Source organism: Klebsiella electrica (assembly GCF_006711645.1).
GTDB lineage: Bacteria > Pseudomonadota > Gammaproteobacteria > Enterobacterales > Enterobacteriaceae > Klebsiella > Klebsiella electrica.
In genome coordinates this window covers 4,006,701-4,468,073 of record NZ_CP041247.1, presented here as the reverse complement: position 1 = coordinate 4,468,073, position 461,373 = coordinate 4,006,701, and the positions used below count along the sequence as shown (strand labels likewise).

407 protein-coding genes, 5 tRNA genes, 3 rRNA genes, 1 other RNA gene, 8 pseudogenes and 1 riboswitch (2 of these 425 running past the window's edge) are annotated in these 461,373 nt (G+C 55.7%); of the genes and pseudogenes, 235 read left to right on the top strand and 189 right to left on the bottom strand.

Going from position 1 to position 461,373, the window contains the following annotated elements; genetic code table 11:
* A protein-coding gene (gene kefC / locus Electrica_RS21315) for a glutathione-regulated potassium-efflux system protein KefC (RefSeq protein WP_141965340.1) crosses the window boundary here: on the top strand, positions 1-669 show its end. 1,197 nt of this gene lie to the left of the window's left edge; only the last 669 of its 1,866 coding nucleotides appear in the window; its start codon lies off the left edge, out of view; the stop codon is at positions 667-669.
* A 197-nt stretch (positions 670-866) separates the two neighbouring features.
* Complete coding sequence (gene folA, locus Electrica_RS21310; RefSeq protein WP_100682600.1) at positions 867-1,346, top strand: type 3 dihydrofolate reductase; 480 nt, start codon at positions 867-869, stop codon at positions 1,344-1,346.
* Between the two features lie 81 nt (positions 1,347-1,427).
* Here the strand turns inward: folA and apaH are convergent, their stop codons facing one another.
* The 6 genes from apaH to lptD form a co-directional block, all read right to left on the bottom strand.
* Positions 1,428-2,276 (bottom strand): bis(5'-nucleosyl)-tetraphosphatase (symmetrical) ApaH, encoded by an 849-nt coding sequence (gene apaH, locus Electrica_RS21305; RefSeq protein ID WP_141965339.1) that lies wholly within the window; start codon positions 2,274-2,276, stop codon positions 1,428-1,430.
* Between the two features lie 4 nt (positions 2,277-2,280).
* A complete protein-coding gene (gene apaG, locus Electrica_RS21300; protein ID WP_141965338.1) occupies positions 2,281-2,658 on the bottom strand; it encodes a Co2+/Mg2+ efflux protein ApaG in 378 nt (125 codons plus the stop codon).
* Positions 2,659-2,660: 2 nt separating this feature from the next.
* Positions 2,661-3,482, bottom strand: coding sequence for a 16S rRNA (adenine(1518)-N(6)/adenine(1519)-N(6))-dimethyltransferase RsmA (gene rsmA / locus Electrica_RS21295; RefSeq protein ID WP_100682597.1), 822 nt, complete (start codon positions 3,480-3,482; stop codon positions 2,661-2,663).
* Complete coding sequence (pdxA, locus tag Electrica_RS21290; protein ID WP_165457173.1) at positions 3,479-4,468, bottom strand: 4-hydroxythreonine-4-phosphate dehydrogenase PdxA; 990 nt, start codon at positions 4,466-4,468, stop codon at positions 3,479-3,481. Before pdxA ends, rsmA begins: the two co-directional genes overlap by 4 nt.
* 117 nt (positions 4,469-4,585) lie before the next feature.
* Complete coding sequence (gene surA / locus Electrica_RS21285) at positions 4,586-5,872, bottom strand: peptidylprolyl isomerase SurA (RefSeq protein ID WP_131049212.1); 1,287 nt, start codon at positions 5,870-5,872, stop codon at positions 4,586-4,588.
* A gap of 54 nt (positions 5,873-5,926) precedes the next feature.
* Positions 5,927-8,278, bottom strand: coding sequence for an LPS assembly protein LptD (gene lptD / locus Electrica_RS21280; protein WP_100682594.1), 2,352 nt, complete (start codon positions 8,276-8,278; stop codon positions 5,927-5,929).
* A 244-nt stretch (positions 8,279-8,522) separates the two neighbouring features.
* Between lptD and djlA the strand changes: the two genes are divergently transcribed.
* The gene (gene djlA / locus Electrica_RS21275) at positions 8,523-9,350 is read left to right on the top strand and encodes a co-chaperone DjlA (protein WP_131049213.1); all 828 of its coding nucleotides are present in this window, start codon (positions 8,523-8,525) and stop codon (positions 9,348-9,350) included.
* A 30-nt stretch (positions 9,351-9,380) separates the two neighbouring features.
* Here djlA and Electrica_RS21270 read toward each other — a convergent pair whose 3' ends face one another.
* Together Electrica_RS21270 and Electrica_RS21265 are read right to left on the bottom strand one after the other, a co-directional pair.
* On the bottom strand, positions 9,381-10,082 hold the full coding sequence (locus Electrica_RS21270; protein ID WP_141965337.1) for a response regulator: 702 nt from the start codon (positions 10,080-10,082) through the stop codon (positions 9,381-9,383).
* Positions 10,072-11,697, bottom strand: a complete 1,626-nt coding sequence (locus Electrica_RS21265) for an ATP-binding protein (protein WP_131049215.1) — start codon at positions 11,695-11,697, stop codon at positions 10,072-10,074. Before Electrica_RS21265 ends, Electrica_RS21270 begins: the two co-directional genes overlap by 11 nt.
* 438 nt (positions 11,698-12,135) lie before the next feature.
* Here Electrica_RS21265 and Electrica_RS21260 point away from each other — a divergent pair, with 438 nt between their 5' ends.
* Positions 12,136-13,500: a 2-hydroxycarboxylate transporter family protein gene (locus Electrica_RS21260; RefSeq protein ID WP_141965336.1), complete on the top strand. Its 1,365-nt coding sequence runs from the start codon at positions 12,136-12,138 to the stop codon at positions 13,498-13,500.
* A 170-nt stretch (positions 13,501-13,670) separates the two neighbouring features.
* The gene (citX, locus tag Electrica_RS21255) at positions 13,671-14,201 is read left to right on the top strand and encodes a citrate lyase holo-[acyl-carrier protein] synthase (RefSeq protein WP_141965335.1); all 531 of its coding nucleotides are present in this window, start codon (positions 13,671-13,673) and stop codon (positions 14,199-14,201) included.
* A gap of 66 nt (positions 14,202-14,267) precedes the next feature.
* Here the strand turns inward: citX and rluA are convergent, their stop codons facing one another.
* The 6 genes from rluA to araB all read right to left on the bottom strand — a co-directional run bounded on the left by rluA (position 14,268) and on the right by araB (position 24,603).
* Entirely contained in the window at positions 14,268-14,927 is a 660-nt protein-coding gene (gene rluA / locus Electrica_RS21250) for a bifunctional tRNA pseudouridine(32) synthase/23S rRNA pseudouridine(746) synthase RluA (protein WP_100682588.1), read from the bottom strand.
* A 12-nt stretch (positions 14,928-14,939) separates the two neighbouring features.
* Complete coding sequence (gene rapA / locus Electrica_RS21245) at positions 14,940-17,846, bottom strand: RNA polymerase-associated protein RapA (RefSeq protein ID WP_131049217.1); 2,907 nt, start codon at positions 17,844-17,846, stop codon at positions 14,940-14,942.
* A gap of 188 nt (positions 17,847-18,034) precedes the next feature.
* Positions 18,035-20,392: a DNA polymerase II gene (gene polB / locus Electrica_RS21240; protein WP_100682586.1), complete on the bottom strand. Its 2,358-nt coding sequence runs from the start codon at positions 20,390-20,392 to the stop codon at positions 18,035-18,037.
* A 192-nt stretch (positions 20,393-20,584) separates the two neighbouring features.
* Entirely contained in the window at positions 20,585-21,280 is a 696-nt protein-coding gene (gene araD, locus Electrica_RS21235) for an L-ribulose-5-phosphate 4-epimerase (RefSeq protein WP_141965334.1), read from the bottom strand.
* 100 nt (positions 21,281-21,380) lie between these two features.
* The gene (gene araA / locus Electrica_RS21230) at positions 21,381-22,883 is read right to left on the bottom strand and encodes an L-arabinose isomerase (protein ID WP_100682584.1); all 1,503 of its coding nucleotides are present in this window, start codon (positions 22,881-22,883) and stop codon (positions 21,381-21,383) included.
* Positions 22,884-22,893: 10 nt separating this feature from the next.
* A complete protein-coding gene (gene araB, locus Electrica_RS21225) occupies positions 22,894-24,603 on the bottom strand; it encodes a ribulokinase (protein ID WP_141965333.1) in 1,710 nt (569 codons plus the stop codon).
* Between the two features lie 337 nt (positions 24,604-24,940).
* Between araB and araC the strand changes: the two genes are divergently transcribed.
* Both araC and Electrica_RS21215 read left to right on the top strand, forming a co-directional pair.
* Complete coding sequence (gene araC / locus Electrica_RS21220) at positions 24,941-25,786, top strand: arabinose operon transcriptional regulator AraC (protein ID WP_100682582.1); 846 nt, start codon at positions 24,941-24,943, stop codon at positions 25,784-25,786.
* Between the two features lie 319 nt (positions 25,787-26,105).
* Entirely contained in the window at positions 26,106-26,870 is a 765-nt protein-coding gene (locus Electrica_RS21215; protein ID WP_100682662.1) for a DedA family protein, read from the top strand.
* On the opposite strand, the gene thiQ is transcribed toward Electrica_RS21215, so the two are convergent.
* The 4 genes from thiQ to sgrR form a co-directional block, all read right to left on the bottom strand.
* Positions 26,857-27,558, bottom strand: a complete 702-nt coding sequence (thiQ, locus tag Electrica_RS21210) for a thiamine ABC transporter ATP-binding protein ThiQ (protein ID WP_141965332.1) — start codon at positions 27,556-27,558, stop codon at positions 26,857-26,859. The two genes, Electrica_RS21215 and thiQ, sit on opposite strands and share 14 nt — an antisense overlap.
* Entirely contained in the window at positions 27,542-29,152 is a 1,611-nt protein-coding gene (gene thiP / locus Electrica_RS21205; RefSeq protein WP_141965331.1) for a thiamine/thiamine pyrophosphate ABC transporter permease ThiP, read from the bottom strand. Before thiP ends, thiQ begins: the two co-directional genes overlap by 17 nt.
* Positions 29,128-30,111, bottom strand: coding sequence for a thiamine ABC transporter substrate binding subunit (gene thiB, locus Electrica_RS21200; RefSeq protein ID WP_141965330.1), 984 nt, complete (start codon positions 30,109-30,111; stop codon positions 29,128-29,130). The genes thiP and thiB overlap by 25 nt, the downstream gene beginning before the upstream one ends.
* Before the next feature lie 32 nt (positions 30,112-30,143).
* Positions 30,144-30,326: riboswitch (TPP riboswitch) on the bottom strand.
* Between the two features lie 59 nt (positions 30,327-30,385).
* Positions 30,386-32,041 carry an HTH-type transcriptional regulator SgrR gene (gene sgrR / locus Electrica_RS21195; protein WP_141965329.1) on the bottom strand — a complete coding sequence of 552 codons (1,656 nt, stop codon included), beginning with the start codon at positions 32,039-32,041 and terminating at the stop codon, positions 30,386-30,388.
* 87 nt (positions 32,042-32,128) lie between these two features.
* Between sgrR and Electrica_RS21190 the strand changes: the two are divergent.
* Positions 32,129-32,279: pseudogene (locus Electrica_RS21190) on the top strand (glucose uptake inhibitor SgrT).
* A gap of 190 nt (positions 32,280-32,469) precedes the next feature.
* A complete protein-coding gene (locus Electrica_RS21185; RefSeq protein ID WP_100682577.1) occupies positions 32,470-33,651 on the top strand; it encodes a sugar efflux transporter in 1,182 nt (393 codons plus the stop codon).
* Positions 33,652-33,691: 40 nt separating this feature from the next.
* Here the strand turns inward: Electrica_RS21185 and aroD are convergent, their stop codons facing one another.
* From aroD to leuL, 6 genes are all read right to left on the bottom strand, one after another.
* Positions 33,692-34,447: a type I 3-dehydroquinate dehydratase gene (aroD, locus tag Electrica_RS21180; RefSeq protein WP_141965327.1), complete on the bottom strand. Its 756-nt coding sequence runs from the start codon at positions 34,445-34,447 to the stop codon at positions 33,692-33,694.
* Between the two features lie 110 nt (positions 34,448-34,557).
* Entirely contained in the window at positions 34,558-35,163 is a 606-nt protein-coding gene (leuD, locus tag Electrica_RS21175; RefSeq protein ID WP_131049227.1) for a 3-isopropylmalate dehydratase small subunit, read from the bottom strand.
* A 10-nt stretch (positions 35,164-35,173) separates the two neighbouring features.
* Positions 35,174-36,574 (bottom strand): 3-isopropylmalate dehydratase large subunit, encoded by a 1,401-nt coding sequence (leuC, locus tag Electrica_RS21170; protein ID WP_131049228.1) that lies wholly within the window; start codon positions 36,572-36,574, stop codon positions 35,174-35,176.
* A gap of 2 nt (positions 36,575-36,576) precedes the next feature.
* The gene (gene leuB, locus Electrica_RS21165) at positions 36,577-37,668 is read right to left on the bottom strand and encodes a 3-isopropylmalate dehydrogenase (RefSeq protein ID WP_141965326.1); all 1,092 of its coding nucleotides are present in this window, start codon (positions 37,666-37,668) and stop codon (positions 36,577-36,579) included.
* Complete coding sequence (gene leuA, locus Electrica_RS21160) at positions 37,668-39,239, bottom strand: 2-isopropylmalate synthase (RefSeq protein ID WP_131049230.1); 1,572 nt, start codon at positions 39,237-39,239, stop codon at positions 37,668-37,670. The genes leuB and leuA overlap by 1 nt, the downstream gene beginning before the upstream one ends.
* Positions 39,240-39,335: 96 nt before the next feature.
* Complete coding sequence (gene leuL, locus Electrica_RS21155) at positions 39,336-39,422, bottom strand: leu operon leader peptide (RefSeq protein WP_049267590.1); 87 nt, start codon at positions 39,420-39,422, stop codon at positions 39,336-39,338.
* Between the two features lie 608 nt (positions 39,423-40,030).
* Between leuL and leuO the strand changes: the two genes are divergently transcribed.
* From leuO to mutT, 23 genes are all read left to right on the top strand, one after another.
* Entirely contained in the window at positions 40,031-40,996 is a 966-nt protein-coding gene (gene leuO, locus Electrica_RS21150; RefSeq protein WP_407081266.1) for a transcriptional regulator LeuO, read from the top strand.
* A gap of 393 nt (positions 40,997-41,389) precedes the next feature.
* The gene (gene ilvI, locus Electrica_RS21145) at positions 41,390-43,114 is read left to right on the top strand and encodes an acetolactate synthase 3 large subunit (RefSeq protein WP_100682571.1); all 1,725 of its coding nucleotides are present in this window, start codon (positions 41,390-41,392) and stop codon (positions 43,112-43,114) included.
* 2 nt (positions 43,115-43,116) lie between these two features.
* Positions 43,117-43,608 (top strand): acetolactate synthase small subunit, encoded by a 492-nt coding sequence (ilvN, locus tag Electrica_RS21140; RefSeq protein WP_100682570.1) that lies wholly within the window; start codon positions 43,117-43,119, stop codon positions 43,606-43,608.
* Between the two features lie 180 nt (positions 43,609-43,788).
* Entirely contained in the window at positions 43,789-44,793 is a 1,005-nt protein-coding gene (cra, locus tag Electrica_RS21135) for a catabolite repressor/activator (protein ID WP_004857845.1), read from the top strand.
* A 661-nt stretch (positions 44,794-45,454) separates the two neighbouring features.
* Positions 45,455-45,913: a division/cell wall cluster transcriptional repressor MraZ gene (gene mraZ, locus Electrica_RS21130; RefSeq protein ID WP_004857850.1), complete on the top strand. Its 459-nt coding sequence runs from the start codon at positions 45,455-45,457 to the stop codon at positions 45,911-45,913.
* A gap of 4 nt (positions 45,914-45,917) precedes the next feature.
* Positions 45,918-46,859, top strand: a complete 942-nt coding sequence (rsmH, locus tag Electrica_RS21125) for a 16S rRNA (cytosine(1402)-N(4))-methyltransferase RsmH (protein WP_100682569.1) — start codon at positions 45,918-45,920, stop codon at positions 46,857-46,859.
* Complete coding sequence (gene ftsL / locus Electrica_RS21120) at positions 46,856-47,221, top strand: cell division protein FtsL (protein WP_004857854.1); 366 nt, start codon at positions 46,856-46,858, stop codon at positions 47,219-47,221. Before rsmH ends, ftsL begins: the two co-directional genes overlap by 4 nt.
* 15 nt (positions 47,222-47,236) lie before the next feature.
* Positions 47,237-49,003 (top strand): peptidoglycan glycosyltransferase FtsI, encoded by a 1,767-nt coding sequence (locus Electrica_RS21115; RefSeq protein ID WP_100682568.1) that lies wholly within the window; start codon positions 47,237-47,239, stop codon positions 49,001-49,003.
* Entirely contained in the window at positions 48,990-50,477 is a 1,488-nt protein-coding gene (gene murE / locus Electrica_RS21110) for a UDP-N-acetylmuramoyl-L-alanyl-D-glutamate--2,6-diaminopimelate ligase (RefSeq protein ID WP_131049232.1), read from the top strand. The genes Electrica_RS21115 and murE overlap by 14 nt, the downstream gene beginning before the upstream one ends.
* Positions 50,474-51,832 (top strand): UDP-N-acetylmuramoyl-tripeptide--D-alanyl-D-alanine ligase, encoded by a 1,359-nt coding sequence (murF, locus tag Electrica_RS21105; protein ID WP_100682566.1) that lies wholly within the window; start codon positions 50,474-50,476, stop codon positions 51,830-51,832. Before murE ends, murF begins: the two co-directional genes overlap by 4 nt.
* The gene (gene mraY, locus Electrica_RS21100) at positions 51,826-52,908 is read left to right on the top strand and encodes a phospho-N-acetylmuramoyl-pentapeptide-transferase (protein WP_100682565.1); all 1,083 of its coding nucleotides are present in this window, start codon (positions 51,826-51,828) and stop codon (positions 52,906-52,908) included. Before murF ends, mraY begins: the two co-directional genes overlap by 7 nt.
* 2 nt (positions 52,909-52,910) lie before the next feature.
* Positions 52,911-54,227 carry a UDP-N-acetylmuramoyl-L-alanine--D-glutamate ligase gene (murD, locus tag Electrica_RS21095; RefSeq protein ID WP_141965325.1) on the top strand — a complete coding sequence of 439 codons (1,317 nt, stop codon included), beginning with the start codon at positions 52,911-52,913 and terminating at the stop codon, positions 54,225-54,227.
* Entirely contained in the window at positions 54,227-55,486 is a 1,260-nt protein-coding gene (gene ftsW, locus Electrica_RS21090) for a cell division protein FtsW (protein ID WP_100682563.1), read from the top strand. The genes murD and ftsW overlap by 1 nt, the downstream gene beginning before the upstream one ends.
* Positions 55,483-56,553 carry an undecaprenyldiphospho-muramoylpentapeptide beta-N-acetylglucosaminyltransferase gene (gene murG / locus Electrica_RS21085; protein WP_100682562.1) on the top strand — a complete coding sequence of 357 codons (1,071 nt, stop codon included), beginning with the start codon at positions 55,483-55,485 and terminating at the stop codon, positions 56,551-56,553. Before ftsW ends, murG begins: the two co-directional genes overlap by 4 nt.
* Positions 56,554-56,600: 47 nt before the next feature.
* Positions 56,601-58,076, top strand: a complete 1,476-nt coding sequence (gene murC / locus Electrica_RS21080; protein ID WP_100682561.1) for a UDP-N-acetylmuramate--L-alanine ligase — start codon at positions 56,601-56,603, stop codon at positions 58,074-58,076.
* The gene (locus Electrica_RS21075; RefSeq protein WP_141965324.1) at positions 58,069-58,989 is read left to right on the top strand and encodes a D-alanine--D-alanine ligase; all 921 of its coding nucleotides are present in this window, start codon (positions 58,069-58,071) and stop codon (positions 58,987-58,989) included. The genes murC and Electrica_RS21075 overlap by 8 nt, the downstream gene beginning before the upstream one ends.
* Position 58,990: 1 nt before the next feature.
* Positions 58,991-59,824, top strand: coding sequence for a cell division protein FtsQ (gene ftsQ / locus Electrica_RS21070; protein ID WP_004857878.1), 834 nt, complete (start codon positions 58,991-58,993; stop codon positions 59,822-59,824).
* Positions 59,821-61,083 (top strand): cell division protein FtsA, encoded by a 1,263-nt coding sequence (ftsA, locus tag Electrica_RS21065; RefSeq protein WP_004857881.1) that lies wholly within the window; start codon positions 59,821-59,823, stop codon positions 61,081-61,083. The genes ftsQ and ftsA overlap by 4 nt, the downstream gene beginning before the upstream one ends.
* A 62-nt stretch (positions 61,084-61,145) precedes the next feature.
* Positions 61,146-62,297, top strand: a complete 1,152-nt coding sequence (ftsZ, locus tag Electrica_RS21060) for a cell division protein FtsZ (protein WP_004857884.1) — start codon at positions 61,146-61,148, stop codon at positions 62,295-62,297.
* 100 nt (positions 62,298-62,397) lie between these two features.
* Complete coding sequence (lpxC, locus tag Electrica_RS21055) at positions 62,398-63,315, top strand: UDP-3-O-acyl-N-acetylglucosamine deacetylase (RefSeq protein WP_100682559.1); 918 nt, start codon at positions 62,398-62,400, stop codon at positions 63,313-63,315.
* 252 nt (positions 63,316-63,567) lie between these two features.
* Positions 63,568-64,062: a secA translation cis-regulator SecM gene (gene secM / locus Electrica_RS21050; RefSeq protein ID WP_100682558.1), complete on the top strand. Its 495-nt coding sequence runs from the start codon at positions 63,568-63,570 to the stop codon at positions 64,060-64,062.
* Between the two features lie 59 nt (positions 64,063-64,121).
* On the top strand, positions 64,122-66,827 hold the full coding sequence (gene secA / locus Electrica_RS21045) for a preprotein translocase subunit SecA (RefSeq protein WP_100682557.1): 2,706 nt from the start codon (positions 64,122-64,124) through the stop codon (positions 66,825-66,827).
* Positions 66,828-66,886: 59 nt separating this feature from the next.
* Entirely contained in the window at positions 66,887-67,282 is a 396-nt protein-coding gene (mutT, locus tag Electrica_RS21040) for an 8-oxo-dGTP diphosphatase MutT (RefSeq protein ID WP_131049237.1), read from the top strand.
* Positions 67,283-67,330: 48 nt separating this feature from the next.
* On the opposite strand, the gene yacG is transcribed toward mutT, so the two are convergent.
* Genes yacG through coaE form a run of 3 tightly spaced genes read right to left on the bottom strand, consistent with a single transcriptional unit; the run spans position 67,331 to position 68,901 of the window.
* A complete protein-coding gene (gene yacG, locus Electrica_RS21035; RefSeq protein WP_100682555.1) occupies positions 67,331-67,528 on the bottom strand; it encodes a DNA gyrase inhibitor YacG in 198 nt (65 codons plus the stop codon).
* 9 nt (positions 67,529-67,537) lie between these two features.
* A complete protein-coding gene (zapD, locus tag Electrica_RS21030) occupies positions 67,538-68,281 on the bottom strand; it encodes a cell division protein ZapD (RefSeq protein ID WP_100682554.1) in 744 nt (247 codons plus the stop codon).
* Entirely contained in the window at positions 68,281-68,901 is a 621-nt protein-coding gene (gene coaE, locus Electrica_RS21025; RefSeq protein WP_141965323.1) for a dephospho-CoA kinase, read from the bottom strand. The genes zapD and coaE overlap by 1 nt, the downstream gene beginning before the upstream one ends.
* A gap of 344 nt (positions 68,902-69,245) precedes the next feature.
* Between coaE and Electrica_RS21020 the strand changes: the two genes are divergently transcribed.
* Positions 69,246-70,289, top strand: a complete 1,044-nt coding sequence (locus Electrica_RS21020; RefSeq protein ID WP_100682552.1) for a GMP reductase — start codon at positions 69,246-69,248, stop codon at positions 70,287-70,289.
* Between the two features lie 31 nt (positions 70,290-70,320).
* Here the strand turns inward: Electrica_RS21020 and hofC are convergent, their stop codons facing one another.
* The 4 genes from hofC to nadC form a co-directional block, all read right to left on the bottom strand.
* Positions 70,321-71,526 carry a protein transport protein HofC gene (gene hofC / locus Electrica_RS21015; RefSeq protein WP_141965322.1) on the bottom strand — a complete coding sequence of 402 codons (1,206 nt, stop codon included), beginning with the start codon at positions 71,524-71,526 and terminating at the stop codon, positions 70,321-70,323.
* Positions 71,516-72,901: a type II secretion system protein GspE gene (gspE, locus tag Electrica_RS21010; protein WP_141965321.1), complete on the bottom strand. Its 1,386-nt coding sequence runs from the start codon at positions 72,899-72,901 to the stop codon at positions 71,516-71,518. The genes hofC and gspE overlap by 11 nt, the downstream gene beginning before the upstream one ends.
* 10 nt (positions 72,902-72,911) lie before the next feature.
* Complete coding sequence (gene ppdD, locus Electrica_RS21005; protein ID WP_100682549.1) at positions 72,912-73,343, bottom strand: prepilin peptidase-dependent pilin; 432 nt, start codon at positions 73,341-73,343, stop codon at positions 72,912-72,914.
* 180 nt (positions 73,344-73,523) lie between these two features.
* Positions 73,524-74,417 (bottom strand): carboxylating nicotinate-nucleotide diphosphorylase, encoded by an 894-nt coding sequence (gene nadC, locus Electrica_RS21000; protein ID WP_100682548.1) that lies wholly within the window; start codon positions 74,415-74,417, stop codon positions 73,524-73,526.
* Between the two features lie 233 nt (positions 74,418-74,650).
* Between nadC and ampD the strand changes: the two genes are divergently transcribed.
* Both ampD and ampE read left to right on the top strand, forming a co-directional pair.
* The gene (gene ampD / locus Electrica_RS20995; RefSeq protein ID WP_141965320.1) at positions 74,651-75,214 is read left to right on the top strand and encodes a 1,6-anhydro-N-acetylmuramyl-L-alanine amidase AmpD; all 564 of its coding nucleotides are present in this window, start codon (positions 74,651-74,653) and stop codon (positions 75,212-75,214) included.
* Positions 75,211-76,065 (top strand): beta-lactamase regulator AmpE, encoded by an 855-nt coding sequence (ampE, locus tag Electrica_RS20990; protein ID WP_100682546.1) that lies wholly within the window; start codon positions 75,211-75,213, stop codon positions 76,063-76,065. The genes ampD and ampE overlap by 4 nt, the downstream gene beginning before the upstream one ends.
* Positions 76,066-76,478: 413 nt before the next feature.
* On the opposite strand, the gene aroP is transcribed toward ampE, so the two are convergent.
* On the bottom strand, positions 76,479-77,852 hold the full coding sequence (gene aroP / locus Electrica_RS20980; protein ID WP_160702312.1) for an aromatic amino acid transporter AroP: 1,374 nt from the start codon (positions 77,850-77,852) through the stop codon (positions 76,479-76,481).
* Positions 77,853-78,496: 644 nt separating this feature from the next.
* On the opposite strand from aroP, the gene pdhR reads away from it, so the two are divergent.
* The 11 genes from pdhR (at position 78,497) to Electrica_RS20920 (ending at position 94,082) form a co-directional block, all read left to right on the top strand.
* On the top strand, positions 78,497-79,276 hold the full coding sequence (gene pdhR, locus Electrica_RS20975; RefSeq protein WP_004857919.1) for a pyruvate dehydrogenase complex transcriptional repressor PdhR: 780 nt from the start codon (positions 78,497-78,499) through the stop codon (positions 79,274-79,276).
* A gap of 240 nt (positions 79,277-79,516) precedes the next feature.
* Positions 79,517-82,180 (top strand): pyruvate dehydrogenase (acetyl-transferring), homodimeric type, encoded by a 2,664-nt coding sequence (aceE, locus tag Electrica_RS20970; protein WP_131049244.1) that lies wholly within the window; start codon positions 79,517-79,519, stop codon positions 82,178-82,180.
* A gap of 14 nt (positions 82,181-82,194) precedes the next feature.
* Complete coding sequence (gene aceF / locus Electrica_RS20965) at positions 82,195-84,093, top strand: pyruvate dehydrogenase complex dihydrolipoyllysine-residue acetyltransferase (protein ID WP_141965319.1); 1,899 nt, start codon at positions 82,195-82,197, stop codon at positions 84,091-84,093.
* 332 nt (positions 84,094-84,425) lie between these two features.
* The gene (gene lpdA, locus Electrica_RS20955; RefSeq protein WP_100682540.1) at positions 84,426-85,850 is read left to right on the top strand and encodes a dihydrolipoyl dehydrogenase; all 1,425 of its coding nucleotides are present in this window, start codon (positions 84,426-84,428) and stop codon (positions 85,848-85,850) included.
* Positions 85,851-86,013: 163 nt separating this feature from the next.
* Positions 86,014-86,298 carry a hypothetical protein gene (locus Electrica_RS20950; RefSeq protein ID WP_100682539.1) on the top strand — a complete coding sequence of 95 codons (285 nt, stop codon included), beginning with the start codon at positions 86,014-86,016 and terminating at the stop codon, positions 86,296-86,298.
* A 371-nt stretch (positions 86,299-86,669) separates the two neighbouring features.
* Positions 86,670-89,267 (top strand): bifunctional aconitate hydratase 2/2-methylisocitrate dehydratase, encoded by a 2,598-nt coding sequence (gene acnB, locus Electrica_RS20945; RefSeq protein ID WP_141965318.1) that lies wholly within the window; start codon positions 86,670-86,672, stop codon positions 89,265-89,267.
* A gap of 185 nt (positions 89,268-89,452) precedes the next feature.
* Positions 89,453-89,815 carry a protein YacL gene (gene yacL, locus Electrica_RS20940; protein WP_141965317.1) on the top strand — a complete coding sequence of 121 codons (363 nt, stop codon included), beginning with the start codon at positions 89,453-89,455 and terminating at the stop codon, positions 89,813-89,815.
* 174 nt (positions 89,816-89,989) lie between these two features.
* Positions 89,990-90,949 (top strand): 2-keto-3-deoxygluconate permease, encoded by a 960-nt coding sequence (locus Electrica_RS20935; RefSeq protein ID WP_100682536.1) that lies wholly within the window; start codon positions 89,990-89,992, stop codon positions 90,947-90,949.
* A complete protein-coding gene (gene dtnK, locus Electrica_RS20930) occupies positions 90,949-92,223 on the top strand; it encodes a D-threonate kinase (protein ID WP_141965316.1) in 1,275 nt (424 codons plus the stop codon). The genes Electrica_RS20935 and dtnK overlap by 1 nt, the downstream gene beginning before the upstream one ends.
* A complete protein-coding gene (locus tag Electrica_RS20925; RefSeq protein ID WP_141965315.1) occupies positions 92,183-93,196 on the top strand; it encodes a D-threonate 4-phosphate dehydrogenase in 1,014 nt (337 codons plus the stop codon). Before dtnK ends, Electrica_RS20925 begins: the two co-directional genes overlap by 41 nt.
* A gap of 127 nt (positions 93,197-93,323) precedes the next feature.
* Positions 93,324-94,082, top strand: a complete 759-nt coding sequence (locus Electrica_RS20920) for a DeoR/GlpR family DNA-binding transcription regulator (protein WP_141965314.1) — start codon at positions 93,324-93,326, stop codon at positions 94,080-94,082.
* Positions 94,083-94,119: 37 nt separating this feature from the next.
* Here Electrica_RS20920 and speD read toward each other — a convergent pair whose 3' ends face one another.
* The 3 genes from speD to Electrica_RS20905 all read right to left on the bottom strand — a co-directional run bounded on the left by speD (position 94,120) and on the right by Electrica_RS20905 (position 96,341).
* On the bottom strand, positions 94,120-94,914 hold the full coding sequence (speD, locus tag Electrica_RS20915) for an adenosylmethionine decarboxylase (RefSeq protein WP_141965313.1): 795 nt from the start codon (positions 94,912-94,914) through the stop codon (positions 94,120-94,122).
* Positions 94,915-94,928: 14 nt separating this feature from the next.
* Positions 94,929-95,798: a polyamine aminopropyltransferase gene (speE, locus tag Electrica_RS20910; RefSeq protein WP_141965312.1), complete on the bottom strand. Its 870-nt coding sequence runs from the start codon at positions 95,796-95,798 to the stop codon at positions 94,929-94,931.
* 195 nt (positions 95,799-95,993) lie between these two features.
* On the bottom strand, positions 95,994-96,341 hold the full coding sequence (locus Electrica_RS20905) for a YacC family pilotin-like protein (RefSeq protein ID WP_015585138.1): 348 nt from the start codon (positions 96,339-96,341) through the stop codon (positions 95,994-95,996).
* Positions 96,342-96,487: 146 nt separating this feature from the next.
* On the opposite strand from Electrica_RS20905, the gene cueO reads away from it, so the two are divergent.
* Positions 96,488-98,098, top strand: coding sequence for a multicopper oxidase CueO (gene cueO, locus Electrica_RS20900; RefSeq protein WP_141965311.1), 1,611 nt, complete (start codon positions 96,488-96,490; stop codon positions 98,096-98,098).
* Between the two features lie 91 nt (positions 98,099-98,189).
* Here the strand turns inward: cueO and Electrica_RS20895 are convergent, their stop codons facing one another.
* Positions 98,190-100,580 (bottom strand): glucose/quinate/shikimate family membrane-bound PQQ-dependent dehydrogenase, encoded by a 2,391-nt coding sequence (locus Electrica_RS20895; protein ID WP_141965310.1) that lies wholly within the window; start codon positions 100,578-100,580, stop codon positions 98,190-98,192.
* 202 nt (positions 100,581-100,782) lie between these two features.
* On the opposite strand from Electrica_RS20895, the gene hpt reads away from it, so the two are divergent.
* Entirely contained in the window at positions 100,783-101,319 is a 537-nt protein-coding gene (hpt, locus tag Electrica_RS20890) for a hypoxanthine phosphoribosyltransferase (RefSeq protein ID WP_015585135.1), read from the top strand.
* 61 nt (positions 101,320-101,380) lie between these two features.
* Here the strand turns inward: hpt and can are convergent, their stop codons facing one another.
* Entirely contained in the window at positions 101,381-102,043 is a 663-nt protein-coding gene (gene can / locus Electrica_RS20885; RefSeq protein WP_100682528.1) for a carbonate dehydratase, read from the bottom strand.
* Between the two features lie 106 nt (positions 102,044-102,149).
* On the opposite strand from can, the gene Electrica_RS20880 reads away from it, so the two are divergent.
* From Electrica_RS20880 to Electrica_RS20865, 4 genes are all read left to right on the top strand, one after another.
* Entirely contained in the window at positions 102,150-103,076 is a 927-nt protein-coding gene (locus Electrica_RS20880; RefSeq protein WP_100682527.1) for an ABC transporter ATP-binding protein, read from the top strand.
* Positions 103,073-103,843: an ABC transporter permease gene (locus Electrica_RS20875; RefSeq protein ID WP_100682526.1), complete on the top strand. Its 771-nt coding sequence runs from the start codon at positions 103,073-103,075 to the stop codon at positions 103,841-103,843. Before Electrica_RS20880 ends, Electrica_RS20875 begins: the two co-directional genes overlap by 4 nt.
* Before the next feature lie 119 nt (positions 103,844-103,962).
* The gene (locus Electrica_RS20870; RefSeq protein WP_141965309.1) at positions 103,963-104,403 is read left to right on the top strand and encodes a PTS sugar transporter subunit IIA; all 441 of its coding nucleotides are present in this window, start codon (positions 103,963-103,965) and stop codon (positions 104,401-104,403) included.
* A 62-nt stretch (positions 104,404-104,465) separates the two neighbouring features.
* Positions 104,466-105,713, top strand: coding sequence for a polysaccharide deacetylase family protein (locus Electrica_RS20865; protein ID WP_100682659.1), 1,248 nt, complete (start codon positions 104,466-104,468; stop codon positions 105,711-105,713).
* A 301-nt stretch (positions 105,714-106,014) separates the two neighbouring features.
* Here Electrica_RS20865 and tnpC read toward each other — a convergent pair whose 3' ends face one another.
* Genes tnpC through tnpA form a run of 3 tightly spaced genes read right to left on the bottom strand, consistent with a single transcriptional unit; the run spans position 106,015 to position 108,609 of the window.
* The gene (gene tnpC, locus Electrica_RS20860) at positions 106,015-107,571 is read right to left on the bottom strand and encodes an IS66 family transposase (RefSeq protein WP_141964155.1); all 1,557 of its coding nucleotides are present in this window, start codon (positions 107,569-107,571) and stop codon (positions 106,015-106,017) included.
* Between the two features lie 19 nt (positions 107,572-107,590).
* Positions 107,591-107,938: an IS66 family insertion sequence element accessory protein TnpB gene (gene tnpB, locus Electrica_RS20855; protein ID WP_141964154.1), complete on the bottom strand. Its 348-nt coding sequence runs from the start codon at positions 107,936-107,938 to the stop codon at positions 107,591-107,593.
* Entirely contained in the window at positions 107,935-108,609 is a 675-nt protein-coding gene (gene tnpA / locus Electrica_RS20850; protein ID WP_141964153.1) for an IS66-like element accessory protein TnpA, read from the bottom strand. The genes tnpB and tnpA overlap by 4 nt, the downstream gene beginning before the upstream one ends.
* A 368-nt stretch (positions 108,610-108,977) precedes the next feature.
* Here tnpA and Electrica_RS20845 point away from each other — a divergent pair, with 368 nt between their 5' ends.
* Positions 108,978-109,181: a tlde1 domain-containing protein gene (locus Electrica_RS20845; protein WP_077272455.1), complete on the top strand. Its 204-nt coding sequence runs from the start codon at positions 108,978-108,980 to the stop codon at positions 109,179-109,181.
* A complete protein-coding gene (locus tag Electrica_RS20840; protein ID WP_131049255.1) occupies positions 109,181-109,423 on the top strand; it encodes a hypothetical protein in 243 nt (80 codons plus the stop codon). The genes Electrica_RS20845 and Electrica_RS20840 overlap by 1 nt, the downstream gene beginning before the upstream one ends.
* A 59-nt stretch (positions 109,424-109,482) precedes the next feature.
* Here the strand turns inward: Electrica_RS20840 and panD are convergent, their stop codons facing one another.
* From panD to thpR, 9 genes are all read right to left on the bottom strand, one after another.
* Positions 109,483-109,863 carry an aspartate 1-decarboxylase gene (gene panD / locus Electrica_RS20835; RefSeq protein ID WP_004858002.1) on the bottom strand — a complete coding sequence of 127 codons (381 nt, stop codon included), beginning with the start codon at positions 109,861-109,863 and terminating at the stop codon, positions 109,483-109,485.
* A gap of 202 nt (positions 109,864-110,065) precedes the next feature.
* Complete coding sequence (panC, locus tag Electrica_RS20830; RefSeq protein ID WP_131049256.1) at positions 110,066-110,920, bottom strand: pantoate--beta-alanine ligase; 855 nt, start codon at positions 110,918-110,920, stop codon at positions 110,066-110,068.
* An 11-nt stretch (positions 110,921-110,931) separates the two neighbouring features.
* Complete coding sequence (gene panB / locus Electrica_RS20825) at positions 110,932-111,723, bottom strand: 3-methyl-2-oxobutanoate hydroxymethyltransferase (RefSeq protein WP_131049257.1); 792 nt, start codon at positions 111,721-111,723, stop codon at positions 110,932-110,934.
* Between the two features lie 123 nt (positions 111,724-111,846).
* Complete coding sequence (gene folK / locus Electrica_RS20820) at positions 111,847-112,326, bottom strand: 2-amino-4-hydroxy-6-hydroxymethyldihydropteridine diphosphokinase (protein ID WP_141965308.1); 480 nt, start codon at positions 112,324-112,326, stop codon at positions 111,847-111,849.
* Positions 112,323-113,717, bottom strand: coding sequence for a polynucleotide adenylyltransferase PcnB (pcnB, locus tag Electrica_RS20815; RefSeq protein WP_100682519.1), 1,395 nt, complete (start codon positions 113,715-113,717; stop codon positions 112,323-112,325). The genes folK and pcnB overlap by 4 nt, the downstream gene beginning before the upstream one ends.
* Positions 113,718-113,828: 111 nt before the next feature.
* Positions 113,829-114,710 (bottom strand): tRNA glutamyl-Q(34) synthetase GluQRS, encoded by an 882-nt coding sequence (gluQRS, locus tag Electrica_RS20810; RefSeq protein ID WP_100682518.1) that lies wholly within the window; start codon positions 114,708-114,710, stop codon positions 113,829-113,831.
* A 62-nt stretch (positions 114,711-114,772) separates the two neighbouring features.
* Complete coding sequence (gene dksA / locus Electrica_RS20805; RefSeq protein WP_004858018.1) at positions 114,773-115,228, bottom strand: RNA polymerase-binding protein DksA; 456 nt, start codon at positions 115,226-115,228, stop codon at positions 114,773-114,775.
* 164 nt (positions 115,229-115,392) lie between these two features.
* Positions 115,393-116,109: a DNA/RNA nuclease SfsA gene (gene sfsA / locus Electrica_RS20800; RefSeq protein WP_131049258.1), complete on the bottom strand. Its 717-nt coding sequence runs from the start codon at positions 116,107-116,109 to the stop codon at positions 115,393-115,395.
* Positions 116,109-116,645, bottom strand: a complete 537-nt coding sequence (gene thpR / locus Electrica_RS20795; RefSeq protein ID WP_141965307.1) for an RNA 2',3'-cyclic phosphodiesterase — start codon at positions 116,643-116,645, stop codon at positions 116,109-116,111. The genes sfsA and thpR overlap by 1 nt, the downstream gene beginning before the upstream one ends.
* Before the next feature lie 72 nt (positions 116,646-116,717).
* Here thpR and hrpB point away from each other — a divergent pair, with 72 nt between their 5' ends.
* The 6 genes from hrpB (at position 116,718) to fhuB (ending at position 128,504) form a co-directional block, all read left to right on the top strand.
* The gene (gene hrpB, locus Electrica_RS20790) at positions 116,718-119,147 is read left to right on the top strand and encodes an ATP-dependent helicase HrpB (RefSeq protein WP_141965306.1); all 2,430 of its coding nucleotides are present in this window, start codon (positions 116,718-116,720) and stop codon (positions 119,145-119,147) included.
* Positions 119,148-119,798: 651 nt separating this feature from the next.
* Positions 119,799-122,348 (top strand): bifunctional glycosyl transferase/transpeptidase, encoded by a 2,550-nt coding sequence (gene mrcB / locus Electrica_RS20785; protein WP_141965305.1) that lies wholly within the window; start codon positions 119,799-119,801, stop codon positions 122,346-122,348.
* A 229-nt stretch (positions 122,349-122,577) separates the two neighbouring features.
* Positions 122,578-124,791 (top strand): ferrichrome porin FhuA, encoded by a 2,214-nt coding sequence (gene fhuA / locus Electrica_RS20780; protein WP_141965304.1) that lies wholly within the window; start codon positions 122,578-122,580, stop codon positions 124,789-124,791.
* A gap of 46 nt (positions 124,792-124,837) precedes the next feature.
* On the top strand, positions 124,838-125,635 hold the full coding sequence (fhuC, locus tag Electrica_RS20775; protein WP_141965303.1) for a Fe3+-hydroxamate ABC transporter ATP-binding protein FhuC: 798 nt from the start codon (positions 124,838-124,840) through the stop codon (positions 125,633-125,635).
* On the top strand, positions 125,635-126,525 hold the full coding sequence (gene fhuD, locus Electrica_RS20770) for a Fe(3+)-hydroxamate ABC transporter substrate-binding protein FhuD (protein ID WP_131049265.1): 891 nt from the start codon (positions 125,635-125,637) through the stop codon (positions 126,523-126,525). The genes fhuC and fhuD overlap by 1 nt, the downstream gene beginning before the upstream one ends.
* Positions 126,522-128,504, top strand: coding sequence for a Fe(3+)-hydroxamate ABC transporter permease FhuB (gene fhuB, locus Electrica_RS20765; protein WP_141965302.1), 1,983 nt, complete (start codon positions 126,522-126,524; stop codon positions 128,502-128,504). The genes fhuD and fhuB overlap by 4 nt, the downstream gene beginning before the upstream one ends.
* 195 nt (positions 128,505-128,699) lie before the next feature.
* On the opposite strand, the gene hemL is transcribed toward fhuB, so the two are convergent.
* A complete protein-coding gene (gene hemL / locus Electrica_RS20760; protein ID WP_141965301.1) occupies positions 128,700-129,980 on the bottom strand; it encodes a glutamate-1-semialdehyde 2,1-aminomutase in 1,281 nt (426 codons plus the stop codon).
* Between the two features lie 189 nt (positions 129,981-130,169).
* On the opposite strand from hemL, the gene clcA reads away from it, so the two are divergent.
* Entirely contained in the window at positions 130,170-131,588 is a 1,419-nt protein-coding gene (clcA, locus tag Electrica_RS20755) for a H(+)/Cl(-) exchange transporter ClcA (protein WP_141965300.1), read from the top strand.
* Positions 131,589-131,669: 81 nt separating this feature from the next.
* Positions 131,670-132,014 carry an iron-sulfur cluster insertion protein ErpA gene (gene erpA / locus Electrica_RS20750; protein WP_004858085.1) on the top strand — a complete coding sequence of 115 codons (345 nt, stop codon included), beginning with the start codon at positions 131,670-131,672 and terminating at the stop codon, positions 132,012-132,014.
* A 57-nt stretch (positions 132,015-132,071) separates the two neighbouring features.
* Here the strand turns inward: erpA and Electrica_RS20745 are convergent, their stop codons facing one another.
* The 3 genes from Electrica_RS20745 to mtnN form a co-directional block, all read right to left on the bottom strand.
* A complete protein-coding gene (locus tag Electrica_RS20745) occupies positions 132,072-132,695 on the bottom strand; it encodes a TRIC cation channel family protein (protein ID WP_131049269.1) in 624 nt (207 codons plus the stop codon).
* Positions 132,696-132,838: 143 nt separating this feature from the next.
* Positions 132,839-133,639, bottom strand: a complete 801-nt coding sequence (gene btuF / locus Electrica_RS20740; protein ID WP_141965299.1) for a vitamin B12 ABC transporter substrate-binding protein BtuF — start codon at positions 133,637-133,639, stop codon at positions 132,839-132,841.
* Positions 133,632-134,330, bottom strand: coding sequence for a 5'-methylthioadenosine/S-adenosylhomocysteine nucleosidase (gene mtnN, locus Electrica_RS20735; protein ID WP_100682506.1), 699 nt, complete (start codon positions 134,328-134,330; stop codon positions 133,632-133,634). Before mtnN ends, btuF begins: the two co-directional genes overlap by 8 nt.
* A gap of 84 nt (positions 134,331-134,414) precedes the next feature.
* Here mtnN and dgt point away from each other — a divergent pair, with 84 nt between their 5' ends.
* The 3 genes from dgt (at position 134,415) to Electrica_RS20720 (ending at position 138,850) form a co-directional block, all read left to right on the top strand.
* Positions 134,415-135,929, top strand: coding sequence for a dGTPase (gene dgt, locus Electrica_RS20730; RefSeq protein WP_141965298.1), 1,515 nt, complete (start codon positions 134,415-134,417; stop codon positions 135,927-135,929).
* 133 nt (positions 135,930-136,062) lie between these two features.
* Positions 136,063-137,502, top strand: a complete 1,440-nt coding sequence (gene degP, locus Electrica_RS20725) for a serine endoprotease DegP (protein WP_131049289.1) — start codon at positions 136,063-136,065, stop codon at positions 137,500-137,502.
* A gap of 190 nt (positions 137,503-137,692) precedes the next feature.
* Entirely contained in the window at positions 137,693-138,850 is a 1,158-nt protein-coding gene (locus tag Electrica_RS20720) for a CdaR family transcriptional regulator (protein WP_141965297.1), read from the top strand.
* A 70-nt stretch (positions 138,851-138,920) separates the two neighbouring features.
* Here the strand turns inward: Electrica_RS20720 and Electrica_RS20715 are convergent, their stop codons facing one another.
* The 4 genes from Electrica_RS20715 to map all read right to left on the bottom strand — a co-directional run bounded on the left by Electrica_RS20715 (position 138,921) and on the right by map (position 143,871).
* The gene (locus Electrica_RS20715; RefSeq protein ID WP_100682502.1) at positions 138,921-139,307 is read right to left on the bottom strand and encodes a DUF3461 family protein; all 387 of its coding nucleotides are present in this window, start codon (positions 139,305-139,307) and stop codon (positions 138,921-138,923) included.
* 107 nt (positions 139,308-139,414) lie between these two features.
* The gene (gene dapD / locus Electrica_RS20710) at positions 139,415-140,239 is read right to left on the bottom strand and encodes a 2,3,4,5-tetrahydropyridine-2,6-dicarboxylate N-succinyltransferase (RefSeq protein WP_004858103.1); all 825 of its coding nucleotides are present in this window, start codon (positions 140,237-140,239) and stop codon (positions 139,415-139,417) included.
* Between the two features lie 35 nt (positions 140,240-140,274).
* Positions 140,275-142,938, bottom strand: coding sequence for a bifunctional uridylyltransferase/uridylyl-removing protein GlnD (glnD, locus tag Electrica_RS20705; RefSeq protein WP_141965296.1), 2,664 nt, complete (start codon positions 142,936-142,938; stop codon positions 140,275-140,277).
* A 138-nt stretch (positions 142,939-143,076) separates the two neighbouring features.
* Positions 143,077-143,871 carry a type I methionyl aminopeptidase gene (gene map, locus Electrica_RS20700; RefSeq protein WP_100682500.1) on the bottom strand — a complete coding sequence of 265 codons (795 nt, stop codon included), beginning with the start codon at positions 143,869-143,871 and terminating at the stop codon, positions 143,077-143,079.
* Positions 143,872-144,193: 322 nt separating this feature from the next.
* Here map and rpsB point away from each other — a divergent pair, with 322 nt between their 5' ends.
* From rpsB to tilS, 20 genes are all read left to right on the top strand, one after another.
* On the top strand, positions 144,194-144,919 hold the full coding sequence (gene rpsB, locus Electrica_RS20695; protein WP_100682499.1) for a 30S ribosomal protein S2: 726 nt from the start codon (positions 144,194-144,196) through the stop codon (positions 144,917-144,919).
* A 117-nt stretch (positions 144,920-145,036) separates the two neighbouring features.
* On the top strand, positions 145,037-145,888 hold the full coding sequence (gene tsf, locus Electrica_RS20690) for a translation elongation factor Ts (RefSeq protein WP_095103655.1): 852 nt from the start codon (positions 145,037-145,039) through the stop codon (positions 145,886-145,888).
* Positions 145,889-146,035: 147 nt separating this feature from the next.
* Entirely contained in the window at positions 146,036-146,761 is a 726-nt protein-coding gene (gene pyrH / locus Electrica_RS20685) for a UMP kinase (RefSeq protein WP_004858112.1), read from the top strand.
* Between the two features lie 150 nt (positions 146,762-146,911).
* Complete coding sequence (gene frr, locus Electrica_RS20680; protein WP_100682498.1) at positions 146,912-147,469, top strand: ribosome recycling factor; 558 nt, start codon at positions 146,912-146,914, stop codon at positions 147,467-147,469.
* Between the two features lie 237 nt (positions 147,470-147,706).
* Positions 147,707-148,909 carry a 1-deoxy-D-xylulose-5-phosphate reductoisomerase gene (gene ispC, locus Electrica_RS20675; protein WP_141965295.1) on the top strand — a complete coding sequence of 401 codons (1,203 nt, stop codon included), beginning with the start codon at positions 147,707-147,709 and terminating at the stop codon, positions 148,907-148,909.
* Between the two features lie 249 nt (positions 148,910-149,158).
* On the top strand, positions 149,159-149,917 hold the full coding sequence (gene ispU, locus Electrica_RS20665) for a (2E,6E)-farnesyl-diphosphate-specific ditrans,polycis-undecaprenyl-diphosphate synthase (protein ID WP_100682656.1): 759 nt from the start codon (positions 149,159-149,161) through the stop codon (positions 149,915-149,917).
* A gap of 12 nt (positions 149,918-149,929) precedes the next feature.
* Complete coding sequence (gene cdsA, locus Electrica_RS20660; RefSeq protein ID WP_100682496.1) at positions 149,930-150,787, top strand: phosphatidate cytidylyltransferase; 858 nt, start codon at positions 149,930-149,932, stop codon at positions 150,785-150,787.
* A gap of 11 nt (positions 150,788-150,798) precedes the next feature.
* On the top strand, positions 150,799-152,151 hold the full coding sequence (rseP, locus tag Electrica_RS20655) for a sigma E protease regulator RseP (RefSeq protein ID WP_100682495.1): 1,353 nt from the start codon (positions 150,799-150,801) through the stop codon (positions 152,149-152,151).
* A gap of 31 nt (positions 152,152-152,182) precedes the next feature.
* Complete coding sequence (gene bamA, locus Electrica_RS20650) at positions 152,183-154,612, top strand: outer membrane protein assembly factor BamA (protein WP_131049275.1); 2,430 nt, start codon at positions 152,183-152,185, stop codon at positions 154,610-154,612.
* A 122-nt stretch (positions 154,613-154,734) separates the two neighbouring features.
* On the top strand, positions 154,735-155,220 hold the full coding sequence (skp, locus tag Electrica_RS20645; RefSeq protein ID WP_100682493.1) for a molecular chaperone Skp: 486 nt from the start codon (positions 154,735-154,737) through the stop codon (positions 155,218-155,220).
* 3 nt (positions 155,221-155,223) lie between these two features.
* On the top strand, positions 155,224-156,249 hold the full coding sequence (gene lpxD, locus Electrica_RS20640; RefSeq protein WP_131049276.1) for a UDP-3-O-(3-hydroxymyristoyl)glucosamine N-acyltransferase: 1,026 nt from the start codon (positions 155,224-155,226) through the stop codon (positions 156,247-156,249).
* 172 nt (positions 156,250-156,421) lie between these two features.
* Positions 156,422-156,877 (top strand): 3-hydroxyacyl-ACP dehydratase FabZ, encoded by a 456-nt coding sequence (fabZ, locus tag Electrica_RS20635; protein ID WP_004858132.1) that lies wholly within the window; start codon positions 156,422-156,424, stop codon positions 156,875-156,877.
* A 3-nt stretch (positions 156,878-156,880) separates the two neighbouring features.
* On the top strand, positions 156,881-157,669 hold the full coding sequence (lpxA, locus tag Electrica_RS20630; protein WP_100682491.1) for an acyl-ACP--UDP-N-acetylglucosamine O-acyltransferase: 789 nt from the start codon (positions 156,881-156,883) through the stop codon (positions 157,667-157,669).
* Positions 157,669-158,817 (top strand): lipid-A-disaccharide synthase, encoded by a 1,149-nt coding sequence (gene lpxB / locus Electrica_RS20625; RefSeq protein ID WP_141965294.1) that lies wholly within the window; start codon positions 157,669-157,671, stop codon positions 158,815-158,817. The genes lpxA and lpxB overlap by 1 nt, the downstream gene beginning before the upstream one ends.
* Positions 158,814-159,410, top strand: coding sequence for a ribonuclease HII (rnhB, locus tag Electrica_RS20620; RefSeq protein ID WP_131049279.1), 597 nt, complete (start codon positions 158,814-158,816; stop codon positions 159,408-159,410). The genes lpxB and rnhB overlap by 4 nt, the downstream gene beginning before the upstream one ends.
* A gap of 37 nt (positions 159,411-159,447) precedes the next feature.
* A complete protein-coding gene (dnaE, locus tag Electrica_RS20615; protein WP_131049280.1) occupies positions 159,448-162,930 on the top strand; it encodes a DNA polymerase III subunit alpha in 3,483 nt (1,160 codons plus the stop codon).
* Between the two features lie 12 nt (positions 162,931-162,942).
* Entirely contained in the window at positions 162,943-163,902 is a 960-nt protein-coding gene (gene accA, locus Electrica_RS20610) for an acetyl-CoA carboxylase carboxyl transferase subunit alpha (protein WP_100682487.1), read from the top strand.
* Between the two features lie 113 nt (positions 163,903-164,015).
* Entirely contained in the window at positions 164,016-166,172 is a 2,157-nt protein-coding gene (locus tag Electrica_RS20605) for a lysine decarboxylase LdcC (RefSeq protein ID WP_100682486.1), read from the top strand.
* Positions 166,173-166,214: 42 nt separating this feature from the next.
* A complete protein-coding gene (locus Electrica_RS20600; protein WP_131049281.1) occupies positions 166,215-166,604 on the top strand; it encodes a VOC family protein in 390 nt (129 codons plus the stop codon).
* 66 nt (positions 166,605-166,670) lie between these two features.
* Positions 166,671-167,972: a tRNA lysidine(34) synthetase TilS gene (gene tilS, locus Electrica_RS20595; RefSeq protein ID WP_142255928.1), complete on the top strand. Its 1,302-nt coding sequence runs from the start codon at positions 166,671-166,673 to the stop codon at positions 167,970-167,972.
* Positions 167,973-167,987: 15 nt separating this feature from the next.
* Here tilS and rof read toward each other — a convergent pair whose 3' ends face one another.
* On the bottom strand, positions 167,988-168,248 hold the full coding sequence (gene rof, locus Electrica_RS20590) for a Rho-binding antiterminator (protein WP_100682484.1): 261 nt from the start codon (positions 168,246-168,248) through the stop codon (positions 167,988-167,990).
* On the bottom strand, positions 168,235-168,435 hold the full coding sequence (locus Electrica_RS20585; protein WP_100682483.1) for a YaeP family protein: 201 nt from the start codon (positions 168,433-168,435) through the stop codon (positions 168,235-168,237). Before Electrica_RS20585 ends, rof begins: the two co-directional genes overlap by 14 nt.
* Before the next feature lie 196 nt (positions 168,436-168,631).
* Here Electrica_RS20585 and Electrica_RS20580 point away from each other — a divergent pair, with 196 nt between their 5' ends.
* Genes Electrica_RS20580 through nlpE form a run of 3 tightly spaced genes read left to right on the top strand, consistent with a single transcriptional unit; the run spans position 168,632 to position 170,328 of the window.
* Positions 168,632-169,177 (top strand): YaeQ family protein, encoded by a 546-nt coding sequence (locus Electrica_RS20580; protein ID WP_141965293.1) that lies wholly within the window; start codon positions 168,632-168,634, stop codon positions 169,175-169,177.
* Positions 169,174-169,587: an alternative ribosome rescue aminoacyl-tRNA hydrolase ArfB gene (arfB, locus tag Electrica_RS20575; RefSeq protein WP_100682481.1), complete on the top strand. Its 414-nt coding sequence runs from the start codon at positions 169,174-169,176 to the stop codon at positions 169,585-169,587. Before Electrica_RS20580 ends, arfB begins: the two co-directional genes overlap by 4 nt.
* Before the next feature lie 42 nt (positions 169,588-169,629).
* Complete coding sequence (nlpE, locus tag Electrica_RS20570) at positions 169,630-170,328, top strand: envelope stress response activation lipoprotein NlpE (RefSeq protein WP_141965292.1); 699 nt, start codon at positions 169,630-169,632, stop codon at positions 170,326-170,328.
* 84 nt (positions 170,329-170,412) lie between these two features.
* On the opposite strand, the gene proS is transcribed toward nlpE, so the two are convergent.
* The 6 genes from proS to metN form a co-directional block, all read right to left on the bottom strand.
* Positions 170,413-172,131, bottom strand: a complete 1,719-nt coding sequence (gene proS, locus Electrica_RS20565; protein ID WP_131049283.1) for a proline--tRNA ligase — start codon at positions 172,129-172,131, stop codon at positions 170,413-170,415.
* A gap of 111 nt (positions 172,132-172,242) precedes the next feature.
* The gene (tsaA, locus tag Electrica_RS20560; protein WP_141965291.1) at positions 172,243-172,950 is read right to left on the bottom strand and encodes a tRNA (N6-threonylcarbamoyladenosine(37)-N6)-methyltransferase TrmO; all 708 of its coding nucleotides are present in this window, start codon (positions 172,948-172,950) and stop codon (positions 172,243-172,245) included.
* On the bottom strand, positions 172,947-173,354 hold the full coding sequence (rcsF, locus tag Electrica_RS20555; RefSeq protein WP_131049285.1) for an Rcs stress response system protein RcsF: 408 nt from the start codon (positions 173,352-173,354) through the stop codon (positions 172,947-172,949). The genes tsaA and rcsF overlap by 4 nt, the downstream gene beginning before the upstream one ends.
* A gap of 108 nt (positions 173,355-173,462) precedes the next feature.
* Positions 173,463-174,278, bottom strand: coding sequence for a MetQ/NlpA family lipoprotein (locus Electrica_RS20550; RefSeq protein WP_141965290.1), 816 nt, complete (start codon positions 174,276-174,278; stop codon positions 173,463-173,465).
* An 82-nt stretch (positions 174,279-174,360) separates the two neighbouring features.
* Positions 174,361-175,014 (bottom strand): methionine ABC transporter permease MetI, encoded by a 654-nt coding sequence (locus tag Electrica_RS20545; protein WP_100682475.1) that lies wholly within the window; start codon positions 175,012-175,014, stop codon positions 174,361-174,363.
* Positions 175,007-176,038: a methionine ABC transporter ATP-binding protein MetN gene (gene metN, locus Electrica_RS20540; protein ID WP_131049286.1), complete on the bottom strand. Its 1,032-nt coding sequence runs from the start codon at positions 176,036-176,038 to the stop codon at positions 175,007-175,009. Before metN ends, Electrica_RS20545 begins: the two co-directional genes overlap by 8 nt.
* A 188-nt stretch (positions 176,039-176,226) precedes the next feature.
* Here metN and gmhB point away from each other — a divergent pair, with 188 nt between their 5' ends.
* The 8 genes from gmhB to dkgB all read left to right on the top strand — a co-directional run bounded on the left by gmhB (position 176,227) and on the right by dkgB (position 183,571).
* Positions 176,227-176,793, top strand: a complete 567-nt coding sequence (gene gmhB / locus Electrica_RS20535) for a D-glycero-beta-D-manno-heptose 1,7-bisphosphate 7-phosphatase (protein WP_141965289.1) — start codon at positions 176,227-176,229, stop codon at positions 176,791-176,793.
* Positions 176,794-177,154: 361 nt separating this feature from the next.
* Positions 177,155-178,694 (top strand): 16S ribosomal RNA (locus Electrica_RS20530).
* 70 nt (positions 178,695-178,764) lie between these two features.
* A tRNA-Ile gene (locus Electrica_RS20525) sits at positions 178,765-178,841 on the top strand.
* A 109-nt stretch (positions 178,842-178,950) separates the two neighbouring features.
* Positions 178,951-179,026, top strand: a tRNA-Ala gene (locus Electrica_RS20520).
* A gap of 179 nt (positions 179,027-179,205) precedes the next feature.
* Positions 179,206-182,112 (top strand): 23S ribosomal RNA (locus Electrica_RS20515).
* A gap of 200 nt (positions 182,113-182,312) precedes the next feature.
* Positions 182,313-182,428 (top strand): 5S ribosomal RNA (rrf, locus tag Electrica_RS20510).
* Together the 16S, 23S and 5S rRNA genes with 3 tRNA genes alongside form the textbook arrangement of a ribosomal RNA operon.
* A gap of 98 nt (positions 182,429-182,526) precedes the next feature.
* Positions 182,527-182,603: transfer RNA gene (locus tag Electrica_RS20505), tRNA-Asp, on the top strand.
* Positions 182,604-182,767: 164 nt separating this feature from the next.
* Complete coding sequence (dkgB, locus tag Electrica_RS20500; RefSeq protein WP_131050784.1) at positions 182,768-183,571, top strand: 2,5-didehydrogluconate reductase DkgB; 804 nt, start codon at positions 182,768-182,770, stop codon at positions 183,569-183,571.
* 34 nt (positions 183,572-183,605) lie between these two features.
* Here dkgB and yafC read toward each other — a convergent pair whose 3' ends face one another.
* Positions 183,606-184,508, bottom strand: coding sequence for a DNA-binding transcriptional regulator YafC (yafC, locus tag Electrica_RS20495; protein WP_141965288.1), 903 nt, complete (start codon positions 184,506-184,508; stop codon positions 183,606-183,608).
* A 104-nt stretch (positions 184,509-184,612) separates the two neighbouring features.
* Here yafC and Electrica_RS20490 point away from each other — a divergent pair, with 104 nt between their 5' ends.
* The 3 genes from Electrica_RS20490 to Electrica_RS20480 all read left to right on the top strand — a co-directional run bounded on the left by Electrica_RS20490 (position 184,613) and on the right by Electrica_RS20480 (position 187,556).
* Positions 184,613-185,800 carry an MFS transporter gene (locus tag Electrica_RS20490; protein ID WP_141965287.1) on the top strand — a complete coding sequence of 396 codons (1,188 nt, stop codon included), beginning with the start codon at positions 184,613-184,615 and terminating at the stop codon, positions 185,798-185,800.
* Positions 185,801-185,903: 103 nt separating this feature from the next.
* Positions 185,904-186,701 (top strand): endonuclease/exonuclease/phosphatase family protein, encoded by a 798-nt coding sequence (locus tag Electrica_RS20485; RefSeq protein WP_100686630.1) that lies wholly within the window; start codon positions 185,904-185,906, stop codon positions 186,699-186,701.
* A gap of 84 nt (positions 186,702-186,785) precedes the next feature.
* Entirely contained in the window at positions 186,786-187,556 is a 771-nt protein-coding gene (locus Electrica_RS20480; RefSeq protein WP_141965286.1) for a class I SAM-dependent methyltransferase, read from the top strand.
* A gap of 63 nt (positions 187,557-187,619) precedes the next feature.
* Here Electrica_RS20480 and mltD read toward each other — a convergent pair whose 3' ends face one another.
* Positions 187,620-188,987: a murein transglycosylase D gene (gene mltD / locus Electrica_RS20475; RefSeq protein WP_131050787.1), complete on the bottom strand. Its 1,368-nt coding sequence runs from the start codon at positions 188,985-188,987 to the stop codon at positions 187,620-187,622.
* Between the two features lie 71 nt (positions 188,988-189,058).
* Positions 189,059-189,814, bottom strand: coding sequence for a hydroxyacylglutathione hydrolase (gloB, locus tag Electrica_RS20470; protein ID WP_131050788.1), 756 nt, complete (start codon positions 189,812-189,814; stop codon positions 189,059-189,061).
* 33 nt (positions 189,815-189,847) lie between these two features.
* On the opposite strand from gloB, the gene Electrica_RS20465 reads away from it, so the two are divergent.
* Positions 189,848-190,555 (top strand): class I SAM-dependent methyltransferase, encoded by a 708-nt coding sequence (locus Electrica_RS20465; protein WP_100686629.1) that lies wholly within the window; start codon positions 189,848-189,850, stop codon positions 190,553-190,555.
* Here the strand turns inward: Electrica_RS20465 and rnhA are convergent.
* Positions 190,552-191,019: a ribonuclease HI gene (gene rnhA / locus Electrica_RS20460; RefSeq protein ID WP_131050789.1), complete on the bottom strand. Its 468-nt coding sequence runs from the start codon at positions 191,017-191,019 to the stop codon at positions 190,552-190,554. The genes Electrica_RS20465 and rnhA overlap by 4 nt on opposite strands.
* A gap of 64 nt (positions 191,020-191,083) precedes the next feature.
* On the opposite strand from rnhA, the gene dnaQ reads away from it, so the two are divergent.
* Positions 191,084-191,815, top strand: coding sequence for a DNA polymerase III subunit epsilon (gene dnaQ / locus Electrica_RS20455; protein WP_047665456.1), 732 nt, complete (start codon positions 191,084-191,086; stop codon positions 191,813-191,815).
* A gap of 132 nt (positions 191,816-191,947) precedes the next feature.
* Positions 191,948-192,024, top strand: a tRNA-Asp gene (locus Electrica_RS20450).
* 15 nt (positions 192,025-192,039) lie between these two features.
* On the opposite strand, the gene Electrica_RS29150 is transcribed toward Electrica_RS20450, so the two are convergent.
* From Electrica_RS29150 to fadE, 10 genes are all read right to left on the bottom strand, one after another.
* Positions 192,040-192,174: a hypothetical protein gene (locus tag Electrica_RS29150; protein ID WP_255493266.1), complete on the bottom strand. Its 135-nt coding sequence runs from the start codon at positions 192,172-192,174 to the stop codon at positions 192,040-192,042.
* Positions 192,175-192,243: 69 nt separating this feature from the next.
* The gene (gene fdoI, locus Electrica_RS20445) at positions 192,244-192,882 is read right to left on the bottom strand and encodes a formate dehydrogenase cytochrome b556 subunit (protein WP_141965285.1); all 639 of its coding nucleotides are present in this window, start codon (positions 192,880-192,882) and stop codon (positions 192,244-192,246) included.
* On the bottom strand, positions 192,879-193,781 hold the full coding sequence (gene fdxH, locus Electrica_RS20440) for a formate dehydrogenase subunit beta (protein ID WP_131050830.1): 903 nt from the start codon (positions 193,779-193,781) through the stop codon (positions 192,879-192,881). Before fdxH ends, fdoI begins: the two co-directional genes overlap by 4 nt.
* Positions 193,782-193,793: 12 nt before the next feature.
* Positions 193,794-196,844, bottom strand: a complete 3,051-nt coding sequence (gene fdnG, locus Electrica_RS20435) for a formate dehydrogenase-N subunit alpha (RefSeq protein WP_141965284.1) — start codon at positions 196,842-196,844, stop codon at positions 193,794-193,796.
* Between the two features lie 198 nt (positions 196,845-197,042).
* Complete coding sequence (locus Electrica_RS20430) at positions 197,043-197,813, bottom strand: amidohydrolase (RefSeq protein WP_141965283.1); 771 nt, start codon at positions 197,811-197,813, stop codon at positions 197,043-197,045.
* Between the two features lie 271 nt (positions 197,814-198,084).
* Positions 198,085-199,434, bottom strand: a complete 1,350-nt coding sequence (locus Electrica_RS20425; protein WP_100684762.1) for a GntP family permease — start codon at positions 199,432-199,434, stop codon at positions 198,085-198,087.
* A gap of 43 nt (positions 199,435-199,477) precedes the next feature.
* Positions 199,478-201,445, bottom strand: coding sequence for a YjhG/YagF family D-xylonate dehydratase (locus Electrica_RS20420; RefSeq protein WP_141965282.1), 1,968 nt, complete (start codon positions 201,443-201,445; stop codon positions 199,478-199,480).
* An 11-nt stretch (positions 201,446-201,456) separates the two neighbouring features.
* On the bottom strand, positions 201,457-202,362 hold the full coding sequence (locus Electrica_RS20415) for a dihydrodipicolinate synthase family protein (protein WP_141965281.1): 906 nt from the start codon (positions 202,360-202,362) through the stop codon (positions 201,457-201,459).
* A 4-nt stretch (positions 202,363-202,366) separates the two neighbouring features.
* On the bottom strand, positions 202,367-203,155 hold the full coding sequence (locus tag Electrica_RS20410) for an IclR family transcriptional regulator (protein ID WP_131050418.1): 789 nt from the start codon (positions 203,153-203,155) through the stop codon (positions 202,367-202,369).
* A 276-nt stretch (positions 203,156-203,431) separates the two neighbouring features.
* On the bottom strand, positions 203,432-205,876 hold the full coding sequence (fadE, locus tag Electrica_RS20405; protein ID WP_141965280.1) for an acyl-CoA dehydrogenase FadE: 2,445 nt from the start codon (positions 205,874-205,876) through the stop codon (positions 203,432-203,434).
* Between the two features lie 238 nt (positions 205,877-206,114).
* Between fadE and lpcA the strand changes: the two genes are divergently transcribed.
* On the top strand, positions 206,115-206,696 hold the full coding sequence (gene lpcA / locus Electrica_RS20400; RefSeq protein ID WP_004099149.1) for a D-sedoheptulose 7-phosphate isomerase: 582 nt from the start codon (positions 206,115-206,117) through the stop codon (positions 206,694-206,696).
* Positions 206,697-206,804: 108 nt separating this feature from the next.
* The gene (locus Electrica_RS20395) at positions 206,805-207,572 is read left to right on the top strand and encodes a class II glutamine amidotransferase (protein ID WP_100684757.1); all 768 of its coding nucleotides are present in this window, start codon (positions 206,805-206,807) and stop codon (positions 207,570-207,572) included.
* Here the strand turns inward: Electrica_RS20395 and dpaA are convergent.
* Complete coding sequence (gene dpaA / locus Electrica_RS20390; protein WP_131050416.1) at positions 207,543-208,283, bottom strand: peptidoglycan meso-diaminopimelic acid protein amidase; 741 nt, start codon at positions 208,281-208,283, stop codon at positions 207,543-207,545. The two genes, Electrica_RS20395 and dpaA, sit on opposite strands and share 30 nt — an antisense overlap.
* A 413-nt stretch (positions 208,284-208,696) precedes the next feature.
* Between dpaA and Electrica_RS20385 the strand changes: the two genes are divergently transcribed.
* The 9 genes from Electrica_RS20385 (at position 208,697) to Electrica_RS20345 (ending at position 216,939) form a co-directional block, all read left to right on the top strand.
* Positions 208,697-210,040, top strand: a complete 1,344-nt coding sequence (locus Electrica_RS20385; protein WP_141965279.1) for a Na(+)-translocating NADH-quinone reductase subunit A — start codon at positions 208,697-208,699, stop codon at positions 210,038-210,040.
* Between the two features lie 3 nt (positions 210,041-210,043).
* Entirely contained in the window at positions 210,044-211,282 is a 1,239-nt protein-coding gene (locus tag Electrica_RS20380) for an NADH:ubiquinone reductase (Na(+)-transporting) subunit B (protein ID WP_100684754.1), read from the top strand.
* Positions 211,275-212,069 carry a Na(+)-translocating NADH-quinone reductase subunit C gene (locus tag Electrica_RS20375; RefSeq protein WP_100684753.1) on the top strand — a complete coding sequence of 265 codons (795 nt, stop codon included), beginning with the start codon at positions 211,275-211,277 and terminating at the stop codon, positions 212,067-212,069. The genes Electrica_RS20380 and Electrica_RS20375 overlap by 8 nt, the downstream gene beginning before the upstream one ends.
* Positions 212,062-212,700, top strand: a complete 639-nt coding sequence (locus Electrica_RS20370) for an NADH:ubiquinone reductase (Na(+)-transporting) subunit D (protein ID WP_141965278.1) — start codon at positions 212,062-212,064, stop codon at positions 212,698-212,700. The genes Electrica_RS20375 and Electrica_RS20370 overlap by 8 nt, the downstream gene beginning before the upstream one ends.
* Positions 212,701-212,703: 3 nt before the next feature.
* A complete protein-coding gene (gene nqrE, locus Electrica_RS20365; protein WP_100684751.1) occupies positions 212,704-213,303 on the top strand; it encodes an NADH:ubiquinone reductase (Na(+)-transporting) subunit E in 600 nt (199 codons plus the stop codon).
* Between the two features lie 11 nt (positions 213,304-213,314).
* A complete protein-coding gene (nqrF, locus tag Electrica_RS20360; protein WP_100684750.1) occupies positions 213,315-214,538 on the top strand; it encodes an NADH:ubiquinone reductase (Na(+)-transporting) subunit F in 1,224 nt (407 codons plus the stop codon).
* 2 nt (positions 214,539-214,540) lie between these two features.
* Positions 214,541-214,756: a (Na+)-NQR maturation NqrM gene (gene nqrM, locus Electrica_RS20355; protein ID WP_004858255.1), complete on the top strand. Its 216-nt coding sequence runs from the start codon at positions 214,541-214,543 to the stop codon at positions 214,754-214,756.
* A 669-nt stretch (positions 214,757-215,425) separates the two neighbouring features.
* On the top strand, positions 215,426-216,481 hold the full coding sequence (dinB, locus tag Electrica_RS20350) for a DNA polymerase IV (RefSeq protein ID WP_131050412.1): 1,056 nt from the start codon (positions 215,426-215,428) through the stop codon (positions 216,479-216,481).
* Positions 216,482-216,486: 5 nt separating this feature from the next.
* Positions 216,487-216,939: a GNAT family N-acetyltransferase gene (locus tag Electrica_RS20345; RefSeq protein WP_227699383.1), complete on the top strand. Its 453-nt coding sequence runs from the start codon at positions 216,487-216,489 to the stop codon at positions 216,937-216,939.
* 40 nt (positions 216,940-216,979) lie between these two features.
* Here Electrica_RS20345 and pepD read toward each other — a convergent pair whose 3' ends face one another.
* Positions 216,980-218,437 carry a cytosol nonspecific dipeptidase gene (gene pepD / locus Electrica_RS20340; RefSeq protein WP_141965277.1) on the bottom strand — a complete coding sequence of 486 codons (1,458 nt, stop codon included), beginning with the start codon at positions 218,435-218,437 and terminating at the stop codon, positions 216,980-216,982.
* A gap of 257 nt (positions 218,438-218,694) precedes the next feature.
* Here pepD and gpt point away from each other — a divergent pair, with 257 nt between their 5' ends.
* The 3 genes from gpt to crl all read left to right on the top strand — a co-directional run bounded on the left by gpt (position 218,695) and on the right by crl (position 220,961).
* A complete protein-coding gene (gene gpt / locus Electrica_RS20335) occupies positions 218,695-219,153 on the top strand; it encodes a xanthine phosphoribosyltransferase (RefSeq protein ID WP_004858267.1) in 459 nt (152 codons plus the stop codon).
* 107 nt (positions 219,154-219,260) lie between these two features.
* The gene (gene frsA / locus Electrica_RS20330) at positions 219,261-220,505 is read left to right on the top strand and encodes an esterase FrsA (RefSeq protein WP_141965276.1); all 1,245 of its coding nucleotides are present in this window, start codon (positions 219,261-219,263) and stop codon (positions 220,503-220,505) included.
* A 57-nt stretch (positions 220,506-220,562) separates the two neighbouring features.
* Positions 220,563-220,961, top strand: a complete 399-nt coding sequence (crl, locus tag Electrica_RS20325; RefSeq protein WP_100684745.1) for a sigma factor-binding protein Crl — start codon at positions 220,563-220,565, stop codon at positions 220,959-220,961.
* 140 nt (positions 220,962-221,101) lie between these two features.
* Here the strand turns inward: crl and gabD are convergent, their stop codons facing one another.
* Both gabD and gstA read right to left on the bottom strand, forming a co-directional pair.
* Complete coding sequence (gene gabD / locus Electrica_RS20320) at positions 221,102-222,550, bottom strand: NADP-dependent succinate-semialdehyde dehydrogenase (protein ID WP_100684744.1); 1,449 nt, start codon at positions 222,548-222,550, stop codon at positions 221,102-221,104.
* Between the two features lie 335 nt (positions 222,551-222,885).
* Entirely contained in the window at positions 222,886-223,524 is a 639-nt protein-coding gene (gene gstA, locus Electrica_RS20315) for a glutathione transferase GstA (protein ID WP_141965275.1), read from the bottom strand.
* A 130-nt stretch (positions 223,525-223,654) separates the two neighbouring features.
* On the opposite strand from gstA, the gene Electrica_RS20310 reads away from it, so the two are divergent.
* Positions 223,655-223,990, top strand: coding sequence for a winged helix-turn-helix transcriptional regulator (locus tag Electrica_RS20310; RefSeq protein WP_131050403.1), 336 nt, complete (start codon positions 223,655-223,657; stop codon positions 223,988-223,990).
* 365 nt (positions 223,991-224,355) lie between these two features.
* Here the strand turns inward: Electrica_RS20310 and Electrica_RS20300 are convergent, their stop codons facing one another.
* Genes Electrica_RS20300 through Electrica_RS20290 form a run of 3 tightly spaced genes read right to left on the bottom strand, consistent with a single transcriptional unit; the run spans position 224,356 to position 226,068 of the window.
* Positions 224,356-225,021, bottom strand: a complete 666-nt coding sequence (locus Electrica_RS20300; protein WP_131050402.1) for a DUF799 domain-containing protein — start codon at positions 225,019-225,021, stop codon at positions 224,356-224,358.
* Between the two features lie 12 nt (positions 225,022-225,033).
* Entirely contained in the window at positions 225,034-225,378 is a 345-nt protein-coding gene (locus tag Electrica_RS20295; protein ID WP_131050401.1) for a DUF4810 domain-containing protein, read from the bottom strand.
* Positions 225,379-225,390: 12 nt separating this feature from the next.
* Positions 225,391-226,068, bottom strand: coding sequence for a CsgG/HfaB family protein (locus tag Electrica_RS20290; RefSeq protein WP_141965274.1), 678 nt, complete (start codon positions 226,066-226,068; stop codon positions 225,391-225,393).
* Positions 226,069-226,717: 649 nt separating this feature from the next.
* Between Electrica_RS20290 and Electrica_RS20280 the strand changes: the two are divergent.
* The 3 genes and pseudogenes from Electrica_RS20280 to Electrica_RS20270 form a co-directional block, all read left to right on the top strand.
* Positions 226,718-226,931 (top strand): annotated as a pseudogene (locus Electrica_RS20280) (transposase); the annotation flags it as partial.
* A 10-nt stretch (positions 226,932-226,941) separates the two neighbouring features.
* Positions 226,942-227,250: a SymE family type I addiction module toxin gene (locus Electrica_RS20275; protein WP_160702253.1), complete on the top strand. Its 309-nt coding sequence runs from the start codon at positions 226,942-226,944 to the stop codon at positions 227,248-227,250.
* Between the two features lie 139 nt (positions 227,251-227,389).
* Positions 227,390-227,932, top strand: coding sequence for an RNA 2'-phosphotransferase (locus Electrica_RS20270; protein WP_141965272.1), 543 nt, complete (start codon positions 227,390-227,392; stop codon positions 227,930-227,932).
* 2 nt (positions 227,933-227,934) lie between these two features.
* Here the strand turns inward: Electrica_RS20270 and Electrica_RS20265 are convergent, their stop codons facing one another.
* The 3 genes and pseudogenes from Electrica_RS20265 to Electrica_RS29385 form a co-directional block, all read right to left on the bottom strand.
* The gene (locus Electrica_RS20265; RefSeq protein WP_141965271.1) at positions 227,935-228,363 is read right to left on the bottom strand and encodes a hypothetical protein; all 429 of its coding nucleotides are present in this window, start codon (positions 228,361-228,363) and stop codon (positions 227,935-227,937) included.
* A gap of 248 nt (positions 228,364-228,611) precedes the next feature.
* Positions 228,612-228,842, bottom strand: a pseudogene (locus Electrica_RS20260) (integrase core domain-containing protein); the annotation flags it as partial.
* A gap of 1 nt (position 228,843) precedes the next feature.
* Positions 228,844-229,039: pseudogene (locus Electrica_RS29385) on the bottom strand (hemagglutinin repeat-containing protein); the annotation flags it as partial.
* A 336-nt stretch (positions 229,040-229,375) separates the two neighbouring features.
* Here Electrica_RS29385 and Electrica_RS20250 point away from each other — a divergent pair.
* On the top strand, positions 229,376-229,822 hold the full coding sequence (locus tag Electrica_RS20250) for a SymE family type I addiction module toxin (RefSeq protein WP_141965270.1): 447 nt from the start codon (positions 229,376-229,378) through the stop codon (positions 229,820-229,822).
* A 46-nt stretch (positions 229,823-229,868) separates the two neighbouring features.
* Here Electrica_RS20250 and Electrica_RS20245 read toward each other — a convergent pair whose 3' ends face one another.
* From Electrica_RS20245 to Electrica_RS20190, 11 genes are all read right to left on the bottom strand, one after another.
* Complete coding sequence (locus Electrica_RS20245) at positions 229,869-230,252, bottom strand: hypothetical protein (RefSeq protein WP_141965269.1); 384 nt, start codon at positions 230,250-230,252, stop codon at positions 229,869-229,871.
* Positions 230,253-230,657: 405 nt separating this feature from the next.
* The gene (locus Electrica_RS20235) at positions 230,658-230,975 is read right to left on the bottom strand and encodes a contact-dependent growth inhibition system immunity protein (protein ID WP_160702251.1); all 318 of its coding nucleotides are present in this window, start codon (positions 230,973-230,975) and stop codon (positions 230,658-230,660) included.
* Positions 230,976-231,069: 94 nt separating this feature from the next.
* On the bottom strand, positions 231,070-231,510 hold the full coding sequence (locus Electrica_RS20230) for a contact-dependent growth inhibition system immunity protein (RefSeq protein WP_228267437.1): 441 nt from the start codon (positions 231,508-231,510) through the stop codon (positions 231,070-231,072).
* 62 nt (positions 231,511-231,572) lie between these two features.
* Positions 231,573-231,764 carry an endonuclease toxin domain-containing protein gene (locus Electrica_RS29380; protein ID WP_141965268.1) on the bottom strand — a complete coding sequence of 64 codons (192 nt, stop codon included), beginning with the start codon at positions 231,762-231,764 and terminating at the stop codon, positions 231,573-231,575.
* The gene (locus Electrica_RS20220; RefSeq protein ID WP_141965267.1) at positions 231,721-232,053 is read right to left on the bottom strand and encodes an immunity protein YezG family protein; all 333 of its coding nucleotides are present in this window, start codon (positions 232,051-232,053) and stop codon (positions 231,721-231,723) included. Before Electrica_RS20220 ends, Electrica_RS29380 begins: the two co-directional genes overlap by 44 nt.
* Entirely contained in the window at positions 232,053-242,042 is a 9,990-nt protein-coding gene (locus Electrica_RS20215) for a hemagglutinin repeat-containing protein (protein ID WP_141965266.1), read from the bottom strand. Before Electrica_RS20215 ends, Electrica_RS20220 begins: the two co-directional genes overlap by 1 nt.
* 12 nt (positions 242,043-242,054) lie before the next feature.
* The gene (locus Electrica_RS20210; protein WP_141965265.1) at positions 242,055-243,716 is read right to left on the bottom strand and encodes a ShlB/FhaC/HecB family hemolysin secretion/activation protein; all 1,662 of its coding nucleotides are present in this window, start codon (positions 243,714-243,716) and stop codon (positions 242,055-242,057) included.
* 350 nt (positions 243,717-244,066) lie between these two features.
* Complete coding sequence (lpdA, locus tag Electrica_RS20205) at positions 244,067-245,464, bottom strand: dihydrolipoyl dehydrogenase (protein WP_141965264.1); 1,398 nt, start codon at positions 245,462-245,464, stop codon at positions 244,067-244,069.
* Positions 245,454-246,989, bottom strand: a complete 1,536-nt coding sequence (locus tag Electrica_RS20200) for a 2-oxo acid dehydrogenase subunit E2 (RefSeq protein ID WP_141965263.1) — start codon at positions 246,987-246,989, stop codon at positions 245,454-245,456. The genes lpdA (Electrica_RS20205) and Electrica_RS20200 overlap by 11 nt, the downstream gene beginning before the upstream one ends.
* Before the next feature lie 3 nt (positions 246,990-246,992).
* Positions 246,993-248,012, bottom strand: coding sequence for an alpha-ketoacid dehydrogenase subunit beta (locus Electrica_RS20195; RefSeq protein ID WP_141965262.1), 1,020 nt, complete (start codon positions 248,010-248,012; stop codon positions 246,993-246,995).
* 11 nt (positions 248,013-248,023) lie between these two features.
* Positions 248,024-248,983, bottom strand: a complete 960-nt coding sequence (locus Electrica_RS20190) for a thiamine pyrophosphate-dependent dehydrogenase E1 component subunit alpha (protein WP_160702574.1) — start codon at positions 248,981-248,983, stop codon at positions 248,024-248,026.
* Between the two features lie 254 nt (positions 248,984-249,237).
* Here Electrica_RS20190 and Electrica_RS20185 point away from each other — a divergent pair, with 254 nt between their 5' ends.
* The gene (locus tag Electrica_RS20185) at positions 249,238-252,003 is read left to right on the top strand and encodes a LuxR C-terminal-related transcriptional regulator (RefSeq protein WP_141965261.1); all 2,766 of its coding nucleotides are present in this window, start codon (positions 249,238-249,240) and stop codon (positions 252,001-252,003) included.
* Positions 252,004-252,898: 895 nt separating this feature from the next.
* Here the strand turns inward: Electrica_RS20185 and Electrica_RS20180 are convergent.
* The 6 genes and pseudogenes from Electrica_RS20180 to Electrica_RS20160 all read right to left on the bottom strand — a co-directional run bounded on the left by Electrica_RS20180 (position 252,899) and on the right by Electrica_RS20160 (position 256,601).
* A complete protein-coding gene (locus Electrica_RS20180) occupies positions 252,899-255,232 on the bottom strand; it encodes a primase-helicase zinc-binding domain-containing protein (RefSeq protein WP_141965260.1) in 2,334 nt (777 codons plus the stop codon).
* 13 nt (positions 255,233-255,245) lie between these two features.
* The gene (locus Electrica_RS20175) at positions 255,246-255,566 is read right to left on the bottom strand and encodes a DUF5375 domain-containing protein (RefSeq protein WP_141965259.1); all 321 of its coding nucleotides are present in this window, start codon (positions 255,564-255,566) and stop codon (positions 255,246-255,248) included.
* Positions 255,563-255,790: a hypothetical protein gene (locus Electrica_RS20170; protein WP_064152985.1), complete on the bottom strand. Its 228-nt coding sequence runs from the start codon at positions 255,788-255,790 to the stop codon at positions 255,563-255,565. Before Electrica_RS20170 ends, Electrica_RS20175 begins: the two co-directional genes overlap by 4 nt.
* Positions 255,787-255,981, bottom strand: a complete 195-nt coding sequence (locus Electrica_RS29225) for a host cell division inhibitor Icd-like protein (protein WP_231786936.1) — start codon at positions 255,979-255,981, stop codon at positions 255,787-255,789. The genes Electrica_RS20170 and Electrica_RS29225 overlap by 4 nt, the downstream gene beginning before the upstream one ends.
* Before the next feature lie 24 nt (positions 255,982-256,005).
* Positions 256,006-256,332 (bottom strand): annotated as a pseudogene (locus tag Electrica_RS29220) (ash family protein); the annotation flags it as partial.
* 2 nt (positions 256,333-256,334) lie between these two features.
* Complete coding sequence (locus tag Electrica_RS20160) at positions 256,335-256,601, bottom strand: helix-turn-helix transcriptional regulator (RefSeq protein WP_004132554.1); 267 nt, start codon at positions 256,599-256,601, stop codon at positions 256,335-256,337.
* 570 nt (positions 256,602-257,171) lie between these two features.
* On the opposite strand from Electrica_RS20160, the gene Electrica_RS20150 reads away from it, so the two are divergent.
* From Electrica_RS20150 to Electrica_RS20135, 4 genes are all read left to right on the top strand, one after another.
* Positions 257,172-257,909, top strand: a complete 738-nt coding sequence (locus Electrica_RS20150; protein ID WP_141965257.1) for a glycoprotein 3 — start codon at positions 257,172-257,174, stop codon at positions 257,907-257,909.
* Positions 257,906-258,151 (top strand): ogr/Delta-like zinc finger family protein, encoded by a 246-nt coding sequence (locus Electrica_RS20145; protein WP_002889919.1) that lies wholly within the window; start codon positions 257,906-257,908, stop codon positions 258,149-258,151. The genes Electrica_RS20150 and Electrica_RS20145 overlap by 4 nt, the downstream gene beginning before the upstream one ends.
* An 18-nt stretch (positions 258,152-258,169) precedes the next feature.
* On the top strand, positions 258,170-258,736 hold the full coding sequence (locus tag Electrica_RS20140) for a phage polarity suppression protein (RefSeq protein WP_141965256.1): 567 nt from the start codon (positions 258,170-258,172) through the stop codon (positions 258,734-258,736).
* Positions 258,737-259,354: 618 nt separating this feature from the next.
* Positions 259,355-261,340, top strand: a complete 1,986-nt coding sequence (locus Electrica_RS20135) for an ATP-binding protein (RefSeq protein WP_141965255.1) — start codon at positions 259,355-259,357, stop codon at positions 261,338-261,340.
* A 51-nt stretch (positions 261,341-261,391) separates the two neighbouring features.
* Here Electrica_RS20135 and Electrica_RS20130 read toward each other — a convergent pair whose 3' ends face one another.
* Complete coding sequence (locus tag Electrica_RS20130; RefSeq protein WP_095094204.1) at positions 261,392-262,567, bottom strand: tyrosine-type recombinase/integrase; 1,176 nt, start codon at positions 262,565-262,567, stop codon at positions 261,392-261,394.
* Positions 262,568-262,730: 163 nt separating this feature from the next.
* A tRNA-Thr gene (locus Electrica_RS20125) sits at positions 262,731-262,806 on the bottom strand.
* 340 nt (positions 262,807-263,146) lie between these two features.
* Between Electrica_RS20125 and Electrica_RS20120 the strand changes: the two genes are divergently transcribed.
* Genes Electrica_RS20120 through Electrica_RS20110 form a run of 3 tightly spaced genes read left to right on the top strand, consistent with a single transcriptional unit; the run spans position 263,147 to position 266,500 of the window.
* Positions 263,147-263,521 (top strand): GtrA family protein, encoded by a 375-nt coding sequence (locus Electrica_RS20120; RefSeq protein WP_227521340.1) that lies wholly within the window; start codon positions 263,147-263,149, stop codon positions 263,519-263,521.
* Entirely contained in the window at positions 263,521-264,480 is a 960-nt protein-coding gene (locus Electrica_RS20115) for a glycosyltransferase family 2 protein (RefSeq protein ID WP_100686554.1), read from the top strand. The genes Electrica_RS20120 and Electrica_RS20115 overlap by 1 nt, the downstream gene beginning before the upstream one ends.
* Positions 264,470-266,500: a hypothetical protein gene (locus Electrica_RS20110; RefSeq protein WP_227699339.1), complete on the top strand. Its 2,031-nt coding sequence runs from the start codon at positions 264,470-264,472 to the stop codon at positions 266,498-266,500. Before Electrica_RS20115 ends, Electrica_RS20110 begins: the two co-directional genes overlap by 11 nt.
* A 49-nt stretch (positions 266,501-266,549) precedes the next feature.
* On the opposite strand, the gene proA is transcribed toward Electrica_RS20110, so the two are convergent.
* Positions 266,550-267,803 (bottom strand): glutamate-5-semialdehyde dehydrogenase, encoded by a 1,254-nt coding sequence (gene proA / locus Electrica_RS20105; RefSeq protein ID WP_141965254.1) that lies wholly within the window; start codon positions 267,801-267,803, stop codon positions 266,550-266,552.
* Positions 267,804-267,813: 10 nt separating this feature from the next.
* Positions 267,814-268,917, bottom strand: coding sequence for a glutamate 5-kinase (gene proB, locus Electrica_RS20100; RefSeq protein WP_004858334.1), 1,104 nt, complete (start codon positions 268,915-268,917; stop codon positions 267,814-267,816).
* 291 nt (positions 268,918-269,208) lie between these two features.
* Here proB and phoE point away from each other — a divergent pair, with 291 nt between their 5' ends.
* Positions 269,209-270,264 carry a phosphoporin PhoE gene (gene phoE, locus Electrica_RS20095; protein ID WP_131049950.1) on the top strand — a complete coding sequence of 352 codons (1,056 nt, stop codon included), beginning with the start codon at positions 269,209-269,211 and terminating at the stop codon, positions 270,262-270,264.
* A gap of 86 nt (positions 270,265-270,350) precedes the next feature.
* Here phoE and Electrica_RS20090 read toward each other — a convergent pair whose 3' ends face one another.
* Positions 270,351-270,917 carry a C40 family peptidase gene (locus Electrica_RS20090; protein ID WP_131049949.1) on the bottom strand — a complete coding sequence of 189 codons (567 nt, stop codon included), beginning with the start codon at positions 270,915-270,917 and terminating at the stop codon, positions 270,351-270,353.
* A 342-nt stretch (positions 270,918-271,259) separates the two neighbouring features.
* Between Electrica_RS20090 and Electrica_RS20085 the strand changes: the two genes are divergently transcribed.
* Complete coding sequence (locus tag Electrica_RS20085; RefSeq protein ID WP_131049948.1) at positions 271,260-272,204, top strand: LysR family transcriptional regulator; 945 nt, start codon at positions 271,260-271,262, stop codon at positions 272,202-272,204.
* Here Electrica_RS20085 and Electrica_RS20080 read toward each other — a convergent pair.
* Complete coding sequence (locus Electrica_RS20080; RefSeq protein ID WP_141965253.1) at positions 272,201-273,265, bottom strand: ABC transporter substrate-binding protein; 1,065 nt, start codon at positions 273,263-273,265, stop codon at positions 272,201-272,203. The two genes, Electrica_RS20085 and Electrica_RS20080, sit on opposite strands and share 4 nt — an antisense overlap.
* Before the next feature lie 220 nt (positions 273,266-273,485).
* Between Electrica_RS20080 and Electrica_RS20075 the strand changes: the two genes are divergently transcribed.
* The 5 genes from Electrica_RS20075 to Electrica_RS28490 all read left to right on the top strand — a co-directional run bounded on the left by Electrica_RS20075 (position 273,486) and on the right by Electrica_RS28490 (position 278,875).
* A complete protein-coding gene (locus Electrica_RS20075; protein ID WP_131049946.1) occupies positions 273,486-275,054 on the top strand; it encodes an ABC transporter permease in 1,569 nt (522 codons plus the stop codon).
* The gene (locus Electrica_RS20070) at positions 275,051-275,794 is read left to right on the top strand and encodes an ABC transporter ATP-binding protein (protein ID WP_131049945.1); all 744 of its coding nucleotides are present in this window, start codon (positions 275,051-275,053) and stop codon (positions 275,792-275,794) included. Before Electrica_RS20075 ends, Electrica_RS20070 begins: the two co-directional genes overlap by 4 nt.
* A gap of 24 nt (positions 275,795-275,818) precedes the next feature.
* Positions 275,819-277,606: an aryl-sulfate sulfotransferase gene (locus Electrica_RS20065; protein ID WP_141965252.1), complete on the top strand. Its 1,788-nt coding sequence runs from the start codon at positions 275,819-275,821 to the stop codon at positions 277,604-277,606.
* 307 nt (positions 277,607-277,913) lie between these two features.
* The gene (locus Electrica_RS20055; protein WP_142255926.1) at positions 277,914-278,576 is read left to right on the top strand and encodes an HAD family hydrolase; all 663 of its coding nucleotides are present in this window, start codon (positions 277,914-277,916) and stop codon (positions 278,574-278,576) included.
* Positions 278,577-278,722: 146 nt separating this feature from the next.
* Complete coding sequence (locus Electrica_RS28490; RefSeq protein ID WP_167686252.1) at positions 278,723-278,875, top strand: hypothetical protein; 153 nt, start codon at positions 278,723-278,725, stop codon at positions 278,873-278,875.
* A gap of 91 nt (positions 278,876-278,966) precedes the next feature.
* Here Electrica_RS28490 and phnE (Electrica_RS20050) read toward each other — a convergent pair whose 3' ends face one another.
* From phnE (Electrica_RS20050) to Electrica_RS20015, 8 genes are all read right to left on the bottom strand, one after another.
* Positions 278,967-279,848 carry a phosphonate ABC transporter, permease protein PhnE gene (gene phnE / locus Electrica_RS20050; RefSeq protein ID WP_141965251.1) on the bottom strand — a complete coding sequence of 294 codons (882 nt, stop codon included), beginning with the start codon at positions 279,846-279,848 and terminating at the stop codon, positions 278,967-278,969.
* Positions 279,845-280,717, bottom strand: a complete 873-nt coding sequence (phnE, locus tag Electrica_RS20045; RefSeq protein ID WP_131049943.1) for a phosphonate ABC transporter, permease protein PhnE — start codon at positions 280,715-280,717, stop codon at positions 279,845-279,847. Before phnE (Electrica_RS20045) ends, phnE (Electrica_RS20050) begins: the two co-directional genes overlap by 4 nt.
* Positions 280,718-280,780: 63 nt before the next feature.
* Positions 280,781-281,722, bottom strand: a complete 942-nt coding sequence (gene phnD, locus Electrica_RS20040) for a phosphonate ABC transporter substrate-binding protein (RefSeq protein ID WP_131049942.1) — start codon at positions 281,720-281,722, stop codon at positions 280,781-280,783.
* A gap of 23 nt (positions 281,723-281,745) precedes the next feature.
* Positions 281,746-282,588, bottom strand: a complete 843-nt coding sequence (gene phnC, locus Electrica_RS20035; protein WP_100686545.1) for a phosphonate ABC transporter ATP-binding protein — start codon at positions 282,586-282,588, stop codon at positions 281,746-281,748.
* A 176-nt stretch (positions 282,589-282,764) separates the two neighbouring features.
* Positions 282,765-283,454, bottom strand: coding sequence for an amino acid ABC transporter permease (locus Electrica_RS20030; protein WP_141965250.1), 690 nt, complete (start codon positions 283,452-283,454; stop codon positions 282,765-282,767).
* Positions 283,444-284,196, bottom strand: a complete 753-nt coding sequence (locus tag Electrica_RS20025; RefSeq protein WP_141965249.1) for an amino acid ABC transporter permease — start codon at positions 284,194-284,196, stop codon at positions 283,444-283,446. Before Electrica_RS20025 ends, Electrica_RS20030 begins: the two co-directional genes overlap by 11 nt.
* Entirely contained in the window at positions 284,193-285,011 is an 819-nt protein-coding gene (locus tag Electrica_RS20020; protein ID WP_141965248.1) for an amino acid ABC transporter ATP-binding protein, read from the bottom strand. Before Electrica_RS20020 ends, Electrica_RS20025 begins: the two co-directional genes overlap by 4 nt.
* A gap of 1 nt (position 285,012) precedes the next feature.
* Positions 285,013-285,822, bottom strand: a complete 810-nt coding sequence (locus Electrica_RS20015) for an ABC transporter substrate-binding protein (RefSeq protein WP_131049938.1) — start codon at positions 285,820-285,822, stop codon at positions 285,013-285,015.
* 336 nt (positions 285,823-286,158) lie between these two features.
* Here Electrica_RS20015 and Electrica_RS20010 point away from each other — a divergent pair, with 336 nt between their 5' ends.
* Positions 286,159-286,335, top strand: coding sequence for a hypothetical protein (locus Electrica_RS20010; protein WP_015585065.1), 177 nt, complete (start codon positions 286,159-286,161; stop codon positions 286,333-286,335).
* 106 nt (positions 286,336-286,441) lie between these two features.
* Here Electrica_RS20010 and eutC read toward each other — a convergent pair whose 3' ends face one another.
* From eutC to eat, 3 genes are read right to left on the bottom strand one after another with little or no spacing between them, the layout of a single operon-like run.
* Positions 286,442-287,221 carry an ethanolamine ammonia-lyase subunit EutC gene (eutC, locus tag Electrica_RS20005; protein WP_100686636.1) on the bottom strand — a complete coding sequence of 260 codons (780 nt, stop codon included), beginning with the start codon at positions 287,219-287,221 and terminating at the stop codon, positions 286,442-286,444.
* The gene (locus Electrica_RS20000; protein WP_141965247.1) at positions 287,218-288,606 is read right to left on the bottom strand and encodes an ethanolamine ammonia-lyase subunit EutB; all 1,389 of its coding nucleotides are present in this window, start codon (positions 288,604-288,606) and stop codon (positions 287,218-287,220) included. The genes eutC and Electrica_RS20000 overlap by 4 nt, the downstream gene beginning before the upstream one ends.
* Positions 288,607-288,615: 9 nt before the next feature.
* The gene (gene eat / locus Electrica_RS19995; protein ID WP_100686634.1) at positions 288,616-289,995 is read right to left on the bottom strand and encodes an ethanolamine permease; all 1,380 of its coding nucleotides are present in this window, start codon (positions 289,993-289,995) and stop codon (positions 288,616-288,618) included.
* A gap of 500 nt (positions 289,996-290,495) precedes the next feature.
* Between eat and mmuP the strand changes: the two genes are divergently transcribed.
* Positions 290,496-291,902 carry an S-methylmethionine permease gene (gene mmuP / locus Electrica_RS19990; protein ID WP_141965246.1) on the top strand — a complete coding sequence of 469 codons (1,407 nt, stop codon included), beginning with the start codon at positions 290,496-290,498 and terminating at the stop codon, positions 291,900-291,902.
* Positions 291,889-292,821 carry a homocysteine S-methyltransferase gene (gene mmuM, locus Electrica_RS19985; RefSeq protein ID WP_141965245.1) on the top strand — a complete coding sequence of 311 codons (933 nt, stop codon included), beginning with the start codon at positions 291,889-291,891 and terminating at the stop codon, positions 292,819-292,821. The genes mmuP and mmuM overlap by 14 nt, the downstream gene beginning before the upstream one ends.
* Positions 292,822-293,110: 289 nt before the next feature.
* On the opposite strand, the gene fbpC is transcribed toward mmuM, so the two are convergent.
* The 6 genes from fbpC to Electrica_RS19955 all read right to left on the bottom strand — a co-directional run bounded on the left by fbpC (position 293,111) and on the right by Electrica_RS19955 (position 300,974).
* Positions 293,111-294,157, bottom strand: coding sequence for a ferric ABC transporter ATP-binding protein (fbpC, locus tag Electrica_RS19980; RefSeq protein ID WP_100683043.1), 1,047 nt, complete (start codon positions 294,155-294,157; stop codon positions 293,111-293,113).
* A gap of 11 nt (positions 294,158-294,168) precedes the next feature.
* Complete coding sequence (locus Electrica_RS19975; protein ID WP_141965244.1) at positions 294,169-296,247, bottom strand: ABC transporter permease; 2,079 nt, start codon at positions 296,245-296,247, stop codon at positions 294,169-294,171.
* A gap of 139 nt (positions 296,248-296,386) precedes the next feature.
* Positions 296,387-297,418, bottom strand: coding sequence for an ABC transporter substrate-binding protein (locus Electrica_RS19970; RefSeq protein WP_131049932.1), 1,032 nt, complete (start codon positions 297,416-297,418; stop codon positions 296,387-296,389).
* On the bottom strand, positions 297,418-298,719 hold the full coding sequence (gene uhpC, locus Electrica_RS19965; RefSeq protein ID WP_100683045.1) for an MFS transporter family glucose-6-phosphate receptor UhpC: 1,302 nt from the start codon (positions 298,717-298,719) through the stop codon (positions 297,418-297,420). Before uhpC ends, Electrica_RS19970 begins: the two co-directional genes overlap by 1 nt.
* An 84-nt stretch (positions 298,720-298,803) precedes the next feature.
* Positions 298,804-300,345 (bottom strand): MASE1 domain-containing sensor histidine kinase, encoded by a 1,542-nt coding sequence (locus tag Electrica_RS19960; RefSeq protein ID WP_141965243.1) that lies wholly within the window; start codon positions 300,343-300,345, stop codon positions 298,804-298,806.
* The gene (locus Electrica_RS19955; RefSeq protein WP_100683047.1) at positions 300,345-300,974 is read right to left on the bottom strand and encodes a response regulator transcription factor; all 630 of its coding nucleotides are present in this window, start codon (positions 300,972-300,974) and stop codon (positions 300,345-300,347) included. Before Electrica_RS19955 ends, Electrica_RS19960 begins: the two co-directional genes overlap by 1 nt.
* Positions 300,975-301,290: 316 nt before the next feature.
* Between Electrica_RS19955 and tauA the strand changes: the two genes are divergently transcribed.
* Genes tauA through tauD form a run of 4 tightly spaced genes read left to right on the top strand, consistent with a single transcriptional unit; the run spans position 301,291 to position 304,703 of the window.
* Positions 301,291-302,253 carry a taurine ABC transporter substrate-binding protein gene (tauA, locus tag Electrica_RS19950; RefSeq protein WP_100683048.1) on the top strand — a complete coding sequence of 321 codons (963 nt, stop codon included), beginning with the start codon at positions 301,291-301,293 and terminating at the stop codon, positions 302,251-302,253.
* Between the two features lie 10 nt (positions 302,254-302,263).
* Positions 302,264-303,031, top strand: a complete 768-nt coding sequence (gene tauB / locus Electrica_RS19945) for a taurine ABC transporter ATP-binding subunit (protein WP_141965242.1) — start codon at positions 302,264-302,266, stop codon at positions 303,029-303,031.
* Positions 303,028-303,855, top strand: a complete 828-nt coding sequence (tauC, locus tag Electrica_RS19940; protein WP_100683050.1) for a taurine ABC transporter permease TauC — start codon at positions 303,028-303,030, stop codon at positions 303,853-303,855. Before tauB ends, tauC begins: the two co-directional genes overlap by 4 nt.
* Positions 303,852-304,703, top strand: a complete 852-nt coding sequence (gene tauD / locus Electrica_RS19935; protein WP_100683051.1) for a taurine dioxygenase — start codon at positions 303,852-303,854, stop codon at positions 304,701-304,703. Before tauC ends, tauD begins: the two co-directional genes overlap by 4 nt.
* Positions 304,704-304,802: 99 nt before the next feature.
* On the opposite strand, the gene Electrica_RS19930 is transcribed toward tauD, so the two are convergent.
* Positions 304,803-306,521 (bottom strand): lysophospholipid acyltransferase family protein, encoded by a 1,719-nt coding sequence (locus tag Electrica_RS19930; protein WP_131049928.1) that lies wholly within the window; start codon positions 306,519-306,521, stop codon positions 304,803-304,805.
* A gap of 540 nt (positions 306,522-307,061) precedes the next feature.
* Positions 307,062-308,036: a porphobilinogen synthase gene (gene hemB, locus Electrica_RS19925; RefSeq protein ID WP_141965241.1), complete on the bottom strand. Its 975-nt coding sequence runs from the start codon at positions 308,034-308,036 to the stop codon at positions 307,062-307,064.
* Positions 308,037-308,536: 500 nt separating this feature from the next.
* Here hemB and ehaB point away from each other — a divergent pair, with 500 nt between their 5' ends.
* Positions 308,537-311,464 (top strand): autotransporter adhesin EhaB, encoded by a 2,928-nt coding sequence (gene ehaB / locus Electrica_RS19920; RefSeq protein WP_141965240.1) that lies wholly within the window; start codon positions 308,537-308,539, stop codon positions 311,462-311,464.
* Between the two features lie 91 nt (positions 311,465-311,555).
* Complete coding sequence (gene iprA, locus Electrica_RS19915; RefSeq protein WP_100683055.1) at positions 311,556-312,179, top strand: hydrogen peroxide resistance inhibitor IprA; 624 nt, start codon at positions 311,556-311,558, stop codon at positions 312,177-312,179.
* Positions 312,180-312,197: 18 nt separating this feature from the next.
* On the opposite strand, the gene ampH is transcribed toward iprA, so the two are convergent.
* Complete coding sequence (ampH, locus tag Electrica_RS19910) at positions 312,198-313,355, bottom strand: D-alanyl-D-alanine-carboxypeptidase/endopeptidase AmpH (RefSeq protein ID WP_100683056.1); 1,158 nt, start codon at positions 313,353-313,355, stop codon at positions 312,198-312,200.
* Positions 313,356-313,576: 221 nt separating this feature from the next.
* Here ampH and Electrica_RS19905 point away from each other — a divergent pair, with 221 nt between their 5' ends.
* The 3 genes from Electrica_RS19905 to Electrica_RS19895 all read left to right on the top strand — a co-directional run bounded on the left by Electrica_RS19905 (position 313,577) and on the right by Electrica_RS19895 (position 316,598).
* Positions 313,577-314,089, top strand: a complete 513-nt coding sequence (locus tag Electrica_RS19905; protein WP_320416074.1) for a cysteine hydrolase family protein — start codon at positions 313,577-313,579, stop codon at positions 314,087-314,089.
* A gap of 119 nt (positions 314,090-314,208) precedes the next feature.
* Complete coding sequence (gene sbmA, locus Electrica_RS19900; protein WP_131049925.1) at positions 314,209-315,429, top strand: peptide antibiotic transporter SbmA; 1,221 nt, start codon at positions 314,209-314,211, stop codon at positions 315,427-315,429.
* A gap of 38 nt (positions 315,430-315,467) precedes the next feature.
* Positions 315,468-316,598: a DUF1615 domain-containing protein gene (locus Electrica_RS19895; RefSeq protein WP_141965239.1), complete on the top strand. Its 1,131-nt coding sequence runs from the start codon at positions 315,468-315,470 to the stop codon at positions 316,596-316,598.
* Here the strand turns inward: Electrica_RS19895 and Electrica_RS19890 are convergent.
* Positions 316,595-316,897 (bottom strand): DUF2755 family protein, encoded by a 303-nt coding sequence (locus Electrica_RS19890; RefSeq protein WP_100683060.1) that lies wholly within the window; start codon positions 316,895-316,897, stop codon positions 316,595-316,597. The genes Electrica_RS19895 and Electrica_RS19890 overlap by 4 nt on opposite strands.
* A 254-nt stretch (positions 316,898-317,151) precedes the next feature.
* Here Electrica_RS19890 and Electrica_RS19885 point away from each other — a divergent pair, with 254 nt between their 5' ends.
* The gene (locus tag Electrica_RS19885; protein WP_044347132.1) at positions 317,152-317,358 is read left to right on the top strand and encodes a DUF2754 family protein; all 207 of its coding nucleotides are present in this window, start codon (positions 317,152-317,154) and stop codon (positions 317,356-317,358) included.
* A gap of 99 nt (positions 317,359-317,457) precedes the next feature.
* Here the strand turns inward: Electrica_RS19885 and ddlA are convergent, their stop codons facing one another.
* Positions 317,458-318,555, bottom strand: a complete 1,098-nt coding sequence (gene ddlA, locus Electrica_RS19880; protein ID WP_100683061.1) for a D-alanine--D-alanine ligase — start codon at positions 318,553-318,555, stop codon at positions 317,458-317,460.
* A gap of 303 nt (positions 318,556-318,858) precedes the next feature.
* Here ddlA and Electrica_RS19875 point away from each other — a divergent pair, with 303 nt between their 5' ends.
* From Electrica_RS19875 to psiF, 7 genes are all read left to right on the top strand, one after another.
* The gene (locus tag Electrica_RS19875) at positions 318,859-320,058 is read left to right on the top strand and encodes a multidrug efflux MFS transporter (RefSeq protein WP_141965238.1); all 1,200 of its coding nucleotides are present in this window, start codon (positions 318,859-318,861) and stop codon (positions 320,056-320,058) included.
* A 169-nt stretch (positions 320,059-320,227) separates the two neighbouring features.
* Entirely contained in the window at positions 320,228-320,992 is a 765-nt protein-coding gene (gene idnO / locus Electrica_RS19870) for a gluconate 5-dehydrogenase (protein WP_141965237.1), read from the top strand.
* Between the two features lie 103 nt (positions 320,993-321,095).
* Positions 321,096-322,385 (top strand): MFS transporter, encoded by a 1,290-nt coding sequence (locus Electrica_RS19865; protein ID WP_141965236.1) that lies wholly within the window; start codon positions 321,096-321,098, stop codon positions 322,383-322,385.
* A gap of 65 nt (positions 322,386-322,450) precedes the next feature.
* Positions 322,451-323,443 (top strand): DNA-binding transcriptional regulator IdnR, encoded by a 993-nt coding sequence (idnR, locus tag Electrica_RS19860; protein WP_131049919.1) that lies wholly within the window; start codon positions 322,451-322,453, stop codon positions 323,441-323,443.
* A gap of 229 nt (positions 323,444-323,672) precedes the next feature.
* Positions 323,673-323,933, top strand: coding sequence for an anti-adapter protein IraP (gene iraP, locus Electrica_RS19855; protein ID WP_131049918.1), 261 nt, complete (start codon positions 323,673-323,675; stop codon positions 323,931-323,933).
* An 88-nt stretch (positions 323,934-324,021) separates the two neighbouring features.
* On the top strand, positions 324,022-325,452 hold the full coding sequence (gene phoA, locus Electrica_RS19850) for an alkaline phosphatase (RefSeq protein WP_160702211.1): 1,431 nt from the start codon (positions 324,022-324,024) through the stop codon (positions 325,450-325,452).
* Positions 325,453-325,544: 92 nt separating this feature from the next.
* Positions 325,545-325,865: a phosphate starvation-inducible protein PsiF gene (gene psiF, locus Electrica_RS19845; RefSeq protein WP_100683066.1), complete on the top strand. Its 321-nt coding sequence runs from the start codon at positions 325,545-325,547 to the stop codon at positions 325,863-325,865.
* Positions 325,866-325,937: 72 nt separating this feature from the next.
* On the opposite strand, the gene proC is transcribed toward psiF, so the two are convergent.
* On the bottom strand, positions 325,938-326,747 hold the full coding sequence (proC, locus tag Electrica_RS19840) for a pyrroline-5-carboxylate reductase (RefSeq protein ID WP_141965235.1): 810 nt from the start codon (positions 326,745-326,747) through the stop codon (positions 325,938-325,940).
* Between the two features lie 116 nt (positions 326,748-326,863).
* Here proC and Electrica_RS19835 point away from each other — a divergent pair, with 116 nt between their 5' ends.
* Positions 326,864-327,322, top strand: a complete 459-nt coding sequence (locus tag Electrica_RS19835; protein ID WP_100683068.1) for a YaiI/YqxD family protein — start codon at positions 326,864-326,866, stop codon at positions 327,320-327,322.
* On the opposite strand, the gene Electrica_RS19830 is transcribed toward Electrica_RS19835, so the two are convergent.
* Positions 327,319-328,020: a DUF2076 domain-containing protein gene (locus Electrica_RS19830; protein ID WP_100683069.1), complete on the bottom strand. Its 702-nt coding sequence runs from the start codon at positions 328,018-328,020 to the stop codon at positions 327,319-327,321. The genes Electrica_RS19835 and Electrica_RS19830 overlap by 4 nt on opposite strands.
* Before the next feature lie 334 nt (positions 328,021-328,354).
* On the opposite strand from Electrica_RS19830, the gene aroL reads away from it, so the two are divergent.
* The 4 genes from aroL to ppnP all read left to right on the top strand — a co-directional run bounded on the left by aroL (position 328,355) and on the right by ppnP (position 330,503).
* Positions 328,355-328,912, top strand: a complete 558-nt coding sequence (aroL, locus tag Electrica_RS19825; protein WP_131049917.1) for a shikimate kinase AroL — start codon at positions 328,355-328,357, stop codon at positions 328,910-328,912.
* A 98-nt stretch (positions 328,913-329,010) separates the two neighbouring features.
* A complete protein-coding gene (locus Electrica_RS19820) occupies positions 329,011-329,202 on the top strand; it encodes a YaiA family protein (protein ID WP_100683071.1) in 192 nt (63 codons plus the stop codon).
* Between the two features lie 251 nt (positions 329,203-329,453).
* Positions 329,454-330,131 carry an AroM family protein gene (locus Electrica_RS19815; RefSeq protein ID WP_131049916.1) on the top strand — a complete coding sequence of 226 codons (678 nt, stop codon included), beginning with the start codon at positions 329,454-329,456 and terminating at the stop codon, positions 330,129-330,131.
* A gap of 87 nt (positions 330,132-330,218) precedes the next feature.
* Entirely contained in the window at positions 330,219-330,503 is a 285-nt protein-coding gene (gene ppnP, locus Electrica_RS19810) for a pyrimidine/purine nucleoside phosphorylase (RefSeq protein ID WP_002890284.1), read from the top strand.
* 65 nt (positions 330,504-330,568) lie between these two features.
* Here the strand turns inward: ppnP and rdgC are convergent, their stop codons facing one another.
* Positions 330,569-331,480 carry a recombination-associated protein RdgC gene (gene rdgC / locus Electrica_RS19805; protein ID WP_131049915.1) on the bottom strand — a complete coding sequence of 304 codons (912 nt, stop codon included), beginning with the start codon at positions 331,478-331,480 and terminating at the stop codon, positions 330,569-330,571.
* A 91-nt stretch (positions 331,481-331,571) separates the two neighbouring features.
* On the opposite strand from rdgC, the gene mak reads away from it, so the two are divergent.
* A complete protein-coding gene (gene mak, locus Electrica_RS19800) occupies positions 331,572-332,477 on the top strand; it encodes a fructokinase (protein ID WP_167686251.1) in 906 nt (301 codons plus the stop codon).
* Between the two features lie 48 nt (positions 332,478-332,525).
* Here mak and Electrica_RS19795 read toward each other — a convergent pair whose 3' ends face one another.
* From Electrica_RS19795 to sbcD, 3 genes are all read right to left on the bottom strand, one after another.
* Entirely contained in the window at positions 332,526-332,888 is a 363-nt protein-coding gene (locus Electrica_RS19795) for an NUDIX hydrolase (protein ID WP_131049913.1), read from the bottom strand.
* A 326-nt stretch (positions 332,889-333,214) separates the two neighbouring features.
* Positions 333,215-336,370, bottom strand: a complete 3,156-nt coding sequence (gene sbcC, locus Electrica_RS19790; protein WP_141965233.1) for an exonuclease subunit SbcC — start codon at positions 336,368-336,370, stop codon at positions 333,215-333,217.
* Positions 336,367-337,569, bottom strand: coding sequence for an exonuclease subunit SbcD (gene sbcD / locus Electrica_RS19785; protein WP_141965232.1), 1,203 nt, complete (start codon positions 337,567-337,569; stop codon positions 336,367-336,369). The genes sbcC and sbcD overlap by 4 nt, the downstream gene beginning before the upstream one ends.
* A gap of 209 nt (positions 337,570-337,778) precedes the next feature.
* Here sbcD and phoB point away from each other — a divergent pair, with 209 nt between their 5' ends.
* The 6 genes and pseudogenes from phoB to Electrica_RS19755 form a co-directional block, all read left to right on the top strand.
* The gene (gene phoB / locus Electrica_RS19780; RefSeq protein WP_100683078.1) at positions 337,779-338,468 is read left to right on the top strand and encodes a phosphate response regulator transcription factor PhoB; all 690 of its coding nucleotides are present in this window, start codon (positions 337,779-337,781) and stop codon (positions 338,466-338,468) included.
* A gap of 21 nt (positions 338,469-338,489) precedes the next feature.
* Positions 338,490-339,785, top strand: coding sequence for a phosphate regulon sensor histidine kinase PhoR (gene phoR, locus Electrica_RS19775; RefSeq protein WP_100683079.1), 1,296 nt, complete (start codon positions 338,490-338,492; stop codon positions 339,783-339,785).
* Between the two features lie 415 nt (positions 339,786-340,200).
* Positions 340,201-341,520 (top strand): branched-chain amino acid transporter carrier protein BrnQ, encoded by a 1,320-nt coding sequence (gene brnQ / locus Electrica_RS19770; protein ID WP_100683080.1) that lies wholly within the window; start codon positions 340,201-340,203, stop codon positions 341,518-341,520.
* Positions 341,521-341,643: 123 nt separating this feature from the next.
* On the top strand, positions 341,644-343,017 hold the full coding sequence (proY, locus tag Electrica_RS19765; protein ID WP_131049909.1) for a proline-specific permease ProY: 1,374 nt from the start codon (positions 341,644-341,646) through the stop codon (positions 343,015-343,017).
* Between the two features lie 136 nt (positions 343,018-343,153).
* On the top strand, positions 343,154-344,977 hold the full coding sequence (gene malZ, locus Electrica_RS19760; RefSeq protein ID WP_142255925.1) for a maltodextrin glucosidase: 1,824 nt from the start codon (positions 343,154-343,156) through the stop codon (positions 344,975-344,977).
* Between the two features lie 229 nt (positions 344,978-345,206).
* Positions 345,207-346,351 (top strand): annotated as a pseudogene (locus Electrica_RS19755) (amidohydrolase family protein); the annotation flags it as partial.
* 88 nt (positions 346,352-346,439) lie between these two features.
* Here the strand turns inward: Electrica_RS19755 and Electrica_RS19750 are convergent.
* Positions 346,440-346,624 (bottom strand): annotated as a pseudogene (locus Electrica_RS19750) (fructose-bisphosphate aldolase); the annotation flags it as partial.
* A 477-nt stretch (positions 346,625-347,101) separates the two neighbouring features.
* Here Electrica_RS19750 and Electrica_RS19745 point away from each other — a divergent pair.
* The 14 genes from Electrica_RS19745 to Electrica_RS19685 all read left to right on the top strand — a co-directional run bounded on the left by Electrica_RS19745 (position 347,102) and on the right by Electrica_RS19685 (position 359,231).
* A complete protein-coding gene (locus Electrica_RS19745) occupies positions 347,102-347,707 on the top strand; it encodes a tyrosine-type DNA invertase (RefSeq protein ID WP_100683085.1) in 606 nt (201 codons plus the stop codon).
* A 522-nt stretch (positions 347,708-348,229) separates the two neighbouring features.
* Positions 348,230-348,778 (top strand): type 1 fimbrial major subunit FimA, encoded by a 549-nt coding sequence (fimA, locus tag Electrica_RS19740; protein ID WP_100683086.1) that lies wholly within the window; start codon positions 348,230-348,232, stop codon positions 348,776-348,778.
* Positions 348,779-348,871: 93 nt separating this feature from the next.
* A complete protein-coding gene (locus tag Electrica_RS19735; protein ID WP_227521263.1) occupies positions 348,872-349,396 on the top strand; it encodes a fimbrial protein in 525 nt (174 codons plus the stop codon).
* A gap of 127 nt (positions 349,397-349,523) precedes the next feature.
* Positions 349,524-350,171 carry a fimbria/pilus periplasmic chaperone gene (locus Electrica_RS19730; protein ID WP_407081241.1) on the top strand — a complete coding sequence of 216 codons (648 nt, stop codon included), beginning with the start codon at positions 349,524-349,526 and terminating at the stop codon, positions 350,169-350,171.
* Between the two features lie 61 nt (positions 350,172-350,232).
* The gene (locus Electrica_RS19725) at positions 350,233-352,845 is read left to right on the top strand and encodes a fimbrial biogenesis usher protein (protein WP_100683088.1); all 2,613 of its coding nucleotides are present in this window, start codon (positions 350,233-350,235) and stop codon (positions 352,843-352,845) included.
* Between the two features lie 11 nt (positions 352,846-352,856).
* Positions 352,857-353,393: a type 1 fimbrial adaptor subunit FimF gene (fimF, locus tag Electrica_RS19720; RefSeq protein ID WP_407081240.1), complete on the top strand. Its 537-nt coding sequence runs from the start codon at positions 352,857-352,859 to the stop codon at positions 353,391-353,393.
* 10 nt (positions 353,394-353,403) lie between these two features.
* A complete protein-coding gene (gene fimG, locus Electrica_RS19715) occupies positions 353,404-353,925 on the top strand; it encodes a type 1 fimbrial minor subunit FimG (RefSeq protein WP_100683089.1) in 522 nt (173 codons plus the stop codon).
* Positions 353,926-353,941: 16 nt separating this feature from the next.
* A complete protein-coding gene (locus tag Electrica_RS19710; protein WP_141965231.1) occupies positions 353,942-354,895 on the top strand; it encodes a fimbrial protein in 954 nt (317 codons plus the stop codon).
* Positions 354,896-355,091: 196 nt separating this feature from the next.
* Entirely contained in the window at positions 355,092-355,862 is a 771-nt protein-coding gene (locus Electrica_RS19705; RefSeq protein ID WP_100683091.1) for an outer membrane protein, read from the top strand.
* 210 nt (positions 355,863-356,072) lie between these two features.
* Positions 356,073-356,873 (top strand): EAL domain-containing protein, encoded by an 801-nt coding sequence (locus Electrica_RS19700; RefSeq protein ID WP_141965230.1) that lies wholly within the window; start codon positions 356,073-356,075, stop codon positions 356,871-356,873.
* The gene (locus Electrica_RS28485; protein WP_160702197.1) at positions 356,870-357,130 is read left to right on the top strand and encodes a hypothetical protein; all 261 of its coding nucleotides are present in this window, start codon (positions 356,870-356,872) and stop codon (positions 357,128-357,130) included. Before Electrica_RS19700 ends, Electrica_RS28485 begins: the two co-directional genes overlap by 4 nt.
* Positions 357,123-357,854 carry a LuxR C-terminal-related transcriptional regulator gene (locus Electrica_RS19695; protein ID WP_167686250.1) on the top strand — a complete coding sequence of 244 codons (732 nt, stop codon included), beginning with the start codon at positions 357,123-357,125 and terminating at the stop codon, positions 357,852-357,854. The genes Electrica_RS28485 and Electrica_RS19695 overlap by 8 nt, the downstream gene beginning before the upstream one ends.
* Before the next feature lie 260 nt (positions 357,855-358,114).
* Positions 358,115-358,339: an Hha/YmoA family nucleoid-associated regulatory protein gene (locus tag Electrica_RS19690; RefSeq protein WP_131047472.1), complete on the top strand. Its 225-nt coding sequence runs from the start codon at positions 358,115-358,117 to the stop codon at positions 358,337-358,339.
* A gap of 343 nt (positions 358,340-358,682) precedes the next feature.
* The gene (locus Electrica_RS19685; protein ID WP_141965228.1) at positions 358,683-359,231 is read left to right on the top strand and encodes a tyrosine-type DNA invertase; all 549 of its coding nucleotides are present in this window, start codon (positions 358,683-358,685) and stop codon (positions 359,229-359,231) included.
* Positions 359,232-359,237: 6 nt separating this feature from the next.
* Here the strand turns inward: Electrica_RS19685 and Electrica_RS19680 are convergent, their stop codons facing one another.
* The 4 genes from Electrica_RS19680 to acpH form a co-directional block, all read right to left on the bottom strand.
* The gene (locus Electrica_RS19680) at positions 359,238-360,146 is read right to left on the bottom strand and encodes a LysR family transcriptional regulator (protein ID WP_141965227.1); all 909 of its coding nucleotides are present in this window, start codon (positions 360,144-360,146) and stop codon (positions 359,238-359,240) included.
* A gap of 146 nt (positions 360,147-360,292) precedes the next feature.
* A complete protein-coding gene (locus Electrica_RS29375) occupies positions 360,293-360,412 on the bottom strand; it encodes an integrase core domain-containing protein (RefSeq protein WP_117433772.1) in 120 nt (39 codons plus the stop codon).
* Between the two features lie 293 nt (positions 360,413-360,705).
* Positions 360,706-361,308 (bottom strand): peroxiredoxin, encoded by a 603-nt coding sequence (locus tag Electrica_RS19670; RefSeq protein ID WP_004858569.1) that lies wholly within the window; start codon positions 361,306-361,308, stop codon positions 360,706-360,708.
* A gap of 169 nt (positions 361,309-361,477) precedes the next feature.
* Entirely contained in the window at positions 361,478-362,059 is a 582-nt protein-coding gene (acpH, locus tag Electrica_RS19665; RefSeq protein WP_141965226.1) for an ACP phosphodiesterase, read from the bottom strand.
* 251 nt (positions 362,060-362,310) lie between these two features.
* Between acpH and queA the strand changes: the two genes are divergently transcribed.
* The 8 genes from queA (at position 362,311) to Electrica_RS19625 (ending at position 370,510) form a co-directional block, all read left to right on the top strand.
* On the top strand, positions 362,311-363,381 hold the full coding sequence (gene queA / locus Electrica_RS19660; protein WP_131047477.1) for a tRNA preQ1(34) S-adenosylmethionine ribosyltransferase-isomerase QueA: 1,071 nt from the start codon (positions 362,311-362,313) through the stop codon (positions 363,379-363,381).
* 53 nt (positions 363,382-363,434) lie between these two features.
* The gene (tgt, locus tag Electrica_RS19655; protein ID WP_100683099.1) at positions 363,435-364,562 is read left to right on the top strand and encodes a tRNA guanosine(34) transglycosylase Tgt; all 1,128 of its coding nucleotides are present in this window, start codon (positions 363,435-363,437) and stop codon (positions 364,560-364,562) included.
* Between the two features lie 22 nt (positions 364,563-364,584).
* Complete coding sequence (yajC, locus tag Electrica_RS19650) at positions 364,585-364,917, top strand: preprotein translocase subunit YajC (protein ID WP_004099423.1); 333 nt, start codon at positions 364,585-364,587, stop codon at positions 364,915-364,917.
* A 25-nt stretch (positions 364,918-364,942) separates the two neighbouring features.
* Positions 364,943-366,790: a protein translocase subunit SecD gene (secD, locus tag Electrica_RS19645; protein ID WP_100683100.1), complete on the top strand. Its 1,848-nt coding sequence runs from the start codon at positions 364,943-364,945 to the stop codon at positions 366,788-366,790.
* Between the two features lie 10 nt (positions 366,791-366,800).
* Positions 366,801-367,772, top strand: a complete 972-nt coding sequence (secF, locus tag Electrica_RS19640) for a protein translocase subunit SecF (protein WP_100683101.1) — start codon at positions 366,801-366,803, stop codon at positions 367,770-367,772.
* A 114-nt stretch (positions 367,773-367,886) separates the two neighbouring features.
* The gene (locus Electrica_RS19635) at positions 367,887-369,278 is read left to right on the top strand and encodes a M24 family metallopeptidase (RefSeq protein ID WP_141965225.1); all 1,392 of its coding nucleotides are present in this window, start codon (positions 367,887-367,889) and stop codon (positions 369,276-369,278) included.
* A gap of 111 nt (positions 369,279-369,389) precedes the next feature.
* Entirely contained in the window at positions 369,390-369,767 is a 378-nt protein-coding gene (locus tag Electrica_RS19630; protein WP_141965224.1) for a VOC family protein, read from the top strand.
* Positions 369,768-369,814: 47 nt separating this feature from the next.
* Positions 369,815-370,510 carry a helix-turn-helix transcriptional regulator gene (locus Electrica_RS19625; protein ID WP_100683104.1) on the top strand — a complete coding sequence of 232 codons (696 nt, stop codon included), beginning with the start codon at positions 369,815-369,817 and terminating at the stop codon, positions 370,508-370,510.
* Between the two features lie 51 nt (positions 370,511-370,561).
* On the opposite strand, the gene Electrica_RS19620 is transcribed toward Electrica_RS19625, so the two are convergent.
* Both Electrica_RS19620 and Electrica_RS19615 read right to left on the bottom strand, forming a co-directional pair.
* On the bottom strand, positions 370,562-371,446 hold the full coding sequence (locus tag Electrica_RS19620; RefSeq protein ID WP_100683105.1) for a nucleoside-specific channel-forming protein Tsx: 885 nt from the start codon (positions 371,444-371,446) through the stop codon (positions 370,562-370,564).
* 295 nt (positions 371,447-371,741) lie between these two features.
* A complete protein-coding gene (locus Electrica_RS19615) occupies positions 371,742-372,284 on the bottom strand; it encodes a SadB/YajI family lipoprotein (RefSeq protein WP_131047479.1) in 543 nt (180 codons plus the stop codon).
* Positions 372,285-372,433: 149 nt separating this feature from the next.
* Here Electrica_RS19615 and nrdR point away from each other — a divergent pair, with 149 nt between their 5' ends.
* The 6 genes from nrdR to pgpA all read left to right on the top strand — a co-directional run bounded on the left by nrdR (position 372,434) and on the right by pgpA (position 376,662).
* Entirely contained in the window at positions 372,434-372,883 is a 450-nt protein-coding gene (gene nrdR, locus Electrica_RS19610; protein ID WP_004858609.1) for a transcriptional regulator NrdR, read from the top strand.
* 3 nt (positions 372,884-372,886) lie between these two features.
* Positions 372,887-373,990 (top strand): bifunctional diaminohydroxyphosphoribosylaminopyrimidine deaminase/5-amino-6-(5-phosphoribosylamino)uracil reductase RibD, encoded by a 1,104-nt coding sequence (ribD, locus tag Electrica_RS19605; protein WP_141965223.1) that lies wholly within the window; start codon positions 372,887-372,889, stop codon positions 373,988-373,990.
* A 212-nt stretch (positions 373,991-374,202) separates the two neighbouring features.
* Positions 374,203-374,673, top strand: coding sequence for a 6,7-dimethyl-8-ribityllumazine synthase (gene ribH / locus Electrica_RS19600; protein WP_004858618.1), 471 nt, complete (start codon positions 374,203-374,205; stop codon positions 374,671-374,673).
* 22 nt (positions 374,674-374,695) lie between these two features.
* A complete protein-coding gene (nusB, locus tag Electrica_RS19595; RefSeq protein ID WP_004858621.1) occupies positions 374,696-375,115 on the top strand; it encodes a transcription antitermination factor NusB in 420 nt (139 codons plus the stop codon).
* 76 nt (positions 375,116-375,191) lie between these two features.
* The gene (thiL, locus tag Electrica_RS19590; RefSeq protein ID WP_141965222.1) at positions 375,192-376,166 is read left to right on the top strand and encodes a thiamine-phosphate kinase; all 975 of its coding nucleotides are present in this window, start codon (positions 375,192-375,194) and stop codon (positions 376,164-376,166) included.
* Positions 376,167-376,194: 28 nt separating this feature from the next.
* Positions 376,195-376,662 (top strand): phosphatidylglycerophosphatase A, encoded by a 468-nt coding sequence (gene pgpA / locus Electrica_RS19585; RefSeq protein ID WP_266095188.1) that lies wholly within the window; start codon positions 376,195-376,197, stop codon positions 376,660-376,662.
* 162 nt (positions 376,663-376,824) lie between these two features.
* Here the strand turns inward: pgpA and Electrica_RS19580 are convergent, their stop codons facing one another.
* The 4 genes from Electrica_RS19580 to xseB all read right to left on the bottom strand — a co-directional run bounded on the left by Electrica_RS19580 (position 376,825) and on the right by xseB (position 380,887).
* The gene (locus Electrica_RS19580) at positions 376,825-377,799 is read right to left on the bottom strand and encodes an aldo/keto reductase (protein WP_141965221.1); all 975 of its coding nucleotides are present in this window, start codon (positions 377,797-377,799) and stop codon (positions 376,825-376,827) included.
* A gap of 66 nt (positions 377,800-377,865) precedes the next feature.
* Positions 377,866-379,728: a 1-deoxy-D-xylulose-5-phosphate synthase gene (gene dxs, locus Electrica_RS19575; protein ID WP_100683110.1), complete on the bottom strand. Its 1,863-nt coding sequence runs from the start codon at positions 379,726-379,728 to the stop codon at positions 377,866-377,868.
* A gap of 16 nt (positions 379,729-379,744) precedes the next feature.
* The gene (gene ispA, locus Electrica_RS19570) at positions 379,745-380,644 is read right to left on the bottom strand and encodes a (2E,6E)-farnesyl diphosphate synthase (protein WP_100683111.1); all 900 of its coding nucleotides are present in this window, start codon (positions 380,642-380,644) and stop codon (positions 379,745-379,747) included.
* Positions 380,645-380,887, bottom strand: a complete 243-nt coding sequence (xseB, locus tag Electrica_RS19565; RefSeq protein ID WP_004858644.1) for an exodeoxyribonuclease VII small subunit — start codon at positions 380,885-380,887, stop codon at positions 380,645-380,647.
* 301 nt (positions 380,888-381,188) lie between these two features.
* Between xseB and thiI the strand changes: the two genes are divergently transcribed.
* Positions 381,189-382,637 (top strand): tRNA uracil 4-sulfurtransferase ThiI, encoded by a 1,449-nt coding sequence (gene thiI, locus Electrica_RS19560; protein ID WP_141965220.1) that lies wholly within the window; start codon positions 381,189-381,191, stop codon positions 382,635-382,637.
* Positions 382,638-382,715: 78 nt separating this feature from the next.
* On the opposite strand, the gene yajL is transcribed toward thiI, so the two are convergent.
* Positions 382,716-383,309 (bottom strand): protein deglycase YajL, encoded by a 594-nt coding sequence (yajL, locus tag Electrica_RS19555; RefSeq protein WP_141965219.1) that lies wholly within the window; start codon positions 383,307-383,309, stop codon positions 382,716-382,718.
* Positions 383,272-384,183, bottom strand: a complete 912-nt coding sequence (gene panE / locus Electrica_RS19550; RefSeq protein WP_100683114.1) for a 2-dehydropantoate 2-reductase — start codon at positions 384,181-384,183, stop codon at positions 383,272-383,274. The genes yajL and panE overlap by 38 nt, the downstream gene beginning before the upstream one ends.
* A 179-nt stretch (positions 384,184-384,362) precedes the next feature.
* On the opposite strand from panE, the gene Electrica_RS19545 reads away from it, so the two are divergent.
* Complete coding sequence (locus Electrica_RS19545; RefSeq protein ID WP_004858653.1) at positions 384,363-384,854, top strand: YajQ family cyclic di-GMP-binding protein; 492 nt, start codon at positions 384,363-384,365, stop codon at positions 384,852-384,854.
* 70 nt (positions 384,855-384,924) lie between these two features.
* Here Electrica_RS19545 and Electrica_RS19540 read toward each other — a convergent pair whose 3' ends face one another.
* The 9 genes and pseudogenes from Electrica_RS19540 to Electrica_RS19500 form a co-directional block, all read right to left on the bottom strand.
* On the bottom strand, positions 384,925-386,289 hold the full coding sequence (locus Electrica_RS19540) for an MFS transporter (protein ID WP_100683115.1): 1,365 nt from the start codon (positions 386,287-386,289) through the stop codon (positions 384,925-384,927).
* 156 nt (positions 386,290-386,445) lie between these two features.
* A complete protein-coding gene (locus Electrica_RS19535) occupies positions 386,446-387,624 on the bottom strand; it encodes a Gfo/Idh/MocA family protein (RefSeq protein WP_141965218.1) in 1,179 nt (392 codons plus the stop codon).
* Positions 387,625-388,224: 600 nt separating this feature from the next.
* Positions 388,225-388,311 (bottom strand): hypothetical protein, encoded by an 87-nt coding sequence (locus Electrica_RS28975; RefSeq protein ID WP_242627868.1) that lies wholly within the window; start codon positions 388,309-388,311, stop codon positions 388,225-388,227.
* 56 nt (positions 388,312-388,367) lie between these two features.
* Positions 388,368-389,732: an MFS transporter gene (locus tag Electrica_RS19525; protein WP_141965217.1), complete on the bottom strand. Its 1,365-nt coding sequence runs from the start codon at positions 389,730-389,732 to the stop codon at positions 388,368-388,370.
* Between the two features lie 10 nt (positions 389,733-389,742).
* Entirely contained in the window at positions 389,743-390,561 is an 819-nt protein-coding gene (locus Electrica_RS19520) for a sugar phosphate isomerase/epimerase family protein (protein ID WP_131047489.1), read from the bottom strand.
* A gap of 66 nt (positions 390,562-390,627) precedes the next feature.
* Positions 390,628-392,331 carry an FAD-dependent oxidoreductase gene (locus Electrica_RS19515; protein WP_141965216.1) on the bottom strand — a complete coding sequence of 568 codons (1,704 nt, stop codon included), beginning with the start codon at positions 392,329-392,331 and terminating at the stop codon, positions 390,628-390,630.
* Between the two features lie 10 nt (positions 392,332-392,341).
* On the bottom strand, positions 392,342-392,662 hold the full coding sequence (locus Electrica_RS19510) for an NIPSNAP family protein (protein ID WP_131047491.1): 321 nt from the start codon (positions 392,660-392,662) through the stop codon (positions 392,342-392,344).
* Between the two features lie 13 nt (positions 392,663-392,675).
* Positions 392,676-394,351, bottom strand: a pseudogene (locus tag Electrica_RS19505) (FAD-dependent oxidoreductase).
* Positions 394,348-395,169 carry a shikimate dehydrogenase family protein gene (locus Electrica_RS19500; protein ID WP_141965215.1) on the bottom strand — a complete coding sequence of 274 codons (822 nt, stop codon included), beginning with the start codon at positions 395,167-395,169 and terminating at the stop codon, positions 394,348-394,350. The pseudogene Electrica_RS19505 and the gene Electrica_RS19500 overlap by 4 nt, the downstream one beginning before the upstream one ends.
* A 152-nt stretch (positions 395,170-395,321) precedes the next feature.
* Between Electrica_RS19500 and Electrica_RS19495 the strand changes: the two genes are divergently transcribed.
* Complete coding sequence (locus tag Electrica_RS19495) at positions 395,322-396,080, top strand: IclR family transcriptional regulator domain-containing protein (RefSeq protein ID WP_100683123.1); 759 nt, start codon at positions 395,322-395,324, stop codon at positions 396,078-396,080.
* A 51-nt stretch (positions 396,081-396,131) separates the two neighbouring features.
* Here Electrica_RS19495 and cyoE read toward each other — a convergent pair whose 3' ends face one another.
* The 7 genes from cyoE to Electrica_RS19460 all read right to left on the bottom strand — a co-directional run bounded on the left by cyoE (position 396,132) and on the right by Electrica_RS19460 (position 403,497).
* The gene (gene cyoE, locus Electrica_RS19490) at positions 396,132-397,019 is read right to left on the bottom strand and encodes a heme o synthase (RefSeq protein ID WP_100683124.1); all 888 of its coding nucleotides are present in this window, start codon (positions 397,017-397,019) and stop codon (positions 396,132-396,134) included.
* Positions 397,020-397,030: 11 nt separating this feature from the next.
* Positions 397,031-397,360: a cytochrome o ubiquinol oxidase subunit IV gene (locus Electrica_RS19485; protein WP_100683125.1), complete on the bottom strand. Its 330-nt coding sequence runs from the start codon at positions 397,358-397,360 to the stop codon at positions 397,031-397,033.
* On the bottom strand, positions 397,360-397,971 hold the full coding sequence (locus tag Electrica_RS19480) for a cytochrome o ubiquinol oxidase subunit III (protein WP_100683126.1): 612 nt from the start codon (positions 397,969-397,971) through the stop codon (positions 397,360-397,362). Before Electrica_RS19480 ends, Electrica_RS19485 begins: the two co-directional genes overlap by 1 nt.
* On the bottom strand, positions 397,961-399,952 hold the full coding sequence (cyoB, locus tag Electrica_RS19475; RefSeq protein WP_131047494.1) for a cytochrome o ubiquinol oxidase subunit I: 1,992 nt from the start codon (positions 399,950-399,952) through the stop codon (positions 397,961-397,963). The genes Electrica_RS19480 and cyoB overlap by 11 nt, the downstream gene beginning before the upstream one ends.
* A gap of 19 nt (positions 399,953-399,971) precedes the next feature.
* Complete coding sequence (cyoA, locus tag Electrica_RS19470) at positions 399,972-400,919, bottom strand: cytochrome o ubiquinol oxidase subunit II (RefSeq protein ID WP_100683128.1); 948 nt, start codon at positions 400,917-400,919, stop codon at positions 399,972-399,974.
* A 480-nt stretch (positions 400,920-401,399) separates the two neighbouring features.
* Positions 401,400-402,875 carry a muropeptide MFS transporter AmpG gene (gene ampG, locus Electrica_RS19465; protein ID WP_141965214.1) on the bottom strand — a complete coding sequence of 492 codons (1,476 nt, stop codon included), beginning with the start codon at positions 402,873-402,875 and terminating at the stop codon, positions 401,400-401,402.
* 43 nt (positions 402,876-402,918) lie between these two features.
* Positions 402,919-403,497, bottom strand: a complete 579-nt coding sequence (locus Electrica_RS19460) for a lipoprotein (protein WP_004858708.1) — start codon at positions 403,495-403,497, stop codon at positions 402,919-402,921.
* 425 nt (positions 403,498-403,922) lie between these two features.
* On the opposite strand from Electrica_RS19460, the gene bolA reads away from it, so the two are divergent.
* The 9 genes from bolA (at position 403,923) to Electrica_RS19405 (ending at position 414,407) form a co-directional block, all read left to right on the top strand.
* Positions 403,923-404,240 carry a transcriptional regulator BolA gene (bolA, locus tag Electrica_RS19455; protein ID WP_100683130.1) on the top strand — a complete coding sequence of 106 codons (318 nt, stop codon included), beginning with the start codon at positions 403,923-403,925 and terminating at the stop codon, positions 404,238-404,240.
* Positions 404,241-404,582: 342 nt separating this feature from the next.
* Complete coding sequence (tig, locus tag Electrica_RS19445) at positions 404,583-405,881, top strand: trigger factor (RefSeq protein WP_100683131.1); 1,299 nt, start codon at positions 404,583-404,585, stop codon at positions 405,879-405,881.
* A gap of 359 nt (positions 405,882-406,240) precedes the next feature.
* Positions 406,241-406,864: an ATP-dependent Clp endopeptidase proteolytic subunit ClpP gene (clpP, locus tag Electrica_RS19440; protein WP_100683132.1), complete on the top strand. Its 624-nt coding sequence runs from the start codon at positions 406,241-406,243 to the stop codon at positions 406,862-406,864.
* A 132-nt stretch (positions 406,865-406,996) separates the two neighbouring features.
* On the top strand, positions 406,997-408,271 hold the full coding sequence (gene clpX, locus Electrica_RS19435; RefSeq protein ID WP_004858716.1) for an ATP-dependent protease ATP-binding subunit ClpX: 1,275 nt from the start codon (positions 406,997-406,999) through the stop codon (positions 408,269-408,271).
* Positions 408,272-408,455: 184 nt separating this feature from the next.
* The gene (lon, locus tag Electrica_RS19430) at positions 408,456-410,810 is read left to right on the top strand and encodes an endopeptidase La (protein WP_100683133.1); all 2,355 of its coding nucleotides are present in this window, start codon (positions 408,456-408,458) and stop codon (positions 410,808-410,810) included.
* A 207-nt stretch (positions 410,811-411,017) separates the two neighbouring features.
* Entirely contained in the window at positions 411,018-411,290 is a 273-nt protein-coding gene (hupB, locus tag Electrica_RS19425; protein WP_002444653.1) for a nucleoid-associated protein HU-beta, read from the top strand.
* A 213-nt stretch (positions 411,291-411,503) separates the two neighbouring features.
* Positions 411,504-413,378, top strand: coding sequence for a peptidylprolyl isomerase (ppiD, locus tag Electrica_RS19420; RefSeq protein ID WP_141965212.1), 1,875 nt, complete (start codon positions 411,504-411,506; stop codon positions 413,376-413,378).
* Between the two features lie 148 nt (positions 413,379-413,526).
* Entirely contained in the window at positions 413,527-413,895 is a 369-nt protein-coding gene (locus Electrica_RS19410) for a helix-hairpin-helix domain-containing protein (RefSeq protein WP_131047498.1), read from the top strand.
* Positions 413,896-414,005: 110 nt separating this feature from the next.
* On the top strand, positions 414,006-414,407 hold the full coding sequence (locus tag Electrica_RS19405) for a YbgC/FadM family acyl-CoA thioesterase (protein WP_131066478.1): 402 nt from the start codon (positions 414,006-414,008) through the stop codon (positions 414,405-414,407).
* Between the two features lie 213 nt (positions 414,408-414,620).
* On the opposite strand, the gene queC is transcribed toward Electrica_RS19405, so the two are convergent.
* Positions 414,621-415,316, bottom strand: a complete 696-nt coding sequence (gene queC / locus Electrica_RS19400; RefSeq protein ID WP_100683136.1) for a 7-cyano-7-deazaguanine synthase QueC — start codon at positions 415,314-415,316, stop codon at positions 414,621-414,623.
* Between the two features lie 66 nt (positions 415,317-415,382).
* Positions 415,383-417,083 (bottom strand): SgrR family transcriptional regulator, encoded by a 1,701-nt coding sequence (locus Electrica_RS19395; protein ID WP_141965211.1) that lies wholly within the window; start codon positions 417,081-417,083, stop codon positions 415,383-415,385.
* 323 nt (positions 417,084-417,406) lie between these two features.
* Here Electrica_RS19395 and cof point away from each other — a divergent pair, with 323 nt between their 5' ends.
* Complete coding sequence (cof, locus tag Electrica_RS19390; RefSeq protein ID WP_141965210.1) at positions 417,407-418,225, top strand: HMP-PP phosphatase; 819 nt, start codon at positions 417,407-417,409, stop codon at positions 418,223-418,225.
* Between the two features lie 45 nt (positions 418,226-418,270).
* Here the strand turns inward: cof and Electrica_RS19385 are convergent, their stop codons facing one another.
* Positions 418,271-419,323: a PLP-dependent cysteine synthase family protein gene (locus Electrica_RS19385; RefSeq protein ID WP_131047501.1), complete on the bottom strand. Its 1,053-nt coding sequence runs from the start codon at positions 419,321-419,323 to the stop codon at positions 418,271-418,273.
* Between the two features lie 115 nt (positions 419,324-419,438).
* On the opposite strand from Electrica_RS19385, the gene Electrica_RS19380 reads away from it, so the two are divergent.
* From Electrica_RS19380 to amtB, 5 genes are all read left to right on the top strand, one after another.
* Positions 419,439-419,897 (top strand): Lrp/AsnC family transcriptional regulator, encoded by a 459-nt coding sequence (locus tag Electrica_RS19380; RefSeq protein WP_004858739.1) that lies wholly within the window; start codon positions 419,439-419,441, stop codon positions 419,895-419,897.
* Between the two features lie 42 nt (positions 419,898-419,939).
* On the top strand, positions 419,940-421,712 hold the full coding sequence (locus Electrica_RS19375) for a SmdA family multidrug ABC transporter permease/ATP-binding protein (RefSeq protein WP_141965209.1): 1,773 nt from the start codon (positions 419,940-419,942) through the stop codon (positions 421,710-421,712).
* Positions 421,705-423,483 (top strand): SmdB family multidrug efflux ABC transporter permease/ATP-binding protein, encoded by a 1,779-nt coding sequence (locus tag Electrica_RS19370; protein ID WP_131047503.1) that lies wholly within the window; start codon positions 421,705-421,707, stop codon positions 423,481-423,483. Before Electrica_RS19375 ends, Electrica_RS19370 begins: the two co-directional genes overlap by 8 nt.
* Before the next feature lie 242 nt (positions 423,484-423,725).
* Complete coding sequence (glnK, locus tag Electrica_RS19365) at positions 423,726-424,064, top strand: P-II family nitrogen regulator (protein ID WP_004858743.1); 339 nt, start codon at positions 423,726-423,728, stop codon at positions 424,062-424,064.
* Positions 424,065-424,097: 33 nt separating this feature from the next.
* On the top strand, positions 424,098-425,384 hold the full coding sequence (amtB, locus tag Electrica_RS19360) for an ammonium transporter AmtB (RefSeq protein WP_160702163.1): 1,287 nt from the start codon (positions 424,098-424,100) through the stop codon (positions 425,382-425,384).
* A 97-nt stretch (positions 425,385-425,481) separates the two neighbouring features.
* Here the strand turns inward: amtB and tesB are convergent, their stop codons facing one another.
* Positions 425,482-426,345, bottom strand: a complete 864-nt coding sequence (gene tesB / locus Electrica_RS19355; RefSeq protein WP_131047504.1) for an acyl-CoA thioesterase II — start codon at positions 426,343-426,345, stop codon at positions 425,482-425,484.
* 233 nt (positions 426,346-426,578) lie between these two features.
* Here tesB and Electrica_RS19350 point away from each other — a divergent pair, with 233 nt between their 5' ends.
* Positions 426,579-427,091 (top strand): YbaY family lipoprotein, encoded by a 513-nt coding sequence (locus tag Electrica_RS19350; RefSeq protein WP_100683144.1) that lies wholly within the window; start codon positions 426,579-426,581, stop codon positions 427,089-427,091.
* 37 nt (positions 427,092-427,128) lie between these two features.
* On the opposite strand, the gene Electrica_RS19345 is transcribed toward Electrica_RS19350, so the two are convergent.
* Positions 427,129-427,440, bottom strand: coding sequence for an MGMT family protein (locus tag Electrica_RS19345; protein ID WP_100683145.1), 312 nt, complete (start codon positions 427,438-427,440; stop codon positions 427,129-427,131).
* 65 nt (positions 427,441-427,505) lie between these two features.
* Positions 427,506-427,913 carry a dTDP-glucose pyrophosphorylase gene (locus Electrica_RS19340; protein WP_100683146.1) on the bottom strand — a complete coding sequence of 136 codons (408 nt, stop codon included), beginning with the start codon at positions 427,911-427,913 and terminating at the stop codon, positions 427,506-427,508.
* Positions 427,914-428,264: 351 nt separating this feature from the next.
* Here Electrica_RS19340 and ffs point away from each other — a divergent pair.
* The 3 genes from ffs (at position 428,265) to Electrica_RS19325 (ending at position 429,232) form a co-directional block, all read left to right on the top strand.
* An RNA gene (gene ffs / locus Electrica_RS19335) (signal recognition particle sRNA small type) lies at positions 428,265-428,361 on the top strand.
* A 401-nt stretch (positions 428,362-428,762) separates the two neighbouring features.
* Entirely contained in the window at positions 428,763-429,020 is a 258-nt protein-coding gene (locus tag Electrica_RS19330) for a hypothetical protein (RefSeq protein ID WP_100683151.1), read from the top strand.
* Entirely contained in the window at positions 429,017-429,232 is a 216-nt protein-coding gene (locus tag Electrica_RS19325; protein ID WP_100683152.1) for a hypothetical protein, read from the top strand. The genes Electrica_RS19330 and Electrica_RS19325 overlap by 4 nt, the downstream gene beginning before the upstream one ends.
* 131 nt (positions 429,233-429,363) lie before the next feature.
* On the opposite strand, the gene yczR is transcribed toward Electrica_RS19325, so the two are convergent.
* Positions 429,364-430,791 (bottom strand): MocR-like transcription factor YczR, encoded by a 1,428-nt coding sequence (yczR, locus tag Electrica_RS19320; RefSeq protein ID WP_131047507.1) that lies wholly within the window; start codon positions 430,789-430,791, stop codon positions 429,364-429,366.
* 87 nt (positions 430,792-430,878) lie between these two features.
* Between yczR and yczE the strand changes: the two genes are divergently transcribed.
* Together yczE and Electrica_RS19310 are read left to right on the top strand one after the other, a co-directional pair.
* Positions 430,879-431,493, top strand: coding sequence for a membrane protein YczE (yczE, locus tag Electrica_RS19315; protein ID WP_131047508.1), 615 nt, complete (start codon positions 430,879-430,881; stop codon positions 431,491-431,493).
* A 92-nt stretch (positions 431,494-431,585) separates the two neighbouring features.
* A complete protein-coding gene (locus tag Electrica_RS19310) occupies positions 431,586-431,939 on the top strand; it encodes a DUF1428 domain-containing protein (RefSeq protein ID WP_141965208.1) in 354 nt (117 codons plus the stop codon).
* A 47-nt stretch (positions 431,940-431,986) separates the two neighbouring features.
* On the opposite strand, the gene Electrica_RS19305 is transcribed toward Electrica_RS19310, so the two are convergent.
* The 3 genes from Electrica_RS19305 to Electrica_RS19295 form a co-directional block, all read right to left on the bottom strand.
* Positions 431,987-432,532, bottom strand: a complete 546-nt coding sequence (locus tag Electrica_RS19305) for a flavin reductase family protein (RefSeq protein ID WP_141965207.1) — start codon at positions 432,530-432,532, stop codon at positions 431,987-431,989.
* Positions 432,533-432,572: 40 nt separating this feature from the next.
* Positions 432,573-434,132 (bottom strand): EAL domain-containing protein, encoded by a 1,560-nt coding sequence (locus tag Electrica_RS19300; protein WP_141965206.1) that lies wholly within the window; start codon positions 434,130-434,132, stop codon positions 432,573-432,575.
* 258 nt (positions 434,133-434,390) lie between these two features.
* Complete coding sequence (locus Electrica_RS19295; protein ID WP_141965205.1) at positions 434,391-435,500, bottom strand: ABC transporter ATP-binding protein; 1,110 nt, start codon at positions 435,498-435,500, stop codon at positions 434,391-434,393.
* A gap of 354 nt (positions 435,501-435,854) precedes the next feature.
* On the opposite strand from Electrica_RS19295, the gene Electrica_RS19290 reads away from it, so the two are divergent.
* The 6 genes from Electrica_RS19290 (at position 435,855) to Electrica_RS19265 (ending at position 443,057) form a co-directional block, all read left to right on the top strand.
* Positions 435,855-437,087, top strand: coding sequence for a maltodextrin ABC transporter substrate-binding protein (locus Electrica_RS19290; protein WP_100683158.1), 1,233 nt, complete (start codon positions 435,855-435,857; stop codon positions 437,085-437,087).
* A 120-nt stretch (positions 437,088-437,207) separates the two neighbouring features.
* Complete coding sequence (locus tag Electrica_RS19285; protein WP_131047513.1) at positions 437,208-438,515, top strand: carbohydrate ABC transporter permease; 1,308 nt, start codon at positions 437,208-437,210, stop codon at positions 438,513-438,515.
* 10 nt (positions 438,516-438,525) lie between these two features.
* Complete coding sequence (locus Electrica_RS19280; RefSeq protein WP_131047514.1) at positions 438,526-439,377, top strand: sugar ABC transporter permease; 852 nt, start codon at positions 438,526-438,528, stop codon at positions 439,375-439,377.
* Positions 439,378-439,381: 4 nt separating this feature from the next.
* A complete protein-coding gene (locus Electrica_RS19275; RefSeq protein ID WP_131047515.1) occupies positions 439,382-440,584 on the top strand; it encodes a glycoside hydrolase family 53 protein in 1,203 nt (400 codons plus the stop codon).
* A gap of 31 nt (positions 440,585-440,615) precedes the next feature.
* Positions 440,616-442,673, top strand: coding sequence for a beta-galactosidase (locus Electrica_RS19270; RefSeq protein ID WP_141965204.1), 2,058 nt, complete (start codon positions 440,616-440,618; stop codon positions 442,671-442,673).
* A 69-nt stretch (positions 442,674-442,742) separates the two neighbouring features.
* Positions 442,743-443,057 carry a glucose PTS transporter subunit EIIB gene (locus Electrica_RS19265; RefSeq protein WP_131047517.1) on the top strand — a complete coding sequence of 105 codons (315 nt, stop codon included), beginning with the start codon at positions 442,743-442,745 and terminating at the stop codon, positions 443,055-443,057.
* Between the two features lie 134 nt (positions 443,058-443,191).
* On the opposite strand, the gene Electrica_RS19260 is transcribed toward Electrica_RS19265, so the two are convergent.
* Positions 443,192-444,463, bottom strand: a complete 1,272-nt coding sequence (locus Electrica_RS19260; protein ID WP_131047518.1) for a maltoporin — start codon at positions 444,461-444,463, stop codon at positions 443,192-443,194.
* A 268-nt stretch (positions 444,464-444,731) separates the two neighbouring features.
* Here Electrica_RS19260 and Electrica_RS19255 point away from each other — a divergent pair, with 268 nt between their 5' ends.
* The 3 genes from Electrica_RS19255 (at position 444,732) to ykgO (ending at position 446,326) form a co-directional block, all read left to right on the top strand.
* The gene (locus Electrica_RS19255; protein WP_100683165.1) at positions 444,732-445,805 is read left to right on the top strand and encodes a LacI family DNA-binding transcriptional regulator; all 1,074 of its coding nucleotides are present in this window, start codon (positions 444,732-444,734) and stop codon (positions 445,803-445,805) included.
* A 117-nt stretch (positions 445,806-445,922) separates the two neighbouring features.
* On the top strand, positions 445,923-446,183 hold the full coding sequence (locus Electrica_RS19250; protein ID WP_004858777.1) for a type B 50S ribosomal protein L31: 261 nt from the start codon (positions 445,923-445,925) through the stop codon (positions 446,181-446,183).
* Between the two features lie 2 nt (positions 446,184-446,185).
* Complete coding sequence (gene ykgO, locus Electrica_RS19245) at positions 446,186-446,326, top strand: type B 50S ribosomal protein L36 (protein ID WP_003859006.1); 141 nt, start codon at positions 446,186-446,188, stop codon at positions 446,324-446,326.
* On the opposite strand, the gene Electrica_RS19240 is transcribed toward ykgO, so the two are convergent.
* Positions 446,323-447,033, bottom strand: coding sequence for a GNAT family N-acetyltransferase (locus Electrica_RS19240; protein ID WP_141965203.1), 711 nt, complete (start codon positions 447,031-447,033; stop codon positions 446,323-446,325). The genes ykgO and Electrica_RS19240 overlap by 4 nt on opposite strands.
* Before the next feature lie 110 nt (positions 447,034-447,143).
* Here Electrica_RS19240 and pdxR point away from each other — a divergent pair, with 110 nt between their 5' ends.
* The gene (gene pdxR, locus Electrica_RS19235; RefSeq protein WP_141965202.1) at positions 447,144-448,589 is read left to right on the top strand and encodes a MocR-like pyridoxine biosynthesis transcription factor PdxR; all 1,446 of its coding nucleotides are present in this window, start codon (positions 447,144-447,146) and stop codon (positions 448,587-448,589) included.
* Here pdxR and Electrica_RS19230 read toward each other — a convergent pair.
* Positions 448,564-449,034, bottom strand: a complete 471-nt coding sequence (locus tag Electrica_RS19230; RefSeq protein WP_100683169.1) for a YlaC family protein — start codon at positions 449,032-449,034, stop codon at positions 448,564-448,566. The genes pdxR and Electrica_RS19230 overlap by 26 nt on opposite strands.
* Here Electrica_RS19230 and Electrica_RS28970 point away from each other — a divergent pair.
* On the top strand, positions 449,028-449,162 hold the full coding sequence (locus Electrica_RS28970) for a hypothetical protein (protein ID WP_224742582.1): 135 nt from the start codon (positions 449,028-449,030) through the stop codon (positions 449,160-449,162). The two genes, Electrica_RS19230 and Electrica_RS28970, sit on opposite strands and share 7 nt — an antisense overlap.
* On the opposite strand, the gene maa is transcribed toward Electrica_RS28970, so the two are convergent.
* From maa to acrA, 5 genes are all read right to left on the bottom strand, one after another.
* Positions 449,134-449,700 carry a maltose O-acetyltransferase gene (gene maa, locus Electrica_RS19225; protein WP_100683170.1) on the bottom strand — a complete coding sequence of 189 codons (567 nt, stop codon included), beginning with the start codon at positions 449,698-449,700 and terminating at the stop codon, positions 449,134-449,136. The genes Electrica_RS28970 and maa overlap by 29 nt on opposite strands.
* A 151-nt stretch (positions 449,701-449,851) precedes the next feature.
* A complete protein-coding gene (locus tag Electrica_RS19220; RefSeq protein WP_004858783.1) occupies positions 449,852-450,070 on the bottom strand; it encodes an HHA domain-containing protein in 219 nt (72 codons plus the stop codon).
* 26 nt (positions 450,071-450,096) lie between these two features.
* Positions 450,097-450,471, bottom strand: coding sequence for an Hha toxicity modulator TomB (gene tomB, locus Electrica_RS19215; RefSeq protein ID WP_004858785.1), 375 nt, complete (start codon positions 450,469-450,471; stop codon positions 450,097-450,099).
* Positions 450,472-450,996: 525 nt separating this feature from the next.
* Entirely contained in the window at positions 450,997-454,143 is a 3,147-nt protein-coding gene (gene acrB, locus Electrica_RS19210; protein ID WP_141965201.1) for a multidrug efflux RND transporter permease subunit AcrB, read from the bottom strand.
* Positions 454,144-454,165: 22 nt separating this feature from the next.
* Positions 454,166-455,359, bottom strand: coding sequence for a multidrug efflux RND transporter periplasmic adaptor subunit AcrA (gene acrA / locus Electrica_RS19205; RefSeq protein WP_100683172.1), 1,194 nt, complete (start codon positions 455,357-455,359; stop codon positions 454,166-454,168).
* 142 nt (positions 455,360-455,501) lie between these two features.
* On the opposite strand from acrA, the gene acrR reads away from it, so the two are divergent.
* Positions 455,502-456,152: a multidrug efflux transporter transcriptional repressor AcrR gene (gene acrR, locus Electrica_RS19200; RefSeq protein WP_141965200.1), complete on the top strand. Its 651-nt coding sequence runs from the start codon at positions 455,502-455,504 to the stop codon at positions 456,150-456,152.
* A 133-nt stretch (positions 456,153-456,285) separates the two neighbouring features.
* A complete protein-coding gene (gene mscK, locus Electrica_RS19195) occupies positions 456,286-459,630 on the top strand; it encodes a mechanosensitive channel MscK (protein ID WP_131047524.1) in 3,345 nt (1,114 codons plus the stop codon).
* Positions 459,631-459,680: 50 nt separating this feature from the next.
* Here mscK and rsmS read toward each other — a convergent pair whose 3' ends face one another.
* Complete coding sequence (gene rsmS, locus Electrica_RS19190) at positions 459,681-459,857, bottom strand: pleiotropic regulatory protein RsmS (RefSeq protein ID WP_100683175.1); 177 nt, start codon at positions 459,855-459,857, stop codon at positions 459,681-459,683.
* A 14-nt stretch (positions 459,858-459,871) separates the two neighbouring features.
* On the bottom strand, positions 459,872-460,399 hold the full coding sequence (gene priC, locus Electrica_RS19185) for a primosomal replication protein N'' (RefSeq protein ID WP_141965199.1): 528 nt from the start codon (positions 460,397-460,399) through the stop codon (positions 459,872-459,874).
* 68 nt (positions 460,400-460,467) lie between these two features.
* Between priC and Electrica_RS19180 the strand changes: the two genes are divergently transcribed.
* Positions 460,468-460,845: a DUF454 family protein gene (locus tag Electrica_RS19180; protein ID WP_100683177.1), complete on the top strand. Its 378-nt coding sequence runs from the start codon at positions 460,468-460,470 to the stop codon at positions 460,843-460,845.
* A 150-nt stretch (positions 460,846-460,995) separates the two neighbouring features.
* A protein-coding gene (apt, locus tag Electrica_RS19175) for an adenine phosphoribosyltransferase (protein WP_100683178.1) crosses the window boundary here: on the top strand, positions 460,996-461,373 show its 5' portion. 174 nt of this gene lie beyond the right edge of the window; the window shows 378 of its 552 coding nt (coding positions 1-378); it begins with the start codon at positions 460,996-460,998; the stop codon falls past the right edge of the window.

Sequence of the window (461,373 nt, the reverse complement as noted above, 5' to 3'; positions counted from 1 at the left end):
CCGCGGGTGATTATTGCCGGCTTTGGCCGCTACGGGCAGATCGCCGGTCGTGTGCTGCTCTCCGGCGGGGTGAAGATGGTGATCCTCGATCACGATCCTGACCATGTCGATACGCTGCGTAAATTTGATATGAAAGTGTTTTATGGCGATGCCACGCGCGCGGATCTGCTGGAATCGGCGGGGGCAGCAAAAGCCGAGGTACTGATCAATGCGATTGACGATCCGCAGGTCAGCCTGCAGTTGGTCGAGCTGGCGAAAGAGCATTTCCCGCACCTGCAGATTATCTCCCGCGCCCGCGATGTGGATCACTATATCCAGCTGCGTCAGGCTGGCGTGGAGGCCCCGGAGCGTGAAACCTTCGAGGCGGCGCTGAAATCCGGGCGAATGGCGCTGGAGGCGCTGGGGCTGGGCGCATATGAAGCGCGTGAGCGCGCCGACCTGTTCCGTCGCTTCAACCACAAGATGGTGGAGGAGATGGTGGCGATGGCGGAAAACGACGCGGCTTCCCGCGTGGCGGTGTTCAAACGAACCAGTGACATGTTGACCGGAATTATCAACGAGGATCGTAACCATTTGTCGTTGGTTCAGCGCCACGGCTGGCAGGGAACCGAAGAGGGCAGACATACCGGGAATATCGCCGATGAACCGGAGAATAAGCCTTCTGTCTGAGGCAAAAACTCACTGTTACGTTTTGTTTACAGTTAACATTTTGTTTTCAATTTAGTTCCGCAGCAGGCGGCTCGCGTAGCTTACGTGGGCTCGCCTGCAAATCCGAAAATTTTCTTATTCTTTACTCTCCGCGCAGTCGACGAACTATTACGCTTTACGTATAGTGGCGGCAATTTTTTGCATTCGGGAAATTTTCAATGATCAGTCTGATTGCGGCGTTAGCGGTAGATCGCGTCATTGGTATGGAAAACGCCATGCCATGGGACCTGCCTGCCGATCTCGCCTGGTTTAAACGTAATACCTTAAACAAGCCGGTGGTCATGGGGCGTCTGACCTGGGAGTCTATTGGCCGCCCGTTGCCGGGGCGTAAGAATATCGTTATCAGCAGCCAGCCCGGCACCGACGATCGCGTGCTGTGGGTGAAATCGGTTGATGAAGCGATTGCCGCCTGCGGCGACGTTGAAGAGATGATGGTGATCGGCGGCGGTCGTGTCTATGAGCAGTTCCTGCCGAAGGCCCAGAAGCTTTATCTGACGCATATTGATGCCGAAGTGGAAGGGGATACCCATTTCCCGGACTACGATCCGGACCAGTGGGAGTCGGTATTCAGCGAATTTCACGATGCCGATGCGCAGAACTCGCATAGCTACTGCTTCGAGATTCTCGAACGTCGCTAATGGCATTCCGGGCAGCGCGTAGCGCTGGCCGGGGCAAGATGATGATATCCCGGATACCGCGTACCGCTATCCGGGATTTTTTCAGGAGGCAACCGCCTCGCCTTCGTCCAGTTCTTTCTGGCGGTTCGATGGTTGGGTGAAATACTGCTTATCTTCCCAGCGTAGACAGGTCAGTTCCCCGCCCCAGCAGCATCCTGTATCCAGCGCGTAAATCCCTTCCGGCGTCCCTTTTCCTTCCAGCGAAGCCCAATGACCAAACGCAATGCTGTACTCGTTGCTCACCGGGCCCGGAATGGCGAACCACGGTTTTAACGGCGCAGGGGCATTTTCCGGCGCTTCTTTGGCATACATATCCAGCTGCCCGTTCGGGAAGCAGTAGCGCATACGGGTGAAGGCATTGGAGATAAAGCGCAGGCGGGCGAGACCGCTCAGTTCAGTGCTCCAGTTATTCGGCATATCGCCATACATCGCATCGAGGAAGAACGGATAGGAGTCGCTGGCGAGCACGGCTTCAACATCGTGCGCGCACTGTCTTGCCGTTTCCAGATCCCACTGTGGCGTGATGCCCGCATGGGCCATCACCAGCTTTTTCTCTTCATCAATCTGCATCATCGGCTGACGGCGCAGCCAGTTGAGCAGCTCGTCGGCATCCGGGGCTTCGAGCAGCGATTTCAGGCGATCTTTGGGCTTGTTGCGGCTGATACCGGCGAAGACGGCCAGCAGATGCAGATCGTGATTGCCGAGGACCAGGCGCACACTATCGCCAAGGGATTTAACGTAGCGCAAAACCTCCAGCGAACCCGGGCCGCGCGCGACTAAATCGCCCGTCAGCCACAGCGTATCGATCCCTGGGGTAAACTCCACCTGCTTTAATAGGGCGAGCAGTTCATCGTAGCAACCATGAACGTCGCCAATAAGGTATGTAGACATTGTTTTAATGAATGAGCGTTGGTACTGCGAGACGGAAAACAGGGATATCGATCGAGAACGGCGCGCCGTTCACGTCGATCATGTCATAATGTCCCTGCATGGTGCCCAGCGGCGTTTCAATGACCGCCCCGCTGGTATACTGGAATTCACCGCCAGCGGGAATATGCGGCTGTTCGCCGATAACGCCTTCACCCTGCACTTCAGTCTTACGACCGTGGCCGTTGGTGATAAGCCAGTAGCGGCCAAGAAGCTGAACCTGAGTCCGCCCCAGATTGCGAATCGTGACGGTATAAGCGAAAACGTAGCGCTCTTCTTCCGGAGAAGACTGCGATTCGATATAGACGCTTTGCACCTGCACGCAAACTCGAGGCGAATCAATCATGGTTAGCTCTCCTTGGTGGGCGAGTTGTCAGACAGCCAGTTAGCCAGCTGACAGTATTGTGCCACGGAAATATTCTCTGCACGTTTTGCCGGGTCGATGCCCAGTTCGTTCAGTACCTCAACGCTGAACAGGTTGCCGAGGCTGTTACGAATCGTTTTACGACGCTGGTTAAAGGCCTCGGTAGTGATTCGGCTCAGCACGCGAACCTCTTTCACCGGGTGCGGCAGCGTGCGATAAGGCACCAGGCGCACGACGGCGGAATCCACTTTAGGCGGCGGCGTGAAGGCACCCGGCGGCACTTCGAGTACCGGGATGATCTGGCAGTAATACTGCGCCATGACGCTCAGTCGACCATAAGCCTTACTGTTCGGTCCGGCAACCAGGCGATTGACGACCTCTTTTTGCAGCATAAAGTGCATGTCGGCGATGGCATCAGTATAGCTGAACAGATGGAACATCAGCGGCGTTGAGATGTTGTACGGCAGATTGCCGAACACGCGCAGCGGCTGACCCATGGTCTGCGACAGCTCGCCGAAGTTCATGGTCATGGCATCCTGCTGATAAATGGTCAGCTTCGGCCCGAGGAACGGATGCGTCTGCAGGCGAGCGGCCAGATCGCGATCCAGCTCGATAACGGTAAGTGCGTCCAGGCGTTCACCAACCGGTTCGGTCAGCGCCGCCAGGCCCGGACCGATCTCGACAATTGCCTGCCCTTTCTGGGGGTTAATGGCCGAGACAATGCTGTCGATTACGAACTGATCGTTGAGGAAGTTTTGCCCGAAGCGTTTACGGGCTAAGTGGCCCTGATGGACTCGATTATTCATTGCGTATTAACAATCATTTTGATGGCGAGATTAAGCGCCGTGATAAAACTGCCGACATCCGCTTTTCCCTGGCCCGCCAGTTCAAGCGCGGTACCGTGGTCAACAGAGGTGCGAATAAAGGGTAAACCGAGCGTAATGTTCACGCCACGGCCAAAGCCCTGGTATTTTAGCACGGGAAGGCCCTGATCGTGGTACATCGCGAGTACCGCATCGGCATTGTCGAGATATTTCGGCTGGAAAAGGGTATCTGCCGGCAGCGGACCGCTCAGATTCATCCCCCGGGCGCGCATCTCTTCCAGCACCGGAATAATGGTATCGATCTCTTCCGTCCCCATGTGCCCACCTTCGCCGGCGTGTGGGTTCAGGCCGCAGACCAGCACGTGCGGCTGGGCGATACCGAATTTATGGCGCAGATCGTGGTCCAGAATCGTTATCACTTCACGGAGCAAATCAGGCGTGATCGCGTCGCTGATCGCTTTTAGCGGCAGGTGCGTGGTTGCCAGAGCGACGCGCAGCTCTTCGGTCGCCAGCATCATGACCACTTTACTGGCATGAGCCCGCTCTTCAAAGAATTCGGTATGCCCGGTAAAGGCGATACCCGCGTCGTTGATATTGCCCTTATGTACCGGCCCGGTAATCAATGCCGCAAATTCGCCGCTCAGGCAGCCGTCACAGGCGCGCGCCAGCGTCTCAACCACATAGCTGCCGTTGCGCACATTCAGCACGCCGGGTGTCACAGGGGCGTTCAGCGCGACGGGGAGGAGCGTCAGGGTGCCGGCGCGTTGTGCCGCTGCGGGAAGAGAGGGGTTGTAGGGCAGGAGAGATAAAGGAAGACCGAGCTGTTGAGCCCGGTCAGATAACAGAGCGCCGTCGGCGCAAACCACCAGCTCTACCGGCCAGTCGCGTTGCGCAAGCTGTACAACAAGGTCGGGGCCGATTCCGGCGGGCTCACCGGGAGTGATAACAACTCGATTCATACACTTCATCCTTCAGGACGTCTTTCTGTTGGCAACGCCGTCGGCCCGCTCACATCGTGAGTTGTCCGGGCCGACGGCTTGCCGCCTCAATACACCCCGCGTGCTGTTGTGTATGAGGCCGTGATATTAGTTGCTCAGAATTTTGACGTAAGCGCTGGCGCGTTGTTCCTGCATCCAGGTTGCCGCTTCTTCAGAGAACTTACGGTTCATCAGCATCCGGTACGCGCGGTCTTTCTGCGCGGCGTCGGTTCTGTCGACCTGACGGCTGTCCAGCAGTTCAATCAGGTGCCAGCCGAAGGAGGAGTGAACCGGCGCGCTGGTCTGGCCTTTGTTCAGACGCATCAGCGCATCGCGGAACGCCGGATCGAAGATATCTGGCGTTGCCCAGCCTAAATCGCCGCCCTGGTTCGCGGAGCCCGGATCTTCGGAGAACTCTTTCGCCGCTTTAGCGAAGGTGGTTTTCCCGCTCTTAATATCGGCGGCAATCTGCTCCAGTTTAACCCGCGCCTGTTCGTCATTCATGATAGGCGACGGCTTCAGCAAAATGTGACGGGCGTGAACTTCGGTGACGGAGATGTTCTTGCTGCCGCCGCGCATGTCGTTCACTTTCAGAATATGGAAGCCGACGCCAGAGCGAATCGGGCCGATAATATCGCCTTTCTTCGCGCTGCTCAGCGCCTGGGCGAAGATCCCCGGCAGTTCCTGAATACGGCCCCAGCCCATCTGGCCGCCTTTCAGCGCCTGCTGGTCGGCAGAGTAGGTGATAGCCAGTTTACCGAAGTCAGCGCCGTTGCGCGCCTGCTCAGCGATAGAGTTAGCCTGTTCCTGCGCTTTCGCTACGTCGTCGGAGGTCGGGTTTTCTGACAGCGGAATCAGGATGTGGCTGAGGTTCAGCTCGGTGCTGGCATCGTTCTGATCGCCAATTTGTTTTGCCAGAGATTCGACTTCCTGCGGCAGCACGGTGATGCGACGACGGACTTCGTTGTTACGCACCTCCGCAATCAGCATCTCTTTACGAATCTGATTACGGTAGGTGCTGTAGTTAAGACCGTCATAGGCCAGACGGCTGCGCATCTGATCCAGGGTCATGTTGTTCTGTTTCGCGATGTTGGCAATCGCCTGATCGACCTGATCGTCAGTGATTTTCATGCCCATCTTCTGGCCCATCTGCAGAACTATCTGGTCCATGATCAGTCTTTCGAGGATCTGATGACGTAAGGTCGCGTCATCGGGCAGCTGTTGACCGGCCTGGCCAGCATTAAGCTTAACCGATTGCAATAAGCCATCGACGTCGCTTTCAAGAACAACGCCATTATTGACGACAGCCGCTACTTTATCGACAACCTGTGGGGCAGCGAAACTGGTATTCGCGATCATGGCGATACCGAGAAGCAGCGTTTTCCAGTTCTTCATACTTTTTCCATTTCAATTAACCGCAAATGCGGATTACGTTTTAAACCAGCCACATCACAGGGAGTTCTGGTACGGTAAAATGTTCGAACGCAGCATCTGCTGGGTGCCGAGACCGTAGTTGGAGCTCAGGCCACGCAACTCGATGTTAAAGCCAAAGGTGTTGTCATATTTGCTCTCGCCGCTGCCATTGCCGTTGTTGGTCCAGCCGTTGATCTTACGTTCGTAGCCAAGGCGAATAGCGTAACAGCACGAGTTATATTGCACCCCTAACATCTGGTTAGCGCTCTTTTTGGTATTGGTGTCAAAGTAGTACGCGCCCACCACCGACCAGCGATCGACGATCGGCCAGCTGGCGGCCATGCCCACCTGAGAAATACCATTTTTGTACTGCTCAGCGGTGGAGTACGACGGCAGCGTGGCCTGAATGTATTCCGGGCTGGCATAACGATAGTTAAGCTGTATTAAGCGGTTTTCATCGCGACGGTATTCCACGGTGCCGTTACCGGTAGCGACGTTAGCCAGACGAGTATCGTACTGAATTCCCCCGCGTAAACCCCAGTTATCGGCGATGCGCCAGTAAGTATCGCCGGCCCATACCAGTGAACCCGTTGTGTTGTTGTTCTCCCAGTTGATGTTGTCATCACCGGTCCGGGACTCGGTGAAATAATAGATTTGACCAACGGAAATATTAAAACGTTCAACGGCGGCGGAATCATATACGCGCGAAGTTACGCCGGTAGTGACCTGGTTCGCGGAAGCAATACGGTCCAGGCCGCTGTAGCTGCGGTCGCGGAACAGGCCGCTGTAGTCTGACTGCAGCAGCGTGGAGTCGTAGGAGCCGATTTGGCTCTGATCTCGATACGGGATATACAGATACTGCATACGCGGTTCCAGCGTCTGGGTGAACCCCTCCTGCATATCGCGCTCGAAGACCATTTTCCCGTCGACTTTAAACTGCGGCATCACGCGGTTAACCGACTCTTTATAGTTGGTGTTATTGGCGGCGTTGTAGTCATCGAGGTTGCTCTGCTGATAGTGCGTTGCCAGCAGCCTGGCTTCGGTATTAATACTGCCCCAGCCGTTAGACAGCGGCAGGTTGATCGTCGGTTCGAAGTGAACACGCGTGGCTTCCGGCATGTTGCCGTTGGTGTTGACGAAATGCACCGCCTGACCATAGAGATGAGTATCGAACGGACCGACATCATTCTGGTAATAGTTGACATCCAGCTGCGGCTGAGCGGCGTAGGAATTACTCGACTCACGGTTGAAGACCTGGAACTGTTTGGTCGACACGGTCGCGTCGAAGTTCTGGTTGACGTAGCCCGCGCTGAATTTCTGCGTGGCGTAGCCGTCGGTACTGGAGCCGTATTTCGAGCTGAAATCGTTAAAGTAGTTTGGATCGCTGACCTTGGTGTAGTCGGCGTTAAGGCGCCATACCTGGTCAATCACGCCAGAGTGGTTCCAGTAGAACAACCAGCGGCGGCTGTTGCTGTCGCTGGAGTGGTCGTCCTGGTAGACTTTATCCGACGGCAGGTAGTCAAACTCGAACAGGCCCATACCGGCTTTGGTCAGATAGCGGAATTCGTTTTCCCACATTACGCCGCCGCGCTCGCTCATATAGTGCGGCGTCAGGGTGGCGTCAAAGTTCGGCGCGATATTCCAGTAGTACGGCAGTGAAAACTCGACGCCGTTCTTGGTGCTGTATTTGGCGTTCGGAATGAGGAAGCCAGAACGGCGTTTGTCGCCCACCGGCAGCTGCAGGTAGGGACTATAAAAAACAGGGACCGAACCGAGTTTGAAACGGGCGTTCCAGATTTCCGCCACCTGCTCTTCGCGGTCGTGGATAACTTCGCTACCGACGACGCTCCAGGTGTCAGAACCCGGCAGACAGGAGGTAAAGCTGCCGTTTTCCAGAATGGTGTAGCGGTTTTCGCCGCGCTGTTTCATCAGGTCGGCGGTACCGCGGCCCTGACGACCGACCATCTGGTAATCACCCTGCCAGACGTTGGTGTCTTTAGTGTTGAGGTTTGCCCAGCCTTTCGGACCTTTCAGGATAACCTGATTATCGTCATAGTGAACGTTGCCGAGCGCGTCAACCGTGCGCACGGGCTGAGGCTGGCCAGCAGCCTGCTGCTGATGAAGCTGGACCTCATCCGCCTGGAGACGACTATTACCCTGGTTAATATCAACATTACCGGTAAAGACGGCGTTATCAGGATAATTGCCCTTCGCATGATCGGCATTGATCGTCACCGGCAGCTCGTTAGTCTGGCCTTCAACGAGGGGACGATTATAGCTTGGTACGCCAAGCATACATTGCGTGGCGAGATCGGCGGCGAGGCCTTGTTGGCTATACAAGGCGCTGGCGATCATGGTGGCCAGGAGGCTGGGAATACGTTTTTTCATACGTTGTATTTGTTGTTCCGTCATCTTGTGGCAGCGGCTTGCAAACGGTCAGAGCCTAACGTACTCATCTTCATCGCGCTAGTGTTAATCCTGCCGGTTTGAATCCCGAGCGTTAGGCACCGTGTAGAATGACGAGTATGATAAAGCAAAATATAGGCTATGTCCCACAATTGACCGAAGCGTCAGCGCTTTGTAACGTGCGGTCATATATAGCTTAACTGGCGGCGGAAAGATTGGGGAGTCTATGCAGTATTTGGGAAAAATAATTGGGGTTGCGGTCGCGCTGATGATGGGCGCAGGCTTTTGGGGACTGGTGCTGGGCCTGCTGGTCGGCCATATATTTGACCGGGCGCGAAGCCGCCGTATCAATGTGTTTGCCAACCAGCAGGAGCGGCAGTCGCTGTTTTTCTCCACCACCTTTGAGGTGATGGGTCATTTAACCAAATCCAAAGGTCGCGTCACCGAAGCCGACATTCATGTCGCCAACATCCTGATGGATCGCATGAATTTGCATGGCGAGTCGCGCACGGCGGCACAGCAGGCCTTTCGCGTAGGGAAATCAGATGATTATCCGCTGCGCGAGAAAATGCGCCAGCTGCGCAGCGTCTGTTTCGGACGCTTCGATTTGATTCGGATGTTTCTGGAAATTCAGCTGCAGACGGCCTTCGCCGATGGCGAATTACATCCTAATGAACGTGAAGTTCTGTTTGTGATTGCCGATGAACTGGGGATTTCCCGCGCGCAGTTCGAGCAGTTCCTGCGCATGATGCAGGGCGGCGCTCAGTTCGGCGGCGGTTCTCAGCAGGGTTCGTATGGCCAGAGCGGCGGAAATGCCGGCTGGCAGCAGGCGCAGCGCGGGCCAACGCTGGAGGATGCATGCAACGTGCTGGGCGTGAAGCCTACCGATGATGCCGCGACCGTGAAGCGCGCCTATCGCAAGCTGATGAGCGAACACCATCCGGATAAGCTGGTGGCAAAAGGGTTGCCGCCTGAAATGATGGAGATGGCGAAGCAGAAAGCCCAGGATATTCAGAAAGCCTGGGAGCTTATCAAAGAGCAGCGCGGGTTCTGAGCCGCAGGTCTCTCCCCGGCGGGAGAGACCTCATGATGTGCTTTGAGCGCGTCGGTACATCCGGCGCGGGTGACCAATCTTTCCGTACAACATCTCCACTTCGAGATAACCGATTTCCACACAGTGCTCCAGGTAACGGCGGGCGGTGGTTTTACTTAACCCGGCGTCGTTTACCACCTCATCCACGGAAAAACTGTGCTTTTCCCGCCCGCTGAACAGATTTTGCACCAACGCCAGCGTTTTCTCCTCGATCCCCTTACTGCCGCCGCTATCGGCGCGATAGTTCTTCGCCTGCAACTGGTACAGCGAATCAACGTTTTGCTGATCGACGATTTTCCATTCTCGCTGCTGATCGTAAAACTGCACGAAACGCTCCAGCGACTGGCTCAGACGTTTCCAGGAGACGGGTTTAAGGATGTAGTCGAAGGCGCCGTTGCGGATCGCCTGGCTACAGGTTTCCATATCGCTGGCGGCGGTAATAAAAATCACCGAGCAGTTGGCCTCTGCCAGAATCGGGTCGGTCATCAATGTGACCCCTTTGCCGTCGGGTAAATAGTTATCGAGCAGTATCAGCTGCGGCGGTTGGCTATTGAGCATCTGCCGCGCCTGGGAGAGGGAGGCGGCCATGCCCGTCAGCCGCATACGCGGATGCTTCTGAATCAGCTCGGCATGCAGCCTCGCCAGCTCGCTTTCATCTTCGATGATCAACACATCGACCAGATCATGATGCATAGTTCGCCTCGTGTCGGGGATGAACAGGGCCGTCGGCGGGGATAAACAGCGTAAAGATCGCGCCGCGCGGTGAGTTATCGGCGACTTCAATGGTGCCGCCAGCCTGTGTCACATAATGTTCAATAAGATACAGGCCGATACCGTGATCGCCACGGGTTTTGGTGGTAATGCCGCGTTCAAAGATATGATCGCGGATAGCCGGGTCAATACCGATGCCACGGTCGGCAACTTCAATCATCAGCTCGCGGGCATTCAGTTGAATCAGCACTTCCACCGGCTCGTGCGGCAGTTCGGCACGCTGCGTGGCTTCAATGGCGTTATCCAGCAGGTTGCCGATAATCGAAATCAGCTCCGGTTCAATTAAGGCAGACAGCGGCCGGTCGAGCTGACAGGCGGGGTCAAAGCTGAGCGCCACCCCTTTTTCGCGGGCGCGGGCAGCCTTACCCAGCAGCAGGCCGCAGAGCGTCGGCGAGCTGAACCGGGAAGAGATAAAGTCCAGCAGCTCCTGCGCATGTTCCGACTGCGCCTGAATATAGCGAATCGCTTCGTCATAGTGCCCCATATGCAGCAGACCGGAGAGCGTGGTCATTCGGTTCAGCTGTTCATGGCGCATGATGCGCAGGTTATCAACATAGCGTTTAACCTGGCTTAGCTGGGCGCTGAGGGAGTTGATTTCATCACGATCGCGGAAAGTAATCACCCAGCCCTGCAGCGACTCCTCCAGCATGATGCGCACCCGGCTGGCGAGGACGGTCAGCTGGTTGAAGCGGCACAGCTCATCGTGAGTGTCGTTTTCCAGCATTTCATCGCTGGCGAAAAAAGGTTGCGGGGCGATGACGCTGTCGATCGACTGGCCGCGTAGCAGCCGCGCGGGCTTGCTCAGTCCCAGCAGGCTGCGTGCGGCGTGATTGATCACCTCGATACGCCGCTGGCGATCGATAACGATAACGCCCTCATAGATCGATTCCATCATCGCCTTTTGTTGGCGTACCAGCAGGCCGATTTCTCGCGGTTCCAGCGAAAAAATTTGTTTTTTTATGCTGCGGGTAAAATACCAGGAGAAAATAAACAGCGCGATCAGCAGTAGCACGGCGGCGGCGAAGATATTGATGACCTTTGTCAGCGTGATGCTATCGAGATAACTGGTCAGGTAACCCACGGAGACGATGCCCACAACCCGGCCGGTGGCGTCGACGATGGGCGCCTTGCTGCGCAGCGACACCCCAAGCCCGCCTTTACGGATGGTGGTGACGCTTTTCCCTTCCAGCACCGCCTGATTATCACCGCCCACCAGCCGGGTACCGACCCACTCCGGGTGGACGGAATGAAACAGATGCACCCCCTGCGCGTCGCCAATAACAATAAAGCTCGCGTCGCTGCGGGCGGCGATTTTTTGCATCAATGACGTTAGCGGCTGCCGGTCTTTCGCAATAACCTGCTGGCGTAAATCCGGCATCAGCGCGATCTCTTCAGCCTGTATTTTGGCGCGGGTACTCATTTCCTGATAAAGCTGATGACTGGCATCGATGTAGTAATAGACGCCCAGCAGCGCGAATAATACGGAGAAAAAGGCGACCAGCGAAATAAACAGCTTAAATTGAAAGGAAACCTTCATAAGTCGTGTGCAACGTCTCTGCGCTACCGGCACGGTAACATATTCCCGGCGCCGATATGGGTTAGGCGGCAACGGGGTGAACGTTGCCGCAGGCGATGAGAAACCAGAATCATCTACTGGCGATGATTTATCAAGACACCACGGCAGGCCGCTTATTGCGCCTGAGCGTATCGCGGACGGTCGGTCAATCCGCCGGAGCCCGCGGTGGTCAGCGGTGACGAGACCTCGCGAAGAGGCACGTCGCAGTATTCCCCTCTGGCGTGCAATAAAAACCATAAAAACCACGCTAATAAATCAGAGAGATATCACGTCGTGGAATAGAAACCATAAAAACCATAATGACCATTAAAACTTCATTTCTAATTCGTCACGCTTCACATTAAGTCTGCTTCAGGCTCCCTAATCTCAAAAATGAATAATAACGAAAGGGCCAAACCTATGAGCACCACTGACAATGCATTCTCTGCGACCCTCGATCCCATCAACACCCCGAAAGCCACCCTCAAACAACGCTGGTGGCACGTGATGGATAATATGAAAGTCGGGATTATCCCGCTGCCTTTGTTCCTGCTGGCCGGCGGATTAATCGCCCTCGACTGTCTGGGCGGAAAGTTGCCGAGCGATATCGTGGTCATGGTCGCGACGCTGGCCTTTTTCGGTTTTGCCTGCGGTGAGTTTGGCAAGCGCCTGCCGATCCTCGGTAAGCTGGGCGCGGCGGCTATCTGCGCCACCTTTATCCCTTCCGCGCTGGTGCATTACGGCCTGCTGCCGGAAGTGGTGGTGGAATCCACGACCAAATTCTACAAATCGACCAATATTCTTTATCTCTATATCTGCTGCATTATCGTCGGCAGCATTATGAGCATGAACCGCACGACTCTGATTCAGGGCTTTCTGCGTATCTTCTTCCCGATGCTGTGCGGTGAAATCGTCGGCATGCTGGTGGGCATCGGCGTCGGTACGGCCCTGGGGATGGCGCCGTTTCAGGTGTTCTTCTTTATCGTGCTGCCGATTATGGCCGGTGGCGTAGGGGAGGGGGCGATTCCGCTGTCAATCGGCTATGCCGCCCTGATGCATATGGATCAAGGGGTGGCATTAGGCCGTGTGTTACCGATGGTAATGCTGGGCAGCCTGACGGCGATAGTGATTGCCGGTTGCCTGAATCAGCTGGGCAAGCGCTTTCCGCACCTGACCGGTGAAGGTCAGCTGATGCCGAACCGCCGCAATGAAACGCAGCGGGCGGACGATGCTGAGACCTCCGCTGGCAAGGTCGATGTGGCGACGCTGGCATCCGGCGCTCTGCTGGCCGTGCTGCTGTATATGCTGGGGATGCTGGGGCAGAAAATGACCGGTTTACCGGCGCCGGTGGGCATGCTGTTTCTGGCGGTACTGCTCAAACTGGTTAACGGCGTCTCGCCGCGCCTGCAGGAAGGATCGCAGATGGTCTACAAATTCTTTCGCACCGCGGTGACCTACCCGATTCTGTTTGCCGTGGGTGTGGCCATTACCCCGTGGCAGGAGCTGGTGAACGCCTTTACGATAACGAATCTGCTGGTGATCGTCAGCACCGTCTCGGCGTTGGTGGCGACCGGGTTCCTGGTCGGTAAAAAGACAGGCATGCACCCGATTGATGTGGCGATTGTCTCCTGCTGCCAGAGTGGTCAGGGAGGCACCGGCGATGTGGCGATTCTGACCTCCGGCAACCGTATGAGCCTGATGCCGTTCGCCCAAATCGCCACCCGTATTGGCGGCGCGATTAATGTTTCATTGGGTTTGCTGTTCCTCAGTCATTTCCTGGCATGATTTAGCTCTGCGCTAACAGGAAAACCTGCAATTTTCCTCCACGGGACGAAGAAAATTTCTTTGTCCCGTGCCCTAAATTCTGTTCGTTTAGCGATACAATCAGCAGCGTAATCCGCTATCGCGGCGGCGGCTTTGTCGTCGTCATTTTATCAAGTGAAGGAGAGGAATTAATGTCTGTGGATACTCCCGCCCGTGCGGGCGCCAGCGTAGAAACCGAGCTGGCGACGAAAGCGCAGCGTGCAGCGCGCCAGGCCGAGTGGCTTGGCCATTATCAACAACCGGTCATTGCGCTGACGCTGGTGACGCCGGGCGCGGTAAAAGACAGCATCCGCTATCGCAATATGATGGGCGTGGCGCTGCAGGCCTGCGACCAGCTGTTGTGGAAGCGCCGCTGGAAAACGCTGGACCGTCAGGTGCTGTGGTTGCCAACCGGGCCGGAGGCGCTGTGGTGCGTTGAGCATTCTGCCAGCGAGGTCAAGGCGCTATGCACGGAGCTGCTACAGACTCATCCGCTTGGCCGCTTATGGAATATCGAAGTGATTTGTCCGCAACAAGGCCGGCAGGTGCAGGATGAAAGTACGCGCCGTTGCCTGCTGTGCGATGATGCCGCTCAGACCTGCGAGAGCCTGCATCGCCATGATGACGAAGAGGTTGTCGCCCGCGTTGAGCAGATGATCGATGCGTGGTTTGCCCGCGATTAACCGCCGGTAGTCAGAACGTGTAGCCCGGGTAAGGCGTATGCGCCGCCACCCGGGGTAAACACCCGATCAGAAATCGACGGGCGCGCGAAAGGTCATCGCGTTGCCGTAGGCCGGATGGGTAATGGTCAGCGTTTCGGCGTGCAGCAGCAGCCGTGGGGCCATCGCCAGCGCCTCTGGCGTCGCATAAAAGCGATCGCCAAGAATCGGATGGCCCAGCGCCAGCATATGTACGCGCAGCTGATGTGAACGCCCGGTAATCGGCTTCAGGCGCACGCGGGCGCTGTTATCGTCGGCATACTCCAGCACTTCATACTCAGTTTGCGCTGCTTTACCGGTTTCGTAACACACCTTCTGCTTTGGCCGGTTCGGCCAGTCGCAGATCAGTGGTAAATCCACCAGCCCTTCCGCTTTTTCCGGATGCCCCCACACGCGGGCGACGTACTGCTTCTTCGGCTCACGCTCGCGAAACTGACGCTTCAGCTCGCGCTCCGCCGCTTTGGTCAGCGCCACCACAATCACGCCGCTGGTAGCCATGTCGAGGCGGTGCACCGACTCGGCCTGCGGGAAGTCGCGCTGCACGCGCGTCATCACGCTGTCTTTATGCTCCTCCAGTCTCCCCGGGACGGACAACAAGCCGCTCGGCTTGTTGACCACCATGATGTGCTCATCCTGATAGAGGATAACCAGCCAGGGATCCTGTGGCGGATTGTAGTTTTCCATCGCCATATTCGCGTTCCGTTACTGGTGGGTGACCACGATTAAGCGCAGCGCATCGAGACGCCAGCCAGCCTGCGCCAGCGCGTCCATCACCTGCTGACGGTTGCTCTCGATGGCCGAAAGCTCGTCGTCACGGATGTTCGGGTTAACCGCTTTTAATGCTTCCAGACGAGAGAGTTCCGCCGACAGCTTGTCGTTGGCTTCATCGCGGGCCGCGTCGATCAGCGCCTGAGCGGCTTTGGCAACCTGCGCCTCACCGAGCTGGAGGATCGCATGCACGTCCTGCTGTACCGCGTTGACCAGTTTGCTGCCGGTATGACGGTTGACGGCGCTCAGCTGGCGGTTGAAGCTTTCAAACTCCACCTGACCGGCGAGGTTATTGCCGTTTTTATCGAGCAGCATGCGCACCGGCGTCGCCGGCAGGAAGCGCTTAAGCTGCAGTTGTTTCGGCGCTTGCGCTTCGACAACGTAAATCAGCTCCAGCAGCAATGTACCGACCGGCAGCGCCTTGTTCTTCAGCAGGGAGATAGTGCTGCTGCCGGTATCGCCGGAAAGGATCAGATCCAGGCCGTTGATAATCAGCGGGTGCTCCCAGGTGACGAACTGCGCATCTTCGCGAGACAGGGCAATATCTCGTTCGAAGGTGATAGTGCAGCCGTCTTCCGGCAGACCCGGGAAGTCCGGAACCAGCATATGATCGGAAGGGGTGAGCACGATCAGGTTCTCGCCTCGATCGTCCTGGTTGATGCCGACAATATCGAACAGGTTCATGGCAAAGGCGATCAGGCTGGTATCGTCATCCTGCTCTTCAATGCTTTCAGCTAATGCCTGGGCCTGCTCTCCGCCGTTGGAGTGAATCTCCAGCAGGCGGTCGCGACCCTGTTCCAGCTGCGCTTTCAGCGCATCGTGCTGCTGGCGGCAGGTTTTGATCAGCTCATCGAAGCCTTCGCTGGTTTCCGGCGCGGCAAGATAATTAATCAGCTCGTTATGCACGCTGTCGTACACGGTGCGGCCAGTCGGGCAGGTATGTTCAAATGCATCCAGACCTTCGTGGTACCAGCGAACCAGCACGGACTGCGCGGTTCTTTCCAGATACGGAACGTGAATCTGAATATCGTGCGCCTGACCGATACGGTCGAGACGGCCAATACGCTGCTCCAGCAGGTCCGGGTTGAACGGCAGATCGAACATCACCAGGTTGCTGGCAAACTGGAAGTTACGGCCTTCGGAGCCAATTTCAGAACACAGCAGCACCTGGGCGCCGGTATCTTCTTCGGCGAACCATGCGGCGGCGCGGTCGCGCTCAATGATCGACATGCCTTCGTGGAAGACCGCGGCGCGGATCCCTTCGCGTTCGCGCAGCACCTGCTCCAGCTGGAGCGCGGTAGTCGCTTTCGCGCAGATCACCAGCACTTTCTGCGAGCGGTGGCTGGTCAGGTAGCCCATCAGCCACTCAACACGCGGATCGAAGTTCCACCAGGTACCGGTATCGCCTTCAAATTCCTGATAAATCTGCTCCGGGTAGAGCATATCGCGCGCGCGTTCTTCTGCGGTTTTACGCGCCCCCATAATGCCGGAGACTTTAATCGCCGTCTGATACTGGGTGGGCAGCGGCAGACGAATGGTGTGCAGCTCGCGTTTCGGGAAGCCTTTGACGCCGTTACGGGTGTTACGGAACAGCACGCGGCTGGTGCCGTGGCGATCCATCAGCATCGAGACCAGCTCCTGGCGTGCGGCCTGGGCGTCATCGCGATCGCTGTTAGCGGCCTGCAGCAGCGGTTCGATATCCTGCTCGCCGATCAGATCGCCAAGGGTGTTCAGTTCGCTATCGCTCAGCTTGTTACCCGCCAGCAGCAGCGCGACGGCATCGGCCACCGGGCGATAATTCTGTTGTTCTTCAACAAACTGCTCGAAGTCGTGGAAGCGGTTGGGGTCCAGCAGGCGCAGACGGGCGAAGTGGCTTTCCATACCCAGCTGTTCCGGGGTGGCGGTCAGCAGCAGCACGCCCGGCACGCGTTCGGCCAACTGCTCGATTGCCTGATATTCGCGGCTCGGCGCTTCTTCGCTCCACACCAGGTGGTGCGCTTCATCGACGATCATCAGATCCCATTCGGCGTCGCACAGGTGCTCAAGGCGCTGTTTGCTGCGGCGCACGAAATCCAGCGAGCAGATAACCAGCTGTTCGGTCTCGAACGGGTTGTAGGCATCGTGCTGGGCTTCGGCATAACGCTCATCGTCAAACAGCGAGAAACGCAGGTTGAAGCGGCGCAGCATCTCAACCAGCCACTGATGCTGCAGGGTTTCCGGGACGATGATCAGCACGCGTTCCGCCGCGCCGGCAAGCAGCTGCTGATGCAGAATCATCCCGGCTTCGATGGTTTTACCCAGACCGACTTCATCGGCCAGCAGAACGCGCGGCGCGTGGCGGCGGCCGACGTCATGGGCGATATGCAGCTGGTGGGGAATCAGGCTGGTGCGCTGTCCGCGCAGGCCGCTCCACGGCATCCGGTACTGCTCGCTCTGGTATTTGCGGGCACGGTAGCGCAGCGCAAAACGGTCCATCCTGTCTATCTGGCCGGCGAACAGTCGGTCCTGCGGCTTGCTGAACACCAGTTTGCTGTCGAGCAGCACTTCGCGCAGCGTGACGTTGGCCTCTTCGGTATCGAGACGGGTACCGGTGTAGGCCAGCAGGCCATTCTCTTCATTAACTTCGTCAACCTGGAGCTGCCAGCCTTCATGGCTGGTAATGGTATCTCCGGGATTAAACATCACGCGGGTGATCGGGGAATCATTGCGCGCGTACAGACGGTTTTCGCCGATGGCGGGGAAAAGCAGGGTCACCATACGCGCATCCAGCGCAACTACCGTCCCTAATCCCAGTTCGCTCTCTGTGTCGCTAATCCAGCGTTGACCAAGTGTAAAAGGCATATATGTTCAGCTCTTGTGTTCTTAAATTGCAGGCAATAGTTAATCTTCTCCAGGCAAGCCAGAGGGAGATCAAAATTGGGTCCAGGAATGGAAAGGGCGCTATATTACTGGATGGCAGCTCGTTCGTCACGTCCTCGTCGTCCTTCAATTTGCAGATATGTTGGCTGGAAATTGAAAGAGCGAGGAAATTAAAATAGCCCCAGTTGCCCTGTCACTATTGTAGCAAAATCATCGTCGACAAAGGGAAGTATTCCTTCCGCGACCGGCTGGAGTTGCCTGGACAAATAGTGCTCATAATCAAGCGGCGACAGCTGATAATCCACCGGCTCCGGGCCGCTGGTGGTCCAGACATACTGGATGCTACCGCGCTGCTGGTACTGTTGCGGCCTGCCGAGCCTGACGTTTTGCTCATCGGCCAGCCGGGCGGCGCGGACGTGCGGCGGCACGTTGCGCTGGTATTCGGCCAGCGGGCGGCGCAGGCGCTTACGGTAGATCAGGCGATCGTCGAGCTCGCCGCTCATCAGCTTAGCAATGGTTTGCAGAATATAGTCGCGATAGGGCTGGTGGCGGAAAATGCGCAGATACAGCTCCTGCTGAAACTGCTGGGCCAGCGGCGTCCAGTCGGTACGCACCGTCTCCAGTCCTTTGAAGACCATCCGCTGCGCTTCTCCCTCCTGAATCATCCCGGCGTAGCGTTTTTTGCTGCCGGTATCGGCTCCGCGAATGGTCGGCATTAAAAAGCGGCTGAAGTGGGTCTCAAACTCCAGCTCAAGGGTGCTGGTGAGCTGGTCTTTACTCAGCTCTGCGGCCCACCAGTCGTTGACGAAAGCGACCAGCGAGCGCCCGATTTGCGTCGCCTCTTCTTCGCGATGAGGACGTTTAAGCCAGACGAAGGTGGAGTCGGTATCGCCGTAGATAACGTCATAGCCCTGCGACTCAATCAGCGCTTTGGTCTGGCGCATAATCGCATGCCCGCGCATGGTGATAGAAGAGGCCAGACGGGGATCGAAAAAGCGGCAGGCGCTGGTGCCGAGCACGCCGTAGAAGGCGTTCATAATGATCTTCAGCGCCTGAGAAAGAGGGTTGTTCTTGTGCCGTTTGGCATCATCGCGGCCGTGCCAGATTTGCCCGACAATCCCCGGTAGACAATGGTTCTGACGCGAGAAACGGGCGCCGAGAAACCCCTCGGTGCTGTGCGCATTGTCCGGCTGCGCCATCCCTTCGATAAGCCCGACCGGGTCTATCAAAAAGGTGCGGATAATCGAAGGGTAGAGGCTTTTATAATCCAGTACCAGCACCGAATCGTAGAGACCGGGGCGCGAGTCCATGACGTAACCGCCGGGGCTGGCCTGCGGCGGCACTTCGCCCAGGTTAGGCGCGACGTAACCCAACCGGTGCATGCGTGGAAAATAGAGATGGCTGAAGGCGGCGACGGAACCCCCGTGGCGGTCGGCGGGCAAACCGTTGACCGTGGCTCGTTCGAGCAGAAACGGCATGATCTCCGTTTTATGGAAGATACGCGTGACCAGCTCGCAGTCCTGCAGATTATAGGTCGCCAGCGCCGGTTTATCTTCGTGGAAGCGGCGGTCGATTTCGTCCATCCGATCCCAGGGATTATCAATCGCTTTCCCCTCGCCGAGCAGCTCACGCGCCACCGCTTCAAGGGAAAAAGAGGAGAAGTTCCAGAAGGCGGATTTCAGCGCCTCAATACCGTCGATAATCAGGCGGCCGTTGGCCTGGGCAAAGAAGACGCCCTGCTTAAACCCATGTTCGCGCCACTCCAGTTCCGTATTCCCACGGCCGAGCATCAGCGGAATGCGATAGCGTTCGGCATGCTTTTGCAGGATCCTAAGGTCGAACTGGATAACGTTCCAGCCGATCAGCACATCCGGGTCGTGTTCGGCAAACCAGGCATTGAGTTTTTCCAGCAGCTGCGGGCGGCTGGCGACGTACTCCAGCTGGAAATCGACGGCGGGGGCGTCGGGCGCGGCGGGGCCGAGCATGTAGACCACCCGTTGCCCGCAGCCTTCCAGCCCGATGCAGTACAGCTCGCCGTGGCGGCTGGTTTCAATATCCAGCGACACCCACTTCAGCGGCGGCCGGTAGTGCGGGTTGGGTTTCATGCGGGCGTTGATCAGCCGCGCGCCGCGCGCGTCGCCTTCGACCCAAACCGGCGCGGTGATGAAGCGCTCCATCAGATAGCGCTCCGGTGGGCGGATATCGGCTTCGTAAACGGTGATGCCGTTTTCACGCAGCTTTTTTTCCAGGCGCATCAGCTGGCGATGAGCGCGACAATAGAGGCCGAAAACCGGCTGACGATGAAAGTCTTTTAAGGCGAGCGGGGCGAGACGCAGGCCGTTTTCGCCCTGCAACAGACGTTCGACCTGGGCGCGTTGCGCTTCGGGAATGAAGGCGACCGACTCCTGCGGCGGCAGGGTGACCTCAAGCGGGCCGCCGTCGGTGGCAAGCCAGAAGGACAGCTCGGTGCCTTGCGGGGTATCCCGCCAGTGACGGGTCAGTAAGAAACCTTCTCGTGGCTGGGTCACGCCGTGCTCTCATCAATTAAAACCAGGCCTGATTATAGCCTGGTTCAATCGATGATGCTGGGGTTTTATACAGGTATGGCGCGTGCTATTTCCCGGAGGCGGCGCTTGCGCGCCTGTCCGGGCTACCCGCCCGCAGCTCGCTGTGCGTCAGTAGCCCGGCTAAGCGGAGCGCGAGCCGGGGATACCGCGGGTTTATTGCCCGTAATAGGCTTTCGCGCCGTGCTTGCGCAGATAGTGTTTATCCAGCAGCGTTTGCTGCATCGCGGGGAGCTGCGGCGCCAGCTGGCGGCAAAAGATGCCCATATAGGCGATCTCTTCCAGCACGATAGCGTTGTGTACCGCGTCTTCGGCATTTTTCCCCCAGGCGAACGGGCCGTGCGAATGCACCAGCACGCCGGGCATCTGCGCTGGATCGATACCCTGGTCGCGGAACGTTTCAACGATAACGCGTCCGGTTTCCCACTCATATTCGCCGTTGATCTCCTCATCTGTCATCAGGCGGGTACAAGGGACCGGGCCGTAGAAGTAATCAGCATGAGTGGTGCCGGTCGCCGGAATGGCTTGTCCGGCCTGCGCCCAGATGGTGGCATGGCGCGAATGGGTATGGACAATTCCGCCCAATGACGGGAAAGCCTGGTAGAGCAGGCGGTGGGTCGGCGTATCCGAAGAGGGTTTCTTGTTCCCTTCGACCACTTCGCCGCTTTCAAGACTCACCACCACCATATCGTCGGCACCCATCGCGCTGTAGTCGACGCCCGATGGTTTGATGACCAGTACGCCGCGTTCGCGATCGACGGCGCTGACGTTGCCCCAGGTGAGAGTAACGAGATTGTGTTTCGGCAGGGCCAGGTTGGCTTCAAGCACCTGCTGCTTTAAGGCTTCGAGCATTGCGTTCTCCTTGCCGGGTGGCGTTTCGCTGACCCGGCCTACAAAACCGCAGTTTGTAGGCCCGGCAAACGAGGTGCCGCCGGGCAATTGGCTGCCGTGGTTAACGTTTTGAAGCGTAATAAACTTCGTTCCAGCGCAGCGCGTCTTTAAAGGACGGCAGACGGGTTTCGTTATCGATAACCGCCAGTTCGATATCCTGTAGCTCGGCAAACTGACGCATATCGTCGAGCGTCAGCGCGTGGCTGAAGACGGTGTGGTGCGCGCCGCCGGCGATGATCCAGGCTTCAGACGCGGTGCGCAGATCCGGCTGGGCTTTCCACAGCGCGTTGGCAACCGGCAGCTTCGGCAGATCGTGCGGCGTCGATACCGTTTCAATGGTGTTAACCAGCAGGCGGAAACGATCGCCAAGATCGATCAGGCTGGCGACGAGCGCCGGGCCGGTTTGCGTGTTGAAGATCAGGCGCGCCGGATCGGCTTTACCGCCGATGCCCAGCGGCTGAACGTCGAGGATCGGTTTGTCTGCCGTGGCGATAGTCGGGCAGACTTCCAGCATATGTGAACCCAGAACCAGATCGTTGCCGTTATCGAAGTGGTAGGTGTAGTCCTCCATAAAGGAGGTGCCGCCCTGCAGACCGGTTGACATCACCTTCATGATGCGAAGCAGGGCGGCGGTTTTCCAGTCGCCTTCGCCGGCAAAGCCATAGCCCTGCTGCATCAGACGTTGTACGGCGAGGCCCGGGAGCTGCTTCAGGCCGTGTAAATCTTCAAAGGTGGTGGTGAAGGCATGGAAACCGCCCTGTTCAAGGAAGCGTTTCATCCCCAGCTCAATGCGCGCGGCATCGAGAAGATTCTGGCGCTTATCGCCGTGGATCTGCGCCGCCGGGGTCAGGCGATAGCTGCTTTCATACTCATCCACCAGCGCGTTGATATCCCCCTCGCTGATGCTGTTGACCACCTGAACCAGATCGCCCACCGCCCAGGTATTGACCGAGAAGCCGAATTTGATCTGGGCGGCAACTTTATCGCCATCGGTAACCGCGACTTCCCGCATGTTGTCGCCGAAGCGGCAGACTTTCAGATGACGGGTATCCTGCTTAGAAACCGCCTGACGCATCCAGGCGCCAATACGCTGATGGGCGACCTGATCCTGCCAGTGGCCGGTGACCACGCTGTGCTGTTGGCGCATGCGCGCGCCGATGAAGCCGAACTCGCGGCCGCCGTGCGCGGTCTGGTTCAGGTTCATAAAGTCCATATCGATGCTGTCCCACGGCAGCGCCGCGTTGTATTGCGTGTGGAACTGCAGCAGCGGCTTATTGAGGATAGTCAGGCCGTTAATCCACATTTTGGCCGGAGAAAAGGTGTGCAGCCATACCACCAGACCCGCGCATTTATCATCATAGTTAGCGTCGCGGCAGATATGGGTGATTTCATCCGGCGTGGTGCCCAGCGGCTTTAACACCAGCTTACATGGCAGCTTTGCTTGCGCATTCAGGCTGTTCACCACATGTTCGGCATGCTTCGTGACCTGACGCAGCGCTTCCGGGCCATACAGATGCTGGCTGCCAATCACGAACCATACTTCGTAGTTATCAAAAATCGTCATTTTCGTGTCCTTAATGGGTGAGAGCTGCCTGAGAATGCGGGGCTTTTTCCGCCTTCGCAGCCGAAGGGAGATACTGTTGTTCTGCGCTGACCGACCACTGCTGGTAGCGCTGGTAAAGTTGTTCAAAGCGTTGAGCCTGAGCAGGACGCGGCTGCAGGGTGCTTTCGACCTCACTTGCCATGCTGTGCTGAGCCGTTGGGATATCCTGATGCACGCCTGCGGCGACGGCGGCGAAGATAGCCGCGCCGAGCGCGCAGCACTGATCGGAGGCGACGATTTGCAGCGGACGGTTCAGCACGTCACAGCAGGCCTGCATGATGATCGGGTTTTTGCGGGCAATGCCGCCCAGCGCCATCACGTTGTTGACCGGGATACCCTGTTCGGTGAAGCACTCCATAATGGCGCGCGCGCCGAAGGCGGTGGCCGCGACCAGGCCGCCAAAGAGCGCTGGCGCATCGGTGGCGAGATTGAGATCGGTAATCACCCCCTTCAGGCGCTGGTTGGCATTAGGGGTACGACGACCGTTAAACCAGTCCAGAACCACCGGCAAATGTTCCAGCGACGGGTTTTTGGCCCAGGCCGCGGTAAGCGATGGCAGCAGCTGTTTTTGCTGGGCAGCGATCTGTGTTTTCAGTTCCGGATGCTGTTGCGCCAGCTGTTCCAGCGGCCAGCCGAGAATACGGCCAAACCAGGCGTAAATATCGCCGAAGGCGGATTGTCCGGCTTCCATACCAATAAAGTCAGGAACCACGCTGCCATCGACCTGGCCGCAGATCCCCTTGACCGTGCGATTGCCCACGCTCTGTTTGTCGGCGATCAGAATGTCGCAGGTGGAGGTGCCGATGACTTTGACCAGGGCGTTGGGCTGCGCGCCGGCGCCGACGGCGCCCATATGGCAGTCGAAGGCGCCGCCGGACAGGATGACGGTTTCCGGCAGGCCCAGGCGCTGCGCCCATTCGGCGCAGAGGGTGCCGACCGGGACATCGGCGGTCCAGGTGTCGCTAAACAGCGGCCAGCTCAGGTGCTGGTTGATAAGCGGATCGAGTTCATCGAAGAAGCTGGCCGGCGGCAGCCCGCCCCAGCTTTCATGCCACAGTGATTTATGCCCGGCGCTACAGCGGCCGCGACGAATATCCTGCGGGCGGGTGGTGCCGGAAAGCAGGGCGGGAACCCAGTCACACAGCTCAATCCACGAAACGGCTGCCTCGGCGACGGCGCTGTCCTGACGGGTGACGTGGAGTATTTTGGCCCAGAACCATTCGCTGGAGTAGATACCGCCGATGTAGCGGGAGTAGTCCTCTTTGCCCGGCTGATGGCACAGGCGAGTAATGGCTTCCGCCTCTTCGACCGCGGTGTGGTCTTTCCACAGCACGAACATGGCGTTGGGGTTATCGGCAAACTCTTCGCGCAGCGCCAGTACGTTGCCGTCCGCATCGATAGGCGCCGGCGTTGAGCCGGTACTATCGACGCCGATACCCACCACCTCATCACGCTGTCCGGCGCTTAACAATGCCAACACACTTTTCAGCGCGGCTTCCATCGATTCAATATAGTCGCGCGGATGGTGGCGAAACCGGTTGTTCGGGCCATCGCAAAACAGCCCCTCCTGCCAGCGCGGATACCACTCTACGCTGGTGGCCAGCTCCTCACCGGTGGCGCATTCCACTGCCAGCGCGCGTACGGAATCACTACCAAAATCGAGGCCAATCGCAATTGCCATGCTGTTACTCCATGCAGAAAACCATTCATGGTGAAACAGTAGATATTCACGACAAAAACCGTCAGGCTGTATTCGCTAATCTTATGGATTATTTTGCTATAACATCGCAAAGTGTGACGCTGTGCAAATATTCAATGTGGACTTTCCTGCCGTATTTATAGACACTTCTGTTATGCGACAAAAGTGCTTTAATTGTGCGTCACCATCGATTTTTGCTGTGACGAGGCGGGTTTTAATCGAAATTTTAACCGACGTCCCAGTACGGCGAGCTGCGTTGGCAGTACAATGTTGAATATGGACAATTGGTTTCCATAATATCTCCAGGAGAGCTGAGCCTATGGCTGAAACACAAAACGATCCGCTGCTGCCGGGCTACTCGTTTAATGCCCATCTGGTGACGGGGCTGACGCCGATTGATGCCGATGGCTATCTGGATTTCTTTATTGACCGTCCGCTTGGAATGAAGGGGTATATTCTGAACCTGACGGTGCGTGGTGAAGGGGTGATTAACAATCACGATGAGCAGTTTATTTGCCGACCGGGTGATATTCTGCTCTTTCCGCCGGGAGAAATTCATCACTATGGCCGCCATCCCGACGCCCGCGAATGGTATCACCAGTGGGTCTACTTCCGGCCGCGCGCGTACTGGCATGAATGGCTGAACTGGCCGACTATCTTCGCTCAGACCGGTTTTTTCCGTCCTGATGAGCCGTGGCAGGCGCGTTTTTGTGAGCTGTTTGGGCAGATCGTTGAAGCCGGCCAGGGAGCCGGACGTTATTCGGAGCTGCTGGCGATCAATTTGCTGGAACAACTGCTGCTGCGGCGCATGGAGGCGATCAATGAGTCGCTGCATCCGCCGCTGGATAATCGCGTGCGCGATGCCTGCCAGTACATCAGCGATCACCTGGCGGACAGCCATTTCGATATCGCCAGCGTCGCCCAGCATGTCTGCCTGTCGCCTTCGCGCCTGTCCCATCTGTTCCGTCAGCAGCTGGGCATCAGCGTGCTGGGGTGGCGGGAGGACCAGCGCATCAGCCAGGCGAAGCTGCTGCTCAGCACCACGCGTATGCCTATCGCCACGGTAGGGCGCAACGTCGGGTTCGAAGACCAGCTCTACTTTTCGCGGGTATTTAAGAAATGCACCGGGGCCAGTCCCAGTGAATTTCGTGCAGGGTGTGAATAAAACGTAAAGAAAACGAAATGTTGCGCCGGGAAATTGTCACAACCAGTAAACTAAACCCTAACTAATTCGAGTTGCAGGACAAGAGGCAAAGCCGAATTGAACAGCGCTTGCGCTGGCCCCGAAGGGGTGAGGCCATAGGCCGAATCACGCGGCAACGCAGAGAATCCCAGGCGCTTACTCAAGTCAGTGACTGGGGTGAGCGAGTGCAGCCAATGCTCATGCAACTTGAAGTATGACGGGTCTATTCGGACAATTGATGGCTTGACGAAAGCGCGACGGCTCCGGAGAATCCGTGCTTCGTTTTGAAACCGGGCACATTATGCAAGCATTGCTGGAACATTTTATCACCCAGTCCACGGCCTATTCCCTGATAGCCGTGATGCTGGTCGCCTTCCTTGAATCGCTGGCGCTGGTGGGGCTGATATTGCCGGGAACGGTGATGATGGCCGGGCTGGGGGCGTTGATTGGCAGCGGAGACGTCAATTTCTGGCAGGCGTGGCTGGCGGGGATTATCGGCTGTTTACTCGGCGACTGGATCTCTTTCTGGCTCGGCTGGCGGTTTAAAAAACCGCTGCATCGCTGGTCTTTTTTGAAGAAAAACAAAGCCCTGCTGGATAAAACCGAGCATGCGCTGCATCAGCACAGCATGATCACGATTCTTATTGGCCGCTTTGTCGGTCCGACGCGGCCGCTGGTGCCGATGGTCGCCGGCATGCTCGACCTTCCGCTGGCGAAGTTTATTCTGCCCAATATTATCGGTTGCCTGCTGTGGCCGCCGCTGTACTTCTTACCCGGTATTCTGGCTGGCGCGGCGATTGATATCCCCACGGATGAGAATAGCGCCAGCTTTAAGTGGCTGCTGCTGGCCGCCGCGCTGCTGGTTTGGCTGGCCGGCTGGCTGTGCTGGCGCTTGTGGCGCAGCGCGAAAATGCGCGATCGCCTGACGCGACTCTTACCCCGCTCGCGTCTGCTGTGGCTGACGCCGGTGATGGTAGTGCTGGCTGGTGCAGCGCTAACGCTGGTGATTCGCCATCCGCTGATGCCCGTCTATCTCGATATTTTGCACAAGGTTATCGCGCGCTAATGCCTAACAGGTGAGAGGCGCTGCTGTTGCCGCTGAGCAACGTTTCGGTCGCGCCGTCCCAGGCTATCCGCCCGTCGGCCACCACCAGCGAGCGTGGGGCGATGCGGGCGGCATCTTCCACGCTATGTGACACCATCAGCAGCGTTAGATTTTGACGCTGACAGACATCGCTCACCAGCGTCAGCATCTCCTGGCGCAGCGCGGGGTCGAGTGCGGAAAACGGCTCGTCCAGCAGCAGGACCGGCTGTTCCCGGACCAGGCAGCGCGCCAGCGCCGCGCGTTGACGCTGGCCGCCGGAAAGCTCGCCCGGCAATCTGTCCAGCAGTGAATTGATCCCCATTTGCCCGGCAATCTCCTGCAGGCTGGCGACCTGCGCCGGGTTAAGCTTCAGCCCCGGATGCATCCCGAGACCGATGTTCTGGCGCACGGTAAGATGATGAAAGAGATTGTTTTCCTGAAACAGCATCGACACCGGTCGGCGGGCCGGCGGCGTCGTGGTATGCGGCTGGCCGTTAATCAGAATTGTGCCGCTTACCGGCGGTAGAAAGCCGGCGATCAGATTGAGCAGCGTGCTTTTGCCCGCGCCGCTTGGGCCGAGCACGGCGAGGCGTTCACCCTGCTGGACGGAGAGCGTGAAGCGCATCGGCAGATGCTGGTAAAGCCAGGTCACATCATTCAGTTTTAACATCACGTCCCGGAAGTTTCTCAATCACCGTAAAGAGTAAAAAGCACAGCAGCAGCAGCAGCAGGGCGGTGACGGCACCGTCCTGGCTACGATAAGAGCCAATTTGCTGGTACAGATAGAACGGCAGCGTGCGGAATTGTTCGTTACCGAACAGCGCCACGGCGCCAAAATCGCCGATGGACAGGACGCAGGCAAACGCCAGCGCCTGGGCCAGCGGACGCTTTAATGCGCGCAGCTCCACCACCCGCAGGCGGGTAAAACCGCTCATGCCCAAAGAGTGACAGAGCATAGCGTAGCGTACGGCAATATCGCGCATCGGGTTTTCCAGCACCTTCAGCGCATAGGGAATGGCCATCAGCGCATTGGTGAAGATCACGATACCGTCGGCGGAAGCCGGAAGTCCAATGCTGTTATTGAGCAGTAAAAAGAAGCCGGTCGCCAGCACGATTCCCGGCATCGCCAGGATCAGCATGCCGCTGAGCTCCAGCGTCTGACCCGCCAGCGGGCGGTTGCGAAGACGCAGTTCGCGGCTGCTCCACAGCAGCATCATGGTTAACATGACGCTGAGCAGACCGGCGGAAATCGCGATGCGTAACGAGGTGCCGAATGCCTGCCACAGCGCGGGCTGCGCCAGCACGCTGAGCAGGTTGTGATTCAGACCATCGGCGACGACCGCCAGCAGCGGGGGCAGCAGCAACAGCAGCATGAGAGCAATCAGCACGGTATCGGCCAGACGACTGTGCAGGCGATCGTCCGGATCGCGCCAGCCGTGAACCTGGGTGGTACCGATAGCGACGGCCTTGCTCAGGCGCTGGGCGAGAAGCACCAGCCCGAGACAGCAGACCATCTGGATCAGCGCCAGCATCGCCGCACGCGCCGGGTCATAATCAAAGTTCAGCGCCTGGTAGATAGCCAGCTCAATCGTGGTGGCCCGCGGGCCGCCGCCGAGCGACAGCACGGTCGCGAAGCTGGCGAAGCAGAGCATAAAGATCAGTGCCGCGACGGGGGGAATTTGCCGCCGTAGCCAGGGCCACTCCACCAGACGGAAAAAGGGGTAGCCGCGCATGCCCAACTGGGCGGCTATCTGGCGCTGCTCTCCGGGGATATTCTCCAGCGCCTGCAGCAGCATCCGGGTGGCCATCGGCATATTGAAAAAAACGTGCGCCAGCAGGATGCCTTGCAGGCCATACGGCGAGAAATCCCACTGCCAGCCGACGGCGTTAAACAGTGTCGCCAGCCAGCCCTGACGGCCATAGACGCTGAGAATGCCAAAGACCGCCACCAGTACCGGCAGAATCAGCGTCATGGCGCACAGGCGCAGCAGAAGCGTGCGCCCCGGGAAGCGGCGACGATACAGGGCGCGGGCGAGAAAAATCGCCGGTACGACGGAGAAGAGCGCGGAGAGAAACGCCTGCCAGAAAGAGAAACGGATAACGTGCCACAGATAGCTGTCGCTGAAAATCGAGCGCCACGCCGCCTCCGGCGCACTACCCCAGAGCGCCAGAAACGCGGCCAGTGCGACGGCGACCAGCAGCGCGGCGGCCGTCAGACCCGGCGCCAGCCAGCCGATATTTAGCGGCTGACGGCGCGTTGCCATGCATTAATCCAGTTCTGACGTTCTGCGGCGACCTGCTGCGGAGTATATTCCAGCGTGGTCTGCGGTTTCGGCAATGCGGCAAAACCCGCGGGTAGCGCAACCTGGGTGACCGGATACATCCAGTTGCCGGTCGGGATGGCATTCTGGAAGGCCGGAGACAGCATAAACGTGAGGAATTTCTCCGCCAGCTCCGGTTGTTTGCTGGCGGCGGTACGCGCGGCGACTTCTACCTGCAGATAGTGGCCTTCGGCGAAATTAGCGGCCGCGTACTGGTCTTTTTTCTCTTCAATGATGTGGTAGGCCGGCGAGGTGGTGTAGCTAAGAACCAGATCGCTTTCCCCTTTCAGGAACAGACCGTAGGCCTCGCTCCAGCCTTTGGTGACGGTGACGGTTTTCGCCGCCAGTTTTTGCCACGCTTCCGGCGACTTCTCGCCATACACTTTTTGCATCCACAGCAGCAGCCCCAGGCCCGGGGTACTGGTGCGGGGATCTTCGTAGATCACGCGCCATTTTTGAGTGCTTTCCACTAGTTCTTTCAGGCTTTTCGGCGGGTTTTTCAGCTTGTTTTTGTCGTAGACAAAGGCGAAATAGCCGTAATCAAACGGCACAAACGTGTCGTTATCCCAGCCGCCCGGTACCGTGACAGCGCTGGCCGGTACCTGGCTTTTAGCGAACAGTTTGCTCTGCGTAGCCGCTTCCAGCAGGTTGTTGTCCAGCCCGAGCACCACATCGGCTTTGCTATTCTTGCCTTCCATCCGCAGACGATTAAGCAACGAAACGCCATCTTCCAGCGCCACGAACTTCAGTTCACAGTTGCAGTCGGCTTCAAAGGCTTTTTTCACGACCGGTCCAGGGCCCCAGTCTGCCGCAAAGGAGTCATAGGTGTAGACGGTGAGTACAGGTTTAGCAAACGCGGGAACGGCGACCAGCGCCAACAGCGGGAGTAATTTTTTCAACACTTTGCACCTCATAACCAAGGGGGGGCAAAGGATTTTGAGTGGGCCTCAAATCCCTTCGCCGGCGTTATCCGGATCAGGTTCGACGGGTATTTTCTCAGCTTATACACTTCATCCTTCGCGCTGCCTCTGCGTTAGCATCGCGTGTCCACCCGCTTGCTGCTTTGATGCAACCCGAATGAGATGGTGTACGTATATCAGCACCCCGTTGAGAACGGCGTTAGTGTAATGATTTTGTGAACTGACGGAAAGCGCTTCAGCGCCTGCCGGACTGCTATCAGGGATCCGGCGGCGCAAACCACGCCGATTTGAAATCAAACCAGCCCAACGTATTCATTCTCACGCCACGCATACTGCGCTGCCCCTGGATAATCAGCCAGTGGTGGATCAGCGGCACGATAGTTTGATTGGCCAACAGCTGCTGGCTCCAGGTGGCCGGGTTTAGCTCGCCTGCGTGCCAGCGACGGGCATCCTGTTCCCAGTCGACGGGAATACAATGTCGTATCAGCGGGACTTCATACAACCAGGCAAACAGAGAAAAATCAATCGGTAGGGTAAAGTTAGCGCTGTTCAACCAGATATCGCTGACCACCTCGCCACGGTGCCACTCTTCGTACTCCAGCTCCTGAATCTGCAGTTTGACCTGATGCTCCGCCAGCAGCGTCGCCATGATCCCGCCCATCACGCGGTGTTCGACGTGATCCCGATAATAGGTGAGGGTGACGGACTCCAGCCCCGGGGGTTTTTCACAGGCATGACTGCGGGCGTGGTGCCAGCGGGGCAACAGACCATAGGCCGGGAACCAGTTGCCCTGGTACTGTTCACCGGCGTGATAAAGCAGATTGGCGGGCTGTAACAGATAGCTGAGCCACTGGCGAACCGCGAGGTTGCTGCCCAGAGGACTGCGGGCATCAAACAGCAGATAGTAGCACCCTTCCTCCAGCCGACTCTCAATCGCTTTCTCACTTTGCGTGGTTCCCTGTAGCGTCAGGCCGCCGTTGGGCTCTTCGCTAATCTCAGGCAGGACCCAGACGTTAACTTCATCAATTAACGCCCGGTAGCCGAAATAATCGTCAAAAGCGTGGATCTTCAGCTGATTTTGATTGTTGCGAACCACCGCGTAAGGCCCGGTACCTACCGGCATCGCGGAGAAATTCTCCATCGACTGCCATTCGCGCGGCAAGATGACAGCCGACACCTGACCGAGCAGCCACGGTAGCCAGCGATCGGGCTGCGTCAGATGAATATCCAGCGTCCAGGCGGTGGGGGAGACAATACGTTCAATGTGTGAGTACAGCGGCAGGGCGTTGCTGCGCTGCAACGAGGCAATCACATCCTCCATATCCAGCTCTCTGCCGTGGTGAAAATGAATACCGGGGCGGAGGAAAAAGCGCCAGTGGGTGGGGGAGAGCTGCTGCCAGTGGTGCGCAATATCGGCTTCCAGTTCCCCGTTTTCCTCATTTACCCGCGTTAAGGCGCTGAAAATTTGCCTGGCGATATGATTTTCCGAGCGGCGCAGCGCGCTGCCGGGGAGCAGGTTTTTCATCGGCCGGTAGTAGAGTACGCGCAGAATATGCCGCCCCTGGCGAAAGCTACGGCCCAGATGCGAGACCAGCATCTGACGAACGGCGGCTTTGTCGCCCACCAGCTGGACCAGTTGATCGATTCGATCCTGTTCCAGCAGATCCTCGGCCCGCTGCTGCTGCAGCGCCAGGCCGGTATACAGGAAAGCCAGCGTTGAGCGCTTGCCGCGCCCGGCTTCCGCTTCCCAGGTTAACCAGCCGCGCTCTTCCATCATATTCAGCAGCGTGCGCATGTGGCGGCGGGAACAGCAGAGCATCTCCGCCAGCTCGTTGAGGGTTGTCTCCTGCGATTTACCTTCGCAGCACTGCCATAAACGGATGAACTGTTGTTGCAGACGAGCAGAAGACATAAAAGGGGAACTCCTGATGAAAACTCAGCAATTTATTAATCCCTATATTAGGCCAATAATGCATTCCGATGAAGCAAGGAGGTGAATATGCTGAGGTCTACAGCGAAACAGTTCGACCAACGTGACTTTTCTGCGACGCAGGACGCGTCATGGCTGGCCCGCCTGATGACAGGGAGACAGCAGAAGATTCCTGGCGAACTGATGCACTGGGGAGTGACATCAGACCTCTGATCATTGACTTGCCCACATCATGTGTGACTGAGTATTGGTGTGTACCGATCGTCTTTCAGACCCCAGGCCAGTTGGCTGAGCTATAACGTTGCGGTCGCCAGCCTGTCGCCTGAAATCGATAGAGTATAAAATCACCCGCCAGCAGATGACTTCTGCTGGCTTTTTTCGTTTTCTTAGCGTGCTTTTAAGGACATGACATGCTCTGGTTGATGACGATGGGACGGCGGCTTAACGGGGTTTACGCGGCGTTTATGCTGGTCGCTTTTATGATGGGGATTGCGGGCGCGCTGCAGGCGCCAACCCTCAGCCTGTTCCTCAGCCGCGAGGTGGGCGCACAGCCCTTCTGGGTTGGCCTGTTTTATACCGTTAACGCGATCGCCGGTATTCTGGTTAGCCTGGCGCTGGCGAAACGATCCGATAGCCAGGGGGATCGCCGCCGGCTGATCATGTTCTGCTGCCTGATGGCGGTGGGCAATGCGCTGCTGTTTGCTTTTAACCGTCACTACTTAACGTTGATCACCTGCGGCGTGATGCTGGCGTCGATTGCCAATGCCGCGATGCCGCAGCTGTTCGCCCTCGCGCGGGAATATGCCGATAGCTCGGCGCGAGAAGTGGTGATGTTCAGCTCGGTGATGCGTGCGCAGCTGTCGCTGGCGTGGGTGATCGGCCCGCCGCTGGCCTTTATGCTGGCGCTGAACTATGGCTTCACCACCATGTTCTCGATTGCGGCCGGTATTTTCGTCATTAGCCTGGCGTTAATTGCCGTTAAGCTGCCGTCGGTTGCCCGGGTAGAGCAGCCTGTGGAAGCGGAGGGCGTGGTGCAGACCGGCGGCTGGCAAGATAAAAACGTGCGTATGCTGTTTATCGCGTCGACGCTGATGTGGACCTGTAACACCATGTATATCATCGATATGCCGCTGTGGATCAGTAGCGATCTGGGTTTGCCGGATAGTCTGGCCGGGATCCTGATGGGGACGGCGGCCGGGCTGGAAATCCCGGCGATGATCCTGGCGGGGTATTACGTCAGGCGCTGGGGCAAACGCAAAATGATGGTCGCCGCGGTGGCTGCCGGCGTGCTGTTCTATCTGGGGCTGATCGTATTTCACGATCGCAGCGCGCTGCTGGCGCTGCAGCTGTTTAACGCCATTTTTATCGGTATTGTCGCCGGGATTGGCATGCTGTGGTTCCAGGATTTGATGCCTGGACGAGCCGGGGCGGCCACCACGCTGTTTACCAACAGTATTTCCACCGGGGTGATTCTCGCCGGCGTGCTGCAGGGGGCGCTGTCGCAAAACTACGGCCACGCCAGCGTGTATTGGGTCATTGCTGCCATCTCGCTGCTGACGCTGTTTTTGACCAGCAAAGTCAAAGATATTTAGCCAGGCGCCGCACCGCAGATTACTGCGATGCGGCGGGCTTTCAGGACAGAATATTCATCATTTCCCGCAGCTGACGCACGGCAATTTGTCCGGGTGCCGATGCCTGACCCACGCTGCCAAACGTCATCGCTGAGCCGAACAGGCGTCCGGTGACCCGGCTGATGCCGCCCGGTTTGCCCATCGACATCGTGATTAACGGGCGGGTGGCGTACTGTTCTTTCATCACCAGAGTGGCAGACAGTAACGTCAGCACGTCGTGCGGCGACTGAGGCATGACCGCGATTTTCGGCAGATCGGCACCCAGATCCTGCATCCGACGTAGCCGGGCGATGATCTCTTCCTGCGCCGGCGTTTTGTGGAAATCATGATTGCTCATAATCACCTTCACCCCGGCGGCATGAGCTTCATCGATCAACGCCCGGATCGACGCTTCGTCATTGAAGAGCTCAATATCAATGATGTCCACCAGCCCGCTGGTGACGGCCAGGCGGTTGAGGGCGAAGTACGCGTCATCGGCAAGTTCCGTTTCACCCCCCTCTTTGTAGCTGCGAAAGGTGAACAGCAGCGGCATATCGGCGAGCAGCCGGCGAATCTCCGTCAGCGCCAGCAGGACCTGTTGTTGTTCATGGACGCGGATAAAGTGGTCGACGCGCCATTCGATAAGATCGGCTCCGGCCTCCGCCAGGGTATGGGCATGGGTTTGCAGCTCATCGAGCGTCTGGCCGATCAGCGGCACGCAAATTAACGTGGCGCCTTCCTGAAAGGTGATGTTTTTAATGGTGACAGCTGTCGTCATGTGAGGGTCCATCGGTCAGGGCCGGGTGGGGGTATTTGTGGTCATCACCCGCGCGAAAAAGCTAAAAAAATGCCCGGTCACAGGACCGGGCTCGGGTATCAACGGCGTGCTTAGTTCATAAAGGCCGGCAGTTGGTTTTCGTAGGCTGAAATCGCCTCTTCGTGCTGCAACGTCAGGCCGATGCTATCAAGTCCGTTGAGCATACAGTGGCGGCGGAAGGCATCGATTTTAAAGCTGTAGGTTTTGTCGCCCGCTTTCACCACTTCGGATTCCAGATCCACTTCGAACGTTATGCCCGGATTCGCCTGAACCAGACTGAACATCTCGTCGACCTGTTCATCGCTCAGCGTCACCGGCAGCAGCTGGTTGTTAAAGCTGTTGCCGTAAAAGATATCGGCGAAGCTGGGGGCGATGACCACTTTAAAACCGTAATCGGTCAATGCCCACGGCGCATGCTCACGGGAGGAGCCGCAGCCGAAGTTTTCCCGCGCCAGCAGGATCGATGCGCCTTTATACTCCGGGAAGTTCAGCACGAATTCCGGATTCGGCTGCTGTCCCTGATCATCAAGAAAACGCCAGTCGTTGAACAGATGCGCGCCAAAACCGGTGCGCGTGACTTTCTGCAGGAACTGCTTAGGAATGATCGCATCGGTATCGACGTTTGCGGCATCCAGCGGAACCACCAGGCCCGTATGTTGGGTAAATTTCTCTGCCATGATGGTCTCCTTATTTGATGTCGCGGATATCGGCGAAATGGCCGGTCACGGCTGCCGCAGCGGCCATAGCCGGGCTGACTAAGTGAGTACGTCCGCCGCGGCCCTGACGGCCTTCAAAGTTACGGTTGCTGGTTGATGCGCAGCGTTCGCCAGGATTCAGGCGATCGTTGTTCATGGCCAGGCACATAGAGCAGCCCGGCAGTCGCCATTCAAAACCAGCTTCGATAAAGATCTTATCCAGCCCTTCAGCTTCCGCCTGAGCTTTCACCGGGCCAGAACCCGGGACCACTAATGCCTGCACGCCCGGTGCGACTTTGCGGCCTTTCGCGACTTTGGCCGCGGCGCGCAAATCTTCAATACGCGAGTTGGTACAGGAGCCGATGAACACCTTATCGATAGCTACGTCGGTTAACGGGATACCTGGCTTCAGGCCCATATAGGCCAGCGCTTTTTCTGCGCTCGCTCGCTCTACCGGATCGGCGAAAGAGGCCGGGTCGGGGATCCTCTCGTTAACGGAGATGACCTGGCCCGGGTTCGTGCCCCAGGTCACCTGCGGGGCAATCTCTTCAGCCTGCAGGGTTACGACGGTATCGAAGGCCGCGTCAGCGTCGGTTTTCAGGGTTTTCCAGTAGGCAACGGCAGCGTCGAAGTCCTGGCCTTTTGGCGCATGCAAACGGCCCTGCACATAGTTAAACGTGGTTTCATCCGGCGCAACCAGGCCTGCTTTCGCGCCCATTTCGATGGCCATATTGCACAGCGTCATACGACCTTCCATGCTCAGATCGCGAATGGCTTCACCGCAGAACTCCACTACGTGGCCGGTGCCGCCGGCGCTACCGGTTTTGCCAATGATGGCCAGCACGATATCTTTGGCGGTGATGCCCGGCGCCGCTTTGCCCTTCACTTCAATCTTCATGGTTTTGGCACGGCCCTGCTTCAGGGTCTGAGTCGCCAGGACGTGCTCAACTTCGGAGGTGCCGATGCCAAAAGCCAGTGCGCCAAAGGCGCCGTGAGTCGCGGTGTGAGAATCGCCGCAGACGATGGTCATTCCCGGCAGAGTGACGCCCTGTTCCGGCCCCATCACGTGGACGATCCCTTGATACGGGTGATTCAGATCGTACAGCTCAACGCCGAACTCTTTGCAGTTTTTGATCAGTTCCTGCATCTGAATGCGCGCCATTTCGCCGGACGCGTTGATATCTTTCGTCTGGGTGGAAACGTTATGGTCCATGGTGGCGAAGGTTTTACCCGGCTGACGAACCTGACGGTTGTGCGCGCGCAGGCCGTCAAAGGCCTGCGGGGAGGTCACTTCATGCACCAGATGACGGTCGATGTACAGCAGCGGGGTTTCATTTTGCGCTTCATAAACAACATGCGCATCAAACAACTTCTCGTATAAGGTCTTCGCCATGATTACACCCCTTCAGCGACATAGCGGGCAATGATATCGCCCATTTCATCGGTACTGACCGCCGCCGTACCACGCGCTAAATCGCCGGTACGTACGCCTTCTTCTAATGCACGGTTGATAGCATTCTCAATCGCTGTTGCCGCGTCATCGGCATTCAGGCTGTAGCGCAGCAGCAGCGCCAGAGAGAGGATCTGCGCGATAGGGTTGGCGATATTCTTGCCCGCGATATCCGGGGCTGAGCCGCCTGCCGGTTCATACAGACCAAAACCTTGTTCATTGAGGCTGGCCGACGGCAGCATGCCCATTGAACCGGTGATCATGGCGCATTCGTCAGACAGGATGTCGCCGAACAGGTTGGAGCACAGCAGAACGTCGAACTGGGACGGGTCTTTAATCAACTGCATCGTGGCGTTGTCGATGTACATGTGCGCCAGCTCAACGTCCGGGTATTCTTTGGCAATCTCGTTGACCACTTCGCGCCACAGAATAGATGACTGCAGAACGTTCGCTTTATCAATAGAAGTCACTTTATTACGTCGTTTACGTGCGGACTGGAACGCAATATGCGCGATGCGCTCGATTTCAAAGCGATGATAGACCTCGGTATCAAACGCTTTCTCGTGTTGACCGCTGCCTTCGCGGCCTTTCGGCTGGCCGAAGTAGATGCCGCCGGTTAATTCGCGGACGCACAGAATGTCGAAGCCGTTGGCGGCGATATCCGCGCGCAGCGGGCAAAACTCTTCCAGCCCCTGGTACAGCTTCGCCGGACGCAGGTTGCTGAACAGTTTGAAATGTTTACGCAGCGGCAGCAGCGCGCCGCGCTCCGGCTGACCAGCCGGCGGCAGATGTTCCCATTTCGGGCCGCCTACGGAGCCGAACAGGATCGCATCGGCCTGCTCGCAACCTTCTACGGTCGCCTGCGGCAGCGGGGTACCCTGACGGTCGATAGCGATGCCGCCGACGTCATACTGACTGGTGGTAATGCGCATATCAAAACGGTGACGAACGGCTTCCAGTACTTTCATCGCCTGGTTCATGACTTCCGGGCCAATGCCATCACCTGGCAAAACAGCAATATGGTAATTCTTCGACATTACACGGTTTCCTTCTTGTTCTCGTTATTTTGAGCTTTGCGTTGCAATTCTTTTTCGACTTCTGCTGCGCGCCAGATATTGTTCAGCACGTGAACCATGGCTTTCGCGGAGGATTCAACAATATCCGTCGCCAGACCGACGCCGTGGAAGCGACGACCATTGTAGGTCACGACGATATCTACCTGACCCAGCGCGTCTTTGCCCTGACCTTTGGCGTTCAGGTCATATTTGACCAGCTCAACGTCATAGCCGGTGATGCGGTTGATTGCCTGGTAAATAGCGTCGACCGGGCCGTTGCCGTTTGCGGCTTCCGCTTTGGTCTCTTCACCGCAGACCAGTTTTACGGAGGCGGTGGCGATATCGCTGGAGCCTGACTGGACGCTGAAGTAATCCAGACGGAAATGTTCCGGCTCTTCCTGCTGCTTGTTGATGAACGCCAGCGCTTCCAGATCGTAATCAAAGACCTGGCCTTTTTTGTCTGCCAGCTTCAGGAATGCGTCGTAGAGGTGATCCATGTTGTAGTCGGTATCTTTGTAGCCCATCTCTTCCATGCGGTGTTTCACTGCCGCACGGCCGGAGCGGGAGGTCAGGTTCAACTGCACCTGATTCAGACCGATGGATTCCGGCGTCATAATTTCGTAGTTTTCGCGATTCTTCAGCACGCCGTCCTGATGGATACCGGAAGAGTGGGCGAAGGCGCCGGTGCCGACGATGGCTTTGTTAGCCGGAATAGGCATATTGCAAATCTGGCTGACGGTCTGGCTGGTACGCCAGATTTCATTGTGATTAATGCCGGTACGGACATTCATAATGTCTTTGCGCACCTTGATGGCCATAATCACCTCTTCCAGCGAACAGTTGCCCGCACGCTCGCCAATACCGTTCATGGCGCCTTCAACCTGGCGCGCGCCGGCGTGGACCGCGGCGATCGCATTACCCACGGCCAGACCTAAATCGTCATGGGTGTGCACAGAGATGATAGCTTTGTCGATATTCGGGACACGATCGTACAGGCCGGTAATGATACTGGAGAACTCGAACGGCATGGTGTAGCCGACGGTGTCCGGGATATTAATCGTCGTGGCGCCGGCGCTGATAGCGGCTTCGACGACGCGCGCCAGATCGGCGATCGGCGTACGACCCGCATCTTCACAGGAGAATTCGACGTCGTCGGTATAGTTGCGTGCGCGTTTGATCATATAGATGGCGCGCTCAATGACCTCATCCAGGGTGCTACGCAGCTTGGTGGCGATGTGCATCGGCGAGGTGGCGATAAAGGTGTGAATACGGAATGCTTCGGCGACTTTTAAGGATTCTGCCGCCACATCAATGTCTTTTTCGACGCAACGAGCCAGGGCGCAGACGCGGCTGTTTTTGATGGTACGCGCGATGGTTTGTACGGACTCAAAGTCGCCAGGAGATGAGACCGGGAAACCGACTTCCATCACATCAACGCCCATCCGTTCGAGGGCCATCGCAATCTGCAGCTTCTCTTTCACGCTCAGGCTGGCCTGTAACGCTTGCTCTCCGTCACGTAAGGTCGTATCGAAAATAATGACTTGCTGGCTCATGGTATAGATCCTTAATCGGTGTCCTGGGCGCCTTGCTGACGAGCATAAAAAAACCCGCGCAATGGCGCGGGTTTACTAGTCTTGCTGGAAGATGACTTAACGCTGAACGTCGCCCAACAGCCTACCGCGCATAGTGGATGCGTTTAGTAGTAGTAGGCCGGTGAAACGAGTGGTGCGAATCATTAGGTCATGCTCCAGATGAAATCGATATGCTTTTAGAGTTACTGGATACGCGTTTTGATGTCAACCCCTGGCAAGGAAAAACCCTCTGTTTGCTACCGGAAGGCATTAGCTAATTATGCTGGTTAACGCGCATTTTTGCCGACGATAGTATCAGGGGGCAGGCTGTCAGGAAAAAATTTTAAACGAGTCGCAGCGAGGCTGTTTCAGGCCGGAGTGAAGAAACGTGGATAGAGGGAAGCGCGTATTGTAATGAAACCGGTAAATTTATGGGTTCTGTGAATGTTTTGGTGTGGAAGCCAGGGAGTCATCAATGATAGCCCGATGTCAGTCTAAGGCAGAGAGTAAATTCATATTTTAATCCTGCTTAAATTAACATTCATCATGAGGATGTTGTTTGTTTTTTCTAATTATGAGTACACTTAACATTATCAAGTAATCGATATGATTTAAGTGAATTAGGAATTTTCCCGATAATTTGACCGGGTTGGCGTTACTTATAATTTTGATAAATTCCTAAAATGCGTTCCTGCCCTTTTGTAAATGACATATGTATGGTAAATGATATTTCCTGTATTGATTACCGCATTTTTAAAAGGGAATTAAACGCGATGGTGGAGCCGGGTATGATAATTGAAAATGCTGAGATGACACTCCCCTCCGGCGAGGATGTCAGCAAACCTCAGCTCAGAACGGTCGATCTTAATCTGCTTACCGTTTTTGATGCGGTAATGCAGGAGCAAAATATAACGCGGGCGGCGCATTCTCTGGGGATGTCTCAGCCTGCGGTGAGTAATGCCGTAGCGCGGCTGAAAGTGATGTTTAATGATGAGCTGTTTGTCCGTTATGGCCGGGGTATTCAGCCGACGGCTCGCGCATTTCAGCTATTTGGCTCAGTACGCCAGGCATTGCAACTGGTGCAAAATGAGCTACCGGGAGCCGGTTTTGAACCAATACACAGCGAGCGCATATTTAATCTCTGCATCTGTAGCCCGTTAGATAACTATCTTACTTCGATTATATTTAACAAAGTTAACGAAGTGGCGCCGAATATTCATTTAATTTTTAAAGCATCGCTTAATCAAAACACCGAACATCAATTACGTTATCAAGAAATAGAGTTTGTGGTTGGTTATGAGGAGTTTCGCCGCCCCGAGTTTGCCTGTGTGCCCTTGTTTAAAGATGAAATGATATTAGTGGCCAGCAGTAGACACCCGCGTATTTCCGGGCCAGTGATGGAAGCGGATATTTATCGTGAAGAACATGCGGTTGTGGCTTTGGATCGCTATGCTTCGTTCAGCCTGCCCTGGTATAGCTCTGTCAATAAGCAGACGCAAATTGCGTATCAAGGGAATGCCATGGTCAGCGTACTCAATGTGGTATCGCAAACTCACATGGTCGCCATTGCCCCGCGCTGGCTGGCGAGCGAGTATGCAGAAAGGCTGAACCTGCAATTATTGCCGTTACCGCTAAAAGTAAATAGCCGTACCTGCTATCTTTCCTGGCATGAGGCTGCCGGAAAAGACCGCGGTCATCAGTGGATGGAAGAGCTGCTGGTACGTATTTGCCAGCGCTAAATATAGCGCTATCCGGGCGGGAGCGGTCGCTCTCGCTTTATGTGATCAAAACCACAAAATATAGGATTTTATCCTGTTTGCCGCCCCCGGCCAGCGCGTGCGGCAAGTGAAAAATGGATGAATTCCTGTCATCAGACAGTTTATCCGAGTAATTTCAGCGCTCGCTTCTTATTTATGAAGCTTTCAACTACGTTTCATAGAAAATTCTTATCTTTTATTCTTTTAGCGGCTCGCATACGCCTGAGGTCGCTAATTGCCTGCCCGTTGGCGAGCAGTTATGGTAAGAGCACGCAGTCCATTCACCTCAATGCCAGGCGTCGATTTCTGGCATTGTGCGAACGCGCGGAAATTGAATTCTGCTGCCGTTAGAAACAGTAAGCCTGGAGGCAAACCATGGAGATGTTGTCAGGAGCCGAGATGGTCGTCCAATCGCTTGTCGATCAGGGCGTCAAGCAAGTATTCGGCTATCCCGGAGGCGCGGTCCTCGATATCTATGATGCGTTGCATACCCTGGGGGGTATCGACCATATTCTGGTGCGCCATGAGCAGGCGGCGGTGCATATGGCGGACGGCCTTGCCCGCGCGACCGGCGAAGTGGGGGTTGTGCTGGTGACTTCGGGGCCGGGCGCGACGAATGCCATTACCGGTATCGCAACGGCATACATGGATTCTGTTCCGCTGGTGATTCTCTCCGGGCAGGTCGCGACTTCCCTGATCGGTTATGACGCCTTCCAGGAGTGCGATATGGTCGGTATCTCCCGGCCGGTGGTGAAACACAGTTTCCTGGTCAAGCAGACGGAAGATATTCCCGGCGTGCTGAAAAAAGCGTTCTGGCTGGCCGCCAGCGGGCGTCCAGGTCCGGTGGTCGTTGATTTACCAAAGGATATCCTCAATCCGGCGAACAAACTGCCGTACGCGTGGCCGGATACCGTCAGTATGCGTTCTTACAACCCGACAACCAGTGGTCATAAAGGACAAATTAAACGCGCTCTGCAGACGCTGGTGGCGGCAAAACATCCGGTTGTCTACGTCGGCGGCGGGGCGATTAACGCCGGATGTGAACAACAGCTGCGTACCCTGGTGGAAAAACTGAATCTGCCGGTGGCTTCGTCGCTGATGGGGCTCGGCGCGTTTCCGGCCACCCATTCCCAGGCTTTAGGAATGCTGGGGATGCATGGAACGTATGAAGCCAACATGACGATGCATCACTCCGATGTCATCTTTGCCGTCGGCGTGCGTTTTGACGATCGCACAACCAACAATCTGGCGAAGTACTGCCCGAATGCGACGGTGCTGCATATTGATATCGATCCGACCTCCATTTCGAAGACGGTCCCGGCTGATGTGCCGATCGTCGGCGACGCCCGTCTGGTGCTGGATCAGATGCTCGATCTCCTGGAGCAGGAAGAGGTGCAGCAGCCGCACGATGAGATCCGCGACTGGTGGCAGCAGATCGAGCAATGGCGCGCGCGCCACTGCCTGCAATACGATACGCAAAGCGGCAAGATCAAACCCCAGGCCGTCATCGAGACCATCTGGCGGCTGACCAACGGCGACGCTTACGTGACCTCCGATGTCGGTCAGCACCAGATGTTTGCCGCCCTTTACTATCCTTTCGACAAGCCAAGGCGGTGGATTAACTCAGGCGGCCTCGGCACGATGGGCTTCGGTTTGCCCGCCGCTCTCGGCGTGAAGATGGCGCTGCCGGAAGAGATGGTCGTTTGTGTGACCGGCGATGGCAGTATCCAGATGAATATTCAGGAGCTTTCCACTGCTTTACAGTATGAGCTGCCGGTGCTGGTGTTGAACCTGAACAACCGCTACCTCGGGATGGTGAAGCAGTGGCAGGATATGATCTATTCTGGTCGCCATTCACAATCTTATATGGAGTCCTTACCGGATTTCGTCCGGCTTGCGGAAGCTTACGGGCACGTAGGGATTCGCATCAGCGAACCGCAGGAGCTGGAGTCTAAGCTGGCCGAAGCGCTGGAGCAGGTGCGTAATCATCGTCTGGTCTTCGTTGATGTGACGGTGGACGGCAGCGAGCATGTGTATCCCATGCAGATCCGCGGCGGCGGCATGGATGAGATGTGGTTGAGCAAAACGGAGAGAACCTGATTATGCGCCGGATATTATCTGTCTTACTGGAAAACGAATCAGGCGCCTTATCACGCGTCATCGGTCTTTTCGCGCAGCGCGGCTATAACATTGAAAGCCTGACGGTCGCCCCCACCGACGATCCGACGCTTTCAAGAATGACTATCCAGACCGTGGGCGATGAAAAAGCCATCGAGCAAATTGAAAAACAGCTGCATAAGCTGGTGGATGTTCTGCGCGTCAGCGAACTGGGGCAGAATTCGCACGTTGAGCGTGAAATTATGCTGGTGAAAGTCCAGGCGAGCGGTTTTGGCCGTGAAGAGGTGAAGCGCAACACGGAGATTTTCCGCGGGCAAATCATCGATGTCACGCCGTCGCTGTATACCGTCCAGCTGGTAGGGACCAGCGATAAACTGGACGCTTTTCTGGCTTCCTTGCGCGATGTTGCGCGTATTGTCGAAGTGGCGCGCTCCGGTGTGGTCGGACTGTCGCGCGGCGACAAAATCATGCGCTGAGTTGCTGAAACTGACGTAAAAATAGCCCGACACAATCTGTCGGGTTATTTTTTTGCGAAATCGGTGGGAACTGGAGACAAAACCGGTTGCTGCGCTAACTATTCTGCGTTTAGATGTTATGAAAATGAATCCATAGCTGAAGAAAGGTTATGTTCTGTACTCATTACCCAAGGGGCAATTGTGAAACTGGATGAAATCGCCCGGCTGGCCGGTGTCTCGCGTACCACCGCTAGCTATGTGATTAACGGTAAAGCGAAACAGTACCGCGTCAGCGACAAAACGGTCGAAAAGGTGATGGCCGTCGTTCGTGAGCACAACTACCATCCGAATGCGGTCGCTGCCGGCTTGCGTGCAGGACGCACGCGTTCTATTGGTCTGGTGATTCCCGATCTGGAAAATACCAGCTATACCCGTATTGCTAACTATCTTGAGCGTCAGGCGCGCCAGCGCGGCTATCAGCTGCTGATTGCCTGTTCGGAAGATCAGCCTGATAACGAAATGCGCTGTATTGAGCATCTGTTACAGCGCCAGGTGGATGCGATTATCGTCTCGACGTCACTTCCGCCAGAGCATCCGTTCTATCAGCGCTGGGCCAACGATCCTTTCCCGATTGTCGCCCTTGACCGTGCGCTCGATCGCGAGCACTTCACCAGCGTTGTTGGCGCCGATCAGGATGATGCCGAAATGCTGGCCGCTGAACTGCGCAAATTCCCGGGGGAAAACGTTCTGTATCTTGGCGCGTTACCGGAGCTGTCGGTCAGTTTCCTGCGTGAACAGGGCTTCCGTACCGCGTGGAATGACGATCCGCGGGAAGTGCAGTATCTGTACGCCAACAGCTTTGAACGCGAAGCGGCAGGGCAGCTGTTTGAGAAATGGCTGGAAACACATCCCATGCCGCAGGCGCTGTTCACAACGTCATTTCCGCTGTTGCAGGGGGTGATGGACGTGACGCTGCGCCGGGAAGGGAAGCTGCCGTCCGAGCTGGCTATTGCGACCTTCGGCGACAATGAACTGCTCGATTTCCTGCAGTGCCCGGTACTGGCCGTGGCCCAGCGTCACCGCGATGTGGCTGAACGCGTGCTGGAAATTGTGCTCGCCAGCCTCGACGAACCGCGTAAGCCAAAACCGGGCTTAAGCCGTATCCGTCGTAATTTGTATCGCCGGGGAAGTTTGAATCGTCGCTGAGACGCCAGGCTATCGAGCGCCTGCATCGGTGTGTGCTAAAAACCTGGAAATGGATGGCGTTACTCGCCAGACGAAAGTTGTCTGGCGATAATCCGTACTAATTACCATAAAAAAGTAAATTTGGATCGCTTTCAGACAAATCCCTAAACTTCTTTACGCATTATTTTGTTTTATTCTGGCGTTGCCGCTTTTCGGCACCCGTTAGCGATAAAAAAAGTGAAATCAGTCTTTATTTGTATTATTTTGTTACATTCGTTAAGTTAATCGCTGAATTAACACTCATTTTACAGCCCATCACACGGTCATCTCCCCGCACCCCGCGGTAAGAGTGCTTCTCTGACGATAACAGGCACTGTTAACGGGCACCATAATCGCCTAAAATGCCGCTCGCGTCGCAAACTGACACTTTATATTTTCCCGCCGAAGATATTTTGTTGCTTTTAACTGTTACGAATTTGTTGGTTGTTTTCTTACACGTATTCATAGCGTTAATTTGCCTCGTTTGTTGATGATTATTTCATCAGGCCGGATATCGGCTGCAAATAATGGGTTTTTGAGCTTCGTTGGTATTCGTGCTGGCTTGACAAGCTTTTCCTCCGCTCCGTAAACTCCTTCTGGTGGGAATTTGTGGGTTAAAGTGGCGAAAAGGGGTGAGGCTGGCATGTTCCGTGGGGCAACGTTAGTCAATCTCGACAGCAAAGGCCGTCTGGCCGTACCGACGCGTTACCGCGACGGGCTGATCGAGGACGCTTCCGGTCAACTGGTTTGTACCATTGACATTCATCACCCGTGCCTGCTGCTTTACCCCTTGCCTGAATGGGAAATCATCGAGCAAAAATTGTCGCGTTTATCGAGCATGAATCCCGTTGAGCGGCGCGTGCAGCGTCTGCTTTTGGGTCATGCCAGCGAATGTCAGATGGATAATGCCGGGCGTCTGCTGATCGCGCCGGTGTTACGGCAGCATGCCGGGCTGACAAAAGAAGTGATGCTGGTCGGACAGTTCAATAAGTTTGAACTGTGGGATGAAACGACCTGGTATCAACGGGTCAAGGAAGATATCGACGCTGAACAGTCGTCTACCGACGCGTTGTCGGAGCGTCTGCAGGATTTGTCTCTATAACAACATGATGGAAAATTTTAAACATACTACGGTACTTCTGGATGAAGCGGTTAACGGCCTGAATATTCGTCCGGATGGTATCTACATTGATGGGACCTTTGGTCGCGGCGGTCACTCGCGCCTGATCCTTTCCCAACTGGGAGCGGAAGGACGCCTGCTGGCTATCGATCGCGATCCGCAGGCTATCGCCGTGGCGAAAACCATTGATGACCCTCGCTTTTCCATCGTACATGGACCTTTCTCAGCGCTGGCTGATTATGTCAGTGAGCGCGGACTAACTGGCCAGATCGACGGTATTCTTCTCGATCTTGGCGTCTCTTCACCTCAGCTTGACGACGCAGAGCGTGGCTTCTCATTTATGCGCGATGGCCCGCTGGATATGCGTATGGACCCCACGCGCGGCCAGTCTGCCGCCGAGTGGCTGCAGACGGCGGACGAAGCGGATATCGCCTGGGTGATTAAAACCTTCGGCGAAGAGCGCTTTGGCAAGCGCATCGCGCGCGCCATCGTCGAGCGTAACCGTATCGAGCCGATGACTCGCACGAAAGAGCTGGCGGAGGTGGTGACGGCGGCGACGCCGGTGAAGGACAAATTCAAACATCCCGCGACCCGTACCTTCCAGGCGGTGCGCATCTGGGTGAACAGTGAACTGGAGGAGATAGAGCAGGCGCTAAAAAGCTCGCTCAGCGTGCTGGCCCCGGGCGGGCGGCTTTCTGTTATCAGTTTCCACTCGCTGGAAGACCGTATTGTGAAGCGCTTTATGCGTGAGCAAAGCCGCGGTCCGCAGGTTCCGGCCGGGTTACCGATGACCGAGGCGCAGCTCAAAAAACTGGGCGGCCGCGAGTTGCGGGCACTAGGCAAGTTGATGCCGGGCGAAGAAGAGGTGGCAGAGAATCCACGGGCCCGTAGTTCAGTTCTGCGCATTGCAGAGAGGACGAACGCATGATCGGCAGAGTGACAGAAGCCTTAAGCAAAGTTAAAGGATCGTTAGGAAGCAACGAGCGCCATGCCTTGCCTGGCGTCATCGGGGACGATCTTCTGCGGTTTGGGAAACTGCCACTCTGTCTGTTCATTTGCATCATCATTACGGCGATTACCGTGGTGACGACGGCACACCATACCCGTCTGTTAACCGCGCAGCGTGAGCAACTGGTTCTGGAACGTGACGCGCTGGATATTGAATGGCGAAACCTGATCCTCGAAGAGAACGCGCTCGGCGATCATAGTCGGGTTGAGCGGATCGCGACCGAGAAGTTGCAGATGCAACACGTCGATCCATCACAAGAAAATATCGTTGTACAAAAATAAGGATTATTGCGACGCATGAAAGCAGCGCCGAAAACGCTAAAACCAAAACGTCAGGAAGAACAGGCCAGCTTTATTAGCTGGCGTTTTGCGTTGCTGTGCGGGTGCATTTTAATCGCGCTGGGTTTCCTGCTGGGCCGCGTGGCCTGGCTACAGGTGATCAGCCCGGACATGCTGGTCCGTCAGGGTGATATGCGTTCTTTACGCGTGCAGGAGGTCTCTACCGCCCGCGGAATGATTACTGACCGCTCCGGCCGCCCGCTGGCGGTGAGTGTGCCGGTGAAGGCTATCTGGGCAGACCCGAAAGAGCTGCACGATGCTGGCGGAGTCACCCTTGATAAGCGCTGGAAGGCGTTGGCCGATGCGTTAAACATGCCGCTGGATCAGCTGGCATCGCGCATCAACACCAACCCGAGAATGCGTTTTATCTATCTGGCGCGTCAGGTTAATCCTGATATGGCGGATTACATCAAGAAGCTGAAGCTGCCAGGGATTCACATGCGCGAAGAGTCGCGCCGTTACTACCCGTCAGGTGAAGTTACCGCTCACCTTATTGGTTTCACCAACGTCGATAGCCAGGGTATTGAAGGCGTCGAGAAGAGCTTTGATAAATGGCTGACCGGTCAACCCGGCGAACGTATTGTGCGTAAAGACCGCTACGGCCGCGTTATTGAAGATATCTCCTCCACCGACAGCCAGGCCGCGCACAATCTGGCGTTGAGTATCGATGAACGTCTGCAGGCGTTGGTTTATCGCGAACTGAATAATGCCGTGGCGTTTAACAAAGCGGAGTCGGGAAGTGCGGTTCTGGTCGATGTCAGCACTGGCGAAGTGCTGGCGATGGCGAACAGTCCCTCTTATAACCCGAATAATTTCTCCGGTACGGCGAAAGATATCATGCGTAACCGTGCCATCACCGACGTGTTTGAACCGGGTTCGACGGTCAAGCCGATGGTGGTGATGACGGCGCTGCAGCGCGGCATTGTGAACGAAAATACCGTACTGAATACCATTCCTTACCGAATTAACGGCCACGAGATCAAAGACGTGGCGCGCTATAGCGAATTGACCCTGACCGGGGTGCTACAGAAGTCGAGTAACGTCGGTGTTTCCAAACTGGCGTTAGCGATGCCGTCCTCAGCGTTAGTAGATACTTACTCACGTTTTGGACTCGGAAAAGCGACCAATTTGGGGTTGGTCGGAGAACGCAGTGGCTTATATCCTCAAAAACAACGGTGGTCTGACATAGAGAGGGCCACCTTTTCTTTCGGCTACGGGCTAATGGTAACGCCGTTACAGTTAGCGCGAGTCTATGCAACGATCGGCAGCTATGGCATCTATCGCCCGCTGTCGATTACCAAAGTTGATCCACCGGTTCCCGGCGAGCGTGTATTCCCGGAACCTCTCGTTCGTACCGTGGTGCATATGATGGAAAGCGTGGCGCTGCCCGGCGGCGGCGGCGTGAAGGCGGCGATTAAAGGCTACCGCATTGCGATTAAAACCGGTACGGCGAAGAAAGTGGGGCCAGATGGCCGCTACATCAACAAATATATTGCTTACACCGCAGGCGTTGCGCCCGCCAGCCACCCGCGTTTTGCGCTGGTGGTGGTGATCAACGACCCGCAGGCGGGTAAATACTACGGCGGCGCCGTTTCCGCGCCGGTCTTCGGTGCCATCATGGGCGGCGTACTGCGTACCATGAACATCGAGCCGGATGCGTTGGCAACGGGCGAAAAAAGTGAATTTGTGATTAATCAAGGCGAGGGAACAGGTGGCAGATCGTAATTTGCGCGACCTTCTCGCTCCGTGGGTGCCAAATGCGCCGGAGCGAATTCTGCGAGAGATGACGCTGGACAGCCGGGTGGCTGCTTCCGGCGATCTCTTTGTCGCGGTATTAGGTCATCAGGCGGACGGGCGTCGTTATATCCCGCAGGCGATAGCGCAAGGTGTTGCTGCCATTATAGCTGAGGCCAAAGATGAGGCTGCTGACGGCGAAATCCGTGAAATGCACGGCGTTCCGGTCATCTATCTCAGCCAGCTCAACGAGCGCTTATCCGCGCTGGCCGGGCGTTTTTACCATCAGCCTTCAGAACAACTGCGCCTGATTGGCGTCACCGGCACCAACGGTAAAACCACCACCACCCAGCTACTGGCGCAGTGGGCCAACCTGCTCGGCGAAACCAGTGCGGTGATGGGCACGGTCGGCAACGGTCTGCTGGACAAAGTTATTCCGACGGAAAACACCACCGGTTCTGCGGTCGATGTTCAGCACGTGCTTTCAGGCCTCGCAGGGCAGGGCGCTACCTTCGCGGCCATGGAAGTCTCTTCCCACGGTCTGGTTCAGCACCGCGTGGCGGCGCTGCAGTTTGCCGCCTCGGTCTTTACTAACCTGAGCCGCGATCACCTGGATTATCACGGTGATATGGAACATTACGAAGCGGCAAAATGGCTGCTTTATTCCACTCATCATTGCGGACAGGCTATCGTCAACGCCGATGATGAAGTGGGTCGCCGCTGGCTGGCGAAGCTGCCGGACGCGGTTGCCGTATCGATGGAAGACCGCATCAACCCGAACTGTCACGGCCGCTGGCTGAAGGCTACGGCGGTGAACTACCACGATAGCGGCGCCACCATCCAGTTTGATTCCAGCTGGGGCAAGGGCGAAGTTGAAAGCCGCCTGATGGGCGCCTTTAACGTCAGCAACCTGCTGCTGGCGCTGGCCACGCTGCTGGCGCTGGGCTATCCGCTGGCTGAGCTGCTGAAAACCGCGGCTCGTCTGCAGCCGGTCTGCGGCCGAATGGAAGTGTTCAGCGCGCCGGGCAAACCGACCGTGGTGGTGGATTATGCCCATACTCCGGATGCGCTGGAAAAAGCGCTGCAGGCGGCGCGTCTGCACTGTAACGGCAAGCTGTGGTGCGTCTTCGGCTGCGGCGGCGATCGCGATAAAGGCAAACGTCCGCTGATGGGCGCTATCGCCGAAGAGTTCGCCGATATTGTGGTGGTGACCGATGACAACCCGCGTACCGAAGAGCCGCGCGCCATTATCAACGACATCCTCGCGGGCATGCTTGACGCCGGACACGCGAAGGTGAAAGAAGGCCGGGCTGAAGCGGTGACCAACGCCGTGATGCAGGCCGCGGAAGGCGATGTCGTGCTGGTCGCTGGCAAAGGTCATGAGGATTACCAGATTGTTGGCAATCGTCGTCTTGACTACTCCGATCGCGTGACCGTAGCCCGTCTGCTGGGAGCGGTAGCATGATTCGCTTGATGCTAAGCCAGCTCGCCGACGTGACGCGCGGCGAACTGCACGGTCGCGATCTGGCCATTGATGAGGTCACGTCGGACACCCGTAAGATCACGGCAGGCTGCCTGTTCGTTGCTTTAAAGGGCGAACGTTTTGATGCGCACGATTTCGCGCAGCAGGCGAAACAAGCCGGCGCCGGTGCGCTGCTGGTCAGCCGTCAGCTGGCGTGTGATTTACCGCAGGTGGTGGTGAAAGATACCCGCCTGGCCTTTGGCGAACTGGCGGCGTGGGTTCGCCAGCAGGTGCCAGCCCGCGTGGTGGCGCTGACTGGATCTTCCGGAAAAACGTCGGTGAAAGAGATGACGGCGGCGATCCTGAGCCAGTGCGGAAATACGCTGTATACCGCCGGTAACCTGAATAACGATATTGGCGTACCGATGACGCTGCTGCGTCTGACCAAAGAGCATCGCTATGCCGTCATTGAGTTAGGGGCCAATCATCAGGGCGAAATCGCCTGGACCGTCAGCCTGACGCGCCCGGAAGCCGCCCTGGTCAACAATCTGGCCGCCGCTCACCTTGAAGGTTTTGGTTCGCTGGCGGGCGTGGCGAAAGCGAAGGGCGAAATCTTTACCGGTCTGCCGGAAAACGGCATTGCCATCCTGAATGCTGACAATAACGACTGGCTGAACTGGCAAAGCGTCATCGGCGCGCGCAAGGTATGGCGTTTCTCGCCGAATGCGGCCAACAGCGATTTTACGGCTACCCAGATTCATATCACCAGCCACGGGACAGAATTTACGCTGCAAACCCCGCAGGGGAGCGTGGATGTGCTGCTGCCGCTGCCGGGGCGCCACAATATCGCCAATGCGCTGGCAGCCGCCTCGTTAGCGATGGCGGTGGGCGCCGACTTAAATGCGGTGAAGGCCGGTCTGGCGCAGTTGCAAGCGGTACCGGGACGTCTGTTCCCTATCACGCTCGCGGAAAATCAGCTGCTGCTTGATGATTCATACAATGCCAACGTCGGTTCAATGACCGCCGCGGTGCAGGTGCTGTCCGAGATGCCGGGCTACCGGGTGCTGGTCGTCGGCGATATGGCCGAGCTGGGTACCGAAAGCGAAGCGTGCCATCGCCAGGTGGGCGAGGCGGCAAAAGCGGCAGGGCTTGACCGCGTACTCAGCACCGGCGTGCTGAGCGCAGAGATTAGCCGCGCCAGCGGCGTGGGCGAGCATCTCAGCGATAAAGCGTCGCTGGTGGCTCGGCTGCGTGAGCTGACGGCGGAACATAAGATCATCACCATTTTAGTGAAGGGTTCACGTAGTGCCGCCATGGAAGAGGTAGTACGCGCATTACAGGAGAATGGAACATGTTAGTATGGCTGGCCGAACATCTGGTCAAATATTATTCCGGCTTTAACGTCTTTTCTTATCTGACGTTTCGCGCCATCGTCAGCCTGCTGACCGCGCTGTTCATCTCTTTGTGGATGGGCCCGCGCATGATCGCCCGTCTGCAAAAACTCTCTTTCGGCCAGGTCGTACGTAACGATGGTCCGGAATCACACTTCAGCAAACGCGGTACGCCGACCATGGGCGGGATCATGATCCTGACCGCTATTGTGGTCTCAGTCCTGCTGTGGGCTTACCCGTCCAACCCGTACGTATGGTGTGTTCTGACCGTACTGATCGGCTACGGCATCATCGGTTTCGTCGATGACTACCGCAAGGTGGTGCGTAAAGACACCAAAGGGTTGATCGCCCGCTGGAAGTACTTCTGGATGTCGGTGATTGCGCTGGGCGTGGCGTTCGCGCTGTATATGGCCGGTAAAGATACGCCAGCAACCGAGCTGGTTGTGCCGTTCTTTAAAGACATCATGCCGCAACTGGGGCTGTTGTACATTTTGCTGGCTTACTTCGTGATTGTCGGGACCGGCAATGCGGTCAACCTGACCGATGGCCTTGATGGCCTGGCGATTATGCCGACCGTGTTTGTGGCGGCGGGCTTCGCGCTGGTGGCATGGGCAACGGGCAACATGAACTTTGCCAACTATCTGCATATCCCTTATCTGCGCCACGCCGGGGAACTGGTTATCGTCTGTACGGCGATCGTCGGCGCGGGTCTTGGCTTTTTGTGGTTCAACACCTATCCGGCGCAGGTCTTTATGGGCGATGTCGGCTCCCTGGCCCTCGGCGGCGCGCTGGGCATCATTGCCGTGCTGCTGCGTCAGGAGTTCCTGCTGGTGATTATGGGTGGCGTATTCGTGGTGGAGACTCTGTCGGTTATTTTGCAGGTCGGTTCCTTCAAGCTGCGCGGTCAGCGCATCTTCCGTATGGCGCCGATTCACCACCACTATGAACTGAAGGGCTGGCCGGAGCCGCGCGTTATCGTGCGCTTCTGGATTATTTCGCTGATGCTGGTGCTGATTGGCCTGGCGACGCTGAAGGTACGTTAATCATGGCAGATTATCAGGGTAAAAAAGTCGTCATTATTGGCCTGGGGATGACCGGGCTGTCTTGCGTGGACTTTTTCATGGCGCGCGGCGTGACGCCGCGGGTGATGGATACCCGCGTCGCGCCTTCCGGGCTGGATAAGCTGCCGGAAGAGGTAGAACGCTACGTGGGGGGCCTGAATGAAGACTGGCTGCTGGCAGCGGATCTGATTGTGGCAAGCCCTGGTATCGCGCTGGCGCATCCTGCGCTGAGCGCGGCAGCGGATGCGGGCGTCGAAATCGTCGGTGACATTGAGCTGTTCTGTCGCGAAGTGCAGGCGCCGATTATCGCGATTACCGGCTCAAACGGGAAAAGCACCGTGACGACGCTGGTGGGCGAGATGGCGAAAGCGGCCGGCATGAATGTTGGCGTCGGCGGCAATATCGGCCTGCCGGCCCTGATGCTGCTCGATGCCGACCGCGAACTGTACGTTCTGGAACTCTCCAGCTTCCAGCTGGAAACCACCTCCAGTCTGCGGGCGGTGGCCGCGACTATCCTCAACGTCACCGAGGATCATATGGACCGCTACCCGCTGGGCCTGCAACAGTATCGTGCGGCCAAACTGCGGGTGTATGAAAATGCGAAAACCTGCATCGTGAATGCCGATGATGGGCTGACGATGCCGGTACGCGGCGCCGATGAGCGCTGCATCAGCTTCGGCGTTGATGTCGGCGACTATCATCTTAACCGCCAGCAGGGAGAAACCTGGCTGCGGGTGAAAGGTGAGAAGATCCTGAACGTCAAAGAGATGCACATCACCGGGCAACACAACTACAGCAATGCGCTGGCTGCATTGGCGCTGGCTGATGCTGCCGGCCTGCCGCGGGCCAGCAGTCTCAAGGCGCTGACCACCTTTACCGGTCTGACGCATCGCTTCCAGCTGGTGCTGGATCATAACGGCGTGCGCTGGATCAACGATTCCAAAGCCACCAACGTCGGCAGTACTGAGGCGGCGCTGAACGGACTGCATCTGGACGGCACTCTGTACCTGCTGCTGGGCGGCGATGGCAAATCCGCTGATTTCACGCCGCTGAAACGTTATCTGGCGGGCGACAATATTCGCCTGTACTGCTTCGGTCGCGATGGCGATCAGCTGGCGGCACTGCGCCCGGAAGTGGCGACGCAAACCGGGACGATGGAAGAGGCGATGCGTCAGATTGCCCCGCTGCTGAAGTCGGGCGATATGGTGCTGTTATCGCCAGCTTGCGCCAGTCTCGATCAGTTTAAGAGTTTCGAACAACGGGGCGATGTCTTTGCCCGCCTGGCGAAGGAGTTAGGTTGATGCGTTTATCCCTCCCGCGCCTGAAAATGCCTCAGTGGAGACTGCCGCGCCTGCCGGGGATGTTTATCTTCGCCTGGCTGTTTGCGGCGCTGAAAGGCTGGGTGATGGGCTCGCGGCAGAAAGATAACGATAGCCTGGTCATGTATGACCGGATGCTGCTGTGGCTGACGTTTGGTCTGGCCGCCGTGGGTTTCATTATGGTGACCTCGGCTTCCATGCCGGTAGGGCAGCGGCTGGCCAACGATCCTTTTCTGTTCGCTAAGCGCGACGGGTTATACATTCTTCTGGCGCTGGGTCTGGCTCTGGTGACGCTGCGCCTGCCGATGGAGTTCTGGCAGCGGCACAGTACGGCGATGTTGATTGCTTCGATAGTCATGTTGCTGATCGTTCTGGTCGTCGGTAGCTCGGTAAACGGGGCATCGCGCTGGATTGCATTGGGTCCGCTGCGTATTCAGCCTGCGGAATTTACCAAGCTGTCGCTGTTCTGCTACATCGCCAACTATCTGGTGCGTAAAGGCGATGAGGTGCGCAATAACCTGCGCGGCTTCTTAAAGCCGATGGGCGTGATTTTCGTGCTGGCGATTCTGCTGCTGGCGCAGCCGGACCTCGGTACGGTCGTGGTGCTGTTCGTTACCACTCTGGCGATGCTGTTTCTCGGCGGCGCTAAGCTGTGGCAGTTCATCGCCATTATCGGCATGGGGATCTCGGCGGTGGTGCTGCTGATCCTTGCCGAACCGTATCGTATTCGCCGCGTCACTTCTTTCTGGAACCCGTGGGAAGACCCGTTTGGCAGCGGTTACCAGCTGACTCAGTCGCTGATGGCTTTCGGCCGTGGCGAAATGTGGGGGCAGGGCTTAGGCAACTCGGTACAGAAGCTGGAGTATTTACCGGAAGCGCATACCGATTTCATCTTCGCCATTATCGGCGAAGAACTCGGTTATATCGGTGTGGTACTGGCCCTATTAATGGTATTCTTCGTCGCCTTTCGCGCCATGTCGATTGGGCGTAAGGCGCTGGAGATTGATCATCGCTTTTCCGGCTTCCTGGCCTGCGCCATTGGAATCTGGTTTAGCTTCCAGGCGCTGGTTAACGTCGGGGCCGCGGCAGGCATGCTGCCGACGAAAGGCCTGACGCTGCCGCTTATCAGTTACGGCGGTTCCAGTTTGCTGATTATGTCGACGGCCATCATGTTGCTGTTGCGAATTGATTATGAAACGCGTCTGGAAAAAGCCCAGGCGTTTACACGGGGTGTTCGATGAGCGGTCAGGAAAAGCGGTTAATGGTGATGGCGGGCGGTACCGGTGGGCATGTGTTCCCTGGGCTGGCGGTCGCGCACCATTTAATGGACCAGGGCTGGCAGGTTCGCTGGCTCGGCACCGCCGATCGTATGGAAGCGGATTTAGTGCCGAAACACGGCATTGAGATTGATTTTATCCGTATATCCGGCCTGCGCGGCAAAGGGCTGAAAGCGCTGCTGTTCGCGCCGGTACGTATCTTCAACGCCTGGCGTCAGGCGCGGGAGGTCATGAAGCGTTTCCAGCCGGACGTGGTGCTGGGGATGGGCGGTTACGTTTCCGGCCCTGGCGGCCTGGCGGCCTGGTCGCTGGGTATCCCGGTGGTGCTGCATGAGCAAAACGGCATTGCTGGCCTGACAAACAAATGGCTGGCAAAGATCGCGAAGAGGGTGTTGCAGGCGTTCCCAGGTGCGTTTCCGCATGCTGATGTGGTGGGCAACCCGGTGCGTACCGATGTGCTGGCGCTGCCGTTACCGGAACAGCGCCTGGTCGGGCGCCAGGGGGCGATCCGCGTGCTGGTAGTGGGCGGCTCGCAGGGGGCCCGCGTCCTGAACCAGACGATGCCGCAGGTGGCGGGGAAACTGGGTTCGGCGGTCACTATCTGGCATCAAAGCGGGAAAGGCGGCCAGCAGACGGTGCAGCAGGCCTATGCGGATGCCGGGCAGCCGCAGCATAAAGTGACTGAGTTTATTGATGACATGGCGGCGGCGTATGCCTGGGCCGATGTTGTTGTGTGTCGTTCCGGCGCGCTGACGGTGAGTGAAATTGCCGCAGCAGGTTTACCGGCGTTATTTGTGCCGTTTCAGCACAAGGATCGTCAGCAGTACTGGAATGCCCTGCCGCTGGAGAAAGCGGGCGCGGCGAAAATTCTCGAACAGCCTCAGTTCACCGTCGATGCCGTTGTGCAGACGCTGGCTGGCTGGGATCGGGAAACGCTGCTGGATATGGCGGAACGAGCGCGTAGAGCCTCGATTCCGGATGCTACCGAACGGGTAGCGGAAGAAGTGAGCGCTGTAGCACTGGCGCGCTAATCGCGGTGAATCCCACCGCCCGTATAAAGAAGTTGATGGCGTAAAGAATGAATACACAAGATCTGGCGAAACTGCGTTCCATAGTGCCCGAGATGCGTCGCGTCCGGCATATTCACTTTGTTGGCATCGGTGGTGCCGGTATGGGCGGTATTGCCGAAGTTCTGGCTAATGAAGGCTACCAGATTAGCGGTTCCGACCTGGCGCCGAATCCGGTTACGCAACAACTGTCGCAACTTGGCGCCACGATCTATTTCAATCATCGCCCGGAAAACGTTCGCGATGCGAGCGTGGTTGTCGTTTCCAGCGCAATCTCTGCGGAAAACCCGGAGATTGTTGCCGCGCATGAAGCGCGTATTCCGGTCATTCGCCGCGCGGAAATGCTGGCGGAGCTGATGCGTTTTCGTCATGGCATTGCGATTGCCGGTACCCACGGCAAAACCACGACCACGGCGATGGTCTCCAGTATTTATGCGGAAGCCGGTCTTGATCCCACTTTCGTCAACGGTGGGCTGGTTAAAGCGGCAGGCGTTCACGCCCGCCTCGGCCATAGCCGCTATCTGATTGCGGAAGCCGATGAGAGCGATGCGTCGTTCCTGCATCTGCAGCCGATGGTCGCGATTGTGACCAATATTGAAGCCGATCACATGGATACCTATCATGGCGACTTCGAAAACCTGAAGCAGACGTTTATTAACTTCCTGCACAACCTGCCGTTCTACGGACGCGCGGTGATGTGCGTGGATGACCCGGTGATTCGTGAACTGCTGCCGCGCGTGGGCCGTCAGATAACCACCTACGGTTTTAGCGAAGATGCCGACGTGCGCGTTGAGGATTATCGTCAGGTCGGCGCCCAGGGCCACTTCCGTCTGATTCGTCAGGATAAAGAGGTGCTGCAGGTGACCCTGAATGCGCCCGGTCGTCATAATGCGCTGAACGCGGCGGCGGCGGTTGCGGTGGCGACGGAAGAGGGAATTGAGGACAGCGCGATCCTGCGGGCGCTGGAAAGTTTTCAGGGAACCGGCCGTCGCTTTGATTTTCTCGGTGAATATCCGCTGGCTGAGGTCAATGGCAAAAGCGGCAGCGCGATGCTGATCGATGACTATGGCCATCATCCGACAGAAGTCGATGCCACGATCAAAGCGGCACGCGCCGGCTGGCCGGATAAAAATCTGGTGATGTTGTTCCAGCCGCACCGTTTTACGCGTACGCGTGATCTGTATGACGATTTCGCTAACGTACTGACTCAGGTTGATGCGCTGCTGATGCTGGACGTCTATTCCGCTGGTGAAGCGCCGATTCCTGGCGCCGACAGCCGTTCGCTGTGCCGTACGATTCGTGGTCGTGGCAAGGTGGATCCGATTCTGCTTTCCGATCCGGCGCAGGCCGCTCAGATGCTGGCATCGGTGCTGACCGGCAATGACCTGATTCTGGTGCAGGGCGCGGGAAACATCGGAAAAATCGCCCGTCACCTGGCTGAAATCAAGCTCGTGCCGCAAAAAGCGGAGGGGGAGCGCCATGGCTGATAAAATCGCGGTTCTTTTCGGTGGTACCTCTGCTGAGCGCGAAGTGTCGCTCAATTCAGGGGCTGCGGTACTGGCAGGCCTGCGTGAAGCTGGTGTGGATGCGCACCCTGTCGATCCGCGTGACGTGGATGTTACCCGGCTGAAAGCGCTGGGCTTTAAGAAAGCGTTTATTGCGTTGCATGGTCGCGGTGGGGAAGATGGAACGTTGCAGGGGCTGCTGGAGCTGATTCAGTTGCCCTACACCGGCAGCGGCGTGATGGCGTCGGCGATTTCCATGGACAAAGTTCGCAGCAAATTGTTGTGGCAGGGCGCGGGTTTACCGGTCGCGCCATGGGTGGCGCTGACGCGGGCGCAGTTCAATGCTGGCCTGTCTGTTGAGGTTGAACAGCAGATTGCCGCACTGGGTCTGCCATTAATTGTTAAACCGGCTTGCGAAGGTTCGAGCGTCGGGATGTCGAAAGTCAGCGAAAGTTGTGCATTACATGATGCATTGACGCTGGCTTTTCAGCATGATGAAGATGTTCTGATTGAGAAATGGCTTAGTGGGCCTGAATTCACCGTCGCTATCGTCGGTGAAGAAATTTTACCGTCAATTCGTATCCAGGTGGCTGGAACCTTCTATGATTATGAGGCGAAGTATCTCTCTGATGAGACGCAATATTTCTGCCCTGGTTGTGAAGATCCCGCCCGTGAGTCAGAAATTCAGGCCCTGGTAGTTAAAGCCTGGAATGTTCTCGGCTGTAAAGGCTGGGGACGTATTGACGTGATGCTGGACAGCGATGGCCAGTTTTATTTGCTGGAAGCCAATACTTCCCCTGGCATGACCAGCCACAGCCTGGTGCCGATGGCGGCGCGTCAGGCGGGGATGAGCTTCTCGCAGCTTGTTGTTCGAATTCTGGACCTGGCGGGGTGATATGTCGCAGGCTGCGCTGAATACGCGGAACCACGAAGAAGAGGAAGCCTCTTCTTCGCGTCGCAGTAATGGAACTCGTCTGGCCGGGATTGTCTTCCTGCTGACGGTGCTATGTACCGTGTTGGTCAGCGGGTGGATGGTTCTGGGCTGGATGGAGGATGCACAGCGCTTACCTCTGTCCAGGATGGTGGTAACCGGCGAGCGTCACTACACGCGCAACGATGATATCCGCCAGGCGATTCTGGCGCTGGGTTCGCCGGGGACCTTTATGACTCAGGATGTCAACATCATCCAGAGTCAGATTGAGCGTCTGCCGTGGATTAAGCAGGCGAGCGTCAGAAAGCAGTGGCCGGACGAATTGAAGATTCATCTGGTTGAATATGTGCCGATTGCGCGTTGGAATGATCAACATATGGTCGATGTAGAAGGTAATTCCTTCAGCGTCCCGGCGGATCGCACCAATAAGCAGAATTTACCGATGTTGTATGGCCCGGAAGGCAGTGAGAACGAAGTGTTGCAGGGGTATCGTGACATGGGGCAGGTGCTGGCAAAGGATAAGTTCACGTTGAAAGTGGCGGCGATGACCGCACGTCGCTCCTGGCAGTTGACGCTGAATAACGATATTAAGCTCAACCTTGGCCGAGGCGATACCATGAAACGGCTTCAGCGCTTTATGGAACTCTACCCGGTTCTACAGCAGCAAGCGCAGACCGACGGCAAACGGATAAGCTACGTTGATTTGCGTTATGACTCGGGCGCGGCGGTAGGCTGGGTACCAGCTCCCGCAGAGGAAACTAATCAACAACAGAATCAGGCACAGGCAGAACAACAATGATCAAGGCGACGGACAGAAAACTGGTAGTTGGACTGGAGATTGGCACCGCGAAGGTTGCCGCTTTAGTAGGGGAAGTTCTGCCCGACGGCGTGGTCAATATCATTGGCGTGGGCAGTTGCCCATCGCGTGGTATGGATAAAGGCGGGGTTAACGACCTGGAATCCGTGGTGAAATGCGTTCAGCGCGCCATTGATCAGGCCGAACTGATGGCGGATTGCCAGATTTCGTCAGTGTATCTGGCGCTTTCAGGTAAACATATTAGCTGTCAAAATGAAATTGGTATGGTGCCGATTTCAGAAGAAGAAGTCACGCTGGACGACGTTGAGAACGTGGTGCATACCGCGAAATCGGTCCGCGTGCGCGATGAGCATCGTGTCCTGCACGTTATCCCGCAGGAATATGCGATCGACTACCAGGAAGGGATCAAAAACCCGGTGGGCCTGTCCGGCGTACGTATGCAGGCAAAAGTCCATCTGATTACCTGCCATAACGATATGGCGAAAAATATTGTTAAAGCGGTGGAACGTTGCGGTCTGAAAGTGGACCAACTCATTTTTGCCGGTTTAGCGGCCAGTTATTCCGTGTTGACGGAAGATGAACGTGAGCTGGGTGTCTGCGTTGTGGACATCGGCGGTGGTACAATGGATATCGCCGTCTATACCGGCGGTGCGCTGCGTCATACCAAAGTGATCCCCTATGCGGGCAACGTGGTCACCAGCGACATCGCCTACGCTTTCGGAACGCCGCCGAGCGATGCCGAAGCGATTAAAGTTCGCCATGGTTGCGCGCTGGGTTCCATTGTCGGTAAAGACGAGAATGTCGAAGTACCGAGCGTCGGCGGGCGTCCGCCGCGTAGTCTGCAGCGCCAGACGCTGGCAGAGGTGATTGAGCCGCGTTATACCGAGCTGCTCAACCTGGTGAATGAAGAGATCCTGCAACTGCAAGAGCAGCTGCGCCAGCAAGGGGTGAAGCACCATCTGGCTGCAGGGATTGTTTTAACGGGCGGCGCCGCGCAAATTGAAGGTCTTGCCGCCTGTGCTCAGCGCGTGTTCCATACGCAGGTTCGTATTGGCGCGCCGCTGAATATTACCGGTTTAACGGATTATGCCCAGGAGCCGTATTATTCGACGGCGGTTGGGTTGCTGCACTACGGGAAGGAATCTCATCTCAGTGGTGAAGCAGAAGTGGAAAAACGCGTAACTGCATCAGTTGGCTCGTGGATTAAGCGACTTAATAGCTGGCTGCGAAAAGAGTTTTAATTTTTTAAGTGAACGCAGAAAATTAGCGTTCTCAGGCGACAGGCACAAAACGGAGAGAAACTATGTTTGAACCTATGGAACTGACCAACGACGCGGTGATTAAAGTCATCGGCGTCGGTGGCGGCGGTGGCAATGCCGTCGAACACATGGTACGCGAGCGTATCGAAGGTGTGGAATTCTTTGCGGTGAACACCGACGCGCAGGCGCTGCGTAAAACGGCTGTTGGCCAGACAATTCAGATCGGTAGCGGGATTACCAAAGGTCTGGGTGCCGGTGCAAACCCGGAAGTCGGTCGCAATGCGGCTGATGAAGACCGTGAAGCGCTGCGTGCTGCTCTTGATGGCGCAGACATGGTGTTTATTGCCGCAGGTATGGGTGGCGGTACCGGCACCGGCGCCGCGCCAGTCGTCGCTGAAGTAGCGAAAGATCTGGGCATCCTGACCGTGGCGGTGGTCACTAAGCCGTTTAATTTTGAAGGCAAGAAGCGCATGGCGTTCGCCGAGCAGGGGATCACTGAGCTGTCCAAGCACGTGGACTCGCTGATCACTATTCCGAACGATAAGCTGCTGAAAGTTCTCGGCCGCGGCATCTCTCTGCTGGATGCTTTCGGAGCAGCAAACGATGTGCTGAAAGGCGCAGTACAGGGTATCGCCGAACTGATTACCCGTCCGGGTCTGATGAACGTCGACTTTGCGGATGTGCGTACCGTGATGTCCGAAATGGGCTATGCGATGATGGGCTCCGGCGTAGCGAGCGGTGAAGACCGTGCGGAAGAAGCGGCTGAAATGGCCATCTCTTCTCCGCTGCTGGAAGATATCGATCTGTCCGGCGCGCGCGGCGTTCTGGTCAACATTACGGCTGGCTTCGATCTGCGTCTGGATGAGTTCGAAACCGTCGGTAACACTATCCGTGCTTTCGCTTCGGATAATGCGACCGTGGTTATCGGTACGTCCCTTGACCCGGATATGAACGACGAACTGCGTGTGACCGTTGTGGCCACCGGTATCGGTATGGACAAGCGTCCGGAAATTACCCTGGTGACCAACAAACAGGTTCAGCAGCCGGTTATGGATCGCTACCAGCAGCACGGTATGGCTCCGTTAACGCAAGAGCAGAAACCGGTTGCGAAAGTGGTGAACGACAACACGCCGCAAACTGCGAAAGAGCCGGATTATCTGGATATCCCAGCGTTCCTGCGTAAGCAAGCCGATTAAGAATTGGCTGGAAGTTGGGCATCAGCGCTCTTTGTGCTAAACTGCCCTCCCGAATGTATTGTACACTTCGGTTGGATAGGTAACTTGGCGAGATTATACGATGATCAAACAAAGGACTCTTAAACGTATCGTTCAGGCGACTGGCGTCGGTTTGCATACCGGCAAGAAAGTCACCCTGACGTTACGCCCTGCGCCGGCAAATACCGGGGTCATCTATCGTCGCACCGACTTGAATCCACCGGTTGATTTTCCGGCTGATGCCAAATCTGTGCGTGATACCATGCTCTGTACTTGCCTGGTGAACGAGCATGACGTGCGGATTTCAACGGTCGAGCACCTGAATGCCGCACTGGCGGGCCTTGGCATTGACAACATCGTTGTTGAAGTCGATGCGCCGGAAATTCCAATTATGGATGGTAGCGCTGCGCCGTTCGTTTATCTGCTGCTGGACGCCGGCATCGATGAGCTGAACTGTGCCAAGAAATTTGTCCGTATCAAAGAGACCGTTCGGGTCGAAGATGGCGACAAATGGGCTGAATTCAAGCCGTTCAATGGTTTTTCGTTGGATTTTACCATCGATTTTAACCACCCGGCGATTGATGCAAGCAGCCAGCGCTATGCGATGAACTTCTCTGCCGATGCATTCATGCGCCAGATTAGTCGCGCTCGTACTTTTGGTTTTATGCGTGATATCGAATATCTGCAGTCCCGCGGCCTGTGCCTGGGCGGCAGCTTCGATTGTGCCATCGTTGTTGACGATTATCGCGTATTGAACGAAGACGGTCTGCGCTTTGAAGATGAGTTTGTCCGTCACAAAATGCTGGATGCGATTGGTGACCTGTTTATGTGTGGTCACAATATCATCGGTGCATTCACGGCGTTCAAGTCAGGTCACGCGTTGAATAACAAACTGCTGCAGGCTGTTCTGGCAAAACAGGAAGCCTGGGAGTATGTGACTTTCGAAGACGAAGCAGAAATGCCGCTGGCATTCCGCGCACCGTCAATGGTTATGGCATAAGCCTGACCATTCAGTAAAACAGACTGGTAACCTGGTACTCTCTCCGACCAGGGGGCCAGTCTTTTTTCTTTTTTTGCCTCCCTCTGCCGTTTCTGCCCTGATTCTGCGGCGCTGTTCATTGTTCGTTCGCTGATTTATTGAACGTTTTTGCCTTGCCGCAACCGTCATTCCTGCTGCTGTCGTGCAGTATTAATGGTAGTATTTGGGCGCAAAAAATATTTCCTCGGGTTGCTTCAACTAAAGGTAACGTACGTGAGTGGATTGCTGACGCGCTGGCGACAGTTTGGCAGACGGTATTTCTGGCCGCATCTCCTGTTGGGGATGGTCGCGGCTGGCTTTGGCCTGCCCGCGCTAAGCAACAGCCACGAAACGGCTTCGCCGACCAAAACCACGGCCAGCAACCACAGCCCGAATAAAGTCAATTTCTCCCAGCTGGCGCTGCTGGACGCCAGCCGTCGACCTAACTTTACCGTCGATTACTGGCATCAGCATGCTATCCGCACGGTCATCCGCCATCTCTCATTTGCGATGGCACCGCAAGCGTTGCCGGTTGCCGAAGCGTCTTCGCCATTCCAGGCGCAGCATCTGGCTTTACTTGACACGCTCAGCGCCCTGCTGACGCAGGAGAGCAAACCGCCGGTGATTGTTCGCCAGGCGGCTTACACCCCGTCCCATTCTGCATTTTCTGTCTCGGCCTGGATTAGCCAGGTGGCAGGGATTCGCGCAGGACCTCAACGCCTCAGCTGAACTAAAAACGGATGATTCTTTTTTGTGACTCCGCATCGCGGGGCGTTTGAGATTTTATTATGCTAATCAAATTATTAACTAAAGTTTTCGGTAGTCGTAACGATCGTACTCTGCGCCGCATGCGCAAAACCGTTGGCCTCATCAATGCCATGGAACCGGAGATGGAAAAGCTCTCGGATGACGAGCTGAAAGGCAAGACCGCCGAGTTTCGCGCTCGTCTGGAAAAGGGCGAAAGCCTGGAGAGCCTGATCCCGGAAGCCTTTGCCGTGGTACGTGAAGCCAGTAAACGCGTATTCGGTATGCGTCACTTCGACGTCCAGCTGCTGGGCGGCATGGTGCTTAACCAGCGTTGCATCGCGGAAATGCGTACCGGTGAAGGTAAAACGTTGACCGCAACGCTGCCTGCGTACCTGAATGCGTTGTCCGGTAAAGGCGTTCACGTGGTCACCGTCAACGACTATCTGGCGCAGCGTGATGCTGAAAACAACCGTCCGCTGTTTGAGTTCCTCGGTATGACCGTCGGGATCAACATGTCCGGTTTACCGGCGCCTGCCAAACGTGAAGCGTATGGCGCGGATATTACCTACGGTACCAATAACGAATACGGCTTTGACTACCTGCGCGACAATATGGCGTTCAGCCCGGAAGAGCGCGTTCAGCGTAAACTGCACTATGCGCTGGTCGATGAGGTGGACTCCATCCTGATCGATGAAGCGCGTACTCCGCTGATCATTTCCGGTCCGGCGGAAGACAGCTCGGAAATGTACAAGCGCGTTAACAAGATAATCCCGCACCTGGTTCGTCAGGATAAAGAAGATTCCGACACCTTTACCGGTGAAGGCCACTTCTCCGTTGATGAAAAGGCGCGCCAGGTTAACCTGACCGAACGTGGTCTGGTGCTGATCGAAGAGCTGCTGGTGCAGGAAGGGATCATGGACGAAGGCGAATCGCTGTATTCGCCGTCGAATATTATGCTGATGCACCACGTGACGGCGGCGCTGCGCGCGCACGTGCTGTTCACCCGCGACGTTGACTATATCGTCAAAGATGGCGAAGTGATTATCGTTGATGAGCATACCGGTCGTACGATGCAAGGGCGTCGCTGGTCTGATGGTCTCCACCAGGCGGTTGAAGCGAAAGAGGGCGTGGATATCCAGAATGAAAACCAGACGCTGGCTTCCATCACCTTCCAGAACTATTTCCGTCTGTATGAGAAACTGGCGGGGATGACCGGTACGGCGGATACCGAAGCCTTTGAATTTAGCTCTATCTACAAGCTGGATACCGTCGTGGTACCAACTAACCGCCCGATGATCCGTAAAGATATGGCGGATCTGGTCTATATGACCGAAGCGGAGAAAATTCAGGCGATCATTGAAGATATCAAAGAGCGCACCGCCGCAGGCCAGCCGGTTCTGGTTGGTACCATTTCGATTGAAAAATCAGAAGTGGTTTCCCATGAGCTGGCCAAAGCCGGTATCAAGCACAACGTGCTGAACGCGAAGTTCCACGCCAGCGAAGCGGATATCGTTGCCCAGGCGGGTTACCCGTCAGCGGTAACCATCGCCACCAACATGGCCGGTCGTGGTACGGATATTATGCTCGGCGGGAGCTGGCAGGCCGAAGTCACCGCGCTGGAAGATCCGACGCCAGAGCAAATCGCACAAATTAAAGCCGACTGGCAGGTGCGTCACGATGCCGTTCTGGCGGCAGGCGGCCTGCATATTATCGGTACCGAGCGTCATGAATCCCGTCGTATCGACAACCAGCTGCGCGGCCGTTCCGGTCGTCAGGGGGATGCCGGTTCTTCCCGCTTCTACCTGTCGATGGAAGATGCTCTGATGCGTATCTTTGCCTCCGACCGTGTCTCCGGCATGATGCGCAAGCTGGGGATGAAACCAGGCGAAGCGATTGAGCACCCGTGGGTCACCAAGGCCATCGCTAACGCACAGCGTAAAGTCGAAAGCCGCAACTTTGATATTCGTAAGCAGCTGCTGGAATATGATGATGTTGCTAACGATCAGCGCCGGGCAATCTACAGTCAGCGTAACGAATTGCTGGACGTTTCTGATGTTAGCGAAACCATTAACAGCATCCGCGAAGATGTGTTCAAAGCGACCATCGATGCCCATATCCCGCCGCAGTCTCTGGAAGAGATGTGGGATGTTGAAGGTCTGCAGGAACGTCTGAAAAATGACTTCGACCTTGAGCTGCCGCTGAAAGAGTGGCTGGATAAAGAGCCGGAGCTGCATGAAGAGACGCTGCGTGAGCGTATTCTGCAGAGCGCGATTGAGACCTATCAGCGTAAAGAAGAAGTTGTGGGCGCCGAAATGATGCGTCATTTCGAGAAAGGCGTCATGCTGCAGACTCTGGACTCGCTGTGGAAAGAGCACCTCGCGGCGATGGACTACCTGCGTCAGGGCATTCACCTGCGCGGCTATGCGCAGAAAGATCCGAAGCAGGAGTACAAGCGTGAGTCCTTCTCCATGTTTGCCGCGATGCTGGAATCACTGAAGTATGAAGTGATCAGCACCCTGAGCAAGGTTCAGGTCCGCATGCCGGAAGAGGTCGAGGCAATGGAGCAGCAGCGCCGTGAGGAAGCTGAACGTCTGGCGCAGATGCAACAGCTTAGCCATCAGGATGACGACACTGCCGCCGCGGCTGCGCTGGCTGAGGAGACCGGCGAGCGTAAAGTGGGTCGTAACGATCCTTGCCCGTGTGGTTCCGGTAAAAAATATAAGCAGTGCCACGGCCGTCTGAGCTAAGCTCAGAGCATGAAAAATGAAGGCGCAGATATCTGCGCCTTTTTTATGGAATAATCACGATGAAACAACTGCAAATCTCCGTGGGTATTATCCGCAATCCGCAAGGGGAGATCTTTATCACCCAGCGGGCCGCCGATGCCCATATGGCCAATAAACTTGAGTTTCCCGGCGGTAAAATTGAAGCCGGAGAATCTGCGGAGCAGGCGCTGGTGCGTGAACTGCAGGAAGAGGTGGGGATTACGGTACGCTCATCCCGTCTGTTTGATACGCTGGAGTATCAGTTCCCGGACCGCCACATTACCCTGTGGTTCTGGCTGGTGGAAGAGTGGTCCGGCGAGCCGTGGGGAAAAGAAGGGCAGCCGGGTCAGTGGATTGCGCAACGAGCGTTAGATTCTGAGGCGTTTCCGCCGGCCAATGAACCCATTATTACGAAACTCGTACAGGCGGCTTCCTGAATCAGCGTTCCCCGGACAATGCGCGATGTCGCCTTGTCCGGGAACCGGTCACGGTTGTTGTTCCTCGCTCCAGCCATCGCTATCGGACAGATCGCTTGCGCTGGGAATACGTTTTTCTTCTGCAGCCCATTCACCCAGATCTATCAGCTGACAGCGTTTAGAGCAAAAGGGGCGAAACAGGCTCTGTGCGTTCCAGACCACGGATTTACCGCAGGTGGGGCAATTGACGATCGTCTCTTCTGACATTTTTTCTCCTTAACAACAAGCCAGTTCGAAATCAAAACGCTCAGGTACCACCCCGAACTCGCTGTCCAGCGGCATGAAGCGGATAGCAAAACGACTTTTATGGCCGGAGATCTGTGGGTAGAGCTGGCTGGCAATGTCCAGTCGCAGACGAAGCAGGTCAGCATCTTCGCCATTGTCCTGATAAAAGCCGTTGAGGCTGGTCTGCTTACGGAAAGGGGCGGCATTACGAATCAGATCGAGGATAAGCACCAGAGATTGAGTCAGCGGCTCAAGGCTGGCTATCCAGACTCCGACCTGTTCATCGCGGTATGCCTGCGGCATGTGCAGCCAGATATGCAGCGTCGGCAAATCAAAACTGCAGCAGCCGCCGGGAATGCTCAGACGCTGGCGTACCAGCGCAATCAAACGGTCTTCGCGCAGGAACTGGCCGATGCGCGGCGCGGACATCAGCGTGCTGCCGCACTGCTTGAGCTGCTGGCGTAATACGTCAATACGCTCCCGATCGACGCCGGGAATATCTGCCCATGACTGCAGTTTACGCTGCTGGCGTTCCAGCTCTTTCAGCAGGTCCGTCCTGACCTCTCCACGTTCCAGTACATCTAAAAGATCGCCCGCGTTGCGGAAAAAATGGAGTGCATCGGCGTAGCTGGCGATTGTCGGATGAACGGACAATTGCTGAGTCAAAAATTCAATACGCAGCCAGGTGCGCATTTTCTCGTTGAGTGGATGTTCAAACAGAACGGGGGTGTGCATTACGATTTTTCCTGTGAGGCTGCCTGCGATGCCAGCATTAGATACTTTTCGTGCAGGCGGGCAACATCCGATGCGATAGCATCCGGAGGGCCCATGTTTTCAATGATATCATCCGCAACGGCAAGGCGCTGTTCGCGCGTCGCCTGGGCGGCAAGAATATGTTCTGCATGTTCGCGGCTGACCCGATCGCGAAGCACCGTACGCGCGATCTGCGTCTCTTTTGGAACATCAACGACCAGTACGCGATCGGCATTCGCGGCCAGACGGTTTTCGACCAGTAAGGGAACGACCCAGAGAAGATAAGGGGAGCTCGCGACCAGCATCTGCCGGCGTGTTTCCTGCTGAATGAGCGGATGCAGTAGCGCGTTAAGCCAGGCTTTATCCTCGGGGTGAGCAAAGATTTTTTCACGCAGAGCGCGGCGGTTCAGCGTGCCGTCATCGTTGAGCATCAGCGAGCCAAAGTGAGTGGCGATGGCCTGAAGCGCGGTGGTGCCGGGTTCTACAACCTGGCGGGCAATAATGTCAGCGTCAATAACGTTAATCCCGAGGTGGGAAAATGCATCGGCCACGGTACTTTTGCCACTGCCAATGCCGCCTGTTAACGCTACCGTATACCTCATACGCTCCGATCCTGAACTGACCATATACACATTACTCTTCACAGGCGCCCGTTTTGCTGAGCACCACGACCGGGTGAACGCTATCCCATCAAGGTGACTGCCGGCCAGTAAACGGCCATCACAATATATACTGGATTGTTTTGTATATAAATCAAATGGTTAAAAATGATACGCTGGACGTCGATTATCCTCAGCGCGCCATCTACTGTTCACCAGGTAAATTTATACGATTGTAGCGTAAAAAAAGTGAAAATCGCAGTCTTGCGCGGCCATGATTCGTGCGTATGATAACGTCACTGGAGTTGTGCTCTCACAATAATGCCATTAACCCCAGGAATTCGTTCATGCGTATCGAAGAAGATCTGAAGCTTGGTTTTAAAGACGTTCTTATCCGCCCAAAACGCTCTACTCTCAAAAGCCGTTCTGATGTTCAGCTGGAACGTGAATTCACTTTTAAACATTCTGGCCTGTCCTGGTCTGGCGTGCCGATCATTGCCGCTAACATGGATACTGTCGGGACGTTTGACATGGCGAAAGCGCTGGCCTCTTTCGGTATTCTGACCGCGGTTCACAAGCACTATACCGTTGAACAATGGCAGGGGTTTGTCCAGTCGGTGTCTGCAGATGTGCTGAAATACGTCATGGTGTCCACCGGTACCTCGGATGTTGATTTCGAAAAAACCCAGCAGATCCTTTCTCACAATCCGCAGCTTAGCTTCGTCTGCATCGATGTGGCGAATGGTTATTCTGAACACTTTGTTCAGTTCGTCGCTAAAGCGCGCGCAGCCTGGCCGCAGAAAACCATTATTGCCGGTAACGTCGTGACGGGTGAAATGTGCGAAGAGCTGATTCTGTCCGGCGCTGATATTGTGAAAGTGGGCATCGGTCCGGGCTCCGTATGTACTACTCGCGTGAAGACCGGCGTCGGTTATCCGCAGCTGTCTGCCGTTATCGAGTGTGCCGATGCGGCGCATGGCCTGGGTGGTCAGATCGTCAGCGACGGCGGTTGCACGATGCCTGGTGATGTGGCGAAAGCCTTCGGCGGCGGCGCAGATTTTGTCATGCTGGGGGGAATGCTGGCCGGCCATGAAGAGAGCGGCGGTACCGTCGTTGAAGAAAACGGCGAGAAATTCATGCTGTTCTACGGCATGAGCTCCGAATCCGCCATGACGCGCCACGTTGGCGGCGTTGCGCAGTATCGCGCCGCGGAAGGCAAAACCGTGAAGTTGCCTCTGCGTGGACCGGTGGAGAATACGGCTCGCGATATCCTCGGCGGCCTGCGTTCTGCCTGTACCTATGTGGGCGCTTCTCGCCTGAAAGAGCTGACCAAGCGTACGACCTTTATTCGCGTGCAGGAACAAGAGAATCGCGTGTTCAACAGCCTGTAATGCCAGATGCTGGCGCGTTGCGCGCCAGCGCTTATCCTCCCATTCCGCTAATGGCGTCACCCAGATGAAAGATGGGTAAATACATCGCCACCACCAGCACGCCGACAATCGTCCCGGTGACCAACAGCAGGGCTGGCTCCAGTAACGTTGCCAGGTTTTCTGCCTGATTATGCGTCTGCTCGCTATGATGACGGGCGAGATTTTCCAGCATCGTATCCAGCGATCCGGATGCTTCACCGGTACGGATGAGCTGCAGGCATAGCGTGGTAAAACCACCGCTTCGCTCAAGCGCCTGCCAGATGGGCGCTCCGTGGCTAATGTGCCGATGTACCTGCTGGATCCGCTGGCGCCATAGCGGGCAGTTCAGCGTTTCCTCGACGCTTTCCAGACCTTGCAGAAAGCTAATACCTGCACTTTGGGTGAGTGCGAGTACGGTAAAGATCTGGCTAAGCCGCTGTCCGCGTATCAGTTTTCCCACGACCGGAAGCGCGTGCAGCATTTTTTGCCGCCGTAGCAGCCACGGCGGACGGCGGGCGGCTATCAGGTTAAGGAGCGCGGGCAGCATAATCGGCAGAATCAGCATTGGCCAGACATGGCTAAGGCTTTCGCTGGCGTGAATAATCAGGCGCGTCAGCAGCGGTAGCGGTGTGTTGAAGGTTTGGTAAATCGCCGCAAATTCCGGCAGGACGAAGCACAGCATCGCTACCACCACCGCCAGAGCGAGGCTCAGAATCACGACCGGGTAGCGCACCGCTTTCTTCACTTTATCCGCCAGCTGCTGCTGTTCCTGCTGCTGACGCGCCAGCTGAAGACAACAAAAATCCAGTTTACCGGTGAGTTCGCCGGTACGGATCATCGCCAGACAGAGCGGGGCAAAGGCCTGAGGCCACTTTTCCAGCGCGGCAGAAAGCGAGACGCCTTGCGCCAGATCCTGAGCCAATGCGCGCAATAACGCCTGCCATTGCGCGCTCGGCTGCTGCTGCGCCAGTAGTTCGAGCCCTTCCGCTAAAGAAAGCCCGGCCTGAAGGAGCACGGCCAGCTGGCGAACAACCTGACTGCCATAGCGCGGATGCCAGAGCGTGTTTTTGATCGCACAGCGGCGAATGGTCAGTGGAATAATGCGTTCATGCTGAAGCGCCTGGAATACTTCCAGTCGACCAGGGTTCCACTGTGTCCCCTGACAAATCCGGCCCTGCATATCCACGCCTTGCCAGCGCCAGAGACGGTTAGCGGTCATGAGGGATCCCCAGTACGCGGATGATTTCTTCAAGGTTAGTCAGCCCCTGCTCGACCGCCAGACAGCCGCTTTCAAACAGCGTCATCATGCCCGCTTCGCGTGCCAGAGATTCGATTTCCAGCGCGCTCAGGCCGCGGGCAATCGCTTGACGTAGCGGGGCATTCACCGGCAATAGCTCAAATAATGCCTGGCGACCATAGTAGCCGTGATAGCAGTGCTGGCAACCTACGGCCTGCCAGCGCGGGAGGGTCCGGGGCCACAAACGGCGCGGTATATCCGTCGCTTTTCCGGTTTCACGACGGCAGTGTACGCACAGTTTACGCACCAGGCGTTGAGCGATGACCAGCGACAGCGCAGAAGAGAGCATCCAACCGGCAACCCCCATTTGCTGTAGGCGGGTGAGAGTTTCACTGGTGGAGTTGGTGTGCAGTGTCGAGAGGACCAGATGTCCGGTTTGCGCCGCTTTAATCGCAATCTCTGCGGTTTCCGCATCGCGAATTTCCCCGACCATGACGATGTCAGGATCCTGGCGTAACAGCGCGCGCAGAACGTTTTGAAAAGTCAGCCCGGCACGGGGGTTGATTTGTGTCTGGTTCAGGCCGGCTATCGGCATCTCCAGCGGATCTTCCACGCTACAGATATTGACCGCATCGTGGTTCCTGGTTTGCAGCGCGCTATATAGCGTAACGGTTTTACCGCTACCGGTTGGGCCGGTAACCAGCAGCAGTCCCTGCGGCTGGTCGAGGGCCGAGCGCAGCGCGATAAGCTGGTCTGACGAAAGCCCCAGCGCCCCCAGATCCAGCGCTTGATCGACCTGATGCAGTAAACGCAGCACGATTTTCTCCCCGTGGCGACAGGGAAGGGTGGCAATACGGAAAGAGACCGGGCGACCGGCAAGGGGCAGGGTGAACTGACCATCCTGCGGCAGCCGATGCTCAGCGATGTCCAGGTTGCCGAGTACTTTAAGTCGTGCGGCAATCGGGGCTGCGCGTTCAGCGGGAAGGGGCGACAGCGCATGGAGTACGCCATCGACCCGCAGGCGAATGCGCAGGTGATTTTCTGCGGGTTCAAAATGAATATCGGAGGCCCGCTGGCGTAGCGCTTGCTCAAGGATCTGCTGAACCTGCCCGATAACATCGGCCGCGGTATCGCTGTGAGCAGGGAGCGGGGCGTGGGCCGCTCCCTGCTGCCGCTGATGCATCTGCTCCTGGCTCCAGCATTCGATATCGATCCGTTTCTGAGTGGCGAAACGCAGCGCCTCCATCAGTTCAGGCGCCGGAGCGTCGACAACTGCGATGGCGATGGTTTGCTCATCGCTGTTCAACAGCAGCGCCTGATAGCGCTGGCAAAGGGAGATTAACCGATCGGTTTTCATCGCGGCGGCCTCAGTTTATGCGGAACACATCTTCACAGGCCTGCTGGAGTGCGCTGTTGCTGGCTATGCTGCAGACGCGCTGCCAGCCGGTGATACCGTTGGCGTTATCCCAGGACGGCGTCATGGCGACGCTCAGCCCGTTCAGGCTTTCTTGTCCGTTAAGCGTGACAACACCTTGCGCGACGCTCATTGTGGCGACATAGCGCGTGGTCGCTGAAGAAGGGATCCCGTTGGCGCCGGCGTCGCAGCTTGCCAGCCCTCCGTGTTCGAGCGCGCACAGTTCAATGGCCGTACGGTACGGGACAAAGGTTTGCAGCATGTCGGTCAGGGCCGCTTTGCGCAGGTAGTTCTGATAAGCCGGAATGCCGATAGCGCTCAGAATGGCGATAATGCCAATGACCACCATCAGCTCGATCAGGGTAAATCCGCGTTGTCTGTCCATATATGCTCCTTGTGATTAAGGACGCACTGTGACACGCTTGAGGCGCAGCGGCGAATGGCAAATGATGAGGCGGGAAACGATCTTCCAGATTTTCTGCTGTTCTTGCAGGTGTGAGCGTCAGCGATGCTCGCTGTCTCGCAAAAGAGCGCCCCGGCGCGTTGTCGATCCGGGGCGGGGCGATTAACGAAAACGCATGGAGAGATCCAGGGCGTGTACGTGCTTGGTCAGAGCGCCGACGGAGATGTAGTCAACGCCGGTTTCGGCAAATTCGCGGATGGTTTTAAAGGTGACGTTGCCGGACACTTCCAGCGCGGCCTTGCCGTCGGTCCGCTTCACCGCCTCGCGCATCAGCTCGGTGGTGAAATTATCGAGCATAATGATATCCGCGCCGGCTTTAAGCGCTTCATCCAGTTCATCAAGCGATTCCACTTCCACTTCCACCGGAACGTCCGGGTGCAGCCAGAAAGCTTTTTCTACCGCCTGGCGCACTGAGCCGGAGGCAATAATGTGGTTTTCTTTAATCAGGAAGGCGTCGAATAAACCCAGGCGGTGGTTGGCGCCGCCGCCGCACAGTACGGCATATTTCAGGGCGGTGCGCAGGCCAGGCAGCGTTTTACGCGTATCGAGCAGCTGGGTTTTGGTTCCTGCCAGGAGCGCCACGTAGCGATGTACTTCGCTGGCGACCCCGGACAGGGTCTGCACGAAATTCAGCGCGGTGCGCTCACCGGTCAGCAGCAGCCGGGAAGGCCCCTCCAGCTCAAACAGCGGCTGGTCCGCTTTGATGAGATCGCCATCTTTGACGTGCCAGGTGATGCTGACATCGTCGCCAGCCAGTTGAATGAAGACCTCTTCCACCCAGCGTTTACCGCAAAATACGCCCTCTTCGCGCGTAATAATGACCGCATGCGAGCGCGCGTCTTCCGGCAATAATTGGGCGCTAATATCGTTGTTAGCATTGACCTCGCCACCCAGATCTTCCCGCAGGGATTGGGCGACGGCATCGGTGATATCCAGGTTAATGCGTTCCAGCAGCGCGTCACGGCGGCGGTCAGGATTGTAGCGACGAAGCGACATGATAAAGCTCCAGATAGATAAGATTCAGCAGTGGGAAACATGCTAACCTGAACAGCGTTTCTACACCATACAGACTTCGCCCTTCGGGGCGCCTGTGTATCGGCTATGTCTCTGCTTTTTAGCGATGATTTGTGGGGCACCGGGTCGCAGGTCGAACGATTTTGTGTATGATAATCAGCATCCTTTGGGCCACGGGCGGCCCGGGAGCATGAGTTAGCGAAAGGAGATTCCGCATGCAGTTGAATGGGGGATGGCTGGTGGATGCGCGTCGGGTTCCTTCGCCGCACCATGATTGCCGCCCGGATGATGAAGCCCCTTCCTTACTGGTGGTGCATAATATTAGTCTGCCGCCGGGGGAATTTGGCGGCCCGTGGGTCGATGCTTTATTCACCGGAACGCTTGATCCCAACGCTCATCCTTTCTTTGCGGAAATCGCGCACCTGCGCGTTTCAGCGCATTGTCTGATTCGTCGCGATGGCGAAATTGTGCAGTATGTTCCCTTTGATAAGCGAGCGTGGCACGCGGGCGTCTCCAGCTATCACGGACGTGAACGCTGCAATGACTTCTCTATCGGCATTGAGCTGGAAGGAACCGACACGCTGGCCTATACCGATGCCCAGTACCAGCAGCTGGTGGCCGTAACGCGGCAGCTGATCGCGTTGTACCCGGCCATCGCCAACCATATGACTGGCCACAGCGATATTGCGCCAGTGCGAAAAACGGATCCCGGTCCGGCTTTTGACTGGGCAAAATTCCGCGGCCTGCTGGCCGCTTCGTCAGAAAAGGAGATGCCATGACGTTGTTTACTACGCTGCTGGTTCTCATCGCCGAGCGGCTGTTTAAGTTGGGTGAGCACTGGCAGCTCGATCACCGTCTGGAAGTGCTGTTTCGCCGGGTAAAACACTTTTCACTCCCTGCGACGCTGCTGATGACGGCGCTGGCAATGGCGGTGGTCTATCTTATTCAGCGCGTGCTGCACGGGGTGCTGTTTAACGTCCCGCTGCTGGTGTTCTGGATCTTGCTCGGTCTGCTGTGTATTGGCGCGGGCAGGGTACGGCTGCACTATCATGCGTACCTGAAAGCGGCATCGCGCAACGATCGTCATGCCTGCGATGCGATGGCCAGCGAGCTGACGCTGATTCACGGCGTGCCGCCCGGCTGTGACGATCGCGAGTTTCTGAGCGAATTGCAAAATGCGCTGCTGTGGATTAACTACCGCTACTATCTGGCTCCGCTGTTCTGGTTTGTGGTTGGCGGGTCATGGGGACCCATTACGTTGATCGGTTACTGTGTGCTGCGCGCCTGGCAGACGTGGCTGGCGCGTTATCAAACGCCGCGCCATCGCTTACAGTCGGGGATTGATGCCATTCTGCACGTGGTGGACTGGCTGCCGGTGCGTCTGGTCGGCGTGGTGTATGCGCTGGTCGGGCACGGTGAAAAAGCGCTGCCGGCCTGGTTTGCTTCGTTGGGCGATCGCCACTCGTCGCAGTACCAGGTTCTGACCCGACTGGCGCAGTTTTCGCTGGCGCGTGAACCGCATGTGGATAAGGTCGAGACGCCTAAAGCAGCGGTCTCAATGGCCAAAAAAACATCGCTGGTGGTGGTCGTTATCATGGCGCTACTCACCATTTACGGTACCCTGGTTTAAGCTCCACCCGCTGTCGGGCAGGGGGAATCAAGAGGTATCGGCGGACGGGATGCCGGAGTCAGGCATCCCGTTTTCTTGCCTGCGAACCCGTTTGAACCGCATGTGGCGATGAGATAGTACCGCAGACCCCCCTCAATCCCGGTATCGTTCCGGGCACGATAGACCCATACCTCTTCCCCTACCGGCGTTTGCGTAAACCGCTGTGGCCGGGACCCTACTGACGGTTCTCATCGCCGGTGTGAAATACGGGCTCTGCTGATTTAGACCCGTTCCGGGGTGAACGGAATCGGCAACAAAGGCGTCGCCGTATCAGAATGACGAAATGGCTAAAACTACCGGGAAGGGAAGGCGTGAACCCGATAACAATGCGCTGTGCCCGCCATCACGGGACGGGCACAGCGTGTAGAGAGGGATTATTGCGCTTTTAGTGCGCCAGCGCTTTTCTGTTTAAACAGATAGCCAATGCCGAGAACCGCAATCCAGACCGGGATCAGGTACACGGAAATCGCCATGCCCGGCGTCATCAGCATAATCACCAGTACCGCCACCATGAACAGCAGGCACACCCAGTTGCCGACCGGGTAGAACAGCGCCGGGAAACGCGAAACCACGCCCTGCTGCTGTTTTGCGCGACGGAACTTCATATGCGCGAGGCTAATCATCGCCCAGTTAATCACCAGCGCGGAGACCACCAGAGCCATCAGCAGGCCAAACGCCGACTCCGGTGCAAAGTAGTTAATCAGGACGCACAGCGCGGTGACCACGGCGGAGACCATAATGGTGTTGACCGGCACGCCGCGCTTATCGACGCTCATCAGCGCTTTCGGGGCGTTCCCCTGCTGGGCCAGACCGAACAACATGCGGCTGTTGCAGTAGACGCAGCTGTTATACACGGACAGTGCAGCGGTCAGCACCACCACGTTCAGGGCGTTGGCCACAAAGGTATCACCCAGCTCGTGGAAGATGAGTACGAACGGGCTGGTATCCGCGGTAACGCGCGTCCACGGCAGCAGTGAAAGCAGGACGGCGAGCGAGCCTACATAGAAAATCAGGATACGGTAGATAACCTGGTTGGTGGCTTTCGGGATGCTCTGTTCCGGGTTATCCGCTTCAGCGGCAGTGATCCCGACCAGCTCCAGACCGCCAAACGAGAACATGATAATCGCCATCATCATCACCAGTCCGGTGAAGCCATGCGGCAGGAATCCCCCCTGGTCCCACAGGTTGCGAACGGTTGCCTGTGGGCCGCCGTTGCCGCTGAACAGCAGCCAGCCGCCAAAGAGAATCATCGCCACAACGGCCACCACTTTGATAATGGCGAACCAGAACTCCATTTCACCAAACACTTTCACGTTGCTCAGGTTGATGGCATTGATGGCAATAAAGAACACCGCAGCGGACACCCAGGTTGGGATCTCGGGCCACCAGAACTGAATATATTTCCCGACGGCGGTCAGCTCGGCCATGGCCACCAGAACGTACAGCACCCAGTAGTTCCAACCGGAAGCAAAGCCGGCAAAACCGCCCCAGTATTTATACGCAAAATGACTGAATGAACCAGCCACCGGCTCTTCTACGACCATCTCACCCAGCTGACGCATGATCAGGAAGGCGATAAAACCGGCGATCGCATAGCCCAGAATAATCCCGGGGCCGGCGGACTGGATAACGGATGCACTGCCCAGGAACAGGCCGGTGCCGATAGCGCCGCCCAGAGCAATAAGCTGAATATGGCGGTTTTTCAGGCCGCGCTTGAGCCGATCGCCATGCTGTTGACCTTCCATCATGAAACCTCGTGTGTGGTTATTATGTTTATACGCGTCGTCCTTCAGGCTACTGCTTCGTTGTCTGTCCCTGCCAGATAGCATAGCTATCTAAATTCAGGGGCGTTCTGGTCAGCTCTGCCCTGATTGATTCAGCTTACATATTGTTGTGTGGTGTCATTGCGAAATTCCGTTTTCGTATTGATTTCTTTACGCAAGGCGAAACATAAAAATACCAAAAAGCCTTTCGTCTCATCGAGAATAGTGATAAGCGCGAGTGAATGCACCTGCTTTATGAAGGGGGTGATGACGAAGCGAGCAAAAAGAAACCATTTGTAAATAATGCTCTGAAGAGGGGGAGTAATTCCTTTTGATTAACTAATCATATTTTGTGAATTAAAAATCGAATTTGTCGCAGTTGAATCGGTTCAGATGGTTTAGTTTTTCGTTTCATAAACGTTAACGCTACCTCTTATGGGGTAAACACATCATTTGTGTGAAGTTACAATTCTGAAATGTTATTTCTGTAAGGTTGTTAAAATGTGCGTGGTTTCCTGATTTCAATCAAAACCTGTATGGACAGAAGGTGAATACTTTGTTACTTTAGCGCTACGAACTGCGAATTGGTAAGACCAATTGACTACGGGCTAATGGCAGAGACAGGGAATATGGCCTACAGCAAAATCCGCCAACCAAAACTATCTGATGTGATAGAGCAGCAGCTTGAGTTTTTAATCCTTGAGGGGACCTTACGCCCCGGTGAAAAACTCCCGCCTGAACGCGAACTGGCCAAACAGTTCGACGTTTCCCGTCCCTCGCTGCGTGAGGCGATTCAACGCCTCGAAGCCAAGGGCCTGTTGCTCCGTCGCCAGGGCGGTGGAACTTTTGTGCAAAGCAGCCTATGGCAGAGCTTCAGCGATCCGCTGGTCGAGCTACTGTCCGATCACCCTGAATCCCAATTTGATCTGCTGGAAACCCGTCACGCGCTGGAAGGCATCGCGGCTTATTACGCGGCGCTGCGCAGCAATGATGCTGACCGCGAACGTATTCGCGAGCTGCATCAGGCTATCGAACGGGCCCAGCAGTCCGGCGACCTTGACGCCGAATCTGACGCCGTCGTCCAGTATCAAATTGCCGTCACCGAAGCGGCGCACAATGTCGTGCTGCTCCATCTGCTACGCTGCATGGAGCCGATGCTCGCGCAAAACGTTCGTCAGAACTTCGAATTGTTGTACGCCCGTCGGGAGATGCTCCCGCAGGTCAGCAATCATCGTACTCGTATTTTCGAGGCGATAATCGCCGGAGAGCCGGAGCAGGCGCGCGAAGCGTCGCATCGACACCTGGCGTTCATTGAGGAAATTTTGCTGGATCGTAGCCGTGAGGAGAGTCGTCGAGAACGCTCACTGCGTCGTTTACAGCAACGGAAAGATGAGAACTCCGGTTCTTAAGCGCCATTTTTAGAGCGCGGCAACTAAACGCAGAACCTGTCTTATTGTGCTTTTGGTTGTTCAAATAGTTCGGGTTATATCGCGGCGGCAAGCGCGTGAATCCCCGGGAGCATAGCTAACTATGTGACCGGGGTGAGGAAGCGCAGCCAACAAAGAGATAACCTGAAATATGAAGAACAAAGAGTGCAATGGGACAGGTTCCAGATTAATCAACGATTAGATAGATAAGGAATACCCCCCATGTCAGAACGTTTACCAAATGACGTGGATCCGATCGAAACTCGCGACTGGCTACAGGCGATCGAATCGGTCATCCGTGAAGAAGGTGTTGAGCGTGCTCAGTATCTGATTGACCAACTCCTTTCTGAAGCCCGCAAAGGCGGGGTGAAGGTTGCTGCTGGCACATCTACAGGCAGTTACGTCAACACTATTGCCGTTGAAGACGAACCGGAATATCCGGGGAATCTGGATCTGGAACGTCGAATTCGTTCTGCGATTCGTTGGAACGCCATCATGACCGTTCTGCGCGCATCGAAAAAAGATCTGGAGCTGGGCGGCCACATGGCTTCTTTCCAGTCCTCCGCAACGTTCTATGAAGTGTGCTTTAACCACTTCTTCCGTGCGCGCAACGAGCAGGATGGCGGCGACCTGGTTTACTTCCAGGGCCACATCTCTCCGGGCGTATACGCACGTGCGTTCCTGGAAGGTCGTCTGACTGAAGAGCAGATGAACAACTTCCGTCAGGAAGTTCACGGTAACGGTCTGTCCTCTTACCCGCACCCGAAACTGATGCCGGAATTCTGGCAGTTCCCGACCGTTTCCATGGGTCTGGGCCCAATCGGTGCTATCTACCAGGCTAAGTTCCTCAAGTATCTGGAACACCGTGGTCTGAAAGACACCTCTAAACAAACCGTTTACGCCTTCCTGGGCGACGGCGAGATGGACGAGCCGGAATCTAAAGGCGCTATCACCATCGCGACCCGTGAAAAACTGGATAACCTGGTCTTCGTCATCAACTGCAACCTGCAGCGTCTGGACGGCCCGGTCACCGGTAACGGCAAAATCATTAACGAGCTGGAAGGTATCTTCGCCGGTGCCGGCTGGAACGTTATCAAGGTTATCTGGGGCGGTCGTTGGGATGAGCTGCTGCGTAAAGACACCAGCGGCAAGCTGATTCAGCTGATGAACGAAACCGTTGACGGCGACTACCAGACCTTCAAATCCAAAGATGGCGCGTACGTTCGCGAGCACTTCTTCGGTAAATATCCGGAAACTGCCGCGCTGGTCGCTGACTGGACTGACGAGCAGATCTGGGCGCTGAACCGCGGTGGCCACGATCCGAAGAAAGTCTTTGCGGCACTGAAAAAAGCGCAGGACACCAAAGGTAAAGCGACCGTTATCCTGGCACATACCATTAAAGGGTATGGCATGGGCGATACCGCTGAAGGTAAAAACATCGCTCACCAGGTGAAGAAAATGAACATGGACGGCGTGCGTCATATCCGCGACCGCTTCAATGTTCCGGTAACCGATGAGCAGGTTGAAAACCTGTCTTACCTGACCTTCCCGGAAGGTTCCGAAGAGTACACCTATCTGCACGCCCAGCGTGAAAAACTGCACGGCTATCTGCCGAGCCGTCAGCCGCACTTCGATGAGAAGCTGGAGCTGCCGACCCTCGAAGATTTCGCGCCGCTGCTGGAAGAGCAGAACAAAGAAATTTCTACCACTATCGCGTTCGTTCGTGCCCTGAACGTGATGCTGAAGAACAAGTCCATCAAAGACCGCCTCGTGCCGATCATCGCCGATGAAGCGCGTACCTTTGGTATGGAAGGCCTGTTCCGTCAGATTGGTATTTACAGCCCGAACGGCCAGCAGTACACCCCGCAGGACCGTGAGCAGGTTGCTTACTACAAAGAAGACGAAAAAGGTCAGATCCTGCAGGAAGGGATCAACGAACTGGGTGCCGGCGCATCCTGGCTGGCTGCTGCGACCTCTTACAGCACCAACAACCTGCCGATGATCCCGTTCTACATCTACTACTCCATGTTCGGGTTCCAGCGTATCGGCGACCTGTGCTGGCAGGCTGGCGACCAACAGGCTCGCGGCTTCCTGGTCGGCGGGACTTCCGGTCGTACCACGCTGAACGGCGAAGGTCTGCAGCACGAAGATGGTCACAGCCATATTCAGTCTCTGACTATTCCGAACTGTATCTCTTACGATCCGTCTTACGCGTATGAAGTTGCGGTCATCATGCACGATGGTCTGGAGCGCATGTACGGTGAGAAACAAGAGAACGTTTACTACTACATCACCACGCTGAACGAAAACTACCACATGCCGGCCATGCCAGCAGGTGCCGAGGAAGGTATCCGTAAAGGTATCTATAAACTCGAAACCGTTGCAGGTAGCAAAGGTAAAGTTCAGCTGCTGGGCTCAGGTTCTATCCTGCGTCACGTTCGTGAAGCAGCGCAGATCCTGGCGAACGACTACGGCGTGGGCTCTGACGTGTACTCCGTCACCTCCTTCACCGAACTGGCCCGTGACGGTCAGGACTGTGAGCGCTGGAACATGCTGCACCCGCTGGAAACTCCGCGCGTTCCATACATCGCTCAGGTGATGAACGACGCTCCGGCTGTAGCATCAACCGACTATATGAAACTGTTCGCCGAGCAGGTCCGTACTTATGTACCGGCTGACGACTACCGCGTGCTGGGTACTGATGGCTTCGGTCGTTCCGACAGCCGTGAAAACCTGCGTCACCACTTCGAAGTCGATGCTTCTTATGTGGTGGTAGCAGCACTGGGCGAACTGGCTAAACGTGGCGAAATCGATAAGAAAGTGGTGGCGGATGCCATCATCAAATTCAACATCGATGCAGAAAAAGTTAACCCGCGTCTGGCGTAAGAGGTAAAAGAATAATGGCTATCGAAATCAAAGTACCGGACATCGGGGCTGATGAAGTTGAAATCACCGAGATCCTGGTCAAAGTGGGCGACAAGGTTGAAGCTGAACAGTCGCTGATCACCGTAGAAGGCGACAAAGCCTCTATGGAAGTGCCGTCTCCTCAGGCAGGCATCGTTAAAGAGATCAAAGTCTCTGTTGGCGATAAAACCGAGACCGGCAAACTGATCATGATTTTCGATTCCGCCGACGGTGCAGCAGCTGCTGCACCTGCTAAGGCAGAAGAGAAGAAAGAAGTCGCTCCGGCAGCAGCACCTGCTGCAGCGGCGGCAAAAGACGTTCACGTACCGGACATCGGCGGCGACGAAGTTGAAGTCACCGAGATCATGGTCAAAGTGGGCGACACCGTTGCCGCTGAACAGTCCCTGATCACCGTAGAAGGCGATAAAGCTTCTATGGAAGTTCCGGCGCCGTTCGCGGGCACCGTGAAAGAGATCAAAATCAACACCGGCGACAAAGTTTCTACCGGGTCGCTGATCATGGTCTTCGAAGTGGCGGGCGCAGCACCAGCTGCGGCTCCGGCCCAGGCTGCGGCTCCGGCCGCCGCCGCGGCACCAGCCGCTGCTGCTGGCGCGAAAGACGTTCATGTTCCGGACATCGGTGGTGATGAAGTCGAAGTGACCGAAGTGATGGTGAAAGTGGGCGATAAAGTTGCCGCTGAACAGTCACTGATCACCGTTGAAGGCGACAAGGCTTCCATGGAAGTCCCGGCGCCGTTCGCGGGTACGGTAAAAGAAATCAAAATCAGCACCGGCGATAAAGTCTCTACCGGTTCTCTGATTATGGTCTTCGAAGTGGAAGGCGCTGCGCCTGCCGCCGCTCCGGCTCAGGCCGCTGCACCGGCACCTGCTGCTGCACCGGCGGAGAAGGCTAAACCAGCCGCTGCCCCTGCGGCGAAAGCGGAAGGCAAATCTGAGTTCACAGAAAACGACGCTTACGTCCACGCGACCCCGCTGATTCGTCGCCTGGCGCGCGAATTCGGTGTGAACCTGGCGAAAGTGAAAGGTTCCGGTCGTAAAGGCCGCATCCTGCGCGAAGACGTTCAGGCTTACGTGAAAGAGGCGGTGAAACGCGCCGAAGCAGCGCCTGCCGCTGCCGCCGGTGGTGGTCTGCCGGGTATGCTGCCGTGGCCGAAAGTGGACTTCAGCAAGTTTGGTGAAGTGGAAGAAGTTGAGCTGGGCCGTATCCAGAAAATCTCTGGTGCGAACCTGAGCCGTAACTGGGTGATGATCCCGCACGTTACGCACTTCGATAAAACCGATATCACCGATCTGGAAGCCTTCCGTAAGCAGCAGAATGCTGAAGCTGAGAAGCGCAAACTGGACGTGAAATTCACCCCGGTGGTCTTCATCATGAAAGCCGTTGCCGCTGCGCTTGAGCAGATGCCGCGCTTCAACAGCTCGCTGTCCGAAGATGCACAGCGTCTGACGCTGAAGAAATACATCAACATCGGTGTGGCGGTTGATACGCCGAATGGTCTGGTTGTTCCGGTCTTTAAAGATGTGAACAAGAAGAGCATTACCGAGCTGTCTCGCGAACTGACGGTTATCTCTAAGAAAGCGCGTGATGGTAAGCTGACGGCTGGCGAAATGCAGGGCGGTTGCTTCACCATCTCCAGCATCGGCGGCCTGGGGACAACCCACTTCGCGCCGATTGTCAACGCGCCGGAAGTGGCCATCCTCGGGGTGTCTAAATCCGCGATGGAACCGGTGTGGAATGGTAAAGAGTTTGTACCGCGTCTGATGATGCCTATCTCTCTGTCCTTCGACCACCGCGTGATCGATGGTGCTGATGGTGCGCGCTTTATCACCATCATCAACAACATGCTGAGCGATATTCGCCGCCTGGTGATGTAAGCGAAAAGCCGGCCTGACGGCCGGCTTTTTTCTGGTAATCTTGTTTTCGTTTCGGGGTTATCAGCAACAAAGGACAAAATCGTTTGCCGTTTGTTGTTTCAAAATTGTTAACAATTTTGTAAAATGCAGGCGGATAGAACGTCCCGGTGGACATGGGCGTAATTTACACAAAATAATTCGAGTTGCGTCAAGGCGGCAAGGGAGTGAATCCCTGGAGCGTACAAGCGGTACGTGACCGGGGTGAGCGAGCGCAGCCAACGCAGAGGCGGCTTGAAGGATGAAGTGTATAACAATAGCGTCAGACCCGCCGGATACAAACTACAGAGGTCATGATGAGTACTGAAATTAAAACTCAGGTCGTGGTACTTGGGGCAGGTCCTGCAGGCTATTCTGCTGCCTTCCGTTGCGCTGATTTAGGTCTGGAGACCGTCATCGTAGAACGTTACAGCACCCTCGGCGGTGTTTGCCTGAACGTCGGCTGTATCCCTTCTAAAGCGCTGCTGCACGTTGCTAAAGTTATCGAAGAAGCGAAAGCGCTGGCCGAGCACGGCATCGTTTTCGGCGAACCGAAAACCGACATTGACAAGATCCGCACCTGGAAAGAAAAAGTCATCACTCAGCTGACCGGTGGTCTGGCTGGCATGGCCAAAGGTCGTAAAGTGAAGGTGGTTAACGGCCTGGGTAAATTCACCGGTGCTAACACCCTGGAAGTGGAAGGCGAGAACGGTAAGACCGTGATTAACTTCGACAATGCGATCATCGCGGCGGGTTCCCGTCCGATTCAGCTGCCGTTCATTCCGCACGAAGATCCGCGCGTATGGGATTCCACCGATGCGCTGGAGCTGAAATCCGTACCGAAGCGTATGCTGGTTATGGGTGGCGGTATCATCGGTCTGGAAATGGGTACCGTGTACCATGCGCTGGGTTCAGAGATCGATGTGGTTGAGATGTTCGACCAGGTTATCCCGGCTGCCGACAAAGACGTGGTGAAAGTCTTCACCAAACGCATCAGCAAGAAATTCAACCTGATGCTGGAAACCAAAGTGACTGCCGTTGAAGCAAAAGAAGACGGTATCTATGTTTCCATGGAAGGCAAAAAAGCCCCGGCGGAAGCGCAGCGTTATGACGCGGTGCTGGTGGCTATCGGCCGCGTACCGAACGGTAAAAACCTCGACGCAGGCAAAGCGGGCGTTGAAGTTGACGAGCGCGGCTTTATCCGCGTTGACAAGCAGCTGCGTACCAACGTGCCGCACATCTTCGCTATCGGCGATATCGTCGGTCAGCCGATGCTGGCGCACAAAGGCGTTCACGAAGGTCACGTTGCCGCCGAAGTTATCTCCGGTCTGAAGCACTACTTCGACCCGAAAGTGATCCCGTCCATCGCCTACACCGAGCCAGAAGTTGCCTGGGTTGGTCTGACCGAGAAAGAAGCGAAAGAAAAAGGCATCAGCTACGAAACTGCCACCTTCCCGTGGGCAGCCTCTGGCCGTGCGATCGCTTCTGATTGCGCAGACGGTATGACCAAACTGATCTTCGACAAAGAGAGCCACCGTGTTATCGGCGGCGCGATTGTCGGCACCAACGGCGGCGAGCTGCTGGGTGAAATCGGTCTGGCTATCGAAATGGGTTGTGACGCAGAAGACATCGCGCTGACCATCCACGCCCACCCGACTCTGCACGAGTCCGTTGGCCTGGCGGCAGAAGTCTTCGAAGGTAGCATCACCGATCTGCCGAACCCGAAAGCGAAGAAAAAGTAAGTTTTTCTTTCCGGCAAAATGCAAAAGCGGCTCTGAGAGCCGCTTTTTTTATGCCCGATGTTCAGAACTGTGTCTGCGTTAATAAATCGCTACACCTTATAGATACCCTGGTAATAATTACGTCATAAACTTATAGGTGGTTAACTATATGGTGAGGTGCGTCATGAAACTCGTTTTAACAACAGCCCTGTTAGCCGCCACCCTGGCTTCCGGGGCGGCTTGCGCCGCAGATCCTGCCATTCCGTGGGCCGACAACAGCGGCGGCACGGAAAATACCCATATCGCCGCCATGGGGCAGAACCTGAATGCACAGCATCAGGCGATCAGCAAAACCCCGGAAGGCGTGTGGGCGGCGAACTCTGGCAGTATTCACCAGGATGAGGCGGCATTAAGCAGCAGCAAGCCGGCCTTCAGCGGCTATCCGCAGCTGATGCCGCATCAGGGCTAAACACTGTTTCTCAGCGTCTCAGATGTCCGGCGCAGGACGAGGCGTCGGGCATGTTTTTATGCCTTTTCTCCTGCAAGGGCGTGCCAGCCGTACGAGGGGATGAAGTGGCTGATTTTTGCCGGAATCCTGGTCAGCCGTCGGCAGCGGCCTGAAATTTATATCCCGGGAAATGTACCTAAAGCCTGTAAAATCCTGCCCTTAACGATTCAGCTAAATTTTAATGTTGCTTTTTTGTAAACAGATTAACACCTCGCCGAAATCCTGCTATGCTGCCGACGCGGTATCGGGCATTTACCCTACAAACTGCTGTCTCACAGGAGCGTGAAGAGAATCGCCTACCGCATTTTACAATGAGAGCGAGGAGAACCGTCGTGCTAGAAGAATACCGTAAGCACGTAGCTGAGCGTGCAGCCGTTGGGATTGTTGCCAAACCCTTAGATGCAACCCAAATGGCCGCGCTGGTAGAACTGCTGAAGAACCCGCCTGCGGGTGAAGAAGAATTCCTGTTAGACCTGTTAATCAACCGTGTACCGCCGGGCGTCGACGAAGCCGCCTATGTTAAAGCCGGATTCCTTGCCGCTGTCGCCAAAGGCGAAGCAACCTCCCCACTGGTTACCCCTGAAAAAGCCGTTGAACTGCTGGGCACCATGCAGGGCGGTTACAACATTCACCCGCTGATTGATGCGCTGGACGAGGCTAAACTGGCGCCGATCGCCGCCAAAGCGCTGTCCCATACCCTGCTGATGTTCGATAACTTCTACGACGTCGAAGAGAAAGCCAAAGCGGGTAACGAGTACGCTAAACAGGTGATGAAATCGTGGGCTGACGCCGAGTGGTTCCTGAACCGTCCGCCGCTGGCTGAGAAAATCACCGTCACCGTCTTCAAAGTGACCGGCGAAACCAACACCGATGATCTCTCTCCGGCGCCGGATGCCTGGTCCCGCCCGGATATCCCGCTGCACGCGCTGGCGATGCTGAAAAATGCCCGCGAAGGTATCGAACCGGATCAGCCGGGTTCCGTAGGCCCGATCAAGCAAATTGAAGCGCTTCAGCAAAAAGGTTTCCCGCTGGCCTACGTCGGTGACGTGGTGGGTACCGGTTCTTCGCGTAAATCCGCCACCAACTCGGTGCTGTGGTTTATGGGCGACGATATTCCGAACGTGCCGAACAAGCGCGGCGGCGGCCTGTGCCTGGGCGGCAAAATCGCACCGATTTTCTTCAATACCATGGAAGATGCGGGCGCGCTGCCAATTGAAGTGGACGTGAACAACCTGAATATGGGCGACGTGATTGACGTTTACCCGTTCAAAGGCGAAGTGCGTAACCACGAAACCAACGAACTGCTGGCAAGCTTCGGGCTGAAAACCGATGTGCTGGTAGATGAAGTCCGCGCCGGCGGTCGTATTCCGCTGATCATCGGTCGCGGCCTGACCACCAAAGCGCGTGAAGCGCTGGGTCTGCCGCACAGCGACGTCTTCCGTCAGGCAAAAGACGTGGCAGAAAGCAGCCGTGGTTACTCGCTGGCGCAGAAAATGGTCGGCCGTGCGTGCGGCGTAGCCGGTATCCGTCCGGGCGCTTACTGCGAACCGAAGATGACTTCCGTGGGCTCCCAGGACACCACCGGTCCGATGACCCGTGATGAACTGAAAGACCTGGCGTGCCTTGGTTTCTCCGCCGACCTGGTGATGCAGTCCTTCTGTCACACTGCGGCCTATCCGAAGCCGGTTGACGTCACCACTCACCATACGCTGCCAGACTTCATTATGAACCGTGGCGGTGTTTCCCTGCGTCCGGGCGATGGCGTTATCCACTCGTGGCTGAACCGTATGCTGTTGCCGGATACCGTCGGTACCGGCGGTGACTCCCATACCCGTTTCCCGATTGGTATCTCTTTCCCGGCGGGCTCTGGTCTGGTGGCGTTTGCCGCCGCGACCGGCGTGATGCCGCTGGATATGCCGGAATCCGTGCTGGTTCGCTTCAAAGGCAAGATGCAGCCGGGGATCACCCTGCGCGATCTGGTCCATGCGATCCCGCTGTACGCGATTAAGCAGGGGCTGCTGACCGTTGAGAAGAAAGGGAAGAAAAACATCTTCTCTGGCCGCATCCTGGAAATCGAAGGTCTGCCGGATTTGAAGGTGGAGCAGGCGTTTGAGCTGACCGATGCTTCCGCAGAACGTTCTGCTGCCGGCTGTACCATTAAGCTGAATCAGGAGCCGATCGTTGAGTATCTCAACTCCAACATCGTCCTGCTGAAGTGGATGATTGCAGAAGGCTACGGCGATCGTCGTACCCTGGAACGTCGTATCCAGGGGATGGAAAAATGGCTGGCGGATCCGCAGTTGCTGGAAGCCGACGCTGACGCGGAATACGCGGCGGTGATCGACATCGATCTGGCGGATATCAAAGAGCCTATTCTGTGTGCGCCGAACGATCCGGACGATGCGCGTCTGCTGTCCGACGTGCAGGGTGAGAAGATCGATGAAGTGTTCATCGGTTCCTGCATGACCAACATCGGTCACTTCCGTGCGGCGGGTAAACTGCTGGACAGCCATAAAGGCCAGCTGCCGACTCGTCTGTGGGTGGCTCCGCCAACCCGTATGGATGCGGCGCAGCTGACGGAAGAAGGCTACTACAGCGTGTTTGGTAAGAGCGGTGCGCGTATCGAAATCCCTGGCTGTTCCCTGTGTATGGGTAACCAGGCGCGCGTGGCGGACGGTGCGACGGTGGTGTCCACTTCGACCCGTAACTTCCCGAACCGTTTAGGGACCGGCGCTAACGTTTATCTGGCCTCTGCGGAACTGGCTGCGGTCGCTTCTCTGCTCGGCAAACTGCCGACGCCGGAAGAGTACCAGACCTTCGTCGCGCAGGTGGATGAGACCGCGGCGGACACCTATCGCTACCTGAACTTCAACCAGCTGGAACAGTATACCGATAAAGCTGATGGGGTTATTTTCCAGACGGCGGTCTAAGGTCAGGCGTCAGCTCGCCTGACGAATTGCCTGTAAACTCTCCTGTGCCCGGTGAACATTGCATCACCGGGCATTTTTATTTCCAATCCTTCATCCGCCCGGCTTTTTTTCTTCCCCGGTACTGCGATAATTACCCTATGGGTACAATGTAGCGGTGACGCATTGCCCTTGCAGAGGAAGACACTATGGATTACGAATTTCTGCGCGATATTACCGGAGTGGTAAAGGTGCGAATGTCGATGGGCCACGAGGTGGTAGGGCACTGGTTTAACGAAGAGGTGAAAGATAACCTCGCCCTACTGGACGAAGTGGAACAGGCCGCGCGTACCGTACAAGGCAGCGAGCGTTCCTGGCAGCGTGCCGGACATGAATACACGCTATGGCTGGATGGCGAAGAGGTGATGATTCGCGCTAACCAGCTGGAGATTTCAGGTGATGAAATAGAAGAGGGCATGAGCTACTACGACGAAGAAAGCCTCTCTTTGTGCGGCGTTGAGGATTTTTTACAGGTCGTTGCCGCCTACCGTCGCTTCTTACAAGACTGCTAACTCCCCGGCAGCGCTCTTTCAGGCGCTGCCCGCACTACCCTTCTTGATTACATTTAATCAAATAATCATTAAACGGCTTAATATTGGCCTGGAACTGCGATCTGAGCCTTATTTTTCTTTTATTTGATTTATTGTAATCATTTGTGATTGCATTAAATCAACCAGGAGGGCGATGTGAAAATTAAAGCGACAATAGAAAAAATCCCGGGAGGGATGATGGTCGTCCCGCTTGTGCTGGGGGCTATGCTCAATACTTTCGCCCCCGAGGCGCTGCAGGTAGGGGGCTTTACCACGGCATTATTTAAGAACGGCGCCGCGCCGCTTATCGGGGCGTTTTTACTCTGCATGGGGGCGGGTATCCATATAAAAGCCGCCCCTAAATCTCTGTTGATTGGCGGCGGTATTACCTTCACTAAATTTGTTGTGGCGGTGGCGCTTGGATTTACCGTCGAGACGTTTTTTGGCGTCGACGGTCTGTGGGGGCTCTCCTCCGTCGCCATTATTGCCGCGATGAGCAACACGAATGGCGGCCTGTATGCCGCACTGGCCGGCGAGTTTGGCAGCGAGAATGAGGTGGGGGCTACGCCGCTGATGTCGCTGAGCGATGGCCCGATACTGACGATGATCGCTCTGGGCGCGGCGGGTATGGCTAATATTCCGCTGATGTCGATCGTGGTGGTGCTGATCCCCATGCTTATCGGCATGCTGCTCGGCAATCTGGATGTGCAGATGCGTGAATTCCTCACGAAAGGCGGCCCGCTGCTGATCCCGTTCTTTGCTTTTGCGCTAGGCGCCGGAATCGACCTGTCCATGCTGCTGAAGGGCGGGCTTGCCGGGATCCTGCTGGGCGTGCTGACCACTCTGGTAGGCGGTTTCTTCAATATTAAAGTCGATCGTCTGCTGGGCGGCACTGGTATTGCCGGTGCAGCGGCTTCCAGCACCGCGGGTAACGCCGTTGCCACGCCGATGGCCATTGCCCAGGCGGATCCCGCGCTGGGCGAGATCGTGGCGGTGGCAACGCCGCTGGTGGCCACGTCGGTGATTGTGACCGCCCTCTTAACGCCAGCGCTGACGTCGTGGGTGGCGAAACGTAACCAGCAGCAGGCGAAGGTAGTCCTCGGGGAGAAACCATAATGAAGATGATTGTTATCGCAGATGATTTTACCGGAGCAAATGATACAGGAGTCCAGCTGGCCAAAAAGGGCGCGCGTACTGAGGTCATGTTCAATGAGCGGCAGCAAGCGTCACGTCAGGCTGATGTGCTGGTGATAAATACCGAAAGCAGGGCGTTGGAGCCGGCTCAGGCGGCAGAGAAGGTGGGCGCGGTCGTCGCGCCCTGGTTTTGCGAGCGGGACAATCCACCGCTGGTATACAAAAAGATAGATTCGACGTTCCGCGGTAACGTCGGCGCGGAGGTCGAGGCGGCAATGCAGGCCAGTGGTGCCAGGCTGGCCATCGTGGCGGCAGCGATTCCCGCGGCGGGCCGGGTGACGAGGAACGGGCAGTGTCTGGTGCATGGCGTACCGCTCGTCGAAACAGAATTTGCCAGCGATCCCAAAACACCGATTATCTCTTCCCATATCAAGACATTGCTTGAATTACAGACCACCTGTCCGGTTTATGAGCTGGATCTGGCGACGGTACGTGGCGGTGGCTCAGGCGCCGAACTCCAGCGTATCGGCGAGAGCGACGGCGGGATTGTGGTCGTTGATGCCGAAAACGATGGCGATTTGGCTCTGCTGGCGCAGGCGGTGGCCGGGCTTAACCAGCGTTACTTACTCGTTGGCGCGGCGGGTTTTGCTAACGCGCTGCCGGCAGAGTGTTACCTCAGTTCACGGCTGCAGCTGCCGGTGCTGGTGGTTGCCGGTTCGATGAGTGAGGCAACCCGGCAGCAGATTGTGTTTGCGGCGAAAGAGAGGGCGCTGGGGATTGTCGATATTGATGTTGAGGCGCTGCTACAAACGGACAGCGATAGCATAAAGGAAAAGATAGTCCGCCAGGCCAGCGCTATTTTGCGCGACCGTCAGCATTGTGTGCTGAGAACCTGCCGCGACGCCGATGCGCGCGGGATGATTGAGACGCTGTGCGAACGCTACCAGCTTTCACGCCAGCAGCTAGGAGACTGCATTAGCTCAGCACTAGGCGGTATTACGCTCGCCGTCATCAACCGGGCGCAAATCGGAGGGCTGTTCCTCACGGGCGGAGATATTGCCATCGCCGTGGCGAGAGCGCTCGGGGCTGAAGGTTATCGTATCGCCAGCGAAGTGGCGCCCTGCGTGCCCTGCGGAACGCTGGTGAACAGCGAAATTGACGATCTACCGGTGATCACCAAAGCCGGTGGATTTGGCGGCGAAGCCACGCTTCGGGATGCACTTTATTTTATTGAGGAGCTGTATAGTGACAAATAACGTAATTGCCGTCACGATGGGCGACCCGGCAGGCATCGGGCCCGAAATCATTATCAAATCTCTGGCCGAAGGCGCGCTTTCCGGCACGCCGGCAGTGGTGGTGGGATGTTTACAGACGCTACAGCGTCTGCAGGCGTCCGGCGTCACGCCGCCCGTAGAATTACGTCCGATCAAGCAGGTTTCCCAGGCGCGCTTTGCGCCGGGGATCGTTAACGTCATTGACGAACCGCTGAAAGACCCGGCCAGGCTTATACCGGGAAAGGTGCAGGCTCAGGCTGGCGATCTGGCGTACCGCTGCGTTAAGCGGGCCACCGAAATGGCGCTGGCGGGAGAGGTTTCCGCCATTGCGACCGCGCCGCTGAATAAAGAGGCGCTTCATCTGGCGGGGCACATGTATCCGGGCCATACTGAACTGCTGGCCCGCCTGACGGACAGCCGTGATTATGCGATGGTGCTGTATACCGACAAGCTGAAGGTCATACACGTTTCGACGCATATTGCGCTGCGTAAGTTCCTCGATACGCTGAACGACGAGCGTATTAAAACGGTTATCTCGCTTGCCGACACTTTCTTACGGCGCGTGGGGGTCAGTTCCCCGCGTATCGCGGTCGCCGGCGTTAATCCTCATGCTGGTGAAAACGGTCTTTTTGGCGATGAGGAGATCAACATTGTCGGCCCGGCGATTGCGCAGATGCAGCAGCAGGGCGTGGCCGTTTATGGCCCTTGCCCGCCGGATACCGTCTTTCTGCAGGCCTGGGAAGGGCAGTACGATATGGTGGTGGCGATGTATCACGACCAGGGGCATATTCCGTTGAAGCTGCTTGGCTTCTATGATGGCGTTAATATCACCGCCGGGCTGCCGTTTATCCGCACCTCAGCGGATCATGGCACCGCGTTTGATATTGCCTGGACAGGTAAAGCTAAGTCTGAGAGCATGGCGATTTCTATCCAGCTAGCCGCTCAGCTTGCTTAATTTATAGACTGTTATCCGGATTCATTCAGGTTGCACAAGGCGGCAGTCCGCAGTGCCTGAGGCGGTTACCCGCGCCGGTTAAGCGCTGGCGTGGCTGTCGGCTTACAACGTGAAAGATGAAAGGGATATGAAGTCACAAAATCGCTTAGACCAGATTCTGGACTATCTGAAAGGCCATAATCTGGTCACCGTTGAACAACTGGTTACCGCTATTGACGCTTCGCCCGCGACCATACGTCGCGATCTGATTAAGCTGGATGAGCAGGGCGTGATTAATCGCAGCCACGGCGGCGTGGCGCTTAACCGCTTTATCCCGGCCCAGCCGACGACCAATGAAAAGCAGCTGCTGCATCCCCAGGAAAAGAGCGCGATTGCCCTACTGGCCCTGTCGATGATTAAAGCCGGCGATTCGGTCGTGCTGGATGCCGGGACGACGATGCTGGAGCTGGCGCGTAACCTGACTTCGCTGCCGCTGCGCGTAATTACCTCCGATTTACGCATCGCCCTGTTTCTCTCGGAGTTTAAGCAGATCGAGGTGACCATCATCGGCGGTCGCATCGATGACAGCAGCCAGTCATGCATTGGCGATCACGGTCGTAAACTGCTGCGCGGTATCTACCCGGATATCGCATTTATTAGCTGTAATTCATGGAGTCTGGAGAAGGGGATTACCACGCCGACGGAAGAGAAGGCGGGGCTCAAGCAGGATCTGGCGCTGAATGCGAGCCGCCGGGTGCTGTTAGCGGACAGCAGCAAATATGGCTCCTGGTCGCTGTTTTGCGTCACCCCGCTTGCCAGTCTGACGGATATCGTCACCGATCGCGGCCTGGCGACCCAGGCGCAGGAGGCGCTCGCCAACCTGCCTTGCCGGCTTCACCTGGCATAACCAGACAGGGCCACTGCCGTAGCCCTGTCTGCGTTTCTCAGATATACGGAATGTTGCGGGCGTAGTAAATTTCTCGCATCTCTTTCCACAGTAGACTGGTGATGGACTTGCGCTCTTCTGCGCTGAGGTCTTCGGGCCTGGTGTGGAACATGTAGTGCTTCAGATCGAACTCTTTCAGCAGCATTTTGGTGTGGAAGATATTTTCCTGGTAGACGTTGACGTCTACCATGTCATACAGCGCTTTGATGTCCTCGGACATAAAGTTCTGAATGGAATTGATTTCATGGTCAATAAAGTGCTTCATGCCATTGATATCACGGGTAAAACCGCGGACGCGATAATCAATAGTGACAATGTCAGATTCCAGCTGATGGATGAGATAATTCAACGCATTAAGCGGTGAAATAACCCCACAGGTGGAGACTTCGATATCAGCACGGAAGGTGCACAGCCCGCCCTCGGGATGGCTTTCCGGGTAGGTGTGCACGCAAATATGGCTCTTGTCGAGATGGGCGACGACGGCTTCCGGGAGCGGGCCCGGGCGTTCGGTCTGGTCGATAAGCTGCGGATCAACCGGTTCTTCACTGACCAGAATCGTGACGCTGGCCCCCTGAGGTTCATAATCCTGGCGGGCAATGTTCAGAATGTTGGCACCGATGATCGAGCAGGTCTCTGACAAAATCTCGGTCAGACGGTTGGCGTTATAGAGTTCATCTATATAGGCGATGTAGCCATCGCGCTCCTCTGCCGTTTTGGCGTAGCAGATATCGTAAATACAAAAACTCAGGCTCTTGGTCAGGTTGTTAAAGCCGTGCAGCTTCAGTTTTTTCAATTTAGTTCACCCCCTTACTGAGGATCGCTGGCGGACAGCGCATCCTGTAAATATTGCGGTAGGGCAAAGGCCGCCTTGTGAATGGCCGGATTATAGTAACGGCACTTCAGGTTCGCTTTGTGAAAACGCGCCTGGATAATTTCATTGGACAGGTCGCGCAGGGCAGCATTATCGGTCGCCCACGCGAAGGTCATAATGCCGCCATAGTAGGTCGGAATCGCGGCCTGATAGAAGCTGACATCGCTGAAATAGTGGCCGAGTTTGCGGTGGCTGTCGATCGTTTCATCCTGTTGCAGGAAGCAGACGCCGTTCTGGGCGACAAAAATGCCGCCGGGGTTCAGGCAGCGCTTGCAGCCTTCGTAAAAGGCCGAGGTGAACAGGCTCTCGCCGGGACCGATAGGGTCGGTGCAGTCGGAGATTATCACATCAAACGTTTGCGTGGTCTGGTTAACAAAATTGACGCCATCGTCAATCACCAGCGTAAAGCGCGGATCGTCATAAGCGCCCGCGTTATGATTTGGCAGATACTGGCGGCAGAATGAGACCACGCCAGCGTCGATTTCGACCATGGTGATGGTTTCGATGGTGCTGTGACGAGACACTTCTCGCAGCATCGCGCCGTCACCGCCGCCGATGATCAGCACATGTTTCGCCTTGCCGTGGGCCATCAGCGGGACATGGGTCATCATCTCATGATAGATAAACTCATCGCGTTCGCTGGTTTGTACCACCCCGTCCAGCGCCATCACGCGGCCAAAGGCTGCATTCTCAAAAATGATCAAATCCTGGTGATCGGTCTTTTCGTGATACAGCACCTTATCAACCGCAAAATACTGACCAAAATGGTCGTGCAGCGTTTCATGCCACAGATTGTTATCAGCCACAGGCGGGTTCCTCCATTGTGAACATCCGGTACGCTCGAAAAACGAGCGCAACATCATAGCCAACTCTGGATGATGATGCACGGTGGATATTTCAGCCGTTCGCATGGCGGCAGGCTGCATGGCAGGAATGGCGGGACGGGAAGACCATGCCACCTTATACAGGCGGCGGGATTGTGTTCGGGCCCGGCGGGTGGACTATTTCACGTAAGCGAGCAGGCTCAGCGAATCGCGGGCCAACGCCTTGCATTTTTTCGTCGTGGGGATTTTGATACCGCTGAGGTCGCGGTAGCTGTCTTCACCGAGCGCCTTCATATTGAAACTGTCGTAGTTGCTCAGATCCCATTGGTTCTGTTGAGCAAAAAAGACCAGCGCGCGACGAATTTGGGTATTCGGCAGATTCTGGTAACCGCAGTCGTTTTTCAGAAAGACAAATACCGCCGTTAAATCAGCCATATCTTCCGCTTCGGACTCACTTAACGCATAGCTATTGGCGGATAGAGCAAGCAGGCTGCCGAGCACTATTGTTCTGAAAAGCGTCTTCATTTTCTCTACCATTGAATCACGGACGCTCAACGTTAGCATACTTCTTTACACTACGTAGAGCTTTATTCTTACTCTTCTGCTTGACCTTCCTGCTGGTGGAAGGTTTAAGCTCAAAAGTTCACCAGCAGAATAAAAAGGATGTGAAAATGCAACGTCGTGAATTTATCAAATTAACCGCGGCGGCCAGCGTATTCAGCGCGCTGCCGCTGTGGAGCCGCCCGGTTTTCGCCGCCAGCCGCCCGGCTCTGCCGGTGCCCGATCTTCTGACCGCCGACGCACGTAATCGCATCACATTAACGATCCAGGCCGGAAAAACGCAGTTTGGTCCGCATCAGGCGACCACCTGGGGCTATAACGGCAATCTGTTGGGGCCGGCGCTGAAGCTCAAAAAAGGGGAGGCGGTGACCGTGGATATCCATAATCGCCTGGCCGAAGAGACCACCGTACACTGGCATGGGCTGGAGGTGCCGGGTGAGGTCGACGGCGGTCCGCAGGGGATCATCGCGCCAGGCGCCTCCCGCAGCGTGAACTTTACCCCCAGCCAGCGGGCCGCCACCTGCTGGTTCCACCCGCACCAGCATGGAAAAACCGGTCGTCAGGTGGCGATGGGGCTGGCGGGGCTGGTGCTGATTTCTGATGAGGAAAGCGAGCGGTTGCTGTTGCCCAGGCAGTGGGGGATCGATGATGTACCGGTGATTGTGCAGGATAAGCGTTTTACCGCCGCCGGCGAGATCGATTATCAGCTCGACATCATGAGCGCGGCGGTCGGCTGGTTTGGCGATACCTTGCTGGCAAACGGGGCGCTCTACCCTGAACATGCCGCGCCGCGCGGCTGGCTGCGCTTACGTTTACTGAACGGCTGTAACGCCCGCTCGCTGAATTTCACCACCAGCGATAACCGGTCGATGTACGTTATCGCCAGCGACGGAGGACTGCTTGCCGAACCGGTGAAAGTCAGCGAGCTGCCGGTGTTAATAGGGGAGCGCTTTGAAGTGCTGGTGGATACCCGCGACGGTAAAGCCTTCGATCTGCTCACCTTGCCGGTGAGTCAAATGGGGATGGCGATTGTGCCGTTCGACAAGCCGCAGCCGGTCCTGCGCATCCAGCCGCTGACTATCCAGGCATCCGGCACACTGCCGGATTCTTTGGTCAGCATGCCGGCGCTGCCGTCGCTGGAGGGGCTGACACAGCGCACGCTCCAGCTGTCGATGGATCCGATGCTGGACATGATGGGAATGCAGGCGCTGATGCAAAAATATGGTGATCGGGCGATGTCCGGCATGAACCACGGTAGCATGATGGATCACGGCAATATGGGCAATATGAGCGCCAAGGGGCAGATGAATCATGGCGATATGGGGAACATGAACCACGGCGGCATGGGACAGATGAACCACGGTGCCGACGGTTTCGATTTCCATGATGCTAACCGGATCAATGGCCAGGCCTTTGATATGAATACCCCGCTGTTCGCCGCGGCGAAAGGGCAGTTTGAGCGCTGGGTGATTTCCGGCAAAGGCGACATGATGCTGCACCCGTTCCATATTCACGGCACCCAGTTCCGTATTCTGTCGGAAAATGGCGCTGCGCCTGCCGCGCATCGTTCAGGCTGGAAAGATACCGTCCGGGTTGAGGGGGGCGTTAGTGAAGTGCTGGTGAAGTTCGATCACGGTGCGTCGAAAGCGCATGCCTATATGGCGCACTGCCACCTGCTGGAACATGAAGATACCGGCATGATGCTCGGCTTTACGGTGTAGGTTTTTCCCCGCCGGGGATATTCTGCCCGCATAATAAAGAGGCCCGGTGTTCACCGGGCCTTCTGTTTTGTTACTGCGTTTTTACCTGGGCTTATTGCGCCTCATCAGGCAGTGCATAGGCGACGATATAGTCACCCATCTTCGTGCCAAACGAGCCGTGGCCGCCTGCGGCGATGACCACATACTGTTTGCCATTCACTTCATAGGTCATCGGCGTCGCCTGGCCGCCTGCCGGCAGACGGGCCTGCCACAGTTTTTCCCCGTTGCTCATGTTGTAGGCGCGCAGGTAGTTATCGGCGGTAGCGCCAATAAACAGCACGTTGCCCGCGGTGGAGATCGGGCCACCAAGCATCGGCATACCGAGGTTAAACGGCAGCTGGACCGGCATCGGGAACGGCAGGCTATCCTGCGGCGTACCGATACGTTTTTTCCATACCACTTCGTTGGTTTTCAGATCCAGCGCGGAGATGTAACCCCAGGCCGGCTGTTTGCACGGCAGGCCAAACGGCGACAGGAAGGCGTTGAGGGTCACGCCGAACGGTACGCCATACTGCGGCTGTATGCCGGATTCGGTACCGGAACCTTTCGCGTCTTTTGGCGGCTCCATCGGGTTGCCCGGGCCGCGTGGGATCAGTTTCGATACAAACGGCAGCGCCATTGGGTTGGCGATGGCCACCTGACGGTTCGGATCAACGGAAATCCCGCCCCATTCAAACATTCCCAGGTTACCCGGGAAGACCAGCGTGCCTTGTTCTGACGGCGGGGTGAAGATGCCTTCATAACGCAGCTGGTGGAAGATAACGCGGCACACCAGCTGATCGAACATGGTGGCGCCCCACATATCCGCGCCGGTCAAATCTTTCTTCGGACGGAAGCTCAGGTCGGAGAATGGCTGAGTTTTCGAGACATAATCGCCTTTCGCTGCGCTCTGAGGAACCGGTTTTTCCGGTGCCGGGACAACCAGTTCGCCGTTACGACGGTCGAGAACGAAGATATTACCGGTTTTGGCCGGTGCGTAGATGACCGGAACAGTTTTACCGTTAACGTCGATATCCGCCAGCGTAGGCTGAGACGGCATATCCATGTCCCACAGATCGTGGTGAACGGTCTGATAGCTCCATGCCAGTTTACCGGTGGTCGCGTTCAGCGCCACGATAGAGCTGGCGTAGCGTTCCTGTTCCGGCGTACGGTTACCGCCCCAGATATCCGGCGTGGTCACGCCCATCGGCAGGTACACGAGGTCCAGCTTCGCATCATAGGCCGCAGGTGCCCAGGAGTTCGGGGAGTTCAGCGTGAAATGATGTTGATCATCCGGAATGGCGTTCGGATCTTTCGCGCCCGGATCGAAGACCCACAGCAGTTTACCGGTGTTGACGTCAAAGCCGCGAATAACGCCCGACGGTTCGCGCGTTGAGAAGTTATCGGTCACGGCGCCGGCAATGATAATGGTGGTATCGGTCACGATCGGCGGAGACGTTGGTTCATACATCCCCGGCGTGGTGACCGGCATATTGGTCTGCAGATTGAGAATACCTTTGTTGGCAAAGGATTCGCACAGCTGGCCGTTGTCGGCGTTAATCGCGAACAGGCGACCATCGTTGACCGGCAGGATAATCCGGCGCGGACAGTTGGCGACGACGTCTGCCGGCGCCTTGTCTGCTTTCGCTTCGTGATAGGAGACGCCGCGACAGGTGACGTGCTGGAAGGACGGATCCGCGTTCAGCTGCGGGTCAAAGTGCCATTTTTCTTTCCCGGTAGCCGCATCAAGAGCAAACAGACGCTGGTGGGCGGTACACAGGTACAGCATGTTCCCCACTTTAATTGGCGTCACTTCGTTGGTGATTTCACCCGGATCGTTCGGCTGCTTCAGGTCGCCGGTGCGGAACACCCAGGCTTCCTTCAGGTTTTTCACGTTATCGGCATTGATTTGCTTCAGCGGCGAATAACGCTGACCTTCCTGATTACGGCCATACGCCGGCCAGTCGCTATCGGCAACCGTGGAGATCGGCGCCGCAGGCGTCGCATCGGCATTCAGGGTGCCGTTCACTTCCTGCGGGTCATTAAAACCGGCCCAGGTCAGGATGCCGCCGCTGATCAGCAGGGCAACGATCAGACCGGCGACCGCGCCGCCCGATGGGATCGGCAGACGACGCCAGACAAAAGGCAAAATAAGCCAGATGCCGAAGAAGACCAGGATATCGCTACGCGGCGTAAGCGCCCAGAAGTCAAAGCCGACTTCCCAGACGCCCCAGATCATGGTGGCGAGAAGCAGCGCAGCATACAGCCAGAGCGCTGCGCGTTTGCCCTGTAACAGCATCACGGTGACGGCCAGCATGACCAGGCCAGCAATAGGGTAGTACCAGGAGCCGCCAAGAGCCGCCAGCCATACCCCGCCAATAAGAAGATACAGGCCGCAGAACGCTGCAAAGAGCGCTGTCAGCGTCACGAGAAGCCGTGATTGTTGAGACTTTGTTTCTGCCATAGAAAGACACTCGGTTGTTTGTTAATTTTTAATTGCAATTAATTATAGGATTTAACAAGTGTGATCGGAATCACAAAATGGGCTTTATTATTCCCTGCATCGCATATTTCTTTTTACTGGTATACTGCATAGCTTGCCGGTCAATGTCGGTGCATTCGCAGCGGTGTTGATGATTTACATTAAGAATCAAATGGTTAGTTTAATGAAACATACTGTAGAAGTGATGATCCCGGAAGCCGAGATCAAAGCGCGTATCGCCGAACTGGGTCGTCAAATCAACGAGTGCTACAAAGACAGCGGCAGCGAAATGGTGCTGGTGGGGCTGCTGCGCGGCTCATTTATGTTTATGGCCGACCTGTGCCGTGAAGTGCAGGTGCCGCATGAAGTCGATTTTATGACCGCCTCCAGCTACGGCAGCGGCATGTCGACGACCCGTGACGTGAAAATCCTGAAAGATCTGGATGAAGACATTCGCGGTAAAGACGTATTGATTGTGGAAGACATTATCGATTCCGGCAACACGCTGTCTAAAGTGCGTGAAATTCTCAGCCTGCGTGAGCCGAAATCTCTGGCTATTTGTACGCTGCTGGATAAGCCGAGCCGTCGTGAAGTGAACGTGCCGGTCGAGTTTGTTGGCTTTGCCATCCCGGATGAGTTCGTGGTCGGCTACGGGATTGATTACGCGCAGCGCTACCGTCATCTGCCGTACGTCGGCAAAGTGGTACTGCTGGACGAGTAAGGTTTCATGCGACCCCGGACGATGGCGCGCCGCGCTGCCGGGGTTTTCTCAAGCGGGTGGCTTACTTGTGGTTGGCGTGTTTGCTCTTGAGGTTGGAAATCCCGTGACGGTAGCGCTGTTCAAGGGTTTCACGGCTGACGGCGGTCACATCAAGATCGCGTAACATCCCGTCATGGATACCGTAGGCCCAGCCGTGGATGGTGACCTTCTGACCCCGTTTCCACGCCGACTGCATAATAGTCGAGTGGCCCAGGTTATAAACCTGCTCCATCACGTTCAGTTCACATAATGTATCCAGTCGGCGCTCTTCGGGCATTTCGCCCAGCAGCGAGCTGTGTTTGAACCAGATATCGCGAATATGCAGCAGCCAGTTGTCGATAAGCCCCAGCTCGGTGTTTTCTACCGCCGCCTGCACGCCGCCGCAGCCATAGTGGCCGCAGATGATGATATGCTCGACTTCCAGCACGTCGACGGCATACTGCACCACGGAAAGACAGTTCAGGTCGGTATGAATCACCAGATTGGCGACGTTACGATGGACAAACAGTTCACCGGGCTCAAGGCCGGTTAACCGTTCCGCAGGAACACGGCTATCAGAACATCCAATCCACAGAAAGCGTGGCTTCTGCGCTTGTGACAATTTTGCGAAAAAACCGGGGTCTTCTTCCACCAGCATTTTTGACCATAGTGCATTATTGCTGATGAGTGTATCTATATCATTCATGGACGTTTACGGCCTGTAACCAAGTAAGTGCGTTGGGCTAATATAGGTTAACCTCACTTTATTTAAAACAACCCATCGCGTGTCATGACACGAGAAGAGATATTTAATGACCATTGCTCTGGAATTAAAACAGCTCACCAAGACCTACCCCGGCGGGGTTCAGGCGCTGCGGGGAATCGATCTGCAGGTGGAAGCCGGGGATTTTTATGCGCTGCTCGGCCCTAACGGGGCGGGGAAATCCACCACGATTGGCATTATCAGCTCGCTGGTAAATAAAACCTCCGGCGAGGTCAACGTCTTTGGCTACGACCTGCAAAAGGACGTGGTGAACGCCAAGCGTCAGCTCGGGCTGGTGCCGCAGGAGTTCAACTTCAACCCGTTTGAAACCGTCCAGCAGATCGTCGTGCATCAGGCGGGCTACTACGGCGTGGAGCATAAAGAAGCGCTTCTGCGCAGCGAAAAGTACTTAAAACAGCTCGATCTGTGGGAAAAACGCAACGAACGCGCAAGGATGCTCTCCGGCGGGATGAAGCGACGCCTGATGATCGCCCGCGCGCTGATGCATGAACCTAAACTGCTGATTCTCGATGAACCCACCGCGGGCGTGGATATCGAACTTCGCCGCTCGATGTGGGGTTTTCTCAAGGATTTGAACGATAAAGGCACCACCATCATCCTGACCACCCATTATCTGGAAGAGGCGGAGATGCTGTGTCGCAATATCGGGATTATTCAACGGGGAGAGCTGGTGGAAAACACCTCGATGAAGGCGCTGCTTGCCAAGTTGAAATCAGAAACGTTCATCCTCGATCTGGCGCCGAAAAGCCCGCTGCCGACGCTGGAAGGTTACCAGTATCGCCTGGTGGATACCTCCACGCTGGAAGTCGAAGTGCTGCGCGAGCAGGGGATTAACAGCGTATTTGCCCAGCTGAGTGCCCAGGGCGTTCAGGTGTTAAGTATGCGTAACAAAGCCAACCGGCTGGAAGAGTTGTTTGTCACGCTGGTGCAGGACAGAAAAGGAGAATCAGCATGATGCAGCTTTATTGGATCGCGCTGAAAAGCATCTGGACCAAGGAAATTCACCGCTTTATGCGTATCTGGATCCAGACGCTGGTGCCGCCGGTGATCACCATGACCCTCTATTTTGTCATCTTTGGCAATTTGATCGGCTCGCGGATCGGCGAAATGCATGGCTTTACCTATATGCAGTTTATTGTGCCGGGTCTGATCATGATGGCGGTGATCACCAACGCCTATGCCAACGTGGCCTCCTCGTTCTTCAGCGCGAAATTTCAGCGCAATATCGAAGAGCTGCTGGTGGCGCCGGTGCCGACGCACGTGGTTATCGCCGGTTATGTTGGCGGCGGGGTTGCGCGCGGGCTGTGCGTAGGGATTCTGGTTACCGCGATCTCGTTGTTCTTCGTGCCGTTCCAGGTGCATTCCTGGCTGTTCGTTGGGCTGACGCTGATTCTGACCGCGGTCCTCTTTTCGCTGGCGGGTTTGCTGAACGCGGTTTTTGCCAAAACCTTTGATGATATCAGCCTGATCCCCACCTTTGTGCTGACGCCGCTGACCTACCTCGGTGGGGTATTTTACTCCCTGACCCTACTGCCGCCCTTCTGGCAGGCGCTGTCGCACCTTAATCCGATTGTGTACATGATCAGCGGCTTCCGCTATGGATTCCTCGGTATCAACGATGTTCCGCTGGTTACGACTTTTGGCGTGCTGGTGGTCTTTATTGTTCTGTTCTACGCGCTGTGCTGGTATCTGATCCAGCGTGGACGCGGTCTGCGCAGCTAACCGCGCGTCGGCGAATAGCGCCTGGCCTTCAGGCGAGGCGCTATCTGCTAATCTTGACTGCCATCACTCATCTGCTTCATCCCCTTTGTTACAGTGTTTCTCTGCTAAGGAGGCTGTCTATGTTGGGGTGGGTGATTACCTGTCATGATGAGAAGGCGGAAGTGCTGCTGGATCGTCTGGAAAAAAAGTTTGGCCCGCTGGCGCAATGTCGGGCGGTAAATTACTGGCGTAATCTTAGCAGCAATATGTTGAGCCGGATGATGTGCGATGCGTTGCACGCCACGGACAGCGGCGATGGGGTGATTTTTTTGACCGATAACACCGGAGCGCCTCCCTATCGCGTGGCGGCCCTGATGAGCCATAAACATACCCACTGTGAAGTGATCTCCGGCATCAGCTATCCATTGCTGGAGCGCATGTATCTTCTGCGCTACACCCTGAGCAGCGAAGCGTTTCGCGATGCGATCGTGAGCAGCGGAAGCCCGGTCGTCAGCAGCCTCTGGCACCAGCAGCAAAAAAATCCGCCTTTTCGCCTGCGTCATGATGCGTTCGGGAATTAAGCATTGGTATTGATGCCGCTTTTGTTACAATGGCGGTTGATTTCTCTAGCGGTCCGACCTGCATGTTTGCCCGAATTTTTGCCCTGCTCCTTTTACTGACATCACTCAGCGCTTCAGCCAGTCTGCTTAGCCAGCAGGGCATGCCCGCCCGCTACATGCAGACGACGGAAGATGCGGTTATCTGGGCGCAGATCGGCAATGACGTGGTGAGCGTGGGGAACATTCGGGCCGGGCAAATTATCGCCGTGGTGCCGACATCCGCCGATTATTATGAATTCAGCTTCGGTTTCGGCACCGGCTTTATCGATAAGGGCCACCTCGAACCGGTGCAGGGCAAGCAGCGGGTTGAAGACAGTCTTGGCGATTTGCATAAACCGCTGAGTAACCAGAATCTGCTTACCTGGAAAGATACGCCGGTGTACGATGCGCCTGCCGTCGGCAGCGCACCGTTTGGCACCCTGGCGAATAATCTGCGCTATCCCATTATCAGCAAGCTGAAAGACCGCCTTAACCAGACCTGGTTTCAAATTCGCCTTGGTAACCGGCTGGCGTGGGTCAGCAGCCTCGACGCGCAGGAAGATCGCGGTATTCCGATGCTGACCTATCATCACATTCTGCGCGATGAAGAGAACACCCGTTTTCGCCACACCTCTACCACGACTTCGGTACGTGCCTTCAGCAACCAGATGACCTGGCTCCGCGATCGGGGCTACACCACGCTGACCATGTATCAGCTGGAAGGCTATCTGCGTAATAAAATCAATCTGCCGGCCCGCTCGGTGGTGATTACCTTTGATGATGGTCTGAAGTCGGTTAACCGCTATGCGTACCCGATTCTGAAGCAGTATGGCTTTCACGCGACGGCATTTATTATCTCATCGCGTATCAAGCGCCACCCGCAGAAGTGGGAGCCGAAATCGCTGCAGTTTATGAGCGTTTCCGAGCTCAAGCAGATTCAGGACGTTTTTGATATACAGTCCCATACGCACTTCCTGCACCGGGTGGATGCGCTACGCCATCCGATTTTGTTGAGTCGCAGCTACCATAATATTCTGTTTGATTTTGAGCATTCACGGCGCGCGCTTTCGCAGTTCAATCCGCATGTGCTCTATCTTTCTTATCCCTTCGGCGGCTATAACGCGACGGCGATCAAGGCGGCGAACGACGCCGGTTTTCATATGGCGGTGACCACGGTGAGAGGGAAGGTGACGCCGGGGGATAACCCGTTCTTACTAAAAAGGCTCTATATTCTGCGGACCGATTCGCTGGAGACGATGTCGCGGTTGATCAGCAATCAGCCGCAGGGATAAAGGATGTCGGTGATACGAAACCGGCCACCCCGCTAATAAATTCCTGACAAGGTTTTCCAGAGAACATCTTATTTATTTTCAGAATTTGTTGTCTGGCATAAAGTCCATTTTTTATTTATGGTTATTTGATTTAATTCGCCCACAATACAGGAAGTTGCGTCATTAACTGCTTTCGGTACCGTACAGGTGTTCTCATGAAGCCAATACAATACGTACTATTATGGTTTGGGCAAGCATTGCTGTTTACAGTTGTGTTTGTCCTGTTATACGTAAGCGCCTCGTGAAGGACGTGGGGTAAAAATTAGTTTACAGAGAGGGTGACGTTCCAGGGCAACAGATCTTTCACGCGGTTGGCAGGCCAGGTATTGATGACACTGATCACGTGGTGCAGCCAGGCCTCCGGCTCGATGCCGTTGAGTTTGCAGCTTCCGAGCAGGCTGTACATCACTGCCGCACTGTCACCACCACTATCAGAGCCGAAGAACATGTAGTTACGCCGTCCCAGCGCCACCACTCGAAGTGCGTTTTCGCACAGATTATTGTCGATCTCCACCCAGCCATTGCGGCAGTATTCGTTCAGTGCATCCCATTGTTTCAGCAGGTATGCGAACGCTTTCGCCGTATCTGAGTGACGCGACAGCGTGCCCATCTGCTGTTGTATCCAGTCGTACAGCGACTGCATCAGCGGAACACTTCTGGCTTTCCTGGCTGTCAGTCGCTCTTCTGCCGGACTACCGCGGATCTCCGATTCGATGGCGTACAGCGCCCCGATACGGTTCAGCGCCTCTGCTGTTACCGCCGTTGGATGGCGAACGTGAACATCGTGGAGCTTGCGTCGGGCATGTGCCATACAGGCCGCTTCGGTTACCCGCCCGCTTTCATAAAGAGCGTTGTAACCCGCGTAGGCATCGGCCTGCAGGATACCACTGTAGTCCGCCAGATGTTGCTGTGGATGGATACCTTTGCGGTCGGGAGAGTAGGAGAACCACACGGCAGCCGGCATGGTTGAGCCGGCGTTACGATCGTCACGAACATAGACCCACAGCCGCCCGGTACGGGTTTTACCCTGACCAGGCTCCAGTACACTCACCGGCGTGTCGTCTGCATGCACTTTACCCGGCATCAGCACATAGTGGTTCAGTTCATCATACAGCGGACGAAGTTGTTCTCCCATAATGTCAACCCAGCGCCCCATCGTATTGCGGCTCAGCTCCACGCCCTGCCGGGCGTAGATTTCCGACTGACGATACAGCGGCAGGTGTTCAGCGAACTTCGCCATGATAATGCGTGCCAGCAGAGCCGGACTGGCGTAACTGCGCTCGATGGGTTTTGGTGGCAGTGGTGCCTGCACGATGCAGTCGCACCGACTGCAGGCCAGTTTTGGGCGGACCGTTTCGATTACCCTGAACGCAGTGTTGATGATATCCAGCTGTTCAGAGATGCTTTCCCCCAGCGGTTTTAGTTTGCCGCTGCAGACCGGGCATTCGGTTTCTGCCGGGGAGATAACCCGCCTGTCACGGGGGAGTGTTACCGGAAGCGCTTTGCGGGCGGGAGTGTCTGATGTTTTTGATCCCGTATCTCCGGCCATTGAGGTGAGTTGCGACTGCGCCTCGCCAAGCCTGTTCTGGAGCTCGGTTATGCGCTTTTCTGCCTGCGCGATCTTCTTTTCTATCTTCTCGCGGTTTTTCTCGCTGCTGCGGCCGAACAACATTCTCTGCAGTTTAGCGACCAGCGCCCTGAGTGAGTCGATCTCGCGGGCATAGCCGGTTATTTCACCGGACAGACGGACGATAACCGCCTGCTGTGCGATCAGCAGGGCCTTCAGTTGCTCGATGTCGTCGGGGAGTGTGTTGTTCATTCCCCTGTTTTATCACGGGTTATATCCGTATACCAGGCCGTTCCGTCCGTTTTGGATGTTGCCACGCGATCCCCTCCAGAAGCATGGACAACTGGGCGGGTGTCAGATGCACTTTCCCGTCGCGGGTCACCGGCCACACGAAGCGGCCCTGCTCGAGGCGTTTGGCGAACAGGCACAACCCGTCACGATCGGCCCACAGTATTTTCACCATTTTGCCACTGCGGCCCCGGAAGACGAAGATATGCCCGGAGAACGGGTCATCTTTCAGCGTATTCTGCACCTTCGAAGCCAGCCCGTTGAAGCCACAACGCATATCTGTGACGCCAGCGATGATCCAGATTCTGGTACCGGTTGGCAGAGTTATCATCGGGCACCGCCTTTCATTTCGCGGATTAGCGCCCGTAACAGTTCCGGAGTGAGAGGGTCAAACAGTTTTACCACACCTGATTTAAGATGCAGCTCGCACCGTGGGACGTTTTCGGGATCGCACTCAGGGCACTCATCAGGCTTGTTACGCCAGAAGGGATTTGTAACTGGTCTGATCGGCTCTGGCGTATCAGTCAGTGCCACCGGGACAGGCATGCATTCCTGTATATCATCATCGCTCAGTAAGCCGTCCTCGTACTGGCTTTTCCATTTAAACAGCAGGTTATCATTGATATCGTGCTCTCTGGCGATCCGGGCAACAACAGCACCGGGTTGTAATGCCTGCTTAGCCAGACTGACCTTAAATTCACGGCTGTAGCTGGCTCGCCGTTCTTTTCGCCATTTTTCCTCGCTGATTTCAGGGCGAGTGGATTCATTTTTTCTGTTGGCATAAAGGATGGCGTCAAGCTGAGCGAATGAGACTGAATCGGGCAATGGCCATGCGATACCGGATGCAATAAAGCGCTGAAAAAGCGTATGTATTGTGGAATGACTGAGACCGAGGCGCTGAGCGATGGCCCGGATGGTCAGTTTATCTTCAAATCTTAAACGCAGGGCATCAGGCAAATAAGAACGGAAGCAGGGAATATCTTTTGTTGTCTGGGAATTCATCGTTCGTGTCCATCAAAATAGATGGGCGCGATTGTTGCCAGACAGGACAATTTTCACAAGACGTCGCAGATGGGGCGCTTACTGTTATACGTGCTGATACCAGAAATAAAGATGTACAGACTGATTACAGAATTAACAGGATTCATGTCCGATTTTACATGGGATAAGTATTATTTTTTGGCTCTTTGTATTGCTTCACTATTCATCGTGGCAATAGTGGTTTATGTAACGGCTGCAATTAAAAGACGTTTAGCCTGACTGTTCTATTATAAATAAACGGTGCCCCGCCTGGGCGGCGCACCGTCAGCGATTGGCTATCAGGCAACCTGCACCGAAATGATTCGCGAGCCACGTTCAGCGGCAATGGCATGATAGACGATCTAACATGGGTGGGAGAAGTACAGAGAGGACATTTCAGACTTCATCCAGCAGGTTATAAGGGGGTTAGTGAAGGTTGTATTACCCTACCTCGACTATCTGATTTTATGTTGTTACGTGCTGCGTTGCTTAATACGCCAACAATACAGGTAACAGCGTCATTAACTGCTTTCGGTACCGTACAGGTGTACTAATGAAACCGATACAATACGCGCTATTATGGATTGGCGAAGCATTATTATATACAGTAGTATTCGTGCTGCTGTTTTTATTTATGCCTGAAGTCAAAACCTACTATCTGATCAGGCGCTATACAGAAGTTATACCTGGTGATATATGGGATAAGTATTACTTTCTGTCGCTTTGTATTGCTTCACTATTCATCGTGGCAATAGTGGTTTATGTAACAGCTGCAATTAAAAGATGTTTATCCTGACTATTCTATTATAAATAAACGGTGCTCCGCCTGGGCGGTGCACCGTCAGCGATTGGCTATCAGGCAACCTGCACCGGAATGGCCTTTGCCTGGCGCTTCATTTCGTTGTCGCCTTCGAAATAGGCCACTTTCGGCTGCCAGCGGCGGGCTTCTTCATCAGGCATGGTGACGAAGCTGGCAATAATCAGAATGTCACCCACGCTGGCGCAGTGTGCGGCAGCGCCGTTCACCGAAATGATTCGCGAGCCACGTTCGGCGGCAATGGCATAGGTGGAGAAGCGGTTGCCATTGGTCACGTTCCAGATGTGGATCGCTTCGTTTTCAAGAATACCGGAGGCATCCAGAAAATCCTGGTCAATGGCGCAGGAACCTTCATAGTGCAGGTCGGCCTGCGTGACTTTTACGCGGTGGAGTTTGCCCTGCAGCATATTACGAATCATGATGTCTACCTTTCTTCCCGTTCTGCTCCAGCGTACAGGGGCTGGCGGGCGAGCGACTTTCCCTGCCGGGGGACCGTAATGCTCTTGCCTGCCGCCGCTCTGCAAGCGGATGAGTCAGGGTCTATACATTAATGATACGAAGCGGACATGACATCCGCTTTGAGTAAATGTCCGGCAATATTGCCAGATTTTTAACCCTTGTCTACTGACCCAGCTCGACGATGTGGTTATCGATCAACCGCGCCTGTCCCAACCATGCGGCCATCAGGATCACCGCACGTTGACTGGTTGCCGTCAGCTCCAGCAGCGTATCCGCATCCCGGATCTGGATATCGTCGGCGCGGAAGCCTTTCTCGTTCAGCTCCTGCCCGGCAAGGGTAATGATTTCATCCAGGTTACGTTCACCGGCGGCGAGCTTGTCGGCGACGGCGCTCAGCACTTTATACAGGCCCGGCGCAATTTTACGCTGCTCTGTGGTGAGGTAGCCGTTGCGCGAGCTCAGCGCTAAACCATCTTTAGCACGAATAATCGGTACGCCGATTATCTCAATATCGTAACCCATGTCGGCAACCATTTTACGAATCAGCGCCAGCTGCTGGAAGTCTTTCTCGCCAAAGCAGGCGACGTCTGGCTGCACCAGGTTAAACAGCTTGCTGACGATGGTCGATACGCCGCGAAAGTGGCCCGGACGACTGGCGCCCTCAAGCATGGTCGACAGCCCCGGCACATCCACACTGGTCTGGTTTTCGGTGCCGTGCGGATAGATCTCTGCCGGCGCGGGGGCGAAAACAAAATCCACCTTACGTTTGTTCAGCTTTTCGCAATCATCCTGCAGGGTACGCGGATAGCGCGACAGGTCGTCAGGACGATCGAACTGCATCGGGTTGACGAAAATAGTGACCACCACGACATCGGCGCTGGCTTTTGCGGTATCCACCAGCTGCATATGACCGTCGTGCAGGTTGCCCATAGTGGGAACCAGCGCGATACGCTTACCTTCCTGGCGCAAACGGCGAATATGCTGGCGCAGCAGCGGCAGGGATTCAATAATCAGCACAACAAGACTCCTTAATGGAAACTGTGTTCTTCGCCCGGATAAACGCCGGACTCCACGTCGACAATATACTGCCGCACTGCGGCGCGCATGTCGCCCGCTTCAGCCAGGAAATTTTTAGCAAATTTAGGGATATGGCCGCCGGTGATCCCGAAAGCGTCATGCATCACGAGGATCTGCCCGTCGGTGACGTTGCCTGCACCAATGCCGATAACCGGAATGGTTAACGCCTCGGTGATACGTTGGGCCAGCTCAACCGGGACGCACTCAAGGACCAGCAGCTGTGCGCCTGCCGCTTCCAGTGCCAGCGCGTCGTCGAACAGCGCCTGCGCCGCATCGCCGCGGCCCTGCACTTTATAGCCGCCAAAAATATTGACCGACTGCGGGGTCAGGCCGAGGTGGCCGCAAACCGGCACCGCGCGTTCCGTCAGCATTTTTACCGTTTCCGCAAGCCAGGCGCCGCCTTCAAGCTTGACCATGTTGGCGCCTGCGCGCATTACGATGGCGGCGTTAGCGAAGGTCTGTTCCGGGGTGGCATAGGCCATAAACGGCAGGTCAGCGAGCAGCAGGCAATGGGGGGCGCCGCGGCGTACTGCCTGGGTGTGATAGGCGATATCTTCCACGGTCACCGGCAAGGTCGAGTCGTGCCCTTGCACCGTCATGCCCAGCGAGTCACCTACCAGCATCACGTTGATCCCTTCATCGGCAAACAGCTTCGCAAAGCTGTAGTCATAGGCGGTGATGGTGGCGAAGCGCTGCTTCTCCTGTTTGCATTTCTGCAGCAGGGCGATAGTGGTCGGTTTCATAACGTTTCCTGATGATGAAAGTCATATTAACCGGCATTCTAACAGCAGCGTTCAGAGGGGCAATGGTTTTAGGCAACCGATAACGACGATCGCCGTAATGGCTAAAAATGGGGAAGGGGGAAACTACCAGATCGCCGGCTTTTCGGCGCCAAGGTTTTCCAGCACCTGACGCAGAGTGGCGCCGTCAGGGAAATGGAGCGTCGGGGCAATCTCATACAGCGGCCACAGCATAAAACCACGGTTTTTCATATCGTAGTGCGGTACCGTCAGGCGCTCGCTGTGAATCACCGCATCACCAAACAGCATGATATCGAGATCCAGCGTGCGGGGGCCCCAGCGTTCGGCTTTGCGTTGGCGACCCTGCTGCAGTTCGATGCGCTGGGTATGATCCAGCAAGGCTTCAGCCTGCAGTTCCGTCTCCAGGGCGACGGCGGCGTTGAGGTAGTCAGGCTGATCCTGCGGCCCCAGCGGCGGCGTGCGGTAAAAAGAGGAGACGGCGACCATCCGGCTGTCCGGGATGGCCGCCAGCGCCGTCAAGGCAGCATTGACCTGCTCCAGAGGAGAAGCCAGATTACTGCCGATCGCGATGTAGACGCGGGTCATGCGCCACCCTGGCGCGGAGCGCGTTTACGCGGGCGGCGATGGCGGCGGCGCGGTATGGGTTCGTCATCAAGCTCGTTAAGCATCTCTTTTTGATCTGGCGGCGCGGCAACCTGGAACTCGCCCCACCATTTGGTCAGACGCTGCAGTTCGCCATTCTTCTCGGCGCCGGCACGCAGCTCCAGCAGATCGTAGGCGGCGCGAAACTTCGGATGTTCCATCAGCTTCCAGGCACGTTTGCCCTGGCGGCGGGACATGCGCAGCTGCAGCTGCCAGATATCGCGGACCAGAGTGGTAATACGCTTCGGAATGGCCAGCGTACGGCAGGCTTCATCCAGCACATCGTTCATCGCCAGGGCGAAAGCGTCGTTGTAGGCCAGACCGCTCTCCTGGGTGATTTTCTGCGCCATTTCCAGCAGCGGATACCAGAACATGACCGCGAACAGGAACGCCGGGTTAACGCGCATATCGTTATGGATGCGGTTATCGGTATTCTTCAGCACCTGGGTAATGATGTGTTCCATCGGGCTATCGCCGCGCTCGGTAAAGTAGCGGGTGATGGTCGGGAACAGCGGCTGGAACAGGTTATATTCGCGCAGCAGCATGTAGGTATCATAGCCATAGCCCGCCTGCAGCAGCTTCAGCACTTCTTCGAACAGACGCGCCGGAGGAACGTCGTGGAGCAGTGCGGCAAGACGCGGAATCGGCTCGGCGGTTTCCGCGCTGATGTTCATATTGAGCTTGGCGGCAAAACGCACAGCGCGCAGCATGCGGACCGGATCTTCGCGGTAGCGGGTTTCCGGATCGCCAATCAGGCGAATCATGCCCTCCTGCAGATCTTTCATGCCGCCGACGTAGTCGCGCACGGTAAAATCGGCCACGCTGTAATACAGGCTGTTAATGGTGAAGTCGCGACGCTGGGCATCTTCTTCGATCGAACCGAAGATGTTGTCGCGCAGCAGCATCCCGTTCTGGCCGCGCTGTGAAGTCACACGGTCGGTGGTGTGCCCTTCATGGTGGCCGCGGAAGGTGGCGACTTCGATGATTTCCGGCCCGAACATCACGTGCGCGAGGCGGAAACGACGGCCCACCAGACGACAGTTGCGGAACAGTTTACGTACCTGATCCGGCGTCGCGCTGGTTGTCACGTCAAAATCTTTCGGTTTTTTACCAAGCAGAAGGTCACGTACGCCACCGCCGACGAGATAGGCTTCATAGCCCGCCTTGTTCAGTCGATAGAGCACCTTGAGGGCATTATCACTGATATCTTTGCGGGAAATTGCATGCTGTTCACGCGGGATAACCGTCATATGCGTTTGTTCAACGGCGGCTTCTGCGTCGCGCTCTTCACGGCTTAGCACCTTACGGCAAAAATTAGCGACTCGGGTAAAAATGTTGCACCTCGTAGTGTCAGACGGACTTCAGATCAAAATATTACTCTAGGCATTTCGGGTTGCAGCCAATGCAGGAGCAACTTGAAAGGCGACGAGAAAAATAGCGGCTAATCATAGCTCAGAGAGAGCCATTTGAGAATGCTGGATTTTTTGCAGGTCCCAGTTGGCTACCGCATTCTTCAGCAGATCCTCAATAGTCAACGCTCGCCATTCCTGCTCAATATCCTGATTAAGAAACATTAACGCCCGCATAATTTCGGGGCGCGGATCGCCCTCCGGCAGCGCCGGGGCGTGGTTTTGTTTGGAGAGTTTATTCCCCTGGGCATTCACTGCCAGCGGCAGATGGACATAATCCGGGGCCTGCCAGCCAAAATGCTGATACAGCGAAATCTGACGCACCGTCGGTTCGATAAGGTCCGCCCCGCGGACGATTTCGCTGACCCCCTGGAAATGATCGTCCACGACCACCGCCAGATTATAGGCGAACAGGCCGTCGCGGCGGTGGATAATGAAATCCTCCCGCGCCAGCGCCTCATCGGCGACGAGGGGGCCGCGCAGACGGTCATCAAACGCGAGGACCGGCCGCGTCTGACGTAAACGCAGGGCGGCGTCATGTGCGCCGAGTCGTAAATCGCGGCAGTGGCCGTCATACACGCCGCCGACGGCGTGTATGCGCGCCCGGGTGCAGGTGCAGTAATAGCAGAGTCCCTGTTCGTGCAGCCAGGCCAGCCGTTCGCGGTAGGCTTCGTGACGCTGCGACTGCCACAGCACTTCGCCGTCCCAGTGCAGGCCGTAGTGCTCTAGCTGGCGCAGAATCGTACTGGCAGCGCCGGGGACTTCACGCGGCGGATCGATATCTTCAATGCGTACGCGCCAGATACCGTTGTGCGCACGGGCCTGAAGATAGCTGCCGAGAGCGGCAATCAAAGAGCCGAAATGAAGTTCGCCGGAAGGTGAGGGGGCAAAGCGGCCAATATAGTGTGAGTCATTCATGAGTGACGAATAAAACATGTAGGCGGGAGAGACTCCCGCCGGAGATACGATAGCGAAGCGAATTAGCCAGCCATCTGCTTTTCGCGAATTTCCGCCAGCGTTTTGCAGTCGATGCACAGGTCAGCGGTCGGACGCGCTTCCAGACGGCGAATGCCAATCTCAACGCCGCAGGATTCGCAGAAGCCGAAATCCTCATCTTCGACTTTCTTCAGCGTTTTCTCGATCTTTTTGATCAGTTTACGTTCGCGGTCGCGGTTACGCAGTTCCAGGCTGAACTCTTCTTCCTGAGCGGCACGGTCTACCGGATCCGGGAAGTTAGCCGCTTCATCCTGCATGTGCGATACGGTGCGATCCACTTCATCCCTGAGTTGATTACGCCATGCTTCAAGAATACGCTTGAAGTGCGCCAGCTGGGCTTCGTTCATATACTCTTCGCCCGGCTTCTCTTGATACGGCTCCACCCCAGCGATGGCGAGAATACTCAGGGACGATGTTTTACGGTTTTGCCCTTCTTGCATGTTGCTTCTCCTTAACACGCACTATCGATCCCCATGTTGGGGGAAAAATCAGGCCGCTATAAATAGCAGATGCTTTTCCGGATAGCAATTATCTAAACGTTACACTTGACAACCCTGTGAAGAAAAGCGTATTTGCGCTCGCGACCCGGACATAATTTAGCCGTTTATTTACCGGGGGTTAACACCGCGGCAATCGGCTTATTCAGAGTCATCATCTCGGTAGAAAGTTCCGCTTTATAAACGAGAATTTCTACCCCCTTGGTTTGCGCCTCAATCAACAGCTGTGCGTATCTGGCATCAATATGATGCGCGGGTGAGAAACAGTCGATCGCCGAATGGAGCACGGCGAACAAGATTACGGCCCGGTCGCCTGCCGCCGCCACGCTCATCAGCTCCCGAAGGTGCTTTTGACCGCGTTCGGTCACAGCATCGGGGAAATAACCGCTGTCATTTTCCGCCAACGTAACCGATTTCACTTCAATATAGCAGTTTTGTCGATCTTCTGCCTGTAACATTATGTCAATGCGACTCTTTTCCTCGCCGTATTTTACTTCACTTTTCAGCGTGTTATAACCAGAAAGTTCGACAATATTCCCCGCAAGTATCGCCTCTTTTGCCAGTATATTCGCGCGTAGTGTATTAACACAAATTATCGCGCCGCGCTGGGTTTGCGTTAATTCCCAGGTATGAGCGTATTTGCGTTTCGGATTATCCGATGTGGAGTACCAGACGGTATCGCCGGGAGTCGCGCAGCCGGTCATCGCGCCGGTATTCGGGCAGTGCAGCGTAAGCTCCCGGCCGTCGGGGGTGACCACATCCGCCAAAAACCGTTTGTAACGCTGAATCAGGGTGGCGGATTGTAAAGGTGGATTGAACTGCATCAGCTTTCCTTGTTAAAGGGGTAACGTTCCAGCGCGGTATAGCGGGTGCGTCCGCGGGAAAAACGGGATTCATAAAGCACAAATTCGCTGACGGCAAAGGTCCAGCTGAAGCCCGGCGGCGGAATGGGCACCGCGTGGCGGGCCTCGCGTAGCAGGGTGATGTGCGGATGAAACGGCTGCGGACTTTGATAGCAGCCGCTGCGTGCCGCCTGGGCGCGCAACAGGCTGGCCAGCTGTAACAGGCCGCGCGGAGGCCGGCGGGTGCCAAGCCACACCACGCGGGAACGCAGCCACTGGCCGGCATCGTCGAGGGTGAGCGTAAATCCGGGCTGGTGGATGCGTCCGGCCAGCGCCGCCAGCGCACGCTGCTTGTCCGCGCTGACTTCGCCAAGAAAGGCCAGCGTCAGGTGCAGGTTATCTGCGGCCACCGGCCGTCCGGCATCTTCCGCAAAGTTCGCCGCGCGCCAGTGAACGATTTGCCGCTGGGCTTCAGCCGGTAGCTCAAGGGCGAAAAACAGCCTTTTCGGCTCGGACATGATAGAGACTCGGTAATGAATTATCAGGATGCTACAATGCTTGCCCGCAAATGTTAACCTCCGGAGCCATTCGTGTCCCAATTGCCGGTTGCCGCCGTCCTCCCTGAACTTCTTTCCGCACTGCAGCAGGCGCCGCAGGTATTGCTCAATGCGCCAACCGGCGCCGGGAAATCGACCTGGCTGCCGCTGCAAATACTCGCCGATGGTCATATCGACGGGCGCATTATCCTGCTGGAGCCGCGGCGATTGGCCGCCCGCAACGTGGCTCAACGCCTGGCGGAGCTGCTGGGCGAGAAACCGGGGGAGACCGTCGGCTACCGGATGCGCGCCGAAACCTGCGTCGGACCAAATACGCGGCTGGAGGTGGTGACTGAAGGCATCCTGACGCGGATGATCCAGCACGATCCCGAACTGAGCGGCGTCGGGCTGGTGATCCTTGATGAATTCCACGAGCGTAGTCTGCAGGCGGATCTGGCGCTGGCGCTATTGCTGGATGTCCAGCAGGGGCTACGGGAGGATCTTAAACTGCTGATTATGTCAGCGACGCTGGATAACGATCGCCTGCAGCGGCTGTTGCCTTCGGCTCCGACCATTTGCTCTGAAGGGCGTGCGTTCCCGGTGGAAAAACGATTTCAGGCGCTTGCCGCGCATCAGCGTTTCGATGAAGCGGTCGCCATCGCTGCTGCGGAACTGCTGCGCCAGGAGCGCGGCTCGCTGCTGCTGTTCCTCCCGGGCGTGGGGGAAATTCAGCGGGTACAGGCGCAGCTGGCCGAACGGGTGGCCGACGATGTGGTGCTGTGTCCGCTGTACGGAGCGTTGCCGCTGAGCGAGCAGCGCAAAGCGATTCTCCCCGCAGCGGCAGGCAAACGTAAGGTGGTGCTGGCGACCAATATCGCCGAGACCAGCTTAACCATCGAAGGCATCCGGCTGGTGGTCGATAGCGCCCAGGAGCGCGTCGCTCGCTTTGACGCCCGTACCGGCTTAACCCGCCTGATGACACAACGCATCAGCCAGGCGTCGATGACCCAACGCGCCGGTCGCGCCGGTCGTCTGGAGCCGGGGATTTGTCTGCATTTGCTTGGCAAAGAGCAGGCGGAACGCGCGGCGGCCCAGAGCGATCCGGAGATACTGCACAGCGATCTCTCCGCGCTGCTGCTGGAGCTTTTACAGTGGGGATGCCCCGATCCGGCGCAGCTGAACTGGCTCGATTTGCCGCCTGAGGCAAACCTGGCCGCGGCGCGGCGCTTGCTGACGGCGCTATCGGCGCTGGAGGGGAACAGACTATCGGCGCGCGGGCGCGAAATGGCCGCCCTGGGTAACGATCCGCGTCTCGCGGCGATGTTGACGGCGGCCACTGATGCGGATGATGCGGCGACCGCGGCGAAACTGGCGGCGATCCTCGAAGAGCCTCCGCGCGGCGCAAGCAGCGATCTCGGCGCGGCGTTTGCCCGCCAGCAGCCGAACTGGCAGCAGCGGGCCCGGCAGCTTCTGAAGCGGCTGGGCAACCGCGATGGTCAGCCCGATGCACAACGCCTGGCGCCGCTGCTGGCCCCGGCATTTGTCGACCGGATCGCCCGTCGCCGCGGTCAGGAAGGGCGCTACCAACTCGCCAACGGGATGGGGGCGATGCTGGACGCCGACGATGCGCTCGGGCGCCACGAATGGCTGATTGCGCCTCTGCTCCTGCAGGGAAGCGCCTCGCCGGACGCGCGGATTCTGCTGGCGCTGCCGCTGGACGTCAATGCGCTGCTGGCGCAGTGTCCCGGGCTGGCGCAATGTTCCGATACCGTCGAATGGGATGAGGCGCAGGGGACGCTGAAGGCCTGGCGACGCACCTGCATTGGTCAACTGGTGTTAAAAACCCAGCCGCTGGCGAAGCCCTCGGAAGAGGAGCTGCATCAGGCGATGCTCAACGGCATTCGCGATAAGGGGCTCGGCGTGCTTAACTGGACGGCGGAAGCCGAACAACTGCGCCTGCGCCTGCACTGCGCGGCACAATGGTTGCCAGAAGAGGCGTGGCCGGCCGTCGATGACGCCTCGCTGTTGGAGTCGCTGGAAGCCTGGCTGCTACCGCAGATGAGCGGGGTGCACTCGCTGCGCGCGCTGAAAGCGTTGGATGTGCGCCAGGCGCTACAAAACTGGCTGCCGTGGTCGTTGCGCCAGACGCTGGACAGCGAACTGCCAACCCACTACACGGTGCCGACCGGGAGCCGGATAGCGATCCGCTACCATGCCGACAATCCGCCCGCGCTGGCGGTACGTATGCAGGAGATGTTTGGCGAAGCCGCCACGCCGACGATAGCCCAGGGCCGGGTCGCGCTGGTGTTGGAGCTGCTGTCGCCTGCGCAGCGTCCGCTGCAGATTACCCGCGACCTCAGCGCTTTCTGGCAGGGGACCTATCGCGAGGTGCAAAAAGAGATGAAGGGGCGTTACCCCAAACACGTCTGGCCGGACGATCCGGCCAATACCGCGCCAACGCGGCGCACCAAAAAGTATTCGTAGCGGACGGGCCGGGAGGCATTATTGAAGACAGTCCTCAAGGGGAATAAAACGGTGTGAAATAAAACACAGGTAGGCTATTTGGTCATTGCTGACGGCGTAGGCAATCAATAAATGGCGCCAGCGGGCGATTAAACTGGCTGCACTCTGCGGCTTCCGGCGTACTGTTGCTCTTCACTTCTTTGCCCGAATATTTCTGGTTACCGGCGGAATATCATATTCATCCAGCGCTGAAGCCGTTGTTTTTTATCGCCGAAGAGGCCCTCAGGCAGACCGCTGAGGCGATGAACGGCGAAGGATATTTTTATGTTATTAAAAAACATAATATTTTCGCTTTTGTTACCTCGTGAGGGAGTAAAATGCTGGTTAAGCCTGTCCCGGTTTAGTGCTATCCTGTGTCACCTGGACTATTTGTGCTATGTCCCAAAATTCTCGTCAGGCGATGCGTGTAACGTGATGATTTATATTATGAATTCTCAACGAGTGCATAAGCGTACATCATGACCGCGCCCTGAGACGCGACGCGCGGTGATACCAGGGTCGTTGTCTGCGGATGGCGACCTCCGGGCGTGAATTTGAGAGATATCTTCTTCCTCTTTCAAGAGGAAGTATTGAGAATCAGGCTTTTACGCCTGAAAGTTGCGGAGAAGAAGCATGGCGGGAGATGACCGCGAGCCTATCGGACGTAAGGGAAAGCCCTCGCGTCCGGCAAAACAAAAGGTGACTCGTCGTCGGGTCCGGGATGAGGACTATGACGATAATTACGACGACGATGATTATGAGGATCAAGAGCCGATGCCGAAGAAAGCAAAAGGCAAAGGTAATAAGCCTCGCCGTAAACGGACCTGGCTATGGCTGCTGTTCAAGATAGGGGTCGTGATTGCGGTGCTGGTTGCCGCTTACGGTGTCTATCTCGATCAGAAAATCCGTAGCCGTATCGACGGCAAGGTTTGGGAGCTTCCGGCGGCGGTTTATGGCCGCATGGTTAACCTCGAACCGGATATGCAGATCAGCAAAAGCGAGATGGTTCGTCTGCTGAATGCTACGCAGTACCGCCAGGTCAGCGCGATGACGCGTCCGGGCGAGTATACCGTGCAGGCCAAAAGCATTGAGATGATCCGTCGTCCGTTTGATTTCCCTGATAGTAAAGAAGGGCAGGTGCGCGCGCGCCTGACCTTTGACGGCGATCACCTGGAGACGATCGAGAATATGGAGAACAACCGCCAGTTCGGTTTCTTCCGTCTCGATCCGCGGCTGATTACCATGCTGCAGTCGGCAAATGGCGAACAGCGTCTGTTTGTCAAGCGCAGCGGCTTCCCGGATCTGCTGGTGGATACGCTTCTGGCGACCGAAGACCGTCACTTCTATGAACACGACGGGATTAGCCTGTACTCGATTGGTCGCGCGGTGCTGGCGAACCTGACGGCCGGGCGCACGGTGCAGGGGGCCAGTACGCTGACCCAGCAACTGGTGAAAAACCTGTTCCTTTCCAGCGAGCGCTCTTACTGGCGTAAAGCGAACGAAGCCTATATGGCGCTGATCGTTGATGCGCGTTACAGCAAGGATCGTATCCTTGAGCTGTATATGAACGAGGTGTACCTCGGTCAGAGCGGCGACAACGAAATTCGCGGTTTCCCGCTGGCGAGCCTTTATTACTTTGGCCGCCCGGTCGAAGAGCTCAGCCTCGATCAGCAGGCGCTGCTGGTCGGGATGGTGAAAGGCGCATCGATTTACAACCCGTGGCGTAATCCGAAGCTGGCGCTGGAAAGACGCAATCTGGTGCTGCGTCTGCTGCAGCAGCAGAACGTGATCGATCAGGAGCTGTATGACATGCTGAGCGCGCGTCCGCTGGGCGTGCAGCCGCGCGGCGGCGTGATCTCGCCACAGCCGGCGTTTATGCAGATGGTTCGTCAGGAACTGCAGGCGAAACTGGGTGATAAGGTGAAAGATCTCTCCGGCGTGAAGATCTTTACGACCTTTGACTCCGTCGCGCAGGATGCGGCGGAAAAAGCGGCGACCGACGGCATTCCGCTGTTGAAGAAACAGCGTAAGCTGCCGGATCTGGAAACCGCGATGGTGGTGGTTGACCGCTTTACCGGTGAAGTGCGGGCGATGGTCGGCGGTGCGGAACCGCAGTTTGCCGGTTACAACCGCGCGATGCAGGCCCGCCGTTCAATCGGTTCTCTGGCGAAGCCAGCGACCTATCTGACGGCGCTGAGCTTGCCGAACCAGTATCGCCTGAACACCTCGATTGCCGATGCGCCGATCACCATCCGTCTGCCAAACGGTCAAACCTGGTCCCCGCAGAACGACGATCGCCGTTTTAGCGGTCAGGTGATGCTGGTGGATGCGTTGACGCGCTCGATGAACGTGCCGACCGTTAACCTCGGGATGGCGCTGGGTCTGCCGGCGATAACCGACACCTGGGTCAAACTGGGGGCGCCGAAAGATCAGCTGCACCCGGTGCCGGCGATGATTCTCGGGGCGCTGAACCTGACGCCGATCGAAGTCGCGCAGGCGTTCCAGACTATCGCCAGCGGCGGTAACCGCGCGACGCTTTCGGCGCTGCGTTCGGTCATCGCCGAAGATGGTACCGTGCTGTATCAGAGCTATCCACAGGCAGAGCGGGTGGTGCCGGCGCAGGCTGCGTACATGACGCTGTGGACCATGCAGCAGGTTGTGCTGCGCGGTACCGGCCGTCAGCTTGGAGCGAAGTATCCGGGTCTGCATCTGGCGGGGAAAACCGGGACCACCAACAATAACGTCGATACCTGGTTTGCCGGGATTGACGGCAGCCAGGTGACCATTACCTGGGTGGGTCGCGATAACAACCAGCCGACGAAACTCTACGGTGCCAGCGGCGCAATGTCTATTTACCAGCGCTATCTGGCTAACCAGACGCCGACGCCGCTGGCGTTGACGGCACCGGAAGACGTGGTGGATATGGGCGTGGACAGCAATGGCAACTTCGTGTGTAGCGGGGGAATGCGTTCGCTTCCGGTCTGGACAACCACCCCGGATGAGCTGTGTCGCCAGGGCGAGCAGATGCAACAGCAGCAGCTGGAGCAACAGCAGCAGAACAATCCGTTCAATCAGTCCGGGCAGCAGCAACCGGCGCAACAGCAACAGCAGCAACAGCCAGCGAAGCAGGAAAAGAGCGATGGCGTAGCTGGCTGGATTAAGGATATGTTCGGCGGTAACTGATCGTCGTCACCAGGCCCCCTGATAGCAGAGTATCAGGGGGCTTTTTTATTTCTGCGCATGACTTAACAGTCACTTATCCCCACAGTAACTGCCTGGTTATTATTTCATCCTTCGGTCTGCCGCATGGGGCATAGCTCTTGCCTTGCATTCTGCATTTCGCCTATCATAGAAATAGTCATAATAATAATTCTCGTTTACGTTATCATTCACTTTCATCAGAGATATCCCCATGGCGCGTCCAAAAACTGCTCAGCCAAATCACTCGCTGCGTAAAATCGCAGTCGTAGTAGCCACGGCGGTTAGCGGCATGTCTGTCTATGCGCAGGCAGCAGTTGAACCGAAGCAAGAAGAAACCATCACCGTTATCGCGGCGCCAGCCCCGCAAGAGAGTGCCTGGGGTCCGGCGCCCACGATCGCTGCGAAACATTCGGCGACGGCGACCAAGACCGATACCCCGATTGAAAAAACACCGCAGTCTGTCTCCGTCGTCACCCGTGCCGAGATGGACATTAAGCAGCCGACTACGGTGAAAGAGGCGCTGTCCTATACGCCGAGCGTGTTCTCCACCCGCGGCAGCTCTACCACCTATGACGTAGTGACCATTCGCGGCTTCACGACTTCCACAACGGTCAATACCAACCAGTATCTGGACGGTATGAAGCTGCAGGGGAACAACTATGCCGAAGTGTCGATGGACCCTTACTTCCTTGAACGCGTGGAAGTGATGCGTGGGCCAACATCGGTACTGTACGGCAACAGCAACCCTGGCGGCATCGTCAGTATGGTGAGCAAGCGTCCGACGACCGAACCGCTGAAAGAAATTCAGTTCAAAATGGGTACCGATAATCTGTGGCAGACCGGTTTTGACTTCAGTGATGCCATCGATGATAACGGCGTATGGTCGTATCGACTGACCGGTTTAGGCCGCAGTCAGGATGCGCAGCAGCAGATGGCGAAATCGACTCGCTACGCGGTCGCGCCCTCCTTCAGCTGGCGTCTGGATGATAAAACCGACTTCACTTTCCTGAGCAACTTCCAGAACGATCCGTATGCCGGTTACTACGGCTGGCTGCCTCGCGAAGGGACCGTGGTGCCGTATTATGACGCCAACGGCAACGCCCATAAACTGCCGACTGATTACAATGAAGGCGAGCCGGATAACAAGATGTCCCGCCGTCAGCAGATGGTCGGCTACAGCTTCTCTCATCAGTTCGATGACACCTTCACGGTGCGTCAGAACCTGCGCTATAGCGACGTGAAGACGCTGTACCGCTCCGTTTACGGTAATGGCTATTCGGCTACGGGCCAAATCAAGCGCGCCTATGTGCGATCTGATGAACATCTCAATACGTTCACCGTTGATACGCAGCTGCAGTCTGACTTTGCCACTGGCGCGGTCAACCATACCTTGCTGACCGGAGTTGATTACTCGCGCATGCGTAATGATATCAATGCCGATTACGGTTCTGCCGATGCCATCAGCATGAACAACCCGCAATACGGTGATGCGAACGTCAATGTGAACTTCCCCTACGCGGTGCTGAACCGCATGGAGCAGACCGGCCTGTATGCCCAGGATCAGATGGAGTGGGACAAATGGGTGATGACGTTGGGCGGCCGCTATGATTACGCCATGGCTTCGACCCTGACGCGCTCTTCTGACGATCTCGCGGAAAACCACGATCAGCAGTTTACCTGGCGTGGTGGTATTAACTATCTGTTTGACAACGGCATCTCTCCGTACTTCAGCTATAGCCAGTCCTTCGAACCGGTTTCCGGCTCTTCCCGCGAAGGCAGGCCGTTCGATCCTTCCCGCGGCGAGCAGTATGAAGCGGGCGTGAAATACGTTCCGAAAGATATGCCGGTGGTGGTGACCGCGGCGGTCTATCAGCTGACCAAAGATAAAAACCTGACGGCTGATCCCAATGATCCGTATGGAATTTATAGCGTTCAAACAGGTGAAATTCGCTCGCGCGGTTTTGAGCTGGAAGCAAAAGCGGCGGTCAATGCCAATATCAATCTGACGGCGGCCTATAGCTATACCGATGCAGAATACACCGAAGACACTGTATTCAAAGGCAAACGCCCGGCGGAAGTACCGCGCAATATGGCATCGCTGTGGGCGGATTATACCTTCCACGAGAACGCGCTGAGCGGTCTGACGGTCGGGGCCGGCGCGCGTTATATCGGCTCGACGGTGAGCTACTACAAAAATGATACGGACTCCGGGAAGAAAAACGACGCCTTCAACGTGGCTGGCTATGCATTGATGGATGCCACGGTGAAATACGATCTGGCGCGTTTTGGTCTGCCAGGCTCGTCAGTGGGGATCAACGTGAACAACCTGTTCGATCGTGAGTACGTATCCAGCTGCTACAGCGAATACGCCTGCTACTGGGGCGCAGGACGTCAGGTTATTGCAACTGCAACCTTCCGCTTCTAATCACTTACCGGGCGCGGTTCGCCGCGCCGTTCACCAGGTCGCCGCTATGCAGGAAAACTCTCCGCACGCTGATACCACGTTTTCGTTGAATCACGTTACCTTTCGCGTACCTGGCCGTACGCTGCTGCATCCTCTCTCCTTAACTTTCCCGGCGGGAAAAGTGACGGGGCTGATTGGCCATAACGGCTCCGGCAAATCCACGCTGCTGAAAATGCTCGGCCGCCATCAGCCGCCGTCGCAAGGCGATGTACTGCTGGACGGGCAGCCGCTGGATAGCTGGGGCAGCAAAGCCTTTGCCCGTAAAGTGGCCTATCTGCCGCAGCAGCTGCCGCCAGCGGAAGGGATGACGGTGCGCGAGCTGGTGGCCATTGGCCGCTATCCGTGGCACGGTGCGTTGGGGCGTTTTGGCACCGCCGATCGGCAGAAAGTTGAAGAGGCGATTGCGCTGGTCGGCCTGAAACCGCTGGCGCACCGGCTGGTTGACAGCCTGTCCGGCGGCGAACGCCAGCGGGCGTGGATTGCTATGCTGGTGGCGCAGGACAGCCGCTGTTTACTGCTGGATGAACCCACCTCGGCGCTGGATATTGCCCATCAGGTTGATGTCCTGGCGCTGGTACACCGTCTGAGTCAACAGCGCGGGCTAACGGTGATAGCCGTCCTGCACGATATCAACATGGCCGCCCGTTACTGCGATTATCTGGTCGCGTTACGCGGCGGTGAGATGATTGCGCAGGGAACGCCCGCGCAGCTGATGCGCAGCGAAACGCTGGAGCAAATTTACGGTATTGCGATGGGTATTCTGCCGCATCCGGCGGGTAGCGCGCCGGTAAGCTTTGTCTATTGATGGAAAAGACCCCTTTCATTACCCGTCGCCGTCTGCTGGCGGCGATGGCCCTGTCGCCCCTGCTGTGGCAGATGCGCGGCGCCCAGGCTGCAACCCTCGATCCGCAGCGTATTGTGGCGCTGGAGTGGCTGCCGGCAGAACTCCTGCTGGCGCTTGGCGTGACGCCCTACGGCGTGGCCGATATCCCGAACTATAACCTGTGGGTGAATGAACCGGCGCTGCCCTCCTCGGTGATTGATGTCGGGCTGCGTACGGAGCCAAATCTTGAGCTGCTGACGCAGATGAAACCGTCGTTTATCGTCTGGTCGGCCGGATATGGACCGTCGGCAGAGAAGCTGGCGCGCATTGCCCCAGGGCGGGGATTCACTTTCAGCGACGGTAAACGACCGCTGCTGATGGCGCAGCAATCCCTCAACGAGATGGCCGGGCTGATTGGCCGGCAGCAGGCGGCGAAGCGCCATCTGGCGGAGTTTGATGCGCTGATGGAGAACCTGCGCCCGCGTTTCGCCCATCGCGGCGAGCGTCCGCTGCTGATGATCACTGTGCTCGATCCCCGCCATGTCCTGGTTTTCGGCCAGAATTGTCTGTTCCAGGAAGTGCTCGATCGCTTCGGCATTAAAAATGCCTGGCGCGGTGAAAGCGCCTTCTGGGGCAGCGTCAGCGTGGGAATCGATCGGCTGGCCGCCTACAAAGAGACCGATGTCATCTGCTTTGACCATGGTAATCATGCCGAAATGCGCCAACTGATGAGTACGCCGCTATGGCAGGCGATGCCGTTTGTCCGCGAAGGGCGCTTCCAGCGCGTGCCGGCTGTCTGGTTCTACGGCGCGACGCTGTCGGCGATGCATTTTGCCCGCGTGCTGGCGGATGCCCAGGGAGGTGCGGCATGAGATCGCGACTGTCTCCTCTGGCGGCTCTGCTGCTGACCGTGCTGGCGATTGCCGCGTTTGCGCTCAGCTTCTTGAATCTCCAGGCGGCGCTGCCGCAGCACGAGTGGCGTCAGGCGCTGTGGCAGCCGGATATCGACAATATCGCTCAGATGTTATTCCACTACAGCCTGCTGCCGAGGCTGGCGGTGTCGCTGCTGGTTGGCGCGGGACTCGGACTGGTGGGCCTGCTGTTCCAGCAGGTGCTGCGTAACCCGCTGGCGGAACCGACCACCCTCGGGGTGGCGACCGGCGCCCAACTGGGGATGACGGTGACGACGCTGTGGGCGATTCCCGGGGTACTGGCTTCGCAGTTTGCCGCGCTGGCGGGGGCCTGTTTTGTCGGAGCGCTGGTTTTCGGCGTCTCGTGGGGGAAGCGGCTCTCGCCGGTGACCCTGATTCTTGCCGGTCTGGTGGTCAGTCTGTACTGCGGGGCGCTGAATCAACTGATGGTTATTTTCCATCACGATCAGCTGCAAAGTATGTTTCTGTGGAGCACCGGTACGCTGACGCAAACCGACTGGAGCGTGGTGCAACGGCTGTGGCCGCAGCTGCTCGGTGGCTTCATCTTAACGCTGCTGCTGCTGCGCCCCCTCACGCTGATGGGGCTGGATGATGGCGTGGCGCGTAATCTTGGACTGGCGCTTTCCCTGGCGCGCCTGGCCACGCTGACGCTGGCGATCGTTATCAGCGCGATGCTGGTGAACGCGGTGGGGATTATCGGTTTTATCGGCCTGTTTTCGCCGCTGCTGGCGAAAATGCTCGGCGCGCGTCGTCTGCTGTCGCGTCTGCTGCTGGCGGCGCTGATTGGCGCGCTCATTCTCTGGCTGTCGGACCAAATTATTCTGTGGCTGACCCGGGTGTGGCGGGAGGTTTCCACCGGCTCCGTGACGGCGCTGATCGGCGCGCCGCTGCTGCTGTGGCTGCTGCCGCGCTTGCGCAGCATCAGTGCGCCGGTGATGAATGCCGGCGATAAGGTGCCGGTGGAACGGCAAAACGTATCGGGATTTGCGTTGGGGGGCGTGCTGATCCTGCTGCTGGCGCTCCTCGTTGCGCTGGCCTTTGGGCGGGATGCTCAGAGCTGGCACTGGGCGAGCGGCTCGCAGCTGGATCAACTGATGCCGTGGCGCTGGCCGCGGGTGTTCGCCGCGCTGTTCGCCGGGGTGATGCTGGCGGTCGCGGGCTGTATTATCCAGCGCCTGACCGGTAACCCGATGGCCAGTCCGGAAGTGCTGGGCATCAGCTCCGGCGCAGCTTTTGGTATTGTCCTGATGCTGTTTTTCGTTCCCGGTAATGCTTTCGGCTGGCTGCTGCCTGCCGGTAGTCTGGGGGCAGCGGTGACGCTGCTGGTGATCCTCGTTGCTGCCGGGCGCGGCGGTTTCTCGCCGCACCGGATGCTGCTGGCGGGGATGGCGCTCAGCACCGCCTTCACCATGCTGTTGATGATGCTGCAGGCCAGCGGCGATCCGCGAATGGCGCAGATTCTGACGTGGATCTCCGGGTCGACGTACAGCGCAACGCCGGAAATGGTGATACGTAGCGGGATCGCCATGGTGCTACTCCTGATTCTGCTGCCGCTGTGTCGGCGCTGGCTGACGATTCTGCCGTTGGGCGGTGAAGCCGCGCGCGCGGTAGGCATGGCGCTGACATCGTCGCGGGTTGTTCTGCTGCTGCTGGCCGCCTGTCTGACGGCAGCGGCCACGCTGACTATCGGTCCGTTAAGTTTTGTTGGCCTGATGGCGCCGCATATTGCGCGCATGATGGGCTTTCGCCGCACGATGCCGCAGATGGTGATGGCCGGGCTGATCGGTGGGTTGCTGTTGGTCTTTGCCGACTGGTGCGGGCGAATGATGATGTTTCCGTATCAGATCCCGGCCGGGCTATTGTCGACCTTTATCGGTGCGCCGTACTTTATTTATCTGCTGAGGAAACAGAGCCGGTAATGCCCCCGGTGGCGCTTCGCTTACCGGGGCTACAAAAAAGTATCCCTGGTGGCGCTTTGCTTAACAGGGCGACAAAAATGCATCCCGGTGGTGCTTTGCTTAACAGGGCGACAAAAAAAGTATCCCTGGTGGTGCTTTACTTACCGGGGCGATAAAAATGTAGGCCGGGCAAGCGAAGCGCCGCCCGGCATTGCGTTACAGCTTCGCAAACGCCTTGCGGGCGGCGGCGATGGTGTCGTTGATATCATCGGGGGTGTGGGCAATCGACATAAAGCCGGCCTCAAATGCCGATGGCGCCAGATAGACGCCTTCGTCCAGCATCAGATGGAAGAAACGCTTAAAGCGCTCAACGTCGCACTTCAGCACATCCTGATAGCAGGTGACCGTTTCGGCGTCGATAAAGAAGAGGCCAAACATACCGCCGACATTATTCACCACCAGCGGAATGCCCGCTTCGCGTGCGGCATCCAGCAGCCCTTGCGAGAGCTGGTTGGTTAAATCGGTCAGCGTTTCGTGGACGCCCGGCTGCGCGACTTCGTTCAGGCAGGCAAAACCGGCCGCCATGGCAATCGGGTTACCAGACAAGGTCCCGGCCTGATACACCGGGCCGGTCGGGGCCAGGGCATCCATCACATCGCGACGACCGCCAAATGCGCCGACCGGCATACCGCCCCCGATGATTTTGCCCAGACAGGTCAGATCCGGGACCACGTCGTAGTATGACTGCGCGCCCGCCAGCGCCACGCGGAAGCCGGTCATCACTTCATCGATAATCAGCAGCGCGCCAAATTCGTCACACAGTGCACGCAGGCCCGGCAGGAACGCCGGCAGCGGTGGGATGCAGTTCATGTTGCCAGCGACCGGCTCCACGATGATGCAGGCAATCTCTTGCGGATACTGCTCGAACGCGGCGCGAACGGAGGTCAGATCGTTATAGGTGCAGGTCAGGGTATGTTTAGCAAAATCAGCCGGTACGCCCGGCGAGTTCGGCTGGCCCAGCGTCAGTGCGCCGGAGCCTGCTTTCACCAGCAGACAGTCGGCATGGCCGTGATAGCAGCCTTCAAACTTGATGATTTTGTCGCGGCCGGTAAAGCCACGAGCCAGGCGAATGGCGCTCATCGTCGCCTCGGTACCGGAGTTCACCATCCGCACCATATCCATCGTTGGGACCAGCTCGGTCACCAGCTCCGCCATTTTGACTTCCATTTCCGTCGGCGCGCCAAAGCTCAGGCCGCGCTCTGCGGCTTCAATCACCGCGTTGCGAATGGCCGGATGGTTATGGCCCAGCACCATAGGTCCCCAGGAGCCGACATAATCGATATATGCTTTACCGTCGACATCGTACAGTCTGGCGCCGTCGGCGCGTTCGATAAACAGCGGCGTACCGCCCACGCCGCTAAAGGCGCGAACCGGCGAGTTCACGCCGCCGGGGATGAGTTCACGTGCGGCGCTATAGAGAGTTTCAGATTTGCTCATTGCCATGATCCTGGTTCGTGATAAATGTTTTGCTGGTTATTCTAAGTTATTCCCGGATAGTTATGAAAGTTTTGCCCAATTTTTGCCCAATTGAAACAAGGCGTAGCAGGCGCATTTTCTCCGCGACGCGAGACGTTCAGAAGGCTAAACTGTCCTCTTCGTATTGGTATGACTATTGACGATAAGAGTATGAAAACAGAAGCCTCTACTTTTGAAGCAAAACAAATCGTGCGCTTGCGTCGTGGCGATGTGGTACGTCGTTTAGTTCAACGTGACAAAACGCCGCTGGCGGTGCTGCTGATGGCCGCCGTAGTCGGTACGCTGGCCGGGCTGGTGGGGGTCGCTTTTGAAAAGAGCGTCAACTGGGTGCAGAACATGCGCATCGGTTCGCTGGCGCAGGTGGCGGATCACGGGTTCCTGATTTGGCCGTTGGCCTTTATTTTATCTGCCTTGCTGGCGATGGTGGGCTATTTTCTGGTGCGACGTTTTGCGCCGGAGGCGGGGGGATCCGGCATACCGGAGATCGAAGGGGCGCTGGAAGAGTTGCGTCCGGTTCGCTGGTGGCGAGTGCTGCCGGTAAAATTTATCGGCGGGATGGGGACGCTGGGCGCTGGCATGGTGCTCGGTCGCGAAGGGCCGACGGTGCAGTTGGGCGGCAACGTCGGGCGAATGGTGCTGGATATCTTCCGTATGCGCAGTCCCGAAGCGCGTCATACGTTGCTGGCCACCGGGGCAGCGGCGGGGCTCTCTGCGGCATTTAACGCGCCGCTGGCGGGGATCTTATTCATTATTGAAGAGATGCGCCCGCAGTTTCGCTACAACCTGATTTCGATTAAAGCCGTCTTTACCGGCGTGATTATGTCGAGCATCGTGTTCCGTATCTTTAATGGCGAATCGGCGATTATTGAAGTCGGCAAGCTGAGCGATGCGCCGGTGAATACGCTGTGGCTGTACCTGATCCTGGGGATGATTTTTGGCTGCGTCGGCCCGCTGTTTAATAGCCTGGTGCTGCGCACCCAGGATATGTTCCAACGTATTCATGGCGGCAATACAAAGAAGTGGGTGCTGATCGGCGGGTTAATCGGCGGGATGTGCGGCGTCCTCGGGCTGATTCAACCGGCGGCGACGGGGGGCGGCTTTAACCTGATTCCGATTGCGGCGGCGGGCAATTTTTCCGTCGGGCTGCTGCTGTTTATCTTTGTCGCCCGCGTGATTACCACGTTACTCTGTTTCTCCTCCGGGGCGCCCGGCGGCATTTTTGCGCCGATGCTGGCGCTGGGAACCTTGCTGGGAACCGCCTTCGGGATGGCGGTCACGCCGATGCTGCCGGCCTATCATCTGGATGCCGGGACCTTTGCGATTGCCGGAATGGGGGCTCTGCTGGCGGCATCAATCCGCGCTCCGCTGACCGGGATTGTGCTGGTACTGGAGATGACCGATAACTATCAGCTCATTTTGCCAATGATTATTACCTGTCTTGGCGCAACACTACTGGCGCAATTCCTTGGCGGTAAGCCTTTGTATTCGACGATCCTGGAGCGCACGCTGGCGAAACAGGCCGCAGAACAGGCGGCAAAAGCGCAGCAGGTTGCCGGGGAGAATACTTGAACGATTTGACCCCGTATTAGATAATGGCTCATAAGGTCGGGTTATTCTTTAACCGGTCAGAAGTATCAATGGGAGCATAAAATGAGTGATGACGTAGCGTTGCCGCTGGAGTTTACTGAAGCTGCAGCCAAAAAAGTAAAATTCCTGATTGCAGATGAAGACAATCCAAACCTGAAACTGCGTGTGTATATCACCGGTGGTGGTTGCAGTGGTTTCCAGTACGGCTTCACCTTCGACGATCAGGTTAACGAAGGCGATATGACCATCGAAAAACAGGGCGTCGGCCTGGTGGTCGATCCGATGAGCCTGCAGTATCTGGTCGGCGGTGCCGTCGACTACACCGAAGGCCTGGAAGGCTCGCGTTTTATCGTGACCAACCCGAATGCGAAAAGTACCTGCGGCTGCGGGTCCTCATTCAGCGTCTGATCCCCGCACTGGATTCTCGCCCCGGTAGAGTGTCTCCGCCGGGGCAATTCCCCCGTTTTAGCGCCCGTTATCGTCGAGAGCAAAAGTCGGCAGCTTCAGATGCCAACGGATGGCCGCAAGGCGAATCATCAGCGTGACGACCATGCCCATCATCGCCGAATTTTGTAGCGAAACATGAAACGCGTCATAGGCCGTGGCGTGCACAATACCGCCGGCAATACAGGCCGTGGCATAGATTTCCGTGCGTAAAATCATCGGAATTTCGCGGGCCAGCACGTCGCGAATAATCCCGCCACCCACGCCGGTGACGACCCCCATACAGATAGCGACCAGCGGGCCGCTGTGGGCCAGAAACGCTTTATTCACCCCGATGCCGACAAACACCGCCAGCCCAACGGCATCAAGCACCGGCAATATCCATTTCGGCAGCCGACGCGGCTGACGCACCAGCAGAATGGTCATCATGCTGGTGACCATCGCCACCACCAGGTCGGTGGGGTCTTTGACCCAGAACACCGGGCCGTTGGCGAGCGCCATATCGCGAATGGTTCCACCGCCCACGGCGGTGACCACGCCGAGCACCAGTACGCCAAAGGGGTCCATCCGGAGTTTACCGGCCAGTAATACGCCCGAGATAGCAAATACGGCGGTGCCAATAATATCCAGCCAATAGACTAGCATCGTCAGTTCTCGTTAAGCGCCCGGTTCTCTGGGCTGTTTTACTCATCAAATTAAATCGGCACAGCGTCCGCCAGGCGTTCGTATAGCGGTTACGCGCTGGCGTTCTCTGTGCCGGATGTTGTTTTACCCTGCGCAAACGGTGCTTATTTAACCTGCCCGAGCGCCTCGCAGAGCTGTTTTGCGGCGAGGATAATACGCGGGCTTGCGCGTTCAAACCAGTCGCCATCGACTGCAATCAGGGAAATTTTTAACTGATTATGCCAGTAGCGTTCAACTTCAGGGAGTTGGCGGGCATCACCGGCGATAACAATGGCCTGAGGCTGTCTCGCCAGGACCTGTTCACGGCTCACCTGGGGCCAGGGAACCGGGCTGGAGGCAAATATATTGTCACCGCCGCACAACGTCAGCACCTGGTCCTGAATCGACCCCCGACTGCTGGTGAAAAGAGGATTGGCGCCAAACTGCAGAAAGACGCGTTTTTTCGGCGTATGGGCGTAGCGGGCTTTGAGAACATCATAGTCGTCCTGCATGCGCTGTGCGGATGCGCGGGCCTTTTCCGGCTGCGGACTCCACTGCGCCAGCTGCCGCAGCGTCGCAATGATCTCTTCAATTGTGGCGGTATTGACCCACAGTACCTTGATCCCCAGTGCGCTCAGTTGATTAACCTGCCGCTCGGCATTGCCGCCGCGCCATGCCAGAATCAGATCCGGTTTCAGCGCGACGATGCGCTCAAGGTTCATCCCTTGCCAGCTGGCAACCTGCTCGATACCGACAGCTTCCGCTGGATAATCGGAATGGCTGCTGACGCCAACCGGCGTAATGCCGGCGGCAAAGGCCAGTTCGGTATTGGACGGTGACAGCGTGATTACCCGCGGCGCGGCGAAGAGCCACGCCGGGGTCAGCAGCAGCAGAGCGGCAAGCGCCCGTTTTAGCGACTTAGCCACGCGCCAGCGTCTGTACCAGCTTTTCCACCATCAGCGTGGACTGTCTGGCGGCAACGGCGAGGAACTCATCAAAGCTCAGATGAGACTGCTGATCCGCCACGTCGGAAATCGCGCGTACCACCACGAACGGCACGCCGAAGTTGTGGCAAACATGGGCGATCGCCGTGGCTTCCATTTCAACCGCTACGGCCTGCGGGAAGTTGTGGCGGATTTTCGCCAGTCCGACCGAGCCGTTGATGAAGGCGTCGCCGCTGACGATCAGGCCGCGGACCGCGTGCAGATTCAGCGCTTCGATGCAGCTTTGCGCGGCGGCAATCAGCTTATCGTCGGCTTTGAAGCCTGCCGGGCAGCCGGGCAGCTGGCCATACTCATAACCAAAGGCGGTGACGTCAGCATCGTGGTAGCGCGTCTCGTCGGAGATGACGATATCGCCGACTTTCAGCGTCGACGCCAGTCCGCCTGCGGAACCGGTGTTGATAATCACGTCCGGCTTACAAATCTCCAGCAGCAGGGCTGCGCCCATGGCCGCAGCCACTTTGCCAATGCCTGATTTGAGCAGGACAACATCGGTGCCGTTCAGCTGACCGGTGTAGATTTCGCTCCCGCCATGGGTCAGAGTCTGACGGTTTTCGATTTTGTCGCGCAGAAGGGTAACTTCTTCTTCCATAGCGCCAATAATGCCGATTTTCATAGATTTACTCGCGATGTGTCAGGTTTAGTTGCATAGTCTATCATGCACTCAAAGGGAAACGTTATTGCTCGCGCGGGAGAGGCCATGGCAAAGATTGATTTTCGCAACAAGATTAACTGGCGTCGGCGCTACCGCTCGCCGCAAGGGGTCGAAACGGAACGTGAGATCCTGCGTATTTTTGAAAGCGACCGCGGGCGAATTATCAACTCGCCGGCCATCCGCCGTTTACAGCAAAAAACCCAGGTCTTCCCGCTGGAACGTAATGCCGCGGTGCGTACCCGGTTAACCCACTCCCTTGAAGTTCAGCAGGTGGGACGCTATATCGCCAAAGAGATCCTCAGCCGCCTGAAAGAGCAGCGTCAGCTGGAGGCCTACGGGCTGGATGATCTCACCGGGCCGTTTGAGAGCGTGGTGGAAATGGCCTGTCTGATGCATGACATCGGCAATCCGCCGTTCGGCCATTTTGGCGAGGCGGCGATAAATGACTGGTTCCGTCAGCGGCTCGCGCCTGACGATGCGGCCGGCGCGCCGTTAGCGCAGGATCGTTGTACGGTGGAGGCGCTCCGTTTGCAGGAGGGCGCTGGCGGGCTGAATGGGCTGCGGAGCAAGGTTCGTCAGGATCTGTGCTGGTTTGAAGGCAACGCGCAGGGGATTCGCTTAGTGCATACCCTCATGCGGATGAATCTGACCTGGGCGCAGGTTGGCTGCATTCTAAAATATACCCGCCCGGCGTGGTGGCGGGGAGAACTCCCCGCCAGCCACAGTTATTTAATGAAGAAGCCTGGTTATTATTTAGCCGAAGAGGGGTATATTGAGAGGTTGCGTAAAGAACTTGCTCTGGCTCCTTACAATCGCTTCCCTTTGACATGGATTATGGAGGCGGCGGACGATATCTCATATTGTGTGGCCGATCTTGAGGATGCGGTAGAAAAACGTATTTTCAGCGTAGAGCAACTCTATCAACTCCTTCACGAGGCGTGGGGACAGCATGAGAAAGGCTCTTTATTTTCGCAGGTGGTGGAAAATGCCTGGGATAAATCGCGCTCTAATTCTCTGAGTCGGAGTACGGAAGATCAGTTCTTTATGTATTTACGAGTCAATACGCTGAATAAACTGGTGCCGTATGCGGCCCGCCGGTTTATCGATAATTTACCGAAGATCTTTACCGGTGATTTTAATCACGCGTTGCTTGAGGACGATAGCGACTGCAGTCAACTGCTGGAGCTATATAAAAACGTCGCGATAAAACATGTGTTTAGTCATCCCGATGTTGAGCAACTGGAATTACAAGGCTATCGGGTGATTAGCGGTCTTCTGGATATCTATGAGCCGTTGCTAAAATTATCGCTGGAGGAGTTCAGCTTATTAGTGGAGAAAGAGCGGGTGAGGAGCTTACCTATTGCCTCGCGCTTGTTCCAGAAACTTTCGACGCGTCATCGGTTGGCCTATGTTGAAGCAGTAAATAAGGTTTCACGAGATGCTGAGGAATTTCCGGTGATGGAATATTATTATCGCTGTCGCCTGATACAGGACTATATCAGTGGGATGACGGATTTGTATGCATGGGATGAATATCGGCGCTTGATGGCGGTGGAATAGGTACAGGTTTTGTAAAGACGGACAATAAATTTTTACTTTTTCCAGATACTTAATTCCGGAACTTAGCGCGATAAAATGACTCTGATGGTCACATACATAGCAATTTTCGTTATCTAAAATAGAGTGAGACATGATGAAAAAAACCACGTTAGCAATGAGTGCACTGGCTCTGAGTTTAGGTCTGGCGTTATCACCGCTCTCTGCGAGCGCGGCAGAAACGTCCTCTTCGGCCTCAAGTACACAGCAAATGCCAAGCCTGGCTCCGATGCTGGAAAAAGTGATGCCGTCGGTTGTCAGCATTAATGTTGAGGGCAGCACGACCGTCAACACTCCGCGGATGCCGCGTAACTTCCAGCAGTTCTTTGGTGATAATTCACCGTTCTGCCAGGATGGTTCGCCGTTCCAGAGTTCCCCGTTCTGTCAGGGCGGTGGACAGGGCGGCGGGGCACCGGCTGATGGCAGCCAGCAGCAGAAATTTATGGCGCTGGGCTCCGGGGTCATCATTGATGCTAATAAAGGCTATGTCGTGACCAATAACCACGTTGTCGATAATGCGACCACGATTAAAGTCCAGTTGAGCGACGGACGGAAGTTTGATGCCAAAGTCGTCGGCAAAGATCCGCGTTCCGACATTGCGCTGATCCAGATTCAGGATCCGAAAGATTTGACGGCGATTAAGCTGGCAGATTCCGATGCGCTGCGCGTCGGCGACTACACCGTGGCTATCGGTAACCCGTTTGGTTTGGGTGAAACCGTCACGTCGGGGATTGTCTCCGCGCTTGGCCGTAGCGGCCTGAACGTTGAAAACTACGAAAACTTTATCCAGACCGATGCGGCGATCAACCGCGGTAACTCCGGCGGCGCGCTGGTGAACCTCAACGGCGAACTGATCGGGATTAATACCGCGATCCTGGCGCCGGACGGCGGCAATATCGGTATCGGTTTTGCCATCCCGAGCAACATGGTCAAAAACCTGACCGAGCAGATGGTCAAGTATGGCCAGGTGAAACGCGGCGAGCTGGGTATTATGGGAACCGAGCTGAACTCTGAGCTGGCGAAAGCCATGAAGGTTGATGCGCAGCGCGGCGCCTTCGTCAGTCAGGTTATGCCTGGTTCCGCGGCCGCGAAAGCGGGTATCAAAGCCGGTGACGTGATTACCTCGCTGAACGGTAAGTCTATCAGCAGCTTTGCTGCGCTGCGTGCGCAAGTCGGCACTATGCCTATCGGCAGCAAAGTCGAGCTGGGGCTGGTCCGCGATGGCAAAGCGGTCAATGCGACCGTCGAGCTGCAGCAGAGTAGCCAGAATCAGGTTGACTCCAGCACCATCTTCAATGGTATTGAAGGTGCGGAAATGAGCAACAAAGGTCAGGACAAAGGTGTGGTGGTCAATAATGTGAAAGCGGGGACTCCGGCGGCACAAATTGGCCTCAAGAAAGGTGACATCATCGTCGGCGCTAACCAGCAGCCGGTGAAAAATATCGCCGATCTGCGCAAAATCTTTGATGCCAAACCTTCGGTACTGGCGCTGAACATCCAGCGTGGCGATAGCACTATCTATCTGCTGATGCAGTAATCGCCAACGGCTAAGCCCGCCCCTTCTCCTCGTTGAGGGAAGGGGCTTTTTTTGGCCCCGCTATCCGGTGCGCTTTCCTTTCTGTGACTCCACACGCAACTCCATACTTCTCTGTCATGCTTTATGCGTATGCACAATGCAGCGTCCAGCCGACTCTTTTATGCTGGCCTCCTGTTGACGGGAGGATTACATGGCTGGCTGGCATCTTGATACCAACATGGCGCAGGATATTGTGGCGCGTACGATGCGCATCATTGATACCAATATCAACGTAATGGACGCCCGCGGGCGCATTATCGGCAGCGGCGATCGCGAGCGGATTGGGGAATTGCACGAAGGCGCGCTGCTGGTGCTTTCCCAGGGACGGGTTGTGGATATTGATAATGCGGTCGCTCGCCATCTGCACGGCGTGCGTCAGGGGATTAACCTGCCTTTGCGCCTGGAGGGGGAGATCGTCGGCGTCATCGGCCTGACCGGCGAACCCGAAACGCTGCGTAAATATGGCGAGCTGGTGTGTATGACTGCCGAGATGATGCTGGAGCAGTCCCGGCTGATGCACCTTCTGGCCCAGGATAGCCGCCTGCGTGAAGAGCTGGTTATGAACCTGATCCAGGCCGAAGAGAATACGCCCGCATTAACCGAGTGGGCGCAGCGGCTGGGTATCGATCTGAACCAGCCTCGCGTGGTCGCCATGATTGAAGTGGATAGCGGTCAGCTCGGCGTAGACAGCGCTATGGCCGAACTGCAGCAGTTGCAAACCGCCCTGACCACGCCCGATCGCCACAATCTGGTGGCGATTGTCTCACTGACCGAGATGGTGGTGCTCAAACCGGCATTGAATGCTTTTGGCCGCTGGGACGCGGAGGATCACCGCAAAAGGATCGATCAGCTGATCGCCCGAATGAAAGAAAACGGCCAGCTGCGTTTTCGCGTGGCGCTGGGGAACTTCTTTACCGGTCCCGGCAGCATCGCCCGTTCCTGGCGCACCGCCCGTACCACAATGATGGTCGGCAAACAGCGTATGCCTGAGAGCCGCAGCTATTTTTATCAGGATTTAATGTTGCCGGTGCTGCTCGATAGCCTGCGCGGCGGCTGGCAGGCGAATGAGCTTGCCCGTCCACTGGTGCGGCTGAAGGCGATGGATAATAACGGTCTGCTGCGACGCACGCTACAAGCCTGGTTTCGCCATAACGTGCAGCCGCTGGCGACGTCAAAGGCGCTGTTTATTCATCGCAATACGCTGGAGTATCGCCTGAATCGTATTGCTGAACTGACGGGGCTGAACCTGGGGAATTTTGATGACCGCCTGCTGCTGTATATCGCGCTGCAGTTGGATGAGCAAAGATAGTCTGTTTTAGACAAAAAAATGCCGGGTGGCGGCTTCGCCTGACCCGGCCTACAGCGACATCCGCGTACGGCTATTTGCGCGTCAGTTTTTCCAGATCGGCTTCAATTTCACTGATCTTATGGGTGACGACGCTTTCCAGATGACGCAGATCGTCGAGGATCTTACGTTTGAGGTCGACTTCGGTACGATCGCGCTGGCAGATCTGATCCAGCTCATCGATAACGTAGCGCAGATTCGGGCTAATTTCCTGAACCTCTTTATACCCCTGACCTACGCCATCGGCGACAACGGTCTTACGCTGGCGCGGGTATTTAAACTTGACGCTTTTGGCGAAGAACTCGCCTTTGTCTTTCTGAAAATAGATTTTCAGAATGTCGTTGTTGGCTTCCTGCCGCAGGCTATAGCGATCGATCTCATCGGGATTGGTAATGCCAAGACTTTTCAGATTATCGTACATAACGGTACCTTTGATATCATCATAACCTTTGAATAATTAACGAAAAGATCCATCTTCGCCAGCTTCAAATATAAAAAAAGCGGGATATCTCCCGCTTTTTATTCTGCTTAGTCGATGGTACGCAGCAGTTCGTTAATGCCGACCTTGCCGCGAGTTTTCGCATCCACTTTCTTCACGATAACGGCGCAGTACAGGCTGTACTTGCCATCTTTCGACGGCAGGTTGCCGGAAACCACCACTGAACCCGCCGGAACGCGGCCGTAATGGACTTCGCCGGTTTCTCGATCGTAAATTTTGGTGCTCTGACCCAGGTACACGCCCATGGAGATCACGGAACCTTCTTCAACGATCACGCCTTCAACCACTTCAGAGCGCGCGCCGATGAAGCAGTTGTCTTCGATGATGGTCGGGTTAGCCTGCAGCGGCTCGAGGACGCCGCCGATACCGACGCCGCCGGACAGGTGTACGTTTTTACCAATCTGCGCGCAGGAACCCACGGTGGCCCAGGTATCTACCATGGAGCCTTCGTCCACGTAGGCGCCGATGTTGACGTAGGACGGCATCAGCACGGTGTTGCGGGCAATAAATGCGCCCTGGCGAACCGCCGCCGGCGGAACCACGCGGAAGCCTTCTTTCTGGAAACGCGCTTCATCATAGTCAGCGAATTTCATCGGCACTTTATCGAAGTAGCGGCTTTCAGCACCGTCGATAACCTGGTTATCGTTAATACGGAAAGAGAGCAGAACCGCCTTCTTCAGCCATTGATGGGTGACCCACTGGCCATCGATCTTTTCAGCGACACGCAGCGCGCCGGAATCAAGCAGAGAAATCACCTGGTTAACCGCTTCGCGGGTTACGGTATCCACATTTGCCGGCGTGATGTCGGCGCGACGCTCAAAAGCGGACTCAATAACATTCTGTAATTGCTGCATTGTTTTACTCTTTCTCTTTACACATTAAAAGTTCGTCACCCTTTATCGTTTGGATTGAGGGCCTCTGTCAACCGTTGTTGTACTTCTTGTTGCAGCGCATTATTAAGCGCACGCCGGTCCGCCGTCGCGATTATAAATAAATCTTCTACTCGCTCACCGATTGTCGTAATTCGCGCTCCGTGAAGCGAAATATTGAGGTCGGCGAACACCTGACCCACGCGCGCCAGCAGGCCCGGCTGATCGAGCGCAATCAGCTCAAGAAACGATTTTCTGTCGGTGTGCGTCGGCAGGAAATTGACTTCGGTAACGACGGAAAAATGGCGAAGTTTCGCCGCCTGACGGCGCGGGGCCGGCGGCTGCCAGCTGCGCTGGGTAATGGTCTGTTCCAGACCGTGACGGATAATCTCATGGCGATCGGCGGAAAGCGGACTGCCGTCCGGCTCCAGCACAATAAAGGTATCCATCGCCATGCCGTCGCGGGTGGTAAAAATCTGGGCATCGTGAACGCTGAGGTTGCGGCGATCCAGCTCGCCACAGACGGCGGCAAACAGATACGGGCGGTCCGGGCTCCAGATAAAAATTTCGGTCCCGCCGCGCGTGGCCTGCGAGCTGAGCAGGATCATCGGTTTGCTCAGGTCGTGTTTGAGCAAATTGCGGGCGTGCCAGGCGAGCTGGTTGGGCGTATGGCGCACGAAGTAGTTGGCGCGGCAGCGATTCCAGATTTGATGCAGCGCCTCTTCATTAATATTTTCCATCCGTAGCAGCGCCAGCGCCTGCAACTGATGGTGGCGAACCCGTTCGCGCATATCCGGCGTGCTTTGCATGCCGCGGCGCAGCTGTTTTTCGGTGGCGAAATAGAGCTCGCGCAGCAGGCTCTGCTTCCAGCTGTTCCACAAGGTTTCGTTGGTCGCACAGATATCGGCGACGGTCAGGCATACCAGGTAGCGCAGGCGGTTTTCGGTTTGCACCTCTTCGGCAAACTGCTTGATAACCTCGGGATCCTGAATATCACGGCGCTGGGCGGTGACCGACATCAACAGATGATGGCGCACCAGCCAGGCCACCAGCTGGGTTTCCCGCGAGTTAAGCCCGTGCAGCTCGGCGAATTTCAGCACATCCTGGGCGCCGAGGACCGAATGATCGCCGCCGCGACCTTTGGCAATATCATGGAACAGGGCGGCAATCAGAATCAGCTCCGGGTGCGTCAGGCGAGGCCACAGTTCCACGCACAGCGGATGGCGGCTGCGGGTCTCTTCTTTAGCGAAGCTTTCCAGCTTCAGCAGCACGCGGATCGTATGCTCATCGACCGTATAGGCATGAAACAGGTCAAACTGCATCTGGCCCACGATATGCGACCACTGCGGCATATAGGCCCACAGTACGCTGTGGCGGTGCATCGGCAACAGTCCCCGGCTGACCGCGCCCTGGTGACGCAACATACTGAGGAAAATCGTGCGCGCTTCCGGGATATAGCACAGCGGCTGCGTCAGGTGGCGCCGCGCGTGACGCAGGTGGCGAAGCGTCGTCGAGTAGATGCCGGTGATGCTGCTGTTACGCACCATAATATAGAACATGCGCAGGATAGCCTGCGGTTCGCGGATAAACAGCGTGTCGTCGCGCAGGTCAATCAGCGTGCCGCGCAGCTGAAAATCATCATCGATGGGCCGCGGCTTTTCATCTTCGGTGAGGGCGAGGATGGCTTCATCAAACAGCTGGAGCAGCATGTGATTCAGTTCGCTGACCCGCCGGGTGACGCGGAAGAAATCCTTCATCATGTATTCGATAGGCTGATTGCCTTCGCCTTCGTAGCGCAGTCGGCGGGCGACGCTGAACTGGCGATCGAATAACAGACGGTTGTCGTAGCGGTTTAACTCGAGGTGCAGCGCAAAGCGGATCCGCCACAACTGGTGCAGACATTCGTTAAGCTCGTTGCGTTCGGCTTCGGTAAGAAAGCCGAAACCGACCATTTCATCCAGCGAAGTGGCGCCGAAGTGACGACGGGCGACCCACTGCAGGGTGTGGATATCGCGCAGGCCGCCGGGACTGCTTTTCACGTCCGGTTCGAGGTTATAGCTGGTGCCGTGGTAGCGCTGGTGGCGTATATTCTGCTCTTCGACCTTGGCGGCGAAAAACTTCTCCGAGGGCCAGAAGCCATCGCTGAAAATATGTTTTTGTAGCTCCAGAAATAGCGCGACGTCGCCAATCAGCAGACGCGTTTCGATCAGGTTGGTGGCAACGGTCAGATCGGACAGTCCTTCCAGCAGGCACTCTTCGAGCGTGCGCACGCTGTGGCCGACTTCGAGCTTGATATCCCACAGCAGCGTCAGCAGTTCGCCCACTTTCTGCGCCTGCTCATCGGAGAGTTTTTTGCGGCTGAGAATCAGCAGGTCGATGTCGGAGAGCGGGTGCAGCTCGCCGCGACCGTATCCTCCAACCGCGACCAGCGCCAGATCGCTGACTGAACCAAAACCGTAATCCACCCACAGGCGCTGGAGCAGCTGGTCGATAAATTCGGTTCGCGCTTCGATGAGCTCCCCGGCGGGGATACCGCTATCAAATGCTTCGCCCAGCCAGCGCTGGAAAGTATCGAGATGTGCCTTGATGGCGGCACAGTTCAAATCCCCTTGTGGCCAGCTACCTGGATTCTCAGGTTGAGCGGAGAGGGTAGGGGAGACAGTATCAGGTAAAGAGTTACTCATCGCGTCACCATATGAAAAAACTATCAACTATCGCCCATAAAAAATCGCCGGGAGCGATTTTTAACGTCGCCTGCGGCGGCCCGTAGGGTGACGGGCAGGACGCCCGTCATAAAAAAGCCGGCGGGCGCCGGCTTTTCGTTATGCGTTGTGCGAGATTATCGCCGGGATGGTGTCATCCTTGCGTAGCGTCAGAATCTCGCAGCCGTTCTCTGTCACCACAATAGTATGCTCGTACTGCGCAGACAAGCTCCGGTCTTTGGTTTTCACCGTCCAGCCGTCTTTCATACTGCGGATCTCTTTCTTGCCGGCATTGACCATCGGTTCGATGGTAAAGGTCATGCCTGGCTTGAGCACCACATTGGTCTCAGGCGAGTCGTAGTGCAGCACCTGCGGCTCTTCATGGAAACCACGACCGATACCGTGACCGCAATACTCACGCACCACCGAGAAACCTTCCGCTTCGACGAATTTCTGGATGGCTGCGCCGATGGCGCGCAGGTTAATTCCCGGCTTAACCATCTTCAGGGCCAGATACAGGCTTTCCTGAGTGATGCGGCACAGGCGCTCGCCAAGAATCGTCGGTTTGCCGACGATGAACATTTTAGAGGTGTCGCCGTGGAAATCATCCTTAATGACCGTGACATCAATGTTGACGATGTCGCCGTCTTTCAACAGTTTTTCGTCGTCAGGAATCCCGTGACAGACGACTTCGTTAATAGAGATACAGACGGATTTCGGGTAGCCGTGGTAGCCGAGGCAGGCGGAGATCGCTTTCTGTTCGTTAACAATGTAATCGTTACAGATACGGTCCAGTTCGCCGGTGCTGACCCCAGGTTTAACGTAGGGTTCGATCATTTCCAGCACTTCAGCGGCCAGGCGGCCGGCGACGCGCATTTTTTCGATGTCTTCAGATGTTTTGATAGATATAGCCATGGATTGTGTCCAGCTGTGTCGGTTTTTTCGACAATAATAGAGTTATTCCTGCCAATGTTAACAGTCCGGGTGTCCTGGTGCCAAATTGAGAATCATTAACAGCACTCAGCGTCAACAACAGTTGGTTTCCGATCGGATTTTGTGGTATAAAGCGCGCCGGACTTCCGTTCCATTTGGTACTACACAGGATGGACTGAAGCGACAAATCTCACTTTGTGTAAATAACACACACGTATCGACACATATTCCGGGGTGCCCTTTGGGTCGGTAATATGGGATACGTGGAGGCATAACCCCAACTTTATCTATAGAGGTTTTAAACATGGCAACTGTTTCCATGCGCGACATGCTCAAGGCTGGTGTTCACTTTGGTCACCAGACCCGTTACTGGAACCCGAAAATGAAGCCTTTCATCTTCGGCGCGCGTAACAAAGTTCACATCATCAACCTTGAGAAAACTGTACCGATGTTCAACGAAGCTCTGGCTGAACTGAACAAGATCTCTGCTCGTAAAGGTAAAATCCTTTTCGTTGGTACTAAACGCGCTGCAAGCGAAGCGGTAAAAGAAGCTGCTAACAGCTGCGACCAGTTCTTCGTGAACCATCGCTGGTTGGGCGGCATGCTGACTAACTGGAAAACCGTTCGTCAGTCCATCAAACGTCTGAAAGACCTGGAAACTCAGTCCCAGGACGGTACTTTCGAGAAGCTGACCAAGAAAGAAGCGCTGATGCGCACTCGTGAGCTGGACAAGCTGGAAAACAGCCTGGGCGGTATCAAAGACATGGGCGGCCTGCCGGACGCACTGTTTGTTATCGACGCTGACCACGAGCACATCGCTATCAAAGAAGCAAACAACCTGGGTATCCCGGTATTTGCTATCGTTGATACTAACTCCGATCCGGACGGCGTAGACTTCGTTATCCCGGGTAACGACGACGCAATCCGCGCTGTTAGCCTGTACCTGGGCGCTGTAGCTACAACCGTGCGCGAAGGTCGTTCTCAGGATCTGGCTTCTCAGGCGGAAGAAAGCTTCGTAGAAGCTGAATAATAAGGTTTCACCCCTTATTAGTACCGTGTATGAATAGGGGCCCATTTTTGGCCCCTTTTTTCAATTTATACTGTTTGGCCCCCGGCCGGGCAGTTCACATCTCCCGAGGATTTAAGAATGGCTGAAATTACCGCATCCCTGGTAAAAGAGCTGCGTGAGCGTACTGGCGCAGGCATGATGGATTGCAAGAAAGCGCTGACCGAAGCGAACGGCGACATCGAGCTGGCAATCGAAAACATGCGTAAATCCGGTGCGATCAAAGCAGCTAAGAAAGCAGGCAACGTTGCTGCTGACGGCGTGATCATCACTAAAATCGACGGCACCTACGGCATCATTCTGGAAGTTAACTGCCAGACTGACTTCGTTGCTAAAGATGGCGGTTTCCAGGCATTTGCTAACAAAGTTCTGGACGCAGCTGTGGCTGGTAAAATCACCGACGTTGAAGTTCTGAAAGCACAGTTCGAAGAAGAGCGTGTTGCGCTGGTTGCTAAAATCGGTGAGAACATCAACATCCGTCGCGTTGCGGCCCTGGAAGGCGAAGTTCTGGGTTCATACCAGCACGGCGCGCGTATCGGCGTTCTGGTTGCGGCTAAAGGCGCTGACCAGGAGCTGGTTAAACAGCTGGCAATGCACATCGCTGCAAGCAAGCCGGAATTCGTTAAGCCGGAAGACGTGTCTGCTGAAGTGGTAGAGAAAGAGTACCAGGTTCAGCTGGACATCGCGATGCAGTCTGGTAAGCCGAAAGAAATCGCTGAGAAAATGGTTGAAGGCCGCATGAAGAAATTCACCGGCGAAGTTTCTCTGACCGGCCAGCCTTTCGTTATGGACCCGAGCAAATCTGTTGCTCAGCTGCTGAAAGAGCACAATGCCGACGTTACTGGCTTCATCCGCTTTGAAGTGGGCGAAGGCATCGAGAAAGTTGAGACTGACTTTGCAGCAGAAGTTGCTGCGATGTCCAAGCAGTCTTAATTTTCAAAAGGAGCCGCCTGAGGGCGGCTTCTTTTTGCGCCCGTTTTGTAAATTCAGCTCATCGCTTATAGTGGCTGTGCTGAAAAGCGGCATACAATGTCGCCAGAATTAACTCATCTCACTCGTTGACAGTCTCAGGAAAGAAACATGGCTACCAATGCAAAACCCGTCTACAAACGTATTCTGCTTAAGTTAAGTGGCGAAGCTCTGCAGGGTTCGGAAGGCTTCGGTATTGATGCAAGCATACTTGACCGTATGGCTCAGGAAATCAAAGAACTGGTTGAACTGGGTATTCAGGTTGGTGTAGTGATTGGTGGTGGTAACCTGTTCCGTGGTGCTGGGCTGGCGAAAGCGGGTATGAACCGCGTTGTGGGCGACCACATGGGCATGCTGGCAACGGTGATGAACGGCCTTGCAATGCGTGACTCACTGCATCGCGCCTATGTGAACGCTCGCCTGATGTCAGCGATTCCGCTGAATGGCGTGTGTGATAACTACAGCTGGGCAGAGGCCATCAGCCTGCTGCGTAATAATCGCGTGGTGATTCTTTCCGCCGGTACCGGTAACCCGTTCTTCACCACCGATTCCGCTGCCTGCCTGCGCGGTATTGAAATCGAAGCTGATGTGGTGCTGAAAGCCACCAAAGTCGACGGTGTGTTTACCGCTGATCCGGCCAAAGACCCGTCTGCCACCATGTACGATCAGCTGACCTACAGCGAAGTGCTCGATAAAGAGCTGAAAGTCATGGATTTGGCCGCCTTTACCCTGGCGCGTGACCATAAATTGCCGATTCGCGTTTTCAACATGAATAAACCTGGCGCACTGCGTCGCGTGGTGATGGGCGAAAAAGAAGGCACACTGATTACGGAATAATTCCCGTCAGTGCCAAATCCGGGTAATATTCCGCCTTACTTTCGCGGGCTGATTGCCCGGTGATTTGCATTAAATCTGACTATACTTAGCTCACTTTCGCGGTGAGCGACCGTCTGGTCTGTCTGAGACAAGTTTTCAAGGATTCGTAACGTGATTAGCGATATCAGAAAAGATGCTGAAGTACGCATGGAAAAATGCGTCGAAGCGTTCAAAACCCAAATCAGCAAAATACGCACGGGTCGTGCTTCTCCCAGCCTGCTGGATGGCATCGTCGTAGAATACTACGGCACGCCGACGCCGCTGCGTCAGCTGGCAAGCGTCACGGTGGAAGACTCCCGTACTCTGAAAATCAACGTGTTCGATCGCTCCATGAGCCCGGCCGTTGAGAAAGCGATCATGGCTTCCGATCTCGGTCTGAACCCAAGCTCTGCGGGCAGCGACATCCGTGTTCCGTTGCCGCCGCTGACCGAAGAACGTCGTAAGGATCTGACGAAGATCGTTCGCGGTGAAGCCGAACAAGCGCGTGTTGCCGTGCGTAACGTGCGTCGTGACGCCAATGATAAAGTAAAAGCGCTGTTGAAAGATAAAGAGATCAGCGAAGATGACGATCGCCGTTCTCAGGACGACGTGCAGAAAATGACTGACGCCGCCATCAAGAAAGTGGATGCGGCGCTGACAGATAAAGAAGCGGAACTGATGCAGTTCTGATTCTCTGCCGATACGCTCGCCGCCTGCCATTTTCATGGGCTGCGGGTGTTAAGTCTGAAACGCCGTACAGAAGACCGAACGCTCAATTCCTGGGATTGTGTTAACACGGTCGGCCCTGTAGCCTCTGGCATGCTTGCCGAAGGTGATAGACCGCCGACCTGCTCCCGGATGATTGTGGCGTAAGGGCTACTGGCGGCGTTTTTCTTTTTATCCTGTCTCAATTCTTCTGGACATCTCATGAAGCAATTAACCGTTCTCGGTTCGACCGGTTCAATTGGCTGCAGCACGCTGGATGTGGTGCGCCATAACCCCGATCGCTTTTCCATCGCCGCGCTGGTCGCAGGGAAAAATGTCGACCGCATGGTTGAACAATGTCTGGAATTCTCTCCCCGCTACGCGGTGATGGACGATGTTCAAAGCGCCGACGCGCTGCGCATCCGCCTGCGTGAAAACGGTAGCCGCACTGAGGTATTGAGCGGCCAGCACGCTGCCGCGGAAGTGGCTGCGCTGAACGACGTTGACCAGGTGATGGCGGCGATTGTGGGAGCTGCGGGACTGGTGCCAACGCTGGCGGCCATCCGTGCCGGCAAAACGGTGCTGCTGGCGAATAAAGAGTCGCTGGTCACCTGCGGGCGCCTGTTTATGGATGCTGTGCAGCAGTACGGCGCGCACCTGCTGCCCGTGGACAGCGAACATAACGCGATTTTTCAGAGTATGCCGGTAACCGTACAGCATAATCTTGGATACGCTGACTTAACGCAGAATGGCGTTTCGTCGATTCTGCTGACCGGTTCCGGTGGTCCTTTCCGGGAAACGGCGATAGCGGAACTGGCGGCGATGACGCCGGATCAGGCCTGCCGTCACCCCAACTGGTCAATGGGACGCAAAATCTCTGTCGATTCCGCCACGATGATGAACAAAGGGCTGGAATATATCGAAGCCCGCTGGCTGTTCAACGCTTCAGCCCGGCAGATGGAAGTGTTGATCCACCCGCAGTCTGTCATTCACTCGATGGTGCGTTATCTTGACGGCAGCGTCATCGCGCAACTCGGTGAACCGGATATGCGCACGCCTATCGCCCATACGATGGGCTGGCCAGATCGCCTGAATTCTGGCGTGCCAGCGTTAGACTTCTGTCAGTTGAGCCACCTGAGCTTTTCCGCGCCGGACTACGGGCGCTATCCGTGTCTCAAACTGGCGATGGACGCATTCGATCACGGTCAGGCGGCGACAACGGCGCTGAATGCGGCAAATGAAATCTCAGTGGCAGCCTTCCTGGCTGAAGAGATTCGCTTTACCGACATTGCGGGAGTCAACCTGGCAGTACTGGATCAGCTGACGCTGGATGAACCGCAAAGCATTGATGAGGTGCTGGTTATTGACGCTCAGGCCAGAGTCGTTGCCGGGAAGCAGATTAAACATCTGACAACGCGGGGCTGAACCTCACGCTACGCTGTGATATTTGTGGGCGCTGGGCTTCAGTGATATAGTCTGCGCCACCCAATCGTTGCATTTTGTTGTAAAAGATTGTGGTGGCCGTGGAAAAACACGGCTTTTTTGCGTAAAGCTTTGGGTTGTTCTCTGCGATGAGCTGTAGCTTCGGCACTGGATAAAAATGCGTATACAGCGCTGACCGGTTGCTCGCGTTTAGTGGCTTGGCTAATCCTTATTATGGACTTAAAACGCGTTATGTTGTCTGCTAATCACACTGTCAGCGAAATATCGCCTGCACATGGCTGTCGTCATGTCGCCATTATCATGGACGGCAACGGTCGTTGGGCGAAACAGCAAGGAAAAATTCGCGCATTCGGCCATAAAGCCGGGGCGAAGTCGGTTCGTCGCGCGGTCTCCTTCGCGGCGAATAATGGTATTGAAGCGTTGACGCTGTATGCATTCAGCAGCGAGAACTGGAACCGCCCCGAGCAGGAAGTCAGTGCCCTGATGGAGCTGTTCGTTTGGGCGCTGGATAGCGAAGTGAAAAGCCTGCATCGGCATAACGTCCGCCTGCGGATCATCGGCGAGACGACGCGTTTTAATGCTCGCCTGCAGGAGCGTATCCGCAAAGCGGAAGCGCTGACGGAGAACAACACGGGCTTAACGCTGAATATTGCGGCGAACTACGGTGGGCGCTGGGATATTATTCAGGGTGTCCGCAATCTGGCAAGACAGGTTCAGAACGGGTTACTTCAGCCCGAACAGATCACGGAAGACATGCTGAGTCAGCAGGTCTGTATGCATGAACTGGCACCTGTAGATTTAGTTATTAGGACCGGGGGAGAGCATCGCATCAGTAATTTTTTGATTTGGCAAATTGCGTATGCCGAACTTTACTTTACCGATGTTCTTTGGCCCGATTTTGCTGAACAGGACTTTGAAGGTGCACTCCATGCCTTTGTTAATCGAGAGCGTCGTTTCGGCGGCACTGAGCCGGGTGGCAATCATGCCTGATGGGGGTTACTTTTGCTGAAGTATCGCCTGATATCGGCTTTCGTTTTAATTCCCGTGGTGATTGCGGCGCTTTTTCTGTTGCCACCTGCGGGTTTTGCCATCGTCACGCTCGTGGTGTGTATGCTCGCTGCGTGGGAGTGGGGGCAATTTAGCGGTTTCACTTCAACTTCACAACGCATCTGGCTGGCGCTGCTGTGTGGCCTGCTACTGGCGTTGATGCTTTTCCTGATGCCGGAATATCACTATGACGTTCATCAACCGCTGGTTGAAGGATCGCTCTGGGCGTCGTTTGGCTGGTGGATTGTGGCGCTGCTGCTGGTGCTTTCTTACCCGGCGTCCGCTGCTTTCTGGCGCAACTCGAAAGCGCTGCGTCTGATCTTTGGTATTCTGACTATCGTCCCGTTCTTCTGGGGCATGCTGGTGCTGCGCGCCTGGCATTATGCGGATAACCATTACAGCGGCGCGCTGTGGCTGCTGTACGTGATGATTCTGGTCTGGGGCGCGGACTCTGGCGCCTATGTGTTTGGCAAGATGTTCGGCAAGCATAAGCTGGCACCGAAAGTGTCTCCGGGTAAAACCTGGCAGGGTTTCTTCGGTGGCCTGGTGACGGCGGCGATCATCTCCTGGGCCTACGGTCAGTGGGCGAATCTGGATGTTACGCCAACGGTATTGCTGGTTTGTTCCGTTGTTGCGGCGCTGGCCTCAGTGCTCGGCGATCTGACAGAGAGTATGTTTAAGCGAGAGGCCGGCATTAAGGATAGCGGTCATCTGATTCCCGGACACGGTGGAATACTCGATCGTATCGACAGCCTGACGGCGGCGGTACCGGTGTTTGCTTGTCTGCTATTGTTGGTCTTCAGGACGATTTGACGGAAGGTTTTATGCTAAGCGTTCTCTGGAATTTGGCTGCCTTTATCATTGCGCTGGGCGTATTGATCACCGTGCATGAGTTTGGCCATTTCTGGGTGGCTCGTCGCTGCGGCGTTCGCGTTGAACGCTTTTCCATCGGCTTTGGTAAAGCGTTATGGCGACGTTTTGACAAGCAGGGAACGGAATTCGTCATCGCTCTTATTCCACTCGGCGGCTATGTCAAAATGCTCGACGAACGCGTCGAGCCGGTGGTGCCTGAGATGCGCCACTACGCTTTCAATAACAAAACCGTTGGCCAGCGTGCGGCCATCATTGCCGCTGGTCCTGTCGCGAACTTCATTTTTGCCATCTTTGCCTACTGGCTGGTCTTTATTATCGGCGTCCCTGGCGTACGTCCGGTTGTTGGTGAAATAGTACCCGACTCGATTGCCGCGCATGCACAAATTGCAAAAGGTACGGAACTTAAAGCGATAGATGGCATCGAAACGCCTGATTGGGATGCAGTGCGTATGGCGCTGGTCTCGAAGATAGGCGACGAGCAAACAATAGTTACGCTCGCCCCTTTCGGGAGCAGTCAGCGCCAGGATAAAATCCTCGATCTGCGGCACTGGGCGTTTGAGCCGGATAAACAAGATCCGGTGACATCGCTGGGCATTCAGCCTCGCAGCGCGCAGATTGATACGGTGCTGGCTGAAGTACAATCTGGTTCGGCGGCGCAGAAGGCCGGTTTGCAAGCGGGCGACAGGATCGTTAAAGTCGATGGTCAACCGTTAACGCAGTGGATGACGTTTGTCAATCTGGTGCGTGATAATCCGGGTAAGGCGCTGGTTCTGGAGATCGAGCGACAGGGGAGTCCCTCGTCTGTTACGCTGACGCCAGATAGCCGATCCGCAAAAGGTCAAGCCGAAGGGTTTGCAGGGGTTGTACCTAAGGTCATCCCGCTGCCTGATGAATATAAGACAGTGCGTCAGTACGGGCCGTTTGCCGCCATTGCTGAAGCCACGGATAAAACCTGGCAACTGATGTCATTAACCGTCAGGATGCTGGGTAAATTGATAACCGGTGATGTCAAACTGAACAACCTCAGCGGGCCGATTTCTATCGCCCAGGGGGCTGGAATGTCAGCGGAGTTTGGGTTGATTTACTATCTGATGTTCCTTGCGCTGATTAGCGTGAACCTCGGGATAATCAATCTGTTCCCGCTTCCCGTCCTGGACGGGGGGCACCTGCTATTTTTGGCGATTGAAAAGCTGAAGGGCGGGCCGGTATCCGAGCGAGTTCAAGACTTTAGTTATCGCATTGGCTCAATACTGCTGGTGTTGTTAATGGGGCTTGCACTTTTCAATGATTTCTCTCGGTTGTAAGAGAGTTTGTTAGGAAGAACGCATAATAACGATGGCGATGAAAAAGTTGCTCATAGCGTCGCTGCTGTTTAGCAGCGCAACCGTATACGGTGCTGAAGGGTTCGTGGTGAAGGACATTCATTTCGAAGGCTTGCAGCGTGTCGCTGTTGGTGCGGCCCTCCTCAGTATGCCAGTGCGTCCTGGCGATACGGTGACCGATGATGATATCAGTAACACCATTCGTGCTTTGTTTGCCACTGGCAACTTTGAGGACGTCCGCGTCCTGCGCGATGGTGATACCCTGTTGGTGCAGGTGAAAGAGCGCCCAACGATTGCCAGCATCACTTTCTCCGGTAATAAGTCGGTGAAGGATGACATGCTCAAGCAAAACCTTGAGGCATCCGGCGTTCGCGTTGGGGAGTCCCTTGACCGCACGACCCTCGCTGATATCGAGAAAGGGCTGGAAGATTTCTACTACAGCGTCGGTAAGTACAGCGCCAGTGTAAAAGCTGTCGTCACGCCGCTGCCGCGTAACCGCGTCGACCTGAAACTGGTATTCCAGGAAGGCGTCTCGGCGAAAATCCAGCAGATTAACATTGTCGGTAACCATGCGTTCAGCACCGATGAACTGATCTCAACATTCCAGCTGCGCGATGAAGTGCCGTGGTGGAACGTTGTCGGCGATCGCAAATACCAGAAGCAGAAGCTGGCCGGGGATCTCGAAACCCTGCGCAGCTACTATCTGGATCGCGGCTACGCGCGTTTCAACATCGACTCCACGCAGGTGAGCCTGACGCCGGATAAAAAAGGCATCTACATCACCGTGAATATCACTGAAGGCGAGCAGTACAAGCTTTCCGGTGTTCAGGTGACGGGCGATCTGGCGGGGCATTCGGCAGAAATCGAAGCGTTGACCAAAGTCGAGCCGGGCGAGCTGTATAACGGCGCCAAAGTGACCAAAATGGAGAATGATATTAAGAAACTCCTCGGTCGCTATGGCTACGCCTATCCGCGCGTCCAGTCTCAGCCGGAAATTAACGATAGCGATAAGACTGTGAAGCTGCACGTTAACGTCGATGCCGGCAACCGCTACTACGTGCGTAAAATTCGCTTCGAGGGCAACGACACCTCCAAAGACTCCGTCCTGCGTCGCGAAATGCGTCAGATGGAAGGGGCATGGCTGGGCAGCGACCTGGTCGACCAGGGTAAAGATCGTCTCAACCGCTTAGGCTATTTTGAAACGGTAGATACCGATACGCAGCGCGTACCGGGCAGCCCGGATCAGGTCGACGTGGTCTATAAAGTCAAAGAACGTAACACCGGTAGCTTCAACTTTGGTGTCGGCTACGGTACGGAAAGCGGCGTCAGCTTCCAGGCCGGCGTTCAGCAGGACAACTGGTTGGGTACCGGCTATTCCGTCGGAATTAACGGCACCAAAAACGATTACCAGACCTATACTGAACTGTCGGTCACTAACCCGTATTTCACCGTTGACGGCGTGAGCCTCGGTGGTCGTATTTTCTATAACGACTTCGACGCGAACAACGCGGATCTGTCTGACTATACCAATAAAAGCTATGGTACGGACGTTACGCTGGGCTTCCCGATCAACGAATACAATACGCTGCGCGCGGGCTTAGGTTATGTCCATAACGCCCTGTCCAATATGCAGCCGCAGGTGGCGATGTGGCGTTATCTGAACTCGATGGGGCAATATCCGAGCGACACGAATGACAGAAACTCGTTTAGCGCCAACGACTTCACCTTCAACTACGGTTGGACCTATAACAAGCTCGACCGTGGCTTCTTCCCGACGGAAGGTTCGCGTGTCAACCTGAATGGTAAAGTGACCATTCCAGGTTCTGATAACGAATATTACAAAGCGACGCTGGATACGGCGACCTATGTACCGATCGATAACGATCATCAGTGGGTGGTTCTGGGACGTACCCGCTTTGGCTATGGTGATGGCATTGGTGGCAAAGAGATGCCGTTCTACGAGAACTTCTACGCCGGTGGCTCAAGCACCGTGCGCGGGTTCCAGTCGAACACCATTGGTCCGAAAGCGGTTTATTTCCCGGCCAGCAACCGCCACGATGGCGATAATAGCTATGACAATAACTGTAAGAGCACTGAATCCGCGCCGTGTAAATCGAATGATGCGGTGGGCGGTAACGCCATGGCCGTTGCCAGCCTGGAGCTGATTACGCCGACGCCGTTTATCAGCGATAAATATGCTAACTCGGTCCGTACCTCCTTCTTCTGGGATGTGGGTACCGCGTGGGATACGCACTGGGATTCGAGCGCTTACGCGGGTTATCCGGATTACGGTGATCCGAGCAACATCCGTATGTCCGCCGGTATTGCGGTACAGTGGATGTCTCCGTTGGGGCCGTTGGTATTCTCCTACGCCCAACCGTTTAAAAAGTACGAAGGAGACAAGGCCGAGCAGTTCCAGTTTAACATTGGTAAAACCTGGTAATTGCGGGCGGCAATGGAATGTAAGTGCAGTATAGCGCTGACTTTAGGCGATAATTACGGTTATCGCCTGGCCACGCAAATAACGGTACCCCTGGGTACTCATGGGATGGTAAGGAGTTAATTGTGAAAAAGTGGTTATTAGCTGCAGGTCTGGGTTTAGCAATGGTAACTTCCGCTCAGGCGGCAGATAAAATTGCAATGGTTAACATGAACAGCCTGTTCCAGCAGGTTGCCCAGAAAACAGGCGTTTCTAACACGCTGGAGAACGAGTTCAAAGGCCGCGCGAGCGAGCTGCAGCGTATGGAAGGCGATCTGCAGTCCAAGATGCAGCGTCTGCAGTCCATGAAACCGGGTGCTGACCGTACCAAGCTGGAAAAAGACGTTATGGCTCAGCGCCAGACCTTCTCTCAGAAAGCACAGTCTTTTGAGCAGGATCGCGCACGTCGCTCCAACGAAGAGCGCGGCAAACTGGTTACCCGTATCCAGACTGCTGTGAAAAGCGTAGCGAGCAGCCAGAGCATCGACCTGGTTGTTGATTCTAATGCCGTTGCATACAACAGCAGCGATGTAAAAGACATCACCGCTGATGTGCTGAAACAGGTTAACTAAGTAATGCCTTCTATTCGACTGGCTGATCTGGCACAGCAGTTGGATGCAGAATTACACGGTGATGGCGATATCGTCATCACCGGCGTTGCGTCCATGCAGACTGCAAGAGCAGGTCATATTACGTTCATGGTCAATCCTAAGTACCGTGAACACCTGGCCGCCTGCCAGGCTTCTGCCGTTGTCATGACGCAGGATGATTTACCTTTTGCCCACAGCGCCGCACTGGTCGTGCGTAATCCCTACCTGACCTATGCGCGTATGGCTCAAATTCTGGATACCACGCCGCAGCCAGCGCAGAATATCGCCCCGAGCGCGGTGATTGATGCCACGGCGAAGCTGGGTAAAAATGTCTCGATTGGCCCTAACGCGGTGATCGAATCTGATGTTGTGCTTGCTGACAATGTGGTGATTGGCGCCGGGTGCTTCGTTGGGAAAAAGACGAAAATTGGCGCTGGCTCCCGTTTGTGGGCCAACGTGACCGTTTACCACGAAATTGAGATCGGTGAGAATTGCCTGATTCAGTCCAGCACCGTGATCGGTGCCGATGGTTTCGGTTATGCCAACGATCGCGGTAACTGGGTGAAGATCCCGCAGCTGGGTCGCGTTATTATTGGCGATCGCGTGGAGATCGGCGCCTGTACCACCATTGACCGTGGTGCGCTGGATGATACCGTGATCGGCAATGGCGTTATCATTGATAACCAGTGTCAGATTGCGCATAACGTGGTGATTGGTGACAATACTGCCGTTGCGGGTGGCGTTATCATGGCAGGCAGCCTGAAAATTGGCCGTTACTGCATGATTGGCGGAGCCAGCGTGATTAACGGACATATGGAAATTTGCGACAAAGTCACCGTCACCGGGATGGGGATGGTCATGCGTCCTATCACCGAGCCTGGCGTCTATTCTTCAGGTATTCCGCTGCAACCGAATAAGGTGTGGCGTAAAACCGCGGCGCTGGTGATGAATATTGATGAGATCAACAAACGCCTCAAATCGATTGAGCGTAAGGTTAATCAGCAAGATTAGCGCATTCGTTGACACACAAAATCATGCAAAGCAGCATCTGCGCGGGTAACTGCCGCTGACAAAGACGCTGCCTGAAAGATGAAGTGTAAAAATTTTCGGCCTGTTGCATTCATAAGATTGCCGCAGGCCGTGTTATTATTGCCTTTTAGTATATTTAGACAGGAAGAGTATTTTGACTACTGAAACTCATACTCTGCACATTGAAGAGATTCTGGAACTTCTCCCTCACCGCTACCCGTTCCTGCTGGTAGATCGCGTGCTGGATTTTGAAGAAGGTCGTTTTCTGCGCGCAGTAAAAAATGTTTCTGTTAACGAGCCGTTTTTCCAGGGGCACTTCCCTGGTAAACCGATTTTACCGGGCGTGCTGATTCTGGAAGCGATGGCGCAAGCCACCGGTATTCTGGCATTCAAAAGCGTAGGTAAGCTCGAGCCGGGTGAACTTTATTACTTCGCCGGGATTGATGAAGCGCGTTTCAAACGTCCGGTAGTACCAGGCGATCAGATGATTATGGAAGTCACTTTCGAGAAAACCCGTCGCGGCCTGACTCGTTTTAAAGGCGTCGCGCTGGTCGATGGTAAAGTGGTTTGCGAAGCAACGATGATGTGTGCGCGTAGCCGGGAGGCCTGATACGTGATTGATAAAACCGCCTTTATTCATCCGACTGCCATCGTGGAAGACGGTGCCGTTATCGGTGCAAACGCCCACATTGGCCCGTTTTGTATTGTTGGTGCTAACGTCGAAATTGGCGAAGGTACCGTACTGAAGTCTCATGTTGTTGTTAACGGCCATACCAAAATTGGTCGTGATAATGAGATCTATCAGTTCGCTTCCATCGGTGAAGTTAACCAGGACCTGAAATACGCTGGTGAACCGACACGTGTGGAAATTGGCGATCGCAACCGCATCCGCGAGAGCGTCACCATTCATCGTGGCACAGTACAGGGCGGTGGATTGACGAAGGTGGGCAGCGATAACCTGCTGATGATCAACGCGCACGTTGCACACGATTGTACGGTCGGAGATCGCTGTATTCTGGCCAACAATGCCACGCTCGCCGGACATGTCTCGCTGGATGATTTCGTCATCATCGGCGGCATGACGGCAGTCCATCAGTTCTGCATCATCGGCGCGCACGTCATGGTCGGCGGTTGCTCAGGCGTCGCGCAGGATGTCCCGCCGTTCGTGATTGCTCAGGGCAACCACGCGACGCCGTATGGCGTCAATATTGAAGGGCTGAAGCGTCGTGGCTTTAGCCGCGAAGCTATCACTGCGATTCGCAATGCGTACAAACTGCTGTACCGCAGCGGGAAAACGCTGGATGAAGCGAAACCGGAAATCGCCGAGCTGGCGGCTCAGTATCCTGAAGTTCAGCCATTTGTCGATTTCTTCGCCCGCTCCACACGCGGTCTGATTCGTTAATGTCCGCACAGCGTCCCCTGACAATTGCCCTGGTCGCCGGAGAAACCTCCGGCGATATTCTTGGTGCAGGTCTGATCCGCGCCCTTAAAGCACGTATTCCCGATGCTCGCTTTGTCGGCGTGGCGGGCCCATTGATGCAGGCTGAAGGCTGTGAGGCCTGGTATGAGATGGAAGAGCTGGCGGTGATGGGCATTGTCGAAGTGCTCGGTCGCCTGCGTCGCCTGCTGCATATCCGGGCCGATCTTACCCGCCGCTTCAGCGAATTACGTCCTGATGTTTTCGTCGGTATTGACGCTCCGGACTTTAACATTACGCTTGAAGGCAACCTGAAAAAGCAGGGTATTAAAACCATTCATTACGTCAGCCCCTCCGTATGGGCCTGGCGGCAAAAACGCGTTTTCAAAATCGGCAGATCGACGAATCTGGTACTGGCATTTCTGCCTTTCGAAAAAGCGTTTTACGACAAATTTAACGTTCCCTGCCGCTTTATCGGCCATACCATGGCGGATGCCATGCCGTTGGATCCGGATAAAGGCGCCGCGCGGGATCGCCTGGGCATTGCCCGGGATGCGCACTGTCTGGCGCTGCTGCCGGGCAGCCGCGGCGCTGAAGTCGAAATGCTCAGCGCAGATTTTCTGAAAACCGCGCAAATTCTGCGCCAGGATTACCCTGACCTGCAGGTCCTGGTACCGCTGGTGAATGCCAGAAGGCGGGAGCAGTTCGAACGTATTAAAGCGGAAACGGCGCCAGAGCTGACGGTACATCTGCTTGATGGCCAGGCGCGCGATGCCATGATCGCCAGCGATGCGGCCCTGCTGGCTTCCGGAACCGCGGCGCTGGAGTGCATGCTGGCCAAGTGTTCGATGGTGGTTGGCTATCGTATGAAGCCGTTTACTTTCTGGCTGGCGAAACGACTGGTGAAAACCGACTACGTGTCGTTACCGAACCTGCTGGCCGGCCGCGAACTGGTCAAAGAGCTGTTGCAGGAAGAATGCCAGCCCGGGTTGCTTGCGGATGCGCTGCGGCCGCTGCTGGCCGATGGTAAAACCAGCCATGAAATGCATGACACTTTCCGCGCTCTGCATCAACAAATTCGCTGCAATGCGGATGAGCAGGCGGCGGACGCAGTACTGGAGTTAGCAAAATGATGGAGTTTGTGTATCCGCATACTCACCTGGTCGCCGGCGTCGATGAAGTCGGTCGGGGTCCGCTGGTCGGCGCGGTCGTGACCGCCGCGGTGATCCTTGACCCGGCACGGCCAATTGTGGGTCTGAATGACTCCAAAAAATTAAGCGAAAAGCGTCGTCTGGCGCTGTTCGATGAAATCAAAGAGAAGGCGTTAGCCTGGAGTTTCGGCCGCGCGGAAGCGCATGAAATAGACGAGCTGAATATTCTGCATGCGACCATGCTGGCGATGCAGCGCGCCGTTGCCGCCCTGCCGGTTGTGCCGGAGTTTGTGCTGATTGATGGCAACCGCTGCCCGCCGCTGCCCGTGCCTTCACTGGCGGTGGTCAAAGGCGATAGCCGGGTGGCAGAAATCAGCGCAGCGTCTATTCTGGCTAAAGTCGCGCGCGATGCGGAAATGGCTGAGCTGGATCTTGAATTTCCTCAATACGGCTTTGCGCAGCATAAAGGCTATCCTACCGCTTTCCATCTGGAAAAACTGATCGAACATGGCGCAACCGAGCATCATCGGCGTAGTTTTGGCCCGGTAAAACGCGCGCTGGGCCTTGCGTCCTGATTCTTGTGTCGAGAAATAAGTAAACCGGAATCTGAAGATGTCTGAACCACGTTTCGTCCACCTGCGGGTGCATAGCGACTATTCCATGATCGATGGGCTGGCAAAAACCGGGCCGCTGGTGAAAAAGGCGGCCTCGCTTGGCATGCCTGCGCTGGCGATCACCGATTTTACTAACCTGTGCGGGCTGGTGAAGTTCTACGGAACGGGACATGGCGCCGGGCTGAAACCTATTGTCGGCGCGGATTTTCACGTCCAGAGCGAACTGATGGGCGATGAGTTCACTGAACTCACGGTGCTGGCGGCCAACAATGTGGGTTATCAAAACCTGACGCTGCTGATTTCGCGCGCCTATCAACGCGGCTACGGTGCGCTGGGTCCGTGGATTGACCGGGACTGGCTGGCCGAACACCATGAAGGGCTGATCCTGCTTTCCGGCGCACGTAAGGGCGATGTTGGCGTCAGTCTGACGCGCGGCAATATGGCACTGGTCGATCAATGCCTCGCGTTCTACCAGCAACATTTCCCGGATTGCTACTATCTGGAGCTGATCCGCACCGGCCGTGCCGATGAAGAGACCTATTTACATGCCGCCGTGCAGTTGGCGGAGGAGCGCGGGCTGCCGGTAGTGGCGACCAACGACGTGCGCTTCCTTGAGACCGGCGACTTTGACGCGCATGAAATCCGCGTGGCGATCCATGACGGTTTTACCCTCGACGATCCGAAGCGCCCGCGTAACTATTCGCCGCAGCAGTATATGCGCAGCGAAGAAGAAATGTGCGAGCTGTTCTCTGATATTCCTGAGGCGCTGGAAAATAGCGTCGAAATCGCCAAACGCTGCAACGTCACCGTGCGCCTTGGCGAATACTTCCTGCCGCAGTTCCCGACCGGGGATATGACGACGGAAGATTTCCTGGTGGTTAAATCGAAAGAAGGGCTGGAAGAGCGTCTGGCTTTCCTGTTCCCTGATCCGCAAGAGCGCGCTAAACGCCGTCCTGAGTACGATGAACGTCTGGATATCGAGCTGCAGGTGATTAACCAGATGGGCTTCCCCGGCTACTTCCTGATCGTTATGGAGTTTATCCAGTGGTCCAAGGATAACGGCGTACCGGTCGGCCCAGGCCGCGGCTCCGGCGCCGGATCGCTGGTTGCGTATGCGCTGAAAATTACCGACCTCGATCCGCTGGAATTCGATCTGCTGTTCGAACGTTTCCTGAACCCTGAACGTGTATCGATGCCCGACTTTGACGTCGACTTCTGCATGGAGAAGCGCGATCAGGTTATCGAGCACGTCGCGGATATGTACGGTCGCGATGCGGTATCGCAGATCATCACCTTCGGTACGATGGCGGCGAAAGCGGTTATTCGCGACGTGGGTCGCGTGCTTGGTCATCCGTACGGGTTCGTTGACCGGATCTCAAAACTGGTGCCGCCCGACCCGGGGATGACGCTGGCGAAAGCGTTTGAGGCCGAGCCGCAGCTGCCGGAGATCTACGAAGCTGACGAAGAGGTTAAAGCGCTAATTGATATGGCGCGGAAACTGGAAGGCGTCACGCGTAACGCCGGTAAACATGCGGGGGGAGTGGTTATCGCTCCGACCAAAATTACCGATTTCGCCCCGCTATATTGCGATGAAGCCGGTTTGCATCCGGTCACCCAGTTTGACAAGAACGACGTCGAATACGCCGGGCTGGTGAAGTTTGACTTCCTTGGCCTGCGTACGCTGACCATCATCAACTGGGCGCTGGAGATGATCAACAAGCGGCGGGCGAAGCACGGCGAGCCGCCGCTGGATATCGCGGCGATTCCGCTGGACGATAAGAAAAGTTTCGATATGCTGCAACGCTCGGAAACCACGGCGGTGTTCCAGCTTGAATCGCGCGGCATGAAAGACCTGATTAAACGTCTTCAGCCCGACTGCTTCGAAGATATGATAGCCCTGGTGGCCCTGTTCCGCCCGGGGCCGCTACAGTCGGGGATGGTTGATAACTTTATCGACCGTAAACACGGCCGCGAAGAGATCTCTTACCCGGACGTGCAGTGGCAGCATGAGTGTCTGAAACCGGTGCTTGAGCCGACGTATGGCATTATCCTGTATCAGGAACAGGTCATGCAGATTGCCCAGGAGCTTTCCGGCTATACCCTCGGCGGCGCGGATATGCTGCGTCGCGCGATGGGTAAGAAGAAGCCGGAAGAGATGGCCAAGCAGCGCGGTACCTTCGAAGAAGGGGCGAAAAAGCGCGGCGTGGACGGCGAACTGGCGATGAAAATCTTCGACCTGGTGGAGAAGTTTGCCGGTTATGGATTTAACAAATCGCACTCGGCGGCCTATGCGCTGGTCTCCTACCAGACGCTGTGGCTGAAAGCGCACTATCCGGCCGAATTTATGGCGGCGGTAATGACCGCGGATATGGATAACACCGAGAAAGTGGTCGGGCTGGTCGATGAGTGCTGGCGAATGGGGCTGAAAATCCTGCCGCCGGATATTAACTCCGGTCTGTACCATTTCCACGTCAACGACGACGGTGAAATCGTCTACGGTATCGGCGCGATTAAAGGGGTCGGCGAAGGCCCAATTGAAGCTATTATTGAAGCACGTAACAACGGCGGTTATTTCCGCGAGTTGTTCGATCTTTGCGCCCGCACCGATACCAAAAAACTGAACCGTCGGGTGCTGGAAAAACTGATTATGTCCGGGGCATTTGACCGCCTCGGGCCGCATCGCGCGGCATTAATGAATTCGCTGGGCGATGCGCTGAAGGCCGCCGATCAGCATGCGAAAGCCGAGGCGATTGGCCAGGCGGATATGTTCGGGGTGCTGGCGGAAGAGCCGGAACAAATCGAACAATCCTATGCCAACTGCCAGCCGTGGCCGGAGCAGGTGGTGCTGGATGGTGAACGGGAGACCCTGGGGCTGTACCTGACGGGTCATCCTATCAACCAGTATTTGAAAGAGATTGAGCGCTATGTTGGCGGCGTGAGACTCAAAGACATGCATCCGACCGATCGTGGTAAAGTCACTACGGCGGCGGGGCTCGTTATTGCTGCGCGGGTAATGGTCACCAAGCGCGGCAATCGTATCGGTATCTGTACGTTGGATGACCGTTCCGGGCGTCTGGAGGTAATGTTATTTACCGACGCGCTGGATAAATATCAGCAATTGCTGGAAAAAGACCGCATACTTATCGTCAGCGGACAGGTCAGCTTTGATGACTTCAGCGGGGGGCTTAAAATGACCGCCCGCGAAGTCATGGACATTGACGAAGCCCGGGAAAAATATGCTCGCGGGCTTGCTATCTCGCTGACGGACAGGCAAATTGATGACCAGCTTTTAAACCGACTCCGTCAGTCTCTGGAACCCCACCGTTCGGGAACCATTCCAGTACACCTCTATTATCAGAGGGCGGATGCGCGCGCGCGGTTGCGTTTTGGCGCAACATGGCGCGTCTCTCCGAGCGATCGTTTACTCAACGATCTGCGTGGCCTTATCGGCCCGGAGCAGGTGGAACTGGAGTTTGACTAATACAGGAATACTATGAGTCTGAATTTCCTTGATTTTGAACAGCCGATTGCAGAGCTGGAAGCGAAAATCGATTCCCTGACTGCGGTAAGCCGTCAGGATGAGAAACTCGATATTAACATCGACGAAGAAGTGCATCGTCTGCGCGAGAAAAGCGTTGAACTGACGCGTAAAATCTTCGCCGATCTGGGGGCATGGCAGGTTGCTCAACTGGCACGCCATCCACGTCGCCCGTACACCCTGGATTATGTTCGCCTGGCATTCGACGAATTTGACGAACTGGCCGGCGACCGCGCTTACGCTGACGATAAAGCCATTGTTGGCGGTATTGCGCGTCTGGACGGGCGTCCGGTGATGATTATCGGCCACCAGAAAGGACGCGAAACGAAAGAGAAGATTCGTCGCAACTTCGGTATGCCGGCGCCAGAAGGCTACCGTAAGGCGCTGCGCCTGATGGAGATGGCCGAGCGTTTCAAAATGCCGATCATCACCTTTATCGACACCCCAGGTGCCTACCCGGGCGTGGGCGCGGAAGAGCGCGGCCAGTCCGAGGCGATTGCCCGTAACCTGCGTGAAATGTCGCGTCTGAGCGTTCCGGTCATCTGTACCGTTATCGGGGAAGGCGGGTCCGGCGGCGCGCTGGCAATCGGCGTTGGCGATAAGGTCAACATGCTGCAGTACAGCACCTACTCGGTTATTTCGCCGGAAGGCTGCGCCTCCATTCTGTGGAAAAGCGCAGATAAAGCTCCGCTGGCGGCCGAAGCGATGGGGATCGTTGCCCCGCGTCTGAAAGAGCTGAAGCTTATCGACTCGATTATTGCGGAACCGCTGGGCGGCGCCCACCGTAATCCGGAAGCCATTGCGGCAAGCCTGAAGGCGCAGCTGCTGGCGGATCTGGCCGATCTCGACACGCTGAGTAAAGAAGAGCTGTTAAATCGTCGCTACCAGCGTCTGATGAGTTACGGCTACGCCTGATTATTTCTCGCGTCAATATTGCCAGGGGCCGGATTTTCCGGCCCCTTTTTTATGTGCGATACGTCAGCGCGATTGCTATGATGCCTGACTCAGGTCAATTCCAGGAGGAAAGCGTGAATATCATCGCCATTATGGGGCCCCACGGCGTCTACCACAAAGACGAACCGATCAAAGAGCTGGAGGCGGCCCTGCAACGGCAAGGCTTTCAGACTATCTGGCCGCAAAACAGCGCCGACCTGCTGCAGTTTATCGAACATAATCCGCGGATCTGCGGGGTCATCTTTGACTGGGATGAGTACAACGCCGATCTGTGCAGCGATATCAATCAGCTGAATGAGTATCTCCCGCTATACGCCTTTATCAACGCGCATTCGACGATGGATGTCAGCAGCCAGGATCTGCGTATGACGCTGTGGTTCTTTGAATACGCGCTTGGTCTGGCAGAAGAGATAGCTACCCGAATCGCCCAGTACACGCGCGAATACCTGGATAACATCACGCCGCCGTTTACCAAAGCCCTGTTCAACTATGTGCAGGAGGGAAAATATACCTTCTGTACGCCTGGACATATGGGGGGAAGCGCGTACCAGAAAAGCCCGGTTGGCTGCCTGTTTTATGATTTCTTCGGCGGTAATACGCTGAAAGCCGACGTGTCGATTTCGGTCACCGAGCTGGGGTCGCTCCTCGACCACAGCGGGCCGCACCTGGAGGCTGAAGAGTATATCGCCCGCGCTTTTGGCGCCGAGCAGAGCTATATGGTGACCAACGGGACCTCGACGTCGAACAAAATTGTCGGCATGTATTCGGCGCCGGCGGGCAGCACGCTGCTGATTGACCGTAACTGCCATAAGTCACTGGCGCACCTGCTGATGATGAGCGATGTTGTTCCGCTGTGGCTGAAACCGACGCGTAACGCGCTGGGCATTCTGGGCGGCATACCGAAACGGGAATTCACTCGCGACAGCATTCAGCAGAAGGTCAATACCGCGAGCGGCGCCGGGTGGCCGGTACATGCGGTGATCACCAACTCCACCTATGACGGACTGTTGTATAACACCACCTGGATCAAAGAGACGCTCGATGTGCCCTCGATCCATTTTGATTCCGCCTGGGTGCCTTACACCCATTTCCATCCGATCTATCAGGGGAAAAGCGGGATGAGCGGCGATCGCATTCCGGGAAAGGTGGTCTTCGAAACGCAATCAACGCACAAAATGCTGGCGGCGCTGTCGCAGGCCTCGCTTATCCATATTAAAGGTAGCTACGACGAAGAGACCTTTAATGAAGCTTTTATGATGCACACCTCGACGTCGCCAAGCTATCCGATCGTTGCTTCGATAGAAACCGCGGCGGCGATGCTGCGCGGCAATTCGGGCAAGCGGTTGATCCAGCGCTCCATTGAACGAGCGCTGGATTTCCGCAAAGAGGTCCAGCGTCTGCGCGAAGAGTCTGATGGCTGGTTCTTTGATATCTGGCAGCCGGAGGATATTGAGCAGGTGCAGTGCTGGCCGGTGGCAAGCGGTGAGAACTGGCACGGTTTTAAAGACGCTGACGATAACCATATGTTCCTCGATCCGGTGAAGGTGACTATCCTGACGCCGGGAATGGATGAACAGGGCAATATGGATGACGAGGGGATCCCGGCGGCGCTGGTGGCGAAATTCCTTGATGAGCGCGGCGTGGTGGTGGAGAAAACGGGGCCCTACAACCTGCTGTTTCTGTTCAGTATCGGTATCGATAAAACCCGGGCGATGGGGTTGTTGCGTGGCTTAACCGAGTTTAAGCGCGCCTACGATCTCAACCTGCGGGTGAAGAACATGCTGCCGGATCTCTACGCGGAAGATCCCGATTTTTATCGCAATATGCGTATTCAGGATCTGGCGCAGGGGATCCATCGCCTGATCCGCCAGCACCAGCTGTCACAGCTGATGCTGAGTGCGTTTGATGTGCTGCCGGAAATGAAAATGACGCCACATCAGGCCTGGCAGCGGCAAATCAAAGGTGAAGTCGAAACCATTGAGCTGGAAAATCTGGTCGGGCGCATTTCGGCTAACATGATTCTGCCGTACCCGCCGGGCGTGCCGCTGCTGATGCCCGGTGAGATGATTACCGAAGAGAGCCGGGCGGTGCTCGATTTCCTGCTGATGCTTTGCTCGATTGGCCGCCATTATCCGGGCTTCGAAACGGATATCCACGGGGCGAAGCGCGATGACGACGGCGTCTACCGGGTACGAGTCTTAAAAAATGACCCACTGCTTGCGCCGCGTTAAGCGGCGCGAGTAACCTGGATGGTATTAACTGGAGGAGTAGATATGCTGGGTTTAAAACGGGTTCACCATATTGCTATCATCGCGACCAACTATGCGCAGAGCAAAGCCTTTTACTGCGATATCCTGGGCTTTACGTTGCAGAGCGAGTTCTATCGTGAAGAGCGCGACTCGTGGAAGGGCGATCTGGCGTTGAACGGCGAGTATGTCATTGAACTGTTCTCTTTCCCGTTTCCGCCTGCTCGTCCGAGCCGCCCGGAAGCCTGTGGGCTGCGTCACCTGGCCTTTAGCGTGGATGATATTGACGCGGCGGTGGCCCATCTGCAAGCGCATGGGGTGGCCTGTGAGGGGATTCGTATCGATCCTTTTACCGGCAAACGCTTCACCTTTTTTAACGATCCCGACGGCCTGCCGCTGGAGATTTATCAGCAGTAACCCTTGCCAGAGCGCGCCCGGCCCGGTAACGTGCCGGGCTATCTCCTTAGCGACACTATCAAGATGATGACGCCCGATATTGCGCAAACCCTACACCCCTGTCGTCAGTTTTTGATCGCCTTCAGCGGCGGTCTGGATTCGACGGTGCTTTTACATCAGCTGGTCTGCTGGCGTGAACGAGACCCGACGCTACAGCTGCGGGCCATCCATATCCACCATGGCCTGAGCGCGAATGCCGATAGCTGGGTTGCGCACTGCCAGCAGGTTTGTCAGCACTGGCAGGTGCCGCTGGTGGTCGAGCGCGTTACCCTGGCGGATGACGGACTGGGCGTGGAGGCGCATGCGCGTCAGGCGCGTTATCAGGCTTTCCGGATGGCGCTGCAACCGGGAGAAGCCCTGGTGACGGCTCAGCATCTCGACGATCAGTGTGAAACCTTCCTGCTGGCGCTCAAACGCGGCAGCGGCCCAACCGGGCTGGCGGCGATGGCGACATCCTCCGAATTTGCCGCTACGCGGCTGCTGCGTCCTCTGCTGAATACCCGCCGTGAAACGCTGCTCCAGTGGGCGCTGGCCCATCAGCTCAGCTGGATTGAGGACGAGAGCAATCAGGATGATACCTACGATCGTAACTTCCTCCGTCTGCGCGTCGTTCCGCAGCTAAACGCGCGCTGGCCCCACTTTACCGAGGCGGTCGCCCGTAGCGCCAGCCTGTGCGGCGAGCAGGAGCAGTTGCTGGATGAACTGCTGGCGGAAGATTTGGCAAAACTGGTGGCGAATGACGGTTCGTTAGCTATCGACGCGCTGGCGTCCATGAGCGCGCCGCGCCGTGCCGCGCTGCTGCGGCGCTGGCTGGCCGGGCACTCTGCGCCGATGCCCTCGCGCGAGGTGCCGGAGCGAATCTGGCGTGAAGTCGCGTTGGCGCGGGAGGATGCCTTTCCCTGCTTGCGTCTTGGCGATTTTTCCGTGCGTCGTTATCAGCAGCGGCTGTGGTGGGTCAGATATCAACCCGGTCAGACGGACGCGGTGCTAGCGTGGCCGGATTACCGCCAGCCGCTGCGGTTGCCGGCAGGCCTTGGCGAGCTGACGCTGCGGCCAGGCGGACCGTTACGCGCCCCGCGTGGTGAAGAGTCGGTGACGGTGCGCTTTCGCGCCAGCGGAAATCTGCATATTGTCGGCCGTCACGGCGGCCGCAAGCTGAAGAAAATCTGGCAGGAGCTGGGGGTTGCCCCCTGGCGCCGCGATACGACTCCGCTGCTGTTTTACGGCGAGACGCTGATTGCGGCGGCGGATTCGCTGTTCGTCACCTGCGAAGGGGCCGCGCGGGAAGGCGAGGGGACAGAGATGATATGGAGGAAAACGGGCGGCTGAGCCACCCGTTTTTATTCAGGACTCACTGACCACCACGGTACCGATTTCCGGGTGGCTGAAGCTGGCGATTTTATCCAGGCGTAGCTCGCGAATGTTTCCGCTCAGGTCCACCACCAGATACTCGATATTTTTGCGCGAGATAAGATCGTTTGCCTTCGCTTGCAGCTGCTCACCATCTTTGAGCGTCAGGACAAGCACCAGGTGATGCTGGCAGGCAAGTTCGAGGTTGTCATAATCATCACAATTGATGGGTTGATAAGTATCATTCATTGACATAATCGCTCACCAGTAAGTTTGCTGCCGCACAGGCGGCCTTTTCCCTGACTGACTCCGAAAGGGCCTCATCCGCCGCAATTTCATTCAATACTTTCAACACGCAACCCAGCGCGTCTGAAATATACCCTAGGTCTCCGCTGGCTATTTCCGCATACCGTTTGCGTATTAACTCACAATATTGGTCCACATGCCCTCCTGTCAGTATTCTGACTCAACCGTGGGATGTAAGTTTAAGCCTACGAAGATACACTCTGTTTAGCAAGGTGACTATACCATAGTCATTTAAGCAATATCAGCAGGATGAAAAGAGAGCCGCCGATTGTCGGCAGCCTTTTGTCGTGAGTTTCGTTACAATGTCCGCCATTTATTTCAGGAGTGTATTCATGGCGCTGAAAGCGACAATTTATAAGGCTACGGTGAACGTCGCCGATCTCGATCGCAACCAGTTTCTGGATGCCAGCCTGACGCTGGCTCAACATCCGTCGGAAACCCAGGAGCGTATGATGCTTCGCCTGCTGGCGTGGATCAAATACGCCGACGATCGTCTGCAGTTTACCCGCGGTCTGTCGTCAGATGATGAGGCGGAGCTGTGGCTGCTCAACGATCATCTCGGCGTTGACCTGTGGATCGAGCTTGGTTTGCCGGATGAGCGGCGGATTAAAAAAGCGTGTTCGCGGGCTCAGGAGGTGGCGCTTTTTGCCTACAACAGCCGGGCGGCGGAAATCTGGTGGCAGCAGAACAAGAGCAAAATGGCGCAGTTTAGCAAGCTGACGGTGTGGTATCTGGATGATGAGCAGCTCGCCCGGCTCAGCGCTTTTGCCGATCGTTCAATGGTGCTGCAGGCGACGTTACAGGACGGCGGCATCTGGCTATCTGACGCTAAGAATAATCTGGAAATTCATTTAGCGGCGTGGCAGCCGTCGGCATGATTACGATTAGCCGCAGCGTGGTGATTGCGGATGAAGAGATAACCCTGTCCGGGATACGCGCGCAGGGTGCGGGCGGTCAGCACGTGAATAAAGCGTCTACCGCCATCCATCTGCGCTTTGACATAAAAGCATCCAGCCTGCCTGACTCTTATAAAGAACGCTTACTGGCCGCCAGTCACCACTTAATTTCTGCCGATGGTGTGGTTATCATTAAGGCTCAGGAATATCGCAGCCAGGAAATGAATCGTGAAGCGGCCATTTCTCGTCTGGTTGCGTTAATACAAGAATTAACCGCAGTGCAAAAAAGTCGCCGTGAGACCCGGCCGACCCGGGCGTCAAAAGAGCGTCGTCTTGCCTCGAAGGCGCAAAAGTCCTCAGTCAAAGCACTGCGTGGGAAAGTTCGTCAGTAAGCGGCATGGCGAACGGGTGGAATGGATTATAAGGAATTCACAGTGAAGAAAATCGTACTCTCCGTTGCGCTAGCGTGTTCGTTCTTTGCGCTATTTGGCTGCAATCATCGTTCGGATGTCGAGATGCTGCAGCCAGCGCCGATGGCCGAACTGAAGCCGATGCAGCAAAGCTGGCGCGGTATTTTGCCCTGCGCCGATTGTGAAGGGATTGAAACCTCGTTGTTCCTCGAAAAAGATGGCAGCTGGGTAATGAACGAACGCTATCAGGGGGTCAGTCATGAGCCGTCATCGTTAGCCTCTTACGGGACCTGGGCGCGGACCGCAGATAAGCTGGTACTGACCGACAGCAAAGGTGATAAGTCCTACTATCGCGCGAAGGGGGAAACCCTCGAGATGCTCGATCGGCAAGGCAACCCCATTGAGTCGACGCTCAACTACACCCTGAAATCGGTCCAGGCCAGCCTGCCGACCACGCCGATGACGATGCGCGGGATGTATTTCTATATGGCGGACGCGGCCACCTTCACCGACTGCGCGACCGGTAAGCGGATCGCGGTGGCTAACAATGCCCAGCTTGAGCGCGATTATGCCGCCGCTCGCGGGACGCAAACGCGCCCGGTACTGCTGGTGGTGGAAGGGCACTTTACGCTGGAAGCCAATCCCGATAGCGGGGAGATGGTGAAAACGCTGATGGCGGATAAAGATATTAAATTCGTGCCGGGCAAAGACTGTAACCAGTAAGTCGTTTTCTCGCGAACGCGGCAAACAGCGTTGAAATAAAAAAAGGCCCCGCTTCAGCGGGGCCTTTTACGTTTAGCGGTGGGGTCAGCCTTTGATAGCGTTAACCAGGTAATTCACGATATCGCCGGTTTTGATCAGCTGCTTCTCGCCGTTGCGACGATATTTGTATTCAATATCGTCATTGTCGAGGTTTCGATCGCCGAGCACGATGGTATGCGGAATACCAATCAGCTCCATATCGGCAAACATCACGCCCGGACGCTCTTTACGATCGTCCATCAGCACTTCGATGCCCTGTGCGCGCAGTTCGCTATACAGCTTCTCTGCCAGTTCCTGCACGCGGTAGGATTTGTGCATGTTCATCGGCAGGATGGCGACCTGGAACGGCGCAATCGCGTCTGGCCAGATAATACCGCGATCGTCATGATTCTGCTCAATGGCGGCAGCCACCACGCGGGTTACCCCGATACCGTAGCAGCCCATCGTCAGCACCTGGTTACGACCGTCTTCACCCTGCACCGAGGCGTTCATCGCCTGGGAGTACTTGGTCCCCAACTGGAAGATGTGACCCACTTCGATGCCACGCTTAATCAGCAGCGTGCCCTGACCATCCGGGCTCGGATCGCCGGCGACAACATTACGGATATCAGCGACTTCCGGGGTCGCCACATCGCGATCCCAGTTAATACCGAAGTAGTGTTTGCCATCGATATTGGCGCCGGCAGCGAAATCGCTCATGGCCGCCACGGTACGGTCGATAACCAGCGGAACCGTCATGTTGACCGGACCGAGAGAGCCAGGGCCCGCTTTGACGATAGCGCGGATCTCTTCTTCGGTGGCGAAAGTCAGCGGGCTGGCAACCTGCGCCAGTTTTTCTGCCTTCACTTCGTTCAGCTCATGGTCGCCGCGCACCAGCAGGGCAACCAGCGGATAGCTGCTGCCTTCAACGGCTTTGACCAGCAGCGTTTTGACGGTTTTCTCAACCGGCAGGTTGAACTGCTCAACCAGCTCGGCGATGGTTTTCGCATTCGGCGTATCGACCAGGGTCATCTCCTGAGTGGCCGCTGCGCGCGGCGCTTTCGGCGCGATCGCTTCCGCAAACTCAATATTGGCCGCAAAGTCGGAGCTGTCAGAGAAGATCACGTCATCTTCGCCGCTCTGCGCCAGAACCTGGAACTCATGAGAAGCACTACCGCCGATTGAACCGGTATCAGCCTGTACCGCGCGGAAATCGAGACCCATACGGGTGAAGATTTTGCTGTAGGCGGCATACATCGCATCGTAGGTCTCTTGCAGCGATTCCTGAGAGGTATGGAAAGAGTAGGCATCTTTCATCAGGAATTCACGGGAGCGCATCACGCCAAAGCGCGGGCGAACTTCGTCACGGAACTTGGTCTGAATCTGGAAGAAGTTCAGCGGCAGCTGCTTATAAGAGTTCAGTTCGTTACGGATCAGGTCGGTAATGACCTCTTCATGCGTCGGGCCGAGCACAAACGGACGATCGCCACGGTCAACGAAACGCAGCAGTTCCGGACCATACTGTTCCCAGCGACCGCTCTCCTGCCACAGGTCCGCTGGCTGAACTACCGGCATGGACACCTCGATGGCACCAGCGTTGTTCATCTCTTCACGCACGATGTTTTCGACTTTTTTCAGGACGCGCAGACCGGTCGGCAGCCAGGTATACAACCCGGAGGCCAGCTTGCGGATCATCCCGGCGCGCAGCATCAACTGATGGCTGATGACTTCGGCGTCGGCAGGTGTCTCCTTTTGAGTGGAGAGCAGGTATTGGCTAGTACGCATGTTGTTACGGTTCCATTTGGACGATCGGAACAGGCTGGGGGACCAGCCTGAAACAAAAAAGTGGTTTAGTTTACCAGTGTGGCAAAGATGCCAAAAGAGAGGAAAATAAAATTAGCGCGCTTCAAGAGAAAAGACTTCAAAACCGGACGGAATCACCCGCCAGCGGACGTTAAAATCGAGCAGCCAGACGGCATAGGTTTTTCCCGCTTCTTCCTCTTTACGATAGGCCGGCCGCGGATCCTGGGCCAGCACCTCGCAGATGAACGCTTTAAGGCGCGGATAGCGCTTTTCCAGGGCGAAGAGCTGCGCCTGCGTTTCAGGGGTAAAGCTGACCGCCATCTCCGCCTGCGGCGCCTGCTGGGCGTAGCTGGCGCTGGCATCCGGCAGCGCTTCGGCAAACGGCAGATAGGGTTTGATATCGACGACCGGCGTACCGTCAACCAGATCCAGACTGCCAAGCTCCAGGATGACCCGATCTTTATGGCAGCGGATGCCTTTTAGTTCAACCAGTGACATCCCAATGGGATTCGGGCGAAACGTCGAACGCGTAGCGAACACGCCCATGCGCGCATTGCCGCCGAGGCGGGGCGGGCGCACGGTGGGTCGCCAGCCGCCTTCCATCGTCTGATGGAAAACAAACAGCACCCACAGATGACTGAATGCTTCCAGGCCGCGTACGGCATCAGCCTGGTTATAAGGGGGCAGCAGATGCAATTCGCCGCCGCCATGTTTGACCAGGCCTGGCTGGCGCGGGACGGCAAATTTTTCTTTATATGGCGAGCGAATAACGCCTATCTGCGTAAACTGAAAAGCACTCATTGCGCCGAGACATCAAGCGCTGACCCCAGGCAAACGGCCTGGCGATAGCAACCTGGCGTGCCGCTGGTGACTTCACAGCGGTGCAGAAGGACCGCGTTGGCTTTCATTCTCGCGGCGTTGATTTGCAGACGCTTGCGTGCGGTTGGGATATTGGGCGGCGAGTCCTGATTGCTGGCCTGGCATGATTCGCCGGTCACCTCACCGAGATCGCGAAATGGCTTCCCGACCAGTGCGGAGGCATCGGTATAAATTCTTACTGGCGCCGGGCGTACGGCTTTCGGTTTGGCTGGTTCCGTTTTAGCCGGTGCGGTTGCGGTACTTTGTACAGGCTCGACGGGAGATCTGCTTAGCATGGAACAGCCGCTTAACATGAGTGCTAATAAACAGACCGGTAAAGCACGCATAGTATTTCCTCAATAAAAGATCAAACAGGGCGCTATTGAATCAGGCGCTTGCATAAATGACAAGACGGGCATAAAGCCCGTCCTGAATGATATTACGGTGAACAGAGATTACCAGCCTTTCACTGCACCGCCGTTAAAGATTTTGTTAGCGGCTTCATAAACTTCATCGCTCTGGTAAGCCTGAACAAATTTCTTAACATTTTCCGCATCTTTGTTGTCTTCACGAGCAACAATCAGGTTTACGTACGGGGAGTCTTTATTTTCTACGAAAATACCGTCTTTGGCTGGGGTCAGGCCGATCTGGCTGGCGTAGGTGGTGTTGATGACTGCCAGCGCAATCTGTGCATCGTCGAGGGAACGCGGCAGCTGCGGTGCTTCCAGCTCAACAATCTTCAGGTTTTTCGGGTTTTCAATGATATCCAGGGCGGTCGGCAGCAGACCTACGCCTTCTTTCAGTTTGATAAGGCCCACCTGTTGCAGCAGCAGCAGGGAACGACCGAGGTTGGTCGGATCGTTAGGAATAGCAATCTGGGAGCCTGGCTGCAGCTCATCCAGTGATTTGATTTTTTTGGAATAACCGGCAATCGGATAGACAAAAGAGTTGCCCACGGCAACCAGTTTGTAGCCACGGTCTTTAATTTGCTGATCGAGGTACGGTTTGTGCTGGAACGCGTTCACGTCGATATCGCCTTTGCTCAATGCTTCGTTCGGCAGAACGTAATCGTTAAAGGTCACCAGCTCAACATCGAGACCGTATTTCTCTTTCGCCACTTTTTGTGCCACTTCAGCAACCTGCTGCTCGGCACCCACGATGACGCCGACTTTAATGTGGTTCGGATCTTTTTCATCCTGACCACAACCCACCAGAGCCAGAGAACCGATTAATGCGCCAACTGCCGCAAAGGTTTTGAAATTAAAGGCCATGTTATTTCCTTCTGTAAGAGTCTGTGTATACACGAGTCATTGGGCCGTGCGAAGACGGCCCAATGAGGTGGTGTAGATAATGTTATTTGTGAGTCACAGCCCGGACGATGCGATCGCCAGAGAATTGGATTAAATAAACCAGAATAACCAGTAATACCAGCACGGTATTCATTACCGTAGCATTGTAGCCGATATAGCCGTACTGATAGCCAATCTGCCCCAGACCGCCGGCGCCCACCGCCCCGCCCATCGCGGAATAGCCGACCAGCGTGATGAGGGTGATGGTTGCGGCGTTGACCAGACCCGGCAGCGCTTCAGGCAGCAGCACTTTACGCACGATCTGTATCGGCGTGGCGCCCATCGCGCGGGATGCCTCGATAAGCCCGGTTGGAATTTCCAGCAGCGCATTTTCCACCATACGGGCGATAAACGGCGCCGCGCCAACCGTCAGCGGCACAATGGCGGCCTGCAGCCCAATGGACGTACCGACAATCACGCGGGTGAAAGGAATCATCCACACCAGCAGGATAATGAAAGGAATGGAACGGAAAATGTTAACCAGCGCGGACAGCGTCCGGTACAGTTTTGCGTTGGCGACAATCTGTCCTGGGCGGGTGACGTACAGCAGCACACCTACCGGCAGGCCGATAACGAAACCGAAAAAGCCGGAGACGAACGTCATGGCCAGCGTTTCCCACACGCCGCGCAACAGCAGCCAAATCATTGCCTCAGACATATCCCAGTACCTCTACTTTTACATGGTGTTCCTGCAACCAGGCGATAGCCGCCTGGGTATCTTCCTGCGTGCCGTGCATCTCAGTCAGCATGATGCCGAACTTCACGCCGCCGGCGTAATCCATCTGCGCGCTAATAATGTTGTTATTTACATTAAAGCGACGGGCGGTTTCAGAGAGCAGCGGAGCGTCGACAGAATGGCCGGTGAACTCCATGCGCAGCATAGGAACGCTATCGGGCAGCGCGGTCGGCTTCAGGCGTGCCTGGTAGTCGTCCGGAATATCCAGATGCAGCGTGGATTGAATAAATTGCTGGGCCAGCGGGGTTTTCGGGTGAGAGAAGACCTCACTCACCGTATCCTGCTCGATCAACTGGCCATTGCTGATAACCGCGACGCAATCGCAGATGCGTTTGACGACATCCATCTCGTGCGTAATCAGCAGAATAGTCAGGCCCAAACGACGGTTGATATCTTTCAGCAGCTCCAGAATGGAGCGCGTGGTTGCCGGGTCCAGGGCGCTGGTGGCTTCGTCACACAGCAGCACCTTCGGGTTGCTTGCCAGCGCGCGAGCAATCGCCACACGCTGTTTCTGGCCGCCGGAAAGGTTCGCCGGGTAGCTGTCATGTTTATCGGCAAGACCGACCAGATCCAGCAGTTCAGTGACGCGGCGTTTAATCTCCGCCTGCGGGGTATTGTCCAGTTCCAGCGGAAGCGCCACATTGCCGAAGACGGTGCGCGAGGCCAGCAGGTTAAAGTGCTGGAAAATCATGCCAATCTGGCGACGCGCGCGGGTCAGCTCTTTTTCAGACAGCGCTGTCAGCTCCTGGCCGCCAACCTGGACACTGCCTTCGGTCGGACGTTCAAGCAGGTTAACGCAGCGAATCAACGTACTTTTACCGGCGCCGGATGCGCCGATCACGCCATAAATTTGTCCGGCAGGGACATGCAGGCTGACATTATTCAGCGCCTGTATAGTGCGATTCCCCTGCTGGAACACTTTGGTGATATTCGAAAGTTTAATCATCAGTTATTTATTATCGTTTAGCCGTTTGCCGTGGCATTTTCTTCTGCCGTGTCCAGGCGATGCCTGTCAATGAAATGGATGTTAAGGCATCCAGACGTCTAAATCAATCTGCCTCTGTATAATGAGCACTTTCTTGCCTCCAGAAACATGCGATACTAATCAGACTAGCCTTTATCAGGAGTAAACCGGTGGCAAAGTCAGTACCCGCAATTTTTCTCGACCGTGACGGCACGATTAATGTCGATCATGGCTATGTCCACGAAATCGACAACTTTGAATTTATCGATGGCGTCATTGACGCGATGCGTCAGTTAAAGGAGATGGGATTCGCCCTGGTGGTGGTCACCAATCAGTCCGGCATTGCGCGCGGTAAGTTCACGGAAGCGCAGTTTGAAACGCTGACCGAATGGATGGACTGGTCTCTGGCCGATCGCGGTATCGACCTGGATGGCATCTATTACTGTCCGCACCACCCGCAGGGGACGGTTGAAGAGTTTCGTCAGACCTGTGATTGCCGCAAGCCGCAACCGGGGATGCTGATCTCGGCGCGCGACTATCTGCATATAGATATGGCCGCTTCTTATATGGTTGGCGATAAAGTGGAAGATATGCAGGCCGCTGCCGCCGCATCTATTGGGACTAAAGTCCTGGTTCGTACCGGTAAGCCGGTCACGTCGGAAGCGGAAAACGCCGCCGACTGGGTGCTGAATAGCCTGGCAGACCTGCCGGAAGCCATCAAAAAGCAGCAAAAATAGGCGTTAAGTACAAAAGATGAGCGGTTGAAATAAAAATGCATTTTTCCGCTTGTCATTCCCGTTCGGCTCCCTATAATGCGCCTCCATCGACACGGAACAACGGCAAACAAGCCGCCGGGTTGAAAGAGAAAACTTCTGAAGAATGAGGTTGACTCTGAAAGAGGAAAGCGTAATATACGCCACCTCGCGACAGAGCGCTAAAGCGCGTCGCAACTGCTCTTTAACAATTTATCAGACAATCTGTGTGGGCACTCAAAGTGACATGGATTCTTAACGTCCTCGGACGAAAAATGAATACCAAGTCTCAGTGAGTGAACATACGTAATTCATTACGAAGTTTAATTCTAAGAGCATCAAACTTAAATTGAAGAGTTTGATCATGGCTCAGATTGAACGCTGGCGGCAGGCCTAACACATGCAAGTCGAACGGTAGCACAGAGAGCTTGCTCTCGGGTGACGAGTGGCGGACGGGTGAGTAATGTCTGGGAAACTGCCTGATGGAGGGGGATAACTACTGGAAACGGTAGCTAATACCGCATAACGTCGCAAGACCAAAGTGGGGGACCTTCGGGCCTCATGCCATCAGATGTGCCCAGATGGGATTAGCTAGTAGGTGGGGTAACGGCTCACCTAGGCGACGATCCCTAGCTGGTCTGAGAGGATGACCAGCCACACTGGAACTGAGACACGGTCCAGACTCCTACGGGAGGCAGCAGTGGGGAATATTGCACAATGGGCGCAAGCCTGATGCAGCCATGCCGCGTGTATGAAGAAGGCCTTCGGGTTGTAAAGTACTTTCAGCGAGGAGGAAGGCGGTGAGGTTAATAACCTCATCGATTGACGTTACTCGCAGAAGAAGCACCGGCTAACTCCGTGCCAGCAGCCGCGGTAATACGGAGGGTGCAAGCGTTAATCGGAATTACTGGGCGTAAAGCGCACGCAGGCGGTCTGTTAAGTCAGATGTGAAATCCCCGGGCTCAACCTGGGAACTGCATTTGAAACTGGCAGGCTTGAGTCTTGTAGAGGGGGGTAGAATTCCAGGTGTAGCGGTGAAATGCGTAGAGATCTGGAGGAATACCGGTGGCGAAGGCGGCCCCCTGGACAAAGACTGACGCTCAGGTGCGAAAGCGTGGGGAGCAAACAGGATTAGATACCCTGGTAGTCCACGCTGTAAACGATGTCGACTTGGAGGTTGTTCCCTTGAGGAGTGGCTTCCGGAGCTAACGCGTTAAGTCGACCGCCTGGGGAGTACGGCCGCAAGGTTAAAACTCAAATGAATTGACGGGGGCCCGCACAAGCGGTGGAGCATGTGGTTTAATTCGATGCAACGCGAAGAACCTTACCTACTCTTGACATCCAGAGAACTTAGCAGAGATGCTTTGGTGCCTTCGGGAACTCTGAGACAGGTGCTGCATGGCTGTCGTCAGCTCGTGTTGTGAAATGTTGGGTTAAGTCCCGCAACGAGCGCAACCCTTATCCTTTGTTGCCAGCGATTTGGTCGGGAACTCAAAGGAGACTGCCAGTGATAAACTGGAGGAAGGTGGGGATGACGTCAAGTCATCATGGCCCTTACGAGTAGGGCTACACACGTGCTACAATGGCATATACAAAGAGAAGCGACCTCGCGAGAGCAAGCGGACCTCATAAAGTATGTCGTAGTCCGGATTGGAGTCTGCAACTCGACTCCATGAAGTCGGAATCGCTAGTAATCGTAGATCAGAATGCTACGGTGAATACGTTCCCGGGCCTTGTACACACCGCCCGTCACACCATGGGAGTGGGTTGCAAAAGAAGTAGGTAGCTTAACCTTCGGGAGGGCGCTTACCACTTTGTGATTCATGACTGGGGTGAAGTCGTAACAAGGTAACCGTAGGGGAACCTGCGGTTGGATCACCTCCTTACCTGAAAGAACCTGCCTTTGTAGTGCTCACACAGATTGTCTGATGAAAAAGTAGCAGTAAAAATCTCTGCAGGCTTGTAGCTCAGGTGGTTAGAGCGCACCCCTGATAAGGGTGAGGTCGGTGGTTCAAGTCCACTCAGGCCTACCAAATTCGCCTCCGTGCTGTGTTACGGCGATGCTCGCATACTTCAGTATGCTTCGCACCACCGCGCCTTGCCCGGAAACGAATTAGGATAGAGAGATTAGCATTTTACGATGGGGTTATAGCTCAGCTGGGAGAGCGCCTGCCTTGCACGCAGGAGGTCTGCGGTTCGATCCCGCATAGCTCCACCATCCTTTACTGCTGCACAACAAGAAAACTTCAGAGTGTACCTGAAAAGGTATGCTGCGAAGTTTTGCTCTTTAAAAATCTGGATCAAGCTGAAAATTGAAACGACACACATGTTATGTGTGTCCGAGTCTCTCAAATTTTCGCAACACGAGCTGTTTTACGAAACAGTTTCGGGTTGTGAGGTTAAGCGACTAAGCGTACACGGTGGATGCCCTGGCAGTCAGAGGCGATGAAGGACGTGCTAATCTGCGATAAGCGTCGGTAAGGTGATATGAACCGTTATAACCGGCGATTTCCGAATGGGGAAACCCAGTGCAATTCGTTGCACTATCGTTAAGTGAATACATAGCTTAACGAAGCGAACCGGGGGAACTGAAACATCTAAGTACCCCGAGGAAAAGAAATCAACCGAGATTCCCCCAGTAGCGGCGAGCGAACGGGGAGCAGCCCAGAACCTGAATCAGTTTGTGTGTTAGTGGAAGCGTCTGGAAAGTCGCAGGGTACAGGGTGATACTCCCGTACACTAAAATGCACAGGCTGTGAGTTCGAAGAGTAGGGCGGGACACGTGGTATCCTGTCTGAATATGGGGGGACCATCCTCCAAGGCTAAATACTCCTGACTGACCGATAGTGAAGCAGTACCGTGAGGGAAAGGCGAAAAGAACCCCGGCGAGGGGAGTGAAAAAGAACCTGAAACCGTGTACGTACAAGCAGTGGGAGCACCTTCGTGGTGTGACTGCGTACCTTTTGTATAATGGGTCAGCGACTTATATTCTGTAGCAAGGTTAACCGAATAGGGGAGCCGCAGGGAAACCGAGTCTTAACTGGGCGTTAAGTTGCAGGGTATAGACCCGAAACCCGGTGATCTAGCCATGGGCAGGTTGAAGGTTGGGTAACACTAACTGGAGGACCGAACCGACTAATGTTGAAAAATTAGCGGATGACTTGTGGCTGGGGGTGAAAGGCCAATCAAACCGGGAGATAGCTGGTTCTCCCCGAAAGCTATTTAGGTAGCGCCTCGTGAACTCATCTTCGGGGGTAGAGCACTGTTTCGGCTAGGGGGTCATCCCGACTTACCAACCCGATGCAAACTACGAATACCGAAGAATGTTATCACGGGAGACACACGGCGGGTGCTAACGTCCGTCGTGAAGAGGGAAACAACCCAGACCGCCAGCTAAGGTCCCAAAGTCATGGTTAAGTGGGAAACGATGTGGGAAGGCACAGACAGCCAGGATGTTGGCTTAGAAGCAGCCATCATTTAAAGAAAGCGTAATAGCTCACTGGTCGAGTCGGCCTGCGCGGAAGATGTAACGGGGCTAAACCATGCACCGAAGCTGCGGCAGCGACGCGTATGCGTTGTTGGGTAGGGGAGCGTTCTGTAAGCCGTTGAAGGTGGCCTGTGAGGGTTGCTGGAGGTATCAGAAGTGCGAATGCTGACATAAGTAACGATAAAGCGGGTGAAAAGCCCGCTCGCCGGAAGACCAAGGGTTCCTGTCCAACGTTAATCGGGGCAGGGTGAGTCGACCCCTAAGGCGAGGCCGAAAGGCGTAGTCGATGGGAAACAGGTTAATATTCCTGTACTCGGTGTTACTGCGAAGGGGGGACGGAGAAGGCTATGTCGGCCGGGCGACGGTTGTCCCGGTTTAAGCATGTAGGCGGAGGTTCCAGGTAAATCCGGTACCTTATTAACGCTGAGGTGTGATGACGAGGCACTACGGTGCTGAAGTGACAAATGCCCTGCTTCCAGGAAAAGCCTCTAAGCATCAGGTAACAACGAATCGTACCCCAAACCGACACAGGTGGTCAGGTAGAGAATACCAAGGCGCTTGAGAGAACTCGGGTGAAGGAACTAGGCAAAATGGTGCCGTAACTTCGGGAGAAGGCACGCTGATGGTAGGTGAAGCGACTTGCTCGTGGAGCTGAACTCAGTCGAAGATACCAGCTGGCTGCAACTGTTTATTAAAAACACAGCACTGTGCAAACACGAAAGTGGACGTATACGGTGTGACGCCTGCCCGGTGCCGGAAGGTTAATTGATGGGGTTATCCGTAAGGAGAAGCTCTTGATCGAAGCCCCGGTAAACGGCGGCCGTAACTATAACGGTCCTAAGGTAGCGAAATTCCTTGTCGGGTAAGTTCCGACCTGCACGAATGGCGTAATGATGGCCAGGCTGTCTCCACCCGAGACTCAGTGAAATTGAACTCGCTGTGAAGATGCAGTGTACCCGCGGCAAGACGGAAAGACCCCGTGAACCTTTACTATAGCTTGACACTGAACACTGGTCCTTGATGTGTAGGATAGGTGGGAGGCTTTGAAGTGTGGACGCCAGTCTGCATGGAGCCAACCTTGAAATACCACCCTTTAATGGCTGGTGTTCTAACGTAGACCCGTTATCCGGGTTGCGGACAGTGTCTGGTGGGTAGTTTGACTGGGGCGGTCTCCTCCCAAAGAGTAACGGAGGAGCACGAAGGTTAGCTAATCCTGGTCGGACATCAGGAGGTTAGTGCAATGGCATAAGCTAGCTTGACTGCGAGCGTGACGGCGCGAGCAGGTGCGAAAGCAGGTCATAGTGATCCGGTGGTTCTGAATGGAAGGGCCATCGCTCAACGGATAAAAGGTACTCCGGGGATAACAGGCTGATACCGCCCAAGAGTTCATATCGACGGCGGTGTTTGGCACCTCGATGTCGGCTCATCACATCCTGGGGCTGAAGTAGGTCCCAAGGGTATGGCTGTTCGCCATTTAAAGTGGTACGCGAGCTGGGTTTAGAACGTCGTGAGACAGTTCGGTCCCTATCTGCCGTGGGCGCTGGAGAATTGAGGGGGGCTGCTCCTAGTACGAGAGGACCGGAGTGGACGCATCACTGGTGTTCGGGTTGTCATGCCAATGGCATTGCCCGGTAGCTAAATGCGGAAGAGATAAGTGCTGAAAGCATCTAAGCACGAAACTTGCCCCGAGATGAGTTCTCCCTGACTCCTTGAGAGTCCTGAAGGAACGTTGAAGACGACGACGTTGATAGGTCGGGTGTGTAAGCGTAGCGATACGTTGAGCTAACCGATACTAATGAACCGTGAGGCTTAACCTTACAACGCCGAAGCTGTTTTGGCGAAGAGACGAGATTGATTTTCAGCTTAGATTACAGATTAGCGAAAACGAAAGATTTTGCGCTGAGGCAAGGCGGCAAGCGAAGTAAAGGAAGGAGCATACAGGAGTATGTGACTGAGTTTACGAGCGAAGGCAACGCAGCATCAGAGTAAAAGATTCGTTTTGAGCACCAAGAATTTGCCTGGCGGCACTAGCGCGGTGGTCCCACCTGACCCCATGCCGAACTCAGAAGTGAAACGCCGTAGCGCCGATGGTAGTGTGGGGTCTCCCCATGTGAGAGTAGGGAACTGCCAGGCATCAAATTAAGAACGCAATCACAGCGATGTTGTGAGTAGTTCGACAGTTAAAGTAGTCAACCGGGGTGACAACCGGTAGCAGTAAAACAGAATTCGGTGGAGCGGTAGTTCAGTCGGTTAGAATACCTGCCTGTCACGCAGGGGGTCGCGGGTTCGAGTCCCGTCCGTTCCGCCACTTATTAAAAGCCCTGAGCATTTGCTCAGGGCTTTTTCTTTTTCCGTCGAACTATTGTTGCTGTTTCAGCAAAAATCCTCTGCATTTATCGATCTTTTTCCCCTCCGTCGCCTCAGCCATAATCATTCTCAATGAGTTAACACTAAGTAAAAACGAGGAATTTTATGGCAATCCCTGCATTTGGTCTTGGAACCTTCCGTCTGAAAGATGATGTGGTTATCGCATCGGTAAAAACGGCGCTGGAACTGGGCTACCGTACGATTGATACAGCTCAGATTTATGATAACGAGGCCGCTGTCGGCCAGGCTATTGCAGAAAGCGGTGTGCCGCGTGATGAGCTGTTTATCACCACCAAAATCTGGATTGAGAACCTGAGTCCGGAAAAACTTATCGCCAGTCTTGAAGAGAGCCTGCAGAAGCTGCGTACAGATTATGTCGATCTGACGCTGATCCACTGGCCTTCGCCGAACGATACCGTTGCCGTCGAAGCATTTATGCCTGCACTTCTGGCCGCGAAAAAGCAGGGGCTGACGCGCCAGATTGGTATCTCTAACTTTACGATTCCGCTCATGGAACGTGCGATTGCCGCCGTTGGCGCTGAAAATATCGCCACCAATCAGATTGAGCTCTCGCCATACCTGCAAAACCGCAAGGTGGTGGAGTGGGCCGCGGAACACGGTATCCATATCACTTCTTACATGACGCTGGCTTATGGTAAGGCGCTGAAAGATGAAGTGATCGCCCGTATTGCCGCGAAACACAATGCGACGCCGGCACAGGTGATTCTGGCCTGGGCGATAGGTGAAGGCTACGCCGTGATCCCGTCTTCCACGAAGCGCGAAAATCTGGCGAGTAATTTGAAGGCTCAGGATCTGCAGTTAGATGAGGAGGATCGCAAAGCGATCGCCGCGCTGGATTGCAACGATCGCCTGGTTAGCCCGGAAGGTCTTGCCCCTGAGTGGGATTAAAATAATTAACCCTCTGTAGCCCTTATTTAACCCTCTACAGCTCCTTCGGGAGCTGTTTTACATGCTCGCTGAGAAAATCAATAAACGCCCTGATCCGGGTGCTGACCGCTCTGTCGCTGTAGTAAACGGCGCTAAACGGCATCTCTACCGGCAGTCGCTTGTCGGCAAGAAGCTCGACAAACTCCCCGCTCGCAATCTCCTGATTCACCATATAATCCGATAAACAGGCGATGCCGTTACCGGCAAGGCACAGCTGTTTTATGGTTTCCCCACTATTTGAGGATATCTCGCAGCTGACTTCCAGCAACTGACCATCGCAGCAGGAGACGGGCCAGCTATTCAACGAGACCGGCTCGGTAAAGCCCAGGCACAGGTGATCTTTCAGGTCAGCGACATTTTTCGGCGTACCGCGGCGAGCGAGGTAGTCCGGGGAGGCGATAATTTTGCGGTAGCTGTTAAAAAGCGGCCGGGCGCGAAGGCTCGAATCCGTTAACGTACCGGCACGGATCGCGACGTCGACTTTACGCTCAATCAGATTGATAAAGGTTTCTGATGACACCAGGGACAGGGTCATTTCTGGATAACGCTCGCGGAAAGGTTTCACCAGCGGCATCAGAAAATGCAGCATCACCGGCGTGGCGGCATCAACGCGCAACAATCCCCTCGGCGTCGTTCGTGTCTCCAGAAGCTCATTCTCCGCCGCCGCCATTTCCTGCAGAACGACCTGCATGCGACGAAAATAGCGCTCTCCTTCTTCGGTCAGGTTGAGCTGACGGGTCGTACGGTTCAGCAGGCTGACACCAAGTTTTGATTCCAGCTTTTTTACCGCCCGGCTGACGGCGGAATTAGCCTGCCCCAGCTGTTCGGCCGCCCGGCTAAAGCTTCCGCTTTCGACGACAGCGACAAAGATGGCTATCTCTTCTGAAGTGGCTTTCATTATTGCACCTGTAGCAAAATTCTATTAAGACTTTGATGGTTTTTGTTATTTAAACACCGCTTCATACTACGTGTCATCTTAATCCTGATGATACGGAGTAAATTATGCCACTGGCGCTACTTGCCTTAACGATCGGTGCCTTTGCTATTGGTACCACGGAATTTGTGATTGTGGGGCTGGTCCCCGCGATTGCTGAACAACTGGCGATCTCGTTGCCTTCTGCCGGTCTGCTGGTTTCTATCTACGCACTGGGGGTTGCCGTCGGGGCGCCGGTACTGACCGCATTGACCGGGCGTATGCCGCGTAAACAGCTGCTTCTGGCGCTAATGGTACTCTTTACCGCTGGTAATCTGTTGGCCTGGCAGGCTCCCGGTTATGCGACGCTGATCTTTGCACGTCTGCTGACCGGGCTGGCGCACGGTGTGTTCTTCTCGATTGGCTCAACCATCGCGACGAGTCTGGTACCGAAAGAGAAAGCCGCTTCGGCGATCGCCATTATGTTTGGCGGCTTAACGGTCGCCCTGGTGACCGGTGTGCCAATCGGGACCTTTATCGGTCAGCATTTTGGCTGGCGAGAAACCTTTCTCGCCGTCTCGATCCTCGGCGTCATTGCACTGGTGAGCAGTCTGATTCTGGTACCGAACAACATCCCAGCCCGCGCCAGCGCTAGTTTTCGTGATCAAGTAAAAGTACTCACCCACCCGCGCCTGTTGATGATTTATGCTATTACCGCATTGGGATATGGCGGCGTCTTCACCGCATTTACTTTCCTGGCTCCCATGATGCAGGAGCTGGCCGGTTTTAGCCCATCAACGGTGAGCTGGATTCTGTTGGGCTATGGGATCTCGGTCGCCGTTGGCAATGTCTGGGGCGGAAAACTGGCCGATAAACATGGGGCCGTTGCGGCACTGAAGTTTATCTTTGCCGCGTTGGTCGCCCTGCTGCTGGTATTCCAGTTTACTGCCAGCATCCAGTATGCGGCGCTGGCAACGGTGCTGGTAATGGGGATTTTTGCCTTCGGTAACGTGCCGGGGCTGCAGGTTTATGTCGTGCAAAAAGCCGAGCAGTATACGCCGGGTGCGGTTGACGTGGCCTCCGGCCTGAATATCGCCGCGTTCAACGTTGGCATTGCGTTAGGTTCAGTTATCGGTGGGCAAACGGTGGAACGCTATGGGCTGGCCGAGACGCCGTGGACAGGGGCCGTCATTGTCTTCGCCGCGCTGCTGCTGATTGTGCGTAGCGGTCGTCTGGATAAGTACCAACCGGCAAAGACGGTGAATGTCGAAGGATAAAGGTTTCTCGCGAATTGCATTGAAAGTACCGGTGAAAATCCCTATAACAGAAGAACCAGCCGCAGTCAGGCTGGTTTCCTGTTATCGAGGTTTGATGCCCAAATTGCGAAAGAATACTTATGCTATGCGCTACATCGCCGGACAGCCCGCGGAGAGAATTTTGCCTCCGGGGTCGTTCGCAAGCGTGAGCCAGGCATTTGCGGCCGGCGTGCCATTAAGCACAGATGAAAAGATCCGTGTCCTGGTGTGGAATATCTTTAAGCAGCAGCGCGCTGAGTGGAAGTCAGTTCTCAAGAGCTTCGGTAAAGATGCCCACCTTGTGCTGTTACAGGAAGCGCAAACTACCCCTGAAATGGTCCGATTTGCGACGACTAACTACCTGGCCGCCGATCAGGTCCCGGCCCTGGTGTTGCCGCAGCACCCCTCTGGCGTCATGACGCTGGCTTCGGCACATCCGGTATACTGCTGCCCGCTGCGCGAGCGTGAGCCGATTCTGCGGCTGGCAAAATCCGCATTAGTGACCGTGTACCCGCTGCCGGATACGCGTTTACTGATGGTTGTGAATATTCACGCCGTTAATTTCAGCCTCGGTGTTGATGTCTACAGCAAGCAGCTGCTGCCAATTGGCGATCAAATTGCCCATCACAGTGGACCGGTGATTATGGCCGGTGACTTCAATGCCTGGAGCCGTTCACGAATGAATGCGCTCTATCACTTTGCGCGAGAAATGTCGCTGCGCGAAGTTCGTTTCCCTGACGATCAGCGCCGCCGCGCGTTTGGTCGCCCGCTTGATTTTGTGTTCTATCGGGGGTTAAGCGTCCACGATGCTTCCGTACTGGTGACGAGCGCCTCTGACCACAACCCGCTACTAGTCGAATTCAGTCCCGGCAAGCCTGATTAATAAAGGTATGTCAGGCCTGCCATGGGGCGGGCCTGTGCAAGCATGGTGCCGCCTTTATTCTTCAAACCGCCAAAGGACAACACAATGACAACACGCTCTCATCATGACAACGTCGAAAAACAGTTTGGCTCACAGGCAAGCGCCTACCTGACCAGCGCCGTTCACGCATCCGGACGCGATCTGCAGCGCCTTGCCGAACGCCTGGCTGATTTCCCCCATGCACATGTTCTGGATATGGGGTGTGGCGCCGGACATGCCAGCTTTGCGGCGGCGGGACAGGTGGCACAGGTTACGGCGTATGATTTATCCAGTCAGATGCTGGAGGTTGTTGCCCAGGCCTCGCGCGATAAAGGCATATCGAATATTGCCACTCAGCAGGGGTATGCTGAATCGCTGCCGTTTGCGGATGCCAGCTTTGATGTGGTGATAAGCCGCTATTCTGCCCATCACTGGCATGATGTCGGCCAGGCGCTGCGTGAGGTTAAGCGCGTCCTGAAGCCGGGCGGAGTGATGATGATTATGGATGTGATGTCGCCCGGACACCCCGTGCGCGATATCTGGCTGCAAACCGTTGAAGCGCTGCGCGATACGTCTCATGTACGTAACTACTCAAGCGGAGAATGGCTGGCGTTAGCGAATGAGGCCGGGCTGGCCATCAATCAGCTGTTGACCGACCGTTTGCCGCTGGAATTTGCCTCATGGGTAGCCCGTATGCGCACGCCCGCGCCGCTGGTGGAGGCCATCCGTTTATATCAGGAGAGCGCATCCGCAGAGGTCAAAGCCTATTTCGCTTTGCAGCAGGACGGCTCATTTACCAGCGATACGATTATGTTTGAAGCGCATAAAGCGCTTTAAAACAGCAAGCGCTTTAAAATAAAAAGGCACCGGGATCCGGTGCCTTTTCTACTAAGAGATGTATCAGGAGTCTGGTCTGCTGCTGTTCTTCACGTACAGCGTCAGCTGATCGCCAGGCCTCAGGTCATCAGTACCGCTATTCCAGCGCATCACATCACGTGTATTCACGCCGTGACGTTTGGCGATGCTCGACAACGAATCGCCTTTACGCACGCGATAGGTAATGCTATCGCTGTTGTTGGCAAGACGCTGGGCGCTGCTACCGGCGCCAATCACCAGGTTCTGACCCACTTTCAGCCCAGACCCGCGCAGGTTATTCCACTGCTGCAGATCTTTCGTCGATACGCCAAGACGCGATGCAATCCCGGAAACCGTATCGCCCGAACGCACCTGGTAGCTACGGCTGGTCAACGGCGTGTTGTCCGCCAGCTGCGTAGGTTGCACGGCGGCAATATCGCCAGAGGCCAGTGATTCACGCAGCTGAACAGCGTGCTTCTGTGGCACCATCACGTACTGTGGCCCGTTTGCACCGAGGGTTGAGCCCTTGACGCCAGCGTTGAAGGTTTTCAACTTGCCGACGGGCATGCCTGCCATATCTGCAAGCTGGCTAATCTCAACCGGACTGTCGAGGCGAACACGCGCCAGCGCACGGCTTTCGTCTGCCGTTGGCAGCTTCACGCCATAACGTTTGCTGTTTTTGAGAATATCACTCAACGCCAGCATTTTCGGCACATACACCTTGGTTTCCCGCGGTAATGGAAGTGACCAGAAATCGGTGGATTTACCACGCGAACGGTTCGCTTTCATTGCCTTCAGCACCCGGCCTTCGCCGCTGTTGTACGCCGCGACCGTTAACAACCAGTCGCCGTCGAACATCTTGTTCAGACGCTGCATCATATCCAGCGCCGCCGTTGTAGAGGCGACGACGTCACGACGCGCATCGTAGCTGCGGGTCTGTTTCAAACCATAATTGCGCCCGGTGCTCGGAATGATCTGCCAGATGCCTGCGGCATTGGCGCCAGACGTTGCGTGCGGGTCAAAAGCGCTCTCCACTATGGGTAGTAATACCAGTTCCATTGGCATGTTACGTTTCTTAACTTGCCCGGCTATCCAGTACATATACGGCTCTGCCCGTAAAGTTACATCGTGGAGATAGCTCTTATTACTTAAATATTTCTGTTTTTGTTCGCGAATCCGGGGATTTTCCGGTATTCCCATCTTTAGCTCGTCGCCTATGGAAGTCCACAGATCCTGGTCTTGCGCGTAGAAGGTTCCATCATCTAACCAGCGCGCTTGACTTGTGAACTTACCTGCTTCCCCTTGACCAGCTGCAGAAAGGCTCTGTGCGTGCTGTTGGACGTTGCCATCGTTTTTCGACGACTGGCACCCCACCAGCAAGACAGAGGCGAGTAAAATCGCTCGTGCCTTCATGTGTGTGTCAATAGTTGCTTAAAAGACGAGCAAGAATAACGGTGAAGGCGGCGAATGACAAGAATTAAATGTCAGAAGTCATCTTTCTTTGACCTTAACCAAGCAAATCTCTGTGCAGAGTGTTGCAAATTTGTTTCTTTGGATATTTCTTTAATTAAATCATTATCATCCGTGCGTAAAAAAATATTTATACGTCGCTCATTTTTCAGAGTTACGGGGAGTGTCATTTGTTTTTTTGCACGTAACTCATTAACTTTACGGTAGTAATCATTTATATCCCTGTCATGAGGAAGGATACTCAATGCAAACTTCATATTTGCTAAAGTATACTCATGTGCGCAACAAATCAGGGTATCCTCGGGAAGGGCGTTTATTTTCCTAAATGATTGATACATCTGCTCTGCTGTTCCTTCGAAAAGCCTTCCGCAGCCGCCGGAAAACATTGTATCGCCACAAAAAAGATAAGGTTCGCTATAGAAACAGATGTGTCCTAAAGTGTGACCGGGCGTAGAAAAAATAGAAAATTCGTGACCCAAAATCGTCACCCGATCGCCGTCGGCCACAAGGTGAGTGGTGCCTTTATCCTGGGTTTCTGCCGGTCCGTAAACGACAAGAGCCGGGAATTTATCACGCAGTTGTTTTACGCCGCCAACATGATCGTGGTGGTGGTGGGTCAGTAAAATGGCTTCTGGTTGCCAGTGATTGGTTTCGATGGCGGCCAGTAGCGGTGCAGCTTCGCCGGGATCGACGATAAGGCAACGGCCGTTCTCCTCACTAAGAACCCAGATGTAGTTGTCCTGAAATGCGGGAATGCTGATAAGATTCATAAATTACCTCTCAAAGCGTAGCGGAAGGTTGCGATGAAGCCGGCAAGGATACCTCAGTCAATCACAGCGCCCGAGCACTGGTCCAGTATGCCCTGGGGCGAATACTATCGTGAATCGCTGGAACGGCAGATGAAACCGTGGCTGGCTAAATTATATGGCTTTCATTTGCTTAAAATTGGCAATCTGAGCGCGGAAATCAATACCGAAGCTTGTGCCATCTCCCATCAGGTGAATGTGTCTTTGCAAGGCAACCCGATGCAGGTTAAAGCCGATCCGCTGCATCTTCCTTTTGCCGAAAAGTCGGTTGATGCTTGCCTGCTGGCGCATACTTTGCCGTGGTGCGGCGATCCGCATCGTTTGCTGCGTGAAGCCGACCGGGTATTAATAGATGACGGCTGGATGATTTTGACCGGGTTTAACCCCGTCAGCCTGATGGGCCTGCGTAAGCTGGTGCCGGTATTGCGTAAGACGACGCCCTACAACAGCCGGATGTTTACGCTGATGCGCCAGCTGGACTGGCTGGCGTTGTTGAATTTTGAGGTGTTGCATTATGGTCGCTATCAGGTGCTGCCGTGGTCCAGACATGGCGGCAAACTGCTCAGCGCTCATCTGCCGGCGCTGGGCTGTTTGCAGCTGATTGTTGCCCGGAAGCGGACGATTCCGCTGACGCTAAATCCGATGAAATCAGGAAAAGCCAAAACGCAGCTGCGTCAGACGGTTGGCGCCACGCGACAGAGTTAGCTTTCTGGCTGGTAGCCGGTATCGCTCTGCGTCGGGTTGGAGGCGGCCGCGCGTGCCAGCTCATCGCAGCGTTCATTTTCCGGGTGGCCGGCGTGGCCTTTGACCCATTCCCATTTGATTTGATGCTGGCCGAGCGCCGCATCCAGGCGCTGCCAGAGATCGACGTTTTTGACCGGTTTTTTGTCAGCGGTTTTCCAGCCGCGTTTTTTCCAGTTATGGATCCACTGGGTGATCCCCTGGCGCACATACTGGCTGTCGGTGCTGAGGATCACTTCGCACTGCTCTTTCAGCGCTTCGAGGGCGACGATTGCCGCCATCATCTCCATCCGGTTATTAGTGGTGAGGTGATAGCCCTGACTAAAGATTTTTTCTTTTCCGCGATAGCGTAAAATCGCCCCATAACCACCGGGCCCGGGATTGCCCAGGCATGAACCATCGGTGAAAATTTCTACCTGTTTAAGCATCTCTGGTAGACTTCCTGTAATTGAAATCGATAGATAAACGGCAAGTCTGACATAAATGGCTGATATGAGCACTGCAATTACACGACAGATTGTTCTCGATACGGAAACCACCGGTATGAACCAGATCGGTGCGCACTACGAAGGACATAAGATCATCGAGATCGGTGCGGTAGAGGTGATAAACCGCCGCCTCACCGGGAACAACTTCCATGTTTATCTGAAACCGGACCGGCTGGTGGACCCGGAAGCGTTCGGCGTTCACGGGATCGCCGATGAATTCCTGATGGATAAACCGGTGTTTGCGGATGTGGCCGACGAGTTTATGGACTATATCCGCGGCGCGGAGCTGGTCATTCATAATGCCTCGTTTGATATCGGCTTTATGGATTATGAATTCAGCAAGCTGAATCGCGGCATTGCGAAAACCAATACCTTCTGCAAAGTCACCGATAGCCTCGCGCTGGCGCGGAAAATGTTCCCCGGTAAGCGTAATAGCCTGGATGCGCTGTGCTCGCGTTATGAAATAGACAACAGTAAGCGAACGCTGCACGGGGCATTGCTCGATGCCCAGATTCTGGCCGATGTCTATCTGATGATGACCGGTGGTCAGACGACGATGGCATTTTCAATGGAAGGTGAGGGGCAACAGCAGGCCGGAGAAATGGGAATACAGCGGGTTGTTCGCGCAGCCAGCAAATTACGCGTGGTTTATGCAACTGATGAAGAGATAGTGAGCCACGAATCCCGACTCGATCTGGTGCAAAAGAAGGGCGGAAGCTGCCTGTGGCGCGCCTGAACCATCGGGATATGCTGTAAAAATCACCTGGCGGGCGATTTTTACAGCAAACGATTCAAAACTGAAGAAAAAGCGTTGACGGCGTTATGGGGAATCCGTAATATTCGCCTCGTTCCCAAGGGAACAGTAAGTGGAGCGGTAGTTCAGTCGGTTAGAATACCTGCCTGTCACGCAGGGGGTCGCGGGTTCGAGTCCCGTCCGTTCCGCCACTATTCAGGCCCATGTTATTCATTAACGTGGGCCTTTTTTATATCTGCAGTTTTACTGCCCGCTATTGCCGCCTGACTTGCGCGATGATGACCCATTTTATTGATGTCTGCGCCCAGGTCATCGCCAGGTAAAATAGCGCGTAACAGCATCGCTGTTTCTGTTACGCGCGGTCACTACGCTGACACCCGTCAGTCAGAAAAGCTCTCGTACTGACTTTATCAATCTTTGCTGGTCGAAGGCTGTTTCTCTTTCACTTCGCGATACCAACGCGGGTGATGTTTCTTCGCCCATGTTTTGCTAACCCAGCCCTCCACCATCGCGGTAATGGTGCCTTTCACCCACAGGGCGGCGTAAATATGCACCATAATAACCACAATCAGGGCAACGGCGACAAATGAATGCAGCATCAGCGCGAAGCGGATCACCGGGATTGAGAACGCCGGCGCAAAATACGGACGCCAGATGATCACGCCACTCGCCAGCAGCAGCACCAGCAAGATAATCGCCGCCCAGAATACGCACTTCTGGCCGAAGTTATAGCGCCCGGTGTCACCCACTTCCTCGTTGACGACGATCTTACGAATATTCTTCGCCCAGAAGATATCATCCCGGTTGATGAGGTTATGGTGCCAGTAGCGGAAAAACATGATGATGAACGACGCGAACATGATAACGCCGACAAACGGGTGCAGTATACGCGCCAGCTGCGGTGTCCCCATGATCTGCATCAGCCAGTTGAAGGACGGAAAGAAAAAGCCCAGTCCGCTCACCGCCGCCAGCACGAAGCAGAAGGCGGTGACCCAGTGGTTGATGCGTTCCGGCGCCGTGTAGCGCACGATGGTGTCACGTCTTTTCATTTGCGCACCTCGTCATTCTCTTCATGCAGGTTGTCCTCTTCCTCTTCCGCACGGTTCGGACCGACCCCGACATAGTGGAAGACGCTGGCGGCGAAAGTCGCGGCGAATCCTACCGCCGCGAGCGGTTTCCAGATACCTTTCCAGAACTTCACGGTGGCGCTGATTTCCGGGTTCTCCGGCAGGCCGTGATACAGATTCGGTTTGTCGGCGTGGTGCAGCACGTACATCACGTGCGTGCCGCCGACGCCGGCCGGATCGTACAGGCCCGCGTTGTCGTAACCACGGGTTTTCAGTTCAGCGACGCGCTCGCCTGCCAGCGTTTTCATATCCTCTTTGGAGCCAAAGTGGATAGCGCCGGTCGGGCAGGTTTTCACACAGGCAGGCTCCTGACCCACGGTGACGCGGTCGACGCACAGCGTACATTTGTAGACGCGGTTGTCTTCCGGGTTCAGGCGCGGCACATTGAACGGGCAGCCGGCGATACAGTAGCCGCAGCCGATGCACTGCTCGGACTGAAAATCCACGATACCATTGGCATACTGAATGATAGCCCCTTCCGACGGGCAGGCCTTCAGGCAGCCGGGGTCGGCGCAGTGCATGCAGCCATCCTTACGGATAAGCCACTCCAGTTTGTCGTTCTGCTCCACTTCGGAGAAGCGCATCACCGTCCAGGATTTGGCGGTCAGATCCGCGGGGTTGTCGTACACCCCGACGTTGTGACCGACTTCATCGCGGATATCGTTCCATTCTGAACAGGCGACCTGACAGGCTTTACAGCCAATACAGGTGGTGACGTCGATAAGCTTCGCGACTTCCTGCTGGTGGTCCCGCGCCTGAGGCGCGGGAGTGAAACCGTTAGTCGCGGAACGACGAATAATGTCTTGCGATTGATAAGCCATAAGTCGTCTCCGTTACACCTTTTCCACGTTCACAAGGAAAGCTTTGTATTCCGGAGTTTGCGAATTCGCATCGCCCACTGAAGGCGTCAGCGTGTTCGCCAGGAACCCTTTCCGGGTCGCCCCCTCAAAACCCCAGTGACAGGGAATGCCGATCGTATTGACCGTACGCCCATCGATGGTCAGCGTTTGCAGACGTTTCGTCACCACCGCTTTGGCCTTGATAAAACCGCGTTTCGAGACGATTTTGACTATGTCGCCGCTCAAAATACCTTTCTCTTTAGCCAGATTTTCGCCGATTTCAATAAACTGCTCCGGCTGGGCGATGGCGTTCAGACGCGCATGCTTGGTCCAGTGACGGAACAGTTCGGTGATCGAATAGGTGGTCGCTACATACGGGAACTCATCCGCATGACCCATATTCGCCAGATCATCGCTAAAGATCCGCGCCACCGGGCTGGAGACTACCTTCGGGTGGAGAGGGTTAGTACCAATCGGCGACTCTATTGGCTCATAGTGCTCAGGGAAGGGGCCATCGTTCATTTTGTTCAGGGAGAACAAACGGCCCACCCCTTCAGGGTTCATGATAAACGGCCCGACGTTGCTGTCCGGTGCCGCCAGGCTATAGTCGGCGACATCCATTCCCGCCCAGCGTTTACCGTCCCAGTGCAGCAGCGCGCGCTGCGGATCCCAAGGCTTACCCGCCGGATCGGCGGATGCGCGGTTATACAGGATGCGGCGGTTAGCCGGCCAGGACCAGGCCCAGCCGGGCGTACAGCCCAGCCCGTAAGGATCGCTATTATCACGATTCGCCATCTGGTTGCCCTGTTCAGTCCAGCAGCCGCAATAGACCCAGCAGTAGCTGCTGGTGGAACCATCATCCTTCAATTGCGCAAAGCTGCTGAGCTGCTGGCCTTTTTTGACGATAACCTGGCCCTGGTCATCAACAATATCGCGCAGCGCTTTACCATTGGCCTCACGGGCCACCTCTTCCGGCTGCGGGTCAAGGGGATCGTGATAATCCCACGACATATTCAGCACCGGCGCCGGGTTGGCGCCGCCTTCCTGCCGATAAAGATCGCGCAGGCGCATAAACAGGCGGCCGAGAATTTTGCCGTCGTGGAGCGCTTCGCCCGGCGGTTCGGCCGCCGCCCAGTGCCACTGCAGCCAGCGGCCCGAGTTGGCAATCGAGCCGTTCTCTTCGGCGAAACAGGAGGATGGCAGACGGAAGACTTCGGTCTGGATATCTTCAGGACGAACGTCGTTCATCTCACCGTGGTTCTGCCAGAAGTTCGACGACTCTGTCACCAGCGGGTCAATCACCACCAGGTACTTGAGCTTTGCCAACGCGCGGGAAGATTTGTTCTTATCAGGAAACGCCGCCAGTGGGTTAAAGCCCTGGACAATATAACCATTGATTTTTCCCTGCGTCATCAGCTCGGCCTGAGTCATCACATCGTATAGCCGGTCCCATTTCGGCAGCCAGTCATAGCCCCAGTTGTTCTCCGCTGTTGCCGAATCGCCCCAGAAACTCTTCATCATGCTGACGAAAAATTTCGGCGTATTTTGCCAGTAGTTAACTTCACCCGCGCCTAAGGCCGCAGGGGTGATTTGCGCAATATAGGTTTGATAATCCGGCTGTTTTTCCGATGGTAACGGCATATACCCCGGCAGATTGGTGGAGAGTAGCCCCAGGTCGGTATAGCCCTGAATATTGGAGTGCCCGCGCAGCGCGTTAATCCCGCCGCCGGCCATGCCGATATTGCCCAGCAGCAGTTGCAGCATCGCCGCGGCACGGATGGTTTGCGCGCCCGCCGTATGGTGGGTCCAGCCGAGGGCATATAAGATAGTGGCGGTGCGATTCGCCACGCTGGTGCTGGCCAGAAGCTGACAAATGCGCAGGAAATCGTCGATCGACGTTCCGCATAGGCGGTTGACCATTTCCGGGGTGTAGCGCTCGACATGCTGCCGCATTAGATTCCAGACGCAGCGCGGGTGGCGATAGGTTTCATCGCGCATGGCGAAACCGTTCTCATCCAGCTCGTAGTTCCAGCTGGTTTTATCGTACTGCCGTTGTTCAGGATCAAAACCGCTGAACAGCCCGGCATCGAAAGCATAATCTTCGCGCACGATCATGCTGGCGTTGGTGTAGTGGCGCACGTACTCATGCTGCACCCGATCGTGCGCGATCAGATAGCGAATGACGCCAAGCAGGAAGGCGCTGTCGGAACCGGCGCGGATCGGCGCGTACAGATCGGCTACCGCCGCGCTGCGGTTAAAACGCGGATCCACGACGATGACCGTCGCATTATTTTTAATTTTGGCTTCGATAACCCATTTAAAGCCAACCGGATGTGCTTCCGCCGCGTTGCCGCCCATAATCAGCACAACGTTGGCGTTTTTGATATCCACCCAGTTGTTGGTCATCGCCCCACGGCCAAAGGTCGGCGCCAGCGCCGAGACCGTCGGGCCATGGCAAAGACGCGCCTGGCAGTCAATCGACACCATCCCCAAGGCGCGGGTAAATTTGCCGTCGAGGATCCCGGTCTCATTACTCGCCGCCGAAGAGCACAGCATGCCGGTGGTCAACCAACGGTTCACGGTGACGCCCTGGGCATTCTTTTCGATAAAGTAGGCATCGCGGTCGTCCTTCATTAACCTCGCGATGCGATTAATCGCCTCATCCCAGCTGATGCGCGTCCATTTATCCGCCCCCGGAGCCCGATATTCCGGATAGCGCAAACGGCTGTCGCTATGGATATAGTCCAGCACTCCGGCACCTTTCGGGCACAAAGAACCGCGGCTCACCGGATGATCGGGATCGCCTTCAATGTGGTAAATACTTTCACGTACGTTCTTCGCGTTATCCCCGAGGCTATACATGATGATGCCGCAACCCACCGAGCAGTAGGTGCAGTTATTACGGGTTTCTTTGGATTTTAATAGCTTATATTGACGCGTCTCGGCGTTAGCGGAAAACGCAGGAAGAAAACCAAGCGATGCTACGGTTGTCCCTGCCATCCCACCCACGCAGATGCGAAAGAACTGCCTGCGACTGAGCTCCATTGTATCTCCAGCTTAAACTTAAGACAGGAAAGGGTGCAGCGATTATAAGGTTATTTTGCAGGGCTGCGCCAGAAAACCGGCGTATTAATGCTGTGACCGCAAGCACAGCTAAGCTCATCCGGGGCCATTTGCGGTGGCGGCGTTTTCAAAAACGAAAGGGAAACGCTTTTCCCCTCGATGACGAGGGGGAGAGGGAAATTAATCCAGGCTAAACGGATCGGCATCCTGCCAGGCGGGGAATTTTTCGCGATACTCGTTGAGCGCGGTGAGCGACAGTTCCGCATCGAGGCGCGTGGCCTGGTGAGGTTCTGCCGTTGCCAGAATTTCACCCTGCGGGCTGATAATGCGACTGTCTCCCCGGTAGTGGTGGCCATTTCCATCGGTACCGACCCGATTGCAGCCGGCGACGTAAGCCTGGTTTTCAATGGCCCTGGCGACCAGCAGCGACTGCCAGTGCAGCGAACGCGGCGCCGGCCAGTTGGCCACGTACAGCGCTAAATCGTAGTCGTTATGGTTGCGTGACCAGACCGGGAAGCGCAGGTCGTAGCAAACCAGCGGCAGGATCCGCCAGCCGCGCCACTCGAAAATGACCCGCTGGTTGCCCGCCGTATAATGATGATGCTCTTCGGCCATCCGGAACAGGTGCCGCTTATCATAAAAATGGGTTTTCCCGCCTGGCTCTACCAGCAGGAAGCGGTTAACCGGGCCGCGCTCGGTTTGCAGCGCAGCGCTCCCCGCAATCAGGGCATTGGTCTGCAGCGCTTTCGCCAGCATCCAGTCAATGACCTCTTCCTGCGGTAGCGACTGTTTCGCGGCTTCCATAGCGAAGCCGGTGGTAAACATTTCCGGCAAAACAATCAGATCGCGCCCGCTGACACCTTCCAGCTGGCGATCGAAATGGCGCAGGTTGGCGGGACCGTCCATCCACACCAGCGGTTGTTGCAATAGCGTAATTTTCAGGCCTGGCACAGTGGTGAACTCCATTATCATTAGGCGGTTATAGTTACTTTAACACCATATCAGTCTCTGGATAGTCAGCGGAATATTTTGTTAAAGAAATGCTAATTCTGGAAACGATTTGTGTGGGGAAGGTGTTGCCAGAGGCAAAGGGGGAGGCAAGCCGCAAAGACGGGTTGGCGCGGATTGACTCACGCGGCTTTTTTAGTTCTACGATGGTGCCCCGTAAACCCGGGCCCGCGAGGGGAGTTTAAGGGGCACTGCGTGAGGCATGGCGCGTGGCTTAAAGCGCCATGCTGGCCAACAGAATGAAGATCAGGCCGCAAAGAGATAGCATTGTTGACATTAACGTCCAGGACAGTAAGGTTTCCTTGATAGTCAGGCCGAAGAAATCCTTTATCATCCAGAAGCTTGCATCATTGACATGCGAGCAAATGCAGGAGCCTGCGCCCGTCGCCAGAGTAATCAAGGCCAGGTTTGTATTTGGGTGTGCAGACAGCAAAGGGATCACCAGGCCGGCGGTGGAGATAGCGGCAACCGTTGCGGAGCCGAGACAAATCCGCAGAAAGGCCGCCACTCCCCACGCCATCAGAATGGGGTTGATATCCGTGCCTGCCACCAGCGTCGAAATATACTGGCCGACGCCAGAATCAATCAGCACCTGTTTGAATGCGCCGCCGCCGCCGATAATCAATAACAGACCGGCAATACCCGCAATCGCTTTCCCGCAGGAGTCCATCAGTTCCGGAATCGTTTTGCCTCTCCCGAGCCCCATGGCCCAAATGGCGAACAGCAGCGAAATCAGCATCGCGATCGTCGAGTTTCCTAAAAACAGGAATACGGAATAGAGCATACCGGGGTCGCCTGCGTCTTTTGGCCGGACCATTTGCATAATGGTGACCAGCGCCATCAGGATAACTGGCAGCATGGCAGTCAGAAAACTTATCCCAAACCCCGGCATTTCGCTTTCGCTAAAACTCTTTGTTGCCCCAAGGGACGCAATATTGCCTTCTTTGGCAAAGGCCTCCGGGATCAGCCGTTGGCATACTTTATTCAGCAGTGGGCCACAGAGAATAAAGGTTGGAATGCCTACGATGATGCCATAAATCAGCACGACACCAACATCTGCGCCATATTCTCTGGCGATGACGGTAGGGCCGGGATGAGGCGGCAGAAAACCGTGCGCCACTAACAAACCCGACAGCATTGGTACGCACATATACATCGGTGATATTTTGGCTTCCCTGGCGATGGCGAATAAAATCGGTACCAGCAGGATTAAACCAACTTCGAAAAATAGCGCAATACCGACAATAAATGCCGAAGTCACTACCGCCCAGTCCAGTCTTTTGACACCAAAATAGTTTAGCATGGTCAACGCAATACGTTGCGCGCCGCCGGCATCGGATAATAATCGTCCGAGCATTACGCCAAAACCGAATATCAAGCCGATATGACCCAGCGTGCCGCCTAGTCCGGATTCGACAGACACGACGACCTTATTCAGGTCCATGCCGCTGGCAATAGCTACGGCCAATGAAACAATAATTAATGAAACAAAAGTATTGAGTTTTATTTTTATGGTTAAAAGCAGGAGTACAGCGATACCTGCCACAACAATTAATAGTGGCATAACGTCCTCTCATTAATAATATTAAATAGTTTTAATTATTCCTTCAGGATTTTTTCATATGCTGATGCAGTGCTGCGCTGATTTTATGAACGTCGTAGATGCAGCCACGCCAGGTTCCGCCGCTTACTGCCTGGAGCATCGCCCAGAGTTGGGTATCATCTGGTAAATCAGGATCGGGCATTAAATCAGGATGGCTGCTTCTGCCATTTAATATAATAGTCGCCTCCTCTCGTGAGGGGAGAGTCTGAGCGTTAGCGAGACCCAGAAAATTGACCTCTCCCTGGAGTTGTTTGCAGTCGATTTTAATTTCGATGAGATCCCCGCTGCGTAATTTCCCGATGGCGCCGCCGGCCAGTGCTTCCGGCCCAACGTGGCCAATACAGGCGCCGGTGGAAACACCAGAGAATCGGGCGTCGGTAATAAGAGAAACATGTTTCCCATAGGATAAATGCTTCAACGCGCTGGTCACCTGATAAGTTTCCTCCATCCCGGTGCCGGACGGCCCTGCGCCGATAATAACCAGAATATCGCCCGCTTTAATTTTGTCGTGTTTGATATCATAAATGGCGGTTTTCTCCGAGAGGTACACCTTCGCCACGCCCTGATGATAATAAATACCCTCTTCATTAATGACCGAGGGATCGATGGCCGTGGATTTTATGACCGAGCCCTCCGGAGCGATATTTCCGACCGGGAAGGTCATCGTGGAGGTTAACCCGCGTTTTTGCGCCTGTTGCGCAGACATGATGACCTCCTGGGGATCAACCTGCTCCTGGCTGAGCAGCAGGTTTTTAAATATCTGCCGACGTTCGGAGCGCTGCCACCAGTCGAGATTTTCCCCTAGCGTACTGCCCGTTACGGTCATGACATCCTCATGCAGAAGACCCAACTGGCGCAGATGCAGCATCACTTCAGGTACGCCGCCAGCCATAAAGGCCCGTACGGTTGGGTGATAAACCGGGCCATTGGGCAGTACGCTGACCAGGCGCGGCACCTGTTTATTTATGCGTATCCAGTCCTCCACCGTCGGAATATGGCAGCCCGCCTGATGGGCAATCGCCGGAATGTGCAGCAGGAGATTGGTGGAGCCGCCGAATGCCGCGTGGACCATCATGGCGTTTTCAATCGCGCGATCGGTGAGGATATCCTTCGTCGTGATGCCCTTCTGGCTCAGCAGCAGCGCGGCCCGCGCTGATGCCCTGGCGATCTCCGTCCAGACCGGTTCACCTGAAGGCGCCAGCGCAGAATGAGGAATCGCGAGGCCGAGGCCTTCAGCGACGACCTGCGAGGTGCCTGCGGTTCCGAGGAACTGGCAGCCGCCACCCGACGACGCGCAGGCCTGGCAGCCCGCCCGACGAGCGTCCTGCAGCGATAATTCGCCGTTGGCAAAACGCGCGCCGATAGTCTGCACCTTGCCGTTATCTTCGCCATGTAAAGCCGGCAGCGTGGCCCCGCCGGGGATCAATACCGTCGCTTTATCATGCTGCGATGCCAGCGCCATCATGGTCGCGGGCAGCCCTTTATCGCAGGTTGCCACGCCAATCACCGCTTTGGCTCCCGGCAGGGAACGGATCAGGCGGCGCATCACCATAGAGGCATCATTGCGATAAGGTAATGAATCGAACATGCCGGTGGTACCCTGCGTGCGTCCGTCACAGGGATCGGAGACATACACTGCATAAGGCAGGGCGTGATGGTTTTTGATGACCTCCGCTGCCGCTTTCATCTGGATGTCCAGCTCGTAATGTCCCTGATGAAGCGCCAGCGCGACGGGTTTGCCGTCCTGCCCGCGCAGCCCCCCCAGCGTGCTAAGCAGCAGGATACCCTCCTGATTCAATTCATCCGGCGACCAGCCCATCCCGGCATTCATGGTCATGCCAAAAATATCGCCGCTAGGGCGATTGATTAGCATATCCCCGGTCAGCGGCAGTTCGCCCTGCGGACCCGGCGCGTGGGTTCTGACGCGGTAGATGTCCGGGTTATCACCAGCAAAAATATCGTCAATAGACATCGAATGCCTCCTCATGATGTTAAAATGCCCTGCGCGGCCAGCAGCTCGCGAACCCGTGCTTTCGCCTCTTCCGACGCCTCCAGAATCGGCGGCAGGCAATAGGTATTCACCCGCAGCCCCACACACTGCATGGCATATTTGATCAGGGAGACAAACGGTGTTTCCAGCGAGTAGATAGCCGGTAGCTGCAGCAATTTTTTATTCAGCGTCGCCGCGGTCGCGAGATCGCCATCTTGCCAGGCGCGAAAAATGCCGACAGACAGTTCCGGCGCGAAGTTTGCGCTGGCGGTAATGGCGCCATCCCCGCCCAGCAGCAGGTTATTGAGTAAATGGTCGTCGAAGCCGCAGAACACGGAGAAATCGGGGCGCACGGCTTTGATGGTGTTAATCATCGCCCGCAGGTGGCCGACGCTGTCGATTGTGTCTTTAATCCCGACGATATTTTCATTTTGCAGCGCCAGCCGTTTGACGATATCGGGGGTGAGATCCTGGCCGGTGAGGTCCGGGAAGTTATAAACGATAGCTGGCAGGCGGACGCTGCTGGCGATGCGGTGGTAATAGTCTTCAAGATTGCTGGCGGCAACTTTCCAGTAATAGGGGTTAATAATCACGATGCCGTCCGCACCGCTGGTTTCGGCGTGTTTTGCCAGTTCGACCGCTTCGTCAGTGGAGGGGGAGCCTACGCCAATTAATACCGGAACGCGCCCGCCAACCGCCGCGATTGCTGCCTCGGCGAAGTCCATCCTTTTTCCGGCGTTCATCTGACTGAATTCACCGCCGGTTCCCAGATAAAACAAGCCGTCGACGCCTTTCTTAATAAGAAAATCGGCGACGTCTGCTAAGGCTATTTTATCAATGTTACCGTTGTCATCGAACGTCGTGGAGACCGGTGGAATAATTCCCCTGAATTTTTTCATTAGATCAATTTCCTTTTCTTAAATATTCATTTTCGTTTCTATAACCCAGACCATGCGAGATCTGATCGGCGCATTGCCTGAGCAATTCGAGATAGCCATCGATCTTCTTTCCCGAATAAACGATTGGGTCACCCGATAATGAAATGGCATAATTCACGCGATGATACATATCGAAAACCGGCATGCTCAGGCATACGGCCCCGTTGGTCGATTCTTCATTATCTATCGCCCATCCTCTGAGACGCGTTTTCTGTAGCTCTTCACGAAATAACTTTTTATCAGTGAAGGTATTGTTAGTGTGCTTTTTCAGAATTAAAGCATCGAGAAAATAATCCATCTCTTCTCGCGGCTTCCAGGCCAGCAGCGCCTTACCAAGCGCGGTAATATGTAATTCTAGCTTTTTACCGATCCAGCTTTTTTTCGTCGGTACGGAATCCGGGCTCTCGACTTTATCCAGGTAAATGGCGGAGTAACTCTCCATAGCCCCTAAATGGCAGACCAGTCCGCTTTTCAATGAAAGCTCCTGCATCGGGCGCTTGGTTACCTCGAATATGTTTTTCCTGTGCAGCGACTGGCACCCAAGTTCGTAATTTTTTATGCCGAGCGAGTATTGATTACGCTCACTTTTTATTAAAAATCCGCAGTCGACCATGGCATTTAATAAATTCAGTAGGCTACTTTTCGGGTACTGGAATTCTTTTAGCAGCTCCATAAAACTGGCCGCCCCGACATAAGCAATATGGGTCAGAATTTTTTCTGCCCGGATTAATGAATTACATCCCTTACCGCCCATAACGGCCCCCGTTTCTTGTTGGTATAAAGCCTATCGACTCTGGAAAGCGGAAAATACGCCTTGTTCAGCAGGCTGAACCGAGTTGCAGGAGGGAAACGTGATCTACGTAGGTATTTTTATTATTGCGCGGGAATCTGCTGCGCGTGGCGCTGGCCGATTGGCCGCCTGTCGCGCGAGTGCGGGAAATGATTTTTTGCGTAACCGGAGGGCAAAGCAGGGTAAAAAAAAGAGGCGGAGGAAAGCCCCGCCCCGAGCGTGATGTGATTAATTTATTATTCAGGCCGCTTCAATCTTGCGGACTTTCTCCGGTAGCTTTACCGGCTTCGTCGCCAGCTCATCGGCTGCGAAATCATCAACGTTAATGCTGCGCAGACGGCTGGTTTCCGCACGGGTCAGAATATCGGCTTCATCCTGATTGATTAAACCTTTCGCCAGCGCGTTACGGGCCAGTTCATCCAGACGGGTAAACGGCAGGTTTTTGCCCAGCTCTTTGCAGATACGCTGATGAATCGGATCGGCGGCCATGACCTCGATCAGCGCCTCTTCCAGCAAACCGACCGGGTTATGTTCACTCGGGGTCAGGTACTGACCGCGGCCGATACGTGAACGCGTCGCGCTAGGGACCTGCAGGATTTTCGCCACTTTATGATCCAGCTTATCGGACGGCGCGTCGTAGTGACGGCCGGTCGGGAAGATGGCAACGCTCAGGACGCCTGCGACAAAGCGGTTCGGGAAGTTTTTCAGCAGGTCGTCGATGGCCTGTTCTGCCTGATATAACGCATCCTGAACGCCCCAATGGACCAGCGGGAGGTCGGCTTCATTGCGCCCTTCATCGTCATAGCGTTTCAGCACCGCAGAGGCGAGATAGAGCTGGCTCAGGACATCGCCGAGACGCGCCGAGATACGCTCGCGACGCTTCAGGCTACCGCCCAGCACCGCCATGGAGACGTCGGAAAGCAGCGCCAGGTTCGCGCTCAGGCGGTTCATATGCTGGTAGTAACGGCGGGTCGCGTCTTGGGTCGGCGTGCTGCTTGTCAGCCCGCGGGTCAGGCCCAGCCAGAAACTGCGGACTTTGTTACTGCCGACGTGACCGATGTGCTTAAACAGCAGTTTGTCGAAAGCGTTAACATCGTTATTTTGCGCGGCAGCCATTTCATCCAGTACATACGGATGACAGCGAATCGCCCCTTGACCGAAGATCATCATGCTACGGGTCAGGATATTAGCTCCTTCCACGGTGATGGCAATGGGCGCGCCCTGGTAGGCACGGGCGAGGAAGTTACCTGCGCCCAGCATGATGCCTTTCCCGCCGGTGATATCCATGGCGTCAATAATTGAGCGCTGGCCGCGATGGGTGCAGTGGTACTTGACGATGGCCGACAGCACCGCCGGCTTCTCTCCCAGCATAATGCCGTAGGTAATCAGCGAGGCGGCGGCATCCATCACGTATGCGTTACCGGCAATACGCGCCAGAGGCTCTTCGATGCCTTCCATTTTACCGATGGAGATTTTGAACTGGCGACGAATATGGGCATAGGCGCCGGTCGCCATCGCCACGGATTTCAGTCCGCCGGTGGCGTTAGACGGCAGGGTGATGCCGCGTCCCACGGACAGGCATTCCACCAGCATCCGCCAGCCCTGACCGGCCATCGTTGGGCCGCCGATGATGTAGTCGATAGGGACAAAGATATCTTTACCCTGGGTCGGACCATTCTGGAACGGCACGTTCAGTGGGAAGTGGCGGCGGCCAATTTCAACGCCAGGAGTCGAGGTTGGGATCAGCGCACAGGTGATACCCAGCTCCTCTTCTCCCCCCAGCAGACGGTCAGGATCGGAGAGTTTAAAGGCCAGACCCAATACGGTCGCGATAGGCGCGAGAGTGATATAACGTTTGTTCCAGGTCAGGCGCATGCCCAGTACCTGCTCGCCTTGCCATTCGCCCATGCAGACGACGCCGCTATCCGGGATAGCGCCGGCGTCGGAGCCTGCTTCCGGGCTGGTCAGCGCAAAACACGGTATTTCCTGACCCCGCGCCAGGCGCGGCAGATAGTGGTTTTTCTGCTCTTCAGTACCGTAATGCTGCAACAGTTCGCCCGGGCCTAAGGAGTTCGGCACGCCGACGGTAATCGCCAGGATCCCGGAAACGCCGGAGAGCTTTTGCAGCACCCGTGACTGGGCGTAAGCGGAGAATTCCAGGCCGCCGTACTCTTTCTTAATGATCATCGCAAAGAAACGATGCTCTTTCAGAAAGGCCCACAGCGCTGGCGGCAGATCGGCCATTTCATGGGTAATTTCAAAATCGTTCGCCATGCGGCAGGCTTCTTCTACCGGGCCGTCGATAAACGCCTGTTCTTCGGCAGTCAGGCGCGGCTGCGGATAGTTGTGCAGTTTCTGCCAGTCCGGCGTCCCGCGAAACAGGTCGCCTTCCCACCAGGTCGTGCCCGCGTCGATGGCCTCTTTTTCGGTACGCGACATCGGCGGCATCACCTTACGGAAGGCGCGGAAGGCCGGTGCCGAGAAAATGGACTTGCGCATCGGCGCAAAGTTGAACGGCAGCAGAATAATCGCCAGCGGCAGCAGCAGCCAGATATTCCACAGCCCGGCAACGCTGAGCGCTGCGGTCCAGACGAGCAAAATCACACTGCTCAGCAGGAGACTAATTCGGTGATAGAAGAGTGCGCCGAGTAAAACAACGGTTGCAACAATACTCAAAATCATCATAGAGAAATGCTCCCTGTCTTGTAGGAGGTCTGACCACTTGTGATGATATGGTTGTAGTGGATGTTATTGTCTTTAGCAATGTGTTTACAAAATAATTACAACCTTGCTCACATTGTTGTATGTAAATGCGGCACGTAAAATCAAAACCCCGGCGGATTACGTCGGCTGCTGCTTCTCGCTTCGGCGCCTATCCGGTACACTGCCAGGGTTATTCCAACCATACTGAAGGATTATCCTCATGTACCAGGATCTTATTCGTAACGAACTGAACGAAGCGGCGGAAACGCTGGCTAACTTTCTGCAGGACGAAGCCAATATTCACGCGATTCAGCGTGCCGCGGTGCTGCTGGCTGATAGCTTTAAGGCCGGTGGTAAAGTCCTCTCCTGCGGTAACGGTGGTTCCCACTGCGATGCGATGCACTTTGCTGAAGAACTGACCGGGCGCTATCGTGAGAATCGCCCTGGCTACCCGGCGATTGCGATTTCTGACGTTAGCCACCTGTCCTGCGTCAGTAACGATTTTGGCTATGAGTACGTCTTCTCCCGCTACGTCGAGTCCGTGGGTCGCGCCGGCGATGTGCTGCTGGGGATCTCCACTTCCGGCAACTCCGGCAACGTGATTAAGGCGATTGAGGCTGCCCGCGCGCAGGGGATGAAGGTCATCACCCTGACCGGTAAAGACGGCGGTAAAATGGCGGGTTCCGCCGATGTTGAGATTCGCGTACCGCATTTTGGTTATGCCGATCGTATTCAGGAAATTCACATTAAAGTGATTCATATTCTGATTATGCTGATCGAAAAAGAGATGGTTAAGGCCTGATGACATGGTGTCGGGTGGCACGGTGCGTGCCCGACCAGCGGGCTGAGTTGTAGGCCGGGTAAGCTGCGAGCCCACCCGGCACTGCCTGAAAGTGCGAAGAGGTGATGTATGTGCGAATTGCTCGGGATGAGCGCGAATGTGCCAACCGATATTTGTTTTAGCTTTACCGGGTTGGTCCAGCGCGGTGGAGGCACCGGCCCGCATAAAGATGGCTGGGGTATTACCTTTTATGAAGGTAAAGGCTGCCGCACATTTAAGGATCCGCAGCCCAGCTTCCAGTCGCCGATTGCGAAACTGGTCCAGGACTATCCCATCAAATCGTGCTCGGTCATCGCCCATATTCGCCAGGCTAACCGCGGTATCGTTGCGCTGGAAAACACCCACCCCTTTACCCGCGAGCTGTGGGGACGCAACTGGACCTATGCGCATAACGGCCAGCTAGAGGACTATGAGTCCCTGGATACGGGCAATCTCCAGCCGATCGGCGAAACCGACAGCGAAAAAGCTTTCTGTTGGCTGCTGCACTGCCTGACCGAGCGCTATTGCGGGAGTCCAGATGATATGGTTGAGGTGTTCCGCTTTATCGCTACCCTGGCGGGTTCGCTGCGGGAAAAAGGCGTCTTCAATATGCTGTTGTCGGACGGACGTTACGTGATGGCGTTTTGCTCGACCAATCTGCACTGGATAACGCGGCGGGCGCCGTTTGGCGTGGCAACGCTACTGGATCAGGACGTAGAAATCGATTTTCAACGGGAGACCACACCCAACGATGTGGTCACCGTTATCGCCACTCAGCCGCTGACCAGCAACGAGACCTGGCATAAAATCATGCCAGGCGAGTGGGCGTTATTTTGCCTCGGGGACCGTGTAGTTTGACGCCAGCTGTGGCTGGATAACTTCATGGCTAAGCGGTTTGCTGACGATATAGCGGCCATCGGCCACTGAGATAACCGGTGGCTTGTGGGTTTGCTGGAAATAGTCGTAGCCTGGCTTCAGCTGTTTCCAGAAATCCGCATAGTAGGAGTATTTGTGGCGCTCCATATTGGCGTTGGTCATGCGGAAAGGATAAATGCTGACCTGCACGCTGGACTGGCCGAACACTAACGCGCCGGTTACAAACTGGAAAATCTCATCAATGCCGGTATCGGTCATCGCGTAGCAGCCGATGGAGACGCAGGCACCGTGAATCATCAGGTACTTACCCTCATAGCCGTGGGCGCGATCGTAGGCGTTCGGGAAGCCGATATTAATGGCTTTATAGAAACGGCTGTCAGGCTTGAGCTGACTGCGCGCCACGGAATAGAACCCTTCCGGGCTTTTGAAGTCGCCCTGACGCTGCTTCGGCCCCAGACCGCCGGAATAGTTACAGATCCGGTAGCTGTCGAGTAGCTGGTAGGTTTCGCCCATTTTGACGTAGAGATCGAGCGTGCGCTCTTCTTTGAAGATCTCAATGTAAACCGGGGAACCCATTAATTGTTGCTTATATTCTTTGCTAACCGGCGTCATCGAGCCGCCATTGCTGAGTAACCCAGCAAATGAAACGCACGGCAACAGAAGCATCGCAATAAATAATGCGATTTTGCGCATACTGCTTATTCCTTGATAAATCAAAAACCACATTGCCAGGACGGCAAGAGATACCCGAAATCAGACTTTTCTGGATTTAGAGCGCTCACATTAGCATCACGGCAGTTTTTCGCAAGCGCCGCCGCGCCGCGTTTACAATTTAGTTGTCCTTTATAGCGAATCTGGCCGCAAAGCGCAGTCAGAACTTTGCGCAACAGGTCTCATTTTACAGCTTGTTAGTCGTGGTTTATCTACAGCCTTCGCTCACAAAATGTTACACTTACGTTGATTAACGATCAGGGTAAGAAAGGATGCTTCTCTCCCGTCTTGCGCGTCACCAGGACCGCGATTTTCCTTTTTTCTCTGGTTTCCCATCCATGTTGCTGGCCTCGCTCTGATGGCGGGGGTTTAGATTACGGATACCTGCTAACAATATGATTAAAATCACAAAAGGGCTTAATTTGCCCATAGCTGGCATGCCATCACAGCAGATTACTTCGAAAGTTGCGGTTAAACGCGTCGCGCTGTTGGGCGAAGAGTACGTCGGTATGCGCCCTTCCATGATGGTTCGCGAAGGTGAGCGGGTACAAAAAGGACAAACTCTGTTCGAAGACAAAAAGAACCCCGGCGTTTGCTTTACCGCACCTGCGGCTGGGGTGATTGGTGCCATCCATCGCGGCGAACGTCGGGTTCTGCAATCCATTGTTATCGATGTCGACGGCGATGAGGCGGTCTCTTTTTCCCGCTATGCGCCAGGCGACCTGGCGGGATTATCGCGGGAAACCGTGCAGCAGCAGTTGCTGATGTCCGGCCAATGGACGGCATTTCGCACCCGTCCGTTCAGTAAAACACCGGCACCGGGCAGCGTACCGGCGGCGATTTTCGTGACCGCTATCGATACCAACCCGCTGGCGGCAGATCCGCAACCGATTATTCTGGCCCGACGTGAGGCCTTTGACGCGGGGCTCACCGTGCTCACCAGCCTGACGGATGGCAAAGTGCATGTCTGTCAGGCCAGCGGCGGCAAGCTTGGCGGCCATCCGTCAGGGAAGGTGACATTTAACCAGTTTGCCGGGCCGTATCCGGCCGGGCTGGCAGGCACCCATATCCATTTCCTTGAGCCCGTCAGCCTGAACAAACAGGTCTGGCATCTTAACTATCAAGATGTTATCGCCATTGGCCGGCTGTTTCTCGACGGGGAACTTTACAGCGAACGGGTGATTGCGCTCGGGGGCCCGCAGGTTAAAGAGCCGCGGCTGATCGAGACCTGCTGCGGCGCCAGTCTTGATGAACTGCTGGCCGGTGAGCTGCTGGACGGTGAAAGCCGGGTGATTTCCGGCTCGGTGCTGAGCGGCATCCACGCCCAGGGGCCGTATGCGTTCCTTGGCCGCTATCACCTGCAGGTGAGCGTGGTGAAGGAAGGGCGCGAGAAGGAGCTGTTTGGCTGGGCGATGCCGGGGAAAGACAAGTTTTCGATTACCCGCACCACGCTCGGACATTTTCTCAAACACAAACTGTTCAATTTCTCAACGGATACCCACGGCGGCGAGCGGGCGATGGTGCCTATCGGCAACTACGAACGCGTGATGCCGCTGGATATTCTGCCGACGCATCTGCTGCGAGACTTGCTGGTGGGAGACAGCGACAGCGCGCAGGCGCTGGGCTGCCTGGAGCTGGATGAAGAGGATTTAGCGCTCTGCACCTACGTCTGCCCGGCAAAATATGAATACGGCCCGCTGCTGCGTGACGTCTTAACCCGCATTGAGCAGGAAGGATAAGTGATGGGTTTGAAAAATCTGCTGGAAAAAATTGAGCCGCATTTCACCCACGGCGGCAAACTGGAAAAGTACTACCCGTTGTATGAGGCGGCGGCGACCATTTTCTACACGCCGGGTCAGGTGACGAAAGGGGCTTCTCACGTCCGCGATGCCATCGACCTCAAGCGTATGATGATCCTGGTGTGGCTGGCGGTGTTCCCGGCGATGTTCTGGGGCATGTATAACGTCGGTCTGCAAACCATCCCGGCGCTGCACAAACTCTACGGCGCGGAGCAACTGCAGCAGGTGATCGCCAGCCACTGGCACTATAGCGTGGCGCAGCAGTTGGGGGTGGACTTTGGCCCGAATGCGGGCTGGCTGAGTATGATGGGGCTGGGCGCCGTGTTCTTCCTGCCCATTTATCTCACCGTGTTTATCGTCGGCGGCTTCTGGGAAGTGCTGTTCGCCATCGTGCGTAGGCACGAAATCAACGAAGGCTTCTTTGTTACCTCCATTCTGTTCGCACTGATTGTGCCGCCGACGCTGCCGTTGTGGCAGGCGGCGCTGGGCATCAGCTTTGGCGTGGTGATTGGCAAAGAAATCTTCGGCGGTACCGGGCGTAACTTCCTTAACCCGGCGCTGGCCGGGCGCGCATTCCTGTTCTTTGCCTGGCCGGCGCAAATCTCCGGCGATCTGGTGTGGACGGCGGCGGACGGTTTCTCCGGCGCCACGCCGCTTTCTCAGTGGGCGAGCGGCGGCGGTGAAACGCTGGTCAATGTCGCCAGCGGCCAGCCGATCGGCTGGATGGAGGCGTTCCTCGGCAATATCCCGGGCTCCATCGGCGAGGTTTCGACGCTGATGATCCTGATTGGCGGCGCGATTATTCTCTTTGGGCGTATTGCCTCCTGGCGCATTGTCGCCGGGGTGATGATCGGCATGATTGCCACGGCGACGCTGTTCAATCTGATAGGTTCCGCCACTAACCCGCTGTTCGCCATGCCGTGGTACTGGCATCTGGTGCTCGGCGGTTTCGCCTTCGGCATGATGTTTATGGCGACCGATCCGGTGTCGGCGTCGTTTACGGATAAAGGGAAATGGGGCTATGGCCTGCTGATCGGCGTGATGTGCGTGCTGATTCGGGTGGTTAACCCGGCCTATCCGGAAGGGATGATGCTGGCGATCCTCTTCGCCAACCTCTTCGCACCGCTGTTCGATTATCTGGTGGTGCAGGCCAATATTAAACGGAGGAAGTCGCGTGGCTGAGAAGAAAAGTAACGATAGCACCGGCAAAACGCTGCTGGTGGTGCTGGTGCTTTGCCTGGTCTGCTCCATCGTGGTCGCCGGCTCCGCCGTGGGTCTGAAGTCGCGCCAGCAGGAGCAGCGCGAGCTGGACAAACAACGCAATATCCTCGCCGTGTCCGGGCTGATGACGCCGAGGATGAGCGCTGACGAGGTGGAGGCCGTTTTTGCCGCCCGCATCTCTCCGCGGCTGGTGAATTTAGCCAGCGGCGAGCTGCTGGACAAGGACCCAGGCAAGTTCAATCAGGCGCAGGCGCTGAAAGATCCTGAGCAGAGCATTACGCTGGACGCCAGCCAGGATCCGGCGGGTATCAAACGTCGGAGCAATATCGTCGAAATTTACCTCGTGCGCGATGAGCAGCGGCGAATTCAGGAAGTGATCCTGCCGATTTACGGCAACGGTCTGTGGTCGATGATGTACGCCTTCGTGGCGCTGGGCACCGATGGTCGTACGATTAAAGGGCTGACGTATTACGATCATGGCGAAACGCCGGGGTTGGGCGGCGAGGTGGAAAATCCCAACTGGCGTCAGCAGTTTATCGGCAAGCAGGTGCTGGATGATAGCGGCCACCCGGCGCTGAGGGTGGTGAAGGGCGGGGCGCACCCGGGGGATATCCACGCCGTTGACGGCCTGTCCGGGGCGACGCTGACCGCGAATGGCGTACAGCATAGCTTTGATTTCTGGATGGGCGAACTGGGCTTCGGCCCGTTTCTGAAAAGAGTGCGTGAGGGGGAACTGAATAATGGCTGAAGCAGGCGATACGAAAGAGATGAAGCGCGTGCTGGTGGGGCCGCTGCTGGCCAATAACCCCATTACGCTGCAGGTACTGGGCGTCTGTTCGGCGCTGGCAGTGACCACTAAACTGGAAACCGCGCTGGTGATGACCATTGCGGTAACGCTGGTGACCGCCTTCTCCAGCATGTTTATCTCGATGATCCGTCATCACATCCCCAACAGCGTGCGTATGATCGTACAGATGACGATCGTGGCCTCGCTAGTGATTGTCGTCGACCAACTGCTGCGTGCTTTTGCCTATGAGACCTCCCGGCAGCTGTCGGTCTTTGTCGGGCTTATCATCACCAACTGCATCGTGATGGGGCGGGCGGAAGCGTACGCCATGAAGTCGCCGCCGCTGGCCAGCTTTATGGACGGTATCGGCAACGGACTGGGCTATGGCGCCATTCTGATGGTTGTCGGCTTCCTGCGCGAACTTATCGGCAGCGGCAAGCTGTTTGGCATGACCGTGCTGGAGACGGTGCAGAACGGCGGCTGGTATCAGCCGAACGGCCTGTTCCTGCTGGCGCCGAGCGCCTTCTTCATCATCGGTTTGCTGATCTGGGCGCTGCGCAGCTGGAAGCCGGAACAGCAGGAAAAGGAGTAAACGATGACGGCTCACTATCTTAGCCTGTTTGTCCGCGCCGTATTCGTAGAAAACATGGCGCTGGCCTTCTTCCTCGGGATGTGTACCTTCCTGGCGGTGTCAAAAAAGGTCTCTACCGCCTTTGGCCTCGGCCTGACGGTCACCATTGTGCTTGGGCTGGCGGTACCGATCAATAACCTGATCTATAACCTGGTGCTGCGCGACGGGGCGCTGGCGGAGGGCGTTGATTTAAGTTTCCTCAACTTTATTACTTTTATCGGCGTGATTGCTGCGCTGGTGCAGATCCTCGAGATGATCCTTGATAAGTATTTCCCGGCGTTATACCACGCGCTGGGGATCTTCCTGCCGCTGATTGCCGTGCACTGCGCCATTTTTGGCGGCGTCTCCTTCATGGTGCAGCGTGACTACAACTTCCCGGAATCCATTGTCTATGGCTTCGGTTCCGGTATCGGCTGGACGCTGGCGATTGTCGCCCTGGCGGGCATCCGGGAAAGAATGAAATATGCCAACGTGCCTGCCGGTCTGCGCGGGTTAGGGATCACCTTTATTACCACGGGTCTGATGGCGCTGGGCTTTATGTCATTCTCCGGTGTGCAGCTATAAGGGCGGAAAATATGGAAATTATTCTTGGCGTGGTGATGTTTACGCTGATCGTGCTGGTGCTGTCAGGATTGATCCTGGTGGCGCGTTCGAAGCTGGTCAACGCCGGCGATGTGGTGATTGAAATCAATAACGAAGCGGATAAACAGATCCGCACCCCGGCGGGCGATAAGCTGCTGAATACGCTGGCCAGCAACGGAATTTTTATCTCTTCTGCCTGCGGCGGCGGCGGTTCCTGCGGCCAGTGCCGGGTGACGGTGAAGGAGGGGGGCGGTGATATTCTGCCAACCGAACTTTCCCATATCACCAGGCGCGAGGCGAAAGAGGGCTGCCGTCTCGCCTGTCAGGTCGCGGTGAAGCAAAACATGAAGATCGCGCTGCCGGAAGAGATTTTTGGCGTTAAAAAATGGCAGTGTGACGTTATCTCCAATGATAACAAAGCGACGTTTATCAAAGAGCTGAAGCTGCGCGTGCCGGACGGCGAAGTGGTGCCGTTCCGCGCCGGGGGATATATCCAGATCGAGTGTCCGTCGCACAAGGTGGCGTATGCTGACTTCGACGTGCCGGACGAGTATCGCGCGGACTGGGATAAATTTAACCTTTTCCGCTATGTTTCCGAGGTTAAAGAGCCGACGCTGCGCGCCTATTCGATGGCGAACTATCCGGATGAGAAGGGCATCATTATGCTCAATGTGCGTATCGCGACGCCGCCGCCGAAAGTGCCGGATGCGCCGCCGGGGATCATGTCTTCGTATATCTGGTCGCTGAAAGCTGGCGATAAGGTGACGATTTCCGGGCCGTTTGGCGAGTTCTTCGCGAAAGAGACTGACGCCGAGATGGTCTTTATCGGCGGCGGTGCCGGGATGGCGCCTATGCGTTCGCATATTTTCGATCAGCTGAAACGGCTGCACAGCAAGCGCAAAATCAGCTTCTGGTACGGTGCGCGTTCGCTGCGTGAAATGTTCTATGGCGATGAGTTTGAGCAGCTGGCAGGTGAAAATCCGAACTTTACCTTCCACGTGGCGCTTTCCGACCCGCTGCCGGAAGATAACTGGAACGGCCACACCGGCTTTATTCACCATGTGCTGTATGAAAACTACCTGCGCGATCACCCGGCGCCGGAGGAGTGCGAGTTTTATATGTGTGGGCCACCGGTGATGAATGCCGCAGTGATCAAGATGCTAAAAGATCTTGGCGTTGAGGATGACAACATCATGCTGGATGACTTTGGAGGTTGATGATGCTGACGGTGTTTGTGGCAACCTTTGTCATTTTCGCGCTGGTTATTCTGGGGATGTCTTTGGGATATCTGATAAAGCGTAAAAGTCTCCAGGGCAGCTGCGGCGGCATTTCATCGCTGGGGCTTGAGAAAGTCTGCGACTGCCCGGAGCCTTGCGACGCACGTAAAAAGCGCATGGCTCGCGAAGCGCAGCGCCAGCAAAATCGGATCCTCTGAATTTGTCGTTTCTACAGGCCGTGCCGCCGGGCAAAACGCCAGGTGACGCTGTGCTAACCCGGCCTGTTATCCTGTGGTTTTGTAGGCCCGGCAAACGCCGTGCCGCCGGGCAAAACGCCGGGTGACGCTGCGCTAACCCGGCCTGTTATCCTGTGGTTTTGTAGGCCCGGCAAACGCCGTGCCGCCGGGCAAAACGCCGGGTGACGCTGCGCTAACCCGGCCTGTTATCCTGTGGTTTTGTAGGCCCGGCAAACGCCGTGTCGCCGGGCAAAACGTCCGGAGGCGCTGCGCTAATACGGCCTGTTATCCTGTGGTTTTGTAGGCCCGGCAAACGCCGTGCCGCCGGGCAAAACGTCCGGAGGCGCTGCGCTAACCCGGCCTGTTATTCTGTGGTTTTGTAGGCCCGGCAAACGTAGTGCCGCCGGGCAAAACGTCCGGAGGCGCTGCGCTAATCCGGCCTGTTATCCTGTGGTTTTGTAGGCCCGGCAAACGTAGTGCCGCCGGGCAAAACGCCGGGTGACGCTGCACTAACCTGGCCTGTTATCCTGTGGTTTTGTCGGCCCGGCAAACGTAGTGCCGCCGGGCAGCCTTTCTCGCAGCCCCATTCCCGCACTTCTCATTGCTTGTTATTTTACTGTATACTTAACCAGTAATTATTGAGGGCTGAGTATGCGCAAAATTATCCATGTCGATATGGACTGCTTTTTTGCCGCCGTGGAAATGCGGGATAATCCGGCCCTGCGTGATATCCCCATTGCCATCGGCGGTAGCCGGGTACAGCGGGGCGTGATCAGCACGGCCAACTATCCGGCGCGTAAATTTGGCGTGCGTAGCGCGATGCCAACCGCGATGGCCCTCAAGCTTTGCCCGCATTTAACCCTGCTGCCCGGCCGCTTTGAAGCCTACAAACAGGCCTCGTCCCATATCCGGGAAATCTTCTCTCGCTACACATCATTGATTGAACCGCTGTCTCTGGATGAGGCATATCTCGACGTCAGCGATAGCGTACATTGCCAGGGCTCTGCCACACTGATTGCGGAAGAGATTCGCCAGAGCATTTATCACGAGCTTCAGCTGACCGCCTCCGCCGGTATCGCGCCGGTAAAATTTCTGGCGAAAATCGCCTCCGATATGAATAAACCCAATGGTCAGTTTGTGATTGCGCCGCATCAGGTCGCGGAGTTTGTCCGAACGCTGCCGCTGGCGAAGATCCCCGGCGTGGGGAAAGTCTCGGCCGCAAAGCTGGAAAGCATGGGGCTGCGCACCTGCGAAGATGTGCAGAAAAGCGACCTCGCCATGTTGCTTCGCCGCTTTGGTAAATTTGGTCGTATCCTGTGGGAGCGTAGCCAGGGAATTGATGAGCGGGAGATCAACAACACCCGACAGCGTAAATCGGTTGGCGTTGAACGTACGCTGGTGGAGGATATCCATGAGTGGTCTGCCTGTGAGAGCATCATCGAGAACCTTTATCAGGAGCTGGAGCGGCGGTTGCTGAAGGTCAAACCGGACCTGCTGATTGCCCGTCAGGGGATAAAGCTGAAATTCAATGATTTTCAACTGACCACTCAGGAGCACGTCTGGCCGCGCCTGAATAAAGAGGATTTGCTCTCCACCGCCTACAAAGCCTGGCACGAACGGCGGGGCGGCCGTGGAGTACGGCTGGTGGGGCTACACGTGACGCTGCTCGATCCCCAACTGGAGCGGCAACTGGTACTGGGATTATAACGATGCTGAAGATCAGACCCTATCGCGACGACGACTTTACGGCGCTGTGTGCCCTTTTTCTGCGCGCAGTACAAGAGACCGCCTGCCATGATTATTCCCCCCGCCAGATAGCCGCCTGGGCGCAGGTAGACGAGGCCCGCTGGCGACTCAAAATAAGGGATTCTGTGGTGTGGGTCGCAGTGATTGACCAGCATCCGGTGGGATTTATCACCGCCGTGGACCGCTATATCGATCTCCTGTTTGTGGCGCCGGAGTATGGCCGTCGGGGGATTGCCAGCGCGCTACTCAAGGAACTGTTTACCCGGATACCGCACGGTTCCCTGACGGTAGCCGCGAGCATTACGGCAAAACCGTGTTTTGAACGGCATGGTTTCAGGGTCGTGGAAGAACAGCAGGTGGTGGTACGCGGCGAGACGTTGATTAATTACCGGATGGAGAAGGTGAGACAGCCCGGATAAGGCGCCATGCGCCGCTATCCGGACCGTTTATTGCCGTAACTTACTTCGCCGGAATCGCTTTCAGCAGTTCCGTCAGCAGCGTCCAGTACTGGCCGACGCTTTCGATATGCACCTGCTCATCCGGGGAGTGCGGGCCGGTAATGGTTGGGCCGATAGAGACCATATCCATATTCGGGTACGGCTTCTTGAACAGACCGCATTCCAGACCGGCGTGAATAATCTGGATGTTTGGCGTCTTGTTGAACAGACGCTGATAGGTTTCACGCACCAGATGCATCACCGGCGAGTTCGCGTCCGGCTGCCAGCCTGGGTATGCCCCTTTGGCTTCGGTTTTCGCGCCCGCCAGTTTACCCAGTGAATCCAGCATGCTGACCACATAGTCTTTGCCGCTGTCGATCAGCGAACGAATCAGGCAGTGGATCTCAACATTGTCGTCAGTCATGGTGACCACGCCGACGTTCAGCGAGGTCTCTACAACGCCTTTTGCCACGTCAGAGTTACGAATCACGCCGTTTGGCGTGGCGTTGAGCAGACGCACAAAGCCGTCACGGGATTGCGCGGTCAGGGCCGCTTTGTCGTTGGCGACAGAGTCCAGCAGCAGCACCAGGTTTTTCTCTTTCGCCGCCAGTTCGTTTTTCAGGATGTCCTGATAGGCGACGACCAGCGTTTTCAGGGCATCGACTTTGTCGGCCGCGACGGCGACGGTGGCGAAAGCTTCACGCGGAATGGCGTTACGCAGGGTGCCGCCGTTGAAATCCACCAGACGCAGGTCCAGCTCTTGCGCATGGCCTGCGAGGAAGCGGGCCAGCAGCTTGTTGGCATTCCCCAGGCCGACGTGAATTTCGCCGCCGGAGTGACCGCCTTTCAGCCCTTTTAAGGTCAGTTTAAAGCTCTGGAAACCCGCCGGAACCGCTTCACGGGTCAAGGCCAGGTTTGAGGTAAAGTCGATACCGCCGGCGCAACCCATATAGATTTCGCCCTCTTCTTCAGAATCGGTATTGATCAGGATATCGGCCTGCAGCCAGTTAGCCTGAAGACCAAATGCGCCGTCCATACCGGCTTCTTCGGTCATGGTCAGCAGGACTTCCAGCGGACCATGTACGACGCTGTCATCAGCCAGCACGGCCAGCGCAGAAGCCATACCGATGCCGTTATCCGCGCCCAGCGTGGTGCCGCGCGCTTTGACCCACTCGCCATCGATATACGGCTGAATAGGATCTTTGGTGAAGTCGTGAACGGTGTCGTTGTTTTTCTGCGGGACCATATCAAGGTGCGCCTGTAGAACAACCGGTTTACGGTTTTCCATACCGGCCGTTGCGGCCTTACGAATCAGAATGTTGCCAACCTGATCGCGTTCAGCGTGTAAGCCTTTTTCTTTTGCCCAGCCCATGATGTGTTCAGCGAGTTGTTCTTCGTGATAGGACGGATGGGGAATGGAGCAGATTTTGGCAAAAATATCCCAGAGCGGCTGCGGGGATAATTGAGACAATTCAGACACGATGAGTCTCCTTACGATCGCCTGCAAAAGTCTTTTACAGGTCGAGGGTTAGCAATAAAAAATACAACAGGCGCAGGCTTGCGCGGTGGGGTTGAGAATACCACTTTCCACGCCGACTGGTAGTGGAAACAACGCAAAAAGCGCCGGGGAGGCCGCTTAACACTGGTTTTTAGTGCGTCAGATCTCTATAATCTCGCGCAACCATTTTCCCCCTCGAATATCATTTAAGCCGTATAACACAGGCTGGGACACTTCACATGAGCGAAAAATACGTCGTCACCTGGGACATGTTGCAGATTCACGCCCGCAAACTGGCCAATCGTCTGATGCCTTCTGAACAATGGAAAGGCATTATTGCCGTGAGCCGCGGTGGTCTGGTACCAGGCGCATTACTGGCGCGTGAACTGGGTATTCGTCATGTTGATACCGTTTGTATTTCCAGCTACGACCACGATAACCAGCGTGAGCTGACCGTACTGAAACGCGCTGAAGGTGATGGTGAAGGTTTCATCGTGATCGATGACCTGGTTGATACCGGCGGTACCGCCGTCGCTATTCGTGAAATGTACCCAAAAGCGCACTTCGTTACTATTTTTGCTAAACCGGCTGGTCGTCCGCTGGTTGATGATTATGTTGTTGATATTCCGCAGGATACCTGGATTGAACAACCGTGGGATATGGGCGTGGTGTTCGTACCGCCGATCTCAGGTCGTTAATTCATAAGGTGAGTGCTATTTACCACGCCCGGTTATGCCGGGCGTGGTTTTTTTTGCCCGTATGCAGGTTACAATAGCCCGGAGTGGCAACACGATGGAGGCTGCACATGTCACAAGCTAACCTTAGCGAAACACTGTTTAAACCTCGATTCAAACATCCAGAAACCTCTACGCTGGTGCGTCGGTTTGCGTCGGGTTCGCAACAGCCGATCCACTCCGCGCTCGACGGGAGCAATGTTGAGCACTGGTATCGCTTGATTAACCGGCTGATGTGGATCTGGCGCGGGGTGACGCCACAGGAGATCCTCGATGTGCAGGCGCGCATTGTGATGAGCGAGGCTGAGCGTACCGATCCGGGGCTTTATGACACCGTGGTGGGCTATCGTGGCGGCAACTGGATTTTCGAATGGGCCAAACAGGCGATGATCTGGCAGCAAAAGGCCGGGCTGGAAGCCGATCCGCTGACCAGCGGCCGCCACTGGCTGCATGCCTCAAATCTCTACAGCATTGCCGCCTATCCGCATATTAAAGGCGACGATTTGGCGGAGCAGGCGCAGGCGCTGGCTAACCGCGCTTATGAAGAGGCGGCACAACGCCTGCCGGGCGAGTTGCGCGAGCTGGAGTTTCCTGTGCCCGGCGGCGCGCCGGTGACCGGCTTTTTACATATGCCGAAAGGCGAAGGCCCGTTCCCGGTGGTCCTGATGTGCGGTGGTCTGGATGCGCTGCAGACGGATTACTACAGCTTGTATGAGAACTATTTTGCGCCGCTGGGGATCGCCATGCTGACGCTGGATATGCCTTCGACGGGCTTCTCGTCAAAATGGAAACTCACTCAGGATACCAGCCTGCTGCATCAGCATGCGTTGCGGCACCTGGAGAATGTTCCGTGGGTCGATCATACCCGGGTTGCCGCGTTCGGTTTCCGTTTTGGGGCGAATGTCGCCGTCCGCCTGGGCTATCTGGAGCCACAGCGCTTAAAAGCCGTGGCGTGTCTGGGGCCGGTCGTGCATAACCTGCTGGTAGATCCGCTGCATCAGGGCCGGGTTCCGGAAATGTATCTCGACGTTCTGGCCTCGCGGCTGGGCATGCACGATGCGTCTGATGAAGCATTGCGCATAGAGCTGAACCGCTACTCATTAAAAACCCAGGGGTTGCTGGGCCGCCGCTGTCCGACGCCGATGCTGTCAGGCTTCTGGAAAAACGATCCGTTCAGCCCGGAAGAGGAATCGCGCTTAATTACCTCGTCGTCCGCCGATGGCAAGCTGCTTGAGATTCCATTTAAGCCCGTTTATCGCAATTTCGATCACGCATTGCGCCAGATTGCCCGCTGGATCAATCATAGATTTGGTTAATATATTGCTAAATTTTATTGATTTGGTAAAACAGTTGCATCACTAAAGGAGATCGCAATGACGTTACCGAGTGGACACCTCAAGAGTAAGCTGATTAAGAAATTCACGGCTCTTGGCCCTTATATTCGCGAAGAACAGTGTGAAGACAACCGCTTCTTTTTCGATTGTCTGGCAGTTTGCGTCAATGTAAAACCCGCCCCGGAAAAACGAGAGTTCTGGGGATGGTGGATGGAAATGGAAGCACAGGCATCACGCTTCACTTACAGCTATCAGTTTGGCCTGTTCGACAAAGAAGGGGTCTGGCGACCGGTCGCTATCGACGATCCGGAAGTCAGCGAGAAACTTGAGAAAACGCTACGTGATTTCCACGACCGGGCTAACGCCTTGCTGGCGACATTCAGCCTGAAGCTGGAACCCGCCGATGACTTTAGCGAGCCGCTCAGACTGCGGGCCTGATGGCTCATCGTCTTTCGGCTGCAATCTAAAAAAATCCACGCGCTTTGAGCGTGGATTTTTTTATTCACGGGCTTCTCTTCTGTTCCGGGATGGCGGCAGCCGATATGCCGGGTTCTGCGGCGTTTCGGGGCCGGCGTCGATTAAAGGCCAATACACATGTATTTGATTTCCAGATAGTCTTCAATACCATACTTCGAGCCTTCGCGGCCCAGGCCGGAAGCCTTCACACCGCCAAACGGGGCGACTTCGTTGGAAATCAGTCCGGTATTGATACCGACAATTCCATACTCCAGCGCTTCGCCGACGCGGAAAACGCGGCTCAAATCACGGGCATAGAAGTAGGCGGCGAGGCCAAATTCGGTATCGTTGGCCTGGCGGATGACATCCTCTTCATCCGTGAAGCGGAACAGGGGGGCCAGCGGGCCGAAGGTCTCTTCTTTCGCCACTTTTGCACCGTCCGGAACATCGACCAGGATCGTCGGCTGAAAGAAGTTGCCGCCGAGGGAATCCACTTTCCCGCCGGTGATGACCCGGGCGCCTTTCCCGACGGCATCGGCAATATGTTCCTGCACTTTGGCGATGGCTTTCTCATCAATCAAAGGTCCGGTTGTGACCCCCGCCTGTAGGCCGTCGCCGAGGCGCAGCTGTTCCACCGCCTGCTGCAGTTTCCCGGCAAAACGCTCATAAACTCCGTCCTGCACGTACAGACGATTGGCGCAGACGCAGGTCTGCCCGGCGTTACGAAACTTCGAGGCCATGGCGCCTTCTACCGCTTTATCCAGATCGGCATCATCAAACACAATAAACGGCGCGTTACCGCCCAGCTCAAGCGACACTTTTTTGATGTCCTGGGCACACTGTGCCATCAGCTGGCGGCCGATTTCCGTCGAGCCGGTAAACGACAGCTTACGCACCAGCGGGTTGCCGGTCAGTTCATTACCCACCGCGCTGGCGGAACCGGTCACCACGTTAAATACGCCGTCAGGGATCCCGGCGCGTCTGGCCAGTTCGGCCAGCGCCAGTGCCGAAAAAGGGGTCTGGCTGGCGGGTTTGAGTACCATCGTGCAGCCAGCCGCTAACGCCGGACCGGCTTTACGGGTGATCATCGCCGCCGGGAAGTTCCACGGCGTGATCGCAGCGGTAACGCCAATTGGTTGTTTAATCACGATCAGGCGCTTATCGGCCTGGTGGCCGGGAATGGTATCGCCATAAATGCGTTTTCCCTCTTCGGCAAACCATTCGATAAATGAAGCGGCGTAGCCAATCTCGCCTTTTGCCTCCGCCAGCGGTTTACCCTGCTCGAGGGTCATCAGCCGGGCCAGATCGTCCTGGTTTGCCATCATCAGATCGAACCAACGGCGCAGGATAGCAGCCCGTTCTTTTGCCGTTAGCTGTCGCCAGGCGGGAAGGGCGCGATGGGCGGCCTGGATAGCGTCGCGGGTCTCTTCTGCGCCCATTTTAGGTACTGAGCCCAGCACCTCTCCGTTCGCCGGATTGGTCACCGTAATGACATCGCTGCTGAGGGCATCTCGCCACTCACCATTGATAAATGCCTGCTGGCGGAACAAGGTTAGGTCATTCAGTTGCATGGTTATTTCCTGTCTCAGAACGTTAACGGGTGAACGGCGTGCTCCAGCGTAACGGAGAATGAAAAGCGGCGTTTGCGATAGCCTTCACGTTTAGCAACGGCAATCGACGCGAACCCGCGTCATGCCCGCTAAGACCCTTCCGGCCCTCTTCGTCGATACCCCCGTCAGGCACGCCTGTCTTTATTTAGTGTAGTCGCCAGACTCAGATGACAGCGGCGACTAAACAGTGACTAAACAGCGATGACGGCGTTTCACGATGTAAAACCTGCGCCTGAATTCGCGACGCCAGCCACAAAATTCACACATCGTGCGCGGTGACGGGAGTTAGCAACTCATCACGCCGTGGCAGTCAACCCTTCCTCTTTAATCGCCAGCTTAACGGCATCTCGTGCCGCAATGCGTCGATACCACGCTGCTAAATGGTGTAAATCGTCGAGGTGGATATCGAGGTTCATATAAGAGGTTAACCATCCGGCCTGCGCCCAGCCGATTAAGGCAAAAAGATAACAATCAGCAATGGAATAGGCATCCGAAAGGAGAAAGTTTTGTTCGCCGAGCCGATGGTTAATTAATCTGAAACGATCCATCAGCTTCATTTTGGCTCGTTTTATATAGTGTTCTTCAGGATCGCCATATATCACCGGGATAAACCCTTTGTGTATTTCCGTTGAGAGAAAGTTTAACCATTGCTGTAATTGATAGCGCAGGAGGGTGCCGTTTGGCGGGGCCAGTAAGGATTCTGGTTTCAGATCGGCAAGATACTGAATCACCGCCGGGCCTTCGGTTAACACCGTGCCGTCGGGGAGCGACAGGGCAGGGACGGCACCCGCGGGCGAGAGGGTAAAAAAATCTTCGCCATGATTAAAGGTGTGATTGCGTAAGTCGACTTTGACCAGCTCAATATCGAGCCCGGTTTCTTTGATGACAATATGCGGTGATAAAGAGCAGGCTGCCGGGCTGTAATAGAGTTTCATCTCAACTCCCTCATGAATTGATTCATTTGTTTTGGGTAGGAATCAATGTATCGGAGCTGATATATATTTTAAAGAAGGCACTAAATTGTGGTATAGGTACATTTTTTATACCACCTGTGGGAGGACGTTAATGAAAGAGGCGGTAACCGGGTGCCCGGTCGAAGTGGCGATGAGTTTACTGGCGGGCCGCTGGCGCTTGCTGATCGCGTACTTCCTGCTGGAGGGGCCTAAGCGCTTTAGCCAGCTACGTCGGGACATGCCCGGTATATCCCAGCGGATGCTTACTCTGGATCTCCGGGCGCTTGAAACTGCGGGGCTGGTGCGGCGAACCGCCTACCCGACGGTCCCTGTGACGGTGGAGTACGCGTTAACCGAGGATGGAAAACGTTTAACGCCCCTGGTCAATGAGATGGCCGTGTTTGGTCAGTGGCTTAAGCTCAGGGATAACGGACACAGCGGGTCCTGAGCGGGTAACTCGCCCGGCGGCAACGCAGAATAGCGCAGCGCATGGGTCATCAACACAAAGGCGGGCAGGTGCTGTTTTCGGCTGAGGTAAGAGAGCTTATAGCCAGGGAAGTAGGGCACCATTCCTTGAGGGGCTGAATGAGTTCGCCGGAGTGAAACTGTTGCTCAATTTAACCTACAGTGATTCACCGCATTGAATACGCGACCGATTGCTGAACTTTTTTCACGTTCAGATTTCGTCACTTTCACCTTAACCGGATACAGATAACTCAGAGAGGTTTTAGCAACATTAATGTACAACATCATAATGAATATCAATCAGGTCGCCGACGCTGTGGCGACCTGATTGATAAGACTCAGGCGATTTTACAATTGTGTTTTGCCATAATTTGGCGAGCGAGGACCATACAGGAGACCACCGTTTGTCCCGGCACTGAACATACGGGCCCCCGTGATTTTGGCAATATCATGAGCTTTATCCGTTGCCGTATTGGCAATTTGCGAGACCGCTGCGGATACCAGCATCCCTATCAGCCCACCGCTGTTAGTATCCTGGCCTTCATTACTCGAAGCCGTTGCCCCGCCACTCCATAACTCTTTACCCGTGCGAGCATCTACAAGACGCGCGGTTGCTGTCACTCGCGTATCGCTGCTTACGACCTGATATGAGGTACCGTAATCACTGATCGTGATATACATCACTGCATCGGCACCAAATGTATCGTGTAACTTTTTCAGTGGGATCGCACTTATATCATCCGGGTTAGTCGCGCCGTTTTGTTTGAATGTTTCACTCGTTACCGCAACCGGGAAGACATAATACCCAGACTCCGCTAATGGCATCGTGACCACACTCAGAAGGCTGTTGCTGGCATTAACATCCGGTGACTGATTTCTCGGTGGTAACACCAGAATACTACGTGGCTTACTCTCCCGGAATGCGGAGTAGTCCGTTGCTTTCTTATTACCGGTAGTACACCCCGTTGATAATAAGATAAGAATAAGCGTAAAGAGAGAAAATAATCCTTTCATTTTACCATCCATTTATTTTTTTGCTGTCAGGAAATCAATATAAGATGCTGATTCCGGGTACTGTGTTTTCTCAGCATTAAACTCAGACATTGCCAGACCCGCCTGTCCAGTTTTGCTGTAGAGCATTCCCAGATGAGCATGGACACCCGGTGGAACGGGTTTATTACTTGCCCGAGATTGCTCAATCAGTTTCTGCAATGAGGCGATTTGTTCCTGGGGACTGGTTTCATGGGTGTAATACTGATAAACAGAGTCCTCATAACCATTCCAGGTATACGTTTTCTCGGGCGATTTTGCAGCACAACCGGCCAGCAGCAATATTACTGCGCAAGATGAAATTTTATTAAAATGTCCCATTCTAAGTTCCTTTTAGTTTGTATTTGACGGGTTCCAGCTACCGTTTTCAATACCCGCAACAAGGTTATTGACGGACTCACGGATAGCCAGATCCAATACTTTTCCATTCAGTGTGGAGTCATAGCTGGCTGTGCCACCGAAGCCAAGAATTTCGCGGTTCGACAGTTCGTATTCGCCCGCGCCCTGGGCAGTAAACACGACTTCAGACGTTTTAACATTGACCACATTGAGGGCAACTTTCGCATACGCAACCTGCGATTTACCCCGACCTAAAATGCCAAACAGCGCCCTGTCACCAGTCTCTTTGCGACCGAATTCGGTCACATCACCGGTGATAACATACGTCGCGCCCTTTAATTGCTGGCTCTTTCCGCTGATTCCCGCCTCGGTTTTGATTTCGTCCATATTGGTGCGATCCAATACATTAAAACGACCGGTCTGTTGCAAATGAGTGACCAGAATGGTTTTTGACTGATTACCCAGGCGATCGACACCATCAGAAAATATGCCATTCATGTAATCTGAGCGGTTATCAAATTTTCCGACGGTTATCAGGCTGCGCTGCCCATGCCAGCTTGTTTGAGCGGTAGCCACTTTTGCGACCTCTACAGTGTGCGATGATTCTGTTGCACATCCCGCCAGTAGCAAAATGGGTAAACACAGAGAGCTTACTACTACTTTTTTAAACATATATAACGCTTCCTTTTTGTACAAAACACCCTTTTAGTAAAATTTCTTCACCTGAATATGGAACTGTATTAATGGCATCATCTGCACGTTTATAACAGCGACTGTCACAGCTACAGGCAACCAATTCTTCACAACGACTTTGCTGCTGTGGCTGGATCAGGTGGTTATTCCCAACAACACTTGATCCGTTGCGAAGCTAGCCGTCGGAGGTGACTTTTCCTTTTTTCGTAAGTTACAGGCGGCTTTGTTGTTGGACTGCTGACACGGCAATTTTTTGTCCTGACGCGCCTTTTCAGCCCGTTACGCCATTTCCCCCAGATCTGTTAAAGAGCAACTTCCAACACTATATTACCACCATCCTTCCATGCAGTCATAGACAATATTCCCCGGGCGATAGCTTCTAATTATCCAGCGGGTAAACCTTTGAAAAATCATTGTACGTTTCATGAAAGTGATAAAATTTTGTATCAGGATTATCTTTCAGTTCTTCATGTCTTTTTATTAATTTTTTGAATAAGCTCTCTGGTACAGGATAAGGATTTGCCTCATTTTTGCGCAGTAAAAATAGTACAGGGCCCTTTCAAACTCTGCAGGAGTTATATTATCTGTGTTACCTGTCAAATACTCAAAGGCGTAAGAACACTGTTCTTACACCACGAATGCCATCGAATCGCTGAACAGCGTGATCCGTGCCGCCATTAAGAAATGCAAGGTGTTCCCGACGGATGACTCAGTGCGAAAGGTTATTTACCTGGAAATCCAATTGGCATCGAAAAAATGGAGTATGCCGATCCAGAACTGGCGGTTGGCGATGAGCCGCTTTATTAATCGAGTTCGGTGACCGCCTGAGCGCTCAGTTTTGACGTGGTGGCAGTGACACAGAATTATTTACAGGGTCTCAGCATCCGTCACTACGATCGTCGCACTAACCGGACAAAACGCTACACCCACAGCGCCAGCCTGCGGCTCAACGGTCGCTGGATGGAAGAAGCCGGGTTTGCCACAGGCACCAAAATTGATGTTCTCATGATGCCGGGTTGCCTGGTTATTACCGCCCTCCCAAATGTCACGCCGCTAATGAAAGTGCTTAACAGCACCACACATTTACCTGAAAAAGAACAGCAGCAGGTAATGCTGTTTTTGCAGGGAGTGGCAGCTAAGCTGGCACTTGAGCATAAGTAATGAAGGCAAAAAGATCCCTATGGAGAAGATTAATACTGACTCTTCGAATGGTTTCATAATGCCTAACTTGTTAAGAACGAGTGTTATTGATTAATATCTAACATAATTAATAATCATATATTTCACTATCGAGGTAAGCATGAGCCAAAAAATTACAGAAACCAGCAAATTCTTAAGCTACATTTTACGCCATAACCCTGACTCCATTGGGTTAAGTCTCAATATTGAAGGCTGGGTGAAGATCGACTCCTTAATCAAACATGCATCAACTGCTGGAAAATGTCTCGACCGAGATACTATTCTTCTAATCGTTGAGAGTAGTGATAAGAAACGTTTTGCTATCTCTGAAGACGGCCAATCAATACGTGCAGTTCAGGGGCATTCTAACTCCAATGTTAACATTGCTTACGCCTCAGTGATCCCACCTGAATTTTTGTACCATGGAACTGCAATTCAGTTCATTGATTCCATAAAAATGCAAGGTCTATTATCTCTTACACGCCAATATGTCCATTTATCGGCTGACGAGAAAACTGCACTTAATGTTGGCAAACGCCACGGAAAACCTATTGCATTGAAAATTAATGCCTTGCAGATGTACCAACAAGGCTTCATTTTTCATCAAGCAGACAATGGCGTTTGGTTAACAAAAAATATACCTGTGCAATTTATCATTGAGTAGATTTACTCGTCTTCAGCTCGTTCTTCTTTGTAGTGAGCTGATTCAGCCCGAGCAAACTCTAACCACGCGTCAAAACCATCCAGACTATAACGTTTACTCCAGTCAATCTCTTTTATAGGAGCACCGTAATCATGAAAATAAATTTTAGAGTTGCCACTAGGGTCATCCCCATCAAAGCATGCTAAAACAACGTAGCCATCATTATAATAACCAGAAAGGTCAACAGCAATAGCGAATGGAATCAATTTCTTATTCACATACTTTTCGCACATCGAAGCATAATGACTTAGAGTTATATCATCACTTCTACGAAGAAAACTCCATGGTTCAATATCCTCTTCGAAGTTCTCACTCATCAGAACAGTATATTTTTCTGGGAACTTAAACCCAACGGGAAGAATGTTCTGATCATATAAAGAGAAATTTGTCATTATTTTTTACCCTTAATTTTTGGCGATTGATATGAGCCGTAAGGATTTTGCTCACTAAATTTTCCAGATTGGTTGTTTATTCTTCCTTGAATAGCCTCTCCCCAAGTATTGAATTTCTCCCAACCACGAGCCTTCTGGATTTCAGGCGTCAACGGATCATTGTATGCTCGTACCGTTGCTTTTACATCAATCCCTGCATCACGTGTGGATTTGACCCTTTATATCCAGACGCTTTTTCTCTCTTATGGTTACGATAACTTTCTGCGTATATATTCTCGTGGTGAGCGGTATCCCAGCGCACTGTGCGGATGATGTTCATTGTAATGGCTGAACGCCACTGCCAGATTTATCAACGCCATCTGGCTGTCCGCTTTTGGCATGATGCTGATGTAGTCCCGCTTTATCGTCTTCACGAAGCTTTCTGCGATGCCGTTACTTTCCGGGCTACGCACTCTTGTCGTGCACGGTTCAAGCCCCAGTATCGGTATCGCGGCTCAGATCGGCGACATCCTGCTGCTGATTATCCTTGTCACGGACAGTGATTGTGCCGTCAGCAACCGCCGCATGGGTTGTCCCGGACGCATCATCATGCGCCCCGATGCCGATAATCGGGATTGCGCCAGCCTAACGTCCCCGTATCCAGCGAGTTTTTATCTGCGGTAGACGTGCTGGCGATGTCCGAATCGGCGGACGGCACAAAGTAGCCGTTATTGCCGGAGGGCAGGGGATAGTTACCGTAAGAAATGAAAGAACGTTTTTACATAAAGTGCTAAAAATGCAACGTTACATAAATTGGTAATATTTCCTGAAGCGGCCTCGCAGATATTAATATTGTTCTTTCATCCAGTACTGTACTTTTATTCATCAGGGTATAATAGACGCAGCAAAGCAACCGAAAGACCGCAACAGGAAAATTGATAAAATAGAATATTCTGATTATTAAAGAGCGCGGCATGAAAGTGTTGAAGCACTTCCATGCCGCTGACCACAGACAACTAAGCTGGAGTTGAATATGGCTGACACCAATCTTAAGCCAGGAACCACCATTGCCAAAACACAATCGAACTTTTTGGCAGGAAATACAGAAAAACACGAAGTAGTACGCAAAAATAACAATCACAGCTTGCCTAAGAAAGCAGAACCCAAAGTCTTAAGGGATATGACGGTCAGCTACGTCAGCATCCGTCATTACGATCGTAAAACTAACCGAACTAAACGCTACACCCGAAGCGCCAGCCTGCGCCTGAACGGCACCTGGATGGAAGAAGCGGGGTTTACCACAGGCACCAAAATTGATGTTCGCGTGATGCCGGGTTGTCTGGTCATCACCACCCGGCCCGTGGAGACACCGCTGATGAAGGAACTCAACAACATCAGTCAGTTGCCAAAAGAAGAGCAGCAGCAGGCGATATTCTTTCTTCAGGGCGTGGCGGCTAAAGTGGCGCTTGAGACGGCGTAAGTGAGATAAATACATCCCAGCCGCAAGGGCTGGGATTCATTAATAACTACCACCATCTAGGATAATCGTTAAAGGCATTGCATATCGATTGCCTAGCAGTACCATCAAGATTTTCACTTCCTTTGGATATGGAGATACCACCATTGATATCTTCCTTCATACACGACCAATTAAGCTGACCATTTATTGGATCTAATACCAACTCAAAACTATCGTTCATATCCTTGAGACTGGCGAGCCTGTCACTTTTCATACAGCTGATAAACTCGTCAAAACACTGACATTCGATCCAGAACTGAGAGCTAACCTCGGCCTTATAACCAAATTTTTTAACCGTGATTATGACACTAAACTTTAACGATGGAACATGCTCATCAAGTTCAATGACGTCCAGCTTTATACATATAGGATTAGTAATTTCTATATCCATTTAGTGAGACCCTAAGTAACGTGCATGGATTATTGTCGGCAATTCCCCGTCAACGCGAGGCGGTTTAATTTCTAACTGCCAACCATCAACCGTAATTCGCTCTCCATATGGCATATTAGTTTTAGTTGCTGTGTTTACGGCAGCCTGAAAACTTCGGAGTTCTTGTTGGCTGGCGAGACGTACTGCTTCAGGCAAATGTGTAGCAGCTTTCGATGCCGCATATTCTGCCATGTGCTCGGTAGCATTTCCATGCACCCATACTTTTGCCCATTAGGTAAGGACATTTCAAATGACTGAGGAATTACTGATCCTGGGTGTACTGGTTGTGTTGCCTTTATCGAATCAAACACCGTTCCTGTTGATAGCTGATTGTTTGTTGCATACTTTGCTACCAAAGAATCTATCTTACTGACAGCAGCAGCACCCAGCACAGGAGTCATCGACATGATCTTCTAAATTTATCATTTTGACTGTTGCCAACGCAGAGATGAGCTCACCATCGTAATACTTGCCCGCAAGCGGATCCTCGGCCAGTATTTCTAATGTTCTTGGCATTAGCTGATCGATGCAGATTTCCTGGCGAATTGCACGACAAACATCTTCAACGGACAATTCTTCTAACGGGATATCAATGACATGCTCAAACCATTGTTCAAGCGGCGATTGTTGGTCAGCATTTTGTGTTTTATTGATATTTCCTATCAATTTGCGGAGGGTAATCATATTCCATGTCCTTTCAAAGCTGATTCAATCTTATCAATAGCATCAGTTGTTGCCAAGCATCCCGCCCGGAAAGGGCGGATTTATTGATATCCACTTATCCTTTACACCGACTTAATGCCAGTCGAAGGCCTGCTCCAATTTCAGCAGGAGAATTGTCGGTTGAAAGAATAACATCTTCAATGCTATCTCCCTTTGTTCCTCCCCAACCTTCCAGTTTTTCATGGCGAGTGGGCCGTATAGTGATAACTCCATTGACACAATGAATAATGCAATGTTTCATATCCTTGAATAAAGCACTTTTGGTTTTATAGCCGTATCTATCCATCAACCTGGCTATCCAGGCCGCATACTTCTCCTTACCTTTCTCAAGGTCAAAAAAAGCAACACGATCCTCAAATTTATTCAGTGTCCAGCTATTGTACAAAGCCTGTAATATAGTTTGACCAGCACATTCGTCGTCAGCTTCAGGTAGTAGTAAATGGGGTGGAAATAGTGGATCTGCACTAGTTCTTCCTTGCCCTGATTGAGTTTCAATTAGTAAAAACTAATTAGTACAATAACAAGTTGCCCAATAATCTTGTTCTTTATTAAATTTCATTATTTCACCTGAGTCACTTTAACGGTTACACCCAGACTTTTACCGTACTCAATAGCACTATTTATCTCTGTCCATTGTGTTTTAGTAGTATTGGCCGGAACTTTGAGTATGTGAAAATCCTCCCGCCCAGATAGGGCGGGATTGTAATCAGTTATCGTATTTAAAATCGATATTAATCTTAAGCGTTTCAATATTTACAGTAACTTCACAGCCATGCCAGAATGGCTTTTCTTGTGATTTAAAGTTCTCTACAAAAAAATTCCTCAGCTCGACCAGAAGATCCAAAAGCCGTTCACTGGCATCTGCTGTTTCAGTTACCCAATGTTGATCACCCTGTTTATCCACATAGTCATATGTAAATTCTCCACAGTCACTTTCCGGCTCTAGCTTAGCGTATAGAATAATTTTAATCGCATTTTCAGGTGCGATAGAGAGTAATACTGAACCGATATCATTATATATTTCTTGATCAGACCGCATTACTTACCTCCAGGTGAGTTATTAAATACTTTTTCAATCGGGCGACCACCATCAATTGAATACACTACTTTAAATTTCTCAGGTCTGACACTGTCCCCAATATACGACGGCTGAATGTTGACCTTAACCTCTTTTCCTTCCCCTAATGCTTTTGCCCACGTATTTTCCATCTGCTTCCAGGCTCCTTTGTTCAGATTTCCATCCATCGGAACAAGGTTCAATTTTTCACCAGGCCCATTAAAAATGCTGGCTATTAAATGACCACCTTCATCTCCATCAAAGCCACACTTACCTGCTTTACATTGTTGATAGCCATTTCTGTCTTTTACATTAGGACTAAGAGTTGCTTCAACCTGGCTTGGTCTTGCCTGAGCATCAGTTTTATAAATTTTATCACCATCTACATGATAAACTTTATTCGGCTGTGGGTTATTTAGCTCTTTGCTCCAGTTCCCTTTACCACCTGAGTCCAGCATCACCTTTTCAAGTGACTCCGCACTGATTTTCTGACCTGTCTGTTTTTCAACAGCCATCAGAGCCTTCAACTCTGACAACTCGCTGGCAGACATTTTGCCAACCGTCGCTACTGTCAGGCCCGCAGGAAGAGCATCTCCAGCGGCCATTTCCGCAACCCAGATACTGACTTCATTTGCACACAGTATAGTATTCGCACCACAGGCGCTGACTGCTGCCTGAGCGGCTGCAATTGCTTCCGGAGTCAGAGCAATCACTACCCCACCTGTAGCCCCTCCAACAAGCGCTGCTGCAATCGCTTTGTTTACAGCCTCACCGCGTTTACATTCAGCCCCACCAGGACTAGTCGAGCAGGAGGCAATATCTTTGCCATGCTCCTGAACAAACTTCGTCTGCGCATCTTCGTTACCTGCAATGAGGTTGTTTTCAGCCGCATTCTTCCCGGCAGCCGCTCCGGTAGCCACACCCGCAGTGTTCCCACCGGCAATACCACCCGCCATGCCTGCTGAGATACTCGCCAGCGTGCTCAGCGTCTGTTTCTGATCTTCGGTCAGGGTCGACAGATCTTTCACATCCGGATACATCGCTTTCGCGATGGCACTTGCGATCAGTTCTCCACTCGCAGCACCTGCCGCGCCAGCTGCGGCACTGTTACCCTGAAGAGCCGCCGTCACGCCGCCGAGAATGGCATGAGCAATGGCTTTCGCTGCATCGTTATCATTGATTCCGGCATTGTGCCCAATGAAGTTTGCCAGCTCCGGAGCCGAAGCCCCTGACAGTGCACCCGCAATATTGCCGCCCGCCAGGCCCTGAAGCGCTGCCGTCGCGGCCTGGATACCACGCTGAACTGCACCACCGGTGCCCATACCTGTCGCGTTAAAGGCTTCGTTGTAGTAGTTCTGATAAATCTGATTGCTGATATCTTCCGGTTTTGGTGTTTTGCCCGGATTTGCCTTCTCCCACTGTGTTTTGGCAGCGTCACGGTCTTCAGGCGTCACGCTGTTCATGCGCTCTTTGGCCGTTTTAATGGCGCTCAGCTCACCCTGCGTCCGCGCAATATCCGCCACCTGGCCGCCGATATCGCTGATCATCCCGATTTCCTTCAGGCGGTTCTGCTCTTTCTCCTTGTCGAAGATCGGGCTGATGCTGTCGTTGGCGTGCTCCGTGTCACGGCTCAGGTTCGCCACGTCCTGCTTCTGGTTTGCCTTGTCGCGGATGGTGATAGTGCCGTCTGCCACAGCGGCCTGGGTGGTGCCTTCGGCATGGCCTTTGTTGCCTGCCGCCGACATCATCCCGCCAGGCATGTTGCCCTTGAACTGGTCGCCGAAGCTGCCCGCGCCGCTGAGGCTGATGCCGGAGTGCTGGGTTTTGAAATCCGCTTCGTTATGGATGTCCGTGAAGCCGAGCGTTCCTGTATCGAGGCTGTTTTTATCTGCCGTGGCGGTGGAAGCAATGACTGCACCATCAAGCTGGGTGTGGTTGCCGACGGTGATATCGAAGCCGCCATCGCCCGCAAACATCCCGGTCTGCTCAGCGACGGAGTCAAAGCGGCTCTTCATCTTGTCCTGGGAGGCAGAGATGTAGCCGGAGCCGGTCATGCTACCGAAGGTGAAGCTGCCGCCCGCTGCCACGCTGGTCTGCTTGCTGTCGTACTTGTTGCTGTCCTGCTGGCTGCTCATCAGCAGGTCATGGCCCACGTCGGCGACAATTTTATTGCCGTTGACCTGCGCCCCGTTGAGTACGGTGTCATTCCCGCTCTTAATGGTCACGGTTTTGCCGCTGTCTATCGTCGTTTCGGTCCAGTCGGTGCCGTTGCCTTTGTCCTTGCCGTTGGCTGCGTTGACGTTGGCAAACACGCTGATACCCGCGCCGTTACCTCCGGCACCGATGCTCACGCCCACGCCGCCACCGCTGCTGCTGTTCTTGCCGCCGGACTGCTGGGTATTCGCCGCGCCGGACAGCAGGATGTTGTTCTGTGCATCGAGCGTGGTGTCGCCGCCCGCTTTCAGCTGGCTTCCGGCAATGGCAATATCGCCGTCACCTTTTTTGCCATTGGCGGTAATGGAGAGGTTATTGCCCGCGTTCAGGGTACTGCCCGCCACCGCATCGCTTTCGGCATGCTGCTGCGATTTGGATTTCTGCGTGGTCAGTGAGAGGCTGACGCCCATCGCGTTCGGGTCAGCCGTGGTATCAGCCATATCCACTGCCTGCCCGGCCTGCACGCCAGAGAGCACCGTTTTGGTCGCCTGGAGTGCCTTCAGGCGTCCGTCGCTTTCCTCTCTGGTGTTCTGCGCCGCCGTGACAGCATTATTAATCGCACTGCCCACGGCGCCGGACAGTGCCACTGTCAGCCCGCTTTTCTTCTGCTCGAAAGTTTCATCGCGGGTGCGTTTGTCGTGACCCGGGTCGATGAGCACGCTGCTGCCGCTGAGGCTCATGTCCTTCCCGGCAATCAGGTCCGCGCCGCCAATGTGCGCCTGGTTTCCGGCAGCGATAACCACGTTGCCGCCTGTAGAGCCGACAGTGCTGAAGCTCTGGCTTTGCGTGGTGCCCGCTTCACGCAGGTCATGGGTGGATTTACTGCTGCCGAGGGTGATGCCGATACCGCCGGTGCCCATCAGGCCGCTCTTCTTCTCTTCCTTAAAGCGCCAGGAGGAATCGGTGTTGGTGGCCGCCACGATATCGACGTTGTTGCCCGCGCCCAGCGCCACGGTGTTATCGCCCACCACGGAGGAACCTTTCACCATCAGGTTGTTGCCCGCCTGCACGGTGACATTGTCGCCGGAAAGCAGGGTGCCTGCCTCACGGGTTGCGCTGTCTTCCTCAACAGTGTGGGTCGTTTTCTTGCTGAGGAGCCCTTTTTTAGTCTTCGTCTCTTCCTGGTAGTGATAGTCGCTTTCCGTCGCCGTCGTCAGGTTCACATCGCGACCTGCGGCCACGCCGATATCGCCGCTGGCGGTCACCTGTGCGGCTTCGCTGTTCACGTCACGTCCGGCGAGTATCGTGGTGTTGCCGGAGCTGGCGATTTCAGTGCCCTGCTGGCGCACGGACTCGTCGATAACGGTTTGCTTGCTGCTGTGGCTGCTGCTGCCATTAACCGTCGCTTCGGCCTGCAGATTGACGTCGCGTCCGGCCTGGATGCCGACATTGCCTTCTGCCGCGATGCCTGCGGCCTGGCTGGTAACATCGCGTCCGGCCACCAGCGTCACGTTGTCGCCCGCGGAAACGGTGGTTCTGTCTGCGCTGCTCTGATGGCTTTCGCTGCCGCCCGTGCGGCTGGTCTGCTGGTTGCCCGCCGCGTTCAGGTTCAGGTCATTGCCTGCCACCAGCTGCGCGGTTTTGCCTGCGTCGATGGCGCTCGCCGTCACGTTCAGGTCGTTGCCCGCCTGCATCACCGCGTTGCCGCCCGCCGTGAGGCTGCTGCCCTGGCTGGAGGTGGACGACGTCGCCGTGTCTTTTTGCCCCCAGAATCCGGACTGGCTGCTGCTGTCAGTTGTCTGGTTAGCGGCGATGTTGATGTTGTTGCCCGCGCCCATCGCGAGGTCGCCGCCTGCTGTGACTTTCGCCCCGGTGATGTTGATGCCTTTTGCTGCCGACATACTCAGGCCGTCGGTAGCCGTGATGGCGGCGGTTTGCCCGACATCGGTGCCGCTGACGTGCACGTTGCCGCGACGGCTGTCGTCGCCCACGCTCCACTGCTGCGTCTGGGTGATGTTGTTGATGCCGCCGCCGACGCTTTCCAGCCGGACGGTTTTGCCGCTGATGGCCGAGCCGATGTTGTTGACATCGCCCAGCGCGCTCAGGTCGAGCCCGCCACCGGCGCTGATAAGCCCGGCGTTAAGATTGCTCAGGCTGTTGCTGCTGTCGAGGGTAAGACCGTTTTGCGCCAGCAGCGAGCTGCCGCTGTTGGTGAGGTTGCCGCCCGCCAGCTGCACGTTGCTGCCGCGGATCACGCTGCCGCTCTGCACCGTCACGTCTTTTGGCGACAGGTACACTTTGGGCACCATCACCGTCTGGCCGTTAATGGTCGCGGTTTCGTACCACAGGATGCTGTGGTCAAGCGCCGCCACTTGTTCGGCACTCAGCGCCACGCCAAACTTCAGGCCGAGCGAACTCTGCGCACCGGCGGCGCTGTCCATCAGGTAGCGCATCTGGTCGAGATCCGAGCCGATGCCGTTGATATAGCGCGTCCCGGTCTGGTTCAGCACGGTGTTCGACACATAGCGGGTATCAAACGCCGCATCGCCGAGGAAGCGATAGTCCTTGTCCGGGTTCAGACTGAGGCGGCCCAGCATGTACGACGAACCGAGGAACTGATTCATATCCGTGTACTGGCTGCCCGTCTCGCGCGGGGCCGCGCCCGGATTCATCCCCAGCAGCTTATACAGATCGCCAAACAGTGAAGGATCGAGCTGACCCAGGCCATCGAGCTTAGGGTTAACGGTGATCAGATACGGGCTGTCCGGATCGGTCGATGGCACAAAGTAGCCGTTATTGCCGGAGGGCAGGGGATAGTTGCTGTCGATGCCGTCAGGTGCCAGCCCTGTGCCGCCACTGATAGTCTGGCTGGCAGTGGTGTCCTTCCAGTCCGGGCCGGTGATAGCCTGGGTTCCGGCATCCGTCAGCGCCTGTGGGCCCGCACCGCCATCCACAGACTGTGCGGAGGGTGTGTTGAGGCTGGGGGCAACAATGGTGTTACTGATTTTGCCCGCGTTGGCAGTGGTGTTGGTGTTGCTGATGTCGTTGGTGAATGTTGCGTTGACGTTGCCACCCGCCTGGATCACCGCCCGGTATTGCTGGTTATCTGCCGCGTAATCAGTCCAGGTATCTGCAAGATCATAGGCGATCCCCGAATCCTTATCCTCCTTCATCGCCTTCAGCCAGCCTTCCACCGTCTGCCCGCTCGGGAACGGGTCGTAATCCGTGGTGCAATACGGTTTGCAGCTCCAGGTAAATTTCTCCCGGGTCGACCACTTGCCAGCTTCAGCAGACGTATTATTCAGGGTACCCCCGTGCAGGGTGATATCACCGTTTGCCAGCAGGTAGCTGGATTCATTGGTCAGCGTACCGGCGTTCACCGTCAGATTGTTGCCGGAAGCAATACGACCTGCCCCACCGTTCGCGGTGACGGTCGTTTCTTTCTGATTCACCAGCACCGTTTTTTCATCATAGGTGAAAGCCGGCACCAGCCAGTAAGAAGTCGTACAGTGGGTATTCACTCCTCCGGAACACAGGGTATTCGATGCCACCCCAAGGTTATCTTCACCGAGAGACACATAGGAAACATGCAGCCATGACTGGTCAGACGGCATAAACTCCTGGTATGTGGTGTCCACCTTCAGACCGTCACGGGTATTCAGAAGGTTTGCGGTGTTGATGCTGATATTGCCATTGACTGTCTCAATACTGCCGGAACGATTAATCACCTCACTGTTCGCCGTGCCGCTGGCGTCTTTCTGCATCACCAGGTTGTTGCCCGCCAGCATATCGCCGCGCAGGTTCTGGATGCTGCTGGCAAACAACGACAGGTTGTGGCCCGCATAGAGCAGGGCGGTGTTAACGATCGACCCGGCCGCGTTCAACAGCAGGCTGCCTGCGGTGCCGGTGAACCCGTTGAGGCTGATATCGCCCTGGCTGGTCAGGCTGACGTCGCCGCCTGCCTGTAAACTGCCGCTGGCGTTCAGCGCAATCTGGCTGCCGCTCAATACCGTGGTGCCGCTGCCTGCGGTCAGCTGGCCGTTGTTGGTCAGACTGCCCGCGGCGCTCAGCGTGATGCCGTTGCCCTGCAACGTGGCTCCGTTGGTGATATCGCCCAGGCTGCTGATGGCGAGCTGTCTGTTCGCGGCAATCACGCCCTGCGCGCTGAAGCCGTTGGTGAGCTTCAGCGTCAGGTTGCCGAGCGCCACCAGCTGGCCCGCGCCGCTCAGCGAGACCATTTCGGCAAGCATATCGCCGCCGCTGAACACCTTCCCGCCCGCGTTGTTAAGGCTGTTCCCTTTGAGCGTCAAACCCTGAGTGCCGAGCAGTGTGCCGCTGTTGGTCACGGTCCCGGCGTTCACGTTCAGCTGAGTGGCCTGCAGAATGCCGTCGTTGGTCAGGCTGTGGCCGGTGAGCGTCGCCTGGTTCGCGGCTATCACGGTGCCGTTACTGGCTAACTTCGCCACGTTCAGCACCAGGTTCGTCGCCTGTAGCCAGCCGCTGCCGCTGTAGTCCGGCGTGATGAAGGTCAGGTCGCCGCCGGAGAGCATTTTGCCGCTATTGCGGGCCTGCGTTGCCGCACTGAGCGTGGTGTTACCGTGGCCCTGAATCGTGCCGTCGTTAGTCAGCACCGGCGCGGTGAGGTTCAGCGCGTTCTGGCTCAGCAGCACGCCGCTGGCCTGGTTGGTCAGGGTATCCAGCAGGGTGAGCGTGAGATTGCTGTCGCCCTGCACGCGCCCGCTGTTGGTGAGCGAGCTGGCATTGATTTGGGTATCCGCGCCCTGAAGCTGTCCGCTGTTGCTGATGTCTTTGGCGTTGACGTTAAGCTGCCCGCCGGTCAGCATTTTGCCCTGCTGTTGCAGGTTGCCGTTGAGCGTCATGTTCAGGCCGTTAACGCCGCTGATTTCGCCGCCGTTGCTGAGCGAATCGCCTTTCACCTCCAGCGTTTTGGCGCTAATCAGACCCTGGTTGCTCAGCGCTTTGCCGCTCAGGCGGGCGTCGCCCAGGGCGGTGATTTTGCTGCCGGTAGCAGCGATCACATCGCCGCTCAGGGTCAGGGCTAAATCCAGCGCGCTCTGGATCGCGCCGCTGTTGTTGAGAGAAGCGCCGTCCAGCGTGATGTTCTGGCCCTGAAGGCGACCGCTGTTAGTCACGTCCCCTGCGCTAACCGCCAGCGCTTTCTGGCTCAGCAGGTTGCCGCTGTTGTTAAGCCCGCCCGTGCTGTTCAGCATCAGGCCGTTCAGGCCAGTCAGCGTGCCCTGGTTGTCGATACTGTTCTGGCGAAGCCGGAGCGTGTCGCCCTGAAGCGTGCCGTCGCTGGTGAAGGTTGTCCCGGTGAGCGACAGGTCGCCCGCCGAGAGAATACGGCCGTGGTTGGTCAGCGCGGGCGCGTTCAGGTCGACGTTGCCCTGGCTCATCAGGTCGCCGCTGTTGAGCAACGACGTCGCCAGCGCGGCATTGAGATTGCCGGTTGCCAGTACGGAGCCGCTGTGCGTCCAGCTGTCGGCCTGAGCGGTGAGGTTCTGTCCCTGCGTGGTCCCCGCGGTATTCAGGGTTTTGCCCTTGAGGGAGAGATCGCCCGCCGTCAGCCAGCGCCCGCTGGCCCCCTGCGTGAGCGTGTCACCGGCAAACGTCAGTGAGCCGGTTCCCTGCACCAGGCCGTCACCGCTCAGCGTGGTCGCGTTGACCTTCAGCGTGTCAGCCATGATTTTGCCGGGATTGCTCAGCGTCGTGGCGTTAAGCGCCAGGCCTTTGTCGCTGGTGATAAGCCCGCTATTGCGGATATCCGGGATATCCAGCGTCAGATTCGCCGCGCTGTAGAGGGTGCCGTTGTGCTGGTTGTCCAGCTGTTGTGTGTCAATGAGCAGGGCCGCATCGCCCTGCATCAGGCCGCTGTTGGTCAGGCGCTGCGACTGCGTGTTCAGGCTGGAAGCCACCAGCACGCCGCTGTTGGTCAGCTCCGATGCGCGAAGGGTGAGCGATGCCGCGCTGCTTTTACCGCTGTGGGCCAGTTTTTCGCGGGCGTTCACCGTCATGGCTTGTTGTGCCGCCTGGGTGCCCGCCAGCGTCGCTTCCCGTGCGCTGAGGCTGAGATGACCGCCGCTCTGCAGCTGTGCGCTCGCGGCGGTACTGAGACTGTCGCCCTGCAACCGTAGATCGCCGCCGGCACTGGTTTCCCCGTCCAGCATCGCCGTAGCGGTATTCAGCGTCATGGCCGCATCGCTGTGGGTCACCGAATTTTTGCCGGAGGTCAGGGTCTGCGCATTGACCGTCAGCCCTTTACCGCCGGACAGCACGCCGTTCTGCGTCACATCCTGCGCCTTCAGCGCCAGCACATCGTCGCTGACCAGCGAGCCGGTGTTGCTCAGCTTCCCGCTGGCGGTGATCTCCGCTTTGCCTTTCGCGCCGGTGCTGCCGCTTTGGGTAAAGTCTTGAGTATTGATGGCCAGGTTGCCGCCGCTCAGCATGGAACCGCTGTTACTGAGCGTTGAACTGTCCACGCGCAGGGAAGCACCCTGCACGGTGCCGCGGTTATGCAGCGTACCCGCATTCAACTGAGCGCTGTTCTTCGCCAGCAGCTTGCCGTCCTGGGTCAGGGTGTTGCTGCTTACCGTCAGGTTTTGCCCGGCGGTCATCTGTCCCTGCGTTTTCAGCGTGTCACGGGCGTTAGCCGCAATATCGCGGGCGGCGTTAATCTGGCTGGCGCCATCCTGACGGATGTTTTTCGCGGTCAGCGTTGCATCGCGTCCGGCGGTCAGCTTTTCATTGGCGTGCGAAATCGTGCCGCTGGCGTTCAGTACCAGGTCGCCGTCGCTGTTCAGCGAACCGTTGCTCAGGGCAATGTCGCCCTGGCTGTTGAGCGATATATTGCCGCTGGCTTTATGATCGCCCGTCAGAGCGAGGCTTTCACCTTTGGCGGACAACGCCCCGCTGGCGAGGCTGTTAGTGACCGTCAGTTTGCCGCTGGCATCGAGGGTGATGCCCCCCTGGCGGGCATTCAGGTTTCCGAGATTAACCCCGACGCCTTTTTCGCTGGACACCAGATGAATGCGGTTGGCGTACATCCCGCCCAGCGCGCCGGTATCCACCGCCACCGTGGGGGCGCGGCCTTCACCCTGCTGCGCCTGTACGCTGCCATCTGCGCCAACCCGGTTGGCCCCGGCAACCACCTTTAAATCCCTGGCATGGATGGCGGCGTTCACTTCGGTTGCGCGTGAAATGATTGACAGCGCATCACTGCTGCTGGCATCCAGTCCTTGCCCTTCGATGGTGATGCTGCCTTTTTTCACGTCCAGCGCCTGTAAATTGCCGCTGGCGTCAAAGACCGGTTTCCCCGTGGTCAGCGTGACCTGCGGGGTGTTGATAAATCCGCAGCCGTTGCAGGTAATGCCATACGGGTTCGCCACCATCACGTTCGCCGCTTTACCTGCCACTTCCGTATAGCCCTGAAGCTGTGAACGGTTGCCGCCGGTCACTTCATTGATGATGCCTTTCGCTTCCTTGCCCGCGGTCAGGTTCGGATTGCCGGTGATAACCCCGCCGAGCTGAGTCTGGTTCAGCTTGTCGGTGGCGTTGTTCAGGATCAGACCTTCTTTGCCGACGTTGTAGTCCTGGAACGCGTTGTGCGAAATCCCTGCGCCGTTTGGCGTGGCGATGTTCACCACCGGGACCCCGTTCGCCGCATTGCCTGCGGAGGTGTCGCCCGTTGGCGTCAGCGTGGCGGAAATCGCAGGCAGCAGAGGCTGTCCGGCGAGCAGGGCGCTCATCAGATAGCTGAGCAGGCGATAGGTGAAGCGAACAGGAGGCTGCTGATCCATGGCGATAATCCTTTAAAACGCGACGGCAACGCGGGAGTAAATGCTGACATGATCCGGCCCAAGCCAGCCCGGGTAAACCAGAGGAAGCCCGACGGTGAACGAGGTGGACAGCCACCGGCTGGCGGTTCTCAGCCCTGCGGCGGTGCCCCAGAGCGTGCCTCCGGCATAAGGATCAAGCCTGTCGGAGTGCAGCCAGCCACCATCGACGGCGGCTAACGCGCTGACCTGGCCGATGACCGGCAGCGTAAACAGCGTGTAGTTGAGTTCGTTTCGCCAGTACGCGCCGTTGTCACCTGAAATATACTGCTCTTTAAAACCGCGAACGGAACTCTCGCCCCCCAGCGTCAGGCGCTCGCTGCCGTACAGGCGGTCCGGCGACCACTGCCCGTAGGCGCTCGCCAGCCACCACAGATTCTCAGCCACCGGGCGCTGAAAGCTGGCATTAAGACTCCATTTACGGAACTGCGCTTTCGGCAAATCGCCGTTTTTGTTGCCGTCGCTTTCGGCGTTCAGCCACGGCATGCCGCGGCTGAGGGTCGGGTTAAACGTCGCCACGCCACCGAACATTTTCTGGGTATGGCTCAGGCCAAACTGCAGGCTGGTGAGTGTGCGGCTGCTGCTTTTCAGCAGGACATCGTCGAGATAGTTATGGTTGATGCGATGGCTTAAGCCCACGGAGACGCCGGTTTTGATATCGCCGTTGCGGAACAGGACGTGCGAGAGATTGACGCGGTGCGTTTCGGTATCGCCGCTTGAGCGCCAGAAGTCGCCGTTGTTATCGAGGGTGCTGAGATAGTTGTTCCAGCTGTAGCTGTAATCCAGCAGGCTGTAGCCGTAGGGGATGCTGACGCCCGCCGCAAAACTTTGAGCGTCTTTAGCATTCGAAAACGCGCTGCTGCGCCCGCCGTAAACAAACCAGCTGTCGGCCAGCCCCAACAGGTTATTGCCGTTCAGCCCGGCGTTAATTTGCCCGACGCCCGTACTTTTCTGGCCGCTGTTATCAACGCTGACTGAGCCGGAAAGAGGAAATTCTGGTGTGGCGGTCAAATGAACAATCGACCATCCTTGCTTATCGGCTGGCAATATTTCAATCTGAACCGGCGTGGTACGGGCACGGTTAATTTGTTCCATGCCCTGTTCAATATCCCGCAGGTTAAAAATATTGCCTTCCAGTCCTGGAAACGTCATTTTCAGCTCGCGCTCAGGCGCGCCATCCATGCGTATTTTCTCGAGTCGCCCTTCCAGAATAGCCAGATGCAGCTCGCCAGAACGTAAATCCTGCTCCGTCAGAAAAGCGCGACTGGTGATATATCCCCGGCTGATGTACCAGTCAGAAACCGTATTTGTCAGTTGATTAATACGCGCCATATCCAGGCACTGGTTCAGCCAGGGCGCGACTAATTTCTGCTGTTTGCGGGCATCAATGAGGGTGGCGCCATCAAGCACAATACGCGTGATGGTGAAACAGGGGCCGGACGTCGGCACAGGCTGTTCAGGCTGAGAGGGGCGCGCCAGCGGCGCGGCGCGATCCAGCGACTCACGCTGCTGCTGGTTCTGAAGGAGCAATTGCTGCTGCTGTTGTTCGATACTGTTGCGATCTGCTGGTGACAACGGGGCTGCGAAGACTGACTGACTCAATGCCAGTAACACCCACACCGGGTATAAAACTTTCATCCCTGATCCTGTATGCCTTTGCGACTTACGTTATGAATGTATTTCATGACATTCATTTACATTTGCGGCTACTTTATACTCAAAGGCGGGGCTATTAAAACAGCAAAAGTACGGATACGGACAATTTTCAGATTTGTCTCCGCGCTGTGTTAAAAAAATCAGAATATTATGATAAAAAATCCGATGCGATATGTTAAACGCGCTCACTGCTCAGTGAGCCTGAACGGCGGCAATATATCTGCAGGCTGTCACTTCGATAACCGTTCACGGTGAGTCTCTGATAAGGAAAATACAGGAGGGATAACCGGAGATTGACTCAGTATCACGAAGCTATCGCCTCCCTGATTTTCTTATTGATGCAACGGTTGGCCACAGGCAGCCAGTATTGATTCATGCATCGCTTCTGAAAGCGTCGGATGCGCAAAGATCATCGACAGGAGACTTTCATGTGTGGCTTCCAGGTGACGGGCGATACCAAAACCCTGGATCTGTTCGGTGACCTGCGCGCCAACCATATGCGCTCCCAGCAACTCGCCGGTTTCAGCATCGAAAATAGTCTTTACAAAACCCTCCGTCTCTCCGCTTGCCAGCGCCTTACCATTCCCCTGAAAGGAGAACTTACCGATCTTGACTGGCCGTCCTCTGGCCAGGGCAGTCGATTCTGTGAGGCCCAGACTGGCAACCTGGGGTCGGGAATAAGTACAACCGGGCACATAGTCGCGATCAAGAGGGTGTGTGCCTTCGACGCCAGCCAGTGTCTCAATGCAGATCGCTCCTTCGTGGCTGGCCTTGTGCGCCAGACACGGCGGGCCGGCTACATCGCCGATGGCATAAAGCCCGAATACGTTAGTGCGACAAGCCGTATCCGTCTTGATAAAGCCGCGGTCTAACTCGACGCCCAGCGCTTCCAGCCCGAGATCTTCAATATTAGGCTGTACGCCAACCGCCAGCAGCACACGTTCGACTTCCTGGAAATATTCGGTGCCGGTGTTTTTCATCGTGCAGCGCACCCCTGTATCGGTGAGCTGTACTTGCGTCACCAGAGTCTGGGTATGGACCTGTATGCCGCGCCTTTCAAATGATTTACGCACCGCAGCAGACACTTCAGCGTCTTCAACTGGCAGAATCTGCGGGGCTAGCTCGACCAGCGTCACTTTGCAGCCAAGATCGTTATAAAGGCTGGCGAACTCGACGCCAATCGCCCCTGAACCGATGATTAATAGCGACTTTGGCAATCGCTCAGGCTGCAGTGCCTCGAAATAGGTCCAGATATATTCACCATCTGGCGTTATGCCTGGTAATGCTCGTGGCCGGGCCCCCGTTGCCAGGATCACGTGATCGGCCCGGTAATCGTGCTCTTCCCCTCGGGCATCCGCGACCGTGATTTGTCCCTTGCCGCGCAGTCGCGCGGTGCCATCAATCACCCTGACGCCATTTTTCTTCAACAGGTACTCAACCCCACCGGTGAGCTGTTGCGACACGTTACGGCTAAACTGCACCAGTTTCTGCAGATCGAAATTCACCTCACCCACACTGAAGCCCAACTGACTGGCATGGGTGATACTGTGCGCGACCTCGGCACCATGCAACAGCGCCTTGGTTGGAATGCAGCCCCAGTTCAGACAGATGCCTCCCAAATGTTGTTTTTCCACTAATGCGGTACGAAGCCCTAGTTGACCGGCACGGATGGCGGCAACATATCCCCCAGGCCCACCGCCGATGATCAGCACATCGTATTTATCGTGCATAGCTCGTCTCCTGGATAAACATCAAGGTTGGTGTTTCAATCAGTCGCTTGAGTTCCCGGAGAAAAGCCGCGCCTTGCGCCCCATCGATGATCCGGTGATCGCAGGATAGCGATACCGTCAGCTGGTGGCGCGCGACGATTTGCCCGTCGCGTACTACCGCCCGGACCTCGCCGGCGCCAATTGCGAGGATTGCGCTTTGCGGTGGATTGATGATGGCGTCAAACTGCCGTACTCCGAGCATACCCAGGTTTGACAAGCTAAAGGTCCCCCCCTGGAATTCTTCGGGCTTCAGCGTGCCCGCTTTGGCTTTGGTCACCAGGGAGTGAATTTCGTTCGATATGTCGCTGACCGATCTGCGGTTCGCCGAGCGAACAATAGGGGTAATTAACCCGCCAGGCAGCGCAACGGCCACCGAAATGTCGGCATCCGCAAAGCGGCGGATACTTTGGGTTGCTTCATCAAACTGTACGTTGACATCCGGCACCGCCACCAGAGCCAGGGCACAGGCCTTAACCAGCAGATCGTTAACCGAAATCTTGACGCCGGGTACTTCGCTGTTAATTTCCTGACGTAACGCTAACAGTCGTTCCAGATCAAGATCGACACTCAAACGGAAATGGGGGGACTGTTGCTTGGACGTTTGCAGGCGAGCAGCGATAGCCCGCCGCATACCGGACATGGGGATGTTCTCAAAGGTTGCCGGGATACTCTCCTGCACAGGACGGGTCTGCGAGTGTTCGTCGAGTAACAACGCCGTGGCCAGCACATCATCACGACTCACCCGGCCACGTGAACCGCTGCTTCGGCAGTCATGTAAGTTGATACCCATTTTGCCAGCCAGACGGCGCGCCAGCGGGGTGGCCGATACCTGGCTATCATCGGCATGCGAGCGGGGGGCTTTGCTGCGACGAACGGGGGGCGTTGAAGAGACGATGCGGCCACCGGCGGCAACGATCGCGCTTTCCACGTCAGACACAGAGATACGATCGCCACGCCCGCTACCGCGGACCTTTTTCAGGTCGACACCCCAGCGAGCAGACAGACGTAACGCATGGGGAGTGGCATTGACCTGAGTCACATCGGTCACGCCTTGCAGACTGACGGGGACTTCGGTCTGCCCAACGGGCGCCACGGGGTTGTTGGAGGGGAGCGAGACAACGGCAGGCGGCTTAGCGCCTGCCTGCGCAGTGACGTCCGGCTCGGTAGCCTTCGTGTCAGAGGCTGCTGTTTTCTCCGTAGCCAGACTGGCCGCAAATTCGTCCAGTTCAGCATCGCTGACCGAAGCGTCAGCGACCAGTGCCAGCACGGCTCCTACCTGGAGAGTATCCCCCTGTCGGGCGATTATCCGACGTAATGTACCGGCAAAGGGGGCTTCCAGCACATTGACGATTTTACTGGTTTCAATCTCACAGATTTCCTGCCCTTTGGTGAAGCTGTCACCCTCCTGGATTGCCCACCGGGCGAGCAAACCTTCCTCCATTGAAAGCCCCCATTTGGGCATTTCAAGCGTCTTGATTTCGCTCATAGATTAATCCTCCAGCACTTGACGGACGGCTGCTTCGATACGTTCAACGCCAGGGACCCAGAGTTTTTCGAGAGCAGGGGAGAACGGGACCGGAGTGTGTGGTGGCGTCACCAGCAGAACGGGCGCTTTGAGGAAATGGAATGCCTGGGAAGCAATCAGTGCCGCGACATCATGAGCGAAACCGAAGCGTGCTGCTGACTCGTCGACAATCACTACACGCCCCGTAGAAGCCACCGATTCCAGAATACCTTCTTCGTCCAGTGGCGAAATAGTACGTGGGTCGACCACCTCGACCGAGATCCCCTCCTTGGCCAGTTTGTCCGCAACCTGGTTTGCTTTATGTACCATTGCCGACAAGGCAATGATGGTGACGTCCTCTCCTTCGCGAGTATAGTTGGCTACACCTAGCGGGATGGTATAGCTCTCGTCCGGTACTTCGCCCTTGAGGTCGTAAAGCATTTTATGCTCGCAGAATACCACGGGGTCGTCGTCGCGAATTGACTGGATTAACAGCCCCTTGACGTCATAAGGTGTCGATGGCACCACCACCTTCAGTCCTGGCGTGGTCGCAAAGATATTATAGGGTGACTGTGAATGCTGGGCTGCGGCAGAAAAACCCGCGCCGATCATACCTCGCATCACCAGTGGTGCCCGGGCTTTGCCACCAAACATGTAGCGGAACTTAGCCGCCTGGTTGTACAGCGCATCGTGGCTCACACCAAAAAAATCCATGAACATCAATTCCGCTACTGGCCGCAGACCGGTTGCTGCGGCGCCGGCAGCCATACCGATGATTGCCGACTCTGTAATGGGGGTGTCGATCACCCGCTCAGAGCCGAACTGCGTCCACAGTCCTTTAGTGACACCGAGTACACCGCCAAAGGCTTCTATTTTCGCGTCTTCGGGCGCATTTCCGCCATGACCGCCACGCAAGTCTTCACCAATTAGCACAACGCGTTCGTCGCGTTCCATTTCCTGAGCCAGGGCTTCCTTGACCGCTTCACGATAGGTTTTTATCGTCATTGTTATCACCCTCAGTATGAGACGTATACGTCTGTCAGCAGGTCTTCCGGAGCCGGATAGGCAGCGGCGCGGGCTTTCAATACAGCATCGTTGACAAGCGCTTCTACTTCCTCATCAATTGCCGTCAGTTCTTCCTGGGTGATATGTTGCTTGACCCTGGATGTGAAAATCTTCAGCGGATCATGTTTTTCACGCAGGCGTTGAACTTCACCTTCAGCACGGTATAACGCGGGATCGCCCTCAAAATGACCATGCCAGCGGTAGGCTTTGGCCTCAATGACGCTTGGGCCACCCCCTTCACGTGCGCGCTTGACCGCCTCTGAGGTGGCCTCATAAACGGCAAAGAAATCGGTGCCATCAACGGTCACTGCCGGTAGGCCGAAGCCAGCGGCGCGTCGGGCGATATCACGCCCACCAACGGCGTAGTCATGACCGGTCCCTTCGCCATAACCGTTGTTCTCGAAAATAAAGATGGCTGGAAGCTGGAGCACGACGGCCATATTGATGGCTTCAAAGACCAGGCCCTGATTAGAACCACCATCGCCAGTAAAAGAGACTCCGACGTTGTTGGTTTTAAGCGTTTTTGCCGTCAGCGCTGCGCCGATGGCCAATGGAGGGGCTCCACCAACGATAGCGTTCGCACCCAGCATTCCTTTCGACAGATCGGCAATGTGCATAGAGCCACCCTTACCGCGACATAACCCGCTGTCCTTACCGAATATTTCGGCCATCATGCCGTGAATGTCGCAACCTTTAGCGATACAGTGACCATGTCCACGGTGTGTTGAACCAATGAAATCAGCGCTCGTTAAATTTTCGCAGACCCCCACCGCGATGGCCTCCTCACCGGTATAAAGGTGAATGAAACCTGGGATATCGCCGCTGGTATTTTCCTGATGCAAACGCTCCTCAAATGTCCTGATCTCCCGCATCTTACGGTAAGCCTGCAATAAAGCCTGTTTGCTAAGCATCATTTAATTCTCCTCAATAAAGGTCACCCAGGCGGGGCCAACAGACAGGGGGGATGCCCCCTGGCCACACCAATGCAATGAATCTACGAGTGGTTCGAGAGAGTGCGAAGCCACCTTCATGGGGGGGTAGGTGGGGGTTTTCATGCTTGAGGTCAAACTTTATAAATTTTGTGTATCAATCAAGTTTGGTAGCCCCATGTCATCCCGGGGTCTGGCGTACAATTGAAAAAAACAAAGCGAGTAGACAACCGCGGATGAAGCCATCGGATTTAAAAGGTCGCCAATCACCATCGCTGGTCTCCGGACCATTGCGGATGACGAGAGGCTTGCCGCTTATCCTGACCAAATTCGTCCCGCCTCGCTCCGCGATACAATTGCTGGAGCGTCCACGACTTCTTCAACTTCTCAATCCAGTTCAGCGGTGCCGACTGGGTATCGTTTGTGCAGGCGCTGGATTTGGCAAAACCACGCTATTGGCGCAATGGCATCAGCACATGGTAGCCCAGGGGGAGCGTATCGCCTGGCTTAGCCTCGATGAGGATGATGATGACGTATGGCAGTTTATTCCTTATCTGCTGCAGGCATTGCGTCCACTTTATGCTGATTGGGACGTTGATTTCTGGCGCGACATGGAAGAACAGAAGCTCTCCAGCTCCGAGCAGCTGCTGGCCGGGCTAATTAACCAGCTACATTATTGCCCGCACGACTTGTACCTGATTATCGACGACTTTCATGTGATTAATGATCGTGGGGTATATGAAGCCCTGGGTTATTTAATCAGGCATGCGCCTGCCGCCTTGCATTTGATCATTGGCAGCCGTTTCCACCCGAGTCTTTCTCTGGGCCAGCTGCAGGCACAGGACCAGCTGGTGGAAATCTATGATCGAGACCTGCAATTCACGCTCGAAGAAACTCAAAACTATTTTAGCCGCACGGTTGCGGTACCACTCAGCAGCCAGCATGCACAGCGGCTACAGTCTGCGACCGAGGGCTGGATCGCGGGCATGAAGATCGCTTCATTGTCCGCAGAATTGCAGAATGATCCAGAGCATCTGTTGCGCAATATTCATGGAGGAACACGGTCCATTGCCCGTTACCTGAAAGAGGTGGTACTGGATCCGCTGCCGGAAGAGGTTCTCGATTTTCTGGTGAAAACGTCATTCCTCAGCCGGTTGAATGCCGAATTATGTCATGCAGTTACAGGACGTGATGATAGTAAAGCGATGCTGGCATGGATTGAGCGACACAACCTTTTTTTGTCAGCCCTTGACGAACAAGGCTACTGGTTTCGCTACCATCCTCTGTTGCAGGAAAACCTTCGGACTATGTTGCAGCAGAGCAACGATATTGACCGCAAGCAGTTACATGAATTAGCCAGTCATTGGTTTGTCGAACAGAGACTGTGGTCTGAGGCGGTACGCCATGCACTCAGAGCAGGCAAGCCGGTGCATAGCCCCGGGCAGGATGGTGCAAGCGCTCAGTCACTGGCAGAAGAAGGGGATATAGATACCCTGATTTCCTGGATGCATCATTTACCTGCCAGTACGGATCCTTCGCGCATTGACCTGCAAATTAATCTGGCCTGGGCACTGGCGCATTATTTCCACTTTGATGAATCAAGGCAGTTGCTTGATAATCTGGATCAGATGGTAGTTAATCACCGTGATGATTTAACCCGCAGCACCTGGTGCAAATTGCGTGTTGTGCGCGCAATTTGCGAAGCCTTTGCGGAAAACATCCCAGAGAGTCTGGCTATTGTTCAGCCATTGCTGGCCGAAGTGCCCTGCGGGGATACCTGGGTTGATGGTCTGATATGCAATATTCTCAGCTATTGCCATGTTGTTAACCAGCGCTATACCGACGCTCTGGAGGTTCAACAGCATATGCCCTCTCCAGAAAGTCCCTTAGACAATCTGTTTGTCTCGGTTTACCGCGCTTTTATCATTGCCCAGTGCCATCTTTGTCAGGGGGATCTGGAAAAAGCCGGGTGGTATGCAGAGAAAACATTGCGCCAGGCGGAATGTTATACCGGTACCCAGTCGACCAGTGGAGCGACACTGGCGCCACTGCTGGCGGAGATAGCTTACGAATGCAAGAGTCGTGACTCGCTCGATCATCTGTTAGCCGATCGGCTCGAATTGATCGATCGATTCAGTCCACCCGACGCGCTGAGTCGTTGCTATATCTATCTTGCGCGTCAGGCCTTAGATGACGATATGCCGTATGAGGCAGAGCGATTGCTGGAGCATGCGCAGCGACTTGCCGTGTCTCGCGGATGGCAACGGTTACAGGCTATGTTGTTAGCAGAGCAAGTGCGGGTACGGCTGCAGCGCGGAGATTTCACCGGCGCAGAGCAACTGCAACGGCAACTTGCACAAATGGTCGCCAACTTCAGAATTGATGCCGGGCATCCATGTCAACGAGCCATCGTTCGGTATGCATCCCTTAGCCGCAGCCGCCTTCTTCTCGCCAGAGGCCAGGCGCCGCAAGCCGGCATTCTACTGGCTGAAATGGTCTCTGATCAGGAAAGTCGGGGTGACGGGTTAAGCGCAGCACGTCTACGTACGCTCTGGTCATTAGCCTTGTGGAACAGTGGCAAAACTGCGGCTGCTTGCACTACATTTCAGCCAGTACTGCAACTAGCAGAGCAACAGCATCTCAAGGGCATCTTTCTTGAGGCGGGTGATGCATTACAACCTTTGCTTGCCTGTATGAACGAATCCTCTTCGGTTTGTAAAGAGGAGGGGACAGGACATGGCCACTGGGTAGACAAGAGCGATCCGGGAGGAGGGACACCGTTTAATCGTGGAGGTCTCGATATTAATGGCGAACTCAGTGAGCGAGAACTTCAGGTATTACACCTGATCGCCGAAGGGCAGATGAACAAAGAAATCGCTCGCTCCCTCGATATTTCTGTTGAGACGGTAAAATGGCACATCAAAAACATCTATGCGAAGCTCAGAGTGAATAGTCGTACTCAAGCAATGAGTCGGGCGCTGGAAATGAAACTACTGGGTTAACCGTTTGATAGTACGGCGCTGACATAAAATATTATTCAGATGTAATCACTAATAACTACGTTCTTAACTGGTTGTATATTCTGAAAACAGGCGGGGTTTTCTGCACATATACAGGCCACCATCCATTCTACGTAGTATCGGAACGACGCGCAGTCTCGGTTTTTCGCCGCATATCGTCTCTGAAAGATGGGCAACAGGCCTGTAAAGCTATGAACGCTCGTTTTAAAACTTGTGAAGTGTCGACTTCTGCCCATCAGAGAATATCCTGAGCAGTGTATGACCGTTTGGGGACCATATCTCAGCGATAAGAACATTGAGTTTAAGTGCGTTGACCCCAGGGGAAAAAGTAACCCTGGCGTAACCCCAGAGAGGAGTTTAAGGAGAGTGGTTTCTTTAACTGTTTGATTTAAATGGTGCGATAATAGGAATCAACTAATCAAATCAACGCATTGATATATAAGTAAAATTTAAGTTCGATAAATAAAACTATACACATCCCTATACACATCGTCGATGGCGTTCTTTTTTTGAGCTCAATTCCCAGTAAGAAAAAGTTTTTTTGCCTTTAACTGTTCACACTGTTCACCACCTTATTTTTCTTTTTAATATCATAATGATAGGTGGTGAACGGTTGGTGAAGAGTGAACAGTCAACTCTTCACCTCAGCGCGTTTCTGGCCTGTTTCCGGCGACCATCACCGCAATACGATGGTGATGAAGGGGGGGGGGTAAAAATTTTTTTTGGGGTTTAACTGTTCACACTGTTCACCTTTGGTTTTTTATTAATATTTTCATAGTGATACAGGGTGAACATACGGTGAAGGGTGAACAGTGGATTGTTCACCCTTGAGGGAGGGGCAGATACAAAAAGACCGGCGGTTGCCGGTCCGGATAGCTTATGTCGCGGTGGGTTCGTCGCACTTCGGCAGCCAGTCGCCGTAGCTTTCTTCTTTCAGCGACAGGTTGGTTTGTATCCCCTGCTTTGTGTGCCGCTTCTCATAATTCATCCCGTACTCTTTCAGCATCATGGGCAGTCCCAGTCCGAACATTTTCAGGCTGAGTACATTTCTGTACCCGTTGGCCTCCATATAGGCCAGATACGCGTGATAGAGATATTTACGGTAATTACGCGGGATGATACTGGCATTTCCTATAAACATCCCGTTGGTTTGCGGTAACATTTCCAGATAGCCGCAAAAATCAAAGGTCGGGTCAGCGTCGCGTTTAATACTGAGCGCCTCATCGGAGTTCTGCTGCGACTGGAGCAGGGCGCGGGCACTCATCGGGTCGCTGAACTGCTGCATCAGCTGGCGCACGATGACGGCCAGCTCGCGGGCGATTTTATCCCTGAGCTGCGGGTCGCGCTCCTCCGGGGCTATCTGCTCCGGAAAGTGGATAATCACCTGGCGACGTGACACGCCGCCGCTGCGGTCGGTAAAGCGCATCGGGTTGTTGTTCACGGCCAGAATCACCGCCGGAATATGTGTTGAGTACGGGTTCTGGTATTTCGGGTCAACCGAGACCGCATCGCCGCCGGTGATGGCCTTGAGCCCGGCACCGTCACCGCTCCATTTCTCCTGGTCAGGCAGACGTATCAGCGAGAAGCCAATCAGGGAGGCACGCTTGCGCGGGTCTTCCAGTGTGTCGATGTCCGCCGACGTGGCGTTATCCTCTCCGGCCAGCATCGTGGCGATTTCGGCGAGAATACTTTTCCCGCTGCCGCCGGGGCCGGTCACTTCGAGAAAGAGCTGCCAGTCGTAGCGGTTCGCGAGCACCATAAACAGCGCGGCCAGAATCACGTTACGTTTTGTCGGGTTGCTGCTGGCCGCCCGGTCGAGCCAGCGCCAGAAGTTCGGCGCATGGGTCTCCAGCGTTTCGCCCTCCACCGGCGGGGTAAAATCCACGTCGCACAGGGTGCGCAGCCAGTGCGATTTGCTGTGCGGGCTGAACAGGCCGCTTTGGGTATCGAGTACCCCGTTGCGAAAACCAATCAGACGGCGTGCCGGTGCCTCCTGCTGCGGAATAATCAGCTTCAGCGTCTCCACCACAGAGGTGATTCTCCCCGACGAGAACGGGGCGCGTACGCGCTGGAATAAATCAGCCACACTCCGTGAAAAAGTGGCGGCAGGGATATTTTTCCAGATGCCGTTTTCATAGCGGGACAGGAGCTGGCCGTTGGCATCCACGGCCAGCGCTTCACCGTAATGCTCATGCACCCGCCAGGCCTTGTCGCTGGCACCCATGGCGGTAAATTCCGCCTCGCTCATGGTGTCGAAGGGGCTTTGTGCCGGTGGGCGGATGGCGGCATAAATGGCTTTACGTGTGGTGTCTTCCCCCTTCAGCATCACCGCATCATTCCAGTCACCGAACACCGGCGGCAGGGCAACAACGCCCTCGCAGGCCTGAGCGGCTGCGGTGGCTTTGTTCTGGCCGTCGCCGTTCAGGTCACGGTCAGCGGCGAGGATAATCTGACAGGCCGGGTGTTTCTGACGGGCCAGGCTCGCCAGAGAAAGAAGGTTCACGGACGACAGCGCCACCATGACGGTTTCTCCGGTCAGGTGATGCACGGTAAGGGCCGTTGCATAACCCTCCGCTATCCACAGGCGTTTCCCGGCCTGTTTTTTCCCTTCGATAGTGTGGCTCGCTCCTTTTACCGCGCCGCCTTTCAGGGTGCGCTTGAGCCCCTCTGCGTTAATGAACTGGAGGTTAACCAGCGTGCCGGACTCGTCATACAGCGGCACCACCACATCACCGGCGCGGTAGGCCACGCCGCCGGTTTTGTGCGACGTGGTCAGCGTCAGACATTCCAGAGCGGGAAAGCCCTTGCGGGTCAGGTAGGCATTGCCGGTGGCCGGGCGCGTTTTCTCCAGCAGTCTGACGGCCAGCGCGGCCGCCGCCTTGCGGTCGGCCTCCGTTCCGGCGTCTGCGGCCGCCACCATCTCCGGGGCCACCGGCGGCAGATTCCCGGTGACGGCGTTCACCTTCCCGGCAGCCTCGGATGCCGATATGCCGAACACCTTCTCAACCAGTTTCAGGCCGTCACCGGCGCCGCACTGGTTACAGAACCATGTGCCGCGCCCCTCTTTATCGTCAAAGCGAAAGCGGTCAGCGCCGCCACACACCGGACAGGCCTGATGGCGGTTTTTTATCACTTTCATTCCCAGCGCCGGGAGAATGCGCGGCCAGTGGCCGCACGCCTGTTTTACCGTGTCCGTTACGTTCATTTTCATGGTTTTTTCTCCCTCAGTGCAGTACAGGCGGTGTGATATGGCGGGCGCAGAGCTCATCCATCACGGCGAGCCCGAGGAAGGACAGCGACGGGGCGGCTTTCAGCGGCCCGGCCTGCATCAAATCTTCCAGCAGCGCACAGGCAATCAGACGGCCTTTTTCCTCGCCGTGCTGGCGCAGATAGAAGCCCTCCAGCTCGGCGGCGATGGCGCATTCCAGCACGTCGAGGGTGAGGTGGGGATAGCGGCGCTGACGTTCGCACAGGGTCAGCCAGGCACAGGCCACGGCGCGGCGATACAGGGCGGCACGCAATACGGGCGGCAGAGGCGTTTTCATACATTGCCCTCCCCGGTGAACCAGCGGTGGTTGCAGCGCTCGACCACGCCGTCGAGCTGGGCGGTCATGAGGTAAATCACGGAAGTGAGCTGTAACTGCTGGGTCGGGTCACGACGCAGGGAAGTACAGTCCTGCACCTGCATCAGCTCGCCGACGAACTGGCCGACGTTACGCAGGTGCTCCAGGCATTCGAGGTCTTTGACGGTGATAACGGGCTGTTTCATGCGTGCACCTCCGCCACCGGCAGACGACCGGCAAACGAGAGGACGTAATCGCGAACGAGGGAAAGGCGTGCGGCGTGTTCATCCCCGGCAACGGCGCGGAGCATACAGATACGGGGTTTACGGTCTGCGCGACGAACGGCGGCAAATACAAAGACAAACTGCGGGTGTGACGGGGCGAGGATAGTAGCCATGATGGCAGCCTCCAATGTTTGCATGTGACTGCTGCCACCGGAAACGCCAATTTCACTGGTGGTAGCCCAAACGGGGTTGGCGTAACCGGCAACATTGGAAACCGGCGCTTCGTGAGAAGCCCCCGCCTGAGCCACCATTACTCGATGGATCCAAAGATTTTTAAATCTTTGGATCAAAAATGGTTGCGCTAAGGCATAGACACAAAAAAAGACGCAAGGCGCGTCTGGTGTCGCCAATGTTGTAAACGGGACGCCAATCCCGGCTGCCGAATTTGCGACAGCGAGAAAACTATACCTGGAAACGGCGAAGGGAAGCAAGCCAGAAAAAGGGGCTTTTTGCGGAACGGGCATCATCATGCGTCATAACCCCGGTTACGTTCGGCGATACGGTCAGCCATCCACCCGGTGATTTCCGACTGCGCCCACGCCACGTTTTTTCCGCCGAGCGAGATTTGTTTCGGGAAAGCCTCCCGGCTGATGAGGTCGTAAATCGTGGAGCGGGACAGCCCGCACAGGTGCATCACTTCGGGCAGACGAATAAAGCGCTCCTGAACGGCATCAGAAACCGGCATCAGCGGCGCGGCAGGGGCAGAAGACGGGGAAGAAAAAGCGGTGTGCATCGGGCTACCTCATAAAGTCCATACAGTGCCGGTCGTGTCCGTCCGGCTTCAGGTAGCTCTCTATTTTGTGAATATTTTCCCCGAGGGCAACAAGTCATTTTGTAGTAGTCCACGACACAACAGGCTAATTTTTAAGCAAAAAAAGATGCTGGCCTATATTGACCTATATTGACCGTTATTGGCCATTGTTGGCAAAGTCATTAATTATCAAATGGAATTTTAAGTTAATTTTATATTCCAAATAATTCTAAAAATCTCAAAAACGGTCAGCGGTTAACAAACAGCCAGGGTGAACAGTGGTGAACAGTGGTGAACAGACGGTGAACAGTCAACCCCTCAACTGTTCACCCTTTATCTTACTGTATTACTTATATTTTTTATTATGGTGAACAGTGGTGAATAGTTAACAGTAAAAAAACAAACGGTGAGTATGCTTTTCCTGAGACCTTTCTCTGGCAAGCCGGGTTTTGACGTCCTGTTTGTGCCAGAACTGCCACAACCGCAACAGGTCGTATTGTTGTGTGTGCCCCGGCAGAATCACCTCATGTTGAAACCACGAGGAAACCTGCCATGACCGACACCACCTTTATTCCTGATTACCTGAAACCGGCGCTGGAGCGACTGACCGCAGCCAGAACGGCACATCTTGAACAGGCCCGCCGGATGGAGGACACCCTGACGGCCATTACCCGCGCGGAGGAGCAGAAAGCAGAGCTGGAGCAGGACAACGGCAGCGACACCCGCACATGGCGCGCCGCTTTCCGTGCCGGGGGTGCCATGCTGACCGATGAGCTGAAAAGCGGCCATATCGAACGCGTGGCCCGCCGGGAGCTGGCGCAGGAATGTGACAATCTGACCGAAGTGCTGGCCTTTGAGCGTGACCAGTTAAAAGTCGCCTGCAACAGCACCGCGCGGGCATTCCGCCAGGCGCATCATGCTGTACTGTCTGAATATGCGAAGGAAGAACTCGACCGCGCGCTGAATGACACCCTCGGGCCACTGGTCCGGGCGATGGTGCTGAAAGCGGATGTGATGGCAAACCCGCTCGCCAACACCATCGGCCATCAGGGGTACATCGAGCCGGAGAAAGAGGTCATGCATCAGGTGGTGACCTTCCTGACCAGGAAAGTGAGCGCCTTCTCCGTCACGCCAGCCGATGAGCCGGTGCTCTCCCTGACCGGCTTCCCGGCCGTCGCGCTTGCGCATATGGACCACGACGCCGCCAGCACGCCCGGCGAGCGTAAGGTCTGGCAGGAGAAAATGCGTCAGCGCGAGGCTGACCTGAAAGCGCGGGGGCTGCTGCCATGATGCACTGTCCGTTCTGCAAAAAGTCGGCGCATGCCCGTACCTCCCGCTATCTGTCGGAGAACGTCAAACAGCGCTATCACCAGTGCACCAATATTGAGTGCTCGGCGACGTTTCGCACCACTGAAGCCATTGACGAGGTTATCCGGCCCCCGGCGGAGAAAGCGCCGCCTGTCGCGGACCCGGTCACACCCCCGGCACCCCGTAAAGTGCAGGGCTGCTACAGCTCGCCATACCGTCATTAATCAGGGGGAGAACTGACCATGACCACCCTTACGCTACAGCAGGCTTTTGAAGCCTGTCAGAAGAACGAAACCGCCTGGCTGAACCGTAAAGCCGAACTGGCGGCCGCAGAGCAGGAATATCAGGAACAGGTGCTGGCCGGGGATGACCGTATACCGGGCAGAATGCAGACACTGCGCGATATTATCGATGTCAAAAAGTGGGAGATAAATCAGGCCGCCGGGCGCTATATCCGCTCCCATGAAGCGGTACAGCGCATCAGTATCCGCAACCGGCTGAATGACTTTATGCAGGCGCACGGGACAGAGCTCGCCGCCACGCTCGCCCCGGAGCTGATGGGACTCAGTCAGCAGACCGCACTCCTGACCGGCCATGCGCTCGACCGTTCGGCCCATTATCTGCGCGAAGCGCTGTCCGTGTGGCTGAGTACCGGTGAAGAAATTAATTATTCGGCAGAAGACAGCGATATTTTAACGGCCATCGGATTCAGGCCTGACGCGGCTTCGCGGGTGGATAATCAGGAAAAATACACCCCCGCACAGAGCCTGATTTATGCCCGCCGGCGCACGGAACTGGCCAGTAAGTAGCCCCCGCAAAAATCCCCGAAAATACCGCTATTTTTCCCGAATTAAGCCGTGCATCCACAGGGTGCATGGTTTTGCATGCGTTTCCTCGCCCTGTTATTCCTGTCCGGCCCCTGTCCCGGCGCGGCCTGAGCCCCCCGATGCACCTGCATGAAAACCGACCCACAAAGCGTGCAGGCGTGGCGGGGAGAGCACTGCGCGCCAGCGGTAAAGTATTTATTTAATGATATTTAATTTCGCGGCCTGAGCGCGTCTCTGCGCTGCGCGGGTTCACGGGAGTGTCAGTGGATGGTGCGGTGCTGTTCGAGAGCGTGGTGAACCTCTGAGGCGGTCAGGCGAGGAGCAAGAAAAGGTCGACCGGTGGATGAGGAAAATCAGTTATTTCGGCGTTGAAACTGTTACCTCTTAAAGCACTCACCTCATGTCCATGCATTCATCTGATGCATTCAGGCCTGTTGCAGTTTGAGCCTGAATGCACCTGCATGAAAACAGACCCACGAAGCGTGCAGGCGGGGGGAACATTGCGCGCAAAAATAAAAGCGTTATATTGTTTATTATCAGGCAGTCACTACAGAAGATTGTTACATTACAGCATACGCACTGTGAGAAAAGGATGCATTCATGCGCATTATAAGTGGCGAAACAAACATCAATGATGTTGGTATTAAGAAGAGATTTAAAAACTACGAACCGTTTCAGTCCATTGTAGAATTAGCATGGAATGGCTTTGATGCAAAGGCTCGCAATGTAGGCATTGAACTTCGTAGAAATGATTTAGGGGGATTATCCTCACTATACATTCTTGATGATGGGGATGGCATCGATATTAAAGACTTCGGCTCCAACTTTAATAGATTTGATGACTCACTAAAAAAAGATAATATCGAACTGCACGGTTCCCAGGGTAGAGGACGCCTTTCATTTCATAAGCTAAGTCATCAAGCAGTCTGGTTTACAAAAAATGATGATATTAACGCCAGAATCGAAATTGATGATAATGATATAAAAAAATATCAGGCATTTATCGATATATCTAACCCAGAGCAACACCCTGCTTTAACTAAGCTAAAAAGCGGAACATGTGTTGTATTTAATCATTTCCATAATGATTTACCAACTGACAATGAAATAGTTAGACGATTACAGAGTGAGTTTTGTTGCCACTTAGCCTTAAATGAACAGCTTACTTTATCGTTCAATGGCGAGATCATTACCGCCCCTGAGCATGATTCTTACACATTTGAGCAATACTTTGACGACTCCTTATTTTCAATAAAAGCATTAAGATGGAATGAAAAACCATCGAAAGAGCGTTCAAATGTTTACCTTGTAAATACACATGGAAAGAAAGTATTTGAAGTTCCTAGCAAATTCAATCAAAAGAAAGACTTTTATCTGTCTGTTTTCGTAAGTTCAGAATGGGCGAATAACTTCAGTAGCAGTGGTGATGATATCTTCTCTGAAGCTAAATACAATCCTGACTCTCCAACATGGAAAAATCTCATAAAATTTGTCTGGAGCTTGGCAAAAGATATCTATGATGATTTTCTCAAAAAGAGAATAGAGGCAATTCTTGAGCGTTATCAGCAAGAAGGCGCATTCCCATCCTATAGTGAGTACTCTGACCCTCAATATGCAGAATGGCGTTTAAATAATATTAAGGCAATTGTAAGGGATATATATATTGCTGATCCAACATTACTTGAATCTTTAAGCTCAAAACAAAGGAAAGTTTTCGTGAGGTTATTAGATAAACTATCTTCTTCAAATAATAATGAAGAATTATTTAATATTCTTGAAAGTGTACTGGACTTGAGCAAGGAAGGGATTGAAAAATTTTCTAAACAGTTAAGAATTACAAAGCTTGATAATATAATTAGCGCAATAGAAGAATTGCAAAAAAGAAGACTTGTAGTCGACAAACTACGTTACTTAATGGATAACCATTATAAAGAAATAAGAGAGACTCCTGACCTACAAAAGATCATTGAGCATAACACTTGGCTTTTTGGTGAGCGTTATGAAACTATTGGGGCTGAAGAAGACACTTTTACAAAAATAGCCAGCGAATTAAGAAATAGCGTAAAACATATTGATGATATAGACGAAAGCGATATTGAGTCAGGGAATGAATTAGAGGGGGCAAAAAGGCAAACTGATTTATTCCTTGCTAGAAAATATCCTTGTCTGGACTCAAATGGGAATCCATATTTTAAATGTATAATAATTGAAATTAAACGCCCGAGTATATCTCTCAATATAAAGCATTTGAGACAACTTGACGATTATGCCGCAATTATCCAAAGGCATCCAGGTTTTGGGAGTCAGAACTTACATTTTGAGCTTATACTAATCGGGCGGAAAATATCCAAAGACAGTTTTGAAATAGAGAGTAGGATGAACTCCCATTTACAGAAAGGTGATATGGGCTTAGTTGGTGATGATCCTAGAATGAAGCGTTACGTAAAAAATTGGTATACAATATTTGATAGCTTTGATCTAACGAATAGGTTTATGCTCGATAAATTGAAGCTCGAACGAGATACTATTGAAGTAAGTGAAAGTACGCCTAACGATTTAGTATCAATACTTCAAGGTAAAGCTTGAATAATAATGCTGCATGCACAATTAAGTGCTGCAGCATTTTCTACAAATAATTTATTCTTTTGTTCCAAAAATAATATTTGCATACCACTCAATCATTTCTCTTCTACCCTCAATATATTGAGCATGATTATAAGTGCCTCTGATACTATTTTTATCGATATGGGCCAACTGCAACTCAATCCATGCAGATGAGTATCCTTTCTCATGCAAAATTGTTGAGAAGGTATGCCTAAAACCATGTCCTGTAACACGACCTGCAAATCCAATCCGCTTTATAAGTTGGTTAATGCTCGCCTCACTCATCGGTTTATTAGGATCATTCCGCCCCGGAAAAACATAACGATAGTTACCTGTCATCATCTTGAGTTCATTAAGTAAATCTAACGCTTGAGTCGATAATGGAACAAGATGTGACCTGCGCATTTTCATTCTTTCAGCAGGAATTTCCCAGATAGCGTTATCTAGATCAAATTCTGACCACAATGCAGCACGTAATTCGATGGTTCTCACACCCGTAATCATGAGTAATTTCGTAGCAATCTGGACAAGCCGACTCCCTGTGTAACTGTCTAAGGCACGTAGAAAATCTGGTAGCTCATCAGCTTTTAGGAACGGGAAATGATTGGATTGATGTACTTCGAGGGCGCTAGAGAGATCTGCAGCAGGATTAAATTCAGCTCTCCCAGTAGCTATGGCATAACGAAACACTTCTGAACAACGCTGTCGCACTTTACGCATCTTCTCTAACGCCCCGCGTTTTTCAATTTTACGCAGCACATTAAGCAGTTCTAGCGGTTTTATTTCACCGATGGGTCTTGTCCCCACATACGGGAAAATGTCGTTCTGAAACGCTTCCATGATATCTGACGCATATCCTGCCGACCATTTGGCGGACTTCATCTGATGCCACTCTGTAGCTATCTTTTCGAACGCACTTTCGGATTCCGTTTGCAAAGCGATCTTCTGCTCTTTTCGAACTTCACTCGGGTTCTTTCCTTCCGCGACCAGTTTTCGGGCATCATCGCGACGAGAGCGAGCATCGGCAAGGGTAATCGTCGGATACACACCAAGCGAGATCATTTTGGGCTTACCGGCATAGCGATAGCGGAATCGCCAGCTCTTGCTTCCATTAGGCTCTATAAGTAATGACAAGCCTTGCCCATCTCCAAGTGTATAGGCTTTAGCTTCAGGCTTAGCGCGGCGAATCTGCATATCGTTTAAAGGCATGTGTATAGGAATCCAAGACCGAACAGGAACATATACACAATCCTATACACATTCAGTATCGGATTCTACTGGATGGTTACGGACAATGACGGACTAAAAATCAGTAAAATCTTTATAAATCATGGCGTTTATGGATGAATGCGGACGTTTGGGGAAGTTGGGATGGTGCCGATAATAGGAGTCGAACCTACGACCTTCGCATTACGAATGCGCTGCTCTACCAACTGAGCTATATCGGCCCTGAAGAGGACGTGCCCACGAATGTGAATCACGGGGTAGAAGGTTAAAACTAAGTCGAGGGGGCGTCAATGCCCTCTTGTATTGAATGGCTATTTTTCCAGCACTTGCACGGCGTTAAGCAGAAAATTGTCCCACTTCCACGACGATCGTTGACCGGGTCCAGGTCACTGAGGGTGTTGGCCGCTCTGAAGCCGTGTGTTTTTTGAATACCGTCGCCGCAGCTCACAGGATTTGCAAAAATGCTAACTGCATGCCATTCAAGGACATTGGCTAACCTTAGTAGTTGTCAGCTTTCCCCTGAATGATAAAATTAGTAGCGGCTAATAACAGGATGATGCAGTGAAAAGAATACTTTCTAATCCCGCGTTGAAATACGTAATGGTGGGGTTGTTGAATACAGCAATAACTGCGGTGGTGATATTCTTATTAATGTCTGCCGGAGTTGGGGTATATATATCAAATGCCATGGGATATGTAGTCGGTATTCTTTTTAGCTTTGTCGTTAATTCGTTGTTTACGTTTTCAATAGCGCTGACCGGCAAACGGTTTATAAAATTTCTGGCATCTTGTGCTATGTGCTGGGTAGCAAATATTATAACGATCAAAATATTTTTATTGATATTTCCTGATTTGATTTATATATCTCAGTTATGTGGCATGATCGTTTACACAATTGCTGGTTTTTTAATTAATAAACTCTGGGTGATGAAATAATGAAAAAACCAAAGTTGGCTATTGTTGTACCATGTTACAATGAAGAAGAGGTATTTAGTTACTGCTTATCTGAATTACAAGCGGTTCTTACACAGTTAGTCTCGGCGGCACTGATTTCGGCAGATAGCTATATTTTATTTGTTGATGATGGTAGTCGTGATGCAACGTGGCAGTTGATTGCTCAATCATCGAGAGATTACTCCATGGTTAAAGGGGTTAAGCTTTCAAGAAACCGTGGTCATCAGGTTGCCCTGGTTGCGGGTCTTGAAGCCGCCGAATCTGATATTACCGTGAGCATTGATGCGGATCTTCAGGATGATACTTCCGTTATTGCATTAATGGTTAAAGAATATCTCAATGGAAATGAGATCGTATATGGCGTACGTAACGATCGGACTTCAGATTCCCCATTTAAAAGAAAAACCGCAGGCCTCTTTTATAGCTTCATGAAATGGATGGGAGTGCAACAGATTCCTCAGCATGCTGATTTCAGATTGTTAAGCGATCGTGCTAAAAAGGCGCTGCTGAGCTTTAAAGAGCAAAATTTATATTTACGTGGGTTGGTGCCGCTGATTGGTTATCGTGCCACTCAGGTAGCATATTCGAGAACAGTGCGTCTGGCCGGCGAGTCGAAGTATCCATTGAAAAAAATGCTTGCTCTGGCCATTGAGGGTATTACTTCGCTGACCATTACGCCATTAAGAATTATCGCTGTCTCAGGGTTTGCGATCAGTGTTATTTCGGTTTTGGCAGCAATTTACGCACTGTTCGAAAAATTCACTGGAAATACCGTTGAAGGTTGGACTTCAGTCATGATCGCAATTTTCTTCCTCGGCGGAGTGCAGATGCTATCGTTAGGTATTATAGGTGAATATGTAGGTAAAATTTATATGGAGGCCAAACGTCGGCCTAAATATTTTATCGAAAAAACAACGCAGCAGAAGGTTGATGATGAATAGCGAAAAAATTATCAGGGGAATACTGTATGTGGCTTCTGTGGCCATATTATCAGCACTTTGCTATTCGTTTGTGGCAAGTGAAAATCAGGCTTATACGTGGGATTCCCGATTTTACTGGGTAGTATGGAATGAATATACTGGGTTATTGCATGATTCATTTAGCCAATGGCTTGGTAATATAAAATATTCAGTCTATTCAACAGATTACAACTCATTGCCAATAATTGCGCTGATCCCGTTTAACTATCTGCCGATAGGAAACCGGGAAGCTTACATATTGGGTGTGTATATTCTTTATCTGTTGCCATTTGCTTATATTGCCATGCGTTTGTTCGCGGTTGCTGCAGGTGTGGATAAAAAATATCAGCCGTATGTCTTTGTTTTTCTGGCAAGCTTTATTCCTTTTATCACACCAACATTACGCGGCTATCCTGATATTATAGGAATGATTCCATTATCGCTGTGCTGCTTGATTCTGTTCAAAGTTAATATCTTAAATTATCGCGGATACCGTTTTGTATTGCTTGCAATCGCCGTGGGGGTGTTGCTGTGGCTGCCCTTTGCTTTCCGGCGGTGGTATGCATATAGCGTGGTTTCATTGTTTATCACTTTACCTTTTCTGAATACTTTTTTGTTTGGTGGGAAGGCGAGGTTTAGTAAAGAAAGAATATTTAAATACTTTGCTTTCTTTACCATTTCTGCGGTGGTGGTTATTTTTGCAGTCTGTCTCTTTCAGTTTGAACTGGCGAAAAGAATACTGACGACCAACTATTCTGATATTTATTCAGCATACAAAGCGACTGAAGAGGCAACGTTACTCATAACCCTTAACTACGCAGGGTTATATCTGCTGCCATTGATTTTTCTGGGTGTGGCCTATATCTTCTTCGGTTCCAGTTCCCGACTTAAAGTTCTTTGTGCTTTTGCACTGGCTAACTTTATCATCACCTATATTATATTTACCCGAACACAGACGCCCGGGATGCAGCATGGGATGCCGCTCTGTTTTTGGTTGGCGATACTTGTGCTTTCGGCTTTAAAGCTATTCTTTGATAAGTTAAAAAAAGGGCTGGCGACAACGCTTACCATCGCATTCGCATTATTGACGGCTGCGGTCTTCATTAGCACCTATTCAAAACCATTTGGTAAACCGGAATGGGTCAGCCGCTATCTTCCCGGTAAAGAATATCCGCTCAGATTAGAAAACTTTGACCATTATCATGAGCTTATTGCCTTTATGAGTGCGCGTGTCGGTGCGGATGATAAGGTAGCTGTTTTTGCCTCCAGCGGTTCGCTGAATAATGATCTGTTTGCAGCTATTTCACCGGCATCATTTGTCAGTCATATCGCCAATGTCTCACAGGTAGACTTGCGTGATAAACTGACGATTGAAGCCTTTAGTTCTCGTTATGCTATTGTGACCGACCCCACACAAACGCACCTTGATATTCATGGGCAGCAGGTTATCTCTCTGCCAAATAACCTTATCCTGGAAGGCAAGGGGATCGGTGCTGCTTATATAAGAGTGAGCCAGCCCTTTATACTCAGTGGCGGTGTTCAGGCATACGTCTATGAAAAAACAAGACCGTATACGATCGATGAATATCGAAGCATGATTGATGAATTTGCCCGCTCCTATCCTTCATGGAAAGCGGAATATGAAAATAATCTAACGGAGAGTTATCTGAGCGCGGCGGTACAGAAAGGCGACACCTGGGGTCAGTTTAGTATGTATCGTGAAGGGCGAATCTACGCCCATCCGGGCGCAACGACGCCGACTGTTGTCAGGATGTTTGTCGGGGAATATGACACGTTACGTATTACTTCCGTCAATAAAAACTGCGGGAAAACCGATGGGGTGAAGGTGATCATCGAGGATGCAACGCAGCGTGTAGAAAAGCATATTGCCACGGCGGAGAGCGAGGTTGTCGATATGCGTGATTTTCACAACAAAGATATTACCCTGATTATTGATAACAATGGCTCTTCTGCCTGCGATGGCCTGGAGATTAGCCAGTAAATAAAAATGGGGGCAATCGCCCCCATTTCACTGCTGCTGTCGATTTGACTTAAGCACGAATCGTATCGTCGCCGAAACCAATCCATTTATAGGTCGTTAACGCTTCCAGGCCCATCGGGCCGCGCGCGTGCAGCTTCTGGGTGCTGACCGCCACTTCTGCGCCGAGGCCGAACTGGCCGCCGTCGGTAAAGCGGGTAGAGGCGTTAATATAGACCGCTGAAGAATCCACTTCGTTGATAAAGCGGTTGGCATTGCTCAGCGTACGGGTCAGGATGGCATCAGAATGCTGGGTACCGTGCTCGCGGATATGCGCGATGGCCTCGTCGAGGCCGGCAACCACTTTGACATTCAGATCCAGCGACAGATACTCATCGTTGTACTGTTCCGCCTTCACCGGCTCGACGCTTGCCGGGCCGTCATGCAATACCGGCAGGGTGGCGGCGTCAGCATGCAGCGTTACGCCGCTTTCCGCCATCTGTGTGCTCAGGGCTGGCAGGAAACGGTCGGCAATATGCTGATTCACCAGTAAGGTTTCTACCGAGTTACAGGCGCTTGGGCGTTGAACTTTGGCATTGACGATGATCTTCAGCGCTTCAGCAATGTCGGCGGAATCATCAATATAGATATGACACACGCCAATCCCGCCGGTGATCACCGGAATCGTGGACTGCTCGCGGCACAGCTTGTGCAGACCGGCGCCGCCGCGTGGGATCAGCATATCGATGTACTTATCCATCTTCAGCATCTCGCCAACCAGCGCGCGATCCGGGTTCTCAATCGCCTGGACCGTTGCGGCCGGCAGCCCGCACTCCTCCAGCGCCCGCTGAATCACTCTCACCGTGGCGGCATTGGTGCGCCAGGTCTCTTTTCCCCCGCGCAAAATCGCGGCATTGCCGGTTTTCAGGCACAGGGAAGCAACATCGACAGTGACGTTAGGGCGGGCTTCATAAATCACCCCCACCACGCCCAGCGGCACGCGGCGGCGTTCGATGCGCAGGCCGCTGTCAAGCAGACCGCCGTCGATCACCTGGCCGACCGGATCGGCCAGATTACATACCTGGCGCACGTCGTTTGCAATGCCATTCAAACGCGCCGGGTTCAGCGCCAGGCGGTCAAGCAGCGCCTCGCTCAGGCCATTGGCGCGCGCTTCCGTCAGGTCGTCGGCGTTTGCGCGCAGAATTTCTTCACTCTGCGCTTCGAGATAATCGGCGATCTTTTCCAGCACCTGATTCTTTTCACGGCTGGAGAGTTGCGCGAGTTGGTAAGAGGCCGCCTTGGCAGCAATGCCCATTTGTTCCAGCATTTTCAGCTCCTTAACGGATAATCATATCGTCACGATGGACGGCAACCGGGCCGTATTCGTAGCCCAGAATGGCATCAATCTGCTGCGAGTGCTGGCCAGCAATCAGGCGCAGCGCATCGCTGTTGTAGCGGCTGACGCCGTGGGCAATATCGCGTCCTTCGCTATTGCGGATGCGAATAACTTCACCGCGGGAAAAGTTACCCGTGACGGTTTTGATGCCTTTTGGCAGCAGTGAACTGCCGCGTTCCAGAATCGCCTGGGTGGCGCCGGCATCCACGCTGATTTCACCCGCCGGCGGGGCGCCGAAGATCCAGCGTTTGCGGTTCTCCAGCGGCGATTCCTGGGCGTGGAAACGGGTACCGACCGATACGCTCTCCATCACATCGGCAATCACGCCGGGACGGTTGCCGGCGGCAATAATGGTGTCGATACCTGCACGGCAGGCGACATCGGCGGCCTGCAGCTTGGTTCCCATACCGCCGGTGCCCAGGCCGGAAACGCTATCGCCAGCGATGGCGCGCAGGGCGTCATCAATGCCATAGACATCTTTGATCAGCTCAGCCTGCGGGTTATTACGCGGATCGGCGGTGAACAGACCCGGCTGGTCGGTCAGCAGCAGCAGCTTATCGGCGCCGGCAAGGATCGCCGCCAGCGCGGAGAGGTTGTCGTTATCGCCAACTTTAATCTCGGCGGTCGCCACGGCGTCATTTTCGTTAATGACCGGCACGATGTTGTTATCCAGCAGCGCGCGCAGGGTATCGCGGGCGTTGAGGAAACGCTCGCGGTCTTCCATATCCGCACGAGTCAGCAGCATCTGGCCAACGTGAATACCATAAATGGAAAACAGCTGTTCCCACAGCTGGATCAGACGGCTCTGTCCCACCGCAGCCAGAAGCTGTTTCGACGCAATGGTCGCGGGCAGTTCCGGGTAGCCGAGGTGCTCACGCCCGGCGGCAATGGCCCCGGAGGTCACAATGACAATTCGGTGGCCCATGGCGTGCAGCTGTGCGCATTGACGCACTAATTCGACGATATGGGCGCGGTTCAGGCGACGGGATCCGCCCGTTAAAACACTGGTGCCCAGTTTTACCACCAGCGTCTGGCTATCACTCATGATTCTCTGCCGTTCAAAAAGGAATATCGATATCGAGCTGATGTTGTAACAGGACTCAGGCCGCTTGCCAACACCTGGCGTATTGGGAGGGCCACTTTATTGCGCGAAATCGGTCATTATGGAGGAGTGTGATGACAATTTTATGACAGAAACATCTAAATACTCTTTTTTATAAAAAGTTCCATATTGTCATAAAACTTTAATATCTGAGCGTTAAAAAACCTCCTGTTTTTCACGGGGCCTTCGCCCGGAATTGATTAGCGCGTATAAATAAATCACCAGGACTGAATAATGAAAAAGAGCTCACTGGCATTACTGATGATGGGTGTTGTTGCTTCTTCAGCTACACAGGCAGCAGAAGTTTATAATAAAAATGGCAACAAACTGGACGTGTACGGCAAAGTCAGAGCGATGCACTACTTCAGCGACTATGACAGCAAAGATGGCGACCAGACCTATGTACGTTTCGGCATCAAAGGCGAAACGCAGATTAACGACCAACTGACCGGCTACGGTCGTTGGGAATCCGAATTCTCCGGCAACAAAACGGAAAGCGACTCCACCCAGAAAACCCGTCTGGCGTTTGCTGGTCTGAAATTGAAAAACTTCGGTTCTTTCGATTACGGTCGTAACCTCGGTGCCCTGTATGACGTTGAAGCCTGGACCGATATGTTCCCGGAATTCGGCGGCGACTCTTCCGCGCAGACCGATAACTTCATGACCAAGCGTGCCAATGGTCTGGCGACCTACCGTAACACCGATTTCTTCGGTGCGGTTGATGGCCTGGATATGACCCTGCAGTATCAGGGTAAAAACGAAGGCGGCCGTGACGCTAAGAAACAAAACGGTGACGGTTTTGGTACCTCTTTAAGCTATGACTTCGGTGGCAGCGACTTCGCCGTCAGCGCGGCGTATACCAACTCTGACCGCACGAATGCGCAGAACCTGCTGTCCCGCGGCGTGGGTAAAAAAGCAGAAGCCTGGGCAACCGGTCTGAAATATGACGCCAACAATATCTACCTGGCGACCATGTATTCTGAAACCCGCAACATGACCCCAATCAGCGGCGGTTTTGCTAACAAGGCACAGAACTTTGAAGCGGTTGCTCAGTACCAGTTCGACTTCGGTCTGCGTCCGTCCCTGGGCTATGTGCTGTCAAAAGGCAAAGATATCGAAGGTGTGGGTAACGAAGATCTGGTCAACTATATCGATGTTGGCATGACCTATTACTTCAACAAAAACATGAACGCCTTCGTTGATTATAAAATCAACCAGCTGAAGAGCGATAATAAACTCGGCATCAACGATGATGACATCGTGGCTGTGGGTATGACTTATCAGTTCTGATTAGGCTGACGCCAGGACGGCGTAAACGATACAGGGAAGGATCAAAAAAGCCGCGGCGCCTGGCGCCGCGGCTTTTTTATGTGCAATCAGTGATTTTTAGCGACGTGCAGGTTGTCATTATTCATGGTGATCTGCGCGTTATATTCTTTCGGCAGGCGACGCGCCTGGTAGAACACCGAATCCCAGTAAGGGTTGTCCAGCGAAGAACGCATAACGCCCTGGCTGCTGGAGGCGTGCAGGAAGCTGTGCTCGGTGTCATAGAAACCTACGTGCATCCCGCCATGAATCCGGAAGAAGACCAGGTCCCCCGGACGGAGCTGCTGCCTGCTGACGCGAATGCCCATATGCAGGAGATCGCCCGTCGTTACGCGATCCATGGGCAAATTGAAGCGGTCCTTGAGCGTTCGCCAGACGAAGCCGGAACAGTCGACGCCGCTTTGCTCGGTCCCGCCCCATTCATAGGGGGTGCCGTGCCAGGTGTGCATTTGATCGTGAAGGGCGGCAACCACAGGAATCAAATCGTCAGATCCGCTATCGATCGGCGCATATTGATCTCCGGCGGCGGTTTTTGACGGATGTTTAGATGAAGATGAGCATCCTGCCAGAATCAAAAACGGCATCAATAATAAAGCGTGAGCAAGTTTAGGCGTCATATCGTTATTTTTCGTAAAGGAGAATGGGCCGTGGGTATTTATAGCGTATCCGCCATATTGGCAGAATGGTTCACTAAAAAATTTACGAAACCTTACGTAGAGTAAATCTGTTACTTCACACTCTTCATTTGCGCAGTTAAATATAAGAGAAAAAAGTGGGGGTGTTTGTTAATAAATTTTTTCACTATGAAACACTATTTCACGATCGCATAAATAAGACGCATCTGATGTTAATGACCATATTCTCTGCGCAGAAGGTGAAAGATCCTCATCATCCGGCCATTGCGCGCCGGGGGCGGCGTCCAGTACTTTGTCCGCTCAAGGTTCCTGTGAGGCAAGCTTATGCATCTTGATTTTCGCCAGCTGCGCAATTTTGTCGCTTTGGTTGAATACGGTAGTTTTCACCGCGCCGCCGAGGCGGTATGCCTGTCGCAATCGGCCTTCAGCCGCAGTATTCAGTCGCTGGAGCAGAGCGTCGGCCATCCCTTATTCGACCGGCAGAATAAGCTGCCGACGCTGACGCGACACGGGCAAAAGCTGCTGCCCTACGCCCGCCGTTTCCAGGAACTAAACATTGAGCTGAGCAGCCTGCTTGGGGAAACGGACGATAGCGAAAACGGCGAAGTGGCGTTCGGTTGCGGCCCGGCGCCCGCGACGCGCCTGATCCCGGCAGCCATCGGCGAGTTTCATCGCCGTCGACCGCAGGCGAGGGTACGTTTTCAGGTCGATAACTGGTTTGCCCTGCATCACGCGCTGACGACCCAGCAGTTTCCCTTCGTGGTGGCCGACAGCTGGCATGCGGAACTGGATCCGCAGCTGCGGGTACAGCCTCTCAGTCCGCAGCGCTGTTTCTTCATCTGCCATGCCGACCACCCCCTGGCTCAAAAGGGGCCGGTTGCCATTGAGGAGATGCTGCGCTACCCCTTTGCCGCGCCGTATCTGCCTCCGGGAGTGCGAAAAGTGTTGGCGACCCTCAGCCAGCAGCAGGATTTCACCCCAGCGATTCAGTGCGATCACGTCTACGCCTTGCTGTCGACGCTGGCGCACACTCGGGCGATAAGCTTTGCCAGCGAAGATGGCTTCGCTCTGTGCCAGCACAGCCATCGTCTGGTGAAACTGGAGCTCAGCAACCTTCCGGAAGAGTGGCGGCTGATGCAGACCCGCTTTGCGGTGATCTCCCCGGTTCATGCCGCGCTTTCGCCGCTGGTCGCCAGGTTTATCGATATTATCCTGCATACCGACCGCCAGCTGCAGCTCCCGCAGCTGGCGCAGGAGGAGGGGGCTTAGCCAGCGTTCGCCTGGCCTTTGCTATCGTACTGCGGCCAGTGGTTTTCCAACTGCAGGGTCTTTAGCGCCCGTTCGACAAACTGCCCGTCTGCCCACGACGTCACCGCAAAGGCGTTGCGGATAAGGCGGCCCGCTTTGGCCTGCTCAATGCTACCGCCGAAGCTGTCGGTCAGGAAGGGGTCGATGCGCGGCGAAGTGCGGAAGTTGAGATCCTGTGGCTGCAGCTCCTCAAGGAACAGCGCCTGTGGGATTTGACTCTGCTGCGCCATCTCTGCCGACCAGAGCTTGCGATTCGCCGGGTCGCTGATTTCCGCCGCGTTTTTCACCAGCACGTCGATAATTTGCTGGGTGGCCTGCGGCCAGGTCTGAATAAAGTCCTGGGTTGCGAGAAAACCCGCCTGGGTCGTGTTTTGTCGACCTGAATCACCGCTTTTTACCACTACGTCAATCTTATCGCCGCGCAGCGCCAGCAGTGAGACGCCGCCCCATACCGCATCAACGCGACCGGCGGCCAGCGCGGCTTTCCCGGCACTCCAGTCCAGATTAATGACCTGCATATTGCGTTCGCTAAGCCCGGCGGTTTGCAAGGCGCGATCGAAGGCCAGCTGGTCTGCGGTACCGCGATAGACCGCCACGCGTTTCCCTTTCAGGTCCGCCAGCTGTTTAATTCCCGATGCTCTGGTGACCGCAAGATACGATTCCGAGCCGCGGCTGCCCAGCAGCAGGCGGGTTGGCAGGCCGTTGGCTTTGCCGATAATTGCCGCCAGATCGCCGAGATAGACAAAATCGAGCTGGCGGTTGGCCAGCGCTTCATTCACCGCCGGACCGGCACCCTTAAAAAACTGCCACTGTACCTCGACACCCTGCGGTTTAAACACGGCCTCCAGCTGATGACGGATAAAGGCCATCCCGACCGGCCCTGCAATAAACGGTTTGCTGCCGGCGCTTTGATCCGGCACGCCAATGCGAATGGTGCGCAGGCTCTCGGCCTGCGCGCTGGCCAGTAGCGTAACCACGGCGACCAGCGCCAGCGCCGTGCGGGTAAAAATAGCTTTCATCATTGGTCGTGTCTCCCTGAGTTTTTTCTCACCCTAAAGAGGCTCACCGCGTGCTGTTAAATGCTTTTATTCGCAGAGCAAAGGCAAAAATAAGCTAAATCAGAGCCTACCTGCCCACCAGGCTGAGATGCATTTGTTGCATCGGGATTATTCAACAAACGCAATGACGGCAGACGATGAGGACGGTTTTATAGGGTGATGATTTCACTCAAAACGGACCGCTATGTCGCAGATGATCTTGAAAACACGCCGGTTCACCTGGCCCGCCATCAGGCTAAACGGCTGGCCCCTGCTGCTGCCGGCGCTGATCGCGCTGCTGTGGCACATCGCCGCCGCAGAGCGCTGGATGCCGGAGCAAATTCTGCCCGCCCCGGCGGTCGTCGCCGAGACCGCGCTGTCGCTCCTCAGCGGCGATCTGCTGGCGCAATGGGGGGTTAGCCTTCAGCACCTGGCCGTCGGGCTGCTGCTGGGTGTGGCGGCGGGTACTCTGCTGGGGGCGGTGTTTGGTCTCGTACCGGCCGCGGCCCAGCGGATAGAGCCGCTATTTTATGCCCTGGCGCAGATCCCCACCCTGGGCTGGATCCCGCTGTTTATGGTGTTGTTTGGCATCGATAACGGCCTGAAGCTGGCGGTTATTGTCAAAACCACTCTTGTCCCGATGACCATCAATACCCAGATGGCGGTCACCAGCGTCTCGCCAGCGCTGGGGGAAGCAGCGCAGGTGATGAATTTTTCCCGCTGGCAGCGACTGCGCTGGCTGGTTATCCCCGCGAGCCTGCCGGGCTGGTTTACCGGCCTGCGGCTGGCGTTATCTCAGGCCTGGGTGTCGCTGATCGTTGTCGAGCTGCTGGCCTCGTCGGAAGGGATCGGCTACCTGATGGTCTGGGGTCGCCAGCTGTTTCAGCTGGATATCGTCTTCGTCACCATCGCGGTGGTGGGGCTAAGTGGGTTGTTGATGGAGTGGGCGGCCAACCGGGTCTATGCCCGGCTGGTCTTCTGGCCGCAGGCCGCTGCCGGGCGGCTGGCCTGGAAGCCGCAGGCCAGCTGGCATGCATGCCAGTTGCCGCTGATCCTGCTGGTGCTGTGGCAGTTGGCCAGCCATCGGGGCTGGATCGACGGCACATTGTTCTCTTCGCCGCTGGCGGTGGCGCAGCGCTTTATGGCCGGAGCGGTCAGCGGGGAACTGCCCGCCGCGATGCTGGCCAGTCTGGGGCGGGCCTTTGCCGGCGGTACGCTGGGGATTGCTATCGGGCTGCTGTGCGGTTTGCTGCTGGCCCTGCGTCCACGCGCCGGGCAGATATTGACTCCGACGCTGAACATTCTGCGCCATATCGCGCTTTTTGCCTGGCTGCCGCTGCTGACGGCGTGGGTGGGTAATGATAACGGCGGCAAAATCGTGTTTATCGCCCTGGCTTCTTTCTTCCCGATGTTTTTCAGCACCTTGCAGGCCGTCAGCCAGCGCGATCCGCAGCTCGATGAAGTGGCGAAGGTGCTGAGTTTTGGCCCGCTGACTCGCCTGCGGGCGCTGATTTTACCGGGGGCGGCGCCGGGTATATTTGCCGGTCTGCGCCTGGCGTTGATTTATGCGTGGCTGGGCAACATCGGCGCGGAATATTTCATGTCCTCCGGGACCGGTATCGGCAGTCTGATGATCAATGCCCAGCAGTTGCTGGATATGCCGACCATTCTCTGCGGCATGGTGCTGATTGGTATCACCGGCGCGGTGCTGGATAAAGCCGGACGTTTACTGGAATCTCGCGTCACCCGCTGGCGCCAACAGGAGCAACGATGACTGTCTCGACCCTGGTCTCTTTTCGCCACGTGCGTAAATCCTGGCAACAGGTGACGGCACTCCAAAACTTCAGCCTCGATATCGCCGCCGGCGAGTTGGTGGTGCTGGTTGGCAGCAGCGGCTGCGGCAAATCTACGCTGCTGCGGATGTTGATTGGCCTTGAGCCGGTGACGCAGGGGGAAATTCGCATCAACGGCGAGCCGGTACGCGGCGTGGGCAAAGAGCGCGGCATCGTCTTTCAGGAGCCGCGGCTGTTTCCATGGCTGACGGTGATCGACAACGTGATGCTGGGCCTCGCGGATGAAAAGCTGAGTCGCGGGATGAAGCGCCAGCGCGCGCTGGCGATGCTGGAGCGCGTACAGCTACAGGAGTTCGCCCATACGCTGCCCGCCCGGCTTTCCGGCGGGATGGCCCAGCGGGTGGCGATTGCCCGTGGACTGATCGCCCGGCCGCAAATTCTGATGCTTGATGAGCCTTTCGGCGCGCTGGATGCCCTGACGCGCCATACCCTGCAGCAGGAACTGCTGCATATTCATCGCAGCACGGGGACCACCACGCTGCTGGTGACCCACGATGTGGAAGAGGCGGTGGCGCTGGCCGACAGAGTAGTGGTGTTGTCTCCTCGTCCTGGACGGATACGTGAGGTGGTGACGCTGGCGCTCCCCCACCCGCGACAGCGCGATGATGAGTCGTTTTCCGCCGCCTGCCGCCAGATTCGTACCTTGATTACTTGTGCCTGATTTGACTATTTAAGGAGTGACAATATGGGACATCCTTCCGTCTACCCGACCGGCGCTACGCTTTACGATCCGCAGCGCGCATGGAGCGGCTATACCGTTTTTCAGGCCACCGAACGCGGGGCGATTCTGGTCGATATGAATGGCAACGTAGTCCGCGAATGGCCCGAGCTGCACGGTTTTCCGAACAAGATCCTGCCCGGCGGGACGATTCTGGGCCACAGCGGCGAACGTGATCCCCGCTACGGCATGCAGGATATGCTCGACCTGATTCAGGTGGACTGGGAAGGCAATATCACCTGGAAATTTGACCGCTATGAACAGGTGAGCGACCCGGGTCATGCGCCGCGCTGGATGGCGCGCGCGCACCATGATTATCAGCGCGCCGGGAATCCGGTGGGCTATTACGCGCCGGGGCTGGAGCCGCAGGTTGACGGCGGTAACACCTTAATTCTGGCCCACACCAACCTGGTGAACGAAGCGATTTCCGACAAGCTGCTGCTCGATGACACCATCATTGAAGTCGACTGGCAGGGCAATGTGGTGTGGGAATGGCGCTGCAGCGATCATTTTCACGAGCTGGGTTTTGACGATGCGGCGCGCGCGGCGCTGCACAATAACCCCAACATGCGCGCCAGCGGCGGCGGGATGGGTGACTGGATGCACATCAACTCCATGTCGGCGCTGGGGCCGAACAAATGGTATGACGCCGGCGATTCGCGTTTTCATCCTGACAACATTATCTGGGACGCGCGTGAATCTAACATTATCGCCATTATCGATAAACAGAGCGGCAAGATCGTCTGGCAGCTTGGCCCGGACTACAGCACACCGCAGCTGAAGCATCTGGGCTGGATTATCGGCCAACACCATGCGCATATGATCCCCCAGGGATTACCGGGGGCGGGCAATATTCTGATCTTCGATAACGGCGGCTGGGCCGGGTACGGCGCCCCCAATCCGGCATCGGCGGACGGGGTGAAAAATGCCTGGCGCGACTATTCGCGGATCCTTGAGATCAACCCGCTGACGCTCGATATCGAATGGCGCTACTCGCCGTATGAGGCGGATCTACCGCAGCCAACCGACTCATATCGGTTCTATAGCCCGTATATCAGCAATATGCAGCGCCTGGAAAACGGCAATACCCTCATCAACGAAGGTTCCAACGGCCGCATTTTTGAAGTGACCCGCGACCATGAAATTGTCTGGGAGTATATTTCGCCATTCTGGGGCAAGACGTTGAATAACAATATGGTTTACCGCGCCTACCGTATTCCGTATGCCTGGATCCCGCAGCTGACGCAGCCGTCCGAAGTCCCGATTGCGGCGGTTGACGTGCGCACGTTGCGCCAGCCCGGCGCCGCCGCGGCAGGCCCGGCGCAGAGCGTGGTGCGCGTTGCCGGCGTGCAACCCTACAGTAAAAGCGCCGATGCGCTGTGCGTGGCGACCGATAACGATACTCTGCGTCGCAGCCCGAAACTGTTCCGCGTGGCGGAGAGCCGGTTCACCCCGCTGAGCGCGGAAAGCGAATTACATAGCGCGTCTACACTGCTGCTGTTCGTCGGCGCCGAACGTTGCGTGCACTGCCGTAAGCTGTGGCAACTGCTGCGTCAGACGAGCGTCGCCAGTCACCTGGCGACGCTGGAGACGCGCTATCTGGATGCCGATCGCCACCAGGAACTGGCGACAGCGCTGGGGGTCCGTGGTTTACCTGCGCTGCTGGTGGTGAAATCGGGTCAACCGACGGCGCGGGCCCCGGCGGATCTTTCCGTGGAAAGCCTGCTGGACTGGCTACAGAGCGCGGCGCTGTAATCCGGTCTGGAAAGGGCAGTGAGCCGCATCCGGTGCGATGTACTGGCTGCCCGTTGGCTGACGCCTCTGCCGGATCGCTGGCATGCGCGGAGTTACCCGCTGTTGTCGCTGGCGGTACTGTTGGCGCTAAGCCTCTGGGATAACCGTGCGGCGATATGTTGCCATGTTTCACGGTATATCGCCGCTAATCTGCCCGTTTTCCCTCTCTTTTTGCTACCCTTTGTCCGGTGCGCAGGCGAGTCATTCTCCTGTCATCTTGCTTAAGCATGCTCTGGCGAGCCAATTTTGCTGATTAGGGAAAATAATGATGGCCAAAAATCTGACGATTTTCGATCTGGATAATACCTTGATTAAGGGCGACAGCAGCACGGTATGGAGCCGGTTCCTGGTGCGCGAAGGGTGGGTGAGCGATCCGGCGTATCTGGCGCGGGAAGCGACGCTGATGGACGATTACGATCGCGGTGAAATGAATATCGCCGACTACGTGGCCCTGATTCAGGCTCCGCTGATCGGCGTGCCGAAGCCGGAAGTGGACTCTCTGCTCGCGCGCTGCGTGCGCGAAGAGATTGTGCCGCGCGTTTATCCGCAGGCGTGGGACCTCATTCGTACTCTCCAGGCGGGAGGCGAACAGATGTTGGTTATCTCGGCGTCGGTCAGCCTGCTGGTGCAAGCGGTAGCGGCGGAGCTGGGGATTGAGGAGGCGTTAGGTATCGATGTGGAGATGGCCGATGGCTGTTATAGCGGGGTGATTGCCGGGACGCCAAGCTATCAGCAGGGGAAAGTCGTGCGTCTGGCGCAGTGGCGACAGGCGCATCCCGCGTATTCTGGTGAGGTGACCTTCTATACCGATTCGATAAACGACTTGCCGCTGTGTCTGCATGCCGACCATGTCCGGCTGGTTAACCCGTGCCCGCAGCTGGCGGCGGCGAATGCCAGCCACAACTGGCCAGTGCTGGAGTGGCGGCTGTGATTTTCCCCGGAGGCGGTGCTACGCACCTGTCCGGGCTACGGGCCGGGTGCTGCGGTGGTTAACTACCGCTGGCGCGGGCACGATAATCTGGCGTGTTGATGACTTCCCGGAGGCGGTGCTACGCACCTGTCCGGGCTACGGGCCGGGTGCTGCGGTGGTTAACTACCGCTGGCGCGGGCACGATAATCTGGCGTGTTGATGCCTTCCCGGAGGCGGTGCTACGCACCTGTCCGGGCTACGGGCCGGGTGCTGCGGTGGTTAACTACCGCTGGCGTGGGCACGATAATCTGGCGTATTGATGCCTTCCCGGAGGCGGTGCTGCGCACCTGTCCGGGCTACCAAACAGCATGAACCTGTAGCCCGGATAAGCGCAGCGCGATCCGGGAAAAGCTAATCGGCTTTAAATAGCGGCACCACGCTACCGCCAATATAGCGGCGGCGTAACCACGCCGAGAGCGTATCCATCGCCATGACCACGACCACCAGCAGCAGGGTAATAAACATCACCACGTCCCAGTTCCACAGCCGCATGTTTTCCGCATAAATCAGGCCGATACCGCCGGCGCCGACAAAGCCTAACACCGCGGCGGAACGGGTATTCGACTCAATCTGATACAGGCTCAGCGCCAGAAACGTCGGGAAAGACTGGGTAAAAATGCCGAAGCGGTGTTTCTGCAGGCCATTCGCGCCCACCGCGGTCAGCCCGCGTCCCGGCGAGCGGTCAACCGCCTCATGCCCTTCCGCATACAGCCGCCCGAGCAACCCGGTATCCTGCATAATAATCGCCAGCACCCCGGCCAGCGGCCCGAGGCCCACGGCGCGGACGAAAATCAGCCCCCAGATAGCCATATCAATGCCGCGCAGCACGTCAAACAGGCGGCGCATCAGCAGAGCGATAAATCCGGGAATCAACCCGCGCATAATATTACGCGCCGCGAGGAAAGAGAGCAGCAGCGCAATCACCGTCGCGGTCAGGGTCCCGACGAAGACAATCGCCAGAGTGATGCCGATCTGCGTGAAATAGTAGGCAAACGGCCAGTTGAAAAAGTCGTGCCAGACGAACATCCGCAGCAGATAACGGCCGATTTGCTGCAGACCGGTAGTGAGCTGCTCGCCGCTGATGCCAAACTGGGTAAAAAACCAGACGTAGTAAAGCAGGCCCGCCAGCGTCAGCAGACCGACGAAGCGCAAATAGCGCCCCTGGGCTTGATACAGTTGCCGATGCTGCCGACGGCTGGCGGCGACATCCGGTTGGCTCTGCCATTGACTCATTTTTTACCCTCAAGAACCCACTGTCGCAGGCGACCGGACAGCATATCCAGCAGCGACACCACGATGATGATCAGCAGCAGCGTGATGCTGACCTGATCGTAACGATCCAGCTTGATGTTGGTCATCAGCTCCTGACCGATCCCGCCGGCGCCCACCAGCCCAAGAATGGTTGACGAGCGAAAGTTAATCTCCAGACGCATAAAGCCGTAGGAGAGAAAAATCGGTTTGACCTGCGGCCACAGCGCGAAGCGAATGCGCTGGACAGGCGAAGCCCCGCAGGCCATCAGGCCGCGTACCGGTTTGTCCTGTGCGCTTTCCACCGCTTCGTAAAACAGCTTAGTCAGGCTGCCGATGGTGTGCAGCATCAGGGCCAGAAACCCGGGAATGGCGCCGATGCCGAAGGCCATCACGAAAATCACCGCCCACGCCAGCTCCGGCATAGTGCGTAAAAACGCCACCAGAACGCGGATGGCGAAACGCAGCGGCGGCGGCGACCAGGCGTTATTGGCGGCGAGGAACGCCAGCAGGGTGGCAATGACCACCGCAATCAGCGTGGACGCCAGCGCCAGTTGTAATGTTTCCCAGATAAGCGGCAGCTGAATCGGCAGACGATAGCCCCAGTAGGCCAGCGAGCCTTTGGTGTGGACATCGGCGAACAGCGTGCTGACGTGGAGCGTCGGCAGCGTCTCAAACATATAATCGAGAAAATTCGGCAGAGAGTGCCAGATGGTGAAGAGATTAAATTCAGCGGCGCTGCCGGCGGCGAAATACAGCACCAGCAGGAGCACCGACCAGCTAAAGGTATCGCGCTTTTGTCGCGCCCGTATCTGCTGGTAATAACGTTCAAATTCGGTGTTCGATATATTCATACGCGGGTCTTCAGGATGCCGCCGCCTCACGCGGACTGCCACGGAGGCGGCGTTGGGGCGAGATTAACGGGCGCTTACCAGCTCGCGTTTCATATCGATAATCTGCTGGAAGTCGGCCACGCTGCCCGGACCGATATGCTGAGTACCGCCCATCGCTTTCACAAAGCAGGCGTGGTTGTCGGTATCCAGCTTTTTGATAGCGGTGATGACTTTGGCTTTAAAGTCAGCCGGCAGCGCGTTGCTGACCAGGATCGGGCCGTTAGGGATCAGCGGCGATTGCCAGATGATACGGATCTGTTTCATCAGATCAGGATGATCCATACGAATCAGACGGTTGAAAGCACCAACGCTGTAGCCGCTGTTGTAGTCGCCGACCATCGAGGTCCAGGTGACCGCACCCGCGAACTGGCCGTTCAGCACGCCCAGGATGTCCTGCTCGTGGCCGCCGGAGAAGGTGACGCTGGAGAAGAAGTTGTTGTATTTGTTATCCGAAGTGCCGCCGAATTTCTGTTTGAAGGCGTGGTTCGGGATCAAATAGCCGGAAGTGGAGTCCGGGTCGGCAAAGCCGAATGCTTTACCTTTCAGATCTTCTAACTTCTTATACGGGCTGTCGGCTTTGACAATGACCACCGAGTGGTAGCCACGGGACTGATCTTTATCATCCACGGCGATACCAACAATATCGACCGCTTTCGGGTTATTGATATAAACCGAAGCGTAAGACGAAGGCGACATACTCAACACGACGTCCACTTTACCGCCCAGCAGACCCTGAATAACGCCGGAATAGTCAGAGGAGTTGCGTAATTTGGTATCGACGTTCAGCTCTTTGTCGAGAAACTGTTTTACACACTGGTTATCACCAATTTGCTGGGTGGCGTTCTGACCCCCCAGGATCCCCAGGTTTAATTCTTTTGGCTGTTCCGCAGCGCCAGCCTGCCATGCCATCATCATTCCCGCGACCGCGGCGGATATACGAACTGCACCAGTGATGTATTGTTTCATTATATTGTCCGTGTGAGTGGAAATTAATGCAATTGGCTAATTTCATCCCCGTACAGCCGATGCAGAATATCCTGAGTCAGCCGTAAGGGATGGTCGTCAAAAATAATGTTGCCCTTCGCTACGCCAATCACCCGCGTGCAATACTCTTTCACCAGTTCCACCGAGTGCAGGTTCACCATCACGCTGATGCCCTGTTCACTGATTTCGCGCAGTACGTTCATGATGCGCTGGGTGTTTTTCGGATCGAGAGAGGCGACAGGCTCATCGGCCAGCAAAATACCGGGGTTCTGCATCAGCGCGCGACAAATCGCCACGCGCTGCATCTGCCCGCCGGAGAGGTTTTCTGCCCGCTGCAGGGCATGGGGCAGCATATTCATCCACTCCAGCAGCGAGATGGCGCGCGCGCGGTCGGCGTCAGGGAAGATCTTAAACAGGGATTTCAGCGTGGAAGTCTGGCTCAGCCGGCCCAGCAGGACGTTGGTTAACACGTCAAGACGCGGCACCAGGCAGAAGTCCTGGAAAATCATGCCGCACTCGCTACGCCAGGCGTTCAGCGCGCGGCCTTTTAGCTTCGCCACATCGTGCGGCGTGCCCACTTCCGGGTAGCTGAGGATCTCACCGCTGGTGGCGCTGTGGGTGCCGTTCAGCACATGCAGCAGCGTCGACTTCCCGGCGCCGGAGCGGCCAATCACGCCCACCAGCTCGCCGGCATGCAGATCAAAACTGATGTTATCGAGTACGGTTTGCTGCGCGCTGTAAGACTTATTCAGGTTACGCACGCTTAAGACTTTCCGCTGCCGGTCGGTATTCGGCTGACCAAAATGCGGATAATCGGTTTCGGTTACCGCGGCAAGAGAACTATTCATAAGAGCGTCCAGATTCGTCATTAAACTGGGCACTATTAATGGTTTTTTATGTGATCGTTATATGACGGTAAGACGAAAAAACGGTGAACGGTGCGGTTATTGCGCGAGCAATGTCGCGCAATCCGTTGGGACGAAGGGCCAGACCGGCGGCGCAGGGGTGGATGCGCCGCCGTGTCTTAGGCGCGGGCGTAGCGCCGGAGATAGCGACGGTTAGCCAGCAGGCTCAGGCCGCAGCACAGCAGGTAATAGACCGCGCCGGTGAAGACAAAAATCGCCAGCGGGTAGATTTGTACCCGGTTATTGACCTGGCCGGCGACGGTGGTGAGCTCCGGCACGTTGACAATAAACGCCAGCGAGGTGTCTTTCAGCAGGTTGATAAAAATCCCGACCAGCGAGGGCTGAACATTGCGCAGCGCCTGCGGCAGCAGGATCACACGCAGCGCTTGCCCGGCAGAAAATCCCTGGGTTCGCGCCGCTTCAAATTGCCCGGCGGGCAATGACTGCAGCCCCGCCAGCACCGAGTGCATCACCGAGGCGGCGGTAAACCATGCCAGCGCCAGGGTGACGGTCACCGCCCCCGGCAGGTCGCTCCCGGTCAGCATCGGCAGCAGATACCAGAGCCAAAAAATGACGAAAATAAGCGGAATGCCGCGAATCAACTCCGCCCACAGGAACAGCAGCCGGCGCACCAGGCCGCCATAACGCCAGGCGGCGCCTGCCAGCAGAATACCGAGGGGAAGCGCCAGCGCCGCGGCGCCGAGCGCCATCATCAGCGTCAACGCCACGCCGCCGGGAATGCCGTCCGCCAGCCGTCCCCACAGCAGGTAATCGAGGTTATCGGCGATAACCGCCAGATTAGCGTTCATGCTGTGCGCTCCTGTGCTGCGTGTTGCCCGGACCCAGACGCGCCAGCGCCATCCCCATCACCACCCCAAGCGCCAGATACAGCGCCGTGCCGACGGCGAAGGCTTCCAGCGCGTGGGCGTTATAGCTTTCGATTTGCCGCACCTGGTAGGTCAGTTCGGCAAAGCCGATGCCGCTGGCCAGCGACGAGAGCTTCATCAGGTTCAGATACTGGCCGATAATCGGTTGCCAGGCGTTCGCCAGCCCCTGCGGCAGCAGAATATGACGCAGTTCGCCCCACGGCGTAAAACCCTGCGCAAGGGCAGCTTCCCGCTGACCGTGGCTGACGGCGCGCAGCCCGGAGGCGATCTCTTCGACCAGAAACGCCGAGGTGAATACCCCCAGCCCCCACATCGAGCAGAGAAACTCCGGGGTCAGCCACCAGACGTTACCCGGCAGAATGGACCAGGCGTGGTCGGCATTGATGAAATCTCGCGCCGTCAGCGGCAGCAGGTTCCAGGCGGCGAAATACCAGAACAGCAGTTGTACCAGCAGCGGCGTATTGCGAAACAGCGAGACCCAGCAGGCCACCAGCCCGAGTCCGGCGCGGCCGCTGCCTAAGCGCAGCGCCAGCAGCAGCACCGCCAGGAGCGTGGCCAGCACCATCCCGGCGAGGCTGACCCACACGGTGGTCAGAAAGCCGGAGATTATCCACTGCAGCGGCTGCCCACTCAGTACGCCGTGCCAGTCGAGACCCGGGGTCACTCGAGACTCTCCTGGTGCAGCGGATTGAGCACCTTTTGCAGAAAACGCCGCGTGCGGGCGTGCTGTGGCCGGGCGAAAAAGTCCGCCGGCGGCGCCACTTCGAGAATATCGCCACCGTCGATAAACACCACCCGGTCGGCAATTTCACGGGCAAACTGCATCTCATGCGTCACCACCACCATGGTAATGCCGCTGTGCGCCAGCTGCTTCATGACCAGCAACACTTCGCCGATCATTTCCGGATCCAGCGCCGAGGTGGGTTCATCGAAGAGAATAATTTGCGGCGACGAGGCGAGGGCGCGGGCAATGGCCACGCGCTGCTGCTGGCCGCCGGAGAGCTGGGCCGGCATCTGGCGGGCTTTATCCTCCAGCCCGACCTGTTGCAGCAGCGCCAGCGCGCGTTCGCGGGCGGCGGTTTTTTCCCAGCCGTGCACGCGCTCCAGCGCCAGGGTGATATTTTCCTGCGCCGTCAGATGGGCATAGAGGTTGAACTGCTGGAAAACAAAGCCCACGCGGCTGCGTAACTGACGCAGCGCGCTGTCCGTAAGGTGGCGAGTGGGTTTGCCGTCGATCAGAATCTCGCCTGCGCTAAGGGATTCGAGCTGATTGACCAGGCGGATCAGCGTTGATTTCCCCGATCCTGACGGCCCGAGGATCGCGACCACTTCCCCGGGTTCGACCTGTAGATTGATACCGTTGAGCACCTGATGGTCGCCGTAGCGTTTTGCCGCCTGGCGAAATTCTATACTGGCGCGCTGCAAATGCGAAAAATCCGCGGACGAAGCCGCGGAGCGTGAAAACAGACCCGATAACATATTATTTAGCTTCTATGGTAAACGCGCGCGGCTGTGGAGTTTTGGTGGCAGGGCCAAACCAGACATCATAGATTTTGGCGGCCTGGCCCGATTTTTCCAGATTGACCAGTTCGTCGTTGACTGCTTTCAGCAGCGCCGGTTCGCCTTTCTTGACGCCAACGCCAATCTCTTCTTTGCTCAGCAAATCGGGGATGATTTTAAAGTTGGCTTTGTCCGGCGCCTCTGCCAGCAGGCCGGCGAGAATGGTGCTGTCCTGGGTGATGGCCTGCACGTTACCGTTACGCAGGGCGGTCAGCGCCAGCGGGATATCGTCATAAGAGAGCACGCGTGATTGCGGGAAGCGCTGATGCAGCGCCTGTTCGCCGGTGGTGCCTTTTACCGCGCCGATGCGCGCTTTGCTGTAATCATCAAGCTTGTCCGCCGATTTCACCGGGACGAGGAACTGCTGGCCGGTAACGAAGTATGGTGTAGAGAAATCAATAACCTGTGCACGCTCCGGCGTAATGGTGATATCGGCGACGATCAGGTCGGCCTTACCGGATTGCAGCAGCGGGATACGGTTCGCCGGGTTAGTAGCGACCAGCTCCAGTTTTACGCCGAGCGATTTCGCCAGCGCCTGGGCGAAATCAACGTCATAGCCCACCAACTGGTGAGTTTTCGGGTCGACCGAACCAAACGGCGGGTTCGCATCGAAGGTGGCAACTTTTACCACGCCAGCGGCTTTGATATCTGCCAGCTGGTCTGCCTGAGCCTGGGCGGTCAGCGCCAGAATCCCCAGCGCCAGCGCGATTTTTGTTTTTGCAATGCGCATGATTATTTCCCCTGAATCCCTGTTTTTATGTTGTGGCTGTTACGCTCCCACAAACCGACCGTCTCCGACAAAGAAGAAAAAGTTCTTATCTATATCAAAAAAGAACTTAGAGATAGCGTGGGTATTTCCCCGGTGGCGCTGCGCTGACCGGGCTACGGGTTCGCCGCGATATTGTGGCTTTGTCGCCCGGACAGGCGCGCAGAGCCACCTCCGGGGCAGACTGGAATGAGGGGGATATGCGTCTTCCGGGATTGAAAACCCGGAATTGATATTTCCAGCCAGGCGCCTTCTGTGGTTGAAATACGTTCAGGCAAATTGCTTCCCGACGGAGGAGAAATGAAAGTAGCACTATGGCAACGATTAACGCGCTGGCTGGCTTTTTTATCTAACGGTGAAGCCGGGCAGCAGGATACCCAACGGATGATGGAGGCAATATTGCCGGTCGCCAGCCTTTACGGCGTGGATATCGGCAATGTTGAAACACGGTGGTTCCGTCATGATAAAACATACTGAGCGACGCAGGACGCGTGAAGCCTACTGGAACGAGGTGTGCTTTGTGTAGCGCGAGGCTGCTGGAGGTTGCGGCGAGCGGGATGCCATGCCGCAGCCTCCAGCAGCTTTAAATTTGTTGAACCCCCAGCGGTTTCACCCTGCCATGCAGCGCCGGGTTATCGCTCTCATCCTTAAGGCGCACGCCGGTCAGACGACGTAAAAAAGCCTGCTCCAGCAGCCACGCCAGCTTAAAGGCGGCGGCATCATAGTTCAGCCCGTCCGGGCGAATATTCGAAATACAGTTACGCTCCGACTCCAGCCGCTGACGATGCGGTTGCCAGGTCAGATAGACGCCAAGGCTGTCCGGCGAAGAGAGCCCCGGCCGCTCGCCGATTAATATCGCCACCGCTCTGGCCTTCAGCGTTTCGCCAATATCATCCCCCAGCGCCACCCGGGACTGATGGGCAAGCACCACCGGCGCGAGGCTGATGCCCAGCGTGTGCAGATAGGGCAGCAGCGCGCGAATCAGCGGCAGGGCCTGACGATGCACGGCATATGAGGAGAGCCCGTCGCCAATCACCAGCAGCAGATCCGCCGGACGCACGCCGCTGGCGGCGAGATCGGCGCGGCTGGCCTCATCCAGCCGCCGCCCGAGATCGGGACGGTTAAGATAAATATGCCGATCGCTGGCGGCGCTGCGCACCGTGAGCGTCGAGAGGCCCAGTTCCGCCAGCGGCGCTTCCAGCTGCTCGCTTTCAAACGGCCGGTGGATGGCGTCGCGCGCCCGGGCATGAGCCAGACCAAAGTTGAGCACTTCGCGCGTCGGCAGGCTGGCGCCGCTGCGCCCCAGCGCAATGCGCGCATCGGTAAATTCACGCAGCGGGTTCCAGGCGTCGGGGGGATTCATACCGGTTCTCCTTGCGGCAGGACGGACAGCAGCGGATGGCGGGCATCGGTCAGACGCAGGGTGCCATCCGGGTCGATAATGCGCATTTTCGCCAGCCAGGCGGCAAACTCCGGGGCGTGCTTCAGGCCGAGCAGGCGACGGGCGTACAGCGCATCGTGAAACGAGGTGCTCTGATAGTTGAGCATGATATCGTCCGCGCCCGGCACGCCGATTAAGAACGTCAGTCCGGCGGTGCACAGCAGAGTCAGCAGCGTATCCATATCATCCTGATCCGCTTCGGCGTGGTTGGTGTAGCAGACGTCGCAGCCGATCGGCAGCCCCATCAGCTTGCCGCAGAAGTGATCCTCCAGACCGGCGCGGATGATCTGCTTACCGTCGTAGAGATATTCCGGGCCGATAAAACCGACCACCGTATTGACCAGCAGTGGGTCGAAGTGGCGAGCCACGGCGTAGGCGCGCGCTTCGCAGGTCTGCTGATCGACGCCGTGATGCGCATTGGCGGAGAGGGCGCTTCCCTGTCCGGTTTCGAAATACATCACGTTATTGCCCAGTGTGCCGCGATTAAGGCTCAGCGCCGCCTCGCGCGCCTCCTGCAATAAGGCCAGATTAATACCAAAGCCGCTGTTGGCCGCTTCCGTGCCTGCCACCGACTGGAACACCAGATCGACCGGCGCGCCGCGCTCAATCAGCTGCAGGGTGTTGGTGACGTGGGTCAGAATGCAGGACTGGGTAGGGATGGCGAAGCGCTGAATAATATCGTCGAGCATATGGTTGAGCTGCGCCAGCACCGGCAGGCTGTCGCTGGCCGGGTTAATGCCGATCACCGCATCGCCCGCGCCGTACAGCAGGCCGTCAAGCATGCTGGCGGCAATGCCCTTCATATCATCCGTCGGGTGATTAGGCTGCAGGCGGACGCTAAGGTGGCCCGGCAACCCTATCGTATTGCGAAAACGGGTAATGACCTGGCACTTACTGGCGGCGAGGATCAGATCCTGATTGCGCATCAGCTTGCTGACTGCCGCCGCCATTTCCGGCGTTATCGCCCGCGCGACCTGCTGCAGGGTGGCGGTATCGATGGCGTCATCCAGCAGCCAGTCGCGAAAATCGCCGACCGTCAGGTGGCGAATGGCGGCGAAGCCACCGCTGTCGTGGGTGTCGATAATCAGCCGGGTGACTTCGTCCTGTTCATACGGGATCGGCGGGTTAGCCAGAATCTCGCTTAGCGGGACATCCGCCAGCGCGATTTTCGCCGCCATGCGCTCCTCGGCGCTCCCGGCGATCACGCCCGCCAGCGCATCGCCGGATCGCGCCGGCGACGCTTTCGCCATCAGCGTTTTCAGACTATCAAAGCGCCAGACCTGGCCTGATAGCGTTGTTTTATACATGTCGCCTCCTCAGGAGACAATGCGCAGCTGTGGATCCGCCGGCGCACGTTCGCGGGAGGATGCGGTTTTGCGAAACCATAGATAGCCTCCCAGCATCATCGCCGCGAAAATCAGCGCCAGCAGCGGGTTATACCAGACCATCGCCACCAGACAGAGTACCGCCATCGCCAGGGCGAAGGCCGGTGCCCACGGGTAGAGCGGCGCGCGGAACGGACGAATCAAATTCGGCTCGCTGCGGCGCAGCTTAAACAGCGCCGCCATCGAGGTGATATACATAACAATAGCGCCAAATACCGACATGGTGACGATACAGGCGGTCAGCGGCATCCCGCTGATGGTGATCAGCGAGTCGGAGAAAATGGCCGCGATACCGACCACACCGCCGGCGAGGATCGCCAGATACGGCGTGCGGGTGCGGCGGTTGAGGGTGGCAAGACGGGCAGGGAGATAGCCCGCCCGCGCCAGCGAGTAGATCTGCCGGGAATAGCCCATGATAATGCCGTGAAACGAGGCCACCAGACCGAACAGACCCAGCCATACCAGCATATGCAGCCAGCCGCTGCTGGTGCCAACCACCATTTTCATTGCCTGCGGCAGCGGGTCGTTGATGTTAGCCAGGGTGCGCCAGTCGCCGACGCCCCCGGCAAACACCATCACGCCGATGGCCAGTACGGTGAGGGTCAGAATACCGCCGCCCAGCGCGCGCGGGATGGTACGCTGCGGGTCTTTGGCCTCTTCCGCGGCCATCGATGCGCCTTCAATCGCCAGAAAGAACCAGATAGCAAAGGGAATCGCGGCAAACATCCCCGGCAGCGCCAGGCCGCTGAAACTCTCTGCCCCGGCCCAGCCGTTGGCGGTAAAGTGGCTCCATGAGAAGCCCGGCGCCACCACGCCCATAAACACCAGCAGCTCGAAAATCGCCAGCAGGGTGACGATCAGCTCGAAGGTGGCGGCAATGCCGACGCCGAGGATGTTCAGCGTCATAAAGATAACGTAGGCGCCGCAGGCGACCCATTTGGGGTCCAGCGCCGGGAACTGGACGTTAAGATAGGCGCCGATCGCCATGGCAATCGCCGGAGGGGCAAAGACAAACTCAATCAGGGTGGCGAAACCGGCAATAAAGCCGCCGGTGGGGCCGAATGCGCGGTAGGCGTAAGCGAATGGCCCGCCCGCGTGCGGAATGGCGGTGGTCAGCTCGGTAAAGCTAAAGATAAAGGCGCAGTACATGGCGGCAATCGCCAGCGCGACAATCATAAAGCCCAGGGTCCCGGCCTGCGACCAGCCGTAGCTCCAGCCAAAATACTCACCTGAAATCACCAGCCCGACGGCTATCCCCCATAAACGGAAACTGCCGAGCGTTCTTTTTAGCGTTGTGGTTTGCTCTGTCATTGTCGATGCCTCGCCAGATAAAGTTACCCGGCTCACCACGCTATTTTATTTGCCAGTTTAGGCCTGGGCAGTGCGCAACAAAATACGAGAGTATTTTGAACGCCCTTTAGGGCGGCCCGCAGGGTGAGCGCAGCGAATAAATCCTCACGTACTACGTGTACGTGAGGATTTATTCGCTGTCGATGCTCAAACTGCCTGCAAATAATGACGGCTGGTGAGCCTGGTATTTCAGTTATGTGGAGGCTTGCAAAGAGAGTGCCAGGTCATACCACGGATAAACGCGGTGCTTTAAGCAAACGACGATCAAAAAAAGGGCAGACCACACCTGGCGAAAGAGTCGCAGTGGTGCAGCTGCCCGCAAATGTGGCGTGAGGGGGGCAGCACGGCGCCGGCGTTTTTTTTTGCTCCATTGAGCCAGGCCGCTTTGCAATTTAGCAGTGGTCGCGGTATAAGGAATGTCTTATCTGGATGTTTAGATGTCTATACGCCCATGAGGTCAAATGCAAACAACACAACAACAAGGTGGGCAGCTTAAGCGCACCATGAAGACGCGCCACCTGATCATGCTGTCGCTGGGCGGCGTCATTGGCACAGGGTTATTCTTTAATACCGGCTATATTATCTCCACGACCGGTGCGGCGGGTACGCTGCTGGCCTATCTGATCGGCGCGCTGGTGGTCTGGCTGGTGATGCAGTGCCTGGGCGAGCTGTCGGTGGCGATGCCGGAAACCGGCGCTTTTCACGTCTATGCCGCACGCTATCTCGGTCCGGCGACCGGTTATACCGTGGCGTGGCTCTACTGGCTGACCTGGACCGTGGCGCTCGGTTCAAGCTTTACCGCCGCCGGGTTCTGCATGCAGTACTGGTTTCCGCAGGTGCCGGTGTGGGTCTGGTGCGTGGTGTTCTGCGCGGTGATTTTCGCCCTCAACGTCATCTCCACACGCTTCTTTGCCGAAGGCGAATTCTGGTTTTCGCTGGTGAAAGTCGTCACCATTATTGCCTTTATCATTCTTGGCGGTGCCGCCATCTTTGGCTTTATCCCGATGCAGGATGGCTCACCGGCGCCGGGGCTGCACAACATTACCGCCGAAGGCTGGTTCCCTCACGGTGGGCTGCCGATTCTGATGACCATGGTGGCGGTGAATTTCGCTTTCTCCGGTACCGAGATTATCGGTATCGCCGCCGGCGAGACGCAAAACCCGCATCAGGTCATCCCGGTCGCTATCCGCACGACCATCGCGCGACTGATTATCTTTTTTATCGGCACCGTTTTTGTGCTGGCGGCGCTGATCCCGATGCAGCAGGCGGGGGTGGAAAAAAGCCCGTTTGTGCTGGTGTTCGAAAAGGTGGGTATCCCCTATGCGGCAGACATTTTTAACTTTGTGATTCTCACAGCTATTCTCTCTGCGGCGAATTCCGGGCTGTATGCGTCCGGGCGGATGCTGTGGTCGCTGTCGAACGAAAAGACGCTGCCGGCCTGTTTTGCCAAAGTGAACAAGAACGGCGTGCCGCTGATCGCGCTGTCGGTCAGTATGCTGGGCGGTGTACTGGCGCTGTTTTCCAGCGTTGTGGCGCCGGATACGGTCTTTGTCGCGCTGTCGGCGATTTCCGGTTTTGCGGTGGTGGCGGTCTGGCTGAGCATCTGCGCAGCGCACTTTATGTTCCGTCGCCGCCACCTCCAGCAGGGCAAAGCGCTGAGCGAACTGCACTATCGCGCGCCGTGGTATCCGCTGGTGCCGGTGCTGGGCTTTATTTTGTGCCTGGTGGCCTGCATTGGCCTCGCCTTTGACCCCAGCCAGAGAATTGCGCTGTGGTGCGGGATCCCGTTCGTCGCCCTGTGTTATGGTGCGTACTATCTGACTCGTTCACGGACATTGACCCAGGAGCCTCAACATGTCGCAGAATAATCCGTTAACCGCCATCCTGGACGCACAGCCCTTTATCTTGCTGGACGGCGCGATGGCGACGGAGCTGGAAGCGCGCGGCTGCAATCTCGCCGACAGTCTGTGGTCGGCGAAAGTGCTGGTCGACAACCCGGAGCTTATCCGCGAGGTCCACCTCGACTATTTCCGCGCCGGTGCGCAGGTGGCGATCACTGCCAGCTACCAGGCCACCCCGGCGGGGTTTGCCGCCCGTGGGCTGGATGAAGCGCAGTCGAAGGCGCTGATCGGTAAGAGCGTTGAACTGGCGCGCAAGGCTCGGGAAGCGTATCTTGCCGAAAACCCGCAGGCGGGCGCGCTGCTGGTTGCCGGTTCGGTCGGGCCGTACGGCGCGTATCTTGCCGATGGTTCGGAGTATCGCGGCGATTATGTCCGTAGCCACGAAGCGTTTCAGGCGTTCCACCGTCCGCGCGTGGAAGCGCTGCTGGACGCCGGCGCCGATCTGCTGGCCTGTGAAACTATGCCCAATGTTGCCGAGATTAAGGCGCTGGCAGAGCTGCTGACCGTGTACCCTCGCGCGCGGGCGTGGTTCTCGTTTACCCTGCGCGATGCGCAGCATCTCAGCGACGGCACGCCGCTGCGGGAAGTGGTTGCCGTGCTGGCAAACTACCCGCAGGTGGTGGCGCTGGGGATTAACTGTATCGCGCTGGAAAACACTACCGCGGCGCTGGAGCATCTGCATAGCCTGACGGCGCTGCCGCTGGTGGTTTACCCCAACTCCGGCGAGCATTATGACCCGGTGACCAAGACCTGGCACCATCACGGTGAAGCCTGCGCCACCCTGGCAGGTTATTTGCCGCAATGGCAGGCTGCGGGCGCGAAGCTGATTGGTGGCTGTTGCCGCACGACGCCGAAGGATATCGCTGAATTGAACGCGCAGCGCTGAGTTTGTGCCGGGTGGCGCTGCGCTTACCCGGCCTACAAGGTATCCAACCCCCAGGCGCGTCACCCGTCCTGCAACGTACACGAACCGTAGGCCGGGTAAGGCGAAGCCGCCACCCGGCGTCAGTTACGCCGCATCGGCCAGCACAAACATCCCGTACGGATGGATGTCGAGGTAACACAGCTCACCCGACCGGCTGCCGAACCGCCAGCGCGGTGGCGCGATGCTCACCCGACCCGCAACGTACACGAACCGTAGGCCGGGTAAGGCGCAAGCCGCCACCCGGCGTCAGTTACGCCGCATCGGCCAGCACAAACATCCCGTACGGGTGGATTTCGAGATAATACTGTTCGCCGACGTCCGGTTGCAGCCGCGTCGCATTTACCTGCAATAGGATCTCCTGCCCGTGCCACTCCACCGTCACCTCATACTGCGGCCCCATATAGGCCACGTGGCGGATGGTGCAGCGCTGGCTCTCCTCGCCGCGATCGCTCAGGGTAATCGCCTCCGGACGTACGCCGACGCTGCCTTCGCCCTGGGCGGCAAAATGCGGCGGTCTCGGCAGCCGATAGCCGTAGATATCGACAAAATCCTCGCTGAAGGCGGCCGGGAACAGGTTGGCATCGCCCATAAAACTCGCCATAAAGCGCGATGCGGGCTGACGATAAAGATCCTGCGGCGAGCCGATCTGCATGATATGCCCCTTGTTCATCACCAGCACGGTGTCGGACACCGCAAAGGCTTCGCTCTGATCGTGGGTCACGTACAGCGAGGTGATATCAAACTGCTTTTGCAGCTCGCGGATCTTATCGCGCATACTGCGCCGCAGGTTGGCGTCGAGGTTACTCAACGGCTCGTCAAACAACAGTACCTTCGGTTTGAGGATCAGCGCGCGCGCCAGCGCCACACGCTGCTGCTGACCGCCGGAGATCTGATCGACATAGCGGTCCTCGAATCCTTCCAGATCGACCATCGCCAGCGCTTCTTTCACCCGCGCTTTCACTTCGCTGCGCGACACGCCCAGCATCTTCAGACCGTAGCCGACGTTATCCCCCAGCGACATATGCGGGAACAGGGCGTAAGACTGAAACACCATGCAGATATCGCGCTGCTGAATCGAGCGATGGGTAACGTCTTCGCCGTCGATAAAAATCTGCCCTTCGCTCGGTTTTTCCAGCCCGGCCACCAGGCGCAGAATCGTGGTCTTGCCGCAGCCGGACGGACCAAGCAGCGTCACCATTTGCCCCTGTGGGATGGTGAGATTGATTGTGTCGATGACCGTGTTGCTGCCGAATCGCTTGGTGACGTTGCGCAGCTCAACAAAATTTTTCTGACTCATAGTGCGCTCCATTACGCCTGGTTTTTGGCTTTAGACCGGGAGATACGCGCTTCCCCAATCAGCCAGTCAAAGATGAAAATAATCGCCAGCATCACCACGATCAGAATCGACCCGTAGGCGATCGCCACGCCGTATTCGCCGTCTTCCACGCGGTTGAGGATGTAGGCGGTGGCGACACGGGTATCCGGCGTGACGAGGAACACAATGGCGCTGACGGTGGTAATGGCGCGCACAAAGCTGTAGATCAGCGCCGAGAGAATAGCCGGACGCAGCAGCGGCAGCAGAATGTGCGTAATGGTGCGTAGGCTCCCGGCGCGCAGGCTGAGCGAGGCTTCATCCAGCGATTTGTCTATCTGCCCTAAGCCCGCGATCCCGGCGCGAATACCGACCGGCACGTTACGCATCACCATCGAGATAATGACAATCGCCGCGGTTCCCGTCAGGTACACCGGGGCGCTGTTAAAGGCCAGGATGTAGGAAACACCTGCCACGGTGCCCGGCACCGCGAAGCACAGCATAGTGGTAAACTCGATGGTCTTTTTGCCTTTAAACTGCTGGCGCACCACGATCCAGGCGATCAGCAGGCCGAAGGCGGCGGTGATCGGCGCGGCGATCCCGGCGTAGAGCAGGGTATCGAGCAGCGAAGGCCATGCGCCGTCGCTCATCCCCTGACCGAACAGCTTGATGAAGTTATCCAGCGTCAGGGTGTAGTCCACGCCCCAGTTAACGGTAAAACTGCCGTAGAAAATGCTGCCGTAGAGCAGGGCGTTGAAGGCCACCCACACCGCCAGAATAGCGATCACGCCCCAGACCAGCGTCACCGGCAGCGGCTGTACGTCGCCGCGATAGGATTTACCGGAGACCGTGACGTAGGAGCGCTTGCCGATCCACATATACTGAATGCAGAACACCAGCAGCGAGAACAGCAGCAGGAACGCGCCCAGCGTGCTTGCCGCCTGATAATCGAGCTGTGAACCGGTGATATAGAAGTAGATCTGCGTCGCCAGCACATCGAAGTTGCCGCCGAGCACCAGCGGGTTGCTGAAGTCGGCCAGCGACTGGACGATGACGATTAAAAACGCATTCGCCAGCGCCGGTTTCAGCAGGGGGACAAACACGCCGTTAAACGTCTGCCAGCGACTGGCGCGCAGGGTGTACGACGCCTCTTCCAGCGACGGATGAATGGTTTTAATGGCCCCGTCGAGGATCATAAAGGCCATTGGGGTAAACGCCAGCACCTGCGCCAGCCAGATGCCGGTAAACCCGTACAGCCAGTTGGTATTGGTCAAACCGAACCACTCGACCATCAATTCGGTGACGTAGCCGGAACGGCCCATCATCAGGGTGACGCCGAGGCCGACGACGAACGGCGGGGTGACGATCGGCAGAATCGAGAAGATGCGGCCGATAACGGCGCTGCGTTGAGCGATGCGGGTGGTGTAAATCGCCAGCACCAGGCCGAAGAAAGTGCAGCCGATGCCTACCGCAATTGACAGCGCGATTGAGTTGAGGATCACCTGAATGATATGCGCCTGCGATAGCACATTCATAAACGCCAGCGGGGCAAACTCGCCGGCGTCGTTGGTGAACATCGGGATGAAAATGGCGATGCTCGGCCAGACGATAAAGACGCCGATTAACGCCACGATGGTGACCAGCGAACCGATCACAAAGCGGTCGCCGCCCAGCCATTCGAGGCGGGTGAGCGCCAGGGTCATGACAGCCCCCAGCGCGACAAACAGCACGATAGTGGCGTAGCCTAACCCGCGCCCTTCAACGGTGGCGCTGATGACGATAAACGCCATACATAACAACGCCCAGCCCGCGTCGAGGTAGTGGCGGCTGCGCTGCTCCCGCGCGGCTTCCTGCCATGGACGAAGCAGCAGCAGGCTCGGTAAGAGATACCACAGCCAGCTGACATTCAACTGCGACCAGCCGTAGGCCGCGACGATTTCATCGCTCGTGGATTCCAGCAGGCCGTAATCCAGGCTCCAGCTCGGCAGCAGGGCGAACGCCAGCCAGCCGAACAAAACCCAAAGGAATATCGCATCCCGTTTTTTCCCGGGATGGAGTGCAAGTGTGTGTGACATACGTTTTCCGCTGTTCAATCCCGAACAGGCCGGATAAGCGTGAGCGCCATCCGGCATTCAGGGTGACGATGATTGCCGGGTGGCGGCGTTGCCTTACCCGGCCTACGTAACCTTAACGTCAGGAAGTCATGGTGTGGGCTTATTTACCCATTTTCACTTCGCTGACCCATTTATTGATCAACGCTTTACGGACGTCGGTTGAGCCGTATTTATCCATGTCGTAGTTGATAAGCTTCAGGTCGTCGAGCTTCAGCGAGTTCGGCGAGGTTTCGGCGCTGGTGTTGGTCAGGATCTGATAGGATTTGCCCTTTTTCCACGCCAGCTCCTGGGCCTCTTTTGACAGCACCCAGTCGACGAACAGTCTGGCGTTGTCGAGGTTGCGCGCGCCCTTGAGGATGCTGACGCCGCCAATTTCATAGCCGGTGCCTTCGCACGGTGAGATCAGCTCCAGCGGCGCGCCCTGTTCTTTTTCCAGCGAGTAGTCATGCAGGAAGCCGATGCCGATGGCGGTTTCACCACGGGCGGCGTTGCGCGCCGGGGCGATACCGGATTTGGTGTACTGCGAGACGTTGGCGTTGAGCTGTTTCAGGTAATCAAAGGCCTGGTCTTCTCCCCACAGCTGGGCGAAGGTCGCCAGCGCGGTATAGGCGGTGCCGGAGCTTTGCGGGTCGGCTATCTGGATTTCGCCTTTGTATTCCGCTTTCGTCAGATCCTTCCAGCATTTTGGCACCGGCAGGTTTTTCTCTTTCAGACGCTGGGTGTTCACGCCGAAGCCGAGGATGCCGACGTACACCGCCGAGGAGTAGTTGCCTTTCAGCTTCGCCGGATCGCGGAACTGCGCCATCACCTGCGCAAGATTGGGCGACTTATAGGGTTGCAGCAGACCCATTTCACCGGCCTGGGACTGCGGATCGAGGGTACCGCCGTACCAGACATCGGCCTGCGGGTTTTTCTTCTCGGCATCGACTTTCGCCAGCGTGCTGCCGGAGCCGTTGCGGATAAACGAGGTTTTCACGTCATATTTTTCGCCGAAGGCTTTGGTTTCGGCTTCACACATTTCGTTGGTGGCGCTGCAATAGACCACCAGACGACCTTTGGCCTGCGCCGCGCCGCTTAATGTCGCCAGCGCAATGCCGGAAGCTATCAGGGTAGTGAGCAGAGTTTTTTTCATTATTTTATCCTTTGAGCAGCAGAGGTAGTAATGCTCGCCATCAGCAGCGGCATCAGCAATAAACCCATCAGTACCGCGGCGACCGAGAGCAAACTGAACATCCCCGACCAGCCGTAGCGTTCAATGACCAGCGACAGAGGCCAGCCCGCCAGCGCTGCCCCCAGATAGGCGAACAGGCCGAGAAATCCGCTGATTGAACCCGCCGCCGCTTTGTGTCCGCACTCCACCGCCGCGAGGCCAATCAGCATTTGCGGGCCAAAAACGAAGAAGCCCACCGTAAAGAAACAGACTGCCAGCAGCGCGTAGTGATGCACCGGCGCCAGCCAGAGGGCGGCGACGGAGACCATCAGCCCCAGGGTGAACAGCAAAATCATCGGCGCCCGCTGGCCGCTGAACAGCAGATCCGACCCCCAACCGGCGAACAGCGCGCCAAGCAGGCCGCCCGCTTCAAACAGCATCACCGTGGCATTGGCGCTGAGTAAATTGACGCCGTGGCTCTCGGTTAGCCAGATGTTGCCCCAGTCGTTGAGCGCAATACGGATCAGGTAGACCAGCACGTAAGAGACGCCCAGCAGCCAGATCATGGAGTTCTTCAGCATCGTGGTACGCAGCATCTGCCACAGTCCCATCGGCGGGCTTTGCTGCTCCTGACGCAGTTCTAAGGGGTCGTTACGCCAGGTGCCCACTGACGGCAATCCCTCTTCCTCTGGCGTGCCTTTCAGTTGCAGCGTTAACCAGATTCCCAGAGCCATGCTGATTATCCCTGGCATCAGCATCGCCGCCTGCCAGCCCCACCAGTGGGCGGCAAAGGCGCTAATCAGCGGGATAATCGCCCCGCCAATGTTGATAGACATATTCCAGCAGCCCCACCAGAAGCCGCGTTCGTTGCGCGAATACCAGTGGGTCAGCAGGCGGGCGCAGGGCGGCCATCCCCAGCCCTGAAAGAAGCCGTTCAGCGTCCAGACCGCCAGCAGCAGTGGTAACGACTCGCCAAAGGCGAACACCACGTTCAGCAGGCCGGTGGCGAACAGGCCTGCGCCCATAAACCCGCGCTGCCCGTGGCTGTCATGCCACAGCCCGGCGGTAAATTTCGACAGGCCGTAGGCCAGGTAAAACAGCGACCCCAGCAGGCCGATATCGCCTTTATCCAGCCCCAGATCCGTTTGCAGCGCCGGTAGCACGTAGTTGACGCTTTTACGCGTCAGATAAAACGCGGCATAGCCGATCACCATGTACATCAGCAATTGTGGACGCAGCGTCCGGTAATGTTGGGTGATGTCGCTTGCTGAGCGTGCGTGCATGGCCGTCTCCGTTTTGCTGACTATAAGAAAGTGAATTCGAAAGGGGATGAGAGAAAGTCCGCAGTGGCTAAGACTTTTTCCTGGTCAGAAGGTGATTTGTTGCAAATTTGTGGGCAGGTTAACAATTACCCGCGTCCCGCGCTGCGATTCCAGCGTCAGCTCGCCCCCGAGGGCGCTGACCCGCTCGCGCATCCCCTGAATGCCAAAACCGGCCATGTTGTCGGCACTGATCCCCACACCGTTGTCGGTCACGTCCAGATGCAGCACATCTCCCTGCTGACGCAGGACAATCCGCACCTCGCTGGCTCCGGCGTGTTTACAGACGTTGTTGAGCAACTCCTGTAACAACCGGTAGAGAGTGAAGCGCACCGTTTCATTTTCGGGCGTGGCGGTAAGCTGATAGTCAAACTGGCAACGAATACCGCGCTCGGCAAAGGCAAACTCGTTGAGCAGATGGTGCAACGCTTCTTTAAACGACAGTTCGTCCAGGGCCGGGGGGCGTAGCTGGCGCAACAGCTGGCGGGTAGAGTGGTGGATCCGGCGGGCGAGATCGTTGATCTGGCTGGCGGCGGCCTGAGTCTGCGCCGGATCGCGCGCCCGTTTCACCAGCTGCGACTGGATCTGAATGGCGGTGATGTTCTGGCCGATTTCGTCGTGCAGTTCGCGCGCCAGACTCTTGCGCGTATCTTCTTCGGTATGCACCAGTTTCTCGGCCAGCGCCCGTCGCGCCGCCAGCTCCGTTTCCAGCCGCTGGCGGTAGTGGTGCAGGTTTTGCGCCAGGTGCTGCTGGCGGCTGATGGCGATCCCCAGACCAATCCCCAGTAATGCCTGGGTCGCCAGGAAAATTTCCAGCTCCACCAGATTGCTGAAGCCGACGCCAACCTGGCGGGCGATGGTGATCATCATGCTGCCCAGCAGGCCGGAGAGGACGCCGCCCTGCCAGCCGAACTTCCACGCCATCACCACGTTTGGCAAAAACACCACAATTAACAGCAGGCGCTCGATTTCCGGCGACAGCACCATTTGGGTGCCGATGCCGATGATAAAGAACAGGCTGCACCAGATAATTAACGAGGTACGCAGCGGCGGGTTGTTAGTATCCAGCCCCAGCAGATGATAGCGGTGCTGCTGGCGCAGAAATTCAAAAACCAGATAGACGAACGGGGTCAGCAGTACGCCGCCGGTAAACGAGGCCAGCCCGAGCATCATCGCCGGGCTTTTGACCCACGGCGAGAGCAGGACCGTGTTGATTAACGAACTTGCGGTCACCGTCGCCAGCAGCAGCGTCAGCCGCTGCCAGTAGAGGGGAAAACGATGCCAGAACTGTTGGGCGAGAGCGGCAGGGAGCAGGCTAATCAACGGCGCAGCCAGCAGAATATAGCCGTTCAGCAGCTGTTCGCCGCGCAGCCAGAGCAGCATCAGCAGAGGGGGGATCACCAGTGCGGGCCAGTAGCGGCGCGAAAGCAGGATCAGCAGCGCCAGATAAACGCCGTGCGGTAAAAACAGCGCCGCCTGCTGGCCGCTATGGGTCAGGTAAAACCCCAGCGTCCACAGCATCAGCCAGCCGCTACCCCAGGCCAGGACGATGAACAGCGAAATGACCCCATGGCGAAGGCTGCGCGACATCAATGCCCTGCCAGCAGCTGATGGTCGAGAGCGAAGTGCACCAGTTCAATCGTGCTTTGGCATTGCAGCTTGCCCAGCACGTTGGCGCGATGAACATGTACCGTTTTGTGGCTGAGGTCGAGCTGGAAGGCAATCTCTTTTACGCTGTCGCCTTTGACCAGTAAATCAAACACTTCGCGCTCGCGCGGGGTGAGCACTTCCAGCACCTGCGCCGGCTGTTGCCCGCCGCGCAACGCCCTGAGTGCATCGGCGCACAGGTAATGGCCGCCCATGCCGACGGAACGTACCGCCTGCACTAACTCTTCCGGTCCGCAGCGCTTGGTCAGATAGCCGCTGGCGCCCGCATCAAGCGCGCTCTGTACGAACGTCGGGGTGTCGTAAATGCTGAGAATAATGGCGCGAAACTGCGGCTTTTGCGCGCGCAGACGCTTGAGCAAACTGAGGCCGTTTTCATCCGGCATGGCGATATCCATCACCGCCACGTTGATGTCATCGCGCAATAACGCAGGCCAGGCTTGCGCCGCGCTGCTGAACTGGCCAACAACGTCAAGATCCTCTTCGAGGCTGAGTAGCTGCGCAAAACCGGAACGCACCACCACATGGTCATCGACCAGCACCACACGAATCATGTTTCTGCTCTCTTACTGAATCATGGCCCTATGATGCCTGCCGCCGCTGTGCTGGCAATCTTCGAGGTGCGGATATGTAACGAATGTAACGAAATCTTAATACACGTCATCCTTCAGGCTGCCTCTCTGCGAGGGCAGCCTGCGGCTGTACAAATTCGTTCCCTTGCCGCCTCGACGCATCTTGAATGATTTTGTGTATAAGCATTGCCGTTTTTTTTCTAAAAACGCTTTGTTCTTAGCCAGAATTTTTAATTACTTCATCAAACGTATCGCACCGGAAATACTGCACCCATAACAACTATGGGAAGCAGACACTATGGCACTATCATCGCGTATCACACTTATCGCCACACTGGCGCTGGCGGCATTTCAGGCGCAGGCGGTCAACGTCACCGTCGCGTATCAGACTTCCGCTGAACCGGCGAAAGTCGCCCAGGCGGATAACACCTTTGCCAAAGCGAGCGGCGCCACCGTCGACTGGCGCAAATTCGACAGCGGTTCAAGCATCGTGCGGGCGCTGGCTTCCGGCGATGTGCAAATCGGCAACCTCGGCTCCAGCCCGCTGGCGGTCGCCGCCACGCAGCAGGTGCCGATTGAAGTGTTCCTGCTGGCGTCAAAGCTTGGCAACTCTGAAGCGCTGGTGGTGAAGAAGAGCATCAGCAAACCGCAAGACCTGATCGGCAAACGCATCGCTGTCCCTTTTATCTCCACCACCCATTACAGTCTGCTGTCGGCGCTCAAACACTGGGGCATTAAGCCGGGCCAGGTGCAGATTATCAACCTACAGCCGCCGGCGATTATTGCCGCCTGGCAGCGCGGCGACATCGACGGCGCCTACGTCTGGGCGCCGGCAGTGAACGAACTGGAAAAAGAGGGCAAAGTGCTGACCGACTCATCCCAGGTGGGGGAATGGGGCGCGCCGACGCTGGATGTCTGGGTGGTACGCAAAGATTTTGCCGAGAAACACCCTGAGATTGTGAAAGCCTTTGCCAAAAGCGCTATCGATGCCCAGCAACCGTATATTGCCAACCCGGATGCGTGGCTGAAGCAGGCGGATAATATTAGCAAGCTGTCGCGCCTGAGCGGCGTGCCGGATGCCGATGTTCCGGGGCTGGTAAAAGGCAATACCTATCTGACCGCCGCCCAGCAGGTGCAGGAGCTGAACGGGCCGGTGAATCAAGCCATTATCGACACCGCGAAGTTTCTTAAAGAACAGGGCAAAGTGCCCGCCGCCGGGAACGATTACAGCCAGTACGTTACCGACCGTTTTGTGAAGTAAGGGGGCCACGATGCTGCAAATCTCGCATCTTTCCGCCGACTACGGCGGCAAACCAGCGCTGGCGGATATCAACCTGACGCTGGACAGCGGCGAACTGCTGGTGGTCCTCGGCCCCTCCGGCTGCGGGAAAACCACGCTGCTGAATCTGATTGCCGGATTCGTGCCTTATCAGCACGGCAGCATCACCCTTGAAGGCCTGCGGGTACAAGGGCCGGGCGCCGAGCGCGGCGTGGTGTTTCAGCATGAAGGGCTGCTGCCGTGGCGCAACGTACAGGATAACGTCGCGCTGGGACTCCAGCTGGCGGGCGAGGATAAAGCCGTCCGCCGGGAAACCGCGGCGCGGATGCTGAAAAAAGTCGGCCTCGAAGGCGCGGAAAAGCGCTTTATCTGGCAGCTCTCCGGCGGCCAGCGCCAGCGGGTCGGCATCGCCCGTGCGCTGGCGGCAAACCCGCAGCTGCTGTTGCTGGATGAGCCGTTTGGCGCGCTGGATGCCTTCACCCGCGAACAGATGCAAACCCTGCTGCTTGCCCTGTGGCACGAGACCGGCAAGCAGGTGCTGCTGATTACGCATGATATTGAAGAGGCGGTATTTATGGCGACCGAACTGGTGCTGCTGTCGCCGGGACCGGGCCGGGTGCTGGAGCGGCTGCCGCTCGATTTTGGCCGCCGCTTTGTCGCCGGCGAACCCTGCCGCAGCATCAAATCGGACCCGCAATTTATCGCACAGCGTGAATATGTCCTGAGCCGGGTATTTGAACAACGGGAGGCCTTCTCATGAGCGTGGTGATTCATGACAAACCACAGCCGCGGACGCTGAAGTGGCGCTGGCCGCTCTCCCGCCAGCTGACGCTGAGTTTCGCCACGCTGGCGGTGCTGCTGGCGATCTGGTGGGGGGTTACCGCCCTACAGCTGATTAGCCCGCTGTTTCTGCCGCCGCCGCAGCAGGTATTACAGAAACTGATCGCCATTGCCGGTCCGCAGGGCTTTATGGATGCCACCCTCTGGCAGCATCTGGCGGCGAGTCTGGCGCGGATCGCGATCGCTCTGGTCGCGGCGACGATCCTGGGCGTACCGGTCGGGATCGCCATGGGCCTGAGTCCGACGATCCGCGGGATTCTCGATCCGTTGATCGAACTGTATCGACCGGTGCCGCCGCTGGCGTGGCTGCCGCTGGTGATCATTTGGTTCGGCATTGGCGAAACGCCCAAAATCTTACTGATTTATCTCGCGATTTTTGCGCCGGTGGTGATGTCGACGCTGGCGGGAGTGAAAAGCGCCCAGCAGGTGCGTATTCGCGCCGCGCAATCTTTAGGCGCCAGCCGGGCGCAGGTGCTGTGGCTGGTGATTTTGCCCGGTGCATTACCGGAAATTCTCACCGGCCTGCGCATCGGGCTGGGGGTGGGCTGGTCAACGCTGGTGGCTGCCGAACTGATTGCCGCCACCCGCGGATTAGGTTTTATGGTGCAGTCCGCCGGTGAGTTCCTCGCCACCGATGTGGTGCTGGCCGGCATCGCGGTGATTGCGATCATCGCCTTTTTACTGGAACTGGGGCTGCGCGCGTTGCAGCGTCGCCTGACGCCCTGGCATGGAGAAGTCCAATGAGCGAACGTTTAAGCATTACCCCGCTGGGGCCATATATTGGCGCGCAGATATCCGGCGTCGATATCACCCGCCCGCTGAGCGACAACCAGTTTGAGCAGCTGTATCACGCGGTGCTGCGCCATCAGGTGGTGTTCCTGCGCGAGCAGAATATCACCCCCCGGCAGCAGCGGGATCTCGCCCTGCGTTTTGGCGACCTGCATATTCATCCGGTTTATCCCCATGCGCCGGGCGTGGATGAGATTATCGTTCTCGATACCCACGACGATAATCCGCCGGATAACGATAACTGGCACACCGATGTCACCTTTATCGAGACGCCGCCCGCCGGGGCGATCCTGGCGGCAAAAGAGCTGCCTGCAACCGGCGGCGATACCCTGTGGACCAGCGGTGTTGCGGCGTATGAGGCGCTCTCTGAACCCTTTCGCCAGCTGCTAGGCGGCCTGCGGGCGGAACATGATTTCCGTAAATCGTTCCAGGAGTATAAATACCGCAAAAGCGAAGAGGAGCATCAGCGCTGGCAGGAGGCGGTCGTGAAAAACCCGCCGCTGCTGCATCCGGTGGTGCGGACTCATCCGGTGACCGGCAAGCAGGCGCTGTTTGTTAACGAAGGGTTCACCACCCGCATTGTCGACGTGACGGAAAAAGAGAGCGCGACGCTGCTCAGTTTCCTGTTTGCCCACGTCACGAAGCCGGAGTTTCAGGTGCGCTGGCGCTGGCAGCCGAACGACGTGGCGATTTGGGATAACCGCGTGACGCAGCATTATGCGAATGCGGATTACCTGCCGCAGCGCAGGATTATGCACCGGGCGACGATTCTGGGGGATAAGCCGTATTACCGGGCGGGGTAATTTTTATCGCCTGTACCCGGCTAAGGCGCAATGCGCCGCAAGCCGGGAAATGAGCAAGTTACCGGGCAAACGCAACGCGCCGCCTCCGGGAAGAGGCTTTTATGCCGATTTTGGCGCGTCTAAATGGGTGCCAATATAGCGCTGATAGCGATTGGCCTTCAGATAGGTCAAATCCACCAGCACCAGACCATCGACGCAATTGTTGAAATCCGGGTCGCTGCCGAAATCGATAAACTGCACGCCGCCCGGTTCGCACACTTCAGAATACTGCTTATACAGCGGCGGAATCGCACAACCGAGGTTGCCGAGCAGGGATTTCAGTCTGGCTAAGTCATCGTTGTAATCCTCGCCACCAAACTGCGCCAGCACATCGGGGAGTGAGGCCGGATAAGGGCGACGAGACTTTGCTAACGAATGGGTCGCCGGGAACCACAGGCGATAGAAAGCCACCAGCAGATCGCGCGCCGCGGGCGGCAGGCCACCGGAAATGGATACCGGACCGAACAGATAGCGGTAGTGCGGATACCGCGCCAGCCAGGCGCCGATGCCCGACCACAGATAGTCCAGACCGCGACGTCCCCAGTAGCGCGGCTGAATAAAGCTGCGCCCGAGCTCGATGCCGTGCTTAAGAATATCATCCATGCGCTCGTCGTAGTGGAACAGACTATAGCTGTAGATACCTTCCAGACCGCGTTTTTCCAGCTGCATGGCGGTGGGCATAAAGCGATAGGCGCCGACGATTTCCAGGTCCTCTTCGTCCCACAGAATCAGGTGCAGGTAATCGTCATCATACCCGTCGATGTCGCGGCGTTTGCCGCTGCCTTCACCGACTGCGCGAAAGGCAAATTCGCGCAGGCGACCCAGCTCACGCAGCAGCGGCGCATCTTCCTGACCGCTGCGCTGCCACAGGTAGATGATTTTGCCATCTGCCGTGCGCCCGAGACACTCCGCCTGGTTGAGTTCGCGTTTAAGCAGGGCGCGATCCTCGGGGCGCGCAATTGCGCTTTCGGTTTTGAATACCCCCGCAAGCCCCTTGCCGAATTGCTCCAGGTGGCGATAGCAACGCTCAGTCAGCTCGCGAGAAGAGCTCTGAGGGTCGAACCAGCTTGACCAGGCAATCTGTTGACCAATATTGACCGGCAGGCTGCTGTTGCGACGGCGGAACATTTGCTGCATCAGCAGGAGCAGGGGGAGGTTTTCTGAAACCAGAGTACTGGCGTAAAACAGCGCGCTGTTGTGCGCGCGGATCCACGCCGGCAGGAGCGGGGCGCGGTATTTGGCCGCCAGTTTAATAAAGCCAGAGTGCCATTTTTTATCGCGGATGCCGCGGCGCGTCAGGCGTGAGACTTCCCCTGCCGGGAAAAAGATCAGCACGCCGCCGTTTTGCAACTGGAGATCCATCTGTTGCAGCGCGGCTTTGGCGGTACGGCCGTTGATATTATCGACGGGAATAAACAGCGAGCTCAACGGTTCAAGATGAGTCAACAGGCGGTTAGTCACGACCTTGACATCGCGGCGTACGCGGGAAACGGCATAGAGTAGCGCAAGGCCATCAAGCGTGCCGGTGGGATGGTTAGCGACGATCACCAGCGGACCGTGTTCAGGGATTTGTTCCAGATCGTGCGCCGGAATAGCGCAGCGGATATTGAGATGTTCAAGCACCTGTTCGACCGTATCAAGCCCTTTCAGGTGGCGATGGCGAGCGGCAAATTGTTGAAACTCTTCCTCATGAAGTAATTTTTTGAGTAGTTTTTTTTGCCAGGGTGCAGGCCTCGCCTGAGGCCACAGGTCGTCGAGTACATTGTCGAGACTAAACATAGCGCTTCCTCCTCCGTCCTGCCCTGACAGTAGAAGGTGCAGATGTCGCTCAGATTACAGTTGAGTGAAGATTTGGGATTGGCGCGAGTTCATGTCCCCGGGTTGCGGCTGACGCCTGACCCGGGCTACGGGGCTACCGGAGCAGGCCGTAACCCCGGTAAGCGCAGCGCCACCGGGGGAAGTCTGGAGCCGTATTTAAATACCGGAGCTGTCCCGGGTTGCGGCTGACGCCTGACCCGGGCTACAGGGCTACCGGAGCAGGTCGTAGCCCCGCTAAGCGCAGCGCAACCGGGGGGAAGACAGGAGCCGTATTTAAATGCCGGAGCAGTCCCGGGTTGCGGCTGACGCCTGACCCGGGCTACAGGACTACCGGAGCAGGCCGTAGCCCCGGTAAGCGCAGCGCCACCGGGGGAAGTCAGGAGCCGTATTTAAATGCCGGAGCTGTCCCGGGCTGCGGCTGGCGCCTGACCCGGGCTACAGGGCTACCGGAGCAGGTCGTAGCCCCGGTAAGCGTAGCGCCACCGGGGGAATGGCAGGGAATTAACGCAGGATTTTCTTTTCGGCCAGATCGAGGGCGAAGTAGCTGAAGATCAGATCGGCACCAGCGCGTTTGATAGCGCCGAGGCTTTCCAGCACCACTTTCTCTTCATCAATAGCCCCCGCCTGGGCGGCAAATTTAATCATCGCGTATTCGCCGCTCACCTGATAAGCCCCCAGCGGCAGGTTGGTACGCTCGCGCAGGTCGCGCAGGATATCAAGGTATGGGCCGGCGGGTTTGACCATCAGGCAATCTGCGCCCTGAGCTTCATCCAGCAGCGACTCACGAATCGCTTCGCGGCGATTCATCGGGCTCATCTGATAGGTTTTACGATCGCCTTTCAGCGCGGTACCGGCGGCTTCGCGGAACGGGCCGTAAAACGAAGAAGCAAATTTGGTGGAGTAGGACATGATGGCCGTCTGCGTAAAACCGGCGGCGTCGAGCGCCTGGCGAATCGCCTGCACCTGGCCATCCATTGCGGCGGAAGGCGCAATAAAGTCGGCGCCAGCAGCGGCGGCAACTACCGCCTGCTTGCCAAGATTTTCCAGGGTTGCATCGTTGTCCACGCCGTGTTCGCAGAGCACGCCGCAGTGACCGTGCGAGGTGTATTCGCAAAAACAGGTATCGGACATGACGATCATCTCCGGTACGGTATCCTTACAGATGCGTGACATGCGTGCGACAAGGCCGTTCTCGTTCCAGGTATCGCTGCCGATGGCATCGGTGTGATGGGAAATACCAAAGGTCATGACCGAACGAATACCGGCGTTGGCGATACGTTCGATTTCACGGGCCAGGTATCTCTCGGGAATTCGCATCACGCCTGGCATCGCGTCAATGGTTTTGTAATCGTCGATTTCTTCTTCAACAAAGATCGGCAACACGAGGTCATTCAAACTCAGTGTTGTCTCTTCAAACATGGCGCGCAGCGCGGCGGATTGACGCAAACGGCGGGGGCGAGTGATTAAATCTGTCATGTGTTTGCCTGATTTTGTGAAATGAAAGCGCGCAGTATACCTGAATTTGCGTACGGGTGTTTTACGAAAGTGGCTCAAAAGCTGCCTGTGCAGAAGGAAGGGATAATGAGAGTGTGAAGCTACTGTGTGTGATAGCGTTAAATATATTTGCAGATGATGTTTTTATTTTTGGTATGTATTAACTATTGATGAATTTATTGATTGTTGACGAAGATAGAATCTGCTTTTAATTTATTCATTGGAATTTTGTTTTTAGGTTTAAATATTCACTTGTTGTATGATATGTCTGCTCCCCTTTAATTTACTGAAATTTTTTATTTTCTTTTCTAAACTAACGACTTGTATCATGAGGCCATTGTCCGGTTTCGGACTTTAGGTGAAGAATAATTGAACCTTTCTCTGGTGATACCGCATAATCGTTGTCGCGAAGCATAATAATATTCTTCTATGCATAAATAATTGATGGATCAACGATATTACGTCCCGAGGAGGGATGACAAATGCACCCCTGGAAAAAGAAATTTGTAGTTTCACAATTAGCATTAGCCTGTACGTTGGCAGTCACCTCTCAGGCAAATGCTTCTAATGATATTTCTGGAACCGCCTACACAACATTTAAACATTATAATGACGCTGCCTATGCTGACGGTGTTTACTATAATGGTTATGTCGGTTGGAATAATTACGCGACTGATAGTATTTATAACGGTGATATTTATCCGGTAATTAATAAAGCTGTCGTCAATGGCGTGATCTCTACTTACTATCTTGATGATGGGCTTGCGACCAACACCAATAGCAATAGTCTGACCATTAAAGACAGCACAATTCATGGGATGATCACCTCTGAGTGCATGACTACCGTTTGTGTAGATCGCGATGCGACCGGTTATGTTTATGACCGTCTGGCGCTGACCGTTGATAACTCAACCATTGATGATAACTATGAACATTATACCTATAACGGTACGCAGGCTGATGGCACCGTAGATACCCATATTGTTGACGTTTACGATCTGGGGACGGCCATTACGCTGGATCAAGAGGTGGATCTGGTTATCAAAAATAACTCCCATGTCGCGGGTATTGACCTGACTCAGGGTTATGAGTGGAGAGATATTGACGATAATACTGTCATCACGGGCGTCGACAGCAGCGAAGTGTTTCATAATACAATCAATGTGATTGATTCTACCGTGACGTCAGGTTCATGGTCAGATGAAGGCACCTCCGGTTGGTTCGGTAACAACAATAACGCCAGCGATTATAGCGGTAACGGTTTTAATGCTGATGATATTGCGATCTCTGCCATCGCAAATCCGAATGCGGATAACGCGATGCAGACGACCGTTAACCTCAACCATTCTACCCTCATGGGCGATATCCTGTTTTCCAGCAATTTTGACGAGAATTTCTTCCCGAATGGCGCAGACAGCTATCGTGATACCGATACTGCGGTAGATACTAACGGCTGGGATGGCACTGACCGTATGGATGTCACGTTAAATAACGGCAGTAAGTGGGTTGGGGCAGCGATGTCCATGCATCAGGTAGATTCTGATGGCGATGGCGTTTATGACAGCTTTGACGTGGGCACTGAAGCAACGGCTACGCTGCTTGATATTACCGCGAATAGCCTATGGCCATGGTCAACTTATGGTATCAATAACAGCGACACGGCCTATGATGAAAGCGGTCATGTTATTGGCAACGAAGTCTACCAGAGTGGTCTGTTTAATGTGACGCTGAACGGCGGCTCGCGCTGGGATACCACCAAAGTTTCTCTGATTGATACCTTGAGCATTAACAGCGGCTCTGTCGTGAGCGTCGCGGATTCCACCCTGGTTTCTGACACCATCTCTCTGACCGGCGGCTCTGCCCTGAAGATCAATGAAGATGGTCATGTGGCGACCAACGCGCTGACTATTGATAACAGTAACGTAACGATTGCCGATGATGTCTCCGCCGGCTGGGGTGTGGACGATGCCGCACTGTATGCCAACACTATCAACATCACGAATAATGGTATGTTGGATGTGGGCAACAGCACGGCGTACGCGCTGCAGGCCGATATGCTGAATCTGACCAGTTCGACGGATGCAAACGGGAACGTGTACTCTGGTGTGCTTAATATCGGCAGCAATAGCTTCGTGCTGAATGCCGATCTCACGAACGATCGTACTCATGACGCCACTAAGGCTAACTACGGCTACGGCACAATCGCGATGAACTCCGATGGCCACCTGACCGTGAACGGTAATGGCGACGCCGACACCTCTTTCGATCAGTCCGAAGTGGATAACGCAGGCGACAGCGTTGCGGCCGCGACAGGCAACTACAGAGTTCGTATTGATAATGCGGATGGTAAGGGCTCCATTGCTGATTACAAAGGCAAAGAGCTGATTTATGTGAACGACAAAAACAGCACGGCTACCTTTTCTGCGGCTAACAAAGCCGATCTCGGTGCTTACACCTACCAGGCTAAGCAGGAAGGCAACACCGTTGTTCTGGAGCAGAGCAGGCTGACCGACTATGCGAACATGGCGCTGAGCATCCCGTCCGCCAACAGCAATATCTGGAACCTGCAGCAGGATACCGTGGCAACTCGTCTGACCCAGTCGCGTCATGGCCTGGCCGATAACGGCGGCGCCTGGGGAAGCTACTTCGGCGGTAGTTTCAACGGCGACAATGGCACTATCGGCTACGATCAGAATGTTAACGGCGTCATGGTGGGTCTTGATAGCAAAATTGACGGTAACGATGCTGAGTGGATCGTCGGTGCCGCTGCGGGCTTTGTGAAAGGGGATCTGAGCGATCGTACCGGTCAGGTGGATCAGGACAGCCAGACGGCTTACCTCTACACTTCTGCTCATTTTGCAAACAACTTCTTTGTTGACGGTTCTGTTAACTACTCTCACTTCAACAACGAACTGTCGGCAAACATGAGTAACGGTCAGTACGTTGACGGCAGTACCTCTTCAGATGCCTGGGGCTTTGGTCTGAAACTGGGCTATGACGTGAAGCTGGGTAATGCCGGCTATGTGACGCCGTACGGCAGCATATCGGGTCTGTTCCAGTCTGGTGACGACTATCGCCTGAGCAATGGCCTGAAAGTGGGTGGTCAGTCTTACGACAGTATGCGCTATGAACTGGGCGTTGATGCGGGTTATACCTTCACCTACGGTAACGATCAGGCGCTGACGCCTTACTTCAAGCTGGCTTACGTGTATGACGACGCCAGCAACCACGCTGACGTAAACGGTGATTCTATCAATAACGGTACCGAAGGTTCTGCGGTTCGTGTTGGGCTGGGTACGCAGTTCAGTTTTACCCGCAATTTCAGCGCCTACTCGGATGTTAGCTATCTCGGTGGTGGTGATGTGGATCAAGACTGGGCCGCTAACGTGGGCGTTAAATATACCTGGTAAGATTATTTACAGTGAGAAAAGCATTGTAGATATTTAATCGAAGACTATGCCCGTCAAGGATTTGACGGGCATTATTGTCAGGAACGTATCAATGTTATCGCTGAGTAAACCGCTTGATGCATTTGGTCAGCTAGATCAATACTTGTCCAGATATGGCACTCACTTCGAATTTTGTCGTGAAAAACAGCTTATATTCGTTAATGATATACATTGCGCCGAAACGGTTGTCATTCTGGAAGGCGTGATTTCTCTGCGTAGAAACGAAAATATCCTCATTGGCATCACCCAGGCTCCTTTTATTATCGGGTTGGCTGATAGCGTGATGAAAAATGAGATGCGATATCAATTAATGACGGAAGGGAAATGTAAGGGTTACCATCTTCCTTCTTTACAAGCGCTTAAAATAGTTGAACAGAATAATTTGTGGCGCGACGCATTCTGTTGGTTGGTATGGCATAGTCGTATTATGGAACAACGCGATTTGCAATTGATTGGGCATAATTCCTATGAACAAATTCGCGCGACGCTGCTGTCGATGATTGACTGGGATGAACAATTGCGTTTTCGTATTGGGGTAATGAATTATATTCATCAAAAAACGCGTATTTCACGCTCTGTTGTTGCCGAGGTACTTGCCGCCCTGCGCAAGGGCGGATATATCGAGATGGATAAAGGCAAACTGATTAGCATCAACCATTTGCCTGCAGATTATTAATTTGGTCGCGAGACTAAATCAGGATTCCGGGATCGGCGCCGGTTGCCCGCCGCTGAGTTCGCTGACCAGATCGTTAATACCGTCGCTCATATTGCTAAAGCGGGTCAGCGATGAACGGGTGACCACCACGAACGCGCCGACGTTCGCCTGCGGATTCATCGCCATATAGGTAATGAATCCACCGCCGCCGCCGGTTTTTTGAATAATCCCCGGATGGCCATCTTTCGGTTTCATATAGACCCAGCCAAGTCCCAGAGCGTCGGCTTTGCCCGGCACATCCATACCGATAACCCGTGTTAGCTGACTACGTTGATAAATCAATGTCTGCATACGGTCAGCCTGCTGCCCGCGGGTATAGAAATCGGAGGAAAGGAACTGCTGCATCCAGCGCATCATATCGCCTGGCGTCGAGTAGACGCCGCCGCTGCCGATCGCCGCCAGCGTATTGTTGCACGGGCTGGCGCCTTTCTCGGCGACCATCAGCCGGCGGCACTGATCCGGTGAGGGCGTAAAGGTGGTGTCTTTCATACCCAGCGGCCGGGTAATTTGTTCTTCAAACAACTGCGGATAAGGTTTTCCCGCCGCGGTGGAAAGGGCGTCTGCCAGCAGATCAAACGCGAGATTGGAGTAGGCGGCCTGCGAACCCGGGGCGGCTTTCAGCGAGGCAGTCGACAACCACGACCAGCGATCCTGGCGCGTTGGCCAGACGAAGACCGGACGATGGGCAGCACCACCGGGCTGTTCGCGCGGCAGCGCGCTGGTGTGAGTCGCCAGATTGACCAGCGTAATCGGCGTGCCCTGATACGTCGGCACCCGGGCACCCGGCGGCGCGTATTTGCTGAGCGGGTCGTTGAGCTTCACGACGCCCTGATCGAGCATTTTTACCAGCATCTCGCTGGTCATCAGTTTACTCAGCGAAGCAATGCGGATAACCGAATCCAGCTGCGGATGCTCATTATTGCCCGGACGCGTTTCACCGAAGCTGCGAAACACACGCTGATTGCCGTCGATCACCACCAGTGCCATGCCGGTGGCGCCGCTACCATAATAGATATGGTTTGCGTAACGATCGACAACATTAGCGGCAAATTCCGGGTCAACGATCGGTTGAGCTGCCTGGACCGATGTCCATGACGCCGCACACAGCGCAGCAAAAATAAGCAGACTACGTTTCAACTGGGGTATCCATAATCATAAGAAAATATATAGGGCATATTTATACTACGAAGCGCGGCTGAACGAAGTGGAATAACGGCAATATTTAGCATAAAAACGTAACCGTGCGTAAAAAGGACTTTTTTATGCTTTCGGACATCCTCTTTCCCCGGCGGGCGGGTATGATGAGCGTTTGATTTATCGGGTGACGAGAGAGAAATATGGCGGCTCAACGAGTAGTGATGGTAGTAGATATGCAAAATGGCGTCTTTGCGACGCCGCGTATTGAGCGCGAACGCTGCGTCGCGCATATTAACCGTCTGATTCGCGCCGCGGATCGCGTGATTTTTATCCAGCATGCCGAGGACGATGGTCTGGAAGAGGGGAGTGAAGGTTTTGCGCTGCTGGCGGAGCTGGAACAACCCGCAGACGCCCTCTATGTCACCAAAACCGCCTGCGATGCGTTCTATAAAACACGTCTTGCGCAGGTTCTGAGCGAGCAGCAGATCCAGCAGTTCGTGGTTTGCGGCTGTGCGACCGATTATTGTGTCGATACCACCATCAAAAACGGCGCCAGCCGCGGCTATGCAATTACCGTTGCCGAAGATGCGCATACCACTGCCAACCGTCCGGCTGCGCAGGCCACAACGCTTATCGATCACTACAACGATGTCTGGCGTACGCTTACCGTACCCGGCAATCCTGTCCGCGTGAAATCCATAGAAACAATTCTGGCCGAATGGCAGACGAACTAAGCTGCTGATATTTGGTCTCATCATCCGACCGTCCTCCCCAGACTGCTACAGCAATGCGGCGGGCGCTCTCGTGGCACACAGCATAGCCAGAACGATAAAGAAGTTAGCAGGAGTACATGATGTTTAAATCTTTTTTCCCCAAACCGGGGCCGTTTTTTCTCTCTGCCTTTGTCTGGTCGCTGCTTGCAGTGATCTTTTGGCAGGCGGGCGGTGGCGACTGGCTGCTGCGTTTAACCGGGGCATCACAAAATGTTGCCATCAGCGCTGCGCGATTCTGGTCGCTGAACTATCTGGTGTTTTACGCCTACTACGTTTTCTGCGTGGGCGTTTTTGCGCTGTTCTGGTTTACCTTCTGTCCACACCGCTGGCAATACTGGTCAATTCTTGGCACCTCGTTGATCATCTTCGTAACCTGGTTTCTGGTGGAAGTCGGGGTGGCGATCAACGCCTGGTACGCGCCGTTCTACGATCTGATTCAGTCCGCGCTGGCGACGCCGCATAAAGTCAGCATTAACCAGTTTTACCAGGAAACCGGCGTGTTCCTCGGGATCGCGGTGATCGCGGTGATTATCGGCGTGATGAACAACTTCTTCGTCAGCCACTACGTTTTCCGCTGGCGTACGGCGATGAACGAACACTATATGGCCCACTGGCATCACCTGCGCCACATCGAAGGTGCCGCTCAGCGTGTGCAGGAAGATACCATGCGCTTTGCTTCCACTCTCGAGGATATGGGGGTGAGCTTTATCAACGCCGTGATGACGTTGATTGCCTTCCTGCCGGTGCTGGTTACGCTGTCTGAACATGTGCCGGATCTACCGATTGTGGGTCATCTGCCGTATGGCCTGGTGATTGCTGCGGTGGTGTGGTCACTGATGGGTACCGGTATGCTGGCGGTTGTGGGGATCAAACTGCCGGGACTGGAATTTAAAAACCAACGCGTGGAAGCGGCGTATCGTAAAGAGCTGGTGTACGGCGAAGATGATGAATCCCGCGCCACGCCGCCGACGGTGCGCGAGCTGTTTAGCGCCGTTCGTCGCAACTATTTCCGCCTCTATTTCCACTACATGTATTTCAACATCGCCCGCATTCTTTATCTGCAGGTGGATAATGTTTTCGGTTTGTTCCTGCTGTTTCCGTCGATCGTTGCCGGTACGATTACGCTGGGCCTGATGACGCAGATTACCAACGTGTTCGGCCAGGTACGCGGCTCGTTCCAGTATCTGATTAGCTCGTGGACGACGCTGGTGGAACTGATGTCCATCTACAAACGTCTGCGTAGTTTTGAACACGAACTCGATGGTAAAGAGCTGCAGCCCGTCACCCAGACGTTGAACTGATTTAGCGAACCCTACCCATAGCAGAGGCAGATTGAAGGATGATACAGAGACAAGGACAGTGCAGAACAACCGCGGTACCACGTCGGGTTTCCTGCGCTCTGACGCTGTTGGCTGGGGGGATTCTGAGTGCCTGTACCAGCAACACAGCGCCGGCGCTGAAAGAGGGCGAAAAGGCCGTTGACGTGGCCGCCGTGGTGCGGCAAAAGATGCCCGCCAGCGTGAAGGACAGGGACGAGTGGGCGCAGGCGATTGCCAAAACCTTCGCCAGCCAGAAGCTGGCGCCGACGGAGGAGAACGTCTGTTCGGTGCTGGCCGTCGCGCAGCAGGAGTCCAACTATCAAGCCGATCCGGTAGTGCCGGGGCTGAGCAGAATCGCCTGGCAAGAGATAGACCGCCGGGCCGGGAAGATGCACATCCCGGTTTTCCTTGTGCACACGGCGCTGAAAATTCCGTCACCCAACGGCAAAAGCTACAGCGAGCGGCTGGATAACGTGAAAACGGAAAAGCAGCTTAGCGCTGTGTTTGACGATTTTATCGGCATGGTGCCCATGGGGCAGAAACTGTTCGGCTCACTTAACCCGGTGCATACCGGCGGCCCGATGCAGGTGAGCATTGCGTTTGCCGAACAGCATACCGATGGCTATCCGTGGAAAATCAGCGGCACCGTGCGCCAGGAAGTGTTCAGCCTGCGCGGCGGCCTGTGGTTTGGTACCTGGCACCTGCTCAACTATCCGGCGAATTACAGCGCGCCGCTGTATCGTTTTGCCGACTTTAACGCGGGCTGGTATGCCAGCCGCAATGCGGCGTTTCAGAATGCCGTCAGTAAAGCGAGCGGCGTGAAGCTGGCGCTGGACGGTGATTTAATTCGTTATGATAGCGATGACGCAGGGACGACGGAGCTGGCGGTACGCCGTTTAGCCGGGCAGCTGGCGATGAGCGATGATGACATCCACCGGCAGTTGAAAAAAGGCGACAGCCTGGCGTTTGAGAAAACCGAGCTGTATCAGCAGGTTTTCCGTCTGGCGGATAAGAAAGCAGGCAAAGCGCTACCGCGAGAGATACTGCCGGGGATTCAGCTTGAGAGCCCTAAGATTACGCGTAATCTGACCACGGCCTGGTTTGCGAAACGGGTCGATGAAAGGCGGGCCAGCTGTATGGCGCGTCGCTAGCGGTTATCGCTCCAGCGCAGGATAAGCCCCAACATGCCGATCAACAGGCCGCCGAACAGGAAGGGGATCAGGCCAAACAGGGTCCCCACCGCCAGCCCAATCTTAATTCGCGGCGAGCTGCTGTCTTCGATTTGCATCAGGTGCTCGAAAACACCGGGGGCATGTACCAGCATGCTTAACATCTGCGCGCCGGCCCAGAAACAGAACAGCACAAACAGGGCATAGGCAATATTGCTGCGGGTGATGGCGCTTCTTTTTTTCGCGGCAATAAGTGATTTTGAAAAGGCGAACTCAGCCATCTTCCCCTCCGAACTTGACTGATCTGCTGGTTTGCATCGTGGCATAGCGATGATTCTGGCAGCGGGAAGGGGTTCTCAGTATCAGATTGCTGGTAATTTACGACCAGGAATATTCCTGTTTTCTGGCCGGGAGCGGGTGGGCGGATCATTTTGCGGAACTTAGAGCGATATCCCAATGTGTGATAATTCTCTCCGGGGCTACAGACCGCGGATTCCGGCTGTGCGAAGATGCCTTTTTTGTTGTCGGAGGGGTTATGAAACTCACTGAAAAAATCCGCCGTGACTGGCATTACTACGCGTTTGCGCTGGGATTAATTTTTATACTGAACGGCGTGGTGGGGCTGTTGGGCTTTGAAACGCAAGGCTGGCAATCCTATGCCGTCGGGCTGGTGACCTGGGTGATTAGCTTCTGGATTGCCGGAAAGATTATCCGCCGCCAGACCGGGGTTGAGGAAGCGTAGGCCGGACACGCCCGCCGTGGCGGGAGCTGTGCCGGGACTGAGGCGCAGCGCCTCAGATAACCCGGGTAAGGCGCCACGCGCCGTCACCCGGGAAGACAATCAGTTCATCGATGTCTTCAGCGCACGGTCTGCCGCATGGCGCTCCAGCGCCAGTTCAATCAGCCGGCTGATCAGGCTGGTGTAGTCCAGGCCGCTGGCCTGCCACAGCTTCGGATACATACTGATGTTGGTAAAACCTGGCAGCGTATTGATTTCGTTGATAATGACCGCGTTTTCTTCCGTCAGGAAAACATCAACGCGCGCCATGCCGCTGCATCCCAGCGTCTGGTAGGCCCGAACGGCAATATCGCGGATTTTATCGTTGATATCGCTGGCAATGGCCGCAGGAACCACCACTTTCGCCCCCTGATCGTCGATATACTTGGTATCGTAGGCGTAGAACTCGCTGTTAAGGACGATTTCGCCGCAGGTACTGGCCTGAGGATGATCGTTCCCCAGCACCGCACACTCAATTTCCCGTCCTTTAATTCCTTGTTCCACCACCACTTTATGGTCGAATTCAAAGGCCAACGCGACCGCCTGCTGGTACTGCTCTTCGCTGTTGACCTTGCTGACGCCGACCGAAGAGCCCTGGTTGGCCGGTTTGACAAACAGCGGCAGGCCAAGCTTGTCTTTCACCTGCGTAAAGCTGAACTGCTGGCGGTTGGCGCGGGTCAGAGTGATGAATGGGGCAATCGCCAGTCCGGCATCGCGCAGCAGGCGCTTAGTGACGTCTTTGTCCATGCAGGCGGCGGAGCCGAGGACGTCGGAACCGACGAAGGGCAGATTAGCCATCCGCAGCATGCCCTGTAGCGAGCCGTCTTCCCCGAGGGTACCGTGGACAATCGGGAAAATCACGTCGATGGCGGCCAGCGGTTGGCCGCTGTCGGCGTTAATCAACTGCTGCGCGTCACGACCGGGAATTTGCGCCAGCGTGATGTCGGAAGGGCGCAGCGCGATACGGGCAGGATCCTGCGGGTTTAACAGATAGTTACCAGCATCGTTGATATGCCAGAGCCCCTGTTTATCAATGCCGAGCAGAACGACATCAAAGCGTGTTTTATCAATTGCTTCAACGATATTTTTCGCCGACTGCAGCGACACTTCATGTTCTGCCGACTTACCGCCAAAAACGATCCCAACCCTCAGCTTAGCCATTTCAACTTCCATCCTGATGACAACAAAACACATAACATAGCATGTGCAATGCACGCATGGCTGCCAGAATGTTGAATGCGGAAAACGGCAGGCTAAAAGCTGTTCGATTGCCGTCCCCGGTGCCCGGCGCGTCAGCAGAACGCGCTGAGGGGGCGGCGGTTAGTCCTGATAATGTTCGACAAAAAGTGTTATCGAGCGATAAAACACTAAACTCAGCATCAGCGCATCTCTGGTAATACGTCGATGAGTGGAAATTGCTAAGCTAGGTAATAATTCACAAAAAATTAATGAATACGTGTAGTTATGGAATCCTGGAAGGTCAATCTCATCTCCGTCTGGTTTGGTTGTTTTTTCACCGGCCTGGCTATCAGTCAAATTCTGCCTTTTTTGCCGCTTTATGTTTCCCAGCTCGGCGTGACGTCTCACGAGGCGCTATCGATGTGGTCGGGGCTGACGTTCAGCGTCACCTTCCTGGTGTCGGCTATTGTCTCACCCATGTGGGGCAGTCTGGCCGATCGTAAAGGGCGTAAGCTGATGCTGCTGCGCGCCTCCCTGGGCATGGCGATTGCCATTCTGCTTCAGGCCTTCGCCACTAACGTCTGGCAACTGTTTATCCTGCGTGCGGTGATGGGGTTGACCTCAGGCTATATTCCCAACGCGATGGCGCTGGTGGCCTCCCAGGTGCCACGGGAACGCAGCGGCTGGGCGCTCAGTACGCTTTCGACGGCGCAAATCAGCGGGGTTATTGGCGGACCGCTGCTGGGCGGTTTTCTGGCCGACCATGTCGGGCTGCGGGCGGTCTTTTTTATCACCGCGATTTTGCTGACGGTCAGTTTTCTCGTCACGCTATTTCTGATTAAAGAGGGCGTAAGGCCGCAAACCGGCAAGGCCTTACGCTTAAGCGGCAGGGAAGTGCTGGCGTCGCTGCCTTATCCGGGGCTGGTGATTAGCCTGTTTTTCACAACCCTGGTCATTCAATTGTGCAATGGCTCTATCGGTCCCATACTGGCGTTGTTTATCAAATCAATGGCGCCGGACAGCAGCAATATCGCCTTTCTCGCCGGGATGATTGCCGCCGTGCCCGGGGTTTCCGCGCTGATCTCCGCGCCGCGTTTAGGCAAACTTGGCGATCGCATCGGCACCTCGCGCATCTTGCTGGCCACCTTGTGTTGCGCGGTGGTGATGTTCTTCGCCATGTCGTTCGTCACCACCCCGCTGCAGCTGGGCATTTTGCGTTTCCTGCTGGGCTTTGCCGACGGCGCAATGCTGCCAGCGGTGCAGACTCTGCTGCTCAAATACAGCAGTGATAAGGTGACCGGACGTATTTTCGGTTATAACCAGTCGTTTATGTACCTGGGCAATGTGGTCGGGCCGCTGATTGGCGCGTCGGTATCGGCAATGGCCGGTTTTCGCTGGGTCTTTATTGCCACCGCGGTTATCGTGCTGATTAACCTTTGGCAACTGGCCGTGATGCTGCAACGCAGTCGCCGTACCGCCGCCTAGCCTCTTTCCCCCGGCATTGACGCCCGAGCGTGAATGCCGCCCTCAGATCTCCGCTTCCTACAAATGTCGTCCTGATCACAAATTAATCATTTCTCTTCTTTTCCCTCTTTAAAATACAACTGTTACGCGTATACAGTTACGCATAACAGTACATGGGAAAGAGTTTTTTATGAAAAATTTATTCGATTTATCCGGCAAACGCGCGCTGATCACCGGATCAGCCAGGGGGATTGGCTATCTGCTGGCGGAAGGCCTGGCTGCGTATGGGGCGGAGATTATTATCAATGACCGCACGCAGCAGAAAGCAGATGACGCGGCGCAGGCGCTGCGTGCGCAGGGCTATCGTGCGACGGGCGTGGCTTTTGATGTCACCCGCAGCGTTGAGGTTGAACAGGCCATTGCGCGGATTGAGGCGCAGATTGGGGCGATTGATATTTTGATTAACAACGCCGGGATCCAGCGTCGTTATCCCTTCACCGAGTTTCCAGAGGAAGAGTGGGACCAGGTGATTGAGGTTAATCAGAAAGGGGTTTTCCTTGTTTCACAGCAGGTGGCTAAATATATGATGACGCGCCGCTCGGGGAAAATAATTAATATTTGTTCAATGCAGAGTGAATTAGGTCGTAAGACGATTACACCGTATGCCGCGTCGAAAGGGGCGGTCAAAATGCTGACGCGTGGCATGTGTGTGGAGCTGGCAGAATATAATATTCAGGTTAATGGTATTGCGCCGGGTTATTTTGCCACAGAAATGACCGCGGCATTAGTTAACGATCGGGATTTTTCTGCCTGGCTTTATCAAAGGACCCCGGCCGCGCGCTGGGGAAAACCGGAAGAATTAATTGGCGCCGCGGTCTATCTGGCCTCCCCGGCGGCCAGTTTTGTCAATGGACATCTGTTGTTTGTTGATGGCGGGATGCTCGCCGCTGTTTGAGCCGTGCGTCGCCTTTTAGCGGCCGGGTCCGGCCGCCAGAAAGCTGACGAATAGATAAAATAATGACCCCCGTTTGATTATGCACTTTATCTGAGGATGGCATATGCAAATGCTCGCGAAATTACCAGCGCGTCGCTGGTGGTATTTAATGCCGGTGATTTTTATTACCTATAGTCTGGCGTATCTCGATCGTGCGAATTATGGTTTTGCCGCCGCTGCCGGTATTGAAAGTGATTTAGGAATAACTAAAGGGACATCATCGCTTATTGGCGCTCTGTTCTTCCTGGGGTATTTCTTTTTTCAGGTTCCCGGTGCGATGTACGCCGTAAAACGCAGCGTGCGAAAAATGATTTTCTTCAGCCTGGTATTATGGGGCTTTTGCGCGGCGGCCACCGGGTTTGTCAGCAATATTCCGATGTTAATGGTTATTCGCTTTACTCTCGGGGTAGTCGAGGCGGCGGTGATGCCGGCGATGCTGATTTACATCAGCAACTGGTTTACCAAAACCGAGCGTTCACGCGCTAATACCTTCCTGATTCTTGGCAACCCGGTGACGGTATTGTGGATGTCGATTGTCTCCGGCTACCTGATTCAGTCCTGGGGCTGGCGGGAAATGTTTATTATCGAAGGCATTCCGGCGGTGCTATGGGCTATCTGCTGGTGGATTCTGGTGCGCGATAAACCGTCGGAAGTCTCCTGGCTGACTGCGCAGGAGAAGCAGGTTCTGCAACAGGCGATGGATAGCGAACAGAGCCATATCAAACCGGTGCGTAACTATGGCGAGGCGCTGCGTTCACGAAATGTGATTATGCTGTGCGCCGTCCATGCGCTGTGGAGTATCGTGGTTTATGGCTTCATGATGTGGATGCCGTCGATTCTGAAAAATGCGGCGCAGATGGATATCGTGGCGGTAGGCTGGCTGGCGGCGGTGCCGTATCTGGCGGCGATTTGTCTGATGCTGACGGTCTCCTGGCTGTCGGATAAATTCCAGAATCGTAAACTGTTCATCTGGCCGCTGTTGCTGATTGCCGCCGTGGCGTTCTTCGGTTCCTGGATGACAGGCAATCAGTCTTTCTGGTCCTCCTACGGGCTGCTGGTTATTGCCGCCGCCTGTATGTATGCGCCCTATGGTCCCTTCTTCGCGCTGATCCCGGAGCTGCTGCCGCGCAACGTATCGGGGGTGTCGATGGGGTTAATTAATAGCTTTGGCGCGCTCGGCGCTTTCCTTGGCGCCTGGCTGGTGGGGTATCTCAATGGCATCATGGGCGGGCCTGGCGCGTCGTACACCTTTATGGCCATCGCGCTGTTGGCATCGGTGGTGCTGATGTACAACGTGCGGGCCAACGACGCCAGCAGTGCCGCGCTGACGACGACAAAAAAGCTTGCGGGTTAACAGAATAGAAGCGGCTGTGGTAAGGTTCTCTGCGAGCATATGAGTCGTTTGTCGCAGAGAACCCGATGAAAAACAACCGGATGACATTACAGGATATCGCGAACCTGGCCGGTCTTAATAAAATGACGGTCAGCCGTTATTTACGAGACCCGGGCCAGGTATCGCAGCGCAGCCGTGAATTGATCGCTAAGGTCATGGAAGAGAACAACTATATTCCTAACCGGGCGCCGGAAATCCTGCTCAATGCCCGCAGCAAAACCATTGGCGTGCTGATTCCCTCCTTCCGTAACCAGATTTTCGCCGATGTGCTCGCTGGCATTGAATCCGTCACTTCCGCGCACCAGTATCAGACCCTGATCGCCAACTACGGCTACGATCCGCAGCGTGAAGAGCGCGAAGTGCTCAATTTGCTCTCCTACAACATCGACGGGCTGATTCTGACCGGTAAGCAGCACACCGACCGCATGATCCAGTATGTCCGCGCCAGCGGGATCCCGGTGGCGGAGCTGATGGATATCGGCGGGCAGCCGCTCGATATCCAGGTGGGGTTTGATAACGAGAAAGCCGGCTGGGATATGGCCCATGCGTTTCTCGAAAGCGGCAAACGAAAAATCGCCTTTTTTGGTTCAATGGACGATCCCCGCGATTTGAGCCGTTTCCGCGGGACAGAGCAAGCGGTGGCGGCCTGTGGCCTGAAGGCGTATCACATCACGCCGCGCACCATCTCCTCGGTGGCGCTGGGCCGCCAGATGTTCCTGCAAATGCAGCAGTCGCACCCGGATATTGACGCGATTTTTTGTACCAATGACGATCTGGCGGTCGGCGTGCTGCTGGAGTGTCAGGCGCAGGGGATTGCGGTGCCGCAGGAGATAGCGATTGCCGGCTTCCACGGGCTGGAGATTGGCCGCGCGCGGCTGCAAAAAATCGCCAGCGTCATTACTCCTCGTTATGACATCGGTAAAACGGCGAGTGAAATCCTGATAGCCCGTCTGGTGGGTAAAGATGCGCCAGATAGCGTGGATTTGGCCTATCAGATCTATTATGGCGATACGTTATAATTATTACCGCAATAGCAATATTCTTTTTTATGATTATCTATTGAATTTAGTTATGCAACGTATTATGCCTGCCTTAAGTTTATTCCTGGTGGCGGTCGGCGAATGAGCAAAACGTTTCGCTTATTATATTGCGAGATAAGCGATCATTTTTAAAAAATAATACTGGTATCTGATGGCTAATGTATGACATAACTAGCAAATAATGGAACCTGCATAAGGATACAGTGCTGTGAAGAATCTCATTGCTGAATTACTGGTAAAGCTGGCGCAAAAGGAGGAAGAAGCAAAGGAGCTGACGGTGCAGGTTGAGGCGCTGGAAGTTGTCGTGACGGCGCTGCTTCGCCATATGGCGCAGGATGCGCAGCAGGCATTAATTAACGATATTGAGCACGCTATTGAGCAGGCAAGTCCCGGCCCGCTGGTGGACGATCGCGACGCCCAACTGCTGCAGCAATATATAAAAAAGCTGTTACGGCATCCGCGTAATTAGTTCTTTTGACAGGATATGGATGCTGTCATTTTACTGTCATCTCGCTTTTATAAAGTCTCCCTCGTTTTGTTTTTTAAGTATTTTTTACATGGAGACGACAAAAGTGAAATTCAACGCCCTCTTTATTGCCCTGTTACCTCTGCTGGGCTCCCCGGTTATTCATGCTGAAACCACGACTGCCCCGCTTCTGGAAAATCGTGCCGCTCAGGGCGATATCACGACGCCCGGCGGCGCGCGTCGTTTAACCGGCGATCAAACGGCCCTGCTGCAGGCTTCGTTAATCAACAAACCCGCCAAAAATATTATTCTGCTGATTGGCGACGGGATGGGCGATTCTGAAATTACGGCGGCGCGCAATTATGCCGAAGGCGCCGGCGGTTTCTTTAAGGGCATTGATGCGCTGCCGCTGACCGGTCAGTACACGCATTATTCTCTGGATAAAAAAACCGGCAAACCGGATTACGTGACCGATTCCGCCGCGTCCGCCACCGCCTGGACGACCGGCGTAAAAAGCTATAACGGCGCGCTGGGGGTCGATATTCATGAAAAAGATCATCAGACCATCCTCGAACTGGCGAAAGCCGCAGGGTTTGCCACCGGCAACGTCTCTACGGCAGAACTGCAGGATGCCACGCCAGCAGCTCAGGTCGCACATGTGACTTCACGTAAATGCTACGGTCCGAGCGTCACCAGCGAAAAATGTCCTGGCAACGCGCTGGAGAAGGGCGGTAAAGGCTCGATTACCGAGCAGTTGCTGAATGCCCGCGCTGATGTGACCTTAGGCGGCGGGGCAAAAACATTCGCCGAAACCGCGACGGCCGGTGAATGGCAGGGCAAAACGCTGCATGAGCAGGCTATTGCCCGCGGCTACCAGATTGTCACCGATGCCAGCTCGCTGGCCGCGGTCAGCGAAGCCAACCAGGGCAAACCGCTGCTGGGTCTTTTCGCCGACGGCAACATGCCGGTTCGCTGGGAAGGACCGAAAGCGTCTTACCACGGCAATATCGATAAGCCGGCGATAACCTGTACCCCGAACAGCAAACGTGACGCTTCGGTGCCGACGCTGGCGCAGATGACCGAGAAAGCGATCGGTCTTCTGAGCAGCAACGAGAAAGGATTCTTCCTGCAGGTTGAGGGCGCCTCCATCGATAAACAGGATCACGCGGCGAACCCGTGCGGTCAGATTGGCGAAACCGTCGACCTTGATGAAGCGGTGCAAAAAGCGCTGGAGTTTGCCAAAAAAGAGGGGAATACGCTGGTTGTGGTCACCGCTGACCACGCGCACGCCAGCCAGATTATTCCGGCCGATTCCAAAGCTCCGGGCCTGACTCAGGCGCTGACGACCAAAGACGGTTCGGTGATGGTCATCAGCTACGGCAACTCGGAAGAGGAGTCGATGGAACATACCGGCACGCAGCTGCGTATTGCCGCTTATGGTCCGCATGCCGCTAACGTTGTGGGCTTAACCGATCAGACCGATCTGTTTTACACTATGAAAGCCGCACTGGGCCTGAAATAAGCCGCTGCCGATGGTGAATTATTGCCATCGGCTGGTTTTTTTTCCCGCCAGTGACCAGGCTTACAGTGATTGACTGACAAAAGGATGGTGTGATGAAAATAACAATGTTGGTGACCCTGCTTTTTGGTCTTATCTTCATGACGGCGGTGAATGCTGCGGAAAAAACGTTAACGCCCCAGCAGCAAAAAATGGCGACCTGCAACAAAGAGGCCTCGTCGAAAACGCTGAAAGGGGACGAGCGTAAAGCGTTTATGAGTCAGTGTCTCAAGAAAGAAGCGCCAGCGCCGGAAAGTAAGGGTCTGACGCCTCAGCAGCAAAAAATGCGCGAGTGTAACGGTCAGGCGACCCAGCAGTCTCTGAAAGGGGACGATCGTAACAAGTTTATGAGTGCCTGCCTGAAGAAACAGGGTTAACGGCGCGGGTGTCGAAACTGACGCGGTAAAAACGGGTGAGGAGTCTCCTCACCCGTTCTCAACAGGAGGGGATCAGGAGCGGCTGAGCTTCTCTGATTTTTCCATGCATTTGACCATGGCCTCGATGACCGCAGAGCGGAACCCTTTCTCTTCCAGTACCCGCACGGCTTCGATGGTGGTCCCGCCTGGCGAGCAGACCCTGTCTTTCAGCGTTCCCGGATGTTCTCCGCTTTCGAGCACCATTTTGGCCGACCCCATCACCGCCTGAGCGGCAAATTTGTACGCCTGAGCGCGCGGCATACCGCCGAGAACGGCGGCATCCGCCATCGCTTCAATAAACATGAAGACATAGGCTGGCGCGGAACCGCTCACGCCCACCACCGGGTGGATCATCGGCTCGGCGATAATTTCGGCCTGGCCGAAGCAGCGGAAAATCGTCAGCGTTTCGGCGACCTCTTCGCTGGTGACCAGCGCGTTAGGCGTCACAGAGGTCATCCCGGCGTTAACCAGCGATGGGGTGTTCGGCATCGCGCGGACGATCTTGCGATCGTGGCCCAGCGCCCGCGCCAGCTGATCGAGCGTGACGCCAGCGGCAATTGAGATAACCAGCGAGTCTTTATTCAGGCTGGAGGCGATTTCACTGAGCACTTTAATCATGATCCCCGGCTTAACCGCGCCGAAGATGATATCGGCGATCTGAGCGACTTCCTGCGCGCTCTGCGCGGCATTAATGCCGTACTGGTCGTGCAGGGCCGCCACTTTTTCCGGCGACGGGGTGTAGACCCAAATTTGCCCAGGCTGCACCTGTCCGCTGGCGATCAGACCGCCCAGAATGGCCTTACCCATATTCCCGCAGCCGATAAAGCCAATTTTCTTCTCCATCACCGTTCCCCTTTGCTTATTTTGTCGTGAGTTATCTAGCTTATCACTCCAGCGCTTCCCCGGGGGACAAAAGCAGGTGACAATGACGCCTCCCTTTTTCGTCGACAGGAGCCGGAATGGCTATTTGGGTTGATGCGGACGCGTGTCCGAACGTCATTAAAGAGATTTTATTCCGCGCCGCCGAGCGTACGCAGACCTCGCTGACGCTGGTTGCCAACCAGCCGCTGCGGGTACCACCGTCACGGGTGATCCGCACGCTGCGCGTGCCGCAGGGGTTTGATGTGGCCGATAACGAAATCGTCCGCTTGTGTCAACCGGGCGACCTGGTGATTACCGCCGATATTCCGCTGGCGGCGGAAGTGCTGGCCAAGGGCGGCGCAGCCTTAAATCCGCGCGGCGAGCGCTACAGCGAGGCGACCATTCGCGAACGTCTGACGATGCGCGATTTTATGGAAACGATGCGGGCCAGCGGCGTACAAACCGGCGGCCCGGATAGTTTGTCGCAGCGCGACCGGCAACAATTTGCCGCCGCGCTGGAGAAGTGGCTGTCAGAGACGAAACGCCAGCAGGGTTAAACCCAGCTGTCGTCATCGCCGCCGAAATCGTCGTCGTTACCCATACCGGCGTCGAAGTCAGAGTTCCAGGTGTTGTTATCCGCGAGGAACTGATTATCGTCCTGACGGAACGGATCGTCGGCGCCGGACAACTCCTGCGTCTGACTGAGGTCGGGCTGCGGTTTTTCTTCAATAATATTGACGATCTCCTGCGGATGCGAGCCGCTGAACATATTGGTCAGCATATTGCCCAGCACCACGCCGCCTGCCACGCCTGCCGCCGTTTGTAGCGCCCCGGCCATAAAGCCGCCGCCGCTGCGCGCCGCCTGTGGCGCATAGTTCTGCTGCGGCGCTTGCGGCGCATACTGCGGTTGCGCGCTGGCCTGCGGGCGGCCATATTGTTCGGCCCCGGGAATGGGGTCGGAGCCGCGGGTCTGACCGCCGCCAAACAGGCCGGAGAGGAATCCGCCGCTGCTCGGTTTTGCCGCCTGGAGCTGCGTCACCTGGCTTTCCAGCGCCTGGATACGATCGTTGAGCTGCTTGATGGCGGCTTCCTGGATCAGTATCGTTTGCGCCATATAATAGGGCGCGGCGGGCTGCTCTTTCATGTGTTGCGCAATCCGCTCCTCGGCGCTGGCATCGCGCGAAGCGCTCTGCGTTCCGGCCTCTTTCAGGCGGGAAAACAGTCCATCAATAAGGCGTTGTTCTTCAGATTGCATGGTACTTTCCTCTGTCATACTGGTCGTTTAACGTCAGAGTGCGGCTGAACGTACCATGTTGTAAATATGTTGATGCGTAAAGCTATGCATAAATGTGTTACCGTTTACGCCAGCCGGCGGCTGAAAAATAACCTTGTTGAATAAGTAAATCTGGAATAACACTTAATGCAATGATAGGTTTACGCGATAAATCCTTTTGCTATCTGTAGCGGAGTGGATTTTTCATATTAATGTAACGTTTTTTTTACGATTATTGCCGGCGATTTTGCAGGCACCATTGCTTACTATTCGTATTCATTTTCCCGCGATATGCGGAACCAGGGGGTCTTCGGTAATGACATTGCCAATCTTTCTCATCGGGCCGCGCGGCTGCGGTAAAACGACAATCGGCCATGCGCTGGCGCGGGCGCGTCATTACCAGTTCACCGATACCGATCATGCGCTGCAGGAGCGTGAGCAGCGTACGGTCGCGACCATTGTTGAGCAGGAGGGCTGGGCGCGTTTTCGCGAGCTGGAGTCAGAGGCGCTGGAAGCGGCCACGCTGCCGCAAACGGTGGTGGCGACCGGCGGCGGTATTATTCTGGCTGAAGGTAACCGCCAGTTCATGCGCGAAAACGGCGTGGTGATTTACCTGCAGGTGCCGGTTGCGGCCCTGATTGACCGTCTTGAAGCGTATCCGAAAACCGAGCAGCGTCCGACGCTGACCGGCAAACCGGTGCGCGATGAAGTCGGCGAAGTGCTGGCGCAGCGAGAAGCGCTGTATCGCGCCACCGCGCATCATATTATCGATGCCACTGCGACGCCGGATGACGTCGTCGGGCAAATTCTGGCGACGTTGCAGAATGCCTTCGCGCCGCAAGAAGCGCAGTGCGCTGAGGCTGCAAGAGAGTAAGGGACGCTGTCCCGCGCTGCGAGTTAAGACTTTATTGACGGTAAAGGGCGCAGGGGCTCCTATACTTAATAGCTCTGATGGCCGAAGAAGGAAGAGCTATGCCCACCCAACCTCCCTATCCGAGAGAAGCGCGTATCGTTGCCGTTGTGAAAGGTCCCGCAGGCCAGGGGGAGACCTGGTACCAGCTGCGCGCCGATTTCCCGACTGCCGATTCACTGATCAGTGAACACCCTACGGAACAGGAAGCGCTGGATGCTAAACAGCGCTACGAAGACCCGGATAAATCATAATCTCGCCCGCCCGGAATGCCCTTTGCGCAGAGGAATACCGGGCCTCCATCACATTTTTCATTCATCAGCGCTGCTGATGATTCCCTAACGTACGGATTTTTCAGGCAGTGCTTGAGGCTATATTAATCTTTACATTCAACGGCGGCGCTAAGCTGCTACGCTTCTGGACGGTTGATTTTTAGTCAACAGGGGGGCGGATGTCGTATGTAGTAAGCCTGTGCTGAAGCAGTGGTAGTGAAAAGGTACGTGATATGAGTACAACGATGGCGATTTTAACCGTTGGCGTGGTACCGGTGGCGGAAGTTTTGCCGCTTTTAACCGAACATATCAGGGAAGAGCAGATCACTCATATTAGCCTGTTAGGCAAAATGACGCGTGAAGACGTTATGGAAGATTATGCCCTTGATTCCGGCGATGAATGCCTGCTGACGTTATTGAATGATAACCTGCCGGTCGAGGTTTCGCGCCAGAAGGTCGAGCGTGATTTAAAGCATATTATCGCGATGCTCGACAGGCAAGAATATGATGTCATTCTGTTTTTGAGTTCCGAAATGCTCAGCGGCCTCACGGCGCGCAAGGCTATTTTACTGGAACCACAGCGGATTATTCCGCCGCTGGTGGCGTCGATTGTAGACGGGCATCAGGTCGGGGTTATCGTTCCCGTTGAGGAGGTGCTGCCCATGCAGCAGCAAAAATGGCTGTCGTTAGAACACGCGCCTTACTATGCGTTAGCCAACCCGATCAGCGGCAGCGATAGCGATTTATTACGCGCCGGACGGGCGCTGCTGGAGCAGGGCGCCGATGTGCTGGTGCTGGACTGCCTGGGTTACCACCAGCATCATCGCGACGTATTGCAAAAAGCGCTGGATGTGCCGGTTCTGCTGTCAAATGTGCTGGTTTCCCGGCTGGCTGCAGAACTATTAGTTTAACATGGTCCGATAGCGTAATTTTGCGTGACAGGGGCAAGGAGCGCCCCCTATATTGAGGCTTCAACAAAAGATCATAAGGGCTTGTTTATGCTTCAAAGCAATGAATACTTCGACGGAAAAGTGAAATCTATTGGCTTCACCAGCAGCAGCACCGGTCGCGCGAGCGTCGGGGTGATGGCAGAAGGGGAATATACCTTTGGTACCGCGCAGCCGGAAGAGATGACGGTGGTGAGCGGTGCGCTGAATGTGCTGCTGCCGGGGGAGACCGAGTGGAAAGTGTATGCCGCCGGTGAAGTATTCAATGTACCAGGCAATAGCGAGTTTCATCTGCAGGTGGCTGAGCCAACCTCTTATCTGTGCCGCTATCTGTGATTCAACGCCTTCCTGCCGCGGCAGGAAGGCGTTTTGCCCGCTTTGTCGGGCGCGCCCGGCGCTGATTAGCGCTGCGCTTCGCCACCCAGAGCTTCTACCAGATTCTGAATCAACGCCGCCAGTTCGCCGGTCATCAGAATAAAGTCGGCGTCAAAACGCTGAGCGAAATCTTCCCGGTCAATATCTTCATTCTGGTCACGCAGTTCGTCGCAGAACTTCAGGCGCTTGATCGAACCATCGTCGCACATCAGGAACTGAATACGCTGCTGCCAGTCGAGGGCCAGCTTAGTGACCACTTTGCCCGCTTCAATATGTACGGCGATTTCATCGCTGACCAGATCCTGTTTCTTCGCCCGAATGACGCCGCCATCTTCCAGCATGGCCTTCAGTTCGGCTTCATCCAGCAGCTGGAAGCCCTGAGCGACGGACCCGGAGCGGACCCATTCGGTGAGCGTCAGCTCGATCGGGTTTTCCAGCGCCAGCGGAACGACCGGCAGCGATCCTAACGTTTTACGCAGCAGCGCCAGCGTATCTTCCGCTTTCTTCGCGCTGGCACAATCCACCATGATCAGCCCGTTGACGGTATCGATCCACATCATGGTCTGGCTGAAGCGGCTAAAAGCACGGGGCAGCAGAGAATGCAGCACTTCGTCTTTCAGCGAATCTTTTTCCGTTTTTTTCAGCTTACGGCCCTGATCGGCTTCCAGCTTGAGGATCTTGGCTTCCAGCGCCTGTTTGATAACCGGTGACGGCAGGATCTTCTCTTCTTTGCGTGCGCAGATAACGATCTGGCCATTTGCGGTATGCGTCAGCGCATCGCTGTGCGATCCCATTGGCGATACCCAGCCGGTCTTCGCCATATCCTGGCTACCGCAAGGGGTAAATGTCAGCCCGGCCAGCTGTTTTTCCATCTCCTCGGCACGCAATGAAATGTCGCGGCTGAGACGGTAAACCATTAAATTTTTGAACCACAGCATGATAATTTCCACGGCGTTATCGTTAAATCCAGCGGGCATAATAGCGAATTGTCGCTATGCTTGCATTGTTAATCGGGGAGAGGAGCTTACAGTGCGTATTGGTATCGATTTGGGCGGCACGAAAACGGAAGTCATTGCCCTGAGTGACCATGGAGAACAGTTATTTCGCCACCGTTTGCCGACTCCACGCGAGGATTATCGGCAAACGATCGAGAATATCGCCACGCTGGTGGAGATGGCCGAGCAGGCGACCGGGCAGCGCGGCAGCGTCGGCGTCGGGATCCCCGGCTCGATTTCGCCCTATACCGGGGTCGTGAAAAATGCCAACTCCACCTGGCTCAACGGTCAGCCGTTTGACAAAGACCTGAGCCAGCGCTTAAACCGCGAAGTACGCCTGGCAAATGATGCCAACTGCCTGGCGGTTTCCGAAGCGGTAGACGGTGCCGCCGCCGGGGCGCAGACCGTGTTTGCGGTGATTATCGGTACCGGATGCGGGGCCGGCGTGGCGATACAGGGGCGTTCCCATATTGGCGGCAACGGCACCGCGGGGGAGTGGGGTCACAACCCGCTACCGTGGATGGATGATGATGAACTGCGCTATCGCGCCGCAGTGCCGTGCTATTGCGGTAAGCAGGGATGTATTGAAACCTTTATCTCCGGGACCGGTTTTGCCACCGATTACCAGCGTTTGAGCGGCCAGTCGCTAACGGGCAATGCGATTATGCAGCGGGTCGGCGCGCAGGACCCGCTGGCCGAGCAGGCGTTAAAGCGTTATGAGAGGCGTCTGGCAAAGTCGTTGGCCCACGTGGTCAACATCCTCGATCCGGATGTGATTGTCCTCGGCGGTGGGATGAGCAACGTCGAACGTCTCTACCAGACGGTGCCTGAGCTGGTGAAATCATGGGTATTCGGCGGGGAGTGCGAGACGCCGATTCGAAAAGCCGTACACGGCGACTCCAGCGGCGTGCGCGGCGCGGCCTGGCTGTGGCCGCTGTAAATCAGCGTGACCCCGTTGCCCTGGTCAGCAGGGGCAACGGGGGGGGAATCACAGATCGGGGATCTCATCCAGGTGAGAGTAAATCGTCAGCCCCCTTTTTTTCCCTTCCTCGACATCAAGATCGGCGCCCCGGGACTCCCCCGGTATACGCAAAATCGCGTCGCAGCGGCTAATCAAACGATGGGCGACGGGATATAAAAACTCTTCGCTGATCGGATCGCCTGTTTCCTTTGAACCAGCGGCTTTGGCCAGAGGTAAAGCGAGCCACTCGCCAATAACGGGAATATGCCCTTTACGATAAATATTCAGCGCAACCTGTGCCATGACGTTCAGGTTGGCAGCAATCAGTTCCGGGCGATCATTGGTGCCGCTGCGGACGGGACCCGCAACCAGGATAAGACAACTTTTCATCTCTCAGACCTTCTTAATATGTGAGCGGGAAGACGGGAAACCCGATGGATATCCGCAAAGGCGTTTTTACCTGGCGCACACCTGTCGGGGACATTGCATCTGCACGTTTGTGCACGAATGGCGGTGATAATAGATTTTTTCCGCCTTTAGTGCCTGAAACGTCATGTTTGTGCCTGTTTATTCGCATTATAGAAATTAAAATGAAATTATCATGCATGTTCGTGCGATATCAAGATAATTCGTGAAATTACGGCAAGGATAATGCACCGGAGAAGTGCGACCTTTCCTCGAAAGGAAAGGTCTGTCGCGAGGGAAATACTCGGGGGTTACTCGACGGAAAACATTTTATCCAGCCGGCTGTAGCCAAGCCCGTTGATTTTCTTAACTTTGATCTGCACCGGAATGCGCTCTTTCATGGCTTCAACGTGGCTTATCACGCCGATCACCTTACCGCTGGCATTGAGAGCGTCGAGCGCATCCAGCGCCGTATCCAGCGTTTCGCTATCGAGCGTGCCGAACCCTTCATCAAGGAACAGCGAATCAATGCGCGTTTTGTGGCTCACCAGATCGGACAGCGCCAGCGCCAGCGCGAGACTGACCAGGAAGCTTTCACCGCCGGAGAGGGTGCGGGTATCGCGTACCGCATCCGCCTGCCAGGTATCAACCACTTCCAGCTCCAGCGCTTCGCTGGCCTTGCGCTGGAGTTGATAGCGCCCGTGCAGGCGATTCAGCTGATGGTTCGCCAGCCAGACCAGGTTATCCAGCGTTAGCCCCTGGGCGAATTTACGGAACTTATCCCCTTCTTTAGAACCGATCAGCGCATTAAGCCATGCCCAGTCTTCGAGCTGCTGCCCGGCAAGCGCGATCTCCTGCTGCAATGTTTGCTGGCGTTGTTGGTTCACGGCGTTGTGTTTCAGCTGCTGGTGGAGTTCTCCCTGGCGGGCGCTGTTTTCTCGCAGCTGCGGCGCCAGCTGGAGCAGACGAGCCTGGACCTGTTCCAGCGGGAGGGTGAGGTCGACATCGGCCGGCGGCTGTTGTTGATGCCGGGTGAGCGCATCGCGGGCGCGCAGCGCCAGGGCATTATTTTGCTGTAAGGCATTTTCCAGCGTCTGTTTGAGCTGCTCCAGCCGCTGGCGCGTCTCTTCATCGAGCAGAGCGGCGAGAAAGGCCTGCTGGTCGGCAAACGGACTGCGGGAGAGTGCGCCAGCGAACTGAGCGTGCGTCTCGTGCAGCGCTTCCTGCTGCTGGCTTTCCTGTTGGCTCAGCGTCCGCCACTGGCTGTGCAGTGCCAGGCAGTCGTCATGCACCTGACGCCAGCCCGCCAGCGGCGCCGGGGAGTCTACCTCGTCCGTCGGCAGGAGTTCCGGTGCTGTCTCCGGAAGCGTTTCCAGCAGCGGCGTCAGCTGTTGCAACGGCTCCTGAAGGGCGACGAATTGGTTCTGCTTTTCCTGCCACAAGCGGGTTTCCGCTTCCCGCTGCTCCAGCCACTCCGCCGTCCGATCGGCCTGCGGAACGCTGAGCGCGAAGGGCGAGAGTTCCGCCTCCAGCTGCGTGCGACGCTGTTCCTGTTCCTGTCGGAGTTGCCGCAGCTGTTGCTCGCCCGCCTGCTGCTGGGCCTGCCAGGCCAGCCGCTGCTGGTGCTGGTACAACTGCTGTTCGTTCTCTTGCTGGGACGCCAGCCAGCCGGGAATATCATCCTGCGGCTGCAGGTCGCAATGCAGTCCGCTGACGGTTGTCTGCCACTGCGAGGTGAGCGCTTGCTCCTGCTGGAGGAGTGAGTCCAGCTCCTCTTTCTCTTTAACCTGTTGTTTAAGCAGCGCCTCAAGCTGGCCGCGTAGCTGGGCGCCTTCTTCCGCCAGCTGTTTGACTTCACGTTCCAGACTATCCCGGCGGGCCTGATTCACGCCGGGCTCCAGCGCCCGGTATTGTGCGACGGCCGGGTGTTCGCTGGAACCACAGAGCGGACAAGGGGCGCCGGGCTGCAGGCGAGCGCGCTCTTCTTCCAGCCCGACAATGCGCGCTTCCAGCTCACAAATAGCCTTCACATCGCTGAATTGCTGATGTTTTTCTTTGTATGCCAGGCGGCGCTGGGCCAGGGTTGTTTCCAGCTTTTCCTGTTCCTCGCGATGGGCCTGCTCCGTGGTTTGCAGCTGCTGCTGGCGCTGGCGAAGCGGCAACAGGCGGCTATGCAGCGTCGAAAGCTGCTGGCGCAGCGGACGGGCGGCGGTATGTTGTGCCAGGCTGGCGGCGACCTGGTCGGCATCCAGCATCAGCGTTGCAGGCGGCAGCTCCGCCAGCTGGCGGATGGTTTCCGTCAGGCTCTGTTGTACGACGTTGTGCTGCTGTTCATCGCGCGCCTGCTGCTGGAAAGCGGCCCGCCAGCCCGCCAGCGCGTTGCCCCACTGGCGATAGCGATCGTGCTCTTTAAGCCACAGGTTGAGGGCGTGATGGGCATCCTGTAAGCGCGCCATCTGCTGGCTGGCGGCAAGACGTATCCCGGCGCGCAGCCGCAGTCTGTCCTGTAAGCGAGTATTTACTTCCTCCACCTGGCGGTGGGTTTGCGCCAGCGCGGCGGTTTGCTCCTGCTGTCGGGTCCACAGCGGGCGAAGCTGCTCTGCCGGCTGGGCGTTGAGCAGCGCGGCAAGCTGCGGCTGGGCCTGTTCCAGCGCCTGCTGTGCGTCCTGTAACCGGACCTGAGATTGCGAGGATTCCGCGCTCAGCTCTTGCTGACGCAGCAGCCACTGCTGCGTCGCCTGCAGGCGGGCTTGCTCCGTAAGCTGTAGGCGTTCTTCATCAGTAAGCGCTTGCAAACTTTGCTGTAGGGCCTGCTGCTGCTCATCGCTCAGCAGCACAACGCCGGAGGACTGGGCCTGAAGTTTCTCCAGTTCGTTGCGGGCGAGCTTATGTTTTTCAAACACCTGTGCGGATATCTGGCCGTAGATTTCGGTGCCGGTCAGCTCTTCCAGTAGCTCAGCGCGTTCTTTCGGTTTGGCGTTGAGGAACGCGGCGAACTGACCCTGGGAAAGCAGCATTGAGCGGGTAAAGCGGCCGTAATCCAGTCCAGTGAGCGAGGCGGTAAGTTCGAGCTTATCTTTGACTTTATCGGCGAGGATCTGCCCGTCGTCGCAGCGGGCCAGCTCAACGCGCGGGGCCTGCAGGTTGCCCTCCGGCTGATTGCGGGCGCGGTTCTGGCTCCAGAAGGCGCGATAGGCCGTCCCTTTGACCTCGAATTCCACTTCCGCCAGACACTCGGCGGTATCGCGGGTCATCAGATCGTTTTGCGATTGCGATACGCTGCTCAGACGGGGCGTTTCGTGATACAGCGCGAGGCAGATAGCGTCCAGCAGCGTGGTTTTCCCGGCGCCGGTGGGGCCGGTGATGGCAAACAGCCCGTTGCTGGCGAACGGTTCGGCGGTGAAGTCGATTTTCCATTCGCCTTTTAACGAGTTGATATTTTTCAGGCGCAAACTCAGAATTTTCACAGGTGCTCCTCACCATTCAGACTATGCAGCGTTTCGTTGAACAACTGCTTCAAACGCAGTTGCTGCGCCTCTTCCAGCGTTTCCTGCGCCAGACGGCGTGCAAACACTTCCTCGACCTGCAGTTCGCTCAGCGTTTCCCGCCGCTCTCCCGCCAGGATGCGTTCACGTTGGGCGCGGCTACGGCGAACCAGCAGCACTTCCACCGGCAGATCTTCGGTCTGAGCCTGAATTTTGCGCTGAATATCATGGAGATATTCGTCACTGGTAATTTCGATGTCCAGCCAGACGACCGGCTCTTGCGGCGCATCCCGCCACTGGGTGAGCTGTTCGCTGATGCTGGCGAAATCGCCTTTCAGCACCGCCAGCGGCTGCGTTACCGGCACCGTCAGAGGATGGACCTCGCTCAGATGCCCGTCGCTGAAGGTCACCAGATTGACGCTTTTGCTTTTTCCCGTCTCGTCAAAGCTGAGGGCGATAGGCGAGCCGCTGTAGCGAATATGTTCGCTGCCGCCGATTTTCTGCGCCCGGTGAATATGGCCGAGGGCAATATAATCAACGGGCGGGAAATGGCTGGCGGGAAACGCCTCCAGCGTGCCGATGTAGATATCGCGCACCGCATCGCTTTTGCTGGCGCCGACGGTGGTCAGGTGGCCGCTGGCGACGATCGGCAGCGGACGATCGCCGCGCAGGGCGCAGGCCGCTTCATACTGCTGCTGATAATAGTCGCTGATGGCGCTTAACAGCAGTTGCTGCTTTTCGCCGCTGGAGTGGCCGGCCTGGCTGGTGACCAGCTCACGCGGGCGCAGGAAGGGGACCGGGCAAAATATGGCGCCGGGCGTGCCGTCGCGCTGCGGCAGAATAAAGGGGGCATGGCCGGCGCTGGCCACCACCGTGGTTTTCAGAAAGGCCAGAATATCGCGGGATTCATTCAGCGTCGCCACCGAATCGTGGTTGCCCGCCAGTACCACCAGCTGGCAGCCGGTCTGCTGTAGCTGAACCACAAAGCGGTTATACAGCTCGCGGGCGTAGCTTGGCGGCGAGCCGGTATCAAAGATGTCGCCGGCGACAATAATGGCATCGACCTCGTGCGCCTGCGCGCTGGTCAACAGCCAGTCGAGAAAGGCCGAGTGTTCGGCGGCGCGACTCTTGCTGTAAAAGTTCTGGCCAAGATGCCAGTCAGAGGTGTGGATGATGCGCATAAGTATTCCCTGGCGAAAAAGCATTGGCGCATTATATACCTGTCATCCCGCAGGTTGCCCTCTAAACACCGGCAGGATCGATTGTTACTCCTTGTCATTATTCAAAATCCGCTATCATATGACGGTCATTTTCTTCATAAATCTGTCACAAAACTGACGCATAATGGCGCCGCACTCTATACTGATGGCTAAAAAATACAGGGTAAATAATGGCGAGAAGAATTCTGGTCGTTGAAGATGAAGCTCCGATCCGCGAAATGGTCTGCTTTGTTCTGGAGCAAAACGGCTTTCAGCCCGTCGAGGCGGAAGATTATGACAGTGCGGTGAGTCAACTCAATGAACCCTGGCCTGATTTGATTCTCCTCGACTGGATGCTGCCGGGCGGATCGGGTCTGCAGTTTATCAAGCTGCTGAAGCGTGAGGCGATGACCCGCGATATTCCGGTGGTCATGCTCACCGCGCGCGGCGAAGAAGAGGATCGCGTGCGTGGTCTGGAAACCGGCGCCGATGATTACATCACCAAGCCTTTTTCACCGAAAGAGCTGGTGGCGCGAATCAAAGCGGTGATGCGCCGTATTTCGCCGATGGCAGTGGAAGAAGTGATTGAAATGCAAGGGCTTAGCCTTGATCCTTCCTCCCACCGCGTGATGACCGGTGAAAGTCCGCTGGACATGGGGCCGACGGAGTTTAAATTATTACACTTCTTTATGACTCACCCGGAACGCGTCTACAGCCGCGAACAGCTGCTGAATCACGTCTGGGGGACCAATGTGTATGTAGAAGACAGAACGGTGGATGTGCATATTCGTCGTCTGCGCAAAGCGCTGGAACATAGCGGACATGACCGGATGGTACAGACGGTCCGCGGCACGGGATATCGTTTCTCCGCCCGTTTCTGAATCTCGACAGGAGTGTGAACCGTGCTGGAACGGCTGTCATGGAAAAGGCTGGCGCTTGAGCTTTTCTTATGTTGTATCCCGGCCCTGATTCTCGGGGCGGTAGTGGGTTATCTGCCGTGGTTTTTGCTGGCGGCAGTCACCGGACTTCTCATCTGGCATTTCTGGAATTTATTACGTCTTTCATGGTGGCTATGGGTCGACCGTAGCATGACGCCGCCGCCGGGGCGAGGCAGCTGGGAACCGCTGCTCTACGGCCTTCACCAGATGCAGATGCGCAATAAAAAGCGCCGACGCGAGCTGGGCAATCTGATCAAACGCTTTCGTAGCGGGGCGGAATCTTTGCCCGATGCGGTGGTGCTGACGACGGAAGAGGGGGCTATTTTCTGGTGTAATGGCCTGGCTCAGCAGATCCTGAATCTGCGCTGGCCGGACGACAGCGGCCAAAATATTCTCAATCTCCTGCGCTATCCTGAATTTGCTAACTACCTCAAAAACAGGAATTTCTCAAAACCGCTCAATCTGATCCTCAATACTTCCCGTCATCTGGAGATCCGCGTGATGTCCTACAGCGACAAACAGTGGCTGATGGTGGCGCGCGATGTGACGCAGATGCATCAGCTGGAAGGCGCGCGGCGCAACTTTTTTGCCAACGTCAGCCACGAGCTGCGCACGCCGTTAACGGTGCTGCAGGGTTATCTGGAGATGATGCAGGAGCAGGAGCTGGAAGGGACGACGCGCGAAAAAGCGCTGCATACGATGCGCGAACAAACCCAGCGCATGGAGGGTTTAGTCAAACAGCTGCTGACGCTGTCGCGGATTGAAGCGGCGCCGACGCTGGTCATGAATGACAAAATCGACGTGCCGATGATGCTGCGGGTGGTGGAGCGAGAAGCGCAGACGCTCAGCCAGCAGAAGCAGACGATCCACTTCCACGTCGATGAGACGTTGCTGGTACTGGGTAACGAAGAGCAGCTGCGCAGCGCGGTGTCCAATCTGGTGTATAACGCGATCAACCATACGCCTGCGGGGACGGAGATTACCGTCAGTTGGCAGCGGGCGCCGCATGGCGCGTTGTTCAGCGTTGAGGATAATGGTCCGGGGATTGCGCCTGAGCATATTCCGCGTCTGACCGAGCGATTTTATCGCGTGGATAAGGCGCGTTCGCGGCAAACCGGCGGCAGCGGCCTTGGGCTGGCCATCGTGAAACATGCGGTGAATCATCACGATAGTCGCCTGGAAATTGAGAGTACGGTAGGCCAGGGGACGCGGTTTAGCTTCTTACTCCCGGAACGTTTAATTGCCAAAAAAAGCGCCTGAGCGCGCCGTTGTCAACATGACTTGCCAATGACCAGCTTCGGCTGGTCATTTTCGTTTGTCGTCACTTTTTAGCCGCGTAATTAATGAACGTCCGCTGCTTTTTTGTTCGCATGATTAGCCGGAGGTTTTCCTATGATATGGTCAATAATCCCACTCCTTAAAGTAGACTTAGCATAATCATCTGCTTTTGCGATCCCGCCTTGCATTAAAACGTTATAAGCGTTTAAATTGCCCCCCATGCTGTCGCAGACAGACTGTTTTTGCGTGGTAATTCAAAAAACAATTCTTTCCCACGCGTATTCGGGAGCATATCCCGCTGATTTTTCCGGCAACCACCGCGGTATCCTCCCTCAGGGGAAGACACGGTTTTTTTCCGTTTGTTAACAACACCACATCCACAGGCAGTAATGAATTTATGACCCATCAGTTAAAATCTCGCGACATTATCGCGTTGGGCTTTATGACCTTCGCGTTGTTCGTTGGCGCAGGCAACATTATCTTCCCTCCGATGGTCGGTTTACAGGCTGGTGAACACGTCTGGACCGCCGCTATTGGCTTTCTGATTACCGCCGTGGGTTTACCGGTGCTGACGGTGGTGGCGCTGGCGAAAGTCGGCGGTGGCGTGGAAAGCCTGAGTACGCCGATCGGCAAAGTGGCCGGCATCCTGCTGGCCGTGGTCTGCTATCTGGCCGTTGGCCCGCTGTTTGCGACGCCGCGTACCGCAACGGTCTCTTTTGAAGTCGGGATTGCCCCGCTGACCGGCGATGGCGAGATGCCGCTGATGATTTACAGCGTGATCTACTTCGCGCTGGTGATCCTCGTCTCGCTCTATCCGGGCAAACTGCTGGATACGGTGGGCAATTTCCTTGCTCCGTTGAAAATTATCGCCCTGATCATTTTGTCCGTGGCGGCAATGATCTGGCCGGCTGGCCCAATCAGCAATGCGCTGGAAGCTTACCGCACCGCGCCGTTCTCTAACGGCTTCGTCAACGGCTATCTGACCATGGATACGCTTGGCGCAATGGTCTTCGGTATCGTCATTGTTAACGCCGCGCGTTCCCGCGGCGTAAGTGAAGCGCGCCTGCTGACTCGCTACACCGTCTGGGCCGGGCTGATGGCCGGTGTGGGGCTGACGCTGCTGTATCTGGCGCTGTTCCGCCTCGGGTCTGATAGCGCAACGCTGGTGGAGCAATCCGCCAACGGCGCGGCGATTCTGCATGCCTATGTCCAGCACACCTTCGGTGGCGCGGGGAGCTTTATGCTGGCGGCGCTGATTTTCATCGCTTGTCTGGTGACCGCGGTGGGCCTGACCTGCGCTTGCGCAGAGTTCTTTGCGCAGTACCTGCCGTTATCCTATCGTACGCTGGTGTTTATCCTCGGTATTTTCTCGATGGCGGTCTCCAATCTCGGTCTGAGCCATCTGATTCAGATTTCGATTCCGGTATTGACGGCTATCTATCCGCCTTGTATCGCCCTGGTGGTCTTAAGCTTTACCCGCAACTGGTGGCATAATTCGTCCCGCGTCATTGCGCCGGCCATGTTTATCAGCCTGATGTTTGGTATCATCGACGGCATTAAATCGTCGGCGTTCGCCGACATGTTACCGGCCTGGACCTCGCGTCTGCCGCTGGCTGAACAGGGTCTGGCCTGGCTGATGCCTACCGCGGTGATGATGGTTCTGGCGGCGATCTGGGACCGCGCGGCAGGACGGCAGGTGACCTCCAGCGCGCATTAAGCGGCGGTTTTAATCAGTGTTAAGCCACGGGGCTTTGGGTCCCGTGGTTTTTTGTTTTTCAGGTAATCCTCTTTTAGGGCTTGCTCCGCTGAAGACCTGAAGAGAAAAACGGCATGGAATACGATGGAAAGTAGTAACAAACTTAAGCGCGGGCTAAGTACCCGGCATATCCGCTTTATGGCGCTGGGATCCGCGATTGGTACCGGCCTGTTCTATGGTTCAGCCGACGCCATTAAAATGGCCGGCCCGAGCGTCCTGCTGGCCTATATTATCGGCGGGGTGGCCGCGTATATCATTATGCGCGCGCTGGGCGAAATGTCGGTACATAACCCTGCCGCCAGCTCATTTTCGCGCTATGCGCAGGATTATCTCGGCCCGCTGGCGGGCTATATCACCGGCTGGACCTACTGTTTTGAAATTCTGATTGTGGCGATTGCCGACGTGACGGCGTTCGGGATTTATATGGGCGTCTGGTTTCCGACGGTCCCGCACTGGATCTGGGTGCTCAGCGTGGTGCTGGTTATCTGCGCCGTCAATCTGATGAGCGTTAAGGTCTTCGGCGAGCTGGAGTTCTGGTTCTCGTTCTTTAAAGTCGCCACCATCATCATCATGATTATTGCCGGTTTCGGCATCATTATCTGGGGTATCGGTAACGGCGGGCAGCCTACCGGCATCCATAATCTGTGGAGCAATGGCGGCTTCTTCAGCAACGGCTGGCTGGGAATGGTCATGTCGCTGCAGATGGTGATGTTCGCCTACGGCGGGATAGAGATTATCGGCATCACCGCCGGCGAGGCGAAAGACCCGGAGAAATCCATTCCGCGCGCGATTAATTCGGTTCCGATGCGCATCCTGGTGTTCTATGTGGGCACGCTGTTCGTGATTATGTCCATTTATCCGTGGAATCAGGTGGGTACTGACGGCAGCCCGTTCGTTCTGACTTTCCAGCATATGGGTATCGCGTTTGCTGCCAGTATCCTTAACTTTGTGGTGTTGACCGCCTCGCTGTCGGCGATTAACAGCGACGTATTCGGCGTCGGGCGTATGCTGCACGGGATGGCCGAGCAGGGCAGCGCGCCGAAGATTTTCGCCAAAACCTCGCGTCGCGGGATCCCGTGGGTGACGGTGATGGTGATGACCGTTGCGCTGCTGTTTGCGGTCTATCTTAACTACATCATGCCGGAAAACGTCTTCCTGGTGATTGCGTCGCTGGCCACTTTCGCCACCGTCTGGGTGTGGATAATGATCCTGCTGTCGCAGATTGCTTTCCGCCGTCGTCTGTCGCCGGAAGAGGCGAAAGCGCTGAAGTTTAAAGTGCCGGGCGGCATAACCACCACCGCCGTGGGCCTGGTGTTCCTCGTCTTTATTATTGCGCTGATTGGCTACCATCCGGATACCCGTATCTCGCTGTACGTCGGTTTCGCCTGGATTGTGCTGCTGCTGGCTGGCTGGCAGTTGAAAACCCGCCGCGACCGTCAGCTGGCGCAGGCGCAGTAACGTGTCCCCGCGCCTGCCGGATTTGGCAGGCGCGTTCTCCACCCCCGTTATCCTCCCCCAATAATTCCTGTGATGATGAGTCATACGCCTGTGGGCTGTGGCAAGGTGTGCCCATTCTAAAGAGAGAGGAATGACGATGTTGAAGGCATGGCACCTGCCTGTGGCTCCGTTTATCAAGGAGCAGCAGGAACGACTCTTTATCACTTTATGGCTCAGCGGCGATAATCTGCCGCAGCGGGTGACGTTGCGTGCGGAAGAAGACAATGAAGAGCTCTCGCTGCCGATGCGCCGACTGCGCCAGGAGCCGTATCCGGGCGTTGTGGCGTGGCGGGGCGAACTCAATCTTGCCGGCGGTCAGCCGCGTCGGCGCTACAGTTTTAAGCTGCTGTGGGCCGATCGTCAGCGCTGGTTTACGCCGCAGGGCTTTAACCGTTTCCCGCCGGCGCGACTGGAACAGTTCGCCGTCGATCTACCGGATAGCGGCCCGCAGTGGGTGGCCGATCAGGTCTTTTATCAAATTTTCCCTGACCGTTTTGCGCGCAGCGAGCCGCGAGAAGCGGAGCAGGATCGGGTCTATTATCATCACGCCGCCGGGCACGACATCGTGCGGAAATCGTGGGATGAGCCGTTAACCGGCGAAGCGGGCGGGTCGACATTCTACGGCGGCGACCTGGATGGGATCAGCGAGAAGCTGCCGTATCTCAAACAGCTTGGCGTGACCGCGCTCTATCTGAACCCGGTATTTGTCGCCCCCAGCGTGCATAAATACGATACCGAAGATTACCGCCGCGTCGATCCGCAATTCGGCGGCGATGGCGCGCTGCTGCGTCTGCGCCACAATACGCAGCGGGAAGGGATGCGTCTGATCCTCGACGGCGTGTTTAACCATACCGGCGATTCGCACGCCTGGTTCGACCGCCACCAGCGCAGCAGCAGCGGGGCGTGTCACCATGCCGATTCGCCGTGGCGCGACTGGTTTACCCTCTCGCCAGAAGGTGAAGCGCATAGCTGGCTGGGCTACGCCAGTCTGCCTAAGCTGGATTACCAGTCCGCGAGCCTGGTGAATGAAATCTACGCCGGAGAAGACAGCATTGTCCGCCACTGGTTGAAGGCGCCGTGGAGCATGGACGGCTGGCGGCTGGACGTGGTGCATATGCTGGGCGAAGGCGGCGGGGCGCGCAACAACCTGCGCCATATTGCCGGTATTACCGCGGCGGCGAAGCAGGCCCAGCCCGACGCCTTTGTCTTTGGCGAACATTTTGGCGACGCCCGCCAGTGGCTCCAGGCGGACGCTGAAGATGCCGCCATGAACTACCGCGGTTTTACCTTCCCGCTGTGGGGGTTCCTCGCTAATACCGATATCTCTTACGACCCGCAGAAGATTGATGCGCAGACCTGCGTCGCCTGGATGGATAACTACCGCGCCGGGCTGTCGCATCAACAGCAGCTGCGGATGTTTAACCAGCTCGACAGCCACGATACCGCACGCTTTAAGTCGCTGCTGGGCAAAGATATCGCCCGCCTGCCGCTGGCGGTCGTGTGGCTGTTTTGCTGGCCGGGCGTACCGTGCATCTACTACGGCGATGAAGTGGGCGTCGATGGCAACAACGATCCCTTCTGTCGTAAACCCTTCCCGTGGGATCCCGCCCTGCAGGATACCGCGCTGCTGGGGCTGTATCAGCGAATGGCGAAGCTGCGCAAAGCCAGTAAGGCATTGCGATACGGCGGCTGCCAGGTGATTTATGCCGAAGATAACGTGGTGGTCTTTGTTCGCGTGTATAAGCAGCTTCGCGTGCTGGTCGCCATCAACCGCGGCGAAGCCTGCGAAGTGGTTGTCGAGGATTCGCCGCTGCTGGACGTTGGCGAGTGGCAGGTGAAAGAGGGCGTCGGCGCGTTGCATGATGGCGTCCTGAGCCTGGCCGCTATTTCCGCCTGCGTCTGGTTTAGCCGTCAGGCGTAGAGCTGGTTCAGAAACGGGTCGTGGAGAATCGCCTCCCGTCACCAGCGCTGGGCGAGGCCGTCGTTATCGCTACGCCAGGCGATATTCAACGACCGTAGGGCGTAGATGGTGGTTTGTTGATGGCGCCGAGAATCATATCTGCGCCGGTCAGCTCTTTCCTGGCTCCAGCCAGCTCCCAGCTGTACGGACTGTTTTTCCAGATCTTTTGCGGCGTTGCTCAATGAGGCCGATCGCCTACGGCAAGATCCTCGCTACCGGCAGCAGCGATCGGATCATGAGTTTTGCTGCCCAGGGGACGCAGATAGTCGATCTGCAAGGCCATATGGTGATCCCCGGTCTCAACGATTCCCACCTGCACCTGATCCGCGGCGGGCTGAATTATAATCTCGAGCTGAGCTGTGAGGGGGTTCCGTCGCTGGCGGACGCGCTGTGGACGCTGAAAGATCAGGCCGATCGCACGCCGTCTCCGCAGTGGGTGCGCGATGGCCGCGGTAACCCCACCGGGATGCTGATCGCTAAACCTAACGCGATGATCCTCTACGCGACCCTGGCGAAAGGGCCGAAACTGCCGCTGGAGCAGCAGGTCAATTCGACGCGCCAGTTTATGCGTGAGCTGAACCGGCTTGGCCTTACCAGCGCGATTGATGCCGGGGGTGGTTTCCAGAACTATCCGAAAGATTATGAAATTATTGAACAGCTGCATGCGCAACAGCAGATGACCGTGCGTATTGCCTATAACCTGTTTACCCAGCGGCCAAAACAGGAGCTGGATGATTTCGAACGCTGGACCGATATGCTGAAACCGGGGCAGGGGACCGACTTTTTCCGCGCCAACGGCGCTGGTGAAATGCTGGTCTTCCCGGCGGCGGATTTTGAAGATTTCCTGCAATCGCGCCCTGACCTGCCGGAAGGGATGGAAGATGAGCACCTGCATGCCACCTATGATGAATCCATCAGCCGGATGCTGGATGTTTTTGAGAAGGTGAACCGCGATATTCCGTTTAACGGCCTGCACTGGTTCTTTGACCATGCGGAGACCATTACCGAGCGGAATATTGTGCGCGTGAAGGCGCTCGGCGGCGGTATCGCGGTGCAGCACCGAATGGCTTTCCAGGGCGAATATTTTGTCGATCGCTATGGCAAAGAGGCGCTTAAGCATACGCCACCGGTGGCGAAAATGCTGGCGCTGGAGGTGCCGGTGGGACTGGGGACACTGCGGCGGCGAAAGTCGGGGCGATAGCCCAGATGCACCAGTGCTGCGGCAGCTGCGGCGTGCACGGTCATCAGCATGATATTGCCCGTCAGTCGTCGCTGCCGGTGTCGGACGAGCAGGCGTTCCGGGGCGTGATGGGCTGCTCCTGCTTCGCGTTTTAGCCTCTGACAGGTTAGCGCACTCCCCCGGCGAGACTCCGGGGGAGTGCGTAGCGCGACCATCTGATGACGCATCAACGATATGCCGGGCTTAGCCCCGGTTCTGAGAGCCAAATAGCGGGATCCGGCGGGCGACCATCTCGCGCACGGGCAGCAAGCCTTGCCGGATAACTTTGCGCGGATCGTTAATATCGTGACCGTTATCGGCGGAGAACGGCGCCTTCACGGTCCCGTACCTGGCGTACATATTTCCGTGTTGATGTTAATTTTTGCCGTGGCTAGTCCTGATATCGGTTGACAGTTTTCTGCCTGTAAAACGCCTGATGAATATCATCAGGCGTTTTGTATTTCAGGGGCAGATGCTCAGACCGGATGCGGTTAATAGCATCGCGGGATTTCAGTGCATTTCATCTCACACCGGAAACGCTCAAAAATACCTCCTGGAAAAAGCCAGGATTGACATGACATGGAGAGAAAAATTCGCTCCTTAAGGGGGCGTATCAAGTTTGCTTGTCCCTGGGGAGCATTGTTCGAAATACTTGAATAAACGGAATAGCATTTTACTGACTAATTTCTCCTGCTGCCTGACCTTTCTTCTGTCCTGGTCATTGACCCGTTCTCCGCGCCTGGATACTTTCCTGAAAAATACGCCGTCTGGTGTATTATGCGCCCCGTCCAGTATCAGAATGGATATTTCCATGTTTTTATTAATGTTTTTTATCTGACGGTCAGCGACCGTCACGGAGGTGCTCCATGAGCAAACGTAAATTTCTAACCTGGCGTGAAGTCAGCCACATGATGCAGGCCGTCTCCGGCGGGCAAACCGGTGCCCGCGATTGCTGCCTTATACTGCTGGCCTTCCGTCATGGTCTGCGCATCAGTGAACTTCTTGGACTACGGTTCCGGGATCTTGATCTGCAGGGAGGTCGCATTATCGTGAGCCGCCTCAAACAAGGCTTTTCCACTGTTCACCCGCTGATGCCCGATGAACGACGGGCTCTGGAGGCCTGGATGCGGGTCAGGGAGACCTGGCAGAAGCCGATCCTGCCGGAAATCGTGTTTATCTCCACTCGTGGAACGCCGCTGTCGCGCCAGCAGGCGTGGCGCATTGTCCGCAATAGCGGCGAGCGTAGCGGGCTGAATACCGCCACTCACCCGCATATGCTGCGACATGCCTGTGGTTACGAACTGGCAGAGCGGGGCACTGATACCCGGCTGATTCAGGACTATCTCGGGCACAGAAATATACGCCACACGGTCCGCTATACGGCCAGCAATGCTGCGCGTTTTACCGGATTATGGGAGCGAGAAAACCGTCTTGACATTGATTTACACAAGAAAAAAAGGAGGAATAAGTGATTGATATTTCGTATAAAAAAAAGGCGAGGTGTAAACAATTAGGACCAAACTGTCTACAGTCTGGATTGAACTGTAAAATTTTGCAATAGTCATTTCAGTATTTCTTCAGAAACTAACTTTAACTATATGAATGTTAACAAATTAAATTTCCACTGAATTTACACAGACCTTACATTTCAGCCACATCTCGCCATGTTTTTCCGGACTTTAAATCATCGCACCTCCGTCCATTTCCATTTCATTCCATTTTGTCAGCATTTTATTCCTTAAATAATAAATTTTTATCTTTTTAATAGTATTTAATTTTTAAATTTTTCTATTCCTTAGCATGGAATAACAGTAAACAGTTTGGTCCTAACTGTTTCATTGTTGGGTGAAAACTGAACGGAATATGGCGGTCCAGCTGAAGGGGTAAAACGGGCTGCGAAAAAAGTCCGGGGGACTCTGACAGGCTGTCAGGACGAAGTGCGACCGTCACGCATTTCATGTTCATGAAACGTTAATTTAATCAAGGAAAACAGTATGAAAAAAATTATTGCGCTCTCCGCTCTGATGGCATCCCTTTCTTTCGCCGGAGTTTCTGCGCAGGCGGCTACAAACATCGTCAATGGCGGTACTGTGCACTTCACTGGTTCGGTGGTAAACGCTGCCTGTGCCGTGGACGCTAACTCCGTGAACCAGACCGTCCAGATGGGACAGGTTAAATCCAGCACTCTGGGCTCAGCCGGTAAAACCAGCTCCAAAGTTCCGTTCAATATCCAACTGGATGACTGCGACCTTACTGTTTCCACTCTGGCATCCGTCGGCTTCAGCGGCGTGGCCATTAACAGCGCCAACCCGACGGTACTGTCGCTGGACAGCTCTGCAGCGGGTAATGCCACCAACGTAGGTATCCAGATCCTTGACCGTACCGGCGCTGCTCTGGGGCTGGACGGTAACACCTTCAGCGCGACCACCACGCTGAGCACCGGCACTAACCTTATTCCGTTTGAAGCCCAGTACTATGCGACCGGCGCGGCGACGGCAGGTAACGCCAACGGCCAGGCAAACTTCAAAGTGCAGTACCAGTAATTTATCCAGCGAAAAATATGCCGGGCAAGGGAGTGCCCGTTTCGCAACTCGTCGGGGGAGTGAATGATGCTAAAGCTACGAAACAGTGCCGGAATGGCACTGCTGTTACTGCTGGCTTCTTCCACCGCCATGTCCAGAGGCTGGCATGTTTATCTGCCTGGTGGGCAGATGCGTTTTCAGGGGGAAGTCATTGCTGACGCTTGCGAGGTACAGGCCGGTGACCGGACTTTGACGGTTTCAATGGGACAGGTCAGCAGCAACCGTTTTCATCGGGTTGGTGAGGATACTGATCCGGTCCCTTTTCATATTCAGCTGTTGAATTGTAATACGAACGTCAGCCGCTATGTGGCTATTCAGTTTCGTGGCGTGGGTGATGGCAAACAGCCGGATGTGCTTTCCATCGGAGAGGGGCCGGGGATTGCCACCAACGTGGGGGTGGCGCTGTTTGATCGTCAGGGGGTGCTTATTCCCGTCAACAGTCCGGTGCCAACAACCCGGCAGAAACTACAGGCGGGACCCGTGACGCTTGACCTGGTGGCGAAATACCGGGCGACGGGGCGGGTCGTAACCGGCGGTCAGGCGAATGCCCAGGCATGGTTTTATCTCACATATGAATAAATGACCGGTGATACCGGTGAGTGGCGCAGGGGATGGCTCGGGCCGCCGCCTGTCCGGATTAAAAGAGCAGGACGAGAACATCACAATGACAATACGCAGGACAGTGGCAGGAGTCGCAGCCGCTCTGATGGTGGCCGTTTCGGCACAGGCGCAGGCTGGTGTAGCGTTGGGCGCAACACGGGTGATTTATCAGGCAGACCAGAAGCAGGTTTCTCTGGGGGTGAACAACAGTGATGACCGCAACACCTTTCTCATCCAGTCATGGGTGGAAAACAGTGACGGGAAGAAAGATGGTCGGTTTGTGATAACGCCACCCCTGTTCGTGATGCAGGGTAAAAAAGAGAACACCCTGCGGATTATTGACGCGACAAACCACAGTCTGCCTGCGGATCGGGAAAGCCTGTTCTGGGTCAACGTTAAAGCCATTCCATCTGTGGACAAAAGCCAGATGAAAGCTAACACCCTGCAACTGGCTATCACCAGCCGTATCAAGCTGTTTTACCGGCCGCTGGGGCTGAACCCCGCACCGGATAAAGCATGGGAACAGCTACGCTTTCGCCGCAGTGCGGGCGTGCTGACGGTGATCAACCCCACTCCCTATTTTCTGACAGTGGTTCAGTTGAATGCAGGCACACGCATCCTGGGAAACACCATGGTCGCCCCGAAAGGGGAGAGTACGGTGAAGCTGCCGGCGGATGCCGGGCAGGACATCACATTCCAGACCATTAATGATTACGGTGCGCTGACGCCGAAGACCCGGGGCATCATGCAGTAAGACGGTCCGGCCGGCATGAAAGATGAATTCTACACAGTCAGCAGGTACGCAGGGCGAAAGAATGAAAAAACAACGAAGAATCGCAGGAGTGACGGGGAGATCCCCTCGTTTTCTGATAGCGCCTCTGGTGCTGATGATGATGGCTGCAGGCTGTGAGCCTGTCCGCGCTGACAGTTATTTTAACCCACGCTTTCTGTCTGATGACCCGTCGGCGGTGGCTGACCTGTCGGCATTTGAAAAAGGACTGGAGGCTCCACCGGGACGTTACCGGGTGGATATCTACATCAATGACGGTTACTTCACTACCCGGGATGTGACGTTCAGCGCACCGGCGAAAGGCGGCCACCTGGAGCCGTGCCTGACGCGGGGCCAGATAATGGCGATGGGGGTGAAAACGGCGGCGGTTCCGGGGATAGCTGCCCTGGCTGCGGATGCCTGTGTACCGCTGACGACGCTGATAGCGGATGCATCGACACGCTTTGATGTCGGCCGGCAACGGTTGTATGTCAGCGTTCCCCAGACATTTATGTCCGCCAGCGCGCGGGGCGCCGTACCGCCTGAACTGTGGGATAACGGGATTAATGCCGCCCTGCTGAATTACAGCTTCAATGGCAACACGGTGACCTCACAGGGGACAAACAGCAACTATGCCTACCTGAGCCTGGATGGTGGTTTCAATCTTGGGGCCTGGCGGTTTCGCGACAACAGTACCTGGAATTACAGCAGCGGTGGCAACACCGGGGCGCAGAATAAATGGACGCATGTGAACACTTATGCCGAGCGTGACATTGCGTCCTGGCGCTCGCGGCTGACGCTCGGGGACAGCTACACCCCGGGAGATGTTTTCGATGGGCTGAACTTCCGCGGTGTGCAGATAGCTTCAGACGATAACATGCTGGCAGACAGCCTGCGGGGGTTCGCCCCGGTTATTCATGGTGTCGCCAGGGGAACGGCGCGGGTCAGCATTAAACAAAACGGGTATGAGATTTACCAGACCACCGTACCGCCGGGTCCGTTCACTATCGGTGATCTTTATGCGGCGGGGAACAGCGGTGATTTGCAGGTGACCGTGCAGGAAGCCAATGGCTCCACGCAGGTGTTCAGCGTGCCGTGGTCTTCTGTGCCGGTCCTGCAGCGTGAAGGACGGGTTAAATACGCCGCCACGGTGGGACAGTTCCGCAGCGGTAATCAGCAGCAGGACACACCGACTTTCGCTCAGGGGACAGTACTGTGGGGGTTGAATGATGGCTGGACGGCATATGGCGGCACTCAGTTATCGGATAACTACCGGGCATTTAACCTGGGCGTGGGTAAGAACATGGGGGTGTTCGGGGCCGTGTCAGCGGATATCACGCAGGCGAATGCCACACTCCCGGATGACAGCTCCCGCCAGGGGCAGTCCCTGCGTTTCCTGTACAGCAAGTCGCTGACTGAGCTGGGCACCAACATTCAGCTGGTTGGTTACCGGTATTCGACCCAGGGGTATTTTACCCTGGCAGATACGGCGTACAACCGGATGAGCGGGTATACGGTGGTTACTGAGGATCAGGCCATCCAGGTAGTGCCGAAATATACCGATTATTACAATCTGCGCTACAACAAACGCGGGCGGTTACAGCTGACGCTGTCCCAACAGGTGGGACGTACGGCAACCTTGTATCTGACCGGAAGTCACCAGAGTTACTGGGCGACGGACCGTAACGATGTGCAACTGCAGGCGGGCTACAGCGGCGATGTCTACGGGGTGAACTACACACTGGGCTACGGGGTGTCGAAGTATGCCTGGCAGATGAACGGGGGCTACGACCAGACGCTGTCGCTGAACGTGAACGTGCCGTTCAGTCTGTGGATGCGTTCTGACAGCCGGTCTGTCTTCCGTAACGCCAGTGCCAGTTACAGCATGACGGATGACCTGAAAGGTGGAATGACCAACCAGGCCGGGATTTACGGCACCCTGCTGGAGGGGAACAACCTGAGCTACAGCGTACAGAGCGGGTATGCGAGCGGGGGAAATGCCGGCAGCAGCGGCAGTACCGGGTCAGCGTCGCTAAGTTACCGCGGGGCGTCGGCGAACAGTAATGTGGGCTTCAGCCGGGGCAGCGGCTTTAACCAGCTCTACTATGGCCTGAGTGGCGGGGTGTTGGCGCACGCAGATGGTGTGACGCTGAGTCAGCCGCTGAACGATACCGCCGTGCTGGTGAAGGCGCCGGGGGCGGGGAATGTGGCGCTGGAGAATCAGTCCGGGGTGAAAACGGACTGGCGGGGGTATGCCGTTCTGCCATATGCCTCGGATTATCGCGAGAACCGGATTGCGCTGAATACGAACACGCTGCCGGATAATGTGGACCTGGATGATGCCGTGGCGAATGTGGTACCGACGCACGGGGCGATAGTGCGGGCGGAATTCACGGCGCGGGTGGGGATGAAGGTGCTGATGACGCTGATGCATAACGGGAAACCGGTACCGTTTGGTGCGCTGGTGTCCACGGAGGACGGGAAGAACAGCAGCATCGTGGCGGATGGCGGACAGGTGTACCTGACAGGGCTGGCGCAGGAGGGAACGCTGACGGCGAAATGGAATGACAGTGCAGACGGGCAGTGCCATGTCGCTTACAAACTGCCGGCGGACAGTCAGAAACAGGCCCTGAGTGATGTCACGGCGGAATGCCGGTGAGGAGCAGATCAATGATGAAAAGAACAGTAATGGCGCTGATGCTGCTGTCCCCCATTACCGTCGGGCTGCCGGTGCAGGCGGCTGACAGCACCATCACCATTACCGGTTATGTCCGGGACAACATGTGCCGCGTTGCTGCAGGCTCCCAGAATCAGACCGTGGACCTGATGACGAACTCTGCGAAGCAGCTATTTAAACCCGGAGAGACCACCTGGTACCCGGTACCGTTCAGTATCACCCTGTCACCCTGCGGGGCGGCGGCCACGGGGGTGAAGGTGGGGTTTACGGGGACGGCGGACCCGGATAACGCGACCCTGCTGAAAATTGATGGCGGCAGCGGGGCGGCGGCGGGACTGGGGATCCAGATACTGGATGCGGGTAAAAATCCGCTGGCGATTAACGCCAGCTCCCAGAACCTGAACTGGTCGGCGCTGAGCGGAGGGCAGGCCAACACGCTGAGTTTTTATGCCCGGATGATGGCAACGCAGACGTCGGTGGTGGCCGGTGCGGTCAGTGCAACGGCAAATTTTACACTGGAGTTTCAGTGAGGAGCGGCAGATGAAGAACAATTTAACGGCATCCCGGTGGTGTGGTCTGTTGGGGGCGGCCCTGCTGCTGGCCAGCGGTGTGCCGGCCCGGGCTGCCGACGTGACCATTACTGTGAACGGAAAGGTGGTGGCCCGGCCGTGTACGGTATCGACGACGTCCACCACGGTGGATCTGGGAAATTTATTTACCTTTGATCTGGTTTCTGCCGGTTCGACGTCGGGCTGGCAGTCGGTCAGTCTGGATCTGACGAACTGTCCGGTTGGGACTTCGCAGGTGAAAGCGACGTTCAGCGGGACGGCGGACAGCTCCGGACTTTACTATGCCAACCAGGGCGGGGCGGGAAGCATCGCTCTGCAGCTGGCGGACAATGCCGGAACCAACCTGCCGAATGGGGCGACAAAGCAGCTGGCCGTAAGCTATCCGGCGCAGACAGTGAGTTTTCCGCTGCAGGTACGGGCGATTACGGTGAACGGGAATGCCACGCAGGGGAGTATTCAGGCTGTGGTTAATGTTACCTATACATATTCCTGAAGAAGAGGTGGAATAAATGTTGAATTTGATAAAAAACATCACATTAAGCTCGAAATTATTTTTTTTTATATTTTTATTTATTTTAAGTGCGAAAACCTTTGCATTTTCCTGTATGACATCGGCAGGGCCTATATATGATGGTGGGGGATCGGCTAACGTATATGTTAACCTGTCGCCTCAATTATCATCTGGTCAGGTTTTGGTTGTTAATCTTGGGGATAGTATAAGTTGCAGAAATGACGATCCAGCTAACTTCTGGGATTATGCAAGAATTGAGGCAGGTTCGTCATATTCTGGTGTTTTGAATTCATTTCATGGCACATTGAGTTACTATGGTACTTCATATAATCTTCCACTTTCTTCGCCCACATCTTATTTTCAATATACCTGGGGGCAGTATCAACCATTAAATCTAATGATGTATTTAACCCCGATCGGGAATAATGTATCCGGAACGTCAATTAAACAGGGTGATCTGATTACTGTGTTAAATTTATTTAAGCAAGCATATTATAGCACAGGGAGTGGAGCTGGTCATTCATCAGGTAATACCTCTATGACATGGTATATATATGCAAATAACAATACAGTCGTGCCAACTGGTGGTTGTGACGTTTCATCCAGAAATGTAATTGTTAATTTGCCGGATTATCCTGGTAGTATGACACCAGTTCCTCTCACTGTTAGTTGTTTACAAAGCCAGAAACTTTCTTATTATATTTCAGGTGCAGTTGCGAATACAGGTAATAATATTTTTTCAAACACAGCCAGTTCGTCTTCTGCTCAAGGTGTGGGAATAGAGATCTCCAATGCAAATGGGGTGCTTTCTACTGGCAGTAATGTATCCCTTGGTACTGTCGGAGCATCTGCGGTTGACCTGGGGTTAAAGGCAAACTATGCCCTGACCGGGGGGCAAGTAATAGCTGGTAATGTGCAGTCACTTATTGGTGTGACATTTATTTACCAGTAATGCGTTTTTAAAACTTAAAATTATCATGATATTTCACATTTTTAATGTGCATTCTTTGAAAGCTGTTTAATGAGAAAATTTAAATGCATTCTTATTCTGACGGGGTTTTATGTCATGGTCTGTGTTGTTATTAATTTAATACCGACCCCCGACTCCGCATGCTGAACGGAATGAAATAACTGGTTGTGAGGACTCAATGATGAATAAATTAATACTGGGGATTGCCGTTATTCTGGCCGGGCATACCGGAATGGCCAGTGCATCCGGATTTTATGTTGCTGCAAAAGCCGGGGCCACGCAGGTGCGCTCAACGGAAAATACTCTGTCCAGCTCCATGCTGGCCGGGGGACTGAATAATACCGTCGGGGAGATCGATGTTCCGTCGGCCAACAGAACCAATTTTACCCCTTCTTTTGCAATGGGGTATGAGTTTTCTACCGACTGGGAGCAGCCTGTCCGCCTCGAACTGGCATATCTTGCCGGTGGAGAGGTCAGTCAGAACAGCACGCTGAACACTACCATGACCAGTGGCTGGGTCGATAGTGGCAAATTCATTCAGAACCTGCCCGTATCAGTACAGCGTCAACAGAAGACCCGGGTCAGCACACTGATGCTGAACGGTTATTACGATTACACCACCGGGACGCCATTCACGCCCTATATCACAGGCGGGGTTGGTGTGGCATTGCTGAAAAATGCCGCTTCGCTGAGTCAGTCGTCTGCCGGGCTATCTTTTAGCTCTGACACCTTCAGTCAGAACAACACTCAGATGGCCTGGTCTTTGGGGGCCGGGGTTGCCTGGGCTCTCACGCCTGCTCTGTCGCTTGATGCCGGATATCTGTTCACTAACGCCGGTGATGTCACCACTGAGGGGACGGCCAGTAACGGCATCATCACCTCGACCTGGAAAAGCCACACTCATCTTCAGTTGCACACGCTTCAGTTGGGCCTGCGCTACACCTTCTGATGCTCCTGCTGTCCTGTCTCATTTTTCCTGGCGGGAGAGCGGAGCCGTAAAAAATAACAACAGTGCGGTGATGGAACCGTCACCGCCATCTCTCCGGCGCCACACCAGGGAGCCAGAGAACGGGTCAGGCACCGGGGGAAACCCTACCTGACCACATCGCTGATATCAGTATATACACCAGCGCCGGAGAATACCGGCGGAGAGAACAACATGGTAATAACCCGCATCCCGGTACCGGATATGGTGACGTCATCACTGCTGCTGACCGTTCCGGCCTTTGGCCGGGTCTGGCAGCTTTCGCCGGTCTTCGGACCGATTTTTTCCCCTGACGGTAGCCTGATAGCCCTGGAGATGCTGTCGCGTATCGCCGATCGTGACAGCGGGGTGGCGGCCTCCCCGGAGATGTTTTTTGCCCAGATCCCCCTGACGGAACAACGACGCATCCTGGTCTGGCAGCTTGAAGTCCTGACGCTGCTGGCCCCCTGGTGTGCCACCCGACGCCTGTCGGTCAGCCTTAATGTCTCTCGTACTCTGGCTCTGCGGATCCTTGCCGATCCGGATGTATCGGAGTCGGCCAGTCTGCTTGCGCCCTGGCTGCGCCTGGAGGTCAGCGAACGCTTCCTCAGTCCGGATAACCGGCCGGAGCAGGACCCGCTTCTGTCAGCCCTACAGCCGCTGGCGCCGCTGTGGCTGGATGACTTTGGGGCTGGAACCACGGGACTCACCTGGCTGTTGTCCGGGGTGTTTGAGGGCGTGAAGCTCGACCGGCACCTGTTCCGGGACCTGACCGCCTTGTCGGAGGGGCCCTCGTTTCTATGCTCACTTGCCACTCTTGTGCGTGCTCAGGGAGCACAGCTTATCGCTGAGGGCGTTGAGACTCAGGAACTGCTGGAGGTTGTGGCCTGCTCGGGACTTGATGCCTGCCAGGGATGGCTGTGGCCTGAGGTGGCGGCGGCGCAGCTGGCCGACCTGCCGGATCATCTGCCCTCACTGACGGAGCATAACCGATGAGATCTTTTTTTATCTGGCTGATACCTCTCTTGCTGCCACTGCTGGCGATCCTCCAGTCTGGGGGCGGGTATAACAGGCCGACACCGCGTACGGACCGGCCGCTGACGGTGATGTTCATGGTGCCTGCCCGCCACATTCTGGTGCAGATCAGTACCGGCCCCCAGGACCAGGTCTATTCCCTTAATCCGAAGGACGGAAACAGTCCGCTGGACTGGTATGCCCTGCAACCACCGGGCTATGGGGGACGGCATGCCTGAACCTCTTCTGGCTTTTGACCGGACTCTGGTGATGGACAGTCTGGCCCTGACCGGAATGGTGCTGTGCGATCTGGCTGACGAGGCGGCAGGACGACCCTGCAGCGAACTGCTGCCCAGTCTGAGTGCCCTGTACGAACGGCTGGTGGCGTTGCGCGCCAGTCAGCCGGAGGCCCGGGTGCTGATTATCACTGAACTGCTGGATCAGCAGAGCAGTCTGCAGGAAGGGATAGCGATGCTGGATGCACTGCAGGGGCTGTGCCAGGGGGGGCGCTGTCGGGTGATGGTGTGCACGGCGCAGACCGACCCGCTTCTGCTGAAGGCGGTCGTGAACCGCAGTCCGTCAGTCGTGGTTCTGCGCCAGGAATCGCTGGGCGTACTACGGCAGGCTCTGCGGATGGCAGGGGGCGCGTGGCCGGATACCGTCATGAGTCCGGCCGTGACCGAGGGGCTGATGCTGACCCGCGAGGTGAATCTGACGCCACATGAGCTGGAGTGTCTGGTGACACAGGCAGACGGTCTGGGACTGAAGACATCGGCGAAAGTGATGAATATCAGTTACAGGACGGTGGCGGCTTACCGGCAAAACCTGTCGAAGCGGTCAGACCAGGGGCGGCAGATGACGTTTTCATGGTGCATTGCGCAAATGCAGAAACCAGGGGGACCCCGCTGCGGGTATGAAATCCTGGATCTGAAAAAGAAGATCAAAGATGAAAGAACAAGATAAAAGAGCGAGGAGAGGTGGGATGGGACTGTCATTCAGGGGAAAAGTGTGGCTGGCGTGCGCGATGTTCTGCGTGGTGTTCTGGTATGGCGTTGGATGTTTACTGTACCGGTTGTTGCTGTAGGGGGACCGGGGTGAAGAGTGAAAATGAGTCCGGCTCTTTTCCAGAATGGGGGTTAGCGCTGCTGCACAAGGCGATATGGTGCGCGTGGTGTGGTTTTGCCGTGTGGTTTTTCTGGCGGCTGTGGGGGTGAGGTCAGCGTATGAGAGAGAAGGCAGAATTACCGGGCAGGATGGAGCTGGTTCGTAAACTGCGGCGTATTCACAGTAAGGAAACGCTGGAATTAGTGGTGGCACACATGGAAGAGAAACTGCCGTCGGGCCAGCGGGAGGTCCTGCGATCGGCCGCCGACCACCGACGGGCGGAGTTAGTCACGGGGCAGTTTTTTGACCGTGTGCCGTCTTATGTCTGGCGCTATGTGCGCTGAGATGCCATATCGTTCTGGGAAAGGAATCTCAGGAAATAAATATCCGGGTAAAAATTGCGACGGGGATGGCTGCTGGCGCCGGTGGCTGGCTATCTCTGAGGGCAGACATAGATGATCACTCCCGCTGTTATTACGGCAATGGCCTAGACGCCGCGAATGGGAGAGTCGTAGTCTCGTCGTCATTACGTTTCCATAAATGGAATCCTTATTATCAATAATGTCTATTTACTTACCTTGCTGCTTACATAAAATAGAATCCCTTATATTTTGAAGTGAACTAAGAAAATAATAAATCAATGCCGGGTATTAATATGAAAAAAGAAAATATCTCACAGAGCATGAAATAAACTTACTTTTAGATTCTGCAAATAAGGGCATGAATGCAGAGAGGAACTACTGTATGATTTTGATGGCATATCGCCATGGGTTCAGAATAAGTGAACTTCTTGCTCTCACGATGGCGGATGTTGATATACAATCAGGAGTTATTTATGTAAAAAGACTTAAAAATGGTTTTTCAGTATATCATCCGTTGTCAGAAGATGAATGTCATGCTTTAAGTAAATGGTTAAGTTTGAAAAAAATGACATCCACCAGCGTGACATCTGAGGCCATATTTACGACTTCCTCAGGGGCAGCAATCTCGCGTTCGCAGGCCTGGAAAATTATATCTAAATGTGGCGTTGAAAGTAACATAGGTTTCAGAGTTCATCCTCATATGTTACGTCATTCATGTGGATATAAACTTGCTGAACGTGGAACTGATACCAGATTGATTCAGGATTATTTAGGGCACCGGAATATTCGACATACGGTACTCTATACTAAAAGCAACTTTAATCGATTTACCGGGTTGTGGGGGAGTGCTACCACGCCCCCTATAGCTGTGTAAGAGGGCTCAGTGACTATTGAGGATTACACTAAGCTGGCTATTAATATAATCCAGGAAAAGACGAGCGCTTTTTGAAATATTTCTGGTTCCTGTAATGATATATACAGGTAAAGGCTTAAAAGACCACTCTTCCAGAATGGGGACGATAGCCCTGGAGCTCAGCTCTCGGTGAATGACTTCAGGCGTCAAAACAGCAATTCCGCCATTATTCTCCGAGAGTTTTAGCATCATGGATATATTGTTTGCAGAGTAAATGCCAGAGACATTGATTCGGGTAATATCATTTCCTCTGAACAAAACCCATTTTTCCGGCTCTTTCATGTATGAAGGCAGAATGCATTGATGGTGAATAAGATCATCCGGATGTTCAGGGGTTTTATATTGTCTCAGATAAGCAGGGGAGGCATATAGTTTGCGACATAGAAAACCGACAGGCCTGGCGATAAGAGACATATCACTAATGTCACCGATGCGAATGCATATATCTATTTGCCTTTCAGTGATATTGACTTTGACAGGGGTGGTGTCGAAAATAAATCTGATGTTGGGATAGGAGGTGGAAAATCTATTCATAAGCGGGGATATAAAATATATACCAAAATCCACCGGTAAAGAAACGCGTAATACCCCGGAAAGAGAATTGTGTGAGTCCTTCATCTCTCGTTCCAGATCTGTCGCGTTTTTAATAATAGCATCCGCGTACTTAAGATAGTGTCTGCCAATTTCAGTCAGAACTATTCCTCGAGATGTTCTGGTGAATAGCTGGATATTAACCCTTTTTTCCAGGGCTGAGATCCTTCTTGATAATGTTGCAACTGGAATACCCGATTCAATACTTGCTGCGGTTATACTTGATGACCTCCCTGTAATCACAAAGTAAATTAAATCCTGTAGGTTTGGTATCGATTTATCCATTAGTGTCTATCTCGATGTAAAAGCATTACATACCAGTCTCAGGTACAAGATATATATCCCTTGCCGGAAAGTTTACGGTGAACAGACAAATAGTATATGAATGCTTCATCGAGAGTATTTATCTATTGCCAGCATTATCTATACTCTCACTCTATTCCCGGTATCACATCTGCCAGTGACTTGAACCCGTAAACGTTCAGACACGCGTCGCGAAAACGGTCATTAAACGACCCGAACGGGGCATTATCTGCTGGTTTACGGACCATGAGAAGCCTACGTCATGCTATTTTTATCTGTCGGTTATAAAGTTCTCCGCCTGTCCGCAATCATTCTGGGCTTCGCGGATTTGGCCATTATTGATGCTTCATCACTACCATCTTCTTCACCCAATGCTCTGGCTCCAATGGGTTATCTGACATTCCTGACGACATCAGCGGTTACAGAAAACGACAGGACACTCCTCCAGTTCGTTTCCCGGGTTTAAGTCAGAAACGCGTCTGACGGGTCAAGAAAACAAAAAAGGCCCGCATGCGCGAGCCTTCTTCTGAACATGGGCCGATTACAGGCTGGACACGTTCTCGGTCAGGTATTTAGCCACGCCTTCCGGAGAAGCGGCCATACCTTCTTTTCCTTTTTCCCACTGCGCCGGGCAAACTTCGCCGTGCTCTTCGTGGAACTGCAGCGCGTCAACCATACGCAGCATTTCGTCGATGTTACGACCCAGCGGCAGGTCGTTAACCACCTGGTGGCGAACCACGCCGTTAGCATCGATCAGGAAGGAGCCGCGCAGCGCCACGCCTTCGTCCGGGTGTTCGATACCGTAGGCTTTCTGGATTTCACGTTTGATGTCAGCAACCATCGCGTATTTAACCGGACCGATACCGCCCTGGTCTACCGGGGTGTTACGCCATGCGTTGTGAACGAATTCAGAGTCGAAGGAGACGCCAACCACTTCTACGCCGCGCTTCTGGAATTCTTCGTAACGTTTGTCAAAAGCGATCAGCTCAGACGGGCACACGAAGGTGAAGTCCATCGGCCAGAAGAACAGGACGGTCGCTTTACCGTTGGTGTGTTGTTTGAAGTTGAATTTCTCAACGATTTCACCGTTACCTAAAACAGCTGCAGCGGTAAAATCCGGAGCCTGACGAGTGACCAGAACCATATGATTCTCCTGTTAATAATAAGGTTAATTGGAACGCAACGCGGGCAAGTATAGGGACTGGTTCATGCGAACTCAACGTGACGTTGACAATCAATGAGATAGGTTTTGCCTATCAATTTATGTCGGGAAATGGTGTTCAGAATAGCCTTTCTGTGAGAAAGCGCAATCTTTATAGTTCGTGCCTGGTGGCCTGCGCCATCATGCGCGGATAAAACTGCCAGAACTGCTGCTCGAGTTTATCGTAGTGGGTATCCAGATCCTGCCAGGAGTCGCGCAGGGCATCAAGGCGCGGACGACGGCTGGCCATACCGTTGAGGACGCTCTGAATAAAGTCCATATCCTCATAGCGTTCAAGCCAGCGCTCCGACCACAAATAGGCATTGAGATTGACGAAGCGCGGCGGCGAATCGGCTAATACCGGCGTGACCTGTGCCTGGGCATAGCGGACAAACTCGTTGAGCGGCATATCGGGTGAAATGCGTGCCCAGTGGTGCGACAGGAAGTGATCCCACATGACATCCAGCGTAATGGGCGCCACGCGGCGGGTCTGCGGGCGAAACCAGTCGCGCGCTTCTTTTACCTCCGGCAGATTATCGGTCATGACGTCGATACGCCGGTGCATAAAAATGCCGTCGACAATGTCGGCCGGATAGTCCGCCTGGGGATTGCCGCGAACGAAATCTGCCAGAAGATTGCCGGGCAGGGAACTGTCGGCGAGATGGGCTAAATGCAGGTGTGCGAGAAAATTCATAGACCTTTTATCCTTCAAACTGCCTCTTTGTTGGCTAAGCTACCCGGCCCATCTTTGAGCCTCGCCCTCACGGGCCGCCACTCCGCAGCGTTCAAATCTGTTCCTGACGAATTTGTCATTCAACTGCCGCGTCGATGCATCTTGAATGGTTTTGTGTATAGATTATGTTATTCATCCAGAGGGGTAAAGGTTGCAGGGAGGACGCCCCGGCACTAGACTACCCGCCTCTTTATTTCGTCTGAGCCATCGTCATGCGCGTTACCGATTTTTCCTTTGAACTACCCGAATCCCTGATAGCCCACTACCCGCAGCCTGAGCGCAGTCGCTGTCGCCTGCTGTCGTTAGACGGTCCGACGGGAGCGCTGACGCATGGAACTTTCACTGACCTACTCGACAAACTTAACCCGGGCGATCTGCTGGTCTTTAACAATACCCGGGTGATCCCGGCGCGCCTGTTTGGCCGTAAAGCCAGCGGCGGCAAGATTGAAGTGCTGGTCGAGCGCATGCTGGATGACAAACGCATTCTGGCGCACATTCGCGCGTCTAAAGCGCCGAAGCCGGGAGCGGAGCTGCTGCTGGGCGATGATGAAAGCATCAACGCCACGATGGTGGCACGTCACGACGCGCTGTTTGAAGTCGAATTTAACGATGAACGTCCGGTACTGGAGATCCTTAACAGCATCGGCCATATGCCGCTGCCGCCGTATATCGATCGTCCGGACGAAGACGCCGACCGCGAACTGTATCAAACCGTCTACAGCACCAGGCCGGGGGCGGTGGCCGCGCCGACCGCGGGCCTGCACTTTGACGATATGATGCTGGAGAAGCTGCGCGAGAAAGGGATTGAAATGGCGTTTGTGACGCTGCACGTTGGCGCGGGGACGTTCCAGCCGGTGCGCGTGGAGACCATTGAAGATCACATCATGCACTCCGAGTACGCCGAAGTGCCGCAGGAGGTTGTTGATGCGGTGCTGGCGGCGAAAGCGCGCGGCAACCGGGTCATCGCGGTGGGCACCACCTCCGTCCGTTCGCTGGAGAGCGCGGCGCAGGCGGCGAAAAAAGACCTGATTGAGCCGTTTTTCGGCGACACACAGATTTTTATCTATCAGGGATATCAGTACAAAGCGGTTGATGCGCTGGTGACCAACTTCCATCTCCCTGAATCGACTCTGATTATGCTGGTTTCAGCCTTTGCCGGCTATCAGCACACCATGAATGCCTACAAGGCTGCGGTAGAACAAAAATATCGCTTTTTTAGCTACGGGGACGCGATGTTTATCACGTACAATCCGCAGGCTATTTTTGAGCGTGTCGGGGAATAACGCCGCGACATGAGTATTTAACGTCAGACTGTTTTTCTGACGCAGGAGTTAACATGAAATTTGAACTGGATACCACCGACGGACGCGCTCGCCGCGGCCGCCTGGTGTTTGATCGCGGCGTGGTTGAAACGCCAGCCTTTATGCCCGTTGGGACCTACGGCACCGTAAAAGGGATGACGCCGGAAGAAGTGGAAGCCACCGGCGCGCAAATTATCCTCGGCAACACCTTCCACCTGTGGCTGCGCCCGGGTCAGGAAATCATGAAGCTGCACGGCGACCTGCATGATTTTATGCAGTGGAAAGGACCCATCCTGACCGATTCCGGCGGCTTCCAGGTGTTCAGCCTCGGCGATATCCGTAAAATTACCGAGCAGGGCGTCCACTTCCGTAACCCGATCAACGGCGATCCTATCTTCCTCGATCCGGAAAAATCGATGGAGATTCAGTACGATCTCGGTTCCGATATCGTGATGATCTTCGACGAATGTACGCCGTACCCGGCGGACTGGGATTACGCTAAGCGCTCGATGGAAATGTCTCTGCGCTGGGCCAAGCGCAGCCGCGACCGTTTTGATGGTCTGGGTAACAAAAACGCGCTGTTTGGCATTATCCAGGGCAGTGTTTACGAAGATTTACGTGATATCTCCGTTAAAGGTCTGGTAGATATCGGTTTTGATGGCTACGCTGTCGGCGGTTTGGCTGTCGGTGAGCCGAAGGAAGACATGCACCGTATCCTGGAGCACGTTTGCCCGCAGATCCCGGCCGACAAACCACGCTATCTGATGGGCGTCGGCAAGCCAGAAGATCTGGTTGAAGGGGTGCGTCGCGGTATCGACATGTTCGACTGCGTCATGCCAACGCGCAACGCGCGTAACGGCCACCTGTTCGTCACCGATGGCGTGGTGAAGATTCGTAATGCGAAGCATAAAAGTGACACCGCGCCGCTGGATGCCGAGTGTGATTGCTATACATGTCGCAATTATTCACGCGCTTACTTGCATCATCTCGATCGTTGCAACGAAATATTGGGCGCGCGCCTCAATACCATTCATAACCTTCGCTACTATCAGCGTTTAATGGCTGGTTTACGTAAGGCTATCGAAGAGGGTAAATTAGAGAGCTTCGTGACCGATTTTTACCAACGTCAGGGGCGACCTGTTCCTCCTTTGAACGTTGATTAATTTTAATAATGAGGGAATTTGAATGAGCTTTTTTATTTCTGATGCGGTAGCAGCAACCGGTGGCGCGGCGCAGGGTAGCCCGATGTCTCTGATTCTGATGCTGGTGGTGTTCGGTCTGATTTTCTACTTCATGATCCTGCGCCCACAGCAGAAGCGCACCAAAGAACATAAAAACCTGATGAACTCTATCGCCAAAGGCGATGAAGTGCTGACGAATGGCGGCCTGGTGGGTCGCGTCACGAAAGTTGCTGAAAGCGGATACATTGCTATCGCGCTGAACGACACCACTGAAGTGGTTATCAAACGTGACTTCGTAGCTGCCGTTCTGCCGAAAGGCACCATGAAGGCACTGTAATCCACTTTTCCCTAAGGGAACTGCCGTGTTAAACCGTTATCCTTTGTGGAAGTACATCATGCTGGTCGTCGTGATTATCGTCGGCCTGATGTATGCGCTCCCCAACCTGTATGGTGAGGATCCGGCCGTTCAAATCACTGGCGCGCGCGGTGTCGCCGCCAGTGAGCAAACGCTGATCCAGGTCCAGAAAACGTTACAAGAAGAAAAAATTACCGCTAAGTCTGTGGCACTGGAAGAGGGCGCAATCCTTGCGCGCTTCGATACCACCGATGTCCAGCTGCGCGCACGTGAAGTGCTGGTGGACGCGTTAGGTGATAAATACGTCGTGGCGCTGAACTTAGCTCCGGCGACGCCTCGCTGGTTAGCGGCTATCCATGCCGAGCCGATGAAGCTGGGTCTTGACCTGCGCGGCGGCGTACACTTCCTGATGGAAGTGGATATGGACACCGCGCTGGGCAAACTGCAGGAACAAAATATCGACAGCCTGCGCAGCGAACTGCGTGAAAAAGGCATCCCTTACGCTACCGTGCGTAAGGAAGACAATTATGGTCTGAGCATCGCTTTTCGCGATAGCGCAGCGCGCGATCAGGCCATCTCCTGGCTGAGCCCGCGTCACCGCGATCTGGTTATCTCCACGCAGGGCGCTACCGGCCTGAAAGCGGTGATGACCGATGACCGCCTGAAAGAAGCTCGCGAATACGCCGTACAGCAGAACATCAACATTCTGCGTAACCGTGTGAACCAACTGGGTGTTGCCGAGCCGCTGGTACAGCGTCAGGGCGCCGACCGTATCGTGGTTGAACTGCCGGGTATTCAGGATACCGCGCGGGCGAAAGAAATTCTGGGCGCCACGGCGACGCTGGAATTCCGTCTGGTGAACAGCAACGTTGACAGCGCCGCTGCCGCTTCTGGCCGTGTCCCTGGCGACTCGGAAGTGAAATATACTCGCGAAGGTCGGCCGGTTGTGCTGTACAAGCGCGTGATTCTGACCGGTGACCATATCACCGACTCCACTTCCAGCATGGATGAGTTCAACCAGCCGCAGGTTAACATCTCGCTGGACAGCGCCGGTGGTAACATCATGTCTAACTTCACCAAGGACAACATCGGCAAACCGATGGCGACCCTGTTCGTGGAGTACAAAGACAGCGGTAAGAAAGATGCCAACGGTCGTGCGATTCTGGCGAAAGAGGAAGAGGTGATTAACATCGCCAATATCCAGTCTCGCCTGGGCAACAGCTTCCGTATTACCGGTATCAGCAACCCGAATGAAGCGCGTCAGCTCTCTCTGCTGCTGCGTGCGGGGGCGCTGATTGCGCCGATTCAGATCGTTGAAGAACGTACTATCGGCCCGACTCTGGGTATGCAGAACATCAAACAGGGTCTGGAAGCGTGTCTGGCCGGTCTGGTGGTGTCTATCCTGTTCATGATTTTCTTCTACAAGAAATTCGGTCTGATCGCGACCTCTGCGCTGGTGGCTAACCTGGTCCTGATCGTCGGTATCATGTCCCTGCTGCCTGGGGCTACGCTGAGTATGCCGGGGATTGCGGGTATCGTGTTAACCCTTGCGGTAGCGGTCGATGCTAACGTACTGATCAACGAACGTATTAAAGAAGAGTTGAGCAACGGACGTTCCGTTCAGCAGGCGATTGATGAAGGTTACCGGGGTGCATTCAGCTCGATCTTCGATGCGAACATTACGACGTTGATCAAAGTTATCATCCTGTACGCGGTCGGTACCGGTGCAATTAAAGGGTTTGCGATTACCACCGGTATCGGTGTGGCAACCTCGATGTTTACCGCTATCGTCGGCACCCGTGCCATCGTGAACCTGCTGTACGGCGGCAAGCGCGTTAAAAAGCTGTCTATCTGAGGAGTGCGTTGTGGCACAGGAATATACTGTTGAACAATTGAACCACGGCCGTAAAGTCTATGACTTTATGCGCTGGGACTACTGGGCTTTCGGCATTTCAGGTTTTCTGCTGATTGCCGCCATTGTCGTGATGGGCGTGCGCGGATTTAACTGGGGTCTGGATTTCACCGGCGGTACGGTGATTGAAATCACCCTCGAAAAACCGGCCGAACTGGACCAGATGCGTCAGGCGCTGCAGAAGGCGGGCTTTGAAGAGCCGCAGGTGCAGAACTTCGGCAGCAGCCGCGACATCATGGTGCGTATGCCACCGGTGCATGATGTCAACGTCAGTCAGGAGTTGGGCAGCAAGGTCGTTAGCGTGATTAACGCATCGACCAGCCAGGACGCGACGGTTAAGCGTATCGAGTTCGTGGGGCCGAGCGTCGGGGCTGACCTGGCACAAAGCGGCGCGCTGGCGCTGCTGGCGGCGTTAATCTGTATCCTGGTGTACGTTGGTTTCCGTTTCGAGTGGCGTCTTGCCGCCGGGGTGGTTATCGCGCTGGCGCACGACGTGGTCATTACGATGGGCATCCTCTCGCTGTTCCATATCGAGATTGACCTGACCATCGTCGCTTCGCTGATGTCGGTTATCGGCTACTCGCTGAACGACAGCATCGTGGTATCTGACCGTATCCGTGAAAACTTCCGTAAGATCCGCCGCGGTACGCCGTATGAGATCTTCAACGTGTCGTTGACCCAGACGCTGCATCGTACCTTGATCACCTCCGGAACCACGTTGGTGGTGATCCTGATGCTGTATCTCTTTGGTGGCCCGGTTCTGGAAGGCTTCTCGCTGACCATGCTGATCGGTGTCTCTATCGGTACGGCCTCGTCTATCTACGTTGCGTCCGCACTGGCGCTGAAGCTGGGCATGAAGCGTGAGCATATGCTGCAGCAGAAAGTAGAAAAAGAAGGGGCGGATCAGCCGTCCATTCTGCCGTAAGGCAGTCCCGTTCTGATAACGCAATCCCGGTCGCAAGGCCGGGATTTTTTTATTACAGCCCGGCCAAATTTCGCTACTCTCCACTCTTAGCGCTTAATGAGATGGAGATCCCCCATGGCCGCCATAGTCCTTTCTGCCGTCGCCCAACCGACCGTCTGGCACGATGTGCCTTCCGCTACGCTCAGTGATGAAACGCTACGCCAGCGTAAAGCCAGGGTGCTTGCGCAAATGCGCCAGCATGGCTACGACACGCTGATCGTGTATGCCGATAAAGAGCACGGCGGAAACTTCGAATATCTCACCGGCTTTATCCCGCGGTTTGAAGAAGCCTTGCTGGTATTGCATCGCGAAGGGGAGGCGGTGCTGGTGCTGGGCAATGAAAATCTCAAGCTGGCGGCCTTTGCTCGCCTGGAAAACCGGGCGATCCATGCGCCGTGGTTCTCGTTGCCGAATCAGCCGATGAGCAATGAAAAAAGTCTGCCGCAGCTGCTGCAGGATGCCGGTATCAGCCGCGGGAAAAGTCTGGGCCTGGTGGGCTGGAAGCTGTTTACCGGCAGCGCTGACGACCGTTCACAGATGTTCGATCTGCCCGCTTTTATCGTGGACGCGATTCGCCAGGCCGCCGGACAGCAGGCGGTGGTGCTCAATGCCACGGCATTATTTATCGCTCCGGATGGCGGAGTGAGAACGGTCAATTCTGCCAATGAGCTGGCCCACTATGAATATGGCGCCAACCTGGCGTCGACGGCGATCCTCACGGCGTTGAATGCCATCGAGCCGGGAAAAACGGAAAAACAGATCGGCGCGCTGCTGGCGGCAGATGGCCAGCCCAACAGCGTGGTGATGATTGCCGCCACCGGCGATCGCTTCGCCGATGCCCGTCTCTATCCTGACGATAAGGTTATCCGTCGCGGCGATAAATTTTCGCTCACCACTGGGTTTAAAGGCGGCTTAAGCAGTCGGGCCGCCTACGTGGTCAGCGATGAGACGGAGCTGGCGCCGGAGGTGGCGGACTACCTTGATGTGGTGGCGAAACCCTATTTCCGGGCGGTGGTCAGCTGGCTGGAGCATCTGCGTATCGGTATGCCCGGTGGCGAGATGTACGCCCTGATCGAGCGGGTTCTGCCGAAGGCGGAGTATCATTGGCATCTTAATCCAGGGCATCTGGTGGCTGATGAAGAGTGGCTCTGTTCGCCGATCGGGCCGAACGCCGACGCCTGTTTGCGAAGCGGGATGATCCTGCAAATCGACATTATTCCTTCGCGAGCGGGTTACGCCGGTGTCAGCATTGAAGACACCGTGGCGCTGGCGGACGAGTCTCTGCGCCACGAGCTGGCGCAGGCGTATCCGGAGCTCTGGCAGCGTATCGTCACCCGACATCGCTATATCCGGGAACGACTGGGGATTGCGCTACCGGAGGAGGTGCTGCCGTTGTCGAACACCGTCGGCTATCTCCGCCCCTGGCTGCTTGATAAGCAGCGGGCTCTGGTTTGCACGGCGGGTTAATCGCCAGCGGCAAACGGTGTGGCCGCAGGGATGCCGATCCCTACTGACAGTACGCTGTCAGTAGCCCTGCCATACACTCCTCCTGAACCCAAACAATGGACAGGAGAATGTATGAGCAACGTAATTAACTGGTTTGAAATTCCGGTCGCCGATATGGATCGCGCCGTGGCGTTTTACGAGCCGGTGCTGCAGGTGACCCTGCGTCGGGAAAATATGGATTGCGCTGAAATGGCCGTTTTCCCGTATCAGGACCCGGCACCCGGCGGCGCGCTGGCAAAGTTTGACGGGGTTAAACCTGCCGATCAGGGATGTATTATCTATCTGCATACTGACAATCTGGCCGCCACGCTCGACCGCGTGAATTCCGCTGGCGGGAGCTGCGTCTTTGGCCCGCTTGAACTGGCGGACGATATTGGCACCATCGCGCTGTTTATGGATAGCGAAGGGAACCGGATTGGCTTGCATCAACCTAAACACCTGTCTCACTAACGCTCTTGACGCCAGTGGGCAGGCTTAAACCATGAGATAAGTTAAAAATGAGCCGACGCGCCGACCGCCTTTTTCAAATCGTGCAGATCCTGCGGGGGAGAAGGTTAACCACCGCCGGGCTGCTGGCGGAGCGGCTCGGCGTATCGGAGCGCACTATCTACCGGGATATCCGCGACCTGTCGCTCTCCGGCGTGCCGGTGGAGGGCGAGGCCGGAAGCGGATATCGCCTGCTGGCAGGCTACAGTTTACCGCCTCTGATGCTGACGACCGAGGAGTCGGAAGCGCTGGTGGCCGCCATTCGGCTACTGCAAACCTGGGGAGGCGAATCTCTGTCCCAGTCACTGGAGTCGGCTCGGGAAAAGGTGCTCGCGATTTTACCTGAAGAGAGTCGGCGTAAGGCCGAGCAATCGCGGCTGTTTGCGCCGGATTTTGGCGCCCAGGGGTACAGCAAAGCGCAGTTTGATCTGGTGCATCGGGCGGTTTCCGGCCAGCGGGTGCTGGCGCTGCATTACCGCGATGAAGCGGGAAAGGTGTCGCAGCGCGAAGTGCTGCCGCTGGGGCTCTTTTTCTGGGGGGAGCGCTGGCTGCTGGTGAGCTGGTGCGAGCTCCGCGACGATTATCGCTGCTTTCGTCTCGATCGCTGCCTGGACGTGGCTGCCACCGGGCGCCTTTTCAGCGAGCGGGCCGACCGGTCATTGAGCGATTTTCTGCGTAAGGTGAGGTGTGAAGAGCGTGAGCCATAAGGCGGGCCAATCGATATCCCCGGCGCCGAGGCCGGGGATCATCAGGCAGGATTAGAAGTTGTAACCCACCACGAAGTAACCACCCCAGCCGGTAGAGCGAACGTTGAAATCGCCATCGCCGAAGTTCAGCTTCGCATCATCGGCCCACTGGCCGCCGTTATGGAAGTAACGAGCGACGATCGAGTAGTGCCAGTGCGCGTAGTTCAGCGCCAGGATATGGCTGGAGGCGATGGAGTTGCCGGTGCGCGCGTGCTTGCCGTTCAAGTCATAGAAGTTGTCATTGCCCAGATCGGAACCCCAGTCAAAGTTGGTGAAGCCGATATAGCTCAGCGAACCGCCCCACAGGTCGGTCAGCGGGACAAAGTATTTCACTTTGAAACGGTAGCCATCCCATTCGTTTTCGTTGGATGCGCCGTAGTTCTGCCACTGATATTTCGCATAGACGTTCAGAGACAGGCTCATCGGCAGACCGGTATCGATATCGGTACCGAGACCCATATACCAGGTGCTCTGACGACCGGACGCGTTGCGGCCCATGTCGTAGATATAGTTGTTGGCGAAATACCACTCTTTGAACGGGCCGAAGCTGAGATCGGTATTGGTCAGCTTGTCGATAGAGAAACGCGGCTCAATTTCCATAAACAGTGGGGAACCGTGGTTCCAGATACCTTTGGCCGTGCTGTTACCGCCGAAGAATACCGGCGCATCCATGTAACCGTAGAAATCAAACCAGTCTTTTTTGGCAAACGCTTCGTATTCCAGATAGGTATCGTTACGAATTTGCGGTCCAAAACGGGTGTGGTAGCTACCCACCACGTTCACACTCTGGTGCCACCAATCGGACAGATACTGCGGTTTGTCGTTTTCTGCCGCGCCAGCAGTGAACGATGTGGACAGCGCCAGTACGGCGCCTGCTGCCAGTAATGTTTTTTTCATAAGGATGCCACTGTTTTGAATTAAGCCAAAAGGCGTGAAGAACGCTGCCGAAGCGTTTCTAAATATTTCGTATCTCTGTGGGGGTCTATTATAGAAATCATTGCTCACAAAAATACGTGTTGTTTCACATAACGTAAACATACGTAATCGATTGCGTTCACGATTCTATGCATTTCCTGGCAGAATGCCACTGAAATTGATCCAGACGGTCAATTTTTACTGAACTGTTTGGAAAAACTGTAAATGGATTTTGGGGCGGTCGAATCCGGGTATCGGCGACACCCGGCGAAGGCGATTATTGTGCGCTTGCGGGCTGGATATCGTGAATACGCAGGAAGCCAAGCTGCTGAGGCGTGACGCCGTTCAGGCGGAGCGGAATATCGACGTCGCTCGGCGCCAGGATGCTGGCAGGGGCGCTAATCAGCCGATCGCGCACGTTAACCTCCCGGTAATTCTGCGTGGTGCCGGTGAGTTGCCCCCAGGCGACGGTGGCGCTGAACGCCGGTAGCGGGTCGTTTGATTCCCCCTGAATACGCAGCGTCAGGCGGGTACCGTCGGCGTCGGCGGCGATATCACGCAGCGACATACGCAGTGTGCCTATCTGGCTTTCGAGGCGCGCCGGGGTCCTGGCGCCGGGCAAAAGATAAACGCCGCTGCTCGATTTCGCATTCAGTGCGTTTTGCTGGGTGATTTTCACCGTCTGCTGATTAAGCTGAGTCATCTCTTTGCTCAATGTGCTCACGCTTTCATGCATCTGACGGACTTCACTTTGCTGTGCGCAGGCGCTGAGGGTAAACAGCGTGCTCAGCATCGCCAGCTTCAAATAACGTCTTGTCATGGTCATGGATTCCGTTTTCAGGGGGATATTTCATGGTAGATCGTCTCCGTCCACGAGCCATAGATCCTTTGTCTCAAAAGCTCTTTCTTTGTTGTCGCGGCACTTCGCGGTAAACTACCTGTCAGTTTAACTTCCTGTCAGGACGCGCTATGCATTGCCCTTTCTGTTTCGCCGTAGATACCAAAGTGATCGACTCTCGTCTGGTGGGCGAGGGCTCTTCTGTGCGTCGTCGTCGGCAGTGCCTGGTTTGTAACGAACGTTTCACCACCTTCGAGGTGGCGGAGCTGGTGATGCCGCGAGTGGTCAAGAGCAACGATGTGCGGGAGCCCTTCAATGAAGATAAACTGCGCAGCGGAATGCTGAAAGCGTTGGAAAAACGGCCGGTCAGCGCCGATGATGTGGAAATGGCGCTCAATCATATCAAAACCCATTTACGCGGTACCGGCGAGCGCGAAGTCCCGAGCAAAATGATCGGCAACCTGGTGATGGAGCAGCTGAAAAAGCTCGATAAAGTCGCCTATATCCGCTTTGCTTCCGTCTATCGTAGTTTTGAAGATATCAAAGAATTCGGCGAAGAGATCGCCCGCTTACAGGATTAAGCCATGCATGACGAAATGTACATGGCGCGAGCGCTTAAGCTGGCGCAGCGCGGGCGCTTCACCACCCATCCCAATCCGAATGTCGGCTGTGTGATCGTCAAGGACGCTGAGATCGTCGGCGAAGGTTTTCACTATCGCGCCGGCGAGCCGCATGCGGAAGTGCATGCGCTGCGTATGGCCGGCGAAAAAGCCCGGGGCGCCACCGCCTATGTGACCCTGGAGCCCTGTAGTCATCATGGCCGCACGCCGCCGTGCTGCGACGCGCTGATTGCCGCGGGCGTGACCCGCGTCGTGGCCGCTATGCAGGACCCCAACCCGCAGGTGGCGGGGCGCGGCCTGTATCGCCTGCAGCAGGCCGGTATTGACGTCAGCCATGGCCTGATGATCGGCGAAGCCGAAGCGCTGAACAAAGGTTTCCTCAAGCGGATGCGCACCGGTTTCCCCTACGTACAGCTAAAAATGGGCGCTTCACTGGACGGTCGCACCGCGATGGCCAGCGGAGAAAGCCAGTGGATCACCTCGCCGCAGGCGCGACGCGACGTGCAGCGCCTGCGGGCGCAAAGCCATGCGATCCTGACCAGCAGCGCGACTGTGCTGGCAGACGATCCGGCATTAACCGTACGCTGGGAAGAGCTCGGTGCCGATATTCGCGCCCGCTACCCGCAGGAAAACCTGCGCCAGCCGCTGCGTATTGTTGTCGATAGCCATAATCGCGTTACCCCTGAGCACCGCATCGTGCAGCAGCCCGGAGAGACGCTGTTCGCTCGCACCCGGGCCGATGACCGCAACTGGCCGGAAAGCGTGCGAACGCTGATGGTGCCGGAACACAACGGCCATCTCGATCTGGTGTTGCTGATGATGCAGCTTGGCAAACAGCAGATTAACAGCATTTGGGTAGAAGCGGGCCCGACGCTCGCCGGCGCGCTGTTGCAGGCCGGGCTGGTGGACGAGCTTATCGTCTATATTGCGCCTAAACTGTTAGGCAGCGACGCGCGCGGGCTATGCGTGCTACCGGGGCTTGAGAAACTGGCCGATGTCCCCCATTTCAAATTCAACGAGATACGCCAGACAGGTCCCGATCTTTGCCTGCATTTAGTCGGCGCATAATCTCCCTGACCGACAGGGAAGGCAGCATCGCTACACGCATTCATTCAGGATGCGTCGAGGCGGCCAACCGGAGAATCCTGCTTGCTTACGGTGGTAAGCGACCGGGGTCGACAGGCGCTGCCAACGCGCAGGCAGTTTGAAGGATGAAGTGTATAAATTATTATGATAGAATCCGCCCCCCTTGCGGGGCTATATGAACCCGAAGGAAGAGTATGAACATTATTGAAGCTAACGTTGCTACCCCGGACGCTCGCGTCGCCATCACCATTGCGCGTTTCAACAACTTTATCAATGACAGCCTGCTGGAAGGCGCTATTGACGCTCTCAAGCGCATCGGTCAGGTAAAAGATGAAAATATTACCGTTGTTTGGGTTCCAGGCGCGTATGAGCTGCCGCTGGCGGCTGGCGTGCTGGCTAAAACCGGTAAATATGACGCGGTGATTGCTCTGGGTACGGTGATTCGTGGGGGTACCGCGCACTTTGAATATGTGGCTGGCGGAGCAAGCAATGGCCTCGCACATGTCGCGCAGGACAGCGAAATCCCGGTAGCCTTTGGTGTTCTGACGACAGAAAGCATTGAACAAGCCATCGAACGCGCTGGTACCAAAGCCGGTAACAAAGGCGCAGAAGCTGCGCTGACCGCGCTGGAAATGATTAACGTATTGAAAGCCATCAAGGCCTGAATTTTTTTGTAAGGGGAATTCCGTGAAACCTGCTGCTCGTCGCCGCGCCCGTGAGTGTGCTGTCCAGGCGCTTTACTCCTGGCAGTTGTCCCAGAACGACATCGCTGATGTTGAATACCAGTTCCTGGCGGAGCAGGATGTCAAAGATGTTGACGTTCTGTATTTCCGCGAACTGCTGTCCGGAGTGGCGACTAACAGCGCATACCTCGACGGCCTGATGAAGCCGTACCTGTCCCGACTGCTTGAAGAGCTGGGTCAGGTAGAGAAAGCGGTACTGCGTATCGCCCTGTTCGAGTTGTCTAAACGTGACGATGTGCCGTACAAAGTTGCGATTAACGAAGCTATCGAACTGGCGAAAACCTTCGGCGCCGAAGATAGCCACAAGTTTGTTAACGGCGTGCTGGACAAAGCAGCCCCGGCAATTCGTCCCAACAAAAAGTAAACTCCAGGCCGGGTCTCGCGGGATGTCATCCACGCAAGGTCCGGCCTTATTCTTTTCTTTTGCTGAGGCATAACGTATGGCATGCGGCGAATTTTCCCTGATTGCCCGTTATTTTGATCGCGTAAAAAGCAGGCGTCTCGATGTGGAAACCGGCATCGGCGATGACTGCGCTCTCCTGAACATTCCCGAGAAAAAAACGCTGGCAATCAGCACCGACACCCTGGTGGCGGGCAACCATTTTTTACCTGATATCGATCCTGCCGATCTCGCTTACAAGGCGCTGGCGGTCAATTTGAGCGATCTCGCGGCGATGGGCGCTGAACCGGCGTGGTTAACGCTGGCGTTAACGCTGCCGGCAGCGGATGAAGCCTGGCTGGAATCGTTCAGCGACAGCCTGTTCATGCAGCTCAACTATTACGATATGCAGCTGATCGGCGGTGATACTACTCGCGGTCCGCTGTCGATGACCCTGGGTATTCACGGTTTTGTCCCGCCGGGGCGCGCGCTGAAGCGTTCCGGGGCGAAACCCGGCGACTGGGTATATGTCACCGGCACCCCCGGCGACAGCGCCGCAGGGTTGGCTATTTTGCAGGACCGTCTGGTGGTGGAGTCAGCCGCTGACGCCGACTACCTGCTGGCGCGCCATCTGCGCCCGATGCCGCGCGTGCTGCAAGGGCAGGCGCTACGCGATCTGGCCAGCTCGGCTATCGATCTGTCCGACGGTCTGATCTCCGATCTGGGGCACATTCTGAAGGCCAGTGGCTGCGGCGCGCGGATCGACCTTGACGCAATGCCGTTATCCGATGCGCTGCTGCGCCATGCAGAGAGGGAGCAGGCGCTGCGCTGGGCGCTCTCTGGCGGTGAAGACTACGAACTGTGTTTTACCGTGCCGGAGCTTAACCGCGGCGCGCTTGACGTGGCTATCGGCCAGCTTGGGGCGCGCTTTACCTGCATTGGACAGATTAGCGCCGAGGCGGACGGTTTGCAGCTGATGCAATCCGGTAAACCGGTCCAGCTGGATTTACAGGGGTACGATCACTTTGGTGCGTAGTAAAGATGTCGCAAAAAGTCGCCTCAATATGCGCAATCCGTGGCATTTGCTGGCGACCGGTTTTGGTAGCGGGTTAAGCCCCGTGGTGCCCGGTACGATGGGCTCGCTGGCCTCAATCCCGTTCTGGTATCTGATGACATTTCTCCCCTGGCAGCTCTATTCGCTGGTGGTGATGATGAGCATCTGTATCGGGGTGTATATTTGCCACCGCACGGCGAAAGATATGGGCACCCACGACCACGGCAGTATTGTCTGGGATGAGTTTGTCGGGATGTGGATCACCCTGATGGCGTTGCCGACGCTTGACTGGCAATGGGTCGCCGCCGGGTTTGTGATTTTCCGTATTTTTGATATGTGGAAACCGTGGCCCATTCGCTGGTTTGACCGCAATATTCACGGCGGGATGGGGATCATGGTCGATGATATCGTCGCCGGGGTGATCTCTGCCGGCGTGCTGTACGTCATAGGCCATCACTGGCCGATTGGTCTTTTCTAAATACGGTCCTGCGTAGCGCCCCTGGGAAATCGAGCAGGCAGGCGTTTCCCGGAGGCGGTGCTGCGCACCTGTGCGGGCTACCGGCCCGCAGGCGTTGGTGAACCTGTAGCCCGGCTAAGCGCAGCGCGAGCCGGGAGCCGGGAGCCTCGTGGGAACAATGAGTTACTTGAACCCGACAATCGGATGCGGCTTATACGGCGCTTCCAGCTTTTCTACCTGTTCGGGCGTCAGCGTTAAATCCACCGCGCCCAGCAGGTCGTCGAGCTGCTCCTGCCTGGAGGCGCCGACGATTGGCGCGGCGATACCCGGTTTACTCAATAGCCAGGCCAGCGCCACCTGGGCGCGGTTGGCACCGACTTCTTCCGCCACTTCAGCCAGATTCTGCGCAATCAGCGCATCGTTTTCATCGCTGGCGCTGTAGAGCGATTTGCCAAACTCATCGGATACCAGCCGGGCGGTGGTTTCGCCCCACGGACGGGTGAGTCGGCCCCGCGCCAGCGGACTCCAGGGAATGACCGATACGCCCGAGCGCTGGCACAGCGGCAGCATCTCGTTCTCTTCTTCGCGATAAATCAGATTGTAATGATCCTGCATGGTCACAAAGCGCGCCCAGCCGTTGCTCTCCTGAAGCTGTAGCGCCTGCGCAAACTGGCGAGCGTGCATCGATGAGGCGCCGATATAGCGCGCTTTCCCGACCTTAACAACCTCATTTAGCGCTTCCAGGGTCTCTTCAATCGGCGTGCTGTAGTCCCAACGATGGATCTGCAGCAGGTCGACATATTCCATACCTAAGCGGCGCAGGCTGTCATCGATAGAGCGCAGGATCTGCGCACGCGAGAGGCCCTCCGGCAGATCCCCGACCTGGTGATACACTTTTGTCGCCACCACCACTTCGTCGCGGTGGGCGAAATCGCGTAGCGCGCGGCCAACAATCTCTTCGCTGCTGCCGTCAGAGTAGCTGTTCGCGGTATCAAAAAAGTTGATGCCGCCTTCCAGCGCACGCTGAATAAGCGGTCGGCTGCTCTCTTCCGGTAGGGTCCAGGCGTGCTTGCCTCGATCCGGCTCGCCAAAGGTCATGCAGCCGAGACACAGCCGGGAAACTCGCAGGTGGGTGGCTTCAGGCGTGATGTATTGCATTGATTTGCTCCTGCTATGCGCTTAAAAAAGGGGGTCTTTTAAGCATAGCAGGAGCCGTTACGGGGGTTATGCGAGCCAGGTGGTGATTTTCGCTTCGATACCGGCGGCATCCAGACCGAGGTCGGCGCGCACTTCTTCCTGCGTTCCCTGGGGAATAAAAACGTCCGGCAGGCCAATATTCAGCACCGGAACCGCACGGCGATTGGCCATCAGCAGCTCATTCACGCCGCTGCCCGCGCCGCCCATAATGGCATTCTCTTCCAGCGTCACCAGCACATCGTGGTCGGCGGCCAGCTGCAAAATAAGCGCATCATCGAGAGGTTTGACAAAACGCATATCGACCAGCGTGGCGTTGAGCTTGTCTGCCACCTGCGCCGCTTCTGGCAGCAAAGTACCGAAGTTGAGGATCGCCACTTTTTCGCCCGTGCGTTTTACCACGCCTTTGCCGATTGGCAACGAGGCCAGCGGCTGCAGGGTGGCGCCGGTGCCGGTCCCGCGCGGGTAGCGAACCGCGCTTGGCCCTTCATTGTAGTGATAGCCGGTGTAGAGCATCTGACGGCACTCGTTTTCGTCGCTCGGCGTCATGATCACCATATCCGGGATACAGCGCAGGAAGGAGAGGTCGAATGCGCCCTGATGCGTTTGTCCGTCGGCGCCGACGATTCCCGCGCGGTCGATGGCAAACAAAACCGGCAGCTTCTGGATGGCGACATCATGGATCACCTGATCGTAGGCGCGCTGCAGGAAGGTGGAGTAAATGGCCACCACCGGCTTGTAGTCGCCGATCGCCAGGCCGGCGGCAAAGGTCACCGCGTGCTGTTCTGCAATCGCCACATCGAAATACTGGTCAGGGTATTTCCTCGAAAACTCGACCATCCCCGAGCCTTCGCGCATTGCGGGCGTAATGGCCATCAGCTTGCTGTCTTTCGCCGCGGTTTCGCACAGCCAGTCGCCAAAAATTTTCGAGTAGGAGGGCAGGCCGCCGCTGCTTTTCGGCAGAACCCCGCTGGTATGGTCAAATTTTGGCACCGCGTGGAAGGTAATCGGGTCTTTTTCCGCCGGCTCATAGCCGCGACCTTTTTTGGTCATAATATGCAGGAACTGCGGCCCTTTCAGGTCGCGCATATTTTTCAGCGTATTGACCAGGCCGAGTACATCGTGGCCGTCCACCGGGCCGATGTAGTTGAAGCCCAGCTCTTCAAACAGGGTACCGGGCACGACCATCCCTTTGAGATGTTCTTCGGTGCGTTTGAGCAGCTCTTTAATCGGCGGCACGCCAGAGAAGACCTTTTTGCCGCCTTCGCGCAGCGTGGAGTACAGTTTGCCGGAGAGCAGTTGCGCCAGATGGTTATTCAGCGCGCCGACGTTCTCCGAAATCGACATTTCGTTGTCATTGAGCACCACCAGCAGATCGGGTTTGATATCGCCCGCATGGTTCATGGCCTCAAACGCCATACCTGCGGTAATCGCGCCGTCGCCAATGACGCACACCGCACGTCGCTGTTTATCTTCTTTCGCGGCGGCGATCGCCACCCCGATGCCCGCAGAAATGGAGGTTGATGAGTGGCCGACGCTCAGGACGTCATATTCGCTTTCGCCGCGCCACGGGAACGGATGCAGTCCGCCTTTCTGCCGAATGGTGCCGATTTTATCGCGGCGTCCGGTCAGAATTTTATGCGGGTAGGCCTGGTGGCCCACGTCCCAGATTAAACGGTCAAAAGGCGTGTTATAGACGTAGTGAAGCGCCACGGTCAGTTCGACCGTGCCGAGGCCGGAGGCAAAATGCCCGCTGGAACGGCTGACGCTGTCCAGCAGGTAGCGCCGGAGTTCGTCGCACAGTTTCGGCAGGCTGTCTTTCGGCAACAAACGCAACTCCTGGGTGGAATCCACCAGCGCCAGGGTCGGGTATTTGGCAATATCAAAACTCATCAGAGACTCTTATTGTTTATTTATCACGCTGAATTATGTAATTCGCGAGCGCTTCCAGTGCCGTCGTATCCAGAGATTGCGCGGCCAGCTCACTCAGCGACTGACGGGCGTCTTCAATCAGGTCATGCGCTTTTTTACGCGCTTGTTCAAGTCCCAGAAGCGCAGGATAGGTGCTTTTGCCTAGCTGCTGGTCAGCTCCCTGGCGTTTGCCAAGGGTCGCAGTATCCCCTACCACGTCAAGAATGTCATCCTGGACCTGGAAGGCGAGACCGATATTTTGCGCAAAGCGATCGAGCGCCGGCAGGGCCGCCCGGCCGCGTTCACCTGCGCTCAGCGCGCCCATACGCACCGCGGCGCATATCAGCGCGCCGGTTTTGTGGCGATGGATACGCTCCAGCGCCTGCAGGTCAACCTGGTGGCCTTCGGCTTGCAGATCCAGCGCCTGTCCGCCGCACATTCCGGCGACGCCACTGGCCTGCGCCAGCGTCGAAACCATGGCCAGACGATCGCTGTCCGGCACTTCAGGCATTGGCGCATCACTCAGTATAGAAAATGCCAGCGTTTGTAGGGCATCTCCGGCAAGAATTGCGTTTGCTTCACCAAATTTAATGTGGCTGGTCGGCAGACCGCGACGCAGATCGTCATCGTCCATGGCGGGCAGATCGTCATGCATCAGAGAGTAAGCATGGATGCATTCGACGGCGGCGGCCGGGGCGTCCAGCGTCGCGCGGCTGACGCCGAACATGTCGCCGGTGGCATAGACGAGGAACGGGCGCAGGCGTTTTCCGCCTAATAGTGCGCCGTACTGCATGGCTTCAACCAGTGGAGTGTTCTGAAAAGGCAGCGGAGCGAGGAAACGACGTAGTGCGTCGTTGGCCTGCTCAACGCAAGCATGTAATTGTTGCGAGAAGTCCATTTATTCAGCATCCGGTGTAAACGGCGTCAGCGGGCTATCCTCGCTGTCGGCCAGCAGAATCTGGACGCGCTGTTCGGCCTGCTGCAATCGGGCCTGCCCCTGACGCGCCAGCTGTACGCCGCGCTCAAATTCGCTGAGCGCCTCTTCTAGCGGCAGCGCGCCGCTTTCCAGACGATTAACAATCTGCTCCAGCTCGCCCAGGGCGGTTTCAAAGCTGGCCGGGGCCTCATTTTTCTTTGGCATAGTGAATATAGACTCTTGTAATGTCGCGACAGCAATATGGTAACGAAGTCACGTGGTTAAGCAAATATACACCTCATCCTTTCGCGGAATCGTTGCCGAAAACGCGCAAACGGGTGGCTGGCAAGTGGGTTATGCCCCCGCCGCGCGGGCGCATCCTGAATGATTTTATGTAAAACGCGCAATGCGAGGCGCAATGTACGCAATGGTGATATACTGCGCTCCCTGGATGCAGGCACCGCGGTGCGCTGCAGTACAACTTTTGCTTAAAGCCCGTCGGGCTTGCCAACGAACTATTGTCGCCATGAAGTTTATCATTAAATTGTTCCCGGAAATCACCATCAAAAGCCAATCCGTGAGATTGCGCTTCATTAAGATCTTAACCGGGAACATTCGTAACGTTCTCAAAAACTATGATGAGACGCTTGCCGTCGTTCGTCATTGGGATCATATCGAAGTTCGCGCGAAAGACGAAAATCAGCGTCCGGTGATTCGCGATGCGCTGACCCGAATCCCGGGTATCCATCATATTCTGGAAGTCGAAGACGTCCCGTTTACTTCACTGCACGATATTTTTGAGCAAACGCTGCCGCTGTGGCGTGAAACGCTGGAAGGCAAAACCTTCTGCGTGCGCGTAAAACGTCGCGGGAAGCATGAGTTTACCTCTATCGAAGTGGAGCGCTATGTCGGCGGCGGTCTGAACCAGCATATCGAAACGGCGCGCGTGAAGCTGACTGACCCGGACATTACGGTCAATCTGGAAATTGAAAACGACCGCCTGCTGCTGGTCAAAGGGCGCTACGAAGGCATCGGTGGTTTCCCGATCGGCACGCAGGAAGATGTGCTGTCGCTGATTTCCGGCGGCTTTGACTCCGGCGTCTCCAGCTACATGCTGATGCGTCGCGGCTGTCGCGTACACTACTGCTTCTTTAATCTCGGCGGCGCGGCGCATGAAATCGGCGTTCGTCAGGTGGCGCACTACCTGTGGAACCGCTTCGGTAGCTCACACCGCGTGCGTTTCGTGGCGATTAACTTCGAACCGGTGGTGGGGGAGATCCTCGAAAAAGTCGACGACGGTCAGATGGGCGTAGTGCTGAAGCGCATGATGGTCCGTGCGGCGTCGAAAGTCGCCGAACGCTATGGTGTGCAGGCGCTGGTGACCGGCGAAGCGCTGGGCCAGGTGTCCAGCCAGACCCTGACCAACCTGCGTCTGATCGACAATGTCTCCGACACCCTGATTCTGCGCCCGCTGATTTCGCACGATAAAGAGCACATCATCGATCTGGCCCGTGAAATCGGCACCGAAGATTTTGCCCGCACCATGCCGGAATATTGCGGCGTGATTTCGAAGAGCCCGACCGTGAAAGCGGTGAAGGCGAATATTGAGGCGGAAGAAGAGAACTTCGACTTTAGCATCCTCGATAAAGTGGTGGCGGAAGCGAATAACGTGGATATTCGCGATATCGCCCAGCAGACTCAGCAGGACGTGGTGGAAGTAGAAACCGTAACCGGCTTTAGCCCGAATGACGTCATTCTGGATATTCGTTCTGTTGATGAGCAGGATGAAAAGCCGCTGAAGGTTGAAGGCGTTGAAGTCGTGTCATTGCCGTTCTACAAGCTGAGCACCCAGTTCGGCAATCTCGACCAGAGCAAAACCTGGCTGCTGTGGTGCGAACGTGGCGTGATGAGCCGTCTGCAGGCGCTGTACCTGCGTGAGCAGGGCTTTGAGAACGTGAAGGTTTACCGCCCGTAAGCCGCTTCGCGTGAAGAGAATCCCGGATAGCGGCAGTCATGCCTTATCCGGGCTACCGGTTGCGTAGCCGTCTGTGGCTCAGGCTTCGTAGTAGTTATAAATCCCCGCCGCCATCACCAGTTGCGATGCAACCTCATAAGCTTTTTCACGCCCGACCAGCAGGTCGATCATTTTGAGCGCAAAATCAATCGCTGTTCCCGGCCCCTGGCTGGTGAGCAGGTTGACCCGCGGGTCCCAGACCACGCGTTTGTCCTGCCACTGATCTTCAGGGATACGATCTTTGAGGGCCGGAAAGCCGGTCATGTTGCCGACTGGAAAAAGGTTATGCGGCACCAGTACGGTCGCCGTCGCCGCGCAGATGGCGGCAACAATGCGTCCGGAAAGATGAAACTGGCGGACCGTTTCCACCAGCAGCGGGCTGTCGCGGAAATACTCCGCGCCTTTTATCCCGCCGGGAAGGACGATAATGTCATAATCGCCGTCGGCGACTTCGACCAGCGGCGCATCGGCCAGCAGCTTGACGCCCCGCGAGCAGACGATAGTCAGGCTGCCATCGCTGGCGACGCTGGCCGTGGTGACCTGCACGCCGCCGCGGACCAGTAAATCCATGGTGGTGACCGCTTCGGTCTCTTCGCTACCAGGGGCGAGGCAAATCAGTGCTGACGCGCTCATATTCATTCTCCTTACGCTTTACCAGTTCAAACAAACGGGCGTTTTCCGGTACGGCAAGGCCGTGAGCGCGGGCGCGCTTCAGTAGAAAACCGGTGATATAGTCGATTTCCGTACGACGCTGCGCGCGGATATCCTGCAACATCGAAGAGATATTTTCTGCCGTACTTTCAATGACCTGATGAACATAAAATAACAGGTTTTCCGGTGAGGTATGAATACCTTCGCGCTCCATGACCGCGGCGACCTCCCGGCAGATGACCTCAACTTCCTGCGGATAGTCGCGCAAATCGCCGTTGCGGCACTCCTTCAGCGCCGTCAGCGGGTTAATCACGCAGTTGACCGCCAGTTTGCTCCACGTTGCCGGGCGGATGTTATTATGCCAGGCGACGTCCGGCAGGACGCTTTGCAGGGTATCGGCCAGGTCGCTGTAATCCTGCGGATAGTCTTTCGCCGGGCCTATATGCGTCGTGCCGCTGGCGACGTGCACAATGACGTTGCCGTCGCGGCGCGCAGCCTGGGTCGTGGAGCCCAGCAGCAGCGGCTGCTGCACGCCTTTCAGCTCATCGACGGTTCCCATGCCGTTATGGATAAGCAGGATCGGCGACGAGGCGGGTAGCGTCTGGGCCAGATTTTTTACCGCGTTAGAGACCTGCCAGGCTTTCAGGGTCACCAGCAGCAGGTCGCTACTGGCGAGAAAGTCAGGATCGTTGGCGGTTAGCGACTCATTAAAAATTGTCCCGTCGGTCTCAATCAGATTGACGCTACAGAAGGGTTGTGGGACGCGCAGCCAGCCCTGGACATCGTGTCCGTGTTTGCATAACGCGGTTAGCCACAGTTGCCCCAGCGCACCGCATCCGAGTACGGTTACTTTCATTGTTCCTCCTCACCTGCGACTACCCCAGGCATTTATAGCTAAAGTATATACTCGTTGCGCTGCCGGCTGCAGCCGCGCCTTGAGCATCAGAACATCGGCTATGCTTGCGGGATAACCAGTTGAGTTATGTCGCGTTGCGGGTATTATGCAACGCAAAAGAAACAGAAGGAGAGGAAAAGATGCCATCTTTCGATATTGTCTCTGAAGTCGATCTTCAGGAAGTTCGAAATGCCGTAGAGAATGCGACCCGTGAAGTGGAGTCGCGTTTTGATTTTCGTAACGTTGAAGCAAGCTTCGAACTGAACGAAAAAAACGAGACCATCAAGGTCCTCAGCGAGTCTGATTTCCAGATTAACCAGTTGCTGGATATTCTGCGTGCCAAGCTGTTAAAACGCGGCATTGAAGGCAGTTCTATCGAAGTGCCGGACGAGTTCGTGCACAGCGGGAAAACCTGGTTCGTCGATGCGAAGCTGAAGCAGGGGATTGAGAGCGCGACGCAGAAAAAAATCGTCAAGCTGATCAAAGACAGCAAGCTGAAGGTGCAGGCGCAAATTCAGGGCGAAGAGATTCGCGTTACTGGTAAAGCGCGCGACGATCTGCAGGCGGTGATGGCGCTGGTGCGCGGTGGCGACCTGGGACAGCCGTTCCAGTTCAAAAACTTCCGCGACTAAGCCGGAGCGGCGCTGGCGTATCATCTGCAAACGTCAGCCAATAAAAAAAGCGGGGAAGTCCCCGCTTTTTTTACGCCCCTTTGATGGCCTGCTCAATTTCGAAGCGGTTGGTCACCTTGCTGTCGATCTTGATATACACCGAACGTTCGTCGGGGACCACCAGCACCTGTTTGACCCCTTCTGTGCTCTGCAGACGCTCCTGCAGCGCGCTATCAGCCACCACCTGATCGGGAATTTCGACCCGCAGGCTGCTGACGTACGGCGGTTCGCTCATCGTCCCGGCAACCAGCAGCCACAGCATCGCCAGCAGCGCGCCGAGCAGGAATACGGTTTGCGAATCAAAGAAGCCGTCTACCCAGCCGCCCAGCGCGCCGCCAATCGCCACGCCAAGGAACTGACTGGTCGAATAGACGCCCATCGCGGTGCCTTTATAGCCCGCCGGCGACTCTTTACTGATTAAAGAGGGAAGCAGGGCTTCCAGCAGGTTAAAAGCGAGGAAGAACAGCTGAACGCCGGCGACCAGCTCCCAGAAATAGCCGCCCGCGCCCCACAGGACGATTTCGGCCACCAGCAGCAGCGCGACGCAGAACAGGAACACGTGTTTCATCTTGCGCTTCACTTCGGCGTAGATGATAAACGGCACCACCGAAACAAACGAAATCAGCATGGTGACCAGGTAAATTTTCCAGTGCTCGGCGGCGGGGAAACCGGCGGCTTCCAGCTGCCCTGGCAGGGCCACAAAGGTGGACATCAGCATGATATGCAGGCACATAATGCCGAAGTTGAGCTTCAGCAGCTTCGGCTCGGCAAGCACTTTGCTGAAACAGCCCTTCACCATACCGGATTCGCGGTTCAGGACGTGGTTGTGACTGTTCGGCACCACCCACAGCGTCAGCAGGATGCCGATCGTCGCCAGGATGGCGATCATCCAGAACAGCGCATGCAGGCCCAGTTGGTGAGTAATAATCGGCCCCAGCACCATGGCGATGGCAAAGGTGACGCCGAAACTGACGCCAATAAAGGCCATCGCCTTCGTGCGGTTCTGTTCGCGGGTTAAATCGGAGAGGAGCGCCATGACCGCCGCGGCAATCGCGCCGGAACCCTGCAGCGCGCGTCCAAGAATGATGCCCCAGATGGAGTCGCTCAGCGCAGCTAGCATGCTGCCGATAACGAAGATTAACAGGCCGCCGACAATCAGCGGTTTACGGCCAATGCGGTCGGAAAGCAGGCCGAACGGAATCTGGAATATGGCCTGAGCCAGACCATAGATACCAATAGCCAAGCCAATCAGCGCTTCGCTGGCGCCCTGTAACGCCATGCCATAGGTGGTCAAAACCGGCAAAACCATAAACATGCCGAGCATACGCAGCGAGAATACGGTCCCCAGACCCCAGGTCGCGCGCAGTTCACCTGGCGTCATTTTATTGTCGTTCATTACCACCTCAATCTACAAACTGCGACTAGTGTAGTGGTGGCAGCCAGAAGCGTAAATAAATGTTTGTTTAACAGATATTACCGCTGTGTTGCATGATGCGGTAAGCGCGGGGAAAATAAAGAAACCAGTGGCGAAGGCTCCACTGGTTGATGGCATTTATTGTAAATTAAAGTCAACCCATTGGCTGCCGGCGTCGGCGGATTTCACGCATTGCTCCACCCAGTAGACGCCGTGCAGACCGGCTTCAACATCCGGGTACCAGAAGTGCTCCAGAAACCCACGATCGCCGCGATCCATCGCATCGATGGCTATCGCATAGCGCCGGTAGAGGTTTGCCCACGCTTCAAACAGCCCTTCCGGGTGACCGCCACCGATCCGATCGTCGGCCAGGGCCGCGGCGCTGAGATACGGCATGCCGCGCTCAAGCACCCGCGCCGGCTCACCTTGTACCTCATAGCTGAGCTGGTTGGGATGCTCATCCCACCACTCGATGCTGGCTTTCTCTCCGACGATCCGCACCTTTTGCGAGTGCATAGCGCCGCTGTTGACCGCGCTGGTCCACATTGAGCCGATGGCGCCGTTGTCGTATTCCATCAGCACAAAGGCGTTATCTTCCAGCGGCGCGCGCGATGCGACGAAACTCTGGCGGGAACACATCAGGCGGCGAATGTTGAGATGCGGCGCCATCGTTTCGGCGACAAAGAGCGGATGCGTTGCCAGGTCGCCCAGCACGTAGCTTGGTCCGGCATACTTCGGCGTGACGCGCCAGCGGGTGGACTCCGCCTGCAGTTCGACGGCTTTATTATGAAAACCATGGGCAAACTGCATATTGATAATTCGAATCTGCCCGAGCAGCCCGTCGGCAATCATCTGCCGCGCCTGCTGAATCATCTGATACCCGGCATAGCCATAAGTGACGCCGACGATTTTGTTATGCTTGATGCTCAGCTCCCGCAGCTCCTGGGCTTCGGCGGCGCTAAAGCAGAGCGGTTTTTCACAGACCACGTGCAGTCCGGCTTCCAGCGCCGCTTTGGTAATGGCGAAGTGGGTATTGTTCGGCGTGGTTACCGATACCACTTCTATACCGTCAGGACGCAGCGCCTCTTCGCGAAACAGCGTTTGATAATCGGCATAACAGCGCTCCGGCGCGATCCCGAGCTGTTCACCAAACTGGCGTCCGCGTTCGGCATCGATATCCAGGGCGCCGGCCAGCAAGGTAAAGACATTGTCACGCAGCGCGGCCGAGCGGTGGCTGTAGCCAATCTGGCTGGTGGCTCCGCCGCCGACCATTCCCCAGCGCAGGGAGCGGGGCAGGGGTTTCATGCCGTTTAACATGGTGTTCTCCTTGATACAAAGTACGGATGTCTGATGAGATTTGCTCCCTGCATGAGGAAGCGGGGCAGGACTCTGGCGCCAGCCTGGCGACCAAACGGCGGCCTGAGGAAGGTTAAAACAGGTATAAAAATATTTATTTCATTTTTATCATTATATGAAATTAAATTTTTATTTATGCGAGAAGGATCGAAAAATCATCAAGATTATCCCACCGTCCGCTGGGCTCCTGATGAACGGTCGTTTGGTTAAAAACGTATGAAATGAGATGATTAAAGCTGGTTTAACTGATGCGTCTGGCCGGGAAAGCGTGATGCTGCGACGTGGGACGCTGAAATAATGAACGATTAATATTCATTTTATCTTTAAATGAAATTTATTTTTCTTTTTCCTCGCACGCCAAAGCGCGCTGAAAAGTCGGCGTAATGCGGGATTGCGCCGGTGCCTGTGGATGCGGATTAGGCCGCCTGGCCAGCCGCCCGCTTCGCATAGCGCCAGCACTGCATCTGCGGGATCGCCAGCGCGCAGGGCACATGCAGAAGATTGGGCGTGGCGTTAATCACGCCCTGCGGCTGTACCGCATCCAGCATGGCTTCAACGTTGTCATACCCTGCGATATCCAGGCGCCTGCGCTTCGGGCAAAGGATCGGCGAGGGCGACCAGCTCAGCCCGTGGGTTAGCGCGAAGCACCGCAATATGTTTGCGTCCGATGGCGCCCGCGCCAATGACGGCAAGACGAATTTAGCTCACGACAGACTCCTCAGTGAGGGGGAGGGGGTCGGGGAGGCAGATTCGGCATCGCTGGCAAACAGCCCCTTCACCACCAGACCGACGACGGTGAATGCTGCCGGGATCCCAAGGATTAAAAAGACACTTTCGAAGCTGAGATTGAGCGCCATCATTTCCGCGCCGGCAAAGGCGCTGAGGATGGCGCCCATTCGGCCGACGCCGTGCATCCAGCTGGAGCCGGTAGCGCGCGCCTGGGTCGGATAATAGCGGGCGGAGAGCGCATTCATCCCGGTATTCGCGCCGTTCAGGCAAGCACCGCTGACGAAGGCCAGCAGGCACAGCAGCGCAAAACTGGCGGCGGCGTAGCCTATGGCCATTGTAAACAGGCCGCCGATGGCGTAAATCAGCCCCAGTGCCCGATGGGGGTTAATGCGGTCCATTAGCCACCCGGCGAACAGAGAGCCAATGGTGCCGCCGGCCTGATAAATCGCCGTCATCACCGCGGCCTGGCTGACGGTCAGCCCGACCTCTTTGACCAGCGTCGGCAGCCAGCTGCCGAGGATATAAACCAGAAACAGGCCCATAAAATAGACCAGCCATAACATCAGCGAGCCGAGGCGGTACTGGCGCGAGAGGACAAGGCGCATGGCGTTGGCGTTGACGGGCTGTGCCGGGAGTGTAAATTCAGCGTTATCCGCAATTTGTCCCGGGTAGAGCCGTTGTAATATCGCCCGAATACGTGCCGCCGGCGCGCGTTTAACCACCAGAAAGCGCACTGACTCCGGCAGCAGCCAGATGAGCAATGGCGCAAACAACAGCGGAAGAATCCCGCCGAGCGCCATCAGCGAATGCCAGCCAAAGCGCGGGATCAGCCACGAGGCGGAAAAGCCGCCCGCCGCCGCACCGAAGGTAAAGCCGCAAAAAATCACCGTAATCAGAAAGGAGCGACGACGCTCGGGGGCATACTCCGATACCAGCGTGCCGATATTGGGCATCGCCGCGCCGAGTCCCAGTCCGGTCATAAAACGGAAGAAAATCATCTGTTCGATGTTCTGCGAGAAGGCGGTGACGATAGTCCAGAAGCCAAAGAAAAAGACGCTGTTGACGATGATTTTTTTTCGCCCCAGCCAGTCGGCGAGCGGCCCGGAGAGGAGCGCCCCCAGGGCCAGGCCAATCAGCGCCGCGCTGATGACGAAGCCGAGCTCATAGTTAGTCACGCCCCATTCATGCTTCAGCGTCGGCGCGATAAACCCCATAATCGCAATATCAAAACCGTCGAGCGCAATCACGCAAAAGCCTAAGAAAACCACCAGTTTCTGAAAACGGCTGAGCGGATTGTTGTTGATTAACTCTCTGACATCCAGGCGTTGGGTCTGAGTCATAGGGTTTTCCTTATGCGCAAGCGTGCAGGTAAGACTGGGCGGCATTGAACAGCAACCGCGCGCGGTTGAGGGCCGGTAGAGCGCCCTGGGCGCCGCTTAACGGCACTTCCAGCGATACCGGTAGCGTCGTCGGCAGCGCGGACATCAGACCATGCAGATCCAGCCCGCCTTCGCCCGGTACCTTCCGCGCGGCGCGGGCCTGATGGATCAACTCCTGTTCGTTATCGGGAATCTGCGCCGGAGCGTCGCACAGCTGCATATAGTTGAGGCACTCTGGCGGCAGGTCGGCGAGGCTGGAGAGCGACTCTCCCGCGCGCCAGAAGTGGATGGCGTCAATCAGAATCCCGATGTCCGCCCGCCCGCTGGCGGAAATCAGCCGTCTGGCGTCAGCGATGGTACGCAGCTGGGTCCACGGCATCGGCTCCAGATTCATGGTTAAACCATACTTCCGGCCGGTTTCGGCGAGCGCGGCAAGATTTTCAGCGCTGCGGGTCAGGTGGTTATCGTTACCGGCCACCAGCACCTGCCGGGCGCCCAGGCGCGCGGCGGTTTCAAGAAAGCTTTCCAGGCGGGCATTAAGCGAAAAATCGCTCGTCAGACGCACGATTTCGACATCTGATACGCGAATGCCGGTCTCCATCAGCGCAGAGAGGGTCGCGCGAACGGTTGCGGTATCGCCGAGCATAGCGTAGTCAGGATCGGTCGGCGTGGCGGGGAGCAGACGCAGGCCAACGTGAGTAAAGCCGGTTTGTGCCGCGATCCGCACCTGTTCCGGTGGCGGAACGTCGAGCACGGTGAGCGCGGCGAGGGACAGAGTTCGCATGTTCATAAAAGACTCCGGTACAGTTGCAGGTGATTGTTGTTATGTGTACTGCCGTCCCTGGTAAGATGTCGGTTACGATGCTGTTTTTGTTATCCTGGCGGCCAGCGTTTTCCCCACCAGATAGCCAAAGGTCATGGCCGGGCCGAGCGTAATACCGCCGCTGGGGTAGTACCCCTGCATCACGCTCGACATATCATTGCCAATGGCGTAGAGACCAGCGATCGGCTGTTGACGCGCATCCAGCACGCGCGCCTGTTCATCGGTTTTCAGCCCGCTAAAAGAGCCCAGCGAACCCGGTAATATACGCACCGCATAAAAGGGCGCGTGGCGCAGTGGACCCAGCGTGGGATGATGAGGATGCCTGGCATCTCCCTGCGCCCGGTTATAGGCCGAGGCGCCGCGCTGAAATTCCGGGTCTTCCCCTCGCGCGGCGCAGTCGTTAAAGCGCGCCACCGTCTCCACCAGCTGCCCGCCATCGATGGCGCATTGCTCCGCCAGCGCCGCCAGCGTGGGGGCCGAGCGGAGATAGCCCGTGCGCAGCCATGCTGCGGGTGAAAACGGAAAGGGGCGGGCGTGGCCCAGACCGTAGCGACGTAGCGTCCGGCTATCGGCCAGCAGCCACGCTACCGGCTGTTCTCCCGCAGGCGTTGCGGCGAGCAGCGCGGCAATAAAGTCGTGGTAGGAGTCGGCCTCATTGGTAAAACGCCTGCCGTTGGGCAAGACGGCGATAAACCCCGGCTTAGCGCGTTCCACCAGGTGCGGGAAGACCAGCTGCAGGCCGCTCGCGAGGGTGACGCGGGAGACCGGCGCCCAGGCCATGGCGTGTTTGAGCGAGGCGTCGAACTGACCGCCGACCGATTCCCCGAGCCGGATACCGTCGCCCTGATTACCCGGCGGCGCGGCGGAGAAGTGACCGTAGCCGCCCGCCGCGTGCGGAACCTGCTGCGCCAGGCGCTGACGATCGTGCGGAAAGCCGCCGCAGGCGAGGATTACGGCATCGGCCTGAACCTCAATATCGCCATCATCGCTGCGCAGTACCGCGCCGCTGACCCCAGCCGATGATGTCAGCAGGCGAACGACAGGGGCATTCAGTTGAATACTGACGCCTGCGTCGAGCGCCGACCGCAGCAGGCGGCCAATCAGCGCGTTACCGTTAACCAGATGCTGCCCGCGGCCAGCGCGCAGTCGTTGCCAGCCGTGACGCAGCAGACGCCGGGCGGCATACACCGCCGATCGCGGGGAGCGGGTGGCATTAAAAAAGTGTGCCATATCGTTGCCGCCAGCGATGCCCATCCCGGCCAGGCTGATGGTCTCCAGCGGCGGGCGCAGGCGGTGCAGCCAGTCACCCAGCAAGCGTCCATCAAACGGTTGTGCCGTCACCGAACGCCCCCCCTGGGCGTAGCCCGGCGACATGTGAAAATCCGGCATCTGACTGCCGGAGAGAAACTGCACCGCCGTATGGCGGCGGAAGAAGTCGATCATCTCCGGGCCCTGCTGCAGGAAGGTGAGCAGGCGCGCATCGGCAGGCTGGCCGCCCATCTCGTGCTGCAGATAGGTCAGCGGCGCGTCCTCTTGCTCCTGGATGCCCTCTTCGCGGGCGAGCAGATTGCGCGGTATCCACAGCCAGCCGCCTGACCAGGCGCTGGTGCCGCCGATAACCGACTCCTTTTCGGCCAGCAGGACGCTGGCACCCTTGAGGGCGGCGGTCACCGCGGCGGAAAGCCCCGCCGCGCCGGAACCGACGACCAGCACATCCACCTTTTTATGCCCGCTCATCTCCGGCCCCTTATTGCAGCGGTGAAAAATCAGCAGGACGCAGCAGGACCGACTCCAGCCGCTCAACGGCCGCCAGCTCGCGGTTTTTACGCGAGAAGGTCAGCCAGCGTTCGTCCTGCGCCATGCGCGCCCGGCGTACCAGGCGATCGTCGAGGCTCTCGTAAGCCCAGATATGCACGACCTGATTGACCACGCCGATTTCGGTGAAGAAAAAGCCGATCAGCTTGCCGAGGTGCTCGGTCTGGACGGCGTAAGCATCGCTTTTGTACAGCGCCAGCCAGTCGGCCATTTTCAGCGGATTGAGGGTGTAGGTGCGTTTTTCATAGATCATGGTGTTTCTCCTGTTATGGGGTCTGTTGTTGTGCCATATGGCGGGCAGAGAGATAGCCGAAGGTCAGCGCCGGGCCGAGCGTGATGCCGGGACCGGGGTAGGTGCCCGCCATCATGGAGTCCATATCGTTACCCACGGCATACAGGCCTTGGATCGGCTGACGTTGTTGATTAAGGACCTGGGCATTCTCGCTGGTGACCAGCCCGCGCGAGGTGCCCAGATCACCGGTGTAGAGGGTGATGGCATAAAATGGAGCGTTCAGCAGCGGGGCATTGCAGGCGTTCGGCAGATGGGCCGGATCGCCCATCGCGCGGTTATAGCTGTTGCCGCCTTTGGCGAATTGCGGATCCTCTCCCTGCGCGGCATCGCGATTGTAGCGGGCCACCGTCCCGGCGAGCGCTTGTGCGTCAAGCCCCAGCTGTTGAGCAAGCCGGGCGAGGGAGTCCGCTTTGTGCAGGTAGCCGGCCTCGATCAGCGCATCGTTGTTCACCGGCGCGGGCCGGGCAAGACCGAGGCCGTAGCGTTTCATCGCCAGAGCATCGCAGATCAGAAAACAGGGGGCGTTTTCGGGTTGGCTTTGCATGGCGCTGGCGAAATGGTGGTAAGAGTTTGATTCGTTGACGAAACGTTCCGCCTTTTGGTTGACGGCGATAACCCCCGGCCTGGCCCGGTCGGTGACCAGGTGCGGGAAGCGTTCTTCGCGCCCGTCGGCGTGGCGCAGTACCGACACCGGCGCCCAGAAAAAATTGGACGACAGGTCGGCGCCTTCACAGGCATGGAGTGCGCCGGCGAGACGGAATGCGGCGCCATCATTGGCGGCAGGTGACATGGAGTAATGCTCGCGGGTATGCGGCCGGTAGCGTGCCGCCAGCGCTCCTGCGGCAAAGCCGCCGGCGGCCAGCACCACGCCGCAGCGCGCCTGTAAGGTCTCCTGTTGGCCGTCGCATTCAATATTGACGCCGGTGACCGCGCCCTCGTGTTCAACCAGCGAAAGGACGTTGACGTTGAGCCGGAGCGTCATGCCTTTGCGCAGCGCCACGGTGGCCATGCGGGCAATTAGGGCATTACCCATCGCCAGCCGGGTACCGCGCGGGTGGCTGAGGCGATCGCGCGCATAGCGCAGCAGCAGCTTCGCGCAGTGCGATAACGAGCGCAGCGAGCGGCGCATCTCCAGAAAATGCTGGATATCCACGCGGTTGACCATCATGCCGCCAAATAACAGCATCCCCGGTGGGGGAGAGCGCAGATCGCGAAAGCGATCGCCGAGCTGGCGCCCGTCGTACTCCACAACTTCCAGTGCGCGTCCGCAGTCCACGGCGCCCGGCTCATCAGGGTAATAGTCCGGTGAGAGGGGCGCAGACTGTACTTCACCGCGCCCTCTTGTTCGAGGAACGCCAGCGCCTCGCGCCCGGAAGTGACAAACGCATCGACGATGTCCGGACGATAGTTCTGTTCGCCGATGATGGTTTTCAGGTAGGTTTTGATCGCGTCCGCGGTGCCGCTTTTCCCCTGCGCGCGTGCCTGGTCGGTATCGTTGATCCATACCGCTCCGCCGGAAATCGCCGAGGTGCCGCCAAACTGCGGCGCTTTTTCCAGCATCAGCACCGACAGCCCTTTGCAGCAGGCCGTGACGGCGGCGGCAAACCCGCCGGCGCCGCTACCGATGACAATCACATCCCAGCTTTTCATGCCGCGGCTCCTTGTTCCCGCGGGATGGCTCCGATGAACTGCCCCATGAGTTTCATCTGCGCCAGCGCCATTTCGGGGCCGGTTTGTACTACGCAGCCGCGCGCCTGGGCGAAAGCCAGCAGCGGCGTGATCGCCGGTGCGGTCACGACGTCCGCGACGTGGGTTGTCGGACTCAGACTCTCCAGTAAAGCCTGCGGCAGCGGCAGCGGATCGAAGTTTGCCATCCCGGCCGGGGAGCCGTTCACCAGCAGATCAAGGCCGCTCAGGGTGTCGGGCAGCGTAGTGAGATGGACCTGGGGGAAATGGGTGGCGAGGCGGTTATGCAGCAGCTGTAACGTGGCCGGATTCTGGTCGTGTAGCGCCAGCTGGCGAATCCCGGCTTCACACAGTCCCCAGGCGATGGCGCTGCCGACGCCGCCGCAGCCGGAGAGCAGCGCGGTCTTCCCTTCAGCCTGAAAACCGTGGGCCGCCGCGGCAAGCGAGAAGCCGACGCCATCCAGCATATCGCCCTGCAGGCGGCCATCCGCCAGTTTGCGAATGACATTCACCGCGTTGAGATGACGGGCGCGCGGCGTTAGCTCATCAACCAGCGCGGCGGCGCGCTGTTTGTGCGGCACGGTGACCAGTACGCCGCTCATGTTCAGCCATCCACGTAACGCCAGCAAATAATCCGCCACCGCTTCCGGGGCGATATCGACCGGGATCATGACGCTGTCCATCTGCTGGTCGGCAAAGTAGCGGTTGAAGTTCTCCGGGGATTTAACCTGAGTAATCGGATGGCCGATAACGGCAACCACCTGCGTGAATCCACTGACCATTTCAAACCTCATTTGTTAAATGAATGTTGTGAAAGTATTCCAGCGGAACCTGAGAGCGACAACGCAGAATTCGGACGTATTGGTTGTTAATCGCACCACCACTGCGATAATCGCAGTGAATCGATGGTAATGTTGCAAAAATGTGAGCTGATATGCAAAACACAATACATCCGCGCGATTTGATAGTCGGTCTGCAAAAAGGACTGGCCTTGATTCAGCTTTTCTCCAAAGAGTTTCCCCGTCTCACCGTGCCTCAGGCGGCGAAAATGAGCGGCCTGACGCAGAGCGCCGCACGACGTTTTCTGCTGACGCTGCTGCACGAGCGCTATGTGCAGACCGACGGTCGCGCTTACTGGCTGACGCCAAAAGCGCTGCGCCTCGGTCAGGCGTATGTCGATTCGGCACAGTTTCCGCGTATGGTCCGTCCCATCGTTGAGTACATTGCCAGCCGCACCGAAGAACATGCGTCGGTGGGGGTGGTTGATGAAGATGAACTGGTGTATATCGCGCGCAGCAAACATACGCCGTTTAACTCGACCTCGGTGCGGTTAGGGGAGCGGGTGCCGATATTTTGCACCGCCGGCGGGCGACTCTGGCTGGCCTCGCTGCCGGAAGAGGAGTGCGAGAGGATTCTGCGGCGTATTAAGCGTGAACAGCGCACGCCGTATACGGTGACGGACGTGGCGATGCTGATGGAGAAAATTGCTGTGGTGCGGCGCCAGGGGTTTGCCGCTATCGAGCAGGAGTTTGAAATTGGGATGCTGGTTCTGGCGGTGCCTTTATCCGACAGGGAAGGGCTGTACTGGGGGGCGCTGAGCCTGACTTCTCACCAGTCGCGGACTTCGCTGGATGCGTTGTGTCGCGACCATCTGGATCTGCTCTATAGCGCGCAGGCGATGCTGGTGGGATAACTCCGGGCAATAAAAAACCCCGCCGGAGCGGGGTTTGTCAGAGCGACAATCTTATCTGACGTAGGCCAGCAGATTGTGTGAATCGGGCACCATAAAGTCGACGGACATCATGACCGACAGCGCGGTAATGGCGACGATAGAAAAGACGAACAGCTTACGCGCCCAGACTTTATCATCCGCCACTTTGTAACCGCGCAGCGCCATCCCCAGCCACCAGACGCTCACCGCGGCCGCCACGACCAGATATTTATACCCGGCGTAACCGCCCAGAGAGAGCATCAGCGTGGCGACAGCAAAAGCCACGATGTACAGCGTAATGTGGTTCTTCGCCACGGAAATGCCTTTCACCACCGGCAGCACCGGAATGTTCGCCGCCTGATAATCCTTAAAGCGGAAAATCGCGATGGCGTAGGAGTGAGGCATCTGCCACAGGCTGAAGATAGCCAGCAAAATCGCCGCGCCGCTATCGAAATGACCGGTTACCGCGCAGTAGCCAATCACCGGCGGCGCCGCGCCGGAGAGAGAACCAATCAGCGTACCGTAGACGGAGTGGCGTTTCATGTACAGGCTGTAGACCCCGACATAAACCACGAACCCCATGACCCCCAGCCAGCAGGCCAGGGGATTCGCGCCGAACCACAGGAGCATGAAGCCAGCAATACCCAGCAAGGTGGCGTATACCAGCGAAACTTGTGGCGAGATCAGCCCTTTGACCAGCACCCGGTTTTTCGTCCGTTCCATCTTACGATCGATGTCGCGGTCGATGTAGTTGTTGAATACACAACCCGAGGCGACCACCAGGGACACCCCAAGGAGTGTCCATGCAAACAGCGGATAGTCGATGTGACCTTTGGAGGCCAACAGGAAACCGCCGATCACGGAGATCAGGTTGCCAAAAATGATGCCAGGTTTCGTTACTTGCAGGTATTGCTTAAACATACTTGCCGCTCTTAGTGCATCATCATGTTGTAGTTCAGGTTCCACATAATCCAGATGGAGCCCACAACAACGATAGCAATGATGATTACGGTGAAGATAAACGCGGTCAGGTTCCAACCTTCGTCAGACTTGCTGTTCATGTGCAGGAAGTACACCAGGTGTACCACAATCTGCACAACAGCAGTGACGAGGATAGTTCCCAGAATAGCCGCATGCGATGCGGAGCCACTCATAACCATAGCAAACGGAATCGCCGTCAGAATGATCGACAGGATGAACCCTGTCATGTAGCTCTTTACGCTGCCGTGAGAAGCGCCGTGATGATCGCCAGAATGACTCATTACATTGCCCCCATCAGATAGACAACCGAGAACACGCAGATCCACACTACGTCCAGGAAGTGCCAGAACAGGCTCAGGCACATGATACGGGTACGGTTAGTGTTGGTCAGACCGCGACGTGAAACCTGAACCATCAGCACCGCCATCCAGATAAGACCAGAGGTGACGTGCAGACCGTGGGTACCGACCAGCGCGAAGAACGCTGACAGGAAGCCGCTGCGATCCGGGCCCATACCTTCAACAATCAGGTGATGGAATTCATACAGTTCCATCGCGATGAACCCTGCCCCGAAGAGGAAGGTCAGCGCCAGCCAGGAAACCACCTGGCTTTTGTTGTTTTTGTACATGGCGATAGCCGCCATGCCGTAGGTGATGGAGCTGAACAGCAGCAGCGCGGTTTCAACCAGAACGAACGGCAGTTCGAAAATATCTTTACCGCTCGGTCCGCCAGCCGTGCCGTTCACCAGAACGGCATAGGTCGCAAACAGGGTAGCGAAGATAATGCAGTCGCTCATCAGGTAGATCCAGAAGCCGAATACCTTCATCGGCCCTGTATCGTGGTGCCCGTGTTCGTGCGCGTGGGCGTTATGCGCAAGAGTATCAGTTGCCATTTTTCAGCCCTGCTTTGTTAATCTCGTCGAAATGCTGATTTTCCAGTTTTTCGACTTCTGCAACCGGCACGTAGTAATCCACGTCCTCGTCAAAGCTCTTAATAATCCAGGTCACCAGGATACCGACGAAGCTTGCAATCGCCATCCACCAGATGTGCCAGATCATCGCGAAACCAAACACCGTTGCGAAAGCAGCAATAACGATGCCCGCGCCGCTGTTTTTCGGCATATGAATCTCTTCATAGCCAGCCGGTTTCTTATACGCTTCGCCTTTTTCTTTCATTTCCCAGAACGCATCGCGCTCGTGGACGTGAGGAACGATGGCGAAGTTGTAGAACGGCGGCGGAGAAGAGGTTGCCCACTCCAGCGTACGGCCGCCCCACGGGTCACCGGTCAGGTCGCGGTTCTGCTCGCGATCGCGGATAGAGACGTAGAACTGAATCAGCTGGCAGAGGATACCGCAGGCAATCAGCGCCGCGCCGCAGGCCGCAACAACCAGCATCGGATGGAACTGCGGGTCAATCTGCTGGCTCAGGCGACGGGTCATCCCCATAAAGCCCAGTACGTACAGCGGCATAAACGCCACGAAGAAGCCGATTATCCAGAACCAGAAGGCGCGTTTGCCCCAGGTTTCGTTCAGCGTGAAGCCAAAGGCTTTCGGCCACCAGTAGGTCAGACCCGCGAAGCAACCAAATACCACGCCGCCGATGATGACGTTATGGAAGTGGGCAATCAGGAACAGACTGTTGTGCAGCACGAAGTCCGCGCCCGGTACCGCCAGCAGTACGCCGGTCATACCACCGACAGAGAAGGTGACGATGAAGCCGATAGTCCACATCATTGCTGAGTTGAAGACAATGCGGCCCTGGTACATGGTGAACAGCCAGTTGAAAATCTTAACCCCGGTCGGGATGGCGATAATCATGGTGGTAATACCGAAGAAGGCGTTAACGTTCGCGCCGGCACCCATAGTGAAGAAGTGGTGCAGCCAAACGATGAACGACAGAACGGTAATACAGACTGTTGCCCAGACCAGCGAGGTGTAGCCAAACAGACGTTTACGCGAGAAGGTCGCCGCGATTTCGGAGAACACCCCGAAGACCGGCAGAACCAGGATATACACTTCCGGATGGCCCCAGGCCCAAATCAGGTTGATGTACATCATCATGTTGCCACCCATATCGTTGGTAAAGAAATGGGTGCCCAGGTAGCGGTCCAGGGTCAGCAGCGCGATAGTGACGGTCAGAATTGGGAAGGAGGCGATAATCAGGATGTTGGCGCACAGAGATGCCCAGCAAAATACCGGCATCTTGAACATGGTCATGCCAGGGGCACGCATCTTGATAATCGTTACAAAGAAGTTAATACCGGTTAACGTCGTACCAATACCGGAGAGCTGGAGAGCCCAGATCCAGTAATCGACCCCAACGCCCGGACTGTACTCGATTCCCGACAGCGGCGGATAGGCCAGCCAACCTGTCTGTGCGAATTCACCGACGCCCAGAGAGAGGTTAACCAGAATTACGCCGACAACGGTGAACCAGAAGCTCAGGTTGTTGAGGAACGGGAAGGCCACGTCGCGCGCGCCGAGCTGCAGAGGAACCACGAGGTTCATCAGGCCGACAACAAACGGCATCGCTACGAAGAAGATCATGATAACGCCGTGGGCGGTAAAGATCTGATCGTAGTGATGAGGCGGCAGGAAGCCAGCTTCCCCGGCCGAGGCCAGTACCTGCTGGCTACGCATCATAACGGCGTCAGCAAAGCCACGTAGCAACATCACGATGGCTAAGATAACGTACATGATACCCAGTTTTTTGTGGTCGACCGAAGTCAGCCATTCATTCCAAAGGTAGGACCACTTACCGAAGTAAGTGATTGCCGCCAGAAGCGCCAGTCCCCCGATGATAATCGCAGCCACCGTAACCACAATAATGGGTTCATGGTAGGGCACTGCATCCAGTGTAAGTTTTCCGAACATCGTTTTCTTCCTCGGCCCCTTAGTGAGCGGTTTCCGCGTGGCTCATGTCCATGCCTTCCATCCCTTCGTGCGCTGCGTGCTCGCCTTCAGGTTGGGACATATCCATGCTCTTGCCATGAGACATAAATTTGTTCACAACATCCTTAAACAAATCCGGTTTCACGTCAGAGAAGTATTCCACTTTGTTGTATTCGCTAGGCGCAGCCAGTTTGTCGAAAGCCGCCATGGAGTCCATGGTGTTCGACGACTGTTTCGCTTTCGCTACCCACTGATCGAAGGTTGCACGATCCGGCGTGGCGATAGCTTTGAACTTCATACCAGAGAAGCCCGGGCCGCTATAGCTTGCGGAGATACCGTCATAAGTGCCAGCTTCATTCGCGATGAGGTGCAGCTGAGTCTGCATCCCGGCCATTGCGTAAATCTGGCTGCCTAAACGTGGGATAAAGAACGAGTTCATCACGGAGTTAGAGGTCACTTTGAAGTGTACCGGTACGTTCGCCGGGAAGGCGATTTCGTTGACGGTAGCAATACCCTGTTCCGGATAGATGAAGAACCATTTCCAGTCCATCGAAACGACTTCGATGACGATCGGTTTCTCTTCGTGAGCAAGCGGTTTGCTTGGCTCGAGTGCGTGAGTGGTTTTCCAGGTCAGAACGGCCAGGAACAGGATGATCAGAATAGGAACCGTCCAGACCACCGCTTCAACTTTGTTGGAGTGTGACCAGTTCGGGCTATACTTCGCATCTTTATTACTCGCACGATACTTCCAGGCAAATCCTACTGCCATTAAGACGGCGGGAATAACGACAATCATCATCAGGCCAAAGGCCGTCAGTATCAGAGAACGTTGCTCCAGTCCAATCTGTCCTTTTGGGTCAAGGAGCGCAGAATCACAACCACTGAGTAATACAGTACCTGCGATTAATGACATCCATCCCAAACTTTTATTGTATTTCCTAAGTCTCATTGAACGACCTCAATTCCACGGAATCTGGTGGCGCTTAAAGTGTTCGGGCATTTTACGGGAAGGTTGCATTACTGTAAACATGATTGGAGCTGTGTCAGTTCTGTGTTAGCAGGTTCTGCTCGCTTTGTCACATATGTAACTGAGTGTGATGCTAATGCTTGCAACGCCCGCTATATGCGGGATCTATAACGAAAGAGATAAGAAGCTATTGGCTTATGAGGTAATGAGTATAAACACCAAAAAATAACACAACTAATTAACAATTAATTATCAAATAAAAGACATTGCGCTATGGCGATATTAAATCAGTTTTTGCTGAATCGGTTAAATTATTTAATGTTTTGAGTAAAAGTTGTCAATAACTTCCCAAAATGCAAAGCGCACAAAACAGCAAATGAAAAATGAACAATATAAAATCGTTAATAAGCCGTTATAATTACGATCAGTGATTACAACGGCTAATAACACCACAAGTGCGCGTTAAATCAGCGCGCTCTTCCGCAACGCCAGGTAGTCAAGCAGACTTCCGAGCACAATGCCGACGATAGCGGTGATGGCCGCAATTTCCAGCAGCATGGGCAGGAAGGAAAAAGCGGTGAAGTCGAGGGCATTGAGTATCAGCAGCAACAGCCATACGCCCAGCATCAGCGAACCCGTAGCCAGAATCAGCAGCGCCAGGGCATAGGTCTGCGGATATTGCGTGCGCGGGATGAAGTTGCCGGTGCGCTGCGTGTACTCCAGGGTTTGCCGACAGAGCAGCAGCAGCAGGATCCCCGGGACGGCGGCAAAGACAGAGAACAGATAAAACGTTGGCCAACCGTGCGTTTCGACGAACCAACCGGCAATCGGCCCGACGTACACGCGACCGACTGCCGATAGCGCGGACAGCAAAGCAAACTGGGTGGCGGAAAACGATTTATTACACAGCGTCATTAACAGGGCGACAAACGCCGCCGTGCCCATACCGCCGCACAGGTTTTCGAAAAAGACCGCCGTCGCCATGGAATAAAGATGTTTATCGGTAATCGACAGCAGCCAGTAGCCGGCATTGGAGGCACCCTGCAGCACGCCGAAAATCAACAGGGCGCGAAACAGGGTCAGGCGCTGCATTAATATGCCGCCGTACAGCGCGCCAACAATCGTCGCGAAAAGTCCCAGCGTTTTATTGACCATTCCGACCTCGCCGGCATCAAAACCGACTCCGCGAATCAAAAACGTGGTGGACAGCGTCATCGCAAAGGCATCGCCGAGCTTATAAAGGACGATTAACAGCAGGATCAGCCAGGCGTTGTTGCGTCCGAAGAAATCGCGCAGCGGTTCGGCGATCGCCTGTTCGAGGCTTTTCGGCGCCGGAATGACATCGCTCGGTTCTGGCGCCAGTAAGGTGGCGATAATGCAGGGAATCAGCAGCACGGCCATCAGCCAGTACATTCCCTGCCAGCCGAGCCAGCGGTCAGCCAGCCACAGCGCCAGACCGCCGGATACCAGCATCCCCAGGCGATAGCCCAGTACGCTGATGGCCGCGCCAGCGCCACGCTCCTCGGCCGGCAGCACATCGGTTTTCCAGGCGTCGAAGACGATATCCTGCGATGCGGAGCAGAAGGCGATCGTTACCGCTAATGCCGCCATCCAGCGGAGCTGGCTGGCGGGCTCAAGGAACCCCATCGCGGCAATGGCGATAAGCAGCAGAAACTGGGTGGTCAGCAGCCAGCCGCGGCGTCGGCCAAGGAACGGCGGCGTGTAGCGGTCCATCACCGGCGACCAGAGGAACTTAAAGACGTAGGCCTGACCAACCAGTGAGAAGAAGCCGATCGTTTTCAGATCGATATTTTCAACGGTCATCCACGCCTGGAGCGTGCCGGAGGTCAGCGCGAGAGGCAAACCGGAAGCAAACCCAAGGATCAGCAAAATAGCTGATTTAGGCTGCTGGAAAATGCGTAAGTAGTGGTTGGACATAGCTTATGACGCAAACCCGGCGCGAGGCCGGGTTTGCTGACGATCAACGTGCGTTTTGCTTGATGAAATCATGAATGCTGGTGTCCTGCGCCATATCGGCGATGGTATCGGTCAGGACGCTGTTCACCGCATTGGCGATATTCTGGTTGGAGGCCTGGAAGGCGCCTTCAACGGAGTAGCTTGCGCGATAGTTTTTGGTCATTTTGGTGCCGTTTGCGGCGGTAGCGATAATCGCGATATCTGCCTTCGTAGCGATGTTGTATCGCACGTTGCCCTGTGAAACGTCGGCATATAGTTTGTTCACGATGATCTGCAGATCGACTGCGCCGTTCGGCCCAATCATATAGCCGCGCGCGGTCATTTGTTTTTCCAGCACTTCCTGCAGCAGGAAGCGCAGATCGCGGGACGCGGTCAGCGTAACCTGTTGGTTATCGCGGGTGACCTTCGCCAGCGCCTGATCCGGACGCTGATCCGCGCCGTTAATGCTGACGGTGACGCCCATCAGGCTTGGATCCTGCTGTGGCAGGCTCATTTTCGGCGATACATCAATGGTGGTCGGAGGCGTCGCGCATCCTGCCAGCATAAACATCGCGACCAGCGGGAAAAGAATTTTCTTAAACATGTTCAGGGTCTCAGCGCATGGTGTTGTTATACCCGTCATACATCAAGCAACGCTTGCGTTAGCGGCTCTTGTTGGCCCTCGTCGCTGACTTCAGCAAGCGCCTGAGGACTTTCCCGTTTATAGCCTTCGTCGCTCAACTTTATTTGGGGTCATTGAGGAAAATTACCGCCATCATAACATCGCCAACGGCGAGGGGAAGTAGCAGCGCATGTAAATTCATCGCGTTGTACATTTTATCGCCTTCTCCCATTTTTATCGCGATCCTGGCGGCTGTTCGGCGGGAGAGAGTCAGTAAACTTGATACTTTTGAATGAAAATATCAGAAGAATGCTAATTTTTTGTTGTTTTCCCCTAATGGAAGCGGTAAAAGCGGCTAACATTTAAAAGGAATGGCGGTATCTCAGCGTTGTCGGAGGAGAAAATTCATGATGATACGTGAACAGATCGAAGCAAAACTTAGGGCAGCGTTCGACCCCGTGTATCTCGAAGTCGTGGATGAAAGTTATCGCCACAATGTCCCGGCTGGCTCTGAAAGTCATTTTAAAGTGGTGTTGGTGAGCGATCGGTTCACCGGCGAGCGTTTTCTCAACCGTCACCGGATGATCTACGGTACGCTGACTGAGGAGCTGTCGAGCACTGTGCATGCGCTGGCGCTGCATACCTATACGATTAAAGAGTGGGAAGGTCTCCAGGACACGGTCTTTGCCTCTCCTCCTTGCCGCGGCGCGGGAACTATCGCCTAGAAATCGTATTTGCAACCGCGGGAACTTTTCCAGTATGTTGCGTGAAGATTTATCAAAAAACGGCCTGCGGGCCGTTTTGTTTTGTCTGAAAATGTGCGCAGTGGGCGCTTTTAAAGACAAATTTGCGCGGGAAATGTGAAAAATGCCGCAGCAGTGGGCGACAACCGTTCTCGACTCACAAAAGTGATGCCGCTATAATGCCGCGTCTTATATGAATGTCTTCGGGATGATTCTGACGACAGGGAATGTGTTTCTGATTGAAGAGGGCATCCCGGTTCTGCGAAGCAACGTACACGCGCTTCCAGAGTTGACCGAGCACTGTGATTTTTTTGAGGTAACAAGATGCAAGTTTCAGTTGAAACCACTCAGGGCCTTGGGCGCCGTGTAACGATTACTATCGCCGCTGACAGCATCGAGAATGCTGTCAAAAGCGAGCTGGTCAACGTGGCGAAAAAAGTTCGCATTGACGGCTTCCGTAAAGGGAAAGTGCCGATGAATGTTGTTGCTCAGCGTTATGGCGCATCCGTTCGCCAGGACGTGCTGGGCGACCTGATGAGCCGTCAGTTCGTTGACGCGATCATCAAAGAGAAAATCAATCCGGCCGGCGCGCCGAACTACGTTCCGGGCGAATACAAGCTGGGCGAAGACTTCACCTACGCGGTAGAGTTCGAAGTTTACCCGGAAGTTGCGCTGCAGGGTCTGGAAACAATCGAAGTTGAAAAACCGGTTGTTGAAGTGACCGACGCTGACGTCGACACCATGCTGGACACTCTGCGTAAGCAGCAGGCTAACTGGAAAGACAAAGATGGCGCTGTTGATGCAGAAGACCGCGTAACTATCGACTTCACCGGTTCTGTTGACGGCGAAGAGTTTGAAGGCGGCAAAGCGTCTGACTTCGTACTGGCGATGGGCCAGGGTCGTATGATCCCGGGCTTTGAAGACGGTATCAAAGGCCGCAAAGCGGGCGAAGAGTTCACTATCGATGTGACCTTCCCGGAAGAATACCACGCAGAAAACCTGAAAGGTAAAGCGGCTAAGTTCGTTATCAACCTGAAGAAAGTTGAAGAGCGCGAACTGCCGGAACTGACTGCTGAATTCATCAAACGTTTCGGCGTTGAAGATGGTTCCGTTGAAGGTCTGCGCGCTGAAGTGCGTAAAAACATGGATCGCGAGCTGAAAGGCGCCGTGCGTAACCGCGTGAAGTCTCAGGCTATCGAAGGTCTGGTTAAAGCCAATGACATCGACGTGCCGGCTGCCCTGATCGACAGCGAAATCGACGTTCTGCGTCGTCAGGCTGCTCAGCGTTTCGGTGGCAATGAGAAACAGGCTCTGGAACTGCCGCGCGAACTGTTCGAAGAGCAGGCTAAGCGCCGCGTTGTTGTTGGTCTGCTGCTGGGCGAAGTGATTCGTACCCACGAGCTGAAAGCTGACGAAGATCGCGTTAAAGGCCTGATCGAAGAGATGGCTTCCGCTTACGAAGATCCGAAAGAAGTTGTTGAGTTCTACAGCAAAAACAACGAACTGATGGACAACATGCGCAACGTCGCGCTGGAAGAGCAGGCTGTTGAAGCCGTTCTGGCAAAAGCGAAAGTGTCTGAAAAAGCCACCACCTTCAATGAGCTGATGAACCAGCAGGCGTAATTTCGCCCCACGGTTTAACGTTCAGGTAAAACCCGTTGCCGAGAGGCGGCGGGTTTTTTTTTATCGCAGCAATAGCTTCAGGATGAGTGCGAAAATGCGATATCAATGATAGCGTTACGACAAAAGCTTGTTATGCTTGAATTATGATTGCATCGCCCCCACTACGAGGAGACGAAACCGCATGCGTGAAATCATGCATAATGACGAAGCGTGTCTGTCGGGATTCGTTCAGGTTGTGGGTGTCAGGTTGATATTCAGGTAATTTGAATGATGACGGACAGAAGACTCTGGCTGATAATCCGTCCATAAGGTTACAATCAGTGCGGCAGGTTTATTCAAAATTAATCCAGGAGACGGAAATGTCATACAGTGGCGAACGAGATAACTTTGCACCCCATATGGCCCTGGTGCCGATGGTCATTGAACAGACCTCGCGCGGTGAACGTTCTTTTGATATCTACTCCCGTCTGCTCAAGGAACGCGTCATCTTTCTGACCGGCCAGGTGGAAGACCACATGGCGAATCTGATCGTGGCGCAGATGCTTTTTCTGGAAGCGGAAAACCCGGAAAAAGACATTTATCTGTACATTAACTCTCCGGGCGGGGTGATCACCGCCGGGATGTCGATTTACGACACCATGCAGTTCATCAAGCCTGACGTGAGCACCATTTGTATGGGCCAGGCGGCATCGATGGGCGCATTCCTGCTGACTGCAGGGGCAAAAGGCAAGCGTTTCTGCCTGCCGAACTCCCGCGTGATGATCCACCAGCCGCTGGGCGGCTATCAGGGTCAGGCGACGGATATCGAAATTCACGCCCGCGAGATCCTGAAAGTGAAAGGGCGGATGAATGAACTGATGGCACACCATACGGGTCAATCCCTGGCGCAGATTGAGAACGACACCGAGCGTGACCGTTTCTTGTCAGCCTCCGAAGCGGTGGAATACGGCCTGGTCGATTCCATTTTGGCCCATCGTAATTGATGCCCCTGGCGTAAGGGGGCCGCTATACTTGTCTGAAGTAGGGCGGCACAACGCGAGTCAGCGGCTTGCGCCTGATAATGGCATTTGCGTCGTCGTGTGCGGCACAAAGAACTTAATAAGAGGTTTGGACTCATGACAGATAAACGCAAAGATGGTTCGGGCAAACTGTTGTATTGCTCTTTTTGCGGCAAAAGCCAGCATGAAGTACGTAAGCTGATCGCCGGGCCATCCGTGTATATCTGCGACGAATGCGTTGATTTATGTAACGACATCATTCGCGAAGAGATTAAAGAAGTCGCGCCGCATCGTGAACGCAGTGCGCTGCCGACGCCGCACGAAATCCGCCATCACCTGGACGATTACGTTATCGGCCAGGAGCCGGCGAAAAAAGTGCTGGCCGTTGCGGTATACAACCACTACAAACGCCTGCGCAATGGTGATACCAGCAATGGCGTTGAGCTGGGTAAAAGTAACATTCTGCTGATTGGGCCGACAGGTTCCGGTAAAACGCTGCTGGCGGAAACGCTGGCGCGCCTGCTGGATGTGCCGTTCACCATGGCTGACGCCACCACCCTGACCGAAGCCGGTTATGTCGGTGAAGACGTCGAAAACATCATTCAGAAGCTGCTGCAGAAATGCGACTACGACGTACAGAAAGCGCAGCGCGGTATCGTCTACATCGATGAAATTGACAAAATTTCGCGTAAATCGGATAACCCGTCGATTACCCGCGATGTCTCTGGTGAAGGCGTGCAGCAGGCGCTGCTGAAGCTTATCGAAGGGACCGTTGCCGCGGTACCACCGCAGGGCGGGCGTAAGCATCCGCAGCAGGAGTTCTTGCAGGTTGACACCTCTAAGATCCTGTTTATCTGCGGCGGCGCGTTTGCCGGTCTGGATAAGGTCATTTCCCATCGTGTAGAAACCGGTTCAGGTATTGGTTTCGGCGCGACGGTAAAAGCCAAATCCGACAAAGCGAGCGAAGGCGAGCTGCTGTCGCAGGTTGAGCCGGAAGATCTGATCAAATTTGGTCTGATTCCGGAGTTCATCGGTCGTCTGCCGGTCGTCGCAACGCTGAATGAGCTGAGCGAAGAAGCGCTGATTCAGATCCTGAAAGAGCCGAAAAATGCCCTGACTAAACAGTATCAGGCATTGTTCAACCTCGAAGGCGCTGAGCTGGAGTTCCGCGATGAAGCGCTGGACGCGATCGCCAAAAAAGCGATGGCGCGTAAAACCGGCGCACGCGGTCTGCGTTCTATCGTTGAAGCGGCGCTGCTCGATACCATGTACGATCTTCCGTCAATGGAAGATGTGGAAAAAGTGGTTATCGACGCCTCCGTTATCGACGGACAGAGCAAGCCGTTGCTGATCTATGGCAAACCGGAAGCGCAGCAGGCGTCTGGTGAATAATTAACCAACTCGCTCAAGCAGTTAACAAAAAAGGGGGGATTTTATCCCCCCTTTTATTTTTCCTGCATTCCCGCCGTTGAATGTGTGGAATACATCCCCATATACTGGATTACATATTAACGGCGTCGCGATGACGAGTCGTGCCGCTGGCTACCTGGCGGACTTTAAACTAAGAGAGAGCTCTATGAATCCTGAGCGTTCTGAACGCATTGAAATCCCCGTATTGCCGTTGCGCGATGTGGTGGTTTATCCGCACATGGTCATACCCCTGTTTGTAGGGCGGGAAAAATCTATCCGTTGTCTTGAAGCGGCTATGGACCATGATAAAAAAATCATGCTGGTTGCGCAGAAAGAAGCTTCGACGGATGAGCCGGGTGTAAATGATCTTTTCACCGTCGGGACCGTGGCATCAATTTTACAGATGCTGAAGCTGCCTGATGGCACCGTCAAAGTGCTGGTTGAAGGCCTGCAGCGCGCGCGTATTTCTGCATTATCGGATAACGGCGAGCATTTTTCAGCGAAAGCCGAGTACCTTGAATCGCCGGCGATCGACGAACGCGAGCAGGAAGTGCTGGTGCGCACCGCGATCGGTCAGTTTGAAGGCTATATCAAGCTGAACAAGAAAATCCCACCGGAAGTGCTGACGTCGCTCAACAGCATCGACGATCCCGCGCGCCTGGCGGATACCATCGCTGCCCACATGCCGCTCAAGCTGGCCGATAAGCAGTCCGTCCTCGAGATGTCCGACATTAACGAACGTCTGGAATATCTGATGGCGATGATGGAATCGGAAATCGATCTGCTGCAGGTTGAGAAGCGCATTCGCAACCGCGTGAAAAAGCAGATGGAGAAATCTCAGCGTGAGTACTATCTGAATGAGCAGATGAAGGCCATCCAGAAAGAGCTCGGTGAGATGGACGATGCCCCGGACGAGAACGAAGCGCTGAAGCGCAAGATCGACGCGGCGAAAATGCCGAAAGAGGCAAAAGAAAAAACCGAAGCGGAACTGCAAAAGCTGAAGATGATGTCGCCGATGTCGGCGGAAGCGACCGTCGTACGCGGCTACATCGACTGGATGGTGCAGGTGCCGTGGAACGCGCGCAGCAAGGTTAAAAAAGATCTGCGTCAGGCTCAGGAGATCCTCGATACCGATCACTACGGCCTTGAGCGCGTGAAAGATCGTATCCTTGAGTATCTTGCGGTGCAGAGCCGTGTGAATAAGCTCAAAGGGCCGATTCTGTGCCTGGTTGGACCGCCGGGGGTGGGTAAAACCTCGTTGGGTCAATCCATCGCCAAAGCGACCGGACGTAAATACGTGCGTATGGCGCTGGGCGGCGTGCGTGATGAAGCGGAAATCCGCGGTCACCGCCGGACCTATATTGGCTCCATGCCGGGCAAACTGATCCAGAAAATGGCGAAAGTGGGCGTGAAAAACCCGCTGTTCCTGCTGGATGAGATAGACAAAATGTCCTCTGACATGCGCGGTGATCCGGCTTCAGCGCTGCTGGAAGTACTGGATCCTGAACAGAACGTGGCGTTTAACGACCACTATCTGGAAGTGGACTACGATCTGAGTGACGTGATGTTTGTGGCGACCTCTAACTCCATGAATATCCCGGCGCCGCTGCTGGATCGTATGGAAGTGATTCGTCTGTCCGGTTATACCGAAGACGAAAAACTGAACATTGCCAAACGCCACCTGCTGTCTAAGCAGATTGAGCGTAATGCGCTGAAAAAAGGCGAGCTGACCGTTGAGGACAGCGCGATTATCGGGATTATTCGCTATTACACCCGTGAAGCGGGCGTGCGTGGGCTGGAGCGTGAAATTTCCAAGCTGTGCCGTAAGGCGGTCAAACAGCTGCTGCTGGATAAGTCACTGAAGCACATCACGATTAGCGGCGATAACCTGCATGATTTCCTTGGCGTGCAGCGCTATGACTACGGTCGTGCGGATAGCGAAAACCGCGTTGGTCAGGTCACCGGTCTGGCATGGACGGAAGTGGGCGGCGATCTGCTGACCATCGAAACCGCCTGCGTGCCGGGTAAAGGCAAGCTGACCTATACCGGCTCGCTGGGCGAAGTGATGCAGGAGTCTATTCAGGCTGCGCTGACCGTAGTCCGTTCGCGTGCGGATAAGCTGGGTATTAACTCAGACTTTTACGAAAAACGTGATATTCACGTTCACGTTCCGGAAGGGGCGACGCCGAAAGACGGCCCGAGCGCCGGTATCGCGATGTGTACCGCGCTGGTGTCCTGTCTGACGGGGAATCCGGTACGCGCTGACGTCGCGATGACGGGGGAAATTACCCTGCGCGGCCAGGTGCTGCCAATCGGCGGTCTGAAGGAAAAACTGCTGGCGGCACACCGCGGCGGCATTAAGACTGTTCTGATTCCTGATGAAAATAAACGTGACCTTGAAGAAATTCCAGATAACGTTATTGCCGATTTAGATATCCATCCGGTGAAACGAATCGAAGAAGTTCTGACACTTGCGTTGCAGAACGAACCCTTTGGCATGCAGGTCGTCACGGCAAAATAGTGATTTCGCGCAAATAGCGCTAAGAAAAGTGGGGCTGGGAAGTAAATTCGTACTTGCCAGCCTTTTTTTGTGTAGCTAACTTAGATCGCTGGCAGGGGGTCATCTACAACTCTGTTGTAAGGGCATGACAGTCCTGATATAACTGCTGCGCGGTCGCACCACGAAGGATTCTGGTGCGATATAAATTATAAAGAGAGGAAGAGAACAGTGAATAAATCTCAACTGATTGACAAAATTGCTGCGGGTGCGGACATTTCTAAAGCTGCAGCCGGACGTGCGTTAGATGCTTTAATTGCTTCTGTTACTGAATCTCTGCAGGCTGGAGATGACGTTGCGCTGGTCGGGTTTGGTACCTTTGCTGTGAAAGAGCGCGCTGCCCGTACCGGTCGCAACCCGCAAACAGGTAAAGAAATTACCATCGCTGCTGCCAAAGTGCCGGGTTTCCGTGCCGGTAAAGCGCTGAAAGACGCGGTAAACTGATCGGCTTCCCATCAGGGAATGTGACGAAGTACAAGGGCGCATCGCGAGATGTGCCTTTTTTATTTGCCCGAAACCCGACTTTATGTGTGTTTGTACGCACTTGTGGGCTGACAATCCCCCCATTTTCTTGTCAAAATAGGTCCTCACGCGCGGCAGCCATCACGTGCTATGCTGCGCGAGCTACAGTCATCTACAGCGGAGCGTTGTTACACCATGATGGACAACCTACGCACGGCCGCCAATAGCGTCGTGCTCAAGATTATTTTCGGTATTATCATTATCTCGTTCATTTTGACCGGGGTGAGTGGTTACCTGATTGGCGGCAGTAACAATTATGCCGCGAAAGTTAACGACCAGGAAATTGGTCGCTCGCAGTTTGAAAATGCCGTTGCCAGCGAACGTAACCGTATGCAGCAGCAGCTTGGCGATCAGTTCTCGGAACTGGCGGCCAACGAAAACTACATGAAAACCATGCGTCAGCAGGTGCTGAACCGTCTGATTGACGAGTCGCTGCTTGACCAGTACGCCCGCGAACTTGGACTGAGCGTCAGCGATGCTCAAGTCAAACAGGCTATCTTCCAGACCCAGGCTTTCCAGACTAACGGCAAATTTGATAACGAACGTTTTGGCGGTATCGTGAATCAAATGGGTATGACCACCGATCAGTACGCGCAGGCGCTGCGCAACCAGCTGACGACTCAGCAGCTGATTAATGCCATTGCCGGTACCGACTTTATGCTGTCCGGTGAGTCCGATCAGTTGGCTGCGCTGGTATCTCAGCAACGCGTAGTGCGTGAAGCCACCATTGATGTCAACGCGCTGGCGGCGAAGCAGACGGTGAGCGATGAGGAAATCAACGCTTACTACCAGCAAAACCAGGCCCGTTTCATGGCGCCGGAGCAGTTCCGCGTCAGCTACATCAAAATGGATGCGGCTGGCATGCAGGAGAACGCCTCTGACCAGGAAATTCAGTCCTGGTATGATCAGCACCAGGATCAGTTCACGCAGCCGCAGCGTAACCGCTACAGCGTGATTCAGACCAAGACCGAAGCCGATGCCCAGACTATTCTGGATGAACTGAAGAAAGGGGCCGATTTCGCCGCCCTGGCGAAAGAAAAATCTACCGACATTATCTCTGCCCGCAACGGTGGCGATATGGGCTGGATGGAAGATGCCGCAACGGTGCCGGAGCTGAAAAATGCCGGTCTGAAAGAAAAAGGCCAGCTTTCTGGCGTGATTAAATCTTCCGTGGGTTTCCTGGTTGTCCGTCTTGATGATGTTCAGCCGGCGAAGGTTAAACCGCTGGCTGACGTTCGCGATGATATCGCGGCGAAAGTGAAGCAGGAAAAAGCGCTGGATGCTTACTACGCGCTACAGCAGAAAGTGAGCGATGCGGCCAGCAATGATAACGAATCTCTTGCCAGCGCCGCACAGGCTGCGGGTGTGAAAGTGAGCGAAACCGGCTGGTTTGGGCGTGACAATCTGCCGGAAGAGCTGAACTTTAAACCGGTCTCCGATGCTATTTTCAACGGCGGTCTGGTGGGCGAGAACGGTACACCGGGCAGCAACTCCGATATCATCACCGTCGATGGCGATCGCGCATTTGTTCTGCGCATCAGCGAGCATAAAGCGGAAGCCGTGAAGCCGCTGGCGGATGTGAAAGCGCAGGTTATCGATATCGTAAAACACACCAAAGCTGAACAACAGGCGAAGCTGGATGCAGACAAGCTGCTGGCGGCGTTCAAAGATGGCAAAGGTGACGAGGCGATGAAAGCCGCAGGTTTAAGCTTCGGTCCGGCGCAGACGCTGGCCCGTACCGGTCAGGATCCATTGAGCCAGGCGACGTTTGCTCTGCCGCTGCCGCAGCAGGGTAAACCTGTCTACGGTATGGGTAGCGACATCAAAGGCAACGTGGTGCTGCTGGCGCTGGATGAAGTGAAAGCCGGCGACATGCCGGAAGAGCAGAAAAAAGCCATGGTTCAAGGCATCACGCAGAACAATGCTCAGATTGCTTTCGAAGCGCTGATGAGCAACCTGCGTAAGTCTGCGAAAATTAAACTCGGCGATGCCATCGACCAGCAGCCATAATTTCGTGACGCTTCGCAAAAATCAGTAACGTGATGTAATCCTCAAAGGCCGCTTTCGCGGCCTTTTCCATTTCTGCGGTTTGCCTTTTGTACTCTTTTTCCACGCTCGTTATTGTGACTCCGCTGTCTACAAACAAGGAGATAACAGCATGAAATGTGGATTGAAAACGCTTATTGCCGCCGCCGTACTGGTTTGCGCGGCAGGAAGTCCGGGCGTACTTGCCGCCCCTTCCAGCGGGAAAATGTCGGCGACGGCAAAGGAGAGCGTGCAGACGCCGCAGGCGAAGGCGCCTGAGGCGTTAAACGCGACTGAGAATGATGGGACCAGGGTGAGTATCAATAGCGCCAGCGCAGAAGAGCTGGCAAAGGCTCTGAATGGCGTCGGTCTGAAGAAAGCGCAGGCTATCGTGAGCTATCGCGAAGAGTACGGGCCCTTTAAAACCGTTGACGATCTTAAGCAGGTCCCGGGGATGGGTAGCTCGCTGGTGGAGAGAAATCTGTCACATCTGACGCTGTAAATTTGCAGTACAAGTTTGCACAGTCGTTATTATTTGCCAGACTGAAGAGGTCACACGAGTGGTGTGACCTCTGACCTCAAAACAACAATGAAAGATAAGGCATGTGCGCTATGCAGACACAAATCAAAGTTCGCGGCTATCATCTCGACGTCTATCAGCACGTCAATAATGCGCGTTATCTGGAGTTTCTTGAAGAGGCGCGTTGGGATGGCCTGGAAAGCAGCCCGGCCTTTCACTGGATGACCGCACGTAACATCGCCTTCGTGGTGGTGAATATCAATATCAACTATCGACGTCCGGCGGTATTAGGCGATGTGCTCACCGTCACCAGCAAACTGGAACAGCTGAACGGAAAAAGCGGGACGTTAAGCCAGGTCGTCACCCTTAACCCTAACGGCGAGGTGGTAGCCGATGCGCTAATCACCTTTGTCTGCATCGATCTTAAAACGCAGAAGGCGCTGCCGCTGGAGGGCGAACTGCGCGAGAAACTGGTGCAGCTGGAGTCTTGCTGACAGGCCCAGCGCAGGAGTCTGTCCCGGAGGCGCCGCTGCGCATCTGTTTCAGCTAACGTTAATCGAGAAAATGCCGGGTGGCGGCTGATGCCTGCCCGGCCTGTAGGTCGTTGCGGATTGGGTACAGGAGTACGCTGGCGGGCTACGGGCCTGATGGTATACGCGGTTCTCGCAGGCCCGCGAAGGCGTCAGTCGCTACCGGGAAATAAGCGGCTACTGTAGCCCGGTTTTCTGCTTCATCACGGCCATAATACCTGGTCGATCGGCTTCGTACTGGCTTAGCCCGTTGGCGCGCAGGTTACAGGCCGCGCACTGTCCGCAGCCGTCGCCCTTAATGCCGTTATAGCAGGTCAGGGTTTCATGGCGCACCAGCGCTAACTGGCCCCAGTAATCGGCTAAGGCCCATGTCTCGGCTTTGTTCAGCCACATCAGCGGCGTCTCGAAGCGAATATCTTTCGCCATTCCCAGGCTGACGGCATGGTGCAGCGCTTTCACGAACTCGTCGCGGCAGTCCGGGTAGCCGGAAAAATCGGTCTCGCAAACGCCGGTAATGATCGCTTCCGCCTTGACCTGGTAGGCATAAATCGCCGTCAGTGTTAAAAACAGGATATTTCGTCCGGGCACAAAGGTATTCGGGATACCGCTGGCTTCCGGCTCATAGTCCGGCACCGGAATGTTATCGCGGGTCAGACTGCTGACGGCAAGCTCGTTGAGCAGCGTCACGTCGAGCACCTTATGGGCAACGGCGCCCAGCTTTAACGCCAGAGCGCGCGCAACGTCAATTTCCGCGCGGTGGCGTTGGCCATAATCAAAAGTGACGCAGTGCACTTCATCGTACTGTTGCAGAGCCTGCACCAGGCAGGTTGTTGAATCTTGTCCTCCGCTGAAGACAACTACGGCGCGTTTCATGGCAATTCCTGACAATCAAAGTGAAAGCGATATGGTAGCGCCTGACAGGCGCGGCGACCAGCTTCATCACGGCGGTGATGGCGGTAGCCAGGCGCTGGTGAAATCAAACCAGCCTCGGGCGTTAAGCCGCAGGCCGTTCACGCCCGGCGGGGCACTGATACGATAATGGTAATTAAATAGCGGCGTCATGATGGCATCGTCCATCAGGATATTGAAAACATTGCGCAACGCTTCGTTGCGGCTGCGTTCTTCAGGCTGCGCCTGGACGGCATCGAGGGTGGCCTGCAGATGAGCATATTGCGCCCCGGTCAATAAATGGGGCCACATCGTATCGCAGCGCAGCCACTGCTCCAGCGTGTATTCCGGCGCTTCGCCGATCAGCCGATCGCCCATGACCAAATCCGCCTGCGCCAGTTCCTGGCAACCGTGCCAGTTTTTGGCGTCGTGAAAAATGAGCTTCAGTTCGCAGCCGAGGGCGGCAAGCCGCAGGCGGAGCTGTTCTGCCATCGTGTGCAGTTCGACCGGCAGGTGATACAGCAGCGTAAGCTGTTCAGGCAGAGGCACATCCTGATTCTCCGGCCCCTGGGGAATGGTCCATCCGGGCAACACCTCGTGACTGGGGGTAATCAAATCTTCGTCGAGCGGAAGTGTCTTTAGCAGTGAAGAACGGTGAATCAGCGATACCAGCCGCTGCGCCTGAGCTTTACTGAGGCGAGGGCTTTGATGCAGCGTCAGGTAGCAAAATCCGAGGCTGATGCTATTGCTGACCTGACGAAGATTTGCCAGCTTGTCCGGATCGCCAATGGTAATCTGCACCGGGTGGCGGCAGCTGGTGCCCAGATTCTGCTCAAACAGCTGGGGAGTTATCCAGTACTCCACCGCCTGGATCAGCGGGTGGTGCAGATGATAGCGCGGATGATTCTCCAGCCGCACCAGTTCCGGGCTGAACAGTTGCAGGCGAAACGGCCCGCTGCCGACCGTTGGTTCATCGGGATGCGCCAGTACGCTGCCGTCGCTGGCAAGGCGGAAAGGGAGCCAGTAATCCGGGCGATGCAGCGTAATCGTCAGACACTGCGCATGCGTGACATCGATGCGGTTAATACTGGCAAACAGGGCGCGCAGGGCGGGTAGCTCCAGCAACATCAGCAGTCGCCGCTGAAGCTGCGGCGTTTCTAGCGGATCGCCATTATGCCAGAACAGCGTTGAACGGATATAAAACTGCCAGCACAGGCCGTCCGGCGATACCTGCCAGTGATGAGCTAAATCTCCGACCGGAGAGCTACTGTGCGTCCCGAAGCGCGTCAGTCCGGAAAAAATTTGCCCGGCAAGATGTTGTTCGGCGCGGCCAGGTAAAAAACCCGGCCGCAGTGCGTCAAGCGGGCGATAGTAGGGAATACGCAAAGTCGGCGTATTGTTTTGCCACTGACCGCCAAGAAAAGGCGAAAGCAGCGCCTTCAGCTCTTCCGTCGCCAACTGAGCCAGCTCCAGCGCGTTTTTCTGCTGACCATTATTCAGCGCCAGCTCCATCATCTCATTACGTAAGGCTTCTGGCGCGGTGTGAAAAATCAGCGTGCCGCGTTTTCCGCGCCCGGGAGCGGCCTGCCAGCTCAACCAGCCGGCCTCCTGAGCCTGACGCAGCAGCGTTCGAATATGGCGTTCGCTGCAAAAACAGCGTTCAGCCAGTTCGCCGACCGTCACCTGCTGCGGCGCGCCGGAGGAGGGCCGCCAGAGGCGCTGGTACTGGTTCAGACGGTTTAATAACCTCATAGACACTTCATCCTTCAACCGGCCTCTGCGTTGGCTACGCTTGCTCACCCCGGTCACTTACTGGAGTAAGCTTCCGGGGATTCGCGCCTTTGCCGCCTTGATGCAGGCTGTATTATTCACCTCATCTGACAAGGCTGCCTCTGTGCTGCTTGCGCTTGCTCACACCCGTTACCCGGGCTGTCCTTCGGCCTCGCCCCTTCGGAGCCTGCGCGAGCACGGTTTATAAACCCGGAACAATAAAATTTATCTATTCACTATTACTTCCGTATATCTCAGGCAATACTGGAACTCAAGTAAAACTCACCGTGCTTTTGGGAACTCACATGGCAAGACTCGCTGCATTTGATATGGACGGCACGCTGCTGCTGCCGGACCACCGTCTGGGAACGTCAACGCGCTCAACGCTGAAGCGTCTGCGCGATCGTGACATTACCCTGACCTTTGCCACGGGCCGCCATGTGCTGGAAATGCGCCACGTCATCGGTGAACTCTCGCTGGATGCCTACTTAATTACCGGTAACGGTACGCGGATTCATGCCGTGGATGGAGAAGAGCTGCACCGCCGCGATCTCGATCCTGGCGTCGCGGAAGCGGTGCTCCACCGCCGCTGGGACACGGCGGCCAGCATGCACGTCTTTAATGATGGCGGCTGGTTTACCGGCCAGGAGATGCCCGGATTGCTGAAAGCGCATATTTTCAGCGGCTTCCGCTATCAGATATCCGATCCCAGACGGATGCCGGCGGATAACGTCACCAAAGTCTGCTTCTGCGGCGAGCACGACGATCTCCGGCGGCTCAACGTTCAGCTGGCTGAAGCGCTCGACGATCGCGCGCATATTTGTTTTTCAGCGTTCGACTGCCTGGAAGTGCTGCCAAATGGGTGTAATAAAGGCGCTGCGCTGGCGGTACTCAGCCAGCATCTGGGCCTGTCGATGCAGGATTGTATGGCGTTTGGCGACGCCATGAACGACCGCGAAATGCTCGGTAGCGTGGGGCGCGGGGTCATTATGGGTAACGCGATGCCGCAGCTCAAAGCTGAACTTCCGCATTTACCGGTTATTGGAGACTGCCGGCATGAAGCGGTCTCCCATTTTTTAACGCATTGGCTGGATTATCCCGATCTTCCTTATTCCCCCGAATAAACAGACCTTTCCAGCAAGCCAGGCGCCACGGTGTCTGGCTTTTTTTTATTGTGTGTTTACCATTGCCGCGATTTTTGCCTGCCACGGAGTGATATCGCCTATCTGACTTGCGACCCACTGCGGGTTGTAATAGCTCTCCAGATAGCGTTCGCCGCTGTCGCACAGCAGAGTGACGATAGAACCGGTACGCCCCTCGGCGCGCATACGCACGGCGAGCTCAAGCACCCCCCACATATTGGTGCCGGTGGAGGCGCCGACTTTGCGACCCAGCAGCGTTTCCAGCCACAGGGCGCTGGCGACGCTGGCTGCGTCCGGCACCCGCAGCATCTCATCGACGACGTCAGGAATAAATGACGGCTCGACGCGCGGGCGACCGATACCTTCTATTTTGCTGCCGACCGGGCTGCGCAGGTCGGCATCGCGGCTCTGCCAGTAGTCGAGGAACACCGAGTTTTGCGGATCGACCACCAATAGTTGAGTATCATAGCCCTGACAGCGGATATAGCGGCCAATCGTGGCCGATGTTCCGCCGGTCCCCGCACTCATCACGATATAAGCGGGCTGCGGATGCGGTTCATGGGTCATCTGCCGGAAAATGCTGTCGGCAATATTGTTATTGCCGCGCCAGTCCGTCGCCCGTTCAGCGAAGGTAAATTGATCCATATAATGGCCGTTCAGCTCGCGAGCCAGTCTCTCGGAGGCGGCATAGATTTCGCACGCGCTCTCGACGAAGTGACAGCGTCCGCCATAAAACTCAATCTGCTCAATTTTGCGTTTCGCCGTACAGGAAGGCATGACGGCGATAAACGGCAGGCCGAGCAGGCGTGCGAAGTAGGCTTCAGAGACTGCCGTCGAGCCGGAAGAGGCTTCGATAATCGTCGTCCCTTCTTTAATCCAGCCGTTACACAGTCCGTAAAGGAACAGAGAACGCGCCAGGCGGTGTTTCAGGCTGCCGGTAGGATGGGTGCTCTCATCCTTCAGGTAGATCTGAATACCCGGGAAGCCGGGCAGCGCCAGGCGAATAAGGTGCGTGTCGGCGGAACGCTGATAATCGGCGTTAATTTCACTGATGGCGTGTTTTACCCAGGCGCTCTTCATCGTTATTTCCTGTTTGTCATTTTGTGCCCAGCTTAGCGGAAGTGCGAGGAAAAATTGTTGCTATTTAGCCTTTCAATTACAATGAAAGGAGAACATTTTTCTCCAGAGGTGCCCGGTGTTAGATAAAATTGACCGTAAGCTGCTTTCTTTACTGCAAACTGACTGCACCCTCTCTTTGCAGGCGCTGGCCGATGCCGTTAATCTGACCACCACGCCCTGCTGGAAACGGCTGAAACGGCTGGAAGATGAGGGTATCCTGCTCGGTCGCGTGGCGCTGCTGGATGCCGAAAAGCTTGGCCTCGGTCTGACGGCATTTGTGCTGATCAAGACCCAGCATCACAGCAGCGACTGGTACTGCCGGTTCGTCAGCGAAGTCACGCAGATGGCGGAAGTCCTCGGTTTCTGGCGGATGGCGGGAGAGTATGATTACCTGCTGCGGGTGCAGGTAGCGGATATGAAACGCTACGATGATTTTTATAAACGGTTGGTGAACAGCGTCCCCGGGTTGTCTGATGTCACTTCGAGTTTCGCGATGGAACAGATAAAATACACCACTGCTTTACCTATTGATTAACGGCGTTTGCCGCGACGATTTATACACTCAGGATTTAACTGCTTGCGATTATTTGCTCAACTTAGCTGGTACTTCCGCCGGGAGTGGCGCCGTTATCTCGGTGCTATTGCCCTGCTGGCCATTATCGCCGTTTTACAGCTGATTCCGCCAAAGGTGGTGGGGATCGTGGTTGATGGCGTCACCAGACAACATTACACCGCAGAGAAGGTGTGGATGTGGATCGGCGCGTTAGTCCTGATCGCGGTGATGGTCTATCTGCTGCGCTACGTCTGGCGCGTGCTGCTTTTTGGCGCCTCTTATCAGCTGGCCGTGGAGCTGCGGGAGGACTTTTATCGTCAGCTCAGCCGTCAGCATCCGGCCTTTTACCTGCGCCACCGCACCGGCGACCTGATCGCCCGCGCCACCAACGATGTTGATCGGGTGGTGTTTGCTGCGGGGGAAGGGGTGCTGACGCTGGTGGACTCGCTGGTGATGGGCTGTGCGGTATTGATCGTGATGTCGACGCAAATCAGCTGGCAGCTCACTCTGCTGGCGCTGTTGCCGATGCCGGTGATGGCCCTGGTTATCAAGCGTAACGGCGATGCGCTCCATGAACGTTTCCGCGTCGCGCAGGCGGCATTCTCCAGCCTCAACGATCGCACCCAGGAGAGCCTGACCAGTATCCGCATGATTAAGGCCTTTGGCCTGGAGGACCGGCAATCGGCGCAGTTTGCTGCCGATGCGGCGGATACCGGCAGAAAGAACATGCGCGTGGCGCGGATTGATGCGCGCTTTGACCCGACTATCTATATCGCGATTGGCACGGCTAACCTGCTGGCAATCGGCGGAGGGAGCTGGATGGTGCTGCAGGGCAGTATGACCCTCGGCCAGTTGACCAGCTTTGTGATGTATCTCGGTTTGATGATTTGGCCGATGCTGGCGCTGGCATGGATGTTTAACATCGTGGAACGCGGCAGCGCGGCCTACAGTCGGATCCGCACGATGCTCGAAGAAGCGCCGACCGTCAACGATGGTCATGAGCTGGCCCCGGAAGGGCGCGGGGCGCTGAGCGTCGCCGTACGCGAATTTATCTATCCGCAGGCGAATAAGACCTCGCTGGAGAAGGTCAACTTTGTGCTCCAGCCTGGGCAAATGCTGGGTATTTGCGGGCCAACCGGCGCAGGGAAAAGTACGATCCTGGCGCTGATCCAGCGCCACTTTGACGTCACGCAAGGGGATATTCGCTTCCATGATATTCCGCTGACGCGGCTGCAGCTCGATAGCTGGCGCGCCCGTCTGGCGGTGGTGAACCAGACGCCGTTCCTGTTTTCCGACACCGTCGCCAACAACATCGCGCTTGGCAGGCCCGATGCGACGCCGGAGCAAATTGAGCATGTTGCGCGGCTGGCCAGCGTGCACGACGATATTCTGCGCCTGCCTCAGGGCTATGAAACGGAAGTCGGCGAACGCGGCGTGATGCTGTCCGGCGGACAAAAACAGCGCATTTCCATCGCTCGCGCGCTGCTGCTGGAGGCGGAGATTCTGATTCTTGACGATGCGCTGTCGGCGGTGGATGGCCGGACCGAGCATCAGATATTGCATAACCTGCGGCAATGGGGAGAGGGGCGAACGGTTATTATCAGCGCCCATCGCCTGTCGGCACTGACTGAAGCCAGCGAGATTCTGGTGATGCAGCATGGGCATATTGTCCAGCGCGGTCGCCACGACGGACTGGCGGCGCAACCCGGCTGGTATCGCGACATGTATCGCTATCAACAGCTGGAAGCGGCGCTGGACGATGCGCCGCAGGATCACGAGGAGGCCGCTGATGCGTAGTTTTTCCGAGCTCTGGCCGACTTTAAAACGTCTGCTGGCCTACGGTTCTCCGTGGCGTAAGCCGCTGATTATTGCGGTGGTGATGATGTGGATTGCCGCGGCCGCCGAGGTCAGTGGCCCGCTGCTGATCAGCTACTTTATCGACAATATGGTGGCGAAGAACGCCGTGCCGCTGAAGCTGGTCTGCGGTCTGGCCGTGGCCTATCTCGGCTTACAGATCCTCGCGGCGACCCTGCACTATAACCAGTCGCTGCTGTTTAATCGCGCCGCCGTTGGCGTGGTGCAGCAGCTACGCAGTGATGTGATGGATGCGGCGCTGCGCCAGCCGCTGAGTGAATTTGATACCCAGCCGGTCGGGCAGCTGATCTCCCGCGTCACCAACGACACGGAAGTGATCCGCGATCTGTACGTCACGGTGGTGGCGACGGTGCTGCGTAGCGCGGCGCTGATTGGCGCCATGCTGGTGGCGATGTTCAGCCTTGACTGGCGCATGGCGCTGGTGGCGCTGACTATTTTCCCGGCGGTGTTGATTGTGATGATGATTTATCAACGCTACAGCACGCCGATCGTGCGCCGGGTGCGTGCCTGGCTGGCGGATATCAACGACGGCTTTAATGAAGTCATCAATGGTATGGGGGTTATCCAGCAGTTCCGCCAGCAGGCGCGCTTCGGCGAGCGGATGCGCGAAGCCAGCTATGCGCACTATCTGGCGCGGATGCAAACGCTGCGCCTCGATGGTTTCCTGTTGCGCCCGCTGCTGAGCCTGTTCTCAACGCTGGTACTCTGCGGGTTGCTGATGCTGTTCGGATTCAGCTCGGCTGGCACGATTGAAGTCGGGGTGCTGTACGCCTTTATCAGCTATCTTGGGCGTCTGAATGAGCCGCTGATTGAGCTGACGACCCAGCAATCGATGCTTCAGCAGGCGGTGGTCGCCGGCGAGCGCGTCTTCGAATTGATGGATCGCCCGCGTCAGGAGTGGGGGCAGGATAGCGCGCCGCTGCGCAGCGGCACGGTGTCGATTGAGAACCTCTCTTTTGCTTATCGCGGCGATCGCCTGGTGCTGCAGGATATCAACCTGGAGATTCCGTCCCGTGGTTTTGTGGCGCTGGTCGGCCATACCGGCAGCGGCAAAAGCACGCTTGCCAGCCTGATGATGGGCTACTACCCGCTGAGCAAAGGGGAAATTCGTATTGACGGTCGTCCGCTCTCCTCGTTGAGCCACAGCGCGTTGCGCCAGGGCGTCGCTATGGTGCAGCAGGATCCGGTGGTGCTGGCGGATACCTTTTATGCCAACGTCACGCTCGGTCGCGATATCAGCGAGGCGCAGGTCTGGGAAGCGCTGGAGTCGGTGCAACTGGCGGAACTGGCGCGCGGGATGAGCGAGGGGATTTACACGCAGCTGGGCGAGCAGGGGAATAATCTCTCGGTGGGTCAGAAGCAGCTGCTGGCGCTGGCGCGGGTGCTGGTGGATACCCCGCAGATTCTGATTCTCGATGAAGCGACGGCGAATATTGACTCCGGCACCGAACAGGCGATTCAGCAAGCGCTGGCCAAAGTTCGCCAGCACACCACGCTGGTAGTGATTGCGCATCGCCTGTCGACGATTGTTGAGGCTGACACCATTCTGGTGCTCCACCGTGGGCAGGCCGTCGAGCGCGGCAATCATCAGCAGTTGCTGGCAGCCAAAGGGCGCTACTGGCAAATGTATCAGCTGCAGCTGGCTGGTGAAGAGCTGGCCGCCAGCGCGCAGGAAGAGTCGCTGATTGCCTGATGCACTATAAGCAGGCAGTGGTGCTGGCGTGGTTTAGCATGGTGCAAAAATGTAACGCTATGTGCACTGTAATGGTGCGTTTTTGGCTGTGACCGGTGCTTTTCCGCCTTCTTCTTATGCCGTTCTTCTGTTTTCTGCCTTAAAAGGGCCGCTATGCGGCCCTTTTTCATTTCTGGCATAGCCCTTGCTTTATTCCCTGCGTGTTAGCTGCTGCCATTACGAATTCAGAGCGGAGGGGACTTATGAAGCTGGTTACCGTGGTAATCAAACCATTCAAACTGGAAGATGTGCGTGAAGCGTTATCTTCCATCGGCATTCAGGGCCTGACGGTCACTGAGGTAAAAGGGTTTGGCCGTCAGAAAGGCCACGCCGAGCTGTACCGTGGTGCCGAATATAGCGTCAATTTTCTGCCAAAGGTGAAGATTGATGTCGCGATTGCCGACGATCAGCTTGATGAGGTCGTTGATGTGATTAGTAAAGCGGCCTACACCGGAAAAATTGGCGATGGCAAAATTTTTGTCGCCGAGTTGCAACGCGTTATTCGCATCCGCACCGGCGAAGCCGACGAAGCGGCACTGTAACGTCCAGACCACACAGTGATGGGGATCGAGAAAATGAAAATAGCAACAATGAAAACAGGTCTGGGTGCGCTGGCACTGCTTCCGGGGCTGGCGATGGCCGCACCGGCAGTGGCAGATAAAGCCGACAACGCCTTTATGATGATTTGCACCGCGCTGGTGCTGTTTATGACCATTCCGGGCATTGCGCTGTTCTATGGCGGCCTGATTCGCGGTAAAAACGTGCTCTCTATGCTGACCCAGGTCATCGTCACCTTTGGGTTGGTATGCGTGCTGTGGGTCGTTTATGGCTACACGCTGGCATTTGGTACCGGCGGCAGCTTCTTCGGCAGCTTCGACTGGGTATTATTGAAAAACATTGAGCTGAAAGCGCTGATGGGGACCTTCTATCAGTACATCCACGTCGCTTTCCAGGGCTCCTTCGCCTGTATCACCGTTGGCCTGATCGTGGGCGCACTGGCTGAACGTATTCGCTTCTCCGCGGTGCTGATTTTCGTCGTCGTCTGGATGACCCTCTCCTATGTGCCGATTGCGCACATGGTATGGGGCGGTGGTCTGCTGGCGACGCACGGCGCGCTGGATTTCGCCGGTGGTACTGTGGTGCATATCAACGCCGCCGTTGCCGGTCTGGTGGGCGCCTATATGATGGGCAAACGCGTTGGCTTTGGCAAAGAAGCGTTCAAACCGCATAACCTGCCGATGGTCTTCACCGGTACGGCAATCCTGTATGTTGGCTGGTTTGGCTTTAACGCCGGTTCGGCGAGTGCGGCGAACGAAATTGCCGCGCTGGCTTTCGTCAACACCGTTGTGGCGACCGCTGCGGCCATTCTGGCCTGGACCTTCGGCGAATGGGCGACCCGCGGTAAACCTTCTCTGTTAGGTGCCTGTTCCGGTGCGATTGCCGGTCTGGTTGGTGTCACTCCGGCATGTGGTTACATCGGCGTAGGCGGCTCACTGATTGTGGGTATCGCTTCCGGCCTGGCGGGTCTGTGGGGCGTAACGGTTCTGAAACGCTGGTTGCGTGTTGATGACCCGTGCGATGTGTTCGGCGTACACGGTGTCTGCGGGATCGTGGGCTGTATCCTGACCGGTATCTTTGCCGCAACCTCTCTGGGCGGCGTCGGCTACGCGGAAGGCGTGACCATGGGCCATCAGCTGCTGGTACAGCTGGAAAGTATCGGCATCACTATCGTCTGGTCCGGTATTGTCGCCTTCATCGGTTATAAAGTGGCGGATATGACCGTAGGTCTGCGTGTTCCGGAAGAGCAGGAGCGCGAAGGTCTGGACGTCAACAGCCACGGCGAAAATGCCTACAACGCCTGATAAATTGAGTTGTCTCCAGTAGCAGCAAAGCCTCCCGACGGGAGGCTTTTTTCGTCATGGGGGAGCGTATCGGGAATGGCCCGTCACGGATGACGCCTTATGCGTGACGGTTGCGCATGACCCCTTCCTGCACCGTTGATGCCACAAGCGTGCCATCCTGAGTATAAAACTCACCGCGAACAAAGCCCCGGGCGCTGGAGGCGGAAGTGCTCTCAACGCTGTACAGCAGCCAGTCGTTAATGTTGAACGGGCGATGGAACCACATTGAGTGGTCGATCGTCGCTACCTGCATCCCCGGTTCCAGGAACCCGACGCCGTGCGGCTGGAGCGCCACCGGCAGGAAATTGAAATCGGAAGCGTAGCCCAGCAGGTACTGATGGATGCGAATATCCTCCGGCACCGCGCCGTTGGCGCGGATCCACACCTGACGGGTCGGTTCAGCAACGTGGCCTTTCAGCGGGTTGTGAAACTCCACCGGGCGGATTTCCAGCGGTTTGTCGCTGAGGAACTTATCTTTGGCCTGCGGCGGCAGCAGGTGCGCCAGCTTACGCGCGATGTCGGTTTCGGAAGGCAGACCATTCGGCGCAGGGGCGTCCGGCATCAATTTCTGATGCTCATAGCCGGGCTCCGGGGCCTGGAAAGAGGCGGTCATATAAAAAATAGGTTTCCCGTTTTGAATGGCCGCGACCCGACGGGCGCTGAAGCTGTTGCCATCGCGCAGCACTTCGACGTCATAAATAATCGGTTTCTGGCTGTCGCCTGGGCGCAGGAAATAGCTGTGGAATGAGTGGATAAGACGCTCGGCAGGCACGGTTTCTTTCGCCGCGTACAGCGCCTGACCGACGACCTGGCCGCCAAAAACCTGACGTAAGCCCAGATCTTCACTCTGCCCGCGGAATAACCCTTCTTCAATTTTTTCCAGATTCAATAATGCCAGCAGATTGGTTAGTGCCTGACTCATATTTACCCTCAATCAATGATAACTGCGTTGCGCAGTACGTGTCGCGCAGTGCGTATTGAGGCCAAGTATAACCTGGAATCGCAAGTGGTCCGATGGGTGTAATAATCTGAATAAAGTGGCGTTTGCAGGAAGAGAACTGAGATCTGTGCCACACTTATGCACGATGCCAATGTTACTGCTCGCCAGTAGGCAGGACATACTCCTGCATGTAAAGGGATGAAAAGGAGAACATAATGAAATTTGCCTATATGTTAAGTGCTTTAGCCGTTGCAACCGCTTTGACCGCTTGCGCGAATAATCACGGCGCAAACACGGCCAGCCATGCGGCTGCCCCCGATCCTTATGGCATTGCCTCACTGACCTCATCGCAGCAACAGCCTAATGTTTCAGGGACTATTTCCATCCGGCAGAAAGTCGCCCTACCGCCGGATGCGGTACTCACCGTGACCTTGTCGGATGCGTCGTTAGCCGATGCGCCGTCGCGTGTGCTGGCGCAGAAAACGGTTCGTACCGAAGGTAAACAGCCGCCGTATGACTTCGTCCTGCCGTATAACCAGGCGGACATTAAGCCTGACGCGCGAATTTTGCTGAGTTCGGCTATCACGGTTGGCGGCAGGCTGATGTTTATCACCGATACCGTGCAGACGGTGGTGAATGGCGGAGGGAACCGTGCCGACCTGGTTCTGGTGCCGGTGCAGCAGATGGCCGTACCGGTCGCCAGCAGCGATACCCCCGCCGCGCAGTAAACCATCTATGCCCCTTGCCTGGGGCATTTTTTTGCCTTCAGTAAATCCAGCGATAGTGCTGCAGATCGATGTGGCCGCCGCCGGATACCTGCACGCCTTCAGCCAGCAGCGCCTGGCGCTGACGCTGCAGATCCGGGCCGGTAAGGGAAATGTCGCCGTGACGGTTGACCACCCGGTGCCAGGGAAGCGTGGAACCTTCGGGCAGGCGCTTGAGGACCCCGCCAACCTGGCGCGCCGCGCGGGGGGATCCCGCCAGTCGCGCTATATCGCCATAGGTGGCGACGTAACCTTCTGGAATGGAGGCCACAATTTGCCAGACCCGCCGGGGAAAAGTGTCGTGAGAATCCATCGTGCGTCCTGTAAACCGGGAAAGGCTCAGAATAAGCGCTGACTGCGTACCTGTACAGCGCGGGGCTATACGGGTTTGACGATAGTGAAATCGAGCGCGAGGCCAAGAATCTGCATCCCATGCACGTTGTCGTGCGGGCTGATGGCCAGCAAACTTTCTAAAAATTTCAGCCGTCGGGAGCCGGCGTTGATAATCAGCTTTGCCCGCAGGGAAGGCAGTTGCTGCGAGGAGATCGGGTAGATGATGCGGCCGCTGACTTCGATGGGCAGTTTGCGCAAATCAATACGCCGCAGGACGCCGACCGTGGAATAGAGCACGGCAACCGGGGTAACCGCCAGCAGAGTACCGCTGCTGACGCTGACGAAATCCAGCATCAATTCCGGGCGCAGGAAATTCAGCCCTTGAAAGGAGAGGGTGACGCCGTCGATCTCTGGCATGGCGAGGGTCGTGGTTAAACGGGGAGCTTCACTCATTCCATTACCCTTGAGGTCAGAGATTGATTAAAAAGAGTACGGCGATATGGCGTGAAGTATGGATGGCGACAGGAAAATGTGCTGCGATAGCGCTCGCAATCCCTTAATTTAGTCCGCAAGACGCGTATCGAAACGGAAAATTGTGTCCGGGCATCGCCGCCGTGCCGCCCGCGGCGGCGGCAGAAATAGCGGGTCGACAGCCTGTGGCAGGCCCCTTTGGGGTGATAGCGCAAGCTTTCTGCACGCGGTTGCACAATAAACCAGCATCTGGTTGGGGGTTGCTTGCAATTAGCCGGTCCAGTAGGGATAATGCGCCTGCGCGTTGGATAACGACGCTCTCAATGGGGGCTCTGTTGGTTCTCCCGCAACGCTACTCTGTTTACCAGGTCAGATCCGGAAGGAAGCAGCCAGAGCAGACGACGTGTGTGCCGGGATGTAGCTGGCAGGGCCCCCACCCAATTCTGGGGATCCTTGTTTTTTTCTTTCTTTTTTCATCTGTTCCCGTGTTCCCGCACTCAGCAAAAAACCACCTTGCGCATTTTGCATGTCGGAGCGTTTTGCCGGATTATTGTACTCCCGAATCGTGCCAGCAAGATAAATAGCGGAGAATTTGCGCGGTTCGTGCCTGTCAGTGTCGTCTCTAAAAATACCCTTTGTTTATGCCTTAAAACTATTTGTCATAAATTTGAAATGATACTGAAATATCAGTGTCATCTTCATGTCATATATAACTGGCAGATTATCTGTAGGCATTTATTGTCTGGCTATCAGTTGAAAAATATATGACTGGATCAGTTTGTTAACTTCGTGTATTAATTATGATAAATTTATTGCACGGGAAGCATGACGATGACTACAGTAGTTTTGAACGTAAAAATTGATGCAGAGTTAAAAGAAAAGCTGCGTCATTATGCGGAAGTAAATGACGAGAATCTGGGTACTGCAACGGAGAAACTGCTGCTGCTGGCCTTCCAGATAGCAGATTCAGCAGGTGAGGCGGGGGTTTCGGAAGAGGATATTGATAGTCAGCATACCGAAGAAGAAGCTTCTCCATTAACCCCTAAAGAAATCAAAGCATTAAGAAAAATTCTGAAGAAGAAAAAATGAAACAACAACTCTCTACAGCCAGCAACTATAGCGAAGCCTGCGATCTGTTACGTTCAGGGTATGTTAAGCATGTTCGCCTCAACTGGAATATCGGTAGTGATGAGTTCTTTCGCATTGCCTCCGACTGGTGTGAAACCGGGGCGAAAATTAAAAAAGATGAAGATGGTTTTATTATCTCATTAAAAAGCTTTCCCATCCCCCGCCAGCATTAATGAAATTTTTCATTGATGTCATCAGGCTGACATATAGCAATGACATCATGAAGCGCAATTTATAAAAAACATCTCATATGCGTCATGGATGATGATTTTTGACGGGCTGAATCCAGCCCGTCGATATTTTATTATATTATTTTACGCATTCTCGTATTTTCATTCTGTTGCGCCAGACCTGCCCAGATGGGCTGCAGGGTGGTAAATGCGCTGCGCAACGGCTCATCGTCCAGGGTGAAAGGTAAACGCAAATAGCGGTCAAAGGCGCCAGCCAGGCCGAAGCGCGTTCCGGTACCAATATGGATCCCAAGACTTTCTGCTCTTGCCGAGAAGATGGTCGCCAGCATGTCCGGTAATTCCACCCAAAAAGAGAGTCCGCCTGCCGGCGATGTGAAGCGCCAGTGGGGGAAGTATTCCGTCATGAGCGCGCCGCACATATCGCGGCGTGCGGCCAGCATGGCTCTACGCGCCGGGAGCCAGGCCCGATCATTTTCGAGCAACCAGCTGCAGGCCAGTTGTTCGAGAAGCGGCGTGCCCAGATCGAGTGAATCCCGGGCCTGAACTAACGAGGCGATGGTGCGTGCGGAAGCGCGGATCCAGCCGATACGTAATCCCCCCCAGAAACTTTTTCCGGCCGAGCCAATCGTGATAACCGGCGCCTCGGCGTTGAAGGTCGCCAGCGGCGGAGGCGGCGGGGCGTTGTACCATAAATCCACCATTGTCTCGTCGACCACCAGCGTCGTACGCGTTTGCGCCGCTATATCGGCTACCCGCTGGCGGGTGGCGCTATCCATACAACGGCCGGTAGGGTTGTGAAAATCAGGCATCAGCCATGCCAGCCGTGGTGCGGTTTGCGCAATGGTTGCCGCCAGTCCGTCGCAGTCCCAGCCATGTTGCGGCAGGGCGACGCTGACCGGCCTGCAGGAGGCGCCCTGAATGGCGCTGATCGCCATGGGATAAGTCGGCGCATCGATCACCACGCGATCGCCAGGCCCGGTGAGCAGACGAAGCACCAGCGAAAAGGCGTTCAGCGCGCCGTTCACAATCATCACTTCATCGCCGCGGGTTGGAAGACCTCGTTCGCAGTAGCGGCGGGCTATCGCCTCCCGCAAAACCGGTAGCCCGTGCTGGTCGTAACCGGTATTGGACAGATGCTGCGGCAGCATCGTCAGGGCCTGATGATAGGCCTGGTGAATCTCCGGTCCGGCGCTCAGGGCGGCGGTGGCCAGATTGACCGATGATGGATGGAGGGTCTCTTTTGTCGCCGTGTCTGCACGTTCCGGCAGCGCGATACGCGAACCGCTGCCCTGGCGGCTGTAAAGATAACCCTCTTCACGCAGCTGGCCGAGCGCGCTGGCGATCGTGGTGCGGCTGACGTTCAGGGCCGCAGCCAGCTCCCGTTCGCCCGGGAGCCGCGTCTCCAGCGTCAGGCGACCATCGAGAATCAGCAGACGCAGGGCGTCCGCCAGCTGGCGCCAGAGCGGCGTTCGGGTCGAAGACTCTTGCCAGTGGCCCAGCAGGCGTACCAGCGATTGGGTACCGAAGCGACGAGAAACCATAGCGATCCACTTTTAAAAAACTGGCCATTAATTATCAATCCATTTTTGCTGATGATGGCGAGGTCCGCAATCATCCAGAGGTAAAAAATGTTACGTCGATTAGTGCAGCTCTATATCGGTCTTGTTCTGTACGGCGTGTCGACCGCGTTGTTTGTTCATGCCAATCTGGGTGCCGATCCGTGGGATGTTTTTCATCTCGGCGTCGGTAAGCAGTTTGGCCTCGACTTTGGCACGGTGATCATTCTGACCGGGGCGGCGGTGCTGCTGCTGTGGATCCCGATGCGTCAAATGCCGGGACTGGGAACGGTCAGCAATGTGATCGTACTGGGGCTGGCGGCAAACGCGACGCTGGCGGTCCTGCCGCCGATGGAGTTGCTGGTGTGGCGCAGCCTGATGCTGATCGGCGCTATCGTGCTCAATGCTCTGGCGACGGGAATGTATATTGGCGCCGGTTTTGGCCCCGGGCCGCGCGATGGACTGATGACCGGCTTGCATGCCCGTACCGGGTGGTCTTTGCGGGGTATCCGCACCGTCATTGAGCTATCGGTGCTGGCGATCGGCTGGGCGCTGGGTGGGACCTTTGGCGTCGGAACCGTGCTTTATGCGCTGACGATCGGGCCGCTTATTCAGCTGTGCTTACCCTGGTTTCGCCAGCCGGTGGTGCGCAAAACGGCTACCGCGACCGGTGAGGTGGTCTCCTGATTTTATCCCGTTACAAGGGATGAGGGCTAAACTTAGCCTTACAGATGCGGCCGGGTTTTCCGGTCGCGCTGTTCACTTCGGAGATCAGACTCATGAAGTACGTTGATGGTTTTGTCGTTGCCGTGCCCGCGAAAAATAAGGAGGCCTATCGCGAGCTGGCAGCAAAGGCCGCACCGCTGTTTAAAGAGTTTGGCGCGCTACGGGTGGTGGAGTGCTGGGCGGACGATGTGCCGGACGGTAAGCTCACCGATTTTCGCATGGCGGTGAAAGCCGGGAGCGACGAAGAGGTCGTGTTCAGCTGGATAGAATATCCGTCAAAAGAGGTGCGCGACGTGGCGAATGCCACCATGATGGCCGACCCAAGGATGAAGGCGTTAGGCGATAGCATGCCGTTTGATGGCCAACGAATGATTTTCGGCGGCTTCCTGCCGTTACTGGATGAATAAGCTTTGCCGCCGTCCCTTTCCTGTTGAAGGGGACGGCAGTGGCGTGGTCAGGATACTTTGGTAAACAGATGGCTATAATCGCGCACGTCGCCGTCGGTACGAAACAGACCGCCGCCGCTGTAATGCAGGGTCTGTGGCCAGACGGGCTGCGGTTTAACCTTTGCCGCCACCACCTCAAAAATAAAGAAGTTATAGCTCTCCACCAGCGCATCGTCGAAGAGCCGGCATTCAAAGCTGGCGTGGCACTCGGCAATCGACGGCGCGGCCACCCGTTCGCTGCCTTCCGCGGTAAGCCGGAAGGCAGCGAATTTGTCCACCGTGTCGCCGTCACAGTTACCGATTCTGGCGACCGTCTCCGCCATGGCGGCATCAGGCAGATTGATAACGCACTCCCCGCTGCGGCGGATCATGTCGAAACTGATATTGCCGGCGGAAATCATGCACCCGACCAGCGAGGGGGAAAACTCCAGCACCGTATACCAGCCAAGGGTCATGATATTATTCCGATCCTGCCAGCGACTGCTGATTAAGACCACGGCACCGGGTTCCAGCCAGTGGCGCACATCGTGTAAAGGCCAGGGATGTTTTTGCATCAGGGAACTCTCCCTTTTATGGAGTTACCTTAAGCGTAGCTCAATGCGCTCTCAGGTTATTTTCCGCCCACAGCATAAACTGCGTTTTCGGCAACGCCGGGCTGTACAGCCAGCCCTGGGCATAGAGCACATCGTGGCGACACAGCCAGTCGCGCTGTTCCTGAGTTTCGACGCCTTCGGCAATGGTGGCCAGATGGAGCGCTTTTGCCATTTTGATGATATGCGGCGTCAGCGGCTTATATTCGAGGGTATCGACGAAGGATTTGTCTATTTTCAGGATATCGACATCCAGTTTTTGCAGGTAGCTAAGGCTGGAATAACCGGTCCCGAAATCATCGATTGAAATACTGTGCCCCATCTGGCGATAGCGGGCGATCACCGGCAGAGTGGTCTCGGGATCGATGAAACCGCGCTCCGTCAGCTCAAGCGTAATTTGCGCCGGCGCGATCTCCCACTGGCGAAGCCTATCGGCCAGAAGGGCTGGCAGGGCAGGCGAGCGCAGATCGTCGACCGACAAGTTAATTGAAATGTGGAGTTCCGGATGCGCGTGCAGCCACGGGCCGAGATCGGCGAAAATTTTCCGCACAATATCTTCGGTTAACTGGGTAATGAGCCCGGTTTGTTCGGCAAGCGGAATAAAAATATCCGGCGACAAAAAGCTGCCGTCGGGCTGCTGCCAGCGCGCCAGCGCTTCGGCGCCGACGATTTTGCCATCTTTGAGTGAGACGATGGGCTGGTAATGGACCTGAATCGCGTCAGAGTGCAGCGCATCCAGCATCCCATAGCGCGGCGAGCGTAAGGTACGCAGCAGTCGCAGGAGCAAAAATGAGGTCAGCAGACTGATAAACAGGCCGAGGGGCAGCCACAGCGCCAGCTGATGGCGGAATTTTTCCTGCAACGGGAGCGTGGATGACCAGGTGGCGATAGCCAGCCCCAGTTCAGGGATACGATGGAGGCGATAAACCCTGTTGTCGACGGTGAGCGTCTGGCCGGCCAGGTGATTGATTTGATTCCACACCACCGGGTCGAGAGGCTCACTGCTGGTAATCACCTGTTTGTCTTCGATGCCAAACAGAATCGCATGAATATTTTCCTGGCCCGGCGAAATGATATCGATAAATGAGGCAGGATCGATCATCACGACATGATGCTCACTGCCCAGCGCCGTCATTTTGCGCTGCAGACCGAGATCGTTGACCGACGTGAGCCACGCCCGGTAGCCGTCGGTGGTGACATGATCGGGGACAGGGAAGGAGACCGGGGTAGGGTGATCTTCGAGAGAAGAACATTGCGGCACCGAACCCTGGAGCCACAGCACCTCCTGCACATAGCGATGGGTATAGGCGATTCGGCGCATCGCGAGCAAATGCTGTGGGCTGCAGGCGGCTGCGCCGTGGGCATCGGCTTCCTGCAGCGCTTCTCTTGCCTGGCTTGCCACCTGCTGGATGCGCATCAGCACCCGGGAAGAGTAGTTATCCAGTTCGGAATAAAACAGTATTTTTGCCTGACTGGTCGCCAGCCAGATACTTAAGGCTATCGGCACGATGACGGCGAGTATCAATACCCCGGTAACCAGACTCACCAGATTGCTGGTCGTCATGCGTATATCCTGATGTTATTGGGGATTTGATGAGTATATCCGATGGCGGAAAAGGTCGCAGACGGGGGGCAATGATTATTATTTAAAAAATGCCCGAATCACGACATGGCGCGGATATCGGGCTAACAGTGGATGATCCGCAGCGGTCGAGGCACTGAGCGGTGCGGATTAAAACGAGGGTTAAAGCTGGCATGCCAATAGCTTGCGTTATCAGCATCCAGGTTCAGCTTATAGCGTCATCATGACAGCCAGATGTTTTTAATGGGCATCCGGCGCCGTAATATCGGTACTGATCCGCAGATCGTTTTCATCGAAGACCATACAGAAGCGGTCGTCAAAGGCGACGTCGATTTTCTGCCACGGGCGGAAGTGCACATCGCCAGGCAGCAGAATTTTAACGTTGTCATGCCCGTAGCACTGGCCGAACAGGTAGGTGTTGTTCCCCAGGCGTTCAACCACTTCACATTGAAACTCCACGACCGTACCGCTGCGCACATCGGTCGACAGATGTTCAGGGCGAATCCCCTGCGTCACCGCATCACCGGGTTGTAGCGGCGAGGTTGTGATATTCAGCGTCAGACTGTGTTGCTGCGCCATCTGCACGGTGAGCTGCCCCGGTTGCCAGGCGCTGACCGTGGCGGGCAGAAAGTTCATTTTCGGCGAGCCGATAAAACCGGCGACGAACCGGTTGACCGGGTTGTAGTACAGCGCCATCGGCGACCCCATCTGCTCGACTTTCCCGTAGTTCATCACCACGATTTTGTCGGCCAGGGTCATCGCTTCCACCTGATCGTGGGTGACATACACCATGGTGGTTTTCAGCTCATGATGCAGTTTGGCGATGTGCAGACGCATCTCGACGCGCAGCTCCGCATCGAGGTTTGAGAGCGGCTCATCAAACATAAACACCCGCGGGTTACGGACGATGGCGCGGCCGATAGCCACGCGCTGACGCTGGCCGCCGGAGAGCTGTTTCGGTTTGCGGTCCAGCAGATGGGTCAACTGCAGCGTTTTGGCCACCATTTCGACCTGACGACGAATTTCGTCCTTTGGCACTTTATTGACTTTCAGGCCATAGCCCATATTTTCCGCCACCGTCATGTGCGGATAGAGCGCATAGGACTGGAAAACCATAGCCACGCCGCGGTGGGCGGGCACCACATCATTCATCACCTCATCGCCGATCAGCACCTCGCCATCGCTGACCTCCTCAAGCCCGGCAATCATCCGCAGCAGAGTCGATTTCCCACAGCCGGATGGCCCGACAAAGACCGCAAATTCACCGTCTTCGATATCAAGATTGACCTGGTGCAGCGTCACGGTCGTACCAAACCGTTTGGTGACATTCCTCAGTCGTATATTGGACATCAACATTCCCCGGGGTTAGTAAGCGTTATTTGCCGTTGGGATTAGGGTTGCAGCGGTTTTTTGTACTACGTGTAACAACCTGGCTGAACAATGCTCAACAGCACTGAAATCATGGGATGACTATAACTTCCAGTATTTTTGAGCCCTACATCGATGTTTCATTTCTGCAATCACGATCACACAACTGGTAGCTTCATGTAGTTTTATACGCCTTCAAAGCGTAGCGTATAACAAATAAGGAAAATCTGTATTTAGCGTTGTAAGTCGCCATTTATCAGTTGATTCACATTCAGTGATAAATGAAGTCATCAAATGAAAACCAATAAATTGTTATACCTTCACATGAGGTTGATAATGAAAAAGAACATCCTTGCTGCACTTATCCTCACGACTCTGGCTGCCGGGCAGCTTGTCAGCCTGCAGGCTCACGCCGCCGGCCAGCTGAACGTCTGGGAAGACATCAAAAAATCCGCCGGGATTAAAGCCGCGATCGGCGATTTTGAAAAACAGTATGACGTTAAGGTCAACGTGCAGGAGATGCCCTATGCCCAGCAGCTGGAAAAGCTGCGCCTTGATGGCCCGGCCGGTATTGGCCCGGATGTGCTGGTTATCCCCAATGATCAGCTCGGAGGGGCGGTAGTGCAGGGGCTGCTGTCGCCGCTGACGCTGGATCAGGCGAAGCAGGAGGTATTCACCCCGGCGTCAATCAATGCCTTCCGGATGGATAACGTGCTGTATGGCGTGCCGAAAGCGGTGGAAACCCTGGTGCTGATTTACAACAAAGACCTGATCGACAAACCGCTGGATAGCCTGCAGGCGTGGTTCGACTATTCGAAAGCGCAGCGGGCGCAGAACAAATATGGCCTGCTGGCGAAGTTCGATCAGATCTATTACAGCTGGGGGGCGATTGGCCCGATGGGCGGCTATATCTTCGGCAAAAACGAGAAGGGCGGTTTTAACCCGCAGGACGTCGGTTTGAATAAGCCCGGTGCGGTCGAAGCCGTCACCTTCCTGAAAAAATTCTATAGCGACAAGGTCTTCCCGGCGGGGATCCTCGGTGATAACGGGCTGAACGCCATCGATTCGCTATTCACGGAGAAAAAAGCGGCGGCGGTGATCAACGGTCCATGGGCGTTCCAGCCGTACGAAGCGGCGGGGATTAACTACGGCGTTGCGCCGCTGCCGACGCTGCCAGACGGCAAACCGATGAGCTCGTTCCTTGGCGTAAAAGGTTACGTGGTGTCGACCTGGAGTAAAGACAAAGCGCTGGCGCAGCAGTTTATTGCGTTTATCAACCAGCCGCAGTACGTGAAGGCTCGCTATGTGGCAACCGGCGAGATCCCGGCACTGAAAGCAATGATTGACGATCCGCTTATCAAAAATGACGAAAAAGCCAGCGCGGTGGCGGTGCAGTCCGCTCGCGCCACGGCGATGCCGGGGATCCCGGAAATGGGCGAAGTGTGGGGGCCGGCGAACGCGGCGCTGGAGCTCAGCCTGACCGGCAAACAGCCGCCGCAGGCGGCGCTCGATAATGCTGAGAAACAGATCAAGATGCAGATTGAGGCCATGCAGGCCAGCAACCAGTAATCGCGATGTCCGTCATTGTAAGGTGACAGGCGCGTTGGCCGCTGACCTGTTACCCGGATTATCAGGGCATAGATGTAAAGAAACGGGAGGAGGACCTCCCGTTTTCAGAAGGAGTGGTGTGTGATTATCAATCCCAGCGAAAATATTGCCGAGTCGCGCGGCGCAGGCCGCCATGCGTGGTGCGGCCTGCTGCTGGCTGTCGTGCCGGGTTTTGGCCAGTTTTATCATCGCCAGTGGCTGAAGGGGCTTGTCTTCCTGGTTCTGCTGAGCAGTTTCATGGGGGTTTTTTATGACTTCCTGCAGGAAGGGCTGTGGGGGCTCTACACCCTGGGTGAGGAAGTCCCGCGGGATAACTCTATTTTCCTGTTGGCGGAAGGGATCATCAGCGTTTTGATCGTCGCTTTCGGCCTGCTCATTTACTCTCTTTCGCTGCGCGACGCCTGGGTTAACGGCAAAAAGCGCGATGAAGGCATGGCGCTGAACAGCGTGCGCAAACAGTATCAGATGCTGTTAAACCAGGGGTTTCCCTATCTGATGATCAGCCCCGGCTTTATTCTGCTGGTGTTCGTCGTCATCTTCCCGATTCTCTTTGGCTTTGCCATCGCGTTTACTAACTACAACCTCTACCACACGCCGCCGGCGAAGCTGGTGGACTGGGTGGGTTTTAAAAACTTTATTAATATTTTCACGCTCTCTATCTGGCGCACGACCTTCTTTGACGTGCTGCAGTGGACGGTGGTGTGGACGCTGCTGGCGACGACCCTGCAATGCACCGTCGGCGTGCTGCTGGCCATCCTGGTGAACCAGAAAGATCTGCGTTTTAAACCGATGATTCGCACCATTTTTATCCTGCCGTGGGCGGTTCCGGGTTTTGTCACTATCCTGGTGTTTGCGGGGATGTTCAACGACTCGTTTGGGGTGATCAACAACGCGATTCTGTCGTTCTTCGGCATTGGCCCGAAGGCGTGGCTGACCGATCCGTTCTGGACGAAAACCGCGCTGATTATGATGCAGACCTGGCTGGGCTTTCCGTTTGTCTTCGCCATGACCACCGGCGTGCTGCAGGCGATTCCTGACGATCTTTATGAAGCCGCGACCATGGACGGCGCCAGCGCGTTTACCCGCCTGCGGACCATTACATTGCCGCTGGTGCTGTACTCGATCGCGCCAATCATTATCACCCAGTACACCTTCAACTTTAACAACTTCAACATCATTTACCTGTTCAACAACGGCGGGCCAGCGGTCGCCGGTTCGAACGCCGGCGGGACGGATATTCTGGTGTCGTGGATCTACAAACTGACGATGTCGTCTTCGCAATATGCCATTGCGGCGACCATTACTATCCTGCTGTCGATCTTTGTCGTCGGCCTGGCACTGTGGCAGTTCCGCGCCACCAAATCTTTCAAAAACGACGACATGGCGTAAGGGAAGCAACATGGCTAAATCACCCAGTATTAAACGCGAAAAGTGGATTCGCCTGTCACTCACCTGGCTGATTGTTATCCTGGTCTCGGTGGTGATTATCTATCCGCTGGTCTGGACCGTCGGCGCGTCGCTGAATGCCGGAAACAGCCTGCTCAGCACCTCGATTATTCCGGAGAACCTGTCATTCCAGCACTATGCCGACCTGTTCAACGGCAATGTGAACTACCTGACCTGGTACTGGAACTCGATGAAAATCAGCTTCATGACCATGGCGCTGACCTTAATCAGCGTCAGTTTTACCGCCTACGCTTTTTCCCGCTTTCGTTTCAAAGGGCGGCAGAACGGACTGATGTTGTTCCTGCTGCTGCAGATGATCCCGCAGTTTTCTGCGCTGATTGCGATCTTCGTGCTCTCGCAGCTGCTGGGGTTGATCAACAGCCATCTGGCGCTGGTGCTGATCTACGTTGGCGGCATGATCCCGATGAATACCTGGCTGATGAAAGGCTATCTCGACGCGATCCCCAAAGATCTGGATGAGTCGGCAAGAATGGATGGCGCCAGCAGCTTCCGCATTTTCTTCGAGATAATCATGCCGCTGTCAAAGCCGATTCTCGCGGTGGTGGCGCTGTTTTCATTCACCGGTCCGCTGGGCGATTTTATTTTGTCGAGCACCATTTTGCGCACGCCGGACAAATACACGCTGCCGATCGGCCTGTACAACCTGGTCGCGCAAAAAATGGGCGCCAGCTATACCACCTACGCGGCGGGAGCGGTGCTGATTGCCGTACCGGTCGCGATTCTCTACCTGGCATTACAAAAATACTTTGTTTCCGGCCTGACCTCTGGCAGTACAAAAGGATAACCCCATGAAAAGATTAACACCCGCCTTGCTTGCTGTTTGTCTGGCATGCAGTTTTTCCCCTGCTGTTCTGGCCGCCGAGGCGCTGCAAATGCGCGCATTCCGCGCGTTGCCTGCAGATTTTATTAAAGGCGCAGATATCTCCACGCTGCTGGATGCGGAAAAGCACGGGGCAAAGTTTTATAACCACAATAACCAACGGCAGGATCCGCTCGCTATTTTGCGGGCCGACGGCGTGAACTATGTTCGTCTGCGCCTGTGGGTCGACCCGAAAGATGCGCAGGGGCAGGGCTACGGCGGCGGTGATAACGATCTGGCGGCGACGCTGGCGCTGGCGAAACGGGCAAAAGCGCAGGGCATGAAGCTGCTGCTGGATTTCCACTACAGCGATTTCTGGACCGATCCGGGTAAACAATTCAAGCCGAAAGCCTGGGAAAACATGGATTATCCGCAGCTGAAAACGACTATCCACGACTATACCCGTGACACCATCGCCCGCTTTAAGCAGGAAGGCGTTCTGCCGGATATGGTGCAGATTGGCAATGAGATAAATGGCGGCATGCTGTGGCCGGAAGGCAAAAGCTGGGGGCAGGGCGGCGGCGAATTTGACCGTCTGGCTGGCCTGCTGAATGCGGCCATTGACGGCCTGAAAGAGAATCTGCGCAATGGCGAGCAGGTGAAAATCATGCTTCATCTGGCGGAAGGCACTAAGAACGATACCTTCCGCTGGTGGTTTGATGAAATCAGTAAGCGCAACGTGCCGTACGACATCATTGGCCTGTCGATGTACACCTACTGGAACGGCCCGATTAGCGCGCTGAAAGCGAATATGGATGATATCAGCAAGCGCTATAACAAAGAGGTGATCGTCGTGGAGGCCGCCTATGCCTATACCCTGGAAAATTGCGACAACGCGGAAAACAGTTTCCAGGCCAAAGAAGAAAAAGAGGGCGGTTATCCGGCCACGGTACAGGGGCAATATAATTATATTCACGATTTAATGCAGGCCGTTGCCGATGTTCCTGACCAGCGCGGGAAAGGTATTTTTTATTGGGAACCGACCTGGATCGCCGTGCCGGGAAATACCTGGGCCACGCCAGCGGGTATGAAATATATCCACGATGAATGGAAGCAGGGTAATGCCCGGGAAAATCAGGCGTTGTTTGATTGCCAGGGGAAAGTATTACCTTCAGCGAAAGTTTTTAATTAATCGTTAAGTTTTATACTTCAGGATGTTTATTATGAATAAATTTGCGCCTTTGAGTCCGAAGGTCAATGCATTATTGCATGGCGCTGACTATAACCCGGAGCAGTGGGAGAATTATCCCGGTATTATCGATCAGGATATTGCCATGATGCAGCAGGCTAAATGCAACGTCATGTCGGTGGGGATTTTCAGCTGGGCCAAACTTGAACCTCAGGAAGGCGTATTTGAATTTGGCTGGCTGGACAGCATTCTGGATAAGCTATATGCCGCCGGCATTCACGTATTTCTGGCTACGCCAAGCGGCGCGCGCCCGGCCTGGATGTCGCAGGCCTATCCGCAGGTGTTACGGGTGGGGCGCGACCGGGTACCGGCGCTGCACGGTGGACGGCATAACCACTGTATGACATCACCGGTGTACCGTGAGAAGGTTTTTAAAATCAACAGCCTGCTGGCGGAACGCTACGCGCAGCATCCGGCGGTGCTCGGCTGGCATATTTCCAATGAATATGGCGGAGATTGCCATTGTGAACGCTGTCAGGCGCGCTTTCGCGACTGGCTGAAAGCGCGCTATCAAACGCTGGAAAACCTTAATCACGCCTGGTGGAGCGCTTTCTGGAGCCACACCTACAGCGACTGGTCGCAGATTGAATCGCCGGCACCGCAGGGCGAAGTGTCCATTCACGGGCTGAACCTCGACTGGCGCCGCTTTAATACGGCGCAGGTCACGGACTTCTGCCGCCACGAGATTGCTCCGCTGAAGGCAGCGAATGCCGACCTGCCGGTGACGACCAACTTCATGGAGTATTTCTACGATTACGACTACTGGCAGCTGGCGCCGGCGCTGGACTTTATCTCCTGGGACAGCTACCCGATGTGGCATCGCGACAAAGATGAAACCGCGCTGGCCTGCTATACCGCGATGTACCATGACATGATGCGCAGCCTGAAGGGCGGCAAGCCGTTCGTGCTGATGGAATCAACGCCGAGCGCCACCAACTGGCAGCCGACCAGTAAATTGAAAAAGCCGGGGATGCATATTCTCTCCTCGATGCAGGCGGTCGCCCACGGCGCGGATTCGGTTCAGTACTTTCAGTGGCGTAAGAGCCGTGGCTCGGTGGAGAAATTCCACGGCGCGGTCATTGACCACGTCGGGCACCTGGATACCCGCGTCGGCCGCGAAGTCAGCCGGCTGGGAGAGATGCTCAGCCGCCTGCCGGGCGTGGTTGGCTGTCGCACCGACGCCAAAGTGGCGATTATTTTTGACCAGCAAAACCGCTGGGCGCTGGATGATGCGCAGGGCCCGCGTAATCTCGGGATGGAGTATGAAAATACCGTTAATGAACACTACCGGCCATTCTGGGAGCAGGGCATTGCGGTCGATATCATCGATGCCGATGGCGATCTGAGCGCCTACCAGCTGGTCATTGCCCCGATGCTGTATATGGTTCGCGACGGCTTTGCCGCGCGCGCCGAAGCGTTTGTCGCCAGCGGGGGACATCTGGTGACCACCTACTGGACGGGAATCGTCAATGAGTCCGACCTTTGCCATTCTGGCGGCTTCCCGGGACCGCTGCGCAACCTGCTGGGGATTTGGGCGGAGGAGATTGATTGCCTGAATGACGGCGAGCGCAATCTGGTACAGGGGCTGGCAGGCAATGAAGGCGGATTACAGGGGCCGTATCAGGTGCGCCATCTGTGCGAGCTGATTCATGCCGAAAGCGCCCGGCCGCTGGCCACCTATCGTGATGATTTCTATGCCGGTCGCCCGGCGGTTACCGTCAATCATTTCGGCAAGGGGAAGGCCTGGCATGTCGCCTCACGCAACGACCTGGCTTTGCAGCGCGATTTCTTCGCTGTCATCAGCCGGGAGCTGGCCTTACCGCGGGCGCTCGACAGCGAGCTTCCGCCGGGCGTGGTCGCGACGGCACGTACCGATGGCGAAACGACCTATGTTTTCTTGCAAAACTACAGCGCGCAGCAGCACAGCGTCAGCCTGCCGCAGGGCTATCAGGACAGTTTATCCGGCGCGGACATGAGCGCGCCGTTAACTTTAACGGCGTGGGACTGTCGTATTCTTAGTCGTAAAGCGTAATCACCGCGTTATCCGAGCCTGCTCCTGCGAGCAGGCTTTTTTTTACCTTGATATTATCAGGAGTGCATGATGGTCAGTTTAAAATCCTTTTTGCATTATTTCGCCCAGCCTTGCCAACCGGTGCCGTTAAGTGATGTTGAAAAGCAACAGCTACAGGATTTAATTCAGGCATTTGGTGGGGAAGGGAATATTGTTAATGTCGACGCCTGTATTACGCGTTTACGGGTCACGGTGAATAATCTGGCGATCGTCGATTCGCAGGCGCTACAGCAGCAAGGGGCGCTGGGTGTAATTATTCTCGGGCAACAGGTGCACGCTATTTTCGGCAAGCAGTCTGATGCTCTGCGTCAACTATTAGATGAGCACTTTACCAGCCATAAATAATAAATAAAAAGGGATAACTCAATATTGAGTTATCCCGAAAATAAGACAAAGAAAACAATGGCAATAATCATTACCGGAGGGTAATTACGACCTTACAGCTGGAGATAACACAGGTTCAGATAACCAGATTCCTCTTACCACCAGGCTTCGACCTGGACACCGAAGTTCCACGTATTGCTGGCGGTTTTATCGTCAAACGGTTTGCCGTTCTCTGAATCATTGAGATAGGAGGCGAAAATACGTAATTCCGGGCGTGACATAAAGTCCGGGCCATCGGCCAGACCCAGCGCAATGGTGTATTTCTCGCCGGCTTGTTTGTAGTCGGTATTGTTTTTATAGCTGTCTTTCTGGTAGAAACCGCCGACCTCGCCAATCAAACGGACATACTCGGTGAACTGATACTGTCCGCGTGCGACCAGAGAGAGTAAGCGCGTTTTGTTGGTGTAGTCGGTGATGTCGTCGGCGGAGCCCCAGGTCAGCACATGGTTAATCGAGAATTTGTCGGTGATCGGAATCAGACCGGTGTTGATCACGCGATAGCCGGTGGCATCGTTGACATAGTTCCACATGTCGTACCAACCGCCGCCCTGGGAGACCATGTTCTGCGCCAGCCCTTTATTCGCATACTGCAGAACCAGCTTGTTGTAACCGCCCAGCATATCCTGGCTGATTTCACCGGTCAGCATCACGCCGTTTTCGGCATCGTACAGCCCGCCGTAGCTGTCCTGTTTTTTGGTGGTGTTAGGCATCGCGTAGTCGATACCAAATTCGGTCCAGGCGCCGGACCACGGTTTCCAGCCCGCATAGCGCAGATCGACATAGTTAATATTGACGTTGCTGTCGCCATCGACGCGGTAATCAACGTCGTTCGCGTCACCGCGGAGCCAGGCAAGTGAAACGGCGCCTGGGCCTAAGCTGTAGTTTTCGACCCCGGCGCCGGAACCGGAGATGTTCCAGTATTTGGTATCGATGATGTGCAGATCGTGGCGCTGGTAGTAGCGCTTACCGCCCCAAATGACCGCATTCGGATCGCCGGGGATCAGCCCTTTTATCTGCAGGTTCAGCTGACGCAGGCCAAACTGCGCATCGTCATTGCGGGTGGTTTCGTTATCGTTAGAACCGTCAGAGACCATGCTGACCATGCTATCGAGATAGAAGCTGACGTCGTCCTTCTTGTACACCTCGGAACCCAGCTCCAGTTCGCCATAGGTATCGGATTCGTTACCCAGGCGACCAATTTTGTTTTTTTGCCATTCGGCCAGGCTGCCATCCCCGGAGACCCCAACTCCGGCACGCATATAACCATGAAAATCGATTCCAGGAACAGAGGCGGAAGCCGCAAGCACGGATGGTGAAATCAGCGCGGCGGCCAACGCAACAGAGACTGTGCGCAGCGTAGTGTTCATGTCTATCCTCTTATTGTTTTGTATTACGTTCACATTAACGGTGTAATGAAATGCCTAAACGTAACGACAGGCAATTTAATGATTGCGATAGTGTGATTAAGTGCAAATAAAATGACGTAATTTGTTACGGTAAGTGAGTCCATTCACAATTTGATGTATTGTGAGCGTAATACTTTTATTGTCTTTTTTAGCAGGGGAGCGTTGCGGGGCGCGTTTTTTCAAATAGCCCCTGTTACAATCCAGGGATAACAACATAAGGAACCGGACCATGAAGTCGAAAAGCGCAACCTTAGAAGATGTCGCGCGTCACGCAGGCGTCTCCTATCAGACCGTGTCCAGGGTGCTCAATAAATCTGCCAATGTATCCGAGGCCACGCGTCGTAAGGTGGAGAAATCCATCGAGCTATTGCGGTATGTCCCTAACCGCCTGGCGCAGCAGCTGGTGGGCAAGCAAAGCCGGACCGTCGGTCTGGTGACGATTTCACTGTCGTTGCACGCGCCTTCTCAGGTTGCTGCAGCGGTAAAACGCTATGCGAACGTGGAAGGTTATCAGGTATTAATCTCGATGATTGATGAGAGCGTCAATCAAAGTATTCAGGAATCCATCAATGAGCTGAAGTCTCAGCTGGTTGATAAGGTCATTATCAACGTGCCTCTGGAGACCGAACAGGCCCAGAAAATCGCGGCTGACAACGATGATATCGTTTGTCTCTTTCTCGATGTCGATCCCTACAGCTCCGTGTTTAACGTTTCGTTTAATCCGGCTGACGGCACCCGCGCGAGCGTCAAATATCTGTATGAAATGGGCCATCGGGAGATTGCGCTGCTGGCCGGGCCGGAAAGCTCGGTCTCGGCGACATTACGCCTGAAGAGCTGGATGGAGACGCTGGCAGGGTACGGGCTGCTGCCGGTGACGGTGATTCGCGGTAACTGGGATGCGCAGAGCGGCTATGCGGGCGCGCTGCAGATGTTGCGTGAGACGCCGAAATTTACGGCGGTGCTGGTGGGGAATGACCAGATGGCGCTGGGGGTACTGAGCGCGTTTCATCAGCATCAGGTGCCGATTCCCGGCGAAAAATCGGTGATTGGCTACGATGATACCTATGAAAGCTCGTTCTTCTACCCGGCGCTGACGACCGTCTCGCTGGATCTCGATTTGCAGGGCAAAGAGGCGGTACGCCGCATTCTTGATAGCGGCGATGGCGAAACGTCGCATACCTCCTCAATCCTGCCTGCCCGGCTGGTCGTGCGTCACTCTACCGGGCCAAGAACGGAGCAGGGGAAAAATCTACAGGCGATCGCAGAACAGCTGCGTGCGCTTGCCTATCAACTGAATCCTTAATCTCTGACGGGCGGTTTGCGCCGCTCGATTTTTCATCCCTTCGCTTCTCATGGTTGATCTTTGTCTTTTTGCGGCGTAACCTTGTTGTTATGTTATAACATATCTATCGAGGTTATCATGAAAGACAATATCCATCCCCATTACCGTACCGTTGTGTTCCATGACACCAGCGTGAATGAATATTTTAAAGTGGGATCGACAATCAAGACCGAGCGCGTGATTGAACTGGACGGGGAGACCTATCCCTATGTCACCCTCGATGTGTCGTCCAAATCGCACCCGTACTACACCGGTAAGCAGAAAGCCCTCAACAGCGAAGGCAGCACTGCACGTTTCCGCCAGCGCTTCGGCGGCTTTATTGATGCTAAAAGGAACTAATAATGCAGGTACTTAACTCATTGCGCAGTGCGAAACAGCGCCACCCGGACTGTCAGATTGTGAAACGCAAAGGGCGGCTGTACGTTATCTGCAAAAGCAATCCTCGCTTTAAAGCCGTGCAGGGACGCAAGAAGAGACGCTAGTCAGCCGACGTGCGCAAGCTCTCCAGCGTGGCGCGCTGCTGACCATCGGGGCTAAAGTTCTCGCTGTCCAGCCATCGTTGCATCGCTTTATCAATCAGCGGCCACTCGCTGTCGATTATCGAAAACCAGTCGGTATCGCGGTTGTGGCCCTTTATCACTAACGCCTGACGAAAACGCCCCTCAAAGCGAAACCCCAATCGTTGCGCCGCCCGGCGCGAAGGTTCGTTTAGGCTATTACATTTCCACTCATAGCGGCGATAGCCGAGGGTATCGAAAACATAGCGCATCAGTAGCCACTGGGCTTCCGTCGCCATTGCGGTCCGGCTGAGCAGCGGTGAGAAGTGCACGTGCCCGACTTCAATCACGCTGTTTTGGGCATCGATACGCATTAGCGCCAGGGAGCCGACGGGCTGCCGGGTCCGTTCATCCACGACGGCGAAATGGAGCGGGTCGCTGAGTTTTTCCACGCTGGCTATCCAGGCGCTGAACGTCTCAACGCAGCTGTCCGGCTCGCGCAATAACCACGTCCAGCTCCGGGTATCCGGAGCCCGTTGATGCGCGGCAAAGAGTGCGCTGGCGTGAGCGGGCGTCAGCGGCTCGAGGCGGCAGTAGCGTCCCTGCAGAATCTGACGCTGCGGAAATGGACGCGGCTGCCAGTCGGGCAGGGCCTGGCCAACGGGTTGTCCGAACGAATTATGGTGATGCATAGGGGCTCCTTGTCTGCGGAAATCTGCGGGAATAACGTGAGACTAAAGTTTTACTGGTTCCATAAAAAGAGCCAGATAGGTATGTTTTTATGGTGCCACGAGGAGCCGCGATGAATATTCCTGATGATGCCTTCTTCACACTACTGGAACACACCTTGTCCCGGCGAGGTCATGACACTCTCCAGCGCACGCTGTATCGCGCGCTGCGCGAGGCGATTTTGCAGGAGGCGCTGGCAGGCGGTAGCCGGCTGCCGGGGGCGCGGGTTATCGCAACGCGGCTCAATCTGTCGCGTAATACGATTAACGGGGCGCTGGAGCAGTTGACCATGGAAGGCTACCTGCAGCGCAGCCGTCAGGGGACCTATGTGGCGACGCTGACCGCCGAGCGGGAGGGGCTACCGCTTACCATTGCGCTGCCGGAGCGGCTGCTCGCGCTACCTCCCGGCACCCGTCGCGATTCGCCGACGCTGGTATTTACTCCCGGCACGCCGGCGATTAACTATTTTCCTCTGCCGATCTGGCGGCGGTTGCTCGACAAGGTGCTGCGCGAAGAGGGGGGCGCGCTGCTGGGTTATGGAGAGGCGGCCGGGGAACTCGCGCTGCGGCAGGCGATTGTCCGCCATCTGGCGTTATCTCGCGGGATCCGCTGCGATGCCCGGCAAATCGTGATTACCGAAGGCGCGCTCGAAGGGGTGAACCTCTGTAGCCATTTGCTGAGCGTGGCGGGTGATACTGCATGGGTTGAGGAGCCGGGATATCCCGGCGCGAAGAGCGTATTTCTGAAAGCCGGGTTACGGATAAAAGGGATGCCGGTAGACAGCGAAGGGATGCGTCCGGAGATCGACGAGAACCCGCCGCCGCGGCTGATTTTTACCTCACCGTCGCATCAGTATCCCTGTGGCGCGGTGATGAGCGCAGGCAGGCGTCTGGCGCTGCTGGAATATGCCCGCCAGCATGATGCATGGATCGTTGAGGATGATTACGATAGCGAGTTTCGCTATAGCGGTGAACCGGTTCCGGCCATGTCAGGGATGATGAAACAGGCGCCGGTGGTTTATATCGGCACCTTCAGCAAGACGTTGTTTCCGGCGCTGCGCATTGGTTTCGTGGTGATGCCTCCCGCCCTGGCGCAAGCCGCTCAGGGATTCGTGGGATCGCTGCTGCGCGGCGGTCACCGGGTTGAACAGCGAGCGCTGGCGTTGTTTATCGAAGAGGGGCATTACGCGCGTCATCTGGCGGCGATGCGCCGCTTGTATCGCCGGCGACAGCTGCAGCTTCGCGAGGTGCTGGCGGCGGAACTGACGCAACCTTTTACTCTTCTCGGTGGCGAGGGGGGACTGCACCTGACGGTGGCTATTGACGGGATAGACGATGGGGCGGTGGTTGAGCAGGCGCGGCAGTATCAACAGGCACCGGCGGCATTAAGCAGGTTCTACCTTGATACACAACGGGCGCGAAGCGGGCTGGTGCTGGGGTATGGCAATACGTCCGCCTCGCATTTTGGCCCTGCGGTGCGGACGTTGAATCGTCTTATCGAGCGGTATCGACGCGGGTGAGGCTAAAGATATCGTAGAACGAGAGTTGACCTTTCGTCGCCACCATTTTTTGGAGCCGGGTTTTCTGCTCGCCGGCTACGCGAGGCGACTGCATAATGCGTTCGATCAGCTGCTGAGGGACGTATCGCGTGTTGTACCACTCCCCGTTGTAGCAAACGCGAAAATCCAGGACATCGATATCTTCGTAGCGGTAGCGCGGGTAGACGTCAAAAAAGAAGAAACCATTGAACAGGGCGAACAGCACCACCAGTAGCCAAACCGAATCGGCCAGCGTTTCCGATGTCACCATGACCACGAACGTCGCCAGGAATGCGGCGTACATTGCAACGAACAGCCACGGATGATTGCGAATAAAACTGATACTAAAGCGCGGACGGTTGTCGCGCTTCTCTTTCACATTGAGCTCATCAATCGTGTTGGTCAGCAGCTGCTGTATTTCTGTCATCTTGGTCCCCGAATTCTGCTAAGGCTCAGCCTGAAGGCTATTTTATGTTGCAGGAATCTCTCAGGAAAGTAACAGATCAGTTGCGGAAAAGCATAACAGTTACGCTTTTTGCGCTGTCAGCATCTTGATGATTTGCGCCGGGTTGCCGCCAACCACGGCATTGGCCGGAACATCTTTCACGACCACGGCGCCGGAGGCAATGACTGCATTATCGCCGATGGTTATTCCGGGGTTAATGACCGCCCGGCCGCCAATCCACACATTATGGCCGATAGTAACGGGTTTGCCGTATTCTTTACCGCTGTTGCGTTCGGCGGCATCTAATGGATGCGTGGCGGTATAGATATGTACGCCGGGCGCCAGCATGCAATTATCACCAATATGAATCGGGCAGACATCAAGCATTACGCAATCAAAGTTTGCGTAGAAACTGGCGCCGAGGAAAATATTGTAACCATAATCACAGCGGAAAGTGGGTTCAATATAAGCATCGCTCGCCTGGCCAAACAGTTCAGTCAGGCATATTTTCCGCCATTCGCGCTCGTCCGGCGCCGAATGGTTGTAGCGATGCAGCAATTGTCTGGCGCGCAGGCGGTCTGCCCGAAGCGTGGCATCACCTGCCCGATACAGTTCACCGGCGATCATTTTACGTTTCTCTTCACTCATGCTGCTTTCCTGATTAAGGTGGACAGGCGTTACAGTATAAAAAAGAAACCGGTTTCATGAGCGCGTTTTGCTGACTTATGCGAGTAATCTCACAATAATATCCAGTGCAGGGGAGGGCCCGGTTAATCATCTGACTGACAGCTGAAATGAATTAGCGAATGAACTTCCACACCGATGTCGGGATTTTGTCGTAGAGCTTATTCATGGTCAATTCAGCAAGACGATGATCGGCCGCTGAGTAAAATACAGCCAGTTCGTTATCTGAAAGTTCATATTTGTTTTTTTCAATTACGCGTTCCAGTGTATCAATTGTCTGACAGCGACGTAAGCGCATCAAATAGTCTGTTTTGGTTAATGGTTCACCAGACATAACTTCACCTTTTGATTGTAATAATACTAGCAAGAAAGACTTGCCGGATTTTCCCGACTGGCGTTGACAAAGCATCGGAATAACCGATTTCCCGATTTGCGCCATTTCTGTAAATCGGCCGTGTTAATGCCATAACTACTGAACAACATAAAAGTGTCATCCAGGTATTCGTCCAGCTGAGCGATCAGTTTATTATCCTCAGCGTACTTAATTTTATAATTAAGTGCGAACGTGGCTATGTGTTCGATCAATTCATTAAGTTGAAGATTGATAGCCGACGTCGGGTCATTCACCCACCCGTGGTTACTCTCTTCCAGGTTTGCAAGGCAGTCATGATACAGGGTTTCGCAAAGAAATCGAAGCTGCGCGATATCATGTCTTTTTGGCGAGTATTCGTCCATAACGCATCCCCTTTTGAGTGGTTTAAACGACGACTAACAAGCACCGTTGTGGGATGAACACGACTAACAGACCTGACACATACATTGTAATCCTGTTGTTTTAACTATAATCCACTCTCAAAAAGATTTCACCGTGCTATTACGAAAAATTACAATTATCACCGTTAATTTATCTTAAAAATATCTGAACTTATTATTCTACGGCATTCAATGTGATGCTTCTACAAAGCAATGCTTATGGATCATTGATTTAGCTGACTCTTTTCTTTGAAACCAGATCTTAAACCCGGATAACACTGAGGTTAAGAATATTCTTAGTTCAGGTAAGGGTAAAACGGCAAAAGAATAATCTGATAAAAACAAAGTTAAGCTTATCACCAGAAATTGTATATCAGGATGTAAAGTAAACCGTTGCAATGCGTGCGCTTCAATATACGCTATCCGCAAAATTTCCTCAACGAATCCCGCAGTAAACGGGGGCGAAGGCGAAAAAAAGGGCCGCTTGCGCGGCCCTCTATGGAGAGATTAATGATGCTCAGTCGGATGGCTGTGCTCAATGTCTTCCGATTTCTTGCTGAAGCGGCGGCGAACCACCACGAAGAAGACCGGAACAAAGAAGATAGCCAGAACCGTTGCCGTCACCATCCCGCCCATTACGCCGGTACCTACGGCGTTCTGCGCGCCGGAACCTGCGCCAGAGCTAATGACCAGCGGCATGACCCCGAGGATAAACGCCAGCGAGGTCATCAGGATTGGACGCAGACGCATACGTACCGCCTCCAGGGTCGCTTCAACCAGACCCTTGCCTTCTTTATCCATCAGGTCTTTGGCGAATTCGACGATAAGTATCGCGTTCTTCGCCGACAGGCCAATGGTGGTCAGCAGACCTACCTGGAAGTAAACGTCGTTTGTCAGACCACGGAACGTTGCCGCCAGCAGTGCGCCAATAACCCCCAGCGGGACAACCAGCATCACGGAGAACGGTATCGACCAGCTTTCATACAGCGCCGCCAGACACAGGAATACCACGATCAGCGAGATGGCATACAGCGCCGGCGCCTGGTTGCCGGACAGGCGTTCCTGATAGGACATACCGGTCCAGTCATAGCCAATACCCGAAGGCAGCTTTTTGGCCAGCTCTTCCATCATCGTCATCGCTTCACCGGTACTTCTGCCCGGAGCCGCCTGACCGAGGATTTCCATCGACGGCAGACCGTTATAGCGTTCCAGACGCGGTGAACCATATTCCCAGTGTGAGGTGGAGAAGGCTGAGAACGGCACCATCTGTCCATTGCTACCGCGAACATACCAGTTGCCAATATCTTTCGGCAGCATACGGTATTTCGCTTCGGACATGACGTAGACTTTCTTCACGCGACCGCGGTCGATGAAGTCATTGACGTAGCTACCGCCCCAGGCCGCGCCCAGCGTGGTATTAATGTCACTGATAGAAACGCCCAACGCCTGTGCTTTTTCCTGGTCGATATCCACCTTGAACTGCGGCGTATCTTCCAGGCCGTTCGGACGAACGCCGACCAGCAGGTCAGGGTGTTGCGCCACTTCACCAAACAGCTGGTTACGTGCCTGGGTCAGTTTTTCATGGCCCAGACCAGCCTGGTCGATCAGCTGGAAGTCAAAGCCGGTAGCGGTACCCAGTTCGACGATAGCCGGCAGGTTAAAGGCGAAGACCATTGCATCTTTAATCTGCGAGAAACGGGCCATCGCACGACCGGTAATCGCTTCCACCTTGTTCTCACTGCCCGGACGTGCGCTCCAGTCTTTCAGAGAAACGAACGCAATACCGGTGTTCTGGCCGCGGCCCGCGAAGCCAAAGCCGTTAACGGCAAATACCGATTCAACGTTGTCTTTCTCTTTGGTGAGATAGTAGTCCGTCATCTCGTCGAGCACTTTCTGCGTACGTTCCTGCGTAGCACCGGCAGGAAGCTGCGCCATGCTCAGGAATACGCCCTGATCTTCATCCGGCAGGAACGAACTCGGCAGGCGGACGAACAGCCAGGCCATTCCGACGACGATGATCAGATACAGCACCAGGTAACGACCGGTACTGCGCAGAATGTTACCTACGCTATCGGTGTAGTGGTGCGTGCTCTTATCGAACATGCGGTTAAACCAGCCGAAGAAGCCTTTATGCTCGCCATGACCGCCTTTCGCGATGGGTTTCAGCATCGTGGCGCACAGCGCCGGGGTCAGGATTAATGCAACCAGCACCGACAGCGCCATCGCCGAAACGATAGTGATGGAGAACTGGCGATAAATCGCACCGGTTGAACCGCCGAAGAAGGCCATCGGGATAAATACCGCAGAAAGCACCATCGCGATACCGACCAGCGCGCCCTGAATCTGACCCATGGATTTGCGGGTTGCTTCCTTCGGCGGCAGGCCTTCTTCCGCCATGACACGCTCGACGTTTTCCACCACCACGATGGCGTCATCGACGAGCAGGCCTATCGCCAGCACCATACCAAACATGGTCAGGGTGTTTATCGAGAAGCCAAAAATAGCAAGGATGGCGAAGGTACCCAATAAGACCACCGGCACCGCGATGGTGGGAATCAACGTGGCGCGGAAGTTCTGCAGGAACAGATACATCACCAGGAAGACCAGGATTATCGCTTCCACCAGCGTTTTAACCACTTCATGAATCGAGATCTTCACGAACGGCGTGGTGTCATACGGGTAAACAATCTTCAGGCCCGACGGGAAGAAGGGTTCCATTTTCTTCAGTTCAGCGCGAATGGCCGCTGCGGTATCCAGCGCATTCGCACCGGTCGCCAGTTTGATACCCAGACCGGAGGCCGGCTGGTTGTTATACTTAGCGATGACGTCGTAGTTTTCGCCACCGAGCTCAACTTTCGCCACATCGCGCAGACGAACCTGAGAACCATCCTGGTTCACTTTCAGCAGGATGTTACTAAATTCGTCCACAGATTTCAGACGCGTTTGCGCAATGATCGAGGCGTTCAACTGCTGGCCTTTCACCGGCGGCGTACCGCCTAACTGACCGGCTGCAACCTGGGCGTTCTGCGCTTTAATCGCGTTGATCACATCCACCGGCGTCAGCTGGAAGTTGTTCAGTTTGTTCGGATCCATCCAGATACGCATCGCGTACTGGGAACCAAACAGCTGAACGTCGCCCACGCCGGACGTACGGCTGATAGCATCTTTCATGTTGGCGCCAACGTAGTCGGAAATATCCTCCTGCGTCATGGTGCCGTTAGTGTTGATAACGCCGACAACCATCAGGAAGCTGCTGGAGGATTTCTCCACGCTCACGCCCTGTTGCTGTACTTCCTGCGGCAGCAGCGGCATGGCGAGCTGCAGTTTGTTCTGCACCTGCACCTGAGCGATGTCCGCGTTGGTACCAGACTGGAAGGTCAGGGTTATCTGTACCGTACCGGTTGAGTCACTGTTGGAGGACATGTACATCAGGTTATCGATACCGTTCATATTCTGTTCGATAACCTGCGTCACGGTATCCTGCACCGTTTTCGCATCAGCACCAGGGTAGGTCGCGGTGATCGAGACCGCCGGCGGCGCAATCGTGGGATATTGCGCGACAGGCAGCTTCAGGATCGCAAGTCCCCCGGCAAGCATGATGATTATGGCGATCACCCATGCGAATATGGGGCGATCGATAAAGAAATTAGGCATGTCTTAACGGCTCCTGTTTAAGTTAAGACTTGGTTTGTTCTGACTGAGCGTTACTGGCAACTTGCTGTTGATCGTCAGAGGCTACTTCCTGCGCTTTAACCTGCACGCCTGGTTTAACTTTTTGCAGTCCGGTGACAATCACGCGATCGCCGGATTTCACTCCGCTGGTGACCAGCCATTTATCGCCAATCGCCTGCGTGGCAGTGACCTGACGAACCTCGACCTTGTCGCCTTCACCAACAACCATCACGCTGGCGTCACCACGCGGCGTGCGGGTTACGCCTTGCTGTGGAACCAGCAGGGCATCCGGGTTGGTCCCTTCCTGCAGACGCGCGCGGACGAACATCCCTGGTAACAGGGTGTGATCCGGGTTCGGGAAGATGGCGCGTAAAGTGATAGAACCAGTGGTCTGGTCAACGGTGACGTCAGAAAACTCCAGCGTGCCGCCCTGCGGATACTTCATCCCGTCGTTGGTCACCAGTTCGACTTTGGCTTTGCCGTTTTCTTGTTTCAGCGTGCCGTTTGCCAGCTCTTGTTTCAGACGCAGGAAATCGTTGCTCGACTGGGTCACATCAACATAGATAGGGTCCAGCTGCTGAACGGTTGCCAGCGCAGTGGCCTGACCGTTTTGTACCAGCGCCCCTTCGGTCACGGCGGATTTACCAATCCGGCCGCTGATAGGCGAGGTCACTTTGGTGTAGGCCAGGTTAATACGCGCAGTTTCCACAGCGGCTTTCGCGGCAACAACGGCAGCATTGCTCTGCTGTGAGTTGGCGACGGCAGTATCGTAATCCTGTTGACTGATGTATTTGGTGCCGAGCAGTTTCTGATAACGTTTAACCGTCAGCTGCGCGATATTGGCCGCTGCCTGCGCTTTGGCTAAGTCGCCTTTCGCGCTTTCATAGCTGGCCTGGTAAGTCGCCGGATCAATCTGATAAAGGGACACGCCGGCCTGGATGTCGCCACCTTCCGTAAAGTTACGTTTCAGAATAATGCCACTTACCTGAGGACGGACTTCTGCAATACGGTAGGCGCTGGTACGGCCCGGTAGCTCAGTGGTGATTTGCAGAGGTGCGGATTTGAGCGTCACAATACCGACTTCCGGCATATGCTGAGCCCCTTGCTGAGCCGGTTTGTCGTCACATCCTGTTAGCGCTAAGCTGCCTGAGAGCATCAGAACGACCGCCAGAGGCGTTAACCCTCTGTTTTTGTTCATATGTAAACCTCGAGTGTCCAATTTCAAATTGTGCAGTGGCTCAAACGACCACAAACCCACTACTGTGTTTCTGTTATGGTCATGCTATGGTACATACATTCACAAATGTATGTAAACGCAACCTCTGTAAACTCATCGACCTATGGCACGAAAAACCAAACAACAGGCACTTGAAACCCGGCAACACATTCTGGATGTTGCTCTGCGTCTGTTTTCGCAGCAAGGCGTATCATCTACCTCGTTGGCAGCAATTGCAAAAGCTGCCGGGGTGACGAGGGGGGCTATCTACTGGCATTTCAAGAATAAATCAGATTTATTTAATGAAATATGGGTGTTGTCGGACGCAAGTATTAGCGATCTTGAAGTTGAGTATCGGGCAAAATTCCCCAACGATCCACTGTCAGTTGTCAGGGGGATCTTAGTTCACGTTCTTGAAGCCACTGTGACAGAAGAGCGGCGGCGGCTAATGATGGAAATTATCTTCCATAAGTGTGAATTTGTCGGTGAAATGGAAGTGGTTCAGGAGGCGCAGCGTAGCTTATGTCTTGAGAGCTACGAACGTATCGAACACACGTTAAAGGAGTGTATTGCGGCCAATATGCTGCCGGCTAATTTGTTAACCCGCCGGGCGGCGATTTTAATGCGTAGCTATCTCTCCGGTCTGATGGAAAACTGGCTCTTTGCGCCGGATTCATTCGATCTTGAAAAAGAAGCGCGCGACTACGTGGCCATTCTTCTCGAAATGTATCAGTTTTGCCCTACGCTCCGGGCTTCTCCGGAGGTAAACAATTAGCGATGCCGGCAAAATAAAAAAGGTGCGTGTTTGCTGATAGCCGCCGCTATTCGTGCGATTGCAGAAGTGCTATTCTGCGGGCTGCGACGACCCCCGGTATTCTCCGGCTATTGCAACCACTCATGTTAACACTATGCTGCATACTATCCGTTGGCGAAATGCCACTTCCGCTTTTGTAATTGTACTGCTGTTATTTGTCGGCTGTCTTAGCGTTAATCAAGCTCAGGCTGCCGATGTCCCTGACCGATCTGATATTCAAAACCAACTTAATACGCTAAATAAGCAAAAGGAACTGACACCCCAGGACAAGCTGGTTCAGCAAGACCTGGTGCAGACGCTTGAAGCTCTCGATAAAATTGAGCGGATTAAGTCGGAAACCACTCAGCTGCGGCAACAGGTTGATCAGGCACCGGCGAAGATGCGTCAGGCGGTCGATAGCCTGAATGCGTTAAGCGAGGTGCCGGATGATGAGGCGACGCGGAAAACGCTCAGCACGCTCTCTTTGCGGCAGCTGGAATCTCGTCTCTCCCAGACGCTGGACGATCTGCAAAGCGCGCAGAACGATCTGGCGACCTACAACGGTCAGCTGGTTTCCCTGCAAACCCAGCCGGAGCGCGTGCAAAATGCGATGTATGCGGCTTCCCAGCAGCTACAGCAGATACGCAACCGTCTGAACGGCACCACCACCGGTGACGGAGCCCTGCGCCCAAGCCAGCAGGGATTACTGCTGGCGCAGCAGGCGCTGCTTAACGCGCAAATTGAGCAGCAGCGCAAGAGCCTCGAAGGTAACACCGTATTGCAGGATACGCTGCAAAAGCAACGGGACTACGTCAGCGCCAACAGTAATCGTCTCGAACATCAGTTGCAATTGCTGCAGGAAGCGGTTAACAGCAAGCGCCTGACGCTAACGGAAAAAACCGCTCAGGAAGCGGTCACGCCGGATGAGACGGCGCGTATCCAGTCCAACCCGCTGGTCCAACAAGAGCTGGATATTAACCATCAGCTGAGCCAGAAGCTTATCGCGGCGACTGAGAATGGCAATCAGCTGGTGCAGCGCAACATTAAAGTGAAAAACTGGCTCGATCGGGCGCTGCAATCTGAACGTGATATCAAAGAGCAGATTTCCGTCCTCAAAGGGAGCCTGTTACTGTCGCGCATCCTTTACCAGCAGCAGCAGACGCTGCCGTCGGCGGACGAGCTGGAAGATATGACCAACCGTATTGCCGATCTGCGTCTTGAACAGTTCGAGGTCAACCAGCAGCGCGATGCGCTGTTCCAGAGCGATGCGTTCGTCGCCAAACTGGAAGAAGGGCACAGCACTGAAGTGACCCCTGACGTACATAATGCTCTGCTGGACGTCGTGGATATGCGCCGCGAACTGCTCGACCAGTTTAACAAGCAGCTCGGCAATCAGCTGATGATGGCGATTAACCTGCAGATCAACCAGCAGCAGTTAATGAGCGTCTCCAGCAACCTGAAAGCCATCCTGACCCAGCAGATTTTCTGGGTAAATAGCAACAAACCGATGGACTGGGAGTGGGTTAAATCCTTCCCGGAAGCGCTGAAAGGGCAGTTTAAGGCGATGAAAATCACCGTAAACTGGGAGAAAGCGTGGCCGGCGGTGTTTGTTGCCTTCCTTGCCGGTCTGCCGCTGCTGCTGATTGCTGGCCTGATCCGCTGGCGCCTGCAGTGGCTACGGAACTACCAGGCCCGGCTGGCCTCGCAGGTCGGCCAGTTGCGTAACGACACGCAGCTCCATACGCCTAAAGCGATTCTGATCGACCTGATCCGCGCCTTGCCTGTCGTGCTGCTGATCCTGGCGGTAGGGCTGATTCTGCTGACGATGCAGCTGAACATCAGCGGGCTACTGTGGGCATACAGTAAAAAACTGGCGCTGTTCTGGCTGGTGTTTGGCCTGTGCTGGAAGGTGCTGGAAAAAGACGGCGTCGCGGTAAGCCACTTTAATATGCCGCCGCACCTGACCAGCCACTGGCGTCGGCAAATTGTGCGCGTCAGTCTTGCGCTGCTGCCGCTGAATTTCTGGTCGGTGGTCTCCGAGCTGTCGCCGCTGAATCTGATGGATGACGTGCTGGGGCAGTTCGTTATCCTGCTCAATCTGCTGCTGATCGCGGTACTGGTGTGGCCGATGTGTCGCGACAGCTGGCGTGATAAAGAGTCGCACAGCCTGCGTCTTCTCACCGTCACCGTGCTCTCGATTGTGCCGGTCGCGCTGATGGTGCTGACGGCAACCGGCTACTTCTATACCACCCTGCGTCTTGCCGGTCGCTGGATTGAAACCGTCTACCTGGTGATGCTGTGGAATCTGCTGTACCAGACCGTGTTGCGCGGCCTGAGTGTTGCCGCGCGGCGTATCGCCTGGCGGCGCGCGCTGGCCCGTCGTCAGCATATGGTCAAAGAGGGGGCGGAAGGGGCTGAGCCGCAGGAAGAGCCGACGATTGCGCTGGAGCAGGTCAACCAGCAAACGTTGCGCATTACCATGCTGGTGATGGTCGCCTTGTTTGGCGTCGTATTCTGGGCGATTTGGTCCGATCTGATCACCGTGTTCGCCTACCTCGACAGCATCACATTGTGGCACTACAACGGCACCGAGGCGGGAGCCAGCGTGGTGCGCAGCGTGACGATGGGCAGCCTGCTGTTCGCGATCGTCGCGTCCATGGTCGCCTGGGCATTGATCCGCAACTTACCCGGTCTGCTGGAAGTGCTGATCCTCTCGCGGCTCAACATGCGCCAGGGGACGTCCTACGCCATTACCTCGATCCTCAACTACGCGATTATCGCTATCGGTGCGATGACGGTCTTTGGCGCGCTGGGCGTTTCGTGGGACAAGCTGCAGTGGCTGGCGGCCGCGTTGTCGGTGGGTCTGGGCTTTGGTTTGCAGGAGATTTTCGGTAACTTTGTTTCTGGCCTGATTATCCTCTTCGAACGTCCGGTACGCATCGGCGATACGGTGACGATCGGCACCTTCTCCGGTACCGTCAGCAAGATCCGCATTCGCGCCACGACCATTACCGACTTTGACCGCAAAGAGGTGATCATCCCGAACAAAGCGTTTGTGACCGAACGGCTGATCAACTGGTCGCTGTCCGACACCGTAACCCGGGTGGTGATCCGCATCGGCGTGGCGTACGGCTCCGATCTGGATAAGGTCAAGGAAGTGTTGCTGCAGGCGGCGCACGAGCATCCGAAAGTGATGCCGGAGCCCGCGCCATCGGTCTTCTTCACCACCTTCGGCGCCAGCACGTTGGATCATGAGCTGCGTTTATATGTGCGCGAACTGCGCGATCGCAGCTATACCGTCGATGAACTGAACCGCGCGATCGACCGCCTGTGCCGTGAAAACGACATCAACATCGCCTTCAACCAGCTGGAAGTCCATCTGCGTAACGAAAAAGGGGATGAAGTGACGGAGCTTAAGCGTGAGGTCAAAGGGGACGATCCGTCTCCGGCTATCGGCTAAGACTCAGCAGGGGCGGCCAGTGTGCCGCCCCGTTTCCGACGGGCTGTCGGTCAGCGGTTATCCGTTTCATCAGACGTCTGTGCGGTGCGGTTGAGTTTGTTTTCATAATCACGTTTGATTATCTCCAGCGCCCCCAGTACGGTTTGTGCTGACACCTGGTTCTCTTCCAGCAGCATAATCAAATCAACGGCCAGTTTGACCTCATCCGGGGCATTTTCCAGCGACATAGTGATTCCTTCTGTTAGCGCGTTAAGCGTGCCAGCACGCCTTCTATTTTTTCCAGCGCATCGCGACAGCGCGCTAAACGCCCGGCGCAGGCATCGACTTCCTTCGCCAGCCGCTGCTGCTCCTCAAGCGTTGTCGCCTGCGCCAGTTGATGCTGGCGATCGTTGCGCATCGCCAGCAGTCGACGTTCGTACTCCTGATGCTGAAGCCGCCGCCGCTGCCAGCGGTTCACCCCGGGCGAGGCGCTGTCCCAGCTGCGTAGCGGCCAGGTTGCCGCCTCCCGGCTGAGGGCGGCAACCTGCGCGACCAGCCGCTCCGCCAGCCAGGCGACCTGCGGAAGCTGTTGCTGCTCAACGGCCTGCCGCAGCTCGGAAAAGTGCTGCTGCGCCTCCTTGAGACAGTCCTGCATCAGGGTGCTGCGAGTACGGAACAGCTGGCGATCGAAGCGGGCGCTGAGCGTAGCATGATGCACCAGCGGCGCAACCTGCGCGGCCAGCTGAGCCAACTGATTTTCCAGCGTGTGTAAAAGCCGGGTTGTTTTCAAATAACTCCTCCCTGGTCTGATAGACAACTGTGCTACAGTAGCCCTCTTTGCTGATAACGATTCGCATTATGCCACGTATCATTTTAATCATCATAGGCTGGCTGGCGGTAGTGCTGGGGACGCTGGGCGTCTTTTTGCCTTTATTGCCGACCACCCCGTTTATACTGCTGGCGGCCTGGTGTTTTGCCCGTTCTTCACCGCGCTTTCACCACTGGCTGCTGCACCGTTCCTGGTTCGGCGGCTATCTTCGTCACTGGCAGCAATACCGTGCGATGCCGCCCGGCGCCAGGCCGCGGGCAATCGTGATGATTCTGCTGACCTTCGGCGTGTCGCTGTGGCTGGTTAAGCTTACGTGGGTTCGCATCATGCTGCTGGTGATTCTGGCCTGCCTGTTGATATTTATGTGGCGTATTCCGGTTGTTGACGCGACGCAACAAAAGCACTGATGCACCATAATGAGTGTTGCAATTGTCGCTTACAGACAGTAAATTCGAGCGTTTTCGAGCGCGGGTACGCCTGGTCAAAGGTTAATCAAATGTTTCTTTGACCCGTCTGGCCTGCCCGTGAGTAACACCGTTTTTATCAGGCATAAACTTATGACCGCAACTGCACAGCAGCTTGAATATCTAAAAAGCAGCATCCAAAGCATTCAGGACTATCCGAAACCGGGTATTCTTTTCCGCGATGTCACCAGCTTGCTGGAAGACCCGAAAGCCTATGCGTTAAGCATTGAGCTGCTGACCGAGCGTTATAAAAACGCCGGCATCACCAAAGTGGTGGGCACCGAGGCGCGCGGTTTTCTGTTTGGCGCTCCGGTTGCGCTGGCGCTGGGTGTGGGTTTTGTGCCGGTACGTAAACCGCGCAAGCTGCCGCGTGAAACCATTGCCGAGAGCTACGAGCTTGAATACGGTACCGATCAGCTGGAAATTCATGTCGATGCGATCAAAGCAGGCGATAAAGTTCTCGTCGTTGAC

Excerpts from the sequence above, each read along its gene's own strand:
- folA (WP_100682600.1), top strand. The coding sequence starts at position 867 with ATGATCAGTCTGATTGCGGCGTTAGCGGTAGATCGCGTCATTGGTATG.
- apaH (WP_141965339.1), bottom strand. The coding sequence starts at position 2,276 with ATGTCTACATACCTTATTGGCGACGTTCATGGTTGCTACGATGAACTG.
- apaG (WP_141965338.1), bottom strand. The coding sequence starts at position 2,658 with ATGATTGATTCGCCTCGAGTTTGCGTGCAGGTGCAAAGCGTCTATATC.
- rsmA (WP_100682597.1), bottom strand. The coding sequence starts at position 3,482 with ATGAATAATCGAGTCCATCAGGGCCACTTAGCCCGTAAACGCTTCGGG.
- pdxA (WP_165457173.1), bottom strand. The coding sequence starts at position 4,468 with ATGAAGTGTATGAATCGAGTTGTTATCACTCCCGGTGAGCCCGCCGGA.
- surA (WP_131049212.1), bottom strand. The coding sequence starts at position 5,872 with ATGAAGAACTGGAAAACGCTGCTTCTCGGTATCGCCATGATCGCGAAT.
- lptD (WP_100682594.1), bottom strand. The coding sequence starts at position 8,278 with ATGAAAAAACGTATTCCCAGCCTCCTGGCCACCATGATCGCCAGCGCC.
- djlA (WP_131049213.1), top strand. The coding sequence starts at position 8,523 with ATGCAGTATTTGGGAAAAATAATTGGGGTTGCGGTCGCGCTGATGATG.
- Electrica_RS21270 (WP_141965337.1), bottom strand. The coding sequence starts at position 10,082 with ATGCATCATGATCTGGTCGATGTGTTGATCATCGAAGATGAAAGCGAG.
- Electrica_RS21265 (WP_131049215.1), bottom strand. The coding sequence starts at position 11,697 with ATGAAGGTTTCCTTTCAATTTAAGCTGTTTATTTCGCTGGTCGCCTTT.
- Electrica_RS21260 (WP_141965336.1), top strand. The coding sequence starts at position 12,136 with ATGAGCACCACTGACAATGCATTCTCTGCGACCCTCGATCCCATCAAC.
- citX (WP_141965335.1), top strand. The coding sequence starts at position 13,671 with ATGTCTGTGGATACTCCCGCCCGTGCGGGCGCCAGCGTAGAAACCGAG.
- rluA (WP_100682588.1), bottom strand. The coding sequence starts at position 14,927 with ATGGCGATGGAAAACTACAATCCGCCACAGGATCCCTGGCTGGTTATC.
- rapA (WP_131049217.1), bottom strand. The coding sequence starts at position 17,846 with ATGCCTTTTACACTTGGTCAACGCTGGATTAGCGACACAGAGAGCGAA.
- araD (WP_141965334.1), bottom strand. The coding sequence starts at position 21,280 with ATGCTCGAAGCCTTAAAGCAGCAGGTGCTTGAAGCCAACCTGGCCCTG.
- araA (WP_100682584.1), bottom strand. The coding sequence starts at position 22,883 with ATGACGATTTTTGATAACTACGAAGTATGGTTCGTGATTGGCAGCCAG.
- araB (WP_141965333.1), bottom strand. The coding sequence starts at position 24,603 with ATGGCAATTGCGATTGGCCTCGATTTTGGTAGTGATTCCGTACGCGCG.
- araC (WP_100682582.1), top strand. The coding sequence starts at position 24,941 with ATGGCTGAAACACAAAACGATCCGCTGCTGCCGGGCTACTCGTTTAAT.
- Electrica_RS21215 (WP_100682662.1), top strand. The coding sequence starts at position 26,106 with ATGCAAGCATTGCTGGAACATTTTATCACCCAGTCCACGGCCTATTCC.
- thiQ (WP_141965332.1), bottom strand. The coding sequence starts at position 27,558 with ATGTTAAAACTGAATGATGTGACCTGGCTTTACCAGCATCTGCCGATG.
- thiP (WP_141965331.1), bottom strand. The coding sequence starts at position 29,152 with ATGGCAACGCGCCGTCAGCCGCTAAATATCGGCTGGCTGGCGCCGGGT.
- sgrR (WP_141965329.1), bottom strand. The coding sequence starts at position 32,041 with ATGTCTTCTGCTCGTCTGCAACAACAGTTCATCCGTTTATGGCAGTGC.
- Electrica_RS21185 (WP_100682577.1), top strand. The coding sequence starts at position 32,470 with ATGCTCTGGTTGATGACGATGGGACGGCGGCTTAACGGGGTTTACGCG.
- aroD (WP_141965327.1), bottom strand. The coding sequence starts at position 34,447 with ATGACGACAGCTGTCACCATTAAAAACATCACCTTTCAGGAAGGCGCC.
- leuD (WP_131049227.1), bottom strand. The coding sequence starts at position 35,163 with ATGGCAGAGAAATTTACCCAACATACGGGCCTGGTGGTTCCGCTGGAT.
- leuC (WP_131049228.1), bottom strand. The coding sequence starts at position 36,574 with ATGGCGAAGACCTTATACGAGAAGTTGTTTGATGCGCATGTTGTTTAT.
- leuB (WP_141965326.1), bottom strand. The coding sequence starts at position 37,668 with ATGTCGAAGAATTACCATATTGCTGTTTTGCCAGGTGATGGCATTGGC.
- leuA (WP_131049230.1), bottom strand. The coding sequence starts at position 39,239 with ATGAGCCAGCAAGTCATTATTTTCGATACGACCTTACGTGACGGAGAG.
- leuL (WP_049267590.1), bottom strand. The coding sequence starts at position 39,422 with ATGATTCGCACCACTCGTTTCACCGGCCTACTACTACTAAACGCATCC.
- leuO (WP_407081266.1), top strand. The coding sequence starts at position 40,031 with ATGGTGGAGCCGGGTATGATAATTGAAAATGCTGAGATGACACTCCCC.
- ilvI (WP_100682571.1), top strand. The coding sequence starts at position 41,390 with ATGGAGATGTTGTCAGGAGCCGAGATGGTCGTCCAATCGCTTGTCGAT.
- ilvN (WP_100682570.1), top strand. The coding sequence starts at position 43,117 with ATGCGCCGGATATTATCTGTCTTACTGGAAAACGAATCAGGCGCCTTA.
- mraZ (WP_004857850.1), top strand. The coding sequence starts at position 45,455 with ATGTTCCGTGGGGCAACGTTAGTCAATCTCGACAGCAAAGGCCGTCTG.
- rsmH (WP_100682569.1), top strand. The coding sequence starts at position 45,918 with ATGATGGAAAATTTTAAACATACTACGGTACTTCTGGATGAAGCGGTT.
- ftsL (WP_004857854.1), top strand. The coding sequence starts at position 46,856 with ATGATCGGCAGAGTGACAGAAGCCTTAAGCAAAGTTAAAGGATCGTTA.
- Electrica_RS21115 (WP_100682568.1), top strand. The coding sequence starts at position 47,237 with ATGAAAGCAGCGCCGAAAACGCTAAAACCAAAACGTCAGGAAGAACAG.
- murF (WP_100682566.1), top strand. The coding sequence starts at position 50,474 with ATGATTCGCTTGATGCTAAGCCAGCTCGCCGACGTGACGCGCGGCGAA.
- mraY (WP_100682565.1), top strand. The coding sequence starts at position 51,826 with ATGTTAGTATGGCTGGCCGAACATCTGGTCAAATATTATTCCGGCTTT.
- murD (WP_141965325.1), top strand. The coding sequence starts at position 52,911 with ATGGCAGATTATCAGGGTAAAAAAGTCGTCATTATTGGCCTGGGGATG.
- ftsW (WP_100682563.1), top strand. The coding sequence starts at position 54,227 with ATGCGTTTATCCCTCCCGCGCCTGAAAATGCCTCAGTGGAGACTGCCG.
- murG (WP_100682562.1), top strand. The coding sequence starts at position 55,483 with ATGAGCGGTCAGGAAAAGCGGTTAATGGTGATGGCGGGCGGTACCGGT.
- murC (WP_100682561.1), top strand. The coding sequence starts at position 56,601 with ATGAATACACAAGATCTGGCGAAACTGCGTTCCATAGTGCCCGAGATG.
- Electrica_RS21075 (WP_141965324.1), top strand. The coding sequence starts at position 58,069 with ATGGCTGATAAAATCGCGGTTCTTTTCGGTGGTACCTCTGCTGAGCGC.
- ftsQ (WP_004857878.1), top strand. The coding sequence starts at position 58,991 with ATGTCGCAGGCTGCGCTGAATACGCGGAACCACGAAGAAGAGGAAGCC.
- ftsA (WP_004857881.1), top strand. The coding sequence starts at position 59,821 with ATGATCAAGGCGACGGACAGAAAACTGGTAGTTGGACTGGAGATTGGC.
- ftsZ (WP_004857884.1), top strand. The coding sequence starts at position 61,146 with ATGTTTGAACCTATGGAACTGACCAACGACGCGGTGATTAAAGTCATC.
- lpxC (WP_100682559.1), top strand. The coding sequence starts at position 62,398 with ATGATCAAACAAAGGACTCTTAAACGTATCGTTCAGGCGACTGGCGTC.
- secA (WP_100682557.1), top strand. The coding sequence starts at position 64,122 with ATGCTAATCAAATTATTAACTAAAGTTTTCGGTAGTCGTAACGATCGT.
- mutT (WP_131049237.1), top strand. The coding sequence starts at position 66,887 with ATGAAACAACTGCAAATCTCCGTGGGTATTATCCGCAATCCGCAAGGG.
- yacG (WP_100682555.1), bottom strand. The coding sequence starts at position 67,528 with ATGTCAGAAGAGACGATCGTCAATTGCCCCACCTGCGGTAAATCCGTG.
- zapD (WP_100682554.1), bottom strand. The coding sequence starts at position 68,281 with ATGCACACCCCCGTTCTGTTTGAACATCCACTCAACGAGAAAATGCGC.
- coaE (WP_141965323.1), bottom strand. The coding sequence starts at position 68,901 with ATGAGGTATACGGTAGCGTTAACAGGCGGCATTGGCAGTGGCAAAAGT.
- Electrica_RS21020 (WP_100682552.1), top strand. The coding sequence starts at position 69,246 with ATGCGTATCGAAGAAGATCTGAAGCTTGGTTTTAAAGACGTTCTTATC.
- hofC (WP_141965322.1), bottom strand. The coding sequence starts at position 71,526 with ATGACCGCTAACCGTCTCTGGCGCTGGCAAGGCGTGGATATGCAGGGC.
- gspE (WP_141965321.1), bottom strand. The coding sequence starts at position 72,901 with ATGAAAACCGATCGGTTAATCTCCCTTTGCCAGCGCTATCAGGCGCTG.
- ppdD (WP_100682549.1), bottom strand. The coding sequence starts at position 73,343 with ATGGACAGACAACGCGGATTTACCCTGATCGAGCTGATGGTGGTCATT.
- nadC (WP_100682548.1), bottom strand. The coding sequence starts at position 74,417 with ATGTCGCTTCGTCGCTACAATCCTGACCGCCGCCGTGACGCGCTGCTG.
- ampD (WP_141965320.1), top strand. The coding sequence starts at position 74,651 with ATGCAGTTGAATGGGGGATGGCTGGTGGATGCGCGTCGGGTTCCTTCG.
- ampE (WP_100682546.1), top strand. The coding sequence starts at position 75,211 with ATGACGTTGTTTACTACGCTGCTGGTTCTCATCGCCGAGCGGCTGTTT.
- aroP (WP_160702312.1), bottom strand. The coding sequence starts at position 77,852 with ATGATGGAAGGTCAACAGCATGGCGATCGGCTCAAGCGCGGCCTGAAA.
- pdhR (WP_004857919.1), top strand. The coding sequence starts at position 78,497 with ATGGCCTACAGCAAAATCCGCCAACCAAAACTATCTGATGTGATAGAG.
- aceE (WP_131049244.1), top strand. The coding sequence starts at position 79,517 with ATGTCAGAACGTTTACCAAATGACGTGGATCCGATCGAAACTCGCGAC.
- aceF (WP_141965319.1), top strand. The coding sequence starts at position 82,195 with ATGGCTATCGAAATCAAAGTACCGGACATCGGGGCTGATGAAGTTGAA.
- lpdA (WP_100682540.1), top strand. The coding sequence starts at position 84,426 with ATGAGTACTGAAATTAAAACTCAGGTCGTGGTACTTGGGGCAGGTCCT.
- Electrica_RS20950 (WP_100682539.1), top strand. The coding sequence starts at position 86,014 with ATGAAACTCGTTTTAACAACAGCCCTGTTAGCCGCCACCCTGGCTTCC.
- yacL (WP_141965317.1), top strand. The coding sequence starts at position 89,453 with ATGGATTACGAATTTCTGCGCGATATTACCGGAGTGGTAAAGGTGCGA.
- dtnK (WP_141965316.1), top strand. The coding sequence starts at position 90,949 with ATGAAGATGATTGTTATCGCAGATGATTTTACCGGAGCAAATGATACA.
- Electrica_RS20925 (WP_141965315.1), top strand. The coding sequence starts at position 92,183 with ATGCACTTTATTTTATTGAGGAGCTGTATAGTGACAAATAACGTAATT.
- Electrica_RS20920 (WP_141965314.1), top strand. The coding sequence starts at position 93,324 with ATGAAGTCACAAAATCGCTTAGACCAGATTCTGGACTATCTGAAAGGC.
- Electrica_RS20905 (WP_015585138.1), bottom strand. The coding sequence starts at position 96,341 with ATGAAGACGCTTTTCAGAACAATAGTGCTCGGCAGCCTGCTTGCTCTA.
- cueO (WP_141965311.1), top strand. The coding sequence starts at position 96,488 with ATGCAACGTCGTGAATTTATCAAATTAACCGCGGCGGCCAGCGTATTC.
- Electrica_RS20895 (WP_141965310.1), bottom strand. The coding sequence starts at position 100,580 with ATGGCAGAAACAAAGTCTCAACAATCACGGCTTCTCGTGACGCTGACA.
- hpt (WP_015585135.1), top strand. The coding sequence starts at position 100,783 with ATGAAACATACTGTAGAAGTGATGATCCCGGAAGCCGAGATCAAAGCG.
- can (WP_100682528.1), bottom strand. The coding sequence starts at position 102,043 with ATGAATGATATAGATACACTCATCAGCAATAATGCACTATGGTCAAAA.
- Electrica_RS20880 (WP_100682527.1), top strand. The coding sequence starts at position 102,150 with ATGACCATTGCTCTGGAATTAAAACAGCTCACCAAGACCTACCCCGGC.
- Electrica_RS20875 (WP_100682526.1), top strand. The coding sequence starts at position 103,073 with ATGATGCAGCTTTATTGGATCGCGCTGAAAAGCATCTGGACCAAGGAA.
- Electrica_RS20870 (WP_141965309.1), top strand. The coding sequence starts at position 103,963 with ATGTTGGGGTGGGTGATTACCTGTCATGATGAGAAGGCGGAAGTGCTG.
- Electrica_RS20865 (WP_100682659.1), top strand. The coding sequence starts at position 104,466 with ATGTTTGCCCGAATTTTTGCCCTGCTCCTTTTACTGACATCACTCAGC.
- tnpC (WP_141964155.1), bottom strand. The coding sequence starts at position 107,571 with ATGAACAACACACTCCCCGACGACATCGAGCAACTGAAGGCCCTGCTG.
- tnpB (WP_141964154.1), bottom strand. The coding sequence starts at position 107,938 with ATGATAACTCTGCCAACCGGTACCAGAATCTGGATCATCGCTGGCGTC.
- tnpA (WP_141964153.1), bottom strand. The coding sequence starts at position 108,609 with ATGAATTCCCAGACAACAAAAGATATTCCCTGCTTCCGTTCTTATTTG.
- Electrica_RS20845 (WP_077272455.1), top strand. The coding sequence starts at position 108,978 with ATGATAGACGATCTAACATGGGTGGGAGAAGTACAGAGAGGACATTTC.
- Electrica_RS20840 (WP_131049255.1), top strand. The coding sequence starts at position 109,181 with ATGAAACCGATACAATACGCGCTATTATGGATTGGCGAAGCATTATTA.
- panD (WP_004858002.1), bottom strand. The coding sequence starts at position 109,863 with ATGATTCGTAATATGCTGCAGGGCAAACTCCACCGCGTAAAAGTCACG.
- panB (WP_131049257.1), bottom strand. The coding sequence starts at position 111,723 with ATGAAACCGACCACTATCGCCCTGCTGCAGAAATGCAAACAGGAGAAG.
- folK (WP_141965308.1), bottom strand. The coding sequence starts at position 112,326 with ATGACCCGCGTCTACATCGCGATCGGCAGTAATCTGGCTTCTCCTCTG.
- gluQRS (WP_100682518.1), bottom strand. The coding sequence starts at position 114,710 with ATGAATGACTCACACTATATTGGCCGCTTTGCCCCCTCACCTTCCGGC.
- dksA (WP_004858018.1), bottom strand. The coding sequence starts at position 115,228 with ATGCAAGAAGGGCAAAACCGTAAAACATCGTCCCTGAGTATTCTCGCC.
- sfsA (WP_131049258.1), bottom strand. The coding sequence starts at position 116,109 with ATGCAGTTCAATCCACCTTTACAATCCGCCACCCTGATTCAGCGTTAC.
- thpR (WP_141965307.1), bottom strand. The coding sequence starts at position 116,645 with ATGTCCGAGCCGAAAAGGCTGTTTTTCGCCCTTGAGCTACCGGCTGAA.
- mrcB (WP_141965305.1), top strand. The coding sequence starts at position 119,799 with ATGGCGGGAGATGACCGCGAGCCTATCGGACGTAAGGGAAAGCCCTCG.
- fhuA (WP_141965304.1), top strand. The coding sequence starts at position 122,578 with ATGGCGCGTCCAAAAACTGCTCAGCCAAATCACTCGCTGCGTAAAATC.
- fhuC (WP_141965303.1), top strand. The coding sequence starts at position 124,838 with ATGCAGGAAAACTCTCCGCACGCTGATACCACGTTTTCGTTGAATCAC.
- fhuD (WP_131049265.1), top strand. The coding sequence starts at position 125,635 with ATGGAAAAGACCCCTTTCATTACCCGTCGCCGTCTGCTGGCGGCGATG.
- fhuB (WP_141965302.1), top strand. The coding sequence starts at position 126,522 with ATGAGATCGCGACTGTCTCCTCTGGCGGCTCTGCTGCTGACCGTGCTG.
- hemL (WP_141965301.1), bottom strand. The coding sequence starts at position 129,980 with ATGAGCAAATCTGAAACTCTCTATAGCGCCGCACGTGAACTCATCCCC.
- clcA (WP_141965300.1), top strand. The coding sequence starts at position 130,170 with ATGAAAACAGAAGCCTCTACTTTTGAAGCAAAACAAATCGTGCGCTTG.
- erpA (WP_004858085.1), top strand. The coding sequence starts at position 131,670 with ATGAGTGATGACGTAGCGTTGCCGCTGGAGTTTACTGAAGCTGCAGCC.
- Electrica_RS20745 (WP_131049269.1), bottom strand. The coding sequence starts at position 132,695 with ATGCTAGTCTATTGGCTGGATATTATTGGCACCGCCGTATTTGCTATC.
- mtnN (WP_100682506.1), bottom strand. The coding sequence starts at position 134,330 with ATGAAAATCGGCATTATTGGCGCTATGGAAGAAGAAGTTACCCTTCTG.
- dgt (WP_141965298.1), top strand. The coding sequence starts at position 134,415 with ATGGCAAAGATTGATTTTCGCAACAAGATTAACTGGCGTCGGCGCTAC.
- degP (WP_131049289.1), top strand. The coding sequence starts at position 136,063 with ATGAAAAAAACCACGTTAGCAATGAGTGCACTGGCTCTGAGTTTAGGT.
- Electrica_RS20720 (WP_141965297.1), top strand. The coding sequence starts at position 137,693 with ATGGCTGGCTGGCATCTTGATACCAACATGGCGCAGGATATTGTGGCG.
- Electrica_RS20715 (WP_100682502.1), bottom strand. The coding sequence starts at position 139,307 with ATGTACGATAATCTGAAAAGTCTTGGCATTACCAATCCCGATGAGATC.
- dapD (WP_004858103.1), bottom strand. The coding sequence starts at position 140,239 with ATGCAGCAATTACAGAATGTTATTGAGTCCGCTTTTGAGCGTCGCGCC.
- glnD (WP_141965296.1), bottom strand. The coding sequence starts at position 142,938 with ATGAGTAACTCTTTACCTGATACTGTCTCCCCTACCCTCTCCGCTCAA.
- map (WP_100682500.1), bottom strand. The coding sequence starts at position 143,871 with ATGGCTATATCTATCAAAACATCTGAAGACATCGAAAAAATGCGCGTC.
- rpsB (WP_100682499.1), top strand. The coding sequence starts at position 144,194 with ATGGCAACTGTTTCCATGCGCGACATGCTCAAGGCTGGTGTTCACTTT.
- tsf (WP_095103655.1), top strand. The coding sequence starts at position 145,037 with ATGGCTGAAATTACCGCATCCCTGGTAAAAGAGCTGCGTGAGCGTACT.
- pyrH (WP_004858112.1), top strand. The coding sequence starts at position 146,036 with ATGGCTACCAATGCAAAACCCGTCTACAAACGTATTCTGCTTAAGTTA.
- ispC (WP_141965295.1), top strand. The coding sequence starts at position 147,707 with ATGAAGCAATTAACCGTTCTCGGTTCGACCGGTTCAATTGGCTGCAGC.
- ispU (WP_100682656.1), top strand. The coding sequence starts at position 149,159 with ATGTTGTCTGCTAATCACACTGTCAGCGAAATATCGCCTGCACATGGC.
- rseP (WP_100682495.1), top strand. The coding sequence starts at position 150,799 with ATGCTAAGCGTTCTCTGGAATTTGGCTGCCTTTATCATTGCGCTGGGC.
- bamA (WP_131049275.1), top strand. The coding sequence starts at position 152,183 with ATGGCGATGAAAAAGTTGCTCATAGCGTCGCTGCTGTTTAGCAGCGCA.
- lpxD (WP_131049276.1), top strand. The coding sequence starts at position 155,224 with ATGCCTTCTATTCGACTGGCTGATCTGGCACAGCAGTTGGATGCAGAA.
- lpxB (WP_141965294.1), top strand. The coding sequence starts at position 157,669 with ATGTCCGCACAGCGTCCCCTGACAATTGCCCTGGTCGCCGGAGAAACC.
- rnhB (WP_131049279.1), top strand. The coding sequence starts at position 158,814 with ATGATGGAGTTTGTGTATCCGCATACTCACCTGGTCGCCGGCGTCGAT.
- dnaE (WP_131049280.1), top strand. The coding sequence starts at position 159,448 with ATGTCTGAACCACGTTTCGTCCACCTGCGGGTGCATAGCGACTATTCC.
- accA (WP_100682487.1), top strand. The coding sequence starts at position 162,943 with ATGAGTCTGAATTTCCTTGATTTTGAACAGCCGATTGCAGAGCTGGAA.
- Electrica_RS20600 (WP_131049281.1), top strand. The coding sequence starts at position 166,215 with ATGCTGGGTTTAAAACGGGTTCACCATATTGCTATCATCGCGACCAAC.
- tilS (WP_142255928.1), top strand. The coding sequence starts at position 166,671 with ATGACGCCCGATATTGCGCAAACCCTACACCCCTGTCGTCAGTTTTTG.
- rof (WP_100682484.1), bottom strand. The coding sequence starts at position 168,248 with ATGTCAATGAATGATACTTATCAACCCATCAATTGTGATGATTATGAC.
- Electrica_RS20580 (WP_141965293.1), top strand. The coding sequence starts at position 168,632 with ATGGCGCTGAAAGCGACAATTTATAAGGCTACGGTGAACGTCGCCGAT.
- arfB (WP_100682481.1), top strand. The coding sequence starts at position 169,174 with ATGATTACGATTAGCCGCAGCGTGGTGATTGCGGATGAAGAGATAACC.
- proS (WP_131049283.1), bottom strand. The coding sequence starts at position 172,131 with ATGCGTACTAGCCAATACCTGCTCTCCACTCAAAAGGAGACACCTGCC.
- tsaA (WP_141965291.1), bottom strand. The coding sequence starts at position 172,950 with ATGAGTGCTTTTCAGTTTACGCAGATAGGCGTTATTCGCTCGCCATAT.
- rcsF (WP_131049285.1), bottom strand. The coding sequence starts at position 173,354 with ATGCGTGCTTTACCGGTCTGTTTATTAGCACTCATGTTAAGCGGCTGT.
- Electrica_RS20550 (WP_141965290.1), bottom strand. The coding sequence starts at position 174,278 with ATGGCCTTTAATTTCAAAACCTTTGCGGCAGTTGGCGCATTAATCGGT.
- Electrica_RS20545 (WP_100682475.1), bottom strand. The coding sequence starts at position 175,014 with ATGTCTGAGGCAATGATTTGGCTGCTGTTGCGCGGCGTGTGGGAAACG.
- metN (WP_131049286.1), bottom strand. The coding sequence starts at position 176,038 with ATGATTAAACTTTCGAATATCACCAAAGTGTTCCAGCAGGGGAATCGC.
- dkgB (WP_131050784.1), top strand. The coding sequence starts at position 182,768 with ATGGCAATCCCTGCATTTGGTCTTGGAACCTTCCGTCTGAAAGATGAT.
- yafC (WP_141965288.1), bottom strand. The coding sequence starts at position 184,508 with ATGAAAGCCACTTCAGAAGAGATAGCCATCTTTGTCGCTGTCGTCGAA.
- Electrica_RS20490 (WP_141965287.1), top strand. The coding sequence starts at position 184,613 with ATGCCACTGGCGCTACTTGCCTTAACGATCGGTGCCTTTGCTATTGGT.
- Electrica_RS20480 (WP_141965286.1), top strand. The coding sequence starts at position 186,786 with ATGACAACACGCTCTCATCATGACAACGTCGAAAAACAGTTTGGCTCA.
- mltD (WP_131050787.1), bottom strand. The coding sequence starts at position 188,987 with ATGAAGGCACGAGCGATTTTACTCGCCTCTGTCTTGCTGGTGGGGTGC.
- gloB (WP_131050788.1), bottom strand. The coding sequence starts at position 189,814 with ATGAATCTTATCAGCATTCCCGCATTTCAGGACAACTACATCTGGGTT.
- Electrica_RS20465 (WP_100686629.1), top strand. The coding sequence starts at position 189,848 with ATGAAGCCGGCAAGGATACCTCAGTCAATCACAGCGCCCGAGCACTGG.
- rnhA (WP_131050789.1), bottom strand. The coding sequence starts at position 191,019 with ATGCTTAAACAGGTAGAAATTTTCACCGATGGTTCATGCCTGGGCAAT.
- dnaQ (WP_047665456.1), top strand. The coding sequence starts at position 191,084 with ATGAGCACTGCAATTACACGACAGATTGTTCTCGATACGGAAACCACC.
- Electrica_RS29150 (WP_255493266.1), bottom strand. The coding sequence starts at position 192,174 with ATGCTGTTACGCGCTATTTTACCTGGCGATGACCTGGGCGCAGACATC.
- fdoI (WP_141965285.1), bottom strand. The coding sequence starts at position 192,882 with ATGAAAAGACGTGACACCATCGTGCGCTACACGGCGCCGGAACGCATC.
- fdxH (WP_131050830.1), bottom strand. The coding sequence starts at position 193,781 with ATGGCTTATCAATCGCAAGACATTATTCGTCGTTCCGCGACTAACGGT.
- fdnG (WP_141965284.1), bottom strand. The coding sequence starts at position 196,844 with ATGGAGCTCAGTCGCAGGCAGTTCTTTCGCATCTGCGTGGGTGGGATG.
- Electrica_RS20425 (WP_100684762.1), bottom strand. The coding sequence starts at position 199,434 with ATGCCACTATTAATTGTTGTGGCAGGTATCGCTGTACTCCTGCTTTTA.
- Electrica_RS20420 (WP_141965282.1), bottom strand. The coding sequence starts at position 201,445 with ATGTCTATTGACGATATTTTTGCTGGTGATAACCCGGACATCTACCGC.
- Electrica_RS20415 (WP_141965281.1), bottom strand. The coding sequence starts at position 202,362 with ATGAAAAAATTCAGGGGAATTATTCCACCGGTCTCCACGACGTTCGAT.
- Electrica_RS20410 (WP_131050418.1), bottom strand. The coding sequence starts at position 203,155 with ATGGGCGGTAAGGGATGTAATTCATTAATCCGGGCAGAAAAAATTCTG.
- fadE (WP_141965280.1), bottom strand. The coding sequence starts at position 205,876 with ATGATGATTTTGAGTATTGTTGCAACCGTTGTTTTACTCGGCGCACTC.
- lpcA (WP_004099149.1), top strand. The coding sequence starts at position 206,115 with ATGTACCAGGATCTTATTCGTAACGAACTGAACGAAGCGGCGGAAACG.
- Electrica_RS20395 (WP_100684757.1), top strand. The coding sequence starts at position 206,805 with ATGTGCGAATTGCTCGGGATGAGCGCGAATGTGCCAACCGATATTTGT.
- dpaA (WP_131050416.1), bottom strand. The coding sequence starts at position 208,283 with ATGCGCAAAATCGCATTATTTATTGCGATGCTTCTGTTGCCGTGCGTT.
- Electrica_RS20385 (WP_141965279.1), top strand. The coding sequence starts at position 208,697 with ATGATTAAAATCACAAAAGGGCTTAATTTGCCCATAGCTGGCATGCCA.
- Electrica_RS20380 (WP_100684754.1), top strand. The coding sequence starts at position 210,044 with ATGGGTTTGAAAAATCTGCTGGAAAAAATTGAGCCGCATTTCACCCAC.
- Electrica_RS20370 (WP_141965278.1), top strand. The coding sequence starts at position 212,062 with ATGGCTGAAGCAGGCGATACGAAAGAGATGAAGCGCGTGCTGGTGGGG.
- nqrE (WP_100684751.1), top strand. The coding sequence starts at position 212,704 with ATGACGGCTCACTATCTTAGCCTGTTTGTCCGCGCCGTATTCGTAGAA.
- nqrF (WP_100684750.1), top strand. The coding sequence starts at position 213,315 with ATGGAAATTATTCTTGGCGTGGTGATGTTTACGCTGATCGTGCTGGTG.
- nqrM (WP_004858255.1), top strand. The coding sequence starts at position 214,541 with ATGCTGACGGTGTTTGTGGCAACCTTTGTCATTTTCGCGCTGGTTATT.
- dinB (WP_131050412.1), top strand. The coding sequence starts at position 215,426 with ATGCGCAAAATTATCCATGTCGATATGGACTGCTTTTTTGCCGCCGTG.
- gpt (WP_004858267.1), top strand. The coding sequence starts at position 218,695 with ATGAGCGAAAAATACGTCGTCACCTGGGACATGTTGCAGATTCACGCC.
- frsA (WP_141965276.1), top strand. The coding sequence starts at position 219,261 with ATGTCACAAGCTAACCTTAGCGAAACACTGTTTAAACCTCGATTCAAA.
- crl (WP_100684745.1), top strand. The coding sequence starts at position 220,563 with ATGACGTTACCGAGTGGACACCTCAAGAGTAAGCTGATTAAGAAATTC.
- gabD (WP_100684744.1), bottom strand. The coding sequence starts at position 222,550 with ATGCAACTGAATGACCTAACCTTGTTCCGCCAGCAGGCATTTATCAAT.
- gstA (WP_141965275.1), bottom strand. The coding sequence starts at position 223,524 with ATGAAACTCTATTACAGCCCGGCAGCCTGCTCTTTATCACCGCATATT.
- Electrica_RS20310 (WP_131050403.1), top strand. The coding sequence starts at position 223,655 with ATGAAAGAGGCGGTAACCGGGTGCCCGGTCGAAGTGGCGATGAGTTTA.
- Electrica_RS20300 (WP_131050402.1), bottom strand. The coding sequence starts at position 225,021 with ATGAAAGGATTATTTTCTCTCTTTACGCTTATTCTTATCTTATTATCA.
- Electrica_RS20295 (WP_131050401.1), bottom strand. The coding sequence starts at position 225,378 with ATGGGACATTTTAATAAAATTTCATCTTGCGCAGTAATATTGCTGCTG.
- Electrica_RS20290 (WP_141965274.1), bottom strand. The coding sequence starts at position 226,068 with ATGTTTAAAAAAGTAGTAGTAAGCTCTCTGTGTTTACCCATTTTGCTA.
- Electrica_RS20270 (WP_141965272.1), top strand. The coding sequence starts at position 227,390 with ATGAGCCAAAAAATTACAGAAACCAGCAAATTCTTAAGCTACATTTTA.
- Electrica_RS20265 (WP_141965271.1), bottom strand. The coding sequence starts at position 228,363 with ATGACAAATTTCTCTTTATATGATCAGAACATTCTTCCCGTTGGGTTT.
- Electrica_RS20250 (WP_141965270.1), top strand. The coding sequence starts at position 229,376 with ATGGCTGACACCAATCTTAAGCCAGGAACCACCATTGCCAAAACACAA.
- Electrica_RS20245 (WP_141965269.1), bottom strand. The coding sequence starts at position 230,252 with ATGGATATAGAAATTACTAATCCTATATGTATAAAGCTGGACGTCATT.
- Electrica_RS20235 (WP_160702251.1), bottom strand. The coding sequence starts at position 230,975 with ATGATTACCCTCCGCAAATTGATAGGAAATATCAATAAAACACAAAAT.
- Electrica_RS20220 (WP_141965267.1), bottom strand. The coding sequence starts at position 232,053 with ATGCGGTCTGATCAAGAAATATATAATGATATCGGTTCAGTATTACTC.
- Electrica_RS20215 (WP_141965266.1), bottom strand. The coding sequence starts at position 242,042 with ATGGATCAGCAGCCTCCTGTTCGCTTCACCTATCGCCTGCTCAGCTAT.
- Electrica_RS20210 (WP_141965265.1), bottom strand. The coding sequence starts at position 243,716 with ATGAAAGTTTTATACCCGGTGTGGGTGTTACTGGCATTGAGTCAGTCA.
- lpdA (WP_141965264.1), bottom strand. The coding sequence starts at position 245,464 with ATGCACGATAAATACGATGTGCTGATCATCGGCGGTGGGCCTGGGGGA.
- Electrica_RS20200 (WP_141965263.1), bottom strand. The coding sequence starts at position 246,989 with ATGAGCGAAATCAAGACGCTTGAAATGCCCAAATGGGGGCTTTCAATG.
- Electrica_RS20195 (WP_141965262.1), bottom strand. The coding sequence starts at position 248,012 with ATGACGATAAAAACCTATCGTGAAGCGGTCAAGGAAGCCCTGGCTCAG.
- Electrica_RS20190 (WP_160702574.1), bottom strand. The coding sequence starts at position 248,983 with ATGCTTAGCAAACAGGCTTTATTGCAGGCTTACCGTAAGATGCGGGAG.
- Electrica_RS20185 (WP_141965261.1), top strand. The coding sequence starts at position 249,238 with ATGAAGCCATCGGATTTAAAAGGTCGCCAATCACCATCGCTGGTCTCC.
- Electrica_RS20180 (WP_141965260.1), bottom strand. The coding sequence starts at position 255,232 with ATGAAAATGAACGTAACGGACACGGTAAAACAGGCGTGCGGCCACTGG.
- Electrica_RS20175 (WP_141965259.1), bottom strand. The coding sequence starts at position 255,566 with ATGAAAACGCCTCTGCCGCCCGTATTGCGTGCCGCCCTGTATCGCCGC.
- Electrica_RS20170 (WP_064152985.1), bottom strand. The coding sequence starts at position 255,790 with ATGAAACAGCCCGTTATCACCGTCAAAGACCTCGAATGCCTGGAGCAC.
- Electrica_RS29225 (WP_231786936.1), bottom strand. The coding sequence starts at position 255,981 with ATGGCTACTATCCTCGCCCCGTCACACCCGCAGTTTGTCTTTGTATTT.
- Electrica_RS20160 (WP_004132554.1), bottom strand. The coding sequence starts at position 256,601 with ATGCACACCGCTTTTTCTTCCCCGTCTTCTGCCCCTGCCGCGCCGCTG.
- Electrica_RS20150 (WP_141965257.1), top strand. The coding sequence starts at position 257,172 with ATGACCGACACCACCTTTATTCCTGATTACCTGAAACCGGCGCTGGAG.
- Electrica_RS20145 (WP_002889919.1), top strand. The coding sequence starts at position 257,906 with ATGATGCACTGTCCGTTCTGCAAAAAGTCGGCGCATGCCCGTACCTCC.
- Electrica_RS20140 (WP_141965256.1), top strand. The coding sequence starts at position 258,170 with ATGACCACCCTTACGCTACAGCAGGCTTTTGAAGCCTGTCAGAAGAAC.
- Electrica_RS20135 (WP_141965255.1), top strand. The coding sequence starts at position 259,355 with ATGCGCATTATAAGTGGCGAAACAAACATCAATGATGTTGGTATTAAG.
- Electrica_RS20130 (WP_095094204.1), bottom strand. The coding sequence starts at position 262,567 with ATGCCTTTAAACGATATGCAGATTCGCCGCGCTAAGCCTGAAGCTAAA.
- Electrica_RS20115 (WP_100686554.1), top strand. The coding sequence starts at position 263,521 with ATGAAAAAACCAAAGTTGGCTATTGTTGTACCATGTTACAATGAAGAA.
- Electrica_RS20110 (WP_227699339.1), top strand. The coding sequence starts at position 264,470 with ATGATGAATAGCGAAAAAATTATCAGGGGAATACTGTATGTGGCTTCT.
- proA (WP_141965254.1), bottom strand. The coding sequence starts at position 267,803 with ATGCTGGAACAAATGGGCATTGCTGCCAAGGCGGCCTCTTACCAACTC.
- proB (WP_004858334.1), bottom strand. The coding sequence starts at position 268,917 with ATGAGTGATAGCCAGACGCTGGTGGTAAAACTGGGCACCAGTGTTTTA.
- phoE (WP_131049950.1), top strand. The coding sequence starts at position 269,209 with ATGAAAAAGAGCTCACTGGCATTACTGATGATGGGTGTTGTTGCTTCT.
- Electrica_RS20090 (WP_131049949.1), bottom strand. The coding sequence starts at position 270,917 with ATGACGCCTAAACTTGCTCACGCTTTATTATTGATGCCGTTTTTGATT.
- Electrica_RS20085 (WP_131049948.1), top strand. The coding sequence starts at position 271,260 with ATGCATCTTGATTTTCGCCAGCTGCGCAATTTTGTCGCTTTGGTTGAA.
- Electrica_RS20080 (WP_141965253.1), bottom strand. The coding sequence starts at position 273,265 with ATGATGAAAGCTATTTTTACCCGCACGGCGCTGGCGCTGGTCGCCGTG.
- Electrica_RS20075 (WP_131049946.1), top strand. The coding sequence starts at position 273,486 with ATGTCGCAGATGATCTTGAAAACACGCCGGTTCACCTGGCCCGCCATC.
- Electrica_RS20070 (WP_131049945.1), top strand. The coding sequence starts at position 275,051 with ATGACTGTCTCGACCCTGGTCTCTTTTCGCCACGTGCGTAAATCCTGG.
- Electrica_RS20065 (WP_141965252.1), top strand. The coding sequence starts at position 275,819 with ATGGGACATCCTTCCGTCTACCCGACCGGCGCTACGCTTTACGATCCG.
- Electrica_RS20055 (WP_142255926.1), top strand. The coding sequence starts at position 277,914 with ATGGCCAAAAATCTGACGATTTTCGATCTGGATAATACCTTGATTAAG.
- phnE (WP_141965251.1), bottom strand. The coding sequence starts at position 279,848 with ATGAGTCAATGGCAGAGCCAACCGGATGTCGCCGCCAGCCGTCGGCAG.
- phnE (WP_131049943.1), bottom strand. The coding sequence starts at position 280,717 with ATGAATATATCGAACACCGAATTTGAACGTTATTACCAGCAGATACGG.
- phnD (WP_131049942.1), bottom strand. The coding sequence starts at position 281,722 with ATGAAACAATACATCACTGGTGCAGTTCGTATATCCGCCGCGGTCGCG.
- phnC (WP_100686545.1), bottom strand. The coding sequence starts at position 282,588 with ATGAATAGTTCTCTTGCCGCGGTAACCGAAACCGATTATCCGCATTTT.
- Electrica_RS20030 (WP_141965250.1), bottom strand. The coding sequence starts at position 283,454 with ATGAACGCTAATCTGGCGGTTATCGCCGATAACCTCGATTACCTGCTG.
- Electrica_RS20020 (WP_141965248.1), bottom strand. The coding sequence starts at position 285,011 with ATGTTATCGGGTCTGTTTTCACGCTCCGCGGCTTCGTCCGCGGATTTT.
- Electrica_RS20015 (WP_131049938.1), bottom strand. The coding sequence starts at position 285,822 with ATGCGCATTGCAAAAACAAAAATCGCGCTGGCGCTGGGGATTCTGGCG.
- Electrica_RS20010 (WP_015585065.1), top strand. The coding sequence starts at position 286,159 with ATGAAAGTAGCACTATGGCAACGATTAACGCGCTGGCTGGCTTTTTTA.
- eutC (WP_100686636.1), bottom strand. The coding sequence starts at position 287,221 with ATGAATCCCCCCGACGCCTGGAACCCGCTGCGTGAATTTACCGATGCG.
- Electrica_RS20000 (WP_141965247.1), bottom strand. The coding sequence starts at position 288,606 with ATGTATAAAACAACGCTATCAGGCCAGGTCTGGCGCTTTGATAGTCTG.
- eat (WP_100686634.1), bottom strand. The coding sequence starts at position 289,995 with ATGACAGAGCAAACCACAACGCTAAAAAGAACGCTCGGCAGTTTCCGT.
- mmuP (WP_141965246.1), top strand. The coding sequence starts at position 290,496 with ATGCAAACAACACAACAACAAGGTGGGCAGCTTAAGCGCACCATGAAG.
- mmuM (WP_141965245.1), top strand. The coding sequence starts at position 291,889 with ATGTCGCAGAATAATCCGTTAACCGCCATCCTGGACGCACAGCCCTTT.
- fbpC (WP_100683043.1), bottom strand. The coding sequence starts at position 294,157 with ATGAGTCAGAAAAATTTTGTTGAGCTGCGCAACGTCACCAAGCGATTC.
- Electrica_RS19975 (WP_141965244.1), bottom strand. The coding sequence starts at position 296,247 with ATGTCACACACACTTGCACTCCATCCCGGGAAAAAACGGGATGCGATA.
- Electrica_RS19970 (WP_131049932.1), bottom strand. The coding sequence starts at position 297,418 with ATGAAAAAAACTCTGCTCACTACCCTGATAGCTTCCGGCATTGCGCTG.
- uhpC (WP_100683045.1), bottom strand. The coding sequence starts at position 298,719 with ATGCACGCACGCTCAGCAAGCGACATCACCCAACATTACCGGACGCTG.
- Electrica_RS19960 (WP_141965243.1), bottom strand. The coding sequence starts at position 300,345 with ATGTCGCGCAGCCTTCGCCATGGGGTCATTTCGCTGTTCATCGTCCTG.
- Electrica_RS19955 (WP_100683047.1), bottom strand. The coding sequence starts at position 300,974 with ATGATTCGTGTGGTGCTGGTCGATGACCATGTGGTGGTGCGTTCCGGT.
- tauA (WP_100683048.1), top strand. The coding sequence starts at position 301,291 with ATGGCACTATCATCGCGTATCACACTTATCGCCACACTGGCGCTGGCG.
- tauB (WP_141965242.1), top strand. The coding sequence starts at position 302,264 with ATGCTGCAAATCTCGCATCTTTCCGCCGACTACGGCGGCAAACCAGCG.
- tauC (WP_100683050.1), top strand. The coding sequence starts at position 303,028 with ATGAGCGTGGTGATTCATGACAAACCACAGCCGCGGACGCTGAAGTGG.
- tauD (WP_100683051.1), top strand. The coding sequence starts at position 303,852 with ATGAGCGAACGTTTAAGCATTACCCCGCTGGGGCCATATATTGGCGCG.
- Electrica_RS19930 (WP_131049928.1), bottom strand. The coding sequence starts at position 306,521 with ATGTTTAGTCTCGACAATGTACTCGACGACCTGTGGCCTCAGGCGAGG.
- hemB (WP_141965241.1), bottom strand. The coding sequence starts at position 308,036 with ATGACAGATTTAATCACTCGCCCCCGCCGTTTGCGTCAATCCGCCGCG.
- ehaB (WP_141965240.1), top strand. The coding sequence starts at position 308,537 with ATGCACCCCTGGAAAAAGAAATTTGTAGTTTCACAATTAGCATTAGCC.
- iprA (WP_100683055.1), top strand. The coding sequence starts at position 311,556 with ATGTTATCGCTGAGTAAACCGCTTGATGCATTTGGTCAGCTAGATCAA.
- Electrica_RS19905 (WP_320416074.1), top strand. The coding sequence starts at position 313,577 with ATGGTAGTAGATATGCAAAATGGCGTCTTTGCGACGCCGCGTATTGAG.
- sbmA (WP_131049925.1), top strand. The coding sequence starts at position 314,209 with ATGTTTAAATCTTTTTTCCCCAAACCGGGGCCGTTTTTTCTCTCTGCC.
- Electrica_RS19895 (WP_141965239.1), top strand. The coding sequence starts at position 315,468 with ATGATACAGAGACAAGGACAGTGCAGAACAACCGCGGTACCACGTCGG.
- Electrica_RS19890 (WP_100683060.1), bottom strand. The coding sequence starts at position 316,897 with ATGGCTGAGTTCGCCTTTTCAAAATCACTTATTGCCGCGAAAAAAAGA.
- Electrica_RS19885 (WP_044347132.1), top strand. The coding sequence starts at position 317,152 with ATGAAACTCACTGAAAAAATCCGCCGTGACTGGCATTACTACGCGTTT.
- ddlA (WP_100683061.1), bottom strand. The coding sequence starts at position 318,555 with ATGGCTAAGCTGAGGGTTGGGATCGTTTTTGGCGGTAAGTCGGCAGAA.
- Electrica_RS19875 (WP_141965238.1), top strand. The coding sequence starts at position 318,859 with ATGGAATCCTGGAAGGTCAATCTCATCTCCGTCTGGTTTGGTTGTTTT.
- idnO (WP_141965237.1), top strand. The coding sequence starts at position 320,228 with ATGAAAAATTTATTCGATTTATCCGGCAAACGCGCGCTGATCACCGGA.
- Electrica_RS19865 (WP_141965236.1), top strand. The coding sequence starts at position 321,096 with ATGCAAATGCTCGCGAAATTACCAGCGCGTCGCTGGTGGTATTTAATG.
- idnR (WP_131049919.1), top strand. The coding sequence starts at position 322,451 with ATGAAAAACAACCGGATGACATTACAGGATATCGCGAACCTGGCCGGT.
- phoA (WP_160702211.1), top strand. The coding sequence starts at position 324,022 with ATGGAGACGACAAAAGTGAAATTCAACGCCCTCTTTATTGCCCTGTTA.
- psiF (WP_100683066.1), top strand. The coding sequence starts at position 325,545 with ATGAAAATAACAATGTTGGTGACCCTGCTTTTTGGTCTTATCTTCATG.
- proC (WP_141965235.1), bottom strand. The coding sequence starts at position 326,747 with ATGGAGAAGAAAATTGGCTTTATCGGCTGCGGGAATATGGGTAAGGCC.
- Electrica_RS19835 (WP_100683068.1), top strand. The coding sequence starts at position 326,864 with ATGGCTATTTGGGTTGATGCGGACGCGTGTCCGAACGTCATTAAAGAG.
- Electrica_RS19830 (WP_100683069.1), bottom strand. The coding sequence starts at position 328,020 with ATGCAATCTGAAGAACAACGCCTTATTGATGGACTGTTTTCCCGCCTG.
- aroL (WP_131049917.1), top strand. The coding sequence starts at position 328,355 with ATGACATTGCCAATCTTTCTCATCGGGCCGCGCGGCTGCGGTAAAACG.
- Electrica_RS19820 (WP_100683071.1), top strand. The coding sequence starts at position 329,011 with ATGCCCACCCAACCTCCCTATCCGAGAGAAGCGCGTATCGTTGCCGTT.
- Electrica_RS19815 (WP_131049916.1), top strand. The coding sequence starts at position 329,454 with ATGAGTACAACGATGGCGATTTTAACCGTTGGCGTGGTACCGGTGGCG.
- ppnP (WP_002890284.1), top strand. The coding sequence starts at position 330,219 with ATGCTTCAAAGCAATGAATACTTCGACGGAAAAGTGAAATCTATTGGC.
- rdgC (WP_131049915.1), bottom strand. The coding sequence starts at position 331,480 with ATGCTGTGGTTCAAAAATTTAATGGTTTACCGTCTCAGCCGCGACATT.
- Electrica_RS19795 (WP_131049913.1), bottom strand. The coding sequence starts at position 332,888 with ATGAAAAGTTGTCTTATCCTGGTTGCGGGTCCCGTCCGCAGCGGCACC.
- sbcD (WP_141965232.1), bottom strand. The coding sequence starts at position 337,569 with ATGCGCATCATCCACACCTCTGACTGGCATCTTGGCCAGAACTTTTAC.
- phoB (WP_100683078.1), top strand. The coding sequence starts at position 337,779 with ATGGCGAGAAGAATTCTGGTCGTTGAAGATGAAGCTCCGATCCGCGAA.
- brnQ (WP_100683080.1), top strand. The coding sequence starts at position 340,201 with ATGACCCATCAGTTAAAATCTCGCGACATTATCGCGTTGGGCTTTATG.
- proY (WP_131049909.1), top strand. The coding sequence starts at position 341,644 with ATGGAAAGTAGTAACAAACTTAAGCGCGGGCTAAGTACCCGGCATATC.
- malZ (WP_142255925.1), top strand. The coding sequence starts at position 343,154 with ATGTTGAAGGCATGGCACCTGCCTGTGGCTCCGTTTATCAAGGAGCAG.
- Electrica_RS19745 (WP_100683085.1), top strand. The coding sequence starts at position 347,102 with ATGAGCAAACGTAAATTTCTAACCTGGCGTGAAGTCAGCCACATGATG.
- fimA (WP_100683086.1), top strand. The coding sequence starts at position 348,230 with ATGAAAAAAATTATTGCGCTCTCCGCTCTGATGGCATCCCTTTCTTTC.
- Electrica_RS19735 (WP_227521263.1), top strand. The coding sequence starts at position 348,872 with ATGGCACTGCTGTTACTGCTGGCTTCTTCCACCGCCATGTCCAGAGGC.
- Electrica_RS19730 (WP_407081241.1), top strand. The coding sequence starts at position 349,524 with ATGGTGGCCGTTTCGGCACAGGCGCAGGCTGGTGTAGCGTTGGGCGCA.
- Electrica_RS19725 (WP_100683088.1), top strand. The coding sequence starts at position 350,233 with ATGAAAAAACAACGAAGAATCGCAGGAGTGACGGGGAGATCCCCTCGT.
- fimF (WP_407081240.1), top strand. The coding sequence starts at position 352,857 with ATGATGAAAAGAACAGTAATGGCGCTGATGCTGCTGTCCCCCATTACC.
- fimG (WP_100683089.1), top strand. The coding sequence starts at position 353,404 with ATGAAGAACAATTTAACGGCATCCCGGTGGTGTGGTCTGTTGGGGGCG.
- Electrica_RS19710 (WP_141965231.1), top strand. The coding sequence starts at position 353,942 with ATGTTGAATTTGATAAAAAACATCACATTAAGCTCGAAATTATTTTTT.
- Electrica_RS19705 (WP_100683091.1), top strand. The coding sequence starts at position 355,092 with ATGATGAATAAATTAATACTGGGGATTGCCGTTATTCTGGCCGGGCAT.
- Electrica_RS19700 (WP_141965230.1), top strand. The coding sequence starts at position 356,073 with ATGGTAATAACCCGCATCCCGGTACCGGATATGGTGACGTCATCACTG.
- Electrica_RS28485 (WP_160702197.1), top strand. The coding sequence starts at position 356,870 with ATGAGATCTTTTTTTATCTGGCTGATACCTCTCTTGCTGCCACTGCTG.
- Electrica_RS19695 (WP_167686250.1), top strand. The coding sequence starts at position 357,123 with ATGCCTGAACCTCTTCTGGCTTTTGACCGGACTCTGGTGATGGACAGT.
- Electrica_RS19690 (WP_131047472.1), top strand. The coding sequence starts at position 358,115 with ATGAGAGAGAAGGCAGAATTACCGGGCAGGATGGAGCTGGTTCGTAAA.
- Electrica_RS19680 (WP_141965227.1), bottom strand. The coding sequence starts at position 360,146 with ATGGATAAATCGATACCAAACCTACAGGATTTAATTTACTTTGTGATT.
- Electrica_RS29375 (WP_117433772.1), bottom strand. The coding sequence starts at position 360,412 with ATGGTCCGTAAACCAGCAGATAATGCCCCGTTCGGGTCGTTTAATGAC.
- Electrica_RS19670 (WP_004858569.1), bottom strand. The coding sequence starts at position 361,308 with ATGGTTCTGGTCACTCGTCAGGCTCCGGATTTTACCGCTGCAGCTGTT.
- acpH (WP_141965226.1), bottom strand. The coding sequence starts at position 362,059 with ATGAATTTTCTCGCACACCTGCATTTAGCCCATCTCGCCGACAGTTCC.
- queA (WP_131047477.1), top strand. The coding sequence starts at position 362,311 with ATGCGCGTTACCGATTTTTCCTTTGAACTACCCGAATCCCTGATAGCC.
- tgt (WP_100683099.1), top strand. The coding sequence starts at position 363,435 with ATGAAATTTGAACTGGATACCACCGACGGACGCGCTCGCCGCGGCCGC.
- yajC (WP_004099423.1), top strand. The coding sequence starts at position 364,585 with ATGAGCTTTTTTATTTCTGATGCGGTAGCAGCAACCGGTGGCGCGGCG.
- Electrica_RS19635 (WP_141965225.1), top strand. The coding sequence starts at position 367,887 with ATGGCCGCCATAGTCCTTTCTGCCGTCGCCCAACCGACCGTCTGGCAC.
- Electrica_RS19630 (WP_141965224.1), top strand. The coding sequence starts at position 369,390 with ATGAGCAACGTAATTAACTGGTTTGAAATTCCGGTCGCCGATATGGAT.
- Electrica_RS19625 (WP_100683104.1), top strand. The coding sequence starts at position 369,815 with ATGAGCCGACGCGCCGACCGCCTTTTTCAAATCGTGCAGATCCTGCGG.
- Electrica_RS19620 (WP_100683105.1), bottom strand. The coding sequence starts at position 371,446 with ATGAAAAAAACATTACTGGCAGCAGGCGCCGTACTGGCGCTGTCCACA.
- Electrica_RS19615 (WP_131047479.1), bottom strand. The coding sequence starts at position 372,284 with ATGACAAGACGTTATTTGAAGCTGGCGATGCTGAGCACGCTGTTTACC.
- nrdR (WP_004858609.1), top strand. The coding sequence starts at position 372,434 with ATGCATTGCCCTTTCTGTTTCGCCGTAGATACCAAAGTGATCGACTCT.
- ribD (WP_141965223.1), top strand. The coding sequence starts at position 372,887 with ATGCATGACGAAATGTACATGGCGCGAGCGCTTAAGCTGGCGCAGCGC.
- ribH (WP_004858618.1), top strand. The coding sequence starts at position 374,203 with ATGAACATTATTGAAGCTAACGTTGCTACCCCGGACGCTCGCGTCGCC.
- thiL (WP_141965222.1), top strand. The coding sequence starts at position 375,192 with ATGGCATGCGGCGAATTTTCCCTGATTGCCCGTTATTTTGATCGCGTA.
- pgpA (WP_266095188.1), top strand. The coding sequence starts at position 376,195 with ATGCGCAATCCGTGGCATTTGCTGGCGACCGGTTTTGGTAGCGGGTTA.
- Electrica_RS19580 (WP_141965221.1), bottom strand. The coding sequence starts at position 377,799 with ATGCAATACATCACGCCTGAAGCCACCCACCTGCGAGTTTCCCGGCTG.
- dxs (WP_100683110.1), bottom strand. The coding sequence starts at position 379,728 with ATGAGTTTTGATATTGCCAAATACCCGACCCTGGCGCTGGTGGATTCC.
- ispA (WP_100683111.1), bottom strand. The coding sequence starts at position 380,644 with ATGGACTTCTCGCAACAATTACATGCTTGCGTTGAGCAGGCCAACGAC.
- xseB (WP_004858644.1), bottom strand. The coding sequence starts at position 380,887 with ATGCCAAAGAAAAATGAGGCCCCGGCCAGCTTTGAAACCGCCCTGGGC.
- thiI (WP_141965220.1), top strand. The coding sequence starts at position 381,189 with ATGAAGTTTATCATTAAATTGTTCCCGGAAATCACCATCAAAAGCCAA.
- yajL (WP_141965219.1), bottom strand. The coding sequence starts at position 383,309 with ATGAGCGCGTCAGCACTGATTTGCCTCGCCCCTGGTAGCGAAGAGACC.
- panE (WP_100683114.1), bottom strand. The coding sequence starts at position 384,183 with ATGAAAGTAACCGTACTCGGATGCGGTGCGCTGGGGCAACTGTGGCTA.
- Electrica_RS19545 (WP_004858653.1), top strand. The coding sequence starts at position 384,363 with ATGCCATCTTTCGATATTGTCTCTGAAGTCGATCTTCAGGAAGTTCGA.
- Electrica_RS19540 (WP_100683115.1), bottom strand. The coding sequence starts at position 386,289 with ATGAACGACAATAAAATGACGCCAGGTGAACTGCGCGCGACCTGGGGT.
- Electrica_RS19535 (WP_141965218.1), bottom strand. The coding sequence starts at position 387,624 with ATGTTAAACGGCATGAAACCCCTGCCCCGCTCCCTGCGCTGGGGAATG.
- Electrica_RS19525 (WP_141965217.1), bottom strand. The coding sequence starts at position 389,732 with ATGACTCAGACCCAACGCCTGGATGTCAGAGAGTTAATCAACAACAAT.
- Electrica_RS19520 (WP_131047489.1), bottom strand. The coding sequence starts at position 390,561 with ATGAACATGCGAACTCTGTCCCTCGCCGCGCTCACCGTGCTCGACGTT.
- Electrica_RS19515 (WP_141965216.1), bottom strand. The coding sequence starts at position 392,331 with ATGAGCGGGCATAAAAAGGTGGATGTGCTGGTCGTCGGTTCCGGCGCG.
- Electrica_RS19510 (WP_131047491.1), bottom strand. The coding sequence starts at position 392,662 with ATGATCTATGAAAAACGCACCTACACCCTCAATCCGCTGAAAATGGCC.
- Electrica_RS19500 (WP_141965215.1), bottom strand. The coding sequence starts at position 395,169 with ATGGTCAGTGGATTCACGCAGGTGGTTGCCGTTATCGGCCATCCGATT.
- Electrica_RS19495 (WP_100683123.1), top strand. The coding sequence starts at position 395,322 with ATGCAAAACACAATACATCCGCGCGATTTGATAGTCGGTCTGCAAAAA.
- cyoE (WP_100683124.1), bottom strand. The coding sequence starts at position 397,019 with ATGTTTAAGCAATACCTGCAAGTAACGAAACCTGGCATCATTTTTGGC.
- Electrica_RS19485 (WP_100683125.1), bottom strand. The coding sequence starts at position 397,360 with ATGAGTCATTCTGGCGATCATCACGGCGCTTCTCACGGCAGCGTAAAG.
- Electrica_RS19480 (WP_100683126.1), bottom strand. The coding sequence starts at position 397,971 with ATGGCAACTGATACTCTTGCGCATAACGCCCACGCGCACGAACACGGG.
- cyoB (WP_131047494.1), bottom strand. The coding sequence starts at position 399,952 with ATGTTCGGAAAACTTACACTGGATGCAGTGCCCTACCATGAACCCATT.
- cyoA (WP_100683128.1), bottom strand. The coding sequence starts at position 400,919 with ATGAGACTTAGGAAATACAATAAAAGTTTGGGATGGATGTCATTAATC.
- ampG (WP_141965214.1), bottom strand. The coding sequence starts at position 402,875 with ATGTCCAACCACTACTTACGCATTTTCCAGCAGCCTAAATCAGCTATT.
- Electrica_RS19460 (WP_004858708.1), bottom strand. The coding sequence starts at position 403,497 with ATGTTTAAGAAAATTCTTTTCCCGCTGGTCGCGATGTTTATGCTGGCA.
- bolA (WP_100683130.1), top strand. The coding sequence starts at position 403,923 with ATGATGATACGTGAACAGATCGAAGCAAAACTTAGGGCAGCGTTCGAC.
- tig (WP_100683131.1), top strand. The coding sequence starts at position 404,583 with ATGCAAGTTTCAGTTGAAACCACTCAGGGCCTTGGGCGCCGTGTAACG.
- clpP (WP_100683132.1), top strand. The coding sequence starts at position 406,241 with ATGTCATACAGTGGCGAACGAGATAACTTTGCACCCCATATGGCCCTG.
- clpX (WP_004858716.1), top strand. The coding sequence starts at position 406,997 with ATGACAGATAAACGCAAAGATGGTTCGGGCAAACTGTTGTATTGCTCT.
- lon (WP_100683133.1), top strand. The coding sequence starts at position 408,456 with ATGAATCCTGAGCGTTCTGAACGCATTGAAATCCCCGTATTGCCGTTG.
- ppiD (WP_141965212.1), top strand. The coding sequence starts at position 411,504 with ATGATGGACAACCTACGCACGGCCGCCAATAGCGTCGTGCTCAAGATT.
- Electrica_RS19410 (WP_131047498.1), top strand. The coding sequence starts at position 413,527 with ATGAAATGTGGATTGAAAACGCTTATTGCCGCCGCCGTACTGGTTTGC.
- Electrica_RS19405 (WP_131066478.1), top strand. The coding sequence starts at position 414,006 with ATGCAGACACAAATCAAAGTTCGCGGCTATCATCTCGACGTCTATCAG.
- queC (WP_100683136.1), bottom strand. The coding sequence starts at position 415,316 with ATGAAACGCGCCGTAGTTGTCTTCAGCGGAGGACAAGATTCAACAACC.
- Electrica_RS19395 (WP_141965211.1), bottom strand. The coding sequence starts at position 417,083 with ATGAGGTTATTAAACCGTCTGAACCAGTACCAGCGCCTCTGGCGGCCC.
- cof (WP_141965210.1), top strand. The coding sequence starts at position 417,407 with ATGGCAAGACTCGCTGCATTTGATATGGACGGCACGCTGCTGCTGCCG.
- Electrica_RS19385 (WP_131047501.1), bottom strand. The coding sequence starts at position 419,323 with ATGAAGAGCGCCTGGGTAAAACACGCCATCAGTGAAATTAACGCCGAT.
- Electrica_RS19370 (WP_131047503.1), top strand. The coding sequence starts at position 421,705 with ATGCGTAGTTTTTCCGAGCTCTGGCCGACTTTAAAACGTCTGCTGGCC.
- glnK (WP_004858743.1), top strand. The coding sequence starts at position 423,726 with ATGAAGCTGGTTACCGTGGTAATCAAACCATTCAAACTGGAAGATGTG.
- amtB (WP_160702163.1), top strand. The coding sequence starts at position 424,098 with ATGAAAATAGCAACAATGAAAACAGGTCTGGGTGCGCTGGCACTGCTT.
- tesB (WP_131047504.1), bottom strand. The coding sequence starts at position 426,345 with ATGAGTCAGGCACTAACCAATCTGCTGGCATTATTGAATCTGGAAAAA.
- Electrica_RS19350 (WP_100683144.1), top strand. The coding sequence starts at position 426,579 with ATGAAATTTGCCTATATGTTAAGTGCTTTAGCCGTTGCAACCGCTTTG.
- Electrica_RS19345 (WP_100683145.1), bottom strand. The coding sequence starts at position 427,440 with ATGGATTCTCACGACACTTTTCCCCGGCGGGTCTGGCAAATTGTGGCC.
- Electrica_RS19340 (WP_100683146.1), bottom strand. The coding sequence starts at position 427,913 with ATGAGTGAAGCTCCCCGTTTAACCACGACCCTCGCCATGCCAGAGATC.
- Electrica_RS19330 (WP_100683151.1), top strand. The coding sequence starts at position 428,763 with ATGACTACAGTAGTTTTGAACGTAAAAATTGATGCAGAGTTAAAAGAA.
- Electrica_RS19325 (WP_100683152.1), top strand. The coding sequence starts at position 429,017 with ATGAAACAACAACTCTCTACAGCCAGCAACTATAGCGAAGCCTGCGAT.
- yczR (WP_131047507.1), bottom strand. The coding sequence starts at position 430,791 with ATGGTTTCTCGTCGCTTCGGTACCCAATCGCTGGTACGCCTGCTGGGC.
- yczE (WP_131047508.1), top strand. The coding sequence starts at position 430,879 with ATGTTACGTCGATTAGTGCAGCTCTATATCGGTCTTGTTCTGTACGGC.
- Electrica_RS19310 (WP_141965208.1), top strand. The coding sequence starts at position 431,586 with ATGAAGTACGTTGATGGTTTTGTCGTTGCCGTGCCCGCGAAAAATAAG.
- Electrica_RS19305 (WP_141965207.1), bottom strand. The coding sequence starts at position 432,532 with ATGCAAAAACATCCCTGGCCTTTACACGATGTGCGCCACTGGCTGGAA.
- Electrica_RS19300 (WP_141965206.1), bottom strand. The coding sequence starts at position 434,132 with ATGACGACCAGCAATCTGGTGAGTCTGGTTACCGGGGTATTGATACTC.
- Electrica_RS19295 (WP_141965205.1), bottom strand. The coding sequence starts at position 435,500 with ATGTCCAATATACGACTGAGGAATGTCACCAAACGGTTTGGTACGACC.
- Electrica_RS19290 (WP_100683158.1), top strand. The coding sequence starts at position 435,855 with ATGAAAAAGAACATCCTTGCTGCACTTATCCTCACGACTCTGGCTGCC.
- Electrica_RS19280 (WP_131047514.1), top strand. The coding sequence starts at position 438,526 with ATGGCTAAATCACCCAGTATTAAACGCGAAAAGTGGATTCGCCTGTCA.
- Electrica_RS19275 (WP_131047515.1), top strand. The coding sequence starts at position 439,382 with ATGAAAAGATTAACACCCGCCTTGCTTGCTGTTTGTCTGGCATGCAGT.
- Electrica_RS19270 (WP_141965204.1), top strand. The coding sequence starts at position 440,616 with ATGAATAAATTTGCGCCTTTGAGTCCGAAGGTCAATGCATTATTGCAT.
- Electrica_RS19265 (WP_131047517.1), top strand. The coding sequence starts at position 442,743 with ATGGTCAGTTTAAAATCCTTTTTGCATTATTTCGCCCAGCCTTGCCAA.
- Electrica_RS19260 (WP_131047518.1), bottom strand. The coding sequence starts at position 444,463 with ATGAACACTACGCTGCGCACAGTCTCTGTTGCGTTGGCCGCCGCGCTG.
- Electrica_RS19255 (WP_100683165.1), top strand. The coding sequence starts at position 444,732 with ATGAAGTCGAAAAGCGCAACCTTAGAAGATGTCGCGCGTCACGCAGGC.
- Electrica_RS19250 (WP_004858777.1), top strand. The coding sequence starts at position 445,923 with ATGAAAGACAATATCCATCCCCATTACCGTACCGTTGTGTTCCATGAC.
- ykgO (WP_003859006.1), top strand. The coding sequence starts at position 446,186 with ATGCAGGTACTTAACTCATTGCGCAGTGCGAAACAGCGCCACCCGGAC.
- Electrica_RS19240 (WP_141965203.1), bottom strand. The coding sequence starts at position 447,033 with ATGCATCACCATAATTCGTTCGGACAACCCGTTGGCCAGGCCCTGCCC.
- pdxR (WP_141965202.1), top strand. The coding sequence starts at position 447,144 with ATGAATATTCCTGATGATGCCTTCTTCACACTACTGGAACACACCTTG.
- Electrica_RS19230 (WP_100683169.1), bottom strand. The coding sequence starts at position 449,034 with ATGACAGAAATACAGCAGCTGCTGACCAACACGATTGATGAGCTCAAT.
- maa (WP_100683170.1), bottom strand. The coding sequence starts at position 449,700 with ATGAGTGAAGAGAAACGTAAAATGATCGCCGGTGAACTGTATCGGGCA.
- Electrica_RS19220 (WP_004858783.1), bottom strand. The coding sequence starts at position 450,070 with ATGTCTGGTGAACCATTAACCAAAACAGACTATTTGATGCGCTTACGT.
- tomB (WP_004858785.1), bottom strand. The coding sequence starts at position 450,471 with ATGGACGAATACTCGCCAAAAAGACATGATATCGCGCAGCTTCGATTT.
- acrB (WP_141965201.1), bottom strand. The coding sequence starts at position 454,143 with ATGCCTAATTTCTTTATCGATCGCCCCATATTCGCATGGGTGATCGCC.
- acrA (WP_100683172.1), bottom strand. The coding sequence starts at position 455,359 with ATGAACAAAAACAGAGGGTTAACGCCTCTGGCGGTCGTTCTGATGCTC.
- acrR (WP_141965200.1), top strand. The coding sequence starts at position 455,502 with ATGGCACGAAAAACCAAACAACAGGCACTTGAAACCCGGCAACACATT.
- mscK (WP_131047524.1), top strand. The coding sequence starts at position 456,286 with ATGCTGCATACTATCCGTTGGCGAAATGCCACTTCCGCTTTTGTAATT.
- rsmS (WP_100683175.1), bottom strand. The coding sequence starts at position 459,857 with ATGTCGCTGGAAAATGCCCCGGATGAGGTCAAACTGGCCGTTGATTTG.
- Electrica_RS19180 (WP_100683177.1), top strand. The coding sequence starts at position 460,468 with ATGCCACGTATCATTTTAATCATCATAGGCTGGCTGGCGGTAGTGCTG.